Origin of the sequence: Bradyrhizobium sp. SZCCHNS30572 (assembly GCF_032484415.1) — a bacterium.
GTDB lineage: Bacteria > Pseudomonadota > Alphaproteobacteria > Rhizobiales > Xanthobacteraceae > Bradyrhizobium.
The window spans coordinates 55797-515877 of record NZ_JAUESY010000003.1 but is presented as its reverse complement, the minus strand read 5'-3'; the positions used below and the strand labels follow the sequence as shown (position 1 = coordinate 515877).

Annotated in this window: 417 protein-coding genes, 2 tRNA genes, 7 pseudogenes and 1 riboswitch (2 of these 427 only partly in view); of the genes and pseudogenes, 185 read left to right on the top strand and 241 right to left on the bottom strand. The window is 64.7% G+C overall.

The window, feature by feature from the left end:
- On the top strand, positions 1-613 hold the final stretch of the coding sequence (locus QX048_RS10605; protein ID WP_315827096.1) for a DUF2130 domain-containing protein. The gene continues 662 nt to the left of window position 1, outside the view; the window shows 613 of its 1275 coding nt (coding positions 663-1275); its start codon lies off the left edge, out of view; its stop codon occupies positions 611-613.
- Positions 614-726: 113 nt separating this feature from the next.
- Here QX048_RS10605 and QX048_RS10600 read toward each other — a convergent pair whose 3' ends face one another.
- From QX048_RS10600 to asd, 6 genes are all read right to left on the bottom strand, one after another.
- The gene (locus tag QX048_RS10600) at positions 727-1620 is read right to left on the bottom strand and encodes a DUF3313 domain-containing protein (protein WP_409977982.1); all 894 of its coding nucleotides are present in this window, start codon (positions 1618-1620) and stop codon (positions 727-729) included.
- A gap of 176 nt (positions 1621-1796) precedes the next feature.
- A complete protein-coding gene (locus QX048_RS10595) occupies positions 1797-4001 on the bottom strand; it encodes a xanthine dehydrogenase family protein molybdopterin-binding subunit (RefSeq protein ID WP_315827097.1) in 2205 nt (734 codons plus the stop codon).
- A 4-nt stretch (positions 4002-4005) separates the two neighbouring features.
- The gene (locus tag QX048_RS10590; RefSeq protein ID WP_316200714.1) at positions 4006-5022 is read right to left on the bottom strand and encodes a xanthine dehydrogenase family protein subunit M; all 1017 of its coding nucleotides are present in this window, start codon (positions 5020-5022) and stop codon (positions 4006-4008) included.
- Entirely contained in the window at positions 5019-5534 is a 516-nt protein-coding gene (locus QX048_RS10585) for a (2Fe-2S)-binding protein (protein WP_315827099.1), read from the bottom strand. Before QX048_RS10585 ends, QX048_RS10590 begins: the two co-directional genes overlap by 4 nt.
- A gap of 153 nt (positions 5535-5687) precedes the next feature.
- Complete coding sequence (locus tag QX048_RS10580; RefSeq protein ID WP_315827100.1) at positions 5688-6683, bottom strand: NUDIX domain-containing protein; 996 nt, start codon at positions 6681-6683, stop codon at positions 5688-5690.
- Positions 6684-6798: 115 nt separating this feature from the next.
- Positions 6799-7674 carry an archaetidylserine decarboxylase gene (asd, locus tag QX048_RS10575; protein ID WP_315827101.1) on the bottom strand — a complete coding sequence of 292 codons (876 nt, stop codon included), beginning with the start codon at positions 7672-7674 and terminating at the stop codon, positions 6799-6801.
- 35 nt (positions 7675-7709) lie between these two features.
- Here asd and QX048_RS10570 point away from each other — a divergent pair, with 35 nt between their 5' ends.
- Complete coding sequence (locus tag QX048_RS10570) at positions 7710-9374, top strand: aminotransferase class III-fold pyridoxal phosphate-dependent enzyme (RefSeq protein ID WP_409999249.1); 1665 nt, start codon at positions 7710-7712, stop codon at positions 9372-9374.
- Between the two features lie 291 nt (positions 9375-9665).
- Here the strand turns inward: QX048_RS10570 and QX048_RS10565 are convergent, their stop codons facing one another.
- From QX048_RS10565 to QX048_RS10555, 3 genes are all read right to left on the bottom strand, one after another.
- A complete protein-coding gene (locus tag QX048_RS10565) occupies positions 9666-10298 on the bottom strand; it encodes a hypothetical protein (RefSeq protein WP_315717806.1) in 633 nt (210 codons plus the stop codon).
- Between the two features lie 145 nt (positions 10299-10443).
- Positions 10444-11133, bottom strand: a complete 690-nt coding sequence (locus tag QX048_RS10560; RefSeq protein WP_315717807.1) for a class I SAM-dependent methyltransferase — start codon at positions 11131-11133, stop codon at positions 10444-10446.
- A 51-nt stretch (positions 11134-11184) separates the two neighbouring features.
- Positions 11185-12240 (bottom strand): glycosyltransferase family 1 protein, encoded by a 1056-nt coding sequence (locus QX048_RS10555; protein WP_315827102.1) that lies wholly within the window; start codon positions 12238-12240, stop codon positions 11185-11187.
- Between the two features lie 357 nt (positions 12241-12597).
- Here QX048_RS10555 and QX048_RS10550 point away from each other — a divergent pair, with 357 nt between their 5' ends.
- From QX048_RS10550 to QX048_RS10535, 4 genes are all read left to right on the top strand, one after another.
- Positions 12598-13296 carry a L,D-transpeptidase gene (locus QX048_RS10550; RefSeq protein WP_315827103.1) on the top strand — a complete coding sequence of 233 codons (699 nt, stop codon included), beginning with the start codon at positions 12598-12600 and terminating at the stop codon, positions 13294-13296.
- Positions 13297-13549: 253 nt separating this feature from the next.
- Positions 13550-15187: a DUF4403 family protein gene (locus QX048_RS10545; RefSeq protein ID WP_315827104.1), complete on the top strand. Its 1638-nt coding sequence runs from the start codon at positions 13550-13552 to the stop codon at positions 15185-15187.
- 319 nt (positions 15188-15506) lie between these two features.
- Positions 15507-16247, top strand: a complete 741-nt coding sequence (locus QX048_RS10540; protein WP_315717811.1) for a response regulator — start codon at positions 15507-15509, stop codon at positions 16245-16247.
- Between the two features lie 24 nt (positions 16248-16271).
- The gene (locus tag QX048_RS10535; RefSeq protein ID WP_315717812.1) at positions 16272-17684 is read left to right on the top strand and encodes an ATP-binding protein; all 1413 of its coding nucleotides are present in this window, start codon (positions 16272-16274) and stop codon (positions 17682-17684) included.
- Positions 17685-17752: 68 nt separating this feature from the next.
- Here QX048_RS10535 and QX048_RS10530 read toward each other — a convergent pair whose 3' ends face one another.
- The 3 genes from QX048_RS10530 to QX048_RS10520 form a co-directional block, all read right to left on the bottom strand.
- On the bottom strand, positions 17753-18283 hold the full coding sequence (locus QX048_RS10530; protein WP_315717813.1) for a PRC-barrel domain-containing protein: 531 nt from the start codon (positions 18281-18283) through the stop codon (positions 17753-17755).
- Between the two features lie 459 nt (positions 18284-18742).
- Entirely contained in the window at positions 18743-19009 is a 267-nt protein-coding gene (locus QX048_RS10525) for a hypothetical protein (RefSeq protein ID WP_315717814.1), read from the bottom strand.
- A 122-nt stretch (positions 19010-19131) separates the two neighbouring features.
- Positions 19132-20646, bottom strand: a complete 1515-nt coding sequence (locus tag QX048_RS10520) for a hypothetical protein (protein WP_315827105.1) — start codon at positions 20644-20646, stop codon at positions 19132-19134.
- Positions 20647-20860: 214 nt separating this feature from the next.
- On the opposite strand from QX048_RS10520, the gene QX048_RS10515 reads away from it, so the two are divergent.
- The 6 genes from QX048_RS10515 to thiC all read left to right on the top strand — a co-directional run bounded on the left by QX048_RS10515 (position 20861) and on the right by thiC (position 26738).
- A complete protein-coding gene (locus QX048_RS10515; RefSeq protein ID WP_315827106.1) occupies positions 20861-21652 on the top strand; it encodes a lytic transglycosylase domain-containing protein in 792 nt (263 codons plus the stop codon).
- A 79-nt stretch (positions 21653-21731) separates the two neighbouring features.
- Positions 21732-21842, top strand: a riboswitch (TPP riboswitch).
- The gene (locus QX048_RS10510; RefSeq protein ID WP_315717817.1) at positions 21830-22843 is read left to right on the top strand and encodes an FAD-dependent oxidoreductase; all 1014 of its coding nucleotides are present in this window, start codon (positions 21830-21832) and stop codon (positions 22841-22843) included. Its footprint overlaps the riboswitch before it by 13 nt.
- Positions 22834-23031, top strand: coding sequence for a sulfur carrier protein ThiS (gene thiS, locus QX048_RS10505; protein ID WP_315750253.1), 198 nt, complete (start codon positions 22834-22836; stop codon positions 23029-23031). The genes QX048_RS10510 and thiS overlap by 10 nt, the downstream gene beginning before the upstream one ends.
- Before the next feature lie 103 nt (positions 23032-23134).
- A complete protein-coding gene (locus QX048_RS10500) occupies positions 23135-23917 on the top strand; it encodes a thiazole synthase (protein WP_315827107.1) in 783 nt (260 codons plus the stop codon).
- Positions 23904-24512, top strand: coding sequence for a thiamine phosphate synthase (locus QX048_RS10495; protein ID WP_315827108.1), 609 nt, complete (start codon positions 23904-23906; stop codon positions 24510-24512). The genes QX048_RS10500 and QX048_RS10495 overlap by 14 nt, the downstream gene beginning before the upstream one ends.
- 324 nt (positions 24513-24836) lie before the next feature.
- Entirely contained in the window at positions 24837-26738 is a 1902-nt protein-coding gene (thiC, locus tag QX048_RS10490) for a phosphomethylpyrimidine synthase ThiC (protein WP_315827109.1), read from the top strand.
- Positions 26739-26865: 127 nt separating this feature from the next.
- On the opposite strand, the gene QX048_RS10485 is transcribed toward thiC, so the two are convergent.
- Positions 26866-27405 (bottom strand): hypothetical protein, encoded by a 540-nt coding sequence (locus QX048_RS10485; protein ID WP_315827110.1) that lies wholly within the window; start codon positions 27403-27405, stop codon positions 26866-26868.
- Between the two features lie 73 nt (positions 27406-27478).
- Here QX048_RS10485 and QX048_RS10480 point away from each other — a divergent pair, with 73 nt between their 5' ends.
- Positions 27479-27865, top strand: a complete 387-nt coding sequence (locus tag QX048_RS10480) for a RidA family protein (protein ID WP_315827111.1) — start codon at positions 27479-27481, stop codon at positions 27863-27865.
- 288 nt (positions 27866-28153) lie between these two features.
- On the opposite strand, the gene QX048_RS10475 is transcribed toward QX048_RS10480, so the two are convergent.
- Positions 28154-28498 carry a hypothetical protein gene (locus QX048_RS10475; RefSeq protein WP_315827112.1) on the bottom strand — a complete coding sequence of 115 codons (345 nt, stop codon included), beginning with the start codon at positions 28496-28498 and terminating at the stop codon, positions 28154-28156.
- Positions 28499-29160: 662 nt separating this feature from the next.
- Between QX048_RS10475 and QX048_RS10470 the strand changes: the two genes are divergently transcribed.
- From QX048_RS10470 to QX048_RS10460, 3 genes are all read left to right on the top strand, one after another.
- Positions 29161-30420: an acyltransferase gene (locus tag QX048_RS10470; RefSeq protein ID WP_315827113.1), complete on the top strand. Its 1260-nt coding sequence runs from the start codon at positions 29161-29163 to the stop codon at positions 30418-30420.
- Positions 30421-30646: 226 nt separating this feature from the next.
- On the top strand, positions 30647-30901 hold the full coding sequence (locus tag QX048_RS10465; RefSeq protein WP_315827114.1) for a hypothetical protein: 255 nt from the start codon (positions 30647-30649) through the stop codon (positions 30899-30901).
- Positions 30902-31095: 194 nt separating this feature from the next.
- Positions 31096-31365 carry a hypothetical protein gene (locus QX048_RS10460; protein ID WP_315827115.1) on the top strand — a complete coding sequence of 90 codons (270 nt, stop codon included), beginning with the start codon at positions 31096-31098 and terminating at the stop codon, positions 31363-31365.
- Between the two features lie 33 nt (positions 31366-31398).
- Here QX048_RS10460 and QX048_RS10455 read toward each other — a convergent pair whose 3' ends face one another.
- Positions 31399-32019, bottom strand: coding sequence for a glutathione S-transferase (locus QX048_RS10455; RefSeq protein WP_315827116.1), 621 nt, complete (start codon positions 32017-32019; stop codon positions 31399-31401).
- Positions 32020-32128: 109 nt separating this feature from the next.
- Here QX048_RS10455 and QX048_RS10450 point away from each other — a divergent pair, with 109 nt between their 5' ends.
- Positions 32129-32662, top strand: coding sequence for a mismatch-specific DNA-glycosylase (locus QX048_RS10450; protein WP_315827117.1), 534 nt, complete (start codon positions 32129-32131; stop codon positions 32660-32662).
- Between the two features lie 867 nt (positions 32663-33529).
- On the opposite strand, the gene QX048_RS10445 is transcribed toward QX048_RS10450, so the two are convergent.
- On the bottom strand, positions 33530-33970 hold the full coding sequence (locus QX048_RS10445; protein ID WP_315717830.1) for a hypothetical protein: 441 nt from the start codon (positions 33968-33970) through the stop codon (positions 33530-33532).
- Positions 33971-34419: 449 nt separating this feature from the next.
- On the opposite strand from QX048_RS10445, the gene QX048_RS10440 reads away from it, so the two are divergent.
- Both QX048_RS10440 and QX048_RS10435 read left to right on the top strand, forming a co-directional pair.
- On the top strand, positions 34420-34689 hold the full coding sequence (locus QX048_RS10440) for a helix-turn-helix domain-containing protein (RefSeq protein ID WP_315717831.1): 270 nt from the start codon (positions 34420-34422) through the stop codon (positions 34687-34689).
- Between the two features lie 161 nt (positions 34690-34850).
- Positions 34851-35378 carry a collagen-like protein gene (locus QX048_RS10435; protein ID WP_315827118.1) on the top strand — a complete coding sequence of 176 codons (528 nt, stop codon included), beginning with the start codon at positions 34851-34853 and terminating at the stop codon, positions 35376-35378.
- A 30-nt stretch (positions 35379-35408) separates the two neighbouring features.
- Here the strand turns inward: QX048_RS10435 and QX048_RS10430 are convergent, their stop codons facing one another.
- Positions 35409-35681, bottom strand: coding sequence for a DUF2277 domain-containing protein (locus QX048_RS10430; protein ID WP_315827139.1), 273 nt, complete (start codon positions 35679-35681; stop codon positions 35409-35411).
- Positions 35682-35777: 96 nt separating this feature from the next.
- On the opposite strand from QX048_RS10430, the gene QX048_RS10425 reads away from it, so the two are divergent.
- The 5 genes from QX048_RS10425 (at position 35778) to QX048_RS10405 (ending at position 41906) form a co-directional block, all read left to right on the top strand.
- Complete coding sequence (locus tag QX048_RS10425; RefSeq protein ID WP_315827119.1) at positions 35778-36839, top strand: alpha/beta fold hydrolase; 1062 nt, start codon at positions 35778-35780, stop codon at positions 36837-36839.
- Positions 36840-36860: 21 nt separating this feature from the next.
- Positions 36861-37214: a hypothetical protein gene (locus QX048_RS10420; protein WP_409977983.1), complete on the top strand. Its 354-nt coding sequence runs from the start codon at positions 36861-36863 to the stop codon at positions 37212-37214.
- A 187-nt stretch (positions 37215-37401) separates the two neighbouring features.
- Positions 37402-38523, top strand: coding sequence for an efflux RND transporter periplasmic adaptor subunit (locus tag QX048_RS10415; RefSeq protein ID WP_315827120.1), 1122 nt, complete (start codon positions 37402-37404; stop codon positions 38521-38523).
- Positions 38524-41598 (top strand): CusA/CzcA family heavy metal efflux RND transporter, encoded by a 3075-nt coding sequence (locus tag QX048_RS10410; protein ID WP_315827121.1) that lies wholly within the window; start codon positions 38524-38526, stop codon positions 41596-41598.
- Entirely contained in the window at positions 41595-41906 is a 312-nt protein-coding gene (locus QX048_RS10405) for a DUF3240 family protein (RefSeq protein WP_315717836.1), read from the top strand. The genes QX048_RS10410 and QX048_RS10405 overlap by 4 nt, the downstream gene beginning before the upstream one ends.
- Before the next feature lie 95 nt (positions 41907-42001).
- Here QX048_RS10405 and bfr read toward each other — a convergent pair whose 3' ends face one another.
- Entirely contained in the window at positions 42002-42487 is a 486-nt protein-coding gene (bfr, locus tag QX048_RS10400) for a bacterioferritin (protein WP_315717837.1), read from the bottom strand.
- Positions 42488-42607: 120 nt separating this feature from the next.
- Complete coding sequence (locus QX048_RS10395; RefSeq protein WP_315717838.1) at positions 42608-42892, bottom strand: bacterioferritin-associated ferredoxin; 285 nt, start codon at positions 42890-42892, stop codon at positions 42608-42610.
- A gap of 629 nt (positions 42893-43521) precedes the next feature.
- Between QX048_RS10395 and QX048_RS10390 the strand changes: the two genes are divergently transcribed.
- Together QX048_RS10390 and QX048_RS10385 are read left to right on the top strand one after the other, a co-directional pair.
- Entirely contained in the window at positions 43522-43842 is a 321-nt protein-coding gene (locus QX048_RS10390) for a hypothetical protein (protein WP_315717840.1), read from the top strand.
- 214 nt (positions 43843-44056) lie between these two features.
- Positions 44057-44338 carry a hypothetical protein gene (locus QX048_RS10385; RefSeq protein WP_257169446.1) on the top strand — a complete coding sequence of 94 codons (282 nt, stop codon included), beginning with the start codon at positions 44057-44059 and terminating at the stop codon, positions 44336-44338.
- Between the two features lie 87 nt (positions 44339-44425).
- On the opposite strand, the gene QX048_RS10380 is transcribed toward QX048_RS10385, so the two are convergent.
- The 3 genes from QX048_RS10380 to ettA form a co-directional block, all read right to left on the bottom strand.
- Positions 44426-45613, bottom strand: a complete 1188-nt coding sequence (locus QX048_RS10380) for a lytic murein transglycosylase (RefSeq protein WP_315717841.1) — start codon at positions 45611-45613, stop codon at positions 44426-44428.
- A gap of 131 nt (positions 45614-45744) precedes the next feature.
- Positions 45745-46323 carry a TIGR00645 family protein gene (locus QX048_RS10375; protein WP_315717843.1) on the bottom strand — a complete coding sequence of 193 codons (579 nt, stop codon included), beginning with the start codon at positions 46321-46323 and terminating at the stop codon, positions 45745-45747.
- A 142-nt stretch (positions 46324-46465) separates the two neighbouring features.
- Positions 46466-48115 carry an energy-dependent translational throttle protein EttA gene (ettA, locus tag QX048_RS10370; RefSeq protein WP_315717864.1) on the bottom strand — a complete coding sequence of 550 codons (1650 nt, stop codon included), beginning with the start codon at positions 48113-48115 and terminating at the stop codon, positions 46466-46468.
- A 304-nt stretch (positions 48116-48419) separates the two neighbouring features.
- On the opposite strand from ettA, the gene QX048_RS10365 reads away from it, so the two are divergent.
- On the top strand, positions 48420-48638 hold the full coding sequence (locus QX048_RS10365; protein ID WP_315717844.1) for a hypothetical protein: 219 nt from the start codon (positions 48420-48422) through the stop codon (positions 48636-48638).
- A 122-nt stretch (positions 48639-48760) separates the two neighbouring features.
- The gene (locus QX048_RS10360; protein ID WP_315750242.1) at positions 48761-49723 is read left to right on the top strand and encodes a D-2-hydroxyacid dehydrogenase family protein; all 963 of its coding nucleotides are present in this window, start codon (positions 48761-48763) and stop codon (positions 49721-49723) included.
- A gap of 82 nt (positions 49724-49805) precedes the next feature.
- Here QX048_RS10360 and QX048_RS10355 read toward each other — a convergent pair whose 3' ends face one another.
- A complete protein-coding gene (locus tag QX048_RS10355) occupies positions 49806-51044 on the bottom strand; it encodes a L,D-transpeptidase (protein WP_315717846.1) in 1239 nt (412 codons plus the stop codon).
- A gap of 430 nt (positions 51045-51474) precedes the next feature.
- Here QX048_RS10355 and QX048_RS10350 point away from each other — a divergent pair, with 430 nt between their 5' ends.
- Positions 51475-52425, top strand: a complete 951-nt coding sequence (locus QX048_RS10350) for a hypothetical protein (RefSeq protein WP_315827122.1) — start codon at positions 51475-51477, stop codon at positions 52423-52425.
- A gap of 14 nt (positions 52426-52439) precedes the next feature.
- On the opposite strand, the gene sseA is transcribed toward QX048_RS10350, so the two are convergent.
- The 3 genes from sseA to QX048_RS10335 all read right to left on the bottom strand — a co-directional run bounded on the left by sseA (position 52440) and on the right by QX048_RS10335 (position 55101).
- Positions 52440-53297 carry a 3-mercaptopyruvate sulfurtransferase gene (gene sseA, locus QX048_RS10345; protein WP_315827123.1) on the bottom strand — a complete coding sequence of 286 codons (858 nt, stop codon included), beginning with the start codon at positions 53295-53297 and terminating at the stop codon, positions 52440-52442.
- 113 nt (positions 53298-53410) lie between these two features.
- Entirely contained in the window at positions 53411-53824 is a 414-nt protein-coding gene (locus QX048_RS10340) for a rhodanese-like domain-containing protein (RefSeq protein ID WP_315717849.1), read from the bottom strand.
- A gap of 101 nt (positions 53825-53925) precedes the next feature.
- Positions 53926-55101 (bottom strand): VWA domain-containing protein, encoded by a 1176-nt coding sequence (locus tag QX048_RS10335; protein WP_315827124.1) that lies wholly within the window; start codon positions 55099-55101, stop codon positions 53926-53928.
- 115 nt (positions 55102-55216) lie between these two features.
- Here QX048_RS10335 and QX048_RS10330 point away from each other — a divergent pair, with 115 nt between their 5' ends.
- Positions 55217-55462 (top strand): GlsB/YeaQ/YmgE family stress response membrane protein, encoded by a 246-nt coding sequence (locus tag QX048_RS10330; protein ID WP_315717851.1) that lies wholly within the window; start codon positions 55217-55219, stop codon positions 55460-55462.
- A 97-nt stretch (positions 55463-55559) separates the two neighbouring features.
- On the top strand, positions 55560-56402 hold the full coding sequence (locus QX048_RS10325; protein ID WP_315717852.1) for a MoxR family ATPase: 843 nt from the start codon (positions 55560-55562) through the stop codon (positions 56400-56402).
- A gap of 27 nt (positions 56403-56429) precedes the next feature.
- Here QX048_RS10325 and QX048_RS10320 read toward each other — a convergent pair whose 3' ends face one another.
- Positions 56430-56813, bottom strand: a complete 384-nt coding sequence (locus QX048_RS10320; RefSeq protein ID WP_315717853.1) for a response regulator — start codon at positions 56811-56813, stop codon at positions 56430-56432.
- Positions 56806-60498, bottom strand: coding sequence for a PAS domain-containing protein (locus tag QX048_RS10315; RefSeq protein ID WP_315827125.1), 3693 nt, complete (start codon positions 60496-60498; stop codon positions 56806-56808). Before QX048_RS10315 ends, QX048_RS10320 begins: the two co-directional genes overlap by 8 nt.
- A gap of 233 nt (positions 60499-60731) precedes the next feature.
- On the opposite strand from QX048_RS10315, the gene QX048_RS10310 reads away from it, so the two are divergent.
- Positions 60732-62246, top strand: a complete 1515-nt coding sequence (locus QX048_RS10310; RefSeq protein ID WP_315750236.1) for an ATP-binding protein — start codon at positions 60732-60734, stop codon at positions 62244-62246.
- Positions 62247-62291: 45 nt separating this feature from the next.
- On the opposite strand, the gene QX048_RS10305 is transcribed toward QX048_RS10310, so the two are convergent.
- Positions 62292-64421 (bottom strand): phosphocholine-specific phospholipase C, encoded by a 2130-nt coding sequence (locus QX048_RS10305; RefSeq protein WP_315827126.1) that lies wholly within the window; start codon positions 64419-64421, stop codon positions 62292-62294.
- Positions 64422-64693: 272 nt separating this feature from the next.
- On the opposite strand from QX048_RS10305, the gene QX048_RS10300 reads away from it, so the two are divergent.
- A complete protein-coding gene (locus QX048_RS10300) occupies positions 64694-66286 on the top strand; it encodes an ATP-binding protein (RefSeq protein WP_315717857.1) in 1593 nt (530 codons plus the stop codon).
- An 816-nt stretch (positions 66287-67102) separates the two neighbouring features.
- Here the strand turns inward: QX048_RS10300 and QX048_RS10295 are convergent.
- Positions 67103-68218: a PAS domain S-box protein gene (locus QX048_RS10295; RefSeq protein WP_315828290.1), complete on the bottom strand. Its 1116-nt coding sequence runs from the start codon at positions 68216-68218 to the stop codon at positions 67103-67105.
- A 325-nt stretch (positions 68219-68543) separates the two neighbouring features.
- On the opposite strand from QX048_RS10295, the gene QX048_RS10290 reads away from it, so the two are divergent.
- Positions 68544-70223 (top strand): PAS domain-containing methyl-accepting chemotaxis protein, encoded by a 1680-nt coding sequence (locus tag QX048_RS10290; RefSeq protein ID WP_315718062.1) that lies wholly within the window; start codon positions 68544-68546, stop codon positions 70221-70223.
- 47 nt (positions 70224-70270) lie between these two features.
- Here QX048_RS10290 and QX048_RS10285 read toward each other — a convergent pair whose 3' ends face one another.
- Positions 70271-71449 carry a cytochrome P450 gene (locus QX048_RS10285; RefSeq protein ID WP_315828291.1) on the bottom strand — a complete coding sequence of 393 codons (1179 nt, stop codon included), beginning with the start codon at positions 71447-71449 and terminating at the stop codon, positions 70271-70273.
- Positions 71450-71538: 89 nt separating this feature from the next.
- Positions 71539-72330: a helix-turn-helix transcriptional regulator gene (locus tag QX048_RS10280; protein WP_315718060.1), complete on the bottom strand. Its 792-nt coding sequence runs from the start codon at positions 72328-72330 to the stop codon at positions 71539-71541.
- Positions 72331-72507: 177 nt separating this feature from the next.
- Between QX048_RS10280 and QX048_RS10275 the strand changes: the two genes are divergently transcribed.
- Positions 72508-73653, top strand: a complete 1146-nt coding sequence (locus QX048_RS10275; protein WP_315828292.1) for an ABC transporter substrate-binding protein — start codon at positions 72508-72510, stop codon at positions 73651-73653.
- A 126-nt stretch (positions 73654-73779) separates the two neighbouring features.
- Here QX048_RS10275 and QX048_RS10270 read toward each other — a convergent pair whose 3' ends face one another.
- The 5 genes from QX048_RS10270 to QX048_RS10250 all read right to left on the bottom strand — a co-directional run bounded on the left by QX048_RS10270 (position 73780) and on the right by QX048_RS10250 (position 78577).
- Positions 73780-75414 (bottom strand): GMC family oxidoreductase, encoded by a 1635-nt coding sequence (locus QX048_RS10270; protein ID WP_315750229.1) that lies wholly within the window; start codon positions 75412-75414, stop codon positions 73780-73782.
- Between the two features lie 63 nt (positions 75415-75477).
- Complete coding sequence (locus QX048_RS10265) at positions 75478-76071, bottom strand: GNAT family protein (protein ID WP_315718057.1); 594 nt, start codon at positions 76069-76071, stop codon at positions 75478-75480.
- A gap of 112 nt (positions 76072-76183) precedes the next feature.
- Entirely contained in the window at positions 76184-77110 is a 927-nt protein-coding gene (locus tag QX048_RS10260; RefSeq protein ID WP_315828293.1) for an SMP-30/gluconolactonase/LRE family protein, read from the bottom strand.
- Positions 77111-77281: 171 nt separating this feature from the next.
- Positions 77282-78121 (bottom strand): AraC family transcriptional regulator, encoded by an 840-nt coding sequence (locus QX048_RS10255; RefSeq protein ID WP_315828294.1) that lies wholly within the window; start codon positions 78119-78121, stop codon positions 77282-77284.
- Between the two features lie 78 nt (positions 78122-78199).
- On the bottom strand, positions 78200-78577 hold the full coding sequence (locus QX048_RS10250; RefSeq protein WP_315718055.1) for a hypothetical protein: 378 nt from the start codon (positions 78575-78577) through the stop codon (positions 78200-78202).
- Between the two features lie 134 nt (positions 78578-78711).
- Here QX048_RS10250 and QX048_RS10245 point away from each other — a divergent pair, with 134 nt between their 5' ends.
- A complete protein-coding gene (locus tag QX048_RS10245) occupies positions 78712-78984 on the top strand; it encodes a hypothetical protein (protein WP_315718054.1) in 273 nt (90 codons plus the stop codon).
- A gap of 23 nt (positions 78985-79007) precedes the next feature.
- On the opposite strand, the gene QX048_RS10240 is transcribed toward QX048_RS10245, so the two are convergent.
- From QX048_RS10240 to QX048_RS10230, 3 genes are all read right to left on the bottom strand, one after another.
- Positions 79008-79484, bottom strand: coding sequence for an HXXEE domain-containing protein (locus QX048_RS10240; protein WP_315718053.1), 477 nt, complete (start codon positions 79482-79484; stop codon positions 79008-79010).
- A gap of 308 nt (positions 79485-79792) precedes the next feature.
- Complete coding sequence (locus QX048_RS10235; RefSeq protein WP_315828295.1) at positions 79793-80227, bottom strand: cupin domain-containing protein; 435 nt, start codon at positions 80225-80227, stop codon at positions 79793-79795.
- A 349-nt stretch (positions 80228-80576) separates the two neighbouring features.
- Positions 80577-81230 carry a glutathione S-transferase family protein gene (locus tag QX048_RS10230; protein WP_315718051.1) on the bottom strand — a complete coding sequence of 218 codons (654 nt, stop codon included), beginning with the start codon at positions 81228-81230 and terminating at the stop codon, positions 80577-80579.
- Between the two features lie 190 nt (positions 81231-81420).
- On the opposite strand from QX048_RS10230, the gene QX048_RS10225 reads away from it, so the two are divergent.
- Complete coding sequence (locus tag QX048_RS10225) at positions 81421-82641, top strand: polyhydroxyalkanoate depolymerase (RefSeq protein WP_315828296.1); 1221 nt, start codon at positions 81421-81423, stop codon at positions 82639-82641.
- Here the strand turns inward: QX048_RS10225 and QX048_RS10220 are convergent.
- On the bottom strand, positions 82631-83674 hold the full coding sequence (locus QX048_RS10220; protein WP_315718049.1) for an AraC family transcriptional regulator: 1044 nt from the start codon (positions 83672-83674) through the stop codon (positions 82631-82633). The two genes, QX048_RS10225 and QX048_RS10220, sit on opposite strands and share 11 nt — an antisense overlap.
- A 131-nt stretch (positions 83675-83805) precedes the next feature.
- Between QX048_RS10220 and QX048_RS10215 the strand changes: the two genes are divergently transcribed.
- The 3 genes from QX048_RS10215 to QX048_RS10205 all read left to right on the top strand — a co-directional run bounded on the left by QX048_RS10215 (position 83806) and on the right by QX048_RS10205 (position 86986).
- Complete coding sequence (locus tag QX048_RS10215) at positions 83806-84255, top strand: cupin domain-containing protein (protein ID WP_315718048.1); 450 nt, start codon at positions 83806-83808, stop codon at positions 84253-84255.
- Between the two features lie 291 nt (positions 84256-84546).
- Entirely contained in the window at positions 84547-86034 is a 1488-nt protein-coding gene (locus QX048_RS10210; RefSeq protein WP_315828297.1) for a flavin-containing monooxygenase, read from the top strand.
- Between the two features lie 157 nt (positions 86035-86191).
- Entirely contained in the window at positions 86192-86986 is a 795-nt protein-coding gene (locus QX048_RS10205; protein WP_315718045.1) for a substrate-binding domain-containing protein, read from the top strand.
- Positions 86987-87064: 78 nt separating this feature from the next.
- On the opposite strand, the gene QX048_RS10200 is transcribed toward QX048_RS10205, so the two are convergent.
- From QX048_RS10200 to QX048_RS10185, 4 genes are all read right to left on the bottom strand, one after another.
- Positions 87065-87862 carry a transporter substrate-binding domain-containing protein gene (locus tag QX048_RS10200; RefSeq protein ID WP_315718044.1) on the bottom strand — a complete coding sequence of 266 codons (798 nt, stop codon included), beginning with the start codon at positions 87860-87862 and terminating at the stop codon, positions 87065-87067.
- A 165-nt stretch (positions 87863-88027) separates the two neighbouring features.
- Entirely contained in the window at positions 88028-88261 is a 234-nt protein-coding gene (locus tag QX048_RS10195; protein ID WP_315718042.1) for a hypothetical protein, read from the bottom strand.
- Positions 88262-88410: 149 nt separating this feature from the next.
- Positions 88411-89370, bottom strand: coding sequence for a hypothetical protein (locus QX048_RS10190; RefSeq protein WP_315828298.1), 960 nt, complete (start codon positions 89368-89370; stop codon positions 88411-88413).
- A gap of 161 nt (positions 89371-89531) precedes the next feature.
- Complete coding sequence (locus QX048_RS10185; RefSeq protein ID WP_315828299.1) at positions 89532-90725, bottom strand: MFS transporter; 1194 nt, start codon at positions 90723-90725, stop codon at positions 89532-89534.
- 62 nt (positions 90726-90787) lie between these two features.
- Here QX048_RS10185 and QX048_RS10180 point away from each other — a divergent pair, with 62 nt between their 5' ends.
- The gene (locus QX048_RS10180; RefSeq protein WP_315828300.1) at positions 90788-91594 is read left to right on the top strand and encodes a helix-turn-helix transcriptional regulator; all 807 of its coding nucleotides are present in this window, start codon (positions 90788-90790) and stop codon (positions 91592-91594) included.
- Positions 91595-91720: 126 nt separating this feature from the next.
- Complete coding sequence (locus QX048_RS10175) at positions 91721-93070, top strand: malonyl-CoA decarboxylase (protein ID WP_315718038.1); 1350 nt, start codon at positions 91721-91723, stop codon at positions 93068-93070.
- Between the two features lie 852 nt (positions 93071-93922).
- Here QX048_RS10175 and QX048_RS10170 read toward each other — a convergent pair.
- Positions 93923-94339 (bottom strand): SRPBCC family protein, encoded by a 417-nt coding sequence (locus tag QX048_RS10170; RefSeq protein WP_315828301.1) that lies wholly within the window; start codon positions 94337-94339, stop codon positions 93923-93925.
- A 133-nt stretch (positions 94340-94472) separates the two neighbouring features.
- Here QX048_RS10170 and QX048_RS10165 point away from each other — a divergent pair, with 133 nt between their 5' ends.
- Both QX048_RS10165 and QX048_RS10160 read left to right on the top strand, forming a co-directional pair.
- A complete protein-coding gene (locus QX048_RS10165; RefSeq protein WP_315828302.1) occupies positions 94473-94760 on the top strand; it encodes a hypothetical protein in 288 nt (95 codons plus the stop codon).
- Between the two features lie 2 nt (positions 94761-94762).
- A complete protein-coding gene (locus QX048_RS10160) occupies positions 94763-95392 on the top strand; it encodes a hypothetical protein (protein ID WP_315828303.1) in 630 nt (209 codons plus the stop codon).
- 19 nt (positions 95393-95411) lie between these two features.
- Here QX048_RS10160 and QX048_RS10155 read toward each other — a convergent pair whose 3' ends face one another.
- The gene (locus QX048_RS10155) at positions 95412-95954 is read right to left on the bottom strand and encodes a hypothetical protein (RefSeq protein WP_315828304.1); all 543 of its coding nucleotides are present in this window, start codon (positions 95952-95954) and stop codon (positions 95412-95414) included.
- Positions 95955-96201: 247 nt separating this feature from the next.
- On the opposite strand from QX048_RS10155, the gene QX048_RS10150 reads away from it, so the two are divergent.
- Positions 96202-96441 carry a hypothetical protein gene (locus QX048_RS10150; RefSeq protein ID WP_315828305.1) on the top strand — a complete coding sequence of 80 codons (240 nt, stop codon included), beginning with the start codon at positions 96202-96204 and terminating at the stop codon, positions 96439-96441.
- A gap of 203 nt (positions 96442-96644) precedes the next feature.
- Here QX048_RS10150 and QX048_RS10145 read toward each other — a convergent pair whose 3' ends face one another.
- From QX048_RS10145 to QX048_RS10130, 4 genes are all read right to left on the bottom strand, one after another.
- A complete protein-coding gene (locus tag QX048_RS10145; RefSeq protein ID WP_315828306.1) occupies positions 96645-97700 on the bottom strand; it encodes a hypothetical protein in 1056 nt (351 codons plus the stop codon).
- Between the two features lie 402 nt (positions 97701-98102).
- On the bottom strand, positions 98103-98357 hold the full coding sequence (locus QX048_RS10140) for a DUF3297 family protein (protein WP_315718031.1): 255 nt from the start codon (positions 98355-98357) through the stop codon (positions 98103-98105).
- Positions 98354-98830 (bottom strand): glutathione peroxidase, encoded by a 477-nt coding sequence (locus tag QX048_RS10135; protein WP_315828307.1) that lies wholly within the window; start codon positions 98828-98830, stop codon positions 98354-98356. Before QX048_RS10135 ends, QX048_RS10140 begins: the two co-directional genes overlap by 4 nt.
- Entirely contained in the window at positions 98830-100224 is a 1395-nt protein-coding gene (locus QX048_RS10130; RefSeq protein ID WP_315828308.1) for an amidase family protein, read from the bottom strand. Before QX048_RS10130 ends, QX048_RS10135 begins: the two co-directional genes overlap by 1 nt.
- A gap of 364 nt (positions 100225-100588) precedes the next feature.
- Here QX048_RS10130 and QX048_RS10125 point away from each other — a divergent pair, with 364 nt between their 5' ends.
- Positions 100589-101692, top strand: coding sequence for a lactonase family protein (locus QX048_RS10125; RefSeq protein ID WP_315828309.1), 1104 nt, complete (start codon positions 100589-100591; stop codon positions 101690-101692).
- Between the two features lie 80 nt (positions 101693-101772).
- Positions 101773-102207, top strand: a complete 435-nt coding sequence (locus QX048_RS10120; RefSeq protein WP_315828337.1) for a group III truncated hemoglobin — start codon at positions 101773-101775, stop codon at positions 102205-102207.
- A 54-nt stretch (positions 102208-102261) separates the two neighbouring features.
- Here the strand turns inward: QX048_RS10120 and QX048_RS10115 are convergent, their stop codons facing one another.
- On the bottom strand, positions 102262-102519 hold the full coding sequence (locus QX048_RS10115) for a DUF6894 family protein (protein WP_315718026.1): 258 nt from the start codon (positions 102517-102519) through the stop codon (positions 102262-102264).
- 305 nt (positions 102520-102824) lie between these two features.
- Here QX048_RS10115 and pqqA point away from each other — a divergent pair, with 305 nt between their 5' ends.
- The 10 genes from pqqA (at position 102825) to QX048_RS10065 (ending at position 113703) form a co-directional block, all read left to right on the top strand.
- Entirely contained in the window at positions 102825-102905 is an 81-nt protein-coding gene (pqqA, locus tag QX048_RS10110; RefSeq protein WP_012029362.1) for a pyrroloquinoline quinone precursor peptide PqqA, read from the top strand.
- A 215-nt stretch (positions 102906-103120) separates the two neighbouring features.
- Entirely contained in the window at positions 103121-104050 is a 930-nt protein-coding gene (gene pqqB / locus QX048_RS10105; protein ID WP_315750213.1) for a pyrroloquinoline quinone biosynthesis protein PqqB, read from the top strand.
- Positions 104051-104070: 20 nt separating this feature from the next.
- Positions 104071-104826: a pyrroloquinoline-quinone synthase PqqC gene (gene pqqC / locus QX048_RS10100; RefSeq protein ID WP_409977980.1), complete on the top strand. Its 756-nt coding sequence runs from the start codon at positions 104071-104073 to the stop codon at positions 104824-104826.
- Positions 104827-105071: 245 nt separating this feature from the next.
- Positions 105072-105380 (top strand): pyrroloquinoline quinone biosynthesis peptide chaperone PqqD, encoded by a 309-nt coding sequence (gene pqqD / locus QX048_RS10095; RefSeq protein WP_315828310.1) that lies wholly within the window; start codon positions 105072-105074, stop codon positions 105378-105380.
- The gene (pqqE, locus tag QX048_RS10090; RefSeq protein ID WP_315828311.1) at positions 105377-106570 is read left to right on the top strand and encodes a pyrroloquinoline quinone biosynthesis protein PqqE; all 1194 of its coding nucleotides are present in this window, start codon (positions 105377-105379) and stop codon (positions 106568-106570) included. Before pqqD ends, pqqE begins: the two co-directional genes overlap by 4 nt.
- Entirely contained in the window at positions 106563-107552 is a 990-nt protein-coding gene (gene pip, locus QX048_RS10085) for a prolyl aminopeptidase (RefSeq protein ID WP_315718020.1), read from the top strand. The genes pqqE and pip overlap by 8 nt, the downstream gene beginning before the upstream one ends.
- A gap of 176 nt (positions 107553-107728) precedes the next feature.
- Positions 107729-108400: a DUF4286 family protein gene (locus tag QX048_RS10080; RefSeq protein WP_315750210.1), complete on the top strand. Its 672-nt coding sequence runs from the start codon at positions 107729-107731 to the stop codon at positions 108398-108400.
- Positions 108401-108858: 458 nt separating this feature from the next.
- Positions 108859-110658 (top strand): FAD-dependent oxidoreductase, encoded by a 1800-nt coding sequence (locus QX048_RS10075; RefSeq protein ID WP_315718018.1) that lies wholly within the window; start codon positions 108859-108861, stop codon positions 110656-110658.
- Positions 110628-112478, top strand: a complete 1851-nt coding sequence (locus tag QX048_RS10070; protein WP_315718017.1) for a 2-oxoacid:acceptor oxidoreductase subunit alpha — start codon at positions 110628-110630, stop codon at positions 112476-112478. Before QX048_RS10075 ends, QX048_RS10070 begins: the two co-directional genes overlap by 31 nt.
- A 169-nt stretch (positions 112479-112647) precedes the next feature.
- The gene (locus QX048_RS10065) at positions 112648-113703 is read left to right on the top strand and encodes a 2-oxoacid:ferredoxin oxidoreductase subunit beta (protein ID WP_315718016.1); all 1056 of its coding nucleotides are present in this window, start codon (positions 112648-112650) and stop codon (positions 113701-113703) included.
- 368 nt (positions 113704-114071) lie between these two features.
- Here QX048_RS10065 and QX048_RS10060 read toward each other — a convergent pair whose 3' ends face one another.
- Complete coding sequence (locus tag QX048_RS10060) at positions 114072-115343, bottom strand: TMEM143 family protein (RefSeq protein ID WP_315718015.1); 1272 nt, start codon at positions 115341-115343, stop codon at positions 114072-114074.
- 147 nt (positions 115344-115490) lie between these two features.
- On the opposite strand from QX048_RS10060, the gene QX048_RS10055 reads away from it, so the two are divergent.
- The gene (locus tag QX048_RS10055) at positions 115491-115901 is read left to right on the top strand and encodes a VOC family protein (protein WP_315718013.1); all 411 of its coding nucleotides are present in this window, start codon (positions 115491-115493) and stop codon (positions 115899-115901) included.
- A gap of 25 nt (positions 115902-115926) precedes the next feature.
- On the opposite strand, the gene QX048_RS10050 is transcribed toward QX048_RS10055, so the two are convergent.
- The 3 genes from QX048_RS10050 to QX048_RS10040 form a co-directional block, all read right to left on the bottom strand.
- Entirely contained in the window at positions 115927-117465 is a 1539-nt protein-coding gene (locus QX048_RS10050) for a SpoVR family protein (RefSeq protein WP_315828312.1), read from the bottom strand.
- A complete protein-coding gene (locus tag QX048_RS10045) occupies positions 117462-118739 on the bottom strand; it encodes a YeaH/YhbH family protein (protein WP_315718011.1) in 1278 nt (425 codons plus the stop codon). The genes QX048_RS10050 and QX048_RS10045 overlap by 4 nt, the downstream gene beginning before the upstream one ends.
- A 225-nt stretch (positions 118740-118964) precedes the next feature.
- Positions 118965-120908, bottom strand: a complete 1944-nt coding sequence (locus QX048_RS10040; RefSeq protein WP_315718010.1) for a PrkA family serine protein kinase — start codon at positions 120906-120908, stop codon at positions 118965-118967.
- Between the two features lie 602 nt (positions 120909-121510).
- Here QX048_RS10040 and QX048_RS10035 point away from each other — a divergent pair.
- Genes QX048_RS10035 through QX048_RS10005 form a run of 7 tightly spaced genes read left to right on the top strand, consistent with a single transcriptional unit; the run spans position 121511 to position 129574 of the window.
- On the top strand, positions 121511-122032 hold the full coding sequence (locus QX048_RS10035; RefSeq protein WP_315828313.1) for a hypothetical protein: 522 nt from the start codon (positions 121511-121513) through the stop codon (positions 122030-122032).
- Positions 122033-122041: 9 nt separating this feature from the next.
- Complete coding sequence (locus tag QX048_RS10030) at positions 122042-124888, top strand: bifunctional transaldolase/phosoglucose isomerase (RefSeq protein ID WP_315828314.1); 2847 nt, start codon at positions 122042-122044, stop codon at positions 124886-124888.
- A gap of 14 nt (positions 124889-124902) precedes the next feature.
- Entirely contained in the window at positions 124903-125940 is a 1038-nt protein-coding gene (gene gnd, locus QX048_RS10025; protein WP_315828315.1) for a phosphogluconate dehydrogenase (NAD(+)-dependent, decarboxylating), read from the top strand.
- A complete protein-coding gene (zwf, locus tag QX048_RS10020; RefSeq protein WP_315828316.1) occupies positions 125937-127460 on the top strand; it encodes a glucose-6-phosphate dehydrogenase in 1524 nt (507 codons plus the stop codon). Before gnd ends, zwf begins: the two co-directional genes overlap by 4 nt.
- A 53-nt stretch (positions 127461-127513) precedes the next feature.
- Complete coding sequence (gene pgl / locus QX048_RS10015) at positions 127514-128212, top strand: 6-phosphogluconolactonase (protein WP_315828317.1); 699 nt, start codon at positions 127514-127516, stop codon at positions 128210-128212.
- Positions 128213-128234: 22 nt separating this feature from the next.
- Complete coding sequence (locus tag QX048_RS10010) at positions 128235-128729, top strand: gluconokinase (protein WP_315718004.1); 495 nt, start codon at positions 128235-128237, stop codon at positions 128727-128729.
- Positions 128730-128749: 20 nt separating this feature from the next.
- Positions 128750-129574: an HAD family hydrolase gene (locus QX048_RS10005; RefSeq protein ID WP_315828318.1), complete on the top strand. Its 825-nt coding sequence runs from the start codon at positions 128750-128752 to the stop codon at positions 129572-129574.
- A gap of 11 nt (positions 129575-129585) precedes the next feature.
- Here the strand turns inward: QX048_RS10005 and QX048_RS10000 are convergent, their stop codons facing one another.
- Positions 129586-131397 carry a glycoside hydrolase family 15 protein gene (locus QX048_RS10000; RefSeq protein ID WP_315828319.1) on the bottom strand — a complete coding sequence of 604 codons (1812 nt, stop codon included), beginning with the start codon at positions 131395-131397 and terminating at the stop codon, positions 129586-129588.
- A 39-nt stretch (positions 131398-131436) separates the two neighbouring features.
- Complete coding sequence (malQ, locus tag QX048_RS09995; RefSeq protein WP_315750204.1) at positions 131437-133389, bottom strand: 4-alpha-glucanotransferase; 1953 nt, start codon at positions 133387-133389, stop codon at positions 131437-131439.
- A gap of 355 nt (positions 133390-133744) precedes the next feature.
- On the opposite strand from malQ, the gene treS reads away from it, so the two are divergent.
- Genes treS through treY form a run of 5 tightly spaced genes read left to right on the top strand, consistent with a single transcriptional unit; the run spans position 133745 to position 145831 of the window.
- A complete protein-coding gene (treS, locus tag QX048_RS09990) occupies positions 133745-137050 on the top strand; it encodes a maltose alpha-D-glucosyltransferase (protein ID WP_315828320.1) in 3306 nt (1101 codons plus the stop codon).
- A complete protein-coding gene (gene glgB / locus QX048_RS09985) occupies positions 137047-139185 on the top strand; it encodes a 1,4-alpha-glucan branching protein GlgB (RefSeq protein ID WP_315828321.1) in 2139 nt (712 codons plus the stop codon). The genes treS and glgB overlap by 4 nt, the downstream gene beginning before the upstream one ends.
- Before the next feature lie 4 nt (positions 139186-139189).
- A complete protein-coding gene (gene glgX, locus QX048_RS09980) occupies positions 139190-141265 on the top strand; it encodes a glycogen debranching protein GlgX (RefSeq protein ID WP_315750201.1) in 2076 nt (691 codons plus the stop codon).
- Positions 141262-143028 carry a malto-oligosyltrehalose trehalohydrolase gene (treZ, locus tag QX048_RS09975; RefSeq protein WP_315828322.1) on the top strand — a complete coding sequence of 589 codons (1767 nt, stop codon included), beginning with the start codon at positions 141262-141264 and terminating at the stop codon, positions 143026-143028. The genes glgX and treZ overlap by 4 nt, the downstream gene beginning before the upstream one ends.
- Position 143029: 1 nt before the next feature.
- Entirely contained in the window at positions 143030-145831 is a 2802-nt protein-coding gene (treY, locus tag QX048_RS09970) for a malto-oligosyltrehalose synthase (RefSeq protein ID WP_315828323.1), read from the top strand.
- On the opposite strand, the gene QX048_RS09965 is transcribed toward treY, so the two are convergent.
- The gene (locus QX048_RS09965) at positions 145832-146143 is read right to left on the bottom strand and encodes a polyhydroxyalkanoic acid system family protein (protein WP_315717996.1); all 312 of its coding nucleotides are present in this window, start codon (positions 146141-146143) and stop codon (positions 145832-145834) included. It lies immediately after the preceding gene.
- A gap of 170 nt (positions 146144-146313) precedes the next feature.
- Between QX048_RS09965 and QX048_RS09960 the strand changes: the two genes are divergently transcribed.
- On the top strand, positions 146314-146478 hold the full coding sequence (locus QX048_RS09960; protein ID WP_006614022.1) for a DUF3309 family protein: 165 nt from the start codon (positions 146314-146316) through the stop codon (positions 146476-146478).
- A 95-nt stretch (positions 146479-146573) separates the two neighbouring features.
- Here QX048_RS09960 and ligD read toward each other — a convergent pair whose 3' ends face one another.
- The gene (gene ligD, locus QX048_RS09955) at positions 146574-149264 is read right to left on the bottom strand and encodes a DNA ligase D (RefSeq protein ID WP_315828324.1); all 2691 of its coding nucleotides are present in this window, start codon (positions 149262-149264) and stop codon (positions 146574-146576) included.
- A 640-nt stretch (positions 149265-149904) separates the two neighbouring features.
- Between ligD and QX048_RS09950 the strand changes: the two genes are divergently transcribed.
- Positions 149905-150786: a Ku protein gene (locus tag QX048_RS09950; protein WP_315750197.1), complete on the top strand. Its 882-nt coding sequence runs from the start codon at positions 149905-149907 to the stop codon at positions 150784-150786.
- A 237-nt stretch (positions 150787-151023) separates the two neighbouring features.
- Here the strand turns inward: QX048_RS09950 and QX048_RS09945 are convergent, their stop codons facing one another.
- From QX048_RS09945 to QX048_RS09910, 8 genes are all read right to left on the bottom strand, one after another.
- Positions 151024-151302 carry a DUF6496 domain-containing protein gene (locus QX048_RS09945; RefSeq protein ID WP_315750196.1) on the bottom strand — a complete coding sequence of 93 codons (279 nt, stop codon included), beginning with the start codon at positions 151300-151302 and terminating at the stop codon, positions 151024-151026.
- 183 nt (positions 151303-151485) lie between these two features.
- Positions 151486-151665, bottom strand: a complete 180-nt coding sequence (locus QX048_RS09940; RefSeq protein ID WP_315717991.1) for a hypothetical protein — start codon at positions 151663-151665, stop codon at positions 151486-151488.
- 622 nt (positions 151666-152287) lie between these two features.
- Positions 152288-152977 (bottom strand): response regulator transcription factor, encoded by a 690-nt coding sequence (locus QX048_RS09935; protein ID WP_315750195.1) that lies wholly within the window; start codon positions 152975-152977, stop codon positions 152288-152290.
- Complete coding sequence (locus QX048_RS09930) at positions 152974-155691, bottom strand: sensor histidine kinase KdpD (protein ID WP_315750194.1); 2718 nt, start codon at positions 155689-155691, stop codon at positions 152974-152976. The genes QX048_RS09935 and QX048_RS09930 overlap by 4 nt, the downstream gene beginning before the upstream one ends.
- 67 nt (positions 155692-155758) lie before the next feature.
- Positions 155759-156364 (bottom strand): K(+)-transporting ATPase subunit C, encoded by a 606-nt coding sequence (locus QX048_RS09925; protein WP_315750193.1) that lies wholly within the window; start codon positions 156362-156364, stop codon positions 155759-155761.
- Positions 156365-156485: 121 nt separating this feature from the next.
- Positions 156486-158603: a potassium-transporting ATPase subunit KdpB gene (gene kdpB, locus QX048_RS09920; protein ID WP_315828325.1), complete on the bottom strand. Its 2118-nt coding sequence runs from the start codon at positions 158601-158603 to the stop codon at positions 156486-156488.
- A gap of 16 nt (positions 158604-158619) precedes the next feature.
- A complete protein-coding gene (gene kdpA / locus QX048_RS09915; RefSeq protein WP_315828326.1) occupies positions 158620-160323 on the bottom strand; it encodes a potassium-transporting ATPase subunit KdpA in 1704 nt (567 codons plus the stop codon).
- A 34-nt stretch (positions 160324-160357) separates the two neighbouring features.
- Positions 160358-160447 (bottom strand): K(+)-transporting ATPase subunit F, encoded by a 90-nt coding sequence (locus QX048_RS09910; RefSeq protein ID WP_042340291.1) that lies wholly within the window; start codon positions 160445-160447, stop codon positions 160358-160360.
- Positions 160448-160887: 440 nt separating this feature from the next.
- On the opposite strand from QX048_RS09910, the gene QX048_RS09905 reads away from it, so the two are divergent.
- Both QX048_RS09905 and QX048_RS09900 read left to right on the top strand, forming a co-directional pair.
- Positions 160888-161340, top strand: a complete 453-nt coding sequence (locus QX048_RS09905) for a hypothetical protein (protein WP_315828327.1) — start codon at positions 160888-160890, stop codon at positions 161338-161340.
- Positions 161341-161358: 18 nt separating this feature from the next.
- On the top strand, positions 161359-161721 hold the full coding sequence (locus tag QX048_RS09900) for a hypothetical protein (RefSeq protein ID WP_315828328.1): 363 nt from the start codon (positions 161359-161361) through the stop codon (positions 161719-161721).
- Here QX048_RS09900 and QX048_RS09895 read toward each other — a convergent pair.
- The 3 genes from QX048_RS09895 to mobB all read right to left on the bottom strand — a co-directional run bounded on the left by QX048_RS09895 (position 161708) and on the right by mobB (position 164977).
- Positions 161708-163363 carry an OFA family MFS transporter gene (locus QX048_RS09895; protein ID WP_315828329.1) on the bottom strand — a complete coding sequence of 552 codons (1656 nt, stop codon included), beginning with the start codon at positions 163361-163363 and terminating at the stop codon, positions 161708-161710. The two genes, QX048_RS09900 and QX048_RS09895, sit on opposite strands and share 14 nt — an antisense overlap.
- Positions 163364-164073: 710 nt before the next feature.
- The gene (locus QX048_RS09890; RefSeq protein WP_315828338.1) at positions 164074-164325 is read right to left on the bottom strand and encodes a sulfurtransferase TusA family protein; all 252 of its coding nucleotides are present in this window, start codon (positions 164323-164325) and stop codon (positions 164074-164076) included.
- 118 nt (positions 164326-164443) lie between these two features.
- A complete protein-coding gene (gene mobB, locus QX048_RS09885; protein ID WP_315828330.1) occupies positions 164444-164977 on the bottom strand; it encodes a molybdopterin-guanine dinucleotide biosynthesis protein B in 534 nt (177 codons plus the stop codon).
- A 241-nt stretch (positions 164978-165218) separates the two neighbouring features.
- On the opposite strand from mobB, the gene mobA reads away from it, so the two are divergent.
- The 5 genes from mobA to QX048_RS09860 all read left to right on the top strand — a co-directional run bounded on the left by mobA (position 165219) and on the right by QX048_RS09860 (position 169150).
- Entirely contained in the window at positions 165219-165848 is a 630-nt protein-coding gene (gene mobA / locus QX048_RS09880; RefSeq protein ID WP_315828331.1) for a molybdenum cofactor guanylyltransferase MobA, read from the top strand.
- Positions 165849-165857: 9 nt separating this feature from the next.
- Entirely contained in the window at positions 165858-166448 is a 591-nt protein-coding gene (locus QX048_RS09875) for a cation transporter (RefSeq protein WP_315717976.1), read from the top strand.
- Positions 166449-166632: 184 nt separating this feature from the next.
- On the top strand, positions 166633-167844 hold the full coding sequence (locus tag QX048_RS09870; RefSeq protein WP_315828332.1) for an ABC transporter substrate-binding protein: 1212 nt from the start codon (positions 166633-166635) through the stop codon (positions 167842-167844).
- An 83-nt stretch (positions 167845-167927) separates the two neighbouring features.
- Positions 167928-168899 (top strand): tripartite tricarboxylate transporter substrate binding protein, encoded by a 972-nt coding sequence (locus QX048_RS09865; RefSeq protein ID WP_315828333.1) that lies wholly within the window; start codon positions 167928-167930, stop codon positions 168897-168899.
- A gap of 175 nt (positions 168900-169074) precedes the next feature.
- Positions 169075-169150, top strand: a tRNA-Ile gene (locus QX048_RS09860).
- A 323-nt stretch (positions 169151-169473) separates the two neighbouring features.
- Here the strand turns inward: QX048_RS09860 and QX048_RS09855 are convergent.
- Both QX048_RS09855 and QX048_RS09850 read right to left on the bottom strand, forming a co-directional pair.
- Entirely contained in the window at positions 169474-170715 is a 1242-nt protein-coding gene (locus tag QX048_RS09855; protein ID WP_315769434.1) for a site-specific integrase, read from the bottom strand.
- A gap of 488 nt (positions 170716-171203) precedes the next feature.
- On the bottom strand, positions 171204-171455 hold the full coding sequence (locus tag QX048_RS09850; protein WP_316172489.1) for a helix-turn-helix transcriptional regulator: 252 nt from the start codon (positions 171453-171455) through the stop codon (positions 171204-171206).
- Positions 171456-171795: 340 nt separating this feature from the next.
- Between QX048_RS09850 and QX048_RS09845 the strand changes: the two genes are divergently transcribed.
- Positions 171796-172197, top strand: coding sequence for a hypothetical protein (locus tag QX048_RS09845; protein ID WP_316172490.1), 402 nt, complete (start codon positions 171796-171798; stop codon positions 172195-172197).
- 174 nt (positions 172198-172371) lie between these two features.
- Here QX048_RS09845 and QX048_RS09840 read toward each other — a convergent pair whose 3' ends face one another.
- A complete protein-coding gene (locus tag QX048_RS09840; RefSeq protein WP_316170950.1) occupies positions 172372-172602 on the bottom strand; it encodes a helix-turn-helix domain-containing protein in 231 nt (76 codons plus the stop codon).
- 250 nt (positions 172603-172852) lie between these two features.
- Positions 172853-174430 (bottom strand): winged helix-turn-helix domain-containing tetratricopeptide repeat protein, encoded by a 1578-nt coding sequence (locus QX048_RS09835; protein ID WP_316164906.1) that lies wholly within the window; start codon positions 174428-174430, stop codon positions 172853-172855.
- Between the two features lie 138 nt (positions 174431-174568).
- On the opposite strand from QX048_RS09835, the gene QX048_RS09830 reads away from it, so the two are divergent.
- The 5 genes from QX048_RS09830 to QX048_RS09810 all read left to right on the top strand — a co-directional run bounded on the left by QX048_RS09830 (position 174569) and on the right by QX048_RS09810 (position 179655).
- Complete coding sequence (locus QX048_RS09830) at positions 174569-175318, top strand: SDR family oxidoreductase (protein ID WP_316172491.1); 750 nt, start codon at positions 174569-174571, stop codon at positions 175316-175318.
- A gap of 59 nt (positions 175319-175377) precedes the next feature.
- Entirely contained in the window at positions 175378-176331 is a 954-nt protein-coding gene (locus QX048_RS09825; RefSeq protein WP_316164908.1) for an AraC family transcriptional regulator, read from the top strand.
- A gap of 99 nt (positions 176332-176430) precedes the next feature.
- Positions 176431-177420, top strand: coding sequence for an alpha/beta hydrolase (locus tag QX048_RS09820; RefSeq protein WP_315724106.1), 990 nt, complete (start codon positions 176431-176433; stop codon positions 177418-177420).
- A gap of 39 nt (positions 177421-177459) precedes the next feature.
- Positions 177460-178665: an NAD(P)/FAD-dependent oxidoreductase gene (locus QX048_RS09815; protein WP_316172492.1), complete on the top strand. Its 1206-nt coding sequence runs from the start codon at positions 177460-177462 to the stop codon at positions 178663-178665.
- A 72-nt stretch (positions 178666-178737) separates the two neighbouring features.
- On the top strand, positions 178738-179655 hold the full coding sequence (locus QX048_RS09810; protein WP_315724110.1) for an MBL fold metallo-hydrolase: 918 nt from the start codon (positions 178738-178740) through the stop codon (positions 179653-179655).
- 765 nt (positions 179656-180420) lie between these two features.
- Here the strand turns inward: QX048_RS09810 and QX048_RS09805 are convergent.
- From QX048_RS09805 to QX048_RS09795, 3 genes and pseudogenes are all read right to left on the bottom strand, one after another.
- A pseudogene (locus QX048_RS09805) lies at positions 180421-181508 on the bottom strand (IS110 family transposase).
- A gap of 514 nt (positions 181509-182022) precedes the next feature.
- The gene (locus QX048_RS09800) at positions 182023-182898 is read right to left on the bottom strand and encodes a transposase (protein WP_316172493.1); all 876 of its coding nucleotides are present in this window, start codon (positions 182896-182898) and stop codon (positions 182023-182025) included.
- A gap of 301 nt (positions 182899-183199) precedes the next feature.
- A pseudogene (locus tag QX048_RS09795) lies at positions 183200-183552 on the bottom strand (integrase core domain-containing protein); the annotation flags it as partial.
- Between the two features lie 266 nt (positions 183553-183818).
- On the opposite strand from QX048_RS09795, the gene QX048_RS09790 reads away from it, so the two are divergent.
- The 3 genes from QX048_RS09790 to QX048_RS09780 all read left to right on the top strand — a co-directional run bounded on the left by QX048_RS09790 (position 183819) and on the right by QX048_RS09780 (position 186486).
- On the top strand, positions 183819-184970 hold the full coding sequence (locus QX048_RS09790; RefSeq protein ID WP_316172494.1) for a hypothetical protein: 1152 nt from the start codon (positions 183819-183821) through the stop codon (positions 184968-184970).
- A gap of 93 nt (positions 184971-185063) precedes the next feature.
- Entirely contained in the window at positions 185064-186125 is a 1062-nt protein-coding gene (locus QX048_RS09785; protein ID WP_316172495.1) for a hypothetical protein, read from the top strand.
- A 25-nt stretch (positions 186126-186150) separates the two neighbouring features.
- A complete protein-coding gene (locus QX048_RS09780; protein WP_316172496.1) occupies positions 186151-186486 on the top strand; it encodes a hypothetical protein in 336 nt (111 codons plus the stop codon).
- Positions 186487-186669: 183 nt separating this feature from the next.
- On the opposite strand, the gene QX048_RS09775 is transcribed toward QX048_RS09780, so the two are convergent.
- The 3 genes from QX048_RS09775 to QX048_RS09765 are packed head-to-tail and all read right to left on the bottom strand — an operon-like array spanning position 186670 to position 188264.
- Positions 186670-187209 carry a hypothetical protein gene (locus QX048_RS09775; RefSeq protein ID WP_316172497.1) on the bottom strand — a complete coding sequence of 180 codons (540 nt, stop codon included), beginning with the start codon at positions 187207-187209 and terminating at the stop codon, positions 186670-186672.
- A gap of 1 nt (position 187210) precedes the next feature.
- Positions 187211-187627 carry a hypothetical protein gene (locus QX048_RS09770; protein WP_316172498.1) on the bottom strand — a complete coding sequence of 139 codons (417 nt, stop codon included), beginning with the start codon at positions 187625-187627 and terminating at the stop codon, positions 187211-187213.
- A gap of 40 nt (positions 187628-187667) precedes the next feature.
- A complete protein-coding gene (locus tag QX048_RS09765; RefSeq protein ID WP_316172499.1) occupies positions 187668-188264 on the bottom strand; it encodes a hypothetical protein in 597 nt (198 codons plus the stop codon).
- Between the two features lie 656 nt (positions 188265-188920).
- Here QX048_RS09765 and QX048_RS09760 point away from each other — a divergent pair.
- Positions 188921-189052 (top strand): hypothetical protein, encoded by a 132-nt coding sequence (locus QX048_RS09760; protein ID WP_316200715.1) that lies wholly within the window; start codon positions 188921-188923, stop codon positions 189050-189052.
- A 987-nt stretch (positions 189053-190039) separates the two neighbouring features.
- On the opposite strand, the gene QX048_RS09755 is transcribed toward QX048_RS09760, so the two are convergent.
- Positions 190040-191128, bottom strand: a complete 1089-nt coding sequence (locus tag QX048_RS09755; RefSeq protein ID WP_316200716.1) for a hypothetical protein — start codon at positions 191126-191128, stop codon at positions 190040-190042.
- Between the two features lie 224 nt (positions 191129-191352).
- Positions 191353-192588 (bottom strand): hypothetical protein, encoded by a 1236-nt coding sequence (locus QX048_RS09750; RefSeq protein ID WP_315827741.1) that lies wholly within the window; start codon positions 192586-192588, stop codon positions 191353-191355.
- Positions 192589-192818: 230 nt separating this feature from the next.
- Here QX048_RS09750 and groL point away from each other — a divergent pair, with 230 nt between their 5' ends.
- From groL to QX048_RS35240, 3 genes and pseudogenes are all read left to right on the top strand, one after another.
- Positions 192819-194441: a chaperonin GroEL gene (gene groL, locus QX048_RS09745; RefSeq protein WP_315827740.1), complete on the top strand. Its 1623-nt coding sequence runs from the start codon at positions 192819-192821 to the stop codon at positions 194439-194441.
- A gap of 156 nt (positions 194442-194597) precedes the next feature.
- A complete protein-coding gene (locus QX048_RS09740; RefSeq protein ID WP_315827739.1) occupies positions 194598-195452 on the top strand; it encodes a universal stress protein in 855 nt (284 codons plus the stop codon).
- Positions 195453-195482: 30 nt separating this feature from the next.
- A pseudogene (locus QX048_RS35240) lies at positions 195483-195975 on the top strand (DUF2267 domain-containing protein).
- Positions 195976-196168: 193 nt separating this feature from the next.
- Here the strand turns inward: QX048_RS35240 and QX048_RS09730 are convergent.
- The 4 genes from QX048_RS09730 to QX048_RS09715 form a co-directional block, all read right to left on the bottom strand.
- On the bottom strand, positions 196169-196516 hold the full coding sequence (locus QX048_RS09730) for a cytochrome c (RefSeq protein ID WP_315718648.1): 348 nt from the start codon (positions 196514-196516) through the stop codon (positions 196169-196171).
- 58 nt (positions 196517-196574) lie between these two features.
- Positions 196575-196904 (bottom strand): hypothetical protein, encoded by a 330-nt coding sequence (locus QX048_RS09725; protein WP_315827737.1) that lies wholly within the window; start codon positions 196902-196904, stop codon positions 196575-196577.
- A gap of 76 nt (positions 196905-196980) precedes the next feature.
- Entirely contained in the window at positions 196981-198696 is a 1716-nt protein-coding gene (gene polX / locus QX048_RS09720; protein ID WP_316191935.1) for a DNA polymerase/3'-5' exonuclease PolX, read from the bottom strand.
- Between the two features lie 67 nt (positions 198697-198763).
- On the bottom strand, positions 198764-200107 hold the full coding sequence (locus QX048_RS09715; RefSeq protein WP_315827735.1) for a nicotinate phosphoribosyltransferase: 1344 nt from the start codon (positions 200105-200107) through the stop codon (positions 198764-198766).
- Between the two features lie 162 nt (positions 200108-200269).
- Between QX048_RS09715 and QX048_RS09710 the strand changes: the two genes are divergently transcribed.
- Positions 200270-200488, top strand: coding sequence for a ChaB family protein (locus QX048_RS09710; protein ID WP_315714354.1), 219 nt, complete (start codon positions 200270-200272; stop codon positions 200486-200488).
- 11 nt (positions 200489-200499) lie between these two features.
- On the opposite strand, the gene QX048_RS09705 is transcribed toward QX048_RS09710, so the two are convergent.
- On the bottom strand, positions 200500-201162 hold the full coding sequence (locus tag QX048_RS09705) for a phosphoribosyltransferase (RefSeq protein ID WP_315714353.1): 663 nt from the start codon (positions 201160-201162) through the stop codon (positions 200500-200502).
- A gap of 52 nt (positions 201163-201214) precedes the next feature.
- On the opposite strand from QX048_RS09705, the gene QX048_RS09700 reads away from it, so the two are divergent.
- Positions 201215-202330 carry a hypothetical protein gene (locus tag QX048_RS09700; RefSeq protein ID WP_315827734.1) on the top strand — a complete coding sequence of 372 codons (1116 nt, stop codon included), beginning with the start codon at positions 201215-201217 and terminating at the stop codon, positions 202328-202330.
- A gap of 22 nt (positions 202331-202352) precedes the next feature.
- On the opposite strand, the gene QX048_RS09695 is transcribed toward QX048_RS09700, so the two are convergent.
- From QX048_RS09695 to QX048_RS09680, 4 genes are all read right to left on the bottom strand, one after another.
- Positions 202353-203345 carry a ribose-phosphate diphosphokinase gene (locus QX048_RS09695; RefSeq protein WP_315714351.1) on the bottom strand — a complete coding sequence of 331 codons (993 nt, stop codon included), beginning with the start codon at positions 203343-203345 and terminating at the stop codon, positions 202353-202355.
- A 51-nt stretch (positions 203346-203396) separates the two neighbouring features.
- A complete protein-coding gene (locus QX048_RS09690) occupies positions 203397-203963 on the bottom strand; it encodes an HPF/RaiA family ribosome-associated protein (protein ID WP_315714350.1) in 567 nt (188 codons plus the stop codon).
- Positions 203964-204145: 182 nt separating this feature from the next.
- Entirely contained in the window at positions 204146-204568 is a 423-nt protein-coding gene (locus tag QX048_RS09685; RefSeq protein ID WP_315827733.1) for a hypothetical protein, read from the bottom strand.
- Positions 204569-205105: 537 nt separating this feature from the next.
- Complete coding sequence (locus QX048_RS09680) at positions 205106-206035, bottom strand: hydrogen peroxide-inducible genes activator (RefSeq protein ID WP_315714347.1); 930 nt, start codon at positions 206033-206035, stop codon at positions 205106-205108.
- 229 nt (positions 206036-206264) lie between these two features.
- On the opposite strand from QX048_RS09680, the gene katG reads away from it, so the two are divergent.
- A complete protein-coding gene (katG, locus tag QX048_RS09675; protein WP_315714346.1) occupies positions 206265-208445 on the top strand; it encodes a catalase/peroxidase HPI in 2181 nt (726 codons plus the stop codon).
- Positions 208446-208540: 95 nt separating this feature from the next.
- Here the strand turns inward: katG and QX048_RS09670 are convergent, their stop codons facing one another.
- Positions 208541-209356: a lytic transglycosylase domain-containing protein gene (locus QX048_RS09670; RefSeq protein WP_409977953.1), complete on the bottom strand. Its 816-nt coding sequence runs from the start codon at positions 209354-209356 to the stop codon at positions 208541-208543.
- A 613-nt stretch (positions 209357-209969) separates the two neighbouring features.
- On the opposite strand from QX048_RS09670, the gene QX048_RS09665 reads away from it, so the two are divergent.
- Positions 209970-210557, top strand: a complete 588-nt coding sequence (locus QX048_RS09665; RefSeq protein WP_315714344.1) for a PepSY domain-containing protein — start codon at positions 209970-209972, stop codon at positions 210555-210557.
- Positions 210558-210566: 9 nt separating this feature from the next.
- Here QX048_RS09665 and QX048_RS09660 read toward each other — a convergent pair whose 3' ends face one another.
- The 9 genes from QX048_RS09660 to QX048_RS09620 form a co-directional block, all read right to left on the bottom strand.
- Entirely contained in the window at positions 210567-211259 is a 693-nt protein-coding gene (locus QX048_RS09660; protein ID WP_315714343.1) for a TetR/AcrR family transcriptional regulator, read from the bottom strand.
- Positions 211260-211407: 148 nt separating this feature from the next.
- Entirely contained in the window at positions 211408-212130 is a 723-nt protein-coding gene (locus QX048_RS09655) for an HAD-IA family hydrolase (protein ID WP_315714342.1), read from the bottom strand.
- On the bottom strand, positions 212127-213071 hold the full coding sequence (gene cbbX / locus QX048_RS09650) for a CbbX protein (protein ID WP_316192035.1): 945 nt from the start codon (positions 213069-213071) through the stop codon (positions 212127-212129). The genes QX048_RS09655 and cbbX overlap by 4 nt, the downstream gene beginning before the upstream one ends.
- 170 nt (positions 213072-213241) lie before the next feature.
- Positions 213242-213658: a ribulose bisphosphate carboxylase small subunit gene (locus tag QX048_RS09645; protein WP_315714341.1), complete on the bottom strand. Its 417-nt coding sequence runs from the start codon at positions 213656-213658 to the stop codon at positions 213242-213244.
- Positions 213659-213733: 75 nt separating this feature from the next.
- Complete coding sequence (locus QX048_RS09640; RefSeq protein ID WP_316186773.1) at positions 213734-215194, bottom strand: form I ribulose bisphosphate carboxylase large subunit; 1461 nt, start codon at positions 215192-215194, stop codon at positions 213734-213736.
- Positions 215195-215229: 35 nt separating this feature from the next.
- Complete coding sequence (gene fba / locus QX048_RS09635) at positions 215230-216312, bottom strand: class II fructose-bisphosphate aldolase (protein ID WP_316191936.1); 1083 nt, start codon at positions 216310-216312, stop codon at positions 215230-215232.
- A gap of 44 nt (positions 216313-216356) precedes the next feature.
- Positions 216357-218384: a transketolase gene (gene tkt / locus QX048_RS09630; RefSeq protein WP_316191938.1), complete on the bottom strand. Its 2028-nt coding sequence runs from the start codon at positions 218382-218384 to the stop codon at positions 216357-216359.
- The gene (locus QX048_RS09625) at positions 218381-219256 is read right to left on the bottom strand and encodes a phosphoribulokinase (protein WP_315714337.1); all 876 of its coding nucleotides are present in this window, start codon (positions 219254-219256) and stop codon (positions 218381-218383) included. The genes tkt and QX048_RS09625 overlap by 4 nt, the downstream gene beginning before the upstream one ends.
- Positions 219257-219291: 35 nt before the next feature.
- Positions 219292-220347, bottom strand: a complete 1056-nt coding sequence (locus QX048_RS09620) for a class 1 fructose-bisphosphatase (protein WP_315714336.1) — start codon at positions 220345-220347, stop codon at positions 219292-219294.
- Between the two features lie 146 nt (positions 220348-220493).
- Here QX048_RS09620 and QX048_RS09615 point away from each other — a divergent pair, with 146 nt between their 5' ends.
- The gene (locus tag QX048_RS09615) at positions 220494-221414 is read left to right on the top strand and encodes a LysR family transcriptional regulator (protein ID WP_315714335.1); all 921 of its coding nucleotides are present in this window, start codon (positions 220494-220496) and stop codon (positions 221412-221414) included.
- Between the two features lie 48 nt (positions 221415-221462).
- On the opposite strand, the gene bchJ is transcribed toward QX048_RS09615, so the two are convergent.
- From bchJ to bchF, 16 genes are all read right to left on the bottom strand, one after another.
- Positions 221463-222128, bottom strand: a complete 666-nt coding sequence (bchJ, locus tag QX048_RS09610) for a bacteriochlorophyll 4-vinyl reductase (RefSeq protein WP_316191940.1) — start codon at positions 222126-222128, stop codon at positions 221463-221465.
- A gap of 1 nt (position 222129) precedes the next feature.
- The gene (gene bchE / locus QX048_RS09605; RefSeq protein WP_316172511.1) at positions 222130-223734 is read right to left on the bottom strand and encodes a magnesium-protoporphyrin IX monomethyl ester anaerobic oxidative cyclase; all 1605 of its coding nucleotides are present in this window, start codon (positions 223732-223734) and stop codon (positions 222130-222132) included.
- A 93-nt stretch (positions 223735-223827) separates the two neighbouring features.
- Complete coding sequence (gene hemA / locus QX048_RS09600; RefSeq protein WP_316200717.1) at positions 223828-225039, bottom strand: 5-aminolevulinate synthase; 1212 nt, start codon at positions 225037-225039, stop codon at positions 223828-223830.
- Positions 225036-226079 (bottom strand): putative photosynthetic complex assembly protein PuhE, encoded by a 1044-nt coding sequence (puhE, locus tag QX048_RS09595; RefSeq protein ID WP_316200718.1) that lies wholly within the window; start codon positions 226077-226079, stop codon positions 225036-225038. The genes hemA and puhE overlap by 4 nt, the downstream gene beginning before the upstream one ends.
- Positions 226080-226092: 13 nt before the next feature.
- Positions 226093-227154 carry a magnesium-protoporphyrin IX monomethyl ester (oxidative) cyclase gene (gene acsF / locus QX048_RS09590; RefSeq protein ID WP_316200719.1) on the bottom strand — a complete coding sequence of 354 codons (1062 nt, stop codon included), beginning with the start codon at positions 227152-227154 and terminating at the stop codon, positions 226093-226095.
- Entirely contained in the window at positions 227151-227456 is a 306-nt protein-coding gene (locus QX048_RS09585) for a hypothetical protein (protein ID WP_315714327.1), read from the bottom strand. Before QX048_RS09585 ends, acsF begins: the two co-directional genes overlap by 4 nt.
- Complete coding sequence (gene puhC, locus QX048_RS09580; RefSeq protein ID WP_316169206.1) at positions 227453-227920, bottom strand: photosynthetic complex assembly protein PuhC; 468 nt, start codon at positions 227918-227920, stop codon at positions 227453-227455. The genes QX048_RS09585 and puhC overlap by 4 nt, the downstream gene beginning before the upstream one ends.
- A 16-nt stretch (positions 227921-227936) precedes the next feature.
- Positions 227937-228587 carry a photosynthetic complex putative assembly protein PuhB gene (gene puhB, locus QX048_RS09575; RefSeq protein ID WP_316169207.1) on the bottom strand — a complete coding sequence of 217 codons (651 nt, stop codon included), beginning with the start codon at positions 228585-228587 and terminating at the stop codon, positions 227937-227939.
- Positions 228584-229366, bottom strand: coding sequence for a photosynthetic reaction center subunit H (gene puhA, locus QX048_RS09570; RefSeq protein WP_316169208.1), 783 nt, complete (start codon positions 229364-229366; stop codon positions 228584-228586). The genes puhB and puhA overlap by 4 nt, the downstream gene beginning before the upstream one ends.
- Before the next feature lie 19 nt (positions 229367-229385).
- Entirely contained in the window at positions 229386-230816 is a 1431-nt protein-coding gene (locus QX048_RS09565) for a BCD family MFS transporter (RefSeq protein ID WP_316169209.1), read from the bottom strand.
- Positions 230813-231514 (bottom strand): magnesium protoporphyrin IX methyltransferase, encoded by a 702-nt coding sequence (gene bchM / locus QX048_RS09560; protein WP_316169210.1) that lies wholly within the window; start codon positions 231512-231514, stop codon positions 230813-230815. Before bchM ends, QX048_RS09565 begins: the two co-directional genes overlap by 4 nt.
- A gap of 13 nt (positions 231515-231527) precedes the next feature.
- Complete coding sequence (bchL, locus tag QX048_RS09555; protein ID WP_315714321.1) at positions 231528-232433, bottom strand: ferredoxin:protochlorophyllide reductase (ATP-dependent) iron-sulfur ATP-binding protein; 906 nt, start codon at positions 232431-232433, stop codon at positions 231528-231530.
- A complete protein-coding gene (locus QX048_RS09550) occupies positions 232430-236020 on the bottom strand; it encodes a magnesium chelatase subunit H (protein ID WP_316169211.1) in 3591 nt (1196 codons plus the stop codon). The genes bchL and QX048_RS09550 overlap by 4 nt, the downstream gene beginning before the upstream one ends.
- Entirely contained in the window at positions 235995-237551 is a 1557-nt protein-coding gene (bchB, locus tag QX048_RS09545) for a ferredoxin:protochlorophyllide reductase (ATP-dependent) subunit B (RefSeq protein WP_316191944.1), read from the bottom strand. Before bchB ends, QX048_RS09550 begins: the two co-directional genes overlap by 26 nt.
- Before the next feature lies 1 nt (position 237552).
- Positions 237553-238833 (bottom strand): ferredoxin:protochlorophyllide reductase (ATP-dependent) subunit N, encoded by a 1281-nt coding sequence (locus QX048_RS09540; RefSeq protein WP_410051254.1) that lies wholly within the window; start codon positions 238831-238833, stop codon positions 237553-237555.
- 2 nt (positions 238834-238835) lie between these two features.
- Positions 238836-239435, bottom strand: coding sequence for a 2-vinyl bacteriochlorophyllide hydratase (gene bchF, locus QX048_RS09535; protein ID WP_316169214.1), 600 nt, complete (start codon positions 239433-239435; stop codon positions 238836-238838).
- Positions 239436-239664: 229 nt separating this feature from the next.
- Here bchF and QX048_RS09530 point away from each other — a divergent pair, with 229 nt between their 5' ends.
- The 6 genes from QX048_RS09530 to QX048_RS09505 all read left to right on the top strand — a co-directional run bounded on the left by QX048_RS09530 (position 239665) and on the right by QX048_RS09505 (position 245805).
- The gene (locus QX048_RS09530) at positions 239665-240561 is read left to right on the top strand and encodes a B12-binding domain-containing protein (RefSeq protein ID WP_315750179.1); all 897 of its coding nucleotides are present in this window, start codon (positions 239665-239667) and stop codon (positions 240559-240561) included.
- Between the two features lie 138 nt (positions 240562-240699).
- Complete coding sequence (gene ppsR / locus QX048_RS09525; protein ID WP_315768641.1) at positions 240700-242067, top strand: transcriptional regulator PpsR; 1368 nt, start codon at positions 240700-240702, stop codon at positions 242065-242067.
- Between the two features lie 14 nt (positions 242068-242081).
- Positions 242082-242984 carry a chlorophyll synthase ChlG gene (gene chlG / locus QX048_RS09520; RefSeq protein ID WP_316191946.1) on the top strand — a complete coding sequence of 301 codons (903 nt, stop codon included), beginning with the start codon at positions 242082-242084 and terminating at the stop codon, positions 242982-242984.
- Positions 242981-244315, top strand: coding sequence for a BCD family MFS transporter (locus QX048_RS09515; protein ID WP_316191948.1), 1335 nt, complete (start codon positions 242981-242983; stop codon positions 244313-244315). The genes chlG and QX048_RS09515 overlap by 4 nt, the downstream gene beginning before the upstream one ends.
- A gap of 3 nt (positions 244316-244318) precedes the next feature.
- Positions 244319-245530: a geranylgeranyl diphosphate reductase gene (locus QX048_RS09510; protein ID WP_316191950.1), complete on the top strand. Its 1212-nt coding sequence runs from the start codon at positions 244319-244321 to the stop codon at positions 245528-245530.
- Positions 245531-245541: 11 nt separating this feature from the next.
- On the top strand, positions 245542-245805 hold the full coding sequence (locus QX048_RS09505; protein ID WP_316191951.1) for a hypothetical protein: 264 nt from the start codon (positions 245542-245544) through the stop codon (positions 245803-245805).
- A gap of 18 nt (positions 245806-245823) precedes the next feature.
- Here the strand turns inward: QX048_RS09505 and QX048_RS09500 are convergent, their stop codons facing one another.
- Positions 245824-246258: a c-type cytochrome gene (locus tag QX048_RS09500; protein WP_315714312.1), complete on the bottom strand. Its 435-nt coding sequence runs from the start codon at positions 246256-246258 to the stop codon at positions 245824-245826.
- Positions 246259-246575: 317 nt separating this feature from the next.
- Between QX048_RS09500 and ppsR (QX048_RS09495) the strand changes: the two genes are divergently transcribed.
- Both ppsR (QX048_RS09495) and QX048_RS09490 read left to right on the top strand, forming a co-directional pair.
- Entirely contained in the window at positions 246576-247946 is a 1371-nt protein-coding gene (ppsR, locus tag QX048_RS09495) for a transcriptional regulator PpsR (protein ID WP_315714311.1), read from the top strand.
- Positions 247947-250121 carry a GAF domain-containing protein gene (locus tag QX048_RS09490; RefSeq protein WP_316200720.1) on the top strand — a complete coding sequence of 725 codons (2175 nt, stop codon included), beginning with the start codon at positions 247947-247949 and terminating at the stop codon, positions 250119-250121. It begins immediately after the preceding gene.
- A gap of 256 nt (positions 250122-250377) precedes the next feature.
- On the opposite strand, the gene QX048_RS09485 is transcribed toward QX048_RS09490, so the two are convergent.
- From QX048_RS09485 to QX048_RS09430, 12 genes are all read right to left on the bottom strand, one after another.
- Positions 250378-251061: a biliverdin-producing heme oxygenase gene (locus QX048_RS09485; protein ID WP_315714309.1), complete on the bottom strand. Its 684-nt coding sequence runs from the start codon at positions 251059-251061 to the stop codon at positions 250378-250380.
- A gap of 17 nt (positions 251062-251078) precedes the next feature.
- A complete protein-coding gene (pufM, locus tag QX048_RS09480) occupies positions 251079-252005 on the bottom strand; it encodes a photosynthetic reaction center subunit M (RefSeq protein WP_315750173.1) in 927 nt (308 codons plus the stop codon).
- Between the two features lie 18 nt (positions 252006-252023).
- Complete coding sequence (pufL, locus tag QX048_RS09475; RefSeq protein WP_315810497.1) at positions 252024-252869, bottom strand: photosynthetic reaction center subunit L; 846 nt, start codon at positions 252867-252869, stop codon at positions 252024-252026.
- A 141-nt stretch (positions 252870-253010) separates the two neighbouring features.
- Positions 253011-253199, bottom strand: coding sequence for a light-harvesting antenna LH1, alpha subunit (gene pufA / locus QX048_RS09470; protein WP_315714306.1), 189 nt, complete (start codon positions 253197-253199; stop codon positions 253011-253013).
- A 16-nt stretch (positions 253200-253215) separates the two neighbouring features.
- Positions 253216-253449 carry a light-harvesting antenna LH1, beta subunit gene (gene pufB / locus QX048_RS09465; RefSeq protein ID WP_315714305.1) on the bottom strand — a complete coding sequence of 78 codons (234 nt, stop codon included), beginning with the start codon at positions 253447-253449 and terminating at the stop codon, positions 253216-253218.
- Between the two features lie 152 nt (positions 253450-253601).
- Positions 253602-253829 (bottom strand): hypothetical protein, encoded by a 228-nt coding sequence (locus QX048_RS09460; RefSeq protein WP_315827731.1) that lies wholly within the window; start codon positions 253827-253829, stop codon positions 253602-253604.
- A gap of 29 nt (positions 253830-253858) precedes the next feature.
- Positions 253859-255310: a chlorophyllide a reductase subunit Z gene (gene bchZ, locus QX048_RS09455; protein WP_316172526.1), complete on the bottom strand. Its 1452-nt coding sequence runs from the start codon at positions 255308-255310 to the stop codon at positions 253859-253861.
- Positions 255310-256860: a chlorophyllide a reductase subunit Y gene (bchY, locus tag QX048_RS09450; RefSeq protein ID WP_316172527.1), complete on the bottom strand. Its 1551-nt coding sequence runs from the start codon at positions 256858-256860 to the stop codon at positions 255310-255312. Before bchY ends, bchZ begins: the two co-directional genes overlap by 1 nt.
- Before the next feature lie 31 nt (positions 256861-256891).
- Positions 256892-257890, bottom strand: coding sequence for a chlorophyllide a reductase iron protein subunit X (locus tag QX048_RS09445; RefSeq protein ID WP_316172528.1), 999 nt, complete (start codon positions 257888-257890; stop codon positions 256892-256894).
- Positions 257887-258828: a chlorophyll synthesis pathway protein BchC gene (bchC, locus tag QX048_RS09440; protein WP_316172529.1), complete on the bottom strand. Its 942-nt coding sequence runs from the start codon at positions 258826-258828 to the stop codon at positions 257887-257889. Before bchC ends, QX048_RS09445 begins: the two co-directional genes overlap by 4 nt.
- Positions 258829-258917: 89 nt before the next feature.
- Positions 258918-260063 (bottom strand): methyltransferase, encoded by a 1146-nt coding sequence (locus tag QX048_RS09435; protein WP_316172530.1) that lies wholly within the window; start codon positions 260061-260063, stop codon positions 258918-258920.
- A 336-nt stretch (positions 260064-260399) separates the two neighbouring features.
- Positions 260400-261269: a polyprenyl synthetase family protein gene (locus QX048_RS09430; RefSeq protein ID WP_315827725.1), complete on the bottom strand. Its 870-nt coding sequence runs from the start codon at positions 261267-261269 to the stop codon at positions 260400-260402.
- 121 nt (positions 261270-261390) lie between these two features.
- On the opposite strand from QX048_RS09430, the gene crtD reads away from it, so the two are divergent.
- Together crtD and QX048_RS09420 are read left to right on the top strand one after the other, a co-directional pair.
- Positions 261391-262920, top strand: a complete 1530-nt coding sequence (crtD, locus tag QX048_RS09425; RefSeq protein WP_316172531.1) for a 1-hydroxycarotenoid 3,4-desaturase CrtD — start codon at positions 261391-261393, stop codon at positions 262918-262920.
- A gap of 155 nt (positions 262921-263075) precedes the next feature.
- Complete coding sequence (locus QX048_RS09420; RefSeq protein WP_316172532.1) at positions 263076-263780, top strand: hydratase; 705 nt, start codon at positions 263076-263078, stop codon at positions 263778-263780.
- A 614-nt stretch (positions 263781-264394) separates the two neighbouring features.
- Here the strand turns inward: QX048_RS09420 and QX048_RS09415 are convergent.
- The 10 genes from QX048_RS09415 to hutI all read right to left on the bottom strand — a co-directional run bounded on the left by QX048_RS09415 (position 264395) and on the right by hutI (position 276658).
- Positions 264395-264538, bottom strand: coding sequence for a hypothetical protein (locus tag QX048_RS09415; protein ID WP_316172533.1), 144 nt, complete (start codon positions 264536-264538; stop codon positions 264395-264397).
- Positions 264539-264684: 146 nt separating this feature from the next.
- Complete coding sequence (locus QX048_RS09410) at positions 264685-265725, bottom strand: phytoene/squalene synthase family protein (protein ID WP_316186760.1); 1041 nt, start codon at positions 265723-265725, stop codon at positions 264685-264687.
- On the bottom strand, positions 265722-267260 hold the full coding sequence (locus tag QX048_RS09405; protein ID WP_316186759.1) for a phytoene desaturase: 1539 nt from the start codon (positions 267258-267260) through the stop codon (positions 265722-265724). Before QX048_RS09405 ends, QX048_RS09410 begins: the two co-directional genes overlap by 4 nt.
- A 51-nt stretch (positions 267261-267311) precedes the next feature.
- Positions 267312-268217, bottom strand: a complete 906-nt coding sequence (gene bchO, locus QX048_RS09400) for an alpha/beta fold hydrolase BchO (RefSeq protein WP_316169228.1) — start codon at positions 268215-268217, stop codon at positions 267312-267314.
- Positions 268218-268250: 33 nt separating this feature from the next.
- On the bottom strand, positions 268251-269219 hold the full coding sequence (locus QX048_RS09395; RefSeq protein WP_316169229.1) for an alpha/beta hydrolase: 969 nt from the start codon (positions 269217-269219) through the stop codon (positions 268251-268253).
- 133 nt (positions 269220-269352) lie between these two features.
- Positions 269353-271092, bottom strand: coding sequence for a magnesium chelatase subunit D (locus tag QX048_RS09390; RefSeq protein WP_316169230.1), 1740 nt, complete (start codon positions 271090-271092; stop codon positions 269353-269355).
- Positions 271089-272135 (bottom strand): magnesium chelatase ATPase subunit I, encoded by a 1047-nt coding sequence (bchI, locus tag QX048_RS09385; protein WP_316169231.1) that lies wholly within the window; start codon positions 272133-272135, stop codon positions 271089-271091. Before bchI ends, QX048_RS09390 begins: the two co-directional genes overlap by 4 nt.
- Positions 272136-272219: 84 nt before the next feature.
- Positions 272220-273890 carry a urocanate hydratase gene (gene hutU / locus QX048_RS09380; protein WP_316169232.1) on the bottom strand — a complete coding sequence of 557 codons (1671 nt, stop codon included), beginning with the start codon at positions 273888-273890 and terminating at the stop codon, positions 272220-272222.
- A gap of 9 nt (positions 273891-273899) precedes the next feature.
- Positions 273900-275447 (bottom strand): histidine ammonia-lyase, encoded by a 1548-nt coding sequence (gene hutH / locus QX048_RS09375; RefSeq protein ID WP_316169233.1) that lies wholly within the window; start codon positions 275445-275447, stop codon positions 273900-273902.
- Positions 275444-276658, bottom strand: coding sequence for an imidazolonepropionase (gene hutI / locus QX048_RS09370; protein WP_316191961.1), 1215 nt, complete (start codon positions 276656-276658; stop codon positions 275444-275446). The genes hutH and hutI overlap by 4 nt, the downstream gene beginning before the upstream one ends.
- An 87-nt stretch (positions 276659-276745) precedes the next feature.
- Here hutI and QX048_RS09365 point away from each other — a divergent pair, with 87 nt between their 5' ends.
- The 5 genes from QX048_RS09365 to QX048_RS09345 all read left to right on the top strand — a co-directional run bounded on the left by QX048_RS09365 (position 276746) and on the right by QX048_RS09345 (position 281681).
- Complete coding sequence (locus QX048_RS09365; protein WP_315714285.1) at positions 276746-278104, top strand: formimidoylglutamate deiminase; 1359 nt, start codon at positions 276746-276748, stop codon at positions 278102-278104.
- On the top strand, positions 278101-278838 hold the full coding sequence (hutC, locus tag QX048_RS09360) for a histidine utilization repressor (protein WP_316191962.1): 738 nt from the start codon (positions 278101-278103) through the stop codon (positions 278836-278838). The genes QX048_RS09365 and hutC overlap by 4 nt, the downstream gene beginning before the upstream one ends.
- Positions 278839-278966: 128 nt before the next feature.
- A complete protein-coding gene (locus QX048_RS09355) occupies positions 278967-279911 on the top strand; it encodes an ABC transporter substrate-binding protein (RefSeq protein WP_316191963.1) in 945 nt (314 codons plus the stop codon).
- Positions 279912-280125: 214 nt separating this feature from the next.
- Positions 280126-280899, top strand: a complete 774-nt coding sequence (locus QX048_RS09350; protein WP_316192036.1) for an ABC transporter permease — start codon at positions 280126-280128, stop codon at positions 280897-280899.
- A complete protein-coding gene (locus QX048_RS09345; RefSeq protein ID WP_316191964.1) occupies positions 280896-281681 on the top strand; it encodes an ABC transporter ATP-binding protein in 786 nt (261 codons plus the stop codon). Before QX048_RS09350 ends, QX048_RS09345 begins: the two co-directional genes overlap by 4 nt.
- Positions 281682-281988: 307 nt before the next feature.
- Here the strand turns inward: QX048_RS09345 and QX048_RS09340 are convergent, their stop codons facing one another.
- Both QX048_RS09340 and QX048_RS09335 read right to left on the bottom strand, forming a co-directional pair.
- Positions 281989-282276 carry a hypothetical protein gene (locus QX048_RS09340; protein WP_316169236.1) on the bottom strand — a complete coding sequence of 96 codons (288 nt, stop codon included), beginning with the start codon at positions 282274-282276 and terminating at the stop codon, positions 281989-281991.
- Positions 282277-282293: 17 nt separating this feature from the next.
- Positions 282294-283055, bottom strand: a complete 762-nt coding sequence (locus QX048_RS09335) for a DUF899 domain-containing protein (protein ID WP_316169237.1) — start codon at positions 283053-283055, stop codon at positions 282294-282296.
- Positions 283056-283141: 86 nt separating this feature from the next.
- Between QX048_RS09335 and QX048_RS09330 the strand changes: the two genes are divergently transcribed.
- Both QX048_RS09330 and QX048_RS09325 read left to right on the top strand, forming a co-directional pair.
- On the top strand, positions 283142-284362 hold the full coding sequence (locus QX048_RS09330; RefSeq protein WP_316200310.1) for a helix-turn-helix domain-containing protein: 1221 nt from the start codon (positions 283142-283144) through the stop codon (positions 284360-284362).
- 28 nt (positions 284363-284390) lie between these two features.
- Complete coding sequence (locus QX048_RS09325) at positions 284391-285035, top strand: PQQ-binding-like beta-propeller repeat protein (RefSeq protein ID WP_316169239.1); 645 nt, start codon at positions 284391-284393, stop codon at positions 285033-285035.
- Between the two features lie 41 nt (positions 285036-285076).
- Here QX048_RS09325 and QX048_RS09320 read toward each other — a convergent pair whose 3' ends face one another.
- The gene (locus tag QX048_RS09320) at positions 285077-286228 is read right to left on the bottom strand and encodes a hypothetical protein (protein WP_316186756.1); all 1152 of its coding nucleotides are present in this window, start codon (positions 286226-286228) and stop codon (positions 285077-285079) included.
- A gap of 209 nt (positions 286229-286437) precedes the next feature.
- Here QX048_RS09320 and QX048_RS09315 point away from each other — a divergent pair, with 209 nt between their 5' ends.
- The 6 genes from QX048_RS09315 to QX048_RS09290 all read left to right on the top strand — a co-directional run bounded on the left by QX048_RS09315 (position 286438) and on the right by QX048_RS09290 (position 292712).
- Positions 286438-287259, top strand: a complete 822-nt coding sequence (locus QX048_RS09315; protein WP_316191966.1) for a sugar phosphate isomerase/epimerase family protein — start codon at positions 286438-286440, stop codon at positions 287257-287259.
- Between the two features lie 64 nt (positions 287260-287323).
- Positions 287324-288961 carry an ABC transporter substrate-binding protein gene (locus tag QX048_RS09310; protein ID WP_316191967.1) on the top strand — a complete coding sequence of 546 codons (1638 nt, stop codon included), beginning with the start codon at positions 287324-287326 and terminating at the stop codon, positions 288959-288961.
- A gap of 4 nt (positions 288962-288965) precedes the next feature.
- Entirely contained in the window at positions 288966-289940 is a 975-nt protein-coding gene (locus QX048_RS09305) for an ABC transporter ATP-binding protein (protein WP_316191968.1), read from the top strand.
- Positions 289937-290929 carry an oligopeptide/dipeptide ABC transporter ATP-binding protein gene (locus tag QX048_RS09300; RefSeq protein WP_316191970.1) on the top strand — a complete coding sequence of 331 codons (993 nt, stop codon included), beginning with the start codon at positions 289937-289939 and terminating at the stop codon, positions 290927-290929. Before QX048_RS09305 ends, QX048_RS09300 begins: the two co-directional genes overlap by 4 nt.
- The gene (locus QX048_RS09295; protein WP_315714392.1) at positions 290929-291858 is read left to right on the top strand and encodes an ABC transporter permease; all 930 of its coding nucleotides are present in this window, start codon (positions 290929-290931) and stop codon (positions 291856-291858) included. Before QX048_RS09300 ends, QX048_RS09295 begins: the two co-directional genes overlap by 1 nt.
- A complete protein-coding gene (locus QX048_RS09290; protein ID WP_316191972.1) occupies positions 291855-292712 on the top strand; it encodes an ABC transporter permease in 858 nt (285 codons plus the stop codon). The genes QX048_RS09295 and QX048_RS09290 overlap by 4 nt, the downstream gene beginning before the upstream one ends.
- A 282-nt stretch (positions 292713-292994) precedes the next feature.
- On the opposite strand, the gene QX048_RS09285 is transcribed toward QX048_RS09290, so the two are convergent.
- On the bottom strand, positions 292995-293888 hold the full coding sequence (locus QX048_RS09285) for an NAD(P)/FAD-dependent oxidoreductase (protein WP_316191973.1): 894 nt from the start codon (positions 293886-293888) through the stop codon (positions 292995-292997).
- On the opposite strand from QX048_RS09285, the gene QX048_RS09280 reads away from it, so the two are divergent.
- Positions 293881-294123, top strand: coding sequence for a hypothetical protein (locus QX048_RS09280; protein ID WP_315714267.1), 243 nt, complete (start codon positions 293881-293883; stop codon positions 294121-294123). The two genes, QX048_RS09285 and QX048_RS09280, sit on opposite strands and share 8 nt — an antisense overlap.
- A 10-nt stretch (positions 294124-294133) precedes the next feature.
- Positions 294134-294295 (top strand): hypothetical protein, encoded by a 162-nt coding sequence (locus QX048_RS09275; RefSeq protein WP_315714266.1) that lies wholly within the window; start codon positions 294134-294136, stop codon positions 294293-294295.
- A 210-nt stretch (positions 294296-294505) separates the two neighbouring features.
- Here the strand turns inward: QX048_RS09275 and QX048_RS09270 are convergent, their stop codons facing one another.
- From QX048_RS09270 to QX048_RS09250, 5 genes are read right to left on the bottom strand one after another with little or no spacing between them, the layout of a single operon-like run.
- Positions 294506-295993, bottom strand: coding sequence for an ABC transporter substrate-binding protein (locus QX048_RS09270; protein WP_315714265.1), 1488 nt, complete (start codon positions 295991-295993; stop codon positions 294506-294508).
- A gap of 34 nt (positions 295994-296027) precedes the next feature.
- Positions 296028-297080, bottom strand: a complete 1053-nt coding sequence (locus QX048_RS09265) for an oligopeptide/dipeptide ABC transporter ATP-binding protein (RefSeq protein WP_316191974.1) — start codon at positions 297078-297080, stop codon at positions 296028-296030.
- A complete protein-coding gene (locus tag QX048_RS09260; protein ID WP_315714263.1) occupies positions 297077-298087 on the bottom strand; it encodes an ABC transporter ATP-binding protein in 1011 nt (336 codons plus the stop codon). The genes QX048_RS09265 and QX048_RS09260 overlap by 4 nt, the downstream gene beginning before the upstream one ends.
- Positions 298084-298950 (bottom strand): ABC transporter permease, encoded by an 867-nt coding sequence (locus tag QX048_RS09255; RefSeq protein WP_316191975.1) that lies wholly within the window; start codon positions 298948-298950, stop codon positions 298084-298086. The genes QX048_RS09260 and QX048_RS09255 overlap by 4 nt, the downstream gene beginning before the upstream one ends.
- An 8-nt stretch (positions 298951-298958) precedes the next feature.
- Complete coding sequence (locus tag QX048_RS09250) at positions 298959-299909, bottom strand: ABC transporter permease (protein ID WP_315714261.1); 951 nt, start codon at positions 299907-299909, stop codon at positions 298959-298961.
- 212 nt (positions 299910-300121) lie between these two features.
- Here QX048_RS09250 and QX048_RS09245 point away from each other — a divergent pair, with 212 nt between their 5' ends.
- Genes QX048_RS09245 through QX048_RS09235 form a run of 3 tightly spaced genes read left to right on the top strand, consistent with a single transcriptional unit; the run spans position 300122 to position 303402 of the window.
- Entirely contained in the window at positions 300122-301474 is a 1353-nt protein-coding gene (locus tag QX048_RS09245) for a GH1 family beta-glucosidase (protein ID WP_315714391.1), read from the top strand.
- 2 nt (positions 301475-301476) lie between these two features.
- Positions 301477-302457 (top strand): glucokinase, encoded by a 981-nt coding sequence (glk, locus tag QX048_RS09240; protein ID WP_316191976.1) that lies wholly within the window; start codon positions 301477-301479, stop codon positions 302455-302457.
- A 6-nt stretch (positions 302458-302463) separates the two neighbouring features.
- The gene (locus tag QX048_RS09235; protein WP_315827712.1) at positions 302464-303402 is read left to right on the top strand and encodes a 1-phosphofructokinase family hexose kinase; all 939 of its coding nucleotides are present in this window, start codon (positions 302464-302466) and stop codon (positions 303400-303402) included.
- On the opposite strand, the gene QX048_RS09230 is transcribed toward QX048_RS09235, so the two are convergent.
- A complete protein-coding gene (locus QX048_RS09230) occupies positions 303362-304489 on the bottom strand; it encodes an SbmA/BacA-like family transporter (protein WP_315714258.1) in 1128 nt (375 codons plus the stop codon). The two genes, QX048_RS09235 and QX048_RS09230, sit on opposite strands and share 41 nt — an antisense overlap.
- A 174-nt stretch (positions 304490-304663) precedes the next feature.
- Between QX048_RS09230 and ppsA the strand changes: the two genes are divergently transcribed.
- Positions 304664-307117, top strand: a complete 2454-nt coding sequence (ppsA, locus tag QX048_RS09225) for a phosphoenolpyruvate synthase (RefSeq protein WP_315714257.1) — start codon at positions 304664-304666, stop codon at positions 307115-307117.
- A gap of 13 nt (positions 307118-307130) precedes the next feature.
- Here ppsA and QX048_RS09220 read toward each other — a convergent pair whose 3' ends face one another.
- Both QX048_RS09220 and QX048_RS09215 read right to left on the bottom strand, forming a co-directional pair.
- Entirely contained in the window at positions 307131-308564 is a 1434-nt protein-coding gene (locus QX048_RS09220; RefSeq protein WP_315827711.1) for a lysophospholipase, read from the bottom strand.
- Positions 308565-308788: 224 nt separating this feature from the next.
- Positions 308789-309814, bottom strand: a complete 1026-nt coding sequence (locus QX048_RS09215; protein ID WP_315714255.1) for a histone deacetylase family protein — start codon at positions 309812-309814, stop codon at positions 308789-308791.
- Positions 309815-310264: 450 nt separating this feature from the next.
- Here QX048_RS09215 and QX048_RS09210 point away from each other — a divergent pair, with 450 nt between their 5' ends.
- Positions 310265-311602 (top strand): MFS transporter, encoded by a 1338-nt coding sequence (locus tag QX048_RS09210; RefSeq protein ID WP_315827710.1) that lies wholly within the window; start codon positions 310265-310267, stop codon positions 311600-311602.
- A 413-nt stretch (positions 311603-312015) separates the two neighbouring features.
- Here QX048_RS09210 and QX048_RS09205 read toward each other — a convergent pair whose 3' ends face one another.
- Positions 312016-312429 carry a hypothetical protein gene (locus QX048_RS09205; protein WP_316169253.1) on the bottom strand — a complete coding sequence of 138 codons (414 nt, stop codon included), beginning with the start codon at positions 312427-312429 and terminating at the stop codon, positions 312016-312018.
- Positions 312430-312537: 108 nt separating this feature from the next.
- On the opposite strand from QX048_RS09205, the gene QX048_RS09200 reads away from it, so the two are divergent.
- Positions 312538-313473 (top strand): LysR family transcriptional regulator, encoded by a 936-nt coding sequence (locus tag QX048_RS09200; protein WP_316169254.1) that lies wholly within the window; start codon positions 312538-312540, stop codon positions 313471-313473.
- Positions 313474-313730: 257 nt separating this feature from the next.
- On the opposite strand, the gene QX048_RS09195 is transcribed toward QX048_RS09200, so the two are convergent.
- Genes QX048_RS09195 through QX048_RS09185 form a run of 3 tightly spaced genes read right to left on the bottom strand, consistent with a single transcriptional unit; the run spans position 313731 to position 316186 of the window.
- Complete coding sequence (locus QX048_RS09195; RefSeq protein WP_316169255.1) at positions 313731-314621, bottom strand: U32 family peptidase; 891 nt, start codon at positions 314619-314621, stop codon at positions 313731-313733.
- A gap of 36 nt (positions 314622-314657) precedes the next feature.
- A complete protein-coding gene (locus tag QX048_RS09190; protein WP_315750151.1) occupies positions 314658-315635 on the bottom strand; it encodes a peptidase U32 family protein in 978 nt (325 codons plus the stop codon).
- The gene (locus tag QX048_RS09185) at positions 315626-316186 is read right to left on the bottom strand and encodes an SCP2 domain-containing protein (RefSeq protein WP_315750150.1); all 561 of its coding nucleotides are present in this window, start codon (positions 316184-316186) and stop codon (positions 315626-315628) included. Before QX048_RS09185 ends, QX048_RS09190 begins: the two co-directional genes overlap by 10 nt.
- A gap of 101 nt (positions 316187-316287) precedes the next feature.
- Between QX048_RS09185 and QX048_RS09180 the strand changes: the two genes are divergently transcribed.
- Positions 316288-317814 (top strand): UbiD family decarboxylase, encoded by a 1527-nt coding sequence (locus QX048_RS09180; protein WP_316191977.1) that lies wholly within the window; start codon positions 316288-316290, stop codon positions 317812-317814.
- Positions 317811-318443 (top strand): UbiX family flavin prenyltransferase, encoded by a 633-nt coding sequence (locus QX048_RS09175; RefSeq protein WP_316191979.1) that lies wholly within the window; start codon positions 317811-317813, stop codon positions 318441-318443. Before QX048_RS09180 ends, QX048_RS09175 begins: the two co-directional genes overlap by 4 nt.
- Before the next feature lie 135 nt (positions 318444-318578).
- Here the strand turns inward: QX048_RS09175 and QX048_RS09170 are convergent, their stop codons facing one another.
- From QX048_RS09170 to QX048_RS09120, 11 genes are all read right to left on the bottom strand, one after another.
- Positions 318579-318893, bottom strand: a complete 315-nt coding sequence (locus QX048_RS09170; protein ID WP_315750147.1) for a metal-sulfur cluster assembly factor — start codon at positions 318891-318893, stop codon at positions 318579-318581.
- Complete coding sequence (locus tag QX048_RS09165) at positions 318890-319399, bottom strand: DUF2249 domain-containing protein (protein ID WP_315827704.1); 510 nt, start codon at positions 319397-319399, stop codon at positions 318890-318892. Before QX048_RS09165 ends, QX048_RS09170 begins: the two co-directional genes overlap by 4 nt.
- Positions 319400-319409: 10 nt before the next feature.
- On the bottom strand, positions 319410-320747 hold the full coding sequence (locus tag QX048_RS09160) for a hypothetical protein (RefSeq protein ID WP_316166548.1): 1338 nt from the start codon (positions 320745-320747) through the stop codon (positions 319410-319412).
- A 335-nt stretch (positions 320748-321082) separates the two neighbouring features.
- Positions 321083-321688, bottom strand: coding sequence for a DUF2478 domain-containing protein (locus QX048_RS09155; RefSeq protein WP_315750144.1), 606 nt, complete (start codon positions 321686-321688; stop codon positions 321083-321085).
- 45 nt (positions 321689-321733) lie between these two features.
- Entirely contained in the window at positions 321734-322027 is a 294-nt protein-coding gene (locus QX048_RS09150) for a hypothetical protein (RefSeq protein WP_316166547.1), read from the bottom strand.
- 10 nt (positions 322028-322037) lie between these two features.
- The gene (locus QX048_RS09145) at positions 322038-322862 is read right to left on the bottom strand and encodes a peptidylprolyl isomerase (RefSeq protein ID WP_316166546.1); all 825 of its coding nucleotides are present in this window, start codon (positions 322860-322862) and stop codon (positions 322038-322040) included.
- Between the two features lie 3 nt (positions 322863-322865).
- The gene (gene narI, locus QX048_RS09140; protein WP_315714236.1) at positions 322866-323588 is read right to left on the bottom strand and encodes a respiratory nitrate reductase subunit gamma; all 723 of its coding nucleotides are present in this window, start codon (positions 323586-323588) and stop codon (positions 322866-322868) included.
- A 10-nt stretch (positions 323589-323598) separates the two neighbouring features.
- A complete protein-coding gene (gene narJ / locus QX048_RS09135; RefSeq protein WP_316200311.1) occupies positions 323599-324309 on the bottom strand; it encodes a nitrate reductase molybdenum cofactor assembly chaperone in 711 nt (236 codons plus the stop codon).
- Positions 324309-325829: a nitrate reductase subunit beta gene (gene narH / locus QX048_RS09130; protein WP_315750140.1), complete on the bottom strand. Its 1521-nt coding sequence runs from the start codon at positions 325827-325829 to the stop codon at positions 324309-324311. Before narH ends, narJ begins: the two co-directional genes overlap by 1 nt.
- Entirely contained in the window at positions 325826-329578 is a 3753-nt protein-coding gene (locus tag QX048_RS09125) for a nitrate reductase subunit alpha (protein ID WP_315827698.1), read from the bottom strand. The genes narH and QX048_RS09125 overlap by 4 nt, the downstream gene beginning before the upstream one ends.
- Positions 329579-329589: 11 nt before the next feature.
- Positions 329590-332334, bottom strand: coding sequence for an MFS transporter (locus QX048_RS09120; protein WP_315750138.1), 2745 nt, complete (start codon positions 332332-332334; stop codon positions 329590-329592).
- A gap of 197 nt (positions 332335-332531) precedes the next feature.
- On the opposite strand from QX048_RS09120, the gene QX048_RS09115 reads away from it, so the two are divergent.
- The gene (locus QX048_RS09115) at positions 332532-333230 is read left to right on the top strand and encodes a helix-turn-helix domain-containing protein (protein WP_316191983.1); all 699 of its coding nucleotides are present in this window, start codon (positions 332532-332534) and stop codon (positions 333228-333230) included.
- A gap of 680 nt (positions 333231-333910) precedes the next feature.
- Here QX048_RS09115 and QX048_RS09110 read toward each other — a convergent pair.
- A complete protein-coding gene (locus QX048_RS09110) occupies positions 333911-334420 on the bottom strand; it encodes a helix-turn-helix domain-containing protein (RefSeq protein WP_316169258.1) in 510 nt (169 codons plus the stop codon).
- A gap of 159 nt (positions 334421-334579) precedes the next feature.
- On the opposite strand from QX048_RS09110, the gene QX048_RS09105 reads away from it, so the two are divergent.
- Both QX048_RS09105 and QX048_RS09100 read left to right on the top strand, forming a co-directional pair.
- Positions 334580-335362, top strand: coding sequence for an SDR family oxidoreductase (locus QX048_RS09105; RefSeq protein ID WP_315750135.1), 783 nt, complete (start codon positions 334580-334582; stop codon positions 335360-335362).
- 124 nt (positions 335363-335486) lie between these two features.
- Positions 335487-336422 carry an alpha/beta hydrolase gene (locus tag QX048_RS09100; RefSeq protein WP_315750134.1) on the top strand — a complete coding sequence of 312 codons (936 nt, stop codon included), beginning with the start codon at positions 335487-335489 and terminating at the stop codon, positions 336420-336422.
- Positions 336423-336577: 155 nt separating this feature from the next.
- Here QX048_RS09100 and QX048_RS09095 read toward each other — a convergent pair whose 3' ends face one another.
- The 4 genes from QX048_RS09095 to QX048_RS09080 form a co-directional block, all read right to left on the bottom strand.
- Positions 336578-337066 (bottom strand): MaoC family dehydratase, encoded by a 489-nt coding sequence (locus tag QX048_RS09095; RefSeq protein WP_316191986.1) that lies wholly within the window; start codon positions 337064-337066, stop codon positions 336578-336580.
- Between the two features lie 235 nt (positions 337067-337301).
- On the bottom strand, positions 337302-339122 hold the full coding sequence (locus QX048_RS09090; protein ID WP_316191987.1) for an AMP-binding protein: 1821 nt from the start codon (positions 339120-339122) through the stop codon (positions 337302-337304).
- 145 nt (positions 339123-339267) lie between these two features.
- Positions 339268-340437, bottom strand: a complete 1170-nt coding sequence (locus tag QX048_RS09085) for an iron-containing alcohol dehydrogenase (RefSeq protein WP_316191988.1) — start codon at positions 340435-340437, stop codon at positions 339268-339270.
- Between the two features lie 145 nt (positions 340438-340582).
- On the bottom strand, positions 340583-341605 hold the full coding sequence (locus tag QX048_RS09080; protein WP_316191989.1) for an SDR family NAD(P)-dependent oxidoreductase: 1023 nt from the start codon (positions 341603-341605) through the stop codon (positions 340583-340585).
- Positions 341606-342102: 497 nt separating this feature from the next.
- Between QX048_RS09080 and grxD the strand changes: the two genes are divergently transcribed.
- Both grxD and QX048_RS09070 read left to right on the top strand, forming a co-directional pair.
- Entirely contained in the window at positions 342103-342429 is a 327-nt protein-coding gene (gene grxD, locus QX048_RS09075; protein WP_316191990.1) for a Grx4 family monothiol glutaredoxin, read from the top strand.
- A gap of 230 nt (positions 342430-342659) precedes the next feature.
- Positions 342660-343985: a 4Fe-4S binding protein gene (locus tag QX048_RS09070; protein ID WP_316191991.1), complete on the top strand. Its 1326-nt coding sequence runs from the start codon at positions 342660-342662 to the stop codon at positions 343983-343985.
- A gap of 37 nt (positions 343986-344022) precedes the next feature.
- Here the strand turns inward: QX048_RS09070 and QX048_RS09065 are convergent, their stop codons facing one another.
- Together QX048_RS09065 and QX048_RS09060 are read right to left on the bottom strand one after the other, a co-directional pair.
- Positions 344023-345057, bottom strand: coding sequence for an NAD(P)H-binding protein (locus QX048_RS09065; RefSeq protein ID WP_315827693.1), 1035 nt, complete (start codon positions 345055-345057; stop codon positions 344023-344025).
- Between the two features lie 66 nt (positions 345058-345123).
- Positions 345124-345714 carry a TetR/AcrR family transcriptional regulator gene (locus tag QX048_RS09060; RefSeq protein ID WP_315714219.1) on the bottom strand — a complete coding sequence of 197 codons (591 nt, stop codon included), beginning with the start codon at positions 345712-345714 and terminating at the stop codon, positions 345124-345126.
- 117 nt (positions 345715-345831) lie between these two features.
- Between QX048_RS09060 and QX048_RS09055 the strand changes: the two genes are divergently transcribed.
- Both QX048_RS09055 and QX048_RS09050 read left to right on the top strand, forming a co-directional pair.
- The gene (locus QX048_RS09055; RefSeq protein WP_315827692.1) at positions 345832-346617 is read left to right on the top strand and encodes an oxidoreductase; all 786 of its coding nucleotides are present in this window, start codon (positions 345832-345834) and stop codon (positions 346615-346617) included.
- A gap of 113 nt (positions 346618-346730) precedes the next feature.
- Complete coding sequence (locus QX048_RS09050; RefSeq protein WP_316159484.1) at positions 346731-347825, top strand: alkene reductase; 1095 nt, start codon at positions 346731-346733, stop codon at positions 347823-347825.
- Positions 347826-347834: 9 nt separating this feature from the next.
- On the opposite strand, the gene QX048_RS09045 is transcribed toward QX048_RS09050, so the two are convergent.
- Positions 347835-348494, bottom strand: coding sequence for a TetR/AcrR family transcriptional regulator (locus QX048_RS09045; protein WP_315827690.1), 660 nt, complete (start codon positions 348492-348494; stop codon positions 347835-347837).
- A 219-nt stretch (positions 348495-348713) separates the two neighbouring features.
- On the opposite strand from QX048_RS09045, the gene QX048_RS09040 reads away from it, so the two are divergent.
- Positions 348714-349910: an acetyl-CoA C-acyltransferase gene (locus QX048_RS09040; RefSeq protein ID WP_315827689.1), complete on the top strand. Its 1197-nt coding sequence runs from the start codon at positions 348714-348716 to the stop codon at positions 349908-349910.
- Positions 349911-350013: 103 nt separating this feature from the next.
- Here QX048_RS09040 and QX048_RS09035 read toward each other — a convergent pair whose 3' ends face one another.
- Positions 350014-350508, bottom strand: a complete 495-nt coding sequence (locus QX048_RS09035; protein WP_315714214.1) for a helix-turn-helix domain-containing protein — start codon at positions 350506-350508, stop codon at positions 350014-350016.
- A 161-nt stretch (positions 350509-350669) separates the two neighbouring features.
- Here QX048_RS09035 and QX048_RS09030 point away from each other — a divergent pair, with 161 nt between their 5' ends.
- From QX048_RS09030 to fabF, 4 genes are read left to right on the top strand one after another with little or no spacing between them, the layout of a single operon-like run.
- Positions 350670-351161, top strand: a complete 492-nt coding sequence (locus QX048_RS09030) for a (2Fe-2S)-binding protein (protein ID WP_315714213.1) — start codon at positions 350670-350672, stop codon at positions 351159-351161.
- Complete coding sequence (locus QX048_RS09025; RefSeq protein ID WP_315827688.1) at positions 351158-353530, top strand: xanthine dehydrogenase family protein molybdopterin-binding subunit; 2373 nt, start codon at positions 351158-351160, stop codon at positions 353528-353530. Before QX048_RS09030 ends, QX048_RS09025 begins: the two co-directional genes overlap by 4 nt.
- Entirely contained in the window at positions 353527-354381 is an 855-nt protein-coding gene (locus tag QX048_RS09020; protein ID WP_315827687.1) for a xanthine dehydrogenase family protein subunit M, read from the top strand. Before QX048_RS09025 ends, QX048_RS09020 begins: the two co-directional genes overlap by 4 nt.
- 13 nt (positions 354382-354394) lie before the next feature.
- On the top strand, positions 354395-355657 hold the full coding sequence (fabF, locus tag QX048_RS09015; RefSeq protein WP_316172578.1) for a beta-ketoacyl-ACP synthase II: 1263 nt from the start codon (positions 354395-354397) through the stop codon (positions 355655-355657).
- Positions 355658-355738: 81 nt separating this feature from the next.
- On the opposite strand, the gene QX048_RS09010 is transcribed toward fabF, so the two are convergent.
- The 11 genes and pseudogenes from QX048_RS09010 to QX048_RS08955 all read right to left on the bottom strand — a co-directional run bounded on the left by QX048_RS09010 (position 355739) and on the right by QX048_RS08955 (position 366097).
- Positions 355739-356287 carry a helix-turn-helix domain-containing protein gene (locus tag QX048_RS09010; RefSeq protein ID WP_315768661.1) on the bottom strand — a complete coding sequence of 183 codons (549 nt, stop codon included), beginning with the start codon at positions 356285-356287 and terminating at the stop codon, positions 355739-355741.
- Positions 356288-356397: 110 nt separating this feature from the next.
- Entirely contained in the window at positions 356398-357663 is a 1266-nt protein-coding gene (locus tag QX048_RS09005) for a CoA transferase (RefSeq protein ID WP_315750119.1), read from the bottom strand.
- Position 357664: 1 nt separating this feature from the next.
- Complete coding sequence (locus QX048_RS09000; RefSeq protein WP_315714207.1) at positions 357665-358462, bottom strand: enoyl-CoA hydratase/isomerase family protein; 798 nt, start codon at positions 358460-358462, stop codon at positions 357665-357667.
- Between the two features lie 99 nt (positions 358463-358561).
- Positions 358562-359069: pseudogene (locus tag QX048_RS35235) on the bottom strand (fumarylacetoacetate hydrolase family protein); the annotation flags it as partial.
- Positions 359070-359175: 106 nt separating this feature from the next.
- The gene (locus QX048_RS08985) at positions 359176-359886 is read right to left on the bottom strand and encodes an SDR family NAD(P)-dependent oxidoreductase (protein WP_315827683.1); all 711 of its coding nucleotides are present in this window, start codon (positions 359884-359886) and stop codon (positions 359176-359178) included.
- Positions 359883-360713, bottom strand: a complete 831-nt coding sequence (locus QX048_RS08980; protein ID WP_315827682.1) for an enoyl-CoA hydratase-related protein — start codon at positions 360711-360713, stop codon at positions 359883-359885. Before QX048_RS08980 ends, QX048_RS08985 begins: the two co-directional genes overlap by 4 nt.
- Positions 360714-360778: 65 nt before the next feature.
- A complete protein-coding gene (locus QX048_RS08975) occupies positions 360779-361783 on the bottom strand; it encodes a nitronate monooxygenase family protein (RefSeq protein WP_315827681.1) in 1005 nt (334 codons plus the stop codon).
- A 19-nt stretch (positions 361784-361802) separates the two neighbouring features.
- Positions 361803-362987, bottom strand: a complete 1185-nt coding sequence (locus tag QX048_RS08970) for an acetyl-CoA C-acyltransferase (RefSeq protein WP_316169283.1) — start codon at positions 362985-362987, stop codon at positions 361803-361805.
- Positions 362988-363001: 14 nt separating this feature from the next.
- Entirely contained in the window at positions 363002-364141 is a 1140-nt protein-coding gene (locus tag QX048_RS08965; protein WP_316169284.1) for an acyl-CoA dehydrogenase family protein, read from the bottom strand.
- Positions 364142-364165: 24 nt separating this feature from the next.
- Positions 364166-365347, bottom strand: a complete 1182-nt coding sequence (locus QX048_RS08960; protein ID WP_316169285.1) for an acyl-CoA dehydrogenase family protein — start codon at positions 365345-365347, stop codon at positions 364166-364168.
- A 12-nt stretch (positions 365348-365359) separates the two neighbouring features.
- Complete coding sequence (locus tag QX048_RS08955) at positions 365360-366097, bottom strand: SDR family oxidoreductase (protein ID WP_315714199.1); 738 nt, start codon at positions 366095-366097, stop codon at positions 365360-365362.
- 240 nt (positions 366098-366337) lie between these two features.
- Here QX048_RS08955 and QX048_RS08950 point away from each other — a divergent pair, with 240 nt between their 5' ends.
- Both QX048_RS08950 and QX048_RS08945 read left to right on the top strand, forming a co-directional pair.
- Entirely contained in the window at positions 366338-367081 is a 744-nt protein-coding gene (locus tag QX048_RS08950) for an SDR family NAD(P)-dependent oxidoreductase (RefSeq protein ID WP_316169286.1), read from the top strand.
- 10 nt (positions 367082-367091) lie between these two features.
- Positions 367092-367769: a glutathione S-transferase family protein gene (locus QX048_RS08945; RefSeq protein ID WP_316169625.1), complete on the top strand. Its 678-nt coding sequence runs from the start codon at positions 367092-367094 to the stop codon at positions 367767-367769.
- Here the strand turns inward: QX048_RS08945 and QX048_RS08940 are convergent.
- A complete protein-coding gene (locus tag QX048_RS08940; protein ID WP_316169287.1) occupies positions 367766-368965 on the bottom strand; it encodes a CoA transferase in 1200 nt (399 codons plus the stop codon). The two genes, QX048_RS08945 and QX048_RS08940, sit on opposite strands and share 4 nt — an antisense overlap.
- Positions 368966-369050: 85 nt before the next feature.
- Entirely contained in the window at positions 369051-369677 is a 627-nt protein-coding gene (locus tag QX048_RS08935) for a 2-hydroxychromene-2-carboxylate isomerase (RefSeq protein ID WP_315714388.1), read from the bottom strand.
- Positions 369678-369922: 245 nt separating this feature from the next.
- Here QX048_RS08935 and QX048_RS08930 point away from each other — a divergent pair, with 245 nt between their 5' ends.
- Entirely contained in the window at positions 369923-370441 is a 519-nt protein-coding gene (locus QX048_RS08930) for a helix-turn-helix domain-containing protein (RefSeq protein ID WP_315827680.1), read from the top strand.
- Between the two features lie 53 nt (positions 370442-370494).
- Here QX048_RS08930 and QX048_RS08925 read toward each other — a convergent pair whose 3' ends face one another.
- The 7 genes from QX048_RS08925 to QX048_RS08895 all read right to left on the bottom strand — a co-directional run bounded on the left by QX048_RS08925 (position 370495) and on the right by QX048_RS08895 (position 379831).
- Complete coding sequence (locus QX048_RS08925; RefSeq protein ID WP_315827679.1) at positions 370495-372168, bottom strand: long-chain-fatty-acid--CoA ligase; 1674 nt, start codon at positions 372166-372168, stop codon at positions 370495-370497.
- Between the two features lie 63 nt (positions 372169-372231).
- Complete coding sequence (locus tag QX048_RS08920; protein ID WP_315827678.1) at positions 372232-373434, bottom strand: ABC transporter substrate-binding protein; 1203 nt, start codon at positions 373432-373434, stop codon at positions 372232-372234.
- 634 nt (positions 373435-374068) lie between these two features.
- Positions 374069-375499 (bottom strand): aldehyde dehydrogenase family protein, encoded by a 1431-nt coding sequence (locus QX048_RS08915; protein ID WP_316191994.1) that lies wholly within the window; start codon positions 375497-375499, stop codon positions 374069-374071.
- A 113-nt stretch (positions 375500-375612) separates the two neighbouring features.
- Positions 375613-376071, bottom strand: a complete 459-nt coding sequence (locus QX048_RS08910; protein ID WP_316191995.1) for a 4-oxalocrotonate tautomerase family protein — start codon at positions 376069-376071, stop codon at positions 375613-375615.
- A gap of 151 nt (positions 376072-376222) precedes the next feature.
- Positions 376223-377830 carry a DUF2306 domain-containing protein gene (locus tag QX048_RS08905; RefSeq protein ID WP_316191996.1) on the bottom strand — a complete coding sequence of 536 codons (1608 nt, stop codon included), beginning with the start codon at positions 377828-377830 and terminating at the stop codon, positions 376223-376225.
- A 173-nt stretch (positions 377831-378003) separates the two neighbouring features.
- Positions 378004-378663, bottom strand: a complete 660-nt coding sequence (locus tag QX048_RS08900; protein ID WP_316191997.1) for a TetR/AcrR family transcriptional regulator — start codon at positions 378661-378663, stop codon at positions 378004-378006.
- A 259-nt stretch (positions 378664-378922) separates the two neighbouring features.
- A complete protein-coding gene (locus QX048_RS08895) occupies positions 378923-379831 on the bottom strand; it encodes a GntR family transcriptional regulator (RefSeq protein ID WP_315714191.1) in 909 nt (302 codons plus the stop codon).
- A 101-nt stretch (positions 379832-379932) separates the two neighbouring features.
- Between QX048_RS08895 and QX048_RS08890 the strand changes: the two genes are divergently transcribed.
- Genes QX048_RS08890 through QX048_RS08870 form a run of 5 tightly spaced genes read left to right on the top strand, consistent with a single transcriptional unit; the run spans position 379933 to position 384893 of the window.
- Complete coding sequence (locus QX048_RS08890) at positions 379933-380868, top strand: hydroxymethylglutaryl-CoA lyase (RefSeq protein WP_316191998.1); 936 nt, start codon at positions 379933-379935, stop codon at positions 380866-380868.
- Complete coding sequence (locus QX048_RS08885) at positions 380868-382085, top strand: CaiB/BaiF CoA-transferase family protein (RefSeq protein ID WP_316191999.1); 1218 nt, start codon at positions 380868-380870, stop codon at positions 382083-382085. Before QX048_RS08890 ends, QX048_RS08885 begins: the two co-directional genes overlap by 1 nt.
- A 49-nt stretch (positions 382086-382134) precedes the next feature.
- Entirely contained in the window at positions 382135-383181 is a 1047-nt protein-coding gene (locus QX048_RS08880; protein WP_316192000.1) for an ABC transporter substrate-binding protein, read from the top strand.
- Positions 383178-384026, top strand: coding sequence for an ABC transporter ATP-binding protein (locus QX048_RS08875; RefSeq protein WP_410052151.1), 849 nt, complete (start codon positions 383178-383180; stop codon positions 384024-384026). The genes QX048_RS08880 and QX048_RS08875 overlap by 4 nt, the downstream gene beginning before the upstream one ends.
- 15 nt (positions 384027-384041) lie before the next feature.
- Positions 384042-384893: an ABC transporter permease gene (locus QX048_RS08870; RefSeq protein WP_315714186.1), complete on the top strand. Its 852-nt coding sequence runs from the start codon at positions 384042-384044 to the stop codon at positions 384891-384893.
- 43 nt (positions 384894-384936) lie between these two features.
- On the opposite strand, the gene QX048_RS08865 is transcribed toward QX048_RS08870, so the two are convergent.
- The 3 genes from QX048_RS08865 to QX048_RS08855 form a co-directional block, all read right to left on the bottom strand.
- Positions 384937-385065, bottom strand: coding sequence for a hypothetical protein (locus tag QX048_RS08865; RefSeq protein WP_316169296.1), 129 nt, complete (start codon positions 385063-385065; stop codon positions 384937-384939).
- 747 nt (positions 385066-385812) lie between these two features.
- Positions 385813-387012: a hypothetical protein gene (locus tag QX048_RS08860; RefSeq protein WP_315714184.1), complete on the bottom strand. Its 1200-nt coding sequence runs from the start codon at positions 387010-387012 to the stop codon at positions 385813-385815.
- Positions 387009-387884 (bottom strand): DUF6502 family protein, encoded by an 876-nt coding sequence (locus tag QX048_RS08855; protein ID WP_316200312.1) that lies wholly within the window; start codon positions 387882-387884, stop codon positions 387009-387011. Before QX048_RS08855 ends, QX048_RS08860 begins: the two co-directional genes overlap by 4 nt.
- Positions 387885-388000: 116 nt before the next feature.
- On the opposite strand from QX048_RS08855, the gene QX048_RS08850 reads away from it, so the two are divergent.
- The 3 genes from QX048_RS08850 to QX048_RS08840 all read left to right on the top strand — a co-directional run bounded on the left by QX048_RS08850 (position 388001) and on the right by QX048_RS08840 (position 391990).
- Positions 388001-389206 (top strand): glycosyltransferase, encoded by a 1206-nt coding sequence (locus QX048_RS08850; protein WP_316192001.1) that lies wholly within the window; start codon positions 388001-388003, stop codon positions 389204-389206.
- A 169-nt stretch (positions 389207-389375) separates the two neighbouring features.
- Complete coding sequence (locus QX048_RS08845) at positions 389376-389930, top strand: hypothetical protein (protein WP_315827669.1); 555 nt, start codon at positions 389376-389378, stop codon at positions 389928-389930.
- An 860-nt stretch (positions 389931-390790) separates the two neighbouring features.
- Positions 390791-391990: an IS256 family transposase gene (locus QX048_RS08840; protein ID WP_315714240.1), complete on the top strand. Its 1200-nt coding sequence runs from the start codon at positions 390791-390793 to the stop codon at positions 391988-391990.
- Here the strand turns inward: QX048_RS08840 and QX048_RS35230 are convergent.
- Positions 391977-392180 (bottom strand): helix-turn-helix domain-containing protein, encoded by a 204-nt coding sequence (locus QX048_RS35230; protein WP_410052674.1) that lies wholly within the window; start codon positions 392178-392180, stop codon positions 391977-391979. The two genes, QX048_RS08840 and QX048_RS35230, sit on opposite strands and share 14 nt — an antisense overlap.
- Positions 392181-392396: 216 nt before the next feature.
- Here QX048_RS35230 and QX048_RS08835 point away from each other — a divergent pair, with 216 nt between their 5' ends.
- Together QX048_RS08835 and QX048_RS08830 are read left to right on the top strand one after the other, a co-directional pair.
- Positions 392397-392759, top strand: a complete 363-nt coding sequence (locus tag QX048_RS08835; RefSeq protein WP_316192002.1) for a hypothetical protein — start codon at positions 392397-392399, stop codon at positions 392757-392759.
- Positions 392760-393434: 675 nt separating this feature from the next.
- Positions 393435-393590, top strand: a pseudogene (locus QX048_RS08830) (IS256 family transposase); the annotation flags it as partial.
- Here the strand turns inward: QX048_RS08830 and QX048_RS08825 are convergent.
- The 6 genes from QX048_RS08825 to QX048_RS08800 all read right to left on the bottom strand — a co-directional run bounded on the left by QX048_RS08825 (position 393566) and on the right by QX048_RS08800 (position 400233).
- A complete protein-coding gene (locus QX048_RS08825; RefSeq protein ID WP_315706495.1) occupies positions 393566-394033 on the bottom strand; it encodes a transposase in 468 nt (155 codons plus the stop codon). The pseudogene QX048_RS08830 and the gene QX048_RS08825 sit on opposite strands and share 25 nt — an antisense overlap.
- 409 nt (positions 394034-394442) lie before the next feature.
- A complete protein-coding gene (locus QX048_RS08820; RefSeq protein WP_315750107.1) occupies positions 394443-395267 on the bottom strand; it encodes an ABC transporter permease in 825 nt (274 codons plus the stop codon).
- A gap of 152 nt (positions 395268-395419) precedes the next feature.
- Positions 395420-396385 (bottom strand): ABC transporter permease, encoded by a 966-nt coding sequence (locus QX048_RS08815; RefSeq protein ID WP_315706497.1) that lies wholly within the window; start codon positions 396383-396385, stop codon positions 395420-395422.
- Positions 396382-397872 (bottom strand): sugar ABC transporter ATP-binding protein, encoded by a 1491-nt coding sequence (locus QX048_RS08810; RefSeq protein ID WP_315706498.1) that lies wholly within the window; start codon positions 397870-397872, stop codon positions 396382-396384. Before QX048_RS08810 ends, QX048_RS08815 begins: the two co-directional genes overlap by 4 nt.
- Positions 397873-397929: 57 nt before the next feature.
- Positions 397930-399066 carry an ABC transporter substrate-binding protein gene (locus tag QX048_RS08805; protein ID WP_315706499.1) on the bottom strand — a complete coding sequence of 379 codons (1137 nt, stop codon included), beginning with the start codon at positions 399064-399066 and terminating at the stop codon, positions 397930-397932.
- Between the two features lie 84 nt (positions 399067-399150).
- Entirely contained in the window at positions 399151-400233 is a 1083-nt protein-coding gene (locus QX048_RS08800) for a 2,3-butanediol dehydrogenase (protein ID WP_315706500.1), read from the bottom strand.
- 75 nt (positions 400234-400308) lie between these two features.
- On the opposite strand from QX048_RS08800, the gene QX048_RS08795 reads away from it, so the two are divergent.
- Positions 400309-401436: a LysR family transcriptional regulator gene (locus tag QX048_RS08795; protein WP_315714177.1), complete on the top strand. Its 1128-nt coding sequence runs from the start codon at positions 400309-400311 to the stop codon at positions 401434-401436.
- 279 nt (positions 401437-401715) lie between these two features.
- On the opposite strand, the gene QX048_RS08790 is transcribed toward QX048_RS08795, so the two are convergent.
- Positions 401716-403542: a tannase/feruloyl esterase family alpha/beta hydrolase gene (locus QX048_RS08790; RefSeq protein WP_315706502.1), complete on the bottom strand. Its 1827-nt coding sequence runs from the start codon at positions 403540-403542 to the stop codon at positions 401716-401718.
- 59 nt (positions 403543-403601) lie between these two features.
- Here QX048_RS08790 and QX048_RS35225 point away from each other — a divergent pair.
- A pseudogene (locus tag QX048_RS35225) lies at positions 403602-403730 on the top strand (hypothetical protein); the annotation flags it as partial.
- Here the strand turns inward: QX048_RS35225 and QX048_RS08785 are convergent.
- The 7 genes and pseudogenes from QX048_RS08785 to QX048_RS08755 form a co-directional block, all read right to left on the bottom strand.
- Positions 403731-405452 carry an FAD-dependent oxidoreductase gene (locus tag QX048_RS08785; protein ID WP_315706503.1) on the bottom strand — a complete coding sequence of 574 codons (1722 nt, stop codon included), beginning with the start codon at positions 405450-405452 and terminating at the stop codon, positions 403731-403733.
- A gap of 15 nt (positions 405453-405467) precedes the next feature.
- Entirely contained in the window at positions 405468-406283 is an 816-nt protein-coding gene (locus QX048_RS08780; RefSeq protein ID WP_315706504.1) for a sugar phosphate isomerase/epimerase family protein, read from the bottom strand.
- Positions 406283-406939 (bottom strand): hypothetical protein, encoded by a 657-nt coding sequence (locus tag QX048_RS08775; RefSeq protein WP_315706505.1) that lies wholly within the window; start codon positions 406937-406939, stop codon positions 406283-406285. Before QX048_RS08775 ends, QX048_RS08780 begins: the two co-directional genes overlap by 1 nt.
- 13 nt (positions 406940-406952) lie before the next feature.
- Positions 406953-407447: a type II 3-dehydroquinate dehydratase gene (locus tag QX048_RS08770; protein ID WP_315706506.1), complete on the bottom strand. Its 495-nt coding sequence runs from the start codon at positions 407445-407447 to the stop codon at positions 406953-406955.
- Between the two features lie 28 nt (positions 407448-407475).
- Positions 407476-408749 (bottom strand): annotated as a pseudogene (locus QX048_RS08765) (TRAP transporter large permease).
- 55 nt (positions 408750-408804) lie between these two features.
- Positions 408805-409314 (bottom strand): TRAP transporter small permease, encoded by a 510-nt coding sequence (locus QX048_RS08760; RefSeq protein WP_315706507.1) that lies wholly within the window; start codon positions 409312-409314, stop codon positions 408805-408807.
- 74 nt (positions 409315-409388) lie between these two features.
- Positions 409389-410408, bottom strand: coding sequence for a TRAP transporter substrate-binding protein (locus QX048_RS08755; protein ID WP_315706508.1), 1020 nt, complete (start codon positions 410406-410408; stop codon positions 409389-409391).
- A gap of 217 nt (positions 410409-410625) precedes the next feature.
- On the opposite strand from QX048_RS08755, the gene QX048_RS08750 reads away from it, so the two are divergent.
- From QX048_RS08750 to QX048_RS08740, 3 genes are read left to right on the top strand one after another with little or no spacing between them, the layout of a single operon-like run.
- Entirely contained in the window at positions 410626-411285 is a 660-nt protein-coding gene (locus QX048_RS08750; RefSeq protein ID WP_315706509.1) for a GntR family transcriptional regulator, read from the top strand.
- Positions 411282-411854, top strand: coding sequence for a hypothetical protein (locus tag QX048_RS08745; protein ID WP_315706510.1), 573 nt, complete (start codon positions 411282-411284; stop codon positions 411852-411854). The genes QX048_RS08750 and QX048_RS08745 overlap by 4 nt, the downstream gene beginning before the upstream one ends.
- Positions 411829-412770, top strand: coding sequence for an SMP-30/gluconolactonase/LRE family protein (locus QX048_RS08740; protein ID WP_315706511.1), 942 nt, complete (start codon positions 411829-411831; stop codon positions 412768-412770). Before QX048_RS08745 ends, QX048_RS08740 begins: the two co-directional genes overlap by 26 nt.
- Before the next feature lie 27 nt (positions 412771-412797).
- Here the strand turns inward: QX048_RS08740 and QX048_RS08735 are convergent, their stop codons facing one another.
- Complete coding sequence (locus tag QX048_RS08735) at positions 412798-413892, bottom strand: hypothetical protein (protein WP_315706512.1); 1095 nt, start codon at positions 413890-413892, stop codon at positions 412798-412800.
- A gap of 274 nt (positions 413893-414166) precedes the next feature.
- Here QX048_RS08735 and QX048_RS08730 point away from each other — a divergent pair, with 274 nt between their 5' ends.
- Positions 414167-415165: a LysR substrate-binding domain-containing protein gene (locus tag QX048_RS08730; RefSeq protein ID WP_315706513.1), complete on the top strand. Its 999-nt coding sequence runs from the start codon at positions 414167-414169 to the stop codon at positions 415163-415165.
- Between the two features lie 27 nt (positions 415166-415192).
- On the opposite strand, the gene QX048_RS08725 is transcribed toward QX048_RS08730, so the two are convergent.
- Both QX048_RS08725 and QX048_RS08720 read right to left on the bottom strand, forming a co-directional pair.
- Positions 415193-416665, bottom strand: a complete 1473-nt coding sequence (locus tag QX048_RS08725) for a carboxylesterase/lipase family protein (RefSeq protein WP_315706514.1) — start codon at positions 416663-416665, stop codon at positions 415193-415195.
- Positions 416666-416770: 105 nt separating this feature from the next.
- Positions 416771-418078: an MFS transporter gene (locus tag QX048_RS08720; protein WP_315706515.1), complete on the bottom strand. Its 1308-nt coding sequence runs from the start codon at positions 418076-418078 to the stop codon at positions 416771-416773.
- Positions 418079-418352: 274 nt separating this feature from the next.
- Between QX048_RS08720 and QX048_RS08715 the strand changes: the two genes are divergently transcribed.
- Positions 418353-418550 carry a tetratricopeptide repeat protein gene (locus QX048_RS08715; RefSeq protein ID WP_315706516.1) on the top strand — a complete coding sequence of 66 codons (198 nt, stop codon included), beginning with the start codon at positions 418353-418355 and terminating at the stop codon, positions 418548-418550.
- Positions 418551-418644: 94 nt separating this feature from the next.
- Here the strand turns inward: QX048_RS08715 and QX048_RS08710 are convergent, their stop codons facing one another.
- Positions 418645-418914: a conjugal transfer protein TraD gene (locus tag QX048_RS08710; RefSeq protein ID WP_315706517.1), complete on the bottom strand. Its 270-nt coding sequence runs from the start codon at positions 418912-418914 to the stop codon at positions 418645-418647.
- A 1-nt stretch (position 418915) separates the two neighbouring features.
- Positions 418916-419242 carry a conjugal transfer protein TraD gene (locus QX048_RS08705; protein ID WP_315706518.1) on the bottom strand — a complete coding sequence of 109 codons (327 nt, stop codon included), beginning with the start codon at positions 419240-419242 and terminating at the stop codon, positions 418916-418918.
- A gap of 169 nt (positions 419243-419411) precedes the next feature.
- Here QX048_RS08705 and traA point away from each other — a divergent pair, with 169 nt between their 5' ends.
- Positions 419412-422423: a Ti-type conjugative transfer relaxase TraA gene (gene traA / locus QX048_RS08700; RefSeq protein WP_315714175.1), complete on the top strand. Its 3012-nt coding sequence runs from the start codon at positions 419412-419414 to the stop codon at positions 422421-422423.
- A gap of 102 nt (positions 422424-422525) precedes the next feature.
- Positions 422526-422801 (top strand): helix-turn-helix transcriptional regulator, encoded by a 276-nt coding sequence (locus tag QX048_RS08695; RefSeq protein ID WP_315707353.1) that lies wholly within the window; start codon positions 422526-422528, stop codon positions 422799-422801.
- 218 nt (positions 422802-423019) lie between these two features.
- On the opposite strand, the gene QX048_RS08690 is transcribed toward QX048_RS08695, so the two are convergent.
- Positions 423020-423283, bottom strand: coding sequence for a hypothetical protein (locus tag QX048_RS08690; RefSeq protein WP_315707331.1), 264 nt, complete (start codon positions 423281-423283; stop codon positions 423020-423022).
- Here QX048_RS08690 and QX048_RS08685 point away from each other — a divergent pair.
- Positions 423228-424898, top strand: coding sequence for a recombinase family protein (locus QX048_RS08685; protein ID WP_315714387.1), 1671 nt, complete (start codon positions 423228-423230; stop codon positions 424896-424898). The genes QX048_RS08690 and QX048_RS08685 overlap by 56 nt on opposite strands.
- Here QX048_RS08685 and QX048_RS08680 read toward each other — a convergent pair.
- From QX048_RS08680 to QX048_RS08660, 5 genes are all read right to left on the bottom strand, one after another.
- Positions 424855-424931: transfer RNA gene (locus QX048_RS08680), tRNA-Met, on the bottom strand. The genes QX048_RS08685 and QX048_RS08680 overlap by 44 nt on opposite strands.
- 237 nt (positions 424932-425168) lie before the next feature.
- Positions 425169-425519 carry a hypothetical protein gene (locus tag QX048_RS08675; protein ID WP_316192004.1) on the bottom strand — a complete coding sequence of 117 codons (351 nt, stop codon included), beginning with the start codon at positions 425517-425519 and terminating at the stop codon, positions 425169-425171.
- 76 nt (positions 425520-425595) lie between these two features.
- Positions 425596-426231 (bottom strand): class I SAM-dependent methyltransferase, encoded by a 636-nt coding sequence (locus QX048_RS08670; RefSeq protein WP_316192006.1) that lies wholly within the window; start codon positions 426229-426231, stop codon positions 425596-425598.
- A 27-nt stretch (positions 426232-426258) separates the two neighbouring features.
- Positions 426259-427455 (bottom strand): tRNA 2-thiouridine(34) synthase MnmA, encoded by a 1197-nt coding sequence (gene mnmA, locus QX048_RS08665; protein ID WP_316192007.1) that lies wholly within the window; start codon positions 427453-427455, stop codon positions 426259-426261.
- 142 nt (positions 427456-427597) lie between these two features.
- A complete protein-coding gene (locus QX048_RS08660) occupies positions 427598-427825 on the bottom strand; it encodes a hypothetical protein (RefSeq protein ID WP_316192008.1) in 228 nt (75 codons plus the stop codon).
- Here QX048_RS08660 and QX048_RS08655 point away from each other — a divergent pair.
- The 8 genes from QX048_RS08655 to QX048_RS08620 all read left to right on the top strand — a co-directional run bounded on the left by QX048_RS08655 (position 427812) and on the right by QX048_RS08620 (position 436176).
- A complete protein-coding gene (locus QX048_RS08655; RefSeq protein WP_316192009.1) occupies positions 427812-429413 on the top strand; it encodes a flagellar hook-length control protein FliK in 1602 nt (533 codons plus the stop codon). The genes QX048_RS08660 and QX048_RS08655 overlap by 14 nt on opposite strands.
- 12 nt (positions 429414-429425) lie before the next feature.
- On the top strand, positions 429426-430124 hold the full coding sequence (locus QX048_RS08650) for a flagellar hook capping FlgD N-terminal domain-containing protein (protein ID WP_315714169.1): 699 nt from the start codon (positions 429426-429428) through the stop codon (positions 430122-430124).
- A gap of 272 nt (positions 430125-430396) precedes the next feature.
- Positions 430397-430672: a DUF1153 domain-containing protein gene (locus tag QX048_RS08645; RefSeq protein ID WP_002714638.1), complete on the top strand. Its 276-nt coding sequence runs from the start codon at positions 430397-430399 to the stop codon at positions 430670-430672.
- Positions 430673-431007: 335 nt separating this feature from the next.
- Positions 431008-432606, top strand: coding sequence for a flagellar basal-body MS-ring/collar protein FliF (fliF, locus tag QX048_RS08640; protein WP_315714168.1), 1599 nt, complete (start codon positions 431008-431010; stop codon positions 432604-432606).
- Positions 432607-432650: 44 nt separating this feature from the next.
- Positions 432651-433745, top strand: a complete 1095-nt coding sequence (fliG, locus tag QX048_RS08635) for a flagellar motor switch protein FliG (RefSeq protein ID WP_315714167.1) — start codon at positions 432651-432653, stop codon at positions 433743-433745.
- Positions 433745-434365: a FliH/SctL family protein gene (locus QX048_RS08630; RefSeq protein ID WP_316192010.1), complete on the top strand. Its 621-nt coding sequence runs from the start codon at positions 433745-433747 to the stop codon at positions 434363-434365. The genes fliG and QX048_RS08630 overlap by 1 nt, the downstream gene beginning before the upstream one ends.
- Before the next feature lie 30 nt (positions 434366-434395).
- Positions 434396-434743, top strand: a complete 348-nt coding sequence (fliN, locus tag QX048_RS08625) for a flagellar motor switch protein FliN (protein WP_015669138.1) — start codon at positions 434396-434398, stop codon at positions 434741-434743.
- A 53-nt stretch (positions 434744-434796) separates the two neighbouring features.
- A complete protein-coding gene (locus tag QX048_RS08620; RefSeq protein ID WP_316192012.1) occupies positions 434797-436176 on the top strand; it encodes a sigma-54 dependent transcriptional regulator in 1380 nt (459 codons plus the stop codon).
- A 444-nt stretch (positions 436177-436620) separates the two neighbouring features.
- On the opposite strand, the gene QX048_RS08615 is transcribed toward QX048_RS08620, so the two are convergent.
- The 6 genes from QX048_RS08615 to QX048_RS08590 all read right to left on the bottom strand — a co-directional run bounded on the left by QX048_RS08615 (position 436621) and on the right by QX048_RS08590 (position 441302).
- Positions 436621-436776 (bottom strand): hypothetical protein, encoded by a 156-nt coding sequence (locus QX048_RS08615; RefSeq protein WP_315714164.1) that lies wholly within the window; start codon positions 436774-436776, stop codon positions 436621-436623.
- A 91-nt stretch (positions 436777-436867) separates the two neighbouring features.
- Positions 436868-437443: a flavin reductase family protein gene (locus QX048_RS08610; protein ID WP_316192014.1), complete on the bottom strand. Its 576-nt coding sequence runs from the start codon at positions 437441-437443 to the stop codon at positions 436868-436870.
- A gap of 14 nt (positions 437444-437457) precedes the next feature.
- Positions 437458-438318, bottom strand: coding sequence for an ATP-binding cassette domain-containing protein (locus tag QX048_RS08605; RefSeq protein ID WP_315827662.1), 861 nt, complete (start codon positions 438316-438318; stop codon positions 437458-437460).
- Between the two features lie 9 nt (positions 438319-438327).
- A complete protein-coding gene (locus tag QX048_RS08600) occupies positions 438328-439134 on the bottom strand; it encodes an ABC transporter permease subunit (protein ID WP_315827661.1) in 807 nt (268 codons plus the stop codon).
- Positions 439131-440309 carry an FMNH2-dependent alkanesulfonate monooxygenase gene (gene ssuD, locus QX048_RS08595; protein WP_315827660.1) on the bottom strand — a complete coding sequence of 393 codons (1179 nt, stop codon included), beginning with the start codon at positions 440307-440309 and terminating at the stop codon, positions 439131-439133. Before ssuD ends, QX048_RS08600 begins: the two co-directional genes overlap by 4 nt.
- A gap of 36 nt (positions 440310-440345) precedes the next feature.
- Positions 440346-441302, bottom strand: coding sequence for an aliphatic sulfonate ABC transporter substrate-binding protein (locus QX048_RS08590; protein ID WP_315714159.1), 957 nt, complete (start codon positions 441300-441302; stop codon positions 440346-440348).
- A 389-nt stretch (positions 441303-441691) separates the two neighbouring features.
- Between QX048_RS08590 and napE the strand changes: the two genes are divergently transcribed.
- From napE to ppk2, 7 genes are all read left to right on the top strand, one after another.
- Positions 441692-441877: a periplasmic nitrate reductase, NapE protein gene (napE, locus tag QX048_RS08585; RefSeq protein ID WP_315714158.1), complete on the top strand. Its 186-nt coding sequence runs from the start codon at positions 441692-441694 to the stop codon at positions 441875-441877.
- Positions 441878-441893: 16 nt separating this feature from the next.
- On the top strand, positions 441894-442214 hold the full coding sequence (locus tag QX048_RS08580) for a chaperone NapD (RefSeq protein ID WP_315750094.1): 321 nt from the start codon (positions 441894-441896) through the stop codon (positions 442212-442214).
- A gap of 15 nt (positions 442215-442229) precedes the next feature.
- Positions 442230-444734 carry a nitrate reductase catalytic subunit NapA gene (gene napA, locus QX048_RS08575; protein WP_315827658.1) on the top strand — a complete coding sequence of 835 codons (2505 nt, stop codon included), beginning with the start codon at positions 442230-442232 and terminating at the stop codon, positions 444732-444734.
- A gap of 5 nt (positions 444735-444739) precedes the next feature.
- Positions 444740-445210, top strand: coding sequence for a nitrate reductase cytochrome c-type subunit (locus tag QX048_RS08570; RefSeq protein ID WP_315714155.1), 471 nt, complete (start codon positions 444740-444742; stop codon positions 445208-445210).
- Complete coding sequence (locus QX048_RS08565; protein WP_315827657.1) at positions 445207-445869, top strand: NapC/NirT family cytochrome c; 663 nt, start codon at positions 445207-445209, stop codon at positions 445867-445869. Before QX048_RS08570 ends, QX048_RS08565 begins: the two co-directional genes overlap by 4 nt.
- 266 nt (positions 445870-446135) lie before the next feature.
- Complete coding sequence (locus QX048_RS08560; RefSeq protein WP_315733892.1) at positions 446136-447245, top strand: ATP-dependent RecD-like DNA helicase; 1110 nt, start codon at positions 446136-446138, stop codon at positions 447243-447245.
- Between the two features lie 146 nt (positions 447246-447391).
- A complete protein-coding gene (gene ppk2 / locus QX048_RS08555) occupies positions 447392-448522 on the top strand; it encodes a polyphosphate kinase 2 (protein ID WP_315827656.1) in 1131 nt (376 codons plus the stop codon).
- 10 nt (positions 448523-448532) lie between these two features.
- Here the strand turns inward: ppk2 and QX048_RS08550 are convergent, their stop codons facing one another.
- On the bottom strand, positions 448533-448784 hold the full coding sequence (locus QX048_RS08550) for a hypothetical protein (RefSeq protein ID WP_315827655.1): 252 nt from the start codon (positions 448782-448784) through the stop codon (positions 448533-448535).
- Positions 448785-448960: 176 nt separating this feature from the next.
- Entirely contained in the window at positions 448961-449218 is a 258-nt protein-coding gene (locus QX048_RS08545) for a hypothetical protein (RefSeq protein WP_315714149.1), read from the bottom strand.
- A 1046-nt stretch (positions 449219-450264) separates the two neighbouring features.
- On the opposite strand from QX048_RS08545, the gene msrA reads away from it, so the two are divergent.
- The 3 genes from msrA (at position 450265) to QX048_RS08530 (ending at position 452196) form a co-directional block, all read left to right on the top strand.
- On the top strand, positions 450265-450978 hold the full coding sequence (gene msrA / locus QX048_RS08540) for a peptide-methionine (S)-S-oxide reductase MsrA (protein ID WP_315827654.1): 714 nt from the start codon (positions 450265-450267) through the stop codon (positions 450976-450978).
- A gap of 125 nt (positions 450979-451103) precedes the next feature.
- The gene (gene msrB / locus QX048_RS08535) at positions 451104-451514 is read left to right on the top strand and encodes a peptide-methionine (R)-S-oxide reductase MsrB (protein WP_315750087.1); all 411 of its coding nucleotides are present in this window, start codon (positions 451104-451106) and stop codon (positions 451512-451514) included.
- 397 nt (positions 451515-451911) lie between these two features.
- Positions 451912-452196 carry a hypothetical protein gene (locus tag QX048_RS08530; protein ID WP_315714146.1) on the top strand — a complete coding sequence of 95 codons (285 nt, stop codon included), beginning with the start codon at positions 451912-451914 and terminating at the stop codon, positions 452194-452196.
- Between the two features lie 99 nt (positions 452197-452295).
- Here QX048_RS08530 and QX048_RS08525 read toward each other — a convergent pair whose 3' ends face one another.
- Both QX048_RS08525 and QX048_RS08520 read right to left on the bottom strand, forming a co-directional pair.
- Positions 452296-452829 carry a DUF4112 domain-containing protein gene (locus tag QX048_RS08525; RefSeq protein WP_315750086.1) on the bottom strand — a complete coding sequence of 178 codons (534 nt, stop codon included), beginning with the start codon at positions 452827-452829 and terminating at the stop codon, positions 452296-452298.
- 75 nt (positions 452830-452904) lie between these two features.
- Complete coding sequence (locus tag QX048_RS08520) at positions 452905-453864, bottom strand: AraC family transcriptional regulator (RefSeq protein WP_315714144.1); 960 nt, start codon at positions 453862-453864, stop codon at positions 452905-452907.
- A gap of 261 nt (positions 453865-454125) precedes the next feature.
- Here QX048_RS08520 and QX048_RS08515 point away from each other — a divergent pair, with 261 nt between their 5' ends.
- Positions 454126-454371: a hypothetical protein gene (locus QX048_RS08515; protein ID WP_315714143.1), complete on the top strand. Its 246-nt coding sequence runs from the start codon at positions 454126-454128 to the stop codon at positions 454369-454371.
- A gap of 32 nt (positions 454372-454403) precedes the next feature.
- Entirely contained in the window at positions 454404-454652 is a 249-nt protein-coding gene (locus tag QX048_RS08510; RefSeq protein ID WP_315714142.1) for a GCG_CRPN prefix-to-repeats domain-containing protein, read from the top strand.
- Between the two features lie 24 nt (positions 454653-454676).
- Here QX048_RS08510 and QX048_RS08505 read toward each other — a convergent pair whose 3' ends face one another.
- From QX048_RS08505 to QX048_RS08485, 5 genes are all read right to left on the bottom strand, one after another.
- Positions 454677-455114: a DUF5413 family protein gene (locus QX048_RS08505; protein ID WP_315714141.1), complete on the bottom strand. Its 438-nt coding sequence runs from the start codon at positions 455112-455114 to the stop codon at positions 454677-454679.
- A gap of 54 nt (positions 455115-455168) precedes the next feature.
- Positions 455169-456806, bottom strand: a complete 1638-nt coding sequence (locus QX048_RS08500; protein ID WP_316192016.1) for a hypothetical protein — start codon at positions 456804-456806, stop codon at positions 455169-455171.
- 36 nt (positions 456807-456842) lie between these two features.
- Positions 456843-458135 carry an adenylosuccinate synthase gene (locus QX048_RS08495; protein ID WP_315714139.1) on the bottom strand — a complete coding sequence of 431 codons (1293 nt, stop codon included), beginning with the start codon at positions 458133-458135 and terminating at the stop codon, positions 456843-456845.
- A gap of 347 nt (positions 458136-458482) precedes the next feature.
- Positions 458483-459166, bottom strand: a complete 684-nt coding sequence (locus tag QX048_RS08490; RefSeq protein ID WP_315714138.1) for an ABC transporter ATP-binding protein — start codon at positions 459164-459166, stop codon at positions 458483-458485.
- A protein-coding gene (locus QX048_RS08485) for an ABC transporter permease (protein WP_315750080.1) crosses the window boundary here: on the bottom strand, positions 459159-460081 show its 3' portion. It continues 304 nt past the right edge of the window; 923 of the gene's 1227 nt are visible here — the last part of the coding sequence; the start codon falls outside the window, past its right edge; the stop codon is at positions 459159-459161. Before QX048_RS08485 ends, QX048_RS08490 begins: the two co-directional genes overlap by 8 nt.

Here is a 460081-nt window from a genome sequence, read left to right as displayed (position 1 = left end):
GGTCGAGCCGGTTCCGAAGGGCGAGTTCGGCGGCGACGTGATCCATCGCGTCGTGGCCCCCAGCGGCCAGGTCTGCGGCGCGATCCTGTGGGAATCCAAGCGCACCAAGAACTGGAGCGATGGCTGGCTGGTCAAGCTGCGCGACGACCTGCGCGCCGCCAAGGCCGACATCGCGCTGATTGTCTCGAGCGCGCTGCCCAAGGGCGTCGACGGCTTCGACCTGATCGACGGCGTCTGGGTCGCCGAGCCGCGCTTCGCGCTGCCACTGTCGCTGGCACTGCGGCAGTCGCTGATCGACGTCGCCTGCAGCAAGCTCGCGCAGGAGGGCCAGCAGACCAAGATGGAGATGGTCTACGCCTATCTCACGGGGCCCCGCTTCCGCCACCGCATCGACGCCATCGTCGAGCGCTTCACCGAGATGCAGTCGGATCTCGACCGCGAGCGCAAGACCATGATGCGGCTGTGGGCCAAGCGCGAGGAGCAACTGCGCAGCGTGCTGGATTCGACGGCGGGCCTGTATGGCGACCTGCAGGGCATCGCCGGCCGCGCGATGCAGGAGATCGAGAGCCTCGACGTGCTGCTGATCGAGGGCAAGAGCGAGGCGGCGGAGTAGCGCACACCGGCCGCCGCCCCGATCCGAGGTGTGCCAGCACCAGCTGCGCGCTTATGCTTTCCGACGCGGCCGCGTCTCGCATTCCCACGGCGGCATGCGGATGCAGATGACCGCTACTGCTTCGCGATCTGCGTGCTCGCCTGTGCGTCCCTTGGCACAGCGCCCTTGTCGACCCATTCCGGCGGTGCGCCCAGACGGTTGGCGACCATGCCGATGACCCCGGGATCCCTGCCGAACGCCTCGCACGCCGCGTTCTTCGGCTTGCCGCCGAGCGCCGCGCCGATCCGTTCGATCGACGGCAGCTTCGGCACCTTTCCGAACGGGGTCTCGCCGGTCACCAGCATCTGGCCGAAATCGGCGCTGAACGAACCTGCCAAATCATAGGCATCGCCGGCCTGCGACAGCACCGGCGAGTTGGTGAACGAATTGGCGCCGCGCGCCCATACCATTGCGGCCTGCTGCCGGCCCTTGCGGTCGAGTGCCTCAGCCTCGATCGTGAGACTGCCGAGCCCGATCGGCAGCCGCGGCACCGGAACGGGAACGCCGAGCGCGCCCGGCACGGCCGACACGACCTTCGACGCACCGGCGGCGACCGGATCGGTCGGCGTCGCCTGGGTGATGAAGGTGCGCGTCGTCAGATCGGCCCTCTGATTGGGCGCCACGACCGTGAAGCGTTCGCTCAGGTTGAGACACAGCGCGCGGTCGACGGCATTGGCGACGAGCTGCCGCTGCTGGTCCGTCAGCACCGCGCCGGCCTGGCCCGAGAAGGATGTCGGCATGATACGCACGGTCTGGGCCGCGAGCACATTGTCCTTGTCGACGTTGAGCTGCGACTTGGCGAGCAGGCCGTTCGATTCCGCCAGCGACTGATAGGATGCGAGCGCGCCGCTCTGCGTCATCTGCGCCGTGGCGCAGCCCGACAGGCCGAGCGCCGCGCACAGCATCATCAGGCGGATGGTGGCGGGGGTACAGGATCTCACGAAAGCCGCGACGTCGATCTCGACCATGCTTCTCCCGCCTCACGCCCACGATGATCGCCCTCTCGCGGGCGGCGCATCCTTCTCCGAGATTTCGGACGGCGTGGGGCGGAAGAATGGAGAGATGTTTCGAAACGGCACCAACAAGGGAGACGGTGTGGCGAGCGCGGCTCGCTCCGGCGCCATTATGGCCGAGAGAAGACGGTTCACCCCACCAGCTTGTCCAGCGTGATCGGCAAATCCCGTATGCGCCTTCCGGTGGCGTGATAGACCGCGTTGGCGATCGCCGCGGCGACGCCGACGATGCCGATCTCGCCTACGCCCTTGATGCCCATCTTGTTGATGATGCGATCCTCCTCGTCGACGAAGATCACCTTGATATCGTGAACGTCGGCATTCACCGGCATGTGATATTCGGCGATGTTGGCGTTCATGATGCGCCCGAACCGCTGGTCGATCTGGGCTTCTTCGTGCAACGCCATGCCGATGCCCATGACGACCCCGCCCATGATCTGGCTCGAAGCCGTCTTGGTGTTGAGGATGCGCCCGGCGGCGACGGCATTGACGATGCGCGTCACTCTGATGACGCCGAGCTCCTCGTCGACCTTCACTTCGGCGAAAACCGCCGAGTGGGCGTTGTGGGCGTGCTTGTCGTCGTCCTCGAAATCCGAGCCGCGCTCCTTCTCGATGCGGTCCTTGCCACCGTGACGCATCACGTCCGACATCGCCAACGACCGGCTGCGATCGGAAATGGCGACGATGGCGCCATCGGCGAGCGTCACTTCGTCGGCGGTGAGCCCCTGCAACGGCGAGCCCGGGATGGTGTGCGCGATCTTCAGCAGCTCCGCCCGGATATCATCGGCCGCGTTGACGATCGCATGCGAGATCGAGGCTGCGGTCCACGAACCTCCCTCCACCGGCGCCTTGGGCAGCGTGGAGTCGCCCAGCTTCACATTGATGCTGTCGAGCGGCACGCCGAGCATGTCGGCGGCGACCTGCGCCATGATCGTGTAGGTGCCGGTGCCGATATCGGAGGTCGCGCTCGCCACCTCGACATGTCCATTCGCCGTCATCACGATCCGCGTCGCGAACGGCATCTGCAGTGCCTCCCAGGCGCCGCTCGCCATGCCCCAGCCGACGAGTTCTCGGCCGTCACGCATCGACCGCGGCTCGGGATTGCGCTTCGACCAGCCGAACGCCTCGGCGCCCTGCTGATAGCACTCCTTCAGCCGCTTGCTGGAGAACGGCAGATCCTTGTCCTGATCCCGATCGGAATAACAGCGCAGGCGCAATTCGAGAGGATCCATCTTCAGCGCGACGGCGAGCTCGTCCATCGCGCATTCCAGCCCGTAGACGCCACTGGCGGCGCCGGGCGCGCGCATGTCGCCGGGCGTCGGCACGTCGAGCTTGGCGAGGCGGTGCGTCGCGCGCGAAGTAGCGGAGGTGTAGAGCACATCGCCCCAGCCGATGTCGTTGCGCGAGAACGCCTCGTGCTGCGAGGTCATCGCCACGGCCTCGTGCGTCAGCGCCGCCAGCGTGCCGTCCTCACGGGCGCCGAGCGCCAGCCGCTCGATCGTCGCAGGGCGATAGCACAGGCCATACATCTGGGCGCGGCTGAGCACGACGCGCACCGCGCGCTTCAGCTTCAGCGCGGCCATGGCGGCGAGCACCACTTGGTATTGCGGCCGCAGCCCGGAGCCGAACGCGCCGCCGACGAACGGCGACATCACCTGGACGTCGTCGTCCGTCAGCTGGAACACGCTGCAGACGTAGCGCTGCACATTCTGCACGCCCTGGGTCTTGTCGTAGACCACGAGCTTGCCGCCGTCGCGCCAGAGCACCGTCGACGCGTAGAGCTCCATCGGGTTGTGATATTCGATCGGGACGCCATAGTCGGCATCGTGACGCACGGCTGCGCCGGCAAGCGCCTTTGTCGCGTCGCCGCGCGGCTTGAGCGGCTTGTCGACCTTGAAAGCCTGCTCGCGCCGCGCATGCAGGTCGGTCGCGAAGCTCTCGGCCAGATACTCTACCGCGACCAGCGTCGCCGCGAAACGCGCGGTGTCCTCGTCCTCGGCGACGACCAGCGCCACCGGCTGGTAGTTGAAATGCACCCGGTCGTCATAAAGCGGACGATAGGGCGAGCCGTCCTCCGGCGCGACCTCGTCGCGATAGGCGTCATCCTTGTCCGCCATCCTGACCCGGTTGGCGTGGGTCAGCACGTCGAGGACGCCATCGACAGCCAGGGCGCGGCTGGTATCGATGCGCACGATCCGCCCCTTCGGAATGGTGGAATTGACCACGACGCCGAAGGCGAGATCGGGCGCGGTGAACTCGGCGGCATATTTGGCGACACCGGTGACCTTGGCGCGGCCGTCGATGCGGGAGGTGGCTGTGCCGATGCGAGCTGTCATGACATCACCGGATGGTCTTGATGGCTTGAATCTGGGGCGTTGCGTTCGCGGCCTGGGTCAGGGTGCGCACAATGGCGCGGCGCGCCAGCGGGATCTTGAAGGCGTTGTGCGTGGCGGCTTTCGCATCGCTCAGCAGGATGTTCGCAGCGCGGCCGAACGCCTGGGGATCCGGCGCCTGCCCGCGCAGCGCGGCTTCGGCCGCCTCATTGCGCCACGGCTTGTGGGCGACGCCGCCGAGCGCCAGGCGCGCCTCGCCGATGCGGCCGCCGTCGAGCTCGAGCGCAGCGGCGACCGAGACCAGCGCGAATGCGTAGGACAGGCGATCGCGGATCTTCAGATAGCTGTGATTCGCGGCGAAGCCCTGCGGGGGCAGCTCGATCGCGGTGATGATCCCGTCGACGCGCAGCGTGTTGTCGAGATCCGGCCGGTCGCCGGGCAGCCGATGGAAGTCCGCAAGGGCGATGACGCGCTCGCCCGAGGAGCCCGCGACCTGCACCTTGGCGTCGAGCGCGGCGAGCGCCACGCACATGTCGGAGGGGTGGGTCGCGATGCAATCGGCGCTGGCGCCGAGGATGGCATGGCCGCGGTTGAGACCGTCGACCGCCGAGCAGCCGGCGCCGGGCGTGCGCTTGTTGCAGGGCGTGGCGGCGTCATAGAAGTAGGCGCAGCGCGTCCGCTGCAGCAGATTGCCGCCGGTCGAGGCCATGTTGCGCAGCTGCGCCGAGGCGCCGGCGAGGATCGCGCTCGCCAGCAGCGGATAGCGGCTCTCGATGAGGGGGTGATAGGCGAGCGTGCTGTTCGGCACCAGCGCGCCGATCCTGACGCCGCCGGCGCTCGTCTCCTCCACATTCGTCAGCGGCAGGTAGCTGATGTCGATCAGCTGACGCGGCTGCTCGACGTGATACTTCATCAGGTCGATCAGGTTGGTGCCGCCGGCGATGAACTTGGCCTCCGGCGTCGCCGCCTTGAGCCTGACGGCCTCGGCGACATCGCTGGCGCGCGCGTAGTCGAAATTGTTCATCGGCTGCCTCCCATCGCCTGCTCGATGGCGCCGACGATGTTCGGATAGGCGCCGCAACGGCAGATGTTGCCGCTCATCAGCTCGCGGATCTCGTCCTTCGTCTTCGCCCTGCCCTCGGCGATCAGGCCGGCGGCCGAGCAGATCTGGCCCGGCGTGCAATAGCCGCATTGGAAGGCGTCGTGATCGATGAAGGCCTGCTGCAGCGGGTGCAGCTCATCACCCTTGGCGAGTCCCTCGATGGTCGTGATCTCGGCGCCGTCTTTCATGACCGCGAGCGTCAGGCAGGAGAGCACGCGGCGGCCGTCGATCAGCACGGTGCAGGCGCCGCATTGACCGTGATCGCAGCCCTTCTTGGTGCCGGTGAGGTCGAGATGATTGCGCAGGAGATCGAGCAGCGTGGTCCAGGGTGCCACCCACAGCGTGTGCGACTGGCCATTGATCTGAAGCGTGACGGACAGAGGAGCAGGCTTTGCGGTGGACGCGGCGCTCTGGCGCGGTGGCGGCGGGCTCATGCGGGGTCTCCGTTGACGGACCCGCATCAACCCGCGATGGCGCGAATGGTTCTTGGCAATTTTCGAACAGCGGACAGCAGGAATTGCTCAGCCGGCACGCGCAGAATGTGCACGGCAGAACCGCTTGCCGATCAATCGTTTCGTCAACCAGACTCAGGCGGCGCGGCCGAGCCACGCCCGCATCTTCTGCGCCAGGCTGCGGCGTGGCGCACCATCCAGCGCCTCCGCATCCGCGGCGGCCACGTCTTCGCGCGGCGCGGCGGCTTCTGCGCCGGCATTCGGCACGTCCGACGGCCTGTCCTTATTCGGGCTGCTTTCGGCATCCGGCGCGGCCTTGCTCGGCACGAGCGACTTGATCGCTGCGGCCACGGCCTCGATACGCTCGAGGTCCGCCGGCTCACGCTCGCTTGCAGCGGGTTCGGCCGCCATCGGGACCGGGTGGGCCTCCACCGGCACTGCCGCCGGATCCGAAGCAGTCGGTTCGGATTGACCGAGGTCGGGCGCCGCAGCCGCGAGCACGGCTTCGGCGGGCTGCTCGCCCGGCACGGCGATCGCGAGGTCGGCGATCTCCGGAGCCGGCGCTGGGGCGGGCTGCTCCACGACCCGGCTGCGGCGCTTCCTGGCGGTTGCAGGCTTTGCCGCGACCGCCGCCGTCTCCGCTGCGACCTTCTCGACCGGCTTCTTGTCAGCGGCGGTCTTCGCCGCCACCTCGGGCGCTGACTTCGCCTTGGTCTTGCGGATCAGGCCTGCGAGCGCGTACGGCCCGACGGTCTCCAGGAACGTCTTCTCATGATCGCGCGACAGCCGCCCCACCGCCGCATCGAGCGGCAGCCAGTCGACGGCGCGGACATCGTCCATGAGCGGCTGCGACGGCTCGCCGGCCGCTTCCATGCGCCAGTAGTGCACGACCTTGGCACGCGTGCCGGTATCGTAAACCAGGGTGCCGAGGAATTCATGCACGGTGACCTTGTGGCCGGTCTCCTCCAGCACCTCGCGCCTGGCGGCGTCGCGCGGCGTCTCGCCGTCGTCGAGCTTGCCCTTCGGCAGCACCCATTCGTCGCGCTTGCGCAGGCGCACGACCGCGATGCGCGGCGGCTGTTCCCGCCGCAGCACGATGCCCCCTGCCGCCATGATCGGCGCTCTCGCCATCGCCTCTCCCGAGCCGCAACGACCGCAACTCCCGCGGTCTGATTCGTCAGTTGAACGCTCCGATATAGGACTGCGCAACGCCGAAATCGAGATTCCGCAAGCGTGGACCTGACATTCATCCGGCGGCGACGCGCCTGCGCCACAGTGGCTGTCCGGCCCGGATACGGGCGCCTTCCGCCACATCGCGGCAGAATGTGAAGTCGCCGGGCGCGAGCAGGATGATGGTCGAGCCGTGCTCGAACCAGCCGAGCTCGTCCCCCTTGCGCACATTGTTGTTACAGGCGTAGGCGAGCGGCCGCTCGGTCTGCGCGTTCAATACGCGGTCGAGCGCATGCAGCCGGATACTCGCCACCAGGATCGCCGCCACCGGCACGATCGTAAACGGCTCGCCGGAGGCAAGATGCGTGCGGATCACCGCGCGCTCGTTCTTGCAGAACAGCCCCTCGACCCGCTTCAGCGCGATCGGATTGACGTTCCAGACATCGCCATGGATCAGGCTGACATGCTCGATCGTCATGTCGGCCGGCGCGTGGAAGCGGTGATACATGCTCGAGGTCAGACGCAAGGTGACGAAGCTGCCGTTGCGATGGGTCTCGACCACGGCCGGATCGGCGACGAGCTCGCGCAGCGAATAAGGCGCGCCCTTGATCTGGTAGAGCTCGCCGTCGCGGATCAGGCCGTGGGCGCCGATGATGCCGTCGGACGGGCTGGTGACGATGGCGGGATCCGGATCGAACGGCCGCAGGCCGGGCTTCAGCTCGCGCGTGAAGCAGGCGTGCAGACTCTTGAAGCGGCTCTCCTTAGCCTCGGAGAGATCGAGGTCGGAGAACAGCTTCCACAGCGCGATCGACGCGTCCCGGATGAGCGGGTTCTCGATCTTGGAGAACCAGCCCATGAAGCGGGTCAGCGCGGCGCGCGGCACGCGGTTGGTGAGCAGGAAGTTGAGGTCTTCCTGTTGGGTGACGGAGGCGATCAGGCTTTTGACTGTCATGAATCTGTCAGCAGGAGGGGTTAGCGCTTTTGGACATGATGGAAAACTCGATTCCTTATGTATCGCTCGCCGTTGGCGCTGCCGTGACGGCCGCCATGGCCCCGAAGGTCAAGGCCCGCATCGAACTGTCGCGCGCCAAGCACCGCTCGCTGGCGGGCCATTCCAAGATGTCGCGCCGGATCTCCAGGCTGATCCCGCGCTATGAGTTCGAGATCGACGACTTCTTCCGGTCCGACGGCGCACCGCGGGCGATCGCCACGCAGCGCCAGGACGGCTTCTTCCGGCTCGGCGCGCTGTTCCAGGAGAAGTTCGCCAAGAGCCGCGCGCTGACGGCGGAAGCCGCAAGCCGCATCTCCGACCTGCAGTTCACCCAGAGCTACCGGGTCCCGTTCCAGTACAGCCGTCTGGTCAAGGAGCAGCTCGGCGCCGGCTCGTTCATGCAGGCTTCCTCCGGCGTGACCCTGACCGATCTCGACGGCAACCGGTTCTACGACCTCACCGGCTCCTACGGCGTCAACATCTTCGGCTATGACTTCTACAAGGAGTGCATCGCGGCTGCCGAGCGGCGCGCGAGCGCGCTCGGCCCGGTGCTCGGGCTCTATCACCCGGTCGTCGCTGACAACGTGAAGCGCCTGACCGAGCTGTCCGGCATGGACGAGGTCTCGTTCCACATGTCCGGCACCGAGGCGGTGATGCAGGCGGTGCGGCTCGCCCGCTACCACACCGGCCGCACGCATCTGGTCCGCTTCGCCGGCGCCTATCACGGCTGGTGGGGCGACGTACAGCCCGGCGTCGGCAACCCGATCGCGCCGCACGAGACCTACACCTTGGCCGAGATGTCCGAGCGCACGCTGCACGTCCTGCGCACGCGGCGCGACATCGCCTGCGTGCTGGTCAATCCGCTGCAGGCGCTGCATCCGAACGGCAATGCGCCCGGCGACTCGGCGCTGGTCGATTCCTCGCGCAAGGGTCGCTACGACCGCGAAGCCTACACCGCCTGGCTGAAGCAGCTGCGCGAGGTCTGCACGGAACGCGGCATCGTGCTGCTGTTCGACGAGGTGTTCCTCGGCTTCCGGCTCGCGCCGGGCGGCGCCCAGGAGTATTTCGGCGTCAAGGCCGACATGGTGACCTACGGCAAGAGCCTCGGCGGCGGCCTGCCGATCGGCGTCGTCTGCGGCAAGCGCGAGCTGATGCGCCGCTTCCGCGACGACCGCCCGGCCGACATCTGCTTCGCCCGCGGCACCTTCAACTCGCATCCTTATGTGATGGCGGCGATGGACGAGTTCCTGAGCCGGCTCGACAGCCCGAACCTCCGCGCCATCTACGACGGCCTGGATGAAACCTGGAATGGCCGCGCCGCGCAGCTCAACGCCGCGCTGGCCGAGCACGACCTGCCGGTGCGCGTCTCCAATATGCATTCGATCTGGCTGGTCGAATACACCGTGCCGTCGCGCTACAATTGGATGCTGCAATACTACCTGCGTGCCGAGGGCCTGGCGCTGAGCTGGGTCGGCACCGGCCGCTTGATCTTCAGCCTGAACTACACCGACGCCGATTTTGCCGAGGTGACGAAGCGCTTCGTCTCGGCGGCCGAGAAGATGAAGCAGGACGGCTGGTGGTGGAACGACGGCACGCTCACCAACAAGGCGATCAAGCGCCAGATTCTGAAAGAGATGCTCGGCGCCGCATTCGGGCGCTGACGGCGCAACCACCCTCCCCTGAAGGGGGAGGGTCGGCTCGCATGAGCGGAGCGAAATGCGCGCCGGGGTGGGGTGACGGCCTGTCCGCACATGAGGTGCGGGTGAGCAAGTGGAGAGATCACCCCACCCCGACGCGCGCTTCGCACGCGTCGACCCTCCCCCTCCCCCTCCAGGGGAAGGTGGCACGTGCCGCATGGCTGCAAGCTCGCTCGATTTCACCTCACAGCCCCCCACAAACACCGATGCCCGGGACCGGCCCGGGCATCGCTTTACTCTGGGCTTCAAGCCGGCTCAGGCGTGCTGCTCTTCGAGGCCTTCGTTCATCAGGTGCAGGCCGGGGTCGATCAGCTCGCCACGCAGCAGCGCCAGCGGAGCCGCGCGGTACTGCATGAAATCGTTGAACGGGTCGGTGATGATCTTGGTCATCCAGACCAGCCCGGTCTCGACGTCACGGATGAAGAACAAATGAATGGTGCGGAACAGCAGGCCGCCGATACCGATCACGAGCCACAGCTTGGCGGTCTCGCGCACGAATTCCATCGCCGAGGTCCAGGGCGGCAGCAGGCCGAACAGGGTCGGCTGCAGATAGAGCACCACGGGGGCCGCGGCCCAGATCGACATCAGCACGACCTTGCGCTGCAGATTGTAGCCGACCTTGATCTCTTCCTTGTGCTCGTGCGTCGCCTGGTTGACGTGGTCGTAGCCCTTCGGCTCGAAGAAGAAATGGCCCGCCTGGCGCGAGGTCATCGACACCAGCCAGCCGATCAGCGCCGAGACCAGCGGGTCGAACACCATCATCACATAGGCGATCATGAAGCTGAGCGCGCTGACGAAGTGGAGGCTCTGGTTGATACGGCTGTGATGATAGTAGCGATGGTCGTCCCAGCGCTGGATCCGCAGCTGCTCCAGGAAATGCTTGATCATGGTTGCTCCGAAGAATGAGTTGCAGGTCTTGTACAGGGATTCGGTGTAGATCGCATGACATCATCAAGATGTCATGCGATCGGACGCAGCGAAACGTTTCGGACTACGTAGAACGTCGCGGAGGCGGTAGAGGGCGGCCGCGGCTTCAGGCCGCGGCGGCACGCTCCAGCTTGCGGAAGCGGACCAGCGAGAAATGGCCGAGCGGCGGGATCAGGCGGCGCTCGACCAGCTCCATGCGCTCGGCGCCGGCGAGCCAGCGCAGGTAGCGCGACCAGCCGAACTCGGCGGTACGGAAACCGAGCCGGCGCACCACCGGCTGCAGCGCCTGCTCGATCACCCGGCGCAGGCCGTCATCGGCGCTGACGCGGGTCAGGATGATCAGTTCGCCGCCCGGGCGCAGCACGCGCGCGAACTCGTCCAGCGCGACCTCCGGGTTCGGCACCGCGGTGACGACATATTGCGCCATAACGACGTCGAACGAATCGTCGGGAAAGTCGAGCTGCTCGGCGTCCATCACCGCGAGACCCTCGACGTTCTTCAGCCGCTGGTCGGCGACGCGCCGCATCGCCTTGCCGAGCATCGCCTCGGAGATGTCGGTGCCGAACACGCGGACATGCGGCGCATAGAGCGGCAGCGAGATGCCGGTGCCGACGCCGACCTCGAGCACGCGCCCGCCGAGCTTGTTCGTGGCTGATATCGCGGCCTTGCGGCCCTTCTCGAACACGCCGCCGAACACGAGGTCGTAGATCGGTGCCCAGCGGTCATAGGCCTGCTCGACCTGCTCGCGATCGAAGTCGAGCTCCCGCGCGCCGCCGAGCTTCATGGTTTCTGCCATCGTTACATCTCACTTGGGTTTGGAATTGATGGAGTGACGCAAAGTTCGCCGTCAGCCGCGCACGGCGCTCTGACCGGCCAGCACCGGTGTCGGACGCACGACGCGGGACGGCTGCAGCACGGCGAGATTGCCGATGAACTGGCGCGCGCTGTTCTCCCAGGAGCGGTCGAGCGCAAATGCCCGGCAGGTCTCGCGCGACATCGTCAGCGCCTTCAGGCAGGCGGCGCGCAGGTCCCAGTCGATCGCCCCGATCGGATGATCGGCGATGACGTCGAGCGGACCGGTGACGGGGAAGGCCGCGACCGGCGTGCCGCAGGCCAGCGACTCCAGCTGCACGACGCCGAACGTATCGGTCAGGCTCGGAAACACGAAGACGTCGGCGGCCGCCATGTGCGCGGTCAGATCGTTGCCGGTCTTCTCGCCGAGGAAATGCGCCGCCGGGAAGCGACGCTCGAGCTCCGCCTTCTGCGGGCCGTTACCGATCACCACCTTCGAGCCCGGCAGGTCGAGCGCCAGGAAGGCTTCCAGGTTCTTCTCGACCGCGACGCGGCCGACGGTCATGAACACAGGACGCGGCAGATCCAGCGCGACCGGCGCGTCCGGATTGAACAGCTTCGTATCGACGCCCCGGGTCCAGAAGCCGAGCCGCTTGAAGCCGCGCGACGCGAGGTCCTGCTTCAGCGAATTTGTCGCGACCATGGTCATCGCGGCGGCGTCGTGGAAGCGGCGCATCACCCAATAGCCGACGGCATCGGGAATGCCGGTGCGCACAGCGACGTACTCCGGAAAGCGCGTCGTGTAGGACGTCGTGAACGGCAGGCCATGGCGCAGGCAGTAGCGGCGCACCGCCCAGCCGACCGTGCCTTCGGTGGCAATGTGGATCGCATCCGGCGCCGCCGCCTCGATGCGCCGGGCGATCTCGCGGCCGTTGGTCATGGCGAGCCGCAGGCCCGGATAGGTCGGCACGCCGAACGACGGAAAGCCTTCCGGCGTGAGGAAGGTGATGTCAGCGCCGAGGCCGGCGGCCGCGCGAGCCAGCGAGGTGAGCGTGCGCACTACGCCGTTGACCTGCGGGTGCCAGGCGTCGGTTGCGATTAAGATCCGCATAAGGCGATCCGGAAAGTTGCAGCGATTCTGAACAGCCGCAAATTCCGACATTGTTATTTCAGGCGTGTGACGTCATCGAACTGTCGAAGGGTCTTTTTGCCCGCCAACTGCTGTTTTCCCCGCGATCTGTGGCTGTCCCGCGCGGCTGCTGTCGTGAAACCGTCATGAAACAAACGGTTAAGCCGACGAAACCTTTTTGCGCGCAGCGCGCAAACGCAACGAAACTTTTCTCCCCTATGAGTTGCAGCATCGGGCGCGGGTCAATGCGCCGCAGGGAATGATGACAGGCAACTGATTTTGACGACGCCGGTCGAGACAAGCACGGCGCGCACCAAGCGATCAAACGAGGGGACGTCCATGTTCACGTCAGGCACAGTCGGTTCGCGATCCCGCATCCTGTTTGCTGCGCTGATCGTCGGTACGTTCGCTGCGGCAACGCCGACGCGAGCCGCGCCTCCGGCCCCGCTCCCGTTCCCTTTCCTGCTGCCGCCGCCGATGGCGACCTACGAGCCGCCGGCAACAACGCCGCAACTGATCACGCCGCGCGAGGACGAGGCGACCGCTTATGAGATGCCCGCGCGCCTGCGCCGCCAGGTCGTGAGCTACGCCACCCGCGAAGCGCCCGGCACGATCATCATCGACACACCAAACAAGTATTTGTACTACGTGCTCGGCAGCGGCCAGGCGATGCGCTACGGCATCGGCGTGGGCCGCGACGGCTTTACCTGGTCCGGCGTGCAGTCGGTGACCAGGAAGGCGGAATGGCCGGACTGGACGCCGCCGCCGGAGATGATCGCGCGCCAGCCTTATCTGCCGCGTCACATGGCCGGCGGTCCCGGCAATCCGCTCGGCGCCCGCGCGATGTATCTCGGCGGCACCGTCTACCGCATTCACGGCACCAACGCGCCCGAGACGATCGGCACGCATGTGTCGTCGGGCTGCATCCGCCTGACCAATCAGGACGTGATCGACCTCTATGCCCGCGTCAGCGTCGGCGCCAAGGTGATCGTGCTGCCGATGGAGCGCCGCGCCGATCTCGGCCGCATGACCCGCTGAGCTGCGCGGGCCGCACCGCTCGTTCCTTCTCCCGGATCCTCCCTGACTGGACCGCCGAGGCCCGAAAGCCGCGGCGGTCATTTCTTTGCGCGCATGCCGCCGTTCACCATCACGGCCGATTGATGATGGTCCGCGTCACGGGCTGCCCTGGCGCGCCTCCGTCCGGCCCTGTAAGCTCGGCAATCTTGTATTAACCGCGATCTCGCCGCTTCCGGCATGGGCCGGCGCGGCAGTTGGAGTCCGTGGATCCGACATGAACCTTCCGACACCGCGACCGGATTGGCAGAGCAGGCCGCATCCGCTCGCCCCGAAAACGCAGCCGCCGCCGCGGCGCTCGCCGCCCCGGCTGCGGCTGATCCTGATCGGCACCGCCGGCCTTGCCGCCGTCGTGCTGATCGGCATCATCATCGTGGAGGTGTTTCTGTTCTCGGGCAGCACGCCGGCGCCGCAGCTGACCCAACTGCCGCCGCTGCCGCCGGCCACGCGCAACTCGATCATCATGACGCCGGTCTCGATCTCGCTCGGCGCGATTCGTGACGCCGCCGAAAAGGCCACGCCGCGTAATTTCTCCGGCAAGGCCGACAACCCCGTCAACCAGATCCTGCAGAATGCCGACATCGGCTGGACGGTCACCCGCGGCGCCATCGCCGCCACCGGCACCCAGGACACTTTGTCGCTGGCGACGCCGCTCTCGGGCCGGCTGAACGTCACCGGATCGCTGTCCGCCAAAGCGACCGGCGCGCTCGGCGACGCCATCGGCGGCCTGCTCGGCGCGGATGCCGCCAAGCAGATTGGCGGCATCAACATCAAGAACCTGAACGCCACCGCCGACATCAAGGGCAACGTCCTGATCGCGATGCGGCCACGGCTGGCCGCCTCCTGGTATGTCGAGCCGAACTTCACCGCCCAGGTCAATCTCGGCGACACCGCGCTGACCGTCGCCGGCGCCCGCGTCAACGTGCCCGCGCAGATGAAACCGGTCATCGACAAGACCGTCAACGACCAGCTCAACGCGCTCAGCGAGAGGCTGCGCAAGGACCCGACCATGCGGCGCGTGGCGCAGGCGCAGTGGGCCCGCGCCTGCCGCTCGGTGCCGCTTCAGGGCACCACGCCGGGACTGCCCGCCGTCTGGCTCGAGATCAAGCCGACACGGGCGCTGGCCGCGCAGCCCGCGATCGATGCGAACGTCGTCAGCGTCACCATGGGGATCGAGGCGGAGACCCGGGTCACGGCGGCCGAGACCAAGCCGGAGTGCCCGTTCCCGGACAAGATCACGATCGTTCCGCCCACCGCGGGCACCGTCAACGTCGCGGTTCCGATCGATGTCCCATTCACCGAGCTCAGCAAGCTCGTCGACTCGCAGCTCGCCGGGCGGACGTTCCCCGAGGACGGCTCCGGCCCGGTCACGGTCACGGTGAAGCATGCGACCGTCGTGCCCTCGGGCAACCGGCTGCTGATCTCGCTGCAGGTGAAGGGAAAAGAGAAGGAGAGCTTCTTCGGCCTCGGCGCCGACGCGACGGTGCACATCTGGGGACGGCCGATGGTCGATCAGGCGCAGCAGATCCTGCGGCTGTCCGACCTGCAGCTCGCCGTCGAATCCGACGCGGCGTTCGGCCTGCTCGGCGCCGCCGCGCGCGCCGTGGTGCCACATCTGCAACGCGCGCTGCTAGAGCGGTCGGTGGTCGATCTCAAGCCGTTCGCCGACAATGTCCGCGACAAGATCGCGACCGCGGTCGCCGAACTGCAGAAGAACGAGAACGGCATCCGCGTCGACACCGACATCAACAACCTCGCTTTGACCGACATCGCCTTCGACGCCACCGTGCTGCGCGTGATCGCCTCGGCGGAGGGCACGATGTCGGTTCGAGTCAATACATTGCCAGGACTGTGACGGGCCGTTTCGGAACGTCGCATCCCGTCGCTGCACGCGTTTGCGGACCGTGCAACGACCGGCAATGATTCAATCGGGCCTGACCTGGTCTGGCGACACTCACGAATGTCCGCGCCGTTTCCGGTAGCCGGATGCAGCCGCATCGCGCGAGCGTGCGGCGGCCCCGAGGCCATACGTTTCGCGAGGCTTGACGCGCCCTCACGAATTCCGCAACACGGCGCAGAGAGACGTTGTCGGGCCCTTTCCGCGCGCCCGTCGTAGGAAACATTCCGTAACAAAATTCTTCGCAAAACGCCGCGATTCTAGGTCACTTGTCGGTATGGCCCAGACACAACCACACATTCTTGTCGTCGAGGACGACCGCGAGACGCGGACGCTGATCGCGAAATATCTGCGCAACAATGCCTGCAACGTGACCACCGCGACCGACGGCCGCGAGATGACCCGCATCATGGGCGACCACCGTGTCGATCTCCTGATCCTCGACGTCATGCTGCCCGGCGAGGACGGCCTGACCTTGTGCCGCAAGCTGCGCGCGGAATCGCAGGTGCCGATCATCATGCTCACCGCGCGCGGCGAGGACGTCGACCGCATCCTCGGACTGGAGATGGGCGCCGACGACTATCTGCCAAAGCCGTTCAATCCGCGCGAGCTGCTCGCCCGCATCAACGCGGTGCTGCGCCGGCAGGCGGCCGCGATGACGGCGAGCGCAACCGAAGGCGCGACGGCGCTGAGCTTCCTCGGCTGGACGATCGACTTCCGGCTGCGCGAACTACGCAATCCCGAAGGCGCACGCGTCGCGATGACGAGCGCCGAGTTCGATCTGCTCCGCACCTTCTGCGAGCGGCCGGGCCGCGTGCTGTCGCGCGACAGCCTGCTCGACCTGACGCAGGGCCGCAGCGCCGGCTCGTTCGAGCGCTCGATCGACGTGCTGGTCAGCCGCATCCGCCGCAAGATCGAGCCGGACCCGCAGGAGGCCACCATGATCAAGACCGTGCGCTCCGGCGGCTACATGTTCACACCCGTCGTCGAGGTGGTGACTGGCCCGCAAAGCCATTGACCGGCCCGATCGAATGGCGATGTCATGATGTCGTTCGGCTTTCTCAACCTCAAGGGAATCCGCGGCCAGATCACGGCGCTGGTCGCCATTTCGATCGTGGCGCTCCATGCCATCATCACGGCGACGTTCCTGATCTATCGCGCCGAGCAGCCCGACCCCGAAAACGAAGTCGGGCCACTTCAGCTCGCGACCGCCATCCGCATTCTTGGACGCGCGCCCGCTGCCGAACGGCCTCGACTGATCTCCGACATTGCCCGCGCCTATCCTGAGTTCGAGCTTAAGCCTCACGTGGGGCCTCTGCCGGGTGCTTCCGGCCGCCGGCGCGAGCCGGCCGGCCCCGACGTCGAGGCCGGGACCGGTGGCGACGAGCGACGGCCGGCCCCTCCGGAGCTCGCCGACGGACGGCCTCACGGTCCAGGCGGCTTTCGTGGCCTTGGCCCAGGCTATCGCGTCTTCATGCCGCCGCCCGGCTCCCAGACGCGCACCGTCATCTTCGCTCTGCCCGATGGCAACATGGTTTCGGCTCGAATGGCCGACCGGCCGCACCGGCCACCGTTCTGGGGCGCCCCATGGCTGACGACGATCATGTTCGCGCTGATCAGCACGACACTGCTCGGCCTGTGGGCGGCCCGCGCGCTGACCTCACCGCTGTCGAGCTTCGCCAAGGCTGCCGAGAGCTTCAGCCTCGATGGCGATGCCACTGCCCTGCCCGAGCGCGGACCGGAAGAGATCCGGTCGCTGGCGCGCGCCCTGAACCGTATGCGCCAACGCATCACGGCGCTGATGAACGACCGGACCAAGATGCTGGCGGCCATCAGCCACGATCTGCGGACACCGCTGACCCGCATGCGGCTGCGCTGTGAGTTCGTCGAGGACGAGCTGCAGCGCAATCGCATGCTGGCCGATCTCGATCAGATGCATGCGATGCTGGGCTCGGTGCTGTCATTCCTGCGCAACGGCCGCAAGCTCGAGCCGATGACGCTGGTCGATATCGCGAGCATCCTGCAGCTCGTCGCCGACCAATTCGCCGATGTCGGCCACAGCGTCACCTATATCGGCCCGGCGCACGCGATGGCGACGGTGCGTCCCGACGACCTGATGCGTTCGGTCACCAACCTGGTCGAGAACGCCGTGAAGTACGGCAAGGAAACCGTCATCAGACTGGTGGCGTCGGGGAAGTGCCTGACGATCGACGTGGAGGATGATGGACCCGGGATCGCCGATGCGCGCAAGCCCGACATGCTGGAGCCCTTCGTGCGCGGCGACGATGCCCGCAACATGGACGAGGCCACCGGGTTCGGCCTGGGCCTCTCGATCGCGAAGGCGATCGTCCAGGCGCATGGCGGCGAGCTGTCATTGCACGATCGCAAGCCACGCGGACTGATCGCCCGCATCGAGCTGCCGCTCGGCCAGACCACCTTGCGCCCCGCAGCATGACGCGCGAACGCGCCCGGACGGATCCGGGCGCGCCGCTTGGGCAGTCAGCTAGACGTCAGTGACGCCGTTTACTCTGAGTACTTGAACTCGGGCATCGACTTCAGCTGGTCCTTGGTGGCGTTGATCATCGCATGGTCGGGATACCAGCGATTCTTCGAGGAGCTCATCGACGAGGATGACGAAGTGCCGGTGGCGGCGCCGGTCGTCGTGGCCGGCGGCGTGGTCGCCTTGCCCGAGGCCGGAGCGTTGGAGGCGGTGTTGGCCTGAACCGGCTGGTCCGAGAACTTGATCTGGTCGAACGAGACAGCGACGAGGTGCTCACCCATGCCGAGGAAGCCGCCGACGCCGATCACGACGCCCTTGACTGCGCCGCTCTTGTCGATCAGCAGATCGTCGATCGAGCCGACATTCTCGTTGTTGTTGTTGTAGACCTTCACGCCGACGAGCTTGGAGCTGCGCCAGTCGCCCTGATAGGACGCGACGGTGGTGTCGCTCTTGATCGTGGTGTTGGTTGTGGTGGTGGTGCTCTCCGCAGCAAAGGCGGCGGTCGCGAGCAGCAGGGAACCGGCGAGGCCGGCCGCAACAGTCTTCATCATCATGTGGTGTCTCCTCTAGGTGGATGGTGACGAGAGAACGGCAATGGACAGTCGGCGTTCCGCGGGAACCACGATTTCGTCATGCTGCGCGACAAGCAGCCTCAGTGCGCCGCGGCAGTGTCACTTTGTGACGTTCGGGGGATCCGGGTGACGTCGCTCACATCGCCAAGCCGCACCGCCGCGCCTAGCACGGGAGCCCGACTAACAGGTCTACATTGGCTGGAGCTGGGTAAGCCTATTGCTGCTAGCTCGGTTTCACCTCTCCCCCGCCTGCGGGGTGGGTCGGATTGCATCGCCAGTTGCGATCCGGGTAAGAGGGTACAGATCTCCCCATCGGCGCTTCTCGTGGGTCTGCCCTCCCCCCAACCCTCTCAGCGCGAGCGAAGCTCGTCGCGCCCCCGTAAGAACGGGGAGAGGGAGCCGACCGTCAGCGCTGCAACGTCCCGCGATAGTCAATCGAGCCTACGCCGCCATCGCGCCGTTCTCGTCGACGGACTCGGCATAGAAGGCGATGGTTTCGTAGCGATAGTCGCAGAGGCGGCAGTGCCAGAGATAGGCGGTGCGGCGGCCATCCTTTTCGACCCAGGACGGCAATGCGATCGCCTCGCCACATTGGGCGCAGGGATTGTTGCGCGGCAGATCCACGACGCGAACCGTGGATGGCATCGCGTCGATATCGAATGAATGGTCGATGCTGGGTGAATGATCGTCGGCTGCCTTCACGGCCATGACGCGCTCCCTCTCTGTTCAGTCTTCTTGAATGAGTCAGGCATGCTGTCGAACTGACGGCCCTGATCTTAGCCGCGCGGCGGTTGTTTTGCACGCGCCGGGATGCCGCGCGACATCCGACCTCACGGAGATGGGATCAACGCGTTTGATTCAATTGCCGCCGGAGAGACCGCCGGTTCCGCGACATGACGGGCATCCGCCTTGCGCAGATGGATGGTGGCGATGTCGTCGGCATAAACCTTCTGCCAGCCGTCGACGTGATCGAGCAGCTTGGTCGCAGCACTCTGCGTGCGCAGCAGGGTCGCCTCGATGTCGTAGTCCTTGAGCAGGCGGAACAGATTGTCCGGCTCCATCAGGCCGGACGCGGCGTTGTGATCGACGAAGAACTTTTCGCCATAGAGCTCGGTGCGGCCGTCGATGAACGGCGCGACACCGGCTGAGATCAGGTAGCCGCCGAAATCATAGTCATTGAGAACCCGCGTGAGGTTGAGCTTCTTCAGCTCGGTCACGGCCGCGACCGGGGTGCCGCGCATGTTTGGCGTGTAGTTCAGGATCGAAGCCGAGGCGACCGTGCCGGCGCCGAGCGCGAGCATCACTGCCGCCGTCAGCGCCGCTCCCGACGCGCGCCCCGGCGGCAGCACGGGCGACGCGCCCGCCTGCCGCGCCAGCGGTGCGGCGAGCACCAGCGGACCGACCAACGCCAGGATCTCCGCCGCGCGCGCCTGCGCCAGCGCCATGTGCAGCAGGCCGAGCAGCATCAGGATCCGCACCGGAGGCAGCCTGAGACCATGGAACAGCGCGACCCCGATGGCGATCAGCAGGCAGATCTCGAACGGACCGAGCCCCTGGAAGTCGGTCGCCTTCCATTCCACGATCAACGGCAGCGCCTGGCCCAGCGAGAGGATCTTCTGCGACGCCAGCAGCGCATTCCAGCCATAGGGCGTGCAGCAGCTCGCCGCCAGCGCGAGCGCGGCAAACCCGGCCCAGCGCAGCGCCAGGCCGGCGCGGACCGAGCGATCGGCATTCACCAGCGCGTCGAGCGCGGCGGGCGCGATGAAGAACAGGCCGAACACGAATCCGCCATGCAGATTGGCCCACAGCGCGATCAGCGGCACCAGCTGCCATGGCGGCGCGGCCCTGCGATCGGCCGCATCGACAAGTCCGGCGATCCAGGCGACCAGGATCGGAAACGCCAGCACATGCGGCCGCGCCAGCAGATGCGGCAGGCAGAGCAGGAACGCCGCGACCACGAACACCAATGTCGTGGCGTCGCGCAGATGCCGGCCGAGGGCGCGCGCGAACAGCGCGAAGGACAGCGCGGTCGCCGAGGCCGCCAGCACCACCGGCCCGGCCCAGCCGGCGAACGTGTAAGCGGCCGCATAGGCGACCTGCGCCAGCCACTGCGTGGAGATCCAAGGCGCGCCGCGCATGGTGAAGGAATAGACGTCGACCTCGGGGACCGCACGGTGGTCGACGATCCACTGCCCCACCGTGATCTGCCACAGCGTGTCGGGATCGTTGAGCAGCCGGTTGCCGGAGATCAGCAGCAGCGCATAGACGCCGGCGCCGACCCATAGTGGCAGCAGCGCCTGCGCGCGCCCGGCGGTCGCTTCGGTGTGGGTGACGGACAGCGTCATCGCGGCAGGGCCCCGTTCGCAAAATTGCGCCGCCAGCCAAGCATGAACGGCATAATTCGCGGTAAACCGCCGGAGCATCCGCACTCGCCCGGAGTCACCGCCCCATTCTTGCCACATTATCGCCCGGCGTTCGCGCCAATTACGGTGTGCAAAGTGTAAAGCGCGTGCTGGGGGGCTACTCGGCATGCGTGTGGTTCCCGGGGGATCCTGACACATGAGACGTCTTGTGCTGACGGCCTGCATTGCAGGCTTCGCGATGGCTGGTCCCGTGCCGCCTGCAATGGCTGCCGATGATGCGAGCACCGCATCGGACAGTGCGGCCAAACCGAAGGCCGGCAAGGTCAAGCTCGCCCATGTCCGCTCTGACGGAACCAGGGAGCTGGCGGCACGCAGCGCGGTGACGAAGGCCGCGCGCGAGGTCGAGGCGATCGAGGCGGTCAGCAGCGCTGACACCTCGCCGCCGATGGACGCCAATGCCTCAGCCCCCGCCGACACCGATGCCATCCCGGCCGCTGCGGCCGAGCCCCGCGAGGCCGAGCGCGGGGCGGCCGAGGCCAAGCCGCGCCACATCGACACCGGCCATCCGCACATCGACGCGCTGGTGGCGGTGCACGCCGCCGCCAACAACATTCCGGAATCGCTGATCCACCGCGTCATCGTGCGCGAGAGCAAATACCAGAAGGACCTGGTCGGCCGCTGCGGCTGCATCGGCCTGATGCAGATCAAGCTCGGCACCGCGCGCGGCCTGGGCTACACCGGCGACGCACAGGGCCTGCACGATCCGAACACCAATCTCACCTATGGCGTGCGCTATCTCGCCGGCGCCTATCGTGCCGCCCGCGGCGATCACGACCGCGCCGTGCTCTACTTCGCCAGGGGCTACTACGAGGAGGCCAAGCGGCAGCGCCTGGCCGACGCGCGGCCCGCCGGCCGCTCCGAGCGGACGAGCGGCCCGCTCGACATCACCCCGAAGATTGCAACCGGCCGCCACGCGCGGGCGCACTGATCGCCATTGGTTCCAAGGGACACCGGCTTTGTCTTTCCGTGACACTCCGTTGACACGGGGGGATATCGGTCTATTTTAAGTGCGTTCCGAGGGGAGCTCCGAGGGGAGCTGAGATACCGCAGCGTGATGCGGTGACCCTTTGAACCTGATCCGGGTCATGCCGGCGAAGGGACAGGGATGCAGCAGACAACCACGCGCGGGGATGTCCCCGTTTCCATCATCGGTGCGGGCATCGCGGGTGCCTGGCAAGCCTTGCTGCTCGCGCGCGCGGGCCGCGAGGTCACGCTGCACGAGCGCAGCGACGCCGATCTGATGCTCTCCACCAGCCATTGGGCCGGCGGCATGCTGGCGCCCTATTGCGAGAGCGAGGTCGCCGAGCCGATCATCAGCCGGCTCGGGCTCGCCTCGCTCGACATCTGGCGGCGCGAGCTGCCGGACACGCCGTTCAACGGTTCGCTGGTGATCGCGCATGCCCGCGACCGCGCCGACTACGACCGCTTCGCCCGCCGCACCTCCGGCTATCAGCGGCTCGACGCGCAGCAGCTTGCGGCGTTGGAGCCGTCGCTGGAGGGCCGCTTCCGCGAGGGCCTGTTCTATCCGACCGAGGGCCATGTCGAGCCACGCCGCGTGCTGCCGAAGCTGCATCAGCGCATCGTCGAGGCTGGCGGCCGCGTGCTGTTCAACAGCGACGTCACGGCTGACGATCTCGACGGCCTCGTGATCGACTGCCGCGGGCTGGAGGCGCGCGACGCCGAGCCCGAGCTGCGCGGCGTCAAGGGCGAGATGATCCTGATCGAGACCGCCGAGGTGCAGCTCGCGCGGCCCGTGCGGCTGATGCATCCGCGCTTCCCGCTCTATCTGATCCCGCGCGAGGACAACCTGTTCATGCTCGGGGCGACCTCGCTCGAGGCCGAGGACACCGGCGTCAGCCTGCGCTCGGCGCTGGAATTGCTCGGTGCCGCCTACTCGGTGCATCCGGCGTTCGGCGAGGCGCGCATCCTCGAATTCGGCTCGGGGCTCAGGCCGGCCTATCCCGACAATCTGCCGCGCATCACCATCAAGGGCGAGCGCGAGATCCGCGTCAACGGCCTCTACCGCCACGGCTTCCTGATCGCGCCGGCGCTGGCGCAGGCGACCTTGAACTATCTCGCGCACGGCCAGATCGACAACGAGGTGATGCGATGCGCGTGACCGTCAATGGCGAGGCCCGCGACATCAGCGCGACCAGCGTCGCCGCGCTGCTCTCCGAGCTCGACTACGAAGGCACCCATTTCGCGATCGCGCTGAACTACGACGTGGTGCCGAAGAGTCGCTGGGCCGAGACGCAGCTCAAGACCGGCGACGAGATCGAGATCATCACCCCCCGGCAGGGAGGGTGATGCTCATGGAGCTCGCGCCACAACCACCACTGTCATCGCCGGCTTTCGCGGGGATGACAGGCTTCGTTGCGGCGACCACCGTCCGACATGACGGAGACCATTGATGCCCACCTTCTACGACAAGACTTTCGCCTCCCGCCTGCTGATCGGCACCGCGCTCTACCCCTCGCCTGCGATCATGCAGGACGCGATCCGCGCCTCGGGCGCGCAGATCGTCACCGTGTCGCTGCGGCGCGAGGCCGCCGGCGGAAAGACCGGCGATGCGTTCTGGAAGCTGATCAACGCGCTCGATGTCACCGTGCTGCCGAACACCGCCGGCTGCCGCAGCGTGCGCGAGGCGGTGACGACGGCGAAGCTCGCGCGCGAATTGTTCGGCACGAGCTGGATCAAGCTCGAAGTGATCGGCGACAACGACACCCTGCAGCCCGACGTGGTTGGTCTCGTCGAAGCCGCTGATATCCTGATCAAGGACGGTTTCGAGGTGTTCCCCTACTGCACCGAGGATCTCACGGTCGCGATGCGGCTGGTCGATGCCGGCTGCAAGGTCGTGATGCCCTGGGCGGCGCCGATCGGCTCGGCCAAGGGCATCATCAACCGCGACGCGCTGAAGCTGCTGCGCGACCGCATGCCCGATATCACCCTGGTGGTCGACGCCGGCCTGGGCGCGCCGAGCCACGCGGCGGAAGCACTCGAGCTCGGCTACGACGCCGTGCTGCTCAACACCGCGATCGCCAAGGCTGCCGACCCGGTGGCGATGGCGCGCGCCTTCCGGCTCGGGGTCGAAGCCGGCCGCACCGCCTACGAGGCCGGGCTGATGGACGCCCGCGATTTCGCCTCGCCCTCCACCCCTGTCGTTGGGACACCGTTCTGGCATGCCGTATCCTGATCGCTTCTATCCCGTCGTCGACAGCCTCGCCTGGGTCGAGCGCCTGACCAGGCTCGGCGTCGGCACCGTGCAGCTGCGCGCGAAGGACCTCAACGACGGCGAGGCGCTGCAGATCGTCACCGACGCGCTGGCGATCACCAAGGGCACGGCGACGAAGCTGATCGTCAACGACTACTGGCGCGCCGCGATCGTTGCCGGCGCGCAGCACCTCCATCTCGGCCAGGAGGACCTCGCCGACGCCGACGTCGCCGCGATCAAGGAGGCCGGCCTGACGCTCGGCCTCTCGACGCATGACGATGCCGAGCTGGAGACCGCGCTCGCCGCCAAGCCCGACTATGTCGCGTTGGGGCCGATCTTCCCGACGACGCTGAAGGCGATGCGCTTCGCCCCGCAGGGCATCGCGAAGATCGGCGAGTGGAAGAAGCGTGTCGGCACCATCCCGCTGGTCGCGATCGGCGGCATCAAGCTGGAGCAGGCCGCGGAGATCTTCGCCGCCGGCGCCGACTCTATCGCCGTCGTCAGCGACGTCACCCAGAACCCCGATCCCGACGCCCGCGTCCGCGCGTGGCTCGATGCGACCAGGGAGCCGGCATGATGCGCGCGGATTTTGCGAATGCGTCTGAGAATTGTTGCAGGAGATCACCTCCGCGAACGCGGTGTGCCCCCCTCCCCCTTGCGGGGAGGGGTCGGGGGTGGGGGTCCACGCGCACAGCTCTCCATGTGACGTCACGTCCGGCACGCTGCAGCTCTAAGGAATCGCCCACTCATCAGCATCGCATTCCGGGCACCCCCACCCCCAACCCCTCCCCGCAAGGGGGAGGGGGGCGCACTGCACTCGCCGCAAGACCTCCCGCCAACACATCGCCTCTGAACGCCGGGCGCTTTGGCCGGAACAACAACAATTGAGAAGGAGGATCCCATGAACATCCGCTCCAATCCCGACACCACCCTGCCCGCCGTCACCACCGGCCCGCTGCCGTCCTCGCGCAAGATCTACGCAACGCCGGACTCCGCGCCCGACCTGCGCGTGCCGCTGCGCGAGATCATCCTCTCGGAAGCGGCCTCCGAGCCGAACCTGCCGGTCTACGACACCTCCGGTCCCTACACCGATCCGACCGTGACGATCGACGTCAACGCCGGCCTGTCGCGCGCCCGCACCGCCTGGGTGCGCGAGCGTGGCGGCGTCGAGGAGTACGAAGGCCGCGACATCAAGCCCGAGGACAACGGCAATGTCGGCGCCGACAAGGCCGCAAAGTCGTTCACCGCGCATCACAAGCCGCTGCGCGGCCTCGACGGCCACAAGATCACCCAGCTCGAATTCGCCCGCGCCGGCATCGTCACCAAGGAGATGATCTACGTCGCCGCGCGCGAGAATCTCGGCCGCAAGACCCAGCTCGAGCGCGCCGAAGCTGCGCTTGCCGACGGCGAGAGTTTTGGCGCATCCGTGCCCGCCTTCATCACCCCGGAGTTCGTGCGCGACGAGATCGCGCGTGGCCGCGCCATCATTCCCTGCAACATCAACCATGCCGAGTTGGAGCCGATGATCATCGGCCGCAACTTCCTGACCAAGATCAACGCCAATATCGGCAACTCGGCGGTGACATCCTCCGTTGAAGAGGAAGTGGACAAGATGGTGTGGGCGATCCGCTGGGGCGCCGACACCGTGATGGATCTCTCGACGGGCCGCAACATCCACACCACCCGCGAATGGATCCTGCGCAACTCGCCGGTGCCGATCGGCACCGTGCCGATCTACCAGGCGCTGGAGAAGTGCAACGGCGACCCGGTCGCGCTGACCTGGGAGCTCTACAAGGACACCCTGATCGAGCAGTGCGAGCAGGGCGTCGACTACTTCACCATCCACGCCGGCGTGCGTCTCGCCTACATCCACCTCACCGCGAACCGCGTCACCGGCATCGTCTCGCGCGGCGGCTCGATCATGGCGAAGTGGTGCCTCGCGCATCACAAGGAGAGCTTCCTCTACACGCATTTCGAGGAGATCTGCGACATCATGCGCAAGTATGACGTCTCGTTCTCGCTCGGCGACGGCCTGCGCCCCGGCTCGATCGCGGATGCCAACGACCGCGCCCAGTTCGCCGAGCTCGAAACACTTGGCGAGCTCACCAAGATCGCGTGGGACAAGGGCTGCCAGGTCATGATCGAGGGCCCCGGCCACGTGCCGATGCACAAGATCAAGATCAACATGGACAAGCAGCTCAAGGAGTGCGGCGAGGCGCCGTTCTATACGCTCGGGCCGCTGACCACCGACATCGCGCCGGGCTACGACCACATCACCTCGGGCATCGGCGCCGCCATGATCGGCTGGTTCGGCTGCGCCATGCTGTGCTACGTGACGCCGAAGGAGCATCTGGGCCTGCCGGATCGCAACGACGTCAAGACCGGCGTCATCACCTACAAGATCGCCGCCCACGCCGCCGATCTCGCCAAGGGCCACCCCGCCGCGCAACTGCGCGACGACGCCCTCTCCCGCGCCCGCTTCGAGTTCCGCTGGACCGACCAGTTCAACCTCGGCCTCGACCCGGACACCGCCAAGAGCTTCCACGACGAGACCCTGCCGAAGGAAGCCCACAAGGTCGCGCATTTCTGCTCGATGTGCGGCCCGAAGTTCTGCTCGATGAAGATCACCCAGGACGTCCGCGACTACGCCGCCACGCTGAACGACCCGGCGACGGTCGGCATGACCATCAGCGGCACGATCGAGGACGGCATGGCCCAGATGAGCGCCAAGTTCAAGGAAATGGGCGGCAGCGTGTATCTGGATGCGGAGAAGGTGAAGGAGAGCAACAAGGCGTTGTCCTGAAGCCCACTCAGTTCCACTCTCTCCGTCGTCATGGCCGGGCTTGACCCGGCCATCCATCGAAGCCGGGCGCAAGCCCGGCTTTTTGCTTCTACCAGCTTCGGCAGGTGTTTAGCCTTAAGGATTCACTTCACGCGTGCCGGCCAAACCAGTCAAGAGATCGTTGAGCAAGGAATTTCTCCCCGTATATGCTATGATATTCCACTTTAACTGAAAGCTTTGACAGGGCTGCACGAATGCTTTGCCTCGCAGCGATAGAGGCCGGGTCGGCTTCATCAACGTCGAACAATATGAGGTCGATATCCTTGCCCGGCGCGAATGCACGCCCAGAGATGTTCTTGACGAACGTCGCCCACAAGAGATCTCTGGGCATAAGATCGATCAACGCTTCGCCAATCTTAGCGCCATTTTCGTTTTGCAGAATCGATACTCCGTCGACAATCATGGGACCCACACCATCATTCCTTAGCCGCACGAATAGCTGATTTTCGTAATCACCCATACTTAGATTGCCAAAAGGCATCACTGTTTTTCGATAATGTGCTCTCTGCATTCTCATATTGCTCACCGCGATCGCAATTGAAACGGTTGATGCAACAATCGCAAGGATGGCAGTCCAACTCGTGATGAAATCTCTGTTCGTTGTAATCCAATGGACGAAATCAACCATAATGGCGCTCTCCCTTCTCAATCAAAAATGACTAGATACCCCGATATTCGCAACAGAACGCAAGTACTCAAACATGCCCATCCACCACATCCCCGCCCCACCCCACATCAAGGCCCCGCCGCTGTCGTTCGGCACCCGCGTCGGCGATCTCCTCTTCATCTCCGGCATTCCCGGCTTCGACGCCGACGGCGCCCTGCCCGACGAGTTCGAGGCGCAGTTCGCCAATGTCGTTACCAACTTCACCCACGTCCTGACCGAAGGCGGCGCGACCATTCGCGACCTCGTCAAGGTCAACGTGCTGCTGACGCGAGCCGCTGATGTCGCGACCATGAACCGACTCTATGCCGCGGCGTTCGGGCCGGCACCCTACCCCGCGCGCACCACCTGCGTGGTCGCAGCGCTGCCTGATCCGAAGATGCTGATCGAGATCGAGGGTGTCGCGGCGGTCGCGAAACGGTAGGGTGGGTTAGCGGACGGCAACCGACGATCTCTCCACGCTCGCACATGGCTGAACGCCGTTCGCGTAACCCACCATTCCAGGCGGCGGGTTACGCGCCCTGGCAAACATTCCCTCCGCGGTGAAATCGTCCCGCGGGCGCTAACCCGCCCTACGTTCTGCCCGATCCGAAGATGCTGATCGAGATCGAGGGTGTCGCGGCGCTCGTCGTAACGTGAGCTGGTCAGGCCGAGGGCGTTGCGCGATCCGCTTCGGCGCGCGCGAATGCCCCCCACCCGACCGTCGACCGACCTACGGCACGTTGATCTGCTTCCTGCTCGTGGCGCCGATCACTTCGATCCCCTTCTTGCCGCGCACGTGTGTGATGTCGAGGACAACGTGATACGGCGCGGTCTGCGGCAAGCCGATGCCGCTTTGGCAGCCGACCACCTCGATGCCCCAATATTCGGGTTGCCGGATATAGATCAGCGGATGCAATTCGACCTTCATCGTGACCCAGGGCTTGGTGCCGGTGACGATCAGGAAGTAGGTGTTCGGAACGATGCCAGGCACCACGGTCGCGCTGTCGAACGTGATGATCCTGCATGAGGTGGACTGAGGCAGAGCCTCGAATGACTTGATATGCGCTTCTTCCATGACAAGCTCCGTTGAAATGAAACTCAAAAATTGGCCGCGCTCAAACAATCGCGGATTTTAGACTTCAATTCCGCGATTTACAACCAATGATTGTCGCTCCGTGTTGGTGACACCGACACCGTCGTGGACGCGCATTCACCCGTCTAGCGCCCCCACTCCAGAAGATGCTGATCGAGGGCGTCGCGGCGGCCGCGACACCGCAGGGTGGGCAAAGCCGCCGTCGGCGCTCGCAGAGCGGCGGCGGAGGCGCGCCCACCGCGGAGGGCATGGTGGGCACGCGTCAGCCGACGCGCGGCGATGCAGCGAGACGTCGCTTCGCCCACCCGGCGGTTTTGCCGATGAGGCGACGGTCAATGACTATGATCGTCGTCCAGCGATCGTGCTGCCGATCAGCGGACGCCGCTCTGCCGTTCACGCGACCTCGAGGAGCGGAAGATGCCGGTCGAGCAACACGCCGTTGCGCTCCGCAGCAGCACCGCGAGTTTCCCTTCGCATCACCTGCGCTGACGCCGCCGTTTGCCGCCACCGCGGCGGCCTGCCTCATTCCGCCGCAACCCTGCGTCGTGATGGCCCCCGTCCTGCTATTTCGTCTCTTGCGGTCGATTTAAATTTTAAATAAGATTTAATAGTCCGAAACATTATCTCCGAAAATTTCACGATAGATGTTTTATTCATTGCCGATCCATGCCCTGTTGCGCCTCGCAGGCACCGCCACGGCGCCGTTGCGGGAGGCGATCCGGGAGGCCTTCCAGGCCCAGGTCTATCCGCTCGGCTACGTTCCCTCGCATGACGGCATGCGCGGGCTGATGACGCTGGGCGTCGTCACGGCGCATGTCTCCCACAGCCTCGTGCCGGGCGCGGTGCTCTATATCGACCTGTTCTTCGTCGCCAGCGCCTATTACATCACCGGCCTGCTGCTGCGGGACATCGACAAGCACGGCACCGTCAGGTTCCGTCAGTTCTACGCCCGGCGCTTCGCCCGGATCGTGCCGCCGCTGCTCCTGATGCTCGCGGCCTATCTGCTGTTCACCTGGCTGCTGCGGCCGCCATTGCTGCCGGCGGTCGAGCGCGCGGCGATCGCGCTCTCCTACATTGCCAACTACTGGTACGTGCTCGATCCGAAGACGATCGAGGACATCGGCCACACCTGGACCCTGTCGACCGAGGAGCAGTTCTATCTGCTGTGGCCGCTGACCTTCGCGTTCCTGGTGAAGCGGTTCGGCGTGACCTGGCGGCTGGTCGGCGCCATCTGCGCCATCGCGGCCGCAATCTGGGCCTGGCGCGTGGCGCTGGTGATGGATGGCGCGGAGTGGCGTCGGCTCTACACCGCGTTCGATACCCGCGCCGATGCGCTGATGGCAGGCTGCGCCATGGCCGTCGTGCTCAGGCTGGTGCCGCGGGGCGCCTATCCCGCGCTCGATCGCCTGTGGCCGAAGCTCGCATGGCCGCTGCTGATCTACTGGATCACGGTCACCTTCCTGTTCTGGCCGGCGGACGGGCCGAGCATGAACTACTATCTGTTCGGCAGCATGGTGTGCGGCGTGCTTCCGGGCATCCTCGCGCTGACCATGCTGGGGCGGAGCCACGGCACGATCTGCCATCGCATCTTCGAATGGCCGGTGGCGATCTTCCTCGGCCGGATCTTCTACGGCATCTATCTCTGGCACCTGCCGATCCTGAACTTCCTGGACAGCTACGGCGTGTGGTGGCCGCTGCGGCTCGCGATCGGGCTGCCGCTGTCGATCGTGGCGGCGACGCTGTCCTACGCCTATCTCGAGCGCCACTTCCTGCGCCGGCGCGCGCAGCCGGTCACCTCGCCGCCGATCGTCACGGGCGCGTCTCCGGTGCTGGTTCCGGCAGCGAGCTTCGGCGCGGATCTCCGCTTCTCGTCGCACGCGAGCACCGAAGGCGTCCGCCCCTGAGCCGTGCGCCGAGGTCGCCGAAACGACCGCGCCAGCCCCGCAATCAAGTCGACGCGCCGAGCCTGCAGACCCGCCTCCCCTTCCGCCGGGATCATCAGGAGTGATCAGGTGACCACGATCGCGCGCTTTTGACGCACGCGTTCTGCAGACTTGCCTTCAAAATGAACGAGACCGCTCCGACATAGGGCCACCCGCTGGCCGGGCCAGTTCGCTGCCGGAGTTGACGATGCCTCGTTTCACCACAATCTTTTTTGCTGCATCTCTCGCGGCCGCGCTGCTCGCCGCCGCGCCCGCCCAGGCCGGCTACTACATCATCCGCTGGGACAACACCGGCATCTGCCAGGTCTGGAGCGAGGCCTTCGCCTTCAAGCCGGTCGCATGGCCGTCGAGCTATCAGGTCATCAGCCGGCCGGTGCCGACGTTCAACGACGCCGTGAGCCGGCAGATCAGGCTGCGCCAGCAGGGCCGCTGCACGCTGTGAGCCCGCTCGCACCTTATGGCATCACGTGACGGCGGCAAGTCGTCGTTTCACATCCCGGACATCGCTGTGAATGACGGCACGCGCGGCTTGCGTTGCGCGCGCTTTTGTCGCACCACTTTGGCCTTGGTCCGGCCGCAAGGCCGGTGGCCCGCGCGGGCGGGCGATTGTCGTTGTTTTGTTTGAGGAGATTGATGATGCGTCGCCTGACCACGCTCGCCGCCGCCGCGGCCATTGCAGCCGCCTCGATCGTGCCCACCGCCTTCGCCGCGCCTGCGCCCAAGTCCGGCTACTACGTGATCCGCTGGGACAACACCGGCATCTGCCAGATCTGGAACACCGAGCTGCAGTCGAAGCCGGTGGAGTGGCCGTCGACCTACAAGATCGTGTCCAAGCCGGTGCCGACCTTCGTCGAGGCGACCAACATCCAGCTCAAGCTGCGCGACGAGCGCCGCTGCTTCCTGTAAGCGGCGTTCGCACGCAGTCGTACATGGCGGCGGTCAGGCTGCGCTGACCGCGCTCGCCTGCATCGGCACGAAGCCGGGCAGATCGGCGATCCGCGCCAGCCATGCTTGCACGTTGGGGTACGGCGTCAGCGATACGCCGCCTTCGGGCGCATGCGCGGTGTAACTATAGAGCGCGACGTCGGCGATGGTCGGCGTCGCGCCGGTCAGATAGGGCCGCGCGGCAAGTTCGCATTCCATCACCCCGAACAGGCTGTTGGCGAGCTGGTGCGCCCGCCCCATGTCCAGCGGCACGCCGAACAAGGTCGCAACCCGCGCCGCCGCCGGGCCGAACGCGAGCGGACCGGCCGCCGCCGACAGCCAGCGCTGGACCTGGGCCTGGCCGAGCGGATCGCGCGGCAGCCACGTGCCGGAGCCGTCATAGCGGCCGGCGAGATAGAACAGGATCGCATTGGAATCGGGGATCACGGCATCGCCGTCGACCAGCACCGGCACCTGGCCGAACGGATTGAGCGCGAGGAAGTCCGGCCGCTTGTGCGCGCCGCCCTTGAGGTCGACCTCGACGAGCTCGCAAGGCAGGCCGAGCAGGCTCAGCATCAGCCGCGCGCGATGCGCGTGGCCGGAGAGGGCGAAATGGTACAGACGACGTTGCGACATCAGGTGCTCCCGTGGCTCCGCGTCACCTAGACCAGGGACGCCGCAGCAACAATGCGGCCTCCCGGCAACAGGCTGTTGCAGCGGCTGCAACAATGCGACAACGCCAGCCATGGACCGCCTGCCCGACCAGCTCCAGCCCGGCCTGCGCCTCGTCTTCGTCGGCACCGCCGCGAGCGAACGCTCGGCGGCGACCGGGCACTACTACGCCCATCCCGGCAACCGTTTCTGGCGCACGCTGTTCGCGGTCGGCCTGACACCGCGGCTGTACCAGCCGCAGGAATTTCCGGCGCTGCTGTCGCTCGGCATCGGCTTCACCGATCTGTGCAAGCTGGGCGCGGGCATGGACCATGTCGCGCTGAAGGCCGGCGTCGACGTCGCCGGTTTCGCCGCAAAGATCCGACACCATCGCCCGGCAACCGTCGCCTTCACCAGCAAGAAGGCCGCGAGCCTGTTTTATGGCAAGCCGACCGGCACGATTGCGCTGGGGCGGCAGCCGGAGCGGGATGGCTTTCCGACAACGTTCGTGCTCGCCTCTCCGTCCGGGGCGGCGTCTGGCGCGTGGACGTTGCAGCCGTGGCAGGAGCTGGCAGCGCATGTGGCTTGCGCTTCCGGAACTCTGGTCATCCGAGATCGTCTCGATTGAGGCGGAAGGCCGCAGAGGACTGGATGCCCCGCCGACGTGGGACATGACGGTCCAAGGTGCCGCGCTCTGGCTCGCGCTCGCAAGTGCAGCGGATCGAGCTCCGCCGCAGCTCAACATGCAGGCGTCATCGTCCGCGAAGGCGGACGATCCAGTACGCGAAGGCGGCGCGATCGCATGAAATGCCGCGGCGTCGCCATGCCTCGCGCGATCAACAACCGGTTTGCCCGACAGGCAATCTCCGCATCCCCGCCATGCACCAACTGCCCGTCGTGTTAGTTTGCCGCACGTCCGCGCGCTTGCCATGTCGGGCAAATCAGGACGATGTTTCCGCTCAACCCGCCTCATGCAGAGGGACGTACGCGTCGTCACGATACGTGGAGGTGGGCCGCGGTGGACGTGATCGCTGCGCCCGACGAGCGCGAGCGTCACGTACGGCGAAATCGTGATGTCCTGATACCCCGAAGCTGGTATCACGTGCGTGCTCATGCGGAAGCGTGACGCGTGCAATGGCGGCCAACAAGCCGGCGCGCCAGGGAGACCACGTATAAGCCGTCAGACCATGCGCGCAGGGAAGGCCGGGATGTCTCCGCCGAACCTGTGGTTCTGCCGCGTGCTTATCTGTTGCACGCGGACCATGGGAGCGGCGAGCTCCCGGCCTTCCCTGCCCCTCTCAATTTTCGATGGGGCTCGTACGATGCATCCCTCGCGCACGCGATGCGGCGAGAACGCGGACTTATGAGCAGGAGTGAGGGAGAGAGATGGTGTTGGCAGTGCTCAGCACGCAACGACGGTCCTCGCCCGCGCAGGCGGGCGATGACACCTGTTGTGAGTTGCTACGCAGCCACGATGACGACGACGATGACGCAACTACCTGATCGTGATCGCGAGCCCGGACAGATCGACGTTCGCCAAGAGGCCGATCTGTTCACCCGAGAGTTCCAGCACCGCGCCCTTCTGGTTGGTCAGCACGATGCCGCGCACGCCGCGGCCGACGGCGAGGCCCGCGCCGGCGGCGCCGTAGACGCCCTCGACGTCGGACGGACGCCAGATGTTGCTGACGCGGCCGCGCAGCACCGTGCGCGAGCCGCCGAACACCAGGCCCCAGTCGAGGCCGCCGGTCGACAGCGGATAGGCGCGGCCGTGGAAGTTCAACACGCCGCTGCCGCCGGAGCCGCCGATGATCCACCCCGCCTTGTAGATGGTCAGCGTAATGAAGCCGCCATCCGCGTGCGCCGTGGCCGGAATGACGGCGCCGCAAGCAGCCGTCAGTGCCACCAGCAGACCGCGAAGCGAGGATGCAATTGTCATGGATGAAGTCTCCAGCGAAGTGAATTTGGGCTTGAGGTCATTCGATGGCCGTGTGTGACGATCATGCCCCACCAAGCGAATCGATCGGGCCGAATTTAGCCCTTTGCGCGGCACCACGCATGCGCCGCCGCCGGTGTGTTCGAAATGACGCGCTCTCACCGCAGGAATTTGGCAATGCAAACGGCCCGCCGCCGACATTGACGATGGCTGTCGGAGGGCAGGCCGACCGGGCGGGCCGTGATGTGCCGCCGGCCGCCGGCGAAATGGGTCGAGACCCGCGCAGAACCAAGGCGATTTCAGGGTATTTGGCGCGCTGGAGGCGGCCGGACGCCGGCGTTAAGGCCCCATTAACCTTGTCCGACCACGGTGATTTACGGGCTGGATGTTTAGTTGGTCTCGATGTTTACGCGTCGTTTCAGTGGCGGCGCGGGCGTTGATCGGGAGGAGTTATGTCGCAAGAGTTGTCATCCGAAGCCGCAAGTCCGTCACTCGTGCCGCTTGCCATGCCACCGTCGCGCTCCGCGGCGGAGGTCCTGCCGCTGTTGATCGGCACGCCCTTGTCCGAGATCGAGCGCGAGCTGATCGTGCAGACCCTGGCGCGCTGCAACGGCAATCGTACCCACGCCGCAAGGCTGCTCGGCATGCCCGTGCGTACCTTGCGCAACAAGATCCGCATCTACACGGCCGACGGCATCGCGGTGCCGGCCTATTCGGCCTGATCCGACGGCGGCCACGCGATATCCCATCGCGTGGAACTCATCAGGATGCGGCGCCGATTGATGTTGATCAATCGGCCTCGCAGCCCTGCTGCAATTGCTGCCGTCGTCGCGGCTCTGTTAGGCTTCGCTGCGAATCAAAGACGTGTAGCGGAGTTGCGGTAGTGGCAAGGAATCCGGCCGGACGCGGCCTGCAGGGCCCGGTGGGTCCACGTGGCCCGCAAGGGCAGCCCGGGCGGCGCGGACCGGATGGTCAGCGCGGCAAGCCCGGTCCCGACGGCAAGGCGGGTCCGCAAGGCAGGCCCGGTCCGCAGGGGCCCCGCGGCGAGGCCGGTCCGCCAGGCAAGCCGGGACCTGCCGGACCGCAAGGTCCGCAGGGCGAGCCGGGAGCGCCAGGCACGCTGCCGACGATCGATCAGCTGATGCCCTGGCTGGAGCAGATCTTCGCCGCCTATGACGACTACAAGCGCAACCGCGATCGCGAGGCGCATGAGCGCGAGGCCGAGCTGGTCGCGGTGCGCGACATCTTCGCCGCCACCACGCATGACGATGCACTGGACGAGGCCTTCGAGGACGACGATCCGCACGACATCGACCTCCCGAAGAAGAAGAAAAAGAAGAAGGGCAAGAAAAAGAAGAAGCACGACAAGCACGCCCAGGGGCGCGGCGACCACGACGACGAGGGTTTCTGAGCTTCGCCCTCCGTCAGGGCACGATGGGCCTCAGCGCGGGCCGAACCGGGCCGCCGAGCGTTCCCGCGCCTTGGCCGCCTCGATCTCGCGGTCGCGCGGCGGCGCCTGGGTCTGCAGCGAGGTCAGGAGCCGTCGCGCGGCATCGGCCACCTCCTCGACCGCGCGGGCGAAGGCGGCCTCGTTGGCCTGCGAGGGCACGTTGAAGCCGGACAGCTTGCGCACGAATTGCAGGGCCGAGGCCTGAATTTCAGCCTCCGTCGCCGGCGGCTCGAAATTGAACAGCGTCTTGATGTTGCGGCACATGATGAGTCCCATCAATCCGGTACTGAACCAGGTCGCAGACCGTGCTATCATGCCTCCGACGCGGCCGGAAGAGTCGCGCATGATCAGGGGGAGTCCATGTTTCGACCGCTTGCCGCCGTTCTTGCCGCCGTCATCGTTGTTTGCGCGCCGGCCCGCGCCGCCGACTATCCCGCCCCGAAGCAGGGCGACTTCGTCGTCAAGGATTTCAAGTTTCACACCGGCGAGACGCTGCCGGAACTGAGGCTGCACTATACGACCGTCGGCGAGCCGACCGGGCAGCCGGTGCTGGTGCTGCATGGCACCGGCGGCTCAGGCGGAAGCATGCTGGTGCCGACCTTCGCCGGCGAATTGTTCGGCAAGGACCAGCCGCTCGATGCGAGCAAATACTACATCATCATCCCCGACAGCATCGGCCACGGCAAATCGTCAAAACCCTCCGACGGGCTGAAGACGAAATTTCCCGCCTATGACTATGCCGACATGGTCGACGCGCAGCACCGCCTGCTGACCGAGGGGCTCGGCATCAAGCACCTGCGGCTCGTGATCGGCAATTCGATGGGCGGCATGCACAGCTGGGTGTGGGCCACGCGCTATCCGGACTTCATGGACGTCGCGGTGCCGATGGCCTCGCAGCCGACCGAAATGGCGGCCCGCAACTGGATGCTGCGCCGGCTGATGCTGGAGACGATCCGCAACGATCCCGACTACAACGGCGGCAACTACACCGCGCAGCCGCGCATGATGAAATACGCCGTCACGGCCTATGCCACCGCCTCGGCCGGCGGCACCATCGCCTACCAGCTCGCGGCACCGACCGCCGCCAAGGCCGACAAGCTGGTCGAGGAGCGCCTCGCCACGCCGATCCCCGCCGACGCCAACGACTTCATCTATCAGTGGGACTCCTCGCACGACTACAATCCGTCCGTCGATCTCGACAAGATCAAGGCGACCGTGATGCTGATCAACTCGGCCGACGACGAGCGCAATCCGCCGGAGACGGGCGTCACGGTCGACGCGATGAAGCGCGTCGCCAACGGCAAGCTCTTCCTCATCCCGACCTCGGCCGAGACGCGCGGCCACCTGACCACCGGAAATGCGAAGTTCTACGCCGAGCCGCTGCGCGAATTGCTGGCGACGGCGCCGCAGCGCGGCATGTAGATCGGCAGAGGGAGCGAACGAATGCGCAGGACGATGCTGGCCGCTGTCACGATCGGCTCGTTCGCCTGCGCGACCGTCGCGGCCGCCTTCGACAACGGGCAGTTCGACAACGTCCCGCCCGATATCCGCGCGTGGTTCAAGAGCGTGATCGCTCCGAACGGCGTGCCATGCTGCGATGTCTCCGACGGCCACCGCACCACCTATGACGTCCGTGACGGCACCTATTGGGTACCGATCGAAGGCCGGTGGATGCCGGTGCCGGAACGCGCCATCATCCGCGACCGCGGCAACCCGATCGGCGAAGCCGTGGTGTGGTACGTCCATCACCGCGGCGACATCATCATCAGCTGTTTCGTTCCCGCCGATGCGGTATGACGCGCATGTGCGCCATCTGACTGTGACTGCTGCGAGTCGTTGGCGACAAGACAGGTCTCAAGCGAGATTTTCAGCTCGGCTCGCGGGCTCGTGACCGGACCCTGTTGACGCAGCTCAACAAATACGGAAATTGGCCGAAATAGTGTGCAGAATGCGTCATGCATGAACGCGAAGATTCCTGATCGAAATGCCCAAGCGATTGTTTTTCCGGTCCGCAGGCCGTCTGGCCCGCGCGTCTCTCGCGCTGGCTCTCGTCGCCGCGCCCTGCGCTGCGTTGGCCGATGATGAGCTGAAGCTCACGCCAAGCCAGGCGCAGAACCTCGGCGTGCGCGTGACGCATCCGATCTCCAGCCGGATGGACCGGACGCTGCCTTATCCCGCGCAGATCGTCATTCCCACGCCTCAACTATGGGTCGTCAGCGCGCCGGTTGCGGGGATGATCACCAACCTCGCCGTTGCCCGCGGCGATCGCGTGACCGTCGGACAGCCGCTGCTCACGCTGGAGAGTCCGAGCTTCGTCTCGCTCCAGCGCGATTACCTGCACGCGCTGGCCCAGGAGGGACTCGCGGCTCAGCAGTTGAAGCGCAACGCCGACCTGTTCGAAGGCAAAGCCATCCCGCAACGCGTGCTGGAGTCGAGCCAGGCCGAAGCGCGCCAGGCCAGCATCGTCGTCGCCGAACGACGGCAGATGCTGCACATCAGCGGGCTGTCGGACGAAGCCATCGCCCGGCTCAGCAATGAGGCGGCGATCAGCGCGACACTCACCGTGACGGCGCCACGCGCCGCGTCCGTGGTCGAGATCGCGGTATCGCCGGGCCAGCGCCTTGAGCAGGCCGCGTCCCTGGTAAAGCTTGCACGGCTGTCGCCGCTATGGGCCGAGATCGCGATCCCCGCGACCAACATCGGCGCCATCAAGACCGGCGCCAAGGTCGACATCGAAGGCTATGCGACACCGGGCCAGGTCATCCTGGTGTCCGAGACGACAGATGCCGCCACGCAGACCATTCTCGTCCGCGCCGAGATTCCAAACAACGGTGAGCTGCATTCCGGACAGATGGCGGCCGCTCGCATCGGCTTCATCTCGGCAGGCGAAAGCGCATGGGAGATTCCCTATAGCGGCCTCGTCCGTCGCGGCGAGCAGACCTCGGTGTTCGTCGCCACGGAAGGCGGTTTCCGGCTCGTCCCCGTGACGCTGCTCGCGGAGGATCAGGATCACGTCGTCATCGCCGGCCCCCTCACGGACAAGGACGAGATCGCCATCGGCGGCATCTCGGCGCTGCGCGGCATCCTCTCGCGACTGGGGCAGTAGATGCTACAGCGGCTTGTCGCATTCGCGCTGTCGCAGCGGCTCTTCGTCATCCTGAGCACACTGCTGGTGATCGGCGCTGGCGCCGTCGTCCTGCCGAGCCTGCCGATCGATGCCTTTCCGGACGTCTCGCCGGTCCAGGTGAAGATCATCATGAAGGCCCCCGGTCTGACGCCGGAAGAGGTCGAGCAGCGCATCACGGTCCCGATCGAGCTGGAGCTGCTCGGATTGCCGAACAAGAAGATCCTGCGCTCGGCGACGAAATATGCGCTGGCCGACATCACCGTCGACTTCGAGGACGGCACCGACATCTACTGGGCCCGCAATCAGGTCTCGGAGCGGCTCTCCAACATTTCGCGCGACTTCCCCGAGGGCGTGAGCGGCGGCCTTGCGCCGATCACGAGTCCGCTCGGCGAGATGTTCATGTTCACGATCGACAGTCCCGATCTGTCGCTGGCCGAGCGCCGGACCTTGCTCGACTGGGTCATCCGCCCGGCCCTGCGCACCGTGCCCGGGGTTGCCGACGTCAACGCGCTCGGCGGCTATGTTCGCGCCTTCGAAATCGTGCCGCGGAACGATGCGCTGGCGGCGCGCGGCATCTCGTCCGAGCTGTTTCGCAAAGCCATCGAGGCCAACAGCCGCAACGACGGTGCCGGGCGGGTCAACCAGGGCGAGGACAGCGCGCTGGTCCGCATCGAGGGCAGCATCCGCGGCATCGACGACATCCGCGCGATCATCGTCGACACCCGCGACGGAATCCCGATCCGGGTCAGCGACGTCGCCCGGGTCAAGATCGGCGCCCTCACCCGCTATGGCGCCGTCACGAAAGACGGCAAGGGCGAGACGGTCGAGGGGCTGGTGCTCGGCTTGCGCGGCGCCAACGCCGGACAATTGGTGCGCGACGTTCGGGCACGGCTGGATGAGCTGAAGCCGTCGCTACCGAGCAGCGTCACCATCAACGTGTTCTACGACCGCAGCCGGCTGGTCAACCGCGCCGTCGGCACGGTGGTGCGGGCGCTGGGCGAAGCCACGGTGCTCGTCGTCGTGCTGCTGCTGCTGTTCCTCGGCAATTGGCGCGCCTCGCTGGTGATTGCGCTCAGCCTGCCGCTCGCGATCGTGATGGCGCTGATCGTGATGCGGGCTGTCGGCATGTCCGCCAACCTGATGAGTCTCGGCGGCCTTGCGATCGCCATCGGCATGCTGATCGACGCGCTGGTCGTGGTGGTCGAGAACATCGTCGGCAATCTCGCAAAGCACGATCACGCAAGCACCACGCCGCTGATCCACATCGTCTACCGCTCGGTCTGCGAGGTTCTGCAGCCGGTCGCCTCGGGCGTCCTGATCATCATCATCGTGTTCGTTCCGCTGCTGACCTTGCAGGGGCTGGAGGGCAAGCTCTTCATTCCGGTCGCGCTGGCGATCATCTTCGCCCTGGCCGCGTCGCTGCTGCTGGCGCTGACGGTGCTTCCGGTCGCAACATCCTTCGTGCTCACATCCGCGTCGCATGACGATCCATTGCTGATCCGCGCAGCGCAGCGCGTCTATGCGCCCGCGCTCGACTGGGCGCTCGGCAACGAGCGCAAGGTGATCATCGCGGCGCTGGTCTGCCTCGTTGCCGCGGGATATGGCTACACCCGGCTGGGCAAGACCTTCATGCCGACGATGGACGAAGGCGACGTCATCGTCAGCGTGGAGACGCTGCCATCCGTCAATCTCGACGAGTCCCTCGCCATCAATGCCCGGCTGCAGGCGGCCCTGATGAAGGTGCCCGACGTCGCCGGCATCATCGCACGCACCGGCTCCGACGAGCTCGGGCTCGATCCGATGGGCCCCAATCAGACCGACACGTTCCTGGTGCTCAAGCCGGCAGACCAGCGGCAGACCAGCGACCGGGATGTCCTGCTCGAGACGCTTCGCGAGGTTCTGACCGGCTTCCCCGGTGTCTCGCTCAGCTTCACGCAGCCCATCGACATGCGCGTGCAGGAGATGATCAGCGGCGTCCGCGGCGACGTCGCGGTCAAGATCTTCGGCCCGGACATCACCAAGCTCAACGAGATCGCAGCGAAACTGTCGGCGATTCTATCCGAGATCGATGGAGCCCAGGACGTCTACACGACCCTTAACGAAGGCGCGCAGTACTACACGATCGTCGTCAACCGGATGGAGGCGGGCCGGCTCGGGCTCACGGTGGACTCGATCTCGGCCTCCCTGCGCACGCAGATCGAAGGCCGAACGATCGGCACCGCGCTCGAGGAGGGACGCCGGACGCCGATCCTGGTCCGCGGCGGCGAGGCCACGCGGCAGGCGCCGACGATGCTGGCGGCGCTGCCGCTGACGCTTGCGTCCGGCCAGCATGTTGCGCTCTCGCAGGTCGCACGCATCCAGCGGGTCGATGGCCCGGTGAAGATCGATCGTGAGGACGGCAACCGCATGAGCGTGGTTCGCAGCAATGTTCGCGGCCGCGACATGGTCGGTTTCGTCCAGGCGGCTCAGCAAAGGGTCGCAGCCGAGCTGCCGCTGCCGTCCGGCTATCGGCTGACATGGGGCGGGCAGTTCGAGAACCAGCAACGTGCAGCCGCGCGTCTATCGGTCGTGGTGCCGGTGGCGATCGGCTTGATCTTCGTGCTGCTCTTCACCACGTTCGGCTCGGTGCGCCAGGCCCTGCTCGTCCTCGTCAACATTCCGTTTGCGCTGATCGGCGGCGTGTTCGCGCTGGTCTCGAGCGGTGAATACCTCTCCGTTCCAGCCTCCGTCGGCTTCATCGCACTACTCGGAATCGCCGTGCTCAATGGTGTCGTGCTGGTGTCTTATTTCAACCAGTTGCGCGCTCACGGGGTCCCCGAGCAGCGCATCGTGGTCGATGGCGCCAAGCGCAGGCTGCGGCCTGTGCTGATGACGGCGAGCATCACGGCGCTGGGTTTGATCCCGCTGCTGTTTGCATCGGGGCCCGGATCGGAGGTCCAGCGTCCGCTCGCGATCGTCGTGATCGGCGGCCTGCTGTCGTCCACGCTGCTGACGCTGATCCTGTTGCCGATCCTGTATCGCCGCTACGGCGCTGCTGCGAAGGAAGCCACATGAGCAGCCAAGCCGTCTGCCTGACCCTGATCGTGCCGGATGCACTTCACAGCGAGGTACTCGACCATCTGAGCGAGCAGACCGATCTCGTGACGGGCTTCACCGCCTCGGAAGCAGCCGGACACGGTGCGCGCGTCCGGCTACGGAGCGCTGCAGAGCGGGTGAAAGGACATGCCGACGAGGTCGTCGTGCGGATCGTGTTGCCGGAAGAGGATCTCGAGCGGCTCCTCGAGCGGCTCAGAAGCGCGTTTGCGGGAACGCAGCTCGTCTATTGGGTCGTACCCGTCACCGCCTTCGGCATCATCGCGTGAGCGGGTTCGACGTCAGGGGCGGTCGATTCAAGGCTTGAAACACCAGCCCTGAATCGCCTCCCGTTCCGAAGCGGACTGCCGCCTCGCCGACGCCGTCAGTGCTCGCTCTCGAGGCCGCCGACGTGCTTCTGTGTGTAGAGTTCGAGACCGATGCGGTTGATGAGGTCGAGCTGGGTCTCGAGGAAATCGATGTGATGCTCCTCGTCCTTCATCAGCTGCTCGAACAGGTCGCGTGACACGTAGTCCTTGACGCCGTGACAATAGGTTGCGGCTTCCTGATACAGCGTCCGCGCACCGATCTCGGCGGCGAGATCGCATTCGATGATCTCCTTGACGTTCTGGCCGATGCGCAGGGGATCGAGCACCTGCATGTTGGGGAAGCCGTCGAGGAAGAGAATGCGGTCGGTGAACTTGTCGGCGTGCTCCATCTCCTCGATGGATTCCTTGCGCCAGACCTTCGCCATGTCGAGAAGGCCCCAATTGTTCAACAGACGATAGTGCAGCCAATATTGGTTGATGGCAGTCAGCTCGCTGCGCAATCCCTTGTTGAGATATTCGATGACCTTGGGGTCGCCCTGCATGGATAAGCTCCGAAAAAGTTAGAGGCCGCAGGCGCTCAATAACAGGTTCGAAGTGCGGAGACGACCCCCGTTCATGTGCATTTTTCGGGCGGAGAACGATGCGACTGACGGCAATGCCTGTCAGCAGGCAGCGAGCGCGAAACGGCTCTGAAGGTCGTCATCGATCGCCTTCACCGGTGTCGTCCCATGGTGGTGGCCGTGCTGACAGCCGGCCTGGCAGGCGCGAGCACAGGGACCCAGCGCCTCGTCGATGATCGTCTTGATCGTGCGCGCACAGCGGCCGCATTCCGCGCTGCACCCCAGGCAACCGTAGACCTGCTTGGGGTTCCGCGGCAGTTCGTCCGCGGACTTCACCGCGTTGCGGATATCGTGATCGCTGATGACGTTGCAGGAACAAACAATCATGAGAAACCGGCCAATCGTCCTTGGTCAGGTATCGATAGTCATCCGCAGCTACCCGCGCAAAGGAAAAACGGCGCTTTTGAAGCTATTCCAATTTCCCGATCAATCTAGAATGCCTCCAACTGTACGAGCTTGCCGCAGATCAAAGTTACCGCCGAATAACAATGGTGGGCGGCGATCGAGCAGGCGCAACTCAGTCGCCACCACCACCGTCCCCTCCACCACCGTCCCCACTGTCACCTCCGCCGTCGATCGGGTTTCCCATGACGTCCGACGAGGTATTGGAAAACCAACTTGCGAGACCGCCGCCCTGACTGGAGCTGGACCCCCCGTGGGAGTCGACGCTGGTGCTGTCCGCGGACGAACGGCGGCGGTTGGGCCTGCGGTCGACACGAACCAACAGCGCGTAGCAGACGGCCGAGGTCAATCCGATCGCCACGACCATCGCCATCGTGGGGGTCATGCCGGCTCCAATGCGGCAGTGAATTTTGTGCAATGCAGCATTGAACGTATCCTGGACTTGGGTCGTCCAATGGGACGCCCCCGTTCATTGATCATTCAAGCGGGATGTGTGAACCTGCCGTATCGCTTGATACGCGATCCGCCGACCTGGAGTGAGAGAGGTTAAGGTCATGAAGAAGACTCTTGCGGCCCTGGCCGCCGTCGCAACGCTGTCGACCGCAGCGCTGGCCCCTGCTCCTGCTGAAGCGCGCAATGGTCGTGTCGCCGCCGGTGTCGCTGCCGGCCTGCTCGGGGGTGCCCTCATCGGTGGCGCCATCGCTGCGGGCAGCAATCCCTATTATTATGGGCCCGGATATTCTTACGAACCGGGCTACTCCTATTACGGCGGGCCTGCCTACGTCGCCGATCCTGGCTACGCCTGCTATTGGCAGCGCCAGCGCTTCTGGGACGGCTACGGCTGGCGGATTCGCCGCGTCCGGGTTTGCGAGTGATCGTTCACCTTCATTAATTCCATGACCTTGCACCGGAATTTCGAGAACGGCGGCCGGCACGGCCAGAAAAAACCGTTTTTCCGTCGCATCAGGTCGAACAGAGTTTACGAAGGGTTGACGGATTGTCGTGTTTTCTCACGATGCTGACGGCCCAGATCGTGCGTGAATCACCAACCCGGCGCCTGCGAGGGCGCCTTCCAGGAGATCTCGGAACATGAAGAAGATCCTGACCGCAGTGCTTGCGGTTGCGACCATCGCCGGTTCGCTGAGCGTGACGGCACCGGCCGCCAAGGCTGGCGACGTGGGTGCCGGCGTGGCAGCCGGCCTGATCGGCGGCGCCCTGCTCGGCGGCGCGATCGCGTCCAGCCGTCCGGCCTATGGCGGTCCGGTCTACGTCGAAGCCCCTCCGCCGGGCCCGCCGCCGTGCGTGTGGCGCCGTGAGCGCTATTGGGACGGCTATGGCTGGGTGTCCCGCCCGGTTCGCGTCTGCTACTGATCCTGACGATACATCTCGATGCGAAAAGCCCGGCCTTGCGGCCGGGCTTTTTACTGCCGGCTCCGGCCTTCGCACCGAATCGGCCGCTCAGCGCGCGGCGTTGATCGCCTGCAGCACCGATTCGCTCGGCCAGCAGTCGACCTTCAGGCCCGCCTTCTTCTGAAATGCGCCGAGCGCGGCGCGGGTCTGCATGCCGGCCTTGCCGTCGAGCTTGTCGCCGTAGAGACCGAGCCGCGTCAGGCCCTTCTGCATCGCCTCGACGTCCTTGCTCCGAAGCTGCTTTGACGCCGACCATGGTGTCGCGAACGGAGCCGGGCTCGTCATACGGTCCGCGAGGTGACCGACGAACAGCACATAGAGATCGGAAAAATTGTATTCCTTGATGACGAAGTAGTTCGCCGTCGTCAGGAACGCCGGACCATAGATGCCCTCAGGCTGCAGCAGCGACGCGGGCTGCTGCTGCTCGGCTGCGCTGAGCCGCTGGCCGCGTACCGGGACAAAGCCGGCGCGCAGCCATTCGCCGATCGGCTTCTTCACCTCCGGCACGCCGATCGCGCAGTCGACAGTCGCTGGCGGCTTGACCTCGTAGGCCCAGCGCAGGCCGCGCTGCCACCCCTTGTTGGCAAGCTGCAGCGCCGCCGAGCCCAGCGCGTCCGGCACCGAATGCCAGAGATCGACCTTGCCGTCGCCATCGAGATCGACACCGTGCTTGTAGTACTCCGACGGCAGGAACTGGGTGAGCCCGACCGCCCCGCCCCATGACGCCCTGAGATCGCGGCGCGACACCACGCCGTCGCTCAGCATCTTCAGCGCCATGATGAACTCGGTGCGGTACTGGTCCTTGCGGCGGCCGACATAGGCCTGCGTCGCCAGCACGCGCAGCGCATCGTAGGGCAGCGCATAGCGGCCGAAATCGGTCTCCCGGCCCCAGATCGCAAGCACGACCGGCCCCGGCACGCCGAAGCGGCGCTCGATCTCGGCGAGTGCCGGACGATATTGCTGGATCAGCTTCTCGCCGTGCGCGGCCAGCCGCGCGATCGACGCTTCCTTGATGTAGTCGGCTGGCACCTGCACGAACTCGGCCTGCGCCGGCGCCCCCGTCGCGGGCCGGCCGGGCAGCAGCAGATCGGGAAGCTTGTAGTCAGGCTCCAACCCGCGCGTCTCCGCCTCGAACGTCGCACGGGAGACGCCCTGCTCCTTGGCTTCGGGCCAGAGCGAGTTGATGAACTGCGTGAAGGCGGCGTCAGCCGCGCTCGCTTGGCCATCGCCGAACATGCAGAGCGCCAGACCGACGAGAACGAGCCTGCGCAAACGGAGTAGCAGCTGCCGAACCATGCCTCAGGGCTACCATAGCCCGCGGCACTTGTGAACGTCAGCAGGCCACCGACGGAACCCGAGGCTGCCGCTCAATGCCCCGCCTGCTTCGTCTCTTCGATCGCGGCATTCGACAATTTGTCGACCACGGCGATGCCGATCGCGGAGAGGATGAAGACCGTGTGGATGATCGTCTGCCACATCACGCCGGTCTCGGTGTAGTTCGACTTGCCCGACGAAAGCGCGCCGGCCTCGATGAAGGTGCGCAGCAGGTGGATCGACGAGATGCCGATGATGGCCATCGCCAGCTTGATCTTCAGCACGCTGGCATTGACGTGGCTGAGCCATTCCGGCTCGTCGGGATGGCCCTGCAGATTGAGCCGCGACACGAACGTTTCGTAGCCGCCGACGATCACCATCACGAGCAGGTTCGAGATCATGACCACGTCGATCAGTCCGAGCACGGCGAGCATGATCTGCTGCTCGGAGAAATCGAACGCGTGCGCGAACAGGTGCCAGAGCTCCTTCAGGAACAGCACGACATAGACGCCCTGCGCGATGATCAGCCCGACATAGAGCGGCAGCTGCAGCCAGCGCGAGCCGAAGATCAGCATGGGAATGGGGCGCAGCGCTCCGCCCTTGGAGGACAGGGTCGCGTCGGAGGAAGACATGTGAAGAATCTCGCGGCTGGGAGGGATTGCGGATCATGTATCTACGCAATCGCAGCACGCGGAAAAGCGACAACTGGCCGCAGCCGGGGCGCGACGCTTTGTCTCGGAACAGAGACCGCGTCGCGCCTCGCGAGATCAGGGATCAGCGCGTCAGCTTCTTGTACTTGACCCGGTGCGGAATCACGCTGTCCTGGCCGAGCCGGCGCATCTTGTCCTTCTCGTAGTCCTGGAAGTTTCCTTCGAACCATTCGACATGGCTGTCGCCCTCGAAGGCCAGCATGTGGGTCGCGATGCGGTCGAGGAACCAGCGATCGTGGCTGATGATGACGGCGCAGCCGGCGAAATCCTCCAGCGCCTCTTCGAGCGCACGCAGGGTGTCGACGTCGAGGTCGTTGGTCGGCTCGTCGAGCAGCAGCACGTTGGCGCCCGACTTCAGCATCTTGGCGAGATGAACGCGATTACGCTCGCCGCCGGACAGCGCCCCGACCTTCTTCTGCTGGTCGGCGCCCTTGAAGTTGAACGCCGAGCAATAGCCGCGCGAGTTCACTTCCTTCTTGCCGAGCAGGATCAGCTCGTTGCCGCCGGAGATCTCCTCCCACACGGTCTTGTTGCCATCGAGCGCGTCGCGCGACTGGTCGACATAGCCGAGATGCACGGTCTCTCCGATGGTGATGGTGCCAGCGTCCGGCTTCTCCTGCCCGGTGATCATGCGGAACAGTGTGGTCTTGCCGGCGCCGTTCGGACCGATCACGCCGACGATGCCGCCCGGCGGCAACTTGAAGGTGAGATTGTCGATCAGCAGGCGGTCGCCGAAGCTCTTGGACAATCCGTCGAAATCGACGACGTTCTGGCCGAGCCGCTCGGCGACCGGAATGATGATCTGGGCGGTCTGGGTCTGCTTCTCGCTGGCCTTCTTGAGCAGCTCCTCATAGCGCTGGTAGCGCGCCTTGGACTTGGCCTGGCGGGCCTTCGGCGAGGCCGCGATCCACTCCTGCTCGCGCGCCAAAGTGCGCTGATGCGCGGCATCCTCGCGGCCCTCCTGCTCCAGCCGCTTCTGCTTCTGCTGCAGCCAGGACGAATAATTGCCCTCGTAGGGGATGCCCTTGCCGCGATCGAGCTCCAGGATCCAGCTGGTGACGTTGTCGAGGAAGTAGCGATCGTGGGTCACGATCAGGATCGCGCCCGGATAATTGCGCAGGTGACCTTCGAGCCAGGACACCGATTCGGCGTCGAGATGGTTGGTCGGCTCGTCCAGCAGCAACAGCTCGGGCTGGTCGAGCAGCAGCTTGCACAACGCGACGCGGCGGCGCTCACCACCGGACAGCTTGGTGACGTCGGCATCGTCGGGCGGACAGCGCAGCGCATCCATCGCCTGGTCGACCTTGCTGTCGAGATCCCAAAGGCCCTGCGCCTCGATCTCGTCCTGCAGCTTGGTCATCTCGTCGGCGGTCTCTTCCGAGTAGTTCATCGCCAGCTCGTTGTAGCGATCGAGGATCGCCTTCTGCTTGCCGACGCCGAGCATGACGTTCTCGCGCACCGTGAGCTTCGGATCGAGCTGCGGCTCCTGCTCGAGATAGCCGACGCGGGCACCCTCGGCCACCCAGGCCTCGCCGGTATAGTCCTTGTCGATACCGGCCATGATCTTGAGCAGGGTCGACTTGCCCGAGCCGTTGACACCGAGCACGCCGATCTTGGCGTCCGGATAGAACGACAGGTGAATGTTATCGAGCACCTTGCGGGTCGGGTAGGTCTTGGACAGACCCTGCATGAAATAGACGAACTGGCGCGCCATCGCGTGTCCCTTGAAGCCTGCCGGAATTTTCGGAAAATGGTTGCCGCTGATGTAACCGCGCGGTCCCCAAAGGGCAACCGGCGAGCCGGTCTCGGCGGGAACAAATGCCGGGAGAATCACGGTCGTTCCTGCGCCGGCCCGGCCTGCCGCCCACGGACGAATACGGGTCCATCACCTTGTGTGTGGCGGATCACGACAATTGCAACCATCTTTTAATTAATTCGGCGGGACACTCGGTCTCGGCCCGCAAGACCCCGCGCGCCCAAGCGGCAAAAGCCGCGACCGACAACAGCGAGAGCCCGTCATGGCAGCCTTCACCTCAGCCTCCCTGCCCGCTCCGGCGGCACACCGCAAAGACCGATCCGGGATCGCGGACGACATCCGCGGCTTCTGGCGCGAATTCGTCGCGCGCGCCTTCAACCCGTACCGGCCAGAATTGCACTATATGCGCGGCCCCGGCCCCGCCTGGCGCGCCAAGTACGGCCATGACGCCGCGTTCAGGCTGAAGACCCGCCTCGACTAACGTCTCCTGGTTCCACGTGAGCGTGACGATGCCTTGCGCAACCAGCGCGTTGCGCGCAAGCATGGCTCCATTCCTGACGGCCTTCACCATTGCCGCCGTCTCCCGATGAATGGACCCTGCCGATGACACGGCTGCGCTGTGCGATCCTCGACGACTATTACGATACGGCCCTCTCATTGGCCGACTGGCCCCGGCTGGCCGACAGAGTGGATGTGACGGCTTTCACACAGCCGTTCGGCAACGAGGAAGCGGCCGCCGGCGCGCTCACCGATGCCGACATCATCTGTGCGATGCGCGAGCGGACGCCATTGCCGCGCTCCCTGATCGAGCGGTTGCCGAAGCTGAAGCTCCTGATCACCTCCGGCATGCGCAACGCCGCCATCGACCTGGAGGCCGCCAAGGCGCGCGGCATCATGGTCTGCGGCACGCAATATGGCCGTGACCCCACCGCAGCGCTCACCATGGGCCTGATCCTGGAGCTGACCCGCAGGATCGGCCAGGAGAATGCTCTCATGCATGCCGGGCAGCCCTGGCAGACGCTGGGCGGCGTGGAGATCGAGAGCAAGACGCTGGGCGTGATCGGGCTGGGCAAGCTCGGCACCAAGGTCGCCGGGCTCGGCAAGGCGTTCGGCATGAACGTGATCGCCTGGAGCCCCAACCTGACGCCCGAACGCTGCGAGGCGGCGGGAGTAGGCTACGCGACCAAGGAGGAGCTGTTCACCGCCGCCGACGTCATCACCGTCCACGTCGTGCTCAGCGACCGCTCACGCGGGCTGGTGGGCGCGGCCGACATCGCGCGCATGAAGGCCACCGCCTATCTCGTCAACACCTCGCGCGCGCCGATCGTCGACGAGGCCGCATTGCTGCAGGCACTGCGCGACAAGCGCATCGCCGGCGCCGGCCTCGACGTGTTCTCCGTGGAACCGCTGCCCGTCGCCCATCCGCTGCGCCAGCTCGGCAATGTCGTGCTCACGCCGCATCTCGGCTACGTCACCGAGGAGAGTTTTCGCGCCCATTACGGCCAGATGGTCGATTGTATCGCCACCTGGCTCGCAGGAGCCGAGCCGCCGCGCCGGCTGGCTTGAAGCAGGCGAGCGCGGCCCTCACAGCAAAACACCCTCCGCGAGGAGGGTGTTTTCAACGTAATCAGCGCGCACCACGCCCGCCTCAGCGGATCGTCACCGGCGGCGGCAGCGGCTGCATGTTGGCGGGCTGGCCAGCCGCCGGCACAGTCGCCTGGGCCTGGACGGGCGCCGGAGCCGGAGAGGCCGCGGCAGCAGCCATGTTCTTGCCGGAACCCGGAGGCGCACCGCCCGGCATCACGACCACGCGGGTGCCGACCTTGACCCGGTCGAACAGGTCGGCGACGTCGTCGTTCAGCATGCCGATGCAGCCGGAGGACACGAACTTGCCGATCGTCGACGGCTGGTTGGTGCCGTGGATGCGGTACACGGTCGAGCCGAGATACATCGCGCGGGCACCGAGCGGATTGCCCGGCCCGCCGGCCATGAAGCGCGGCAGATAGGGCTGCCGCTCGATCATCTCGCTCGGCGGATACCAGTCCGGCCACTCGGTCTTCTTGGTGATCTTCTGCACGCCGGTCCAGGTGAAGCCTTCGCGGCCGACGCGGACGCCGTAGCGCATCGCCCGGCCGTTGCCGAGCACCAGATAGAGGTAGGTGTTGGGCGTATCGACGACGATCGTTCCCGGCGGCTCCTTGGTGACGAAGTCGACCTCCTGGCGGCGCAGGTTCGCCGGCAGCGGCGCTGGCGCCGCGTCGGGTTGTTCCTCAGGCGGCAGAGCTGCTACCGTCATCGGACGATCTCCGGCGGACGGGGCCTGCGCCGCGCCCGCGACGGCGGGAGCGCCACCGACGGCGCCGGGCGGCCGCGGCGCGCCTGCGTCGCCACCGGGCGCGCTGTTGCCATAGGCGCCACCATAGGCCTGTTGGCTGGAGGCGGGACGATCACCGTAGATCACCGGGGGCGGACCAGCCGGGCGGCCATACCGCGGATCATCCGGGGACATCACCGGGCCGGTCGGAGCGGCTCCATAGACCGTCGCACCGGCCGGACGTCCATATCGGGGATCGTCGGGAGAAAGGATGGGACCGGTCGGAGCGGCAGCACCATAAACCGGCGCATTGGCTGGACGACCGTAGCGCGGATCGTCCGGCGAGATCACCGGGCCGGGCGGCGGCAACGCCGCGGAATTGCCGGGCGCATCCTCATCGTCGAGCGCGTCAAAATCCTGCCCCTGCCCGCGCGCGTCGGCCGGGTAAGGCGTCGGCGCCGGTGAATACGCTCCAGGCGCGGTCTGATAGACCTGCTGTGCCTCGGCAAACGAAGTTGCCGTCACGCCCGCTGCCGCGACCGCGCAAACCGTCAGGATTTGTCTGATCATCATCGCCCTTGCAGTATCCCCAAGCCGCCGATTGGGACCTTTGCTGTGCCAGATGGCCGAAGATAGCGGCGCATTCAAGACAATTCCGGCCAGAGCGGCCCGACTTCGGCAATTTGTGATCATGTCTCCGTCGTTGCACGGAAGTCTCACGCCGCCGAAAAAGTGCGGCGAAGCCCCCGCAGGCCCTATCGATGCCGTGATTTGCCGAGCGGGCGGGAACACTTCCGGTATTCTGACCTGAGCCTGATTCGCGATGCACGGCAGAAGCCGGCCTCGTCGCGAACGCGGCTATTCCCTGTGATCACCGCGTTCCCTACTGGCTCGAATGTCTCGGCAGTCCCCGCTGCCGTGGCGAGAGTTACCGTCAATGCTTCCCGGCTTTCGTTTTCTGGTCGCCGCGATCGTCTGTTCCATCTCTCTCACCATCTTCGGCATGGGCGCCGCGGCCCTGTTGCGCGCCGCCCACGAGCAGTTCGCCAGCAACGCGTCCTGGCGCACGACTCAGGCGTCGGGCTTCACGACGTTCCTACCGCCGGCCGAGCCCACGCCGGTGCTCGCAGTGCTGCGGGTGGATTCGATTCCGACACCGCCGGTGACGCCGCCGCCGGTCGTGGCCGATGCTGCCCCGGCAACGTCCGAACAGCCGAGCGCGCCGTCGACGGCGGCGCCGCTCACAGAAGCGCCCGAAGTGACACCCGTTGCGGTGGCCACCGACGTGCCGACGCCCTCGCTGCCCGCGGAAACGGTCGACACGTCCCGCACCTCCGCCATTGTCGCGACCGCGTCCGCGACGAACGACCGGATCGAGAGCACCAAGCCGGAGCGCCCCATTCCGGACACGACCGCTTCGATCGTCGCTCCGGTCGAAAAAGCGTCCGACAGGCCGAGCATGGACAGCTCGCCCGAGACTGCAGCGCCGGCCCCGCCGCGGGCGTCGAGCGAAACGGCGGCCGCCGTGGTCGCACCACCGCCGCCAGTTCCTCAGGTCATCGCCAGCGCCGATCCGATGATGACGACCGCAGCCGTCGCTTCAACCGCGCTCGCGCCCGTTCCGGCGGTGCTCGATCCGATCGCGGCCAAGCTCGCCGCGCTGGCCGAACAGCCGGCTCATCAGGAGCGGCCTGCCGCCAGCGAGCATCGTGCCTCGGTGAAGGTCGCGAGCGTTCAGTTGCGCCGGAGCATCCTCAAGAAGCGCCAGGCCCGGGAGAAGCAGATCGCTGCGCGCCGCGCCAAGCAGCGGCGCATCGCCCAGCGGCTCCGGTCGGCTCGGCAAGCCGCTGCCGCCCAGCAGCAACAGACTGCCTTCCCCGATCCATTCGGACAGCAGCCGTTTGGTCAACCGCAGGCGGTCGGCCAGCAGGCTGCCGGGCCGCGCACGCGATAGGCGGAGCCAGCCGATCAGGCCGGCCCCGTCGCAACCGGCGGACCGTTCTCGATGCCCCACTCCGACCACGAGCCGTCGTAGAGCGCGGTGTCGCGGATGCCGAGACGATAGAGCGCCAGCGTCAGCACGGCCGCCGACACTCCGGAGCCGCAGGAGGTGACGATCGGCTTGGCGAGATCGACGCCAGCGGCGCCGAATGCCTCGCGCAACCGGTCGAGCGGCTTCATCACGCCGGTCGCCGCGTCAAACAGCTCCGCATAAGGCAGATTTCGGCTGCCGGGGATATGGCCGGATCGGAGGCCGGGCCGCGGCTCGGCGACCTCGCCCGCGAAGCGCGGCGCCTGCCGTGCATCGATCACCTGCTCGGCATTGCCGGCGAGATTGGCAACCATCTGCTCGATCCGGCGCACGCGCGCGGCATCGAACTTCGCGCTGAACGTGCCGAGCGCCGGCGTGACCTGTCCGCTCTCGACCGGGCGCCCCTCCGCCATCCACTTCTTCAGCCCGCCGTCGAGCACGCGCACATCCGTGTGGCCGAATGACAGGAACATCCACCAGGCGCGCGGCGCGGCGACCCAGCCGCCGGAATCATAGACCACGACCGTATCGCCATTGCTGACGCCGAGCCGGCCCGCGTCGCGGCCGAACTGCTCGGCGCTCGGATACATGTGCGGCAGCGGATTCGAATGGTCGGAGACCTCGTCGACGTCGAAGAACACGGCGCCGGGGATGTGCGCCTTCAGATAATCGTCCTTCGGCAGCGGCAGCACACCCGGCATCTTGAAGGTCGCGTCGAGCACCTTCACCTTGGGATCGCCCAGATGCGCAGCGAGCCAGTCGGTGGAGACGAGAGGGTCGTCGTGGGTGGTCATGCGCAAGAGCTCCGGACTTCACATTCAGTCGTCATCGCCGGACTTGAGATCCGGCGATCCACCTTGTCGAAGCGATGGACACGCGGGTCAAGTCCGCGCGGGATGGGCAGCGATCAATCCTTCTTCTTCGGCGCCCAGGCCTCGACCGGCCCGCCGGCGTCGCGCCACGCCGCGAAGCCGCCGCCGATATGGGCGACCGGCGTCAGACCCATGTCCTGTGCGGTCTTGGCCGCGAGCGCCGAGCGCAGGCCGCCGGCGCAATGAAAGATGAACGTCTTGTCCTGCTGAAAGATCGGCTTGGCGTAGGGGCTCTGCGGGTCGATCCAGAACTCCAGCATGCCGCGGGTGCACGAGAACGCGCCGGGAATCCTGCCCTCGCGCTCGATCTCCCGGGGATCCCTGATATCGACGATCACGACATCGTCGCGCTTCGCCGCCGCGATCGCCTCAGCCGCCGAGAGCGTCTCGATCTCGGCGTTGGCTTCATCGAGCAGCGCCTTGATGCCGCGCGTGATGGTCTGGGGCATGCCTTCTTCCTTCGTCGTGTCCAGCCGTCGCGCGGCGCCGTTTCGACCTCGTCATTCGGGGTGGTCGGTCAGGACCGAACCGCCCGGAATGACGGGACTGCCTACCGGACCAGCTCCTTCATCGCCGCTTCCAATCCCTCAATCGTGATCGGATACATGCGCTCGGAGAAGATGCGGCGAATGATGGTGGTGGACTCAGAATAGTCCCAGTGCTTCTGCGCCACCGGATTGAGCCACACCGCGTGTGGATAGGTGCGGATGACGCGGTCGAGCCACACCGACCCCGGCTCTTCGTTGACGTGCTCGACCGAACCGCCGGGCACCATGATCTCATAAGGCGACATCGAGGCGTCGCCGACGAATACGACCTTGTAGTCGTGCGGGTACTTGTGCAGCACGTCCCAGGTCGGCGTGCGGTCGGTGAAACGCCGCTTGTTCTGCTTCCACACGCCCTCGTAGAGGCAGTTGTGGAAGTAGAAATATTCCATGTGCTTGAATTCGCTCTTGGCGGCCGAGAACAGCTCCTCGACCTGCGCGACGTGGGAATCCATCGAGCCGCCGATGTCGAAGAACACCAGCACCTTCACCGCATTGCGCCGCTCGGGACGCATGTGCACGTCGAGATAGCCGTGGTTGGCGGTTTCGCGGATCGTGGTGTCCAGATCGAGCTCGTCGGGCGCACCGGTGCGGGCGAACTTGCGCAGCCGGCGCAGCGCCACCTTGATGTTGCGGATGCCCAGCTCGACATTGCCGTCGAGATCCTTGAACTCGCGCCGGTCCCACACCTTCACGGCGCGGTTGTTGCGGTTCTTCTCCTGGCCGATGCGGACGCCTTCGGGGTTGTAGCCATAGGCGCCGAACGGCGAGGTGCCGGCGGTGCCGATCCACTTGTTGCCGCCCTGATGACGGCCCTTCTGCTCCTCCAGGCGCTTCTTCAAGGTCTCCATGAGCTTGTCCCAGCCCATGGCCTCGATCTCTTTCTTCTCCTCCTCGGTGAGGTATTTCTCGGCCAGCTTCCTCAGCCATTCCTCGGGAATCTCGGCCTTCTCCATCGCGTCGAGCAGGTTCTCCAGCCCCTTGAACACGGTGCCGAATACGCGATCGAACTTGTCGAGATTGCGCTCGTCCTTCACCAGCGCGGTGCGCGAGAGATAGTAGAAGTTCTCGACCGAATGCTCGGCGAGGTCGGCGTCGACCGCCTCCATCAGCGTGAGATATTCACGCAAGGAGACCGGGACCTGCGCATCGCGCAGTGCTGTGAAGAATTGCAGGAACATGCCCATTAGATCGCGCGGCTGGGAGGGCGCGTCAAGGGCCGCTCCACGCCCCACGCTGGACCCGCCGGCATTTTGCTCTACAATCCCTGGAACAACAGGTGGAATGGGGGCTTTGATGGGTATTATTGCAGCACTGATCATCGGCGCCGTCGCGGGCTGGCTGGCGGGGCTGATCGTGCGCGGCGCAGGTTTCGGCCTGATCGGCAACATGGTCATCGGCATCATCGGCGCGCTGGTCGCAAGCTACGTGCTGCCGGCGCTGCACATTGCGCTCGCCAGCGGCACGCTGGGGGCGATCCTGGACGCCACGATCGGCGCCGTCATCGTGCTCGTGATCCTCTCATTGATCAGGCGCGCTTGATTATTTCTGCTTCCGATGGCAGCCATCATCTTAAGGCCGCAGCGGCGCTGCCGCTCTGTAGCCACTCAACACAAGTTCGAACGATGAGCGAGACGCAATGAAATTTACCGGCACCCAGGACTACGTCGCCACCGACGACCTCAAAGTGGCCGTCAATGCGGCGATCGTGCTCGAGCGCCCGCTGCTGGTGAAGGGCGAGCCGGGGACGGGCAAGACCGTGCTGGCCGAGGAAGTCGCCAAGGCCGTCAACGCGCCGCTGCTCACCTGGCACATCAAGTCGACCACCAAGGCGCAGCAGGGCCTTTACGAATACGACGCCGTCTCGCGGCTACGCGACAGCCAGCTCGGCGACTCCAGGGTGTCCGACATCAAGAACTACATCAAGCGCGGCAAGCTGTGGGAGGCCTTCACGGCCGAGCAGCGACCGGTGCTCTTGATCGACGAGATCGACAAGGCCGACATCGAGTTTCCGAACGACCTGCTGCTCGAGCTCGACCGGATGGAATTCCACGTCTACGAGACCAACGAGACCATCAAGGCGAAGCTGCGCCCGATCGTCATCATCACGTCCAACAACGAGAAGGAGTTGCCGGATGCGTTCCTGCGCCGCTGCTTCTTCCACTACATCAAGTTCCCCGATCCGGATACGATGGGCCGCATCGTCGACGTGCACTTCCCGAACATCAAGAAGCGACTGGTCGAGGAGGCCCTGCGCATCTTCTTCGAGGTCCGCGACGTGCCCGGCCTGAAGAAGAAGCCGTCGACCTCCGAGCTGCTCGACTGGCTCAAGCTGCTGCTCAACGAGGACATCGGTCCTGAGCAGCTGCGCGAGCGCGACCCGCGGAAGCTGATCCCGCCGCTGCACGGTGCGCTGCTCAAGAACGAGCAGGACGTCCACCTGTTCGAGCGGCTCGCCTTCCTCAGCCGGCGCGAGGTGTGAGGCGCCCAGCTCCATCCGACCGGCGCGTCATTGCGGCGCCGTCTTCTTGATCAGGCGTCCGAGCGCGCGCATGATCCCATCGACGGCAATCGGCTTCTCGCAGCGGAGGATCTTCGAGAAGCGGTCCGGAATAACCGATTCGTCATAGCCGGTGGTGAAGACGAAGGGCACGCCGCGTTCGACCAGCAGATCGGCAACCGGAAACGCCATGTCGCCGCGCAGATTCACGTCGAGAACGGCGCCTTCGATCCGCCCCTCGCGTTTGATCAAGGCGAGCGCGTCGGGGACGGTTCCGACCGGGCCCAGGATCGTGCCGCCGGCGTCGCCGAAGGCGCAGCGCAGCTCGTCGGCAAGCATGTACTCGTCCTCGACGATGAGGATATGACGGTCGCGAAGCGAGCGTTCAGGCATGATCCTCGAGCTCCAGTGTGGTGAGCGAAACGGGAATCGATATCGTGCAACGGACACCGTCGGATTCGAAGGCGTACGAGGTCCTCGCGCTGAGCTGATAGGGCAAGGCCTGTTCGATCAGCTCGCGCCCTTGCCCCGTGCCGCTGGGCATCGTGGCTGGCGGCGGCATGTCGACGCCGCTTTCGCGCCACTCGATATGCAGCCAGGGCTGTCCCTCCGCGCCTTCGCGCTCGAGCGACCAGACCACGCAGAGCCGGCCCGACGGCTGCGCCAGCGCGCCATACTTGACCGCGTTGGTGGCGAGCTCGTGCAGCGCCATGGCAAGGGTCTGAACGGTCGACGACCGCAGCCTTACGCCGGACGGCCCCGACAGCCCGATGCGCTCCGAACCGCCGGCGACAGCCCACAGCTCGCTACGGATCAGATCGTCGAAGGTGACGCGATCATGCTCCTTGAGGCGGGACAGCAGGCCCTGGGCGCGTGACAGCGTATCCAGCCGATCACGGAAGCGAGCTCGAAAATCGCCGAGATCGGTGCTGGCGCGCGCCGTCTTGTCGGCCATCGAGCGGACCACGCCCAGCAGGTTGCGGGTGCGATGCTGCAGTTCGGCCACCAGCACCTTCTGCCGCTCCTCCCATTCACGCCGCTCGGTCACGTCGACCATGGCGCCGGTCATGCGGATCGGTCGTCCCGCGTCGTCATAGAAGAAGCGCCCACGGCCGTAGAGGTAGCGAATTGCGCCGCCCGGATGCACCACGCGAAACTCGCTGACATACTCTTGGTGCGCCTCCATCGCGCGGTGAAGCGCGGCTTCGGCTGCGGGACGATCGTCGGGATGGATGCGTGCCGCCCAGGCCTCGTAGCTCGGAGTCAGTTCGCCAACGCCATAGCCTTCCATGCGGAAGTGCTCGTCCGACCAGTAGACCTCGCCGGTCGCGACGTTCCAGTCCCACAGGCCGAGCCGACCGACCTCGACCGCGCTGCGCAGGCGCTCCTCGCTCTTGCGCAACTCCCGTTCGGCCTTGTTCTGCTCGGAGATGTCGCGCGCCGTCCCGAACCACTCGATGATCTCGCCGTCACGCCCGAGAATGGGGATGGCGCGCGAATGGATCCAACCGAGGCTGCCATCGATCCGGATGACACGGTGCTCCAGCTCGAACATGCTTTTCGTCGCGACCGCCCTGCTGATCGCCGCAGTCACCTGCGCCTGATCGTCCGGATGAATGTATTTCGCGAGCCAGCCTTGGCTCGGGTTCATTGTATCGGCGATGAAGTCCTTGCCCTGCAACTGGCGCATCTCCCGCCAGTCGGGGCTCATGCGATAGATGACGTCGGAACTCGCGGTTACGAAAGCGCGATAGCGCTCCTCGCTGGCGCGCAGCCGCTCCGTCGCTTCGGCACGCAGACGGGCCATCTTGAGATGCGCCTCGACGCGCGCCAGCAGTTCACGCGCACTGAACGGCTTGATGAGATAGTCATCCGCACCGGCCTCCATGCCTTCGACGCGGCTCTCTTCTCCGGCCCGGGCCGACACCAGGATCAGCGGGATAGTGCCGACCCGTTCATCGGCGCGCAGCCGCGCAAGCAACTGCATGCCGTCGATGCGCGGCATCATCACATCAGACAGAACGAGGTCGGGCTTGTCGCGGGCGATGGCCGCGAGCGCGGCTTCACCATCGGCGACGGTCTCGACATCGTAGCGCGTGGCGAGCAGGCGGCGGACATAGTCGCGCATATCGGCATTGTCGTCGGCCAGCAGGATACGGGGGCGCGGCCCGGCCCTGTCGGCTGACAGGGTGGTGATGTCGATGTCCGGAACGGCATGCGCGTCGAGCGGCGGCGGATCCGGCAGCCAGCGCAACGCCTCCTCGATGAAGGGCCGCGCACCGCGAAGGATCGGTTCCTGCGCTGGCGCCGCGTCGACCTGGTCGAACGGCAGATGACTTCGTCCCCTGGGAATCCTGACCGCGAACGTGCTGCCCTGCCCGGCTTCGCTGGTCGCTGCGACGGATCCGCCGTGCAGCTTGGCGAGCTCATGCACCAGCGCGAGCCCGATGCCCGAGCCTTCATGGGTGCGGCCGAACGCGCCGGCGACGCGATGGAAACGCTCGAACAGCCGCGGCAGCTCGTGCTGCGGGATGCCGGTCCCGGTGTCCTTCACGCTCAGTTCGAAATGACGATCGCAGGTGACGAGCCGGACCTCGATGTCGCCCGCAAAGGTGAATTTGAACGCGTTGGACAGCAGGTTGAGGACGATCTTCTCCCACATTTCGGGATCGACATAGGCCGGCTCCGGCAGCGGCGGGCAATCCACCATCAGCCTGAGGCCGGCGGCCTCGATCGCCGAGCGGAAGGTGCTGGCGATCTCCGCGGTCAGGCTCGCGAGGTCGACCGGCGCGTAGACCGCCTGCATCCTGCCGGCCTCGATCCGCGAGAAATCCAGCAGCGTGTTGACCAGCTTGAGCAGCCGCAAGGCATTGCGCTCGGCGATCTCCAACCGGTCGCGATCCGCAGGCGGCAAGGCCTGCGACCGCAGCAGGACATCTTCGAGCGGACCGAGCATCAGCGTCAGCGGCGTACGGAATTCGTGGCTGACATTGGTGAAGAACGCGGTCTTGGCCCGATCGATCTCGGCGAGCGCCTCTGCGCGGCGCCGCTCCTGTTCATAGGCCAGCGTCTCCGCAAAGGAGCTGCCGAGCTGAGCGGCCATCAGATCGAAGAAGCCCTGGTGCTCGGCATCGAGGGCGCGGCGCGGATTGACGCCACAGATCAGGATCGCCGTCGCCTGCTCCCGGCCCGTCGCAACCGGCAGCACCAGCGCCAGCTGTGGCGGCTCGGGCCATGCGCCGGTCGGCACGCCGGCAAATTTCCCACGATCCAGCACGACGCGAATCGGCGCCACCGCGCGCGCCGCCGCCCGGATCGGCCACAGCCCGTCACAGTCGAGGGCAATCTGCGCCGGCGCGATTGCACTGTCCGGGTGCCCCCCCGCGGCGCTCAACAACCGTGCCGATCGCTGATCCTCGCTGAGTTGGTAGATCAGCGCAAACGGGACATCATGCGGATTCTCGGCGAGGACGTCGGTGGCTTCGCGACAAGCATGCGCCAGACCGTCGGCACGGCCGCGCGCGGCGAGATCGCGCAAGGTCCGCATGCGGCGCTCGCCCACGACCCGGGCCGTCGTCTCGATGACGGGGGTGAAGACGCCGCCGACGCCGCCGGTCTCATCGCGAATCGGCGAATAGGAGAACGAAAAATAGGTCTCCTCCAAGTAGCCGTGGCGGTCGATGAACAGCCGCATATCGCGTGAGCGGGTCGCTTCGCCAAGCCCAACGACGTGCCGCAGCATCGGGCCGATGACCTCCCAGATCTCGGACCATACCGCGCGCCCTGGCGCCCCCAGCGCCGCGGGATGCTTCTGCGAGCCGAGGATCAGGCGATACTCGTCATTGTAGAGCATGACGAGCTCCGGGCCCCACCAGATCAGGATCGGGAACGCGCAGTCCAGGCAGGTGCTGATCGAAGTGCGCAAGGACTGAGGCCAGCTCTCGGGCGGCCCCAACGGCGTCCGCGACCAATCATGGATGCGCATGAGCGCCCCCATCTCCCCGCCCCCCTGCAGGAAGTCGGCTCCGCGCGCGAACGCCTTGAACGTCGCGTGACCGGCATCCGAATGCTCGTTCACTTCTGGCCCCTTTTTCGCCGCACAGTACCGTCAAATGCGCGCGGGCGCCAAGCACCGGCCCTCACGGCAAGAGGCGCGTCGACAGGGAACTGGGCAGCCCGCGATCGGGTTCCATCTGCGAACCATCCACAGCCCATCCCGCAATCTGGGACAGTCCATTGCAAACGCTCGACGTGCGCGCCCGCGCTTGTTAAGCGCCAGCCTCTGCGTGAAGCGGGCTTGAGTCGGGGCACATGACGGTTGCAATCGAGATGGGGCAGACGGCGGCGGGATCGCCTGCGGCCCTGGACCTCGAGGAACTGCTGGCGACCCGGCTCCTGGTGCAGGGCAATTCCGGCTCCGGCAAGTCGCATCTCCTGCGTCGCCTGCTGGAGCAGAGCGCGCCCTGGGTGCAGCAGACGATCATCGATCCGGAGGGCGACTTCGTCACGCTGGCTGAGCGATTCGGCCATCTCGTGATCGCGGCCGAGGACCACACCGAGCGCGCGCTGCAGGTCGCCGGCGAACGGGCGCGGATGCATCGCGTCTCGACGGTGCTCAACCTCGAAGGCCTCGACGCCGAGAATCAGATGCGGCGCGCGGCCGCCTTTCTCAACGGCCTGTTCGAGATCTCCCGCGACCACTGGTACCCGATGCTGGTCGTGGTCGACGAAGCTCAGCTGTTCGCACCGGCCGTCGCGGGCGAAGTCTCCGACGAGGCCCGCAAGGCCTCGCTCGGCGCGATGACCAACCTGATGTGCCGCGGCCGCAAGCGTGGGCTGGCGGGCGTGATCGCGACGCAACGACTGGCGAAGCTCGCCAAGAATGTCGCGGCCGAGGCCTCGAACTTCCTGATGGGCCGCACCTTCCTCGACATCGACATGGCCCGCGCCGCCGACCTGCTCGGCATGGAGCGGCGCCAGGCGGAGGCGTTCCGCGACCTCGAGCGCGGCCAGTTCATGGCCTTGGGGCCCGCGCTGTCGCGCCGTCCACTCGGCCTGCGCATCGGCCCGACCGATACCAAGCCGCGCAATGCAACGCCGCGGCTGATGCCGCTGCCGGAGGCTTCGCTCGAGGACGCCCGCGCGGTGATTCTCGCCGCACCGCCGCCCGAGACCAACGCGCGGCCGCAGCGCAAGCCGCAACCGGAGTTGCTCGACCAGCTCATGGCGGCGAAGTCCGCCGCGCTCGAGCTGCGCCCCGAACCGCCAGCACCCGCCGTCAGCGAGGAGGAGCTCGCCGAACGCAAAGCCCGCGTCGAGCGCGTGCTGCGCGCGGTCTTGGCCGAGCCCGACGCCGGCTTCCGCGCCGTCGGCGTGCTCTACCAGGAATTCGTCGTCCGCTGCCGCATCGAGGGGCTGGGCACGGCCGTGCCCGACCTCAACGAGTTCCGCCGCATGCTGACCCGCGCCCGCGCCGGGCTCGGCGGCGACGAGACGGCCGACGATGCCGGCTGGCAGGACGTCACGCTGCGCGCCTCGCTGCTGCCTGAGGACATGCAGGGCGTGTTCATGATGATCGCCCGCGCCGCCAAGGACGGCCGCCCCTGCCCGAGCGATGCGGCGATCGCCCGCGCCTATGGCTCGCATTCGCTGCGCCGGGCGCAGCGCCTGCTGACCTATATCGAGGACCAGGGCCTCATTGTGTGCCAGCTCGACGGCGCCGGCCGCCGCATCGTCACCCTGGTCGAACTTGCCTGGGCGACGGCGCCCGGCGATCCCAATGCCGACGACGCAGCACCCGAAGGTCTCGTCACCTCGTCATCTTGAGGATGCGCCCGAATCGCTCCGGGCGCATCCCGATATCGTTCGCGATCAGGTCGCGGCGATCCTGCCCATCGCCGGGTCGCTGATGCTGGGCCGGCCGTTCTCGACGTGACCCGCGAGCTGCCAGTTGAAGTTGGCATCGCTGTCCGTCGTGACCGTCAGGTCGTACCAGCCATGGGTCTGCTGCAGGCGAACCCGCGTCTCCAGCCGCTGGCCACGCTGCAGGCGGTGCCGCTGGCTGCGTCCCGTATAGTTGTCGGCCAGTGTCACGACACAGCTCGCCCCCTTGTTGGTGAGCGCGATCGCAAGGCTGCGCGAATCGTCGTCATCATCCCAATCACAGAGATGGACCGTATCGACGTCGACCAGCGCGGCGGTGGTGGCGACGCCGCCCTTGAAGTGGCGGAAGAAGCCGTTCGGGCCGTACACCGACAGATCGTACTGGCCGGCGCTGGCCGCGAGGTCCCACACGCCGTGCAGCGATTTCCCGGCTTCGACGGTGTAGCTCCACGGGCCGGTCGCGGTGTTGCCGGAGCGGACGTGGAAGCAGGCGCCCGCCTGCCCCGGATTGGCGAAGCGGATCGCGAACGTCTTGTGCGCAGCATCGGCGTCGCCATCGACCCTGAGATCGTAGGGCAGCGGGCGCGCCGGGCGAATGCCCGGCTCCTGCTGCGGCAACGCCTGCTTGGCCGGCGGCACCGGATGATAGTCGTCGAAGCGGGCACCGGAGGTGATGTCGGCGGCCGGCGGCTTGTAGCCGGCCGTGCTCGGCAGCGGCGCCATGCCTTCGTTGGGCGAAGTGAAGTTGAACGCCGAGGTGAGATCGCCGCACACTGCGCGCCGCCACGCCGGGATGTTGCTCTCGAACAGATCGGGCGCCTTGTGATGGAAGCGGCGCTCGATGAAGCGGATCACAGACGTGTGGTCGAACACTTCCGAGCACACGAAGCCGCCGCGCGACCACGGCGACACCACCAGCATCGGCACGCGGACGCCTAGTCCGTAGGGGCCGGCAACGTGGCTTCCGTCGCCAGCGAAGAGGTCCGTGCTCACATCGACGGTCGACTGGCCCCAGGCCTGCGACATCGCCGGATACGGGCCGACGACATGGTCGAAGAATCCGCCGCCCTCGTCGTAGTTGATGAGCAGCGCGGTCTTGCTCCACAGCTCGGGGTTCGACGTCAGGATGTCGAGCACCTTGGAGATGTACCAGGCGCCCGGCCCGGGCAGCCAGTTCGGATGCTCGCTGAACGCCTCCGGAGCTGCGATCCACGACACCTGCGGCAGCGTGCCGTTGCGGACGTCGTTGCGCAGCCCGTCGAACAGGTTCTCGAACGTGCCGCCATTGGCGATGTTGCTGCCACGCAGCGCCTTCTCGTACAGCGGGCTGCCTGCTTGCGAATTCTGGTACTGATGGAAATACAGCAGCGAGTTGTCGCCGTAATTGCCGATCCACGGATTCTGGGTCCAGCCCCAGGAGCCTTCCGCCGTCAGGCCGAGACCGATGTCCTGGTAGACCTTCCAGGAGATGCCGGCCTTCTCCAGCCGCTCCGGAAACGTGGTCCAGTCGTAGCCGGCTTCCGCATTGGTGATGACCGGGCCGCCGCCCTTGCCGTCGTTGCCGTCCCAACCGGTCCACAAGTAGTAGCGATTCGGATCGGTCGGGCCCATCACCGAGCAGAAATAGGAATCGCACACCGTGAAGGCGTCGGCCAGCGCATAGTGCCAGGGCAGATCCTGCCGGTTCATGCAGGTCATCGTCGTGGTGCCCTTGTTGGCGATCCACTTGTCGTAGTTGCCGTTGTTCCAGGCCTTCTGGCCGTCGTTCCAGCCATGGGCGACGTCCTCGACATAGACCTGGCCGGCATTGTCGACGCGGAACGGCATCACTGCCCCCGCGCCGTTCGGCTGCTGCCACACCGGATTGCCATTCGGAAGCTTCACGGCGCGCGGATCGTTGAAGCCGCGGACGCCGCGCATCGCGCCGAAATAGTGATCGAAGGCGCGGTTCTCCTGCATCAGCACCACGATGTGCTTGACGTCCTCGATGCTGCCGTGGCGGTTGAACGCCGGAATGGCATGCGCGCGCTCGATGCTCTGGCCGAGGGCGGCGGTCGCAGCCGACGCTCCGAGCAGCCGCAGGAACTCGCGCCGGTTGTGCGCGATCGTGTTCGACATCTCGTTCATTCCCCATGGTGATGACGGTGTCGAGCGGCTTAGGTCGGCGCGTTAACAACCGCGTGACCGGGCGGTAAAGGATGTGTGGCAGGCTTTTGACGCCGCGCGGCGGAGCGGCGTTCGCGGCGAGGGCGCCCTGCCGCGATGCGCGTCGAAGCCGCCATTGCCCTTGCGCCGGAGACGAAAAGCTGAATGATCCGTTCGGGTTGCGACGACGACCGGCCGGGCCGCCCCCGGATTTGGCGCGCTGCGTTGTTGAGGATGATTTGCATATGCCGACGTTGACGGTGCAAGCGGCGGGTCTGCAGGGAGCGCCGGTATGGGCATGGCTGCAGGTCGTATCCAACGGACTGATCGCCAGCGCCTTCTTCACCATCGCCTTCGTCGTCGGCACGTTCCTGCGGCGGCGCTGGCGCGACGTCATGTTCCGCGGAATCGTCGGGGCGCTTGCGACCTTCGTGGCCGTCGTCGGGGTCACCCGCCTGCTTGCGATCGTCGATCTCTGGGTACCGACCTCGACCATCACGGACGTCATCAACGTCTTTCTCGGCGTCACCTCGATCGGAATCATCGTCATCATGATCAAGATGCTGCCGCAGCTTCTGGTGCTGCCGACGCGCATCACCTTGCAGAAGGCCTATGCGCAGCTCGAGGAGGAGATCCGGCAGCGCCGCGCCGCGGAAGCGATGGTGCGGCGATTCCAGGAAATCGAGGCCAACGAGGCCCAGGTCCGTCAGGCGCAGAAGATGGAGGCGATCGGCCAGCTCACCGGCGGCGTCGCGCACGACTTCAACAACATCCTGACCGTCATCACCGGGACGATCGAGATCCTTGCCGATGCGGTCAAGGACAAGCCCCAGCTCGCAGGCATCGCCGGCATGATCAGCGCCGCCGCCGAGCGCGGCGCCGATCTGACCCGGCACCTGCTCGCCTTCTCGCGCCGCCAGCCGCTGCAGCCGCGCGCCACCGATATCAATGCGCTCATCGTCGAGGCCGGCCGTCTGCTGCGGCCGACGCTCGGCGAGCAGATCGAGATCGAATCGATGCTGGCCCATGACAGCGCGCCGGCGCTGATCGATCCGAGCCAATTGTCGACCGCGATCCTCAACCTCGCGCTCAATGCGCGCGACGCGATGCCGGACGGCGGCAAGCTGACCCTGGAGACCAAGAACGTCACGCTCGACGAGCACTACGCGCAACTGAACCGCGACGCCAAGCCCGGAAGCTACGTCATGATCGCGGTCAGCGACACCGGCCAGGGCATTCCGGCTCCACTGCTCGACAAGGTGTTCGAGCCGTTCTTCACCACCAAGGACGTCGGCAAGGGATCGGGCCTCGGGCTGAGCATGGTCTACGGCTTCGTCAAGCAATCGAACGGCCACGTCAAGATCTACAGCGAGGAAGGCCACGGCACGACGGTCAAGCTCTATCTGCCGCGCGCCGCCGGACTGCCGGAGACGCCGGCCGCAGAGCCCGGCCGGCCGGCGGTCGCGCGCGGCGACGAGACCATCCTGATCGTCGAGGACGATGCGCTGGTGCGCGACTACGTCGTGGCTCAGGTGCGCCGTCTCGGCTATCGCACGCTGTCGGCCAGCAATGCCGCCGATGGGCTGACAATCATCGACAGCCAGGAACGCATCGACCTGCTGTTCACCGACGTCATCATTCCCGGCGGCATGAACGGCCGGCAGCTCGCCATCGAGGCCGAGAAGCGCCGCCCCGGACTGAAGGTGCTCTACACATCTGGCTACACCGAGAACGCGATCGTGCATCATGGCCGGCTCGATGCCGACGTGCTGCTGCTGGCAAAGCCGTATGTCAGCGCCGATCTCGCGCGCATGATCAGGACGGCGCTGGAAGCGTAAGGCGAACCGCGATGGTGGCGCCGGTCGATGTCTCGTTTGCCAGAGCTCGCGCGTCACGACCGGTGTCGTCCCGGCCTTGCGCCGGGACCCATGGCCACCGGCCATGGTGGCGAAGCGAAATCGATCCACCAGCGTGCCTCACACATATTCCTGGGGTTATGGGTCCCGGCGCAAGGCCGGGACGACGGCTGAGGTTGCGGTTGGCGCCTTCCATCACACTGTGCCCGAGACATCCCATAAGACACGACGCCGCCTTCCCGCCGCCCATGAGGCCCAGGTGATGCGGCAATCATGCCCCTTCTGAACAACGAGAGGGCGCGAGGAAGGCCGGACCTCGGCTGAGGCCCGTGGCCCGCCTGCTCAAAAGAATGCAGGCGGCAGGTACCACAGGTACAGCCGGACAGACCCGGCCTTCCCCGCGCGACGGTGTTAACGGTGTCCTTCGTGCTCTCCCTGGGGATCGGCTTTCTTGCCCCCATCGCCCGCGCGTGCCGTCAAGCAACGACCACGGACTTGACCTCAGCGTCGAGAGGCCAGGACCACACGACTTCGCCGTCCGTGCCGCCTGCGCTCGTCTGCCACAGCCGTCACGTCCATCGCAGCCCACCTCCACGTTCGTGACGACGCGTACGTCCCTCTGCTCGAGGCGGGATGGGCAAGACCATCGGTCTGATTTGCCCGACGACGCAAGCCGGCGCGGCTGCGGCAAACTAACTCGACGGGCATTTCGCGCATACGAAGCATGCGGAGATTGCCCGTCGGGCACATCTGGCCGGTGCTCCATCCAGACGTGATGCCGTGAAGGTCGGCTGACGATCAGCGGACGGACGGAGCAGCGGCGGCTTCACCCCGCGCCGCCAGCGGCAATGACGCCTGCCTCAGACTTTCCGACGGCGTCTCACCATAGATCTTTCGATACTCCCTGGCGAAATGCCCCGGATTGCTGAAGCCACATCGCAGGGCGATCGACGTCACCGTGTCACCCGCTTTCGCATCGTACAGCATGCGGTGCGCATGTTGGATTCGCGTCAGCTTGATCTTCTCGGCCAAGGACACGCCACTCTTCGCGAAGTACTGATAGACCGTGCGGGGGCTGACGCCGTAGCGAACCGCGAGTTGCTGGATCGATATCTTCTGATCCCAGTTCGTCTCAATGTGTTCCAGGATCCTGCGAATGGACTCCGGCACCTGGCTATCGCGATCGAGATGATCCGCGGTGACGTCGATCGTCGCGCCGACGAGATGGGTTCGTCCATCGGACGGACTGTAGACGGAGGTCGCCATGCCACGGACCCAGCGCACCGCACCGGCTTTGCCAAGCACCCGGTAGTCGCGCGTGTAGCCGGTTCGCTTCATGATCGCCCGACGGATGACCTGCTCGAGCCCGTTCCGATCCTCGGGATGCACGTGGCACAACATGTCGCGCAGCGACGATGGCGACGCCGGCGGAAAATCTCCCTTGGAATCGTCTGCATCGACGATCAGGTTGAACGTCGACAGCCCAGCGAGCTTCTCCGCGGCCGCAAGCTGTTCTTCCAGGATCCTGGTTGTCGTGATGTCCTCGACCACGGCGCAGAACCACTTCAGGCGGCCCCTGGCGTCCCTGACGGGATTGACGGTCACGCGTCCCCACACGACGCTTCCGTCCGGCCGAAGATAGCGCTTGTCGAGCTGATAGGTCGCGATCTCGCCTGCAAGCAGCTTGTCGTGCTGCAGCCGATTGCGCTCCCGGTCCTCTGGATGCGTCAGATCGACAAAGGTCAGCCCACCGGTCTTGAGCTGCTCCAGCGTGTATCCGACGATCCGGCAGCATTCGGCGTTCGCAAACCGGATATGTCCCGTTGCACTGTCGATGATCGAGATGCCGATGCCGAGGCTGTCGAGAAACACCCTCGGCACCGCGATGACTTCGGCAATGTCCTTCTCTGGCATGTCGAAGCCGATACCATCCAATCCGAATGGAGCCTAGCGCCGAGGATCATGTCGATCTTGATCTAAGGCAATCCCGGCCCTGCGACACCTGAACACGCCCCGCAGATTCACGGCCATTCCTGCACAATCAGAACATCTCTGCAGATTGCTGCCTAACCGAATCTTACTGACGAGCTGTTAGATTGAATAAAGCCCCCCGGGAATTTACGGGGATCATCGAGTTCAGGAATGATCGCAGTCAGCGCCGTCTCCGGATCACAGCAACTACCGCGTGATCACGAGGATGTGCACATCGCTGGCGTGATCGTTTGCACAGGAGACCATCATGTTTGGCCGCAAGAACAACGCCGCATCCCTGGCCGCCCTGGCCGCAAACGCGATCACCGCGAAGGTGATGGTCGCTGACGACAAGCTCAACATCGTCTACATGAACGAGGCGGTACGGGCGCTGATGCGTGAGGCGGAGGCCGATCTCAAGACGCAGTTGCCGAACTTCCGCGTCGACGGCCTCATCGGCACCAACATCGACGTCTTCCACAAGGACCCGACCCACCAGCGCCGCATGCTGCAGGCCCTCGCCTCCGAGCACCGGGCCACCATCAAGATCGGCAAGTGGACGTTCGATCTGATCGCGCAGCCCTTGAAGCACCCGGACGGAAGCCGCGCCGGAACGGTCGTCGAGTGGTCCGACGCCAGCGTGCGGCTGCAGAACCTCGACTACAGCGCTCAGGTCGCGGCCATCGGCCGATCACAGGCCGTGATCGAATTCAACCTGGACGGCACCATCGTCACCGCCAACGACAATTTTCTGAATGCGCTGGGCTACAGCCTTCCGGAGATCCAGGGCAAACATCACAGCATGTTCGTTTCGCCGGAGGAGCGCAACAGTGCCGCCTATCGCGAGTTCTGGGCCGCCCTGAACCGCGGCGAATATCAGGCCGCGGAATACAAGCGAATCGGAAAGGGCGGCAAGGAGGTATGGATTCAGGCGTCCTATAATCCGGTGTTCGATCAGAACGGAAAGCCCTTCAAGGTCGTCAAGTTCGCCACCGACGTGACCGCTCAGAAGCTTCGGAATGCCGATCTCGCCGGACAGATCGCCGCCATCAGCAAATCGCAGGCCGTGATCGAGTTCGAACTGGACGGCACCATCATCGACGCCAACAACAATTTCCTGCAGGCGCTCGGCTATACGCTGTCCGAGATCAAGGGCCGCCATCATTCGATGTTCGTCGATCCGTCAGAGCGCGACGGTGCGGCCTACCGCAACTTCTGGGCCGCCCTGAACCGCGGCGAATATCAGACCGCGGAATACAAGCGGATCGGAAAGGGCGGTCGCGAGGTCTGGATTCAGGCCTCCTACAATCCAATCCTCGACCTCAACGGCAAGCCGTTCAAGGTCGTGAAATACGCCACCGACGTCACCAAGCAAGTGCTGGTGCGGATGGGCAATGAGCGAGTCCGCGGCATGATGGAGTCCGTCGCCGCGGGTGCCGAGGAATTGAACGCCTCGGTGCGCGAGATTTCCGAGGCCATGACGAAGTCCCGCGAGACCGCGATGGGGGCGGCTGACCGGGTCGCCTCCGCCGATTCGCAGGCCAAGCGCCTGAGCGAGGCGACGCAGGCGATGAGCGGCATCGTCGAGCTGATCGGCAACATCACCGGGCAGATCAACCTGCTGGCACTCAATGCCACGATCGAATCGGCGCGCGCCGGCGATGCCGGCCGCGGCTTTGCCGTGGTCGCGTCGGAGGTCAAGAATCTCGCCACGCAGGCCAAGGCCGCCACCGACAAGATCGGCGCGGAGATCGCCGGACTGAACGGGATCTCCAGCGAGGTCGTGAATGCGCTGAACGCGATCAAGGTCGAGATCCAGAACGTCAGCGAATACGTCACCTCGACCGCCGCCGCCGTCGAGGAGCAGAGCACGGTCACCGGCGAGATGTCGTCCAGCATGCAGCGCGCAGCCGCAGAGGCGCAGGCGATCGCAGCAGGCAGGGCGTAGAGGCCGCCTGAGCACGGCGCCCCCCCCCGCAAGGGCCGCGGCGAGGATCAATCCTGCGTCGCGTCCCAGGTCACCGGCAGATTGAGCAGGCCGCGAAAGGCCCAGCCGCCGATGCGCACCGGCTCGGTGTCACGCAGGCGCAGGTTCTTGAGCCGCGCGAACAGCGTCGGCAGCGCGACGTCGGCGATCATCGCGCGCGAGGCCCAGGCGCCCGCACAGAAATGCGGGCCTGCGCCGAAGGCGATGCTCTTGGAGACGTCGCGGCGGACGTCGAAGCGATCGGCGTCGGTGAAATGCGCCTCGTCGCGATTGGCCGAGCCGAACATCAGGAACACGCGCTCCTCCGGTTCGAAGGCGACGTCGCGAATCGTCCAGGGCTTGGCGATGCGCCGGGGCGACATGCCGATCGGCGAGATCCAGCGGGCATATTCCTCGAACACCTGGAGCCAGCGCACCTCGCCATGGATGGCCAGCGCGAGCTGCTCGGGATGCGTCAGCAGCGCCCACACCGTGCCGGCGATCGCATCGCGCGGTTCGTTCTGGCCGCCCGAGATGGCGAGCTTGATGTTGGCGCGGATGCTCTCCATTGGCATTTGCGTGGCGAGCATCACGCCAAGCAGGCTCTGGTTCGGGGTCTTCTCCAGCACCGGCAGCATGTCGTCGATGGCAGCGTCGATGCCTGATGTCGCGGCGTTGCAACGCGCCTCGACCGCGGGATCCCCGGTGTAGTTGGCGATGCCGTCGATCATGGCCTGCGACCACGCATTCATGTCCTGGAAGCGCATGTTGGTGAGGCCGGTGATCAGCTTCAGGCACTCGGCCGAGAACGGCAGCGCGAAATCGCCGACGAGATCGACATCCCTCGCCGGGTCGAGCGCATCGAGCAGCCGGTCGGCGTGGGCCTGGAACTGCGCCAGCCAGTGCACGCGCACGGCGCGCGGCGACACCGCCGGCGCGATCGCCTGGCGCTCCGCCATGTGCGCCGCGCCGTCCTTGCGCATCATGTTGTCGCCCATCAGCCGGTTCATCAGGCCCTGCGGCTGATGTGAGCTGAAGACGTCGATCTGCTTCTCGGAGACGAAGATGTCGTCGCGACGGCACAACAGCGTGCTGCCGAGCTGCGGCACAAAGGCGATCGGCGTCTCCTGGCGCATGCGCGCCAGCGCCGGATAGGGATCGGTCCAGAACGCGGCGGTATCGATGTCGAAATACGGTGCTGTGCTCACTCTCGGTCTCCGGTTCTGACGGCGCAGGCTAGCCGCACGCTCCGGCAACGTCTGTCCCGGCGATGGGTGACAGCGGGCGAGCCCCTCGCTCAGTTCAGCGGCCGCGGTGTCGTCATCAGGCGGAGGGCGATCGCGAACAGCTCGTTCTGCGAGGCGATGCCGAGCTTCTCATAGGCGCGCTTGCGATAGGTGAAGACGGAGTTGAGGGCGATGCCGAGAGCCCCGGCGATCGCCTCGGAGGTGAAGCCTTCGAGGATGCGACGGCAGACGTCCTTCTCCCGCGCGGTGAGGACCGACAGCGGTCCGCCGGCGGCGAACAACGAAGCAAATCTGTCGGCCGGATCCATCGCGGCAGCGCGATCCTGGCAATGACGCGCGACGATGGCCCCCACGATCGGGGCGACCGCGGCGATGCGCTGGCGCTCGTGGGGCGCAAAACCGCCTTGGGCAGCAGTGCGATAGAAGTTCACGTAGGTGCAGTGCTCGCCGACCCAGATCGCGGTGGCGGCCTTGTCGACGATCTCGGAGTCCTCGAAGAACAGCTTCCGGTAGCCCTTCGGGTACATGCGGCGCGCGAAGTTCGGCAGCAGGATGTGGCGCGCCTCCGCGCGCTCGCGAAAGATCGTATCCCGGTTCGGATCGGCGATGTGGAAGTGCTCCGAATAGGCCGCGCCGAGGTCGGGCCCGATCGCGATGTTCCCCGTGCTGAGCAGGCAGCGCGCCGAGCGCTGGTCCTCGAAGGCGAACACCATGCAGTGGCCGACATCGGCAACGATGCGCAACGTCTCGATCAGGACTTGCGGAAATGCGGGCTGTCCGATCGCGAGCACCATCGCGCCGACGGCACCGGCCGCCTCGATGCCAGGCTCCTGAGCCTCCATGCGTTCCTCCCGGATCTCTTTGTTCGCCGAAACCTAGCAGCAACCCGCCCTGGCTGGAAGCGCCGCCCCGCGTCACCAACCACGGGGACAGACACGAGGCCGCCGGTCCGGCTACGCTCATCGGCCAAAGTCTCGGCCAGTCAACGCGCCGAGCACGCTCAACGGGGAGGATATGCGATGAGAGCCGCGCTCACGGCGATCGGAATTGCTGCAACGATGGCTTTCGGCTCGCCCGCGTGCGCCGACATCAAGGTCGGTATCGTGGTGTCCGCAACCGGGCCCGGCTCGGCGCTCGGGCAGCCGCAGATCAAGGCGGTGGCTGCGCTGCCGAAGGAGATCGACGGCGAGAAGATCGTCTACATCGCGCTCGACGACGAATCCGACAGCGTGAAGGGACTGCAGAACGCGCGCCGCCTGGTGATCCAGGACGGTGTCGACGTCATCATCGGCTCCTCGCTGACGCCGGTCACCATGCCGATGCTCGACGTCGCGCTCGAAAGCAGGACGCCGCTGCTGTCGCTGGCGGCCTCGACCGCGATCGTGCAGCCGATGGACGACAAGCGCAAATGGGCATTCAAGGTCGTGCCCAATGACGACATCATGGCCGCGGCGATGCTCAAATACATCGCCAAGACCGGGGTGAAGACGCTCGGCTTCATCGGCGTGTCCGACGGCTATGGCGAGGGCTATTATCAGGAGGTGACGAAGCTGGCGCCGAAGCTCGGGCTCACGGTGACCACGCACGAGGTCTATGCGCGCGGCGACACCAGCGTCACCGGCCAGGCGCTCAAGGTGATCGCCACCAATCCGGATGCGGTGTTCATCGCGTCCGCCGGCACGCCGGCGGTGCTGCCGCAACAGGCGCTGCGCGAGCGCGGCTATGCGGGGAGGATTTTCCAGACCCATGGCGTCGCGACGCAGGAGTTCATCAAGCTCGGCAAGGAGAATGTCGAGGGCGCGGTGTTCGCCGGCGAAGCGTTCTCGATCGCCGACGACCTCCCCGCGGAGGATCCGTTCCGCCGCGCCAATGACGAATTCGTTTCAGCCTATCGGGCCGCCAATGGTGACAAGCCGAACATCTTCGCCGCACATCTGTGGGACACCGCCACGCTGCTCAAGCGGGCCATCCCGGGCGCATTGAAGGCGGCCAAGCCGGGCACCGCAGAGTTTCGCGCCGCGCTGCGCGACGAACTGGAGCGCGGCAAGGATGTCTATCTCAACAACGGCCTCTCCACCATGAGCCCGACCGACCACAACGGCTACGACGAACGCTCGGCGTTCCTGATCAAGGTCGAGGGCGGGCGGTTCAGGCTGGTGAAGTAGTCAAGCTCGTGATCGGAAGCATAGTCTGCCGCGCAGGCGGTGCACTCCCCTCCCCGCAAGGGGGAGGGGGGCGCACTGGTCGTGCGGCACGACACGGGCTCGAACGATAAGCGGCGACGGCCCCAACTACGCCGACAAACTCTCCGCCACCGGCGCCTTGCCCAAAATCAGGTCCGCCGCCTTGTCGCCGATCATCAGGGTCGCGGCGTTGAGGTTGGCGGAGATCATGCGCGGCATGATCGAGGCGTCGGCAACGCGCAGGCCCTCGAGACCATGGACGCGGAGCTGGTCGTCGACCGTTGCCCAGGTCGAGTCCGCTGGGCCCATCCGGCAGGAGCAGCCGGGATGGAAGGTGGTGGTGGCGCGCTGCGTCGCCGCGGCCAGGAACTCGTCGTCGCTGTTCACCTTCGGTCCCGGGAAATCCTCATAGGCGTAGTACGGCGCGAGCGGGGCCGAGGCCAGCAGCCGGCGCGCCAGCTTCATGCCGGCGACGACCACGCGGCGGTCGAGCTCGGCGGTGAGATAGTTGGTCTGGATCAGCGGCGGCGCGAACGGGTCGGCGGAGCGGATGCGGACGTAGCCGCGGCTCTCCGGGCGCTGCTGCCAGGAAGCGACCGTCATGCCGGGCTCGTCCTCGAGCTGGCCCTGCACGCCCTCCTTGTAGCTCGCCGGCGTGAAGGTGAGCTGCAGGTCGGAGCGCTCGGCGGTCTCGCCGGAATGCCAGAAGCAGTAGACCATGGTCGGCGACAGCGACAGGATGCCGCGCCGCGTCACCGCCCATTTCAGCGCCTCGCCCCATAGATTGAGGCCGCGCGCGAGCTCGTTGACGGTCTTGATGTTCTTGACACGCGCCACCGTGCGCGGCGCGTAATGGTCCTGCAGGCCCTCGCCGACGCTGTTGAGCGCATGGCGCACCTCGATGCCATGCTCCTGCAGCAGCGCGGGCGCGCCGATGCCCGAGAGCTGCAAGAGCTGCGGCGAGTTGTAGGCACCACCGGACAGGATCACCTCTTTTCGCGCGCGCACCTCGACCGGCGCCCCGCCGCGCCCGCCGCGGCTGTAACGCACGCCGACCGCGCGTTTGCCTTCCAGCACAACGCCGGTGGCATGGGCGTGGGTGCGAACCTCGACGTTCGGCCGCTTGCTGGCCGGACGCAGGAATGCGGTCGCCGACGACACGCGGCGGCCGTTCTGGATGGTCCGCTGGACGTATGAGACGCCTTCCTGAATGGCGCCGTTGTAGTCCGGGTTGCGCGGGATACCGAGCGAGACAGCGCCATCCATGAAAGCCTCGCACAGCGTGTCCTTCCATTCCATGGTGGTCACGATGAGGTTGCCGTCGCGGCCGCGATACTGGTCCTCGCCGGCGCCGATGCGCTTCTCCATGCGCTTGAAATTCGGCAGCACGTCGGAATAGCTCCAGCCGCGATTGCCCATCTGCGCCCAGGTGTCGAAATCCTGGCGCTGGCCGCGATTGTAGACATGGCCGTTGATCGAAGAGGAGCCGCCGAGCGTCTTGCCGCGCGGCGCATAGATGCTGCGCCCCGCCGTGTACGGCCCCGGCTCCTGCTGATAGCCCCAGTTGATGCTCTTCATGTAGAAGGTCTTGATGAAGCCGGCGGGCAGATGGATGTAGGGATGCCAGTCGCGCGGCCCCGCCTCCAGCACGCACACCGTGACCCCAGGGTCCTCGCTGAGGCGGCTCGCCAGCACGCAGCCGGCGGAGCCGGCGCCCACGATCACATAGTCGAAGGTATCCATCTGGTCGTTCGTCCCGGTCTCGTCATCGTCAGCCGCGCGAGGCGGCAAGCGGCCATAGCGCGGTCAGCGCGGCTTGTCATTCAATTGGTAGTCGAGATGCGCCTTCACGGTCGGCCATTCGGCCGCGGTGATGCTGTAGACGACGGTATCCCGCAGCGTACCGTTCGGCGCGATCTGGTGGCTGCGCAAAATGCCGTCCTGCTTGGCGCCGAGCCGCTCGATGGCGCGCCGGCTCTGGTGGTTGAAGAAATGGGTGCGGAACTCGACGGCGATACAGTCCATCGCCTCGAAGGCGTGCGCCAGCAGCAGCCGCTTGCACTGCGTGTTGAGCGCGCTGCGCTGCACCCGCTTCGCATACCAGGTCGAGCCGATCTCGACGCGGCGGTTGGCGGCATCGACGTTCATGTAGGTGGTCATGCCGGCGACACGGCCGTCGGCATCGAGCACCGTGAACGGAAGCATGCTTCCCGTGGCGAACAGGCCGAGCCGCCGCTCGATCTCCTTGGTCATGGTCTCGGGTTTCGGAACTGCGGTGTACCACAGCCTCCACAATTCGCCGTCACTGACGGCCTCGACCAGCGCGTCGTGATGGTCCGCCGACAGCGGCACAAGGCTCGCATGCGGGCCGCGAAGGGTGACTGGTTCAAGAAAGGGCATCAGCAGTGTCCGTCATTGCGAGGAGAGCGAGCGACGACGCAATCCAGAGTCGCATGTGCCGCCCTGGATGGCTTCGCTGGCGCTCGCGATGACGGAACTATCACGTAGAGCGTCACTTGTTCAGAAAATTCAGCGCCAGGCCCGGTCGCGGCCAGTCCATCGCCACCAGCTCACCCCTGCCCGACAGCGTGATGTAGGCCGTCTTCAGCTCGGGACCACCGAAGGCGATGTTCGTCGTGACGCGGTCACCGGTCGGCACCTGCTCGACCAGCGTGCCGTCGGGCGCGATCACGCTGATGCAGCCGGTCACCAGCGTGGCGACGCAGACATTGCCGTTCGCCTCGACCGCGAGCGAATCGAACATCTGGTAGCCTCCGAGCCCCGCGATCGGGCGGCCGCGCTCGCCGCGATAGATCACCTCGCGCGGCTTCACGGTGCCGGGCTCGGCGAGATCGTAGGCCCAGAGACGCGCGGTCGGCGTCTCCGCGATGTAGACCGTCTTCTCGTCCGGCGACAGCCCGATGCCGTTGGCCGGCAGAATGCCGTGGACGGCCTCGATGATCTCGCTCATGCCGGGCTTGAGGTAATAGAACGCGCCGACGTCCATGTCGCGGGCGCGGCGCTTGCCGAGGTCCGAGAACCACAGGCCGCCGTGACGGTCGAACACCAGATCGTTCGGCCCGCGCAGCGCGTGCTCGCCGCAGCGGCTGACGACGGTCTCGATCTTGCCGCTCTGCAGATCGACGCGCTGGATCGAGCCGCCGAGATAGTCCTCGGGTTGTGGGCCCGGCATGATCATCTTGCCGGTCGGAATCCAGGAAAAGCCGCCATTGTTGCAGATGTAGATCTTGCCGTCGGGCCCGAGGGCTGCGCCGTTCGGCCCGCCCGGAATCTGCGCCACGATCTCCTTGCGGCCGTCGGGAAACACCCGCGTCAGGCGCTTGCCGCGGATCTCGACCAGCACCACCGAGCCGTCGGGCATCACCACGGGCCCTTCCGGAAATTCCAGATCTGTGGCGAGCACGCGCATGTCGGACATCGGACGACCTCCCGCTTTCGTCGCCGCGCTGCGGCGCATGGTTGTTAGGCGTGAGTTATCGCAAAGCCGGCACGGCTTGCCAAGCAAGCGGCTGAGCGCGAGACCGCAGAGCAGCCCTGCTGAGGGAGACGCTTGCAGCGTGTCGACGCAAGTTGGTACCGCGCGCGATGTTTAGCGGATCACCGGCAGCCAGATTTCCAGGCCGCCATTGCCGGTGAGCGGGTCGAAACGCCGATCATAGCGCTCGAAGTTCGGCGCATCGGCGACCTCATAGCCCGACTGGGGCAACCAGCGATTCCAGATCGTGTGTACAGTGCGGCGGATCGACGAGACGTGGCCGGCATGGGTGAACACGGCGAACGTCGCCGCCGGAACCCGCACGCGGCTGAAGGTCCGAAGCAGGTCGGAAAAATCGGCCACCTCGACGCCGGCGATGTAGTCGAAATTGCCGGCATCGTCGCCGTTGCAGCACACGCCATAAGCCACCACGCCGCGGCGCGCCGGAACCTCGTCCACGATCTCGTTGAAGCGACGCCACAAGGCCGGGATGCCGGCGCCATTGTCGACGCTGACGCGGTCGCCGAGGCCGGCGACGAGCAGCGGCTGCGCGGTGACGAAGCGTGGGGCGGCGAGATCATCGAGCGGGGTCTGGTCCATCAGGATCGGCTCCTGCAGTGCGAGGCCATCGAGGCGCGCACGGGCGCGCACCGCTTCCGGCGTGACGCCGAACTGGTCGCGGAACGCGCGCGTGAACGCTTCGTGGGAGCCGTAGTCAGCCTCGAGCGCGAGACTGAGAATGTCGGGTGCGCCAGAGGCCAGAGCCCGTGCCGCCTCGCTGAGACGGCGCAGCCTGACATAGCGCATCACCGAGACGCCGGTCGCCGCCGCGAACGCGCGCACGATGTGGAAGCGCGACACGCCGGCGATGGCCGCGACCTCATCCAGCGTCAATGGCGCCGACAGATGGCTCTCGATGAACCAGAGCGCTTTCTGGGCCGGGTTGGTGGACACGCCTCTCTCCTATCGAAGCGCCCGATCCTGCGCGCGGAGATCCACATGCGCTTGATCGTTGTTGCGCTGCGGGCCGTGCTATTTGCCGGCCGGCTTCGCCGGCGCCGCGTCCTTGGCGGCCGGCGCATCGGCCTTCTTCCTCAGCTCGTCCGCAAGTTTCGCCTGCGACGCCTTGAGTTCGTCGATCAGGCCCTGCTGCGAGATCAGCGCAGCCTTCAGCGCCTGGATCTGCCGATTCGCCGCATCGAGCTTCTGCTGCTGATCGAGCGATTGCTTGGTCATCGTCTTCTGCAGGAAATCGATATTGCTCTGCAGACATGATGTCCGTCGATCCATCGCCTTTTCTGCAGTGCAGATTTCGATGCCCGGAATATCCTGCGCATGTCCGGCAGAACTCACACCTGTCGCGAGCGCGCTCGCGGCAAAGATGATTCGCGCGGCAATGAATTTTCGCATCACAATTTTCTCATTGGCTTGCCCAACACATGATTTTGCGTGGAACTGACGGAGTTTCCTGATTGATACCATACTGAGACCTCAATCGCGCATTGAAGTTCCGGCTGGGACCCGTTTTTAGGGAGATGGACAGAATGGCTACGCGCGAAAAACGGCTGGCGCAATTCGACGGCAGCGGTGAGCCGCCGCCCGGACAGACGGTCGAGGTGCTGTGCGAGGATCACAGCGGCACCTATCAACTGCCGTTCCCCTGCTTCTACATTGATGGCAAATGGCACAACAAGGAATCCGGCGGCGCGCTCGAAGCCACCGTCATCGGCTGGCGGTTCCCGCGCGCGCGATTTGACGAGCGCAATGGACGCCGTCCGCAGCCGAGCTTCGTTGCCGATCGCGCTTCGTCTTATTGATCATGCCGGGCCCTGAGTTCTGCTCAGGGCCGGTCTTGCCGAAAATATGGTTTTGAACGCAGATTGAGCATCACGACCGGATAGGCCATCAGCAGCGAGCCGGCGACGATCGCGAGGGCAGCCGTTCCAACGTCGAGCACACCGTCACCCCACGCTCGCCGCCACATCGCAATTGCAATCGGAAAGAACAGAATCAGCGCCGTCGCCAGCCCCGGCGAGAATCTGCCTCCGCTGCGCAGGAACGGCAGGATGTGGAAGAAGACGGCGTTGATGATCATCAGCGCCGCGTAGGTGAGCGCGGCCGGCGGCCACGTCTCGGCAAGCTCTGCCTGCACCGCGCCGAGCACGACCACCAGCGCGTTCGTCACGTAGAAGTCGCTCCACTCGACCGGCAGCTTCATCACCGTCCGCGCCCAATTGCGCCAATCGAACGTGTATTCCTCGAGAATATGCGCGCCGTAGGCCGCGAGCGCGAGCCAAGCCAATGTGGTCAATGTCATGATCGATGCTCCCCTCGCGGGTGATGGACCGGCGCCAGACCGGTCGCAAGGGGCAATGTAGAGCACCCAGGCGCGAAAAAGGCAGCGCGCGTGCCGTGTTTCAAAATGCGACGGCGCTTCCTTGCAGTCTTAATCCTCGGAACGCTGCTGGAACGAATCGCGTCCGAATCGGATGCCGCATCTGGTGCGCGATCTGTTCACGCTAGATGTCGGACACATCGGAGACGACCCACCACATCGTGAGGGGAAGCCTGCGGCCGCTTGCCGCAACCGGATGCCAAAGACTAACGGAGAAGCAGATCTGGCGCTCAGGTCCAGGGCGTGACCGGCGGCACGTTGTCGGTCGCCGGCGGCATCTCGACCGTCTTGAAGTCGGCCGGGCTGACGATCTCCATATATTCCATGTCAGGGGAATAATCGTAGAGGTAGTGCACGATGCCGGGACGCTGGTGCACGACGTCGCCGGCCTTCACCAGGGTCGGCTTGTCCTCGTACATGAAGCGGGCCCAGCCCTTCATCATGATGACGATCTGGAAATCGCAATCATGGCGATGCCAACCTGTGCCATCCACCGGCGGACGATCCGGATTGGCCTTGACGAGGTGGCAGATCACCTGGCCGCCGGTGGCGTCGGCGATGCCGAGATCGCGGTACAGGAAGAAGTCGCGCAACCCACCGCCCTTGTAGTCGGTGTCCTCGGGCTTCACGTGCGAGAACTTGGTCACCACTGCATGCTGGTTCATGACGGCCTCCACCGGTTGATCGCGACGTCGGCGACCGTTGCGGCCCATCGATCGGCCACAGCGGCCACCACGTCCGAAAGCGGATTGTGCCATGCGAAAGCCACGCCACGCTCTGTCTGCAACGCAGAGATCGGTAGGCCAGGGCGGCATCGCGAGCCGAACTGATTGCCAACAACCGGGTTTTGGCCGACGCCACACGGCAATGGTGACGTGCTGACAGCTCGCGCCACGCGCCGAGAAGACGCAAATCCGGCTTCAAATTGAGCAGCCGCTGCCCGCGGCGTGAGCCGTTCTCGCTGGAGCCGCGGCTGCAAAGGGCCGCGGGCACGCGCCGCTGACGGCAGAACACCTAGTACTCGACCTCCAGCTCCTCGATCTCCTCGGGCTCGGCCTTGGCGGCCTCGATCCATTGCTGCATCTCCGGCATCGCCATGATCAGGTCGGCATAGGCCCTGAGCCGCGGCTCGAGCTTCACGTCATAAGTCACGAAGCGCGTCACCACCGGCGCATACATCGCATCCGCCATGCCACGCTGGCCGAACAGAAATGGGCCGCCGGATATGTCCAGGCAGTCGCGCCAGATCGCCCAGATGCGATCGATGTCGGCCTGCGCCCGCGTCCAGACCTTGAAGCCCGGAAAGTGGCCCTTGAGATTGACCGGCAGCGACGCCCGCAGGGTCGTGAAGCCAGAATGGATCTCGCCCGAAATCGAGCGGCAATGCGCGCGCTGGATGCGGTCGGCTGGCAGCAGGCCCGCCTCCGGAAAGGTCTCGTTGAGGTACTCGCCGATCGCCAGCGTATCCCAGATCGTCGCACCATCGTGGCGCAGGCACGGCACCAGGATCGAGGACGACAGCAGCAGGATCTCGGCGCGAGCCGATGCGTCGTCCGGACCGACGATCACCTCGTCAAAATCCAGTCCGGCAAACCTGGCGAGCAGCCAGCCGCGCAGCGACCACGACGAGTAATTCTTGCTGCTGATGGTCAACGTCGCTTTGGCCATGTCGCCCTACCCTCTTGCCGCATTGTCGTTTGTCGTTCGCCCATCGTGCCGCTCGTGCGACCGGCATCATGCGCGGAGCCGGATACGTCGGAGATATCATCGAGCAAGCGACATGCCAGTTTTTCAGGCAAGACTCGGCCGTTCTGGCTCCGATATTGCATACAGCAATGCATGTAATGGATCGGACGCGATGGCGCTGCTGTACCAAGCCTATCAGAACCACATGGACCTGACCGAGCCGTGGCGCCAGAGCGCGGCAGCCGCCATGCGCTATCTCAACCTGATCCCATCAGGGCTATCCAGCCGCGCCATGCGGCGTCTGTCCGCCGCGCTCGAGCTGATCTCCCGCTCAGCCTTGACCTACGCCCGCCCGGCGTATGGCATCGATAGCGTAATGGTCGGCAACCGCGAACTCGCCGTCACCGAAGAGGTCTCGTTCAAGACGCCGTTCGGCTCGCTCCTGCACTTCAAGAAGGACGCTGCGCCGGAGCAGCCCAAGGTGCTGCTTGTCGCGCCAATGTCCGGCCATTTCGCCACCCTGCTGCGCGGCACCGTGAAGACACTACTGCAGGATCACGACGTCTATATCACAGACTGGCACAATCCGCGAGACATCCCGCGCGATCACGGCCGCTTCGGTCTGGAAGATTACACCGATCATCTCATCAGTTTTCTCAGCCAGCTCGGTCCGCGGCCGCACATGGTCGCGATCTGCCAACCGTCGGTGTCGGCACTCGCGGCCACCGCCGTGATGTGCGAGGACGACCATCCGTCGCGCCCCGCCACCTTGACCTTGATGGCCGGACCGATCGACACGCGGATCCAGCCGACCAAGGTCAACGAGTTCGCCAAGAGCAAGCCGATCGACTGGTTCGAGGACAACCTGATCCACTACGTGCCCTTTCAATGCAGGGGCGCCTTCCGAAAGGTCTATCCGGGCTTCGTGCAGCTCACGGCCTTCGTCTCGATGAATCTCGAGCGCCACGTCAAGCAGCACATGGATCTCGCCAACCATCTCGCCAAAGGCGAGGTCGAGAAGGCCGAAACGATCAAGACCTTCTACGACGAGTACTTCGCGGTGATGGATCTGCCGGCGGAGTTCTACATCGAGACGGTGCGCGACGTTTTCCAAGAGCATCTGCTGCCGCAAGGCAGACTGATGCATCGCGGCCGTCCCGTCGACCCGAAGGCAGTCCGGCGCATCGGCCTGATGACGGTCGAGGGCGAGCGTGACGACATCTGCTCGATCGGCCAGACGCTCTCGGCGCAGGACATCTGCACCAATGTGCGCGCCTATCGCCGCGTCCATCACATGCAGGCCGGCGTCGGCCATTACGGCGTGTTCAGCGGCAAGAAGTGGAACAACGAGATCTATCCGCTGCTGCGGGATTTCGTGCACGTCAATTCGTGAAGCGACCGCGCTGCACGCGTTGCAGCGTGGCCGACGGCGCCTCCCCGAACTTGTTGCGATAGGCCCCCGCCATCCGCCCGAGATGGGTGAAGCCAAGGTCGAAGGCGATGTCGATGATCCGCGCCTCCGGTGGAGCCGCCATCAATTGCGCATTGAGCCGCGCCAGCCGGATGTCGAGCAGCATGTCGGAGATCGACATCCCGAAATGGCGGCGAAAGCCGCCCTGCAGCGCCCGGATCCCCACGCCTGACGACGCCGCAAGTTGCGCCAGATCGAGCGGTTCGGCTGCGTGCGCCGCCAGAAGATCACGCGCCCGGCGGACGGCCTGCGGCAATGTCTCGACCCGGCCGGAATGCAGCCTGATCGCCTCCGCCAGGCCATTGCCGGGCTGCTCGAACAGAATGTCCAGCAGCGTCTCGCGCCAATTGGCTGCCGCAACCGGTGGCAGGCCGCGCCCACCGCCGAGACGCTCGGCGAGGTCCGCGAGCCCGAGCATGTGAGCCCGGAGCCGCGAGCCAGGACATCCCGACAACGCGATTGCGGGATCGAATTCGATCGGTTGCACCGCGCGCCCGGACAGCGCTGCTGCGCGCTGTTCCACGAGACGGCGGTCGAGCAACAGGATCAACTGAGCGCAAGCGTCCCAGACCATCCGCGTGGGCAATGTCGGCGACAGCAGTGATGCCGCATGGTCTGGCGCCGTCGCGACCTCGCCGGCCCCGGCAAAGACCCGCGCGGTCCCCGCCAGCGGGAGCTGCAGCAGAAAGAAGCGGTCGAGACAGCCCGGATCGATGGTTACCGCACCGCCATAGGCGACGTAGTTGATGGAAAAGCCATCGAATGCCGCGCAATTATGCAGAGCGAGGAAATCGCGCGCAGTATCCGCCTCCGGTTGCAGCCCATGCGGACAGAAGATGCGGCCTATTTGTTCAGCCGCCTCATCGACATCGTGCGTTGCAACACGGCCATAGGCTGTAAGCCGCGGCACAGCCGGAGACTTCCAACTACGATCAGCGGCTGCATCTGCAGTCATGGCCTACGTCGCCCGTCGAGATCGTTTGAAACCTATAATAATTAGCAACTGACGTCGAGGGATTCGTTTTCTGGATAGACTCGGCGTCGCCCCGGCTTGATCCTCCCACGCGTGCAGCAAGGAGATCCGGCATGATCACACTCGAAAAAGGCATCACGCGCGCAGGTACCGGCTATGCCGGCAAGACCTGGAATATCCTGGGTCAGCTCTATTATCCGAAAGCCGTCACCGACTCCACGTTCGCCTTCGAGACCAACAGCGAGCCCGGGCAGTTCGTGCCGGTTCACGTTCATCCCACCCAGGACGAGTTCATCCTGGTGCAGGAAGGCGTCCTCGACCTCAAGCTCGACGGCGTCTGGGTCAAGGCGAATGCCGGCGACCTCGTGCGCATGCCGCGCGGCATTCCGCATGGCTACTTCAACAAATCCGACAAGCCGGCGCGCGCGCTGTTCTGGGTCTCCCCGATGCAGAAGCTGGAAGCGCTGTTCAACATGCTCGACAATCTCGCCGATCCAGCCGAAGTGGTGCGGATCTCGGCGGAACACGAGGTCGACTTCCTGCCCCCGGAGGCCAACGACTAGGCGGCAGCGCGGGCCCCAGCGGGCGCCCCCGCCCTTTTGTTGCGGTACGAACGGCGCGCGATCATCGCTATCGGCTCCGTGCGCCTGCGGCATGAGCAGCGGCTGCGCTCGAACGAGATGCGATCGGCGAGATCCGTCTCGCCCTGATTTCGATGCTGCCGCATCCGTCGGCATCGCACGCCTCGGTCGCGCCGGGCGACCTTCGTCACCATCAAACTCTCGCGGGCTTCTGCAGCGCGGCGGGCGAATGCCGCCCGAACGCGGCTGCGCGCTCGACAACAAGGAGGTCCCATGATCAGCCGAAAGAATGTCTGTGTGATCGGCGCCGGTGTCTCCGGCCTGGCTGCAGCCAAAGCATTCACCGCCCGCGGGCACGACGTCACCATCGTCGAGCGGAGCGCCGATCTCGGCGGCGTCTGGGAGCCCGCGCGGTCCTATCCCGACGTGCAGACGCAGAGCCCCAAGGAGCTCTATCGCTACACCGACAAGGCGATGCCGGATCACTACCCCGAATGGCCGAAGGGACCGCAGGTCCATGCCTATCTTGCCGACTACGCGAAATCCCACGACCTCATCCGCCTGATGCGGTTGAACACGACCGTGCTTGCGATGCAGCGCCGCAGTGACGGCAAGCCTGGATGGAGCCTCGACCTCAAAACAGGAGACCGGACGCGCCGGGAGGATTTCGATTTCGTCGCCGTCTGCACCGGTCAGTTCAACGAGCCGCAGACGTTGTCGCTTGGCGGCGAAGATCAATTCGCGGCCGCCGGCGGCTTGATCCTGCATTCCTCGAAATACAACGATGCCGCGCTCACGAAGGGGCGCGACGTGGTGGTCCTCGGCGGCTCGAAATCGGCAACCGACATCGCGGTCAACGCCGTGCGCTCCGGCGCGCGCTCGGTCACGATCGTGCTTCGTGAAGCGGTGTGGCGCATTCCCTACTTCATCGGCGGTCTGATCAACTTCAAGCGCATCCTCTATATCCGCGCCCAGGAGCAGATGTTCCCAAGCTGGGGCATCGGCCCGCTCTCGCGCCTTGCCCATCTGCTGGCCAAGCCGCTCGTCTGGGCCAATTGGCGCGGCCTGGAAAGCCTGCTCAAGATGCAGTTGAAGCTCGCCAAATGCAACATGGTGCCGAAGGGCAGGATCGAGGACGGCGTGAACTGCTCAGTCCCGATCGCGACGCCCGACTTCTTCCCGATGGTCGCAGACGGCCGGATCAAGGCCGTCTACGGCACCTTCGGCCATTACGAGCCGAACACCATCGTGACCAGCGGCGGCGAACGAATTCCGGCCGACGTCGCGATCCTCGCCATCGGCTACAAGCTCGGGGTCCCGTTTCTGTCGGATGCCGACCGCGCCAGACTGGTCGATCCGGACGGGCAGTACCGGCTCTATCGGCTGATCGCCAATCCCGATCTTCCCGACATGGGATTCGTCGGCTTCAATTCGAGCTTCTGCACCGTGCTCTGTGCGGACATGGCCGCCAACTGGCTGGTGCGGTATGCCGACAAACAGCTGGCGCATCAACCGAGCGAGCGCGAGATGCGCGACAACATCGAGATGATGCTGCATTTCAAGCGGATCGAGCGCCCTGCCGCGGGCGTGTATGGCGGACTTTGCGTCGCGCCCTATCACTTCAAGCATTTCGATGAACTGCTTGCCGACATCGGCGCTCAGCGCCGACGGCCCAATCCATTGGCCGAGATGTTCACGCCGCCCGATGCGGACGCGTATAACGACTTTCTCGCATCCGCGCCGGCCTATCAGGCCGGCTGAGGTGGCGGCGAACAGTCTCGCCGCGCTGCAGACACAGTGACGCCGCAAGCGCGACGCATTGCAGAGGGATGGCCGGCCCTGTGGAGCGCTGGCCTTCCCGACACAGTCGGGCTATCCAAGGCGCCCCGGCCTCCAGCCGTTCGCCTCGGAGCCTGCCATGATCCTCTCGACCCATCTCCGCACCATCGGTCTCGCCGCTTCGGCCGCGTTCCTCCTGACCACCGCGGCCCAAGCCGCAGAAGTCCACGTCATGATCTCCGGCGGCATGACCGCTGCGTTCAAATCCCTGGTGCCGGAATTCGAGCGGCGCTCGGGTCACAAGGTCACGATTGCCTACGGCCCGTCGATGGGAACAACCACGAATGCGATTCCCGTTCGCCTCGAGCGCGGCGAACCTGCCGATGTCCTCATCATGGTGGGCTACGCACTCAGCGATCTCACCACCAAGGGCAAGGTGACGCCGGATAGCCGCGCGGACCTCGCCAACTCGCCGATCGGCGTCGCGGTCAAGTCGGGGACGCCGCATCCCGATATTTCGAACGCGGAAGCCGTGAGACGCATGCTGATCGCCGCCAAGACCATCGCCTATTCGGACAGCGCGAGCGGCGTCTACGTCTCCACCGAGATGTTCGACAAGCTTGGCATCAAGGACGAGATGAAAGGCAAGGCGCGGATGATTCCGGCCACTCCCGTCGGCGAGATCGTCGCCCAGGGCGAAGCGGAGATCGGCTTTCAGCAGATCAGCGAGCTCAAGCCGGTGAAGGGCATCGACATCGTCGGGCCGCTGCCGGCCGGACTGCAGAAGATCACCGTGTTCTCCGCCGGCATCGCTACGGCCGCCAAGGAGCCGGAGGCCGGCGAGGCGCTCATCAAGTTCCTGCAATCACCGGATGCGCGTCACGTCATCGCGGAAAGCGGCCTCGATCCGATCGTGAGGCGGGCGCCGAACTGACGATGAAGCGTGCCGGCTGAGACGATGGCTCTCCCCCGCCGGTGGCGTGGGAGAGTCCGCCAAGCAGCGTCGGTGCGCTTACTGGGTGAGCAAAGTCGACTCGCTCAGATTGTTGGCGCCGTAGGCCTTCTTGAGCAGACCGTTCGCCTTGGAATCCGTCATGAACTTGGTGACGAAGGCCAGCGACTGCGGATGCTTCAGCGGCACCGCAACCGCGGTGTCCGTCTTCTTGAAGGTCTCGGCGAGCACCTTGGTGCCGGAAATCTGCTTGGCGATGAGATTCAATTGATCGCGCGCCAGCGCGAGCGCGTCGATCTCGCCGGCGCTGAGCAGCGCATAGACTTCCTCGTAGGATTTGAAGCCGGTGACGGTCGCCTTCTTCAGGAAAGCCTTGGCACCGCGCAGCACGGTCGTGTCGTTGATGGCCGCTACCTCGGTGCCGGCCTGGTCCAGCGCGGCGATGTTGGCGACGTCGAGACCGGCGCGGATGATGAAGGTGGTTTCGACCGAATCGTAGACCGGACCGAACGAGACCTTGGTTTCGCGCTCCGCGTCCTTCGGCATGAAGGCCACATCCCAGACGCCCCGAGCAGCTTCATCGGTGATCGCATTGGAATTCGGATGCTCGACGAACTCGACGGGCACACCGACCTGCGCGGCCATGGCCTTGCCCAGTTCGACCGGAACGCCTGAATAGCCGCTGTCCGACTTGACGCACCAGAACGCACCGCCGGCGGGGCCAACGGCAATGGCGACACGAAGCTTGCCGGTCGGCGCGATTTCTTCCTTCAAGCCGGCTGCGCCGGCGGCGTTGCCGGCAAACGTGACTACCGCAGCTGCCAGGGCTGCGTCACGCAGCCAGCGCCAAAACGCCATGGCCCTCTCCCATTGGATTGCAGGTTGGATACGAGCCGCACCTTGCCGGGAGCACCGTTAAATACAACTTACCTCGCTTGCGCAAAGCAGCATGCGACGCGCAAAACTTGCGCGTCGCAATTACGGTTTCAAATAACTCGATACCGAAAACCGATTAAGCGTCGCTTAAACGCAGCGCCGAACCGCGACGCCATTGACGATGACCGTGCGGCACGCCGCAGCCGCCACCGGCGGCTTGCGAACCACCACGGCGCCCGCCGCACCGGCGCAGCCGGCCCGCACGACGCCCCGAGCGCAGACCACGGCGTTGGCATCCGACATCGACACGAACGGCATCGCCGCCAGGATGAACAATCCGCACAGCGTGGAAATAATGGCACGTGAGACAATGGCGCTCATCTTCAAACTCCTGATCATGATCTCATTGGTCAAATATCCACCCCGTCGCGACCTTGCCTGGGACTTCCCCGCCCGACAATTGTGACAATTTGGGTGGATCGCGCTCGTATGCATCTCGGATGGTAACCATGGACGGCAGCCGCTCCGCATCAGCGATTGGCCGCGAACTGCGCGAGCATGCCCTTGCAGCCAGGCGTCAGCGCGCCGGCATTGGCCGCGAGGCACTGCGCGATTCGACCGCCACCCGGCTCGATGCCGCTGCACAACGCCCGCGCGTCGGCGCCGCAGGCGGCCCTCACGATGCGCAACTCCTCGAGCGGCCGCAGCGGTCGCAGCACCAGCGCCGGCGCCGTCGGTGCAGCGGTGGTTGCCACCGCGGGCGCGGCGACAGCCGCAGTCGCCGGCGCGGCGCCGCCGCGCGAAGACGCCATCGCCTGGGCGCAGGGAGCGGACAGCTTGGCCTTGTTCTGCTCCAGGCATTGCAGCGCCGCGGCGCCGCCCGGCGGCACGCTGCTGCAGACCTTGCGGTAATCGGAGCCGCAGGCACTCCGGATCGCGGCCACCTGCGCCTCGCTCGGTTGGGCTGCGGGCGCTGACGCCGCTGCAGCCGGCTTGGCCGCCGGGGACTGCGTAGGCACGGCCGCAACGGCCGCGGCCGGCTGCGCCGCTGCCTTCGGAGGCTCGGGAGGCTTGCTCGCCTCGGCGACGGCCGGCTTGGTCGGGGCGGACGGTACCGAAGCCGGCTTGGCTTCCGCGGCAGGCTTGGTTTCCGCCGGCGGCTTGGCTTCCGCCGAGGGCCTGGTCTCTGCCGTGGGCTTGACCTCTGCCGCGGGCTTGGCCTCTGCCGCGGGCTTGGCCTCCGCGGCAGGCTCGAGCGCCTTGACCGCCGTCTGACAAGATGAGGACAGGCTCGCGATGTTCTTCTGCAGGCATTGGAACGCCGCCGTGCCGCCGGGCGGCACACTCGCGCATTTCGCCATGTAGTCGGACCGGCACGCCGACTTGATCGCGTTGCGCTGCGCATCGCTCTGCGCCAGCGCCTGCGTTGCTGCAAGGCCGGCCGCCGCGGCCATCCCGAGCACCAGCATTCTCCTGAAGCGATTGATCATCGGTCGATCCTCAATGGTGTCGTGCTTCAATGACTTGTCGCCAGCGCAGCCGCCCGCATGGTGGCCAATCGGGTCTCATCAGTATGCGCACGCGCATATCGGCCCAGGCTGCGCCGGCGGCGGATGCCTGACAATTGGGAAAATTTGGGTGGATCGCATTCTCACTCCGCCGGCGCCGGCCGCAGCGCCGGCTGCGCCGCCGGAAGCTCCGGCGGCAGGATCAGCGCGGCGATGACCGCAACCAGGCAGAGCGCGGCGAAGGCCTGCAGCATGGTGACGAAGCCGCCGCGCTCATACAGCCAGGCGACCAGGCCGACCGAGGCGCCTGCCGCGGTGAAGCCGATGAAATAGCGCACCGCATAGGCGCGCGAGCGCCATTCCTCCGCCGTGTACTTGCCGACCATCGCGTCGTTGACCGTGACCTGTCCGAACGCGCCCATGACGATGCCGATCGAGGCCACGATCAGCGCCCAGTCGCGCGCATCGGCGGCGAGATAGAGCAGCGGCGCCAGCACCAGCGAGAGCGGCAGCGCGATCGTCTTCAGCGCGTGGCGATCGAGCAGCCGGCCGATCGTGTACTGCGTCATCGCGCCGAACACGTAGACGCCGGCCGCGATCACGCCGAGCAGCGCCGGGCTCTGCGTCAACCCGGCCAGCCGCTCCGCGAACAGCTTTGGCAGCGCCACGGTGATCGCGTTGAACGTCGTGGAGATCGCGATCACCACCAGCAGCAGCGCGAGCACCACGCGCCACATCTGGTCGCGCGCGACACGGGCCTGCGCCGCGGCCTGCTTCGATCCGCGGCGGTCCTCATGCACGACCGACAGCGCGAACACCACGCCGATCGCCACCGTGATCACCCCGGGCACGATGAAGGCGAAGCGCCAGCCGAGATATTGCCCGACCACGCCGGTGACCAGCGCCGACGAGGCGACGCCGAGATTTCCGAACACGCCGTTCAGCCCCATGTCGCGGCCGAGCCGGTCGGCATAGGACACCAGCATCGCGGTTCCCACCGGATGATAGATCGAGGCGAACAGTCCGATCGAAAGCAGCGCCGCGCCGAGCTGCCACGGCGTCTGCACCAAGCCGACCGAGATCATCGACAGGCCGATGCCGAGATAGAAGATCAGCATCATGTGCCGCCGGCTCCAGCGGTCGCCGAGCCAGCCGGTCAGGAGCGACCCGGCGCCGAAGGCGATGAAGCCCGGCGTCGCATAGGGCAAGAGGTCCGCATAGGCCATGCCGAGCGCCGGGCCCATGATGATGACCGCGGCTGCGAAGATCAGCATCGCATAATGGTCGATGAAATGGGCCGCGTTGACGAAGCCGATGACGCGGCGGGCGCTGTTCATGGGAGCTGTCCTCGATTCCTGACGGATCGGTTATAGTCGACGCGACCAACGAGAAGCCGCCAATGACCATCGTGGACACGCCATTGAAGCCGCTCGGCGCCGACCGGGTGACGACCGAGCCCGGCGTCCATCTGATCGCGCGCCTCTATCAAAAAGGTGCGCGGCTCGATCCGCACATGCACCGTGAATCCCAGTTGATCTACGCCTCGCGCGGCACGATGCAGGTGACGACGCCGCGGGGACGCTGGCTGGTGCCACCGGACCGCGCGGTCTGGGTGCCGGCGCGCCATGGCCACGCCATCGACATGCTGGCCGACAGCCAGATGCGGACGCTGTATTTCGAGCTGGACTGGCTGAAGCGGGAGACGCGGAGCGCGCGGCTCGACCGCGAGTTCGTCGTGCAGGTGTCGCCGCTGCTGCATCAGGCGATCCTGGCGCTGTTCGCGGCGGACGGCGGGCCGGAGCGCACGGCGCTGCTGGTGCGGCTCGCTCTGCTCGAATTGCGCCGCGCCGAGGATTCCTCGACCTTCATCCCCTTGCCGCAGGATCCGCGCGCGAGACGTGCCGCCCACCTCGTCCTCGCCTCTCCCGCGAGCGAGGAGGACCTGGCGACCCTGGCGGGCAAGGTCGGCAGCTCGGCCCGCACTTTGTCGCGGCTGTTCGCGGCGGAGACGCGGCTGAGCTTCAAGGCGTGGTGCCAGCGCGCCCGGATCGCCGCCGCGATCGAGCGGCTGTCCACCGACCGTCACCTCTCCGTCAAGCAGCTCGCCGCCGATCTCGGCTATGCCAGCGTACCGGCGTTTTCGCATGCCTTCAGGCAGGTCACCGGCCGCACTCCGACCGAATTCGCGGAGCAGACAGGTGCATGACTCGCCGGCCGCATATGCACACCGCGACGGCGGCGTTGACGATTTGTTATGTTTGAATGTCGCCAGCTTTGCCATAAATCCATGTAACATCGCCTTCATCACGCTCCGGGATTCGACCGACATCAGATGGCCAACGCCTTTTTCACCGACCTGATCACCACAATTTCCGAGCGAGGCCGGACGCTGCTGCGCGGCGGCGGCGCCCCTGTCGACAAGCATGATGCGAAAAGCCTGGCCGAGCTGTGCGAGGCGCTGGTGTCCGGCGCCGGCGAGGCCTCGGGCACGGCGATGGCCCGCGACGTTCTCGACGGCTATCACGATCTCGACCCCGAGGGCCGCAAGGCGTTCTTCACCGCGCTGGTGCATGATTTCGGGCCGGACAAGGCCAGGCTCGCCAAGGCGATCGACGACTGGCGCGCGACGCCATCGGACGAAGGCGCGAGCGCGCTGCATTTCGCCTCCGAGCCGCGCCGGCAGGAGCTGATCCGCCGGCTCAACCGCGCGCCGGGCGGCACGCCCGAGCTGGTGGCGATGCGCACCGATCTCCTGGATCTCATCAAGGGCAATCCGGAACTCGCCGCGCTCGATCGCGACGTCGTGCATCTCTTGAGCTCATGGTTCAACAGGGGGTTTCTCGTGCTGCGTAAGATCGACTGGTCGACGCCGGCGAACATTCTGGAACAGATCATCCGCTACGAGGCAGTGCACGAGATCCACGACTGGGACGATCTGCGCCGCCGCATCGATCCGGTCGATCGCCGCTGCTACGCCTTCTTCCATCCCGCGATGCCCGATGCGCCCTTGATCTTCGTCGAGATCGCGCTGACCGAGACCATCCCCGGCGCCATCGCGCCGCTGCTCGCCGTCGATCGTCCGCCGGTGCCGGCCGACCGCGCCCGCACCGCCGTATTCTATTCGATCTCCAACACCCAGCGCGGCCTCGGCGGCATCTCGTTCGGCAACTTCCTGATCAAGCAGGTGGTCGAGGAGCTGCGGCGCGAGCTGCCGAAGCTGGACACCTTCGTCACGCTGTCGCCGGTGCCCGGCTTCATGCACTGGCTGAAGTCGACGACCGATGCGACCGAAGAGGATCGCAACGTGCTCAAGCTGCTGAACGAGCCGCGCTGGGTCGAGGATGCCGAGATGACCGCCGAGCTGCGCCCGGTGATCGAGCCGCTCGCCGCGCACTACTTCCTGAAGGCGCGGACGTCGAAGGGCAAGGTGATCGATCCCGTCGCCCGCTTCCACCTCGGCAACGGCGCGAGACTCGAGCGCATCAACTGGCTCGGCGACCTCTCGTCCAAGGGCCAGCGCGAATCCGCGACCGTGATGGTGAACTACCTGTATCGGCTCGAGGACATCGAGAAGAACCACGAAGCCTATGCCAATGACGGCGAGGTCGTGGCCTCGAGCGCGGTCAAGAAGCTGCTGCGCGCCGAGGGCCGGCGGCTGCTGGATATGCGGCTGTCGTCGTAGGACTTGCGGCAGACTGCAGCACTGTCTCACATCCACCTCGCGCCATTGCTGGGCACGCCGCCCACTCCAAACTCCGTCGTTGCGAGGAGCGAAGCGACGAAGCAATCCAGAGTCTTTCGCGTCGCCCTGGATTGCTTCGCTTCGCTCGCAATGACGCCGGTGAGAGACTGTGCTTACGCCACAGCCACCATCGTCATCCCGGCGAACGCCGGGATCCATAACCACAGGTCGTCGTTTGAGGCAGGCCAGTCGTTAGACCTCGCCAAGCCACATCCGCCGCGGCGTATGGGTCCCGGCGTTCGCCGGGACGACGATGAGGTTGGACCGGTTTCACATTTCAAACAGCTTGGGGACGCGCGATCATAGCCTCGCGGCGCATGGCGCCCGAGTTGCTGCGAAGCATGTCCCTCCGACAAATACAGAGGGCGCAGGGAAGACCGGGTGCTGGCCGCAACCCATGGCCCCCGTGCGTGAGAAAGTGCACGGGGCAGGAACCACAGGTACGACCGGTGCATTCCGGCCTTCCCTGCGCGATGGTTTGAACGGTGTCCTTCGTGCTCTCCCTGGGGATCGGCGTTCTTGCCCCCATTTTGCGACAACGCGCCTTTGGCGCGTTGCGCAGACCTCAGCGTCGAGAGGCCAGGACCACACGACTTCTCCGTCCGTAGCGACGCCGGTCGTCCACCGTCGCCGCTGCGGCCACCGCATCCCTATCCCGACGTTCGTGACGACGCGTACGCCCCTCTGCGAAAAGGACAGGACATGCGCATCATTGCTGATTTTCGGAATTTGTCAAGGTGAAAGATTCGGGCACCGCTCGCGGTGCCCGCCGGGACCTCGGCCCCCTCGCCCTCACGACGCCTTGCGTTTCGCTTCCACATGGCGCGCGAAGCTGTCGAGAATGGCCTGCCAGCCGCCCTGCTGCTGCTCGACGGAATGGGTCGTTTCGGCATCGAAGGCGACACGAACGACAACGCCATTCGGGCCGGGCTCGAAGTGGACCTCGGCCTTCCGGTCGCCGAAGGCATATTCGATCAGCTTGTGCTCGACGATCTTCGCGTAGGTGCCGGCAAAGTCGAAGCCCATGCTGCCGTCCTTGGCCTCCATCCGCGACGAGAACGCGCCGCCCTCTCTCAGGTCGACCGTGGCCTTGGTCGTATGCCAATCGTCGGAGGCCGCGTTCCATCTCACGATGTCGGCCGGCGTCGTATAGGCACGCCAGACCTGATCGATCGGGGCTGCGACGTTGGTTTCGACGGTGATCCTCATGAACATTGCTCCTAGTTCGTGTTGAACGATCACTGCACTTGTGCAGGAGTGATGCTCGAAGGACGATGGGGACCGGCCGGTCCCGACAGACGGTAGGACAAATCTTGCCTCTTGGGATACCGCAGGATTTTCGATGGGAAAAGCGATACGAGTGTCATTCGTTGCCGCCGCAGCGCTGACAGGCGGCGCTTTTGGAGCGGTCGGTCTCGGCTACGCGGCCTTGGCAGTCGGCTTCTTTGCTCTCAGTTTCGCGCCTGGGGGCATTCACAGCGACTGGAGCATGCTCGCGCTGTTGGGTGTCGTGGTTGGCGTCGGTCTCGGCGGCCTCCTTGGAATTTGGGCGGGCGTGACGGTGGCCAAGTCTTTGCTCCGGAAAAAGCAGAAACTGGAACTCCCAGGCCATCCAGAAACCGAGAGATAATCATGAGCCCCTCAGCGGAGATTTCGAAACGCATATTCGAGCTGCTCTCGGAAGATGGCTTTTGGCAGCCGTCCCGTGGGATCTATGTCAAACCATGGATCGACGCGTGGCGAGGATGGATTAGCATCGACTCCGGACGTTACAACCTGGGCCCTGTGGTCGGCCTGTTCAACGACGAACTTTTGAAGGCCAGCAGCAAAGCGCTGAAACGATTGGGGGCTCCATGGCGATACGGCAAGAATGGACCACCGTTGATCATGATCAACCTGCAGCAGCTTGCCGAGCAGGACTCAGAGAGCAGGACGAGAATCTCTTGGACCTATAGCGGCGAACCATTGCAGGTAAGCGTTGCGGACGACATCGTTTGCTGCATACGGACCTGCGGATACCCCTACATCCAGCGGCACACCAGCATCGAGGCCGTGTTGCGCGCAGCCGTGGACGAAAGGAGGGCATCGCCGGCCTTCATCATGTACTTGCCGATCCTCCTGATCAAGCTCGGCCAACTGGACACACTCCGCCAAGTCGTAGCCATCCAGCGCGAGCGCCCCGTCAGCGCGGACCTCTCGGTCAGCTACGAGCAATACGTCGATGCCCTACTGGAACTTCGTGATGGCAGCCAAAGTGAATGATCCTTGCGATAGGATCACATCACATCCTCGGCTTGTCGATATGAAGTCCTCGCGCCGCCAGCGCCTCGATCAGATGCGGCCGGCGCTCGTCGATCCATTCGACGCACTGTTCGGGAATGACACGAATGCCGTCATTGACCATCCGCGCCAGCGGGCCCGGAGCCCACGCAAGGATATGGCTGGTGGTGGGCCCCTCCTGCAGGTAGGCCACCCACGTATCCCAGGGCGGCACGTTGCCTTCGGTGAAAAAGCCTTCGGTCTCGTCGTGGGCCACGCCACAATCGAGACTATCGTCAGGAAAAAACGCAAGCAACCGGCCTTGAAAGCTGCAGATGTTTGGGGGGGTGATGTTGCCGCCACCCAGGCGGCAACGGCGCTGCTGGGCGACCGACTGAACCCAGGCCTTCCGCGTTCGGCTGCCGAATTCGGGCGCGATGTCGGCGCTCCGGAATGTCGTCGAGGGCCACCACGGGCGCGGACGCGAGGCGCACCAGGCGATGGTCTCGGCCAGATGCTGGATGACCTCGTCCAACGTGTGGCCGTTCTCGTGATCAAGATTCATGGCGGGCTCATGTCGTTGCTGTCAGTCGAACGCTAGCATCCACCGGCCCTCGCCTCCTGTCCAGCATAGCACTGCGTCCGAAGCTCCCGCGGCACACTGGCGATTCATCATTGCTCTCTGCGCAACGATTCATGCACTGTCGTTAAGATTTCACGGACACACGTGATGCGCTGTCTCACGCAAAATTCGTGACACGGTCTCGCCATGTGGGGCATAGTGACATAGGCTTCGCCTGAGGATGCATGACGTGAGGACTTCAGAGCTGATACGACTGCTGGCTGGTCACGGAATCTCAAGACAGGCTTTCAGCATCGACGGGGTTGGGGCCTGCGAAGAGCAGTACAGACTGGACCGGGACGGCCCCCTCTGGAAATTCTACTACTATGAGCGCGGCGAGCAGGCGGGAGTTCGGCAGTTTGCCAGCGAGGATGAAGCGTGTCGTTTCATGCTCGACACCCTGCTGGCGGATCAGACGACGCGGCGCTGAGCCCTCTCGCGCGAGCGATCTGAAGGTGAGTTGATCCGGAAGAGGCGCAGAACTTGATCACAAGCACTCATAGTCGTGCTCTCCGGCCCCGCTTGCTCACTTGAGCATTCGGACCTCATTGTTCTCAAGGCGATGCGAGAGCACCGCCTGAACGCGCCGCGCGCGGCACTCCTCACCATGAGGGTGTATGCTGTCGCCGCGCCTCACCCGACCGCCCCCTGCGGCCTCAGCCGCAGTATCGCCGGCGGGAGGTTCGCCGCCAGCCATTCCGCAATCACCTTCTGCTTTCGGTGATACGCCAGTCCCACCGCGACCACCGCGACGCCGATCAGCGACAGTGCGAACGGGAACAGCAGCGAGTCCTTGAAGACGACGTCGGCGAGGTGGCCGAGATACATCGTGATGCCGATGGCGCCGAACACGGCGTAGGCGCGGCGGACGATGATGACGGCGATCGCGAGCAGGCCGACGTTCAGCAGGCAGTAGATCGCCTTGCCCAGCTCGGTCGCGCCTTCCGTGGCGCTGACGCCGCCCCAGAAGGCCATCAGGCCGAACAAGTGCAGCCAAAAGCCGAAGTCGCGGCTGTGGCTGGTGTAGTCGACGATCCACGCCACCGCGAGAATGCCGAGGCCGAACCAGATCGACACGACGCGGCGCATCTCCCAGTCGAAATGGCTGACGTTGAAGATCCAGGGCGTGAGGTCCATCGACATGAACCACAGCGCGACCGACATGATCGCGACGATGAAGGGCACGCGATAGAAGCGCAGCGCGATCGCGCCCGCCGCGATGGTGGCGATCTCCATGAACAGCCAACTGCCCTTGATCCAGACGTAGAAGTCATGAACCGTGCCGGGCTTGCCGAACTTGCCCCACCAGCCGAATTCGGCTTGGACGCCGTAGACGGCGAGCGGTGCCATCGACACGGCGATGGCGATCAGCAGGCCGCCGGGGACGCGCAGGTCGCGGCGCCAGAGGTGGTCGCCGGCGAAGCCGAACGCGGCGGCATAGGCGAGCGCGCAGGCCGTCAGGGCGCGGCCGCCCATCTGCGAGAAGGCCACCGTCGAGAACAGGCCCATGGCGCCGATCACGATCAGCGCGCCGGCGTACCAGAGCAGATGCGCGGCATCGAATTTGGCGTGCGCCGCCGGACCCGCCTTCGCCTGTTGCTCGAGGTAGGTCAGCAACCGCTGCAACTCGTCGGGCCCGATCGCGCCTGCCCCGGCGGCGGCGCGCAGATCTTGTTCCGAATAGGCCATCGTCATCACCCTCTGTGACCCCGCCGGGAGACGGCACGCAGGGGTCCGATCGCGCAAACGCCTGGGGACGTCGCGCCTCGGGACCGGTGCCGACGGGGCGGATATGGGTGAGTGTAGCGGATTGTGAGCGACGTTCAATATAATTTTGAACGACGCTCAAATATCTACGACCAACGTTCTAAAATACCCATCGCGACGCGGGGGCTAAAGCTGCTTCGACCCCGCCCTTCTCCACACCGTCATGGCCGGGCTTGTCCCGGCCATCCATATCGTGCACCTGGAATGACGACGGGGATGCCCGGGACAGGCCCGGGCATGACGAGTCCTGGGTTGGCGGTTTGCCTCATCGCTGAGGGCAGAGGTTGGCGGATACGACCACCAGAGGCCCGCAGCGCAGTCGCCTCAATCCTTGAAATACGGCTCGACCGGGCCGTGGACCTTGATGGTCAGCGGGTTGCCGTGGCGGTCCTTGGCATTCCCTGCGGCGACGCGGATCCAGCCTTCGCTGATGCAGTATTCCTCGACATTGGTCTTCTCGGCGCCCTTGAAGCGGATGCCGACGTCACGCGACAGGATCTCCGCATTGTAATAGGGGCTCTTCGGATCAACCGACAGCCGGTCAGGAAATGGGGTCGCAGTCGTCTCGTTGTCGCTCACAGCAGTGCCTCGATCTCTTTCTTCAACGCCTCGGGCGTGGTGGTCGGCGCATGGCGCGACACCACATTCCCATGGCGATCGACCAGGAATTTGGTGAAATTCCATTTGATCGCCGAGCCCAAGAGGCCGGTCTTCTCGCCCTTCAGGAACTTGTAGAGCGGATGTGCATCGGTACCGTTGACGTCGATCTTCGCAAACAGCGGGAAGGTGACGTCGTACTTGCCGGCGCAGAACGCGCCGATCTCCTCGGCCGTGCCGGGCTCCTGGGCGCCGAACTGGTTACAGGGAAATCCGAGCACGGCAAAGCCCCTGTCCGCATAGGCGCGGTGCAGCGCCTCGAGGCCGCGATATTGCGGCGTGAAGCCGCAGGCGCTGGCGGTGTTGACGATCAGCAGCACCTGCCCCTCGAAGCGCTTCAGCGGCACCTCCTCGCCCTTCAGCGAGGTCGCGGTGAAATCATAGATGCCGGCCATCAGCCCAGCACCGGATCGATCGGCGACGGCGGGGTACCGCCAGCCTCGATCGCTTCGCCAGCGAGAAGGCACGCGTCCTCGCGAAAGCGCTGGCCGACAAGCTGGACGCCGACCGGGACGCGGCCGACCATGCCGGTCGAGACCGTCAGGCCCGGCAGGCCGAAGAACGGAATCGCGATCTGCGTGAGCTGGGCGTGCCAGACCTGCTGGAACGACTCCTCGTCCTTGCGGTCGAGCTGATCGGCGAACGGCAGCATGCCCGACACCGGCATCAGCAGCAGCGGATGCTGCTCCATGAACAGGAGCCATTGCCGGGTCAGCGCGGCGCGGCGCGCGAGCGTCTGCGACAGGTCGAATGGGTGAACCTTGTCACTGACGCCGCGCAGGCAGGCCAGCGCGCCCGGGTCGCCCTCCTTTTCCGCAGCCGCGAGCTGCGCCTCGTAGCCGTCGCCGAGCCAGAGACGGGTCTGCAGCAGCGCGGCCTCCTGCATCGGCGGCGTGTCCGCGATCTCCTCGACGGTCCAGCCGGCGGCTTCCAGCCGCCTGGCGGCATCGCGCAAGGCGGCCACGACCTCCGGCACAGAGTTCAGCCCGTCCGGGTTGACGCAGAGGGTGACGCGGTTCGGCAGCGGCGGGCCCTCGAGCGGCACCGGCATCCACCAGACATCGCGGACGTCGCGCGCCGACATCGCGGCCAGCGCGATCCTGACGTCGTTGACCGTGCGGGCGAGCGGGCCGGAGACGGCGCTGATCTGCGGGCCGATCGGGCGCTCGGGGAACTGTGTATTGAAGGCCGGGATGCGGCCGACCGTCGGGCGCAGGCCGTGGATGCCGCAGGCGTACGCGGGATAGCGGACGGAGCCGGCGATGTCGGTGCCATGCCCGATATGGCCGATGCCCGCCGCGGTGGCCGATCCTGCGCCGCCCGAGGAGCCGCCCGGCGTGATGCCGGGGTCGCGTGGGTTCTTGGTGTGGCCGTGGATAAGGTTGCTGGTGAACCAGCGATAGGACACCGCCGGGGTGTTGGTGCGGCCGAGCAGCACGGCACCGGCCTTGACCAGGTTGTTGACGACCGGATTGTGCGCCGAGGCGATCGCGTCCTTCTGCAGATTGAGGCCGTTGGTGGTGGCGAAGCCGGCCTGGTCGACATTGACCTTGATCGTCACCGGCACGCCGGCGAGCGGCCCCGGATCCTCGCCGCGCGCCAGCCGGGAGTCGATGGCGTCGGCCTGTTGCAGCACGTCCTCGGGGCGATGGTCGACCACGGCGTTGATCGCGGGGTTCACCGCATCGAGCCGCGCCAGCGCCGCGGTCGCGGCATCGCGGGCGGAGACCTGCTTCGACTTGATGAGGGCGGCGAGGTCGGCAGCCGGCAGGCGCCAGAGATCGGTCATGGGGAGCTCCGTGGTGTCGGGGCTTGTTCTAGCGCGAGCACTTGTCGGGAGAAAGCCGTCGCGGCGCGGCACTCCAGCATAGCTTCGGCAGCAAACCGCATGGGTCTTGTTGCACTCGCCCTCGCCTCCTCGTCATGGCCGGGCTTGTCCCGGCCATCCACGTCGTGCAGCGCGCGTGGACCGACGTGGATGCCCGGGACAAGCCCGGGCATGACGGAGAGACAAACTGGCCGCGTGTTAGGGGTGCGAAGTGCGGTCGCGATCAATACCCATCCTGCATCGATCGATCCGGAATCAGGCTTGGTCAAGCTTCACGTTCGACTTTAAGAGCTGAAGCAAGCACATCACAAAAGGGGGAAACCACATGATCAGACCGGGCACCATCATGGCCGCAACATTCGTTCTCGCCGCTGCAGCAACGCTGGCGCCGCGCGCGGGCCACGCCGAGACCTATGCCTATGTCGGCAACGCCGACAGCAACGACATCAGCGTCTTCAAGTTCGATGCTTCCACCGGCGAGATGACCCCGGCGCAGACGGCTTCCTTCGTCGGCGTCGACAAGCCGGGCTCGTCGACCCCGCTCGCGGTCAGCCCGGACAAGACGGTGCTGATCGCCGGAATCCGCTCGCAGCCGTTCCAGGCCGAGAGCTTTGCGATCAATGCCAAGACCGGTCAGCTCAGCCACATCGGCAACGGGCCGCTCGCCGACAGCATGGCCAACATCGCCTTCGACCGCACCGGCAAGGTGCTGTTCAGCGCCTCCTATGGCGGCAACAAGGTGGCGGTGAATCCGATCCAGGCCAATGGCGTCGTCGCGGCGCCGAGCCAGGTGATCCCGACCGGGCTGAACGCCCACGCCTTCCTGCCCTCGCCCGACAACCGCTTCGTGTTCGCGACCAATCTCGGCTCCGACCAGGTGCTCGGCTTCGCCTTCGACGCCGCGACGGGCACGCTGACGGCCAAGGAGGCGCTGACGGTGAAGACGCCGGAGAAGTCAGGGCCGCGCCACTTCATCTTCCACCCGAACGGCAAGTTCATCTACCTTCTGCACGAACTCAACGCGGATCTCGCGGTCTATGCCTATGACGCGGAGAACGGCACCTGGAGCGAGCAGCAGCGCACCACCGCCCTGCCCTCAGGCTTCACCGGCAAGCCCTGGGCGGCCGATCTGCACGTGACGCCGGATGGCAAGTTCCTCTACGCCTCGGAGCGCGGCTCGAACACGATTGCCGGCTTCAAGGTCGATGCGGCCAGCGGGCGCGTGAGCCTGATCGGCAGCGTGCCGACCGAGACCCAGCCACGCGGCTTCGCCATCGATCCCACCGGGCGCTATCTCGCCGCCGTCGGCGAAGTGTCGAACGGGATGACGGTGTATCGGATCGACCCGGCCAGCGGCGCGCTCACGAGCCTGAAATCCTACGCCGTGGGCAAGAAGCCGAACTGGGTGGAGTTCGTCAGCCTGCCGTGAGCGAACGACAGGGCCGCCACAAGATCGGACGTGGCGGCCCGGCGTTTCCATCGGCGCTGCGAGTGCCTATATACAACGCCATGACGATGCCTGCCGCCCAGCCTGACCGCCATCCCCTCGCAGTTCAACATCCGGAACTCGACGACGCCTCGATCCGCCTGCTGGTCGAGACCTTCTACGGGCGCGCAAGAGAGGACGAGCTGATCGGCCCGATCTTCAACCGTACCGTGGAGGATTGGGACGACCATATCGGCAGGATCAGCGATTTCTGGTCGTCGATGTTCCTGAAGACCGGCCGCTACAGCGGCGCGCCGATGCGGCCGCATCTGTTGCTATCGTTGCAGGGGCCGCATTTCGACCGCTGGCTGCAACTGTTCGAGGCGACGGCGAAGGACCTGTTCGCGCCGGAGCTCGCGGAGCTCTTCATCGTCCGCGCCCGCCGCATCGCCGACAGTTTCGAGATGGGCATCGCCAGCACGCGCGGCGACATCGCGCGCCCGCGCCATTCGGTCTGATCTCGGCCGCAAGCACGCGGGCGTTCGGGAAACGGCCATGCGGCCGTTCTGCGCTCAATGGCGCGTCATCGATTGCGCCGGCATGTTGAAGATCGCTTCGGAGAACGGGAACTCCAGCACGATCTCACCGTCCTCGTCGGTCACCTCGATGACGGCCGTCATCAGCGCCGCGTTGCCGCCTTCGGTCCGCAGCAGTTCCTTGATCATGTCGCGCGCGACTTCCCAGGCGCGGTCGGGACTGCGCAGCACCTCGCCGTCGGTGTCGGAGACCAGTTCCTCGCCGATCCGTGTGTTGAAGAAATATCTAGGCATCATCAGCTTCCAATGGGGTCGCGCGCTGGGGTTTTGAAGTCTCGAACATCTCACGACTGCTTTATCCGGCCAGCTCAGCCCCCCAAGCTAGGGACCGAATTGAACGGTGTTGCGAAGCCATCGATCACGAATTCGTTGTTTTCACGGCTCGTTCCGACGAAAACGGCAGCAACTCGCATCTGCAACTTCGCACTGCAATAAACAGGCCTGAGAGGCTCAAACAAAAAGATTCCACTGGCGAACTTTTCGTAGCACGGTAGTTTATTGCTGAGGACGATAACCGTCCCGACTTGAAGGAGAGGACAATGGCCTGGAAAGCACCGAAGATCGTTGAAGTGCCGGTCGGCATGGAAATCAACATGTACGCCTGCGCGGCCCGCAAATAATTCGCGGGTGTGACGTCCAGGTCTCGGCGATCAGGACGTCGACGCTTGAGGGTGGGGATCAGCGACCGCGTATGTGCCAGCCCGTACGCTAGTCGGATGTCCCACCCTCGTCACCTTCCCTGCGGGCGGTCCTGACCATTGGTCAGCCTGCCTGTCGGTGATCCTGCCGCTGGTAATCGCGTGCGCCACCACAGCTGAATTCCAGGAGACGGCTCATGCTTCGCCTCGTCGTCCTGGGCGCCGCCGCAGGCGGTGGAGTGCCACAGTGGAATTGCGGCTGCGCCGTGTGCCGTGCCGCGCGCACCGATCATCCCGAGATCAGCAACAGCCAGGCCTCGGTCGCGGTCAGCGCTGATGGCGCCAACTGGTTCCTGATCAACGCCTCGCCCGATCTGCGCCAGCAGGTTACCCGCACGCCGCAACTGCATCCGAAGCCCGGCACCCTGCGCCACAGTCCGATCGCCGGCGTGATCCTGACCAATGGCGAGATCGACGCGGTCACGGGGCTGCTGTCGATGCGCGAGAGCTCGCCGTTTTCGATCCATGCGCACCCCAAAGTGCTTGCGATCCTCAGATCGAACAACATCTTCGATGTGCTGAAGGACGAGACCGTCAAGCGCGTGCCGATCGTGATCGATGTGCCGTTCCGGCCGCTGCTGCAGGACGGCCGGCCCTCGGGCCTGGAGATCACGGCCTTCGCCGTCTCGGGAACGAGCGCGTGGTATCTGCGCGACAAGCAGCATCCCGGCGGCAGCTCCTCGACCGGCGACACGCTGGGCCTGAAGATCGCCGATCTCGAAGGCGGGCAATATTGCTACGTCATCGCCGCCTGTGCCGGCGTGGACGATGATCTGAGAACGAGATTGAGGGGCGCGCCCTTGGTGCTGTTCGACGGCACGGTGTGGCGCGACGACGAGATGATCCAGGCCGGACTCGGCAACAAGACCGGGCAGAGCATGGGACATATCGCGATGTCCGGAGAAAGCGGCGCGATCAAGCAGCTGGCGGACCTCGCGATCGGCAGGAAGGTCTTCCTGCACATCAACAACTCCAATCCGGCGTGGCTGCACGCCTCACCCGAGCGGCAAACGTTGGAACGCGAGGGATGGGAAATCCCCGCTGAAGGGATGGAGATCGTACTGTGAGTGAGGTCAATCTGAGCGGAATGACGGCGCTGTCGATCGGACGCGGCGTGACGCTGAACAGTGCAAGCGAATTGGAAGCAGCACTTCGCCATATCGGCGCGACGCGCTATCACAACCACCACCCGTTTCATAAGCTGCTGCACGGCGGCAAGCTCAACAAGGGCCAGGTGCAGGCCTGGGCGCTCAACCGCTACTACTACCAGTCGACGATCCCGCTGAAGGACGCGATGGTGATGACGCGCTTCCGCGACCGCGCCACGCGGCTGGAATGGCGGCACCGCATCGAGGATCATGATGGCGATGTCGGCAGCGAGGGCGGCATCGAGCGCTGGATCAAACTGACCGAAGGCCTCGGCCTCGACACGGCCTACGTCGAATCGACCGAAGGCATCCTGCCGGCCACCCGCTTCGCGGTCGAAGCCTATGTGCATTTCTGCCGCGACCGCTCGCCGCTGGAGGCGATCGCCTCGTCGCTGACCGAGCTGTTCGCGCCGAGCATCCATGAAGAGCGCATCTCGGGCATGCTCGAGCACTACGATTTCGTCAACAACGACACGATGAGCTACTTCAAGCGCCGTCTCACCCAGGCGCCGCGCGACGCGAACTTCGCGCTGCATTACGTCAAGGAGCACGCCACCACGCCGGAGCAGCGCGCCGCCGTGTGCAACGCGCTGATCTTCAAGACCAACGTGCTGTGGGTGCAGCTCGACGCGCTGTATCATGCCTATGTCGAGGGCCACATCCCGCCCGGCGCCTTCGTGCCGAAGGAGGGCTGAGCGTGGTCTTCGCGGCTCTCTCAAGGGTACCGGTGCCACCCTCCCCTGGAGGGGGAGGGTCGGCTCGCGCGAAGCGCGAGGCGGGGTGGGGTGAAGCCACCTGCCGCGGTGCGCATGGAGAGATCGCCCCACCCCGTTGCGCATCGCGGGCGATGCGCAACGACCCTCCCCCTCCAGGGGAGGGTGGGCACCGCCGATGCCGCGGCATCGGACAGAACGCAACAATCATCGGCTAGAGACCCGCCATGGCCCCGCGTCACATCCAAGTTGCCGAGACCAGCCGCGTGGTGCTGCCGCGGCATGCCAAGCTGAAGTTCGACGAGACCCGGCAGGTCTGGGTGATCCTGGCGCCGGAACGCGTGCTGGCGCCGGACGAGATCGCGATCGAGGTGCTCAAGCTGTGCGATGGCGCGCGCAGCGTCGCTGATATCATCGACGAGCTCGCGGCGAAATATGCCGCGCCTCGCGACGTCATCGCGACCGATGTGGTTGCCATGCTGCAGGATCTCGCCGACAAGGGATTCCTGACCGAGGTTCGGGAGACGACATCATGACCGAGCTGACCGACACCTCACCGCCCATCGACAGCAATGACGGCCTCGCCGTGCTGGAGCGGCGCGGTTCCGTGGCCGAAACCTACGGCATTCCGCTCGCCGTGCTGCTCGAACTCACGCATCGCTGTCCGCTGCAATGCCCCTATTGCTCCAACCCGCTGGAACTCGATCGCGCCGGACAGGAGCTGACCACCACGGAATGGAAGAAGGTGCTGTCCGAGCTCGCCGAGATCGGCGTGCTGCAGATCCACTTCTCCGGCGGCGAGCCGACCGCGCGCAAGGATCTGGTCGAGCTGGTGCAGCATGCCAACGACGTCGGCCTCTACACCAACCTGATCACCTCGGCCGTGCTGCTGACGCGGGAGCGGCTGAAGGAGCTGGCCGATGCCGGGCTGTCCCATGTCCAGATCAGCTTCCAGGGCAGCGAGGCCGGCATCGCCGACCGCGTCGGCGGCTACAAGGGCGGCCACGTCAAGAAGCTCGAGGTCGCGCGCTGGACCCGCGAGCTCGACCTGCCGCTGACGGTCAACGCCGTGATGCACCGGCAGAACCTGCATCAGCTGCCCGACATCATCCAGATGGCGGTCGATCTCGATGCCGACCGGCTCGAGGTCGCCAACGTGCAATATTACGGCTGGGCGCTGAAGAATCGCGCCAGCCTGATGCCGACCTATGCCCAGTTGGAGGAGACCGACCGTCTGGTCGAAGAGGCGCGCGAGCGGCTGAAGGGCACGCTGACGATCGACTACGTCGTGCCGGACTACTACGCGCTGCGGCCGAAGAAGTGCATGGGCGGCTGGGGCCGGCAGTTCTTCAACATCTCTCCCTCGGGCAAGATCCTGCCCTGCCACGCTGCCGAGAGCATCACCGGGCTCGACTTCATGTCCGTGCGGTCGAACCATTCGATCGCCTGGATCTGGCAGAACTCCGAGGCCTTCAACCGCTACCGTGGCACCGGCTGGATGAAGGAGCCGTGCAAATCCTGCGAGTTCCGCGAGATCGATTTCGGCGGCTGCCGCTGCCAGGCGTTCGCGCTGACCGGCGATGCGGGGAATACCGATCCGGCCTGTACGCTGTCGCCGCTGCACGAGAGCATCTTCAAGCAGGCCGAGCGTGACGCGGCCTCGGGCCAGGACCGCTTCCTCTATCGCAATTTCGCCGGCGGCACGCCCGAGAGCAATGATGCCTGACGCCGAAGCCGGCCGCGCCTCCGCGCGCCGCAGCGATCCGTTCGCGCCGCTGACGTCGGAATGGCTAGATGTCTCCGGCGGTCACCAGATCTACGTCGAGAGCAGCGGCTGCGCCGCCGGCATCCCCGCGGTCTATCTGCATGGTGGGCCGGGCTCCGGATGCCAGCCGGATCACCGCCGACTGTTCGATCCCGAGCGCTTCCATGCCGTGCTGTTCGACCAGCGCGGCGCCGGCCGCTCGCGTCCTGCGCGCAGCCGCGACAACAACACCCTGCCCGACCTGATCGCCGACATGGAGGCGATCCGCGAAAAGTTCGGTTTCGACCGCTGGATCGTCGCCGGCGGCTCCTGGGGCGCCACCTTGGCGCTGGCCTATACGCAGGCGCACCCGACGCGCGTCACGGGGCTGGTGCTGCGGGCGACGTTCCTCGGCACCCGTGCGGAAGTGGAGACGGCATTCGGCGAGACGCTGGCGCGCTTTCACCCTGCCCTGCACCGCGACTTCCTGGAGATGCTGCCGGAGAACGAACGCGCCAACCCGTGCGACGCCTATTTCCGCCGCATCCTCGATCCCGATCCGGCGATTCATGGCCCGGCTGCGCGCGCCTGGCACGACACCGAGCGGGCGCTGTCCGAGATCAAACCCGCCCGCGCCCATCTGGATCGGCTCGCCATCCGCTCCGGCACCGCCTTGCCGGCGACGCCGTTCATGGAGGCGCATTACTTCTCGCAGGACAGCTTCATGGCGAAAGGCCAGTTGCTGCGTGATGCGAGCAGGCTCAGCGGGATTCCCGGAATCATCGTGCAGGGCCGCTATGACCTGCTCTGTCCGCCCTCCACCTCCGCGCGCCTGGCCGAAATCTGGCGCGACGCCGAAATCCGTGTCGTCGAAGCCGCAGGTCACAATCTTTATGATCCCGGCATCCGCGATGCGGTCATGAAAGCCATCTGCGATATGGCGACGCGCACGACTGCGCCTTAAACACATGGTCATCTCTCCTCATCCTGAGGAGCCATGCGCGGCATGGCGTCTCAAAGGATGAGGCCCCAGACATCCCCCGCCTCATGGTTCACCAGGCAATGCGCAGCATTGTCCGGGAGACGCGCCAAGTGACGCCCTCACCATGAGGAATTGGCCGCTGAACAAGGACATCTGCAATGCCCATCGCCGGGAAAGGCATGCTTTTGACATCGATGAACATCGATGCTGAGCATGAAGCCGATTTCAACCATTGGTATGACAGCGAGCATCTCGAAGAGCGCGTGGCCATCCCCGGCTTCATCGAGGCGCGACGCTATGTCGCCGAGCAGGGCAGCCCGAAATATCTCTGCCTGTATTCGACCGAAACGATCGACGTGCTCGACAGCGCGGCCTACCGCGCCCGGCTGGAGTCGCCGACGGAATGGTCGAAGGCGGTGATGGCGCGGTTCAAGAACATGATCCGCAGCGTCGCGCGCATCACGATCTCGATCGGCGCCGGTCGCGGCGCCGTGCTGGGCATCATCCGCCTGCGGCCCAAACCCGGGCAGGACAAAGCGTTGCGCGACGCGCTGCAGGTCGAGCTCGACCCAAGCAAGCTGAGGGGCATCATCTCAATGCATCTGCTCGAAGGCGATGCCGACCTCTCCGGTCCCGCGGCCGGAGTTCCTGCGAGCTCGCGCGATGCCGACTGGTTCATCCTCATCGACGGTACCGACAGTCATGCCATCGCCACCTTGATGACCACCCGCTTCGCGGCGATCGACGGTCCGCTGGCGACGCAGATCTCGGCCGGCATCTATCGCCTGATGTGGGACTTGAGCCGCGCCGACATCGCGGCGGCGAAGTGAGTTAGATCCCGCCTCTCTCCACATCGTCATGGCCGGGCTCGTCCCGGCCATCCACGTTGTGCGGCATCCTGGGAACGACGTGGATGCCCGGGACAAGCCCGGGCATGACGGCGGAGTGCGTGGCAACCCGCGTGCTCCACCCTCCATTCTTTAATTTATCATCATCCTCGCAATCTATCGTCACCGAAAATGCCGCATCGCAACACGTGGCAGCATCAGGCCGGCAATGCGGCGCCGCACACTGTGCATGAGGGGCAGCTTTGCAAATTTGCCTTTGTGCGCGCCTTGGAATGGCTCTAGTCTGATAAGACTATTCAATTGAGCCATTCAAAAAACAGAAGGGCGACGAACAGGACCTGCTCCGGACCCACATCGATCCCTAGCCGATCCTGAACAAGCAGTCGTCCTCACGTCAGGAAGGCCGCGCGCTCATGGTTCGCCGCGCGGACAGGGTATGAATGAGAGCGACTGATATCTCGGCCCCCGACTACTTTCACAAAGTGGTCGACTGCCAATGGGCTTGTCCCGCACACACTCCGGTCCCTGAATACATCCGCCTGATCGCTGAGGGTCGCTACAGCGACGCCTACATGATCAATTGGAAATCGAATGTATTCCCGGGCATTCTCGGACGCACCTGCGATCGCCCTTGCGAGCCCGCCTGCCGACGGGGGCGTGTCGAGGAAAGCCCGGTCGCGATCTGCCGCCTGAAGCGCGTTGCGGCCGATTTCAAGGACGACATCCATCAGCGCCTGCCGCGCCCTGCCCCGAAGAACGGCCGGCGCATCGCGCTGGTCGGCGGCGGCCCGGCCTCGCTGACGGTGGCGCGCGATCTCGCGCCGCTCGGCTATCACTGCACCGTGTTCGATGCCGACCCAAAGCCCGGCGGCATGATGCGCTCGCAGATCCCCAAATTCCGCCTGCCCGACAGCGTCATCGACGAGGAGACGGGCTACGTGCTCGGCCTCGGCGTCGACTACAAGGCCGGACATCGCGTCGACAGCCTCAAGACGCTGCTGGCCGAGAACTATGATGCCATCTTCATCGGCTCCGGCGCGCCACGCGGCCGGGAGCTGAACATTCCCGGACGCAAGGAAGCCGCCGCGAACATCCATCTCGGCATCGACTGGCTCTCCAGCGTCTCGTTCGGACACACCGACAAGATCGGCAGGCGCGTGATCGTGCTCGGCGGCGGCAACACCGCGATGGATTGCTGCCGCACCGCGCGACGGCTCGGCGGCGAGGACGTCAAGGTCATCGTGCGCTCCGGCTTCGAGGAGATGAAGGCGTCGCCCTGGGAGAAGGAGGACGCGCTGCACGAGGACATTCCGATCCTCAACTATCTCGTGCCGGTCGCCTTCAATCACGACAATGGCAGGCTCACCGGCGTCACCTTCCAGAAGGTGAAGGCCGAATATGACGCCAGCGGCCGTCGCTCGCTGGTGCCGTCGGGCGAGCCCGACGTCACCTATGAGTGCGACGACGTGCTGGTCGCCGTCGGCCAGGAGAACGCGTTCCCCTGGATCGAGGCCGATTGCGACATCGCGTTCGACAAATGGCACATGCCGGTGGTCGATCCGACAACCTTCGTCTCGACCAACCCGAAAGTGTTCTTCGGCGGCGATGCGGCGTTCGGTCCGAAGAACATCATCTGGGCGGTCGCCCAGGGCCACGAGGCGGCGCTGTCGATCCACCGCCTGCTGTCCGGCGAGGACATCACCGAGCGGCCGCTGCCCGAGGTGCATGTCTCCTCGCAGAAGATGGGCATCCATGAATGGAGCTATGACAACGACGTTTCGTCCGAGAAGCGCTTCAAGGTGCCGCACCGCGACAAGGTGGTCGCGCTGAAGGACATCCGCGCCGAGGTCGAGCTCGGCTACGACGTCAAGCTCGCGCTCGGCGAGGCGCATCGCTGCCTGAATTGCGACGTGCAGACGGTGTTCTCCGACACGCTGTGCATCGAATGCGACGCCTGCGCCGACATCTGTCCGATGGACTGCATCACCTTCACCGACAACGGCGAGGAGGCGGATCTGCGTTCGCGCCTGAAGGCGCCGGCGCCGCATGTCGACCAGAGCCTCTACGTGTCGTCGGATCTGAAGACCGGGCGGGTGATGGTGAAGGACGAGGACGTCTGCCTCCATTGCGGCCTGTGCGCCGAGCGCTGTCCCACCGGTGCGTGGGACATGCAGAAATATTTCATCGAGACGACTCACGCAGGTAACGCATGTCCCAGCAAGCGCCGCTCAGCAGCGTAAACGACTTCGTCGTCCGCTTCGCCAACGTCAACGGCTCCGGCTCGGCCAGCGCGAACGAACTCTTCGCGCGCGCCGTGCTCCGCCACGGCGTGCCGGTCAGCCCGCGCAACATCTTCCCGTCGAACATCCAGGGCCTGCCGACCTGGTACGAGGTGCGCGTCACCGAAGCGGGCCATCTCGGCGCCCGCGGCGGCGGCACTGATCTGATGGTGGCGATGAACCCGCAGACCTGGGACAAGGACGTCGCCGGTATCGCGCCGGGCGGCTATCTGTTCTACGATTCCACCAAGCCGATGCCGGCAACCAAGTTCCGCGACGACATCACCGTCATCGGCGTCCCGCTGACCGCGATCACCAACTCGACCTATTCGGATCCGCGCCAGCGCCAGCTGTTCAAGAACATCATCTATCTCGGCGCGCTCTCAGCGCTGCTCGACATGGATCCGAAGCTGATCGAGCAATTGATCGGTGAGCAGTACAAGGGCAAGGAGAAGCTGCTCTCCTCCAACGTCCACGCGCTGCATCTCGGCCGCGACTGGGCGCTGCAGAATTTGAAGTGCCCGATCGGCCTGCGCATCAAGAAGGCCGACAAGGTCGGCGACCGCATCTTCATCGAGGGCAACAACGCCGCCGCGCTCGGCGCCGTCTATGGCGGCGCCACGGTCTGCGCCTGGTACCCGATCACGCCGTCGTCGTCGCTGGCCGAAGCGTTCAGCAACCACTGCAAGAAACTGCGGCACGATCCGGAAACCGGGCAGGCCAAATACGCGATCGTGCAGGCCGAGGACGAGCTCGCCTCGATCGGCATGGTGGTTGGCGCGTCCTGGAACGGCGCCCGCGCCTTTACCACGACATCGGGCCCCGGCGTGTCGCTGATGACCGAGTTCATCGGCCTCTCCTACTTTGCCGAGATCCCGGCCGTGATCATGAACGTGCAGCGCGCCGGCCCCTCGACCGGCATGCCGACGCGGACGCAGCAATGCGACCTGATCGCCTGCGGCTATGCCTCGCACGGCGATACCAAGCATGTGATGCTGTTCCCCGAAGATCCGGCGGAGGCGTTTGAGTTTGCCGCTGCGGCGTTCGACCTCGCCGAGCGGCTACAGACCACGATCTTCCTGATGCTCGATCTCGACATCGGCATGAACCAGCGGCTGTCCCGGCCGCTGAAGTGGGACGACGCCAAGCAGTATGACCGCGGCAAGGTGATGACGGCGGAAATGCTCGACGAAGGCCGCGACTTCGGCCGCTATCTCGACGTCGACGGCGACGGCATTCCGTTCCGCACCTACCCCGGCACGCATCCGACGAAGGGCTCCTACTTCACCCGCGGCACCTCGCGTGACCGCTACGCGCGCTATTCCGAGGAAGGCGCCGTCTATGCCGACAACGTGCAGCGCCTGCTGCGCAAGTTCCAGACCGCGCAGGACATGGTGCCGCGGCCGCTGCAGGCCAATGCGAGCAAGCCGACCAGATATGGCGTGATCTATTTCGGCTCGACCGCGCCGGCGATGGACGAGGCAATCGGACTGCTGGAGGCGCGCGGCTGTCAGCTCGACCGCCTGCGCATCCGCGCCTTCCCGTTCCATTCGAGCGTGGCGAGCTTCATCGCCGAGCACGACTTCGTCTATGTGGTCGAGCAGAACCGCGACGCGCAGCTGCGCCAGCTGATCGTCACCGAGAACGGCATCGACCCGGTCCGGCTGGTGCCGATCCTGCATTATGACGGCACGCCGATCACGGCGCGCTTCATCGCCGATGCGATCGGCGACCACCAGGACCACATCAAGGTCACACCGCTGCGCAAGGCGGTGTCATGACTTTACAGCCACTCTCTCCACGGTCATGCCCGGGCTTGACCCGCCTGCGCGGCCGGAGCCGCTCCGGCGCGGCGAAGGCCCGGGCATCCACGCCTCTCTTTCCTCGGACTCCCACGTGGATGGCCGGGACAAGCCCGGCCATGACGGCACTGGGCGACAGGGTGCTCTCATGACCTACATCGCAAAGCCGAAATTCCAGCATCCCGGCATCAAGAAGAACGCACTCGGCTACAGCCATCGCGACTACGAGGGCAAGATCTCGACCTTGTGCGCCGGCTGCGGCCACGATTCGATCACGGCCTCGATCATCGAGGCCTGCTTCGAGCTGTCGATCGAGCCGCATCGGGTGGCAAAAATCTCCGGCATCGGCTGCTCGTCGAAGACACCGGACTACTTTCTCGGCAATTCGCACGGCTTCAACACCGTGCACGGCCGCATGCCCTCGGTGCTGACCGGCGCCAACCTCGCCAACCGCGAGCTGATCTATCTCGGCGTCTCCGGCGACGGCGATTCCGCCTCGATCGGCTTCGGCCAGTTCGCCCACGCGATCCGGCGCGGCGTGAACATGACCTATATCGTCGAGAACAACGGCGTCTACGGCCTGACCAAGGGCCAATTCTCGGCGACCGCCGACCGCGGGTCGAAGTCGAAGAAGGGCGTCACCAACACCGACAATCCGATCGACCTGGTCGGCATCGCGCTGCAGCTCGGGGCCACCTATGTGGCGCGGTCGTTCTCCGGCGACAAGAAGCAGCTGGTGCCGATCATCGAGGGCGCCATCCGGCACAAGGGCGCGGCGTTCATCGACGTCATCAGCCCGTGCATCGCGTTCAACAATCACGCCGGCTCAACCAAGAGCTTCGACTATGTCCGCGAGCACAACGATGCCGTGAACCGGTTGGACGTGCTGACCGGGCGCGATCCGATCGAGATCGACCAGGATCCGGGCACGGTGCAGATCGTCGAGCAGCACGACGGCTCCAGGCTGGCGCTGCGCAAGATCGACGCCGACTACGACCCGCACGACCGGCTCGGCGCCATGACCTTCCTCCAGAAGCATGCCGCGCAAGGCCAGATCGTCACCGGCCTGCTCTATGTCGACCCTGAGGCCGACGATCTGCACAGCCACCTCAACACGGTGGAACGCCCGCTCAACCGGCTGGAGGCCGCGGATCTGTGCCCGGGCCAGGCCGCGCTCGACAAGATCAATGCGAGTCTGCGCTAGGCAGACCGCTGCGTGGAGAGCGTGCGCTCTGTAACCGTCCTTCGAGACGCCCGCCTCCGGCGGGCTCCTCAGGACAAAGGTGGAGTGCATTGCGCCCGCTTCTGGCGGGGCTATCGCATTTCACAATCGGAGTTTTGCGCTTGTCTATCTCCACGTCATGGCCGGGCTTGTCCCGGCCATCCACGTCGTTCGGCACGCTGATAACCACGTGGATGCCCGGGACAAGCCCGGCCATGACGGAGTAACTAACTATCAGATCGTTCGTTGCGACAGCTCGGCATATCCTGGTGAGCCGCGCCCTCGCTCCTCATCATGAGGAGCGCCGCAGGCGCGTCTTGAACCATGAGGCCCGTCATCGTTGATGACGATTACGCCCGCAACGCGCTTGCCCAGACGCGATCGAGCTGCGCGATCGCCTCGCGCAGCGGCAGCGCGGACAGCGCGTCATCTCCGCCGGTCACAAGGCCGAACTCCCGCAGCCTGATCAAGGCCTCCTCGACATTGAACGCGCGGCTCAATCCAAACATCTGCTGCAGCAACTCCTCGACATGGCTGCACAATGCTGCACGCGAGAGCGGCACCGACGCCAGCAGCAGGCCGCCATAGGCCAGCATCGCTTCCTTCCAGTCCTGGTCCTCGGCCTCGCCGATCAAATAGTTGAAGATGCCGGAATTGTTGTTGACGTTGCGGAAGTAGATGTTGTCGGTGACCTGCTTCTGATGGATCAGCGACTGGCGATGGAAGTTGCCCCATTGCCGCAGGATGAAGGCGCCGAGCGCGAACAATCCCGACAGCGCCGCCAGCGCCTGCTCCGTATCGTTGTCGTGCACGGTGCCGCTGAGGCCGAGATAAAAGCCGGCGACGATGAACAGCACGGTGAGCGTCGAAGCCAGCTTGAGCAGGATCGGTACGCCGCCGACCAGCGCCGGCACGCCCAGCGTCAGTTGCTCGCGCAGGCCCATGACGACGCGGACGTTCGGCAGCAGCGCCTCGAGGTCGAAGCGCGCGATGTGGCGGAAATATTTGAACAGCACCGCGCCGCCGCGGATCTTGTTGCGGCCACGCCAGGCGGCGGTCTTGCGCTTCTTCTGAGACGGCTCGTCTGGCCTGGTCGCGACCATCAGGATGATGTCGTCGTAGACCTCGATCTCCTGCTTGCGCCTCCGCAGGCCATACAGCATGGGGACCTCGATGGTCTCTTGATGCGTGCCGCGCCGGAACATGCGGACGGCGCGAAAGTCGGAGACCGGCGCCCTCAGCTTGACCCTGACAAGCGCGTGCTCGGCGAAGGCGCGCTCGATCTCATCGTGGCTGATCTCGATGAAGTTCGCTTCGCTCAGCACCCGGACGAATTCGTCGGTGAGGTTGCAATAGGCGGTGTCGAGCTCCTGAGCGGAGCGATGGCGGCCGGCGGGGACCTCGGGATCGAAGTCGAAATAGACGTCGCGCAGCCGATCGAGCTCGTCGAAATATTCGTGGTGCAGGATGGCGCCGAGCATGTGCGCCAGCTGGCGCAGGTCGGCCGCCAGGGCGTCATCCAGACCGCCATGCGAAATGACGGTGTCCAGGACGTCGGACTTGCGTATCGGAATGAACCGGTCCCGCCGATCCGTTGCCGCCGTCTGCTTTGGTCCAACCACGCGCCTTACGCCCGAGCTTTGATCATCGTCCGCAACGGCCGGCTGCAACCACCCGGCCAACGGCGGGCACCATAGCGGGCTCATCAGCCTTGCGCCACTCGACGCGGGATGGAAAAGCTTGGTGAGGCCGGCCGGGAGGGAGAGATCGTGACCAATGATGTAAAGAGGGTGTCCGCATTTCGCGCCATTCGCGCCATCGACTACACGGTGATCCTCGCCCGCGACTGGGACGTCATGCGGCAGTTCTACGAGGAGGTCCTGGGCTTTCCGCTGCTCCGGGAACTGTCGCAGGGGTGGATCGAATTTCAGATCGGCCCCAACACGCTCGCGCTCGCTCGGCCGCAGCGGCTGACATCGGACCGGCCGACACCGCCGGGAAGCGCGGCGCTTCAACTCGCCTTCAAGGTGGGACGCGACGACGTCGACCGCTGCGCGGCCGAGCTGACGGAGAAGGGCGTCGCGCTCCTGGAGCAGCCGAGGGACCAGCCCTTCGGCCATCGGACGCTGTTCTTCAGGGATCCCGACGGCAATCTGCTGGAGATCTTCGCGGAAATCTGACGTCGCTCAGGGCTTGGCGGCCGCGCTAGGCGGCCGCCGGTTGTATCCGGGGATTGAGCACGTACTCCTTCAGCACCTTGTCGGTGGCGGCGTCGACCTCGACCAGCGACACGTCGTAGCTCCAGAGATCGGCGAGATGCTGCAGCACGCGCTTGGTGTCGGTCTCGTTGAGCTGGGCGCCCTTGACCACCGTATGCCGCAGCATCAGGCGGCGATCGCCGGCGAGATCGACATCGACCACCTCGATGTTCGGGTCGATGTAGCCGACATCGTACTGTTTCGACAGCTCGCGCCGGATGCGGCGATAGCCGCGCTCGTCATGGATGGCGTCGACCAGGATGCCGGCACGTTCGGCCGGATCGTCATGCAAATGGAACAGCTTGAAGTGCCGGATCAGGTTGGGGCTGAGGAACTGGCTGATGAAGCTCTCGTCGCGATAATTCGCCCAGACGTCACGCAGCACCGCCATTTCGTCGCCGGTGCCGGCGATGTCCGGAAACCATTCGCGATCCTCGTCGGTCGGGTCCTTCACGATGCGCTCGATGTCCTGCATGATCGCAAAGCCGAGCGCATACGGGTTGAAGCCGGAGAAGCGCGGATCGTCAAACTCCGGCTGGAACACGACGTTGGTGTGCGACTGCAGGAACTCCAGGAAGTTGCCGTCGGTGAGGCGGCCGTCCTGGTGCAGCCGGTTCATGATGCGATAGTGCACATAGGTCGCCGTGCCCTCGTTCATGACCTTGGTCTGACCCTGCGGATAGAAATACTGCGCGATGTGGCGAACGATGCGCAGCAACTCGCGCTGCCAGGGCGCCAGCCGCGGCGCGGTCTTCTCCAGGAAATAGAGCAGGTTCTCCTGCGGGAGGCCGAGCAGCGCGCGACGGCGCTCGACGTTCAGCATCGCATTGGTCTTGACCGGGCCGGTCGGCACCGTGCGCCAGAGATCGTTGAACTGGCCCTCCTCGTAGAGCCTGCGCTTGCCCGCGCGCTTCTCCTCCTCGCGGAAGTCGAGCTTCTTCTTGCCGGGATAGCGGTCGACGCCGTGCGACATCAGCGCATGCGCCGCGTCGAGCGTATGCTCGACCGCGAGCCGGCCATAACGCTCCTCGCATTGCGCGATGTAGCCGCGGGCGAAATCGAGATAGTCGAGGATGCCGTCGGCGTCGGTCCACTGCTTGAACAGGTAGTTGTTCTTGAAGAAATGGTTGTGGCCGAACGCGGCGTGCGCGATCACCAAGGTCTGCATCGTCGCCGTGTTCTCCTCCATCAGATAGGAGATACAGGGCGAGGAGTTGATCACGATCTCATAGGCGAGGCCCATCAGGCCCTTGCGGTACGAGGCCTCGTGATAGGCGAAGTGTTTGCCGAACGACCAGTGCTTGTAGAACAGGGGCATGCCGACCGAGGAATAGGCGTCGAGCATCTGCTCGGCCGTGATCACCTCGATCTGGTTGGGATAGGTGTCGAGCCCGAGCTCCTTCTCGGCGACGGCTTCGCAGGCATCGTGGATGCGCTGCAGGGTGAGGAAATTCCAGTCTGCGCCCTCGAACAGCAGCCCGCTCATGACGCCGCCCTCTCCTGCGTGGTGCCGCGACGCTGAAACAGGTCGTGGAACACCGGGAAGATCTCGCTGCGGTCGCGGACCTTGCGCATCGACAGCGGCTCGCCATTGGCGCGCAGCCGCTCATACAGCGACCACAGCGCCGAGTCAGGCATCTCGAACGAATAGGTGCCGGATTCGCCGACCTCGAGATAGGCGAAGAACTGCGACACCGGCAGGATGTTGTCGGTCAAGAGCCGCGCGACGTTCTCGGAATCCGAGGTGGCGTTGTCGCCGTCGGAGGCCTGCGCCGCGTAGATGTTCCAGTCCGAGGGGCGGAAGCGCGAGCGGACGATGTCGTGCATGCATTGCAGGGCGCTCGACACCAAGGTGCCGCCGGACGCCGGTCCGTAGAAGAACGTCTGCTCGTCGACCTCCTCGGCGCGATCGGTATGGCGGATGAAGACGATCTCGACATGGCGGTAGCGCCGGGTCAGGAACACGTAGAGCAGCATGTAGAATCGCTTGGCGAGGTCCTTCATGTGCTCCGACATCGAGCCGGACACGTCCATTAGGCAGAACATCACGGCCTGTGCGATCGGCTTCGGCACGGCCTCGAAGCGCCGGTAGCGGATGTCGATCGGGTCGATGAAGGGGATGCGCTTGGCCTTCGCCTTCAGCGCCTCGATCTCGGCCAGAAGCGCGGCGCGCTTGTCGTCGTCGGTCTCCTGCTCCAGCTGGGCTTCGAGCTCGGCAATCGCCTCCGGCCGCGGACGGCGCAGCGCGACGCGGCGGGCCAAGGCGCGCGTGACGGTGCGGCTGATCGAGATATTGGCCGGCGACCCCGACGTCGAATAGCCCGCGCGTACCAGCCCCTCGCTCTCGGCCTCGGCGAATTTGCGCTTGGCGAGATCGGGCAGCTCGAGATCGTCGAGGAAGAGGTTGACGAACTCCTCCTTGCTCAGCACGAAGCGGAACGCGTCCTCGCTGTCGCCTTGTCCGGGCGCCGACTTGCGGCCGCTGCCGTCGCCGGAGCGCGGCAGGATGTCGCCTTCGACGAACTTCTTGTTGCCGGGCAACACCATGTCGCGGGTGCCGCCCTCGCGGCGGAAGCGAGGCTCGTCCATGCCGTCGAGCGGGATCGAGACCTCGCCGCCCTCCAGCACGTCCTTGATGTCGCGGTCCTGCGAGGTCTTCTTGACCGCTCCCTGAACCAGGGCCTTGGCGCGGCGCAAAAATCGCTGGCGATTTTCGAGACTTTTGCCGCCCGGATTCAGGCGCCGATCAATGATGTGCATGACCACGTTCCATACGCCTCCTGCTGCAGCGGCTTCGACTCCTGCTCTCCCCCGCCGCGATGCCGCGGTGCAGTATCGGACCGACACTGCAAACGGCACCCTCTGCCTGTCCGACGCCTCCCAGCGAAGCTCAGCGTCGAACGTTTCGCTCGTTTCGTAGCCCTGGCGCCGACGTCAGACCGATGGCCTGCCGCACCTGCAGTGAACATCGGCGCCGGACCACGATCAACCGGCCTGCTTCACGCGCATGTACCACTCGACCAGCCGGCGGACCTGCCGCTCGGTGTAGCCGCGTTCGACCATGCGCGCGACGAAGTCGTCGTGCTTCTTCTCGGTCTCGCCGTCCTTCTTGGTACCGAACGAGATGACCGGAAGCAGATCCTCGACCTGCGAGAATATCCTCTTTTCGATGACTTCGCGGATCTTTTCGTAGGAGGTCCAGGACGGATTTTTGCCACCATTCTGGGCCCGGAAGCGCAGCGAGAACTTGACAACCTCGTTGCGGAAATCCTTCGGGTTGGCGATCCCGGCCGGCTTCTCGATTTTGGTCAGCTCCTGGTTCAGCAGCTCGCGATTGAGCAGCTGTCCCGTATCGGGATCCTTGAAGTCCTGATCCTCGATCCAGGCGTCGGCATAGTCGACGTAGCGGTCGAACAGGTTCTGGCCGTAATCGGAGTAGGATTCCAGATAGGCCTTCTGGATCTCGTGACCGATGAACTCGGCGTAACGCGGCGCCAGATCCGCCTTGATGAATTCGAGGTAGCGCTTCTCGATCTCCTCGGGCAGTTGCTCGCGCTTGATCGACTGTTCCAGCACGTACATCAGATGCACGGCATCGGCCGACACTTCCGCCGTGTCGTGATTGTAGGTCGCAGCCAGCACCTTGAAGGCAAAGCGGGTGGAGATGCCGTCCATGCCCTCGTCGACGCCGGCGGCGTCGCGATATTCCTGCACGCTGCGCGCCTTCGGATCGGACTCCTTGAGGCTCTCGCCGTCATAGACCCGCATCTTGGCGTACAACGTCGAATTCTCGTGCTTGCGCAGGCGCGACATCACCGAGAATCTGGCGAGCGTGTCCAAGGTCGCGGGCGCGCACGGCGCGGCGGAGAGCTCGGAGCCCTGGATCAGCTTCTCATAGATCTTGCGCTCCTCGGTGACGCGCAGGCAGTACGGCACCTTGATGACGCAGATGCGGTCGATGAAGGCCTCGTTGTTCTTGTTGGTCTTGAAGCTCTGCCACTCCGCCTCGTTGGAGTGGGCGAGGATCACGCCGTTGTAGGGAATCGCGCCGATGTTCTCGGTGCCGATATAGTTGCCCTCTTGCGTCGCCGTCAGCAGCGGATGCAGCATCTTGATCGGCGCCTTGAACATCTCGACGAATTCGAGGATGCCCTGGTTGGCGCGGTTGAGGCCGCCCGAATAGCTGTAGGCGTCGGGATCGTTTTGCGCGTAGGTCTCGAGCTTGCGGATGTCGACCTTGCCGACCAGCGAGGAGATGTCCTGGTTGTTCTCGTCGCCCGGCTCGGTCTTGGCGATGCCGATCTGGCGCAGCCGCGACGGCTGGATCTTGGCGACGCGGAACTGCGAGATGTCGCCGCCGAAGGCTTCGAGCCGCTTGTAGCACCACGGGCTCATCAGGCCCGACAGGCGGCGGCGCGGAATGCCGTATTTCTCCTCGAGCATCGGGCCCAGCGTGTCGGGATCGAACAGGCCGAGCGGCGACTCGAACACGGGGCTCAACTCATCTCCCGCCTTGAGCACGTAGATCGGATGAGTTTCCATCAACTGCTTCAGCCGTTCGGCGAGCGACGACTTGCCGCCGCCGACCGGTCCGAGCAGATAGAGGATCTGCTTGCGCTCTTCGAGACCCTGCGCGGCGTGCCGGAAGAAGCCGACGATGCGCTCGATCGTGTCTTCCATGCCGTAGAAGCCGGCGAACGCGGGATACAGCCGAACCGTCCGGTTCAAAAAAATACGGCCAAGGCGTGGGTCCTTGGCCGTATCGATCATCTGAGGCTCACCGATCGCAGCTAGTAGTCGTTCAGCGGCGTTCGCGTATCGCATCGGGTCGGTTCGACACGATTCTAGATATTCCTGCATCGACATGTCGGTCTGGCTGCGTGCCTCGAACGACCTTGCGAACGCGTTGAACAACGAATCGTTGTACATGATCCCTCTCCACGTAGGTTCCGCTGCACTGCTGCAACGGGCCGAGATCCAAGTACGTTCCTGCTGATCCCGAACCGACTCAGAGTGAAGCGCGCTAGCCCCCATTGGGCACCGTCTTCGTCCTTTTCCGCAACGCAAAGTGCATGCAGCATATGCCCTATCAACATGCACTTCGCTCAATAGTTCGGCAAAAGCCGGCCGACTCTCCCCATTTGTACCCCATTGTCTCTGCTTCGCAACATCCGCAATACCCCGGCACCGTAGTCTTCCTGCGCCGCACAAGGTGTTGTGAAGCCACGTGAACTGGTGGCGTGACAGCTCCGGGATCAGTCTGTCTTCCGGAAGTGAACCGCGAGTGAACGCCAACGGTCGCGCAGCTGCGCCAGGCAGCGAATGTCTCATTCGTGGCGCGACATGATGCGCGCCGGCCACTGTGGTCGAACCAATGGCCCCGCTGCGAGCACGTCAGCCATCGCTCACGCGACGCCATCGTGATCAGGCGAGCGATGAACGCGCGCATCTCACAGCCATCCGCACACATGTTCACCGCTAGAACCGAATGTCGTGACGTAACGCGCGGCCGAACCCGGACGGATCACTCGATGCTGATCATTGCCATGATCAGCTTGCGGCTCGCCACCGAATGTCTGCAAGCAGAAAGCATCATGGGTTATCCGCCGATCACGAGCCGCAGCCGACGCGACAATCGCAAGACGCTCGCCTTGATCCGTGACGTGAGGCACCATTACCCAGAACACATGTGGCCGCTTTCCGGCATTGCAAGGCGGAGAAGGTTTGATCGACGGCATTTGCTCGCGACGATGGGAGACCTCCGGCGCGCGGGAGTCGCGGAGGCCGACGCGAGCCGAACGCTGGCCGCGCTCAGCGAACCTTCGCCACGCCTTGGTCGAACGGTCGGCAGCAGGCTTCAGGCTGCCTGCACGTCTCCCGCGGGGCGCGCGCCGCCGGCACGTCGAGCCCGGCGCGAAGCTCTTGGGATTCCAGAGGGATCAATCCATTATGAATGGCGTTCTCCTGTGGGCTGGCGCATAGTTGTTCATGTGACGTCCACGACCTGGCAGGCCGCCAGGCGGGAACCCGAAAAAGCAAGCCGACGCACATAGATAGGCATCATGAATCCGGTCAAAGCTCTCGAAGAACACGGCCAGGCGGTCTGGCTCGATTTCCTCGCACGCGGCTTCGTCGCCAAAGGCGACCTGAAGCGGCTGATCGATGAGGATGGCGTCAAGGGCGTCACCTCGAATCCCGCGATTTTCGAGAAGGCGATCGGCAGCTCCGATGAATATGACGCGCCGATCGCCACGGCGCTGAAGAACGGCGATCGATCGCCGACGCAGCTGTTCGAGGCCGTCGCCGTCGAGGACATCCAGAATGCTGCCGACGTGCTGCGGCCGGTCTACGACCGCTTCGATGGCAATGACGGCTTCGTCAGCCTCGAAGTCTCGCCCTATCTGGCGATGGACAGCAAAGCGACCATCACCGAGGCCGAACAGCTCTGGAAGGCGGTCGACCGCAAGAATCTGATGATCAAGGTGCCGGCGACCGACGCCTGCCTGCCGGCCATCCAGCACCTGATCTCCAAGGGCATCAGCGTCAACATCACCTTGCTGTTTTCGCAAGACGTCTACCGGCAGGTCGCCGAAGCCTACATTGCCGGCCTCGAGGCCTACGTCGGCGCCGGCGGCGATCCGTCGCATGTCGCCAGCGTGGCGTCGTTCTTCGTCAGCCGCATCGACAGCGTGGTCGACAAGCAACTGGACGAGAAGATCGCCCAGGCCAACGATCCCTCGGAGAAGGAGCGGCTGGCGGCGCTCAAGGGCAGGATCGCCATCGCCAACGCCAAGATGGCGTATCAGGATTACAAGCGGCTGTTCGCAGGCGCGCGCTGGGAGCGGCTGGCCGAGCAAGGCGCCAAGCCGCAGCGGCTGCTCTGGGCCTCCACAGGTACCAAGAACAAGGATTACAGCGATGTCCTCTATGTCGAGGAGCTGATCGGGCCGAACACCGTCAACACCGTGCCGCCGGCCACGCTGGACGCCTTCCGCGATCACGGAGAGGTGCGCGACAGTCTGGAGGAAGACGTCGATGCCGCCCAGGCCGCCCTGGAGGATCTGGCGAAGACCGGCATCTCGCTCGACGACATCACCGCAGATCTCGTGGTCGACGGCGTCAGGCAGTTCGCGGACGCCGCCGACAAGCTCTACGGCGCGGTTGCGCACAAGCGCGCCGTCGTGCTGGGGACAGGACTTGGGCAGCAGACGATCGCCGTTGCTGCTGATCTCGAGAAGAAGGTCGCCTCCGCTACCGAGGACTGGCGCAAGGACGCCAGGATCCGCCGGCTCTGGTATAAGGATGCGACCGTCTGGACCGGCCATGACGAGCACAAATGGCTGGGCTGGCTGACCAGCGCGGAGAAAGCCGATATCGGCGATTATGAGGACTATGCGCAGCGGGTGAAGGGACAGAAGTTTTCCGACGCCGTGGTCCTCGGCATGGGCGGCTCCAGCCTCGGGCCGGAAGTGCTCGCCGAGACATTCCCGCGCAGGGCCGGCTTCCCCAGGCTGCACGTACTCGATTCCACCGACCCCGCGCAGGTGCGCGCGATGGAGAAGGCGATCGACATCACCCGTACGGTGTTCATCGTCTCCTCGAAGTCGGGCGGCACCACCGAGCCGAACGCGATGAAGGACTACTTCTTCGCGCGCGTCTCCGAGGCGATCGGGCCGAAGAAGGCCGGCCATCGCTTCATTGCCGTGACCGATCCCGGCTCGTCGCTGGAGAAGGCGGCCAAGGCGCAAGGCTTCGCCCGCATCTTCCACGGCGAGCCGACCATCGGCGGTCGCTATTCGGTGCTGTCGCCGTTCGGCCTGGTGCCGGCCGCCACCGCCGGCATCGACGTGCGCAGGCTGATCACGCAGGCGCTGTCAATGGTGCGCTCCTGCGGGCCCGACGTGCCGCCGCTGCAGAACCCGGGCGTTCAGCTCGGCTTGGCGATGGGTCTCGCCGGCCTCGAAGGCCGCGACAAGATAACGATCTTCGCCTCGCCCAAGATCGCCGATTTCGGTGCCTGGGCCGAGCAGTTGATCGCGGAGTCCACGGGCAAGGAAGGCAAGGGCCTCATCCCGATCGATGGCGAGCCAGTCGCCTCGCCCGAGGTCTACGGTCATGATCGCTTCTTCATCGACATCAGGATCGGCGGCGACGACGTGGCCGGCCATGATGCAAAGCTCGCCGCGCTCGAGGAGGCCGGCCATCCGGTCGTGCGCATCGTCATGAAGTCGATCGACCAGCTCGGCCAGGAATTCTTCCGCTTCGAAATGGCGACCGCCGTTGCCGGCGCCGTGCTCGGCATCAACCCGTTCGACCAGCCCGACGTCGAATCGGCCAAGATCAAGACCCGCGAACTGACGGCGGCGTTCGAGCAGAGCGGCGCGCTGCCGGCCGAGGAGCCGGTGGTCTCGATCAAGGGCTGCGAGCTCTACACGGATGCACAGAACGTCGAGAGCCTGCGCGAGCATGGCGCCGACGGCACGCTCGCGTCCTGGCTGAAGGCGCATCTCGGCCGCGCCGGCGACGGCGACTACATCGCCCTGCTCGGCTATATCGACCGCAACGCAGGCAATATCGACACGCTGCAGCGGATCCGGCTGAGGCTGCGCGATGCCAAGCACCTCGCCACCTGCGCCGAGTTCGGTCCGCGCTTCCTGCACTCGACCGGCCAGGCCTACAAGGGCGGTCCGGACAGCGGCGTGTTTCTCCAGATCACGGCCGACGATGCCCAGGATCTGCCGATCCCCGGGCAGAAGGCGAGCTTCGGCGTGATCAAGGCGGCGCAGGCGCGCGGCGACTTCGACGTACTCACCGAGCGCGGGCGTAGGGCTCTTCGGGTCCATCTCAAGGGCAATCTGAAATCGGGCCTGAAGATGCTCGACAGCGCGATCAGTGAAGCGCTGAGCTAGGAAGGGCATCGTCGATGCAATTGGGAATGATCGGTCTCGGGCGGATGGGCGGCAACATCGTGCGCCGCCTGATGCGCGCCGGACACGCCTGCGTGGTCTATGATCGCGACGCAAAGGCCGTCGCCGCGCTGGTTTCCGAGGGCGCCACCGGCGCCGCGAGCCTCGAGGAGTTCGTCGGCAAACTCGCCCTCCCGCGGCACGCCTGGATCATGCTGCCGGCCGGCAAGATCACGGAAGCCACCGTCGAGCAGCTCACCAAGCTGATGAGCCGAGACGACGTCGTCATCGACGGCGGCAACAGTTTCTGGCAGGACGACGTCCGCCGCGGCAAGGCGCTCAAGGAGCGCGGTCTGCACTACGTCGACGTCGGCACCTCCGGCGGAGTCTGGGGCCTCGACCGCGGCTACTGCATGATGATCGGCGGCGACAAGCCGGTCGTCGACCGGCTCGATCCGATCTTCGCGACGCTAGCGCCAGGCATGGGCGACATCCCGCGCACACCGGGCCGTGACGGCCGCGACCCGCGCGTCGAACAGGGCTACATCCATGCGGGGCCGACTGGCGCCGGCCATTTCGTCAAGATGATCCACAACGGCATCGAATATGGCCTGATGCAGGCCTATGCCGAGGGCTTCGACATCCTCAGGAATGCGAACAGCGCGGCGCTGCCCGAGGCGCATCGCTTCGACTTCGATCTCGCTGACATCGCCGAGGTGTGGCGCCGCGGCAGCGTCATTCCGTCCTGGCTGCTCGACCTCACCGCCAGCGCGCTCGCGCGGCAGCCCGGTCTGGAGAAATATTCCGGCTATGTCGAGGATTCCGGCGAGGGCCGCTGGACCGTGAATGCGGCGATCGACGAAGCGGTGCCGGCCGAGGTGTTGACCGCCGCCTTGTTCGCCCGTTTCCGCTCGCGCCAGGAGCACACCTTCGCGGAAAAGATTCTCTCGGCGATGCGCGAAGGCTTTGGCGGGCACAAGGAGCCTGAACAGCACCCAGACCCGGCGCGCCAGAGCGCGCCCGAGATCGTCAAGCCCAGGGACGACCGCGCGTGACCCCGCTGCATCCGCACCAGCCGCAACATCAGAAGCCTGACGCTTGCGCCTTCGTGATCTTCGGTGTGACCGGCGATCTGACCCATCGGCTCGTCTTGCCATCGCTTTACAATCTCGCGGCCAATCATCTGCTGCCGGACAGGTTCTGCATCGTCGGCATTGCCCGCAAGGGCACGTCGAGCGAGCAACTGCGCGACAATCTCATGGAAGGCCTACGCAAATACGCCACACGCCCGATCGAGGATGAGATCGCGCAGCGCCTGTTGCAATGCGTGACTGCGATCGAGGCCGATCCGAAGGAGCCGGAAAGCTTCGATCAGTTGAAGGCGAAGCTGGAAAAGCTGGAAGCCGCGCGGGAGACCCACGGCAATCGGCTGTTCTATCTCGCGACGCCGCCGAGCGCCTTTGCGCCGATCGCGCAACAGCTCGGGCGCGTCGGGTTGCTGCGCGAGGACGGCAAGGCTTGGCGCCGCCTCGTGGTGGAAAAGCCGTTCGGCACCGACCTCGCCTCGGCCAAGAAGCTGAACGACGAGCTTCTGCAGCTCGTGACCGAGCACCAGATCTACCGGATCGATCATTACCTCGGCAAGGAGACGGTGCAGAACATCCTGGTGCTGCGTTTCGCCAATGGCATGTTCGAGCCGATCTGGAACAGGCATCACATCGACCACGTGCAGATCACCGTCGAGGAGAAGCTCGGCGTCGGCACGCGCGGCAGCTTCTACGACGCGACCGGAGCGCTGCGCGACATGGTCCCCAACCATCTCTTCCAATTGCTGTCGCTGGTGGCGATGGAGCCGCCGGCACGGTTCGATGCGCATACCGTCCGCTCCGAGAAGGCGGAGGTGCTGTCGGCGATCCAGCCGTTGAGCGAACGGGAGGCGCTGCTCAATTCGGTGCGCGGCCAGTACACGGCTGGCATGATCGGCGACGCCGAGCTGCCCGACTATCTGAGGAGCAAGGACGTCCGCCCCAACAGCACCACCGAGACCTATGCCGCCTTCAAGCTCACGATCGACAATTGGCGCTGGGCCGGCGTTCCGTTCTATCTGCGCACCGGCAAGGCGCTCGGCGCCAAGCGCACCGAGGTCGCGATCAAGTTCCGCCAGGCGCCGTTCGCGATGTTCAGTTGCACGCCGATCGAGACCTTGGCCGAGAACTATCTGGTCATCGGCATCGAGCCGACCCAGAGCATCACGCTGCAGTTCAACACCAAGGTGCCCGGCCCCACCATCCGCACCGATGGCGTGCAGATGAAGTTCAATTACAAGGACTATTTCCAGGCCGAGCCCGCCACCGGCTACGAGACGCTGATCTATGACTGCATGATCGGCGACAACATCCTGTTCCAGCGCGCCGACAGCGTCGAGGCCGGCTGGAAGGCCGTCGAGCCGTTCATCGGGGCGTGGAAGAAGGCCGGCCGCGATGGCCTGCATTCCTACGCGGCCGGCAGCGAGGGACCTGAGGCGGCGGCCGATCTCCTGGCCCGCGACGGCCGCAGCTGGCGCAAGCTGGTTTAGCCGTGGTCGGGCCGCAGAACCGCAAACTCGTGCGAGTCGCGGACCAGGCGACGATGGCGAGGGTCGCGGCCGAACATCTCCTGGCCCGCATCGACGCAAATCCGGGGACCATAGCCGTCTGCCTCACCGGGGGATCGAGCCCGAGGCAGCTTTATCAGCTGCTGGCGACGGACGCCTATCGCGAGCGGATTGCATGGCCGCGCGTGCACTGGTTCATCGGCGACGAGCGCTATGTTCCGGCCGGAGATCCCCTGCACAACATGACCATGGCCCGCCACGCGTTCCTCGATGCCTGCGCGCCGGCCGCCAACATCCACCCGATCGCGACCGATAGGTCGGACCCGGAGGCCAGTGCCCGCGACTATCAGCGCACGCTGGAAGCGTTCTACGGCGCCGGGCGGCTCGCCCCCGCGCGGCCGCTGTTCGACCTTGTGCTGCTCGGCATCGGCCCCGACGGCCATGTCGCGTCGCTATTCCCCGGTTTTCCCGCCGTTGATGTCGCCGATCGCTGGGTCGTCGGCGTCGACAAGGCTCACGTCGCTCCCTTCGTGCCGCGGATCAGCCTGACCTTGCCTGCGCTCGCCTCCTGCCGAACCATGCTGTTTGAGATCGCCGGTACCGACAAGCGCGCGATCATGACGCGGGTGCTGGCCGGTGAGGACCTGCCGGCCAATCGCGCCCGCTCAAATCGGGAGACGGTCCTGCTCATCGACAGCGAGGCCTGGCCGGAGGGGCGAAGTGGCGACATCTGACCTGCCCCATGCGCTCGTCATCATGGGCGTGTCCGGCTCCGGCAAGAGCACGATCGGGAAAACATTGGGGCAACGCCTCGGCTGGCGCTTCGAGGATGGCGACAGCTTTCACCCGCCCGCAAACGTCGCCAAGATGAGCGCCGGCCACCCGCTCACGGACGAGGATCGCTGGCCCTGGCTGCAGGCGATTGCCCAGGAGATCGCGCGTTGCCGTACTGCGGGCCAGCACATCATCATCGCCTGCTCTGCACTCAAGAAGGCCTATCGCGATATCCTGGTCGGCGGCTGTAACGATGTCCGCATGGTCTATCTCCAAGGCAGTCAGGAGCTGATCGGCGGACGGATGAGCCATCGCAAGGGGCACTTCATGCCGCCGGGCCTGCTCGCCAGCCAATTCGCCACCCTGGAACCACCTGACGCCGCCGAGCGTCCCATTACAGTCTCGGTCGACGCGCCAGTCGCGGCGATCGTGGACGACATCATGCAACAGCTTCACGCCGGTCGGGGCTGCGCCTGACCCGCGAACAGGAAGGGCTCATGACCCGCATCGCTCTCGTCGTATCCGACGTCGACGGCACGCTGCTGACCAAGGACAAGGTTCTGACCGAGCGGGCCGCGAAGGTGGCGCGACGGCTGCACGAATGTGGCGTCGCCTTCACGCTCACCTCGAGCCGCCCAGCGATCGGAATGCGCTTTCTGATCGAGCCGCTGCAGATCAGCCTTCCGGTCGGCCCGTTCAACGGCAGCTCGATCATCGACGCCGATATGCGCCCGCTCGAGCAGAGCCTGATCCCGCCCGCCGCCGCCGCGCGCTGCGTCGATCTTCTCCAACAATCCAGGGTCGACATCTGGGTCTTCACCAATGATGCCTGGCTGACGCGCAATCCGGACGGCGAATACGTCCCGAACGAGCGGCGCGCGATACGCGCGGAGCCGACGATCGTCGACGATTTCTCCCACTATCTGTCGAACGCCTGCAAGATCGTCGGCGCCAGCAGCGATTTCGAGCTGCTGGCGCACTGCGAGAGCCAGATGCAGCAGACGCTGGGGACCGAGGCGACGGCGGTCCGCTCGCAGAGCTACTATCTCGACATCACTCCGCCCGGGCGCAACAAGGGCACCTTCGTCACGGCGATGGCCAAGCGGCTCGGCGTTCCGCTCGACCAGGTCGCGACCATCGGCGACATGCACAACGATGTCGCGATGTTCGAGGTGAGCGGATTGTCGATCGCCATGGGCAATGCCAGTGACGAGGTGAAGAGCAAAGCCAAGCGCATCACCACGTCCAATCAGGACGAAGGCTTTGCCAATGCCATGGAGATGATCCTGGCGGAAAACGCGCAAGGCTCATCCGCAAGCTGACGCGCGGCAGCTCAGGCTCCCGACCGCTGCCTTGCGGGTTTGTCGCTGGCCTTCTTGGCGCTGCTCAGATTTTGCGCCGTGTTGATCAGCGCGATATGGGTCAGCGCTTGGGGAAAGTTGCCGGTCTGCCGCCGTGCCTCGGTGTCGTATTCTTCGGCCAGCAGTCCAACGTCGTTGGCGATGTTCACCACGCGGCGGAACAGCGTCTCGGCCTTCTCCGTATCGCCCGCCAGGACATGGGCGTCGGCCAGCCACAGCGTGCAGGCCAGGAACGCGCCTTCGATCGGCTGCTGCTCGTCCGGAGGGACCTCGCGCGGATCGTGCCGGAGCACGAAGCCGTCCCGCAGCAGATGCTCCTCGATCGCGTCGACCGTGCCGCGAATGCGCGAATCGGAGCACGGCAGGAAGCCGACCGCCGGCAACAGCAGCAGGCTGGCATCGAGCAGCCGCGAGCCATAGGACTCGACGAAGCTGCCGAGGCTTTCGTCGTAGCCCTTGGCGCAGACATCGCGATGAATCGTCTCGCGCAGCCGCCGCCAGCGCTCCAGCGGCGCCTTGAACCCGAATTTCTCCGCGCTCTTGATCGCGCGATCGAACGCCACCCAGGTCATCACCTTGGAGAACACGTAGTGACGGCCATCGCCGCGGCGTTCCCAGATGCCGTGGTCGGGCTGGTCCCAGACGTCGGTGAGATGGTCGAGCACCGCGCATTCCAGGTCCCAGGTGCCGTCGTCCAGCTTGAGCTTGGTCATGCGGGCCTGATGGAAGGCATCCATCAGCTCGCCGTAGACGTCGAGCTGGAGCTGCGCATGCGCGGCATTGCCGATCCGCACCGGCTGGGCACCCTCGTAGCCCGGCAGCCACTCGGCCTCCCACTCCATCAGCCGCCGCTGGCCCATGATGCCATACATGATCTGCATGTAGGCGGGAGCGCCCGCCGCGGCGCGCAGCAGCCAGTTGTGCCAGGCCAGCGCTTCCTCGGTGTAACCCGAGTTCATCAACGCGAGCAGCGTGAACGTCGCGTCACGCAGCCAGCAGAATCGGTAGTCCCAATTGCGCCGGCCGCCGAGCTTCTCCGGCAGTGAGGTGGTCGGCGCCGCGACGATGCCGCCGGTCGGCGCGTAGGTGAGCGCCTTCAAGGTGATCAGCGAGCGCATCACGAGTGCGCGATGCTCGCCCTGATAGGTGCAGCGCCGCGACCAGTCGGCCCAGAATGTTTCGGTGTCATCCAGCGCCTGATCCGGATCGATCGCCTTGGGCGCCGGCAGATGCGACGGACCGTAGGTGAGCACGAAAGGCACGGTTTCGCCGGCAGCGACCTCGAACTCCGCCACTGTGGTCATGTCCGCGCCGCGGGTCGCGACGGGCGTATGCAGCACCGCCATGTCCTGGCCGCAGATGGCGAGCAGCGCGGAGCGATCCTCGGAACGCTTGACCCAGGGAATCTCGATGCCGAACCCGAAGCGGATGATCAGCTCCATCCGCATGGCGACCCGGCCGGAGACGCCGCGGACCAGCCGAACGACATCGGAGGCCCTGCCCCGTGGCGGCATGAAATCGATCATCTCGACGGTGCCGGTCGCAGTTTCGTATCGCGTCTCGAGGATGAGACTGTCGCCGCGATAACGTCGAGACGTCGATCGGACGTCGCCGCGCGGCTCGATCAGCCAGCGGCCGTGGCTGCTATCACCCAGCAGGCCGGCGAAACAGGCGTCGGAATCGAACGCCGGCCAGCACAGCCAGTCGATCGACCCGTTCCGGCTCACCAGGGCAGCCGTCTCACAATCGCCAATCAGGGCGTAGTCTTCGATCCTGCAGGACATTTGGCATCCGCGTGCAACTGCCCCCCCAATCCCCCCGTACTAAACGCCGGCCGGGCTGATCCGTTCGGCGGTCGCCGCCTTCAACGCTGCGACGCTGGTCGCACCGGCGATGTCCTCGAGCTTGATCGGCATCTTGCGGCGCCAGTTCGGATGCTCGTCGATCGTGCCGGGAATATTGGGCTGATCGACCACCTCCAGCAGATCCTCCAGGGAAATCACCAGCAGCCGGGACCGCGTCCGCGACAGGAAGGCGATCGCTGAGTGGACATCGTTGGCTTGAATGCCGTGTTGGCGGAGCACCTCGTCCCAGAGCCCCAACGCATCCCAGCGATCCTGGTCGCTTTCACCGGGATCGATGCCCAGCCCGCGTTTGGTCTTGAGATCGCCGAACGAGCGCCAGCCGGCGTAGGTCGAGAGGTCGTGGGTATTCAGCGTCACCAGCGCGTTCGGCGGATAGAAGTCGACATCGCGGAAGCGGCCGTTGTCGTCGCGTTCGAAGATCATCACCTTGTAGGACCACAATCCCCAATCGGCCATCTGTTCGCGAAAGCCCTCCGGCACGGTGCCGAGATCCTCGCCGATGACGATGCATTCATTGGCGACGCTCTCGATGACGGTCGCGGCCAGCAGCGCCTCGAACGGCATCTGCACGTACGCGCCCTGCTTGGCCGGAAATCCATGCGGCACCAGGTACAGCCGCTTCAAACCGAGCACATGGTCGAGCCGGATCGCCCCGGCATGCCGCATCGACGCCCGAACCATCTCCCGGAACGGCTCGAAATTCTTCAGCGCCAGTCCGGGCGCGTTGAACCCGGCGAGTCCCCAGTTCTGCCCGACCGTGTTCAAGGGATCGGGCGGCGCCCCGACCGAGAGCGTGCGCGAAATGGCGCCCTGCTCGTTCCAGGCATCGAAGCCGTCGGATTGAACGCCGACCGCGACGTCGAGATACAAGCCGACCTTCATTCCCAGCCGATGCGCGAGATCCCGGCAGTGGCGCAATTGTCGCTCGGCGAGCCATTGCACATAGGCGATGAACTCGGCCTCCCTCCGGTCGGGGCCGCTGAGCAGCGCCGCGCAGCGCGCAGCATCGGGCTGCCGCCACTCCTCGGGCCAGTCCCACCAGGGCTTCTGGAAGCGATGCCGCAACACCTCGAAGCAGGTGAAGCGGGCCAGCAGCTCGCCACGCTCGGCCCGATAGGCGTTGAACTCCGCAGCGGCCGCGGCGGCCGGCGCAGCCATGAAAGCGTCGAAGGCCGCGCGCAGGGCCGGCCATTTCAACGCCGACACACCCTTGTAGTCCACCAGCTCGGCCTGCCGCAGCGGCTCCAGCACCTGGCTGCCGGGCCCCTTCGCGAAGCCCGGGGCCTGCTCGACATCGACATAGAGCGCATTCAGGAACAGCCGGCTGTTCGGCGCATAAGGGCTGAAATCGCCCGGCCGATCGTCGAACAGCGCGTGCAACGGATTGAGGCCGACGCCATCGGCGCCGATTTCGGCGCAAAGCGTGATGAGATTGGCAAGGTCGGTGAAATCGCCCATGCCCCAGTTGCGGCCGGATCGAATGCCGTAGAGCTGGACCGCCAGCAGCCAGACGCGGTCGAAATCACCGGCGAAGGCCTTCGCCGGTGCGACGAGCAGCGGCAGCTCCTCGCGGTACGACGACGCATCCACCAGCTCGAGGCGGTAGCTGCCGACCGGCAGATCACCCGGCCACTCGACCAGGGCCTCGCCGGCGTCTCCCTTCGCGATCTCAGCGTCGCCACGCCTGATGGTCCACCTGACCGGCAGCTTCGCCGCCTCGGTCAGGCGGCTGCGCGCGGGCTGCCCAGAGCGAATCACCACCGCATCGCTCAGCAGCCGATGCGGCGTGGGCCGGGGAAAGGCCTCCACGATGATCTTGAGGGCCGCTTCGTCGGTCACACGACGGTGCCCCTGACCATCGTAGAATTCTGTCAGGATTCCGAGACTATGGGCTTCGCTGTAGAGATCCATTCGGCACGCGATCTGGACGTAACGGCAAGTCGTACGTCGTAAAATTGTTGTGGGACGGCAAGAGGATAAGCCCCTAACGCCGCGGCAAGGCCGTCGTTCCCCGGGGAACAAAACGAGCCTTGCGGCTTTGTAATTGGGGTCGTCTCGGTTTCTAGCGAACCGGGACGCCGTTTTATTGTCAATGGCATCACCGTGAACAAATTTGCGCACACGTTCGAGAGCGTCGCCCTCAAAGACGCTTTCTCCCCTATTCTGCCCTCTTTTGAGGAGAGCCGCATCTGTCGAGGCCGAGACATCTTTCGAGACGCCTCCGATCGCAGCCGCATCATCATCCTCTCTCCTAGGTGAGGGCCTCATGAACCTGATGTCATCCCTGGATTCGCCCAGCCTGCAGACCGAGCCCGACGGCGACGGTCTCTGGTACAAGGACGCGATCATCTATCAGCTGCACGTCAAGGCGTTCGCCGACAGCAACAATGACGGCGTCGGCGACTTCGCCGGCCTGACCGACAAGCTGGACTATCTGCAGGACCTCGGCGTCACCACGCTGTGGCTGTTGCCGTTCTACCCCTCGCCCGGCCGCGACGACGGCTACGACATCGCCGACTACGGCAGCATCAATCCCGATTTCGGGACGATGAAGGAGTTCAAGCGCTTCATCCAGGAAGCCAAGCGGCGCGGCCTGCGGGTGATCACCGAACTCGTCGTCAACCACACCTCCGACCAGCATCACTGGTTCAAGCGCGCCCGGCGCAGCCCGCCCGGCTCCAGCGCCCGCAACTGGTACGTCTGGAGCGACACCGACCAGAAATATCTCGGCACCCGAATCATCTTCACCGATACCGAGAAGTCCAACTGGACCTGGGATCCGGAGGCCGGCCAGTTCTACTGGCACCGCTTCTTCTCGCACCAGCCGGACCTCAATTTCGACAATCCGCGCGTGGTCAACGCGATCATCCAGGTGATGAAACGCTGGCTCGATGCCGGCGTCGACGGCTTCCGGCTTGACGCCATCCCCTACCTCTGCGAGCGCGACGGCACCAACAACGAAAACCTCCCGGAGACGCATGCGATCATCAAGCGCCTGCGTGTCGAGCTCGACAATTACGCCAAGGACAAGCTGCTGCTGGCGGAAGCCAATCAGTGGCCGGAGGACGTTCAGGAATATTTCGGCCAGGGCGACGAATGCCATATGGCCTATCACTTCCCGCTGATGCCGCGCATCTACATGGCGATCGCCCAGGAGGACCGCTTCCCGATCACCGACATCCTTCGCCAGACGCCCGACATCCCCGCGACCTGCCAATGGGCGCTGTTCCTGCGCAACCATGACGAGCTGACGTTGGAGATGGTGACCGACGTCGAGCGCGACTATCTGTGGTCGACCTACGCCAACGATCCGCGCGCACGCATCAATGTCGGCATCCGCCGCCGCCTCGCGCCGCTGATGGACAACGACCGGCGCAAGATCGAGCTGATGAACTCGCTGCTGATGTCGTTCCCCGGCACGCCGATCATCTATTACGGCGACGAGATCGGGATGGGTGACAACATCTATCTCGGCGACCGCAACGGCGTACGAACGCCGATGCAATGGACGCCCGACCGCAATGGGGGCTTCTCGCGCGCCGACCCGGCGCGGCTCTACGCGCCGATGATCATGGACCCGGTGTACGGCTACGAGGCGGTCAATGTCGAGGCGCAGTCGCGCAGCCTGTCGTCGCTTTTGAACGCCACCAAGAAGCTGATCTCGGTGCGCAAGTCGACGCTGGCCTTCGGCAGGGGCACCATGACCTTCATCCGCCCGGCCAACCGGTCGGTTCTGGCCTATGTCCGCCAATACAAGGACGAGGTCATCCTCTGCGTCGCCAACCTGTCGCGCTCGGCGCAGGCGACCGAGCTCGATCTCTCGCCGTTCAAGGATCGCGTCCCGATCGAAATGCTCGGCCGCTCGCGCTTTCCCGCCATCGGCGAGCTGCCTTACATGATCACGCTCGCGCCCTACGGATTCTACTGGTTCCAGCTCAAGGAGCGCGAGAAGTCGGAGCCCATCATCCAGCGCGCGGTACCGGAGTTCGAGACGCTGGTCGTGCCGCTCGGCTCGACCTGGGTATCGCTGGCTCGCACTCGCAGCGTGTTCGAACGCGACGTTCTGCCCGGTCATCTGGCGCGCGCGCGATGGTACCCCGAGCGCTCGGCGGACGCGATCCATCCGACGCTGACCTCGGCGATCCCGTTCTGCGACATCGGCGACAATCGGCCCTGGCTGATCTTCTTCAAGGCCGCCGAGCGCGACGAGAAGCGGCGCTATCTGCTGCCGATGCAGATCGAGTGGGTGCGTTTCGATCGCGATCGCTACAATCCGCAGGCCTTCGCCGCCGTGCGCCAGGGCGCCCGCGAGGGAACGCTGCTCGATGCAGCGACGAGCCCGATCTTTCTTGCGCTGCTCCTGCACAATCTGAAGCAAGCGTTGACGGTCGAGGAAAACGGGGTGCGCCTCGAATTCCGGCCGACGTCGCGGTTTCCCGACAAGCAGATCCGCGAATCGGAGCAGGTGCGCGTGGTCGAGACCGACCGCTGCAGCAGCAAGGCGGTGGTCAACAACGAGTTCTTCATCAAGCTCCGCCGCGAGCTGGAGGCTGGTCCGCACCCGGAGATCGAGATCGGCGGTTTCCTCACGGAAACCGTAGGCTTCGGCAATGTCCCGCCGCTGCTCGGCAGTGTCGAGGTGATCCAGGAGGGCGAGCGGCAGACCGTCGGCTGCGTCCACGGCTTCGTCGAGAACCAGGGCGACGGCTGGACCGTCAGCGCCGCCTATCTCGATCGCTACGTCGACGACCAGCGCGTGTTCGCCGCGAGCGGCGACGAGCGGCAGAGCGAGGAGCTGTCGCCCTATCTGCGCTACATGGCGCAGGCAGGCCGTCGCGTCGGCGAGTTGCATGCGGCGCTCGCCTCGCGCAGCGACATCGTCGATTTCGCACCCGAGCCCACGAACGCAGATCATCTCGATCACTGGGTCGACCGGCTGCGCGGCCAGGCTGACCGGATCCTCACGGGCCTGAGCGAGCGCCGCGATCACCTCAAGGATCCGGAACGAGGGCTGGTCGACCAGGTGCTCGCCAGGCGCGGCGAGCTGTCGGAGCGCCTCAGCAGCCTGATCCCGCACCATATCGGCGGCTGCGACATCCGGCTGCATGGCGATTTCCATCTCGGCCAGATCCTCATCGTCAAGGACGATATTTTCATCATCGACTTCGACGGTGACGAGGAGCAGCCGCTTGCGGAGCGTCGGCGCAAGGCGCCGCCGGCGCGCGACATCGCAGGCTTCCTGCGCTCGATCGATTGCTCGGTCCGCGTCGCCCAGGAGCGCGCCCTGAGGGCGAGCCAGGACGATCACGGCCGTATCGCCGCCGCGCTGTCGGAATGGCGCGACCAGGCAGCGACCGCCTTCTTGGCTGGCTATCGCGAGATCAAGGCCAGTCAGCGCCTCTGGCCGGACGATCCGCATACGGCGGAGGCGCTCCTTAACTTTTTCATGCTGGAAAAAGCCCTCGGAGCGCTCGAATATGATCTGGCTCACCGGCCGGACTGGTTGCGCATCGCATTGAGCAACCTGCTTCGCGTCCTGTCCGAGCCAGCATCAGCCAGCGAGTCCTCATGACCCATCTTTCTCCCGAGGCGTTTGCGATCATCGAAGGTCGGCATCCCGACCCGTTTCGCTATCTCGGTCAGCACAATGTCGACGGGCGGACGGTCGTGCGCGCGTTCCTGCCCGAGGCCTCCCGCGTCGAGGTGGTCGGCGAGCACGGCGACGTCGCCGCGCTGACGCGCATCCATGATGCCGGCCTGTTCACCGGGACCATGCCGTCGCTGCAGCGCTATCGGCTTCGGGCGACATTCGGCGACCACGTCACCGACCTCGAAGATCCTTATCGTTTCCTGCCGATCCTGAGCGACTTCGACCTGCATCTGCTCGGCGAAGGCAATCATGAGCGGCTCTACGACAAGCTCGGCGCGCATCCAATGGTGCTCGACGGCGTCGACGGCGTCGGCTTCGTCGTGCTCGCGCCGAACGCGCGTCGCGTCAGCGTGGTCGGCGATTTCAACTTCTGGAATGCGCGGCGCCACCCGATGCGGGTCCGCGGCAACGGCTACTGGGAGCTGTTCATTCCCCGCGCCAGGGCCGGCGACCACTACAAGTTCGACATCATCGGCCCGCAGGGCGAGCACCTGCCGCTGAAATCGGATCCGATGGCCTTCGCGGCCGAGATGCGTCCCAAGACCGCATCGATCGTGGTCGACGAGTCCAGCCTGCCGCGACCTCGGCCGGCGCCGCATGACATCAACAAGCTGAACAGGCCGGTCTCGATCTATGAGGTGCATCTCGGCTCGTGGCGGCGCAAGGACAATAACCAGTGGCTGACATATCGCGAACTCGCCGAGCAACTGCCGGCCTATGCACGCGACATGGGCTTCACGCACATCGAATTCCTGCCGGTCAGCGAGCACCCGTTCGACGGCTCCTGGGGCTATCAGCCGACCGGCCTGTTCGCGCCGACCAGCCGCTTCGGCAGTCCTGAGGACTTCTGTGCGCTGGTTGATGCGTGCCACCGCGAGGGCCTCGCGGTGTGGCTCGACTGGGTGCCAGGCCATTTCCCGGATGACCCGCACGGCCTAGGCCATTTCGACGGCACCGCGCTGTACGAGCACGCCAACCCGATGCAGGGCCGGCATCTCGACTGGGGCACGCTGATCTACAATTACGGCCGCACCGAAGTCGCCAATTTCCTGCGCTCGAACGCGCTGTTCTGGCTGGAGCGCTACGGCATCGACGGTCTGCGCGTCGATGCCGTCGCCTCGATGCTCTATCTCGACTACAGCCGTCCGTCCGGCGGCTGGATTCCGAACAAATATGGCGGGCGCGAGAACCTCGAGGCCATCGAGTTTCTACGCCGGACCAATATCGACGTGTTCGGCCATTTCCCGCAGGCGACCACGGCTGCCGAGGAATCCACGGCGTGGCCGCAGGTGTCTCGCCCGGTCGACATGGGCGGGCTCGGTTTCGGCTACAAGTGGAACATGGGCTGGATGCACGACACCTTGCGCTACATCAGCAAGGACCCGATCCACCGCAAATATCACCACGGCGAGATCCTGTTCGGCCTGCACTACGCCTTTTCGGAAAACTTCATCCTGCCGCTGTCGCATGACGAGGTCGTGCACGGCAAGCGCTCCATCCTTGGCCGAATGCCGGGCGACGACTGGCAGCGCTTTGCCAACCTGCGCGCCTATTACAGCTTCATGTTCGGGCATCCCGGCAAGAAGCTCCTGTTCATGGGCTGCGAGCTCGCCCAGGAGCGCGAGTGGAATCACGATACCTCGCTCGACTGGCATCTGCTCGGCGACGCCAAATATGCCGGCATCCAGGCCCTGATCCGCGACCTCAACCACCTCTACCGCAACGTGCCGGCGCTGCATGAGCGGGACTGCGAGCCGGACGGCTTCGAGTGGTTGACGACCGACGACTCCGACCGAAACGTCTTCGCCTGGGTGCGCAAGGGCTTCGATGAGCACGCGCGCTGCGTCGTCGTCGTGAACTTTTCACCCAACGTGTATTACAATTACCGGGTCCGCGTGCCGTTCGGCGGCAGATGGAGGGAAGCTTTCAATTCCGACTCCCTGCATTATGGCGGCAGCAATGTCGGCAACGTCGGCCAGGTCCATGCCTCTGAAGAACACCAGCTCAACCTCATCCTCCCGCCCATGGCAGCGGTATTTCTCCTCCCGGAAGCCTGACGCAATGCGCCTGGCCGCTGGAAGCCACGCCCGTCTCGGAGCAACCTGGGACGGGCGGGGGACCAATTTTGCCCTGTTCTCCGCCAATGCCGAGAAGGTCGAGCTCTGCCTGTTCGACAGCCAGGGCCGGCGCGAGATCGAGCGCATCGAACTGCCGGAGCGGACGGAGGATGTCTGGCACGGCTATCTCAACGATGTCTCGCCGGGGCAGCTCTATGGCTACCGTGTCTACGGTCCTTACGAGCCGGAGCAGGGCCACCGCTTCAATGCCAACAAGCTGCTGCTCGACCCCTATGCCAAGCGGCTCGCCGGCCGGCTGGTCTGGAGCGACGCCCATTTCGCCTACCGCGCCGGCTCGCCGCGCGAGGATCTCTCGTTCGACCGGCGCGACAACGCCCGCGGCATGCCAAAGGCTGTCGTCATCGACGAGACCTTCAACTGGGGTCGGCGCGAAATGCGGCCGCAGATCCCGTGGGAGGACACGATCATCTACGAGGCCCATGTCAAGGGCCTGACCAACAAGCGCGACGACGTCCCACCCAATCTGCGCGGCACCTATGGCGGGCTGTCGTCGCCGGCGATGATCAAGCATCTGAAGCGGCTCGGCGTCACGACGATCGAGCTGCTTCCCATCCACGCCTTCATCGACGACCGCATGCTGGTCGAGAAGAAGCTGGTCAACTACTGGGGCTACAACACGATCTCGTTCTTCGCGCCGGAGCTTCGCTACGCGCAGGACAATCCGCTCGATGCCTTCCGGACGACGGTGGCAAGGCTGCACGATGCCGGCATAGAGGTCATGCTCGACGTCGTCTACAACCATACCGCCGAGGGCAACCATCTCGGACCCACCCTGTGCTATCGCGGCATCGACAACGCGTCCTACTACTGGCTGAAGCCCGACAATCCGCGCTTCTACGACGACTTCACCGGCTGCGGCTCGTCCGTTAACCTGACGCATCCGCGTGTGCTCCAGATGGTGATGGACTCGCTGCGCTACTGGGTCGAGGTCTGCCACGTCGACGGCTTCCGCTTCGACCTTGCCACCACCCTGGCGCGCGAGAAGCACGGCTTCGACCGGCGCAGCGGCTTTCTCACCGCGATCCGCCAGGACCCGGTGCTGGCGAGCGTCAAGCTGGTCGCTGAGCCCTGGGACGTCGGTCTCGGCGGCTATCAGGTCGGCGCATTCCCCTCGCAATGGTCCGAATGGAACGACCGCTATCGTAGCGCCATGCGTCGCTACTGGAGTGGCGAAGGCAGCCTGATCGGCGAGGTGTCGAGCCGCATGACCGGCTCGTCCGACATCTTCAACCATGACGGCCGCACCCAGCGCGCCAGCGTCAATCACGTCACCGTCCATGACGGGTTCACGCTGGCCGATCTCTTCAGCTACAACAGCAAGCACAATGAAGCGAACGGCGAGGACAATCGCGACGGCTCCAACGACAACCACAGCAACAATTTCGGTCATGAGGGGCCGACCGACGACGTGACGATCACGGCGCTGCGACGGCAGTCGCGCAAGAACCAGCTCGCCTGTCTGTTCCTCGCGCAGGGCCTGCCGCTGCTGCTCGCAGGCGACGAGGTCGGCAACTCGCAGCATGGCAACAACAACGCCTATTGCCAGGACAACGAGGTCGGCTGGGTGGACTGGAGCGGCATGGGCCGCGAGGGCGATGATCTCATCGACTTCATCGCGCACATGACCGAGCTGCGCCGCCGCTTCGGCCAGATTCGCGCGCGCCGCTGGCTCGATGGCCGCCGCCCGGACGGCAGCTTCGGCGTGCTGTGGCTGACGCCTTCGGCGGAGGAGATGACGCAAACCGACTGGACCTTTCCTGACGGACGATTTCTCGCCTATGTGCTCGCTCCGGTGGAACAGGAACAGGCTCCGATCTTTATCGTTCTGAACGCGGCCCCCGAAGAGATCGGATTCAAATTGCCCAAGCTTGCCGAGTACAAGACGTGGCAACAGGTCCTGAACACCACCGAAGCCCAGCAGACGCCGATCGATTTCGCGTCCGGTGCGGACCTCAAGGCCCCGTCCCGCTCCGTGCTGGCGTATGCGGGCCAGTCATGAACGGCCGTCAATTCGGACCTCGGCTCACGCAGGACGGCACGACGTTCCGGCTGTGGGCGCCTGCCGCCAGGCGCGTCGATCTGATCCTCGACGTCAAGCATGAGATGCAACGCGGGGATGGCGGTTGGTATTCGCTCGACGTCGCCGGCGCCGGCGCCGGCACGCGGTATAAGTTCCGTATTGACGATGAGCTCGACGTTCCAGATCCCGGCTCGGATTTCCAGCCGGAGGATGTCTCCGGCCCGAGCGAAATCATCGACCACCGTGCCTACACCTGGCGCTCCGAAAACTGGCGCGGTCGTCCATGGCAGGATGCCGTGTTCCTCGAAAGCCATGTCGGCACCTTCACGACGGAAGGCACCTACCGCGCAATGATCGACAAGCTCGATCATCTCGTCGAGACCGGCATCACCGCGCTCGAACTGATGCCGCTGGCGGACTTCGCCGGCTCCCGCAACTGGGGCTATGACGGCGTGCTGCTCTACGCTCCGGACAGCGTCTATGGGCGTCCCGATGATCTGCGCGCGCTGATCGACGAGGCGCATCTGCGTGGCATCATGGTGTTTCTCGACGTCGTCTACAATCACTTCGGCCCGGAGGGAAACTACATCGGCCGCTATGCGCCGACCTTCTTCACCGACGCGCATACGCCGTGGGGCAGCGCGATCGACTACCGGCGCTCCGAAGTGCGCGCCTTCGCGATTCAGAACGCGTTGCATTGGCTGACGGATTATCGCTTCGACGGCCTGCGCTTCGACGCCGTGAATCACATCCTGTCCAACGAGGGTGAGATCCCGATGCTGCACGATCTCAGCGCCGCCGTGGGCAAGCTGGTCGAAGCAACCGGGCGGCACATCCATCTCGTGCTCGAAAACGGCGACAACCGCGCCAGCATGCTGGATTCCGCAGAGGAGCCGCCGCGCGGCAAATTCCGCGCACAGTGGAACGACGACTATCATCACGCCTGGCACGTGATCCTGACCGGCGAGAGCGGCGGCTATTACGGCGACTACCAGCAGGCGCCGCGCCGCGATCTCGCTCGCGCGCTCGCCTCCGGCTTCGTCTACCAAGGCGAACCCGCGGCATTCTGGGGCGGCGATCCGCGGGGCGAGCCGAGCGGTCATCTGGCCCCCGGCGCATTCGTCAACTTCCTGCAGAACCACGACCAGATCGGCAACCGCGTGTTCGGCGACCGCCTGGAGGCGCTGGCATCGCCGGAAGGGATCGCGGCGGCACTCGCGGTGACGCTGCTCGCGCCCACCGTCCCGATGCTGTACATGGGCGAGGAATGGGGCTCGAAGCAGCCGTTCCCGTTCTTCTGCGACTTCCAGGGCGACCTCGCGCATGCCGTGCGCAACGGACGCCGCAGGGAGTACGAGTGGGCGTACGCCAAATATGGCGACGAGGTTCCCGATCCGCTCGACATCGAAACCTTCAAGTCCGCAATCATCGACTGGGACTCCCGCAATGAGTCGCCGGGGCGCGAGCGTCTCGCGCTGGTGCGCGCGCTCCTTGCGGTGCGTCACAAGGAGGTTGCGCCGCGGCTTCCGGGGGCGAAATTCGGCGAGGCGGACGTGACCGATGACGGTCGCCTGAGCGCGCATTGGCTGATGGGCGATGGCAGCCGGCTAAATCTGCTTGCCAACGTCTCCGACAAGGAGCTCGCGGCTTCGCCGACCGGCGTCCCGGGCACCCCGATCTGGGGCGGCACGCCTGGAGACCGCCTGCCGCCGTGGTCGGTGTTCTGGAGCATCGGGGGATAGCATGCCTCCGGCCATTCCCCTCGCGACCTATCGCCTGCAGCTCACGGGTGATTTCAACTTCGAATCGGCCGCACGCGTCTTGCCATATCTGAAGGCGCTGGGCATCAGCCACGTCTATGCTTCGCCCTTCATGACGGCGCGGAGGGGCTCGACACATGGCTACGACATCACCGATCATTCCAAGCTCAATCCCGAGCTCGGCGGCGAGGACGGCTTTGCGAAACTGAGCGCGGCGCTGAAGCAGCACAATCTCGGCCTCATCCTCGACTTCGTGCCGAACCATGTCGGCGTGCATTTCGACGACAATCCATGGTGGCTCGACGTGCTCGAATGGGGCCAGGCTTCGCCGCACGCCGCCTCGTTCGACATCGACTGGGACCAGTTGCCGTACCGCGCGCGCGGCGGCGTGCTGCTGCCGATCATCGGCACCTCCTACGGCCACGCGCTCGAACATGGCGACATCGAGCTGCGCTACGACCCGGACGAAGGCTCGTTCTCCTGCTGGTACTTCGAGCATCGGCTGCCGATCGCGCCCGAGCGCTATGGCGAGGTATTGCGCATCATCGTCAAGGAGGCCGGTGAGGAGAGCAGCGAGGCCGGCAAGGCGATCCTCGACCTGGCGTCGCGCTATCGCGGCCTGCGCCATCCGAACCGCAAGGAAGCGCCGGCGTTCAAGGCGGCCCTCAAGGCCATTCCCGGCGCAGCCGGCGTCATTGCCCAGGGGATCGCGGCCTATAAGGCCGGCCCCGACCGTGGTGCGCAGACGCTCGCTCTGCATCATCTGCTGGAGCGACAGCACTACAAGCTCGGCCATTGGCGGCTTGCGTCCAGCGACATCAACTACCGCCGCTTCTTCGACGTCAACACGCTGGCGGGCCTGCGCGTCGAGGATGCCGGCACGTTCGAAGCGATCCACCGGCTGGTCAAGAAGCTGATCGCGGATGGCCAGTTGCAGGGTCTGCGGCTCGACCATATCGACGGCCTGCGCGATCCCGCACAATATTTCCAGCGCCTGCGGCGGCTGATCCGCGACGCTCGGGGGCCCGCAGCCGGGCCGTTCTACGTCGTCATCGAGAAGATTCTCTGCGAGCACGAGAAGCTGCCGGGTTTTGCCGGCGTGCACGGCACCACCGGCTACGAGTGGATGAACGTCATCACCCAGGTCCTGATCGAGGGCAAAGGTCTGGAGCCCTTGGACGAGATCTGGCGCCAGATCAGCAACAAGCCGCCGAAGCTCGCGCCTGTGATCAAGGAGGCCAAGCGGCGCGTGCTGGAGACGCTGCTGACCAGCGAATTCACCGTGCTGACCCGCCTGCTGGCGCGCATCGCCAACGGCCACTACTCGACGCGCGACTATTCGGAAGACATCCTGCGCCAAGCGCTCGAGCTGTATGTTCTTCACTTCCCGGTCTATCGCACCTATCTCACCACAGCCGGCCCGACTGAGACCGACCGCAAGCTGATCGACCACGCCATCGCAGGCGCCCGGGCCGAATGGTTCGCCTCCGACGGCTCGATCTTCGAGTTCCTGCGCGATGCGCTGACCATGGATCTCATCAAGCGCGACCGCAGCACCAACCACAGCGTCCCGCGTGTGCGCCGCTTCGCCCTCAAGGTGCAGCAGCTCACCGGGCCGATGATGGCGAAGTCGCTGGAGGACACCGCCTTCTACCGCTTCCACCGGCTGCTCGCGCTCAACGAGGTCGGCGGCGATCCAGCGGCGCATGCTCTGGCGATCGCCGACTTCCATAAGCTGATGCGGGACCGCGCCAGGCATTGGCCGCACGGCATGACCGCCACTGCTACCCACGACACCAAGCGCGGCGAGGATGCGCGCACGCGGCTCGCCGCCATCACCGAGCTGCCCAACGATTGGACGTCCGCGATGGCGCGCTGGAAGACCTTGAACGCGCCGCACGTCATCACGGATGGCAAGATGCGCGCGCCCTCGGCGGCGTTCGAATACATGCTGTACCAGACGCTCGTCGGCATCTGGCCGGCAAGCGGCACCGATGGCACCCTGCCCGAGCGGCTGCAGGCCTATGCGCTGAAGGCCGCGCGCGAGGGCAAGGAGGAGACCAGCTGGCTCAATCCGAACGAGGCCTATGAGAACGGCCTGCGCGCCTTCATCGACCGCATCCTGGATCGCGAGCGCTCGTCCGAGTTCCTGCAGTCGCTGGAGACGCTTTCCAGGCGGCTCGCTTTGCTCGGCGCGCTGAACTCGCTGACCCAGCTTACGCTGAAGGCGACGATGCCCGGCGTGCCGGATTTCTATCAGGGCACCGAGTTCTGGGACCTTTCGATGGTCGATCCGGACAACCGCCGCCCGGTCGATTTCGCCGCGCGTGAGCACGCGCTGCGTGCGTGCGAGACTCCCGACTGGGCCCACCTCGCGGACCATTGGCCGGACGGCCGCATCAAGCTCGCCTGGACGCGGGAGCTGCTGAAGCTTCGCAACCAGATGCCCGCCGTGTTCACCGACGGCTCCTACGAGCCGCTCGAGGTGAGCGGACGTCATGCCGATCACATCATTGCTTTCGCACGGCGGCGCGGGCGGGACGCCGTCGTCGTCGTCACCGTGCGCAACTTTGCACCCTTCACCGACGGTGGCCGGGTGTGGCCCCACGCAGATGGTTTCGACGCCGAGGTTCATGCCCGCGGCTACATACCGGCGGACATGCAGGACGGCATCCTGGCGGTGTCCTCCATCTTCACGCATTTTCCTGCAGCGGCGATCCCGGCGCGGACCGACGCGGCAGCCCACCCGCCTGGTCGACGTCGGACAGGAGCGGCGCCGACCTGATCAGCTCTTCTTCGTCAACAGCAGCTGGCCGCGGCTGCGGATCGCGGATTGCGCGGCCTCGGCAAAGCGCTGCAGCAGCCAGGGCAGCACGACCTCGACACGCACGTGATCGTCGGCGACGTCGACATGGCCCGACGCCGCCTGACCGAGCGCGCGAACGCGAAAGATCATCTTGTCGCCCTCCCAGCGCTCTTCGTCGACCTTCAGGACCGGAACGCTGGTCGCGGCGCGGCTGAGACCGGCCTGGAGCCGGCGCACGGCCTCGTCCTTGCCGAGGCGATGCGGAATGGAAACGACAAGCGGTCTTGACATCGCGATCTCCTGACTAACAACCCTCTCTACGTAGTCATCGGTGGCTACGACCGCAAAGACACACGCTGCATTTTACTTGTTCCCACGCGGAACTTTCGAAGTTCCAACCAGTTTCCTCGGCGAAGGCAGAGCACGTTGTCGCCCCGCTGCCGGGCACTGGAGGGAAGCACATGTCCATCGGAACTATCATCCTCATCATTCTCATCATCGCCCTGCTCGGCGGCTTTTCCGGCATCGGCGGCGGTCCGTTCTACGGCACCGGCTACTACGGCGGCGGCGGCCTCGGCCTGATCATCGTCATCGTGCTGATTCTCGTCCTGCTCGGACGCATCTGATCCGATCGATCTCATAGCCATCCAACTGATCAGCTCGGGCCGACGTGGCCGCGCCACGTCGGCCTGGCCTTGATTGCGCCCCCGCATCGTATCCCTTACACTTCGTTCGCGAGCTTCCTCATCGCCGGCTTGATCGCTCCGGCCGCGTCGTCATAGCCCTCCCACGCCTTGGTCTTGGGCAACAGCGCCGGCGCGGTTCGGACCGTGTAGCGCTTGGGTTCGAGCCCGTTCTTCACCTGCGCCCAGGTCAGCGGCATCGACACGGTGGCGCCTTCGCGAGCGCGCGGCGACAGCACGGCGACCGCCGTCGACATCCGGTCGTTGCGCAGATAGTCGAGGAAGATCTTCCCCTTGCGCAGCTTCTTCGACATGTTGAGCAGGTACTGCTCCGGGCGGTCGTTCGCCATCCATTGGCACACGCCCTGTGCAAACGCCTTCGCTTCGGGCCAGCTCACCTTGTCGCGCGCGCCGTGCAGCAACGGCGTCACCACATGCAGACCCTTGCCGCCCGTGGTCTTGCAGAAGCTCTCGAGCCCGAGGCTCTTCAAGCGCTGGCGCATCTCCTTGGCGGCCGCGATCACCTCCTCGAACGCGACGTTCGGCGCCGGATCGAGATCGAACACCAGCCGACCCGGGACGTCATAGGCGTCCGGCGCGCAATTCCATGGATGCAGCTCGACGGCGGCGACCTGGGCCACCGCGATCAATCCCTCGACGCGGTCGATCTGCAGATATGGTTTGCGGTCGCCCGAGACCTTGACCAGCTCCAGCAGGTCCGACATGCCCTGCATGCCGTGCCGCTGGAAGAATTTTTCGCCACCGATGCCATCAGGCGCACGCACGATCGAGCACGGCCGCCCCCTCAGATGCCCGATCATCCAGTTGCCGACGGCTTCCAGATAGGTCGCAAGATCAAGCTTGGTGACGGGCTCGCCGTCGCCGGCGTCCGGCCACAGCGCCTTGTCGGGCTTGGAGATTGCAACGCCCATCACGGTCGCCGAGCCCTTCGTGCGTGACGGCGTCTTGTGCAGCGTGGTGCCGACGGTCGCGACGCTCGCGGCGGCCCGCGCCACCGGCCTGGCAACCTTCGTCGCCACCACCGGCGCCTCGGCAACGACCTCGCGGGCTGGCTTGTCCTCGCGCAGTCCCTTGAACGAGGCCTGCCTGACATTGCCGTCGCCGGTGAAGCCGGCAAACTCGATCTCGGCGACCAGCTCGGGCTTGAGCCAATGCACGTCACGCGTCTTACGCGGCGCGTTCTTGCCGCTGAACGGGCTCTTGTCGGATGCCGCCGCCTTCAGCGCCGGCATGATCGCCTTCACCGTGTCCTGGCCGAAGCCGGTGCCGACGATCCCGACATAAGCGAGATGATCGTCCTTGTTGACGCCGACCATCAACGATCGGAATTTGCCGTTGGTCGTCTTCCAGCCGCCGATGACGACCTCGTGGCCGGGCCTGGTCTTGGCTTTGGTCCAGCTCTCCGTCCGTCCCGAATGATAGGCCGAGTCCAACTTCTTCGAGACGATGCCTTCGAGGTTCAGCTTGCGCGCCGACTCCAGCACGGCTTCGCCGTCGCTCTCGAAATGCTCGACGTAGCGGATCCGCGGTGTCTTGCCCTTGATATGCGCCTTCAGCAGCTTCGCCAGCCGTGCCTTGCGCTCGCGCAAAGGCTGGCGGCGCAAGTCGAACTCCTCGGCGAACATCAGGTCGAAGGCGAAGAAGATCAGCTCGTCGGTTTCACCCGCCGAGATCGCCGCCTGAAGGGCGGAGAAATTCGGATTGCCGTCCTTGTCGAGCGCGACGATCTCGCCGTCGATGATCGCGTCCGGCAGCTTCGCAGCCTCCTCCGCAATCGCGCCGAACTTGGCGGTCCAGTCCAGGCCCTTGCGGGTCTTCAGGGTTGCCTCGCCGCCCTCGACCCTGATCTGCACGCGGTAGCCGTCGAACTTGATCTCATGCCCCCACCCCTCGCCGCTCGGCGGTTGCGCGACCGACGTGCAAAGCTCGGGCGGCACGAAGTCGGGCAGCGACGATACCGTCTTCGGCGCAACGCGGGCCTTGGTGCCGTTTCCCTTCTCGGCCCTCGCTTTCGGTGATGAGGCCTTCGTAGTCGGCTTGGTTTCGCTGTCACTGCGGTTGGAGTGCCACACCGCATCCGCGTTCATGCGCTGCGTCTTGGCGAGCATGAACGGCTTCGGCGCCTTGCCCTTGCCGGCCGCGATCTGCTCCATCGTGCGGCCCGAGGCGACCGACTTGTCGGCATCCAGGATATCGTTGGCCTCGCCTTCCCGGGCAAACTCGTCGCGATGCTTGATCAGCAGCCAATTGGTCCGCTTGCCGCCGGTGCGATCGTGGCGCATCCGCACCAGCACCCAGCTGCCATGCAGCTTTTCGCCCTCGAGAGTGAATTTGAGATCGCCCTTCTTGAACCCGCGCTCCGGGTCCTCGCTGTCCCAATAGCCGCGGTCCCACAGCATGACGGTGCCGCCGCCATACTCGCCTTCCGGGATCGTACCTTCGAAATCGCCGTAGTCGAGCGGATGATCCTCGACCTCGACCGCCAGCCGCTTGTCGTGCGGATCGAGCGACGGCCCCTTGGTGACGGCCCACGACTTGAAGACGCCGTCGAATTCGAGCCGCAGGTCGTAGTGCAGGCGCGTTGCGTCATGCTTCTGGATGACGAAGCGCGGCCGCGCCGTACGCGCGACCTTGGCGTCGCCGGACGGCTCCGCCGTCTTGTCGAAATCGCGCTTCTTGCGATAGGTGGAAAGCTTCCCGAGCGCCACGGTGATCCCTCGCGTTGAGTGGTAGCGTAGCAAAGCCGGCGAACTCGTGGAACCGGCCGCATCGGCAGGATAACTTCGGGCAAAGTTCCGCGTTCCCGCGGCTCATGGAGGGCCCAGGCTGTGCTGGCGTCCGCCCTCTGCCAGTCGAGAGGGCGCAGGGAAGGCCGGGAGCTCGCCGCCCCCATGGCCCGCCTGCAGAAAGAAATGCAGGCGGCAGGTACCACAGGTGCAGCCGAGACATCCCGGCCCTCCCTGCGCGACGGCTTTAACGGCTGCTTCGCGTTCTCCCCGGTGCGCCGGGCTTGTTGGCCACCGTGTCGCGACAATGCGCCTGCGCGCATTGCGCTGGATACCAGCATCGGGGTATCAGGACCGCGCGACTTGACCGTGCATGCCGGATTGTTCGTCGGCGCGACTGAATCACGCTGCAACCCGGCACACCCATCGCATTCCGCTGCCGACGTCCGTGACGACCGCGATACGTCCCCTCCGACGCAACGGAACGGGTCGGACCATAATGCTGATTTTACGAAGTCGTCAAGCGAATTATTTTTTCCCGAAGCGACCTTCGCCGGGCCCATGGAACCCACACCGATGCTTGCCCGTTGCAGCCTCGTCCGGATTGTCCAAGGAGACCACGATGGCCCCCCGCGCCTACTGGAAAGGCTCGCTCAAACTCTCGCTCGTCAGCTGCCCCGTCGTGCTCTATCCGGCGTCGACGTCGGTCGAGAAGACGCGCTTCCATCTGATCAACCGCGAGACCGGCAACCGGCTCAAGCAGCAGATGGTGGACGCCGAGACCGGCGACATCGTCGAGGGCGACCAGAAGGGCCGCGGCTATGAACTCGCCAAGGGACAGTATGTCGAGATCGAGCCGGAGGAGCTGGAGGCGGTCCAGATCGAGAGCAACCACACGATCGACATCGACAGCTTCGTGCCGCGCGACGAGATCGACCAGCGCTATCTCAACCACCCCTATTACATCGCCCCCGACGGCAAGGCGGCGCTCGACGCCTTCGCGGTCATCCGCGACGCCATGAAGGACCAGGAGCGCGTGGCGCTGGCGCGGATCGTGCTGACCAACCGCGAGCACGTCATCGCCATCGAGCCGATGGGCAAGGGCATGCTCGGCACCACGCTGCGCTTTCCCTATGAGCTGCGCGACGAAGCCGAGTTCTTCGACGACATCAGGGCGCCGAAGATCAGCAAGGACATGGTCGAGCTGGCCGGCCACATCTTGCAGACCAAGGCAGCCCATTTCGACCCCTCGGAGTTCAAGGACCAGTACGAGACCGCGCTGAAGGCGCTGGTGAAGCGCAAGGCCTCGGGCAAGCCGATCAAGCTGCCGGAGCCGGCGGAGCGGCCCGACAACGTCGTCAGCCTGATGGATGCGCTGAAGCAGAGCCTGAACGGCAAGAGCCGAAAAAAGACCGCGCGTGCGGCGTCGCGGCGGACGAGCACGCATCGACGCCCGGCGAAGAAGGCGCATCGGTCGGCGGCGCGGCAGAGGAAGGCGGGGTGAAAGCCAGCAGCTGCCTGCGTGGCGCAAGCGGCCTCCACACCCACCGCCGTCGTCCCGGCGAACGCCGGGACCCATACTCCGCGGCGGGTGTTGTAAGACAAGACTTGTCCCACATCCCGCGCAATAACATCTCCCTGGGGTTATGGGTCCCGGCGTTCGCCGGGACGACAGCGGAGAATTTTGCGACGGCTGCGGGTCATGGCGTGCGCGATGATCGTAGCCCGAATGATCGCCTCGTCAGCTCTTCTTCGACTTCTTCTTCGTCGTTTTCTTGGTAGTCTTCTTCGTGCTCTTCTTGCTCGCCTTCTTGGCCGTCTTCTTCGCCGAGGCCCTCGCGCTCTTTTTCGCGGGCACCTTCTTGCCTTCGCGGCGCGCCTCCGACAGGCCGATCGCGATGGCCTGCTTGCGGCTCTTGACCTTGCGACCGGAACCGCCGCTGCGCAGCGTGCCGGCCTTGCGCTTCTTCATGGCCCGGCCGACCTTGGCCGATGCCTTGCGCGAGTATTGTCGTGCCATGAACATCCTCCCGATTGCGACACGTAAACCGCGTCGGCGAGACGAAAGTTCCAAAGCGCAAGCTGATGCCGCGTACCTCCACCCATGCTTTCACGATCGCGGGAATCGAAGCCCGTCGATACATCGAGATTCCAATGCAGCTTCGCGCTCATCGTTTCGATGACGGATAGACCGAGAAGCCAATCAGACGTTCTGATCCGCTGCATGAGGCGCAACTGGACAAGGCGACGGTCCGAATGATGCGTCCCTGGCCTCTTCCTCAGTCAGCAATTTCAGGAGCACCGTCCGCTTGGACTCATCGTTGAATTCAGCGAGACGTTTCCTGAACAGGATGAGGTTCTGCAGATGAATGTATTCTTCCATGACCGACCTCACTGATGGGAGCCAAGAACGACGTCGATGGACGAACGGCAAACGAAATCCAGGTGTGCAATATCTTTGATCTCATCGGGTCTTCCGAACCCGTCAAGGTCTGGATCTTGTGCTGCGATCTCGAACAGTCCCTGCAGGCTGAAAGATCGAACGCGCAGAACCCCTCACCGGGACATAGGCCGGCCTTCATGCCAAAGCGGCACCGCAACGCGTCGGGCTGACCTTGATTGAGATGAATTTCGGGCATGATGCTCTTCCCAGTATCGCCGATGACAATCTCTGCGCCGCAGTCGGCAGCCTCGCCCCCCCAAATTCAGATCGTGTTCTGACAAGCCGAGACATGGCACGTCCCGTGTTTACACCGTCGTGCATGCAAACGCACGATCAGCTGCGCCGATGAGGTGGCACGACCGCGGTCTCGATCATCCGTTGATCCAGAGAACGGGCGCCTGCGGACGTACTGTGCCGCAGCGCGAGATGACCGGCTGGTCAAAATTGCTCGAAAATATAACGAAACGAGCTGATGCCGCCCGCGGGACACGCAAGCTCGCCCATCGAATGGCGATGCCAACGCCCCTGACACACAGGACCAGTCGGCCGATACGGCCAAAGCTCAGTCCGGCGCGCGCAGCCGATAGCCGATGCCGGTCTCGGTCAATACGAATTGCGGGCGCTCGGGATCGGCCTCGATCTTCTGCCGCAGCTGACGCACATAGACGCGCAGATATTGCGCGTCGGTCAATTCGTCCCACAGCTCCTTGAGCAGGAAGCGGTGCGTCAGCACCTTGCCGGCGTGCTGCACCAGGACGCGGAGCAGATCGTACTCCTTGGGCGACAGCTTGATCTCGCGCTCGCCGACCTTGACGATGCGGCGCACCAGATCGACGGAGAGATCGCCGGTGCGGAACACCGGCCGCTCGCCCTGCACCTGCAACTGGTGCCGCAGCGCCGCGCGCAGCCGCGCCAGCAGCTCGTCCATGCCGAACGGCTTGGTGATGTAGTCGTCGGCCCCGAGATCGAGCGCCTGGACCTTGCCCGCCTCGTCGCCGCGGCTGGACAGCACCACGACCGGCACGGCCTCGTTGCGGCCACGGATGGTTCGCAGCAGCTCGAGCCCGTCGACGTCGGGCAGGCCAAGGTCGAGAATGATCAGCGCCGGCTCCTGGCCCAACAGCTCCAGCGCGATCCTGCCGTTCGAGGCTTCGAGAATCTCGTAGCCCTGCGTGGTCAGGCCCATCCGCAGCAGCTTGCGGATCGGCGGCTCGTCGTCGATCACGAGCACCTTGATCGGAGCGCCGGTCATGCGGCCGTATCCAGCGATCTGGCCTGCGCCGGCACGGGCAGGCGGATGGTGAGGACCGCGCCGGGCCGATCGGTGCGGTTGCCGGCGAAGATGCGGCCATGCATCGCCTCGATGAAGCCGCGCGAGATCGCGAGCCCCAGACCGGTGCCAGGCCGCACCTGGTCGCCCTTCTGCACGCGATAGAACTTGTCGAACACGTGCTCGACCTCCGCGGCGGGAATGCCGTCGCCTTCGTCACGGATCTCGAGCATGATCCAGTTGCTGTCGCGGGCCGCGCGGATCGCGATCGAGGTCTCGGGAGGCGCATATTTGGCGGCGTTGTCGAGCAGATTGAAGAGCACCTGCTCGAACAGCACCGCGTCGACCTCGACCATCGGCAGATCGGGCGCCAGTACCAGCGAGACATGATGACCGGCGAGGATCTTGCTCGCGCGCCGCAGCGCGCTGCCGACGATCTCGCCGACGTCGTGGAGCGCGGCGTTCGGCACGATCGCGCCCGATTCCAGCTTGGTCATGTCCAGGAGATTGGCGATGAAACGGTTGAGCCGTTCGGATTCGTCGATGACGGTGGCGAGCAGGTCGAGCTTCTCCTTGTCGGACAGCTGGGCCGCGAGATCGCGCATCGTCGAGGCCGCGCCGAGCACGGAGGCGAGTGGCGTCTTCAGATCGTGCGAGATCGAGGTGAGCAGTGCCGAGCGCAGCCGGTCCTGCTCCATGGTGCGCTTGACCTTGTCCATGTCTTCGACCAGCAGCACGCGCTCGATCGCGAGCGCGCCCTGGTCGACCAGGGCATCGAGCAGCCGGCGCTGGTCCGGCGTCAGCAGCGGCCCGGTGCGATCGTCATCAATGCCGATGACGCCGATCGAGCCGCGCCCCGTGCGCATCGGCAGGAACAGCCGCTTGGCGCCCGGCAGCGTGTCGGAGCCGCGCCCAGCGGCGCGGTCGTTGCTCCAGGCCCAGCTCGCGGCGGCGAGGTCGGCGTCGTCGAGCTGATCCTCCGGCGGGTAGCCGGTCATGACCGTGAGCTTGCCGTCCTGCGGCAGCAGCAGCACGACCCGTACCTTCAGCATCAACGCCGCCTGATAGGCCGTGGCCCACAGCACGTCATCGAGGGTCGCGGTGCCCGCAAGCTTGCGGCTGAAGGCATAGAGCTGCTCGGTGGTCCGGACGCGGTGGGTGGCGGCGTCAGCCTGAACGCGAACGCGCGCGGCGACGTTGGACACCAGGATCGCGATCAACATGAAGAAGAAGAACGCGCCGATGTTGGTCGGATCGGTGATCGTGAACGTATACAGCGGCGGCAGGAAGAAGAAGTTGTAGCAGAGCGAGGCGGCGAGGCTCGCCAGCAGTGACGGCCACAGGCCGTAGCGTGCGGCGACGCCGACCACGGCCGTGAGGAACACCAGATCGACGTTCTCGATGCCGAAGACGGGCTGGATCAGCTCGGCGAGGCCAAGGCCGACAGCCGTGATCAGCAGCGCCTTCAGATAGGGCTTCGGCTGCAGCGGCTCGCTGCGCGCTCGCGTCTGCACCGAGCTGCTCGTGGTGTCCGGCGCCTCCTCGCCGGCGATGACGTGGATGCTGATGTTGCCGGCGCCCCTGACGAGGTCGTGGACCACGGAGCCCCTGATGATCTCGAACAGGCGCGAGCGGCTCGACTTGCCGATGATGATCTGGGTGACGTTGTTGGCCTGCGCGAAGTTGATAAGGTCATCCGCGATACGCCGGCCGACGCCCGGAATCGTCAGCGCCTCGCCGCCGAGGGTCTCGGCTAGCCGCAGCGTATCGGCGAGCCGGTCGCGCTGCTTGTCCGTGAGTTGCAGGTTGCGCCGAGTCTCGATGGTAACGGCGGTCCACGGCGCGTGGACACGGTCGGCGAGCCGCTTGGTGTAGCGCACCAGCCCTGTCGCCCGCGGATCCTCCGACACGCAGACGAGGATGCGCTCGCCGGCTGCCCAGGGGCCGGCGATGGCATTGGCCTGCATGTGGGTGAGCAGTTGCTCGTCGACGCGCTCGGCCGTCCGGCGCAGCGCGAGCTCGCGCAGCGCGGTCAGGTTGCCGGGCGAGAAATAATGCTCCAGCGCCCGCTCTGCCTGCTTGGGCACATAAACCTTGCCCTCCTTCAGTCGCTGGATCAGATCGTCGGGCGTGAGGTCGATCAGTTCGATGGCGTCGGCGCGGTCGAGGACCGAGTCCGGGACGGTCTCGCGCACGCGCACATGGGTGATCTGGGCAACGACGTCGTTGAGGCTCTCGATGTGCTGGACGTTGACCGCGGTGTAGACGTCGATGCCGTGCGACAGCAGCTCCTCGACGTCGAGATAGCGCTTGGGGTGGCGGCTGCCCACCGCATTGGTATGCGCGAGCTCGTCGACGATCGCGAGCTTGGGGCGGCGCGCGATCACGGCATCCAGATCCATCTCCTCGACGATCTGGTCCTTGTAGGAAATACGTTTGCGCGGGACGATCTCCAGGCCGCGCACCAGCGCCTCGGTCTCGGCGCGGCCATGCGTCTCGACGAAGCCGATCACGACGTCGACGCCGGCCCTCAGCTTGGCATGCGCGCTCGACAGCATCTCATAGGTCTTGCCGACGCCGGGGGCGGCGCCGACGAAGATCTTGAGCTTGCCGGCAGGACTGTCCTCCCGCCGGGCCGCTTCGAGCAGGGCCTCCGGCGAGGGACGTTGGTCAGGATCGCGGCGTTGACTGGCCATGCGGCATTATAGACGGAGGGACCTCGGCGCCAAGACCAAGACCTTCAAGGCCAAGACCTTCAAGGCGTCATTGCGGTTTGGCAGCATCGAGTGCCAGGTTGAGCGCCAGCACGTTAACGCGGGGTTCGCCGAGCAGTCCGAGCAGACGGCCCTGGGTCTGCCGGGCGATCACGGCCTGGACGCTCGCCTCCGGCAAGCCGCGTGCCTTGGCCACCCGCGGCACCTGGAACAGCGCCGCCTCCGGCGAGATGTCCGGATCGAGCCCGCTCGCCGAGGTCGTCACCAGATCGACCGGCACGGCCTGCGCGGGATTCTCCGCCTTCAGCTTGTCGACGTCCTCCTTGACGCGGTCGGCCAGCGCCTTGCTGGTCGGGCCGAGATTGGAGCCGGACGAGTTGGCGGCGTTGTAGGGCGCAGAAACCGTCTTGGTGGAGTCGTTCGGATCGGCGGCCGAGGTCGCCGACGGACGGCCGTGGAAATATTTGTCGTCCTTGAACTCCTGACCGATCAGCGCCGATCCGATCACCTTGCCGTTGCGCGTGATCAGGCTGCCCTCGGCCTGCGCCGGAAAGATGGTGCCGGCGACGACGGTCATGGCGAGCGGGTAGAGCAGCCCGGTAATCAGGGTCAGCGCGACCAGGACCAAGATGGCGGGACGGATTTCTTTGAGCATGAGAATCTCCTGTGTCTCTCCCGTCATTGCGAGGAGCGAAGCGACGAAGCAATCCAGAGTCGCGTGGCCCGAGACAGTCCTGGATTGCTTCGCTTCGCTCGCAATGACGGCGGTTGGGGCTTTAAGCCAGATGCAAGGCGGTCACGATCAGGTCGATCGCCTTGATGCCGATGAAGGGGATGATGATGCCGCCCAGCCCGTAGATCATCAGGTTACGGCCGAGCAGCGCGCCGGCGCCGATGGCGCGGTAGGCGACGCCCTTCAGCGCCAGCGGGATCAGCGCGATGATGACGAGCGCGTTGAAGATGATCGCCGACAGGATCGCGCTCTGCGGGCTCGCCAGGTTCATGACGTTCAGCACGTTGAGCTGCGGGTAGAACGCCAGGAACATTGCCGGGATGATCGCGAAATATTTGGCGACGTCGTTGGCGATCGAGAACGTCGTCAGCGCGCCGCGCGTCATCAAGAGCTGCTTGCCGATCTCGACCACCTCGATCAGTTTGGTCGGGTTGGAGTCGAGATCGACCATGTTGCCGGCTTCGCGCGCGGCCTGCGTGCCGGTGTTCATGGCAACGCCGACATCGGCCTGCGCCAGCGCGGGCGCATCGTTGGTGCCGTCGCCGCACATCGCCACCAGCTTGCCCTTGGCCTGCTCGTCGCGGATCAGCTTGAGCTTGTCCTCAGGCGTCGCCTGCGCCAGGAAATCATCGACGCCGGCTTCGGCGGCGATCGCCGCCGCGGTCATCGGGTTGTCGCCGGTGATCATGATGGTGCGGATGCCCATCCGGCGCAGCTCGGCGAAGCGTTCGCGGATGCCGCCCTTGACGATGTCCTTGAGCTGGACGACGCCGAGCAGGCGCCCGTCCCTGGCGACCGCGAGCGGCGTGCCGCCGGATTTGGCGATGTCGTCGGAGATTGCACGGATCTCGCGGACAAGCTCGCTCTCGACCGGCTGGACCGCGCGCGCCGTGTTGCCGGAGACCGGCTGGGTCGGGCCGCCACCGATGGAGTTGAGGATGGCGTCGACCGCACCCTTGCGCACCGAGGAGCCGCCGGCATCGACGCCGCTCATGCGGGTCTGCGCCGTGAACGGCACGAAGGTGGCGCCGAGCTCGGCCATGTCGCGGCCGCGGATGCCGTATTTGTCCTTCGCGAGCACCACGATCGAGCGGCCCTCCGGTGTCTCGTCGGCGAGCGATGCGAGCTGCGCCGCGTCGGCGAGCTCCTGCTCGCTCACGCCCTTGACGGGACGGAATGCAGTCGCCTGGCGATTGCCGAGCGTGATGGTGCCGGTCTTGTCGAGCAGGAGCGTATCGACGTCGCCAGCGGCCTCGACCGCGCGGCCCGACATCGCCAGCACGTTGAAGCGCACCAGGCGGTCCATTCCAGCGATGCCGATCGCCGACAGCAGCGCGCCGATCGTGGTCGGGATCAAGGTCACGAACAGCGCCACCAGCACCACCACCGAGATCGAGCCGCCGGCATAGGCCGCGTAGCTCGGGATCGTCACCGTCGCGAACACGAAGATGATGGTGAGGCCGGCGAGCAGGATGTTGAGCGCGATCTCGTTCGGCGTCTTCTGCCGCTCCGCGCCCTCGACCAGCTTGATCATGCGGTCGATGAAGGTCGAGCCTTGCGCGGCCGTGATCCTGACGCGGATCCAGTCCGACAGCACCTGCGTGCCGCCGGTCACCGCCGAGCGGTCGCCGCCGGATTCGCGGATGACGGGCGCGGATTCGCCGGTGATGGCAGCCTCGTTGACCGAGGCGACGCCCTCGATCACCTCGCCGTCGGAAGGGATGGTGTCGCCGGCCTCGACCAGCACGAGATCGCCGACCTTCAGGCTGGTGCCGGGCACGAGCTTGTAGGTGTGATCGGCCGGGTTCGTGCCCGTCAGCAGCTTGGCCTGGCTCTCGGTGCGCGTCTTGCGCAGCGAATCCGCCTGTGCCTTGCCGCGGCCTTCGGCGACGGCTTCGGCGAAATTGGCGAACAGCACGGTGAACCACAGCCAGAGAATGATCTGGAAGGTGAAGCCGAGATCCGCTCCGCCGGTCACGACGTCGCGCAGGAAGATCACCGTGGTGAGCGCGGCGACGACCTCGACCACGAACATCACCGGATTTCTGATCATCAGCCGCGGGTCGAGCTTGACAACCGCGGCCCTGATGGCCGGCAGCACGATCTTCGGGTCGAGCATCGTCGACATCGACGAGCGCTTCTGCAGTTTCATGGTGTCCATGGAGGTTGCTCCGAGATCAAAACACGGTGCCGGCGGCCATCGCGAGATGCTCGACGATCGGACCGAGGGCGAGAGCCGGGAAGAAGGTGAGGCCGCCGATGATCAGGATGACGCCGACCACGAGGCCGACGAACAGGCCGCCCGTGGTCGGGAACGTGCCGGCCGAGGGCGGGATCGACTTCTTCCCGGCGAGCGAGCCCGCGATCGCCATCGCCGGAATGATCATGAAGAAGCGGCCGACGAACATCGACGACGCGAGCGTGAGGTTGTAGAAGAAGGTGTTGCCCGTGAGTCCTGCGAATGCCGAGCCGTTGTTGGCGGTCGCGGAAGTGTAGGCGTAGAGCACCTCGGTGAAGCCGTGCGGACCGGCATTGGCCATCGACGCGACGGCCGAGGGCAGCACCACCGCGACCGCGGTCCAGCCGAGATACATCAGCGGCAGCACCAGGATCGCCAGCATCGCCATCTTGACCTCGCGCGCCTCGATCTTCTTGCCGACATATTCCGGCGTGCGCCCGACCATCAGGCCGGCGACGAAGATCGCGAGCACCACGAACAGCAGCATGCCGTAGAGCCCGGCGCCGACGCCGCCTATGATGATCTCGCCGAGCTGCATGTTGATCAGCGGGATCATGCCGCCAAGCGCGGTGAAGCTGTCATGCATGGCATTGACCGCGCCGCAGGAGGCGGCCGTCGTGATCACGGCGAACAGTGACGACGCGACGATGCCGAAGCGGACCTCCTTGCCTTCCATGTTGCCGCCCGTCAGTCCGAGCGCGTTCAACGTGGTCGTACTGTTGGCCTCGGCCCAGTAGGTGATGGCGACGCCGGCGATGAACAGGACGCCCATCACGGCGAGGAGCGCCCAGCCCTGGCGCTGGTTGCCGACCATGCGGCCGAACACGTTGGTCAGCGCGGCACCGAGCGCGAAGATCGAGAGCATCTGGATGAAGTTCGACAGCGCGTTCGGGTTCTCGAACGGATGCGCGGCGTTGGCATTGAAGAAGCCGCCGCCATTGGTGCCGAGCATTTTGATCGCGACCTGCGAAGCCACCGGGCCGACCGCGATGGTCTGCTTCGCCCCTTCCAGCGTCGTGGCCTCGACATAGGGCCCGAGCGTCTGCGGGATGCCCTGCCAGACCAGGAACAGCGTGTAGACGATGCAGAGCGGCAGCAGCACATAGAGCGTGCATCTGACGACGTCGACCCAGAAATTGCCGACGGTCCGCGCCGAGGCGCGTGAGAAGCCGCGGATCAGCGCGATCGCGAGCACGATGCCGGTCGCGGCCGACAGGAAGTTCTGGTGCGTGAGCCCGAGCATCTGCACGAGATAGGAGAGCGTGCTCTCGCCGCCGTAGTTCTGCCAATTGGTGTTGGTCAGGAAGCTGATCGCGGTGTTGAAGGAGAGATCCTCGGCGACCGCAGACTGTCCCGCGGGATTGAACGGCAGCACGGCCTGCAGCCGCATCACGCCGTAGATGATCAGGAAGCCGCCGACATGGAACAGCAGCATCGCGACCGTGTAGGTCAGCCAATGCTGCTCGCGGCGCTCGTCGACGCCGCCGATCCAGTAGATTGCGGACTCGACCGGCCGCAGCACCGGCGACAGGAAGGTGCGCTCGCCATTGAAGACGCGCGTCATGTACCAGCCGAGCGGCTTGGCAAGCGCGACGATGACGGCGCAGTAGAGCAGGATCTGGATCCAGCCGATCACAGTCATGGGGATGTTGTCCTTGAAGGTGCGACGGTGGCGGTCAGAACCGCTCGGGCCGCAACAGCGCGTAGGTGAGGTAGATCAGAAGGCCGAGCGATACCGCGCCGGCGAGCGAATAGTCGAAGATCATGGCTCGTCTCCTAGAGCCGCTCGCAGGCGTAGGTGTAGCCGATCGCCAGGGCGAACAAGCCGGCGGCCAGCGCCAGCATCAGGATGTCCAGCATGGTGTGCTCCTCATGCGCGCGAAAGACGCGCAACGCTTGGAGCGGCCGGGAGCGCCGGTGCGGCCACGGTCCGTTCCATGGCGGACAGATGGCATCCGGCCTCATAGGTTTTCGAGACAGCACTGCCGACAGAGTTATAGGAAACTCATAAAGACCGCGGCGTTCTCGCGCCCCCCGGCAGAACCGCGCGGCCGCAGCCGCATATGAACCGGCCATGCCGCCGCGGCGTCTTTATGCGCCGGCTATTTCTTCCCGCCTTCGCCCCTCTCGCATTCCTACGCCGCCGTCGACCACATTGCCGATCAAGGCCCATCGGGCCATCGCTCACTGACGACGGGAGGCCGGCATGGCTGCCTTGACGACACGACCGGATGTGCCCGAGCGGGTACAACTCGCGCAGACCACGACGGCGATGCTGACGGCCCTGCTTGGCGAAGACGAGGGCGTCTCACCGTTGTCGGCGCGAGGGCGACGCCGGCTGCGGATCGCACGATTGCTGGAGACCGACGCGCGGATCGATGCCGCGCTGGAGCTGGCCGCGCTGCAATTGCCACGATGGCAGCTCCGGCGCATCGCCTATGATGACGGCGAATGGCACTGCGCATTGTCGCAACAGCGCGAATTGCCGGACTGGCTCGATCATTGCGTCGAAGCCCGCCACGCCGATCTCGCCCTCGCCATTCTCCACGCAGCGGCCGAGGCCCGCCGTCTCGAGCCCGGCGTCTCGCAGACTGACGCAAGGCGCGGCGTCCAGGCCGAACCCGGGCTTGCCGACCTGCTCTGCTGCGACAACTTCTGAGCCGGTATTACCTGCGCGATGCTCATCCCCACCGACAGGCCCGCTGAGCTTCCGGCGGCCAGGGTCCTGCTGCGATTTGTGCTGCGACTAGCAATCCTCATCCTGTTCGCCACGTTCGGCCGCATCGGCTTCGGTCGCAGCCTCGCCGCCCTGCTCTGGATGACCATGATCCTATGTGCCATGCTTGCGGTGCTGCGCCGCGAGGGCGTGTTCGCCGCAGGCCTGAACCATTGGGACGAGATGATCGGCTACACCGCGCTCTTTTGCGCGGCGATGGCGCTGATTCAGTCGTCCGGAAACCAAGCCCCTGCGCCGCAAAAAAAGGGGCGGCCGATCCGGCCGCCCCGCTTGTCTCATCGTCGATCGGTCAGAAGATCTTGACCGCGCTTTCCAACGTCTTCCAGACACCCCATGCCAGCGGCACGCCGACGAAGGCCCAGAACAGGGCGGCCTTGACGTCGAGACCGCCCTTGCCGATGCCGAACGACCCGTGCTGGATCGCCGACTCGTTCTTGGCGAGCTCCGCCTGGTACTTCGCGACTTCGTCCGCGCTCATGTTCCACTTGTCATCGACGGGCTTGATCAAGAAGTTGCAGATCAGGCCGGCGAGCAGCATGGCGCAGAGAATATACATCGTCGTGTTGTACAGCTGGTCGCGCGGCACGCCGGCGGCAAGCTGGAACTCGCGGATGTAGTTGACGACCACCGGACCGATGATGCCGGCCGTCGCCCAGGCCGTCAGCAGACGGCCGTGGATGGCGCCCACGAACTGGGTGCCGAACAGGTCGGCCAGATAGGCAGGCACCGTCGCGAAGCCGCCGCCATACATCGAGAGGATGATGGCGAAGGCCGCCACGAACAACAGCTTCGAACCCATCGCTGCGAAGGTCGGCGCCAGCGCATAGAGCACGATGCCGATCAGGAAGAAGCAGTAATAGGTGTTCTTGCGGCCGATGTGGTCCGACAGCGACGCCCAGAAGAAGCGGCCGCCGATGTTGAACAACGACAACAGGCCGGCAAAGCCTGCCGCGATGCCCGCGATCGCGGCCTTCTGGCCGGCGTCGAGCTGGTTGAAGCTGACGTCGGGCAAACCGATCAGCTTGCCGGCGAAGATCTCCTGCAGCATCGGCGAGGCCATGCCGATCACGCCGATACCGGCCGACACGTTCAAGCAGAGCACCCACCAGACCAGCCAGAACTGCGGAGTCTTGTGCGCGTTGTCGAGGTGCACATGGTGCTCCGAGATCATTGCCTTCTTGACCGCAGGCGGCGTCCAGCCTTCGGGCTGCCAGCCCACCGGAGCGACGCGATAGGCAAAGGCACCGATCATCATGAAGACGAAGTAGATCACGCCCATCGTGACGAAAGTCTCCCAGACACCCACCGAGGTCGGGGTCTTGAAGTAGTTCATCAGCAGGTTGGCGAGCGGAGCACCGATCATCGCGCCGCCGCCGAAGCCCATGATGGCCATGCCGGTCGCCATGCCGCGCCGGTCCGGGAACCATTTCACCAGGGTCGACACCGGCGAGATGTAGCCGAGGCCGAGGCCGATGCCGCCGATGACGCCGGCACCGAGCCACATCATCCAGAGCTGGTGAACATAGATGCCGAGCGCCGCGATCAAGAGGCCACCGCCCCAGCAGCAGGCTGCGACGGCACCCGCCTTGCGCGGTCCGGCCCGCTCGAGCCAGCCGCCCCAGACGGCAGCGGAGCCGCCCAGCAGCACGAAGAACAGGGTGTACATCCAGCCGAGGCTCGCGACCTTCCAGTCGCAGCTCGTCGTGAACAGCTCCTGCACCAGGGTCATGTCCGGGCAGGCCTGGGTCTTGGTCACGCCGATCGCGCGCGACAACGGCAGCCAGAACACCGAGAAGCCATAGGCCATGCCGATGCAGAGATGGATGCACAGCGCAGCCGGAGGAACCAGCCAGCGGTTGAACCCCGCCTTGGCGACCGTGTGCTCACGATCGAAGATCCCCGCCTGCGCGCCCGGGAGCGTGCCCGCGCTTTCAATGGTAGCCATGCATCCCTCCCCTACGGACTCTCGTCCAACGCAACAACGTCATGTTCTGTCCCCTTGATCAGAATCAATACGCCCACTCACCCCGCCCGCTATCGCGTACCAGAGCAGTCTTGCAACGCACAAACGCTCATCACTGCCTCGATGCGCATAACACCCCACCCGAGACGTTATGCCCTCACCATTCTTGTGCCGCTGGTCTGCCTGGCCCGCTCCCCAGCGGGCATGACTCGTCTCCCGCAACCTCCGCGGAAAGCGCCCCAATTGGTGCAGAACCGAGGCAAATTGTCGATAGTAAAATGGTAATAATCGGTCAATCTTGGTGGATTGATCGCACTGCAGCGCGAATGTGTTGCTAACACACACACAAATTCACGTGCAACCAACGCGACCGCCACTCACGGCTGTAGTCATGTTGCTCTCGATTACTTTCTCGACGCGTCACGACCATCCCTGATGAAATCAACTAATGAGATGTACCGACCGTCAGCGACGGACACGCTCATAGCCGCATGCGCGCGCTCGCGGAAACGTGAAGAAGGAACAACTTGTCCTTGCCTTGCAACAGCGTCGCAAGCCTGGACTGAGAACGCGGCATTGTTGTGAGCTCGGGTTGGCGCCGCTGCGACGATAGGAAGCAGCGCAATCTCTTGACAGTCCGACCAAGACCGCGCGCGAACTACGTAGTTCGAGCAGCCCGCAGCAGAGGATGTTCACCGCCGCACGGATCCGGCCGGTTCCGCGGCCTTCTCGATCCGAAACAGGATGCCGTGCTCGGTGCGATCGACGCTCTCGACCCGATCTCCGGTCTCCCGCACCAGATTCGGGATGTCGATCACGGCAAGCGGGTCGGTACAGCACACTTCGAGCCGCTCTCCCGCCTTGAGCGTCTGCAGCGCCTTCCGGGTCTTCAGCACCGGCAATGGGCACTTCAGGCCCGTCAGATCCAGCCTCGTCATCATCATGCGCGCGACCATGGAGAAGCGGTTCCGGGACGTCAACCGGGGCGGCAGCCTCCTATGGAACTCGGAACTGGGTTCCTGGGATGCCAGAAGATACAGGTGCGAGCTCGCGCGAGCTCCATCACGGAACACCAGGTTTGTCGCACAGCGCGAGAACGTCCGCCCGCGGCGTCGCCAGATGTAGGACGAGCGCCGCGATCGCCGGAATGTCGTCGAGATGAACGCGCGGCAACGCCGTCTCGACATCGCCGTCGCTGGCGAGCCCGACAATGCCTGGATCGTCGGGAAACAGCAGCGGCTTGCCATTGGCCGTGCGATGCACCTCGATGCGCCGATGCGGCCCGGCCTTGTACCCTTCGATGACGACCAGATCGACGGGAGACAACTTCGCCAGAAGCTCCGCGAGTGCGGGCTCCCTTGCGCCGCGCAGCTCGTGCATCAGCGCCCAGCGCGTGCCCGACGCGACGAGGACCTCCTCGGCCCCGGCCTCGCGATGCCGCCACGAATCCTTACCCGGGACGTCGACGTCGAACTTGTGATGGGCGTGCTTGATCACCGAGACGCGCAGTCCCTGCCCCCTGAGATGAGGAATCAGCCGCGTCAGCAGCGTGGTCTTGCCGGCGCCGCTCCAGCCGGCGAGGCCGATGACTTTCATCGCGGTCTCCAGAAAGGCCCCGGCGTTTTTCGCACAGCCAGGAGCGCGGGATCGATCGATGGCCCGAAGGCCCCGTGGAACGCCACGTCCACTCTTGGCGATGTCATGCCAGCAGCCCCATGGACCAGGCAAGGGCCCGTGGGGAGGGCCATGCCGGCATGGCCGCCGGGCAGGCGTAAATGGTGGATCGCGCGCGGCGCAACACTGACGCCCTGGCAGCAGTCGTGGTAACGAACCCGCGATGACAGCCATGACCTCGACTTCGATCCCCGGCGTGCTGCTCGCCGGCGGTCGCGCGCAGCGGATGGGCGGCGGCGACAAGCCGTTGCGCATGGTCGACGGCCGCACCATCCTCGAGCGCGTGATCGCGCGGCTGGCGCCGCAGTGCAGCCGGCTGATCCTCAACGCCAATGGCGACCCCGCGCGGTTCGCAGGCAACGGTCTGTCCGTCGTTCCGGATGGCGTCGCAGGCTTCCCGGGCCCGCTCGCCGGCATTCTCGCCGGCCTCGACTGGGTTGCGGCGCACATGCCAGAGGCCCGGTGGATGCTGAGCGCCGCCGGCGACTGCCCATTCCTGCCGCGTGATCTCGTCGCGCGACTGGCAACAGCGCGGGCGGCCGAGCTGGCCAAGCTGGCGTTGGCGGCGTCCGGCGGACAGATCCACCCGGTGATCGGACTGTGGCCGGTCGGGCTGCGCGAGGATCTCCGGCACGCCCTGGTCGCGGAGGACATCCGGAAGGTCACCCGCTTCACGGCGCGCTACAAGGTCGCGACCGTGAGCTGGCCGACGGTGCCGCTGGATCCGTTCTTCAATGCCAATACCGCAGTCGACCTCGCCGAGGCGGAGCGGCTCGCAGCTCTCGAGGATTGAGGCCGCCTGATGGACGCGACAACCATCGTTCGCCGCGCCGTGCTTGCCGTTGCCGCGCTCAATCTCGGATATTTCGGCATCGAGTTCGCCGTGGCGCTGGCGATCGGCTCGGTGTCGCTGTTCGCCGACAGCGTCGACTTTCTGGAGGACGCCTCGGTCAACATCCTGATTGCGCTGGCGCTGCGCTGGAGCGCCCCGCGGCGGGCGCTGCTCGGCAAGGTGCTGGCGCTGATCCTGCTGGCGCCGGCGGTCGCCGGACTGTGGACCGCCGGCGAGAAGTTCTTCACGCCGATCGTACCCGCACCGCTGCCGCTCACCGTGACCGGCCTCGGCGCGCTGATCGTCAATCTCGGCTGCGCGTTGATCCTGGCGCGGGTCAGGGACCACCAGGGCAGCCTCACCCGCGCCGCCTTCCTGTCCGCACGCAACGACGCCTTCGCCAACATCGCGATCATCGCGGTCGGTCTCGTGACCGCCTTTGTGTGGCCCTCGATCTGGCCCGACCTGATCGTGGGGGTCGGTATCGCGCTCATGAATGCGGACGCCGCGCGCGAGGTGTGGGAGGCTGCGCACGAAGAGCAAAAGACCGCCAAGGCCTGAACGGCCGAGAATCCTGCGCGCGCGCGACGACCTCACTGCTTGCGGCATTGCAGCGCACGGGATCGCTCCACCGCTCCGCCGTCCGGCATGATTGACGGCCGCCCTGGATTGATTGCAGATAGGCGGACCGGCCGGCAGAGCCGGAACAAACAACGGCGTCACGCCGCTACCGGTGGAGGACTGATTGCAACTCAGCTGTTTGAAGCGGGCGGCGTGGGCCGCAGCCGCGCTGCTGGTCACGACCGCCGCGCAGGCCGAGATCTCCGACAACGTCGTCAAGATCGGCGTGCTCAGCGACATGAACGGCCCGGCCTCGACGCCGACCGGACAAGGCTCCGTCACCGCGGCGCAGATGGCGGTCGATGATTTCGGCGGCAAGGTGCTGGACAAGCCGATCAGCGTCATCGTCGGCGATCATCAGCTCAAGCCCGACATCGGTGCCGCGATCGCGCGCCGCTGGTACGACACCGAGCAGGTCGATCTCATCGTCGACGTGCCGGTCTCCGCGGTGGGCCTCGCCGTGCAGACCATCGCCACCGAGAAGAAGAAGCTGTTCATCACCCAGTCGACCGGTGCCGCCGATTTTCACGGCAAGTTCTGCTCGCCCTACGCGATGCAATGGGTGTTCGACACCCGCGCACTCGCCACCGGCACGGCGAAGGAGGTCGTCAAGCGCGGCGGCGACAGCTGGTTCTTCATCACCGACGACTACGCCTTCGGCCATTCGCTGGAGCGCGACGCCTCCAGCGTCGTCACCGCCAATGGCGGCAAGGTCGTGGGCGCGGTGCGGCCGCCATTCGCGACGCCCGATCTGTCGTCCTTCATCCTGCAGGCGCAGGCCTCCAAGGCCAAGATCATCGGCATCGCCGCCGGCCCGCCCAACAACATGAACGAGATCAAGACCGCATCCGAGTTCGGCCTGCTCAAGGGAGGCCAGCAGATGGCGGCGCTGCTCGCGCTGGTCACCGACATCCATTCGCTCGGCCTGCCGGCGGCGCAGGGGCTCCTGCTCACCACCTCGTTCTACTGGGACATGGACGACAAGACGCGCGAATGGTCGAAGCGCTATTTCGCCAAGATGAACCGGATGCCGACGATGTGGCAGGCCGGCGTCTATTCCGCCGTCATGCACTATCTCAACGCCATCAAGGCGGCGGGCAGCGACGATCCGCTCGCGGTCGCCGCGAAGATGCGGGACACGCCGGTCGAGGACTTCTTCGCCCGCAACGGCAAGCTGCGAGCCGACAATCTCATGGTGCATGATCTCGTGCTGGCGCAGGTGAAATCGCCGGAGGAGAGCAAATATCCCTGGGACTACTACAAGATCCTCGCGACCATCAAAGGCGATGACGCGTTCGGCCCGCCGGATCCGGCGTGCCCGCTGATCAAGAAGTGACCGCGCACTGAACGATCGGCGGCCGGGGCGACCGGGCCGCCGCATGCGAGCTGAACGACAACAATCAATGGGGGAAGACGAGCATGAGGCTGGCGCGCGCGCTGCTGTTCGGGTTGATCGTCGCGGCGGGACTCGCCGCCAAACCGGGACCGGCGCTCGCCGCCTATCCGGACCGTCCCATCCGCTGGCTGATCGGCTTTGCCCCCGGCGGGCCCGTCGACATCGTCGCCCGCATCATGGCGCAGTGGCTGTCCGACCACCTGGGCCAGCAGGTCGTGGTCGAGAATCGCACCGGCTCGGGCGGCAACATCGCGGCCGCCGCCGCGATCAACTCGCCGCCCGACGGCTATACGCTGCTGTTCGTCGCGCCCAACAACGCGATCAGCACCTCGCTCTACAAGAAGCTGCCCTATGACTTCATCCGCGACACCGTGCCGGTCGCCAGCATCATGCAGCTCACCAACATGCTGGTGGTGAGCAACGACGTGCCGGCCAAGACCGTCAAGGAGTTCATCGACTACTGCAAGGCCAACCCGGGCAAGATCGCCTTCGCGTCCTCCGGCAACGGCACCTCGGTGCACATGGCGGCCGAGCTGTTCAAGGCGATGACCAAATGCGACATGCTGCACGTGCCCTATCGCGGCTCGGCGCTGGCCTTTCCCGACATCATCTCCAACAAGGTGCAGTTGATTTTCGACAACCTCCCGACGGCGCTGGAACAGTCGCGCGGCGGCAGCGTCCGCGCGCTCGGCGTCACATCGCCGCAGCGCTGGCCGACGGTGCCGGACGTGCCCGCGATCGCCGAGACCGTGCCGGGCTACGAATCGGTCGGCTTCTACGGCATCTCGGCGCCCAAGGGCACGCCGCCCGACATCGTCGAGATCCTCAACAAGGCGGTCGACGAGGCGCTGAAGGACCCCAAGCTGGTGGCGCGACTCACCGAGACCGGCGGCATCCCGCGCGCGATGACACCGGCGGAGTTCGGCAAGCTGGTCGTCGACGAGACCGAGAAGTGGCGCAAGGTGGTGGAATTCGCCGGGGTTTCGGTGGACTAGCGTCGCGGCGCGCCTGGACGGTCCGGCGGCGACGGAAGCGCGCCAAAACAATCGGGCAGCGGCATTGCCGGATGGCTGGCCAGGCTGTAAACGGAGCCCGAGCCGTCGTTGGGGTTCCGACGCCGCGCCGGACAGGCCCGCTCCTGCCCGCCGCCGGCAAGACCTCAGCGTCGCGGGGCCTGTAGCTCAATGGTTAGAGCCGACCGCTCATAACGGTCTGGTTGCAGGTTCGAGTCCTGCCGGGCCCACCAGCAAACTCAGTAACTTACCTGCTCTTATTTTCTCGCGGCGGGCTCACCGCACCAGAAACCGCACCAGATACGTCCACTATTCGTTCGTTTGGAAGCCGCAGGGCTCAGCGTCCACTGGCTCACGCCATCGTCGGGTAGCCTCGGCGATGTAAGAGAAACTCCTGGCCGCAGAGACGCCGCCTTGCCCGACGACAGCATCGTCTCACGCAGCGAGCAGGTGAGCTTTGATTAAGCAAGCCAGGCCACCAGGCCGCATGACCCAGCACGACACGAGGATATCGAGGCGATGTCTACGGTTCGCTTCGCTCAAGATCGCGAGGCGTTCATTCCGATTTGACCCGTCGCAACGCAATGACCGTACCCGATGTCGTCGCCGTTTGCTTGGGAACGGAATCACGCTTCGCGATCTTCTCGACGGCATCGGACAGATAGTCCGGATGATGGTGACCATAGGTATTCAGCAGGACCTCGAGCGACATGCCGAGATAGCCCGCGGCCTGCCAGGGGTCCGCGCCGCGCTGCATCAGCCACGTTGCTGCCGTGTGCCTGAGTGTATGGGGCGATACTCCAGGACCGAGCTCGGCGAGCTTTACAGCGTTCTTGAAGGCGGTTTTGACCGAAGCCACCGGCTTGCCATTGAACTCGACGAAATGCTTGGCCTCCGGATTGATCCGGTGCCAGCGTCGCAAGTGAGCGAGCAGGCGGGAAGGGATCGGAACCGTCGGCTGCCGCTTGTTCGTCTTCGCTACGCCCTGCTTCTGCCGATAGTACCGCCCCCGCTCAAGGTCCACATAAGAGCGCCCTACCGCCGGTATTGGGGACGCTGACGCGATGGCTCCTGCGCGGGTCCCGCTATAGATCCCAATCAGAATGAAGCGAGACAGATGTCTCAGCGGACGTTTCGCCGTTTTGATCTTGATGTCGTCCTCGGGGCGGCGCGATGCCTTCTGCCTTTCGCGATAACGCCAGCACGTCCAGATTAGCTTGGCAGCCTCGCCACGAGTGAGCCACCTGTCCCGGGGCTGCCCCTTCTCCGGCAATGAGACCTTGACAATCTCGCGATGAAATCCCTCGGCAGCATGATGGCCAATGGCGGCGCGCAGATCCTCCAGATCTCGCCGGGCGCCGCCCCGATTGCAGCGCTGCTTCCTATACGCGCGACACTCTTCGCCGTTGACCTCGCCGAGCGTCTTAGCGCCCCACCAGTCGTTCAATCGTTCAATCCGCTTCTTGAACTTCCTGATCGCCGGCACCGTGTCCTCAGCCTGACCGTCCACCGCGAAGCGGTCCCGCAATTTTTGGAGCTGAGCATCGATATAAACCGAGAGGACATCTGCGATCGGGATGTCGTCGATATGCCTCACGCGCCGCTTCGGCGTATATTTGGACGCTATGTATTCTTTGAGCTTCTTCTCGGCTGCTGCAACCTCATCCGCAGCGCAGCCTGTGCTGACATCCCGACCGTTGTCTCTGATGATCCAGGTCGCTCGGTGGGTGATCCTCCCGCGCTTGTCCCGACGGGCGGCCTTGAGCTGGAGTCGAGCTCCCTTGCTTCGTCGCGGCATAGCTCTCGCATCCGTTCAATGTGAGCCAGCGTCGTAAATTCCTTGCCGGCAATTCTCTCGATGATCAGCCGATTACGGTCGCGCTCCCGTCGCAGACCTGCAACTGTCATTCCTCCCAGAGGAAACGCGATCTTCACGGCATCGGCAAGGCGAAGGGGCGTGTCAGGCGCAATTTTCGGTTGCGGACGATCTGCCATCAGGATTCTTCAGAGCGAGAACGCGAGCTAGCACCAAACTAGCTGGAGCCGGACGCTGAAGAAATTGATAAGCCAAGGCTGGCGTGCAACTAAGTGTGCACGCGCGCAATCGGATAGCGCAGCGAAAACAAAAGACCTGCGCTTCAGCCGCGCCCTGCTGCAAATTAGAAATTCGCGGCGGCGCCACCCCCGTTCCTCAGGGCCAGCAGGCGCTGCCACTTGTCGAATTGCCGCGGGATTGCGGCCTGCTGAGTTACCGCAACAGCGTGGCACCGCCCCACGCTCGTCCCGTCAGCCTCGTTTGCTCTCGTGAAACAGTTCAGCCAGCGTCGCATCTAACGCGATGGCCACTCGGCTTAACGTATCGAGCCGAACATCGAGCTTACCCGCCTCCAGCTCGCTGATCAGCGCCTGCCGGAGACCAGCCGCATTAGCCAGTTCCTCCTGAGTCAAGCCCTTATCTAGCCGAAAACGCCGCAAATTGCGCGCCAGTATCTGCCGCGCGGCATGAATGTCCCGCCGAACCATGAGGGCAAGAGACACATTGGAAGCTCTTGCCATCTATACGTAATAACGTATATTCCGATCGATATCCTCAGAGCGGAAGACCTCTCGGGTGAGCGGATGCAGACTTTCAAGTGTGCAACGCCGCGGCCGAAGCTGATTGTGAGCGAGAAGTGCGATGCCAAGCAGTCCTTCTGAGCGGACAATTGCGGTGACAGCGATCGAGCACAACAACAAGGAGGCCGAGGGCCAGCACAACGCGTCTGCAACAGCGTCAATACCAGCGTGAGCGAATATTAGCCACCATCGAAACACCAGGGACCAAGCCGGTGGCGGCTTTGAGGCTGTGTGCTGCGCAAACGGTTCTGTCGGAGCTCAAATGGACACGCGAATCTCGTTCAATAGTCTCGACTCTGTGACGTCGTCGGACCCAGACGCCAGTCTCTCGGCTCTCGAGGAACAGTTTGTTGCGCTGGCGACAGAACTCGATCGTGACGCTCCCGACCTATCTAAGCGAGCTGACGAGTACGTTACGGCATATGACGAGGCGCTGCTGGCCCGTCTTGATCCCATCGAACGGGCGATCATGGAAACTCCTGCTCACACGGTGAAAGGCCTGAGCATAAAGGCCCGTCATTTAGCCTACGTCCTGTCGGAGTATTGGGAAGCTCCGATCGATCAAATCGAGTGGCAAGGGCGAGCGGTACGTCTACTCGTTGAGGCGATCTGTAAGATTGCGCACGCGCCTGTGCACATTCGTCAGCCGAATTCCAGCGAATAGCGCCGCTCTGTCCTGGCCTTCGGGCAACGGAGGCGTGGCGAATATCTGCAAGGCGACTGGTTGTGAATGAGCGTAGCGCCGCAGCTAAATAACTGACAGAACGAGAATTTTGGAAGATCCCCCATCAACGGGGGACGGAGAGTGGGGACGGTAGCGCGCGACAAATCGTGATCATCACGCCTGATCATGCCCAGTCGCCGGCGACCGTCCTGGCGCACGGCAGGACACCGTGTTTCTCTTGTCCCACGCGTCGAGTTCACCAATCGGATATAGGACCGCTTTCCCGATTTTGACGAAGGCCGGCCCAACGCGCATTGCTCGCCAGTTCCGGAGTGTTCCGACGCTCACTGCGCCACGGTAGCGATCCGAGACTTCCTCCGGTGTCAGGTATTTTCGATCCTCCATTGCATCACTCCCGATCACGCGACCATGAATGCAGTATTTTCCGGTCCCAGCGGCGCTCGATAGCCAGACGTACTCGTGGATAGTGAAAGAGAAAGCGAACGGCGGTACAAAGGCGTATCGTCCACTTCGATCTAGCGTCGCGATGTCCGGTGTGCTCAAGAAACCGCATCTCATTTCGATGAGTGATATCGTCAGCTTCAGGCCAGAAGCACACCTCAGCGATCGATTGACGGGTCGTAAAGCTGCGCTCTCACTCCGGCAGGCCCGCCAGCCGCAGCCCCTTCTTGAACGTAGCCCGATGCTCAGGCCGCTGGATCGGTATCCAATTCTCCAGATTGGACATCCGAAACGCGGGATGCAGCTTGAGCAAATGCGCGGCTGCGTCTTTCGCCTGCTCCATCCGCCCGGCAAGCGCGTGCGACGCGATGATGATCAGCACGACGAACCCTGAACTCGGCAATTGCCGGAACGATCGTTCGGCCCAGGACAGAGCCAGCTCGAAGCGCTCCGCGAACAAATGCGCCATCGCCATCCCGGCCTGCATCCGGAACATCTCTGGATCGAGCGGGCTGAATCGCATCGCACGTGTGAAGAAATCGATAGCGCTCTCGGGATCACCGCGCAAAACCCGCAGGAAGCCGCCCAAGAACCAGGCCGCCGCCAGATTGGGGTTGAGCAGCAGCGCCCTGTCGAGCAATGCAACCGCGCCCTCCAGATCACCGTCCAGATGGGCCAGTGTATGCCCCGCGCGGGTCAGCGCGACGGCGTCATCCCTGCCCAATTCGATCGCCGAACGAGCCAGCCGGATCCCTTCGGCGAACTCCAGGGACTGATCGGTCATCCAGCCGTTGATCTTTCGCAGGCAATAGCACCACGCCGCCATCGCATGGGCCGAGGCAAAACTGGGATCGAGCGAAAGCGCTTTCTGAAACAGAAGCGAAGCCTCGTCGATCGCGTCGCGCGTCCCGCGGTGCAAATGCGGCATCGCGCGCAAATAGTGATCATACGCGCTCAGATTCCCCGTCGGCTTTCGCCGGGCGCGGTCGATTTCCGCGCGCTCGAGTTGTGAGGCGATCACGCCGACGATGCTGGTTGCGATCTGGTCCTGAAGCTCGAAAAGGTCGTCGATCGTCTCTTCAAACCTATCCGCCCACAGATGAGTGCCGGTGGTCGCGTCCACGAGTTGCCCGGTGATGCGTACCCGGTTCGCGGACTGCCGCACACTGCCTTCGACGACGTAGCGCACGCCGAGCTCGCGGCCGACCTGCTGCTCATTCACGGTGCGTCCCTTGTAGGTGAAGCTCGAATTGCGGGCGATCACGAACAGCCAGCCGATCCGCGACAACGCAGTGATGATGTCTTCGACGACGCCGTCCGCAAAATAGTCCTGCCCGGGATCGCCGCTGAGGTTACGAAACGGCAGCACCGCGACGGAGGGAGCATCCGGGAGTGACAGCGTCGGCCGCTGGTCGCCCGCCGAAGAATGCGATCGGGCGTCTACGGCGGTGGCGGACACCTCGTCCTGCCGGACCTGCCCGATGAAGCGCATTCCCTTGCGCGAAATCGTCCGGATCAGGCGCTGCTCCTTGCCGCTATCTCCGACTGCCCGGCGCACGGCGTTGACGTGACTCGTCAATGTCGATTCGGAGACGATGCGACCCTGCCAGACGGCGGTCAGCAGATCGTCCCGTGTCACCACCTGATCCCTGTTGCGGACCAGGTAGAGCAGAAGGTCGAAAACTTTCGGCCCGACCGCGACGAGCTGCGAGCCACGGGTCAGCTCGCGCCGCTCCGCATCCAGGCAAAAATCTTCGAACAGGAAACGCAAAGCCGCTCCGCTTGGACGACAATCCAATGAGAATTGAAGGCCGATTCAGCCCGTCCGCAAGGCGTTCCTGCCCGCATCAGCTCATCCTCGCCGTCGCAATAAGGCCGTCTCCGGCTGGAAAAGTCGAGGAAAATCAGCATGAAGATCGTTGTCGTCGGGGGCACAGGCCGGATCGGGACCAAGCTTGCCGGCTTGCTGCGCCGCAAGGGGTACGATGTCGTTCAGGCCTCCCCCCGCACGGGTGTCGACGCCGTCACCGGTGACGGGCTCGACTTCGCGCTGTCGGGCGCGGACGTTGTCGTCGATGTCGCCAATTCACCGTCGTTCGAGGACGGCGCGGTTCTGGAATTCTTCACGAGGTCCACCCGCAATGTCCTTGCGGCCGAAATCGCCGCGCGCTTACAGCACCACGTCGCACTGTCCATCGTCGGGACCGATCGCCTTCCGGATTGCGGTTACTTCCGCGGCAAGCTCGCCCAAGAGCGTCTGATCCGGAATTCGGGGCGTCGTTACAGCATCCTCCGCGCCACACAGTTTTACGAATTTGCCGACGATATCGTCGCGACCTCCACGCATGGACAAGTCGCCCGGCTGTCGCCGGCGCTGTTTCAGCCGGTCGCCGCGGACGATGTCGCTGCCGCGCTGGCCGCCGTGACGCTGGCCCCGCCGATCGACGGCATCATCGAACTGGCCGGCCCGGAGCAGCTCAGCCTCGACGACTTCGGCCGCAGATACCTCGCCGCGATCAACGACCCGCGCAAGGTCGTCGCCGATATCCACGCCCGCTATTTCGGCGCGGAGCTGGACGACCGATCGCTCACGCCGGGCGACCATCCGCGCCTCGGCGTCATCCGCTTCGCCGATTGGCTTTCCTCCCTTCGCCAGTAACGCAGCGCGGCCGGCGGTGCTCTCCGGCAACCGCCACGCCGTCCTCGTGCGAGATGAACATGACCAAGGCAGTTCCACACGATCTTGAGGGAGAGGAGACGGCGGCAGCGCCCGAACCGCGCGAAGCCGTTCGCCCGTCGGCCAACCGCCCTCTCGCGGACGCCGAGATGGCCCGCGTGCTCGGCACCGAGCCATTTCGCATGGCACTGGACGCGACCGGCGGCGGGGTGACGCACTGGAAGCACGACCCGCTCCACGACGTCGTCGAGCCGATGACCCACCACGTCATCATGGCCTACAACGGCGTGGTTCAGCGCATGGAGCGGCGGTCGGGACGTTTCGTCTCGGCGGGCACGTTTCGTCCCGGCGTCGTGATCATCATTCCCGAGGGCGCGAGCTCGCGATGGGACATCCCGAAGCCGGTCGATGTCGTGCAGCTCTATCTTCCGCACAGCACGCTGGTTCGTGTGGCCGACGAAGCCGAAACCAACAGGCCGGCCGATCTCCTGGAACGGACCGCGCATCCCGACCCGATCACGTCCCGCCTGCTGCTGAGCGCGGCGGACGTCCTGGAAGGCAGCGAGGCCCTGGATTCGCTGTTCAGACAGCAACTCACCGACCTCCTCGCCACGCGTCTGCTGGCCGCGCACACCGGCGCGCCGACCGCGGTCCAGCCCATCGTCGGCGGTCTGGCGCCGAGAGTGCTGATGCGCGCCATCGAGCGGCTTCGCTCCGAGAGCGACGCGGACGTCTCGCTTGCGGCGCTCGCCGCGGACGCCGGCCTGTCGCGCTTCCATTTCTGCCGCGCCTTCAAGGAAAGCACCGGGCTCTCGCCGCACGCCTGGCTCCGCCAGCGCCGGCTCGAGCAGGCGATGCAGATGCTGCGCGACCCGGACGTGTCCGTCGTCACGGTCGCGGCCGCGCTCGGCTACGCCTCGCAGACCGCGTTTGCTGCTGCATTCAAGCGGCTGACCGGGGACACCCCTACCGATTGGCGCCGGCGGGCGCGTTAGCAGCAATTGCTCTTTAGTCGCCGCAACCGCGCTGGGGCACCAGCACACAGGGTTCGTTAGATCATCATCGTGTCCAAGCCCACCAATCGGAGATGACCAATGCCCTTGAACAAGCCGCTCAATCGGATTGTGAACACCACGCGCCGGAAGATCCTCGCGACCTCGGTGATGTCTGCGGTCTCGCTCAGCGTCCGTTCCACGACCGCGATCGGCGAGGAGTCAAGAAGCTCGACCTTCGCCGCGCAAGCGGTGGATCCGACGGCGTTCGTAACGACCAAAGACGGCGTGAAGATCTTCTACAAGGACTGGGGGCCGAAATCGGGTCAGCCGATCGTCTTCCATCACGGCTGGCCGCTCTCGTCCGACGACTGGGACACTCAGATACTGCATTTCGTCGGCAAGGGGTTTCGCGTGATCGCCCATGACCGCCGCGGTCACGGCCGTTCGAGCCAAGTCGGCGAAGGCCACGACATGGATCACTACGCGGCCGATGCTGCCGCGGTCGTCGACCATCTGGACCTGCGAAATGCGGTCCATGTCGGACATTCCACCGGCGGCGGCGAAGCCGCGCGCTACGTCGCGCGTCACGGCCGCGGCCGTGTCGCGAAGCTCGTGCTGATCAGCGCCGTGCCGCCGCTGATGGTCAAGACGGAGAACAATCCCGGCGGCTTGCCGATCGCCGTTCTCGACGATGTGCGCCGGCAGCTCGCCGCCGGCCGGGCGCAGTTCTATCTGGAATTCGCGAGCGGTCCGTTCTTTGGCTACAACCGCCCCGGTGCCACGGCGTCGCAGGCCGTGATCTGGAACTGGTGGCGTCAGGCCATGAGCGGCGGCGCCAAGGCGCATCTCGACGGCATCAAGGCGTTCTCCGAAACCGACTTCACCGAAGACCTCAAGGCCATCGCGGTGCCGACCCTCGTCCTGCACGGCAGCGACGACCAGATCGTGCCCGTCGCGGACTCGGCGCCGCTTTCGGCGAAATTGCTGAAGAACAGCTCGCTGAAAATCTACGACGGCCTGCCGCACGGCATCTGTACCACCCATGCAGCGATCGTGAATGCCGACCTGTCGGCCTTCATCGCCGGCTGATCCTCTGCATCGATCCAATCCAATCACAGGAGACACAAAATGCGACTGGTCGTCATCGGTGCCGGCTTCGCCGGTATGTATGCGGCATTGTCCGCCGCCCGGCTGCGCGACATCCACGGCGTTTCGCCCGAGGCGCTGGAGATCGCGCTGATCGCCCCGGAGCCGACCTTGGTTGTCCGTCCGCGGCTCTACGAACCAAACCCCGAAACGCTGACGGCGCCGCTGCTGGATGTGCTCAAGGCGATCGACGTGGTCTATGTGCAGGGCACCGCCGAGGCGATCGATGCTGCGGCGCGCGAAGTGAGCATAGCGGCACCCGGGGGCAAACGAACGCGGCTCGCCTACGATCGTCTGGTCGTGGCCACCGGCAGCCGGCTGTTTCGTCCGAGCATTCCCGGCCTTGCCGAGTACGGTTTCAGCGTCGACTCGCTGGACGACGCGGTGGCCCTCGACAGGCACCTGCACGGACTGGCCGGCCGGCCGGCCGGGAATGGCCGCGACACGGTCGTCGTCGCCGGCGGCGGGTTCACGGGCATCGAGGCAGCCACCGAGATGCCCGCGCGGCTCCGCGCCATTCTCGGCCCCGATGCGCGGCCGCGCGTCGTCATCGTCGAGCGCAATCCGGTCATCGCCCCCGACATGGGCGAAACCGCGCGTCCCGTCATCGAGAACGCATTGAAGCGGATCGGCGTGGAGACATGGCTGGGAGTCGGCGTTGCGTCGCTCGACCAGTCCGGCGTGACCTTGTCGGGTGGCGAGCGCATCGCAGCCGAGACCGTGATCTGGGCTGCCGGCATGCGTGCCGCGCCCCTGACCGCGCAGATTCCAGCCGAGCGCGACAGTTTCGGCCGGCTGCTGGTCGACCGCGACTTGCGCGTGCCGAGCGCGGCGGGCATCTTCGCGACCGGCGACGCTGCGCGTGCCGCCTGTGATGATGCCGGCAACTACGCGCTAATGTCGTGCCAGCACGCCACGCGGATGGGCGCTTTCGCCGGCAATAACGCCGCCGCCGAACTGCTCGGCGTTCCGACCGCGCCTTATCACCAGGCGGCCTACGTCACCTGCCTCGATCTCGGCGAGGCCGGCGCTTTGTTTACACGCGGCTGGGATCGGACGATCGAGATGGTCGGCGACCAGGCGAAGAAGACCAAACGCGAGATCAACACCGCCTGGATCTACCCGCCGCTTGCCGAACGTGCCGCCGCGCTCGCCTCCGCCGATCCGGAACGCGTCACCGATCTCTGACCGCCTCACCGAACGAGCCGGACGTCTTCAGGGATGAAACCAGCCTTCAATAACCTGCAACAGGAGACCAACATGAATCTGCAAAACACCTCACACCTCGTCACACCGAAGCCGGATGAACTGGTGCCGTCGCGCTATGCCCTGAAGGTCGGCGAGATCGACGTGCTGGTGATCAGCGACGGGGTGCTCCCGCTGCCGACCACGATGCTCGGGCACAACGCTGCGCCGTCGGCGCGGGCCGCTTGGTTCAAGGACATGTTCCTGCCGACCGACGCCTTCGATTGGGCCCTGAATGCCGTCGTCGTCCGGAGCGGCGGCAAGACCATCCTGATCGACGCAGGGCTCGGGTCGGATCCCGACCTGAACCTGCCGCGGGCCGGACAGCTGATCAAACGCCTCGACGCCGCCGGTATCGATCTCGCGTCCGTCACCGACGTCGTGCTGACCCATATGCACATGGATCACGTCGGCGGCCTGCTGGTCGAGGGCGTGAAAGACCGGCTGCGGCCGGACCTGCAGATCCATGTTGCGGCCGCCGAAGTCGAATTCTGGCGGGCGCCGGATTTCTCGCGAACGGCGATGCCGGAAGGCTTCCCGGACGCGCTGCGCGCAGCCGCGAAGCGGTTCGCGAGGGAGTACCACAACCAGATCCGGCAGTTCGACGAGGAGCACGAAGTCGCGCCGGGCGTCGTCGTCCGCCGCACCGGCGGTCACACCCCGGGACACAGCATCGTCCGCCTGACGTCCGGCGGCGAAGCGATGACCTTCGCGGGCGACGCCGTGTTCACGGTCGGCTTCGACCATCCCGACTGGCACAACGGCTTCGAGCACGACCCGGACGAGGCAACGCGCGTTCGCGAGGGATTGCTGCGGGACTTGGCGAAGACGGGCGAGCTACTGGTCGCCACCCATATGCCGTTCCCGTCCATCGGACGCGTCGGGCGCGAAGGTAACGTGTTTCGGTTCGTGCCGATCTACTGGGACTACTAATCGTTCACCGGATTGAAGCCGGGCTGCGGCGCAGGACATCACCAACGGAGTGTGCCTGCGCCGCAGTTTGCAAGGCTGGTCAGCCGGCTTCGCCGATCGCGCTTAGGCGCGAGCTCTAACTGGTTCCGGTGATCCGGCAGCGGTCCTCCACGGGCTCACGGCTAGGTCTTCCCAATTTTGCGAACCGGTTCGCTAGGCTGCGATTAGTGCCATCCGGCACGTTGATCTCTCGGGTCTTTCTTCTTCTAGCAACACTGTGGGTGTCGGAGCAGTGCCATACTGCAATAAGTGAGCAACAGAACTTACGACCGCCGAATCTACGCCGCGGAGAGGCGCTTTTATCTTGCCGCTTTAATCGGCCGGATGTTCTGCCTCTCCGCCACGATCGTCTTCGTCGTTTTCGCCATCGGTGCTCTCCATCTTCATTGTCAAAAACACGCCTGCAGCGCGGTCTGATCTGCAGCTCTTCGACAGCGAGGAGTTCCAGTGCGCCGTGCAGCTTTCCGCGCTCAGCGACGGCGTGGCGCGGCTGCACGATGGCAGCAGCATAGCCGTCGCGGCGCAATTTTCCATCGGTCTGACGGAGCCACGTCACAGGCAATTTGGCGCGATCGCGCCGTCCCTTCGGACACCGCGTCGCAGGCAAGATAGCGTGCGTTCCGTCGTCTTGGATCTGCACCGGTCCTCATCCGCTGCCAGCGGAGCTCCATCACTTCGCGCGTCGTCCGCGACGCCTATTCGTTGCTGCCGGGCTGTTGCTATGGTTCATGCCAGCGCTCCCAGCAGCCTGCGGTCCTTGCGCTTGGCATGGGCGGCCGCGTCGGCGGTGCTGACGGCCTGATCGCCGCAATACGCCGTGCCGTCGCACCACATCGCGTGCATGATCACCGCCAGTTTGCGCGCCACCGCGACCACCGCCTTGCGGTGTCCAGAGCGCTTGGCAACCGCCAGTCCCCAGGTCTTGACCTTGTCGCGACGCTTGAAGCGCGTCAGCAGCGCGCTCGCCGCCTCGTAGAGCGCGCGCCGCACGTCGGCGTCGCCCGCCTTGCTGATCGGCCCCTGCACATCGATCGAGGTGCCCGACTGCCAGCGCCGCGACGTCAGGCCAAAATACGCCGCGACATCGCGTGACCGCCGAAAGCGCGACGGATCGTCGATCGCCGTCATGAAGCTCAGCGCGGCGATCGGCCCGACGCCTGGAATCTGCATGAAGCGCCGGCACAGCTCGTGTCCGGCGACCAGCTTGACGACCAGGCCGTGCAGCCGACAGTACTCCTTCCACAGCGCCGCGCGTGCGTTCAGCATGGCATCGATCAGCTCGCTGATCAGCGCGTCGCCGGCCACCGCGTCGCGCACGGCCTGCGCAAAGGCGCCGCGGCCGATGCGGTTGAGCCGGATGCCGAACGCCTTCAAGGAGTGCCGGATCGCGTTCTCGAGATCGAGGAATTTGCGTTTGAGATTGCGGCGATGCGTCAGCAGCAGTCGCAACCGATAGCACGGCGCGGTCTTGATGTGCGCGCGCCGGAACCAGCCAGTGCGCATGATGTGCGCAATGCCAAGCGCGTCCGCACGGTCGGTCTTGTTGCGCTGCGCATGCAGCGCGGCGCGCACGTGCTGGGTCTCCAGACAGATCGCCGGCAGGCCGCGACGGAGCAATTCGCCATGCAGCCACGGCGATAGCGCGCCGGCCTCATGGCCGACCCGCCGCAGCCGGCCGAGATACGGCGACAGCGCTCCCTTGATCGCGTCCGGGTCGGTCATCACCGCGACCTCCAGCAGCACTTCGCCCTTGTCGTCGACCATGCAATCGCGGTCTGATCCATGCCGACATCCAGTCCGCAGAAGAACTCCATGGCGCGCCTCCTGTGTTGGTGAGAGCGCTCATTCTGCATGGCGGCCGCTGCCGCGTCAGCTGACGGACGGTCAGGTCGATTAAGGACGGCAGGGAGTAATCGGGCGCTTCTCCGCCTTCTGCTCCGACATGATCGTCTCCTCTGCTTGGTATTATACAGCTGCACACGAGCGGTCGACAACACGGCATTGGTACGGCTTTTGTCGTGATCTCGAGGTGATGACATCTGGTGGTCCATCCAGGAGTTCGTGCTCAGCCCCGCCAGCCAAGCGGGCGCACATGTCGTCGTCAGGATCGCGGGGCAACACAGACACAGTAGCGCGCTCGACGTCTCAATCGAGCTGTCGTCGCCGGCAAGATAGCGTGCTCTCCGCATCCGCTTCGATCCACCAAACGCCTCTCCGCCGGCCGGCGGAAGCTCAGCCAATCTTCTATTGTCGCATCGTCTGTCAGACGGTGCTCGCCAGAACTATCACATAGCGGCGGCGAGGGCCGTCGGGTTGCTAAAACTCGGTTCAGCGGCACTTACATCTTCGGCTGCGAAACCGGAACACAGATCCATCGATCCACATGCGATGCATAACCACCGCCAGCTTACGCGCAACGGCCACCACCGCACATTTGTGGCCACGCTTGGCTGCTATCCGAACACCCCAGGCCTTGATGCCGCACCATCTCTTGGAGCGCTCCAGCATCGCGCTCGCAGACTCGTAGGGCACGGTACGAACCTCCCCGTCACCGCACTTCGAGATGTGCCCTTCGATGTCGATCGATGTGCCCGTCTGGATGCGCCGGGAGGTCCGCCTAAAATGCGCCCCTTCGGTCTTCGACTTGCTGAACCTGTGCGGATCATCGATGGCCGCCTTGAAGGTCAGTGCCGTCACCGGACCGACACCGGGAGTGGCGCAACAGCGTCGGCAGAGCTCGTCCCGGCCGACCATCTGCACCAGCAGATCATGCAGCTTTTTGTACTCGGCCCACAGCGCCTCCCACGCTCTCAACATGCAGTCCGTGGCGGCGTCGAGCAGGACCAGCAGAACAACGTCGCATGCGGAATCCGGCTTGATTCGTCCGATCCGCTCTCCCCGGTTTGCACTCTCGGTGCAGGCGCGGCCTTTGATCAGGATGCGAACGGGGCCGCCGGAGCCATGCCGGATGGCGTCATATCCTGCCGCGCGCGCGACCGAGAGTTCGAGCCCGAGGCATTCCGCGGCGGCGAACTCGACGATTTCTCCAGTGACGCCGAGCGGCTTGCCGGTGAGTGCGTAGTACTCAGCCGCGAGAGCCGGACGGCCGCCAGGATCGCCCGGACGCGCGATGTGGGGCCGGCTTCGATGGGTGGCAGATTGGCTAGAGAACGCGCTGCCATCGTCATGCGGGCATCCTTGCAAGAAGATTTATCCGGCGCAAAGGGAATTCGGCCGTTGCGGTTCTCACGCTAGCGCTCTTTTGTTCAGCGCCAACGCCCCTTGCTCCGGCGTGATCGCGCCTGTTCGCCTGCAGGCAGGCCGTCGCTTAATGATGCAAGCGCACCATGGGAGCTCTCCTCCACTGCGTTGCGGTCGCCAACGATGCATCCGCCTCCTCCGGCGCAGCCGCCTCCGTCCAAGGCCGCGATTGGCGCGGCGAACGATGGAGGCTATCATGCGACTCCGGACAATTGGCAAACTGATGCTGCTGACCCGGGATGAGCTCGGATGGCGTCTTACATCCGAGCCGGGAGTGCGGTCGAGCATCGTTGTAGTCGGTCCGCTAGCATCGGAGCGCGACGCGGGCCCGCACGAGCGAGGTGAACAGGGTCTCATTTAGCAGTTCATACCGTAGGCGGCCGTTGAAGCTCTCGATGAAGGGGCTTTGCATCGGCTTGCCCGGCGTGATGTAGTGCCAGGCGACACGGCTCAGATCGGCCAGTGTCAGGATGGCATGGCTGGTGAGCTCGCTGTCGTTGTCGCTCACTACCGTCTTGGGCTTGCCACGCTCGGTGGCCAGCCGGTCAGCTCTCAAGCGAAATGGGCGCCCGAGAGTGAGGTGTCGGAAGGAAGACTAGCGACGCCCCAAGTCCGATTATGAACGCGTAGAGATGCGTGGGATGCGCTCGCGACGGCCCTTATAACGTCGACGAGCCGCGGATTTCGATTTTGCAGGCAGCTTACGCCGCGATAGTTGCGCTTTCGCCGGCCTCCTCTCCCTAGCTCAAATAGACACGACCGACTTAGGGGAGCTTGACCGCCCTACTAGGTTGTGATGGAAATGTTGAACACGCAATCGAGCGGGGGCTCCAGGTATGCGTCGAGGTGGGGTCGCGTGCGCAATGCTGCTCGTAGGGCAGCAAGCTATTGCGCATGACGCCGTAAACGGCGCAAAAGGGCTTCACCCTGAGAAGACGGCAACGGCGTTCGATAAGATCAGCGCGCTCAACTTGCCGCCGGCGGGCCACATCGCCATGTTTTCGATCGTTCGCCGCGACAGCGTCTGGGGTGCGCGAGGCATCACGGTCTGTTTCGGCCCGGCCAATGCGGTGTCTGACCGCCAAGTACTGATTGAAAAGATCATAGCGGTCGCTGACGAGTGGACCGTTGGAACAAAGGTCTCTTTCGATTGGGGACCAAAGCCGTACCGAGTTTGTGAGAACATCACCTCTGCCATGGTCCGCGTGAATGTCACAGCGCCAGCGGATGACAATAGCGCCTACTTTACATCCCTCGTTGGCAATCAGTCTACCACGTCGTCACTAGCTGGTTATGAGCCATATTCGATGACGTTACAGTTTCCGAACGATAGCAAATTCTTCGGTCAAACTGAGGTCTTCCGCTTCTATGTGCTACACGAGTTCGGCCATGCGCTTGGTTTTGAACACGAGCACCAGCGCGTGGAATGCGACTTTGATTGGCAATATGTCGCCGATCACTTCAACTTCCCCAATGTCGCGGAAGCCAAAGCCAATATGGGCAGGATCTTTACTTCGACGATCCACGCCTATCCGGACAATGAGGCTGTCATCGATGGCGTATTCATCACGACCAAGTACGACAACTATTCCGTGATGAAGTACAATCTCAGCACTAAGGCGAGCCCGGGCGGCGATGATCCAGACATCTATGCCGACGGAAAGAAGAGCAGCTGCTATCGCAGCGGCTGGGTCTCAACGCTCACAAAGTTTGATCGCGCGGGTATGGCCAAAGCCTATGGCGAACCCCTGGTCGCCATATCGGCCATCGCGCAAGGCTTGCAAGACACGCGCGGTGGCCTTGATACCAAACTCAAGGAGCGTCTATCGAACCGGACCTTAGGACGCTCCGACGTGCTCTCTGCTGCCAGCATCAAACGTAAATTTGGGCCTCTCCCGCCGTCAATGCTGACGGACGAAGAGCGCCAGGTTAAACGTGACATTGAGACTCTTAAACAATTTCCAGGCGCCATATCGGCGCTCAAAGCGGTGCTGACGGAGCAACCGCCGAAGTAGATCGGAGATAGTGGCGTGCAGAAACGTGGCCAAATCCTTTTTGCTCTCGCAATACTCAGTCTCACGGGCTGTAGCAGCATCTACGAGGTATCCGTGGACCCAGGCACGACGGTCCCGGTGAATGTCGTATTTAAGGCGCTACGGTGCGAAATCATCACCTTTCTCGAAGCAAACCGGTTGCGTCGTGCGGCCTTCCCGGGTGCGGTCAACGCGCTCGGCTATCAGGCCGCCATTGATCAGTTTTCCTATATTGATCTGGATGAAGGAAAGTATGGCGCCCTACAAGTTGATCTAAAGACCATTGACACGGTCGGCCTCACGCTTGGTGTCGACTGGAAGACAGCGCCCATCCCTTCCGGAAAGTCGCAGACTTGGCATCTTGGCCCGTCGCTCAATGGCTTCAAGACATACACGCGGACGACCGTCTTCGCTCTGCCCCAGGACGGAAAATTAGGACCCTCAAAGCGAAACATGCAATCAAAGTCGGACCTGGCTGGCGAAGACGGGGCGGAGGACGCTGGGTTCTTTTGTTACGTCGAGCCACCGTCCGAGAGGCCCCTCAAGCGCACCGTCGCAGATATTGAGGCTCTCGTTGCGCACCAAATTCCAGAGGTCGAGAAATTCGAGCGCATCTACGTGGACGGCACGGCAACGTTGGCTCAATGGCTTGAACGGACAATCAGCCGCGAAATGGCGAAAAGCTGGCTCGCTAAAGGCGACTACATGGAATCCGTCTATGCCGGCCAACTTCAATACTCGTTCGCCCTCGACATCAAACCGGGGATCGATCTGAAATATACGTTGATCGCTAACAGCATCTCCCCGCTCGTCCCCGACCTGTCCGCCTCGCGCGAAAATTCGGGTACCTTCACCCTCAATCTGAACACGCAGCATGTCGTTGCTGCTTTCGGCGCAAAGAACGGCTCTGCGCTTATTGCCTCAGATGTGGGCCCGCCACCGCCATATCAGGTCTGGGGGCCGCCACCAGAACCCAAGAAGTCACCGCCAGGGGGTCATTTTGCGCCCGTTCCTAAGCAGAGGCAGGGGGCGTCGGCACCTACCCGCGCTCCTGCGGCAGTGCCGTCTCGGGGTCCAGGCGTGCGCTTGGAATATCCCCTGCCCTTGCCGTCACTGGTGCCTCCAGCCAATCAGTGACCTTCACAGCTCAGGAGTACAAGAATTGGCACACAACGGGATCGGATCGCGGTGCAAAAATACCTTTGGCATGCTTCTCATGTCTGCATGCCTCATTTTAGCTGCGGTCAGCGCGGCAAAAAGTGCGGACGACATCGACCACACGACAAGCGCTCGCAGGGACGAGAAGTGCTCACCCTGCGTGCTCATTCTTTTCCTCTACGACCTAAACAAGCAGTGGCACGTGATCCGAGCGGCAACTTATAACAGCCTTGAGGCGTGCAAGAATGAAGGCGCCCGAGTTAACCTGGACATGATGCGCGAGATCGACAAGAAATCGCGTCCCACAACGAATTTCTATTGCCTGAGAGAAGGTCTGTGAGGCTGCCGTCCAGTACAAACAGCTGGGGCAGGTCACATGTGGAAACGCTCGGCCCCGCCGACGATCACACGCTCGCCCTCAACCATGCGCCTGACTTCGCCGGTCCGCACACGCCGCACTGGGATCTGCTGCACGGGCCGGAAGGGTTACATCTGGTCTGATTTGTACGAAACTCGCGGACGGCTACGAAGCCTCGTGCTCCGCGAGCATCGAATAGCTAATCCAGACTAAGAGAACGAGAAATATATTCGTAGAGACGATCATCCACTGGATCACCCGAGAGGCGGTGCACCATGGCCTGCGTCGAGGCGCGATGGGCCATGGCTGCCGTGTGGCTTCAATCTGGAAATATGTTTGCCCGGCCAGATAGCTCATCACCACTAGGACAAGAAGAAGGATGATTGCGATGAAGCCGCCAAGAATTATGAGATGGCTCCAATGAAAGTTTCCGCGTAGCCAGACTTTTGCGTACTCAACGACAAGTCCCAGGCCCGCAGTGAGCGACGCCACGAATGTGGGAGCGAGCCCAGCCAGCTCAACTGCACCCGATACCAACTTCGTCGCGGTTTTTACGAGGTGTTCGTGATTGGCGCCGAGTTCAAAGGCTCTAAGATCTACGGCGACCTTAGGCTCGATGGCCCGCTCATTTACCGGGTTGATGAGCTCAACAACGATCGCAAAGAACGGCGGCAGTGTTGCGACGATCGCCGTTTCGAGGTCCATGTCATGTCGCCGCGATCGTCATGGAAAACGGAACGCCACATGTGGCCGACGACGAGGCAAGTGATCCGATAGAATCCTCCACATCATCGCATTGGATCGGCTCTGCCGAATTTTTGGGGCCGCCGTTCCGTCGCAGTTCAAAATCCAGAGTGACGGTTACGCCGGATGCGACCGATACACGGCTATCGCTCCATTGATCGTATGTTCCAGAGCCGTCTACAAACTCAATGCTCCGCGTGCTATTCGGCAAGCTTGCTTTGACTTTCACGTTCTGAGAAAGCGCGGATATGTTTTCGACGCTGATCACGTGCTTAATGGGGGGAGTTCCGCCTGGAATGCTAGAAACCGAGGATCCTGTCGAGTCTTTCACGTCCATGATCACATAAAACAAACCAGACACATTCGAAGTTGCCGCCACGCTCCCCCCCCCAAATGTCGTATCTTTTTATACGAAGAACTTACCCCGCTGCCGGACGTCTTCTCGGAAGCAGATTTCCTGAAAACTCTTCAAGCAGCGAAGATACCGCTTTGCGCTTCATCCCCAATGTCAGCTCAATTGCATGCGCAATAAACGATTGGCTCGCAGTCTCAAAGATATCTTGTGGTACGCTCACGCCGACATTCTGTCCGCCGTCTTCAAGGCTTTTGCGAACCGGGCCATTGACATTGGCCCACACGACGACAGTACCGGAGGGAGACTTCAGCTCTGCGCGGCAAGCATCGAAACTCTCGAGCGGCGGCTTTCCTTCCGTCGATTGCTGCTTCTCTTCCGGAACAAATTCGTCGTCGCGGATTGCGAATACAACTCTCATGTCCTTACCGTATGCAACAAACTTGCCGCCGACCGGTGGACGTTTTAAAAATTCCTTCGAAAGAGACTCCGCGGCTTCACGAACGATCGCGAGCATCTGAGTCCGCGATACATTACACGACCAATAGACCGAAAGGTCAGTCGCTGAATCGCTCACCTCAGCTCCAAGGGCCGGAGGTTTTCCGGTGGCTTCCGAAACGAAGTAGCGATTTTCGTGTACCGGGTCTTCACGAAGCTCAGCCATAAGTCCCCCACGATGTTGGGGCGTCTGATGTCAAGTCAGCTTCAACCGGCAGACCCGCACCGGTCGCGGCAACTTTCAAACAGCTCAAAACCGTAACACCCGTAGAAAGCCTGAGTTCCTGTCGGCCTCAAGCCGCCCTACGGCCGCGCGGGTCAGTCTTTGCCCAAAACGCGACGCTGTGCTCCGGTTTTCCCCCGAAAACCATTCCCGTTGCAAAAAGAATGCACACGAATCGCGAGAAGCGCAAGTTCGGCAATGTTGCCAAGGCCTTCGCTCATTCACGGTATGTTTCAAACTGTTGCAAAGAGCGCCCGATAAGGATCTCCGAAACACGTAAAGGAGACGTATATCCCTGTCGTTTACCATTAGTCGACGCAAGATGCTGTGACGTTCATCAGCTTGCTGTGACGGTAAGCCCCATTTGCCCGTTCATCGACCACGGCGCTTTCCAACCTTCCGACCACTTCCGTACGCCTTGACGGCCAGCTCGGTTATCCCGCCGGGTCGCCTTCGGCCGTCGGCTCCCGATGCAAGCGCCCCAAGACGAAGAGGACGCCCCTCCACTTCGTTGCGGTCGCACGCGATGCATCCGCCTCCTCCAGCGTTTCCCGCCTCCTCCAAGGCCGCAATGGCGCGACCGCGCGATGGAGGAAGAGATGCACCTTTGGACGATCGACGAATTGATGCTGATGACCCGCGATGAACTTTTCCGTCTAGCCGCCGGAATTGAGCAGGGGCTCGATGTGCTTGAGACCGGATCGCTGGCCCGTCACTACGCCCTCACATAGCTGGACAACATCCGCCGTGTGATGACCCGCCGCGGGCTGCACTTTTGACCGCCGCAAGAAAACGCCCTGCCGATCGCTCGACAGGGCGCATTCTACGAGGCGGCAATCCTGTTCGGACGTAACGGATGGACTCCAAATGCGGCAGCAGCGCTCAGCTGAGCTGCCGATGTTCGTGGAGCACGGCTTGGACGACCGCACCAGTTTCGCACCAGAAAGTGCGTGAACGAAACGATACGAACACTATCGAAATCGGACGAAAGCGCAGGAAAATCAACAAAGCCAGTCGACATACCGCCGCTCATAACGGTCTGGTTGCAGGTTCGAGTCCTGCCGGGCCCACCAATGAGCTCAAGAGTTTACGGCTTACGCACCAAGTGTTTTTCGAGGTGAACCACCGTTTCGACCACCGATACGTTCTGCTTGCGATCCCTCAAGGTAATCGCGGCCGCGGCCTCGCGCATGCAGTCCGGGATGATGATGGCCGAAGGTGTCGAGCAGCACCTTGACCGACATTCCGAGAAGGCCTGAGACCTGCCCCGGATAGCGTGCCGCTGCATGAGCCACGTCGCCGCCGTGTGGCGCAGCGCGTGCGGCGAGATCTTCCCCTCCTTCGGCAACAGCCCTGACAGCCGCACGCGTCTGTATGGCACGGTTGGCTTCACGTGCGGCGAGGACGCAGAGCCGGTCGTTAAGCTGGTTGGCCCGCACGGCAGCTGTACCACGCTGCCGGGCTGGACGCGCACTTCAGGCTCTATCCGGACGTGCGCCACGAAATGGGAATGACGCCGGCAATGTGGAACGATGTCTTGGACATGTTTCGAGGCGCACCTGGTGCCGATTGACGCGTTGAGCCCGCCGCATACGCCGCAAGGCCTACGACGCACATGTGGACGCGGCACACCTAGCCCAAGACCGCCTCGCATGTCCCCGCACCTTGACCTGCGATCCACTGAACGATCAGCGTATCGACTACTGCACACGGTTGCCTCAAGAAGCTGGTCCAGCGGGACTCTTATTGCCGGCAACAGGAACGCCGTGCAGCGGCGCGTAGTTGGCTGCGAAATCCGAGCAGAGCTTGTTCTGGTACTCGATAGGTAACGACGCAAGCACCGATGCGGCCGCCACCGCCCTTGCATCGTCCTTTGATTTCACGGTGATGTAGGCGATCATTCGGTGAAGTGTCAGAAAAATCGAGAAAAAGTTTCGTGTGTTGACGTAGAAGCAATGATTGCTTTCGAGCTTTGTGCCCGGCCGGTCCTGCCAATGCCGCTGCACGATTGCGGTCCCCGCATCGAGATCGGTAACGGCAAAATTGCCGTAGCCGAGCCGAGTAAACAGCGGACGATTGCTGAGAAACTTGGCAAGGTCGAGCTCCTGTCCACGCACGGCCCCGATCAGCAGCATCTGATCCGCTACAGGAATGTTCTCACGGATCTGAAATCCTTTCGACAGTTCAAGCGCGCAGACTACGTAGCGCGGAAGGCGGGTCGTTTCCATCGCCTTTCCCTGTGCGGCCGGCGTGCACAGATCCTGCCTGACGAGTTGGGAGAGATGAGCGAGCGCGCCTGATACCCCGACCGCCTTCCCCTTCAAGAGCAAAGGCGCCGGGTCTTTCTCACGCAACGCGATTCCAATATCCAGCAGCCCGTCAAATTCATCGTCTGCAGGCAGGTCGATCTCGAGCATGGAAGACCAGCCGAACGGCCACAGCCAGATGGTTGACCGCACTCTCCCCGCCTTGTGCCACACGGCCTCGTTCAGCGTTAAGTCGAGATTCTTGGGCCTGCAGCGTAGAGGCCACACGAGATCGCAGGCATCTCCAAACGAGGTTATGGTCCCCGGGATATTGCTAGCGACCGCCTGATAGCGCGGCCAGAAGTGATTCCGGCGCAGGTCGAATTCATCATTCAGTGGAAGAAGGACAAGGTTCGCGAGCTCGATCTTGGCCCCCTGGCTGCGCATCTGGCGATAATCACGAGAGGACCAAAGGAAGTGAACCCGTGGATCAAAATCGGCCGCAACGAACGGCCGCGACCAGAGGTGAACGTCAAAAACACAATAGACAGCGCGCGCCATTATCGATTTCCTCACAAGATCGATTTCCTCACAAGCGCAGCATCCCCGGCATCTCGCTTCGCCGGTCATCCGCAAACCATTGTCTTCTCGCGCTTTGCGCGCTATTCTCAACGAGCTGTACAGCTGGGCGACTGCCCAAATATGTCGCCAGTGCTTACCGACCAGGCGAGCAAGGCGGCAGCGATCTCCTGGGACCGGCCGCAAGGCCGGTCCCGGCCGGCTCTTCAGGTTAAGGTGAGCGGTTTCATTTGTGCAAGATCCTCGCGCCCGGCCGGCAACCGCGCTGCCTTTTCGTCAAAGTACATCCAGAGAAATTCGGTCGGCTCAAGATTGCCGGCTCTTGATTCCTTGATCGGGTCGAACATGGTCGGTTCGACTCCCCATCGGGCTGCTGCATCAATGGGTTTGATGAACTCGTCTTTATCGAACCATTCTTTCATTTCCGATCGGCACTTCGCATCAGGCGCCTTGAGCTGAAACCAGCCGAGCAAAATCCTGCCGCCATTGCTTGCAGGCACAACAAGCGAGCCGAAATATTGCTTGCCATCCGCGATCATCATAACCGGATCGAGCTTGCCCCCGGCCGCACGCACGGCTTTCTGAATGATCGGGCCGACCCTGTCGGTTTCTTGGACAATGCGCGCGATGCGCTCCCGAGCGCCGATCATCGAAATACCTTGCAAGACGGCAGCCAAGATTCCGCCAAGCACAATTGCAGCGCCACACAGCGCGAGAAACGCGATCGCGCTCACAGTCGATCCGATCCCCGCAAAACGCAGCTGCAAGGAAGGAATGAGGTATGCCGTCCCAAGGAACAAAAGAGTCGAGATAAAGATGCTGAGTGTAACGGACTCGGTCGCGCCCAGTTCAACTCTTGACTCCTTGGGGGCGAATAGCCGCAAAATCATCAAGAAGAACGTGCCGGGAATGACGTACGACGCGAGGCGGAGCGAAACACCGCCCACGCTCTCAGTCCCGAAAAGACCGATGCTCATCTTCTTTTCCGCAACAGATGCGCCGGCGATCGTCTTGTTGTCCTTCACGTTCTGGAGCGAATAACTGACACTGAACGCCAGGTTCTCGTCCCGCTCTGCGATGCTGGAATCGGCCTTGAGGCACATTCTGCTGCGCACCAAGGTCGAACCGGGCTCAACGGTGCCGAGACCGATGGTGTCTTTTACGTCGCATGTGCCGTCTGGCCCGAGGCTTCCGATCTTCAAAGAAGGAGGACCAAACAAGCTAAGACCCGCGTCCATGATCCTGGCTTCGGTCGCATTCTCGATCCATATGCTGAAGCCCATCGTCTGGCCGGCGAGGATTTCATTGCGCGCGAGAATAACCGTCAACGCCGGCTTGCCGGGAGCATCGGCCCAGGTGAGGCCGGGAAGCAAGCAGGCCACCAGTTGAAGGACGATGGTCCAAAAAGCCCCATTGAGCCGAGGAATTGGAATAGAGCGCACGTCCCGCTCCCAATGAATTTCGCAGCGCAAGCTGCGCGGCGCGTTACTGCAGCAAACCTGTTTTCTACTAAAGCTTGCAACAGCGTAGGCTTGCTCGGGGGGCAATGCAAGGCCACTCGGCATCCGACCGGCGAGTTGCTCCCAGGCCTAGGCTTGATCAGGATCAAGCGTTCAAAACGGCGTCACTTCTATCTTGATTCGATGAAAGCCGTCCTTCTGAGGAGCGATTGATGCCTCACAAGCAGGTGCTGTTTCATTCCGCGGCCCGTGAAAAGATCCTGCGCGGAGCCTCGCTGCTTGCGGACGCCGTGCGCGTGACGCTCGGCCCCAAATCAAAATCAGTGTTGATCCAGAAGAGCTGGGGCACCCCGATCGTATGCAACGACGGCGTCACGATCGCCAAGGAATTTGACCTCAAGGATCCGGAGGAGAATCTCGGAGCGCAGGTGCTGCGTCAGGCCGCGGAGAAGACCGGCGATCTCGTTGGCGACGGAACAAGCACCTCGACGATCCTGGCACATGCGATTCTTGCCGACGGCGTCAGGAACGTGGTCGCCGGCGCCAGTGCCATCGATCTGAAACGGGGCCTCGACCGCGCTGCCCACGCGACGATAGCGGCCCTCCATGCCATGGCGCGCCCCGTCAAGACAAAGGCGGAAAGAGCTCAGGTCGCCACCATCTCGGCTCACAATGATCCATCGATTGGCGCGCTGGTCGCCGATGCGCTCGAGAAAGTCGGCAGCGATGGAGTGATCTCGGTGGAGGAGTCCAAGACCACCGAAACGTCGCTCGACGTGGTGGAAGGGATGAAATTCGACCGCGGCTTCCTGTCGCCCTACTTCGTGACCGATGCCGATCGCATGGAAGCGGTTCTTGAAGAGCCATTCATCCTGTTGTGCGACCACAAGATCAGCGCCCTGCGCGACCTCATTCCGCTGCTCGAACAGATCGCAAAGTCGGCACAACCGCTCCTGATCATCGCCGAAGACATTGAAGGCGAGGCGTTGGCCACGCTCATCGTCAATCAGCTTCGCGGCGTGCTCAAAGGCTGCGCCGTCAAGGCGCCCGGTTTTGGTGAGCGACGCAAGGCGATGTTGCAGGATATTGCAATCCTCACTGGCGCCCAGGTCATCTCCGACGATCTCGGTTCGAAGCTCGAAAACACCACTTTGCAGCAGTTGGGACATGTCGCCCGTGTGGTTGCCGACAAGGAAAACACCACGCTGATCGGCAGCAAGGGCGAACGCAGCCAGATCGATGCGCGGCTGCAACAACTCCGCCGCGAGATCGAGAAAACGACCAGCGAGTACGACAAGGAGAAGCTTGAGGAGCGGCTCGCCAAGCTGTCGGGCGGGGTTGCCGTTATCCGTGTCGGAGCGCCGACTGAAGCTGAGATGAAATCACGAAAAGAGGCGCTTGACGACGCCATCAGTTCGACGAAGGCGGCCGTTGCAGAAGGTATCGTGCCGGGCGGCGGGCTTGCCTTGCTTCGATGCATCGAAGCCGTCGGCAAGGACGAAGCACTCTGCGAAGGCGACGAAAAGACCGGTGTACAGATCTTGAAGCGCGCGCTCGAGGCCCCCGCTCGCCAGATCGCGGAGAACTCGGCAACGGATGGCGGCGTGGTCGTGGCGCGCATGCTGAGTGGCGTCGGCAGTTTCGGGTTTGACGCCGCGCGCAAGCAATATGTCGATCTCGTCGAGGCCGGCATTGTCGATCCCGCGAAGGTCGTTCGGACAGCCCTCGAGAACGCGGTGTCGGTTGCCGGCATCCTCCTGCTCACCGAGGCGACGATGACCGAAATCGCGGAGCCAAAGCGCGAACGGTTAGCGGAACCCGAAATTCCGGTGTGACGCTAGACCACGAAACGGGGCCGTGCCCCCTCCCCCGAGCGGAGCACAACTTTGCGGCGGACCGGTTAGTGACGGCCGGCCATTGACTGTTGATTCAAGTCAACATGCCGCTTCATCCGACGGAGAGTATGGATTGGGTCCCGGAGGGAGGTCGTCGTGATCGATATCAACGACATTCTCGTGTATATTCCGACCGAGCAGCCACCGCAGCCTGTCGTTGATGCCGCCGTCTCGTTGGCTGCCCGGTTCGACGCCCATCTCGATGCGATTGCAGTCGGATACATCCCGCCCGGTAGCGCGTATGTGGTCGATGGAGGCGCGGGCGCAGCAGTCGCCGCTTCAGAGATCTTCGAAATGGAGCGGCAACGCGCCGCCCAACGCAGCGCGGCTGCACTCGCCATTTTCGAGACGGAAGCCCGGAATGCGAACATCTCTCACGCAAGCCGCTCGGTCGAGGACCTGCCCGGTGAAGCCGCGTCCGCGCTCGGCGCTGCGGCCAGGCTCTATGGACTGACGGTGGTCCTGCAGACGGACGCAACACAGGACAGCTACGACACTCGAACTGCGACGGAGATCCTGCTCCAGGCGGGCGGACCCGTCCTGTTCGTGCCGCATATCTTCCGCGGCCCCTTCAGGGCCAACCGTATCGGCATCTGCTGGGATGGAAGCCGCCTTGCCGCCCGCGCTTTAAAGGACGCAAGACCGTTTCTTTCTCAAGCAGAAGCGCTGGTCACGATTTCGATCAATGAGGCGCAGGTTGCTCCCACCGAGGCCTCAGCGCGGAAATTGACTGAACACATGGCTCGCGCCGGACTTACGACAACGCTGCTCGAGCTGACGGCAGAGCATTCCGAAATTCAGCCGTCCATCCTGTCCCTGGCCGCCGACGAAAGTCTCGACATGCTGGTGATGGGGGCATATGGGCATTCCCGCCTGCGGGAAGGCATTTTCGGCGGCGTCACCCATGAAATGCTGAGGACGATGACGATCCCGACCCTGCTGTCGCATTGAATCGAGGCCGGCATCCGTGCTCGCCGGATCATGGCAACGGACGTGATTGCGGTGACGCCGTCGATCCGGGATGCCGCTATTGTGGCCAATCTAGGAGAACGCATCATGAGCGTAACAGGCGTCACCGCGCTGGATCACACCATTCAGGAGACCAATCTCTGGCTCAAGGCGATCGAGGAGAAGCTGGAGCTCGGTAGTCGTCAACAGGCCTACAACGCGCTCCGGGCTGTTCTGCATGCGTTGCGCGATCGCGTATCTCCGGAGGTGGCGATCAAGCTTGGCGCCCAGCTGCCTGCGCGGGATCTACTACGAGAACTGGCACGCGGCGGGAACGCCGACCAAGGAGCGACATGCCAGCGACTTCGCGGATCACGTCGCCATGGAGCTGCCCCAGCAGTTTCCCATCGCGCCGCTGACCGTCATTCGCGGGGTGTTCGAGATCGCGTGGGAGAAGCTCGATCCCGGTGAATTTGAGAAACTGATGCACCATCTGCCGGTGCAGCTCCGCGAATTGAAATCCTAATCCGGTCATCTGGCCCCGCCCGGCACGTCCGCCGCGCACTCAGCGACGGGACGCCTTCGTACCGGCCCAATCGCGTGTCGCCAGACCAGCGGCGATGCCGTCAGACCGTCGAATGGACCGCGCAGCCGGCCAAGTGAGCTTCCCAAGTGAGCTTCGATGTGCAGGGATCAGCGCTTTCCTGAGCAGCGAGCATTCATTTCCTGACTGCAAGAATGTAGAGGTAGCTCATGATCGCGTAGACGTCCTCGTCGGAAAATTCGATTTGCGGCATGTCCCTGTGCTTCGACACCATGCCTTCCGACAGCTCCGCCTGCAACTCGCGCCGATTGAACCGGGCGTAGATATCGCGCATCGGCGGAGCATTCTCGAGCGGGCTTTCGCCAACCGATTTGATGGCATGACAGCGCCCGCATCTTTCCTGCAGGATGGTCCTGCCTCGTTGCGCGGCCTTGCTGAGGTTCGCGGCGTCCACGTTTGTCGGCCAACACGAGAGCAGTCCGACGAAGAGGCCCAGAGCCCGAAACTTGAAACGCCCCGACATGCGTCTGGCTCTCCGCGGCAATATAACAGCCCCGCCCGTTGCTCGAGTGCAAGCGAACTTAATAGCAGACCCGCACGTAATGCACATGCCCCCTGTGCCGGACAGCTCGGACATAGCAGTCGCCGTATCCGTACGGTCCCCAGAACGGTCCTGGCCCCCAATACGGTGCCGGTGGGTAGTAATAGACTGGCCCCGGATAGCCGTAATAGGGATACGGCCCCCAATAGCCGCCGCCGAGGGCCGCGCCGAACAGCGCGCCGGCAGCCAGGCCGCCGACGATTCCCGCGGCAATGCGCCCGTTGCGAGCGTCGGCACCCGTGGGTGCAAGCAGCGCGAGGGTCAGGACGGCCGCGGTCGCAACCGTGCCAATCTTCTTCCCGAAGCTCATTTCACCCCTCCTTTGCTGTCATCTAAGATGAGCGCAACTTCGCGTGCGCCACGTTGCGAAGGATCAAGCAATCCGGCTAGCGCTTCAGCATTTTCTTCGTCCGCGACAAGGGTTGAGTGTTGATGACGTCTGCGGCTTCGAGCCAGCCTCGGCGCGCCTGATCGACGCCGAAACGCATGTTGGCGAATCCAGCGGTCGAATGTGCGTCCGTCGAGATCGCCAGCTTGACGCCCGCGGACTTGGCGGCATGAACATGGATATCGTTGAGATCGAGCCGGTCCGGGTCGGCGTTGAGCTCGAGATGACAGCCGCGCTCGCCCGCCGCCGCAATGACGGCTTCCATGTCGATCTCGTAAGGCTCGCGGTCCCCGATCAACCGTCCGGTCGGATGGCCGATAATCGAGACATGGCGATTGTCCATCGCCCGGATGATGCGCTCGGTCTGCATCTTGCGCGAGAGCTCGAACTTGTAGTGAACGGAAGCAACGACCAGATCGAGCCGCGACAGGATCTTGTCGGGCAGATCAAGCCGTCCGTCCGCCAGAATATCGACTTCGGCGCCTTTCAGCACCGTAAAGCCATCCAGCCGGTCGTTCAAACGATCGATCTCGTCGATCTGACGCGACAGACGTCCGGCATCGAGACCATGGGCGACAGTGACGTGTTGGCTATGGTCGGTCAGAGCCATATAGGCATAGCCTCTTGCCTTGGCGGCAGTCGCCATCTCGGCGATCGCGGCGGTGCCGTCGGTCCATTTGGAATGGACGTGCAGGTCGCCTCGAATATCGGACAGCGTAATCAGTTTCGGGAGCTTCTTTGCCTTTGCGAGCGCGATCTCGCCGCGATCCTCGCGCATCTCGGGCGGAATCAGGGGCAGCCCGAGCTTGCCATAGATCTCCTCCTCGGTTGCTCCGGCGATGCGCCGTTTGCCGGCGAACAGACCATATTCGTTCAGCTTCCAGCCGTGGTCGGTAGCGAGTCCGCGCAAGGAGATGTTGTGCGCCTTGGATCCGGTGAAATACATCAGCGCGGCGCCGTAGCTGGCCTCAGGAACAACGCGCAGGTCGACGTGCAGCCCGGAGCGCAGCACCACCGCCGTCCGCTTATCGCCATGAGCGAGCACACTGGCGACATTGTCGTATCGAGAGAGTCTCCCGCCGGCGGCGTGGCCGTCACGTGCCACCATCAAGATATCAAGATCACCGACGGTATCGCGCCTGCGACGGTAGCTTCCGGCGACGATCACCTTTCCATCGGTCGCGTCTGGCCTCAGATAGCTGAGGAGTGCTTCCGCTTCGGCTTCGGCCTCGGATAGTCTGAAGCGCCTCTCGGCTCGAGGCTTGGCCAACGCCGCGGTGAGCTTTTCCTCGCTCTTGGCACCGAAGCCCCGAAGCTCTCTCAGCCGACCCGACCTCACCGCGCGCCTGAGGTCCGCGAGTGACCGCACGCCCAGCTTGTCGTAGAGCAGTTTGACGCGTTTCGGACCCAAGCCCGGGAGTGCCGCGATCTCTCCGAGATCGCCGGGCAGTTCACGCTTGAGCTTGTCCAGCACATCGAAATGATGGGTTGCGACGATCGTTTCGATCTTTCCTGCCAGATCCTTGCCGATACCTGGCAGCTCGGAAAGATCCTCACCCGCCTTCAAGAGGTTGGTGATGCTCTTGGGCAGACGTTCAATCACCCGCGCAGCATTGCGATAGGCCCGCGAACGAAACGGATTGTCGCCTTTGATCTCGAGAAGTTCGGCGGTCTGGTCGAACATCTCTGCAATTTCGGCATTCTGTACCGGCATCGATGCACCTCCGTCGCTTGACAAGCTAGAGAGGGATCGAGCCGCTTCCCTTGATGCAGATCAGAATTCAGGGACGCGAGCCTATCCGGTCGGCGACAGCTGCCAGCTGTTCAAGATGGCTTGAAATCTGCACCGGATAGGGCGCGACCGCTTTGGAGGTTCTCAGGTCCGGAGGCAGTAGATCGAGCTGCCGGCGCGCGTGAGCCCGGATGTCGTGAAGTGAAGGTTGAGAGGCGATAGGGCGTCCGCCGAGCATCACCGCCTGGATCAGCGTTTCCCCCTCTTGTTGGTCCTCCTCGGTCGAAAGAATGTCTGCGAGCATGCGGCCATCCCTGTCATACCGGCGCCAAACCTGCTTGCGGCCGGGCCAGGTGGCCTTTCCCGTCGAGCGCTTGCGACGGGGCAAGCCCGCATACTCCTGCAGCTTATAGGCACAGTCGAGTGCTGGCGCATCGGACGACGTGACGAGGCCCGTGCCGATGCCGATACCGTCGATCGGCGCCGCATCCCGAGCGAAGGCAATCAGGGTACCCTCCTCTATCCCGCCACTGACGAAGATGTCGGTGTCCTTGAGTCCGCCGGAATCCAGAATGCAGCGCACCTTCTTGGCGAGCGCAGACAGATCCCCGCTGTCAAGCCGCACGGCGCTGACCGCAATTCCAAGCTCCTTCAATCGGGGCGCCAGCATGACGACCTTCCTCGCGGCCGCCTCGGTGTCATAAGTGTCGATCAGCAGGACGAGATTCTCTGGCCTGGCGCGCGCAAACGCCTCGAATGCTGTAGCTTCGTCATCAAAGGATTGAACAAACGAATGCGCCATGGTGCCATAGGTCGGAATGCCGAATGACTTCTCGGCCAGGAGGGTTGCCGTACCGGAGAACCCAGCGACATAGCTCGCGCGGGCGGCCAGCAGCCCTGCCTCGGCACCATGGGAGCGACGCAAGCCAAAATCGACCAGGAGCTTGTCTGGCGCGAGTAAGACCATGCGCGCGGCCTTGGAGGCAATCAGCGTCTGAAAATGCAGGATGTTGATCAGGCGCGTCTCGACAAGCTGCGCCTCCGGTAAAGGAGCCGTAACCCTAAGGATCGGTTCGTTGCCAAAGAACACGGTGCCTTCCGGCATCGCGTGAACCTCGCCGGTGAAGCGGAAATTGGCGAGATAGTCGATCAACGACTTGCTGAACTTTTCCGTTCGCTCAAGCCAGCCGAGTTCGTCTTGCGAGAACCGTATGTTTTGCAGGAAGTCGAGCGCCTGCTCCAGTCCGGCCGCCATCAGGAAGCTGCGCTGAGGCGGCAGCTTGCGCACAAAGAACTCAAATACGGCTGTATCAGTCTGGCCCGATTCAAGATACGCTTCGATCATGGTCATCTGATACAGATCGGTTAGCAGCGCGCTCGGTAACGGGTCCATCGATGTCCTCGGCGCTCACATGACGTCAGCCATCCTGTCGATGTCTGCGCATCCCTATTTGACGCCGGTCAAGAGGCGGAAGCAAGTTGCCTCTATCCTCTTTGGTGGAAACGCCGCGGCGTCGCGAGCAAGGCGCGGCAGTGAGCGTCCGAGGCAAGAGCCATGCCCTATCGCACAAACATCGATCTTCCCCCTGCTGTTCGCGCTCACCTCCCATCGCACGCGCAGGACATCTATCGGGAAGCATTCAACCACGCCTTTGCCTCCCATGCGGAAGACGAACGGCAGGAAGAGATTGCTCACCGCACAGCCTGGGCAGCGGTGAAGCGATCCTACGTGAAGGTCGGCGACCGCTGGGAGCCGCTGCCCCACGACCATTAGGCGCCGGCTCGTCAGGAGGCGTGCATGGATCTGCTTGATGGAAACTGCCTCAAAGTGGCAATCACCTCGTCGTCGCTGACCTGATGAAAGTCGCGATAGAAATAGCCGATCGCGCCAAACTCCTGAGGCTCATGCAGACAGACGACGGCATCGACTTCCGCATGCAATTTCCTGATGGCGTCCGGCGGCGCGACCGGGACCGCAAGCACGAGCTCTTTCGGTTCCTGCTTCCGAACAGCCTTGATGGCGGCAAGCGTGGTTGCGCCTGTCGCAACGCCGTCATCGACGATGATCGCAACCTGCCCCTTGACTTCGGCGCGAGCCCGATCGCCCAGATAGCGCTTGCGGCGCCGTTCGATCTCAGCACGTTCCTCCCTGCAGACGACCTCAAATTCTTCGGAGGTGACGCCGGATAGCTCGATCACGTCCTGGTTACGTATGGTGGTCATGCCCTCACCATCCGCGATGGCGCCCATTGCGAGCTCCGGCTGCCCCGGCAGCCCGATCTTGCGGACCAGCAGCAGATCGAGTGGCGCATTGAGGGCTGCTGCGACTTCCGCCGCAACCGGCACGCCGCCGCGTGGCAGCGCAAGAACGACCGGGTGCCGCCCCTTGTATTTGAGCAGCGCCTCGGCGAGTTGCCGGCCGGCATCGGTTCGGTTCTGGAACAGCATGGCAGACCTCATGCGGAAGAGGGGCAGGATATGAGCCGGACAACCACTGCTATTGATCCGTATCAAGCTGCCGGCTGCCTCGATTGGCGATAGGCATCATATGCCCGGATGGCAGAATGAACCCTGGGGCGAGGACGCTGAGAATGGCAGCGCGACCGCTCTTGCTCGCAAGGTGGCGTTTCTCAGCCGGCCGGACAGTTATGTCCCGGTGCCCGACGCTGTGATCACGCGGGAGACCCACATGTCCTGGGTCTTCATGGTTGACGAGCGCGTCTACAAGCTCAAGAAGCCGGTTCATTTTCCATATCTCGATTTCTCCAGCCTTGAGCGCCGCGCAGAGGCCTGCCGCGCTGAGGTTTCGCTGAACCGAAGGCTGGCGCCCGACGTCTATCACGGCCTGGTGCCGCTGACGGCTGCGCCGGGTGGTTACGCCATCGGAGGAGGCGGACACATCGTTGATTGGCTCGTCGTCATGCGCCGGCTCGACGAAGGCCAAACACTCGAAGTCGGGCTTCGCGATCGCAAGGTCTCCCAGGCCCAGATCGATGGTTTGGCAAGTCGCTTGAGCCGCTTCTATTCGCATGCGCGCCGGATCATGATCAATCCGGAGAGCTACATGGTGACCCTGCAAAAGGCAGTTCTGGCGGATCGGCGAGGTTTGCTCGAGTCGGCCTTCGACCTGCCCCGCGGCACCATCGAGCGCATCGCCAACCTGCAATGCCGTTTCCTGCGGCAGCGGACCGATCTACTGGCGCAGCGGGTGCATCACCGGCTCGTCCTCGACGGCCATGGCGATCTGCGGCCGGAACATATCTGGTTGAGCCCTCCCTTCCCCATCATCGACTGCCTGGAGTTCAATGCCCGCTTGCGGACGTCGGATGCACTGGACGAAATTGCCTTCCTGCACTTGGAATGCGCTCGACTGGGAGGACCGTGGGTCGGTGAGAGGCTTCGGCGATATCTGGCCGTCCAGCTCAATGATGACCCGGCCAGCGGACTGTTCTTGTTCTATCGGATTGGCCGCGCCATGCTGCGCGCCAGGCTATCCATCGCTCATCTCGCCGACGCCCATCCACGGACGCCGGAAAAATGGCCGCGGCTGGCGCGCACCTATCTCAAACTTGCCAAGGCGGACGCAGCGCAGCTTGAGCGGCAGCTCACGGCGTGAGCCAGAATTTGAATTGCGGGGATCAATCCTGATACGGAAGCAGCTCCGTCAGCGGCTCGTTGTGGTGCAGCCGACGAATGGTCTCTCCGAGAAGGGGCGCCGCCGAGACAATCTCGAGCTTATCGCGAACCGCGCCCGGCGGAAGCCTGAACGGTGGCACGCTGTCGGTCGCGATGATGCGGCCGATCGCAGGGTCGGCGAGCGTCGTTGCCGCGCCCGGCATGAACAAGCCGTGCGCCACGCAAGCTATCACCTCTTCGGCCCCATGGGCACGGGCCGCCTTCGCCGCCCGCACCAGGGTTCCACCGCTGCTGATGAGATCATCCACGATCACGCACAGCGCGTTCGCCACCTCTCCGGCGAACAAGTCGCCCGAAACGACGCCGGAGCTGCGATGCTTCTCCACGAATGCCTTGCCGATCGGACGGCCGAGCGCTTTCCCCAGAACCTCGCGGAGCAGGTCCGCGCGCTTGCCGCCTCCGAGATCCGGCGAAACCACGGCAATCGGCCGATCAGCCGCGATCGCCTTGATCCTGCCGATCAAGAGCGGCGCCGTGCTCAGCGCTACCGATGGGCAACGGAACGCGTTCTCGAACGCGGCCTCGTTGTGAACTTCGAGGGTCACCACTGCGTCAACACCGATCGCCTCGAACATGGTCGCAAGATAACGGATCGTGACGGGGTCATTGGCCTTGGTGCGACGATCCTTTCGCGCATAGCACAGATACGGTGCGACCGCCGTCACCCGCGCAGCACCGGCATCCTTCAACGCTCCGACCAGGAACAGCAGCCGGCACAGCTTGTCGTTCGGACTCTCGTCAGGACCGCCATGGAGGCTATGCAGAACGTAGACGTCGCAGCCGGCGACAACTTCCAGCGGCCGCACCTTGTGTTCGCCGTCCTCGAAGCTGCGTTCTTCGACAGCGGCGAGACGGCATCCGAGCGCGTGAGCGATTTTTTCGCCAAGCCCTTCCGTGCCATGAAGACAGAACAAACGCAGGCGATCACCAATCATCGGTTACCTCCAACGTCAAACCTGCTCGCCGCTCGCGTCTCGGCCGCCGATCTAAGCCCGCAGCCCATGTTTCCCGAGCAATCTGACTGTGCTCGCCTGCGGTCCTTTTTCTCCGATCTCCTCGACGTAGCTTACGCGGGCGCCGGGCACGATGCTTGGTCCACCATCAACGACACTATTGCAGTTGAAATAGACTTCGTGGCCGTCGGCGGCTTCCAGAAAGCCGAACTGGCCGCTTGGATCGATACGCGCAACGGTTCCGATCGGTTGAGGCTCGTGCGTCTTGACATCGCCACGCATCAGTCGCGCCCGGTCCTGCAGTTGTCGACGCGCGCGTTTGAATGCGTTGTCCACGGCGAAGGTCAAGTCGACGTACCGTTCATCCAGCTTCGGGGTACGTCCAACGTGGACTTCCCGACCGTCGGGCAGCGCCAGCCGAACGCTCACCAGATATTGACCGCCGGTTTGGTGATGGCCGCCCGGACCTTTGACCATGACGCGCGCCGCGGTGATCCGGCCGAAGCGGCTCTCCAGTTCCGCGACATGTTGCTCAACGGCAGCCCGGATTTCAGCGGAGACGCGAATCCCTTCAAATTCGATTTGAACTGGTGTTTGCATTTCCGGCTCCTCTCCCGTGTCGAACTTATTGGACCACGGGAGCGAGGAGCAGCTTTGAGCAAGATCAACTTGCCTTTAGCGTTCTGGCTGCCACGCGATCACGATCAGCTCGCAGCAAACACGAAATCGTCTGCGCGATCGCTCGCGCAGACGCCAGGGCATCCGGAACCAATCAGCCGATCTCACCAGGGGCCGCCCCACGGACCGCCCCAGCCATAATAGCGATGCCGCCAATACGGACGGGCATAGTAGGGACGGCCGTAATACGGCCCGTAGCCGACGCCGACATAGCCGTAGGGCGGACCATAATAATAGGGATCGTCGTAGTAATAAGGCGATGCCGTCGCCGCGATCCCGGCGCCGAGAAGCGCGCCGGCCGCGAGCGCGCCTGCTCCCCAGCCCCAGCCGCCGCCACGCCAACCGCCACCACGCCAGCCGCCGCCATGCCAGCCGCCATAGCGGACCTGAACCGTGCTGAGCGGCGCAACGTCGGCCTTCGCCGCGGCCGACAGCGCAGTGACGGGTGCAGACAACGCCGGAGCGCTCGCTCCGGCCAGCAGCGCGCCGGACAGGGCCAGCGCTCCCACATAGTTCAAGCTTCGCATCGCAAGGACTCCTCGACCAAGGTCATCACGCATGACTGCCCGCGAAGGTCATCCGGCGCAGTCCTCCGCCGCGATCGCGGCGACGAGCAAATGAGTTGCTCGTCGCTACGAACCACCTGTCGGCGCGACTGTTCCATTGCAAAAGCGCGATCGCCGGCGAGACATCCCTTCAATGCCGGCCGAGATTGCTCGAGCTGCCGGAATTGTCGTCGCCGGAGCTCGGGCTGTTGTTGTCGAGCAAGCCGGTGGCGTCATTCGGCGCCGATGGCGTGCGCCCCGATCCGTTCCCCGCCGCACGGCTCCTGCCGCGCCCCACCCCATTCCGGTCGTCCCCGTCGCGTTTCCGGGTCCGCCCGGCGTTGAGGTTGTCGCGTCGCGGGAGGCGCCGGCGCTGCTGCCACCCGTGCCGCTGCTATCAGCCAAGGCGAGCTGCTCGACAACGCGAGCGCAGCAGCGGATGCGATCAAGGCCAATTTCATGAGGATGTCCTTCCTTAAGGAAGGACAACGCCGCCTCGGACGGGATGGTCCCGAAGGATCAGCTTCGCCGTTTGCGGCCCTGCGCTGCCGCGGCCTGCTTGCGCAGACCCTCGGCCGCGCTGCCGACGATCTCGGAAATCTGCATCAGTTGCTTGGCGAGCGGGCTGGTCTTGCGCCAGACCATGCCGACCGTGCGCTGCGGCTGCGGATCGGCGAAGCGCGCCAGCGACACCGACGCCGACCGCGTCTCGACGCCGACCGCCATCTCCGGAATCAACGTCACGCCCATGCCGGCGCCGACCATCTGCACCAGGGTCGACAGCGAGGAGGCATCGAGCATCTCGCGCGGCGCCTGCATGTTGCAGAACGACAGCGCCTGGTCGCGGAAGCAGTGCCCCTCCTCCAGCAACAGCAGCCGCATCTCGCGCAGCATCTCGCTGCTCGGCACCGCCGCGCCTTCATATTCCGGCGGCCGCACCAGCAGGAAGCTCTCCGCGAACAGCGCGACCTCGGTCAGCGACGGCTCCGACACTGGCAGCGCGACGATCGCGGCATCGAGCCGGCCCTCGACCAGTTCCTCGATCAGCTTCGGCGTCTTGGACTCGCGGACGTGGATGTCGATCTCGGGATGTCTGCGCGTCAGGTTCCCGATCACCTTGGGCAGCAGATAGGGCGCGATCGTCGGGATCATGCCGAGCCGCAGCCGGCCCGTGAGCTTGTCGCGCGAGGCGCGGGCGAAATCGCCGAGCTCATCGACCGAGCGCAGGATCTCGCGCACGCGCTCGGCGAGCTGCTCGCCGAATCGCGTCAGCACCACCTGGCGCGCATTGCGCTCCAGCAGCACGCCGCCAAGCGCGTCCTCCATCTCCTTGATCTGCATCGACAGCGCCGGCTGCGAGATCGCGCAGGCCTCCGCGGCGCGGCCGAAATGGCCGAGACGCGCCAGCGCATCGAAATAGCGAAGCTGCCGCATCGTCAAATGTATCATCAGTTTATCTTATCGTTCACCGCCGCGGAGTCAATTTTCCCTGACCACAATCTTGAGATGCAGCGGTCATGCACCGTGTCCATATGCGTTTGAATGGCGTCAGACCAGGTTCATCAGATAATCTTATCGTTGCGATCACCAATCTCAATTTCCCCTGATCGAAGCAGCCGCGTAGGGTCCCGGCTCCCACCCCAGGGGGGAACCATGACGATCACGTCAGGAGAGAAACATGGATGACGTCAGCAAGTGCCCGTTCTCGGGCGGCTTGAAGGGATTTTCGAACAAGGATTGGTGGCCGAACCAGCTCAATCTGTCGGTGCTGCATCAGCACTCGAACCTCTCCGATCCGCTCGGTGAGGCGTTCGATTATTCCAAGGAATTCAAGAGCCTCGATCTCGACGCGCTGGTCAAGGACCTGCACGCGCTGATGACCGATTCGCAGGACTGGTGGCCGGCCGATTTCGGCCATTACGGTCCGCTGTTCATCCGCATGGCCTGGCACGCCGCCGGCACCTATCGCATTGGCGACGGCCGTGGCGGCGCCGGCACCGGTCAGCAGCGCTTCGCGCCGCTGAACAGCTGGCCTGACAACGCCAACCTCGACAAGGCCCGCCGCCTGCTGTGGCCGATCAAGCAGAAGTACGGCCAGAAGATCTCCTGGGCCGACCTGTTCGTGCTGACCGGCAACGTCGCGCTGGAATCGATGGGGTTCAAGACCTTCGGCTTCGGCGGCGGCCGCGCCGATACCTGGGAGCCCGAGCAGGACATCTATTGGGGCCCCGAGGGCAAGTGGCTCGCCGACGAGCGCTACAGCGGCGACCGCGAGCTCGCAGGCTCGCTCGCTGCCGTGCAGATGGGCCTCATCTACGTCAACCCGGAAGGCCCGAACGGCAATCCCGATCCGCTGGCTGCCGCGCGCGACATCCGCGAGACCTTCGCCCGCATGGCGATGAACGACGAAGAGACGGTGGCGCTGATCGCCGGCGGTCACACCTTCGGCAAGACCCACGGCGCGGGTGATGCGTCGCTGGTCGGGGCCGAGCCGGAAGGCGCCGACATCGCGCAGCAGGGTCTCGGCTGGGCCAGCAAATACGGCTCGGGCAAGGGCGGCGATACCATCACCTCCGGCCTCGAAGTGATCTGGACGACGACGCCGACCAAGTGGAGCAACAACTTCTTCTGGAATCTGTTCGGCTACGAATGGGAGCTGACCAAGAGCCCGGCCGGCGCGCATCAGTGGAAGCCGAAGCACGGCGCCGGCGCCAACACGGTGCCGGACGCGCATGACAAGTCGAAGCGGCATGCGCCGTCGATGCTCACCACCGACCTCGCGCTGCGCTTCGATCCGGCCTACGAGAAGATCTCGCGCCGCTTCCTGGAGAACCCGGATCAGTTCGCCGACGCCTTCGCCCGCGCCTGGTTCAAGCTGACCCATCGCGACATGGGTCCGAAGGTGCGTTACCTTGGCCCGCTGGTGCCGAAGGAGGATCTGATCTGGCAGGATCCGGTGCCGGCCCTCGATCATCCCGTTGTCGACGACAAGGACGTCGCGGCGCTCAAGGCGAAGATCCTCGCCTCGGGTCTGTCGGTGTCGCAACTGGTGTCGACGGCCTGGGCCTCAGCCTCGACCTTCCGCGGCTCGGACAAGCGCGGCGGCGCCAATGGCGCGCGCATTCGCCTGGCTCCGCAGAAGGACTGGGCGGTCAACAACCCGGCCGAGCTCGCCAAGGTGCTCTCGACGCTCGAGGCCATCCAGAAGGAGTTCAACGCGCAGGCCTCCGGCGGCAAGAAGATCTCGCTCGCCGACCTGATCGTGCTGGCCGGCAATGCCGGCGTCGAGGCGGCCGCCAAGAAGGCCGGCGTCGAGGTGACCGTGCCGTTCGCGCCCGGCCGCACCGATGCCTCGCAGGAGCAGACCGACGTCGAGTCGTTCGCGGTGCTCGAACCGACCCATGACGGCTTCCGCAACTATCTCAGCGGCAAGCAGTGGCTGTCGGGCGAGGAGCTGCTGGTCGACAAGGCGCAACTGCTCACCTTGACCGCGCCGGAGATGACCGTGCTGGTCGGCGGCCTGCGCGTGCTCGGCGCCAACGCCAACGGCTCCAAGCATGGCGTGTTCACCGAGCAGACCGAGACGCTCTCCAACGACTTCTTCGCCAACCTGCTCGACATGGGCGTGGCCTGGCGTCCGGTCGATCAGGGCGAGCACACCTTCGAGGGCCGCGACCGCAAGTCCGGCGCGATCAAGTGGACGGCGACCCGCGCCGACCTGATCTTCGGCTCGCACTCGCAGTTGCGCGCGCTGGCCGAGGTCTATGCCAGCTCGGATGCCAAGCAGAAGTTCGTCAAGGACTTCGTCGCCGCCTGGACCAAGGTGATGAACCTCGACCGGTTCGATCTGAAGGCCTGAGGCGACAAGCCGACTGACCGACACCAAAGAGAAGCGGCGCTTCAGTGATGAAGCGCCGCTTTTTTCATTGGACATGTCTATCAGTCGCGGGCCCGTCAGCGCGCCGCGGCCGAGCCGCCGCCGTCGATCTGGCGGCCCATCAGCGCGATCGCCTTCTGATAGACGCCGGCGGCGTTCCAGGCCTCGATGGCGGCGAAGTTCGGCTCGCCCGGCTGATAGCCGGCGCCTGCCTTCCAGCCGTTGGCGCGCAGGAAGTTCGCGGTCGAGGCCAGCGCGTTGGCGGCGACGTCGAGATTGCCGACGCCGTAAGCGAGGATGTTCTTCGGCATGAATTGCGTCTGCCCGACCTCGCCATGCATCGAGCCGCGGGTGTTGCCCGAGAGCACGCCGCGGTCGATCAGCTTGAGCGCGGCATAGAGCTGGTCGGTGAAGAACTCCGGACGGCGGCAGTCATAGGCGAGCGTCGCGATCGACGACAGCATGTGCTGATTGCCGCGCTGGCTGCCGAACGCGCTCTCCATGCCCCAGATCGCGATCAGCGGTCCGGGCGGCACGCCGTAACGCTGCTCGATCGAGGCGAACATCGCCGCCTGCGACTGCTTGAGCTGGCGGCCGCGCGCGACGATCGCAGCAGCCCCGCGCTTGGCGAGGAACTGATCGAGCGACAGCGAGAAGCTGCGCTGGCCGCGATCGGCGGCGATCGTCGCGGAGGCGTAGTTGGTCTGCATCAGTGCGGCGATCGCGGCGCCGCCGACGCCCTTCGCCCGCGCCTCCTCGCTGAATTCGCGCTTCCACGCCTCGAACCCCGCCGGCGACGAACCGCACTGCGCCGCTTGCGCAACGCCGCCGCAGGCTGCGAGCAGCGTCGCGACGGTGAACGTGAAGGTGATCATGGCCCGGCGCTTAATCATTCAGACTCCTCTGGTCGCGTCCGCCGATGCGGCCTGCATCGTGACCCCTGTCGGGACATCGGACGCCGCTGCGCGGCAATATCGGCCGCTCCCGGTTGAAACGGCGACAACCTATCGGAAATGGAAGAAAATCATAGCCGGCGGCGTATTAGCCGCAGATGAACGCGCCGAGCACCCGTGATTGCGCAGCCGCCCATCGACATGCGTGGCCGTGCGGGTTCCAAGGATGCAGCTCCCGCAATCGTGATCAGCGCCATCTACATCATCATGAACGGCCGGACGTCCACCGGTTTCAGGCCGGTCGAAAACAGCGCCAAGGCGATCGCGATCCGCTCGCTGGCCATGAAGAGCAAACGCGAGATCCAGAGCTATCTCCCGCCACCTTATCAGTTCGCCAGGCACAATGGCTTGGCCTTCAACGTGACGGCGATCGCCCCTCCATCCCGAGGGCCACGGCGTCGGCTTCGACACCGACTACATGACGCCGCCGGTACCGTAACCTTGACATATACGCTGCCCTTTATTATAAAACGATACAGTTTCGTTTTACCACAACCGTTTTCCGAGGGAATGCTCTACAAGCACCGACCGAGATCGGAGACAGCAGGCCGTCATGAAACGAATCATTCTGTTGACCTTGATCCTGCTGTCATGGGCGCCCCTGGCGCACGCGGTCGCCGGGACCGGCTCCGGCATGCAGACCGAGAGGGATCCGTCAGCCTCCACCGATCCGGCACTGAGCCAGGAAACGATCGATCGCGAGCTCGACAAGTTCCGGCGGACGGAGGTGTCACTGCACCAGGCGCTGCGGATCGCCGAAAGGATTCATCCGGGCTCCAAGACCGCGGACATCAGCTTCGAGGGTGGGCTCGACGCGCCCGTCTACAAGGTCCGAACCCTGCAGAGCGGACGGATCTGGGAATCCGACATCGACGGCACCACGGCAAAGGTGCGCAACAGCGTGCTGTTCTCCACCGTGGATGGACTGAGCGAAAGCGATCGTAACAGCCTGGCTGCCCTCACCACGGTCCGGCTCAAGATGTCGGATGCGATTCGGATCGCCGAGCGCTCGGCGGCCGGCCGGGCGATCAGTGGCGGCCTGATGAACAAGGACGGCAAGCTCGCCTTCGTCGTGGTCGTCGTCAGCGGCAACGATCTCAAGCAGGTGACGCTCGAACCGTCATCGCTCCGGCGACGCTGATCGCGCTGCTCAGACCTTCGGCTGCAGCGCCAGGAACGTCTTGACTCGGTCACGGACGAAGCCGGGCAGCTCCCTGCGGATCGTCCTTTCGCTCTCGCCCATGAGCGAGCGCATGATCACCGGCATGACGATCAGATCGATGAAGATCTCGGCAGAAACGGCCGACGCCTTCGACGGCGTCCGGCGAGCGGTCGTGGCCGAGGCGCCGATCGTCTCGCCGAGCAGCACCGCCACGGCATGGGTGGCCCGCTTGCGCGAGACGTCATGAAACTGACAACTGAGATCGGGAAACCGGTAAGCCTCCCCGATCGTGACCCGTAACAATCCCAGCGAGTCCTTCAGCGCGCGATCGACGATGGCGATGGCCAGTCCAACCAGCTTTTCCTGTGCGGTGCCGGCCACCGGCGTGTAGGACCCAAGATTCATCACGTCGTTGATGGAGCGCGCGACGACGGCGGCAAACAAGGCGGCCTTGCCGGTGTATCGGGCATAAATCGTCGGCTTGCTGGCGGGGGCGCGCTCGGCGATCTCGTCGATGCTGGCGCCGTCAAAGCCGCGCTCGAGAAACACCGCGCGCGCAGCGTCCAGAATACGTTCCTCGATATTTCCAGCCAGCGCCTTCGGCGGCCGTCCCACCCGCCCGCGAAACGCTTCCGTGCGTGCAACGTCCGTACGTTTCAATTTGGCCTGCGTGCGGGCCATACTCAACGACCTCGACTCGACATGAAGATATGTCGTCAAGGGATTACACGTTCTTGTCGAGACGGCAATAGAACGACCACGCCACGCGGCTATGCGCATGGTGGCGTACATAATCGGCAACGCATCAGCACAAACACCTCAAAATACCTCAGGTAACAAGCTCCCCGAGATCGTCGAACACGGCGAGCGCACCGTCGAACGCGTCGTCATGAAAGTAGAGGCTGCGCGTGATCAGCACGGGAACGCCGGCGCGGGTCGCAGCCATCAACCCGTTACCGGAGTCCTCGATCGCGATGCAACTGGCCGCGGGTAGATCGAGCTGCGACAAGACCTCCAGGTAGACATCGGGCGCAGGCTTCTTGCGCACGACATCGTCGGCCGCCACGACGGCGGCAAATCCTGCCTCCCAGTTCGCGCCCAGCGCGGGCGCCAACAGGGCATCGATATTGGCGCGCGTGGTGGTCGTCGCGATCGCGAGCCGCTGCCCGCGGGCCGAGGCAGCCTCCAGCAATGCTTGCACGCCCGGGCGCAACGGGCAGCCCTTGTCGGCCATCAGCGCGGCAAACCGCTCCGTCTTGATGCGATGAAGCCGGGCAACGACGGCGTCGCTGAGCGGAGGACCCGTGCGCCGCATCTGGTCGAACGCACGAACGCGCTCCTTGCCACCGGTGACACGCAGCAGCTCCTTGTAGATGCGGCGGCCCCAGTGCCAGTCGATGCCCACCGCGACGAACGCCTCGTTGAAGGCCTCGCGATGGATTTCCTCGGTCTCGGCCATCGTGCCGTCGACGTCGAAGATCAGTGCGCCGGCGTCGGCGATGCGGCGCCGGAGGTCGTCGAGCGGCGCGTTCCTCACCAGAGCCAGACTCATGATTGCACCTCCACCCTGCCGTCTCCCGCGTCGGCCCCCTTGGCGAACACGCGGCTTGCCAGCACGTCGCTGGCTTCGATCGACATCACGTCATCGGACGTCAGCACGCGGTCGAGCCGCGACACCAGCCGGTTGGCCTGGCGCAGGCGGATCCGATCCAGCGCGTTGCGGATCGAGCGCGCGTTGGAGAACATGGGCTGAGTGCGCCGGACGGCGATGTATCTTTCGAAAGCGGCGCGGGCCTCCGGCGTGAAGCGATAATTCTGCCCTTCCAGCATCATCTCGGAGATCGTCAGCAGCTCGGCCTCCGAATAGTCGGGGAAGTCGATGTGGTGGGCGATGCGCGAGCGGAAGCCGGGATTGCTCTGGAAGAACTTCTCCATCCGGTCGGCATAGCCGGCAAGAATGACCACGAGATCCTCGCGCTGCGACTCCATGATCTGCAGCAGGATCTCGATCGACTCCTGGCCGTAGTCGCGCTCGTTCTCGGGACGGTAGAGATAATACGCCTCGTCGATGAACAGGACGCCCCCCATCGCCTTCTTCAGCACCTCCTTGGTCTTCGGCGCGGTGTGGCCGATATACTGGCCGACGAGGTCGTCGCGGGTGACGCTGATGACGTGGCCGCGGCGCACGAAGCCGAGCCGGTGCAGGATGCCGGCCATGCGCAGCGCGACAGTGGTCTTGCCGGTGCCGGGATTGCCGGTGAACGACATGTGCAGGGTCGGAAACGTCGTCGCCAGCCCCATCTTGCGGCGGATCCGCTCCATCATCAGCAGCGACGCGATCTCGCGGATTCGCGTCTTGACCGGGGTGAGCCCGACCAGCTCGCGGTCGAGCTGCTCCAGCACCGGCGCAATATCGACGCTCTCGAACTCGCGGCGCAGGTCGACGGTGTCGACCGGCGTCGCCTCGGTGGTGTCCGTCTGCGTGGCCTGCATCATCGACTGGTGCTCCGTTCTGGACGTTCGCATCAGATCGCCGTGCGTTCGATTGCGAACCTGGCAACAACGAAGCAACGGCAAATACAAGGTGATATGGCCGCTCCGGGCGGAGATCCCTGCCACGCCGCAGACCCGCAGACGCAGCAGCGACCTCCGCCCGCCAGGGATCAGTAACGCTGGCCTTCCGGGCGCTCGGCCGCGTAGGACCGCGTCGAATAACGCTGATTGCGCCCGACGGTTTCCTGCCGGTCGAGCCGGAAGCCCGGCTCGTTCTGCGGCCGGTTGACGATGAAGGACAACCGGGTCGATTCCCAGCCATGGCTGGAATCGAAGGCCGAGATGCGGATGTAGCGGTCGCCGTAGATCTTCCGGCACTCGGTCAGCTCGCGCATGATGCCGGCAGCGTCACGCAGGTCGAACATCGGCAGGCCCCACATCTCCCAATAGGTGTTGCGGGGATGCGGATCGTCGGTGAACTCGATGTTCACGGCCCAATTCTTCTCGAGGCAATACTGGATCTGAGCGGAGATCTGCTCGTCGGTCAGATCGGGCAGGAAAGAAAAGCAACCCTGGGTCACGCGCATGTTGATGTCTCCTGATATCGCTGAAACGGGCGAGCCGGTGTCCGGCTCGCATCGCGGCGTCGCATCGAACGATTGTTAGGCGGCAGGCGTCACTGTCGGGACGAAGTCCGGCGAATCGGTCGATTCGTAGTTGAAGGTGACGTCCTTCCAGATCTCCAGCGCCTCGCGCAGCGGCGTGCAGGTCTGTGCCGCCTTGGCCAGGATCTCCGGACCTTCATGCACGTAGTCGCGGCCCTCATTGCGGGCGAGGATCATCGCTTCCAGCGCGACGCGGTTGGCGGTCGCACCGGCGGCGATGCCGCGCGGATGGCCGATCGTGCCGCCGCCGAACTGCAGCACGACGTCCTCGCCGAGCAGGTCGAGCAACTGGTGCATCTGGCCGGCATGGATGCCGCCGGAGGCCACCGGCATCAGCTTGTTCAGGCTGGCCCAGTTCTGGTCGAAGAACACGCCATGCTCCAGCCGCATCGGATTGAAGTCCTCGCGGCAGATGTCGTAATAGCCGCGCGTGGTGTTCGGATCGCCTTCGAGCTTGCCGACCACGGTGCCGGCATGGATGTGGTCGACGCCGGCGAGCCTCATCCATTTGGCGATGACGCGGAACGACACGCCGTGCGCGCGCTGCCGCGTGTAGGTCGAGTGACCGGCACGATGCAGATGCAGGATCATGTCGTTCCGGCGCGCCCATTTCGCCATCGACTGGATCGCGGTGTAGCCGATCACGAGGTCGATCATGACAACGCATGACCCGAGCTCCTTGGCGAACTCGGCGCGCTCATACATGTCCTCCATCGTCGCCGCGGTGACGTTGAGGTAGGTGCCCTTGATCTCGCCGGTCGCCGCCTGCGCCTTGTTGACCGCCTCCATGCAGTACAGAAAGCGCTCGCGCCAATGCATGAACGGCTGCGAGTTGATGTTCTCGTCGTCCTTGGTGAAGTCGAGCCCGCCCTTCAGCGCCTCGTAGACGACGCGTCCGTAGTTGCGGCCGGACAGGCCGAGCTTCGGCTTGACGGTGGCGCCCAGTAGCGGCCGGCCGAACTTGTCGAGCCGCTCGCGCTCGACGACGATGCCGGTCGCCGGCCCCTGGAACGTCTTCACATAGGCCACCGGCAGCCGCATGTCCTCCAGCCGCAGCGCCTTCAGCGGCTTGAAGCCGAACACATTGCCGATGATCGAGGCGGTCAGATTGGAGATCGAGCCGGGCTCGAACAGATCGAGGTCATAGGCGATATAGGCGAAATAGCTGCCGGGCGAGCCCGGCACCGGCTCGACGCGGTAGCACTTGGCGCGATACTTCTCGGCCGCCGTCAGCCGGTCGGTCCACACCACGGTCCAGGTCGCCGTCGAGGATTCGCCGGCGACCGCGGCGCAGGCCTCGGTCGGATCGACACCGTCCTGCGGCGTGACGCGGAACAGCGCGATGACGTCGGTGTCCTTGGGCTGATAGGACGGCTCCCAATAGCCCATCTTCTTGTATTCCATCACGCCGGACTTGTAGCGATCCTTGCCGCGCACCGTGATCGATTGGTCGTTCATGTGTTCCTCCTGGATTTTCGTTGTGGCTGTGGACGTCACGCAGCTTCGGTCATTCCCCCAATTCGTGGATCGAGCGCGCCGGAGCGATAGCGCTTGGCCATCTCCGACAGCGGCAGCACCTTGATCCTGGATGCATTGCCGGCGGCGCCGAACTGCTCGAACCGCTCGCGGCAGAGCTCGCGCATCGAATCCATCGCGGGCTTCAGGAATTTGCGCGGATCGAACTCGCTCTTCGACGACGCGCCGACTTTTCGGAAGATGGCGGTCATTGCCAGCCGGCAGTCGGTGTCGATGTTGACCTTGCGCACGCCGTGACGGATGCCGCGCACGATCTCCTCGACCGGGACGCCCCAGGTCTGCGGCATCTCGCCGCCGAACTGGTTGAACATGTCCTGCAGGCTCTGCGGCACCGAGGACGAGCCGTGCATGACGAGATGCGTATTCGGCAGCCGGCGATGGATCTCCTCGATCACGTTCATGGCGAGAATCTCGCCGTCCGGCTTGCGCGAGAATTTGTAGGCGCCGTGCGAGGTGCCCATCGCGATCGCCAGCGCATCGACCTTGGTGGCGCGGACGAAGTCGACCGCCTGGTCGGGATCGGTCAGCAGCTGCTCGCGGCTGACCTTGCCCTCGAGGCCGTGACCATCCTCCTGCTCGCCGCCACCATGTTCGAGCGAGCCGAGCACGCCGAGCTCGCCCTCGACCGAGGCGCCGACCCAATGTGCCATGTCCGTGACGCGCCGGGTAATGTCGACATTATAGTCGTAGTCCGCCGCGGTCTTGGCGTCGGCCTTGAGCGATCCGTCCATCATGACAGAAGTGAAGCCGTACTTGATCGCGGTGGCGCAGGTCGCCTCGTCATTGCCGTGGTCCTGGTGCAGGCAGAGCGGGATCTGCGGATACATCTCCTCCAGCGCGTCGATCATCTTGGACAGCATGATGTCGCCGGCATAGGAGCGCGCGCCGCGCGAGGCCTGGATGATCACGGGGGCATCGACGGCCGCGGCCGCCTCCATGATCGCCAGCCCCTGCTCCATGTTGTTGATGTTGAACGCCGGCACGCCGTAGCCGCGCTCGGCCGCATGGTCCAGCAATTGTCTGAGCGTGATCCGCGCCATGTTGGTCTCCGTCCCTGGTTCGATGTTCTGCTTGGTGGCGCGGCTCAGGAAGCCCGCGCCCGGATGATGTTGCGCATCGCCGCATCGGCCACCGCCGCAGGCGTGATGCCGAATTCGCGGTACAGCACCTCGGCCGGCGCCGAGGCGCCGAAGCCGTGCATGCCGACGAACTCGCCGGCATCGCCGAGCCAGCGCGCCCAGTCGCCCTCGATCGCGGCCTCCACGCCGATGCGCGGCACGTGGCCGAGCACCGCGGCGCGATACTCTGCCGACTGCTTGCGAAACAACTCGAAGCACGGCGCCGACACCACCGCCGCCTGGACGCCCTCGGCCGCCAGCAGCTTGGCCGCCTCCAGCGCGATCGCCACCTCCGAGCCGGTCGCAATCAAAGTTACGTCGCGACCGGCCTCGGGCTCGATGACCACGTAAGCGCCGAGCGCTACCTTGTTGTGATCCGATGCCTCGGTGCGGAAGGCCGGCAGGGCTTGCCGAGACAGGCACAGCACCGACGGCGAGGTCTCCGCGCGCAGCGCGCAGTCCCAGGCTTCCGCCGTCTCGACGGCGTCGGCCGGGCGGAATACCAGGAGGTTCGGAATGGCGCGCAAGCTCGCGACATGCTCGACCGGCTGATGCGTCGGGCCGTCCTCACCGAGGCCGATGGAATCGTGGGTCATCACGTGGATAACGCGGATGCCCATCAGCGCGGCCAGGCGAATCGCCGGCCGGCTGTAGTCGGCGAACGCGAGGAAGGTGCCGCCATAGGGAATGAAGCCGCCATGCAGCGCGATGCCGTTCATGGCAGCAGCCATCGCGTGCTCGCGCACACCATAGTGGACGTAGTTGCCATCCATTGCGGCCGGCGTGACGGATTTGTGCGTCTTTGCCTTGGTCAGGTTGGAATGCGTCAGGTCCGCCGAGCCGCCGAGCAGATTTGGCAGCACTGTCGCAATGACATCGATGACGTTCTGCGAGGCCTGGCGGGTAGCGATCTTCGGCCGCTCGGCCGTGAGCTGCGCGATGAACTGCGCCATGCGCTCGGTATAGGCGGCCGGCAGCTTCTTGTTCAGCGCGTCATGGCACGGCGATCGGTCCGCGGTGCACAGCTTGCGCGCACGCTCCTTCCAGGCCTGGCGCACGCTGCGGCCGCGCGCGCCGATCTCGCGCCAGCTCACCAACACATCGGCTGGCACCTCGAACGGACGGTGCGGCCAGTGCAGTGCCGCGCGGGTCTTCTCGACCTCCTCCGGCCCGAGCGGCGCGCCATGCGCCTTCTCCGAGCCCTGCCGTCCGGGTGAGCCGAAGCCGATCGTCGTCCGGCACGCAATCATGCTCGGGCGGTTGCTCTGCCGCGCCGCCGCGATAGCAGCCTCGATGGCTTCGGGATCATGGCCGTCAATGCGGGACGTCGACCAGCCCGACGCCGCGAAGCGTGCGAGCTGATCGTCGGAGCAGGCAAGACCCGTCGAGCCGTCGATCGAGATGCCGTTGTCGTCGAACAGCACGATCAAGCGATTCAGCTTGAGATGGCCCGCGAGCGAGATCGCCTCGTGGCTGATGCCCTCCATCAGGCAGCCGTCGCCGGCGATCACATAGGTGTAGTGGTCGACCAGATCGTCGCCATAGCGCGCGTTCATCAGACGCTCGGCGAGCGCCATGCCGACCGCCGTCGCGATGCCCTGCCCGAGCGGACCGGTGGTGGTCTCCACACCAGGCGTGTGGCCATACTCAGGATGCCCCGGCGTCTTGGCGCCCCATTGCCGAAACCGCTTCAGCTCATCGATCGTGACGGCCTCGTAGCCAGTCAGATGCAGCAGCGCATAGAGCAGCATCGAGCCGTGTCCGGCCGACAGCACGAAACGGTCGCGATCGGGCCAGGCCGGATCGGCGGGATCGAATTTCATGAAGCGTGAGAAAAGGACGGTTGCCACGTCGGCCATGCCCATCGGCATGCCCGGATGACCCGATTTCGCCTTTTCGACGGCGTCGATGGCCAGGAAGCGGATGGCATTCGCCATCTCGGCATGGCTGGGATCGGCTTTCGGAGCCAGCGTTTGCACGGCGGTGGCGGTCATAGCGTGCGCCTCTTTCGGTCCATCAGTTGCATGATCATGGGGGTGAGAATGAGCTGCATCGCGAGATCGAGCTTGGCGCCGTGGATCACGATCGAATTGGCGCGCGACATGAAGCTCTGCGGAATCATCGAGAGCAGATAGGGGAAGTCGATGCCGCGCGGGTTCTTCAGCCGGATCACGACCATCGATTCATCGGGCGTCGGGATCCAGCGGGCGACGAACGGGTTCGAGGTGTCGACCGTCGGCACGCGCTGGAAGTTGATGTCGGTCTCGGAGAACTGCGGGATGATGTAGTTCACGTAGTCCGGCATGCGGCGCAGGATCGTGTCGGTGACCGCTTCGGTGGTGTAGCCGCGCGACGCGCGGTCGCGGTGCAGCTTCTGGATCCACTCCAGGTTCATCACTGGAACAACGCCGATCTTCAGATCGGCGTGCTGCGCGATGTTGACCTTGTCCGTGACAACGGCGCCGTGCAGGCCTTCGTAGAACAGCAGATCGGAGTCCTCCGGCAACCGGCTCCACTCGGTGAAGTTGCCGGGCCTTGTGTCGTAGAGCCGCGCCTCCTCCTCATCGTGGACGTAGTGGCGCGTCATGCCGGTGCCGGTCTCGGAATAATCGCGAAAGGTCTTCTCGAGCTCCTCGAACAGATTGGTGTCGGGGCTGAAATGGCTGAAGTGCTTGTTGCCGATCTCGGCCTCCTCGACCATCTTGCGGCGCATCTCCTCGCGATTGTAGCGATGGAAGGCGTCGCCCTCGATATAGGCCGCCTTGACGTTCTCGCGGCGGAAGATGTTCTCGAAGGTCTTCTTGACGGACGTGGTGCCGGCGCCCGACGAGCCGGTGATCGAGATGATGGGATGACGACGTGACATGAACTTTCTCCGGAAGGCGCGTTCGACAGGCGGGCTCAGCGGAACAGGCCGCGCCGCGCGAACAGGGGCGCATCGCTGGTTTCGAACAGCGGCTCGATGCCCTCATGCAGCTGGTCGACGTCGCGGACAAGGCGGACGTCGCCCATGATCAGCGGCGCGCGCTGATGCGGCGAGCGCGCCGACAATTCGAGGATGCGCGAACGGCCGCTCGAGGCCGAGCCGCCAGCCCATTCCATGATCAGCGCCATCGGATGCGCTTCGTAGACCAGCCGCAGCCGGCCCTCGCGATAGCCGGGGCGGGAGTCGGCCGGATAGAGGAACACACCGCCGCGCATCAGGATACGATAGGCCTCGGCGACCAGCGAGGCGATCCAGCGCATGTTGAAGTCGCGGCCGCGCGGGCCGGCCGCGCCCGACAGGCATTCGTCGACATAGTTGCGCACGGTCCCGCTCCAGTGCCGGCGGTTCGACGCGTTGATGGCGAACTCCGGCGTATCCTGCGGGATGCGGATGCCGGACTTGGCGAGCATGAACTCGTGCAAGGTCGGATGCAGGACGTAGAGATCGACGCGATGGTCGATCGCGAGCACCAGGCAGGTCTGCGGTCCATAGACAAAGAAGCCGGCGGCAAGCTGTGCCGTGCCGGGCTCGAAGAAGCTGGAGAGCACGTCGCGGCCCCGCGGGCGGATCGAGAAGATGGTGCCGACGGAGATGTTGTTCTGCAGGTTCGACGAGCCGTCGAGCGGGTCGATCGCCACGCAAAGTGGGGCAGCAGCATTGACCGTTTCCGGCCGGTCGACCTCCTCGGACAGGATGCCGGCGACCGGAGCCCGGCGCAGCGCATCCCGCATCAGATTGTCGGCGACGATGTCGAGCGCCTTCTGGACGTCGCCGTCGGCGTTCACGGTGGCGGCGCCTTCGTCGACGCCAGACAGCGGTGCGACCGCGATCTGCCGCGCGAGTTCGCGCGCCGCCCCGGCCAGAGCCTCGATGACCGCGGCGCAATCGGCGTCGGCACCCTGCGCCGCCAGATGTGCCTGCAATGTCTGATGTTGATCCATTTGGTGATTCATGGGCCACTCCCTCGCCATCAGCTCCTCTGCCGGGAACTTGATGAAGCCGCACGAATGCGTCGTGCCGCGCTGCTATCAACACTCGATTTGCCTAATTAGGGAAATTTCATTATCTTTGGATAGACCAAAGTTTTCCTTATACTGGCGATCTCATCGAGGGTTCCATGAGCCGGCACTTCTCTCGCGATCTCACCATCCGCCAGCTTCGGGCGCTGGCTGCCGTGCAAAACTCGGGTTCGGTGACGTCTGCGGCCGGCCGTTTGAACCTCACTCAGCCTGCCGTGACCCTGCAGATTCGCAATCTTCAGGAGCTCGCCGGACTGCCACTGATCCAGCGTACCACCGACGGGATGATCCTGACCGAGGCTGGCCGCAGCGTCCTGGCACTCGCCGAGCGCGTCGAAGCCGCGCTGCAGGACTGCGAGCAGGCGCTCGACATTCTGGCGGGACGCAGCGGCGGCCGCGTGGCGATCGGCGCGGTCAGCACCGCGAAATATTTCGTGCCGTTTGCGATCGCGGAATTTTCGCGGCGCTTCCCCAAGATCGACGTCACCTTGCGGATCGGCAACCGCGACAGCCTGCGCGAGGCGCTGCGCGGCTATGATCTCGACATCGCCATCATGGGCCGGCCACCGGCCGACGTTCCCGTGGATATGCGGCCGTTTGGCAAGCACCCGCACATCATCATCGCCCCAGCCAACCACCGGCTGGCGCGCCGCAAGCGGATCGCGGCCGAGGATCTCGCCGGCGAGGTGTTCATCACCCGGGAGCCGGGATCGGGCACCCGGCTGCTGATGGAGACATTCTTCGAGAAGCATGGTCTGAAGCCGAAGACCAGCATGGAGATGGACAGCAACGAGACCATCAAGCAGGCCGTGATCGCCGGCCTCGGCATCGCCTTCATCTCGCAGCACACCGTCGCCCATGAGCTCAGCGAGGGACGGCTGGTGACGTTGAAGGTCGCGGGATTGCCGATCATCCGCCAGTGGCACGCGGTGCGGCGCGCCGACAAGCTGCTGCTGCCGCCGGCGCAGGCGATGCTGGACTTCTTCGGCAAGGAAGGAGCGCGGTTTCTGCCGAGCTGAGCGCGACAACCGATGCCATTGCGGTGTCACGTCTCGCATGGCGCCGTCTCACCAGCCGATCTCGAACCGGCAGGCCTCGTCACCCCAGGCTTCGCAGGCGATCTCGCGCGCATGGGCGTCGGGATGCACGAGCGTTGCGAACAGCGTCTCGAACGTCCCAGCGTAGAAGTCGCAGACGGCACGATCGCCATGATGACCACGGCACAGCGGACAACGGCTGATCGCGTAGATGGTGGGCCGACCTGGGCGTGCGGTGAAGGTGCCGGTCCCAACAAACGTCCAGGCATGCGCGGATATCGCCCGCGTCAGCACGCCGCTCGCAAGCCGGGCCGGCAGCAGCCGGAGCACGCGCTGCGCCGCGGAGGGGATGCGATGCGCGAGCAGATAGGCCGCCGTCAGCCGCCCTGCCCTGGTGCTGACGGCGCGCGCAGCATCGTCGTCGAGCTCGGTCCGAAGCGCACGATGGAGCCGCGTGACCTCGGCTTCGTCGACCATCGCCGCCGGAGGCGTCGCGAGATAGGTGTCGAGCCGCGCGGCCGCGAAGACGCGGCGCGCCGCCTCCTCGCCGTGCAGCTGACGCAAGGCCTCCGCGGTCTGGATGATCGCGTTGGGACCGATGCGGCCGGCGATGTGGCCTTCAGCAACGCCGTCCTGATGGTCAGGCGCGGCGTCAGCACGCGGCAGCGGAACGTGCCGGGCGCACGTGCCGTGCATCTCAATGCACCCGCGTCTCGGTCTCGTCGCTCATCTGCCCGGCGCCGCCGCCACAGGCCATCACCTGCGCCTGCTGCGGTCCGCTCAGCTTGCGATTATGGCTCGTCTTCCATTCGATCTTGCCGGGATCGGCGCGCCTGCGCGACGTATCGAAGCCGAAATCGACCTTGCCCTTGGACTGCGGCCCCCAGTAATTAACGCGGCCGAGATCGTAGAATTTCCGCTCGAAGCCCGACTTCAGGAACGCCTTGAGGCAGCCGAGCAGATAGCGGCGGCGCTCGCCGGAGCCGGCCCAGGGATAGGAGAACAGCGCCTTTAGGATGTAGAAGCGGCGATAGTTGTTCATGACGCCGTCGAGCAGCTCGCCGCGGTCCATCGCGTCCGGCTTCATGATCGGGGTGACGAAATTGTACTTCTCGTAGTCGAAGATCTCGACCTTGTCGCCGAGGTCGCGGAACAGATCGGAGAACGGCCAGGGCGTGTACATCGCCCAGTTGGCGAGATCCGGCTTCCAGTCGCGCGCCATCTGGTAGGTCTCTTCCAGGGTCTCGCGGGTCTCGTTCTCGAGGCCAACGATGAACTGGGCCTCGACGACGATGCCGGCGTCGCGCAAGAGCTGGATCGCCTTCTTGTTCTGCGCGACCGTGGTCTCCTTGTTGAAGCGGTCGAGCTTCATCTGCGCCGCGGCTTCCGTCCCCAGCGAGACGTGGATCAGGCCGGCCTTGCGGTACAGCGGCAGCAGCGCCTCGTCGCGCAGGATGTCGGTGACGCGGGTGTTGATGCCCCAGAGGATCTTGAGGTCGCGGCGGATCAGCTCCTCGCAGAAGGCTATGAACTTCTTCTTGTTGATGGTCGGCTCCTCGTCGGCGAGGATGAAGAAGCCGACATCGTGCTCGCGCATCAATGTCTCGATCTCATCAACCACCTTCTTCGGGTCGCGGATGCGATAGTCGCGCCAGAATTTCCATTGCGAGCAGAAGCTGCAGGTGAACGGGCAGCCGCGCGCCATGTTGGGGATGGCGACCCGCTTGTTCATCGGGATGTAGATGTACTTGCTCCATTCGAGCACGCTCCAATCCGGCGTGATCGCATCGAGGTTCTTCACCGTCGGCGCCGCCACCGTCGCCACGACCTCGCTGCCGTCGCGATAGGCGATGCCCTTGATGCTGCGGCGGTCCGTCGCCCAGCGGCCGTCCTCGCGGGCGCGCATCAGGTCGACGATGATCTCCTCGCCCTCGCCGCGCACGATGGCGTCGATCCACGGCGCCTCGGTCAGCACCTGCTGATACATGAAGGTGGCGTGGATGCCGCCGAGCACGGTCAGTGCGTCCGGGTGCTCCTCCCGAGCGATCTCCAGAAGACGCTCGGCCTTGTAGATGGAGGGCGTGATCGCGGTGCACCCGATCACGTCAGGCTTTTCGCTGCGCAGGATGGCGCGGACCTGATCCTCGGAGAGATCGTTGGTCATCGCGTCGATGAAGCGGAGGTCGGTGAAGCCGGCCGCCTTCAGCGCGCCAGAGATATAGGCCGCCCAGGCGGGCGGCCAGTTGCCGGCGATCTCGGCGCCGCCGGAGTGATAATTCGGATGCAGCAACAAGATCCGCACGGCGTTCTCCCCGACTATCAATTTGTCTATCAATCTTAACGTCACGATCGATTGACAATTTGATCTGACTCAAACGCCGCGCGAAGCGTCACCTCATGCCGCTTGCGCGAGACCCATCTCGGCCCAGATCTCCGAGAGTGCCGCAACGAGATGCTCGATATCCGCATCGGAATGATAGGGCGACGGCGTGATGCGCAGCCGTTCGGTGCCGCGCGGCACCGTCGGATAGTTGATCGGCTGCACATAGATGCCGTAGCGGTCGAGCAGGATGTCGCTGATCCGCTTGCACAGCACAGGATCCCGCACCATCACCGGCACGATGTGACTGGGATTGTCGAGATGGCTGACGCCGGCCTCGTCGAGCCGGCGGCGCAGCCGAGCGACGCGGTCCTGGTGCCGGGCGCGCTCGGCATTGCTGGCCTTCAGATGCCGGATGCTGGTCAGCGCCCCCGCCGCCACCGCCGGCGGCAGCGAGCTGGAGAAGATGAAGCCGGAGGCAAAGCTGCGAACGAAGTCGCAGACCGTGTTGGAGGCCGTGATATAGCCGCCGATCACGCCGAACGCCTTGGCCAGGGTACCCTCGATCACGGTCAGGCGATCGGCCACGCCGTCGCGCTCCGAGATGCCGCCGCCGCGCGGACCGTACAGGCCGACGGCGTGGACCTCGTCGAGATAGGTCATGGCGTTGAACTCGTCGGCGACGTCGCAGACGTCCGAGATCGGCGAGATGTCGCCGTCCATCGAATAGACGCTCTCGAACGCGATCAGCTTCGGCGCCTTGGGATCGAGACCCGACAGCTTGTCGCGGAGATCGGCGACGTCGTTGTGGCGCCAGATCCGGGTGTCGCAGCGGCTGTGGCGGATGCCCTCGATCATCGAGGCGTGGTTGAGCTCGTCGGACAGGATCACGCAGCCGGGCATGCGCGCAGCCAAGGTCGACAGCGACGTCCAGTTCGAGACATAGCCGGAGTTGAACAAGAGCGCAGCCTGCTTGCCGTGGAGATCGGCGAGCTCCTCCTCCAGCAGGACATGATAGTGGTTGGTGCCGCTGATGTTGCGGGTGCCGCCGGCGCCGGCACCGCAGCGGTCGAGCGCCTCGTGCATCACCTCCAGAACCTTGGGGTGCTGGCCCATGCCGAGATAGTCGTTGGAACACCACACCGCGACATCGCGCTCGCCATGGGGGCCACGATAGGTCGCACGCGGGAAGGCGCCGGCCTTGCGCTCGAGGTCGGCGAACACGCGATAGCGTCCTTCGCGCCTGAGACCGTCGAGCTGGCGGCGGAAATAGTCTTCGTAGTTCATGGTACTCCCCCCTGTGCTGTCGTGTTCGGATCGACCGGCGGCGTGACCGGCACCGCGGCCAGTCCGGTGATGGTTTGCGCCTGCGCGTCAGCGCGGGCCTGGCGATAGGCTTGGCGGAATTGCTCTTCGAGCCGCTGCCGTGCTGCGGCTGCTGCATTCTTCTGAACAGAGACGGGACGCTCGGCCTGCGGCGCAGGAGAGACTACCGCGAGCACCGGCCGGACCAAAGGCGTCGCGGGCACTGGTGCGGGAGCGGCAGCCACGACCGCCATCGCTGGCACGGCAGGCTCGACTGGCGCGCTCCAGCGCCACAGATTGATCACCGGCATCGGCAGCGCCATGAAGCCATGCTCGAGCAGGCCGAGCGCGATCAACGATGCAAGCAGTGACAGCGCGACGCCGTCGAACGATGACGTTGCGCCGATCGCGGCAGCGGCGACCATCACGGTCGCGGTGGTCGCCGCGGCAATCGAGAACGGGAACAACGGGTTGGTGGACTTCTTTGCAAAATAGCTGCGCATGAAGCGGACCTGCTGCGGCAGCAGCTCGTCGTTCAGGGTGCGCACGCCAAGGAACAAATTGATCTTGGCGCTTTGCCGCAGCACCAGCAGCGCGGCGAAGGTCCACCAGCTCAGCCGGTTCGGCGCGCCCGATGTCACCGCGAAGACGAGGCCCGCGGTCGCGATCAGCGCCAACTCGTGATAGGCGATCGCCTGCAGCGCGAAACCGACGCGCGAGGCCGGTGTGCAGTCCCGCGGGCACGACTCGGGCCGCGGGCCGGTGATCCAGCCGGCGAGCAGCGACATCTCGACCGTGCCCCACAGGAGAACGGCGCAGGTGAAGGCGCAATAGGCGTTGGCATCCTCCGCCGCCTGGCTCGACACCGCGACGCCCGACAGGGCCGCGACGAAGGCTGCGGCCGTGCCCCATTTGAACGCGGCCGGATGGCGGGCGGCGAGCCCGACCAGCGCCAGCACGGCGCCGGTCGAGAACCACCAGACGAACACGACGTAGGGAATGGCAATCGCGGTCGCGCCCATGGCCGGCTCCTTGTCACCAGGCGGGTTGCAGCCTGATCTCCCGTGGCAGCTCGTTGCTCTTGGCCGGCAGCATGTACAGCCGGCCGAAGGTCAGCGCCGCCTTGAGCGGCAGCACGGCGCGCTTCAGCGTGCCCATGATGCCCCCCTGTGCCTTGGCATCGGCAATCGCCTCCGACACCTGGCGCAGCTGCTTCAAGCCGGCCCAGAAGCGCGGATTGTCGATGTCCAGCATAACCGGGAAGACCTGGCGCGAGATCTCCGAGGTGATCCGGAACACGCGCATGTCGTACTCGTCCACCGGCATGCCGAGCGCCTCGTAGAAGGCGGGGCGCATGTGGTCGCGGACATGCATCGTGGCGAACACCGCGAGCAGGAAGAACTTGATCCACAGCTTGTTGAGGCCGCTGAGCAGCTTCGGATCGGCGCGCATCAGAAGCGCGAACGCCTCGCCGTGGCGGAACTCATCGTTGCACCACCTCTCGAACCACTTGAAGATCGGGTGGAACTGGCGCTCGGGATTCCGCTCCATCTGGCGATAGATGGTGATGTAGCGGGCATAGCCGATCTTCTCGGAGAGATAGGTAGCGTAGAAGATGAACTTCGGCTTGAAGTAGGTGTACTTCTTCGTCTTGGTGAGGAAGCTGAGGTCGACGCCGATGCCGTGATCCTTGAGGATCTCGTTGATGAAGCCGGCATGGCGCGCCTCGTCGCGGCTCATGAACTGGAACAACTCGCGGATGTCCGGATTGGTGATCCGCTTCTTGATCTCGGCATAGAGCACGCAGCCGGAGAACTCGGCGGTCAAGGACGACACCAGGAAGTCCTTGAACTCCACGCGAAGCGCCTCGGGCAGCTCGTTCAGATCCTTCTCGAATTCCGGCGTGCGCACGAAGTGCTTGCGGTTGTGGTCGGCGCGCAGCTCGGCCATGACCGCATCCCATTCGCGGCGCACCAGGTCGACGTTGAGCCGGTCCATCGCCGCAAAGTCGGTGGTGTAGAAGCGCGGCGTGAGGATCGTGTCCTCCAGTGCCATCTTGGTGGAGATGTTGCCGCTTCCGCCTTCCATCGCGATCATCTGACCCTCCCGTCCGAAAAGCTGACGTCGTACAATTCCGTGAGCTCGAGATAGCCCGCGACATGCATCATCAGGCGCTTCAAGGGACCTGCCCGCACCACCGTGGCGGTGCGGCGCAGGTTGAGCTGCTCGCCGAACTTCACCACGATCGGCGCGCCCTGGATCAGCACTTCGTCGCCCGGACGAATGTTGACGTCGCGGTCGAGCGTGACATGGGCATGCAAGGTCTCGGAGGTCTGCTCGATCTCGATGCTGCAGCCGATGTCGAAGCGGCGCGGCCCGGCGGCCCATAATCCTCTCATCGCGGCTCTCCCATCGCCATCAATCCCGTGAACCGGCGCATGTTGTCGGCGCCGAACGGCGCGAGATCGATCCGCCGGCCGGTGGCGGGATCGTCCAGTGTCAGATGGCCGTCGGACCAGCGGTTGATCGTGAACGCCGGGCCCGATCCGATCGCGTGACGCTGGCGGTCGAAGGCCATGCTGCGCAGCACGGTGCGCAGGAAGCCATCGCCGCCGGCCTCGACAACGGTCACGAGCTTGCCGCTGTCGGGCGACACCACCGCAATGCCGCCATCGGCACGGTCCTCGAACCGCAGCGCCGTCGACTGCACCGCCGTGACGTGGTCGTTGCGCACCGTGCCGATACCCGTGACCCGGCCGACGCCGGCCGCGAGCAGGGCAAAGGCGACCAGGGCGAAGGCCGCGCGGAGCGCGCCCCTCGGAATGATGATCTCGGCTTCGGCATGGCTATCGGCGTTGCTCATCGCGCCCTCCTCCCGATCACGCCGCGCTGGCGACCGCCGCCGGCGGTGCGCCTTGCGACTGACCATTGGCTGCCGGCAGCGGCTGCGCGGCGACGGCGCCATCCGAAGCCGCAACCAGCGCCTTGGCGAGAATCTCGGCGACGTTGCGGGCGTCCGAAACGCCGCGCAGCATCGGCTCGACCTCGTTCAGCCGCCACGGCCGCGCATGCGGCCACAGCAGCAGATACGACAGCCGCTGCTGCGCGGTGACGCCGAGCGGCAGATCGCCGGAGCCATCGGAGAACAGCTTCGCATCCGCCCGTGCCACCTGCTTGAACGGCACGTTCAGGGTCATCGGCAACACGGCGCCGAACTGCAGCAGCACGCGACGGCTGGTAATGGTGTAGCGCGTGGTGCGGCTGTAGAGCACCGCGAGCCCGGTGAGCAGCAGCGTCGCCAGTGCCACCGGCGTCACCAGCGACGAGGCGCTGGCGACCGAGGCCGCGAGCGGCTGATGATCGAGCACGCCCGCCACGACGCGCGCGCCGAACAGCGCCGCGAAATAAGCCAGCACCAGGCGCAGGTGGAACACCCGCAGCAGCAGCGCCTTCACCGTGGGCTGTCCCTGCCAAAGCAGCCGCTCGCCCTCCGGCAGCATCAGCGTATCCATCTCCCTGCGCGTACTCACAGCAGCGGCTCCTGCCGTGCAGCAGTCGCGTAGAGATGACCGCCGCCATAGTAGCCGACGATCTTGTCTTCCTCGAGCTTGGTGACCCGGTCGGGGTTGGCAAGGCCCGGCACGCTGGCGAACTGCGAGCCGAGGATGGCATCGACCAGCACCGCCTTGCGCGACCTGTCGACGATGGCCATGGTCATCGGTAGCAGCACGTGACGTCCGACGATGCCGTCGACCTCGACCTCGAGGTATCGGATCAGCATCTCGGCGCGGTCGACCCAGACCTCCCGAACCTTGCCGCCGAGCCTGCCGTCGCAACCCAGCACTGGCATGCCGCGCGGATCCGGATCTTCGGAGGCGATGAAGATGCTGCCGTCGACGCGCAGCGGCACGATCGCAGGGATGTTGTCGATGGTCAGCTCCGGCTCGTCCTTGCGCGCGGCAAAGGAGCCCGGACCGACACCGTCGAGCATCGGATTGCCGGTCGGCAGGTAGGGCGTGCCCGGCCAGGGATACATCGGCGTCACCGGCGCATCGGCGCGGTCGTTGTCCCAGTTCGGCAGGGTCGCGTTGCGGCCGCCATGCATGTGGTAGGTCTTCGGGCTCGGCGGGGTCGGGAAGCCGTGACCGCTCGAGGCGGTCCGGCGGCCGACGCGGCCCTCGAACTGCAGCGGATAGCCTTCGCGCTTGTCCTCGGTGCGCAGGTAGAAGATCAGGGCTGCGAAGAACACCCAGAACCCGTAAAGCACCACCTGGGCGACATCGATGTAGCTCGTGAAAGACGTCTGCATGGTTTCCTCCCCGACCGGGCTAACCTGGAAATTCAGCGATTCCGAATTGTAGTTGCTGCGGCTCCGCCGCTCGCCGCCGCACCAGCGGTCCGATGACCGCAAGCGTGACGAACAGCAGCGCGATTTCGACGTGGTAGACGATGCTGTAGCCGGTCGCGGGACCGGCAAGGGCGACGCCGAGGCGGCCATCCAGCGCGAGCTGCGACATCACATCGCGAATGGCGCCGCCGCCGGCGATCGCGAGCCCCGCCGCCGTCGCCTGCACCGCGCCCCAGGCACCGAGCGCAAGCCCGCTCTCGCCGTTCTGCACCAGTGCCATCGCCGCCGTCAGCGTGCCCACGGCGAACAGCCCGCCGCCGAAACCGATCAGCGTGGTGCCGATCCGGAACAACAAGGGTGAGGCCAGCGGCGCCGAGAAGATGAGGGCGGAGAACGCGAACAGCCCGACAAGGCCGCCCAGCGCCGCGATGCGATACGGATCGGAGCCCTTGCCGAGCCGGCGCGCGGAAAGGCCGAAGCCCGCCAGCGTGCCGGCGGCGAACAGCGCGGTCAGCGCCGTGGTCTCGCCAACCGTGAGATGCAGGATCTCCGCACCATAGGGCTCGAGCAGGATGTCCTGCATCGTGAAGCCGGCGGTGCCGAGCCCGACCGCGACCAGCACGCGCATCGAGCCGCCGGCCTCGCGGAAGCGTCGCCAGGAGTCGCCGAAGCGCGGCGGCTCGCGGGCCGCCGACGTGCGCGACGGATCACGCGCCTCCTGCTTCCACAGCGCGATGACGTTGAGCACCATCTCGGTCAGCGCCGCGCCCTGGATCACCTGGATCAGCCGCATCTCGCTGAACTCGGCGAGCAGCCCACCGAAGGTCAGCGCGCTCGCCATCATGCCGAACATCAGCATCACGTAGAGAAAGGCAACGACGCGCGGACGCGAATGCTCCGGCGCGATGTCGGTCGCGAGTGACAGGCCTGCCGTCTGCGTGGTGTGCAACCCGGCGCCGACCAGCAGGAAGGCGAGCGCCGCACCGAGACGGCCGGCAATCACCTGGCCCGGCGCATCGGCCGACGACAGCAGCAGCAGCGCGAACGGCATGATCGCGAGGCCGCCGAACTGCAGCAGCGTGCCCATCCAGATGTACGGCACGCGGCGCCAGCCCAGCACCGAGCGGTGATGGTCGGACTTGAAGCCGATCAGCACACGCAGCGGCGCGAACACCAGCGGCAGCGCCACCATGGTGGCGACCAGCCAGGAGGGCACACCGAGCTCGACGATCATGACGCGGTTGAGCGTGCCGTTGAGCAGCACCACCGAGATGCCGATCGAGACCTGGAACAGCGACAGCCGCATCAGGCGCGACAGCGGCAGCTCGGTCGAGGCGGCATCCGCAAACGGCAGATAGCGCGACGACAGCCGCATCCACGCCTGCATGATCGATGGTGCGCGTGCGCTCATGACGGGCGGAGCTCCAGCGCCTGCGAGATATAGAAGCCGTTGGCGATGCGGCGGCTGCGGGCGCAGCGCCAGTCGGCGAGATCGTGATGGTCGGCGATCAGGCGATACAGCTTCTGCTCGGCGACCGGCTCGATCGACGGCGCGCGGTTGCCGCGCGGGAACACGCCACCGACGGCATGCATGACGGCGAGCATCGGCGTGCGCGGCGCATAGGTCATCAGGATCGCGTCGGAGGTGCGAGCGGCCAGACCGGCGACAATCCGCACGGCATCCTCGGCGCGGTAGTGGATGAACGAGTCCATCGCGACGACGAAGTTGAAGCCGCCGTGCCTGGGATCGAGCATGTCGCCGGCGACGAACTGAATGGCGTTGCGGCTGATGTCGTCGGGCAGCCGGCGCTGGGCGATCTCGATCAGGGTCGGCGAGATGTCGACGGCGACGACGTCGGCGCCGCGGCGCGCCGCTTCGATCGAGAAGCTGCCGGTGCCGCAGCCGGCATCCAGGATTCGCGCGCCGCGCAGATCGAGCGGCAGCCATGACAGCAGCGTCCGCCGCATCTCGTCACGGCCGGCCCGCACCGTGGCGCGAATGCGGCCCACCGGTGCGTCCGAAGTCAGCCGCGTCCAGGCGGCGACCGCGGTGCGGTCGAAATACGTCTCCACTTCACTGCGGCGGGCGAGATATTCCGCTGTCGTCATCGGCTGGCTCCACTCAATCAAAGCCAAGGAGATCGAAGATGTCGCGGTCCTTGAGCGGCACCGCCTGCATCGGCTCGCTGCCGGCGAGCAGCGAGGCCGCGAGGCGCAGATACTCGTTCTGGGCGCGCTCGACGTCGGGCGAGGCCTCCATCTCGAACAGCGTGCACTTCTTCAGCCGGCTCTTTCTGATGACGTCGAGATCGGGGAAGTGCGCCACCGTCCTCAATCCGGCCCGCTCGTTGAACTTGTCGATCTGGTCCGTCGCGGCGCTACGGTTGGCGATCACGCCGCCGAGCCGCACCGGATAGTTGCGCGACTTGGCCTGGATCGCGGCGACGATGCGGTTCATCGCGAAGATCGAGTCGAAATCATTGGCGGCGACGATCAACGCGCGGTCGGCATGCTGCAGGGGGGCAGCGAAGCCGCCGCAGACGACGTCGCCGAGCACATCGAAGATCACGACGTCGGTGTCTTCGAGCAGATGGTGTTCCTTGAGCAGCTTGACGGTCTGGCCGACGACGTAGCCGCCGCAGCCGGTGCCGGCCGGCGGCCCGCCCGCCTCGACGCACATCACGCCGTTATAACCCTGGTAGACGAAGTCCTCCGGGCGCAGCTCCTCGGCGTGGAAATTGACCTGCTCGAGAATGTCGATGACCGTCGGTACCAGCCGCTTGGTCAAAGTGAAGGTGGAGTCGTGCTTGGGATCGCAGCCGATCTGCAGCACGCGCTTGCCGAGCTTGGACAGCGCGACCGAGAGGTTCGACGACGTCGTGCTCTTGCCGATGCCGCCCTTGCCATACACCGAGAACACCTTCGCGGTGTCGATGACGACGTTCGGATCGAGCTGCACCTGCACGCTGCCGGCCCCGTCAGGGCGTCGCGGCGCGGTCGTCAGCGGCGGTCGTAATGTCACGTTCATGCGGCAACTCCCACGCCTTCGAGGCGATCTTCGAGCTCTTCCCCCGCCTTGCGCAGCACGTCGAGCATGTCAGGGTCCGGGGTCCAGTAATTGCGCTCATGCGCCTCGATCAGACGGTTGGCGATCTTCGCCGACGCGGCCGGATTGAGCGAGGCAAGCCGCTCGCGCATCGCGGGGTCGAGCACGAAGGTCGTCGTGATCTGCTGATAGACCCAGGGCGCGACCTGGCCCGTGGTGGCCGACCAGCCGACGGTGTTGGTCACATGCGACTCGATCTGGCGCACGCCCTCATAGCCGTGGGCGAGCAGCGCCTCGTACCATTTCGGATTGAGCGTGCGGGTACGGGTCTCCAGCGCCACCTGCTCCGACAGCGTGCGCACCGTGCCTTCGCCGCGGGTCTGATCGCCGATATAGACCGGCGCCGCCTCGCCCTTGGCGCGCTTCACCGCGCGGCTGATGCCGCCGAGCGTATCGAAATAATGGTCGATCGTGGTGACGCCGAGCTCGACCGAGTCGACGTTCTGATAGGCCGCATCGACGCCGGCCAGCACATGGCCGAGCAACGCGTCGCGCCGGACAGGGCGTCCGTCGGTGCCGTAGGCAAAGCCCTTGCGCCGTGTGTAGACGTCGGCGAGTTCGTCCTCATCGGTCCAGGCGCCGCAATCGATCAGGTGGTTGACGTTGGCGCCATAGGCGCCCTCGGCATTGCCGAACACACGCAGCGACGCATCCGCCAGCTCGCCGCCATGCGCGGCCTGGAACGCGACCGCGTGCTTGCGCACGTAATTCATGTCGGACGGCTCGTCGGCGGACGCCGCAAGCAGCGCTGCTTCGGCGAGCAACTTGGTCTGCAACGGCATCAGGTCGCGGAAGATGCCCGAGAGAGTGATGACGACATCGATGCGCGGGCGGCCCAACTGCTCCAGCGGGATCAGCTTCGCGCCGCAGAGGCGGCCATAGCTGTCATGGCGTGGCTCGGCGCCCATCAGCCACAGCGCCTGCGCGATCGGCCCGCCCTCGGTCTTGAGATTGTCGGTGCCCCACAGCACCAGCGCGATTGTCTCAGGCAGCTTGTGGCCTTCACCTGCATGGCGGGCGAGCAGCCGCGCGACCTGGCGCTCGGCATCCTTGAGCGCGAAGGCGCTGGGGATGCGGAAGGGATCGAAACCATGCAGGTTGCGCCCGGTGGGCAGCACGTCGGTGTTGCGCAGCAGATCGCCGCCGGGCACCGGACGGATATAGCCGCCGTCGAGCGCGTGCAGGATCGCGGGCGTCTCGCTGTCGGTGGCGAGCATCCTGTCGAGCTCGGCACGCTTGGCCGGATCGGCGATGCCGGCGAGGTCGAGCAGCTCGGTCCGCTGCCCCTCGGGCGGCGGCGCGCCGACGATGTGCAGGCCGTGTGGGATCAGCGAGTATTCCAGCTCCAGCACGCTCGCGGACAGCGCGCCGATGCTGGCATCGCGCTCGTCGCCCCACAGCGGCTCGGCCGCGGCAAGATCGACCGCCGCCGCCTGCGCCTGGATCAGCGCCGCGCTGCCGCCCCTCACCTGCTCGGTCGCGTCCGGCGACAGATTGCGCCAGGCGTCGAGCGAGGATTTCAGATCGGCGAGCCCCTTGTAGAGGCCGGCGCTGGTGATCGAGGGCGTGAGATAGCTGATCAGGGTGGCACCGCCACGCCGCTTCGCCAGAGCGCCCTCGGACGGGTTGTTGGACGCGTAGATGTAGAAGTTCGGCAGGTCGCCGATCAGGCGCTCCGGCCAGCATTCCGCGGACAGCCCGGCCTGCTTGCCCGGCATGAATTCGAGCGCGCCATGGGTGCCGAAATGCAGCACGGCGTGGGCAAGGAAATCCTCGCGCAGCCAGCGATAGAACGCCGCAAACGCATGCGTCGGCGCAAAGCTGCGCTCGAACAGCAGCCGCATCGGATCGCCTTCGTAGCCGAACGCCGGCTGCAGGCCGACGAACAGATTGCCGAACTGCTCGCCCAGCACGAGGAGGCTGGCGCCATCGGTCTGGTGACGGCCGGGCGCCGGCCCCCACTGCTTCTCGATCTCGGCGAGGTGGCGCTCGCGCCGGACATGCTGATCCACCGGGATGCGCGCCGCGACGTTGGCGGCGGTGCCGAAGCGCTCGGCATTGCCCTTGAGCACACGTGCGCGCAGCGCGTCCACGGTGTCGGGGACGTCGATCGTGTAACCTGCCGCGCGCAGCGATGTCATCACATTGTGCAGCGACTCGAACACCGAGAGATAGGCCGCGGTGCCGGCGCTGCCGCCGTTCGGCGGGAAGTTGAACAACACCACGCCGAGCTTGCGCGCGGCGCGCGCGGAGCGGCGCAGCTCCACGAGCCTGGCGACGCGTGCGGCGAGTTGCGTCGCGCGCTCCGGCAGTGAGGCCATGTCACGGCCGGCATCGGCCATCGCCGAGCGCCCGCCGAACACGGTCGGGCCGACGGCGCCGTCGAGCTCGGGGATCGCGACCATCATGGTGGCTTCGACGGGCGTCAGCCCGCGCGCGTCATCGCGCCACTGCTCGACGGTCTGGAATTCGAGCGGATGCGCCGCGATCAGCGGCACGTCGAGGCCGGCCATCACCTCTTCCGCGGCGCGCGCGTCATTGTAGGCGGGGCCGCCGACCAGCGAGAAACCGGTGAGCGAGATCACGGCATCGACGGTGGCGACGCCGTTCTTCTGGAAATAGCGCTCGATCGCAGGGCGCGAGTCCAGCCCGCAGGCGAACACCGGAATGACCGCAAGCCCGCGCGCCTCCAGCGCTGCGATCACGCCGTCATAATGCGCGGTGTTGGCGGCGAGCAGATAGGAGCGCATCAAGATCACGCCGACGCGGCCGGCCGGCTTCGCCAGGGCCGGCAACTGGTCGGCGCGCTCGATGATCCGCGGCGACAGCCGCGGATGATAGAGGCCGACATCCGGATAGGTCACCGGCTCGGCCGCGTTGGTCTTGCCACGCAGCGCGGCGCGCGGGCCGTCGGCGTAGCGGCCGACCAGGAAGCGCACCATGTTCGCAAAATTCTGCTCGGAGCCGGCGAGCCAATATTGCAGCGTGAGGAAGTAGGCGCGCAGGTCCTGTGCGGTGCCGGGGATGTAGCGCAGCAGGCGCGGCATCCGCTGCAGCATCTTCATCTGGCCCTGGCCGCTGGAATTGCCGGAGCGGTTGCTGCCGCGCAGCCGCTTCAAGAGGCCGAGCACGCCGGTGGCGGAGCCCGACATCGTCAGCTTGCCGAGCCGGGTCAGGCGCACCACCTCGCCGGCCGAGAGGCAGCCGATCATGGCGTCGCATTGGTCGCGGCGCGCCTGCAACGCCGGCAGCACCGGCTGGATGTGATCCTCCATGAACAGCATCGTGGCGACGACGATGTCGCCGGTGGCGATATCGGCAAGGCAATGTTCGAGCGCGGTCGGATTGCAGCCCCACTCGTCGGCCGCATGCACCTTCAGATCGAGCCCGGGCAGCTCCGCCTGCAACGCCGTGCGCGCGCGCACGGCAGCCGAGGCGAGATGGCTGTCCATCGTCACGATCACCACCCGGATGGGTGTGACGTCAGCGACCGAAATGCGCTTTGGCATCGTACAAGGTCTCGAGCGTGATCAGGTTGACGTTGCGCTCGCGCGCGAATCGTTCGGTGTTGCGGCGGGCCTTGCCGCGCACGAAGAAGGGGATCTTGGTCAGTTCGCGCTCGGCGTCGGACGCCCAGGCAAGCTCGGTGGTGACGTTGGTTTCGACGACGCGCAGCTGCGGCTGCTGCGGCGGCGCGGCCGGTGCTGCGCCGAGATGCGACGGCGCGTGATCGGCGAATTCATGGTCCTCGCGGAACATGCCGAGCAGATGCTCCTCCAGGCCCATCATCAAAGGATGCACCCAGGTGTCGAACAGCACGTTGGCGCCTTCGAAGCCCATCTGCGGCGAATAGCGCGCGGGAAAATCCTGCACGTGGCACGGCGAGGAGATCACGGCGCAGGGAATGCCGAGCCGCTTGGCGATGTGACGCTCCATCTGCGTGCCAAGCACGAGCTCGGGCCGCAGCTCACCGACGCGGGCCTCGACCTCCAGGTAATCATCCGTGATCAGCGGCTCCACGCCGTAGATCGCGGCGGCTTCGCGGATCTCGCGGGCGAACTCGCGGGCATAGGTGCCGAGGCCGACGACCTCGAAGCCGAGCTCCTGCGTCGCGACGCGCGCCGCGGCGACCGCATGGGTCGCGTCGCCGAAGATGAAGACGCGCTTGCCGGTGAGATAGGTCGAATCGACCGAGCGCGAGTACCACGGCAGCCGGCTCTCGCTGCGCGCCAGCACCGGCGCGGCATCGACGCCGGCGAGGCCTGCGACCTCCGCAATGAAGTCGCGCGTCGCGCCGACGCCGATCGGGATCGTGCGCGTGAAAGGCTGGCCGAACCGGCGATTGAGCCATTGCGCCGTCGTCAGCGCGATCTCGGGATACAGCACGATGTTGAAATCGGCGTCGGGAAGGCGGGCGAGATCGGCCGGCGTCGCGTTCCACGGCGCGACGACGTTGATCTCGATGCCGAGCTCCACAACCTGCCTGGTCACTTCCGCGAGGTCGTCGCGGTGACGGAAGCCGAGCGCCGTCGGACCAAGCAGGTTGCAGACTGGACGGGCGCCTGTCTTCCTTTCACGGCGGGGGGAGCCATCAGCGGAAGACGCAGCCAACGCCCGTACAATCCGGTAGAGCGTTTTCGAGGCGCCCCAATTCTCCTTGCGCTGATAGGCCGGCAGCTCGAGCGGGATCACCGGAATGGGAAGCTTCAAGGCCTGCGCGAGCCCGCCGGGATCATCCTGGATCAGCTCGGCCGTGCAGGACGCGCCGACCAGCATCGCCTGCGGCTGGAAGCGCTCGTAAGCGGCGCGCACCGCGCTCTGAAGCAGATCCGCAGTGTCGCCGCCGAGATCGCGCGCCTGGAACGTGGTGTAGGTGACCGGCGGGCGGCGGTCGCGGCGCTCGATCATCGTGAACAGGAGATCGGCGTAGGTGTCGCCCTGCGGCGCGTGCAGCACGTAGTGCACGTCGCGCATCGCGGTCGCGATGCGCATCGCGCCAATGTGCGGAGGTCCTTCATAGGTCCAGACCGACAGCTGCATCTCACACCGCCAGTCGGGTTTGCCGCAGCAAGGGCCGCGCGAACAGCTCGGCGAGATCGCCGGCCTGCTCAAACCCCTGAATCGGCGTGAAGATCAGCTCGATCGACCATTTGGTCGTGAGACCCTCGGCTTCCAGCGGATTGGCAAGGCCGAGCCCACAGACGACGAGATCGGGCCGCGCGGCGCGGCAACGGTCGAGCTGGCGCTCGACGTCCTGGCCTTCGCTGAGCTGCGTGCCAACGGGCAGCAGCGCCAGCTCGGAGGCGAGATGATCGCGGTGCAGATAGGGCGTGCCGATCTCGACCAGCTCCATGCCGATCTCGCGCGCCAGGAAACGCGCCAGCGGGATCTCGATCTGGGAGTCCGGAAACAGGAAGACGCGCTTGCCGGCGAGCTGCGCGCGGTAGCGCGCCAGCGCGCGCTCGGCCCGCGCCTTCAGCGGCGCGAGGGTCCGCTCGACATGGGGGCGAGAGACACCAAAGGCGTCGGCGGCGGCTGCGAGCCACAGCGCGGTGCCTTCGCCGCCGAGCGGAAATGGCGCAGCGATACGGCGGCAACCGCGCTCCTCGAGCGCACGCGCGGTGTCGCCGAGGAAGGGCTGCGCCAGCAGCACGCGCGTCTCGGGGCCGATCGCGGGCAGCTCCGAGGAGCGGCGCGGCGGCAGGAAGGAGACCTGGTCGATGCCGAGCGCCGCAAAGGTCCGCCTGAACTGATCCTCGACGACATCGGCGAGCGCGCCGACCACCAGCAGCGATGGCCGCGCAGCCCGATCGGCTGCGGGGAGCACCGGCACCAGCGACGCGAGGCAGGCATCCTCGCCTTGCGTGAACGTCGTCTCGATGCCGCTGCCGGAGTAGTTGAGCACGCGCACATCAGGTGAGAAGCGCTGCGACAGCCGCAGCGCCGCGCGTGACAGGTCGAGCTTGATCACTTCCGACGGGCAGGAGCCGACCAGAAACAGCAGCTTGATCTCGGGCCGACGCGCCAGCAGCTGCGCGACGATGCGGTCGAGCTCGTCATTGGCGTCGACGAGGCCGGCGAGATCGCGCTCCTCCATGATGGCGGTGGCGAAGCGCGGCTCGGCGAAGATCATGACGCCGGCGGCCGACTGGATCAGATGCGCGCAGGTGCGCGAGCCGACGACGAGGAAGAACGCGTCCTGGATCTTCCTATGCAGCCAGACGATGCCGGTGAGGCCGCAGAACACCTCGCGCTGTCCGCGCTCGCGCAGCACGCCGTCCGGCGAAGCAGGTGGTTTCACGGCACAGGCTTGCGCGGACATGCTCATGACGCGCGCTCCACGCTGGTGACGGCGGCCGGCGCCATCGCCTCGCCCTGCAGCCGCGCCGCGCGCAGCTTGAGCAGGAATTGCGCGGCGTTGATCGCGTAGGCGGCGTAGGCGGCTAGCACGAGCAGCATCTGCTGCTGGGCGCTGCCGATATGACCGATAATCGCGGCCAGATAGGCCGTATGCAGCGCGATCACCAGCATCGAGAATACGTCCTCCCAGAAGAAGGCCGGTGCGAACAGATAACGCCCGAACACGACCCGCTCCCAGATCGAGCCGGTGATCATGATGGTGTAGAGCAGTGCTGTCTTCAGAACGACCGAGGCGGTCGCGAGCCAGAGTCCCTCGCCGGTCGCGAGATAGCGCGCCACGAGTCCGAGGCTGATCAGGAAGACGAGAAATTGCAGCGGCGCCAGAATGGCCTGCACCAGGGTCCATGGCGTGGCGTCGCGCCGGCGCCTTTCCTCAGGCGTGTAAAGCGCTTGCCGCTTTGCACGCGGCGCCGGTTCAGGCGTGAAGCAGAGCTGGCTCCAGAGCGACGGATCGGTGGCGGATGTGAACTGGGCGTCACACCATGTGTAAAGATGATTTGACAACATCGGTGCCCAGTGATGCGATGACGACAACCACAGGGGGATTTGTGGTGCACCGCACTCGGTCTGATCAGCGCTACGTTGTGCAGTTCGCAGGTGGCGCATCGCAAATCCCCGAGTGCGAGCCCGATGGGGAAACGCTAGACCTGGGCGGGAAGAGTGTCAATCAAAATTGACGTCAAATAATATTGACGCAACGAGTGACGTGCGCTCATATGGAGGGGAGGCGCTTATGACCGAGCTCAATGAGACAGCCCGATTTCCGCGAGCCCGCTTTCGGACGAAGCGTGGGCAGCCCGGCTTTCATGCGCCTGCATCGCCGCGCATCATCGCGCCGCTGCGCAACACACGTCACCCTCAACTCAACGACGCGATCGAAGCCGAGATCATTCCGCGGCTCGTGATGGCCCATGCCTCCGCGCTCGAACGCGTCCCGGCAATCATCACGGCCTCGGCGCAGGAGGCGGCTGATTTCGCCGAACTCGTGCTGGATGCGGACGACGTTGGCGCAGTGGCCTGCATCCAGGCGCATCGCGATCACGGCGAGACCCTGGAGCGCATCTATCTCGACCTCCTGGTCCCCACCGCGAACCATCTGCGCCATCTTTGGGCGGACGACGAGCGCGATTTCGCCGACGTCACGCTCGCGCTGTGGCGGCTGCAGCAGCTGCTGCGGCATTTCAGCTCGGCCTTCTGCGCCGAGCTCTCGGTCGCGCCCGCGGGGCTGCGCGTGCTGCTAACCACGGCGCCGGGCGACAGGCGCGAGCTGGGCCACATGATGTTCGGTCTCGTGCTGGCGGGCGAGTTCTTCCGTCGCGACGGCTTCGAGACCTGGATCGAGCCGGACACGGCCGATCGCGGCTTCGTCGAGACGCTTCGCTCGCAGTGGTTCAACGTCGTCGAGTTCTTCGCCAACAGCGACAAGAAGCTTGACGATCTTGCCTCGAACATAAGGATGGTCCGGCGCGAGTCCTCCAACCAGGATGTCGGCGTGCTGGTCTGCGGTCCTGCTTTTATTGAACGGCCTGAACTCGTTCTCCTGGTCGGCGGCGACGGTGTCGTCTCCGATCCGAGCAGAGAGGCTTCGCAAGCCCGGCACGTCGTGAGTCTTCTGACCGAACGGCGATAGCTGAGGGTGCAGTGAAGATGAATGCTGGAACGAGACTTGCCGCGCGAAGGCTCCTTGACTGGGAGGACAACGGCGTTGGTGAGGGCGTTCAGAGCTCCGAAAGAGTCGCTTGGCGACCTCAATGCGGATGTTGCGGGCATGCTGGTGGCCGCAGCGTCCGACATTGCGCTCGCGCTCGACGCCGACGGCAACATTCAGGACCTGGCTTTTCAACAAGCCGGCCTGCCGCTTGAATTGAGAAACACAGACGCGTGGATCGGCCGATCCTGGCAAGCAACAGTGTCCGAGGAAAGCCAGACCAAGCCAGAGCTGCTGCTCGCCGAAGCCTCCCAGCGCAAGGTGTCGCGCTGGCGCGAGGTGCGTTATCCGGCCGCGCGCGGACCGGACATCCCGATCCTGTTCGCGGTGGTGGCGATCAAGGGCGCGGCGCGCTTCATCGCGGTCGGCCGCGACGTGCGCGCCACCGCCGCGCTCCAGCAGAAGCTGATCGAGGCGCAAGTTGCCATCGAGCGCGACTACTCGCGCATGCGCAACGCCGAATCGCGCTACCGGATCCTGTTTCAGATCACGGCCGAGCCGGTGCTGATCGTCGATGCGGTGAGCCATCGCATCGTCGAGGCCAATCCGGCCGCGGCCGCCCTGCTCGACCATGGCGCCGCCAATCTGATCGGCAAGCTGTTTCCCGACGTGCTGCTGCTCGACGACATGGCGATGTCGCAATCCCTGTCGCTGGCGATCCGCTCGCAGGGCAAGATCGAACGCGCCAAGATCCGGCTCGACGGTGGCCGCGACTATCTGCTCGACGGCACCTTCTTCCGGCAGGACAACTCGTCGCTGTTCCTGCTGCGGTTCTCTCCGCAGACGTCGCAGCCTGCGCTCCCCAGGACGTCCGACGTCAACACCCAGCTCGTGCAGTTCGTCGAATCGGCGCCCGACGGCTTCGTCATCACCGACATGGACGGCCGCCTGCTGCACGCCAACGCCACCTTCCTCCAGCTTGCCCAGATCGAGAACATGCACCAGATCATGGGCGAGACGATCGACCGCTGGATCGGCAAGTCGGCGATCGATTTCTCGGTTATGCTGACCAATCTGCGCCAGCATGGCAGCGTGAAGCTGTTCTCCAGCGTCGTCCGCGGCGAGCACGGCTCGCCGGTCGACGTCGAGATCTCCGCCAGCACGGTCGGGGCGCCCGGCCAGGCCCGGCTCGGCTTCACCATCCGCAACGTCGGCCCGCGCATCTCCGGCGACGGCGGCGACCACGGCTATATTCCGCGCTCCCGCGAGCAGCTCGCCGAGCTGATCGGCCGCGTGCCACTTAAGGAGCTGGTGCGCGAGACCACCGACGTGATCGAGCGGATGTGCATCGAGACCGCGCTCAAGCTGACCGGCGACAACCGCGCCACCGCCGCCGAGATGCTCGGCCTCAGCCGACAGAGCCTCTACGTCAAGCTGCGGCGCTATGGCCTTGCCGAGCCGAGCGAAGAAGACAGCCAGTTGGAATAGGTGGAACAGTTGCAATGACCGAGATCGCGCCCGTCCCGCTCGCTCCCCGGCTTCATCCCTCGGCCGTTCTCGAGCTGTTGAAGCCGATCACCTGGTTTCCACCGATCTGGGCGTTCGGCTGCGGCGTGATCTCGTCCGGCGCGCCGCTGGCGCCGCGCTGGCCGGTCGTGATCGCGGGTCTCGTGCTCGCCGGGCCGATGGTGTGCGCCACCAGCCAGGCCGTCAACGATTGGTTCGACCGCCATGTCGATGCGCTCAACGAACCGGACCGGCCGATCCCGTCGGGCCGCATTCCCGGACGCTGGGGTCTCTATATTGCGCTGATCTGGACAGTGCTGTCGCTCGGCGTCGCCACCCTGCTCGGCACCTGGGGCTTTGCCGCTGCGGCGCTTGGCCTCGCGCTGGCCTGGGCCTACAGCGCGCCGCCGATCCGGCTCAAGCAGAACGGCTGGTGGGGCAACAGCGCCGTCGGCCTCTGCTACGAAGGCCTGCCCTGGATCACCGCGGCAGCGATCATGAGCGCGCAGGCGCCGTCCTGGCCCGTGCTCGCGGTCGCCCTGCTGTATAGCGCGGGCGCGCACGGCATCATGACCCTGAACGACTTCAAGTCGATCGGCGGCGACCGCGTCAGCGGCGTCAACTCGCTGCCGGTGCTGCTCGGCGCCGAGCGCGCCGCGCGCCTCGCCTGCATCACGATGGCGCTGGCGCAGGTTGCGGTGTTGACGCTGCTCATTGTCTGGAGCCGCCCGGCCCACGCCATCATCGTGGTTGCGCTGATCGCGGCCCAGCTGGTGCTGATGCGGCGGCTGATGACGAACCCGCGCGAGCTCGCGCCCTGGTACAACGGCACGGGCGTGCTGCTCTACGTGCTGGGCATGCTGGTCACGGCGTTCGCGCTGGCGGGGTTGTCGGCATGAGCAACGCTGCGCCCGCTCCTCTGTCCTGGTTCGGCATCGTCAGGCTCGGCCTGGTGCAGACCGCGCTCGGCGCGGTCGTGGTGCTGACGACCTCGACGCTCAACCGCGTCATGGTCATCGAACTGGCGCTGCCGGCGATGATCCCCGGCCTGCTGGTCGCGATCCACTATGCGATGCAGGTGCTGCGGCCCTGGCTCGGCCACGGCTCCGATGTCGGCGGGCGTCGTTTCGCCTGGATCGTCGGCGGCATGGCCGTGCTCGCGGCTGGCGGCCTGCTGGCCGCAGCGGCCACTGCGCTGATGGCGACCCACCTCGCCCTCGGCCTGACGCTCGCCGTGATCGCGTTCATCATGATCGGCATCGGCGTCGGCGCCGCCGGCACGTCGCTCTTGGTGCTGCTCGCCAAGCGGACCGCGCCAGAGCGGCGCAGCGCCGCCGCCTCGATCGCCTGGATCATGATGATCACAGGCTTCATCGTCACCACGGCGGTGGCCGGCAAGGCGCTCGATCCGTTCTCCGGCGAGCGGCTGATGCTGGTGTCGGGCACGGTCTCGGCGATCGCCATGGTGCTGACGCTGCTCGGCGTCTGGGGCATCGAGCAGCCCGACACCTCTGCCGAGACGACCTCCGCCATCGCGGAGCGGTCGGGCTTCATGCAGGACTTCCGCGAGATCTGCCGGGAGCCGCAGGCGCGGCGCTTCGCGATCTTCATCTTCGTCTCGATGCTCGCCTACAGCGCACAGGACCTGATCCTGGAGCCGTTCGCCGGCAGCGTGTTCGGCATGACGCCGGGCCAGACCACGCAGCTCTCATCGGTGCAACACATGGGTGCACTGATCGGCATGATCCTGATGCCGGCGATGGCGAGCCTGCATGCCGATTGGCGGATGCGGCCGCAGCCGTGGATCATCGGCGGCTGCCTCGCCTCGGCGCTGGCGCTGCTCAGCCTGGTTGCGGCCGCGACCGTCGGCCCGGCCTGGCCACTGCGCGCTTCCGTGTTGCTGCTCGGCATCACCAACGGCGTCTACGCCATCGCCGCGATCGGCGCGATGATGAACATGGTCAGCGAGGGCCGCGACAACCGCGAGGGCACGCGCATGGGCCTGTGGGGCGCCTCGCAGGCAATCTCGTTCGGCATCGGCGGCTTTGTCGGCACCGCGGCGGCCGACGCCGCGCGCCATTTCATGCCGACGACCGCCTCGGCCTACGCGGCGGTGTTCGCCGCCGAAGCGGCACTGTTCGTCCTCTCCGCCTGGCTCGCGATCTGGATCAAGCGCCCGCGCGAGCCATCACCGACGCTGGCGGCGCAGCCGGCCAATCTGGGAGCCTGACCGATGAGCCCCTCCTCCAGCCCGGAATGCTTTGATGTCGTGGTCGTCGGCGGCGGTCCCGCCGGCGCCACCGCCGCCAATGATCTGGCCCGCCAGGGTCATCACGTGCTGCTGCTCGACAAGGCCGGCCGCATCAAGCCGTGCGGTGGCGCCATTCCGCCGCGGCTGATCGCCGAGTTCGAGATTCCCGACCATCTGCTGGTGGCCCGAATCTCGTCCGCCCGCATGGTGTCGCCGAGCAACCGGGACGTCGACATGCCGATCGACGGCGGCTTCGTCGGCATGGTCGATCGCGAGCACTACGACGAATGGCTGCGAGCGCGCGCCGCCGCAAACGGCGCGATCCGCCGCACCGGGACCTTCAGCCATATCGCGCGCGACGACGACGGCAAGTCGGTGGTGCACTATGTCAGGCGCATGGACGACGGCAGCGTGCGCGAGGACCGTGTGCGGGCCCGAGCCGTGATCGGCGCCGACGGGGCGGTCTCGGCCGTGGCGCGCCAGTGCATCCCCGAAGCCAGCGAGATGCGCTACGTGTTCGCGTATCACGAGATCATCCGCTCGCCGGACCGCAGCCATCCGGTGTTCGATGCCGCGCGGTGCGATGTCGTCTATCGCGGCCGGCTGTCGCCGGACTTCTACAGCTGGGTGTTTCCGCACGGACCGACCACCAGCATCGGCACCGGCAGCGCTCATAAGGGCTTTTCGCTGCGGGGCTCAGTCGCCGAATTCCGCAAGGCCGCCGCGCTCGACGATCTCGAAACCGTCCGCCGCGAAGGCGCGCCGATCCCGCTGAAGCCGCTGTCGCGGTGGGACAATGGCCGCGACGTCGTGCTGGCCGGCGATGCGTCCGGCGTGGTGGCCCCGGCCTCCGGTGAGGGCATCTACTACGCAATGGCCGGCGGCCGCGCGGCCGCCGTCGCCGTTGCCTTGTTCCTCAAGACCGGCGATGCGGCCGCCCTGGCCACCGCCCGCAAATCCTTCATGCGCAAGCATGGCGCCGTGTTCTTCATCCTCGGCATGATGCAGCGCTACTGGTACACGAACGACGCCCGCCGCGAGCGCTTCGTCGCGATCTGCCGTGACAAGGACGTCCAGCAGCTGACCTGGGACGCCTACATGAACAAGGAATTGGTCCGCGCCAAGCCGCTGTCGCATGTGCGCATCTTCTTCAAGAACATCGCGCACCTCACCGGGCTCGCGAGGGCCGCCTAGCGGCTCGCGCAATGGGTGAGCTGTTTCGCAGCCCGCATCTGGTCGACCTGATCCTCGCGGTGGTCGCCGTGGAGTTCGCCGCCGTGGCGTGGATCTGGCAGCGGCACCGCCGCGGCATCAGCCCGCGGGCGCTGTTCCCCAACCTGCTTGCCGGCGTCTTCCTGCTGCTGGCGCTGCGCTGCGCGCTGATCGGGGCGCCTTGGTTCTGGCTCGCAGGCTGTCTGGCGGCCTCGGGTCTCGCCAACGCCGCCGATCTGCGGCAGCGCTGGCGATGAGGGGGCGGCCGATACCGATCACTTCTTCTCGGAGAACGTCTTCAGATACGCGATGACGTCCTTGCGCTGCTGCTCGTTGGCGAGCTTGAACACCATCTTGGTCGATCCAGTGGCCTGATCCGCTTTGCCCTTGTCGGTGAGGAACTTCTTCAGGAAGGCGTTGGGATCTGGGAGGTATGCGAAGATGTTGTCCTCGGTCCAGACCAGCCCGGCCTCGCCGGCATGCTTGTTCAGCTCAGAATAGGCGAAGCCCGGATAGGTCCCGGTAGGCCGGCCGACCACGCCGGTGAGCACGGGACCGACCGCGTTCTTCGCCTCCGGTCCGATCCGATGGCAGGTCATGCACTGCTTGAAGACCTGTTCGCCCTTCGCAGCGTCGCCGCCGTCCAGCGCCAATGCGGCGCCTCCCGACGTTGCAACCACGACTGCCGCAACCAAACCCGCCTTGAGCATGTGCATCCTCCCAATTTGTCGTTCCGTTAGCCCATGTGACCTCATCGTTACATTTATCAGTGTCATGATATCTTGTCATTCTCACCCGAGTGATTAAGTCGCAGCTCGAACATGCAATAAGCGCAGGGATACCAACGAAAGCTGGATGCTCTGAAATAAGCCTTGACAGCGAGCGCCCTGCATGGGCTAACGACATTCTCAAGACTCTCAATACGTTAGCGGGATGGGGCGCAACACCTTCAAAATGCGCGCCAAATGAACTGGCCGCAATCCCCCGAGCGTCTCAAGAGGGTGCCAAGATAACGGGTGCCAAGACCATGGCCGAGTTTCACGGTCCACGACCCGACGTGACATTGCTGCTGGACATGGACGGCGTGATCCGTGAGGCGACGCTGTCGCCGAACATGTCAGCCGAGAATGTCGACATCTGGCTCGGCCGTCCCTGGTCCGAGATCGTCGATGATGCGAGCGAGAAGATCGAGCGCATCATGCAGGACACCAGGCGGACCGGCATTTCCGCGTTCCGACAGATCACGCAGCGATTCCCGAGCGGTCTCGAGCTGCCGATGGAATTCACCACCGTGCTACTCGGTGGCCGGGCCGGCATGCTGGCGATCGGCAAGAATCTGCAGGCGGTCGCGGAGCTCCAGGCCCGGCTGATCTCGGCCCAGCAGACCATCGAGCGCGACTACTGGAAGCTGCGCGAGATCGAGACGCGCTACCGCCTGGTCATCGAGGATTCCAACGAGGCTGTGCTGCTGACGAAGGTGTCAGATCTGCGCATCGTCGAAGCGAATCGGACGGCGGCAGCCGCGCTCGGCGTTTCAAGCCGGCGCCGGGACAATCTGGTGGGCCGCGAGTTCCTGCAGGAGATCCCGCAAAAGGATCGCGAGCCGGTGGAGCTGATGCTGAGGCGCGTCCGCGACCAGGGCAAGGCGCCGGGCATCGTGATTCACCTCGGCCAGGACACCGCCCCCTGGATGCTCCGGGGATCGCTGATGAGCAGCGACACCGCCCCGATGTTCCTGCTGCAGATGGCGCCGATCGGCAAGGCCGCGCAGCCCGGTCCGCTGCCAGACGATCCCGAGGCGCTGATCGACAATCTTCCCGATGCCGTCATCAGCATCGATGGCACCGGTGCGGTCAAGCGCGCCAATCGGGCCTTCCTGGAGCTGGTCGAGGTCGGATCGAAAGAGGCGCTGATCGGCGAGAAGCTCAGCCGGTGGCTGACGCGCCCCGGCGCCGACCTTTCGGTGCTGATCTCCAACGTCGAGCGCCATGGAGCCGTCCGGCTGCTGTCGACCACGATCCAGGGCGAGCTCGGAACCGAGACCGAGGTCGAGATCTCGGCCGCCGCCCATGGCCTCGACGGCCAGCGCCGGATCGGCCTGGTGTTGCGCAACATCGCCAGGCGGTTGTCGCCCACGGCGGAGCATGACAATCTGCGGGTCGCCCTCGCGGGCATCAACGAATCGGTCGGCAAAACACCATTGCGCGACCTGGTGAGGAGCACGGTCGAAGTCGTCGAGCAGCATTACGTCCGCGCTGCGCTCGAGCTCGCCAACGGGAACCGGACGTCGGCTGCCGAAATTCTCGGCCTCAGCCGCCAGAGTCTTTACGCCAAGCTCGATCGGTATAATCTGAGCCAGCTCGAAGAAAGCGACGAGGAAACCGAAAAGGGGAGATAGTTGCCCGTTCCGCTGACAACGCCGGCCTTCGGCCACGCTACTCTTGCGGATTGCGAGCGTGAACAGATTCATCTCGCAGGCTCGATCCAGCCGCACGGCATTCTCCTGGCGGTCAAGGAGCCCGACAACATCGTCATCCAGGCCAGCACCAATGCGGCCGCCTTCCTCAACACCGGCTCCGTGGTCGGACGTCCGTTACGCGATCTTGGCGGCGATCTCGCGCTGCAGATCCTGCCGCATCTCAACAGCCCGCTCCATCTGGCTCCGATGACCCTGCGATGCACCGCCGGGGCGCCGCCGCGCCGGGTCGACTGCACGCTTCACCGGCCCTCGAATGGCGGGCTGATCGTCGAGCTGGAGCCGGCGACGAAGACGACCAACATCGCGCCTGCGCTCGACGGCGCCTTCCACCGCATCACCTCAGCCTCATCGCTGCTCGGCCTGTGCGACGAGACGGCGACCATCTTCAGGGAGATCGCCGGCTACGACCGCGTCATGGTCTATCGCTTCGACGAAGATGGCCATGGCGAGGTGTTGTCGGAGCGGCGGCGGCCGGATCTGGAGGCCTTTCTCGGCAACCGCTATCCGGCGTCCGACATTCCGCAGATCGCGCGCCGGCTCTACGAGCGCAACCGGGTGCGCCTCCTGGTCGACGTCAACTACAGGCCTGTGCCGCTGCAGCCGCGCATCTCGCCGCTCAACGGCCGCGATCTCGACATGTCCCTGAGCTGCCTGCGCAGCATGTCGCCGATCCACCAGAAATATCTGCAGAACATGGGTGTCGGCGCGACACTGGTGTGCTCGCTGATGGTCAGCGGAAGGCTGTGGGGACTGATCGCCTGCCATCACTATGAGCCGCGCTTCGTGCCGTTCGACATTCGCGCGGCAGGCGAGGCGCTGGCCGAGACCTGCGCGATCCGGATCGCGGCGCTGGAGAGCTTTGCCCAAAGCCAGTCCGAGCTGGTCGTGCGCCGGCTGGAGCAGCGGCTGGTCGAAGCGGTGTCGCGCGACGGCGAATGGCAGGCCGCGCTGTTCGACGGCTCGCAGTCGCTGCTGCAGCCGCTCGGTGCCAGCGGCGCGTCGCTGCTGTTCGAGGGCCAAGTCACGACCGCCGGCGACGTCCCGTCGACGCAGCGCATCCGCGACCTCGCCGCCTGGCTCGATCGCCGGCGCAACACTCCGGGAGCAGCCCCCGAGGGCTTGACGGCGACCAGCTCGCTGACGCTCGATGAGCCGTCCTTTGCCGACATCCGCTCGATCGCCAGCGGCTTGATCGCCGCTCCGCTGTCGGCGAGCGAGGGCGAGTATCTGTTGTGGTTCCGGCCGGAGCAGGTCCGGACGGTGACCTGGGGCGGCGATCCGCTCAAGGCCGTCATCATCGGCGACGATCCGTCGGATCTGTCGCCGCGGCGCTCGTTTGCGAAATGGCATCAGCTGGTCGAAGGCAAGTCCGAGCCGTGGTCGAGCGCCGAGCTCGCCTCCGCCCGCGCGGTGAGCGAAACGGTCGCCGACGTGGCGCTGCAGCTGCGTTCGGTCCGCATGGTGATCGCGCAGGACCAGCTCGCCACGATCAGCGCTCAGGTGCTGCGCTCGGAGCAGCCGGTCATCATCGCCGATGTCGAGGGCCGCATCCTGCTGATGAACGAAGCGTTCGAGCAGCAGCTGCGCGCCCCGCATCCGCACATCCCGCATCTGCGCGATCTCGGCAGCTACTGCACGGCGCCGGCGGAATTCCGCGCCAATCTCGACGACCTCATGCGCAACAAGCGGAGCTGGCGCGGCGAGCTGACACTGACGGGCGGCGCCTCGCCGCAACGGCCGTTGATGGTGCGCGCCGACCCGGTGATCGCACCGTATGATCGCGTGCTCGGCTTCGTGCTGATCTTCTCGGACTTGACCGAGCGCAAGACCGCCGAGGCGGCCCGGGCGCGCTTCCAGGAAGAGATCGACGGCGCCCGCCGGCCGACGCTGCGGCTCGATCAGAGCGCAAGCCTGATCTACAAGGAGCTCGCTGCCTCCACCGTGGAGAACGCGCAGCTCGCGGCGCTCGAGGTGACGCACGGAGCACAGGCCGGCAGCATGCCGGAGATGCTGGAGAGCATCCGCAATTCGACCACGCGGACACTGGAGATCCTCGAGCACCTGGTGTGGTACCGCTCGCAGAGCGAAGAGTGACGGCGGGCCGCAGCTCTCGTCCGGGCGACCTCGACTGCCTTGTCCGTCCTGTCTCCGGAGAGCCAATCTGGATTCGAAAATCTCCCGACGTCGGCCTCTGCGATCCAAGTTGCGGCTGGGCCGAATTGGAAGGGCATATGCGATTGCCCTGCCGGAAAGGAGGAGCGGAGCCCACCGCCCCCGGGGGAGGACGCGGGGTCTCACGCGATCGTATTCGACCAAACCGATGGCGAAGGATCAATCAGGCCTCCGCACATCACGTTCTCAGCCCGGCCGCCTCCTGCAGCGCTTGCGACAGCGTGATGTTCATCTCGAACGCCAATGCCGCCTCCTCGACGACGGTCTCATGCTCCGCCATCGCCGCGCCGGCCTGCTCCAGCACGTCGCGGTAGTCGTCCTTGAACCGCGGGATATCAGCGATCTCGGGGAATTCGTAGAACGACGTCGCCTCGGGCCGTAGCTCGAGCGAACGCGCGAGAATCTTCTTGATGATCTGGCCGCCGCTGAGATCACCGAGATAGCGCGTATAGGCATGGGCCAGCAGCCGATGGCCGGAGCCGGCTCCCGCTTCCTGGATGACCCGGACATAGGCGATGGCCTCGGGCAGCAGCGGCAGAGGGCTCGCGTCGAACCACGCAAGATCAAGCTTGATCGCAGCACTGCGATGCAGCTCCGGCCGCACGATGCGGCCCATCACCGGCGTTCCCTGATGGCGGAGCAGCTCCGCTTCGAGCGTCTCGTAGACCGGCAGCAGATTGCGCAACAACAACGCGTAGGCCTGCCGCGTGCCGCGCCCCCGCAGCAGCTCGGCGACGATCCCGGTCCGCTCCGCGGTGACGTGCAGCGTCTTGGTACGCTCGCGCATCGCCTGCAATAGACTGGCCGGGCGCGCACTGCGTCCGGCCGTCTCGATCCGATCCAATTCGACTCTGTCCAACATGCCTCGACCTGCAGGAGTCAGCGCGGCGGCGCCAGCCCGTGTTTCACGCCCCAGTCGAACCAGCTGTCGACGACGGTGCCCGACAGTAGGATACCGATGCCGCCGGTCAAGGGACAAAGCACGGCGAACCACCAGGCCCAGCGATGGATCGATTCGGCCGTGGCATTGAAGCCCATCGTCCAGCGCCAGAACAGCGCACCGCGTTCGAAGGCCGTGCCGCGGTCGACGATCTGCTCCAGCTCACGCTCGCCGCCGTATCGGCTGATCGCGAGCACCGTCGCGCCATGCATCGCGAACAGCAGCGCCGATCCGTACAGGAAGGCGATCGAGAGCATGTGGAATGGGTTGTAGAACAAATTGCCGTGGGTGATGGAGAAGTTGTTGGTCCAGTCGAGATGCGGGAAGATGCCGAACGGCACCGCCTCGCTCCAGCTCCCCATGAAGATCGGCCGGATGAAGCCGAGCACCAGATAGAGCCAGATCGCCGCCGCGAACGCCCACGACACATGCGTGCCGAGGCCGAGCGCCCGGGCGCGGCGATAGGTGCGCGCCCACCACAGCAGGATCGACGTCGTCAGGAAGAAGCCGGCCATCAGCCACCAGCCGCCCTCCTGCAGCGGCGGGAATATCTGCAGGCCGTATTCCGGCGCCGGCGGCTGCAGCGCCAGCCACGGGAACTGTCGAATGAACTCGAGCGGGCTCCAGTTCACCGACGCCAGCATGTTGAGACCGATGATCTCGATCGCGACGAAGCCGGACATCAGCGAGGCGAGGCCGAGGAAGCCGAGATAGACCGGCCCCACCTGGGCGTCGCCGACCTTGCCGAACCAGTAGTTGAAGCTGCCCTTGCCGAGCCGCTCCCAGATTCCGGGCTCGATCGGGATGCCCGGGTAGATCGCACTGCGAACTTGGATCTGCGTGAAGATGTTCTGGTATTGGGCCATGGTGACCTCTCCTTGAACTCATTGCGGCGGCGACCAGATCGGGACCCTGCGCCACCACTCCCACCAGTCCGACCAGGCATTGCCTTCCGGCAGCAGCCAGGCGGGACCGGAGATGACGATGCACACCGCGCTGAAGAACACGGCCGACAGCGCCAGGAACAGGCCGACCCGGTGGATGCCGAGCGTGCCGACCGAATAGCCGATCAGATCTCGGAACATCGTGTTCTCGTGCTCCGGCGACTTCATCTCCTCACCCCGGCCCGGATTGCTGGCCGAGAGGATCAGTCCGCCGTGCAAAGCGAGCGCGAGACACGTCGTGAAGAAGAACGTGATCGCGATCATGTGCGCGGGGTTGTAGTGGAAGTTGCCGAACTGATAGCCGGTGTTCGACACCCAATCGAGATGGGTGATGATGCCGTAGGGGAAGGCGTAGCTCCACGAGCCCATCAGCACCGGACGGATCACCTCCAGCGTGAAATAGGCGAAGATCGCAAAGCCGAAGGCGAACGGTACGTGATAGCCGATCGCGAGCTTGCGGCAGATCTCGACCTCCCGCAGCGCCCAGGAGACGAATGCGCCATGCGCGCACACCGTGATGAGCTGCCAGAAGCCGCCCTCGGTGAGGGGCGCGAATGACAGCCCGTATTTGGCGTCGGGCGGGTTGATGCTGATCTGCCAGAGATTCCACGTCGGTCCGAGCGCCGTGGCGTAGAGGATCAGCGCCACGCCGACGAAGGTGAAGAAGATCGTCGTCACGCCGAAGAAGCCGACATAAAACGGTCCGACCCAGAAATCGAAGAGGTCACCGCCGATCAACGTGCCGCCGCGGACGCGGTATTTTCGTTCAAAGCTGAGCATTGCCATCGGTCCTGCCTCCGCTGCCCGTCGCTCGATATGCTGCGTGTCGTATCGTCGTGTCGTGAATTCGTGGACAAGAGGATTTGGGAAGCGGGCGAACGGGGTCTGCCGCCGTCGCACGTCCGCTTCCCTCTGGTCGTCGAGCTGTTAGCTGAGCTTCAGCGGGGTCGCCGGCTCAGAGATCGACGACGTCTTCGCTGCACGCGGTCCCTCCAGCCAGTTGAACCGGTTGGTGCTGAGCAGGATGAAGTGAATCACCAATGCCAGCCCGAACAGGAACACGCCGAGAGCCACGAGAACCCTGCGGGGATCGAACAACAACCACAAGCGCCACATAGTTTTCTCCTTTCGATCAGGTCAGGTAGGAGAGCACGATATTGGCGTAGTGGGTCGCCCCATCCAGCGCCGCCGCCTTGTAGCCAGTCGGCCCGGGCAGCCAGGGACGCCACATCCAGGCGAGAATGTGGGCGACGATCGCAACCGCCGTGAAGACCACAAAGCTCGTCATGAAGATGCTATGGAATTCCCTCGCCTCCGCTTCGGTCAGCCCCGACAGAGAGCCTCCCTTGTTTGGTACGTCCACCATAGTGGTACCTCCTGGTGTTGGCCTTTCGGCCGGATGCCACTCACCGAGATGAGCGGCGTCGAAGCGCCATCCCGTCGCCGGGATGGCATCCATGCGGCGAGCCGCACGAATTCCTAGCAATACTTGGAGAGCGAACTCACAGCTCTCGAAACTCATAACCCCATGAAGGACGAGGTCGCGCAGTTCGCGGCCTTGATCCTTGCTTCACCGACGATCGCGCCGAGCGGCGCGGGCCGGTGGCCGGTGATGATGGAGCCGATCCGGCGCAGCACGCCCTCGACCATCAGCACGGCGAAGCACACCGCGTAGACCAGGAGATAGTCGATGCGCTCGCGCGATCTCGGCGCGACGTCACGATCAATGCGCTCGTATAACGACATCGTGCTCTCCCTCTCCGCTATCCCCGTGCCTATGCGGCCTGGCCCGTTGCGAGCTGCGACCGCGCATGCGCGAGAACGTCCTCCGTCACCTTGTCCAACCCGGCCTGGCGCGCGCCGCGCTCGGCCGCGTCGCGCAGCCGCTTGGCCGCCGAAATCCGCACCAGCACCGGCTGCGTCTCGATGATCTGATCCAGCGCGAGCTTGGCCCCGTCATCCCACGGCAATTCACGCTCGAGTCGCGCCGGCGTCGCCGCGATCTGGTCGAGCTGGGTGGCGAGCGGCAGGATGTTGAACAGCGCATCGAACAGCGCGTTGCAGACCTCCTGCACGACATAGGTCGCGCCGGAGTAGCCCATGAACGGCGTGCCGGTGTGGCGGCGGATCACCGTCCCCGGGAACGAGGCCGGGATGTAGATCGACCGGTTGCCGGCTTCCGCCGCATACATGCGCTCGTTATAGCTGCCGAACAGCACCAGCGGCGGCCGCTCATGGATGGCCTTGCGGATGGCGTCGTTGTCGGTCTTGGCGCCGGCGCAGCGCGAGATCGCGAAGCTGCAGGGCAGCCCGAGCTCGGTCTCCAGGAAATTGCGCAGGCCCCGCGCGTAGGTCTCGGACGCGACGATGCCGAAGCTCGCGGTGCCGAAGAAGTCCTGCGTCACCGAGCGCCACAGGTCCCACAGCGGCTTGATCGTCGTATGCTTCTCCCGGGTGATGAACGGCTCGGGATCGAGGCCGAGCATCTCGCCCAGGGAGCGCAGGAATTTCGTCGTCGAATGCAGCCCGATCGGCGCCTGCAGATAAGGCCGCTCCAAGGTCTCGCACAACAGCCGCCCGAACTCGCGATACATGCAGACGTTGACGTCGGCATCGACCAGCTTTCCGACATCGGCGAGATGGCTGCCGAGCGGAAACACCATGTTGATCTCGGCGCCGATGCCTTCGAGCAGGCGACGGATCTCGGCGACATCCGACGGCGTGTTGAAGGTGCCGTAGATCGGGCCGATGATGTTGACGCGCGGCTTCTCGCCGTCCTTGCGAGGCCTGCGCTCCGGGATCTTGCGCAGGCCGTATTCGCTCCACAGCCAGCTCAACGCGCGGTTGGCGCTCTGCCACTGGTCCTCGTCGATCGTGCGGGGCAGGAAGCGCTTGATGTTGGAGCCTTCCGGCGTGACGCCGCCGCCGATCATCTCGGCGATCGAGCCGGTGACGACCACCGCCGGCAGATCCGGATCGAGTGCCGCGCGGGCGCGCTTCATCGCCTGCTCGGTGCCCTTCTGGCCGAGCTCGTCCTCGCCAAGCCCTGTCACGACGATCGGCAGCTCGTGCGGCGGCAGGCCGTCGGTGTAGTGCAGCACCGAGGTCACCGGCAAATTCTCGCAGCCCACGGGGCCGTCGATGATGACCTGCAGGCCCTTGATCGCGGTGAAGGCGTAGACCGCCCCCCAATAGCCGCCGGCGCGATCGTGGTCGAGGATCAGCATCACACCATCTCCTCGGACGTGCGCTTCCTGGCCTGCGCCGCGACCGCCTTGCGGAACTTGTCGCGGAATTCGGGACGTTCGACCGGTGTGACCTGCCACACGCCAGCATTGTCGCCCTCGCCGACACCTTCGAAGAAGTCGCGCATCTCGTCGAAGCGCGCCTTGCCTGCGATCGCCGCGTTGACGACCTGCGCCAGCGAGCCGGCTCCGGAGACACCAAACAGCGGCCGCGCCGAGATCAGATTGGTGAAGTAGAGTGACGGGATCGCGCGCGCCTTGGCCTTCTGCACGACCGGCGTGGTGCCGATGGCGAGATCCGGCGCGAACTCATCGACCGCCGCGAGATCCTGCTCCAGCGAGGCGCGGTACTGCACGCGCACACCGCGGCTCTCGAGCCAGGCAAAATCGGCCTCCGACCAGCGCGTGCGCGGACAGGCGGTGCCGACATAGCGCAGATCGGCGCCGCTCTCGGCCAGCAGACGCCCGACCAGCAGCTCCGATCCCTCATATCCCGACAGCGTGATGCGGCCGCGGATCGGCGTGGCCGCAAGCGCCGCGCGAATTGCCGGCAGCACCGCGTTCTTCGCCGCGTCGATCTGCGCGCGCCCGACGCCGCAGGTCTTGCCGACAGCTTCCAGCCAATCCGCGGTGCCATCGCAGCCGACCGGCGCCGAGCCGATGATCGGACGGCCCGCCGTCTCGAACTCGCGGATCGAAGCCGTGTAGAACGGGTGGATCGCCGCCACCGCCGCACAATCCAGCGCGCCATAGAGCTCGCGCCATTCGCGCGTCGGCACGGTCGGACCAGCGGCAAGGCCGAGCGGCGCCAGCATCATGCCGATGCCAACGGGATCGGCGGGGAATATCTCTCCCAGCAGGGTGATGGTCGGCTTGTCGCCGCGTGGCGCCCGCGGCGTCTGCACCGGGCCCTGCTCCGCCTCGCGGCGCGCGTAGTTCAGCATCGCGCCGGCGAGCACATCCTTGGCCTCGGTATGGGTCGGCACACCAAAACCTGGAACGTCGATGCCGATGATGCGGACGCCGTTGATCTCCTTCGGCAGGATCTGCAGCGGCACGCCCGAGGCGGTGGGGACGCAGAGATTGATGATGACGACGCAGTCGTAGTTGGCGGGATCGGCCAGCTTGAAGACCGCCTCACGGATGTCCTCGAACAGTTTTCCGGTGACCAGCGTCTCCGAGTTGAACGGGACGTAGCCGACGCTGCGCCGCGCGCCGTAAAAGTGCGAGGTGAAGGTCAGGCCGTAGACGCAGCAGGCCGAGCCCGACAGCACGGTGGCGGTGCGGCGCATGCGCAGGCCGACGCGCAGCGAGCCGAACGCCGGGCACATGCTCTGCGGCTGATCGTGCGGCCCTGCCGGATAATCGGCCGCGTACCGCGCCAGCACCTCGCTCTTGCCGGCGGCATCCGCCGCACGCTTGAGCTCGGCCTTGCCGGCATGACAGCCGAGCGCCTCGGGCTGCACCGGCAGGAGGCCTGCCTCTGCGCCGCTCTGCGCGCTCATTGCCTGATGGACCACAGGATCGCTCATTGCATTCCATTCCGCTCGTCGGCCGATCCCATCACAAATTGTCGTAGATCACTTCGAGCGAAGGCTTGGTCACCGCGGCGCTGCCACACATGTCTTCGAGCGTCGCCTGCTCCAGCACGACGCCGCGTCCCACATCCGAGCCCTTGAACAGACCGAGCAGGCCGTCATGCGTCAGGGGGTGCGGATGCTGCGGCGGCGCCTCGGCGACGTTCTTGGCGAGATGCTCGAACAGCGGCGCCCAGGGCGTTCCAGGCCGGCCGATGATCTGATAGCTCGCGCTCTTGCGGCGGATGTCGTCGTCCGCCGGGATCGAGGCCAGCACCGGAATGCCGGTCGCCTCGGCAAATGCGGCGGCCTCGCCGGTGCCGTCGTCCTTGTTGATGACGATGCCGGCGACGCCGACATTGCCGCCGAGCTTGCGGAAATACTCCACCGCCGAGCAGACATTGTTGGCGACGTAGAGCGATTGCAGATCGTTGGAGCCGACGATGATCACCTTCTGGCACATGTCGCGCGCGATCGGCAGGCCGAAGCCGCCGCAGACGACGTCGCCGAGGAAGTCCAGCAGCACGTAGTCGAAGCCCCAGTCGTGGAAGCCGAGCTTCTCGATCAGTTCGAAGCCATGGATGATGCCGCGTCCGCCGCAGCCGCGGCCGACCTCGGGCCCGCCGAGCTCCATCGCGAACACGCCGTCGCGCTTGAAGCAGACGTCGCCGATCTTGACCTCCTCGCCGGCAAGCTTCTTCTTCGAGGAGGTCTCGAGGATGGTCGGGCAGGCCCTGCCGCCGAACAGCAGCGAGGTGGTGTCGCTCTTCGGATCGCAGCCGATCAGGAGCACCTTCTTGCCCTGCTGGGCCATCATGTAGGACAGGTTGGCGAGCGTGAAACTCTTGCCGATGCCGCCCTTGCCGTAGATCGCGATGATCTGCGTGGCCTTCTTCGGCGCAGCCGTCGACGGCGCATCCGGCTCGATCGCCGCTTCGGCGCGCAGGGCATCGGTCATGTCACTGATCTTGGTCGGGGCATTCATGCGGCAGCTCTCCAGTCCAAGACCATTTTGAGACATGACGGATCGTCGAACGCGGTCCGGTAGGCGCTCTCCGCGGACAGAGCGTCGGCGTGGTGCGTGATCAGCCCGTCCAGAGACAGCCTGCCGGTGTCGATGAGATTGCGCACCGCGAGCAGATCCTCGTGCTTCCATTCGGCGGCGACGCGGATCGCCGCCTCGCGCATGAAGGCCGGGGGGTAGGAGAAGGAGAGCGGCGCACTGTAGAAGCCGGCGAGGATGATCTCGCCACGTGGCGCCAGGCGAGCAATGAGGCTGTCGAGCAGGCCGGCATCGCCGCTGGCATCGAAGATCAGGCGATAGTCGCGTCTGCTGTCCTCTGCGGGATCGATGACGCGATAGCCCGTCGCGCCAACGGCGCGCTCCGGATTGCTCTCCCACACCACGGGCGGATCGCCGCCCATCGCCACGATCAGCCGTGCCAGCAGACGGCCGAGCACGCCATGGCCAACCACGCATTCGGCCTGGCCGTCACCACCGATTGACAATGCATGATAGGCGGTGGCCGCCAGCGCCAGCAGCACGCCGCGCTCGCCGGTCGTTTCATCGATCGCAACAATGCGCTGCGCGGGAACGTTGAGGCGCGAGGCGGCGGCGCCAAACAGGCTCCTGACCTCGCCGAAGCAGCGCGCCGCGCCCGGCACGAACACGCGCTCGCCTTTACGAAAACCGGAATGCGGGGCGGCGTGCGCGACGCGGCCCACCGCCTCGTAGCCCGGCACGAGCGGATAGCCCATGCCGGGAAACTGGGGCATGCGGCCTTCGTACAGCAGCCGTTCGGTACCGGTGCTGATCGCGCTCCATTCGATGTCGACGGTCAGGCAGTCCGGGACGTCTGCGAGCAGCAGGTGCTGCAGCGACAATTGCCTCGGCCTCCCCAGTACGACGGCGATCGCGTCCATAGCCCAACTCCCCGGCGACGCCCGCTTAGTTACGGGTGTCAGGTTAGCCTGACTGAAAGAAGTGTCAATATTTATTTACAGTCCGGGTGTCAGCTTTTCGCGACAATCACGCTTGCGATCAGCGGAATTCGCGTACGAAGTACTCGCACCTGCGAAAAACCCGCCGCCTGGAGCAGGTCGCGCAAGCGGGCGGCGCTGCGCGGCCGCCCCTGTCCCATCGCGCGGAGATAGATCTCGAAATAGGCGCTGACGCCGTCGGCCCCGCCGGCCGCCTCGCGCATCGGCTCGCCCAGCAGCAGCACGCCATCGTCAGGCAAGGCGGCGCGCACCTTCGCGAGCAACCGCGCCACGGCGTCGTCGTCGTGATCGTGCACGACACGAATCAGCGAGATCACGTCGGCGCCCGTGGGGAGCGGATCATCGTGGAAGCTGCCCGGATAGATCATGACGCGATCGGCGAGCCCGGCCCTGGCGAGACGCTCCTTCGCGATCGCGGCGACCCCGGGCAGATCGAACAGCTTGAGCTGCACTTGCGGCGCAGCCCGCGCGGCGGCGGCGAGGAAGCTGCCGTCACCACCGCCGACATCGAGCAGGCAACGGTGGCCGCTCAGGGGATAGGCTGCGAGGACGATGTCCGCGATCATCGGCTGCGACGCCGCCATCAGCGCCGTGTAGGGCGCGACGCTGTCGGGTGTCAGCGCATCGCCGGTCTTGTCCAGCGCATACGGCCAGTACTGTGCGAGCCGGCGCTGGCGGTCATGTCCGCGCAGCAGCGCCACGGGATCGGTGAGATCGGCATACAGCGCGGCGTGATGTCGAACCATGGCGGCGATGCCGGGATTGCCGAGCAGCGCCGCGCCGAGCGGCCCGAGCCCGTAGCGCGCCGCACCGCGGCGCTCGAGCAGCTGAAGCGCGGACGCCGCCTCGCACAGGCTGAGCATCACGTCGGAGGCCATCGCCGCGCGCGACGCCAATGTCGCGACATCGCGGGGGCCGGAACGCAAGCCTTCGAACAGATCGAGTTGCACGCAGGCCGCCAAAGTCTGCGAATAGACGAAGCCGGCGCAGAGATCGAACAGCTGCGCGGCACGCTTGCGCGCGATCGGCCGCGTCAACGGAAACGCCGCCGCCCAGCGTTGAAACGCCGCACTCGCCAGCAGCCCGTCCCGCCAGCCGCGCCAGCGATCGCCGAAGCTGACCGGCGCCGGCGTGTTGTGGCGGATGGCCCCGGGCATGGCGCTAGGGCTCCAACCACGAAGGTTGCGCTGGCTGACGCAGTTGATTGGTCCGAATGGCTCGACACACGCAGGTGCCCACCCTCCCCTGGAGGGGGAGGGTCGCCGCGCGCGAAGCGCGCGGCGGGGTGGGGTGGGCTCGGAAATTGGTGCTTATGAGTCCCGATGCTCTTCGCTGCGCCTGCCTAAGCCTGCGGGGTATCACCGGCACTGCGCGCGCGGATGGGCTGTCACCCCACCCCGCCGCGCGCTTCGCGCGCGTCGACCCTCCCCCTCCAGGGGAGGGTGAGCAACGCTCGTGTGGTGAGACCGTCGCCATCCCATGCGGCCGAACAATCACGCCGCCGACTGCGCCAGGCGGCGCGGAACGAGGCGCTTGGCTTCCTGCTCCATCAGGACGCGCAGCTCGTGCGCGTGGGCGCAGGGCGGCATGGTGCGGATGCCGTCGGCGACGAGATCGTGCAGATAGCTGACGGCGCCGGTGAGCCCATAGATCAGCACGGCGTTGGGCCGCCCATGCGCGGCGTCCTGGCCAACGGGCTTGCCCGCCTCCTCTTCGTCACTGGCGGCATCGCGAATGTCGTCGGCGACCTGATAGGCCTCGCCAATGGTCTCGCCGAGCGTGCGCCACGCTTCCGGATTCTCATGCCCTGCCGCAGCGGCACCCGACACGGTGGCCGCCGCAAACAGCGCGCCGGTCTTGGAGCGGTGATAGCGCGACAGATCGATCTGCGGCTCGCATTCCCAGGCTTGTCCAGCCGAGATGCCATGCGGCACGCCGACGGCATCGCCGATGGTCGCGATCAGCTGCGCCAGCCGCAGCGGCGAGCAGCGCGACTTGGCGAGCGTCTGGAAGGCGAGCACGATCAGCGCATCGCCCGCGAGCACCGCGAGCGGCTCGCCGAACGCGGCATGCACCGAGGGCCGCCCGCGTCGCAGCGCCGCGTTGTCGAAGCACGGCAGATCGTCATGCACCAGCGAGGCGCAGTGCAGCAGCTCGATCGCGGATCCCGCCGCATCGGTCGCGGCCGGCTCGTCGTCGCCGCAGGCGCTGGCCACCGCATGACAGAGCCGCGGACGAACCCGCGCCCCCTTGGGAAACACCGCGGACTGCATGGCGGCCGAGAGGCGCGGCGGGCATCCGGGCCGGTCGGCCAGAGCGACCGCTGTGACGAGGGATTTCTCGATCCGGGCCATCACGTCCATGCCAGCCTCCCCTGCCGCGAGGCCATGCCGGCCCTCGCCTATGTAAATTTCAACTTACACCCATGCTGTAAATCATGCTAGACATTTCCTGCGTCAGGCCGGGCGGACAGGAGCAGAAGTGATGGCCGATCACCGCGTGATCGTGGTTGGCGCCGGCGTCGCCGGCCTCAGCGCCGCGCTCACCCTCGCCGCGCGCGGCGCTGCCGTGACCGTGCTGGAGCGCGCCGCCGTACCCGGTGGCAAGATGCGCCAGATCGCGATCGGACCTGCGCGCATCGATTCCGGGCCGACCGTGTTCACAATGCGCTGGGTGTTCGACGAACTGTTCGCCGACATCGGCACGTCGCTCGACGATCACCTCACCCTGACCCCACTCGACGTTCTCGCCCGCCACGCCTGGACCGACCGCAGCCGGCTCGATCTGTTCGCCGACGAGGAGCAATCGGCCGACGCCATCGGCCATTTCGCCGGACGCAGCGAGGCCGAGGGCTATCGCGCGTTCTGCCGCGATGCCCGCCGCATCTTCGAAGTGCTCAAGGATCCCTTCATCCGCACGCCGGCGCCGAGCATGACGCATCTCCTGCGCACCGCCGGCTTTCGCGACCTCACCGCGATCCGCCCATTCCAGACGCTGTGGAAGGCGCTCGGCGGCTATTTCCACGATGCCCGCCTGCAGCAATTGTTCGGCCGCTACGCGACCTATTGCGGCTCGTCGCCGTTCCATGCGCCGGCGACGCTGATGCTGGTCGCCCATGTCGAGCAGTCCGGCGTCTGGCTGATCGACGGCGGCATGCACGAGCTCGCCGCGTGCCTCGCGGCGCTGGCGCGGCGCCACGGCGTCACCATCCGCTATGACGCCGAGGTCGCCGGCATCGCGACGAACGCCGGCCGCGCTGCGGGCGTGCAGCTCGCCAATGGCGAGCAGATCGCCGCCGACGCCGTCATCGCCACCGCCGATGTCGCGGCATTGGCGCAGGGCCTGTTCGGACCCGAGGCGGCGCGAGCCCTCCCCGCCATCCCGGAATCGGCGCGCTCGCTCTCGGCGATGACCTGGAGCTGCATGGCGCGCGCCGACGGCTTTCCGCTGTTGCGTCACAACGTGTTCTTCTCGCGCGACTCCCGCGCCGAGTTCGAGCAGTTGATCGACCGTCGCACGATGCCGCAGGAGCCGACCGTCTATGTCTGCGCGCAGGTGCGCGACGACCAGCCGCGCGAGGCTGCGACGAGCGAGCCGCTGTTCGTGCTGATCAACGCCCCCGCCACCGGTGACCATCACAGCTTTGCTCCCTCGGAGATCAGCCAATGTGCCCGCCAGACCTTCGACCTGTTGCAGCGCTGCGGCCTCAGCATCGCGACGACGCCGGAATTGACCCGCGTGACGACGCCGACGGACTTCAACCGGATGTTTCCGGGCACGGGGGGCGCGCTGTACGGCCGCAGCTCGCACGGCTGGATGGCATCGTTCCAGCGGCCGGGCGCGCCGACGAAGCTGCCGGGGCTCTACGTGGCGGGGGGCAGCGCGCATCCGGGACCGGGCGTGCCGATGGCGGCGCTGTCGGGCCGGATGGCCGCTGCACGGGCGATCGCGGACCTCGCTTCGACCGCATTGTCCCGGAAGACGGCTATGCATGGTGGTACGTCGACGCGCTGAGCGATGACGGGCGATTCGGCATCACGCTCATCGCCTTCGTCGGCAGCGTGTTCTCGCCGTACTACGCGTGGGCGCGGCGGCGGCGAGCGGCCGATCCCGAAAATCACTGTGCGCTCAACGTTGCGCTCTACGGCGCGCGTGCGCGGCGCTGGGCCATGACCGAGCGCGGCCGCGGCGCGATCACGCGCGAATCTGCCAGCCTCGGGCTCGGTCCCAGCAGCCTCGCCTGGAACGGCCGCGAACTCACCATCGAGATCAGCGAGGTCAGCGTGCCCTGGCCGCTGCCACTGCGCGGTCGCGTCCGCGTCGTGCCGACGGCGCTGAACGAGATCGCGTTCACGCTCGATGCCGAGGGACGCCATCGCTGGCAGCCGATCGCGCCATGCTGCCGCGTGTCGGTCGATTTCGATCATCCGGATCTGCGCTGGCGCGGCGACGGCTATTTCGACATCAACCATGGCGACGCGCCGCTGGAGCGCGACTTCCAGAGCTGGCAATGGTCGCGCGCGGCGACGCGCACCGGCACCGTGATCTCGTATGACACGGTCGCACGCGACGGCGCCAATGCGTCGCTCGCGCTGCACGTCGACCCCGCGGGCCGTCTGGAATCGATCACGCCGCTCACGGAGGCGCCTTTGCGCAAGACGCTGTGGCGCGTCGACCGCAGCGCCCGCGCCGACGCCGACGCACCGGTGCGCGTCGTGAACACACTGGAGGACGCCCCGTTTTACGCGCGCTCCCATCTCGCCGCCCGTCTGCACGGCGAGGATGTCGAGGTGATGCATGAGAGCCTGTCGCTCGACCGCTTCCAGATGCCGATCGTGCAGGCCATGCTGCCGTTCCGGATGCCACGGTGGTGAGGATGGGACAGGGGCGACGTTGGCTGCAGTCGCTGGCGAGCGCAGCGGACCTGCAATGGTCGCGGAACGACGGCGGAATGCGACGAGACGGATTCCGATAATAATAAATCTCTTGCTATTTATCTGAAATCATGATTGTCTACGCGCATCCCGCCTCACCGCAGAGGGGCGTAGCGCGCGATCGTCACGACACGCGAGGTGGGGATGCGATGGCCGCGAGAGATCGCAGCATCCTCTTCGACGAGGGTGCCGACGAACGATGTCTTGCGGACGTGAAGTCGCAGCGTCCTGATACCCCGACGCTGGTATCAAGCCGCGATGGCACTCATGTGCCGCGTGGTGATGGTGGCCAACAAGCCCGGCGCACCAGGGAGACTGCGTATAAGCGTGAAGACCGTCGCGCAGGGAATGCCGGTTGAACCGGCTTTGCCTGTGGTACCTGCCGCCTGCATTTTTTCTGCAGGCGGGCCATGGGTGAGGCCTTCACCCGGCATTCCCTGCGCCCTCTGCACTGTTTGCGAGGGACAAGATCATCGCAGACTCGGGCAACCTCTGCCGCGAGAACGCGAAGCCATGTCGATCGCTGTTTGAGACGTGAATCCGCCTCCCCCACCCTACCGCTTCTCCGCTTCGCGCTCCCTGGCCTCGCGCTCGGCGCGCCGGCGGTCGAGGCGGCGGCCTTGCCATTCGAGCACGAGCCAGCCGAGCACACACATGGTGACTACGACGAATTCGAGCAGGCCGCCCATCTCGCTCATGGCGCGTCACTCATCGCGTCTCACCTGGTGTCCAGCTCATGACTTCGCGTGTCATGACATCGCAGCCGAGCCACACTGGTCGCGCCAATGCGATCGTACCGTCGTACGCGAGTCGTCTGATGCCTGATGGCGACGACCTCGCGTCCCTAGGACGACCGCCCCGAGCGCAACAACTGATCGCGTCGCTCCAGGCGCTCGAACAGGTCGAGCACCCACAGCGCGCGATCGTGAACAGTCCGGCGCGGCGGCGCGATGGCGTGCGGGCGCTGCGCATCCGCCGCGACGACCGCCTCGATCAAAATGCGCGCCTCCGGCCGCGCCGGCGCCAGCGACGGCTGCTCCTGCAGCAGCGACATCACCGCCGCCTTGCCGAGAAGCTGCAGCTTGCGCGGCATCGAGACGAATGCGCGCCGCGACAGCGAATCGAATTCGGCACGTGCGACCTCGCGGCCGATCTCGGCATAGATCAGCCGCGCCGCATGGATGCCGGGCCGGGAACTCCACGGCAGATCGGCGATGCCCGCCGAAGCGCGCGCATAGAACACGTCGGCGACCGCGAGCAGTCGCGCGGTGACACGCCCGATGCGGTCGTCGAAGAACGGCGCGGCACGCCAGGTCTCGATATCGAGACCCGCCTCGCGCAGCCATTGCCGCGGCAGATAGAGCCGGCCGGCGCGCGCGTCCTCGCCGACGTCGCGGGCAATGTTGGTGAGCTGCATGGCGATGCCGAGGTCGCAGGCGCGTCCGATCGTCTCGGCCTCGCGCCGATTCATCAGCAGCGACATCATCACGCCGACCGTGCCGGCGACGCGCACGGCATAGGCGAGCACGTCGCTCAGGGTCTCATAGCGGCGGCCCTGCGCATCCCAGGCGAGACCTTCGAGCAGCGCCTCCGGCAGCGCGCGCGGAATCGTGAACTGCGCCACGACGCCGGCCAGCGCGCGATCGACGGGACTGTCGTCCGGCGTGCCATGATAGATCCGGTCGAGCCGTTCGTGCAGCAGCTCGACGGCGTCGACGCGTCGGTCGGGCCCGTCGATCGCATCATCGGCCTCGCGGCAGAACGCGTAGAGCGCGACGGCGGGATCGCCGACCGCGCGAGGCAACACTTTCGAGGCGGCAAAGAACGTCTTCGATCCGCCCCGCAACATCCGCCGACAGATCGCAATGTCCGTTTGCCAGCTCATCGGCGCTCCAGCTCATGCGGCGCGGGCACGAGATCATCGAGCACACGCGCCGAGGACAGCACGCCCGGCAGGCCGGCGCCGGGATGGGTGCCCGCGCCGACCAGATAGAGCCGCTCGACCTCTTCGCTCTTGTTGTGCGGCCGGAACCAGGCGCTCTGCATCAGCACCGGCTCGAGCCCGAACGCCGCGCCGCGATAGGACGACAGGCGATGCTCGAAATCATCCGGCGTCAGCAGCCGCGACGTAACGAGCTGGCCGGCAAGGTCCGGCAGCAGCGTGTCGCTCAGCGCGGCCTCGATCCGCTTGCGGAACGGCTCCGCGGCGGAAGCCCAGTCGATGCCGCTCTGCTGATGCGGCACCGGCGACAGCACGTAGAAAGCATCGCAGCCATCGGGCGCCAGTGACGGATCGGTCGCGGTGGGGCGATGCAGATAAAGGCTGAAATCATCCGCCAGCACCTTGCGGCGGAAGATGTCGTCGAGCAGGCCGCGATAGCGCGGGCCGAGCAGGATGGTGTGATGCTGAACGTCATCATAGCGGCGCTTCGTGCCGAAATACCAGACGAACAGGCTCATCGAGTAGCGCGCACGGTCGATGCGCGCATCGGTCCAGCGCCGGCGCGGCACGCTCGGCAGCAGATGCTTGTAGGTCCAGGCCGCGCAGCCGTTGGAGACGACTGCATCGGCGGCGATCGTCTCACCGGATGCGAGCCGCACGCCGGTCGCAACACCGTTCTTCGTGGTGATCTCGGCCACGGGCGCCGAGCAGCGCACCTGGCCGCCCTGCCCCTCGATCAGGCTGACGAGCCCTGTCACCAGCGCGCCGGTGCCGCCGATCGCAAAGTGCACGCCCCAGCGCCGTTCGAGATAGGCGATCAGGCAATAGATCGACGTGGTCGTGAACGGGTTGCCGCCGATCAGCAGCGGATGGAAGCTGAGGATGACGCGCAGCCGCTCGTCGCGGACGTAGTGCGAGACGAGGCCATAGACCGAGCGAAAGCTCCGCAGCTTGATCATCGCCGGCGCGATCTTTGCCATGTCCATGAACGACAGGAACGGCACGTCGCCAAGCTCCTCAAAACCCTTTCTGAAGATCGCCTCGCTCGCCTTCATGAAGCGCTCGTAGCCATCGACGTCGCCGGGTGCCAGCCGCGCCACCTCGGCGCGCATCTCGGCCGGGTCGCCCGAGCAGTCGAACACGGTGCCGTCGTCGAAGCGGATGCGATAGAATGGGGAGATAGGCTTGAGCGTGACGTCGTCGGACATCTTCCGACCGCACAGCTGCCACAGCTCCTCGAACAGGAACGGCGCGGTGACGATGGTCGGGCCGGCATCGAAGGTGAAGCCATCCTGGCGATGCACATAGGCGCGGCCGCCGGGCGCATCGAGCTGCTCGTAGACCGTGACGCGAAAACCGCGCGCACCGAGCCGGACCGCTGCGGCGAGGCCGCCGAAGCCGGAGCCGATCACGACCGCATGCGGCCGGTCTCCGAGCACAGCCGGGACAGCGGCCTTGATGGTGGAGACGTCGAGCATCGACGAAAGCGTAAATCGAAATTGACGTTTTCGCCAGCCAAAAATGTCAACTTAACTGGACGTTTCCTGTTGCGCTGCAAGGACGCCCGCGCGCTCGGCGGCGTTGACGATCAGGCCCGCGATCCTGGCCGGCTGCTCCTCATGGGCCAAATGACCAAGGCCCTCAATGAGTTCGAGCTGCGCCTGGGGCACCAATCGCTGGACGCGACGCGCGACGTCTGGCGGGATGGCGCGATCATTCGCGGCCGCGACCAGAAGCAGCGCGGTCTTCAACCGCGGCAGCTCGCGGCCAAGCGGATGCAGGTCCCAGTTCGCCATCATCTCGAGCGCGGCGCCGACATGGCCGGGGCTGCCGACCAGCCGCCGATACAGCCGCTCGCCTGTCGCGTCGATCGTCGAGCCAGTGCCCTTCAGCAGCCGATGCACCGCCGCCGGATCGCGGCCCCGCCAGGCGAACAGCCGCGGCACCAGCGGATTGAGCGCCATCATCTTGGCGAGCGGCGACAGGAACTGCGCGGCCGCGCCGCCGAACGGCAGATAGGCGCCATTGAGGCTGACGATCAGCTTCGGCCTGATGAGATTGTCGAGCGTCATGCGCGTCAGGATCGCCGCGCCCGCGGAATGGCCGATCGCGATTTCAGGCGCGATCGCAAGCTTCTCGCAGAGGCCAGCGAGATCGCGCGACATGCCGTCGAGCGACAGCCGCCGCCCATGCGGCGTGGAGGTGAAGCCGTGGCCGGAGAGATCCGGCGCGACGACGGTGAAGTGCCTGGCGAGCAGCGGCGCGAGATCGCGCCAGGAATGGGTCGCGGCTCCCGTGCCATGGGCGAGCAGCGCAACGGGCCCCTCGCCCATGATCTGAACATGCCAGCGCAGGCCCGCGGCCTCGACGAAGCGGCTGGCTGCGCGGTTGGGCCAGTCGCTGCCGTCGACGCTCCAGTTCGGCTTGTCGCTCATGCCGGCCCACGCGGTTGGACGCCGCCGGCATCGTCAACGATCGGCCGCGCGCGTCAGGAAATCATCGTAGCTGGCGACGACTTTATCAAGCTGTTCGAAATGCGGCATCGCGCCGGTCTGCATCACCTCGATCTGCCAGTTGAGCAGAGCCGCGACGGCGTGCTTGCCGTGATAGTCGACGAAATCGCCGCGCACGCCATGCACCATCCAGACCGGCATCGCCAGTGCCTGGTAGAGCTTCAGGGCATTGGTGCTGAACAGATAGCCGGAGACGAACGAATACGGCGCGTTCTCGGCGCCGGGCTGATGGGTCGTGATGTAGTCATACTCCAGCAGCCCCTCGTCGATGTCCTTGCGGCCGAAGGTCTTCTGCAGGAAGAAACGAATGCTGGCGCGCGAGGTCAGCAGGGTGAAGAAGCCGTGCTTCCACAGCGGGACGTTGAGGATGTTGCGGACCCACGGCATGGCGCGGGTCGTGTCCTTGGTGCCCGCCGACTCGGCCGCGGCCTCGGCGCGGCGATCGAAGCCGGTCGGGCTGAGCAGCGCCAAAGTGCGAAACAGGTTCGGCGCCTCGGTGCCGGCGCGCGCGGCGAACTCGCAGCCGAGCGACAACGCGATCGCGTCGATCGCGACGTCGCCATGACGGCGGCGAATTTCGTTCGTGGCGAGCAGAATCGCATCGGTCATGATGCGCGGCGTATAGATGCGGTCGGCGCGGTCCGACAGGCCGAAGCCCGGCAGGTCGAGCGCATAGACCGGACGCGTCTGGCGGTAGTGCTCGAACAGCGGCTTCATCTCGTAGGCCGTCGCCGCGGCGTTGACGCTGTGAATCAAGAGCAGCGGCCGCTGCTCCGCCGGGGCGGCGGGGCCGTCGCCATAGCAGGTGATGCGGCCCGTACGCAGATCGGCGAGTTCGAAGCTTGGCGCTGCAAGCGGCGGCGGCATCGTCACAGCGCGCGTGTCAGCCGCATGATCACTCTGTGTGGTCGAGGCGACCTGCATGGCGTGCTCCTGTGTGACGATATCGGGCGACGGCAGGCAAGCGCTGCCATACGAGTGGGTGAGCATAGCGATGACCGATCCTCTTGTCAGTCGCCGTTGGGAACGCAGCTTGACGCCGGGGGTTCCACCGCCATCAGCCGCGGCCGGCTTGCGCCATGACGGCCTGCGACAACCGTACGGCATCCGCATGAGGCAGCGCGACGTAACGCGCCTGCATCGCACCGGCGAGCTGCGCGGCCTTGTCCTGCGGGCGCGGCGAGGAATCGACCAGCACGACCGGAATGCCGGTCAACGCGAGCTGCCGTGCGGCCACCAGCGCCTCCGCCTCGGCCTCGCTGCGGCCGCCGCCATCGCGCGCGACATTCGCCCGGCCGTCGGTCATCAAAACGATCGTCGGCGTCTGGCCCTTGGCCTTCACGGCGAGCGCGAGCTCGGTTGCGCCCCAGATCGCCGCCGACAGCGGTGTGCCGCCGCCGCCGGGCAGCGCCGCGAGGCTGCGCTTGGCGCGCGTCAGCGAGCGCGTCGGCGGCAGCAGCAGCTCGGCGCCCCTGCCGCGGAACGCGATCAGCGCGACCTCGTCGCGGCGAATGTAGCATTCGGCCAGCAGCAGCTCGACGGCGCCCTTCACTTCCGCAAGCCGCTGCAAGGCCGAGGAGCCGGAAGCATCGACGACGAAGATGGTCGTGGTGCCCGAGCGCTGCTTGAAGCGGGTGATCCGAATGTCGTCCTTGTGCACGATCAGCCGGCCACTCTTGCCGGAATGTTGCGTCCGCCGCCGCAGCGGCTGCCACGGCGCTGCCGCGCGCAAGGTCTCGAGCACGTTGAGCCGCGCGCCGGCGCGCCATTCGCCGCGACGCGCGCCAATCGGACGGCCGCGCTTCGGCACCTTCTGAGCGGTGCCCTGCTTGCTGACGCTGCTGCTGCGGACGCGGGTCGCGCGTTCCTCTTGCAGCCGCTTCAGCAGGTCGACTGGAATGGCCGCCTGCGCCGCTTCGACCACGCGATCCTCGAGCGAACCGTCCTCGCTGCGGTCGTCGTCCTCACTCTCGGCCCACTCATTCTCGGGCTCCGGCGCCTCGCTGTTCTCAGTCTCGTCATCCGCTGCGGGCAGCCGGGTGGCGCGCGGCGCCAGCACCAGCCGCGCGGCGCAGGCGATGTGCGCTTCGGCGACTTCGACCTCACCATCAAGGGCCGCTGCGATGCGCGCGACGCGACAGGCGAGCAGCGGCGCGCGCAGCGAGTCGATGCCGAGCGCGCAGGCCGTCATCGTCAGCGCCGCGATCGCGTCGTCCGACGAACGGACCTGCGGCAGCCGCGCACGCGCTGCTGCGATGTCCGACGATTTGAACAGGCTCTCGCCGAGATCGACGCGCGCAACTTTGCTGAGATCGAGATGGCAGGCCAGGCGGTCGGCCAAGGCAGGCGACACGCGCTCATCACCGATGCCCTCGTCGAGCGCAATCAGTCCGAGCCGAGCCGGTGCGCGCAGCGACATGCCATCGCGCTCGATGCTGATAGCCCCGGTGTCGACGGCAACACAGAGATGTGCGACCGTCGACCGCGACATGCGCTCGGCCATCACGGCGATCAGCCCGCCGCCATCGGCATCGGCGAGCAGCCCACGTTGCAGCACCGGCCGCCCCGCCTGCAACGTCGCGGCGAGATCGAGGCCGCCAAGCAGGCGATCGTCCGAGATCGACGGCGGCAGCTTGCGCAAGGGTGTCGACGGCGGCATCAGCTCGTGCAACAGCTCCAGCCACTGCTCGCGCACCGGACCTGCGCCCGCACGCAGCAGCACCGACGCGGACGGGTCGATCGCGGCCAGAGCGGCCGCGATCATCGCATCGGCCCAGATCGCGGCGCCATCGCTCACGGCGCGAACAGCTCGTCGAGCGCGCGCTCGACCCGCACCGACGAGCCGGAATCGTCGAGCGGATTGCGCCTGAGACGGTGTCGCAACGCCATCGGCGCGACCGTCTTCAGATGGCGGTCATCGACCGCCTTTGCGCCCTCCAGCGCCGCTACCGCGCGCGCCGCCCGCATCAAGGTGAGTTCGCCACGCAGGCCATCGGTGCCGAGCGCCATGCAGAGGCGTGCGGCCTGCTCGAGCTCACGATCGGCGACCTTGACCGCTCCGATGTGCTCACGGCCCGCGAGGATACGCTTGCGCTGCTTCGCCTCCTCCTTCTCCCAATGCGCAACGAAGGCGCTGGGATCGGTCTCGAAGGCATCGCGCCGCTTGACCACCTCGATGCGCGTCGGCAGATCATTGGGCGTCTTGACCTCGACCGAGAGGCCAAAGCGATCGAGCAATTGCGGCCGCAACTCGCCCTCCTCCGGATTGCCGGTGCCGACCAGCACGATGCGGGCGGGATGGCGGATACTGAGACCGTCGCGCTCGACCACGTTCTCGCCTGACGCGGCGACGTCGAGCAGGAGATCGACGAGATGATCCTCCAGCAGATTGACCTCGTCTATATAGAGAAAGCCGCGATTGGCGCGCGCGAGCAGCCCCGGCTCGAACGATTTCTCGCCATGAGCCAGCGCACGCTCGAGATCGAGCGCGCCGACGACGCGGTCCTCGGTGGCGCCGAGCGGCAGGTCGATGACCGGAACCGGCACCTGGTGCGCCTTCAACGCCGCCGGCTTCTTTGTCTTGCCGCTCGGCTTGGAGCGCGCGCGACACGCGGCACATTGCGCAGCGACGTCGGCCGGATCGCATTGATAGGGACAGCCGATCACGGCGCTCATCGGCGGCAAGAGCGCGGCGAGCGCCCGCACCGCGGTGGATTTTCCGGCGCCGCGATCGCCAAAGGCCAGCACGCCACCGACCTTGGGATCGACAGCAGCGATCATCAGCGCCAGCTTCATCTCGTCCTGGCCGACGATGGCCGAGAACGGAAAGGCGATTCCCATGAGCGTCCCCTGCGCCGCGACGCGTTCCCGCCGCGTTGCCAGCATGAGACCACAATCAGGGGCCGCTCTTCAACCCATCAGCGCTTAACGGACGAGGCTCGGCAGATCGAGACCATTGGCCTCGGCGCAGGCGATGGCGTCCTCATAGCCGGCATCGGCGTGGCGCATCACGCCGGTCGCCGGGTCGTTCCACAGCACGCGTTCCAGCCGCCGCGCAGCGTCCGCCGTGCCGTCGGCGACGATCACCATGCCGGCATGCTGCGAATAGCCGATGCCGACGCCGCCGCCATGATGCAACGACACCCATGTGGCGCCGCTCGCACAATTGAGCAGTGCGTTGAGCAGCGGCCAGTCCGACACCGCATCCGAGCCGTCCTTCATCGCCTCGGTCTCGCGGTTCGGGCTCGCCACCGAGCCCGAATCGAGATGGTCGCGGCCGATCACGATCGGCGCCTTGACTTCGCCGCGCGCCACCATCTCGTTGAAGGCGAGGCCGAGGCGATGGCGATCGCCGAGCCCGACCCAGCAGATCCGTGCGGGGAGGCCCTGGAACTTGATGCGCTGCCGCGCCATGTCGAGCCAGTTGTGCAGGTGCTTGTTGTCGGGCAGCAGCTCCTTCACCTTGGCGTCAGTCTTGTAGATATCCTCGGGATCGCCGGACAGCGCCGCCCAGCGGAACGGGCCGACGCCGCGGCAGAACAACGGGCGAATATAGGCCGGCACGAAACCCGGGAAGTCGAAGGCATTGGCGAGGCCCATGTCCTTCGCCATCTGGCGGATGTTGTTGCCGTAGTCGAGCGTCGGGATGCCCATGGCGTGGAAATCGAGCATGGCCTGGACGTGGCCGACCATCGACGTCTTCGACGCCTGCTCGACCGCCTTCGGCTCCGAAGCACGCTTGGCTTCCCACTCTGCGAGAGTCCAGCCCTTCGGCAGATAGCCGTTGATCGGATCATGCGCGCTGGTCTGGTCGGTGACGATATCCGGCCGCACGCCACGACGCACGAGCTCGGGGAAGATCTCGGCGGCATTGCCGAGCAGGCCGACCGACACCGCCTTCTTGGTCGTCGCGGCGTCGGCCATCAGCGCCAGCGCCTCGTCGAGCGTCGTGGCCTGGCGATCGAGATAGCCGGTGCGCAGCCGCATCTCGATGCGGCTCGGCTGGCATTCGACGGCGAGCATCGAGGCGCCGGCCATGGTCGCCGCAAGCGGCTGTGCGCCGCCCATGCCGCCGAGGCCCGCGGTCAGAATCCACTTGCCGGAGAGATCACCGTTGTAGTGACGGCGGCCGACTTCGACGAATGTCTCATAGGTGCCCTGGACGATGCCCTGGCTGCCGATATAGATCCAGGAGCCGGCCGTCATCTGGCCGTACATCATCAGGCCCATTCTATCGAGCGCATTGAAGTGATCGAGCGTCGCCCAATGCGGCACGATGTTGGAGTTGGCGATCAAGACGCGCGGCGCATCCGGATGGGTGCGGAAGATGCCGACCGGCTTGCCCGACTGCACGACCAGGGTCTGATCCGCCTCGAGCTTGCGCAAGGAAGCGACGATGCGATCAAAGCTGTCCCAGTCGCGCGCGGCGCGGCCGATGCCGCCATAGACGATCAGTTCGCTCGGCTTCTCCGCCACATCAGGATCGAGATTGTTCATCAGCATGCGCAAGGGCGCTTCGGTGAGCCAGCTCTTGGCGCTGATGTCGCTGCCAATGGGGGCGCGGATCACCCGTTCGTTGTCCAGGCGTCGGTTCATGGGTCCCTCTCATCCAAGCTTGGGAAACGGATCGCGTCCGAGTGCATGCGTTGCAACCGTGGCCAACACACCGCCACCGACGAGCGCGGCCGCCTTGGCGAGATCGTCGGCCATGTAGCGGTCGTGCACCAGCGCCGGCACATGCGCGCGAAGCGCGGCAATGACGGCAGACAGCGCCGCGCTGGTGCCGTGCGGCGCTCGCAGCTCGATGCCTTGGGCGGCGACGAGCAGCTCGATGCCGATGATAGCAGCGAGATTGTCGGCCATGTCGTACAGTCGGCGCGCCGCATGTGCAGCCATCGAGACGTGGTCTTCCTGGTTGGCGCTGGTCGGCGTCGAGTCGATCGAGCACGGCAGCGCGCGCTGCTTGTTCTCGGCGAACAGCGCCGCGGCCGTCACCTCGGCGATCATGAAGCCGGAGTTCAGGCCCGGCTCCGGCGTCAGGAACGGCGGCAGGCCGAAGTTCAGCGCGGGATCGACCAGCGTCGCGATGCGCCGCTCGCTGATCGCGCCGAGCTCGGACAATGCCAGCGCGATCTGGTCGGCGGCAAACGCCACCGGCTCGGCGTGGAAATTGCCACCAGAGATGATCTCGCCGGTGTCGGCCAGCACCAGCGGATTGTCGGTAACGGCATTAGCCTCGGTGACGAGCGTACGCGCGGCCTGCGTCAGCAGATCGAGCGCGGCGCCGGCGACCTGCGGCTGGCAGCGCAGACAATAGGGATCCTGCACGCGCTCGTCGCCTTCGAGATGCGACAGCCGTATGGCGCTGCCGTCGAGCAGTTCGGTGAGCACGCGGCCGGCTGCGATCTGGCCGGGATGACCGCGCAGCGCCTGAATTTCGGGCCGGAACGGCGCCGTCGAAGCCATCGCCGCATCGACCGACAGTGCGCCCATCACCAGGGCAGCGTTGAGCAGATCATGCGCGCGGAACAGGCCGGCGAGCGCATAGGCCGTCGAGAACTGCGTGCCGTTGATCAGCGCCAGCCCTTCCTTCGGCCCGAGCGTAACCGGCGTGAGGCCGGCGCGCGCCAGCGCCTCGCGGCCCGGCACGAGCCGGCCGTCGACGAAGGCCTGGCCTTCGCCGATCATGACGGCGGTCATATGCGCGAGCGGCGCGAGATCGCCGGAGGCGCCGACCGAGCCCTGCTGCGGCACAAAGGGCGATACGCCGCGCGCCAGCATCGCCTGCAACTGTTCGATGATCTCACAGCGCACGCCGGAGGCGCCGCGACCGAGCGAGATGATCTTCAACGCCATCATCAGCCGCACCACCGGCTCAGGCGTCGCGGGGCCGACGCCGCAGCAATGCGAGAGAATGAGATTGCGCTGGAGCTGGGCCGTCTGGTCAGGCGGGATGCGCTTGGAAGCCAGCTTTCCGAAGCCGGTGTTGATGCCATAGACCGGCTCGGCGCCCTGCGCCGCCTTCGCCACGATCCCTGCTGCCGCTTCGACACGCGGCCAATACGCCGAATCCAGCATGAGCGACGCGCCGGTGTAGACGCGCACAAGATCATCGAGGCTGACGTGGCCGGGCTCTGCGATGATCGCGCTCATTGGCCCCTCCACACGCGCCGGTGCAGCGGGTTGAAGCCCATGCGGTAGACCAACTCCGCGGGACGGCCGATGTCCCAGATCGCAAGATCGCACCACTTGCCGGCCTCCAGCGTGCCGGTCTCGGCCAGCAAGCCCAAGGCCCGGGCGCCTTCGCGCGTGACGCCGGCGATGCATTCATCGACCGTCATCCGGAACAAGGTCGCCGCCATGTTCATGGTCAGCAGCAACGAGGTCAGCGGCGACGAGCCCGGATTGCAGTCGGTCGCCAGCGCGAGCTTTACGCCGTGCTTGCGAAACAGCTCGACCGGCGGCTTCTGCGTCTCGCGGATGAAGTAGAACGCTCCGGGAAGCAGCACGGCGACCGTCCCGGCCCGAGCCATCGCCGCGGCACCAGCCTCGTCGGTATGCTCGAGATGATCGGCGGACAGCGCGCCGAACTCGGCCGCGAGCGCGGCGCCGCCGAGGTTCGACAACTGATCGGCATGCAGCTTGACCCGCAGGCCGAGCGCCTTGGCCGCCGCGAACACGCGCGATGTCTGCGCAGCGGAGAAAGCGATATTTTCCATGAATGCGTCGACCGCATCGGCGAGGCCTGACCTGGCAACCGCCGGCAGCATCTCGTTGCAGACGAGGTCGATGTAGCGGTCCTTGTCGCCACCGGCTTCGACCGGCAACGCATGCGCGCCGAGAAAGCTGGTGCGCACGCTGACCGGCCGCTGGCTGCCGAGCGCGCGGGCTGCGGACAATTGTCGCAGCTCTGTCGCGGCCTCCAGGCCATAGCCGGATTTGATCTCGATCGTCGTGACGCCTTCGGCGAGTAGCGCATCGAGCCGCGGCAGCGCGCGGGCGATCAATTCCTGTTCGCTGGCGGCGCGCGTCGCCGCGACGGTGGACACGATGCCACCGCCGGCACGCGCGATCTCCTCATAGCTCGCGCCGGCGAGCCGCAGCTCGAACTCGTGCGCACGGTCGCCTCCAAAGACAAGATGGGTGTGGCAGTCGACGAGACCCGGCGTGATCCAGCGTCCCTCGCAATCGATGCGCTCGGGCGCATCTCCATCTGCCGGAAACTCCGATTGCGGACCGGCAAAGGCGATGCGGCCATCGCGCGCAGCGATCACGCCCTGCTCGATCACGCCGAGGCCCGGCTGCCCCTCGCACAAGGTCGCGAGCCGCGCATTCTGCCAGATCCGGTCGAAACGCTGGGCCATGCTGCCTCCCCCTTCACGAAAGCTTGACGGGCGATATGTCTATACATAAACTTAGCTCCGCCGTCCTGTCCAGCGGGCTTATCGATCATGGCGTCACTGCACTTCGCATCCGCGCTTCTGCCCAGGGGGTGGGCCGAGGACGTGCAGGTCGTCATCAGCAATGGCGCAATCGAGTCGGTATCCGCCGGCGTGCCTCCGACCTCCGACGACGAGCAACATGAGGTAGCGATCCCCGGCATCGCCAGCCTGCACAGCCACGCGTTCCAGCGCGGCATGGCCGGGCTTGCCGAGATCAGCGGCCACTCGACGGATACGTTCTGGACCTGGCGCGAGACGATGTACCGTTTCGCCCTGTCGATGCGCCCCGAGGATGTCGAGGCGGTCGCGGTCCTGCTCTATGTCGAGATGCTGGAGCGCGGCTTCACGCGGGTCGGTGAATTCCATTATCTGCACCACGATCGCGACGGTACGCCTTACGCCGATGTCTCCGAGATGGCGGGGCGCATCGCCGCGGCGGCCCAGACATCCGGCATCGGCCTGACCCTGCTACCGAGCTTCTACGCGCATGGCGGCTTTGGCGGCGCGGCGCCGCATGACGGCCAGCGGCGCTTCATCTGCGATATCGATCAGTTCGCCAAACTGCTGACGGCCTCCCGCAAGGCGATCAGCTCGCTTCATGGCGCCAATCTCGGCATCGCGCCACACAGCCTGCGGGCGGTCGCGCCGGATGAACTGGCCGCGCTGCTGCCGCTCGCCGAGGGTGGCCCGATCCACATTCACGCCGCCGAACAGGTGAAGGAGGTCGAGGACTGCCTCGCCTGGTCCGGCCAGCGCCCGGTGCAATGGCTGCTCGATCACCACGACGTCGATGACCGCTGGTGCCTGATCCACGCGACGCATATGACGGCGGATGAAACGGCGGCGCTTGCGAGGAGCGGCGCGACGGCGGGCCTTTGTCCGGTCACCGAAGCCAGCCTCGGCGACGGCATCTTCCCGGCACGCGACTATCTGCGCGCGCGTGGGCGCATCGGCGTCGGGACCGACTCGAACGTGCTGGTCGGCGTGAGCGACGAGTTGCGCCAGCTCGAATACGGCCAGCGGCTGACGCATCGTGAGCGCAACGTGCTGACGTCAGGTCCGGATGCGTCGACAGGCCGCACGCTCTTGGATGCCGCTCTTGCTGGCGGCGCACAGGCGCTGGCGCAACCGCTCGCCGGCCTGCAGGTCGGCGGCCGCGCCGACATCCTCACGCTCGATCTGTCGCATCCGTCGCTCGCAGGGCGAACGCGCGATGCGCTGCTCGACGGCTGGATCTTCGCGACGTCGCACGGCGCCATTGATTGTGTCTGGGCCGGCGGCGCCAAGGTCGTGCAGGGAGGCCATCATCGGTCGCGCGAGGCGGCAAGGCGCGGCTTTAACACGGCGGTGCGGAGGCTGCTCGCATGAGCCTCGCCGATGACAGCGCCAAGCCGGGAGCCGGCACGCTCTACAAGACGATCCGACAGGACATCGAGCGCCGCATCCTCACCGGCGAATGGCCGCCCGGCCACCGCATCCCGTTCGAGCACGAGATCATGGAGCATTACGGCTGCTCACGCATGACCGTGAACAAGGCACTATCGGAGCTCGCCCAGGCCGACCTGATCGAGCGGCGTCGCCGTGCCGGAACGTTCGTGCGGCGTCCGCAGTTCCTGTCGGCGGTGCTGAAGATCCCCGACATCCGCGCCGAGATCAGCGCGCTCGGCCGCGCCTATGGCTATGAACTGATCTCATCGACGCGCCGCACCGCCAACGCCGCCGATCGTGAGCGCCTCGGTGTCAAGACACCGTGCAAGATCATCGCGATCCGCTGCCGGCACAGCGCCGACAACGTCCCGTTCGCGATCGAGGATCGCCTGATCGATCTCGACGCCGTACCCGATGCCGCGAAGGCGAATTTCAAGATCGATCCACCGGGCTCCTGGCTGCTGCATCACGTGCCCTGGACCGAGGCGGAGCACGCGATCAGCGCCATCGTCGCCGACGACGCAATCGCCGAAGGCCTCGACATCGCGGTCGGCGCACCCTGCCTCGTGATCGAGCGCCACACCTGGCGCAAGGGGCAGCCGCTCACGGCTGTCAGGCTGATCTATCCCGGCGAGCAGCATCGCCTCGTGGCGCGGTTCAGGGGCAGCGAATGAGACAGCTCACCCGCGCCCGAACTGAGCATGGGATTTGCAAGCACGCTTGCAGAGATGAGCGGAGATCGCAGCCATCACGGCTGCGAGCCGCACGAAGGGCTTTCTTCTCACAGCAAAGGACGATGACGATGCGCAGATTTGGGCTACTCGCAGTAACTGCCGCGCTCCTGGCCTCGACGACCGCCTATGCCGACGACGTCAAGGTCGGTATCGGCATTTCCGGCTGGACCGGTTTTGCGCCGCTGACCTTGGCGAAGGAAGCCGGCATCTTCAAGAAGAACGGCCTCGACGTCACCATCAAGAAGATCCCGCAGAAGGATCGCCACCTCGCCATCGCCGCCGGTGACGTGCAGTGCGCGGCGACCACGGTCGAGACCTGGATCTCCTGGAACGCCAACGGCGTCGCCACCAAGCAGATCTTCCAGCTCGACAAGAGCTACGGCGCCGACGGCATGGCCGTGCGTAACGACATCGCCTCCATCAAGGACCTCAAGGGCAAGACCGTCGCAGCATCCGCGCCCGGCACCTCGCCCTATTTCGGGCTGGCCTGGATGCTCAAGAAGAACGGCCTCACGGTGAAGGACGTCACCATCGTGAACCTGGAGCCGGCCGCGGCCGCGCAGGCCTTCGTCTCCGGCCAGAACGACGCGGCGATGACCTACGAGCCGTATCTGTCGACGGTGCGCGCCGCTCCCGACAAGGGCAAGATCATCGCCACCACCCTGGATTATCCGATGGTGATGGACACCTTCGGCTGCACGCCGAAATTCCTCACCGAGAACCCCAAGGCCGCCAAGGCGCTCGCCGACAGCTACTACGAGGCGCTCGACATGATCGCCAAGGACCAGGCCAAGGCCTATGAGATCATGGGTGCCGACGTGAAGCAGACGGCTGAGCAGTTCGGCAACTCCGCGAAGTATCTGCGCTGGCAGGACAAGGCCGCGAGCCAGAAGTTCTTTGAGACGGAGTTCAAGACCTTCAACAAGGAGGCGGCCGAGCTCCTGCTCGAGGTCGGCATCATCAAGCAGATCCCGAAGATCGAGGATCTGTATGATGCGAGCTTCATCAAGTAGGCGCTGAAGGGTGCCCCGCACGATCCGTCATTGCGAGCGAAGCGAAGCAATCCAGGGCCCAGCGTGAGACTCTGGATTGCTTCGTCGCTCGCTCCTCGCAATGACGGTGTTGAGGCATCCCGCCCGATATTGAGCAGCGTATTCCGAAGCCAACTCAACATCAGCGGCCCGCGCCCCCTCGCGGGCCGCACCCAACACGAAAGCCCGATCCGTGATCCGACCTCTCGAACCCGTCAGCGCCAGATCGAGAACCGCGCTCGGCCTCGCCTTCTTCGTCGTCTTCGTCGCGGCGTGGTCGCTGGCGACGTTTGGCGGCTATGTGCCGAAGACGTTCCTGGCAGATCCCTTGACCATGCTGCGCGAGGGCTGGGACCTGCTGGTCAAGTTCGGCTTCCTCACCGACATCGGCATGACCGTCTGGCGCGTCGTCGGCGGTTTCGTGCTCGCGGCCGTCATCGCCGTTCCGCTCGGCCTCCTGATGGGCGCCTACAAGCCGATCGAGGCGTTCCTCGAGCCGTTCGTCTCGTTCGCGCGTTATCTGCCCGCCTCCGCTTTCATCCCGCTCCTGATCCTGTGGGCCGGCATCGGCGAGTTGCAGAAGCTCCTGATCATCTTCATCGGCTCGGTGTTCCAGATCATCCTGATGATCACGGTCACCGTCGGCAACACGCGGCGCGATCTCGTCGAGGCAGCCTATACGCTCGGCGCCAGCGATCGCGGCATCATCGGCCGCGTGCTGCTGCCCTCGGCGGCGCCCGACATAGCCGAGATCCTGCGGCTGGTGCTCGGCTGGGCCTGGACCTACGTCATCGTCGCCGAGCTGATCGGCTCGTCCTCCGGCATCGGCCACATGATCACCGACAGCCAGGCGCTACTCAACACCGGGCAAATCATCTTCGGCATCATCATCATCGGCCTGATCGGGCTGATCTCGGATTTCCTGTTCAAGGCATTCAACGCCTGGCTGTTCCCGTGGAAGCTCGCATGACCACGCTCGTCATCGACAAGGTCTCACGCACGTTCTCGGCCCGCCAGGGCCGCGCGCCGACGCGCGCGCTGGAGCCGGTCGAGCTCACCATCGGCAACAACGATTTCGTCACCATCCTCGGCCCCTCCGGCTGCGGCAAGTCGACCCTGCTGCGCATCGTCGCCGGGCTCGATCATCCGACCAGCGGCAAGGTGCTGCTCGATGGCCGCGAGGTGACCGGACCCGGCGCCGATCGCGGCATGGTGTTCCAGTCCTACACGCTGTTTCCCTGGCTCACCGTGCGTGAGAACATCGCCTTCGGCCTGCGCGAGCGCGGCGTGCCTGAGGACAAGCGCAACGCCGTCGCCGACCGCTTCATCCAGCAGATCGGCCTCAAGGGTTTCGAGAACCATTGGCCCAAGCAGCTCTCCGGCGGCATGCAGCAGCGCTGCGCGATCGCGCGGGCGCTCGCCAATGATCCCAAAATCCTGCTGCTCGACGAGCCGTTCGGCGCGCTCGACAACCAGACCCGCGTGCTGATGCAGGAGATGCTGCTCGGCATCTGGGAGCGCGACCAGAAGACGGTGCTGTTCGTCACCCACGACATCGAGGAGGCGATCTTCCTCGGCAGCCGCGTGCTGGTCATGAGCGCCCGCCCCGGCCGCGTCAAGGCCGACATCAAGATCGAGCTGCCGCATCCCCGCTCCTACAAGATCAAGACGTCGCCGGAGTTCGTCGCGCTGAAGGAGCGGCTGGTGGAGGAGATCCGGGCCGAGGCGCTGAAGGTGGCCGCGGAGGCGTGACGCCGCGCTGTCGCGGTGCGCGGTGTTTAACTGTGCGCTCAAACTGGCGGTGATGCTTGCGGAAACATACCCCTCACCCAAGTGAGTGTGCCGCGCTGTCTTACATGCCCTCTCCCACAAGGGGAGAGGGCGCAGTAACTGGCCCTGCGCTGGCTCGAATGGCGAGCAGTACTTTCCCAACGATCGCCGCGACAAGACTGCCCGATACAGCGCCCTCGCCCCTTGTAGGAGAGGGCATCGCCGGCCCACCCGCGGGCTCGCTCAGGTGAGGGGTCTCTCTCGGCAACCAACGCTGGTCGACGCCGAACTAACTCAAAGGCTGCTGCGATCGAGCCCCGGCGGACCTCGCCCTCGGCCGGCTCCGCCGCATCCGCTTCAGCCACGGCACCAAGTGAAACGCGCTCATCAGCAGATACATGACCGTCATGTCGCCGAGCGGCGCGCCCGCCGGCATCGCCGAGCAGATCATATCTGCCCGGCCGTCGCGGGCCATGGCGTTCAGCACCGCCATCAACGCGAAGGTCGGCGCCGCAGCAAAGCGGAGTGCCTCAGCGAGGTCCGGCATCACGCGCCGCTTGGACGGGACGAACGCCATGGCTTCACTCCCTGCTCTCAGCGCGCCGCGTATTCGTCGCGGCGGCGCCACCACACGCCCTGCTCGTTGCGGCCCTTCGGCGCGCGGTCGAGCCACTGATAGGCGCCCCACAGCCCATCGAGGCCACGGGCGTAGCTCGAATAGGTGTGGTAGACGACGCCGCCTTCGACAATGAAGGCACTCATGCCCGGGCGGTCGCGCATGAAGGTGGCGCCGTCCGTGCCGGTGCCGGCGGCGACTTCCGCCACCATGGCCGGGACGTCGGACGGCTTCATCGGCGGGCTGGTGCGGTAGTTGTACTCGGTGCCCCCCTGGCGCTGCTGCTCCTCGGTGATCGCGACATTGAAGTCGAAGTTGAAATCGCTGCTCGCCGACGACGCCCAGGGGAAGCTCCAGCCCATGCGGCTCTTGTAGGCCCTGAGCTTCGCCAGCGGCGCGCGCGACACCGCCCACAGCATCACGTCGTGATTGGCGAGATGGACCTGGAAGCCGTTGAAGCCGTCGGCGATCATCGAGCAGGACGGGCAGCCGGCCTGGAAGTCGGGGCCGAACATGAAGTGATAGACGAGGAGCTGCGAGCGGCCCTGGAACAGATCGGGCAAGCTGGCAGGCCCCTCCTCGGTATCGAAGCGATAGGCCTTATCGACGCGCACCCAGGGCAAGGCCTGGCGACGCTGCGCCAGTTCATCGCCGCGGCGGGTGAACTCCTTCTCGGCCTGCAGCAAATCGAGGCGTGCCTTGAGCCAGTCTTCGCGAGTTCCGGTGAGATGCATGGTCATGTCGGTGTTCCTTTTGCGTGTTGACCGCATCTGAGACTAGGATCGCCGCGGGAGGAATGCGGAGTGACAAGTGTGGCGGGATTTGCATGGACTCGCTGATCTCGGCGGCGGCACAGGCGCTGGCCGCGGGTGATCCGCTCGGCGCGCTCAATCGCGTCGCGCTGCGCGACGATCCGCCGGCGCTGGCGCTGCGCGGCATCGCGATGGCCAGGCTCGGCGATGTCATCAGGGCGAAGGCGCTGCTGCGCCAGGCCGCGCGCAGCTTCGGCCCGAAGGCGGCCATGGCCCGCGCCCGCTGCGCCGTGGCGGAGGCCGAGATCGCGCTGGCGGCGCGCGATCTGTCATGGCCGACGAAGGCGCTGGCCGAGGCGCGCGCAACGCTGGAGCAGCACGGCGACCGCACCAATGCCGCCTATGCGCGGAGCCTCGAAATCCGGCGCATGGTCCTCATCGGCCACCTCGATGACGCCGAGCGGGGGCTCGCCGATCTCGATCCCTCGCCGCTGCAGCCGGCGGCGCGCACCATCTATGAACTGATCGTCGCCGGCCTGGCGCTGCGCCGCCTGCAGACCAAGGCGGCGCAGGCGGCGCTCGAGCGGGCCGGAGCCATGGCCTGGCGGACGCGGAGTCCGGAGCTGCAAGCCGAGGTCGAGCGGCTCGCGGCCACGCTGTCCGCGCCGGCCGCTCGCTTGATCCGAGGAGGCGAGCAACGGCTGCTGCAGCTCGATGAGGTCGAAGCGCTCTTCCGATCCGACGGCCTGATCGTCGATGCCTGCCGGCTCGTGGTGCGCCAGGGCAGCTTCGCCGTGCCGTTGGCGCGGCGTCCGGTGTTGTTTGCTCTCGCCCGCAGGCTGGCGGAGGCGACGCCCGATGATGTCTCGCGATCGGAGCTGATCGCCACGGCTTTCCGCGGCAAGGAAGCCGATGAGTCGCATCGCGCCCGCTTGCGTGTCGAGATCGGGCGCTTGCGCCGGCTCTTGAAAGACATGGCCGACGTCAATGCGACGCGCGACGGCTTTGCCCTGCTGCCGCGCGATGGCCGCCGCGTCGTCGTACTGGCACAGCCGATCGAGGACGAGAATGCGCCCGTGCTCGCCTGCCTCGCCGACGGCGAGGCGTGGTCGAGCTCCGGCCTTGCGCTGGCGCTCGGCGCCAGCCAGCGCACGATGCAGCGCGCGCTCGACGCGCTCGCTCTGTCCGGCAAGGTCCAGTCGTTCGGCCGCGGCCGCGCGCAGCGCTGGACCTGTCCGGTGGTGCCGGCATTCGCGACCAGCTTGTTACTCCCGGCGTGGTCGTCGCTCGATTAGCGTTCGGCCGTCAGCAATGGAGAAGGTCATGACACGCGCACCTGCAGAGATCATCCGCGAATACGGCCCGTTCGACGGCACCGACCGAGTCAACGGCGTCAGCTATGACGGCAAGCAGGTGTGGATTGCGACCGGCGCCAGCATCAAGGCGTTCGATCCTGCCGACGGCGCGGTCCGCAAGTCGCTCGACGTGCCCTCGCATGCCGGGACCGCCTTCGATGGCAAGCATCTCTATCAGATCGCCGAAGATCGCATCCACAAGGTCGATCCCGACAGTGGCCGCGTGCTCGCGACGATCCCGGCGCCCTCGGGCGGTGGCGATTCCGGGCTGGCCTGGGCTGAAGGGTCGCTCTGGGTTGGTGCCTATCGCGACCGCAAGATCCACCAGATCGATCCGGCAACTGGGCAGATCCTGCGCAGCATTTCCTGCACGCGCTTCGTCACCGGCGTGACCTGGGTGGATGGCGAGCTCTGGCACGGCACCTGGGAGGACGATGTCAGCGACATCAGGCGCATCGATCCCGCGACCGGCGAGGTGCTCGATCAGCTCGACATGCCGGTCGGCACCGGCGTCTCCGGCATGGAGTCCGACGGGAGCGAGACGCTGTATTGCGGCGGCGGCGGCAGCGGCAAGGTCCGTGCGGTCAGGCGGCCGAAGCAGGCACGGGGGTAACACGCAAATGAGCCACAGCAGGCTCAGCGAGCGGAGGCAGCCTACTTCGCGATGGATGTGAACGCCGCCTTGCGAAAGTTGGCGTTGGCTTCCTCGCGCGTCTGCAACTGCTGGCCGCCGCCGCCGATCGGCTTGGTCGGCGTGATCACGGAGAACAGGACGAAGCCGCCCGCCTTGCGCGGGAAGATGAAGTACTCGGCGATGTCCGACTTCTCGCTGTCCTCGCAGGACGACATGCCGCGGAACACCACCGCGCTGTCGACCAGCTCGCTGTTGCGGGCGGAGATGAACTTGCCTTTGCAGTCGCGCGCGTCGTTGCCGATGATCGTGGCTGCGACTTCCAGGCCGTCCAGGTTGCGCTGCGGCGGCACGATCCGGACGAAGCCGGTGGCATTGTCCGCCTTCCAGGCGACGCCGCCTGCGGTCAGCCACACTGGCCGTTCGCCGCCGCCGAGGATCGCCGGATGCGACAGCGCCGCCTTCAGAATGAAGTTGGAGGCGATCTGCATCGCCTCGAGCTGCAGCTCGGGCGAATCCTCGGACGCACGTGCCGGCTGCACGCTCGCCGTCGCGGCCGGCGTGGTCGCGACGGGGGGCACGGCCTGACGCTGCGCCGAAGCGGCGCCGGGCTGCACCGTGAAGTTCGTCGCCGCGGCCATCCCACCGGCATTGATCATGCGCACACAGTTCGCCAGCGAGGGCAACAGCACGGAGGTGCCGTTGAGATCGAACTGGAACAGGTTGCCCTGTGCGAAGGCGGACATCGTCCGCGCCGCCCGGAACGCCTTGATCAGGCTGGAATCGTTCGGCATCGGAACCACGACCATGTTGGCCGACCAGACCGAGCCCTCGACATTGTACGAATTGCGGCCGTCGAAGCTGAGCACGATGGGAAACTTCTGCCCCTGCGACAGCGACCAGCTCGGATGAATGAAGGCGAGCGCCCAATTGTAGGTCGGCAGCGCGAGCACGCCGAAATTGATGCCGCTCTTGTAGCTCGCCGAGGCAATGCAGCTGGAGAACTTGCCGGTGTTGTCGTCAGTATAGGCGCCGCCCGACCATCCGGCGACCGAGATCGTGCCATACGGTCCCTTCGCATAGGCAGCCGCTATCAAGGACGCCTCGATCAGCGCCACTGAGGTCAGTATCAGGACCGACAGCATCGCGCCAAGGATTGCCCGCCGCACCGTCATCGCACATCCCCGTTTTTGCCGCATTGTTGCAATTCCCGCGGCTACGTCAAGTAGATCCCGAGCGCGTTCGTCTACCCCAGGAATAGAACGACTGCGGCCTGCCGCGGGCTCAACCACACAAGATGTCGCGGTCGCCATCCACAGCCCTTCATGGGGGCGTCATCGAACTCCGCTAGCGCTCACGAGGTCTCAAGAAGGGATCTCGCCAAATGTCCGCCACGCTGCCTGTCCTGGGCGCCGCCCTCTCCGTCAAATCGATTCCGGCCCACACCGACTGGCTGCTCGAGCGCCAGCGGGATCTCGAGATCCAGGACTTCTTCCGCGCGGACCTGCTCGACAGCGACTGGCGCAGCACCGCCAAGGATATCAAGTCGATGCTGTCGGGCCACACCGGCCGGCTCGGCATCCACGGCCCGTTCTGGGGCTTCACCATCGCCAGCCACGACCCGATGATCCGCCGCGCGGTGACCAAGCGGCTACTGCAGGGCCTGGAAGTCGCACAGTTCCTCGGCGCCACCCAGATGGTGATCCACTCGCCCTACACGACCTGGGACTACAACAACATCGACATGCTGCCGGACAATCGCGAGCAGCTGATCGAGCGTGTCCGTGCGACGCTGTCCGACGTCATCGCCTCGGCCGAGCAGGCCAATTGCGAGCTGGTGATCGAGAACATCGAGGACAAGGATCCGCTGGATCGCGTCACGCTTGCCAAGGCGCTGGGCAGCAGCAAAGTGCGCGTGTCGCTCGACACCGGCCATGCCAACTACGCGCATCATTCCACCGGCGCGCCGCCGGTCGACTACTATGTCGATGCCGCCGGCGACATGCTGACCCATGTCCATCTGCAGGACACCGATGGCTACGCCGACCGTCACTGGGCGCCGGGCGAAGGCAACATCCGCTGGGTCGCCGTGTTCCGCGCACTGACGAAGCTGAATTCGAATCCGCGCCTGATCCTCGAACTGCGCAACCATGATCACGTCAAGGCCGGCGCCGCGTATCTCGCCTCGCTCGGCCTCGCCCAATAAGCCAACGCGTCCTCGCGACCCGATCCCATCGTTTCAGACAACCTCAGACGACAGAGAGATTGCCATGACCAAGCTCACCCGCCGCGGCCTGCTCGGCGCCGGCGCCGCGATCGGCGGCAGCTTCATCCTGCCGCGCGTGTCGATCGCGCAGGGAGACAACCGTCCCTCGGTCACCATCGCCGTGCAGAAGGTGACCAATTCGAACGTGCTCGACGTGCTGCGCGAGCAGTCCAATGTCGGCGAGCGCGTGTTCTACTCGTCGCTCTGGGAAAGCCTGATCTCGAAGAACTTCCGCGGCAATCTCGAAGCCGTCCCCGGCCTCGCCACCGAGTGGAAGCGCATCGACGACCAGACCGTCGAATTGAAGCTGCGCCAGGGCGTCAAGTTCCACAATGGTGACGAGATGACGTCCGAGGACGTCATGTTCTCGTTCAGCCGCGAGCGCATGTTCGGCGACAGCGAGGCCAAGAGCCGCACCACCATCAAGGCGTTCGAGAAGATCCCGACGCCGCGCCCGGGCAAGGAGCTGCCGCCGGACGTGATTGGCGTCGCGCGCCGGATGTGGCCGGACCTGGTTCGCGTCGACGCCGTCGACAAATACACCGTGCGCTTCGTCAACGCGACGCCCGACGTGACCATCGAAGGCCGCCTGATGCGCTATGGCTCCGACATCATGAGCCGGCGCGGCTGGGAGGAGGCGGCGAGCTATCTCGACTGGGCGCGCAAGCCGATCACGACGGGTCCCTACAAGATCGTCGAGTTCAAGCCGGACGTGTCGCTGACGCTCGAAGCCCATGACGAATATTGGGGCGGCCGTCCGCCGCTGAAGCGCATCCGATTCCTGGAAGTGCCGGAGGTCGCGAGCCGCATCAACGGGCTCCTGTCTGGCGAATATCAGTTCGCCTGCGACATTCCGCCGGACCAGATCGCCGGCATCGAGAAGAACGCGGCGTTCGAGGTCCAGGGCGGCACCATCCTCAATCACCGTCTCACCGTGTTCGACAAGAACCACCCGCAGCTCGCCAATCCGCTGGTGCGCCGCGCCTTCACCCATGCGATCGACCGCCAGGCCATCGTCGACAGCCTGTGGGCCGGCCGCACCCGGGTGCCGAAGGGCCTGCAGTGGGAATTCTACGGCGACATGTTCATCGCCGACTGGAGCGTGCCGGCATTCGATCCGAAGCTGGCACAGGACCTGCTCAAGCAGGCCGGCTACAAGGGTGACCCGATCCCGTATCGACTGCTCAACAACTACTACACCAACCAGGTCGCGACCGCGCAGGTGCTGGTCGAGATGTGGCAGGCGGTCGGCCTCAACGTTCAGATCGAGACCAAGGAGAACTGGTCCCAGATTCTCGAGCGCGCTCCGACCCGCGCGGTGCGCGACTGGTCCAACTCGGCCGCGTTCAACGATCCCGTCTCCTCGCTCGTCGCCCAGCATGGCCCCAACGGCCAGCAGCAGCAGGTCGGCGAATGGAGCAATGACGAGCTCAATCGTCTTTCCGAATTCCTGGAGACCTCGACCGATCGCGAGGCGCGCAAGAAGGCGTTCCGCCGCATGCTGGAGATCGCCGAGCGCGAGGACCCCGCCTACACGGTGCTGCACCAGAACGCGACCTTCACCGCCAAGCCGAAGTCGATCAAGTGGAAGGCCTCGCCGGCCTTCGCGATGGACTTCCGCACCGGCAACTACGGCGCGTGACGCCGTGGCGCCGCTGGTCAGCATCTCCGAACTGAAGGTCGCCTTCGACGGCACGCCCGTGCTGCACGGCATCGATCTTGACATCGGTAGGGGCGAGGCCATCGGCCTCGTCGGCGAGTCCGGATCCGGCAAGTCGGTGACGTGGCTCGCGGCGCTGGGTCTCCTGCCCGGCAAGGCGAAAGTATCAGGCTCGGCCAGGCTCGAAGGCCGCGAACTGCTCGGCGCTGACGGCAAGGTGCTCGACCAGGTGCGCGGCCGCCGCATCGCGATGATCTTCCAGGATCCCGCCAGCGCGCTCAATCCGGTGCTCACGATCCGGCGCCAGTTGTGCGAAAGCCTCGCGCTGCATCGCGGGCTGCGCGGCGAGGCTGCGCGGGCCGAGGCGCTCAGGCTGCTCGATCTCGTCGGCATCCCCGATGCGGCACGCCGGCTGTCCGCCTATCCGCACGAGTTCTCCGGCGGCCAAGTCCAGCGCATCATGATCGCAATGGCGCTGGCCGGACAGCCCGAGCTGCTGATCGCCGACGAGCCCACCACCGCGCTCGACGCCACCATCCAGGCGCAGATCCTCGATCTGCTGTCGGCCATCCGGCGCGAGTTCAACATGGCGATGGTCCTGATCAGCCATGACCTCGGCGTCGTCGCGGAGAATTGCGACCACGTCTGCGTGATGTATGCCGGCCGCATCGTCGAGCGCGCGCCCGCGACGCGGCTGTTCGATGATCCCTGGCACCCTTATGCGCAGGGCCTGATCGGCGCGCTGCCGCCGCTCGATGGCGCCAGGCGGCGGCTGCAGGCCATTCCCGGAACAGTGCCTGATCCGCGCGCACTGCCCAGCGGCTGCGCCTTCGCGCCGCGCTGCACGTTTGCCGGCGACGGCTGCCATGCCGGCGTGCCGCCGCTGGCGCCGGTCGAGCCGGACCGCGCGGTGGCCTGCCTGCGGCCGCAGCGCCTGCCGATGGAGCTCGCCGCCGAATGACAGCGCCGCTGGTCGAGGTCCAGGCGATCTCGCGCACCTATCGGATGAGGACCGGCCTGTTCGGACGCGCCGCATCCGTCCACGCCGTCGACGGCCTGAGCTTCTCGATCCAAAAGGGCGAGACGCTCGGCATCGTCGGCGAGTCCGGCTCCGGCAAATCCACCACCGGCCGCATGGTGCTCGGTCTCGAGCCGCCCGACCGCGGCAGTGTGCGCTTCGACGGCGCCCCGATCGCAGCACCAGGCTCGGCGGCGTGGCGCGCCCAGCGCGCGCGCATGCAGATGATCTTCCAGGATCCGCTCGGCGCGCTCGATCGACGACTTCCCGTTGCCGCGCAGATCCGCGAGCCGCTCGACATCCACGACATCGGCACGGCCGCCGAGCGCGACGCGCGCGTGCATGAGCTGCTCCAGGCTGTCGATCTCAACGACGGCCATGGCGCCCGCTATCCCGGCGCGCTGTCGGGCGGTCAGCGCCAGCGCATCGTGCTCGCCCGTGCGCTGGCGACCAAGCCCGACTTCCTCGTCTGCGACGAACCGGTCAGCGCGCTCGACGTCTCGATCCAGGCGCAGGTGGTGAACCTGCTGGTCGATCTCCAGGCCCGGCTCGGTCTGACGATGCTGTTCATCAGCCATGATCTGCGCGTCGTCCGGCAGATCAGCAGCAAGGTGGCCGTGATGTATCTCGGCCGCATCGTCGAATATGGCGATGCCGACGACCTGTTCGCGCGGCCGCAACATCCCTACACGCAGGCGCTGGTGTCCGCTTCCCCTGCTCCGGGACGCCGCAGCACCAGCCGCATCGTACTGACGGGCGACCCGCCGAATCCGGCGGCGCGCCCCGCCGGCTGTGCCTTCCACCCGCGCTGCAGCCACGCGACCGCCCGCTGCGCCAACGAGTCGCCCGCGCTCGCCGCCCTGGATCGGCAGCGCCAGGTGGCCTGTCATCTCGTTTCGGGGCTGCAGTCGCAGACCGAGGTCGCCGCGTGATGCTGCGCTATTTCGCCATCCGCCTGGCGCGTGCGCTGCTGACCATCGCACTCGTCGTCACCTTTGCCTTCATCGTGCTGCGGCTGTCGGGCGATCCCGCGCTGATGATCATGGGGCCCGAGGCGCCGCCCGAGGTCATCGCCGCCTTCCGCAAGGCGTGGGGTCTCGATCATCCGATCTGGATGCAGTATCTCGACTACTTCAAGGCGATCGGCCAGGGCGAGCTCGGACGCTCGATGCGCGACGGCCGGCCCGCGATCCAGCTCGTCATCGAGCGCATCCCCGCGACCTTGGCGCTGACCATTCCGGCGTTCCTGCTGAAAGTGCTGCTCGGCATTCCCGCCGGCATCTACGCCGCGCTGCACCGCGGATCGGCGATCGACCGCGCCGTGATGATCACGGCGGTGGCGGGCTTCACGGTGCCGAGCTTCGTGCTGGCCCTGATCCTGGTGCTGATCTTCGCCGTGCAGCTCGGCTGGCTGCCGTCGGGCGGACAGGACTCGTGGCGGCACGCCATCCTGCCGATCGTGACGCTCGGCTTCGGCGGCGCCGCGGTGCTGGCGCGGTTCACGCGCAGCGCCATGCTGGAAATTCTCGGCCAGCCCTACATCAGAACGGCGTCGGCCAAGGGCGTGCCGTGGCGCCGGGTGATCACGGATCACGCGCTGCCCAACGCGGCGATCCCCACCGTCACCATTCTCGGCTTCATGGTCGGCAGCCTGATCGCCGGCGCGGTCGTCGTCGAGAGCGTGTTCTCCTGGCCCGGCGTCGGCCGTCTCCTGGTCGTCGCCGTCGCCAACCGCGACCTCGCGGTCGTGCAATGCATCCTGCTGCTGGTGGCGATGACCATGGTCACGTCGAACCTGATGGTGGATTTCCTCTACGGCCTGCTGGATCCGCGGCTGCGTAGCAAGGGAGCCGAGGCATGACCGACCTTGCATTGAAATCGCCTGCCGCGCGGCGGCTGTGCTGGCCGAACATTCCCGTCTCCGTGACCATCGCAGTCGGCTGGATCGTCGCGATGCTGCTGCTGGCGATCTTCGCCGATCAGCTCGCGCCGCATGGCTTCACCAAATTCGATCTGCGCAATCGCCTGTCGCTGCCGGGCAGCCCGGCGCATTGGCTCGGCACCGACGAGCTCGGTCGCGACGTGCTGTCGCGTCTGATCGTGTCGATCCGGATTTCGCTCTTGATCGCGTTCGGCGCGACCGCGATCTCCGCCATCGCCGGCACCACGCTCGGCTTTCTCGCCGCGCATTTCCGCGGCCTGGTCGAGCAGGCCGTGCTGATGCTGGCGGACTTCCAGGCCAGCATGCCGTTCCTGATTCTGGCGCTCGCCGTGCTCGCCTTCTTCGGCAACTCGCTGCCGCTCTTGATCGGGTTGATGGGCCTGTTCGGCTGGGAGCGCTATGCGCGCATCGCGCGCGGCCTCGCCATCTCCGCCAATGCACAAGGCTATGCCGCCGCCGTCCGACAGCTCGGCGCAACGCCGCAGCGCGTCTATCTCAGGCACATCCTGCCGAACATCGCCTCGACCCTCATCGTGTCGATGACGCTGGTGTTTCCCGAAGTCATCCTGCTGGAGTCCGGTCTCTCCTTCCTCGGCCTCGGCGTGCAGCCGCCGATGACGAGCCTTGGCAACATGGTCGGCTATGGCCGCGAATATCTGACGCGCGCACCATGGATCATGTTGGCACCGGCGATCACCATCGTGGTGACGACGCTCGCCGTCTCGATGATCGGCGACTGGCTGCGCGACCGGCTCGATCCGACGCTGCAATAGCCTCGATCAGCGACGAGCCTCGTGACTCGCCGCGGCACTATGCTCGCAGATGATCAGGGCATGCCCCGCTTGCTCGCCCGCCAGCGCCATCCATCTCGACGCCTGCTGCAACCACTGATCGCGGCGAGCCGGATCGCGTTCGGCCTCCTCGCGACAGCTCAATGCCGCAGTCATGCACGCCGATCTTCTGTCCATGAATCATGGTCCGACACATCAATTTAAACGGCACTTACATATGATATCGCGACTTCAGATTGCGATCAATTCGATGCTGCCTTGCCGCTACGCTTCCGCATGACGCATCGGCAATGAATGATGCGCGTGACAGGCGGCGACCGCGGCATGGCCGAATGCCACCGCGATCTGATGCAGGTCGGTGACGACGTCGCCGATGCCATAGAGTCCCGCGACGCCGCAGCGCTGCTTGGCATCGACCTCGAGAAAGCCATCGGATGTATGCCGCGCGCCGAGCTTGATGGCGAGCTCGGAGCGAACATCGGCGCCCATCGCAGGATACACGATCTCGAACCGTTCGCTGCTGCCGTCGACGAATGACGCCTCGATCGCACCGTCTTGGCGCTGCAACGCATGAAGTTGTGGCGTCACCCGAACGCCGGCGGCGGCGAGCTCCTGCCGCTTCGCCGCATCCTGCTCATCATCGATCGGGATCAAGGTGACGTCCGAACTGTAGACGCGCATGAACAGCGCCTTGCCAGCGGCGTGACCGAGCGCGCCCACGATGGCGATCTTGTGGTCGATGGTTTCAAAGCCGTCGCAGACCGGACAATAGCGCAGCTCGCCGTCACGGACCGCCGCTCTCCAATCGGCGAGCGACGTCTGCTTGTCGACGATACCCGTCGCGAGGATGACGCGCTGTGCCGCGACCGCACCGCGCTCGTGAGTCGCGACCAGATCTCCGTCATGCGTCTCGAGAGCGCTCACCGTCCTCCGGACGATAGGAACGTGAAGTTCCTCGACCTGCCGCTGCATTCGTGCGAGCAGCTCGCTTCCGGGCATGCCGTTCGGGAACCCCGGCAGGTTGTGGCTCCGCGGAATCAGCGCTGCCCGCGATGCGCCGCCAGCGACGACCACGACCCCACGCCGGAACCGGGCCAGGTAAATCGCGGCCATCAGTCCAGCTGGCCCGCCGCCTATGACGAGGACTTCGGTGCGCATTGCCGCCCTGCTCCAGTCCTGGCTCAAGCTGCATCGGAGCAGAAAGTTCTCGCGCGGAAAACATTTCGGCAAACGTGTCGATGAAATCGACCCGGAACTCTCTGGAACACAAGTGGAACTTTTGCCACTGAGGGACGTTAACCTATGTCACTGCCGCGGCGGAAAAGCCGTGCAAACTTGGCAGCGAGGGGATTTGTTGCGAGGGCGCGTGGATGCGATTTGTAAATTCGACTGATGAAAGCTTGATGGCGTACTACGAAAGTGTCCGAAAGCAGGTGGCCGCCGACAGCCGGATCGGGGGCCCCTACCGTTTGATCGGCGATCGGGCCAAGCAGTATGCGCAGGAGCTCCAGGCCGAGATGCGGCGGCGGCAGTTGCGCTTCACGCCGATCGATTGGCCGAACTGATTGGGCAAGGGATCGTGGGGCTCACCTCAGCGCTCAAGTTGAAGTATTGCGTTCGACCAGACAGCGCGGCGGTCGTTATTGCGCCCTCTCCCCTTGTGGGAGGCAAGTAGGACAGAGTTTGCGGACAGGCTTGCGATGCCCTCTCCCACAAGGGGAGAGGGCGCTGTATTCTGCAGTGTCACCGCAAAGCCGCGCGAAGCGGGGTCGTCATCATTCCCACGACCAGCTCGAGAAATCATTCTCGAACTGCGGCACGTCCTTCCAGACACCCTTGAGCTTCTTGTTGATGATTGTGATCCACTGCGGCTGGAACAGGAAGCCCGCAGCGGCATCGGTCGCCAGCATGCGCTGGGCATCGCCGAGCAGCTTGGCGCGCTCGGTCTCGTTCGGCGTATCGACAATCGACTGGTAGAGCTTGTCGAAGGCCTCGGACTGATAGCCGAAGTAGTAATTCTTGTCGGTGAACTTCACGAGATCGAACGGCTCGACATGCGAGACGATGGTCAGGTCGAAATCATGCGGTCCGTTGAAGACCTGTGACAGCCACGCCGCCCATTCGAGATTCTCGATCTTGGCGACGATGCCGACCTTGGCCAATTGAGCCGCGAGCACCTCGCCGCCCTGGCGGGCATAGGCCGGCGGCGGCAGCCGCAGCGACAGTTGCAGCGGCGTGGTCACGCCGGCTTCGGCGAGCAGCTTCTTGGCCTTCTCCGGGTCGTAGGGATTGATGTCGGTGGTGTCGACATAGCCGAGCGAGCCCGGCACGTAGAAGCTGCCGATCGGCGTACCCAGGCCGTCGACGGCGCCTTCGACCATCGCCTTGCGATCGATCGCAGCAAGGATCGCGCGGCGGACGCGGACGTCGTCGAGCGGCTTCTTCTTGTTGTTGATGGTGACGATCGTCTTCGCCTTTGAGCCGCCGATCAGCACGGTGAAGCGCGGGTCGGACTTGAACTGCGCGATGGTGCGCGCCGTGGTGCCGCGCGGGAAGGCATCGACGTCACCCGACAACAGCGCAGCGACCTGCGCCGCCGGATCGGAGATGAAGCGGATCGTCACCTTGGACAGCTTCACGGCTGCGGCGTTGCGATAGTCGGGCCATTTGTTCAAGGTCAGGGACGAGCCCTTGGCCCAGCTCCCCAGCGTGTACGGTCCAGTACCGACCGGCTGCGTCGCGTTGGTCGGCGCGCTCTTCGGCTCGACGATCGAGGCGGTGGCCTGTCCGAGCAGGAACGGCAGGTTGGGCTCAGAATATTTCAGCTTGACGACGATGGTCTCCGCGTCGGGAGCCGTCACGGACTCCATCGCCTGGAACAGCGCCTTGTCCTTGTTGGTGCTGTTGGCGGCGCCGGCGCGCTCGAACGAGAACTTCACCGCGGCGGAATCGAACGCCTCGCCGTTCTGGAATTTCACGCCCTTGGCGAGCTTGAACGTGTAGCTCTTCAGATCGGACGAGGCCTGCCAGCTCGAGGCCAGCAGCGGCGAGACCGAGCCGTCCTCGTTGATCTTGGTCAGCGTCTCATAGACGTTGTAGAGCGTCACCTCGGCGATGGCCGCCGCGGCCGCGCTGGTCGGATCGAGCCCCGGCGGCTCCAAGGTCATGCCGACAACGACGCTATCCTTCTTGCTCTGCGCGAGAGCCGGCGCGACGGCCGCAACGAGCGCGGCCATGGCGATGATCGATAGTTTCTTGAACATTGTTTGTTTCTCCCTGAGGAAGCCAAATTACGCGTCAAAGCGGCTTCGAGACAAGTGGCTGCAGTTCCGTTGCGACGAGCGCCGGCAGCGCCATTACGCTTTCCGCCCGATGGCAGGCAGCGGAATGCTGTCCGGTGAGCGCTCGCAACGCGGGGGCCGTCGCGCGGCACCGGGCATCGGCGAGCGGACAACGGGGCGCGTAGGCGCATCCGGCCGCGCCGAGGGATTGCGAAGCGATCGCAACGCTCTCGCGACGGCGCCGGACCGCGTCGGCCTGGGCCCGCGGCACGGCGTCGAGGAGCGCCCGCGTGTAGGGATGCGCGCAACTTCCGAACAAGTCCTCCGGCCGCCCGCGCTCGACGATGCGGCCGAGATACATCACCGCAACCTCGTCGCAGAGATAGTCGACGACCGCGAGATCATGACTGATCAGCACGTAGCTCAGGCCGAACTGCTCCTGCAGATCCTGCATCAGGTTGAGAACCTGCGCCTGCACGGAGACATCCAGCGCCGACACCGGCTCGTCGGCGACGATCAGCTTCGGCTGGGTGATCAGGGCCCGCGCGATCGCGATGCGCTGGCGCTGCCCCCCGGAAAATTCATGCGGATATTTGTCCATGTCGGCATCGCGCAATCCGACCTGCCGCAGCACGCTCGCGACGCGCCTGCGGAGAGAATCGCGATCCGAGTGTTCGAGAGCGGTCAGCGGCTCGGCGACGATGCGCGCAATGGTCTGGCGCGGATCGAGTGATCCGTACGGATCCTGAAATACCATCTGGAAATCGCGGCGCGCCCGCCGCAGCTCATCCACCGGGAGGCGGTTGAGATCGCGGCCCACCATCAGCACCGATCCCGCTGACGGCCGCTCCAGCGCCATGATCAGCCGCGCCAGGGTCGACTTGCCAGAGCCGGACTCGCCGACGATGCCGAGGCTCTTGCCCGCCTTCAACGACAGCGACACGCCGTTCAGCGCGAGCACCTCGCCGGGCGGCCGCAGCAGACTCTCTCGCGGCAGCGTGTAGCGCTGTACGAGATCCCTGACCTCGAGCAGCGGCGTCTCTGCAACTCCTTGCGCGGCGGTGCTCAAGCGACCACTCCCGCCGGATCACACGCGAGCGCGACGCCGGTCCGGATGCACCGGACGCCGTGCCCGGCGCCGATCTCGATCGACGGCGGCAGCGCCGTGCGACAGGCGTCGATCGCCAGCCCGCAGCGATCTGCGAACGGACAACCGGCCGGAAGATCGGCGAGCTCCGGCACGGTACCCGCGATGGTCGCAAGGCGCGTGCCCTTGCGGGCCCCGAGCCGCGGCCGCGCGCGGAACAGGCCCTGCGTGTAGGGATGCCCCATGCGCGAGAACACGGCGTCCGTGGTGCCGCTCTCGACCACCGTGCCGCCATACATCACGATCATGCGCTGGACGTTCTCGGCGATGACACCGAGATCATGCGAGATCAAGATCATCGCCATGCCGCGCTCGGCGACCAGATCGGCGATGAGGTCGAGGATCTGGCGCTGGATGGTGACGTCGAGCGCAGTGGTCGGCTCGTCGGCGATCAGCACGTCGGGCTTGCAGGCGAGCGCCATCGCGATGGTGATGCGCTGGCGCTGGCCGCCGGAGAACTGGTGCGGATAGGCGCCGTAGCGTCGGGCGGGATCCGGCAGACCGACGCGGTCGAGGAGCGCGATCGCCTGTCGTTTCGCCTCGGTCGCCGTGCAGCCGATATGCCGCAGCAGCGGCTCGGCCACCTGATGACCGATCGTATGCATCGGGTTGAGCGCGGTCATCGGCTCCTGGAAGATCATGCTGATGCGGTTGCCGCGCAGCTTGCAGTAATCGGCATCACCGAGACCGACCAGCTCGCGGCCATCGAGCGTGATGCTGCCGCTGACGACGGCGCTGTCAGGCAGAAGGCCAAGCAGAGCGAGCGCCGTGATCGACTTGCCGCAACCGGACTCGCCGACGATGCCGAGCGTCTCGCCGCGCCGGAGCGTGAAGGAGACCTCGCGCACGGCTTGCGCCGAGCCGCGGCTGGTATTGAGCCGGATGCCGAGACCCGACACATCGAGCAGAGGCTGATCGCCTACCGTCATCGCTGCCTCGCCAGCCGTGGGTCGAGCAGATCGCGCAGGCCGTCGCCGAGCAGGTTCAGGCCGAGCACCGCGAGCGCGATGGCGGCACCGGGATACACGGCGAGGCTCGGCGACTGGAACAACAGGGTCTGCGCATCGTTCAGCATGCGTCCCCAGGACGGCTGCGGCGGCTGCGTGCCGAGGCCCAGATAGGACAGCGCCGCTTCCGCCAGGATCGCCAGCGCGAACTGGATCGTCGCCTGCACGATCAGAATCGACAAGATGTTCGGCAGCACGTGCTCGATGGTGATGCGGAAGCGGCCCTTGCCGGCGGCGCGCGCAGCCAGGATGAACTCGCGCGCCCAGACCGCACCGGCCGAGCCGCGGGTGACGCGCACGAACACCGGGATCTGGAAGATGCCGATCGCGGTGATCGACGTGACCATGCCCGGCCCGATCACGGCCGCCAGCATGATCGCCGACAGTACCGCAGGAAAAGCGAAGGTGAAGTCGCTGAAGCGCATGATCAGTTCCTCGGTCCAGCCGCGCTGCGCGGCTGCGATCAGGCCAAGGCAGACGCCGCAGGTGAGACCGATGCCGACGGCGATGATGCCGACCAGAATGGTCGCGCGCGCACCCACCAGCAATAGCGAGACGATGTCGCGGCCGAGCACGTCGGTGCCCAGCCAATGCGCTGCTGATGGCGGCCGCAATTTGGACGCGACATCGATCTCATAGGCCGACCATGGCGTCCAGAGCAGCGACAGCAGCGCGGCGCCGAGCACCAGCAGACAGAGCAGCGCGCCGATCGTGAAGCTGCGATGGCGCAGCGCGCGGCGCCAGAACGCGTTGGACGCAGGCGCAGCGCCCGTTTGAACGACCACGGCGGAACTCACAGCTCGTGCACCTTGATGCGCGGATCGATCACCGCATACAGGACATCGACCACGAAGTTGACGATGATCACCATGGCCGCCAGCAGCATCACGCAGTTGCGCACCACGATCAGGTCGCGATTGGCGATCGACTGGAAGATGAGGCGCCCCAGGCCCGGGAGATAGAACACGTTCTCGATCACGATGGTGCCGGCGAGCAGGTTGGCGAATTGCAGCCCCATCACGGTGAGCACCGGGATCATGGCGTTGCGCAGCACGTGCTGCCACAGCACCTCGCGCTTCGTCAGGCCCTTGGCGCGCGCGGTGCGGACGAAATCCTCGCGCAGAACGTCGAGCACGGCCGAGCGCGTCACCCGCGCCAGGATCGCGGCCTGCACCACTGCCAGCGCCACAGCCGGCAACAGCAGCGCGCGCAGACCCGGCCAGATGCCGTCCTCCCAGCCGGGAAAGCCGCCGGCCGACAGCCATTGCAGCTTCACCGCAAACAGGAGGATCAGCAGGATCGCGAACCAGAAGTTCGGCAAGGCGATGCCGATCTGGGTCAGCGACATGACGCCGACATCGCCGAGACGGTTGTGATTGGCGGCCGTGTAGATGCCGGCCGTGAGCGCCAGCACGGTCGTGAGCCCCATGGCCAGGATCGCGAGCGGAATGGTCATCGCCAGCCGCTCGCGGATCAGTTCGGCCACCGGCGTGCCATAGGCGTAGCTGTTGCCGAGATCGCCGCTCAGAAGGCCGCCGATCCAGTGCAGGTAACGCAACGCCAGCGGCTGATCCAGCCCGAGCTTGACGGTCAGCGCCCTGACCGCATCCGGCGAGGCATCCGCGCCCATCAGCATCTGGGCGGCATTGCCCGGCAGCGCGTCGAGCACCAGAAATATGATCAGCGACGCGCCGACGAGGGTCGCCAGCAAGGTCAGGAAGCGCCGCAGCAGAAAAACGCTCATTCGCGCCGGGACTCCAGTTTTCGGCGGCCGCACGTTCCACAGCTTTCGGCTCCGATGCAAGCCCGTTGCCTGCATGATTGCCATTGCCGGGCGGAGGCACCTTCGCACACCGCACCCGCCGGGGTATCGCCGGCTTGATTCCGGTCAACGGCGGAGCGCCGGCGACCGTCATCATGCGGCTGATCGCAACAACGCAAGGGCCCATCTCGATCATGACCATCCGTCCGAGCTTTCTCTGGGGCGCCTCGACCTCGGCCTTCCAGATCGAGGGCGCGGCGCACCTCGACGGTCGCGCCGACAGCATCTGGGATGTCTATCTGCGCGCCCCCGGCCGGGTGAGCCACAACGACACCGCCGAGACCGCCTGCGATCACTATCATCGCTACGCGGAGGACGTGGCGCTGATGCGCGATCTCGGCCTCAATGCCTATCGGTTCTCGATCGCCTGGCCGCGGCTGCTACCGCAAGGCCGCGGCGCGGCCAACGAAGCCGGCCTCGCCTTCTACGACCGCCTCATCGACGCCCTGCTTGCCGCTGAGATAGAGCCGTGGCTCTGTCTCTACCACTGGGACCTGCCGCAGGCGCTGGAGGCGCTCGGCGGCTGGCAGAACCGCGACATCGTCGGCTGGTTCGCCGACTATGCCGCGCTGGTCGCGCGGCGCTATGGCGACCGGGTCAAGCGCTTCGCCACCTTCAACGAGCCCTGCGTGTTCACGCTGTTCGGCTACGGCCTCGGCTGGCACGCGCCGGGGATCGCCGACGGAGCGGCCCTGCACAAGGCCATTCATCACGTCAATCTCAGCCATGGCCGCGCCGTCGACGTGCTGCGCAGGGACGTGGCCGGCGCCTCGATCGGCGCCATCCACAATCGGCAGCCCTGCTACCCTGCGAGCGACAGTGCGGAGGACGCCGCGGCCGCCTTGCGGCTCGCCGCCTATTGGAACGATGCCTTCCCGTTTCCGCAGGCCTTTGCCTGCTACCCGCCGGAGCTCCAGGACGCCGTCGCGCCCTATATCGCACCCGGCGACATGGCGCAGATCGCGCGCCCCGTCGACTGGTTCGGGCTCAATCACTATTCGCCGCATTACATCAAGGCGGGCAGCAACCTGATGGGCGCCAGCTTCGGAGCGCCTCCCGCGGCAGTGCCGCGCAGCGCAATCGGCTGGCCCGTCGTGCCCGAGGCGTTCCGCGATACGCTCCTGGACATCCACAGCCGGTTCCGGCTTCCGATCTACGTGCTGGAGAACGGAACGGCGGCCAATGACACCGTCGATGCATCCGGCTGCATCCAGGACGACGGCAGGATCGGCTATCTCAAGGCCTATACGACCGCGATGGAACAGGCGATCGCGGCGGGCGCCGACGTGCGCGGCTATTTCGTCTGGTCGCTCCTGGATAATTTTGAATGGGGAGCGGGCTATTCGCAGCGCTTCGGCATTGTCTATGTCGATCGCGCCACCCAGCGCCGCATTCCCAAGGCGTCGGCGCGGTGGTATTCGAACATGATTGCCGCTCACCGGGTATCCGACGATCCCGCCGGGCGGCACAACCGGGCGGAAGAGTGAGGATGAGCGAACGCGTTCTTCTGGGCGACATCGGCGGCACCAATGCGCGGTTCGCGCTGCTTGACGGCCACGTCATCGGCGAGGTCGCGCATCTCAAGGTCGCCGACTTCCCGACCATCACGGACGCGATCACCGACTTCCTGTTGCGACACGCCGCCGGCGGCCCGCCCACCGCGGCCGTGCTCGACATCGCCGGCCCGATCGAGCGCAATCGCGGCATGCTCACCAACTCGACCTGGGTGATCGACGGCGCCGAGCTGGCGGAGCGGTTCAAGCTGCGCTCGGCCAAGCTCCTGAACGATTTCGAGGCGGTCGGCTGGTCGCTGCCGGCGCTGCATCCCGACGACCTGTTTCCGCTTGGCGGAAGCGCCGCGGTCGACGGCGCGCCGATGCTGGTGATCGGCCCCGGCACCGGCTTCGGCGCCGCGTGCTATCTCCCGGCAGAAGGCCGTCCCACGGTTGCCGTGACCGAGGCCGGCCATGCCACGCTGCCGGCGACGACGGCGCGCGAGGCCGCCGTGCTCGCCAAGATGCGCGAGCGCTTCGGCCATGTCTCGATCGAGCGTGCGCTGTCGGGCATGGGCCTTGCGAACGTCTATCAGGCCATTGCCGCGGTCGACGGGGTCACGGTGCCGCCGCGCGATGCCGCAGCGATCACTCACGCCGCGCTGGACCGCAGTTGCGCCACCAGCCGCGCGACTCTCGACATGTTCTGCGCCTGGCTCGGCGCCGTCGCCGGCAACCTCGCGCTCACCTTCTGCGCCCGCGGCGGCGTCTACATCGCCGGCGGCATCCCGCCGCGGTTTCCGGACTACTTTGCCAGATCCGATTTCCGCCGGCAGTTCGAGGGCAAGGGGCGCTATGACAGCTATCTGCGTCCGATCCCGGTTCATCTCGTTATCAAGCCCGACATCAGCTTCCTCGGTCTCAAATCGTTCTTCGAGGCCGGCATCACCGCGAGCGGCGGCTCCCCGACCCACTGAGATCGAATGAGCGACATCGTCACGATCACGCCGAACCCGGCCGTCGACATCTCGACGACCGTCGAGAAAATCGTGCCGGTGGCCAAGCTGCGCGGCACGACGCAACAGCGAGATCCCGGTGGTGGCGGCATCAACGTCGCCCGTGTCATCGCCCGCCTCGGCGGCGACGTCACCGCGCTCTATCCGGTCGGCGGTCCGACCGGCCTGCTGCTGAAGCAGCTCGTCGAGAAGGAAGGCGTCGCCAGCCGCACCTGGGCGACGGCCGAGGACACGCGCGAGGACTTCTTCGTCCAGGAGCGCGTCAGCGGCCAGCCCTATCGCTTCATCCTGCCGGGTCCGACGCTGACCGAGGCCGAATGGCAGGCCGGCCTTGCCTTGCTCGCAGCCCAGGATCCGTTTCCCCGCTTCGTCGTCGGCAGCGGCAGCCTGCCGCGCGGCGTGCCGACCGACTTCTATGCGCGCGTTGCGACGCTTGCACGGTCACGCGGCGCGCAATTCGTGCTCGACACCTCGGGGCCAGCTTTGGCCGCGGCGGTAGCCGGCGGCATCGACCTGATGAAGCCGTCGCTGCACGAGATGCAAGAGCTGGTCGGCGGCGCGCTGCCCGATGCCACGGCGTGGGAGAAAGCCGCCCACGCGCTGGTCGCGAGCGGCAAGGCCGGCACCGTCGCGCTGACCATGGGTCATCTCGGCGCCCTGCTGGTCACCCGCGACCGCGTGCTGCGCGCTCAGCCGCTGACGATGGTGCCGGTCAACGCAGTCGGCGCCGGTGACAGTTTTCTCGGCGCATTGGTCGCGAAGCTCGCCGCGGGCGAGTTGCTGGACGACGCGTTTCGCTTTGCGGTCGCCGCAGGTGCCGCGGCGCTGCTGCGCACCGGCACCGCGCTGTCCGATCCCGCCGACGTCAGCCGTCTGCAGGCTGACGTGCGGCTTGAGACGGCGTGACATCGCTCGCCGCATCACCGTTGAGCCGATCGAGCGAGAGCAGCAACCCGCCGACGCGCTCCAGCGACGACATCCACTCTGCGAGGCGGTTGAAATTGTCCACCATCCAATTGAACGACCCCTGCACCAGCGTGAACGCAGCGGCTGCCTGGGTGAGTTCGCCCAGGGTCATCTGATCGCCGAGGAACTTCGGCGCGCACAGCACGAGGCCGATGATCGGCGCGAGCAGCGTATTCAGATGAGACACCAGGGTGTTGCGCATCAGCTGCCAGCACAGCCGCTTCCATTGCTGGATCGTGCGGTCGAGCGCCATCCACAGCCCGGCAACGACGCTGCGTTCTTCCTGCTTGGGCGCGATGCCTTCGCCGATGTCGCGCAAGTGATGGGCTGCGGTGATCAGCTCCGACTCGGCCTGGTTCTTGGTCTGGATGACGCGCGTGAGTGGCGAACCGACCCACAGCATGGCCCCGGTCACCAGCCCGGAATAGATGACGACGCTGACCACCAGGTAGCCTGGAATCCACAATTGGTGCCCGGCCACGGCAAAGCCGATGGATCCGCCGACCTGCCACAGCACCTGGACGAACACGACCGCCGTCAGCAGCGAGGAGATCACACTGACCACGAAGTCGATCGGTGCATCGGTGGCGATGCGGACATCCTCGGCAATACGATACTCCGGAATCTTCAGATCGCCCTGCACCGTCGCGAGCCGCGCATAGCGATCGTTCTCGACCCAGTAGTTGATCACCTTGGCGCTCAACCATTGCCGCCAGTTGCGTTGCATCACCATGCGGCCCCACACCGAGACGATCGCCAGCACGACGCTCGCCAGACAAAGCGGAATGAGCAGAACGGCCTGCTGCCGCAGCCGCGTCGGATCGCGGCCCTCCAATGCGTCGAAGAAATCCCTGTTCCAGTAATTGAACCGAAACTGCACGTAGAGCTGAAGCACCACGAGGACGATCAGGGCGACGCAGAGCAGCCAGACCCGCCATGCCGTCGATCCGAGCCAGAATTGCCGCGCCGTGAGCCAGAACCGCGACCATTCGCGATTGCCGTCCTCGTTCTCGTCGTCGGAGATCATTGGTGATCCGGATGGGTACGATTGATGGGTCTTAACAAACATCCTCGCCTATGGTGGAACCGTTGTCATCCCGCGATTTAAGGGGCTCGCGAAGCGCCTTGCTTGATCTTGCGCAAGGCAGTCGCCGCCCGCCGCGACAAACTGAAGTTCGCGCTGCGATGCGGGAGATCACCGATGACGGCACCCGGCTACATCCGCTGGTTCAAGGACCTTCGTATCGAGGACGTGCCCGGCGTCGGCGGCAAGACGGCCTCGCTCGGAGAGCTGTATTCGGCGCTGGCGTCGCAAGGCGTGCGCGTACCCAACGGCTTCGCACTGACGGCCGCCGCCTATCGCGACGCCTTGCGCGCGACCGGCGCCGACGACGCGCTGCGCAAGCTGCTCGCCGGCCTCGACAAGCGCCGCATCGCCGATCTCGCCAAACGCGCGGCGAAGGCGCGCGCGATCGTGTTCGCGGCGACCGACCGTGACGATCTACGCCACGAGGTCGCAGAGGCTTACAAGCAGCTGGAGCAGGAGTATGGCCGCGGCGTCGCGGTTGCCGTGCGCAGCTCGGCCACCGCCGAGGACCTGCCGAATGCGAGCTTCGCAGGCCAGCACGAGAGCTTTCTCAACATTCGCGGCGCCAAGGACCTGTTCGAGGCGTGCCGCCGCTGCTTCGCCTCGCTCTATACGGACCGCGCGATCTCCTACCGCATCGACAACGGCTTCGACCACGACAAGGTCGCGCTGTCGGTGGCCGTGATGAAGATGGTACGCTCGGACCGCGCCGCGAGCGGCGTGATGTTCTCGTTGGACACCGAGAGCGGCTTTCGCGACGTCGCCTTCATCACCGGGGTCTACGGCCTCGGCGAGACCATCGTGCAGGGCACGGTCGATCCGGACGAGTTCTACGTCCACAAGCCGACCTTCGCGGCCGGCTTCCGCAGCGTGCTGTCGCGCCGGCTCGGCGCCAAGGACAAGCGGATGGTCTATGCCAAAGCCAGCGCAAAGGCCGGCGCGCGCAGCCGTGGCCCGACGACGCGCACCGAGGCGACGCCGCCGGCTGACAGGGCGAAATTCTGCATCAGCGATGCCGACGTGCTGGAGCTCGCGCAGGCCACCATCGTAGTCGAGGAGCACTACTCGCAGAAGGCCGGCAGGCCGACGCCGATGGACATCGAATGGGCCAAGGACGGTCGCGACGGTGCGCTCTACATCATCCAGGCGCGGCCGGAGACGGTGGCCTCGCAGCGGCGGCCCGAGGCGATCGAGACCTACGTTCTGAAGAAGACCGGCAGAACGCTGGCAACCGGCCGCGCCGTGGGCGAAAAGATCGCCACCGGCAAGATCCGCTTGATCCGCACTCCCAAGGATCTGAACGCGTTCCGCCCCGGCGAGGTGCTGGTCGCCGCGTCGACCAGTCCGGACTGGGAGCCGGTGATGAAGACCGCGGCGGCGATCGTCACCGATCATGGCGGCCGCACCTGCCATGCCGCGATCGTCGCTCGCGAGCTCGGCGTGCCGGCCGTGGTCGGCACGGAGGATTTCAGCAAGCGCGCGAAGACCGGAACGACGGTCACTGTCTGCTGCGCGGAGGGCGACGCCGGCCATGTCTACGACGGCGCACTGCCGTTCGATGTCGAGCGCCTGGCGATCGACAGATTGGAGAAGCCGCGCACCGAGATCATGGTCAATCTCGGCAATCCCGAACTGGCCTTCAAGACCGCGCTGCTGCCGAACGATGGCGTCGGCCTCGCCCGCATGGAGTTCATCATCAACCAGGCGATCGGCATCCACCCGATGGCGCTGGCGACGCCCGCAAAGGTGACCGCGGCAAAGGACCGCGCGACGATCAAGCGCCTGACCGCGCGCTACAAGAAGCCCGCCGACTTCTTCGTCGAGCGGCTGTCGGAAGGCGTCGGCACCATCGCCGCGGCATTCCACCCGCGGCCGGTGATCGTGCGCCTCTCGGACTTCAAGACCAACGAATATGCCAGCCTGATCGGCGGCTCCGATTTCGAGCCGAAGGAAGAGAACCCCATGCTCGGCTTCCGCGGCGCCTCGCGCTATGCGCATCCCGCCTACGCCGCCGGTTTCGCGCTGGAATGCGCGGCGATGAAGCGCGTGCGCGACACGATGGGGCTCTCCAATCTGAAGATCATGATCCCGTTCTGCCGCCGGGTCGAGGAGGCACGCAAGGTGATCGCGGCGATGGCCGGGCATGGCCTCGTCAGAGGCGAAAACGGGCTCGAAATCTACATGATGTGCGAGATCCCGAACAACGTGATCCTGATCGATGAGTTCGCCAAACATTTCGACGGCTTCTCGATCGGCTCCAACGATCTCACCCAGCTCACGCTCGGCGTCGACCGCGACTCCGACATCGTCGCGTTCGATTTCGACGAGCGCGATCCCGGCCTGCTGGCGATGCTGCGGATGGCGGTGGAGGGCGCGCACCGCAACCATCGCCATGTCGGCATCTGCGGCGAGGCGCCGGCAAACTATCCGGAAGTCGCGCGCTATCTGGCCGAACTCGGCATCGATTCGATCAGCGTCAATCCGGCGAGCATCGTGCGCACCATGGAGATCGTCCGTACCGCTGAGCGGGAGCTCGCGACCCACACGCCGCAAGCGCTGGCAAGCTGATCATGGCCGAAATTCAGGAGCTGCTCTTGAAGAAGTCCAGCACGGTCGAAGCGCCGCCGACGACGTCGCCGCCGCCATACAGGCTTGCCAGGAACGTGCCGCGATGGCTGGCGCCGGTGACCGCGATGCCTTGCGCAAAGCGGCCGTCGGCCGCCAGCGGCATCTTGACGAGGCTCGGCGGTAGCGCCTCGTCGAGAAGACCGTAATAGAACCGCATCGGGGCGTCATAGTCCCAATAGGTCGAGCTATTGCCGGCCAGACGACGGAGGAAGCGGCTGTTGGTCTCGTGGGTGAAGCGCTCGAAGAAGCCGTCGACCAGCAGGTCCGAGGGCTGCGGCACCGACTTGCTGAACGCCTCGTCCATGCTGTAGTCGGCCCAGTATTTCTCGGCCAGCGCGAGGTGCTGCGGCTTGATCGCAGTCTTGAACAGGTCGCCGAGCCGGTAATACTGGCGATAGCTGCCCAGGAGGACGATGACGCAGGGCGTTATCCAGATCGGCTGCTTCGGATAGGTGCTGTCGGTCGACGCGCTGCCCGATTGGGCCGACACCCAATAGCGCATCGAATCCGCAAGATTGTTGAACGGACTCTGCGTGGCGCTCGCCGCCACCGCGACGCGCCGCCGCTGCAATTCCTGGCGCAGCCATTGCGTGTTCAAGGCACCCTGCGACCAGCCGTTCAGGAACAGCCCGGACTTTCGCAGGCGGAGATGATCGAGCGCGAGCAGACCCGCGCTCAGCACGTCCAGGCAGCACTGCACGGTCGCGTCCTTCACCGCATAGGCCTCGCCTCGCCCCTGGCGATACGGTCCCTTGCCGAGATAGTCGGCCGCGATCAACGCAAAGCCGTTGCCGACAAGGCGCTGGACGTTGAACAGCGTCTCGATCGAATCGACATTGTCGCGCGGCTCGTAGTTCGGATCGGCCAGCTTGACGAGATTGGACGGGACCTGGTCGAACGACAGGATGGTGCCGTGCTGCCACGACACGACCGGCAGTGCGCCCTTGTGATCGGCGGGCAGCGCGAGCAGGCCGCTGACCTTGACGCGCTCACCGGTGCCGGGAATGCGCGTGTAGGTCGTCAGCCGACGCAGTTCGACGTCGACCCGCGCCCCGTGCTTGTCGGCCGAGAATGGCGGCAAGATATTGTGCTCATTGAAGACGGCGTGGAGCTTCGCTGCGAGCGCATCGAGCCGATCCTTGCTGACGCGCACCGGCTGGCCGAGGCTTGCGCCGTCACGTGGCTGCGCGACAGCCGGGCCGGCGGAGAACGACAAGGCCGCAGCGCCGAGGCCAAGGCCGGCTGAGGCCAGCAGCCTTCGGCGGGATGGCCGGCCGGCCGAGGCTGCAGAGCTGAGCTCCGGCCCGGTTGGCTTGGACTTCGGCGGAGCCAACGCCTCTTCGGATCCCGTGACCAGGGTCTCCAGGCCGATCATTCGCCGCTTCATCACGTCCCTCCGAGCCGCCTACAGCCGAGGGTAGTTCACAAAGCCTAGCACTTGCTAAATGGTGCAGCAATTGGAGCCGGATGTTTCGACGGTCGCCTGCACCGTCGAGCCTCGAGTGGTCGCGTCGCGGCTCGCCTCCACACGTCAGATGCCGCCATGCGAATGATTTGCGATGGCGTTCTGGGGTACACACCAAGAAGAGATCGCGAGGAAGAGATGATGGCCTACCGCGCGGCCTCGAAACCTCCGAGCACTGCGGTCAGGTTCTGCCCAAGAATGTCCGAGAGATAGCCGCCCTCCTGCACGAACACCGTGGGAAGGCCGAGCCGCGCGATCGCGCCGCCGATGCGACGGAAACCCGGCGTCGTCACGGAGAGCCCCTTGAGCGGATCGTGCTCGGAGGCATCGAGACCGAGCGCCACCACGAGCGCGCCGGGCGCGAACGCATGAATCGTCTTGGCCGCGGTCTCGAACGCCTTGAGATAGGTGTCGTCGCCGCTCTTCAGCGGCAGCGGAATGTTGAGGTTGGCGCCAAGCCCCGCGCCTGCGCCGCGCTCATGCGCATAGCCCCAGACGAACGGGTAGTAATGCGTGGGGTCGGCGTGGATCGAGATGGTGAGCACGTCGGGCCGCTCGTAGAAGATGCCCTGCGTGCCGTTGCCGTGATGGACGTCGACGTCGAGGATGGCGACGCGCTCGTAGCGCTGACGCAGATGCGCGGCCGCGATGGCGGAGTTGTTCAAGAAGCAGAAGCCCGAGGCCATGTCTCGATAGGCATGGTGGCCCGGCGGCCGGCACAGCGCGTACACCGCATCCTCGCCATCGAGCAGCAGTTGCGCCGCGGTCGCAGCCACGTCGGTCGCGGCGCAGGCGCCTTCCCACGTCCCCGGCCCGATCGGCGCCGAGGTATCGGTCGTGTGCCAGCCCAGCCGCCCGACGATGTGCGTCGGATAGGTGGCGGCATTGCGAACGGGATGGATGTTCGGGATCATCTCCGCACCGGCATCGCCGAGCGCGGCCCAAGCGTCCCAAGCCTCTTCCAGGAAACTGAGGTATTCCGGACTGTGCACGCGCGCGCGAGCTTCCTGGCCGAAATGAAGCGGCGCGACCACCTCGTGATGGCCGGCCTTCAATCCCGCAAGCAGACGATCCGCCCGCTCGGGCTGCTCGGTGGTGCGCTTGACGACGCCGCGCACCAGATAGAATTGCGGATCATGGCTGCGATGCAGCTCGGTGTAGACGGCCTTCACGCGCAGTGGCTCCTGTTCGCTTGCACCGACGATTGTGCACGCAGTCGCAGCCGATACAAGCACAGATGGTTCGCACGTCCGTTGGTCCGTGCCCGCAGCTTCCAACCGGCGGAACGGAACGCTGCGCCTCGCATCTTGCCGGCAGCGGGTTCGCCGGGATCCGGGCGATCTGGCGCGAAGCGCGGTGGACGTGAGGAGAGATCCGCATGCTGGCGATTGCCGCGACGGCCGTCGGAATGCGCGACGAAATCTGCAAAACCTCGACGTGCAAGCCTGATCGGCTCATGCGTCGCACGCCGCGGCTGCTCACGAAAGAGCGCCTTTGTCCGGCATGGAGACCCCGGGATTGATCCAAAATTTGGATCGATCGATACAGGCTTCGGTTTGGACCCCGGCCCTCCCTCTCCTCTAGGACAGTCATCGAGGAACGTGACAAGAGAGGTGGAGCGCATGAGCGCAATCGTAACCACGGCCGAATTGCGCCGATCGCGCGTGCGGCTATTCATCGTGACCATGCTGTTCCTGGTCACGACCGTGAACTACGCCGACCGGGCGACCTTGTCGATCGCAGGACCTTCGCTGTCCAAGGAGCTGCATCTCGATCCCGTCGCGATGGGCTATGTGTTCTCCGCCTTCGGCTGGTCCTATGTGCTCGCGCAGGTGCCGGGCGGCTGGCTGCTCGACCGCTTCGGTTCGCGCTGGGTCTATGCCTGCAGCATCGTGATCTGGTCGATCTTCACCATGATGCAGGGCTGGATCGGCTTCTTCTCCGGCGCCGCCGCGGTCACCGCGCTGTTCGCGCTGCGCTTCCTGGTCGGTCTCGCCGAAGCGCCGAGCTTCCCGGCCAATGCCCGCATCGTCGCCGCCTGGTTTCCGAGCAACGAGCGCGGCACGGCGTCGGCCTTCTTCAACTCGGGCCAGTATTTCGCGACCGTGATCTTCGCGCCGCTGATGGGCTGGATCGCGCATGCGTTCGGCTGGCGCCACGTCTTCACCGTGATGGGCGCGCTCGGCATTCTCATGGGCCTGACGTGGATCAGGACCATGTACGGGCCGAAGGAGCACGCGAGCGTCAACCAGGCCGAGCTCGACTACATCAAGGACGGCGGCGCGCTGATCGACATGGAGGGCGCGCGCGACGGCAAGGCCGCGTCCGGTGGTCCGACCTGGTCGCATATCGGGCAGTTGCTGTCGAACCGCATGATGCTCGGCGTCTATATCGGCCAGTACTGCATCAACACGCTGACCTATTTCTTCCTGACCTGGTTCCCGGTCTATCTCGTCAAGGAGCGCGGCCTCTCGATCCTGCAGGCCGGCTTCGTCGCCACCCTGCCGGCGCTGTGCGGCTTCATCGGCGGCGTGCTCGGCGGTTTCATCTCCGACGCCATCCTGCGCAAGACGGGATCGCTGACGCTCGCCCGCAAGATCCCGATTGTCGGCGGCATGCTGCTGTCGATGGCGATCATCGGCTGCAACTATGTCGACGGCCAGGCGCTGGTGGTCGGCCTGATGGCGCTGGCGTTCTTCGGCAAGGGCATCGGCGCGCTCGGCTGGGCGGTCGTCTCCGACACCTCGCCGAAGGAAGCCGGCGGCGTCTCCGGCGGCCTGTTCAACACCTTCGGCAACCTCTCCAGCATCACGACGCCGATCGTGATCGGCTACATCCTGTCGGCCACCGGCTCCTTCAACGGCGCGCTGGTGTTCGTCGGCCTCAACGCCCTGGTCGCGGCGTGCGCCTACTTGCTGATCGTCGGCAAGATCCAGCGCGTCCAGCTCCGAACCTCCTGAGCACCACGCTTAGCGTCGCGTGGTCTCGACTCCAACGGCGGCCCCCCGGCCGCCGTTTTTTTGTCGGCGCCTCGCCGCCATTCCAGGGCGACGCGCGACAGCCATCAGAAGCAACCCGGACCCGTGGAAACGGACACGGTCTCACCATCTCAACCCGCCGATCAGCGGACAGACATGTTGAGCCCAGCAAAAAGGGAACGCGGGGAACATTGATAGCAGGGGTCCGCTACATCGCTAGACCCACTATTTCGGAATCCCTGTTTTCTATCGGCGGGTAGCCCAAATGCCGATGAACAAGTCCAAATCCCGGGGCCCGCGACACCAATTCTTGCCATCGGTGGAACGGATTCCCGGGCTCGTCGGAGCGTCACGCTTGGTTAAGGCAAATGCATGAGGCCGCCGCCTCAAGGCGTTCACATCGCCTTGGCGAGCGCGAACAACCGGAAATCCTCGAGCGCCGCGCGCCGATGCGGAGCGACTTCGCGCTGGTAGGTCTCGGTGTCGACGATCGAGCGGAAGGCGGCGAAATCGCCGTATTCATTGATCGCCGCTTCGTCCCAGCGTTCGCCTTGCGGGCCGACCAGGCTCGCCAGAACCGGCCCGGAAAACATCCGCACCAGCGGCTTACCGGCTGCGAGACGCCGGAAGGCCGGTCTATAGCGTTCGTTAAAGGCTTCGCGGCCCGAACAGGGCGCGGCGTCGAAGCCGTCCTCGTAACGCGCATACGCGCGGTAGCGCAACAGATTGAGCATGTAGACCGGCTGGCCGGGGCGAATCGCGCGCTCGGCGACGTCGAGGGCTTGCAGCGTGATTTCGATGGGGTGCATGGGACTTCTCGCGGTTTCTAGCGGCGCAGCATGCGCGCTGACGCTCCCCATTTGGCCCATCGGAACGGCCTCTTGTAGCGACCACGCCGCCATGACTATGTGGACTGGATGTCCACAACGGCCTTGCCTCCCGACCTCTCGCGCCTCCTCGCCTTCGTCCGCGTCGTCGAGGCGGGCTCCTTCGCCGAAGCCGCGCGGCGAGCGGGGACGACCACCTCGGCGATGTCCAAGGCGGTCGCCCGCCTCGAACAGGCTCGCGGAATACGGCTTTTGCACCGCACGACCCATTCGCTGGCGCTGACCGAAGAGGGCGAGCGGCTGATGGCGGCGGGACGCGCGCTGGCCGACAGTCTCGATCGCGTCCAATCCGCGCTCAGCGAAGCCGCGCGTAACGATGGCGGACGGGTGCGAGTGACCGCCCCCGCCTCGTTCGCGCGTGCCTGCATCCTGCCGCGACTGCCTGCGTTCCTGCGGGAGCGGCCCGAAATCGAGATCGAGATCAAATTCCGCAACGAGATTCTTGATCTCGCGGCGGAAGGCGTCGACATCGCCATCCGCTCAGGACCCCTCGATCGCGCGCCCGGTCATCTGGCGCGGCGGCTTTGCACGTTCTCCTGGATCGCTTGCGCCTCGCCCGCCTATCTGAACGCGCGCGGTGCGCCGGCGACTCCATACGAGCTTTCCGAACATGGCCACGTCGGCTTCCGCAATCCCGCGAGCGGGCAGATCCTGACCTGGCGCTTCACCGACCCACGCGGCAAAAAACTCGTTCGCGTCGCGCCCAAGCCCAAGCACATTTGCGACGACGCGCACGCTTCGGTCGCTTTGATCGCGAATGGGTTCGGCATTGGCTGGGGCCCGGCATGGCTCGTCCACGACGACTTGCGCACAGGTCGGCTCGTCGAAGTGCTTGAGCCGTGGCGCGCGCCGGCGGAGCCCCTATGGATGCTGCGCACCTCGGACCGCCGGCCGCCGCTGCGCACGCAGCGCGTCATGGCGTTCCTCGCTACGCTTCCCGCCGCGTTCAGCGACAAATCGGGATGAGGCGTCGGCCGTCAGTTGGGCTCAGCGGTCGGCGCGTAGGACGCCAGCCGGCTTGGGAGGGGAAATCGGGGACAGACCACGATTTCCCCGGCTTCCTGGGCTTCCGCCTTGGCGCGGTCAGCAATCTGCAGCACGCCGGCAAGAACGGCTGCGCGCCGTCTCTCAACGTCGTCCATCCGTGGTCAGTCAATTTGAGATGGGTCGACATGCACACTGAGCATATCCGAGTTCACCTCGACAGAAGGACACGGCAGTACCTACCCCGAGACGTAGGAGGCACCGGGGGCGCCGTGCAAGAAGCCGTTGGCGAATGGAACGTCCGGATAGATCTCGCGCAAGCGGTCCCTGGCGGCCCCAGCTTCCACGCGGCCCGCCAGGACCGCCTGAAATTGCTCGGACACCGCGACCATGTCGCAGGCCTGAGGTGACAGCCGCAGCGATCTCACGCCGCTCTGCGTCAGACGATCGAGATCGCCGAGCAGATTGCAGCAACCATGCGACAACGTCTGCACGCCATTCATGGTGAGGAACGCTTCATTGTCCAGCGTCGTCACGACGAGGCCGTCCGGATCCTGCTCGCACACGAAGCGGCAATTGTCCTTGGCGAGCTTGTGCAGGCGGGCGTGATAGCAGCGCGCGGAGATCGCGAGCGGCACACGGCCGAAGGCGAACACTTCGATCGCCACCTGCGGCACGGCGCCGGCGATCGCGGCAACCGAGGACAGCGGCAGCTCCGGCGGGAGGCAGATCCGGGAAGCGCCCTGGGCGGCATGAAACGCGGCGCTGGCCTCGTTGTAGATGTTGACGAATGGCCCGATGGCATGCGGCCGACCGGCGATCGATTTGAGGCAGGTGAGGTCGTTGACCTCCACCAGACCGTGGCCATACTCGGCGAGGCTTGCCGTCTGCCGGCGCTCGCGTCGCAACGACACCAGGACCAGCGAACCCAGCAGCACCTGCTTGCCGGCAGCCATAAGCCGCTCGATGACTTCAGGCAAATGGGGTTCGAAGAACGGCGCGCGCTTCGAGCAGACGACCTCGCCGACCACGACGCGGTCGAGCGGGGCCTCGTCGGCCATGCGAAAGTAAAAATCACGCCAGCGCTCGGGCTGCCAATTGTAGAGCACGGGCCCCAGAGTGAGCTGCATTCGGCCTGCGCCTTGTTCCGCCATTGTCATGTGGTCCTAGCGCCAGGTCTTGCGGTAGGCGCCCTGCGTGGTGGCCTGCCCTTCAGTGAACGCCGTGAGGTCGGACGCGTCGGCGGACCGGCCGGCATCGAGCGCTGCCAGCACGCTGCGGAAATGCCGCACGACCCCGTCGACATAGGCGCGGCCGCGCTGGCGGCCCTCGATCTTGAGCGCGGTGACGCCGGCTTCGCGCAAGCCTGCGAGCAGGGTCGTGGCATCGAGGCTGACCGGATCCTCAAAGATGTAGCCAGAGCCCTGTGCGGTCGAGAAACGCCCCTTGCACAGCGTTGGATAGCCGGCAGGTTCGTTGCGTCCGAATCGGTTGATTGTGAAAGCACCAAGCCGCGAGGTCGTGCCCAGTATCGTCTCCTGATAGACGACATGACTGGCCGGCGAGCATACCCCCTGCATGTTCGGCGACTTGCCGGTGGCGTAGGAGGACAGCGAGCAGCGCCCCTCGGCCATAACGCATAGTCCGCCAAACACGAACACTTCGGTCTCGCATGCCGTCTCACGGGTGATCTCGGCGATCTCGGGTACGCTCAGCACGCGCGGCAGCACCACGCGGCGGGCGCCGAAATTCTCGACATAGAACGCGATCGCGTCGACATTCGCCGCCGCCGCCTGCACCGAGACATGCAGTCGCTGTTCGGGATGGCGCCGCGCGGCATAGTGCATCAGCCCGACATCGGCAAGGATCAGCGCGTCGGCCCCGGCCTCGACGGCATCGTCGACCGCGCGACGCCACAGCTCGACGGCGCCGGCGCGCGGGAAGGTGTTGATCGCAACCAGCACCTTGGCGCCGCGCCGATGCGCGAACGTTACTCCTTCGCGCATCTGCTCGCGGCTGAAATTCAGCCCGGGAAAGTTGCGGGCATTGGTCTCGTCGGCGAAGCCGCAATAGACGGCATCGGCACCGGCTTCGACCGCGCTCTTCAGCGCCGCCGGCGTCCCTGCCGGACAGATCAGCTCCATCGTCGCATCCCGCTTTCGTTCGTCGTTGATCTCAGCAGCGAGTCACGCGCGGCCGCCAGCAGGCGTTGCGCGGGCACGCCGAACGGCCCCGAAAGCGCCGCGATCTCGCCGACCAGATCCAGACCGGCATCATCGATCGCGTTGCGCAGCGCCAGCACCGCCTCGATATCGCCTTCGATCACGAGCTGACGCGAAAACATCAGCGCATCGCCATCGAGCCGGCCCTCGACCAGCGCCAGCAGGCTCACGATCGACGCAGAGATGGAGGCATCGAGGCCGGTGGGCAGCTCGCGCACCGCCGCGAGTTGCGGCTGCTGTGGACCCGCCTGAATCACGAATGCGAACGGCAGATCGGTCGGCTTGATGCCAAAGCGCTTTCCGCGATGCGACCCGAGCCGGTCGAGCAGATGCGGATGCCGGCGCAAGAGCCCACGCAGGAAAGCGCCGAGCGCGATCTGCAGGGGCAGCAACGGCAACGGACGCAGCACCTGCCTGAGCAGTGGCGGCAACAGGGGCAGTGAGGTCGAAGACGCGTCCTGAAGAGAGCTCATGGCACAAGCTCTGGCCGGATCGGCGGCGGAAGTATTTGACCCGGAACAAAGATCACACTGATTGTTCCAGCTACGAGGCGTTTTTTGAACGGAGCCTATCGTTGCGACGTGATGTCCCTCGCTTCCGCGAGCTGTCGGATTTCCTGCGCTTTCTCGACGAGCGGGGACAGCTGCGACGCATTCGCGACAACGTCTCGGTCGTCCACGAGATCACCGAGATCCATCGCCGCGTCATCTCCGCCGAAGGGCCCGTGCTGCTGTTCGAACGGCCGATCAAGGCATGCGGATCGCTCTCGGCAATGCCGCTCGTCACCAATCTTTTCGGCACCGTGGAGCGGGTGGCCTGGGGCATGGGCGTGCAGCCGGAACGATTGGCGGAGCTCGGCGAGATGATGGCGGAGTTGCGCGCCCCGCAGCCGCCGCGCGACATCAGGGAAGCGCTGCAGAAGCTGCCGCTGGCACGCGCAGCACTGTCGACCCGGCCGAGGCTGCGATCAGCCGCGCCGGTGCATGAACGTGTCACGATGGGCGATGACATCGACCTGACCACCTTGCCGGCCCAGATCTGCTGGCCGGGCGAGCCGGCGCCGCTGTTGACGTGGCCGCTCGTCATCACCGTGCCGCCGGACGCGTCCGCCGGCGAGCAGGAAAATGTCGGCGTCTACCGCATGCAGGTGCTCGGCCGCGATCGCGCCATCATGCGCTGGCTCGCCCATCGCGGCGGCGCCCGCCACCACCAGCAGTGGCAGGCGCAGGGGCGCGACATGCCGATTGCGATCGTGATCGGGGCCGATCCCGCCACCATCCTCAGCGCCGTGTTGCCATTGCCCGAAACTATCTCCGAGCTGCGCTTCGCTGGCATCCTGCGCGGCGACCGTCCCGAGCTGGTCGAATGCCTGACCGTGCCCCTGACGGTGCCGGCGGCCGCCGAGATCGTGATCGAGGGCATCGTGTCGGCCACGGAGACCGCCCCGGAGGGGCCCTACGGCGATCACACCGGCTACTACAACGCCGTCGAGAGCTTTCCGGTTCTTCAGGTCACCGCGATCACCACGCGTCGAAGTCCGCTCTATCTGTCGACGTTCACGGGACGCGCGCCGGACGAGCCGTCTCGAATTGGCGAGGCGCTGAACACGCTGTTCGTCCCCTTGATCCGACGACAATTCCCGGAGGTCGTCGACTGCTATCTGCCGCCGGAGGCCTGTTCCTACAGGATCGCCGTGGTGGCGATCAAAAAGCGCTATCCGGGCCAGGCAAGGCGCATCATGCTCGGCCTGTGGTCGATGCTGCCGCAGTTCAGCTACACCAAGCTCCTCATCGTGGTCGACCAAGACATCGACGTCCGCGACTGGCGCGCGGTAATGTGGGCCGTCGCGACGCGCTGCGACTCCTCGCGCGACCTCGTGCCGCTTGCCGACACGCCGATCGACTATCTCGACTTCGCCTCGCCAAAATCCGGCCTCGGCGGGAAGCTCGGCATCGACGCCACGACCAAGCTCGGGGTCGAGACCGAACGCGCCTGGGGCGAGGTGCTGGCGATGGACCCTGCTGTAGCCGCGCGCATCGACGCGATGTGGCCGAGCCTCGGCCTCGGCGACGCCATGGCCGACCAAACGGCCTCGACATGAACGGGCGGCATCACGTCATCGTCGGCATCAGCGGCGCCTCAGGCGCCGCGATCGGTGCGCGCATCGTCGAACGGCTCGCGGAGCAGCCGCAATGCGCGGTCCATCTCGTGGTGTCCGACGCTGCCGTGCGCACCTTGCACGAGGAGGTCGGCCAGGGCGGCCTCGCGCGGCTGCGTGATCTGGCGGCGCATGCTCATGATGTCGCCGACATCGGTGCGAGCATCGCCAGCGGCTCGTTTTCTGCAGCCGGCATGATCGTGGCGCCCTGCTCGATCCGCACCCTCTCGGCGATCGCCTGGGGCCAACTCGACAACCTGCTGGTCCGCGCCGCCGACGTTCAACTCAAGGAGCGCCGCCGGCTGATACTGTTGGTGCGGGAGAGCCCGCTGCATCTCGGTCATCTCCGAGCGATGACGCAGGCCACCGAGATCGGCGCGATCATCGCGCCGCCAATGCCGGCGTTCTACCTGAAGCCCCAGTCGCTCGATGACGTCATCGAGCAGATCGCCTGTCGCGCGATCAACCTGCTCGGCGTCCCCGGGCTCCGCGCCAACGCGCGGGAGTGGCTTCCGGACCGGACGACCGAAGCAGGCAACCTTGTTGAGATAGGGAAGCAAGACAGGCGATAGGATTTGAAGACAGAACACGACAGACGCACTAGGGCGATGGGCCGAAGGCGTCCACGACGGTGGACGTGTTCTTCGAGCGGGCGTAACGACGCCGCCTCTCCGGCCGAGCGCTGCCAGCTTTTCGCTTTCGTTCGGTCAATTGACGTTGTCGAAACCCAGCGCAGCACGAACGGCCGGATCAATTCTGGATGGGGTCCACGGCGGATCGAATGTCATCGTCACGTCCACGGCTTCGACGCCCGCAATCTCCGCAATGCTGCTTGCGACCCCTTCCTTGAGAAAACCTGTTGCGGGGCACCCGGGCGTTGTGGCCGTCATCGTGACATGCACGACGCCATCCGTCGCCGTGATCTCATAGATGAAGCCGAGATCGACCACGTTTTCCCCCAGTTCCGGATCGATGACCACGCGCATTGCGTCGCGGATGCGGTCGATGACATCGCGGCTCATAGCGGAGCCCTCACCGACAGTTCGTAGGTCGATCCATCCGCCGTAAACCCGCCGAGCCAGCGAAAGCCGCGCTTCTCAAGTTCAGGGAACAGGAAGACCGGCTCGCGGCCCAGAAGTGCCGACAAGGTCTCTCCAGGGCCCAGCTCCTCCGCAGCCGCGAGGATGCGCACCATCGGCTCGGGTGGGTCGAGCTCTCGGTTGTCGAGCGTGACTACGGGATCTGGCCATTGCTCGAAGGCGAGGCCGGCACCAGCGTCTTCCTGACCGGCGTCCTCGGCAGCCAGCGGCGAAAACAGCACTTCCCAATCGCCATCGTCGAGCGGTCGATCGGTGTGGGCGAAGCCCTTTCTTGCCATGACGGAGAGCAGCGGAACCGGCCTGAAGCTCGCGATCAGCCGCACACCCTGGCCTGGCGCCAGCCGGTCGACCGCGTCCATGATGATGGAGAACGGTTCGCCTCCGGCCCTGAGAATCGGTCGGACGTCGACGTCAATGTACGCGGTCATGGCTCTCCTCCTAGTTTCTGGCGAACAACAGGCTTGGCGCGATGGCTCCGGCCGGAAGCCTACGGGAGCCCGCAACGTCGGAAAGACGTCGGACTCGCACAAGCTCGTGTATGATTCCAATACTGCCCACGGCCATGACCGCCGCGGCGCCGCGAAACGCCTGGCCCTCGCCCATCATCAACATGATGGTCGCCGCCCAGACGCCTAGAAAATAGATGATGAACCACTTCTCGGACCGACGTTCCACCGCCAGGTCCTGAACCCGTGGCGTCTGGGCGCGCCCCATCACGGGACCGTAGGTTTCGAGCCAGGTCAGAAAGGCGACAATCTTGTAGAGCTTCGCGAATATGAGACCAGACAGCCAGCCGAACACGGCCAAGAACGCGAACGCGCCGACATGAACGCCGACCTTTCCGCTGACGATGATGACGGTGCCGAGCGTCACCGTCGCCGCCAGGTTGGCGAAAGACACGGTTGCCATCCGCATGTTCAACTCGAGCTGGCGCCGTTTGCGCGAGCGATAGATCGTCGCGATGTCCCGTCCATAGAGCGCAAGCGAGATCACCCCAAGAACGGCGGCGACGATGAGCACGGCTCCGAGCCCGGCCTCGAGGCCGATCGCGAACAATCCGCCCACGACAGCGACCGATAGCGCGAGCGCACCAAATTTCAGCGCGGATGTGCTCTGTCGCTCGCCGAGGTCCGCCGAGAGCATGAACATGGCCAGCAGGCGATAGCTCACCCCCATGGCGGTCAGGGTCAGCCAGCCTCCCAGCCCGGCAATCGCATGGATCGGAATCGCCGCGGCCAGGAGCGCGTCGCCGTAGGCGCCCGCCGATCCGGCGAGAGCAAACGCGAACGCGACGCCGAGCGCGACAGTTGCGCATAACGCGCCAAGTCCGGCGATGACAAAGAGAGCAGATCCCTTCGGCTGGCTGAAGAGAGTCAGGCCCAGATCGAGCGCGACCATCGCCAGACCCGCGCCGAGCACCACGCTGCCGGCCGGCAGAAGCCAAACGGCTGGAGCAATTCGTCCGGCCAGTGAGAGGAAGCCCAATATCAAGCAGACCAGACCGACGTTGATGAGGAACAAGGCCGGCAAGGCCCATTTGTCGAAGGGGAGCGGCCTTGCGACGAGAACGGGAACGAACTGGAACAAGGCGCCGCATACCGAGAGACTGAGCCAACCGATACAGACCGCATGCACAACGACAAGCGTATCGGGAGCGCCGAGCTCTGCGGCGGGGTAACCGAGTCCGCCGACCAGCATTGCCAAGGCAACGAGCAGCCACCCCAGCGCTGCCGCGAAATAGCTCATCGTCCAGCGCGAGATCTTCGCCCCAATCATGAGCGGCTCCAGTTGTTGATCGCGGACGCAGCACTCGCCACGACGATGCGCCATTCGGCAGTTGCCGTGGCGCCCGGAGGAACGCAGCCAAGGGGGCGCGAACAATGAGCTTGCGCCATACAATCCCCGGCGATCGGAAAGATGCTAAACTGGCGCGACCGGCCATTCTTTGTCGGAGCGCAACATTCCGTGTCATCAGCGTCGTGATGACCACTCCAGATCGACCGGCGGGTTTCCTGTCTCGTCGAGGAACATCCATGTCAGCCGGCAGACATCTTCGACGGTCTGGCTTGGCAGTTCTGTGTCCCCGACCCCTCGATTGCTCGCAATCGCAATCAGCGCAGCTGGCTGGCTGAGTCTATGGTTCGATCCTGCCGAACACTTTCCAGCCACCGCTCCACGTCTCCGCGGGCTTCGAGCTCAACCCCCATATCTCCGGCGAAACCTCTCCAGGCATCGATATTGCTGCGCGGCACGCCGACAATCGTCGGTATCGCAAGGTCCAACGCGCGGGCGATCAGATCAAGCGTTCCGCCTCCCCCGCACTCTGCCTTACCAAATTTGTTCAACACCAGGATGTTTGGACGCGCATCCAAGCTGGCGAGGACCCGAACTGTCACCTCTGCAAGCGCCGATTCATCCAGCCGGCAACCTCTCGCTCCCGATCCACGATCCTCGAAGATCGGGGTTTGATTTGCCGTGTCGATCTCCTCGAGCAGGACGTCGCACCTGCGATTTTCGTCGAGGAACAGCCTTCGCTGCAGTGCGCCGGCGACCTTCAATCGCGCTCGACGCGAGTGATCCACGAGGTGATCGAACGTCTCGTAGGGATATTTCCCGTCGTCGTATACGAGCGCCACGAGCGGCGCGGCCGCAACGCCGACTTTCTCTACCATCACATCGTGCATGCGAATCCCAACATCAATTTGACGCTTCGACATTTTTGACCCGCCCCTCCAGCACGGATAGCCTGCGGTGGATCCGTTCTAGGAGAGCTCGATTTCATCCCTCTGCAGCGACCACTTGATCATGGACGTCAGACAGACGATCGCGGGGTCGGCGGCGCGGTCGATAGCGCTCATCAACCCGAGCCAATCCTCATTCTCTGCGAGATTTGCAAAGCGCCGGACAGCAGCCGACGCATACTCACCGACATCCTCGCCGAGGCGACCCGCGACAGAGCTGATGCGCACCAGGAGCGTGAGGTCGCCGCACCCCTGCAACACCGCACTCGACTTCGCGTCGTCACTGAGATCGTGAATGAGATCCCCGAGCAGCATGATCGCCCCCCTACTGCGGCAGTACCGATTGCGGCGCCGGCAACGTCACGCCAACGATCTCCGCGCGGTCTGCCAGATTGGCTACATATTGCGCGAGCGCCTGATGCCGCACACGCTCGGTGAGATATTGCGAAATGCGCGCCCTTGCCATGTCGAACGGCAGGACTTGTCCGAGGGCCCGTCGATCGAGGCGCACGACATGGATACCAAAGCGTGTCTCAATCAGACCGACCTCTCCAACCGACATCCGGGCCAGCGCGGCGTCGAACTCTGCGGTCGTCTGCCCACGCGACAGCTGCCCGAGCCTGCCACCATTCTCCGCCGAGACCCTGCAATCGGAGCGATCGCGCGCGATGGTCTCGAACAGTTCCGGGCTTCTCTGCACGGCCTCCACGATCGTCCGCCCCTCGTCTCGCGCCGCCGACCGAGCCAGCGAATCGCTGCTCGGCGCGATCAGCAGGATGTGAGACGCTTCGTAGAGTTCTCCGACCAGGAACCGCTGCCTGTTCTGATCGTAGAAGCGACGACACGTCGATTCGTCCGGCTCGTGTATCAGAACCTCACGCGCGATCAGCGCCCGCATCGCCGCCTCTTCCTCGGTTTCGCTGCGACCTTCGGCATCGCGCAGGGGAGCGGCCGTTATGCCGAGCCGCATGACCTCCTGTCTCAGCAATTCGCGCACCGCAAGCGCGCGCGCCGCCGCTTGCCAGGCGAGGATCGGCTTGTCCGACGGATGGTTCTGAACTTCCCGGGCAATGACGTCGCGTTCGATCACGACCCCGTTCACACTGACCAGCTTCGGCTTTGGAAGCGCCGCGCCCAATGAACAGTCCATCGGCTACTCCGCGGGCTGAATTGGTTGCACAAGATGACGGCGCCCGTCGCGGCTGCGCACCACCTGATAGCCGCGGCGGCCGAGATACCACACCGGCGCACTCCAGATGTGGACAAGGCGGGTGAAGGGGAAGAGCAGGAAGATAGTCATTCCCAGGACCAGATGCGCCTTGAAGATCGGATGGACGTCGACAATGTTGGCGGCGATTCCGGGCTGCAACGTGAGAATGCCCTGCGCCCAGGCCATGAACTTGACCATTTCATGACCATCGAGATGACCGAGCGACACGGGGATGGTCGCCAAGCCAAGCAGCAGCTGGACGAACAGCACCAGAAGGATACCCGTGTCAGCAAAAGACGACGTCGCGCGAATCCTGGGATCGAAAAGCCTGCGATGCGCGAGGAGTGAAATGCCGACCAGGCACATCAGTCCGGCGCCGCCACCGGCGACGATCGCGAGCATCTGCTTGAAGCCGTGGGACACGCCGAGCATGTCAAACACCCAGATCGGCGTCAGCAGCCCGACGAAATGACCCGCAAAAATGAAGAGGATCCCAACATGGAAAAGGTTCGAGCCCCAGATCAATTGGCGCCGCCGAAGCAGCTGACTCGAGCCTGAGCGCCACGTGTATTGCTCACGGTCAAATCGAATCAGACTGCCGACCAGAAAGACTGTCAGGCAGAGATAGGGATACCAGCCGAAGACGATGGCATTGAGTGTTTGCATGGCCAATCCCTCATTGCAACTGTGACGGCGGCGCGTTGACCGCACGTTTGGCGTGGCGCAGTTTTGCGATCAGATTGTCGTGCCCACAGGCTGCCTGGTCGCCCCCTCCCGGGCCGAACCTGACCTCTTCATCCTCCCAGGCCGCGTCGAGCGCGCGCAGGTCCATCGGATCCACGTCCGTTGCCTTCAGCAGCTCATCGACGATCTCCGCGCGGGGCTGCTCCGCGGCGATCTGGAGCAGCGCATCGAACACCGCCCTATAGCTCGACTGCCGACGCCCCAGTCGTTCCGCGAGCGCGGCGATGATGTGGCTGGTCTGGCCAAGCAACTCGCGCGCGTCCGAAATCTCCCGGGTGGCGAGAAATTCGAGGAACAGCGGCAGATAATCCGGCAGCTCGTTGCCGGCGATGACGAGGTTCGCTCGGTCATACATGGCCCGCAGGTCGACCATGGCCTGGCCGCGGTCGCGGCCTTCGCCATGAACGTGCTCGAACAGATGCAGCGCCAGGGTCTTGCTGCGGTCGAACAGCAGGCCGTAGCGCTCCTGCAGGTCGTAGACGTCGCCCGTGGCGATCTCCTGCAGCAGCACATCGAGCTCCCGGCGAATGCCAGGCTGGACGAGGCCTTCCTGGTCGAGCACCCGCGCGAGCTCCGGGATGGCCGTGATCAATTCCCCGCTCGGATAGTTCAGCAATGCCGACAGCACCTTGAACGTCTTCATCAGGCGACCTCCATCGGGTTCTTGGCCTTACGCGGCGATCCGAACAGGTTGACTTCGCTTTCGCCCCCGGAGCAGCCGTTGCCGAACGAGAAGCCGCAGGAGCCGCGGATATCAAACGCGTCGGCACCGAGCTCGCGGTGCGCGGTCGGGATCACGAAGCGGTCCTCGTAGTTGGCGATCGCCATGATGTGGTACATGTCGTCGATCTGCGGGCCGCTCAGGCCGACGCGCCTCGCGATCGCCTCGTCGACCACGCCGTCGATGGTCTTGGCCCGCATATAGGCACGCATGGCCAGCATTCGCTCGAGCGCCAGCGTCACCGGCTTCTCGTCGCCCGCAGTCAGCAGATTGGCGAGGTACCGCATCGGAATGCGCAAGGATTTGACGTCGGGCATCTCGCCATCGTGCCCGATCTTGCCGGACGAGGCCGCCGACGTGATCGGCGACAGCGGCGGCACATACCAGACCATCGGCAGGGTCCGATATTCCGGGTGCAAGGGGAAGGCGACCTTCCATTCCATCGCCATCTTCCAGATCGGCGACCGTATCGCCGCCTCCAGCCATGCATGAGGGATGCCCTGGCGCTCGGCTTCCGCAAGCACGTTCGGATCGTTCGGATCGAGAAAGATGTCGAGCTGGGCCTGGTAGAGATCGCCCTCGTCGGGCTTGGCCGCGGCCTCTGCGATGCGGTCCGCGTCATACAGCACGACACCGAGATAGCGAATGCGCCCGACACAGGTCTCGGAGCACACGGTCGGCTGCCCCGCCTCGATCCGAGGATAGCAGAAGATGCACTTCTCCGATTTTCCCGAGGACCAGTTATAATAGATCTTCTTGTATGGACAGCCGGAGACGCACATTCTCCAGCCGCGGCACTTGTCCTGATCGATGAGGACGATGCCGTCCTCCTCGCGCTTGTAGATCGCGCCGGACGGGCAGGATGCGACGCATGCCGGATTGAGGCAATGCTCGCACAGCCGCGGCAGATACATCATGAAGGTGTTCTCGAACTGGCCGTAGATCTCCTTCTGCACGCCGTCGAAATTGATGTCCTGAGAGCGCTTGGCGAATTCGCCGCCCAGGATCTCTTCCCAGTTCGGTCCCCACTCGATCTTTTCCATCCGCTCTCCAGACACCAGCGAGCGCGGCCGTGCCGTGGGCATCGCAGATACCTCGGGCGCACTTTGCAGGTGCTGATAGTCGAAGGTGAACGGCTCGTAGTAGTCATCGATCTCGGGGAGGTCGGGATTGGCGAAGATATTCGCCAGAACCCGCCACTTGCCGCCGATCCGCGGCTGGATCGACCCGTCGCGATTGCGCGACCAGCCTCCCTTCCAGCGGGACTGGTTCTCCCAATCCTTGGGATAGCCAACGCCTGGTTTGGTCTCGACGTTGTTGAACCACGCGTATTCCATCCCCTCGCGGCTGGTCCAGACGTTCTTGCAGGTCACGCTGCAGGTGTGGCAGCCGATGCACTTGTCGAGATTGAGCACCATTGCGATCTGAGCACGGATCTTCATTCTGCAGCCTCCGAGGGGGTCGTGGCCGACCGGTCAGCAGTCGGCTGGTCCAGCCAATCAATCTTCGACATCTTCCGGACGATGACGAACTCGTCGCGGTTGGCGCCGACCGTGCCGTAGTAGTTGAAGCCATAGGCCTGCTGAGCGTAGCCCCCGATCATGTGCGTCGGCTTCGGAACGACACGCGTGACCGAATTGTGGATGCCGCCGCGCAGCCCCGTCTGCTCGGAGCCCGGCACGTTCACGATCTTTTCCTGAGCATGATACATCATGCACATGCCCTGCTTGACCCGCTGCGAGACCACAGCGCGCGCAACCAGCGCGCCATTGGTGTTGTAGGCCTCGATCCAGTCATTGTCGGCAATACCGGCAGCCTTTGCGTCGATCTCGCTGATCCACACGATGGGACCGCCGCGCGACAGGGTCAGCATCAGGAGATTGTCGGTATAGGTGGAGTGGATGCCCCACTTCTGGTGGGGCGTAATGAAGTTCAGGATGACGGACGCATTGCCGTTCGGCTTGCGATCGATCACCGGCTTGACGGTCTTGGTATCGATCGGCGGCCGATAGACGCAGAAGCCCTCGCCGAAGGCCCTCATCCATAGGTGATCCTGATAGAGCTGCTGCCTGCCGGTCAGCGTCCGCCAGGGGATCAGCTCGTGGACATTGGTGTAGCCGGCGTTGTAGCAGACCTTCTCCGACTCGAGCCCCGACCAGATCGGCGACGAGATGATCTTGCGCGGCTGCGCGACGACGTCGCGGAATCGGATCTTCTCGTCCTCCTTCGGAATGGCGAGATGAGCATGGTCGCGGCCGGTGAATTGCTCCAGGGACGACCACGCCTTGACCGCGACCTCGCCATTGGTTTCCGGCGCCAGGCTGAGGATCACCTCGCAAGCGTCGACCGCACTGTCGATGCGAGCCAGCCCCTGGGTCGGCCCGTCGTCGGCGACGACGCCGTTGAGACGCTTCAGGAGCTCGACCTCATGGTCGGTGTTCCAGGCCATCCCCTTGCCGCCATTGCCGAGCTTGTTCATCAACGGTCCAAGCGAGGTGAAGCGCTTGTAGAGATTCGGATAATCACGTTCGACCACGGTGACTGCTGGCATGGTCTTGCCGGGGATCGGATCGATCTCGCCCTGCTTCCAGTCCTTGACGTCGAACGCCTGCGCGATTTCGCCCGGACTGTCATGCATGATCGGCGTCAGCACGACGTCCTTCTCGACCCCGAGCACTTCGGGCGCGACCCTGGAGAAGGCCTCGGCGATCCCCTTGTAGATGTCCCAATCGCTGCGCGATTCCCACACCGGATCGATCGCCGCCGAGAGCGGATGGATGAATGGATGCATGTCGGACGTATTGAGGTCGTTCTTCTCGTACCAAGTGGCCGTCGGCAGCACGACGTCCGAATACATGCACGTGGTCGACATCCGGAAGTCGAGCGTGACCAGCAGATCGAGCTTTCCTTCCGGGGCCTCTTCGTGCCAAGCGACCTCGACCGGTCTATTGTGGCCCTGGTCGCCGAGATCCTTGCCGATCACGCCATGCTTGGTGCCGAGCAGATGCTTGAGGAAGTATTCGTGGCCCTTGCCTGAGGCGCCGAGCAGATTGGAGCGCCAGACGAACAGGTTGCGGGGCCAGTTCTTCGGATGGTCGGGATCCTCGCAGGCGAGCTTCAGCTCGCCCGACTTCAAGGCCTTCGCGACGTAGTCCTTCGGCTCCAGGCCCGCGGCGGCGGAGCGCTTCGATACCTCGATCGGATTGGCCTGCAGTTGCGGCGCGGACGGCAGCCATCCCATGCGCTCCGCGCGGACATTGTAGTCGATCAGCGCTCCCTCCCAAGAACCGGCCGGTGCGGTCGGTGAGAGAATCTCGCTGACATTGACCGTCTCGTAGCGCCATTGGTCGGTGTGAGCGTAGAACGCCGAAGTCGAATTCATCTGCCTCGGCGGGCGCCCCCAATCGAGCGCAAAGGCGAGCGGCGTCCAGCCCGACTGCGGCCGCAGCTTTTCCTGCCCCACATAATGCGACCAGCCACCGCCGGACTGGCCGACACAGCCGCACATCACCAGCATGTTGATGATGCCGCGATAGTTCATGTCCATGTGGTACCAGTGGTTCAGACCGGCCCCGACGATGACCATCGAGCGCCCCCGGGTCTTGGACGCGTTCGAGGCAAACTCGCGGGCAACCGCGATGATCTGGCCGCGCGGCACGCCGCAGATCGCCTCGGCCCATGCCGGAGTGTACGGTTCCAGATCGTCGTAGCTCCTGCCGAGGTGGTCGCCGCCGAAGCCGCGATCGACGCCATAATTGGCGGCGAACAGATCGAACACAGTGGCCACGACCGCCTCGCCATCGGCAAGACGAAGTCGCTTCACCGGCACGTTGCGGGTCAGCACATCCGGATGATTGGTGCCGCTGAAGTGATCGTGCTGACGGTTGCCGAAATAGGGGAATCCCACCGGTGCGATGTCGTCCTCGATGCCGGCCAGAGACAGCCGCAGCCGGGTGTCGTTGTTCGCCGAGCTCTTCTCTTCCAGGCTCCACTTGCCTTTTTCGCCCCAGCGGAAGCCGACCGATCCCTTGGGCACGACAATGGCCCCGCTGATCTCATCATAGGCGACGGTCTTCCATTCGGGATTGTTGGCCTCGTCGAGAGATGCGGCGAAATCCGAGGCGCGCACGAACCGCTCAGGAACGAGCCGTCCCTCGGATTTCACCAGCCGCACCAGAAATGGCATATCCGTATACTGGCGCACATAGTCGTTGAAGTACGGCGTCTGCCGGTCGATGTGAAACTCCTTGAGGATCACGTGACCCATCGCCATCGCGAGCGCCGCGTCGGTGCCCTGCTTCGGCGACAGCCAGAGATCGGCGAATTTCGCAGCCTCGGAATAATCCGGGCAGACAACGACGCTCTTGGTCCCCTTGTAGCGTACCTCCGTGTAGAAGTGCGCATCCGGCGTACGCGTCTGTGGCACGTTGGAGCCCCACAGCATCAGGAAGCCTGAATTGTACCAGTCCGCGCTTTCAGGTACGTCGGTCTGCTCGCCCCAGGTCTGTGGCGAGGCCGGCGGCAGGTCGCAATACCAATCGTAGAACGACATGCAGACGCCGCCGAGCAGCGACAGATAGCGCGCGCCGGCCGCGTAGCTCACCATGGACATCGCCGGGATCGGCGAAAATCCGAACACGCGGTCCGGACCATGGGTTCTGACCGTATAGGCATTGGCTGCCGCGATCAGCTCATTGACCTCGGCCCAACTCGCCCGCACGAAGCCGCCCAGTCCGCGCTTCTGCACATAGTCCGAGCGCTTGCCCGGATTCTCGACGATCGACTTCCACGCTGCGACCGGCGTCATCCGCGCTCGCGCCTCGCGCCACAGCCTGAGCAGCCGCGAGCGCACCAGCGGATATTTCACCCGGTTTCCGGAATAGAGGTACCAGCTGTAGCTCGCGCCGCGGGCGCAGCCGCGCGGCTCATGATTGGGAAGATCAGGGCGCGTCCGGGGGTAGTCGGTCTGCTGGGTCTCCCAGGTGACGATGCCGCCCTTGACGTAGACCTTCCACGAGCAGGAGCCGGTGCAGTTCACGCCATGCGTCGAGCGCACGATCTTGTCGTGCTGCCAGCGCTTGCGATAGCCCTCCTCCCAGGAACGGTCCTCGGTCGTCGTCACGCCGTGTCCGCCTGCGAACTCCTCCTTGGCCCGGGTGAAGAAGGTCAGCCTATCGAGAAAATGGCTCATCTTTTACGTCCTCATTCAGCGGGTTGGGCAGCGGCCGCGATCGCCCGGCGCCGTTCGACATCGTGCAGGACGCCGCCCTTGCGAGTGTAGACGGCCCAGGTGATCAGCACGCAGGTGACGTAGAAGCCGAAGAAGCCCCATAGGGCGGCCTGCACGCCGCCGGTAAGGTCGATCGAGGTGCCGTAGGATTTGGGAATGAAGAATGCGCCGAAGGCGGCAATCGCGGAGGTGAAGCCGGTGATGGCGGCGGATTCCTTCTCGGCCTGGCGCAGCCGCGTTTCCGCGTCCGCGGTCGGCATGAGCCGGGTCATTTCCTGGCGCATGATGTTGGGGATCATCTGGAAGGTCGATGCATTGCCGACGCCGGTCGCGAAGAACAGCAGCAGGAACATCGCGAAGAAGCCCCAGAATGCACCGGGCTGATCCTTGATGCCGAGGAAATAGAGCACCCCGAGCACGCCGGCCATCATCAGCAGGAACACCCCGACGGTCACGCGCCCGCCGCCCCATTTGTCGGCCATCCAGCCCGTCGCGGACCGCGACAAGGCACCCACCAGCGGCCCAAGGAATGCGAACTGCAACGCGTCGACGGCCGGGAACTGGGTCTTCGCCAGCAGCGGGAAGCCCGCAGAATAGCCGATGAACGAGCCGAACGTGCCGGTGTAGAGCCAGCACATGATCCAGTTGTGCCGCCGCTGGAAGATGACGGCCTGATCAGCGAAGGACGCTTTCGCGGAGGCGATGTCGTTCATCCCGAACCAGGCGGCGAAAGCACTGGCGACGATGAACGGCACCCAGACGAAGCCGGCGTTCTGAAGCCAGATCGGCATCGGCTGCGACCCGCTCGTTGCCATCGCCGGATCTCCGCCGAACCAGCCGAACACGCCGACCGTGATGACGATTGGCACTACGAACTGGACCACGCTGACGCCGAGATTCCCGAGGCCGGCATTGAGCGCGAGCGCGTTGCCCTTCTCGGCGCGGGGAAAGAAGAAGGAGATGTTGGCCATCGACGAGGCGAAATTGCCGCCGCCAAAGCCGCACAACAGCGCCAGTATCAGGAACACCGGATAGGGCGTTGCGGGATTCTGCACCGCATAGCCGATTCCGATCGCGGGTATCAGCAGCGACCACGTGGCCAGCGTGGTCCACAGCCGGCCGCCGAAGATCGGCACCATGAAGGAGTAGAAGATGCGCAGAACTGCACCGGAGATCCCAGGCAGCGACGCCAGCCAGAACAGCTCATCGGTCGTGAACTTGAAGCCGACCGAAGGCAGCTTCGCAACCACGACAGACCAGACCTGCCAGACCGCGAAGGACAACAGCAGCGCCGGAATGGAGATCCAGAGATTGCGTCGCGCGATGGCTCGGCCCTGCTCCCTCCAGAACGTGTCGTCCTCAGGCCGCCAGTCGGTGAGAACCGCGCCGGACAGGGCTCCGATGTGCTCGGGCCGGTGGATCTCCTCCATTTCCGGCAGCTCCGGCAGCCGCTTCAGCGCCTCGCCGGCAACGCCGCGCTCCATCTGCCGGATCGAGAGATGCATCCAGACCAGCGCGACCCCGACGAGCAGGAAGAGCAGCATGAAGCAGCTGGTTCGCAGACCGGTGAGATCGACCAGCGCGCCGAACGCGATCGGGAGCACGAATCCGCCGAGCCCGCCGATCATGCCGACCAGGCCGCCGACGGCTCCGACATTGTTCGGATAGTAGACGGGGATGTGCTTGTAGACGGCGGCCTTGCCGAGCGCCATGAAGAAGCCGAGCACGAAGACGATGACGACGAACGGGACGAGCCCCATCTCCAGATGAAAGCCGACCTTTCCGTTGACGGTCGTCACGACGTAGTCCGTCGGCGGGTAGGACAACAGGAAGGTCGCCGCGACACCGACCAGAAATGTCCAGTACATCACGCGGCGGGCACCGAAGCGATCGGACAAGTGTCCGCCATAGGCGCGAAACACGCTGGCCGGAAACGAGAACATGGCGGCCATCATGCCGGCCGACTGGATTCCGACGCCGTAGACCTTGATCAGGTATTGCGGCAGCCACAGCGACAGCGCGACGAAGGCGCCGAAAACGAAGAAGTAGTACAGCGCGAAGCGCCAGACCTGGATGTTCTTGAGCGGCGCGAGCTCGAGCCAGGCGCTGCCGGCCTTCTGCTTGCGCTGCCTTCGCGAGCGGACCACCGGGTCCTCCTCGGAGAACAGCCAGAAGACGATCGCCATGACGCCGATCGCGAGCGCCCATATCTGGGCCACGGTCTGCCAGCCATAGGCGACCAGCACGAACGGCGCGACGAACTTGGTGACGGCGGCGCCCACATTGCCGGCGCCGAAGATTCCCAGCGCAGTGCCCTGCTTGGCCGTCGGATAGAACCGCGACACATAGGCGACGCCGACCGCGAACGAGCCACCGGCGATTCCTACGAAGAGCGCGGCGACGAGAAATTGCGGATAGGTATGCGCCCAGGTCAGGAGATAGGTCGCGACCGCCGCGGCGAGCATCACGACGGTGTAGACGCGGCGCCCGCCATACTGATCGGTCCAGATGCCGAGCATCAGCCGGATCAGCGAGCCGCTCAGGATCGGGGTGCCGATCAGGAGACCGAACTCGGTTTCGTTCAGATCCAGCTCTTGCTTGATCCGGATGCCGATGATCGAGAAGATCGTCCACACCGCAAAGCAGATCGTGAACGAGATTGTTGAGAGCCAGAGTGCTCGCGTTCGGTGCTCAGGGCTGAAATCTACGGCGTCCATGGTGGCCTCGACGTATGGCTTCGACGCCACAGCAGTTATTCGGGGGACCGGGAAAAGGTTTTGCGATGCATCAACCGGACGGTCCGGTCGGCCACAATCTGCCAAATGTCTCAGATCGAATTGTCAGACTGCATGTATGCAATTGACTTTTGTCACAGTTCGGCGCGATAGCGGGTGAGTGACTCTTGGAGCTTCGCTTGCGCCCCGACGAACTCGCCCAGTTGAAGACGCTGCCGCTGTTTGCGGACCTCAGCGAGGAGAACCTGAAGCGGTTGCTCGGCGCGGCTCTGCTGCAGCAATTTCCGGCCGGGGTGCGGTTGGCTCGCGAGGGAGATCAGGCCGACTTCCTGCATGTGCTGATTGGCGGGTTGGTGGAAATCTACACCGAGCAGGACGAGGCCGAGTGGGGCATCTCACTGCTTCGTCCCGTGTCGACCTTCATACTTGCTGCAGTCGTGGTCGATCAGGCGTATCTCAATTCAGCCCGCACGCTGACGGAGTCGCGGGTGCTGCTGATCCCCGCCCGCGATGTAAGGGCACTCTTCTACGAAGACATCGCATTCGCACGGATTGTTGCTCAGGAGCTGGCGTATGCCTATCGCGCTTCTGTCAAGAAACTGAAGGGCACACTGGCCCGGTCGAGCATCGAGCGCCTCGCCAACTGGATCCTCGCCGAAGCCCAGCGCGAACCGGGGCATGCGAATATCGTCATCCCATTCGACCGCGGCACGCTGGCCTCCCACATCGGCACGACGCGCGAAAACCTGTCACGCAGTCTTGCCCAACTTACGAGCCATGGGGTTCGCGTCCGCGGACGAGAGATCGTCATCGACCACAAGGAGCGGTTGGAGCTGTTTGCCCGGCCAAAGCCCCTGATCGACGATCCCGGCTCGTAGGCTTCTTTTGCGATCGGTCCTGCCCCTCTGTTGGGAACGGCAAATCAGCAGAGTACGGAAACGGAGCCGTCGATATAGTTCTTCTCCGCCGCACACCCACTCCGCGTGACAGTCGCTGGGACGCCCCGAAACCGATCGGTCCTGGAACGTGCGGCCGGCAAAGCCGTGATCGCGGGCGACGCTGAGGAAAGCAAACCGGACCCCATGGAAACGGTCACAGCCTCACCGCTTGGCGGAGAGGCGTATCCGAGCCGAATGAAGCGAGTGCAGGGAAAGGTGGTCGCGGGGGAGCGCTACCGCCTTTCCCCACAGCCGGCGGACCTACGATACTTCCTGCAATCCTACGCATAACGAGGCTCCTTGGTGCTGGCTCGGTCAGCACCTCATGCTGGACCATCGCTTCCGGCCTCGGACCCGCGTTCCAGGCGAGGCTCGGGCCGCCGTTGGATTTCTGCGCTAAGGGGTCCATGAAGCGTTCCGACATCGGCAGAGGTGATTGCGATGCGCACAGAAAGGTTTGGCGCCTACTAGGCGGGAGCACCTTCAGGACCGTCTTTTGGCGATCTTCGGCGTTGCGGCCTCTTCGAGCACGTATCGAATTGACCGCCCGCTTCGCCAGCGAGGATCTGCGCGACGGCTTTGGACAGGCGACTATGACCGCACTTTGGGAATTCCAGCTCTCAGGGCTCCGCGCCGAGGAACGCGCGGGTCGCCCGTAGGATTTCGTCCGACAGTTCTTCTGAATCGGAGATGCGCGCGAGCAACATCGCCCCAATCATCGCTGCCCAACTGCCGATCGCCGCGACACGCTTCTGTTGCGGATCGTCACCTGGCGCCGAGGCCATGAATTGTTCGATCTGCCGGCGCATCTCCTCGGTCAGGACGCGGCGTGTGGGCGCCGGCGCCCGCGACATCTCGGGCCCGAGCGCCGCGAAGACGCATCCCGCCCCCGCCGCATCCCGATGTTCTGGCCGCAGATACGCGCGGGCGAAGCCGCGGACATCCGTCGGCAGCAGGGGTTGACGCCTGCTGGCCTCGAAAACGTCCGCCAGGGCCTCGGTCACGAGCTCCTGTTTGCTCGCAAAGTGCCTTGGAAAGCCGCCGTGCGTCAGCCCCGCTGCGTCCATGATCTCCGCGACGGTAACACCGTCAATTCCCTTTTCCCGGAACAACTTAGCGGCCGAGTTCACGATCGCCCGCCTGCTCTCCGCCTTCTGCTCCCGGCTTCTTGCCAAAATAAATCTCCCTCAGTTCAAAAAATGTAGATGACAAACATCATCCTTGCAAGTAGATGATGATTGTCATCTACATTTTGGGGACAGATTGGCCCCTCCCACGGAGAAGAAGACATGTCCACTGCACTCATTACTGGCGCCTCCAGCGGCATCGGCGCCGTCTATGCGCGGCGCCTCGCCGCGCGCGGCCATGACCTCGTCCTCGTCGCTCGCGCGACGGAGCGAATGGCGGCCCTGGCCGCGGAACTGCGCAAGGCGCACGGGATTGCCGTCGAAGTCCTGACAGCGGATTTGACGGATGCCGCGCAGCTGCAAACGGTGGCGAACCGGCTCCGTTCGGGCAGCCCAGTCGAGATTCTGGTCAACAACGCTGGCGCGGCGCTGCTCGGCCCGTTCGAGGCGGCGGATCCCGCCGCCATGGAGCAACTGCTCAAGCTCAATGTGACTGCGCCGACGCTGCTGGCTTCGGCGGCGATCGGGGGCATGGTGAAACGCGGAAGCGGCGCCATCATCAATCTCGGTTCGGTGGTGTCGTTCATGCCCGCGTTTTTTCCGGGGATTTATTCGGCGACCAAGTCTTACGTGCTCACGTTCTCGCAGGGGCTGGCGGCCGAGGTCGGGCCCAAGGGCGTCTACGTCCAGGCCGTGGTACCGGCGGCAACCAGGACCGAAATCTGGGAACGGGCGGGTGCCGATCTCTCGAAAATTCCTAATCTCATGGGCGTCGAGGACCTGGTCGACGCGGCGCTGGTCGGCTTCGATCGCCGCGAAGCCGTGACGATACCGCCCCTTTCGGACCTGGGCCTCTGGGAGGCGTTCGAGGGCGCACGCGCGGTTCTGCCCTCAGGTTTGGGGGCGCAGCCCGCCGAGCGCTACCGCGCGCGCGCCAGCGCCTAGTCCCAATGCTCCGATCGGCCGGCGATACCGGCCGATCGGTACTCCCGCTCCTCATCTCGAAACGCGTAGCCATCCCTTCGATCCAGCGTGCAGCCTCAATGCTGCCTCATCAGGAATTGCGGACATGAACTCTCAATCTCGTCGCACGATGATCACCGCCGGAGCGCTGGGCGCTGCGGCACTTGCGCTACCGCTGAAGGCGCAGGCCGCCGCCAGTTCGGCGACCGCCTCCACCCAGTTCGTCGACGTTGGCGGACGCCGCCTCGCCTATCGATCCGTCGGCACGGGCAAGCCGCTGGTCCTGTGCAACCGTTTTCGAGGCGTCCTCGATCTTTGGGATCCCGCCTTCATCGACGGATTGGCCGCACAGGGCTTTCAGGTCGTAACCTTCGACTATTCAGGTCTTGGCCAGTCGACTGGCGAAAAATCCTACAATCCGATGTCGCTCGCGAAGGATGGCAAGGATCTCATCGAGGCACTCGGCCTCAAGGACGTCGCGATCGGTGGATGGTCGATCGGTGGGATCGCCGCGCAGATCTTGCTGGCAATGACCGGGCCGATGGCAACTCATGTGGTTCTGCTGGCCACGACACCTCCGGGCCCGCTGGTCAAGACGGGCGAACAACTCTTCTATGATACCGCGGCAATCCCCGGCATCGCATTGGAGCAGTTCACGACTGTGTTCTTCGAACCTGCGGACGCAGGCAGCCGGGCGGCTTCAAAGCGCTCGTTCGATCGCATCATGGCGCGAAAGAAAGACCGCAGCCCCGACGTTCCGGCCGACTGGGCCATGGCGCAGATCGGCAACACGCCGCGTAACCCGGTGTTTCCATCAGACCAGATTTTGCAGCTCTTGAAGACGACGTCGGTTCCGATCCTGCACCTGGGAGCCGACCACGACATCGTGTTCCCGATCGAGAACTGGTATGCGTTGAATGGGCAGCTGCCGACCCTTCATCTGATCACCTATGCGCGAGCCGGGCACGGGCCGCATCATCAATATCCGGACGAGGCTTCCGCCCAAATCGGCGCTTTCATCAAGGCCACCAGCAAGGGCTGAACATTTTCGAGGCCGCGGAGCGAGGGGCAGTTGGACAAAAGAGATAACCGCTAACTGCTCCTTCTCTTCCGCGGCAGACGTTGCGAGCACAGCATAATGTTCGCGGCTCTTCTTCGCTATGTCGACCCGACGCAGATGGAAGTATCCGCGGCGAATTAGACGACGACGGCTTCGGCGAAATAGGCCACTCCGAGCCATTCGGCGATCAACGCGGGTTTTTGCGCCCCCTCGATCTCGACAGTGACCTCCAACTTGGTGGCCACCTCCTTCGGATTGCGAGCCGTCATATCCAGAAGTTTGAATCTGGCCCGCACCCGACCTCCGGATCGTACGGCGGACATAAATCGTATCCTGTCGAAACCGTAGTTGACCGCCATGACTCTCCCCGAAAGCTTCGGAAGCGCGTCAAACGCCATCGGCGCAAGCAAAGAAAGCGTCAGGAAGCCGTGAGCGACCGTTCCGGCAAACGGCGTCTCGGCGGCCTTCACCGGATCTATGTGGATGAATTGCCAATCCTCCGTAATGTCGGCGAATTGGTCGATGCGAGATTGGTCAATCTCGAACCAGCGTGACACGCCGACCTCCTTGCCCACCATTGCCGCATATTCCTTCGGCGAAATGTCAGGCAGGCTCGATCCTGTCATTGCCCTCGTCCTCGTTAGAGACCGATGATTTATTCCGCGTGAGCCGAGTCTGCGCCGCACCGACCATCGGCTCTCCTCTGATGAGGTCGACTGTCGGGCGCCGACGAGCGTCTCAACTTCAGCCGATGGCTTCGCCGCGATGACAACGTCTGAGATGGATGGACCTTGCTCAGAGCCGGTTCAGCGCCACCTCGGACCTTCACTTCCAGAAGCACTCCTTGCGAAGTCGGGGCACTCAGATGAAGGTCACATCTTCAGCAGGTGACCCGGCATACAATTCCTCAACGCTATGCGCCCGGTGGCCGAGTACAGCCCGCTGATTTACATAGGCCTTGTCGGTGATTTCACCAGCGGCAAGCGACGGAAGCTCCTTCAGCAACTTGAATGAGCGGATTCGTTCGCTGCTTCCGACTGTTTCGTTGTGTGCCCGAAAGCACTCTCTCAGGAATGCCAGCACGCCTGGATCTCGCTCGAGATCGCCAACGGGCCCGAAGGCGTGTTGTTTGGCTTGGCTAGGATTTAGCCAGGCAAGAACCGCGCATTGGTCCCGGTTTTCGCCCGCGATGACGACGTCCTGAAGAACGCCACGCGTTGCGCCGAGGATGGTCGCCCTGAGGTTCCCGACAACTACCCAGGTCCCGTTCGTGAGCTTGAAGTTTTCGGAAAGACGTCCCGTGAATCTCAATCCGAGATGCGGCTGCTTCGAATCGAGGAAAGCCACGGTGTCTCCGACCCGGTAGTAGCCCTCCTCGTCGAATGCACTTTCCGTGAGATCGGATCTGCCGAAGTATCCCGGCGTGACGTTCGGTCCCTTTACGCGAACCTCGTAACTGTCTCCCGCAGGCAGCAGCTTGAGCCTGAGACCAGGTCCCGGAAGACCGACCTCTCCCGGTTCCTCGGTGGCCCAGTGCGTCGTGCTGATCGTTGGCGCCGTTTCGGTCGTGCCGTACCCAGACATGACGGGAATGCGGCGGCCGGTCGCACGAAACGACAGGTCATAGAGCTTGTCCAGCGTGGACTGCGGAATTGCCGCTCCGGCGTAGGTCATTCGCTCCATGCGGTTGAAGAATGTATTTCTGAAATGCTCGTCCGCTTCGAGAACATCACACAGGAGCGTGTAGCCGCCGGGCACGTTGAACATCGCTGTGGGGGAAATTTCCCTCAGGTTGGCGATGGTCTTATGGAAGAGTTGTGGGACGGGGCGTCCGTCGTCGATGTAGAGCGTCCCCCCATTCTTCAGGGTGCCCTGCAGAATGACATTGCCCCCCATCGTGTGATGCCAGGGCAACCACTCGACCTGAACCGGAGCTTGGTTTGCCGGCGCCAGCAGACTGCCCATTTCGAGGGCGCATGCCATCATGCGATGCGTGTTGATGACGCCCTTCGGCAGGCCGGTCGAGCCCGACGTGAACAGAATTTTTGCGATGGCGTCACGATCGAGGTTTCCGAACCGCCGCTGAAACTCCGAGGTTGGTCGTCCCTCGTACAGGGTCTCAAGCGGCAGAAGCCCGTCGGATCCACCGCATGCGATCCAAGTCGCCTCCTCCAGCCCACTAACTGATCGGGCTGCGGCAAAGGCGCTGCCGTCCTGCACGAATACAAACGATGGCCTGAGCAGCCGAGCGATGTCCGTCAAGCGGGACAGCCCGCCCGGCATCAATGTATAGTTGGGCGAAATGGGAGCGACGGCCATCCCGATCGACATGGCCGCGAACATGACGATTGCATGCTCGATCGAATTCCCCGAGAGAATTGCAATCCTGTCGCCCGGCTGAGCTCCGCGATTGATCAACCCCTGACCTACGGACTGAGTCCGTAGCCACATCTGCCGATACGAGATCTTTTGCCACCCGGCAGCTTCGCGTTGCGCCAGAAAGACGCGATCGGGCTCCTGCATCGCCCATACGGGTAGAAAGTCGGTGATCGACCAGCTCGGCTCGACGAAGTTGATCGGCGACCTCAGGATGAGGCTTCCGTCGGGTTGCGCTTCGATACGGACCTCGCGTGGAGCGAAGTTGACGTCAGACGTGGCGCGCGCGGCAACATTCGTCGTCATGGATTTCCTCCGCTCCCATTCACGAGCGACTTGAACACTCTGCAATTTGCTCGCCTTCCGTTCGGCCGGTCTATCCGATTGAAATAGACGAGCTTTGTACCGACCGTACGGCCCACCGCATCCCTGGCCGCCGGGCTAACACGCGCTAAGCGGCCATCCGGAGAATCTTAACGATGTCTTCGGGGCCTTTGATCGGACGCGGGTTTGCGCGCGTGAAAACCGAAAGCATCGCGTTCCGTCCGATCAGATCGAATTTGCCCTCGGTCACGCCAACTTCAGACAATCGACGCGGGAGCTCCAACTGTCGTATAAATTCGGCGAACGTCTCGCTTGCTTTCGTCCCCGGCACTCCCCAAGCTTCGGCGAGCTTGTCTTGTGCTCCAGCCGTATCCGGGCGATTGAACTCCAGCACGCTGGGCATCATGACCGCGGTGCAAAAGTAATGCGGCACATCGCATGTACCGCCAAGCACGTGTCCGATAGCATGGCTCGCCCCCATCGGAACCCGACACTGCAGCCCGAAGGCGGACAGCCACGACCCGAGTTGGCAGGATTGCCGGGCCTCAAGATTGTCCGGATTCATTTTTGTCGCGAGCAGCCCGTCATAGAGATAGCGCAGTCCTCGCAGGCAAACGCTTTCGACGAGGGGATTGCCTCTCGGCGAGCAGACGGCTTCGATCCCGTGGTCCATCGCGCGCGTTCCGGAGCCGAGCCACAAGTTCTGGGGCGTGTGAACCGTAATCGCGGGGTCGAGGATGATCGAACGAGGCATCATCAAGGGATGGTGAAAGATCTGCTTCAGTTTCCGCCGTGTATCGGTAACGAGGCTACCGGCGTTGTATTCGCCGCCGGACAATGTACTCGGGATGGCGATCATCCTGACGCTCGGAGCTCGAAACGGACCAGGGCGCGGGCCCTCCGGGGTCGAGACTACTTCAAACCCGTCGAGGCCGCCCTCATCGGTGATCTTGTGCTCAATGCACATCAGAACGATTTTTGCCGCGTCGACTACAGAACCACCACCGACGGCCACGATCAGGTCGGCGCCCGCCCCGACCGCCCTTGCGGCTGCAGCTACGGCAGACGTACGTGTGGTGTGCTGCGGGACCCCATCAAACGTCCCCGCATACCTGGAACCTAATGCTTTGCGGATCTTTTCGATCTCGTCGGTTTTCGTATTCAACGTATGGCTGGCAATCAGAAACACCCTGTGGGCGTCGAGCCGCTCCGCCTCCTCGGCCAGCGCTTGCCCGGCAGGCTTTCCGAAGATCACCTGATCCATCGGGGGATATTGATGAAGTCCAACCTTGATCATGGGCTCTCTCCTAAAAAGAGGTTGTCGTCGCACCAACCGGGAGTTGGCTATTTCCTCCCGATCAGTCAGGCGGGCTGCCCGATGACGTTCAGATGTGGAGCGCGGCGCCAACACCGCGAACGACGACGGACCGCTCGCCCCGGATCTACCAGGGTTCGCGGTACGGTCGCACTTCCGAGAGGAAAGACCACGCCGAGCGGTCCTGATGCGCGATGTGGTAGATTTCCTCGGCGATCGCCGCGGGTTTGATGAAGAACTCGTCGGGCGCGTCCTTCATTCGCTCCCGCTGCCATGGCACGTCAATGACCGCATCGATGACCAGATAAGCCACGTGAATCCCTTGCGGGCCGAGGTCGCGCGCGATCGACTCGGCGAGGATACGCTGGGCTGCCTTCGTCGGCGCAAAACCCGCGAAGTTCGCCTTTCCTCGCAGAGCCGACGTGTTGCCCGTTACGAGGAGCGCTCCGCCGCCAGCCGCTATCATTGGGGGCGCGACGTGCCGCGCAAGATGGAGCAGTGCCATCACGTTTGTCTCGAAATTGGCTCGGAGAACCTCGGGACCTACCTCCTGAAACTTTCCGAACGCCCCGCCAACCGCATTATGGACAACGACCTTCGGCGGGCCGGACCGCCGGTCGATCTCGTCGAGCACCCGCGCGAGCGCTGCCGAGTCCGAGACGTCACACGCCATCGGAATACTCGACGGAATCTCCGCCGATAGCGCGTCCAGGCGCGCCTTGTCGCGCGCGAGCATCGCGACGCGATACCCTCCGGCCGCGAACCGCCTGACGATAGCAGAGCCGGTACCAGGTCCGACCCCGGTGACAATTGCCAGCGGCTGCGCATCAATCTTGCTCATGCTGCCCTCAGTGCTTCGCGAATGAAGCCATGTCGCCAGAACGCCGGAAAGATCGCCGCAACGACCTCCTTGGCGAGACCGCAATCTTCCGCCGCGCGCAGCGGCCTGCGGCCGTCGCTGTAGATCTGCGCCGGCGTATTTGCCTTTGACCGGACAGGTCAAGGTCGTCGGCCTGTTACCGACCTGCTTCATGACTGCGACGATATCTACAGGGTGGTCGCTCAGCTCAGCATCCAGCGTGCCGAGCTGAGCGTTGGCGAGATAGGAATAAGGACTGCGAAAGTCGAAATAGAAGTCGATGCTGGTCATTGCGCTCGTCATCCCACTCCCCGGCAGAAGCAGCGGAGCCTGCCAAGACGGAATGTTAAGACGCCTTGAGTCTGGGCTTGCCGACTTCGACCGCCCCAGCCGTCTTGAACTTGCCACCCCTGATGCGCGGAAAACCTCCAAATTCCAAAAGTTGGGGTCGAGCGCCCATTTTCCCTCCTGAAACAGCGGCTTCAGCGCAGACGGCAGCCATCAGTCCCTTCTTGTGATTGACCCGACTTTAGCCGCCACAAAACGCTAGTCAATTCCTTTTTCGAATTGACATTCGATCCAATCGAGCGCCCGGTCATTCTAATCCCTCCAAGCGATGGTCGACTGTCCGATCGACCGACATCCTCCGTGGAAGCCGCGGAAAATGATAGCCACCGCGCCTTAGCGCGAGGCCGGCCAAGCAGGCTTCAAAGCGATTTCGCTCTTTTCTGGTCCGACCATTAAGTTCTAAATTAGAACTGATAAGACGGACAGATGGAGAGACCAACATGAGCGTTGCGCAGTTCATTCGCAGTGAGGTGGAGTCCAACGAGATCGTCCTGTTCATGAAAGGTACGCCCTCGTCGCCGGCCTGTGGGTTCTCGGCGCAGGTAGTTCGCATCCTCGATCATCTGGGAGTTTCGTTCAAATCGCACAACATCTACGAGTCGGAGGAGTTGCGGCAGGGTGTCAAGGACTACTCGGACTGGCCGACCATTCCACAGCTGTATGTACGGGGCGAATTCGTGGGCGGCTGCGATATCGTGACGGAGATGTTCCGGTCTGGAGAGCTGCAAGCCATTCTCTCGGAGCCGCAGGAAGCGGTGCGATCATGAACCACGGGTGGGCTCTCTGTCGATGGCCTCCCCCGTCATCAGAGGGCGCCGATGTCGCGAAAACACATGAGCGTCCGCGCAATGTTTGGTCATTTGCAGTGTGATGTGCAGGGCCAAGCGCTATCGAGGATGGGGCAGCGCCTGGTGGCAGTCTCAGCACTCTTTCGTTGCATCAATAGCCGGTCGCTTCGCAGTCGGAATGAAACTCGACGCATCCGAGGAGACGAAAATTGACCATTGAGGATCATCCTACGGTAAAGGCCTTTCGGTCGCGCAGCCTAGCCCGGACCGGCGCGGCGCCGCTGTCGGCGGAGCTCGTCAAGAGGATCGCGATAAGCTGTGGAGCGGACGATGTCGGACTGGTCGAGATTGGTCGTCCGGCAATCAGTCCCCAAGTCGACTACATCCGAAAGGTCTATGGTCGCACGAAGTCCTTGATGGCGATCGCATGTCATATGAATCGCGAGCCGGTACGCTCTCCCACTCGTTCGGTGGCTAATGAGGAATTTCATGGAACCTATGACCATGTGAACGAGACTTCGCGCGCAATTGTCCGTGCCCTGGCGGAGCACGGCATCGCGGCCTGCAACTCGGTTGCCGCATTCCCCATGGAGATGGACCAGGCACGCATCATGATGGTGCAGCACAAGCCGGTCGCCGTCGAGGCCGGGCTGGGTCGCATGGGGATTCATCGCAACATCATCCACCCGAAATTTGGCAGCTTCATCCTGCTTGGAACGATCTTGCTGGCGGACGAGATCGATGCCTATGACCAGCCGATCGACTATAATCCTTGCTTGGAATGCCGACTATGTGTCGGAGCTTGCCCCGTCGGCGCGATAAAGCACGATGGGTACTTCGATTTTCAGACCTGCTTCACGCACAACTACCACGATTTTCTCGAAAACTTTACCAAATGGGTCGAAGAGGTTGCGGACTCGCGTGACGCAAAAGACTACAGGTCTCGCGTGAGCCCTTCCGAGACTCAGAGCATTTGGCAATCTCTCTCATTCAAGCCCGGATACAAGGCTGCATATTGCATATCGGTCTGCCCGGCTGGTGAGGATGTAATCGGGCCGTATCTTGATGACCGGCTGTCTTATGTGAATGATGTGGTCAAACCTCTGCTCGAGAAAGAAGAGACGCTGTTCGTGATTCCTGGATCGGACGCCGAGGAGAGTGCGCCACGACGGTTCCCGAATAAGACGATCCGGCATGTGCGCGCAGGACGTCCGATCGGAAGCGTTCAGGCGTACCTCTTTACACTGAGGCTCGGCTTCCATCGTGGAAAGGCAAAGAAGCTCGATCTGGTCACTCATTGGACCTTTACGGGAAAAACTCCGTTCCAAGGGACAGTGCGCATCAACGACAAGATTCTGGATGTAACGCCCGGAACCCATGCCGGCGACGCCCGGCTTTCGATCACGGCCGATAGCGAGGCATGGCTCCGAGTGCTTAGCCGCGATCTCGAGCTTGCGGAGGCGATCGAGTCGCGGCTCATCGTTCCAAGCGATGCAGATCTGTTCGCCGCCTATATGCGCTGCTTTCCATTCTAGGGCTTTCAGGTCCGGAGTTTTGAGCGAGGCAAAGCCGCTACGCCTGCAAGACACGGGTCGGATTCAGATCCTTCACTTCGCGGTGCTGCAGATGGTTTGGCGCCCCCCTCTCGAAGCGCCACGCCTCCTTTTCAATGACCTTCCTGAATGTGGTGGCCGGCCGGCCGAGCAGCTTCTCGACGTCCTGCGTTACCTCGGCAATATACCGATCACCGCCATTTTGCATGCACAGGTTTTCCAGATGCAACGCAGAATGCTCAGCGATATGAGGCATGAGCTTACGCATACGTTGCCGAAACTCTTCCATCGTCGTCGGCAGGTATTCGATCTTTCGACCGAGCGCCGCCGAGTAATCCTCGGCAAACCCGTACATGTCCTTTCGTTCCGGCCCCGTCAACTCGTAGGACTTCCCGGCGTGGCCGGCTGGGTCAGCTAACACCTCAATACAGACATCAGCGACGTCGGCCGTTGCCACCGGCGCGGTCTTTCCCAGGCCGAATGGCAGACGGATCGTATCGTCCTCCTTGATGGTCATGGCCGGCACCCACAGTGTGATTGGGTTCTCGACGAACATCGCCGCCTGGATATGGACGATCGGCAAGCCTGACCAGTCGAGGGCTCGCTCGCCCGCCCAATGCGCCCTTTGCTGGGGCGACCAATGGACGTCCACGCCCAGCACGGCGATACGCTCCGCGTCCGGAGCGGACATGGTCTCGAGCGTCATGTAACACTGCTCATAGTCCGACATGTTGACGAATATCTCGGTGCCTCCTTCCTTCTTGGTCGCCGCGGCCATTAAGATGGTGGCATCGGCGTAGGACGGGTTCAGGCTCATGCTGAAATAGATGCGCCGCACACCCTTGACGGCCTGCGTGACGTCACGCGGATTTAGGAGATCGCCCACGAACACCTCGGCTCCCATGTCGCGCAAACTCTGCGCCCGCTCGTCATTTTTCCGCACGAACGCACGGACGGGAAGGCCGCGCTGCAGCAGGCCGCGAACAATGGTTCGGCCAACCGAGCCGGTTTGTCCACCGGCGCTCGTCACCAGAATTGGCGCCTTGCTCTTCATGCTCGTATCCTCCCTGATCTCGATCGTTTACTTGGTCTGATTATCTGAAAGCCGGACGAAACAAGCTCAGCGTTCTTGTTGAGGTACGAGCGCGAGCGCATTTGCTGCATGAATGCCGGCCGCAAGTATCGCATCCGACATCGACGAGTCTTCGGCGGCACGAGCAAGCTGGAGAGAGCCGACGAGTACAGCGAAAATTCCGATTGCGGCCTCTTGCGCGGCGCGGCTGGACGTTTTCCGCGGCAATCGCCTCTTTAGCTGCTCGAATATTTCGCGCAATCGAGCTGTGTAGGCCTTTCGGACGGATCGAGGTTGGCGACCAATCTCTGGAAGCAGTGCAGCCGAGGCGCATCCAACGTCCGGCCGATCGCGATGCTCCGCCGACAGGTAAGACCGGATCAGCGTGCTCAGTTCCCCGGGGACAACGTCGGCTTCACTCAGTCGCCGCAACTGCTCGTCCAGCGCCCGCTCAAGCCCTTCCCGAACGAGATCGCTTTTCGAGCCGAAGTGAGAATAGAAGCCGCCATTCGTAAGGCCCGCCTCGGACATAATTCCCGTCATCCCAGTCGCCGCAATGCCTTGGCGCCGGAATTTCCTTGCGGCGACCTTCAGTATCCGTTCGTGCGAACTATCCTTGTGCCCCTTGGCATACCGCATGCAGGCCCTCCGAACGAACAGCCTATTGTATGATGTAAATCATGTGATATGTATATCTTAATCTAACCTAGAGTTCAACTGCGTCAACGGAGAGCTTCTGTGCGACAGGACGGAAAAGTGGCGATCGTGACCGGGGCTTCGACGGGAATCGGGCTGTCCTCCGCAAGAGCATTGCGCGAGGCGGGATTCCGGGTGTTCGGGACCAGCCGACGAGCTGCCGCGAGCGATCCTGAGATGCTAAGCTGCGATGTGACGGACGACGCCTCGGTGAAAGCGGCCGTCGACAAGGTACTGGCTGCGACCGGCAGGATCGATGTTCTGGTGAACAACGCAGGCTTCGGCTTGCTGGGCGGGGCCGAAGAATCCTCGGCCGATCAGGCCAAGGCCTTGTTCGACGTGAACGTCTTCGGAGTGATGCGCATGACAAATGCGGTCCTCCCGACCATGCGAGATCGAAAAGCCGGACGGATCATCAACATTAGTTCTGTCCTGGGATTGATACCTGCGCCGTTTTCCGCCCTCTATTCTTCTACGAAGCATGCCATCGAGGGTTACTCCGAATCTCTCGACCACGAAGTGCGGATCTTTGGCGTTCGCGTTTGCCTGCTTGAGCCGGCCTATACCCGCACCTCGTTTGAGCAGAACATGGTGCTTCCGGACCGGAACCTGAAGGAATATGTGTCGGCGCGAACCCGAGCCAGCGCGCTGCTACGCGATGTGATGAATACAGCCGAGAGTCCCGAGGTTGTTGCCGAGAAGGTGATTTTGGCCGCGACGACGCCATCACCTCGTCGGCGATACACCTGCGGAAGGGTTGCGCGCCAGGTGAGCATCCTGCGTCGTTTTGTGCCTGAAGGAATGTTCGACAAAAGCCTTCGCAAGCAGATGGGGCTGCCGGGGTGATCCCGTCGAAACAGTCGATCGCGAGCGATTTCCACGATCGCCGCGACAGGATGTTTGAACCTCCCGATCAACAACTTCGCGCGAACGCCTTGCAACCGTATTCCGGAGGCTAAATGCCGTCGCTGTTTGACCCCGTAACTATTGGCGATCTGCATCTGCCGAATCGGGTCATCATGGCCCCGTTGACCAGGCTACGCGCAGGCCAGAGCCGGATCCCCAATGCGATCATGGCGGAGTATTACGCGCAAAGGGCTTCGGCGGGTCTGATCATCACAGAAGGTGTTCCTGTTTCGCCTCGGGCAGTGGGCTATGCCGGCGTTCCCGGCATTTGGTCGGCAGACCACGTCGAGGGCTGGAAAGCCGTTACACGCGCGGTGAAGGCACGTGGGGGGCGGATTTTCATGCAGATCTGGCACGTCGGCCGGATCTCCGATCCAATATTCCTGGATGGTCAGGCGCCGGTCGGCCCCAGCCCCATCGCCGCGAAAGGCAACGTCAGCCTTGTCCGTCCGGAACGGGCTTTCAGCGTGCCGCGCCCGCTTACGACAGAAGAAGTCTTGGAGGTTGTCGAAGCATTTCGCAATGCTGCCAAGTTTGCCCAGATAGCTGGCTTCGATGGCGTGGAACTCCACGGCGCGAATGGGTATTTGCTGGACCAATTCCTCCAAGATAGCTCCAACCAAAGGACGGATCGGTACGGAGGCTCAATCGAAAGCCGCGCCAGGCTCTTGCTCGAGGCCACAGATGCTGCAGTGTCGGTATGGGGACCCGACCGGGTGGGAATGCATCTTGCGCCTCGGGCTGACGTGCATTCCATGGGCGACTCCGACCGTGCCTCGACGTTCGGATACGTGGCAGCTGAACTCGGACGGCGCGGCATCGCCTTCATCTGCGCTCGCGAGCGCTTGGGACCCGACAGCTTGGGACCGTCTCTCAAGGCCGCCTTCGGCGGAAAGTATATTGCAAATGAAGGTTTCACTGCGGAAACCGCCCAGGCGGTTCTCGATGCGGGTTGGGCCGATGCGGTTGCCTTCGGAAAGGCATTCATTGCCAATCCGGATCTGCCTAAGCGCTTGGCGCTCGGCGCGCCGCTCAATCAGCCCCGCCCCGAAACTTTCTACGGTCCGGATGCCCACGGTTATACCGACTATCCTACACTACCGAAATCTCCGGAGAACGTGGGGCGCGAAGATCCGGCGAAAACATAGGAGCGGGCCTCACCGAGCACCTCGGTGTGGAACAGAGGCGCCATCACGATCATTTTTTTGAACTAAGCTCCTGGCCGCGCGGTCGGACCGTCGAGCACCAAGTTCACCAATGATCTCTCGACCGGCCCCAAGAATATGGTCAGAAGCTGCTTTGCTGTTGACAGCACGGGCGAGCAGAATTGAACCTACCATGGTCGAGATGATGCCTGTGGCGATCTGGCGTGCCTCTTGAGAAGAACCGCCGGAATTTAGCTCAGCTAGGACGTCGACCATTTGATCCAGCTTACGCTCAAAGCTCCGGCGTGCCCGCGCTTCTGATCGCCCGATGTCGGCGGCGAGCGCCGGAAGCGCGCAACCGTGCGTGGGATCGTCACGGTGGCGAGGACTGAGGTAATCGGCAATGATCGCATCAACGCACGTCGGGACAGCGCTCCCATTCGTCAGCCGTTTCCAGCGCTCGATAGTCTGATCCATTGCAAAGCCAGTTGCTTCAGCAACGAGAGCCGCACGGGACGCGAAATAGTTATAGAAGCCGCCATGTGTCAGACCAACGAGCTGCATAAAATCGACAACGCTGAGTGCTTCGGCACCTTTCTTGCGCAGACCGTAGGAGGCATTCTCGACGATCCGGTTGCGGGTCTGACGCTTATGGTCTTTCACGTAACGCATCGTGCTTCATCCGATTCGCAGAAGATCTGTTGTGCGGCTCATTAGGCACCAAACGCCCCCGTGGCCAGCCGCTCCGAGTCCAGCCGACATCTAAGCATCGGCGCCGGCGTTTCAGTCCTGGATTTCGCGCCATTCTCCCCGCAACATTTCATTGCAAGATGAGCCAAGTTATATGATTATCGTCATACAAACAACACCGCTTGTCGGGGAGATTTCATCATGTCCGCAGCCACCGATCCCGTTGTCATTCTTTCGGCCGTACGCACGCCTTTGGGACGTTTCATGGGTGAGTTGTCGCCGCTCTCGGCACATAAGCTCGGCTCTCACGCGATCGCGGCAGCGCTGGAGCGTGCCAAGCTCGCGCCGGAGCGGATCGACGAGGTCTTCATGGGTAACGTGCTGCCGGCCGGCCAGGGTCAGGCGCCGGCCCGCCAGGCTGCGCGCGGCGCCAGGCTGCCTGATGCGACCGGGGCCACCACGATCAACAAGGTTTGCGGCTCCGGCATGAAGGCGACCATGCTCGGCCACGACATCATCAATGCGGGCTCTGCCGCCATCGTGCTGTCCGGTGGCATGGAGAGCATGAGCAACGCGCCATATCTGCTGGCAAAGGCGCGCGCCGGCTATCGGGCCGGCCACGACCGGATCATCGACCACATGTTGATGGACGGCCTGGAAGATGCCTATGAGACCGGCCGTTCGATGGGGGACTTCGGCGAGGCCACCGCCGAAGCCTATCAGTTCACCCGCAAGGACCAAGACGCCTATGCGATGGAGACGCTGATCCGAGCACGCGAGGCCGTGGAAAGCGGCGCGTTCAAGGCCGAGATCGCACCGATCACGCTGACCGAAAAAGCAGGGCCGCGCGTCATCGCCAATGACGAACATCCGCTGAAGGTCGACCCTGCCAAGATCCCAGGCTTGAAGGCGGCGTTCCGCGCCAACGGCACCATCACGCCTGCCGCCTCCTCGGCGAACGCAGACGGAGCCGCCGCCCTGATCCTGGCGAAGCGCTCGCTCGTCGATCGCGAGGGACTGCCGGCACTGGCGGAAATCAGGGGCCATGCCACCCATAGCCAAGAACCGCAATGGTTCACCACCGCGCCGATCCCGGCGATCCGCAAGCTCCTGGACAAGGTCGGCTGGAGCGTCGGCGACGTCGACCTGTTTGAAATCAACGAAGCCTTTGCGGTGGTGGCGATGGCCGCGCAGAAGGACCTCGGCATTCCCCGCGAAAAGCTCAACGTCCATGGTGGCGCCTGCGCGCTCGGCCACCCGATCGGCGCGACCGGCGCGCGATTGATCGTGACGCTGCTGCATGCGCTGGAAGCGCAGAACCTCAAACGCGGCGTCGCCGCACTCTGCATCGGCGGCGGTGAAGCCACTGCAATCGCCGTCCAGCGCATCGTTCGCTAGTCGAGGCCAGCTCGCAAAAAGCACTTGGCAAGCGGCCCACATGGTGTCGCTTGCCGATTTTCTATCGGGAAGTTCGCCCCCGGTCCACCTTCTGCAATCCCAATCATCGCTGGTCGAACTTGGCGAGCCGCCACCGAACAAGGTCGTCAGCTCCTGGTCCGGCCAACGGCCGGACATCCCTCATGCGCACCAATTCTCCCGACTTGTCATCGACAAGAGCGAGCTTAACCGGACGTCCGCTGTTCTTGTTGATGAATTTGAGCGGCGGACCCGCATCCCCCGTAATCGCCCACTTGTCCCCGACCTGGGCAAGCGCCTGGATCACCAGGATAATGTCCCTGCCCTTTCGGGTCAGAAGGTATTCGTAGCGTTCAGGGCCGGTCTGATACCGACGCCGCTCGAGCAGTTCATTTTCTTCGAGATGCTTGAGCCGATCGGACAGGGTGGCATGTGTGACGCCGGTCGACTTCCTCAACTCGTCATATCTGCTCAATCCCAGTGACAGATCGCGCAGGATGAGCATGGCCCAGCGGTCACCGACAGCGTTCAATACGCCGGCGATCGAGCACGCCATTCCTTCAAAGCCCTTCGAGCGCATCATCCCTCCTAACAACACTTCTCAGCAGAATAATCATGCTCGGGACGCCATCCAAGCGCCAAGCCGCGAACATCGACAAGAAATGTCTTGCATTTTTGTCACTCTTATTATTAGAGTGACTATTGGATAACAAAAACCGCGCGCCGATCCCAGGAGGATAAATGCCCGACCCTCACAGCCGGCACTTGGTGACATTCGAGATAAACGGATCGCGCAAGACGGTTTTCGTTGAAGCGCGAAAGTTGCTGGTCCATCTGATCCGGGAGGATCTTGGCCTCACCGGCACCCATGTCGGCTGCGACACCTCCCAATGCGGTGCCTGCACCGTCGAAATCGATGGACTGGCGGTCAAATCCTGCACGGTACTGGCCGTGACGGCGGACGGCGCGTCGATCACCACGGTCGAGGGATTGACCGATCCCGGTGGCGAACTCAGCGCTGTTCAGGCCGCCTTTCACGAACATCACGCGCTGCAATGCGGCTTCTGTACGCCGGGCATGGTGATGAGCGTACGGCAGCTCCTGAGGGATCATCCCAATCCCGGCGAGCACGACATCCGCCATGGACTTGCCGGCAATATCTGCCGCTGCACCGGCTATCACAACATTGTCCGCGCCGTTGAAAGCCTCGCAGCGAAGGAGCAGCAGCCTTGAACGACACGCCTGCGATCCGCCATATCGGTCGGCCCTTAAAGCGGCGCGAAGATTTCAAGCTGCTCGCTGGCAAGGGCCGCTACGTCGATGACGTCAGGCTGCCGGGCATGCTGCACATGGCGGTACTGCGATCGCCGCACGCCCACGCCGAGATTAGAAGCGTCGATCTCTCTGCAGCAAAAGCCGCACCAGGGGTTCGCTTGGTCCTTTCCGGGATGGCGCTCGCCGGCAAGATTGGCCCGATTGTTCCGAACTGGGTTCTTCCGGGCAGCAAGGTGCCGTTCCGCCCTGTAGTCGCGACCGACCGCGTCCGCTTTGTCGGCGAATGCGTCGCGCTGGTAGTGGCGGAAACGTTGGCCGAAGCCTACGACGCCGTCGGGCTGATCGACGTCGGTTACGAAGTGCTGCCTGCCGTGATCGACGAAGAGACCGCAATCCGGCAGGACGTGCCGCAACTTCATGACAACGTTCCCGGCAACGTCACTACGATCTACGAGGTGCGTGGCGGCGACTACCAGAAGGCCGCCCACGAGGCCGATCAGGTCATCGGACTGCGCGTCGTCAACAACCGCCTGATCCCGACCTGCATGGAAACGCGCGCGATCGTTGCCACGCCGGAGCCAGACGGGACGCTGACGGTCTATATTGGCAGCCAAGTTCCGCACATGCACCGGCGCTGGATCGCCGAGACGGTTCGTATTCCCGAGCATCAGTTGCGGGTGATCGCGCCTGATATCGGAGGTGGGTTTGGCGCCAAAATGCACCTCTACCCCGAAGACTTGCTCTGCCCCTATCTCGCACGCGAGCTCGGCGTGCCAGTCAAATGGTGGGAAAGCCGCTCCGAAAGCCATCAATCGACCAGCCACGGTCGCGCGCACACGGAAAATATCGAGATCGCGTTCAAAAACGACGGCAAGATCCTAGGCTTGAAAGTCGAGACCCTTGGTAATGTCGGCGCCTATCTATCGAACATGGCGAGCGGCGGTCCCACCGTGAACACCGTCAACTTCGGTACCGGAACCTATAAGATCGATAACTACGAGGCGATATCCCGAGTCGTTGTCACCAATACGGTGCCGGTGGATGCCTATCGCGGCTATGGACGACCAGAGGGCGCCTATATCGCCGAGCGGGCGATCGATGCGGTCGCGCGCCACCTTCATCTCGACCAGGTCGAGGTGCGGCGGAGGAATTTCGTTCAAGCAGCGGAATTTCCGTATCGACCGTATGGCAGCACGGGCGTGATGTACGACAGCGGCAATTATCAGGGACTGCTCGACAAGGCGCTTGCCGCCTTCGACTACGAAGGGCGCCGAAAGGAATGTGATGCCTTGCGTGCCAGCGGTGTCTATCGCGGCGTCGGCATCGCCGCCTATACGCATATGTGTGGCATGGCGCCGTCGCGGCGGCTGGCGCTCAGCGGATTTGATCGCGGCGGCTGGGAAAGTGCGCGGGTCAGCATCGATTCCAGCGGCCGGGCTACGATCTATTCAGGCTCGATGAGCCAGGGTCAGGGCCATATCACGTCGCTGTCGCAGATTGCCGCGGACGTGCTGCAGATTCCCGTTGAGGACATCGACATCGTGCAGGGGGACACGCGGCAAGTGCAGGCCGGCCACGGCACGTTCAATTCCCGCTCGATGGCGGTCGGCGGATCCAGTGTGCATGTGTGCTCGCAGCGCGTCGTGGCCAAAGCAAAGAAGATCGCGGCGAGCATGCTGGAAGTGGATGAGAAGGACGTTTCCTATTCCGCCGGTGCGTTCAGCGTGCCTGGCACGGATATCGCGCCGTTAACGTTCTCGAAGGTGGCCCGCATGGCTTATGTCGGCCACAAGCTGCCGGATGGCGTTACACCGGGCCTGGACGAAACGGAGTTTTACGACCCAACCGGTATGGGCTCGCCGTCAGGCGTCCACCTCACCTACGTCGAGGTCGATCCTGAGACTGGCATCGTCGACATTCTCGACTATGTCGCGGTTGACGACGTCGGCACCCTGATCAATCCACGTCTCGCGGCGGGCCAGATTCATGGTGGCGTCGTGCAGGGCATCGCGCAGGCGCTCTATGAAGAGGTCAGCTACGATCCAGACAGTGGACAACTCCTGACCGGCTCACTGCTCGACTATGCCGTTCCGCGCGCCGAGCACGTGCCGAACATCCGCTCGCAGTTCCAGGAGACGCCCTCGCCGACCAATCCGATTGGCGTCAAGGGCATCGGCGAGAGTGGCTCGATCGCGGCGCCCCCCTGCATGGTCCACGCCGTACTCGATGCGTTGTCACCGTTCGGTATCAAACATCTCGATATGCCGCTGACGCCGCCGCGAATCTGGAAGGCGGTACAAGAGGCGCGCTCGGGAGAACTCCAATGATCCCGGCAGCCTTCAACTATGTCCGCGCGGCTTCGCTCGCCCAGGCCATCGATCTGCTGCGGGAAGATCCCGACGGAACGAAGCTCCTGGCCGGTGGCCATACCTTGCTTCCGGCCCTGAAGCTGCGGCTGGCGTCGCCCGAACTTCTGATCGATATCGGAGGCATCACCGAGCTCAAGGGCATCGAGATCGGCAAAGCCGGAGTCAGGATCGGCGCGCTGACGCGGCACGCCGACCTGCTTGCATCAGAGACGCTGTTCGAGGAATTGCCCATCTTTCGCCAGGCGGCGAGTCTGATAGCCGATCCCCAGGTGCGCAACCGTGGCACGATCGGCGGCTCGCTTGCGAATGCCGATCCGGCGGCTGACTGGCCGGCGGTCGTCGTCGCGCTGAAGGCAGAGATCGAGATCGCCGGCGCGAACGGCCACAGACGGGTCGCGGCGCAGGATTTCTTTGTCGATATCTTTTCTACCGTGCTGGAACCGGACGAGGTTCTCACCAGCATTCATATCCCGCGGCCGACAACCGGCATGCGCTTCATATACCGAAAGATCCGGCATCCCGCGAGCGGCTTTGCTGTCGTGGGCATTGCGGTCGGCGTGCGCATGCGAGACGGCGTGGTGGCCGAGGTCTCCCTCGGCGTGACAGGCGCGGCGAACCACGCTTTCGCCGGCCAGGCCGCTGCCGATTTCCTGACCGGAAAGACGTTGTCGCGGGAGAATATCGACCAGGCGGCCACATTGCTGAGCGAGACCACCGAATGCCTCTCGGATCGCTACGCTTCGGCGGAGTATCGGGCGAATCTGATCCGGACCGAGACCAGACGCGCGCTACTTGCGCTTTCCTCGTGAGACGGAATCCGTGATGCGCCGAGTCGTCGTTACGGGATTGGGATTGGTATCGCCGGTGGGTTGCGGCAGCGAGCTGGCGTGGTCACGGCTGCTCGCGGCCCGTTCGGGGCTTGCCGCCCTTCCCGAGTGGGCGGCGGCCCTGCCGGCGCGGGTCGCAGGAATGGTGCCGACAAGGGCCAAAGATCAAGAGGGCGGATTCGATCCGGATCTGACCGTCGCGCCTAAGGATCAGCGAAGGATGGATCGCTTCATCCTGTTCGCGCTTGCCGCCGCGGCCGAGGCCATTGCCCAGGCGGAATGGACTCCGTCCGATGCGCATTCGCTCGAGCGCACGGCAACAGTGATCGCTTCCGGCATCGGAGGCTTTCCGGCGATCGTGGAAGCGGTCCGCACCACAGACCAGCGCGGGGTCCGGCGTCTCTCGCCTTTCACCGTGCCGTCCTTTCTCGCAAATCTCGCGGCTGGCCACATCTCGATCCGCTACGGCTTCAAGGGTCCCATCGGCGCGCCGGTCACCGCCTGCGCCGCGAGCGTGCAGGCAATCGGCGATGCCGCACGCCTGATCCGATCTGGAGAAGCCGACGCCGCGGTTTGCGGCGGTTCGGAAGCCTGCATCGATCTCGTGAGCCTGGGCGGGTTCGCCGCTGCGCGTGCGCTTTCGACCGGCTTCAATGAAACGCCCGCCCGCGCTTCCCGTCCCTTCGACCGTGATCGCGACGGCTTTGTCATGGGCGAAGGCGCGGGCGTCCTGGTCATAGAAGATCTGGAGCATGCGATCCGCCGCGGCGCAAAGCCGATTGCGGAAATCGTCGGCTACGGAACGACGGCAGATGCGTACCACATCACGTCAGGGCCCGAGGACGGCGACGGTGCGCGCCGCGCCATGGAAGGCGCATTGCGGCAGGCCGGCCTCAAACCCGGTGACGTCCAGCACCTCAACGCGCATTCCACGTCAACGCCAGTTGGCGATGTATCCGAACTGGAGGCGATCAAGGCGGTCTTCGGCCGCGAGGGGCAGATTGCCGTGAGTGCCACCAAATCCGCAACTGGCCATCTGCTCGGAGCGGCCGGCGGAGCGGAAGCAATCTTCACGATTCTGGCACTGCGCGATCAGGTCGCGCCACCTACTCTCAATCTCGAAACTTGCGATGCCGCCGCGGCAGGTGTCGACCTTGTCGCCGGTCAGGCCCGGCCCATGACGATGGAGCATGCGATCTCCAACGGTTTCGGCTTTGGAGGCGTCAACGCGAGCATCATCTTTCGGCGCTGGCAGTAGCGGGGTTCAGCTCCGGTAAAAGCGGAGCGGGCCACGGCTGCTGCGTTCTCCCGGCCGCCTTAGCCACATCTTGGCAAGCCGCTACTTCCGCTTTCGTCTTTGGGCGCTTGCCCTCACACCAGCCGAGGCTTCCGCAGAAGCCGTGCCACCAAATCGCTTGCGATTGAAGGGAACGGCGCCCGAGCCCGGCACCACTTCGACGTCCTCGAGCCGCAGAGGCTTGCCGCTGGACGTCCGCAGTACGGGAAATTCAATCGGGCGCCCAGCGACACGATCGCGGAAGACGACCTGCGGTCCCTCAGGCTCTGCGAGCCAATCATCGCCCCACTTCTTGAGAGCCAGGTAGGCCGGAAAGAAAGCGCGCCCCTTCTCGGTCAGCACGTACTCGTATCGTCCGGAATGTTCGGGCAGCGGCACGCGCGTCATCACACCAGCATCGACGAACTTCTTCAAGCGATTGCTCAAGATATTGGGAGCAATGCCAATGTAGTGTTCGAACTCATCGAACCGCTTCACGCCATAATAGGCTTCACGGAGAATCAGGATGGACCAGCGGTCGCCGACCACCTCCATGGCGCGGGCCATGGAGCATTCCTTATTGGCAAGACGGCTCTGCTTCGCACCGGACATCGTTTTCCTAAGCTTCGAATTCCGCTCATACCATATTGAGCCGAATCCCAGTATGTCCAGTGCCAGCTAGGGGGTTGCAAACCTTCGCAGCCGAATGGTTCTCTCGTATCTCAGGCCGCACGGCCCGACTCGGCCGGCGGCTTGACGCCAATCTCGGGCTCCAGAGCGCGGGGATGCGTGACCAGCACACCCGCTTCGCTCAAGCGTCTCAGTTCCTCCTGGCTCACGCCCAGTTCGCTGAACACCTCGAAATTGTGCTCTCCCTGGAACGCAGGTGCTCCGATCGGCTTCAACTCCTCCGCCGAGAACCGCCACGGCCGACCTGGCAGTCGATATTCGCCGCCGCTGCGGTCCGGCACGTGCTGCACTGCGCCCCAATAATCGCTCCATTCCGACGCGCTTAGTTCCTTGATCGAGCGGATCTCGCCCATCGCGATCTTGGCTTCGTCGAATTGGGCATCGAGCGTCGCCATGTCGGGGAAGGTCAAGATCCACGACTGGATGATCTGGTGCAGCACACCGAAATTCAAGCGACGCGCGGCCGCGCTCGCAAAGCGCGGGTCGTCCATCAAATCCACGCGACGCATCGCGCGCAGCCAGGATGGGAAGGTCCGGCTGCCGATAATGCTCGTCGCAACCGTGAAATGCTCTCCATTAGGTCCGGTAAAGAATGAGCAGTCCGTCGCGCCGAGCACGGCGGGCTCGGCTCCAATATCATCGTCGGAAAGATCGACATGTGCACGTTCGTTGACCGCGAGCAGTGTCGCAGCCATCGCGACATCGATATATTGGCCCTGACCTGTCCTTTGGCGGCTATTCAGCGCGCCAAGAATCGCGATGGTGGCCTGCAGGCCGGCGTAGACGTCCGCGTGCGAGAGGCTGTCCGTGCGCGGTTCAGTCAACGCCTCTCCATAGTGACGAATGCTGTTTTCGGTGAAGCCGGCCTCGGCCTGCACGGTCGGCGCATAGGCCATCCGGCTGCGCCAGGGTCCGCCCTGGCCATAGCCAGTGATCGAGGCATATACCAATCGCGGATTACGCTTGGACAGGGTTTCATAATCAAGGCCGAAGAAACCAAGCGTGCCCGCGCGGAAGTTTTCCACGACGACATCGGCGGTATCGCAGAGCTTCAGTGCGAGTTCATAAGCACCGGGAACATTGAGATTGATGCTGACGTTGCGTTTACCGGCGTTCTGCTGCGCGTAATAGCCCGACATCCCGTCGGTTGAGGGAAAGGCGAAGCGTGAGACGTCCGGGCTTGGCGGCTCCACCTTGATGACCTCGGCACCGAGATCCTGCAAGGTTCGCGCGCATAAGGGGCCTGCCAACACACGGGAGAAGTCGACGACACGGATTCCGTTGAGAGGACCGCCCATGTCAGCGCCCCGCGAACTTGGCGAGACCCGGGCCGTTCTTGCGGAATGACGCAAGACCGGTTTTCAGATCTTCCGATGCCCAGATCGGCGCCTGCACTCTTGCCATCGCCTCGTCTGCCGCCACCACACCGTCGTTGACCGCAATATGCACTAGCTCCTTGGTCGCCGCGTGCGCTACCGTCGGCCCCTGCGCGAACTCCTCCGCGATAGACATCGTCGCCTTTTCCAAGGATTCCTCGGGCACGGTAAGATTAATCAGGCCCCACTTCTCCAATGTCGGCGCATCGTAGCGCCGTGCCAACATCGACATCTCTTTGGCTCGCTGTGCCCCGATCCGCTGAACTTGCCGCTGGATTCCGCCAAGTAGCGGATGCAACCCAAGCGTCGCCTCGACCGAGCCGATCTTTGCTGACGAAGCTGCGATGACATAGTCGCATGACAGCGCGAGCTCGAGCCCGCCGCCGAGGCAAACGCCATGAACGCTGGCGATCAACGGAATCGGCAATAATTCCATGAAGCGGAGGAACTCGACCCCGCTCAGCAGCCGATTTTCACCGCTCTGATCAGATGTGCCCTCCGCTACGCGCTTGTCAAAGATGTCCAGGTCGGCGCCGGCAGAAAAGTGGCGCAATCCGCTCCGGATCACGATGGCACGGCTACCCGCCTTTCGCGATGCTTCCACCTGCTCCACGATAGCGTTGATGAGCTTCGGGCCGAGCAGATTGTACGGCCGGTAAACCATCGTCAAAACGGAGATATTGCCACGCTCCTCGCGCGCAACCATCGCTTCCTCGGACAAAGTTGCCTCCTGTTTTCCGACCCCGCACCTGCAGATGCACACTCCGGCCCTTGCAGGCACAATACATGATGACTTGCGTTTTGCAAGTCGTCATCGATATCAACCAGTCCGGCGTTCCACGCGGTTCTTCAGGATGCCGATCTTCTCGACTTCGAGCTCAATGCTCTCTCCATGCTCGAGGTACCAGCCGAGTTCGAGGCCGCAGCCATTGCCAACCGTGTCGGACTCGATGAACTCGCCGGGCATCAACGTCTCATCCAGGGTGACGTGTGCAATGATTTCCTCGAACGAGAAAAGCACGCCTTCGCTGGTACCTTGAGAACTAAGTTCTCAGTTCACGCGAGCTTCCATCCTGAGTTTGTAGGAGTCGTCAATTTCGTCAGGCGTGACGATCCAGGGTCCCCAACACATTGCCCCCAACAACGCTTTTACCCTTGGCCGGCCCGAGCCGGCCTGCCATCTCTATGAGCTGGGCATCTCTCGCGGAAAAATCATTGAAAATCGTGTAGCCAAATATGTGATCGCGCGCCTTCGCAGCCATGTTCGCGCCTTTACGCTTAGTGACGAATCCGAACGCCAGCCCGTAGTCCATCACCTTCCTGCACCGGGAGGCGGAGCATAGGCCACGGCTTGCAATTGCACGTCATGACGCTGAGAAATTTCAGGTGGCCACGGGCCCGCCTCCCATGAATGACGCACCGGCCTGACGGCGATCACCACCTTTCCTGGGAGGTACGGACATCAACTTCAAATGACCATGCTCGCGGTGATTTCCGGTAGAGGAACGCAAATGCGTCGACTATGCCCTCGATACTGACCAGGCTGTTCTCCCGCTGGGCTGCGTCGGGTATGCGCTTGAAGATCTTGTCACCGGCGATGGCTCCGTCGACAACGACGTGCCCTACATGGATCCCTTCGCTGGCATATTCCTTTGCCATGGCCTGCGCGAGAATCCGCAGGCCAGCTTTCGCCGAATTGAACGCGCCATACCCCGCTTTTCCGCGCAGCGAAGCACTGGCGCCGGTAAACAAAAGCGTGCCGGCCTTGTTCGGCAGCATGCGGCGAACGGCCTCGCGGCCAAACAGGAACCCACCGAAGCAGACGACACGCCAGCTTTGCTCGAAGTACCCCGCTTCCATCTCCAGAATACGTCCGGGTGTGTTGTTGCCCGCATTATAGATCGCCAGATCGAGTTCATCGCCGGCTCTGTCGAACATTGCTACTACATCGGCTTCGTTCGTCGCATCCGCCACTATCGGGAGAGCCTGTCCGCCCGATGAGGTAATGTCATTTGCGATCGTCTCGAGCGCGAGTTTCGTACGGCCGGCGACTATCACCCTCAAACCTTCAGCGGCGAATCTCTTGCACAACTGGGCCCCCAGTCCCCGCTCTGGGCCCACTCCGATGACAATTGCTGTCTTCATGGAATGCCTCGAAAATCAGGCGCGCGCTTCTCGATGAACGCCTTTACGGCTTCAGCATGCTGTGCAGTCTCCGCCGCCATGACCATGTTTTTGGCTTCATGGTCCAGCGATGTCACAAAATCTGTCGACAGCGCCAGATCGAGATTGTCTTTGATCGCTGCATACGCATGGGCCGGACCATTCGCGAGTGTTCTTGCGATGACAAACGCTTCGCTTAGCAGATCTGCATCGGGTACTACGCGGTTGACAAGGCCCAACGCCTCGCAGCGGCGGGCATCGATCCGTTCTGACAAATACATCAGCTCTCGCGCGCGCGCCGTTCCGGCCAACCGGGTCAGCAGCCAGGAAATTCCGTAGTCTCCGGTCAATGCAATCTTGGCATAACCAGTAGTCATTAAGGCAGATTCGGAGGCAATCCGGATATCGCAAGCAAGCGCGATGGCAAGGCCGGCGCCGGCGGCCGGCCCCGGAAGCGCCGCGATCGTTGGCTTGCGGACAGAAACAAGCGCCCCGGTCAGCGTCCGCTGCCCTTCCAGCAGGCGTACGACCTTGTCTCCATAGGCCATGGGCCTCGTGGACGACTTTGTGCCCATACCCTTGACATCACCGCCGGAGCAAAACGCGGTGCCGGCGCCGGTGATCAGCAGAGCGCCGACATCAGGATCGCTGCCAGTTTGCCTGATCATCCGGCGCAGCGCCGGCGTCAAGTGGTCCGATAGTGAATTCCGCGCTTCGGGCCGGTTCAGCGTGATAATGGCAACGCGATCTCGGACCGAACAGAGTAGTTCGTTCGTTCCAGTGTCGATCGAAATTGATCCATCGGTCATGATACGCAGCCTCCCGGCCCAGGACCATCAGCAATCCGCCACCTCGTTAGCGGACGTCTGTCGCCTCAAGCCCCCTTTCGGACGGAATTTTCGTCGGCGTCGAGGAAGCCGGTTAGTCGCTGACGGATGATCGCATCCGCATCGGTCATGATGCGATCGATCAGTTCCTTCACCGTTGGAATGTCATGGATGAGGCCGACGACCATGCCGCAGCTCCAGGCCCCGGCATCCATGTCGCCATCGATCATGACCCTGGGGTAGACGCCCGCGACCTGGTCGAGGATGTCGTCGATCTTCAGGCTCTTGCCCTTTTCACGCTCGATCTCTAGCAGGCGATCGACGCCCTTGTTCTTCAACACACGCTCGGTGTTGCGCAAGTTGCGCATTACAAGGCGGGTGTCGAGTTCGGTAGCTTCCAACAGCGCGTTCTTGACGTTGTCGTGCACCGGCGCTTCCTTGGTAGCGATGAAACGCGTGCCCATATTGATGCCTGCCGCGCCCATCGCCAGCGCCGCGACTAGGCTGCGGGCATCCGCCATGCCGCCCGACGCCACGAATGGGATCGACAGCTCATCGGCGGCGCGCGGCAACAGGATCATGTTGGGCATGTCGTCTTCGCCGGGATGACCGCCGCATTCGAAACCGTCGACGCTGACGGCGTCGCACCCGATTTCCTGGGCTTTGAGCGAATGCCGGACGGACGTGCACTTGTGGATCACCTTGATGCCGGCCGCCTTGAGCGCTGGCATGTATTGCTCGGGACTGCGGCCCGCGGTCTCGACGGCCCTGACGCCGCCTTCGGCGATGGCTTGAATGTATTCGGGATAGGGTGGCGCCGAAAAGGTCGGCAGGAAGGTGAGGTTTACGCCGAACGGCTTGTCCGTCATATCGCGGCAGCGCGCGATCTCCTTGGCCAACAGCTCCGGCGTCTTCTGCGTCAAGCCGGTGATGATGCCAAGGCCGCCGGCGTTGGACACCGCTGCAGCCAGTTCGGCAAAGCCGACATAATGCATGCCGCCCTGAATAATCGGATGCTGGATGCCAAATAGTTCAGTGATAGCTGTCTTCACGTAAGCCTCCAGTTTCCGATCAGTGCACGATCTCGAAAAGCCCGGCCGCGCCCATGCCGCCGCCGATGCACATCGTCACCACGCCGAATTTCGCTTTGCGGCGCCGGCCCTCGATCAGGATATGGCCGGCCAGTCGCGAGCCCGTCATGCCATAGGGGTGGCCGATGGCGATCGCCCCACCATTGACGTTCAATTTGTCCGGATCAATGCCCAGCTTGTCGCGGCAGTAGATCACCTGAACCGCATAGGCCTCGTTCAGCTCCCACAGATCGATATCGTCGATTCGCAAGCCGTGCCGTTTCAGCAAGCGAGGGATCGCGGCCACCGGCCCGACCCCCATCTCGTCGGGCTCGACACCCGCGGCGACGAAGCCGCGGAAAATGCCAAGCGGTTGGATTCCCTTCTTTGCAGCAATCTTGTCGCTCATGATTACGCAAGCCGACGCGCCATCGGAGAGCTGGCTGGCATTGCCGGCGCTGATGGTCTTGCCTTCGAACACCGGCTTGATTTTGGCCAAGCCCTCGGCCGTGGTCTCCGGGCGCGGACCTTCGTCTTTTGCCAGGGTAACCTCCTGGTAGGAGATCTCCTTGGTGTCCTTGTCGACGACAGCCATTTTCGTCGTGATCGGAACGATCTCGTCACTGAAGCGCCCACCCTGCAGCGCGGCTCCGACGCGACGCTGGCAGTCGAGCGAATATTCATCCTGGCGGTCGCGCCCGATCTTGTAGCGCTCGGCGACCACTTCGGCGGTCTCCAGCATCGACATGTACATTTCCGGCTTCATCGCCATCAAATCGGCGTCGACAGCGTGAAACTTGTTCATATACTCGTTCTGGACGAGGCTGATGGATTCGATGCCGCCTCCGATGGCGACATCGACGCCGTCAAGCATGATCGAGCGCGCGGCGACCGCGATGGCCTGCAAGCCGGATGCGCATTGCCGATCAATGGTCGTGCCGGCAACCGTCACCGGCAATCCGGCACGGATCGCGCCTTTGCGGGCGACGTTCATAACCATGGTGCCCTGCTGCATCGCGCAACCCATCACGATGTCCTCGACTTCGCCGGGCTCGATCTTGGCGCGCCTGACGGCTTCCGCGATCACATGGCCCGCCATGGTCGGTCCGTCGGTGTTGTTCAGCGCCCCGCGATAGGCCTTCCCGACCCCGGTGCGCGCGGTCGATACGATGACTGCTTCTGTCATATTTTGCCTCTGTTTTATGCGGCCGCATCGGTCTGCGCATAGCGCAGAACATGGAATGCGGGATCGCCGTACTGGATGTTGATGGAAGAAATCCGCTTGAAGTAGTGGCCGACATTGAGCTCGTCGCTCATGCCCATGCCGCCATGCAGTTGCACGGCCTGATCGGCCACGAATCTAGCGGCGTAGCCGACCTTTGCCTTGGCTCCCGACGCCAGTCTCGATAGGCCCGATTCGTTCGCCGCCAGACCTAAGTTGAGATGCTGCATCAGGGACACCGCTTCCTGATGCGCGATGAACATGTCTACCATCCGATGCTGCAAAACCTGGAAGGTGCCGAGCGCCACGCCGAACTGCTTTCGCGTCTTGGTGTATTCCAGCGTCGCCGAGTTCAATTCGGCCATCGCGCCGACGGCCTCGGCACACAGCGCGCCAATGACGCGTTCGGAAATCGCTTCTAGCGCGGCGGCGCCCCCTCCTTCTTCGCCTAGCAAGCTATCGTTGCCGACGCGCACGTCCTTGAGGCTGACCTCGGCCGCTCGGCGGCCGTCGATCGTCTTGAAGCCTTGCAGGTGAAGATTGGCGGCGCGACGATCAACGATGAACAGACTGACGCCTTCCGAGTCGAGACGGTGGCCCGAGGTGCGTGCTGAGACGATCAGGTAATCCGCCCAGGGGGCCGCGATCGCGACCGCCTTTTCGCCGTTCAGGACATAGTCACTACCTTCGCGGCGCGCCGTTGTTGTGACGTCAGCGAAATCGTAGCGCGAGCCCTTTTCTGCCCAGGCCAGCGCCCAGATTGATTTCCCGGAGATGATGTTGGGAATGAACTGATCCCTCTGTGCAGGCGAGGCTTCACTCTCGATCAGGCCGCCGGCCAGAACGACCGTCTCCAAAAATGGCTCGACCACGAGGTGACGGCCGAATTCCCTCATCACGATCATGGTCGCCAGGGGACCACCGCCGAGGCCGCCCGCATCCTCCGAAAAAGGTGCGGCAAGCAGGCCGAGTTCGGCGAACGAGGCCCAGTGCTTGCGACTGAAGCCTTCTTCGCTGGCTACGATCTTGCGACGCGCTTCAAAGTCGTATCGATCCCGCAGAAGCCGCTGCACGCTGGACCGCAATAGTTCCTGCTCTTCCGTGAACTGAATATCCATCCGATCCCCCGTACTCCGCTCGGCCTAAAGTCCGAGCACGGCCTTGGCGATGATGTTGCGCTGGATCTCGTTCGATCCGCCGTAGATCGAGAGCTTGCGTGAATTCAGGTACTTCTCGGACGCAGTGTGACCGTAGGCCGGGCCCGGCATGAAGTGGTTGGCACTGACGGGATGCTCCCGGATCGCCAGACCGTAATTACCGATTGCCCGGTGCGCCAGCTCGGTGATGTTCTGGAAGATCTCCGTACCCCGAATCTTGAACAACGACGCGGCGGCGCCTGGATCGATCCCGCGGGCCATTTGTGCCACCACGCGAAGCTCGGTTGCTTCCAAGGCCAACACGTCCAGCTCGATCCGTGCGATATCCCGCACGAATTCGAGATACGTCGGATCTTCTTCGGGAATCTCGGCCTTCACGATTTGCTTCAGCCGATCCAGGTAGCGCGTCGAACGGCCGATGCCAGCCATACTGGTGCGCTCGTTTCCGAGCAGGAATTTTGCGTAGGTCCAGCCCTTATTCTCCTCACCGATCAGGTTTTCGATCGGAACGCGGACATTTTCCAGGAAGACGTCATTGACCTCGTGGCTGCCGTCGATGGTGATGATCGGGCGCACGGTCACGCCGGGCGATTTCATATCGATCAGGAGAAAGGATATGCCGGCCTGCGGTTTGGCCGCCGGGTCGGTCCGCACCAGGCAAAAGATCCAGTCGGCGTGCTGCGCCAGCGTCGTCCAGGTCTTGTGGCCGTTGACGACGTAATGGTCGCCATCACGTACGGCCTTGGTTCTGACCGACGCAAGGTCCGATCCTGAGCCGGGCTCCGAATAGCCCTGACACCACCAGTCCTCGCCGGAGAGAATGCGCGGCAGGAATTTCTCCTTCTGCGCCTTGCTACCGAAAGTGTAGATGACCGGCCCGACCATGGTGACGCTGAATGCCAAAGGCGGCAGCGTCCCGGCTCGGCTGGTTTCCTGCTCGAAGATGAAGCGCTGCGTGATCGACCAGCCGGGCCCACCATATTCCTTCGGCCACAGCGGCGCGATCCAGCCCTTCTTGTAGAGGATGCGATGCCAAAGGAGCGTCTGCTCCTTGGTCAGGTCGGTCTCCGGGTTCGGCACCCGCATTTCCTGCGGATAGTGCTCCACGATGAATGCACGCACTTCATCGCGGAAAGCAGCATCCTCTTTCGAAAGCTTAAGCTCCATCGAAAGGCCTCGTTACCACTTTTCGCCGAACGGTCGAATTTCCATCTCGAACGTCCACGCGCTGCGGGGCTGTTGATAGAGCTGCCAATACGATTCTGCGACGGAGGCTGGGGGCATCAGCAGGTCGGGATTGTCCAGTGCATTCGGCCCAAGCGCCTCGATCCGTCTCTGGCGAACCCATTCGGTATCGACGCCGGAATCGATGACGAGGTGCGCGACGTGGATGTTCTTGGGGCCCAATTCGCGCGCGATCGCCTGCGCAACCGCGCGAAGGCCAAACTTTGCGCTGGCGAACGCCGCATAGCCCGTTCCGCCGCGGAGACTGGCGGTCGCGCCTGTGAAGAAGATGTTGCCCTTGCCGCGGGGCAGCATCAGCCGCGCGGCTTCGCGCCCCGCGAGAAAGCCGGAATAGCACGCCATTTCCCAAACTTTGCGGAACACCCGTTCAGTGGTGTCGAGAATGGGAAAATTGACATTGGCGCCGATGTTGAAGATGCAGACCTCGAGCGGAGCGTGCTTGTCGGCATCGCCGAGGAATGAAACGATCTCATCTTCCTTGCGCGCGTCGAGCGAACGCGCATGAATCTCGCCCCCTGCCTTCTCGATTTCCTTGACCAAAGGCTCCAGCTTGTCGCCGTTGCGGCGACCGGCGAAGACCGTGAAGCCTTCCGAAGCAAATTTCTTCGCGATCTCAGCACCGATATAGTCACCGGCGCCGATCACAGCGACGGTCGCGCTCCGCTTTTGCATGGCTCTTCCTCCGATCAGGCTAGATCTGGCGTCTTTGGCTTAGCGCCGGCAGCCCGCTCAGTCACCGCATCTAACGACGATTGAACGTTCTTTTTTAGAACTAGTCAATCGACATTTTCAGATTGATTTATCTGGCCTGTGCATCGAAACTGGTTCTGTCACTCGCAGACGCCGTTTACAGCATCGTCGACACAGTCTATTTACACAGTTTCAAATACGAACTTATGGGGAGGAATTGAGATGGCGAGAGCCCGCGGAGTGGCGATACTTGTCGGCGCTGGCGACGCGATCGGGGCGGCCGTCGCCCGCCGCTTTGCGAAGGGCGGATATACCGTTTGTATCTGCAGGCGAGAGGCAGCAAAATCGCAGGCCCTCGTGGCGGAGCTGAGAGCGGCGGGTCACAGGATTCACGCCTTTAGTGTCGATGCTCGCCAGGAATCCGGGGTTCAGGAAATATTCGCGCGCATCGAGAAGGAGATCGGGCCAATCGAGGTCTGCCTTTTCAACGCCGGATCGAACGTCAACAAGCCTTTACTGGAGACAACCGAGAAGCTGTTCTCTAAAGCGTGGGAACTCGCCTGTTACGCCGGATTTCTGGTCGGCCGCGAGGCCGCACGCTACATGGTATCGCGCGGTCGGGGCAGCATCCTGTTCACCGGCGCGACCGCCAGCCTCCGCGGCGGAGCGGGCTATGCGGCCTTCGCCAGCGCGAAATTCGGTCTACGCGCTGTCGCGCAGTCAATGGCCCGGGAATTGGGCCCAAAAAATATCCACGTGGTGCACCTCATTATCGATGCCGGCGTCGACAGCCCGGCGATCCATGCCCGCATGAAGGCGGCTAAAGGCATGGAGGCGAGCGAGATTCCACCGGACAGCCTGACGAAAACATCATCGATCGCGGAAGCCTATTGGTTCGCGCACGAGCAGACCCGAGATGGCTGGACCCATGAACTCGACCTCCGTCCTTCCGCGGAGAATTGGTGAGATGGACACCATGCCGAATCTGACGCTGTGGGGAGCAGGCACCAGCCGGACCGTACGGGCGCACTGGGCGATGTACGAGCTTGGTCTCGCCTACACGAGCAAGCCGATCGGGCCGCGTACTGGGGAAACCAAGACGGCGGAATATACCGCGCTCAATCCGCGGCAGAAGGTCCCGCTGCTACAGGACGGCGATTTCTGCATCGGCGAGAGTGCCGCTATCGTCGCGTACCTGTCACGCACTTACTCCACGCGGGACCGGGCGCTGATCCCAGAAAAGCAGCGCGACTATGCTGCGTGGCTGGAATGGTGCTTCTTCATCGTTGCAGAGCTTGATTCCACTAGCCTCTATGTAATGCGGCGCCATCGGGCAGATGGGCTTGGCACCATCTACGGAATTGCTCCCGAAGTCGTCGCCAGGGCAGGCGAGTATTTCCGCGAGCAATTGCGCCATGTGGAGGTCGCGCTTGCCGATGGACGCCGATACCTGATGGGCGATCAGTTCACCAGCGCCGATATCCTGCTGACCACGTGTCTCGAATGGGCGATCACCTATGAGGTGGGCGTCTGCGATAACGCCCTGCCCTATCTGGAGCGCATCCACGCCCGGCCTGCCTATCGGCTCGGCCAGGAAGCTAACATTCCGCTCGTTCCAATTACGCCGGTGCTGCCAAAAGCTCCGCCGGCTTAACCCGAGATCCGGACCGATTTTTCGGTCGCCATCTTCTCGATTGCGGCATTGTCATAGCCGAGCTCACCCAGGATCTCGCGCGAATGCTCGCCGATTCGGGGGGCGGGGCCACCGATCGCAGCCGGATTGACTTCGAAGCGAGCGGCCGGCTTGGGCTGTCGAATGCGACCAACACTGGGCTGGTCCAACTCGGCAATGAGATCGCGCGCAATCACCTGCTCGTTGTGAATGATCTCCCCACGGCGCAGGATCGGCGCGCAGGGGACGTCCGCTGCATCGAGCCGCTCCAGCCATTCGGCGGTGTTGTGCTGCGCGATGTATTCAGCCATCTTGTTGATGCGGGCAGTCGCATTGACGGAACGCGCCGCCGGCGTTGCAAAACGTGGGTCGGTGCCAAGCTCCGGATCACCTGTCGCGCGACAAAACCCCTGCCATTCCGAGTCCGAGATAGTACCGCAAGTGATGTAGCCGTCGCTGGTCTTGAACACGAGGTCGGGGCGATCATTGGGATCGGCCGCAGCAGCCTCGGCGCCCACCACAGTGTATTGCATCATACCTTCTGGCCAGAGGTAGGAGATCATTGCATCCAGCATCGCGACCTGGATGTGATCCCCTTGTCCGCTCTTCTCTCGCGCATAGAGCGCTGCTGCAACCGCTTGTGCCGTCATGACGGCCGTGGTCTTGTCGCAAACGATGGTTCTGATCATCTGTGGCCGGTTGGTCACGGGCTGCGACTGGATGTCGGCGAACCCCGAGAGACCCTGAATGATCGGATCGTAGACGCGCTTCTTGACATAAGGGCCGGTTTCGCCGACGCCGCTGATGGAAACGTAAATCAGCCGCGGATAGCGGCCGCGCAACTCGGCGGCCCCGAGCCCGAGGCGCTCCATCGTGCCGGGCCGAAAATTCTGCACCAGCACGTCGGATTGCGCGACAAGTTTGGCAAGCACCTCGCGACCGGCCTCGCTCTTGACGTCGAGCGCAAGCGAACGCTTGCCACGGTTTGATGAGATGAACAACGCCGAGAACTCACCGCGCTTGTCGATGGTGGCGCGGCTGCGGCGGGTGATGTCGCCACCAATCGGCTCGATCTTGATCACGTCGGCGCCCTGGTCGGCCAAAAACATCGTCGCGAACGGACCTGATACCACACCGGTCAGATCGAGCACACGAACTCCGCTAAGCGGCCCTGGCATGACGTTTCCCTTCCCCTGGCTGGTTCTTCCGGCCCTTACGCCAACTCCTTCGGCCAGGCCGCATTATCTCGTGTCGCGTTTCGAGTCACGCAATGCTGGCGGCAGGCTGCCGCATCTGCTCGACGATCGATTCCTCGACGTCCCGGAGCTGGTCCTTGCCGAAGAACATCTCCTTGCCGACGAAGAACGTCGGCGAACCGAATGCTCCGCGGTTGACCGCATCCGTGGTCAGGTCGATGAGCCTCTTCTTGACGTCGTCCTGTTGAGCTCGTGCCATCAGCCTGTCGATGTCGAGCCCTGAGGATTTGAAAGCCGCGCGGAACACCTCGACGTCATCCATCTTCTTCGGATCCTCCCACATGTGATGGTAAGCGGCCCGGAAATACGGCTCGAACATACCCTCGAACTGAGCGGCGACCGCACCGCGCATCAGCATCAGCGTATTCACCGGGAAAAACGGATTTTGCCGAAATGTCGTAATGTTGTGGCGACGGATGAAGCGCTGCGTCTCGAGCGCCATGTATTCGGGCTTGTTCTTGATGCCGTGCAGCGACTCCGCCGGGGACATGTTGCCGGTCGCCTTGTAGATGCCGCCGAGAAGTATCGGCACATAATCAAACTTCACGCCTGTCCGTCGCTCGACGCCAGGTATTGCGCGTTCCGCCAGATAGGCGTTGGGACTGCCGAAATCGAACTGGAATTCAACCTTCAGAGCTGTCACGCCGGCCTCTCCCGCATAGGCATTGTTGAAGTGGTCATGTTTGGTCCGCACGAACCGTATCGCCAACTCTCATACAGTTCTAAAAACGAACTGTCAATAAACTGGCAGATTCTGCTATTTTGGCCCAGATCGGTTAGAGGTTGTTTGGAACGTAGTCCCTATCTAGAATGGTTCTTGAAAAGACGGTTGCGTCGGCGATTCGAGCGACCCGTCGCTGGAAGAGTGGAGAAGTACGAATGAAGTGGGATGCCCTCGAGGAAGAGCCATGTTCACTGGCACGAACCATAGGTGTAATTGGCGACCGTTGGACCCTTCTGATTTTACGCGAATGCTTTCTGCGCACCCGACGATTTGAAGGCTTCCAGTCTGCGCTCGGGATCACGCGCCATCTGCTTGCCGAGCGGCTGAAGAAGCTGGTGCGGAACGGCGTGTTGCGGCGAATTCCGTATCAGGATTCACCCAAGCGCCATGAGTACATCCTGACGCAAAAGGGCCTCGATCTCTATCCGATCATGATGGCGCTCGTCCATTGGGGCGACACTCACATGGTCGACGAACGCGGGCGACCTCTGCTGCATGAGCATAAGAAATGCGGCAAGGTCTTCGATCCCGTAATGGTGTGCTCGGAATGCGGCGAACCGCTGTCGGCGAAGGAAGTTCATACCCATCCGGGCCCCGGCGCGCGCGCGAAGCTCGAGAAGGCCTCTCCCGAACAGAAGCCGAGCAAGGCAAGGACCCGCAGACAAGCAGCGTGATCCCGGGCGTTTGCCTTTCGGCGGGGACTGGCGACGGCTCGATGAGGTTCGCATCACGATGCGTTGCTCTGCGCTGAAGTGCCCTGTGGCACTCTTGCACTATCCCCTCGCGCTGGCGCGGAATAATGCCCTGAGAAGCGTTGGCGTAGCTCCATCTTCTGGATCTTGCCCGTCGCGCCATAGCTGAGCGCGTCAACGAAGACGATATCGTCAGGCATCCACCATTTGGCGATTTTGTTGTCCAGATAGGCCCTGATCGATTGCGCCGTTATGGCTCCGGATGTCGGCACGACGATAAGCAGCGGTCGCTCCTCCCATCTCGGATGAGGAACGCCGATCACGGCCGCCTCCGTGACTCCCGGGCATCCCTTCGCCAGGTTTTCCAGGTCGATGGACGAAATCCATTCCCCGCCTGACTTCACAACGTCTTTGGCGCGATCGGTCAACTGGATGTAATTATCGTCATCCATCACAGCGACATCCCCGGTATTGAACCAGCCGTCCTCCAGCAGCGGCTTGTCCTCCCCGTAGTAACCGCTGATGATCCACGGTCCACGCACCATCAATCGGCCACTGGATTTTCCGTCGCGTGGCATTTCACTGCCCCGCTCGTCAGCGATCTTGATGTCGACGCCGTAGATCGGCTGCCCCTGGCTGGTCTTGCGTCGAAGCCGATCCTGCGGGGAAAGGCTCGCCGTGCGTCGCGACGGCTGCGAAGACGTACCGCAAGGACTCGTCTCAGTCATGCCCCACAGATGGTTGACAGAGACGCCCAGGCGCTCAAGACCCTCGATCAGGCTAGGCGCGGGCGCCGAACCGGCAACTATGATGCGCTCGAGCGTCCCAGCACCGGTACCCCTGGACTCTAAGTACTGGAGCAGGTTTGAATAGAGTGTCGGGACCCCGGCGGTCATGGTCACGCCTTCCCTGTCGATCAACTCCGCAATGGCGGCGCCGTCCATTTTGGGTCCTGGCAGGACCAGCTTGGCACCGACCATGGGAGCTGCATGGGTCAGGCCCCAGGCCCCGTTGGCGTGAAACATCGGAGTCATCGGCAGAAGCGTGTCGCGCGGCGCAATGCCCATTGCGTATGCACCGCAGATGCAGAGGCAATGCAGGATATCCGATCGATGCGAGTAGAGAACGCCCTTGGGATTGCCTGTGGTCCCCGACGTGTAGAACAGGGAGGAGGCCGAAAGTTCGTCGAATACCGGCCATTCAAACTCCTCCTTTCCCAAGTCCACGAATTCCTCGTAGCACAGCAAATTCGGAAGCGTCGTCCTTGGCATGTCGGCTCGATCCGCCATCAGGACAAACATCTTCACGGAGGAAAGCCCGGCCGCCAGCTTCTCCACGAGGGGAAGAAACGAGCTGTCGAAGAACAGGATCTTGTCTTCGGCGTGATTTGCAATGTAGCTGATCTGATCCGGGATAAGCCTCGGGTTGATCGCATGCCATACTGCACCGATTCCCGTGACGCCATGCTCGATCTCGAAATGCCTGAACGTGTTCCAGGCAAGAGTTGCGACACGATCGCCCTGCAAGATGCCATGGCGGGTCAAAGCATCGGCAAGCTTTCTGGTGCGACGCGCCGCATCCCCATACGTATAGCGATGAATCGAGCCCTCCACGGTGCGCGAAACGATCTCCGTCCGCGAATGGAAGCGCTCCGCATGCTTCAAGAGCGAGGACAGCAGCAAAGGCTGATTCTGCATCAATCCTTTCACGATAACCTCATTTCAGCTGCAGCGATTGACGCCACCGGCGTTAGCGAGACACCACCAACCTCATCACTCCGAGCTGGCATCGAGAACCTCGCTGAATTGATCCCACCGCGTCCCGGTCCAGCGCTGTAGCCTCATTTGCGTGAAATTCATGTTGATCTTGTCGCTTGTATTGACCGTGATCCCAGGCAGCAGCGTGGGAAGCGCGACGTTCTTGAGGTTCTTGGCCTGCCCGATGATATTTTCGCGCGACAGATCGTTCCCACACTGCTTGAGCAGGCGTTCGAGCAGCATGCCTTGCGTATACCCGAACAGATAGTTCGTGTCGGCGATATCGATTCCGGGCAAATACCGCGCGACAAATGCTCGAAAGTTCTTCATTCCGTCGTTGTTATCCCACTGCGAGTCGGTCGGGTCCATCGCCACCGTTCCAACGATGACGCCTATTGAATTATCGAGACCTGCGGGCTTCAGCGTGGCGCCAACCGAGCTTGATGGGTAGTTCAGTACGATCATCGGTTTCCAACCGATTTCGGCAGCTTTGCGGATTGCCTGTGCCGCGAACTTCGGGGTACCAGCCACCAACAATGCATCGGCGCCCGAACTCTTGAGACTCACCACCTGCGAATCCACCGTCGGCTCGCTGACCTCGTAGGCAATTGCGACGACCTTCTTGTCGAACTCGTCTTTAAGGACCCCCTTGAAAGCGTTGAGGTAGTCTTTTCCGAGATCATCGTTCTGATACAGGATCGCGTACTTCGCGTTCGGCAGCGTCTTGGTCAGGAACCTGGCGTAGATTTTCCCTTCGGTGTCGAAGCTGACCAGACTGGTCGTCGTCAGCGGAAACTCCGCCACATTCGTGAACTTGTTCGATCCCGAGACGATGCCGATCGCCGGCACGCCCCTCGACTTCAGATACTTTGCAGTGGCCGAGTTGCCGGGCGTGCCGAGCTGGCTGAACATGAAGGCCACTTCATCGCTTTCGACGAGCCTTCGCGCATGCTCAACCGCTTTTGGTGGGCTATAGGCATCGTCATACGCTATGTAGTTGACCTTTCGGCCGTTTACTCCGCCGCGGTCGTTAATCGACTGGACATACGCGAGAAGCCCTCGACCAACGAGACCGATCGACGAAGCAGGACCGCTAAAGGGAAAGATGCCCCCGATCCTGATCTCCGTTGGCGTGATCCCCGGCATATCGGCAGCAGAAGCCGATGACCCGAACGCCAGAAGCAGCACCGCGAAAGCAGACCTGAAGAGCCCCAGCATCACTTCCTCCCAAAATTGAGGATTGCATGCCCGAGTGGCACGATCCAACAAAGCGCGGCCTTGATCGACCGTCGTTCCTCGCCGATCTACCGTTCTTTTTTGGAACTAGTCAAGCCGCTCGAGTCTTCCCCTCGATCGCCAGAGCGGGACGCATCCGCTCAAGCTCACGACCACCTAGGCGCACGCTCGCTTCGGCTAAAAAACGCAAAATGAGGTCATCTTTGAACTATTTACTTGTTGCAGCCCGCGACTATGCGTGTGCTGCCCCCTGACCCTCCGTACCTCCTGGAGGCTCGCCTTCGAAAGCTGATTTCAATTCTTTTATCGAACTAATTCGGGTCCGACCGGTGGCGAGCAGACGTTCACGCTTTTACGCGCCGCAGCCAAGCCACATCTCTCGATTTTGATCGTCCATACCGACTTCGGTTGGCTCCTTCGGACGACTAAAGTCGCCGCCGAAAGGCTCGCCCACGATATGAGTTCCCCTCAATGACCATGCGAGGGCTCGGCTCGACTACTACGGACTGGACGAGCCGGCGCCGCGCGTTCATCTCCGACCGTGCACGCAACGACCGCCGGCTCTGCTGCTGGGACCTACTGCCGCCGAACGGTTTCGACGCAATATTCGACCCTGTCAGTCCGCCGTCGCATGAATGACAGCCTTGGTCTCGAGGAATTCACTGAAGGCGAGTTCGCCCCATTCACGACCGTTACCGGACATTTTGTATCCGCCGAAAGGAGCTTCGGTATCTTCTGACGCGCCATTAATATAGACCATGCCCGCTTGAAGTCTGTCAGCGACAGCCCGGGCCTTTTCAATGCTCGCCGATTGCACATAAGCGCCGAGCCCGTACACGGTATCGTTGGCGATTGTTACTGCGTCGTCGACGTCCGTGTAGCCGATGATGGCGAGAACAGGTCCGAAAATTTCCTCACGCGCGATGGCCATGGTGTTTTCAACGTCCGCAAACACCGTGGGCTTGACGTAGTATCCGACCTTCATATTTTCCGGGCGCCCCATACCGCCTGTAACGAGCGTGGCGCCCTCATCGATCCCCGTCTTGATCAACCGCTGGATTCGATCCCACTGGCGTTCGGAAACGACGGGACCCATGTACACGTCCGTTTTTGGGTCGCCATAAGTGATCGACGCCACGACCTGTTTTGCAATTTGCTTGGCTCCTTCCATCTGGTTCTGGGGAACCAGCATCCGGGTCGGCGCATGACACGTCTGCCCCGAGTTGAGCATCAGTCGATAAATGTTCTCTGTGATCGCGGTTGCGAAATTGGCGTCATCCAAGATGATGTTGGGCGACTTGCCGCCCAACTCCTGATGCACACGCTTCACGGTGTCAGCCGCGCGTTTCGCAACATCAATCCCCGCCGCAGTCGATCCAGTGAAAGAAACCATGTCGACACCGGGATGCGCGGATATGGCGGCTCCGACGGTCGGCCCATCACCGTCGACCAGATTATAGACGCCCTTCGGAACGCCGGCTTCGTGGAAGATCTCCGCGAGGACATGAGCAGTGAACGGGGCAACCTCGGAAGGCTTATGCACGGCGGTGCACCCAGTGGCCAGGGCCGGAACGACCTTGACCATGATTTGGTTGATCGGCCAGTTCCAAGGCGTGATCATTCCGACCACCCCAATAGGCTCACGGCGCACCACTGTGCGCGGTCCCTGCGGATGCTCGAACTCGTAATTCTTCAGGGCATTGATTGCGGTCTGGAGATGCGCAAGGCCAACGCCGGCCTGCAATTCCATCGCGAACTTCGTGGGTGCGCCGAGTTCTTCGGTAAGAGCGGCGCCGAGATCGGCATGGCGCTTCGCGTACACGTTCAAAATGCTGGAAAGGATATCGATCCGCTCCTGGCGGCTGCTGCGGGAGAAGCTGGCAAATGCCGTTCGCGCGGCCTTCACAGCGCGATCGACGTCCGCAGCTGTTCCTAGAGTGATTAATCCTGCCGGCTGCTCGTTGGCGGGATTGACCACGTGGATCGCGTTGCCACCGAGTGGTTCCACCCAGTCACCGTCGATGTAGAATCGGGTATAGTTACGCATTGAAGACCTTCCCTGATTGACATTTTCGCGTATCGAACCGCCTGCCTCTTGCAGGCAGTCCGAGCGCTATCTGCCGACGAGCTAACCGCGGCACGGGCGTTGCCGCCCTTCTTTCATTTGCCCTTTGTCTGCGGTCCCACGGATTGCATGAAATCGCGATCCGCTGCCGGCAGATTGGCTGTCCACGCCGGTTCATCGCCGGCCTCTGGCAGTACGTGACCAAATTCGATCATCTGCCGCGCTGGAAGCTCGCCGACATATACCCATACGCTGCGGTGATCCGCGGCAGAGGCGGCAACCGCGACGGCCTCTGCCATCAATTTGATCATTCGTGTCTTGTCGATCGCAGCGCGCCCGCCTCGGATGTGACCGTAGACAAACACCTGGTCATGCGTCAGTGGCGCGCCGCCCATAAAGTAGTTCTCAGCTTTCACGTCTTCGAAAATGACTTGCGCGAAGTAGGTCGGCGCTCCCGTCACCTCCGCATGGATCCGCGTGATCTCAGCCGCAATCGCACTCTTCTGCCTGCCCGAAAGGCGTCCCTCGATGCTGGAGCAATAATAGGTTGGCATTGACATCACTCCTTTTTGTAGGTGGCCTCTCCCATCAGGAGAAACCCTCTGGTTATCGCACCAGTTGGACTCGTGGGTCGGGCTCCGCACGTCGCGGCGCGTGGGCGAGGAGGACTCGTCCCCGCCCTTGATGGCCACCGCGGCTCCGGTTTCAGCGAGCCAGTCTGCTTTGGGTTGCTTGTCCATAGGCCGCGTAGATGAAGGCGCCCATTATCGCCACCAACCATTGGCCAGCGAGGGCCAGGCGGAAGATGTGGCCCTCCCTCACCCACTGTGCGTCAAATCCGGACGCGCCCATAACGGGCAGTAGAAAGTAGAAGGTGGGCGTAGCCGCGATGCAGGCGAGGACGAATACGCCCCATTCCTTGACCCAGGCCACCTCTCCGCGGCGCAAGGCGAAGGCAAGCAGAACCGCGAACAACAGAGTGGCGGCTCCTCCAATCATGTGCATCGAACCGCCTGCAAGGGTAGCGAAGCTCGGCATACCCATCCGCAGGCCCCAGTACATCAATACAATTCCCGCGACGGCGCCGGAGAACGCCAACGCCCAGGAAGGTGCAGCCAGAACACCGTTCGGTTGCCGTCGGACGAAGGCGATCCACAGCAGATGCGCTCCGCTCGACAAGCCAACTAACGTCGCCAGCGCGAACGTCGCGCGGCTTACGACATCGCTTGCAATCACGGTGTCATGAAGGTGGATGACACCCGCCGGGACCAATTCTCGGGCGCTGAAGGCCTGCTCCAGCGCGGGGGTCACCATGTAGTATTGAACAACAATGGCGGCGGCTGCGACGAGGGCAGGGAAACTCACGAGCGCCAGGTTGCGTGCAAGACGCGCGCGCTTTTCGGAAGCCGCAGTCATGCTTGCGGACTCGGCCCGGCGAACCGGCTGCACCCAGCGGTTGATCGTAAACAGAAGGTAGCCGACCGTCAAAGAAAGGGGGATCAGCACCCCTGTGACGGCATAATTTGCTTCGGTAAAGCGGATGCCCGGATCCAGCGCGCCAAAAAGCAGCCAGCCGTAACGCTGGATGGGTGTGCTCAGCAAGAGCCCGTAGCTTATGCACATCCAGGCTTGGTGGTTAGCAATCTGCTTGCGCCACAACGCATGTACGGCCATCCAGAGGCTGAACGATATGCCCAGGGCCAGGCCCCACAGTCCCACGTAGAAAAACAGATGATCCAGCGTGTCGGCAACCGACGTGCGCACAAGATGGATCATGGCGGTGATCATCGTGCCCTGCAGTACGACGATATAGATGCCACCGGATATGCGGTGCCACTTGGGAAAGCGGCGGCGGAAAGCGGGCCAGAATTGCAGGCCGCCGAAAAGCATGCATACGCCGCCCAGCAAGGAATGGACCATGAGCATTGCGGCCTTTTCCTTGCTCATGACATTGTAGACGAGGAGATGCTCGGCGATACTCTCCTTGCCATAAGCATAAGTGGACGAACTGACCGATCCCACCAGCGCGACCGTGCTGCCAGCGTACTCCTCGACTTTTGAGGGAATATCCACGGCTTGGCCGGCTTCGGCGGCGTTCAGCAGCGCGATGCGCTTTGCAGCAATCTCAGCATTCCCGGCTCCTTTGTAATACGCGATCCCCGCCATAATCGCCGCGAACCCATCAAGGGACGCAGCCAGGAGGAGCGCCAGCGCGATGGCGCGGAGCAGCCAGATGCGCAACGGAATTGCTGGTAGCCGAACAAGCGGCGTCGACCGGCCCTGAGGCGAATCAGGCAGAACTGATACAGCCATACAAATCCTCCCTCTGTTACGAGCGCCAGTTCAGATGCTGGCGTCACTGCTTGAGCAGCCATAACGATGTTATTAACCGACAATAACATCGTTATAGTGCAGACGCAAGGAGTGCTGAATGTCCCTATTCGTTTCAGGGAACGGGCGTAAGGATCAACAGAGAGCGGATGCCCTCACCTGACGCATGGCATCATGGAGGTGACGGCGCGTTCCGGCGTGTCGCCGAGGCCAACCAACATATTTATTGCCATCGGGAAAAGGATCTGTTCGACGCTGTCATCAAAGCGAGCCAAGAGGCCAGCCAATTCGAGGGTAATGAACCCGTGAACGAAGCCCCACAGCTGTACCGCGATGACATTCGGATCATCGTCGCGGATCCGGCCAGCCTCGATAAGACGAGTCGCGGCTCGAACCACATGGCCAAAGGCTTCTTGAAATGCAGGGGATTCCGAGCGAGAAAGCGGAGTAGGATCATACTCGATCGCCCGATAGGCTCCTCGAGTTGATAGCCCGAACATGAGATCGTAGAGGTGCGGGTTCTGCCGGGCCACGTCGCGGTAACACAACGCCAAACGGAAGACGTCTGTAACGGGATCATCGGTCTTCGGCGTCGCCTCAAAGGCAGAGGCCAGATATCGGAACCCTTGATCGGCAACTGCGCGCAATAGCTCCGGCATGCCTCCGAAATGGCTGTAAACAGCCATCGTAGAGACGCCAGCCTCATTGGCCACGGACCGAGCTTGAACGGCCGCCGGACCTTGCTCGGCCAGCAGCTTGATCGTGGTATGAATCAACTTGGTGCGGAGATCAGGAAACGCCGTGCCGGTAGCCATAATTGACAGTATTACCACTATCGTTGCGCGCTACAGAAGCTCAAAAGAAAAACCTCAAAAGTGTTATTCGGCGTGCATCACAACGAACTTCTGGCAAACTTCAATCTGTCCCCTCGTATGTCGTCGGGTCCGCCTCGAACGCTTGCTTCCCCTTTGCGGCCCATAGCGGGCTGTTACTCCTTCCAGGAATCGCAATCGAACGGCTCAGAAGTTGCTACTTGCTGTTCCGCTCCGACTACATGCCGCGGAGCCAAAAAGCTCAAGGCAAGCGCGATGATAGCGGACGCTGAAGGTGACTTCGCATCAGCTCGGCGGCATCTTGATTACGTCCTGCTTCGAGCAGATTAAGCAGGCGCAAATGCTCCTCGACGTGCCGGCGCATGCCATCTCGATCGGCGAAGCTGCGATAGGCGAACAGGCGGCGGATCGAGTTCACGCGTCGCAGCGACTCGACGAAGAACGGATTGCGGGCGCCGCGCGCGATCTCCTCGTGAAACTCGCAGCCCGACTGATAGACCTCGCCGATCGTCATCTTGTCGAGCTCGCCACCGAGTACGCGCTGCTGATGCTGGCGAAGCTTCGCGATGACGTCCTGCTGAAGCCCGAAGCCGGGCTGCAGAATCGCTGCCGGCTCGATCACGGCCCGGAAGGCCGCAGCCTGGTCCTGGGCTTCTGGGCTCGACAGCGTCTCGGCGAAGCGCCAGCCATAGCCGGGCAGGCGGGCGATCCAGCCCTCGGCCGCGATGCGATCGAGCAGGCGCTGCAGCTCGGTGCGGCTCAGCTCGTAGCGGCGCATCAGCTCGGCCTCGGTGACGTCGGCCTCGATGCGCCGGTCGAGAACGTCGGCCGCGATGTCCGCATAGGCCTGCTCGGCGCGGCTCACCGCGGCGAGCGTCGGGCGTGCCGCACCGCTCGTCGGGTTCTGGGTCAGCACGAAGCCGCGATGGGGCTCGCCCCGCGCCAGCCCCGCCGCCTCCAGGGCCTTCAGCCCGAGCCGGATCGGCGCACGCGACACGTCGAGCGCATCGGCCAGCCTTTGCTCGATCAGGCGGTCCCCGGCCTTCATGCCTTCGCGGCGTGCGAACGCCAGGATCAGGCCGGCGAGCTGCTCGGCGCGGTCGGTCGTGCCCGTCCGTGCAGCGGAGGGCGATGTGTCCCAATCGGTCATGATGCCGAGGAAACCTCTTTCAGCTTGACAGATCGTCGGCCGGATTGTTCTTTATATGAAAAATATACAATCGAGAAGCGAGCGACGGGGAAGCAACGCCAATGATCCGTGAGCCGGACGTCCATATCTGCGAGGTCGCGCCGCGCGACGGCCTGCAGAACCTCGACATGTTCGTGCCGACCGAAGCGAAGTGCGCGCTGATCGACGCCATCGCGGCCGCAGGGGTGCGCGAGATCGATGCCGGCTCCTTCGTGCCGCCGAAGGTCGTGCCGCAATTCGCTGATGTCGATGCGGTGATGGCCCATGCGCTGTCTCATCGAGAGACGAGGATCGGCGCGCTGGTCCCCAATTTCAAGGGCGCGGAGCGCGCCATCGCCGCAGGCGTGGACAACATCTATTTTGTGATCTCGGCCAGCGAGACCCATAACCGCGCCAATGTCCGCCGTACGGTCGCCGAGCAGGTCGAAGCCTTCCATGCCGTGCGCGCCGCGATCGATGCCCGGCCGGCCGCCGAGCGGCCGCAATTGATGGGCGCGATCTCCACCTCGTTCGGCTGCTCGCTCGAAGGCGATGTCAGCGAGGCGGCGGTCTGCGATCTGGCGCGCCGTTTCGTCGAGGCGGGGGCCGACGAGATCGGTCTTGCCGATACCGTCGGCTACGCGACGCCCACGCTCGTCAAGCAGGTCGTTGCGGCCGTCCGGCGCGAGATCGGGCCGGATATCACGCTGCGTCTGCACCTGCACGACACGCTCGGCGCCGGCCTCGCGAACGCGGTCGCCGGCCTCGAGGCCGGCATCCGCCGCTTCGATGCCGCGGTCTCCGGGCTCGGCGGCTGTCCGTTCGCGCCGGGCGCCCGCGGCAACATCGTCACCGAGGATCTCGTGTTCTTGCTCGAGCGTATGGGATTGTCGACCGGGATCGATCTGGACCGGCTGATGCTCACGCGCGAGATCCTGGCCCGTCACATCGCGCCGAAGCACCTCACCGGCCATCTGCACGAGGCCGGCATCCCCAAGGTGCTGCGGAGGGCAGCGTGATGGGCGCGGCCCGAGAGCACGACGCTCCGCTTCGGCCGCTCGAGGGCGTGCGCGTCGTCGAGTTCAGCCAGATGGTGATGGGTCCGAGCTGCGGACTCATCCTCGCCGATCTCGGCGCCGACGTGATCAAGGTCGAGCCGATCAAGGGCGATCGCACCCGTTCCTTCAAGGGACCGGCGGCCGGCTTTTTCGCCACCTACTGCCGCAACAAGCGCAGCATCGCGCTCGATACGTCGACGGCGCAGGGCCAGAATGTTGCGCGCAAGCTGATCGCGCGCAGCGACGTGCTGATCGAGAATTTCCGCCCCGGGCTGATGAAGCGCATTGGGCTCGACTACGAGTCCGTGGCGGCGTTCGCCCCGCAGCTGATCTACTGTTCGCTGAAGGGCTACCTGCCCGGGCCTTACGAGAACCGCCTCGCTCTCGACGAGGTCGTGCAGATGATGGGGGGCCTCGCCTACATGACCGGCCTGCCTGATCGCCCGATGCGCGCCGGAGCCTCGGTCAACGACATCATGGGCGGCATGTTCGGGGTGATCGCGATCCAGGCCGCGCTGGCCGAGCGTCAGCGCACCGGGCGTGGCCGTTACGTGCAGAGCGCGCTGTATGAGAACAACGTGTTCCTGATGGCGCAGGCCATGATGTACGAGGTCGTCACCGGCCAGCCCTCGATCCCCTATTCGATCAAGGACAGCCCGTGGCCGGTCTACGATCTGTTCGACACAAAGGACGGCTCGAAGCTGTTCGTGACCATCGTCGGCGAGGAGCAATGGGTGGCGTTCTGCCGCGCCTTCGAGCGCACGGAATGGCTGGACGATCCGCGCTTCGCCACCGCGCAGGGCCGGGTCGATCATCGCGGCTGGCTGATCCCCGAGATCGCCGCGATCTTCAGGACGTGGGCGAGGGACGATCTCGCCGCGGTGCTGGAGCGGCTCGAGCTGCCCTACGCGCCGGTCAACAAGCCCGGCGACCTGTTCGACGATCCGCATCTCAACGCATCGGGCGGCCTGACCGAGATCCGCATGCCCGACGGCCGTCGCGCCAAGACGCCGGTGCTGCCGGTGTCGCTGGACGGGCAACGGCTGCCGAACCGCTACGATCCGCCTGATGTCGGCGAGCACACGCGCGACGTCCTGGCCGAGATCGGGCTGCTGCCCGACGAGATTGCCATGCTGGAAGCGGACGGAACGATTTCGCCTGTGAAGCCGCCAGGGTGAGCGGTCACGTCGCACATCGTCGAGAACATAAGAACTGCGGGAGGATTCCATGACGATCACACGGCGCCGCGCGCTCGCGTCCGGCGCGGCCTTCGCGGGCGCTTCGCTGCTGCCAGGACGGCTGCTGGCCGAGACGCGGCCTGCGTCGATCGCGTTCGGACCGGTGTCGCCGGTCTATGCGATTGCAATGATCGCGGAGCTGAAGGGCTACTTCAAGGACGAGGGCCTTGATCCCAAGTTCCTCACCGGCAATTCCGGCACCTTCGGCCGCCAGACGCTCGCCGCCGATCAAGCGCTGTTTGCGCATGGCGACGCCAGCCACCCGCTGCAGCTCACGGCACGCGGCAAGCCGTGCAAGATCCTGCTGGCAACCGAGATGGTCTGCTCCTACGCCAACATCGTGGTGCGACGTGATCTCTACGACAGCGGCATCACCTCGGTCGAGGCGCTCGCCGCCTCCAGGCGCGCCGACGGTGCGAAGCCGATCGTCGCCGCCACGGCGATCGGATCGGGCACCTGGGTCTACGGCACCTATGTGTTCGAGTCGCGCGGCCTGGGCGACAAGGTGAACTGGGTCGCAGGCGGCGGACCGAACACGATGTTTCCATCGCTGCAGACCAAGCAGTTCGACGCCATCATGGCGCCGCCGAGCTGGATCGTCGAGGTCGAGAAGAAGGGCTTCGGCAAGGTGATCTACGACACCTCCAAGCCCGGACTGTTCGAGAAGGATTTCGGCGGCACGGTCCCGGTGCTCGTCATCTACGCCTTGAAGGACACGATCGAGCAGGACAAGGCGCTGGTGCAGGCCTTCGTCAATGCGATCACCCGCGCCATGGCCTGGGTCAAGGCCACGCCGCTCGCCGAGGTGCAGGCGCTGGCGACGCCGAAGTACTTCTCCGGCATCGATCCCGAAGCGGTCAGCGCCGAGCTCGGCTTCGACACCGCCACCTGGGCCTATGACGGCAGCATCGACCCCGCGTCCTATGCACGCGGCGCCAAGCCCTGGTACCGCAAGGGGACGGACATTCCCGAGATCAAGTACGAGGACATCGTCGATCCCAGCTTCCTCGCGGCGGCGAAGGCGAAGACCAAATGATGCCGCCCTCCAATGCAGGCTACGCCACGGTGCGCGGCGCGGAGAGCCCTGCCGCGGAACGCACCCGGATCGCGGTGCAGGGTTTGATGAAGACCTACAGCACCGGCGGCCGCGAATTTGTCGCCGTCGACAACGTTTCCTTCGATGTGCGGGAGGGCGAATTCGTTGCCCTCCTGGGTCCGTCCGGTTGCGGCAAGAGCACGATCCTCAACATGGTCGCCGGGCTGCTGCCGCGCTCGGGCGGGCGCATCCTGATCGACGGCGACACGGTCGAGACCGGCAAGGTGAATCCAAGGGTCGGCTACGTGTTCCAGCGCGACACGCTGTTTCCGTGGCGGACGGTCGAGCAGAACATCGGCTACGGCCTGGAGATCGCCGGCGTGCCGAAGCCGGAGCGCGCGCAGCGCGTCACCGAGGCCATCGGCAAGGCCGGGCTGCAAGGCTTCGGCCGCAGCTTTCCGCGCATGCTGTCCGGCGGCATGCGGCAGCGCGTGGCGCTGATGCGCACGCTGATCCTCGCGCCGGAGATCCTGCTGATGGACGAGCCGTTCGGCGCGCTCGATACCCACACCAAGCTCGAGATGCACAAGACCCTGCTCGATATCTGGGAGCGCGAGCGGCAGACCGTGCTGTTCGTGACCCACGATCTCGGCGAGGCGCTGACGCTCGCCAGCCGCATCATCCTGCTGTCGGCCCGGCCGGGGCGCCTCAAGGATGATTTCGAAGTGTCATTCCCCAGGCCGCGCGACCCCGTGAGCCTGCGCGAGACCGCCGAGTTCGGCCGGCTCTATTCCCATATCTGGCATTCGCTCGGCGAAGAATTCCGCCGCACCAAGGCTGACTGAGAAGGCTGACCGATCATGTCGACCCGTCGCGCCGCCATCCTGTTCTGGCAGATCGCCATCCTGGTCATTGTGCTCGTGGTCTGGCAATGGGGCTTCGAGTGGAGCAAGGCGCTGCTGCCCAAAGCCTATGTGCCGAAGATCCTCGATCCCTACTTCGTCGCAAAGCCCTCGCTGATCTGGCAGAGTTTTCTGCGCCTCGGCTGCTTCAGCGACCCCGCCGGAGTCGTCGCCTGCATCGGAGCCACCGACAACAATCTGTGGACCGCGACCCTCGTCACGCTCAAGAACACCTGGTGGGGTTTTCTGTTCGGCGCGCTGACCGGCATCGCCGCCGGCGTGGTGCTCGGGCGGTCGGACTTTCTCGCCCGCGTGTTCGGTCCCTACATCATCGCGCTCAACTCGATCCCGCGCATCGCGCTGGTGCCGCTCGTCATCCTGATCTTCGGTCTCGGCGATCTCTCCAAGATCGCGACCGCATGGCTCGTCGTGTTCTTCGTCGTCTTCTTCAACACCTTCGAGGGCACCCGCGCGGTCGACCGCGACCAGATCGCCGCGGCCCGGCTGCTGGGCGCGAGCGAGCTGACCGTGCTGCGCACCGTCGTCGTCCCGTCCGCACTGGCCTGGGTGTTCGCCTCGCTGCTTCCAGCGGTCTCCTTCGCGCTCGTCGGCGTCATCGTCGGCGAGTTCATCGGCGCCGAGCGCGGGCTCGGCAAGCTGATCATCGAGGCCGAGGCCCGCGCCAATGCGAGCGAGATGATGGTGGCGATCTTCATCATGATGTTCGTCGGCATCCTGCTGGCGCTCGCCGTCCAGTCGCTGCAATCCTACTTGCTCCGCTGGCAGCCGCAGTTCGAGCGCGCGGCCTGACCAAGACGACTGTCCATAGCTCGTCTCGGACTGCTGATCCCGCTCAGCGCACAACCCGAAGGTCAATGAGCTCGCGGCAGAACGTAAGCGCGTAGAGGCCGAGCTTGCACAGATCGCGGCCGGTTCCGACATCGTCACCGTGCACCCGGCGGCGATCGAGCCGGCCGATCATGTCAAGATCTGAGGCCATGTGCAGCGGCCGGACGCTTACATCGGGCGTCTCTCCGCCTTCATCTTCGACGTGATCGTCTCCTCTGTTCGATACTACACGGCTGCACACGAGCGGTCGACAACATAGCATTGGTCCGGCTTCCGTCGTGATCTCGCGGTGATGACATCTGGTGGTCCATCCGAGAGTCCGTGCTCAGCCCCGCCTGCCAAGCGGGCGCACATGTCCTCGTCAGGATCGCGGGGCAACACAGACACAATAGCGCGCTCGACGTCTCAATCGAGTTGTCATCGCCGGCAAGATAGCGTGCTCTCCGCATCCGCTTCGATCCACCAAACGTCTCTCCGCCGATCAGCGGAAACTCAGCCAATCTTCTGTCGTCGCACCGTCTGCGAGACGGCGCTCGCCAGAGCGGCGAGCGCCGTCGGGTTGTTCATATTCTGCTCAGCCGCGGGCTCGTCGCTCCGTGCGTCGCAGAAACATCGCGCGGCGGATCCACCCGCATCGCCACGCCCTTGGGAATCGGGGAGGTCTTCACTACAACCATTCTCGCCCGAAATCGAACACCCCACCCTTTGCAGATCAATTACTTAGCTCGCCAAAAAAATCGCAAAATCACGATTTTCGAGCGCGAATCCGCGAACTCGGGCTAGCTGTTCGCAGCGCAAGTTGCTCGCGATGAATCGCATAGCGAAGCTGGACGACGCTGCGAGCGCGCGCCTCTCGCCCGCTCTGCCATATCTTCGTTGTTCATCGCCGGCCGCGGCCGCCGCCCAGGCCGGGAGGACTGCCGCCGCCCAGGCCGGGAGGACCGCCGCCGCCAAGGCCGGGAGGACCGCCACCGCCAAGGCCGGGAGGACCGCCGCCGCCAAGGCCGGGAGGACCGCCGCCGCCAAGGCCGGGAGGACCGCCGCCGCCAAGGCCTGGAGGACCGCCACCGCCCAGCCCGGGAGGACCGCCGCCTGGCACAGTAGCGCCGCCCGGGACGTCCGAGCCGCCGGGCGTCGCGCCCGGAGTTTGCTCGGATCTCGTACCTTGGATCGAGTCACCCGGAAATTTGTTGACGGACTGGATGGATTCAACCCGCAAGCCACGGGAACTGTCAAAGGTGGCGTTCACGACCACGCGGGCATTGCCTGAGGATGCGAAGCGACTATTGTCATGCGCGACATAGCCCGAGCCGAATTGCAGATAGCTGCCGACGCGGCGGACATAGCCTTCGATCGACAGACGGTTCGCGCCGAAGAAATCAGAGAGGTCGTCAGCCCTTATGCGCGAGATCTGCATCACGCCTTGCGTAACGCGGCCCTCAGCCTGAACACGTTGTCCGACGAGTGCGGCATCGGCGCCGTTGAGTCGCAACCCGCCTATTCGCAGGCCGCCGCGATCGCGTTCGAGTGGTCCGGAAACCCGCGTTGTCGCGTTAAGGCGTTGCTCGACCAGGCTTGAGACGATCACGCCGTCGATGCGGCGCACCCCGAAGACCGCGACATTGACGCCCGGATGGCGCCAGCTTTCGTGGCCGGCCGCTATGATCCGCTGGCCCAGCACGGTCATCTCGCCGTCCCTGACGCTTTCGATCGGCCCCATCACCTCGCTGACCACGTTGACGCCGCGGGTGATCAGCGAACCGTTCGCCTGCGGCAGCGCCAGCACACGAGCCAGATGTCCGATCTTGAGCGCCTTCGCCGATACCGGTTCGCCATCGATCCGCACCGGGACGTTCGGCGCATAGCTGATGCGTTGGCCGTTGACGAAAATGCTGCCGAAACGCTGAATGACGCCAACAATGCCGGTGCCGCCGATGCCCTGATCGTGGCCACGTGTGATACCGGTGCCGCCGATACCCTGATCGCTGCCGCGGCGCACCTGCGCCCAGGCGGAGGACGATCCGGCAAGCCAGAGTCCCATAAGCAACGAGCGGCGCGAGATGACGGGCTGCCTGGTCATGACGAGTCGCCTTCGTCAGCATCACCATTCGCCGCGTCGTCCGGACCTTCGCTGTAAATGTAGATGCCGAAATTCCAGCGGTGGTCGCCGCCCTTGTCCCTGGCGAGCGCGCGGTTTGCTTCCCGGTTGGCGATCTTCAGGGCGTCCATGGCCAGTTCGCGCGAACGCCCTTCGAGACGTTTTGCGAGCTTGGCTGAAAGGCCGTCATAGTGCACCGCGCGTTCGAGGAAACGGGGTGCTGGCCCGGATACGTTTTCGGCGGCTGCCGCGATATGATCATGCAGGTTACGGCCGAGATAGTGCCATTTGCGCTCGTCGTCGCCGCGCGGAACGAAGCCGGTATCCACCAACACGATCTCTTCATCGCCGTTGATGGTCACGAGCTCGCGGTCCAGCCATTCATCCAGCACTGCGCGCGGGCGGACATCCTTCGTGATCGAACTGACGAGCTGCTCGAACGAGGGCGCATCGCCACTGGCCATGCGCGGCAAGGGCAGCGGATCGCCGTTCGCGTCCGTGAACTCCGGAGCGGCGAGCCAGCGTGCCATGATCGCGCTGGTCAGCGACAGAGTGGCAGGCGTTTCATTGACCGGCGCACCGGCGCCGCGCAGCCGCGCAACCTCCTTGCGGTGAATTCCGGTGAGCAGACTCACGCGGCTGTCGGTCTGCTCCTTTCCCTCCAGGGCAAAGTCGTGCTCGGCAACATTGACGAAGAGTTCTCGCAACAGCTGAGCCAGCTCAGGAAATGTCATTCCACCGCGGATGCATAGCCGCACCAGCGGGCGCAGCAGGCGCGCCAAGGGCGCGCGCAGGCTCGCCGCCGCAATCGGCTGATGTGAAGCCGACTTCGATCTCCGGGATTTGGCGTTCATGGCGAAATTGTAGCGGCGAGTCCCGTGGGATACAATCCCACTTTTCCGTCGAGATCAATTGACGTGTGAAATTTTCCCACATATACAGGAGGCGCTCAGTCATGGAGAGTTCGGCTATGCTCGCTCCCTCTCGGCGCCTCTCGGTGCTTCACATCTTCAATGACTGCTATCCCGACCTGTTCGGCGGAGCCCCGTCGGTGATCCGCGACATATGCGCAGGACTGAAAAACGCGTTCACCGCCTGCGTGCTGGTCTGCTCCAAGTCGAACGGGCAACGGCGCATCGTCGTGAACGGCGTAACGATCGAGCGCGTGCGCTCGTTCGGCGATGTATGTTCGCTTCCGGCCGCGCCGACTTATCCGCTGCGGTTGTGGCGCCAGGTCGCCGATCACGATCTACTCGCGCTTCATGCACCGTTTCCGCTCGCCGATCTCATGCTCGCCCTGGGGTTGGGCCGCGATCGACCTTTGGTCGTGCACTACCATGCGGACATCGCTTCGCATGCTGGACTGAGGTGGTTTGTGAAGCAGCTGTTGCGCCGGACGCTGCGGCAGGCGGACGCAATCATCGTGTCCAATGCCATTCTGCTGTACAGCAGCCCGCTGCTGCAGGAATTCGCTGAGAAATGTCACGTCGTTCCGTTCGGCGTCGATGCCTCGAAGTACGATTGGCCGGAGCCGCGCGACAATGACGCTGCCGAACGCGATCGTGGACGGCTCGTGCTGGCTTGCGGGCAACTCGTCCCCTACAAGGGCTTCGATGTGCTGGTGCGAGCGGCGGTCGGCCACCGCTTTGAGGTCTGGATCATCGGCGAGGGTCCAGAACGGGCACGGCTTGAACGAATGATTCATAGCCTCGGCGTCGCGGATCGCGTCCGCCTGCTCGGCTCCGCTCCGAAGGCCAAACTCGCCAGTCTCATGTGTACAGCGGACGTCTTTGTCCTGCCGTCCCTGACCAATGCGGAAACGTTTGGCATCGCTCAACTGGAAGCGATGGCGGCGGGACGGCCGATCATCAATACATGGCTTGACACGGCCGTTCCACGCGTGGCGCGCCACGGCATCGAGGCCATTACCGTTCCACCCGGCAATCATGTTCGGTTGGCGGAAGCGATCGAAACATTGCTCCGCGATCCGGAGCGGCGCTGGCGCATGGGCCATGCCGCCCGGCTTCGCGCAACGACGCAATATTCCGTCGACGCCTTCGGGAAAGGAATCGAAACTGTCTATCGCCATGCCGTGACGACTAAGGCATCAAGCCGGTCGACCCTGGCTTCGCGTCCCGGAACAATCGGAACGGGTCCGGAAAATCGACATTGCTGAGACTGATTGTGCTGAAACTCGTTGAGCAGGCTCAGCTCGCGATCACGATCCGTGAATAGTCAGGAAGGAGCTACTTATGTACTCGCAAAGCATACCTCTCGTAGAGAATGCGTGGGACGGGCCTGCGCGCGATCCAAACGCCCGATTCGATCCGCGGATTGGACGGCCCATGAAACCGCCTGGCCGTTCTCCTCGCCCCTCCGGCCTCAACGACGACAATATCGCGAGCGACCGGCCGTCGACTGGCAGGCGAACACTCCATACCCTTGCCCGGTTTGTTATTGCAGTTCTCATCGGTATCGGCGCCACCCTTGCCTGGCAGTCCTACGGTGACGCAGCAAGGGACAAGGTAGTGGCCCGGGTTCCATCGCTGGGCTGGTTGTTATCCGTCTCGACGACGAAGTCGCCAGCCATTGCTTCAACTGCCCCGGACCCGATGCAGCAGCTTGAGCCCCTGGCGTTCAATCTCGATGTCGTGCGGCGCAGCGTAGAGCAACTCACCGCCAAGCAAGAGCTGATGGCCCAGAACATTGCGACGCTGCAAGCTGTCGCAGACGACATCAGACAGAGAATGTCAACAACCCCGCCTTCGTCGCTGTCCCAGCAGCAGGCGGCCCCGATCCCGCAGCATAGACTCTCGCAACCCCGGGCGCAGTCATCGACTGTGCAGTCGTCAGTGCCTCGTCCGCTGCCCTCTGCCGGACCCCCCCTGCTCTCGCGCTGACGGCCCAGATTGCCGGCGGGCTTCTTATTGATGGGACGTAGACGCGCGCGGCATGACGGTGCGTAAGCTGCGCCTCAAGTCGTGTATCGTGAATTTGTCGATACCCGCTTCCCAGCTCTCGGAAAATGCATTGTGTACCAATGATGGCTTCCGGACAACACGAGGTGGCCCCCTGATTGCCAAGTGATCTTAAGGTTTCCTAGAATCGCCCTCTGTTTCAGCCTAGAGAGGATGTTGCCCCCAACGGGCCGCACCAGTCTCGCACCAGAACGATCCGAACAAGCCGCAACGAACTCAATCGAAATCGAACGAGAACGCAGCAAAATCAACGAAGCCGATCGATAGCTTGCCGCCCATAACGGCCCGGTCGCAGCCCTAGGGTGATAAGGTCTCATGGACGATCAACGCGTTAGCGGGATCAGTACTTACTTCAAATCCTCACGCACCAATACCGCACCAAGCTGGGCCCGGTCGCGCGACTCCCAAGTATAGAGGGCTACTGGCGCTGGCCGATCGGCCGACGTGGCTGGTCTTCACTATAGGGGACAGCCCGAGCGATTGTCGCCAATTCTGCCAGAGCACCCCAGCGAAACGAGCACCAGAGGCTCTGGTCAAGGTTTTAGAAATTCGCTGGGCTCTACGCCGAGCGCCTTGGACAGCTTACCGAGCATCGTCACAGATGCGCTGTATACCCCTGTCTCCAGGTCGTGTCCCCGGAGGTGGTGTAGCTCGGTGGAGCAAAGCCGCCCGGACGCGCGCTCCCAAATAGCGCCGTAGCGGGCGGGCGGCTTTGCGGTGGTCACCGGCAGTTCTCCGGTAGGATCGGGTTGCGACACGCCAACGCAACCGAGGAACCACCGATGACCGAAGACATGATGAACCTGCGCACGCTGGTAGAGAAGACCCCAGACGCCGATCTGCTGCGCGAGATGATCGGCTTTGCGGCCCAGCGCCTGATGGAGCTGGAGGTCGAGAGCCAGACCGGGGCTGCCTATGGCGAGAAGAGCCCCGAACGTCTGGCCCAGCGCAATGGCTACCGCGACCGGATCTGGGAGACCCGCGCCGGTGCGGTGGAGCTGCGCATCCCAAAGCTGCGCAAGGGCTCCTATTTCCCCGGCTTCCTGGAGCCGCGGCGCATGGCCGAGAAGGCGCTCACCGCCGTGGTTCAGGAGGCTTACGTTCAGGGCGTCTCGACCCGTTCGGTCGACGATCTGGTGCAGGCGATGGGCATGACCGGCATCTCCAAGAGCCAGGTCAGTCGGTTGTGCGGCGAGATCGACGACAAAGTGAAGGCCTTCCTCGGCCGTCCAATCGAGGGTGACTGGCCCTATCTTTGGATCGACGCCACCTATGTGAAGGTGCGCCAGCAGGGGCGCATCGTCTCCGTCGCGGTGATCGTTGCAGTCGGCGTCAACAGCGACGGCCGGCGCGAGGTTCTCGGCATGGACATCGGGCCGTCCGAGGCCGAGACGTTCTGGACCGCCTTCCTGCGCAAGCTGGCCCGCCGCGGCTTGCGCGGCGTCAAGCTGGTGGTGTCCGACGCCCACGAGGGCATCAAGGCCACCGTGACCAAGGTGCTCAACGCCAGCTGGCAACGCTGCCGCGTCCACTTCATGCGGAACGTGCTGGCTCATGCCGGCAAGAGCGGACGGCGCGTGGTCTCCGCCTTCATCGCCACGGCCTTTGCCCAGGACGATGCCGAGGCCGCTCGCACCCAATGGCGCAAGGTCGCCGATCAGCTCCGTCCCAAGCTGCCCAAGCTTGCCGGCTTCCTCGACGAGGCCGAGACCGACGTGCTTGCCTACATGACGTTCCCGCCGCAGCATCGGACCAAGTTGCACTCCACCAATCCGATCGAACGCCTCAACGGCGAGATCAAACGGCGCACCGAGGTGGTCGGCATCTTCCCCAATGAGGACGCTATCGTCCGCCTCATCGGAGCTGTCCTGCTCGAACAGAACGATGAATGGGCGGTCCAACGTGCCCGCTACATGACGCTGGAAACCATCGCGCCATTGAGCGATGATCCGAACGTCAGCCTCACGGCTATCGCCAGCTGACAGGCCCGGCTCCAGCCGGCGAACGCGGTGGACCGCCAGCTACACCACGCTTGGGGACACGATCTGTCTCCAGCTGACTGACATAGCTCCGATCGACTTTTGCTCGGAACGCAAGCTCCTCCTGCGTCCAGCCCTTCCCCGTTCGGAGGCGACGCAAATTCCGAGCAACAGTATCCCGCAAATCGTTCATTCGTGAGCGAAAATCGATTGGCATGCCAAAGCGGTTCGCCTGCTTATCGAGGCAGTCTGTGAAGCGGCCGGCAAACCTGTTCCCGCAATCATACTGGATAATTGAGCTTCTTTTTCTTCGCTGCGGCATCCAGCTGACGCCATCGCCAAGGGGCATGGCGATCCTTCGATTCTCGGCCCGCGGTCCACGGCTCTGGATGCCGATCGGAAGCGGATCATGGCTGAATTGCAAAGCCAGCCCTCCGCTCCGCAGCCGATTGCGCTCCACCCCGTCATTCTTCGGCGATACGAAGAGCAATTGGTGCGGCTCGAAAATGCGCTCGGCAAAGGTCTGAGCGCAGGCGACGAGGAGGCTGCCGAAGCAATTCGAGATCTTGTGGAGACGGTGACGGTGTCGAGAGATGACAGGCGCCCGGGCGGGGTCTGTGTTGAAATTGCTGGCCGTCTCAACTCGCTGATTGGCGGGGAGGCATACCCAAGCAGAGTAAAGGGAGTGTGGGGAAAGGTGGTAGCGGGGGTCCGCTACATCGTGAAGCCCACTATCGCAGAAGCCCTATTTTGTTACAGGAGAGCAGCCTAATTCGGAAGGTCGGATCTCGAAGACCCGCCCAAAAACCGCCGTTCGTGAGCGATCAGTGGCCGCCAAATGGTCGGCCGGCAAGTCGAGTAGGATAGCGGCCTTAGTCTCCTGGCCAATTGACGGCATGGACCTCGGCCGCAGGACCAAGCGCCGCAGCACCCGATAGGCCGTGAACCGGCTCAAGGCCTTAGCCGTCCGGGGCCTATCGCATTATCAAACATCGATCTTTGCCGCGCCAAGCGGCGAGACCGAGGGTGGCGAGGTAGGCCCTTGGTGAGGATCCGGAGGCGACTTCGGGTGGACGCTAGGGCGCCAGAAGGGTCGCGCTTCGGTCACGACGGAGAAGACGCACAGATTTCCTATCGCGGTACGGAGGCGGTTCAGGTGAAGCCCGTCAGGGCCACGCGTATCAGTTGCCCGAGGTTGTGCAGACGAGATTTACTCTGCATGAGACTTCCGCCCGCGACCCAGAGCCGTCGTTGCGCTTGTCCGGGTTGCCGCTTTGCGATACTTTTAAGGGCGGTGTTCCCGGGCGTGGTGTAACTTGGTAGAGCAAAGCCGTCCGCCCGCGCGCTCTCCCATAGCGCCGTAGCGGGCGGACGGCTTTGCGGTGGTCACCGGTGATTGCCCGGTAGGGTCGGGTTGCTGACACCAACTCGATTCGAGGAACCACCGATGACCGACGAGATGATGAACCTTCGCGCGCTCGTCGAGGAGGCCCCGGACGCGGATCTTCTGCGCGAGATGATCGGCTTTGCCGCCCAGCGGTTGATGGAGATGGAGGTCGCCGGGCTGACTGGAGCCGCCTATGGCGAGAAGAGCAGCTCGCGCGCGCGTGCGACGTTGTCGGTGCAGGCGCCTCGCGCCAGCAGGCCGTAGTGGCGGATGCGGCGGAGGCGAGCACGTGGATGAGGAAGCGGCGAATGAACTCGTCCGTCGCGAGCGTCATCCGCTTTTGACGGTCGCGGCCCTTCGACGCGGTAATCCTTCCATCTGAAGGTGACGCCTTGCTGGCCGCAGGCGAGCAGGCGGCTGTTGGCGATAGCGACGCGGTGGGAATAGCGCGACAGATAGGCCAGCGCTGCCTCGGGGCCACCGAACGGACGCTTGGCATAAACGACCCATTCCATCTTGCCCGACGCTGCCAGCAACGTTGCTAATGATTGTTCTCCGGCGAGGTGGGCGTCGTTGCCGAAGATCAGGCGCCCGGCCTGGTGGAGGGTGGCCAGGCGCTCCAGGAACAGCCGACGGAACAGGCGTGAAAGCGCCCGCACTGGCAGGGAAGAATCCTGGCCGCCAGGACACCCAGCGCTGGCCGTCGGGCGAGATGCCGCCGCCCGGTACGATCATGTGCACGTGCGGGTGGGGTGGGTCATGGCCGCTGGTGGCTGACATCCAACGCTCGGCAAGTTCTCCATGAACCAGCCAATATTGTCGCTGACGGCAATCGTAATGAACACGGAATGTCCTCAGCAATCGCCGAATAACAATGCGCTTGTGGAGACCTCTTCCGCAGGGGCTACAACACGTGCAACGCTCCGGTCTGTCCGCTCGTGCAACAAACTTCGGTGCAGCGGCACAATCAATTGGACTTTTTTGAGAGTACCCGGTTTTCTACCCGGAACAGTTTCCTCTCAATGCTCGCTCATGGTGGGTTTCCTCTCATCGCATCCTTAGAAAACGCTATGGTGCATCTCTACGAGTGTAGATTGCAGCAGCGAGGACAATGACGACGCCCTTGATGATCAATTGGACCTGGACCGGCACGCCGAGCAGCACCACTTCGTTGGCGAGGATGACGATGATGGCGGCTCCCGTGAGGGCGCCAAGGATCGAGCCGCGGCCGCCCCGCAGCGACACCCGTCCGACGACACAGGCTACGATCGAGTCGAGCTCGTACCCCTGCCCGACCCAGTTGTCGACGAGCCCGACATAACCGCTCAGGATCAGCCCGGCGAGCGCCGCAAGGCAGCTCGAGATCAGGTAGCAGCCGATCATGACCGCGTCGGAGCGGATGCCAAACAGGCGCCCCGTCACTGGATTGCCGCCGACAATGAAAATCCTCCTTCCGAAAGCGGAACGGTGCAGGACCCCAGCCAGCAAGACCGCTACGAACAGCAGAACGAGTACGTTATAGGGCACGCCGTGAAATTTTCCGGAGCCGAGCAGCCGCAGTACCGGCGGCACGTTGCCGGACGGCGCGCCCTGCGTGTAGGCGAACCTGAATCCCTGGAGCAGGATCATCGTGGCGAGCGTTGCCAGGAACGGGGACACCTGACGCTTGGTGACGAGAAAGCCGTTGAGCAGGCCAACGCTGACAGCGACCACCAAGGCCGTCGCGACGATGGCGGGGACATTCTGGTCGAGGCCCGAGAAACCGGTCGCGATCACGGCGGCGGTCGCCATCATCGAGGCGACAGAGAGATCGAGGCCGCGAACGATCATCACCAGGCTTTGCCCCATGGCTGCGATCGCGAGCGGCGCGACTTGTAGCAGCAGGTTGGACAAATTACCGGGACTGACGAAGGCCGGTGAGATCACGCCACCAAGCGCGAGCAGCAGCGGCAGAGCGAGGGCTGTGCCATAGCTTTCCATGACGCTGCGGACCGACCAGGACGGGGTGACGGAGCCGGCGATTTCTACGGAGCCTGACATCCTGCTCACCCGATCCTGCGGCGTTCGACATAGATGGAGACGGCAAGGATGATGATGACCGCCTGCGCGACCAATTGATAGTGCTTCGACACGTCCATGAAGTTGAGCAGGTTGTTCAGGAGCGTGATCAGAAAGGCGCCGAACAGCGTGCCGATCACGCCGCCTTTGCCACCGCTCAGCAAGGTACCGCCGAGCACGACCGGAGTGATCGAAGCCAAGGTGTAGTTGACGCCGGTGTAGGGCTGTCCAACGCCGAACCTCGCGGCGAGATAAAGCCCGGTCGCCCCGCAGCAGAAGCCCGAGATGCCGTAGACCAGCATCAGGATGCGCGTCCGCCGCAATCCCACGAGACGCGCGGAATTCGCATCATCGCCAAGGGCGTAGATCTGGCGGCCGAGCGGCAAATATCGCAGCAGCAGCGCGACCAGGATGCCAAGGACGACTGCAAGCGTCGCTCCGATGGGGATGCCCGAGATGCGTCCATAGGCGAGCACGGTGAAGCTGCGCGGCACCCGACCGACCGGTCCCAGTGCGTAGAGCAAGGTCACGCCTTGCAGGACCGCGCCCATGCCGAGCGTCACGATCAGCGGATGAACGCGCAAGGTGACGACCAGGCCGGCGTTGAGCACGCCGACGAATGTCCCGAGCGCGAGCACGCCGAGCACGACCGGAACGACCCGATCCGGATTGCCGTTGATCAGGCCTGATGTCAGGCAGGAGGTGAGGCTGATCAGCGAGCCGACCGAGAGGTCGATGCCGCCGCTGAGAATGGTCAGGGTTTGCCCGATACTGACCAGCGCAAGGTCGGTGGTCTGCTCATAGACATTGAGCAGGTTGCCCAGCGTCAGGAATCGGTCGGAGACCGTTGCGCCAACAAGATATACCGCGCAGATCAGGACGAGCACGCCGGCAAGGCCCGCATTGCTGCGCAGCCACCAAGGCATCGCGAGACGGGCGGCGATCGCGGTCATGCGGCGCGCTCGCTCGTGGCCAGGTACATGATGCTTTCCTCCGTGGCGTCGCATCCCGGCAGCTCGCCGGCGATCCGTCCCTCGCGCATGACAATCACGCGATCGGCCATGCCGATGACCTCGGTCATTTCCGAGCTGATCATCAGGATTGCGAGGCCTGAATCGGCAAGTTCGCGCATGATCCGGTAAATATCGGCCTTGGCGCCGACGTCGACGCCGCGTGTCGGTTCATCGAGGATCAGTATCGACCTGCACAGGCGTGCCCAGCGCGCGATGATCACCTTCTGCTGATTTCCGCCCGACATGGTTGCGACCGGCGTTGCCGGTCCGCGGCAGGCGATGCGGTATCGTTCGATTTCGTGGGCGGCGATCGCCAGTTCGCCCTCGCGATCAATCACTCCGTAGCGGGTGACCTCGCCGAGTGCTGGCCCAGTGATGTTCGCAGCAATGTCGAGCAGCATCGCAAGCCCCTGCGACTTGCGATCCTCGGTGACGAGGCCCATGCCGAGCCCGATCGCCTTGGCGGGCGTCATTGCCGTAAAGCGCTCGCCGGCGATGTGGAGAGTGCCCTTCGAGATAGGAGCTGCGCCGAACAGACCGAGCGCCAGATCGGTGCGTCCGGCGCCGACCATGCCCGCCAGCGCGACGACCTCGCCTGCATGCAGTTCTATCGAGACGTCACGGACCCGGTCGCCGACGCAGATGCCGTCGGTGCGTAGCACGGGTTGATCCGGTCGCGACGCGGTCGAGCGCGGGGGAAACAGCTCGCCGAGATCGCGCCCCACCATCATCGAGATCAGCCGTTCGCGCGTGACGGCGACGGTATCCGTCGTGCCGACCAGACGGCCGTCCTTCAGGATCGTGGCACGATCGCACAGCGCGAAGACTTCGTCGAGCCGATGCGAAATGAAGAGAATGGACACACCGGCCTCGCGCAGCCGGCGCAGGCGCTCGAACAACAGTTCGACCTCGCGCCCGGCAATGACGGCGGTGGGCTCGTCGAGGATCAACAGGCGGACATTGTGCGTCATCGCGCGCGCGATCTCGACCATCTGCTGGTCGGCGACCGAGAGAGAGGCCACCGTCTCGCGAGGGTCAAGGGTGATGCCAAGCTTGCGCATCAGCTCAGCGGCCTCTTTCCGTGTCCGTCCGTGATCGACCAGGCCGAGCGCGTTGCGCCGCTCGTTGCCGAGGAAGATGTTCTCGGCGACGGACAACTGCGAAAACAGCGCGAACTCCTGATAGACGACGTGGACTCCGGCGAGCTTCGCCTCGCGCGGTGACGACCATCTCACGCGTTGACCGGCGAGGGTGATCTCGCCTTCGTCGGGCGCAACCGCGCCGGCGATGATCTTGATCAGGGTGGATTTGCCGGCGCCGTTCTCGCCGAGCAAGCCGTGGATTTCGCCAGGTTTGACGTCTAAGTTTACGCCGTGGAGGGCGCGCACGCCGGGAAAACTCTTGGAAATGGCCTTGAGTGTGAGCATTCGGTCCGTCTTGCCCCTTTGGCGTGCCGGCCTCGCCGGTACGCCATTGTTCCGGGTTCAGTGCGGATAGTCGATCTTGAACGTGCTCGGATTGTAGGTCGGGCCCATGCCGCCGGACACGAGCATGTCGTCGGGACCGTCGGGCACGATGTGCTGCTCCGCATACATGTCAGGCTTCGGAATGGAAGGCGTCTCGTCACCGTGGGTCAGAACGATATTGCTGTTGATGGTATAGACGCAGGGCACCGCGGCGCCGGACAGCACCTTGAGCGCGACGTCGAGCGCCGTGCCCATCATCGCGGGCGGATAGTCGATGTCGAGCAGCGGGAACTTGTTCTTGATAGCCATCTTCATCGGTCCGTTCATGTCGGCCGAGGTGATCGGCGGAATTTCGCTTCCCTTCCAGCCGGCATCGAGAAAGGCCTCGATCGCACCGGGCACCTGCAATCCGTGCGGCGAGAACACGGCATTGATGCTATGGCCGTACTTGGCGATCATGGCCTGCATCACCTGCTTGCCCTTCACCGGGCTCCAGTCGGAGTAGACGGTCTCCAGGATCTTGATACCGGGATAGGCCGAGAACACCTGCATCGCTGGTTTGACACGGTTCTCGTTCGGGCTGGAGCCGGCCTGGCCTCCGAGGATGATCACGTTGCCCTTGCCGTTCAGCTTCTCGACGATCCATTGCGCGAACAGGCGCCCCATCATCGCGTCGGACGCTGTGACGAAGGTGACGAAATTGTCAGAATCCACCCGGCGGTCCACCATCACGACGGGGATGCCGCGTTCGGTCGCCTGGGTGACGGCGGGATCGAGCGCCTGCGACGTGTTGGCGCTGACGATCAGGAGATCGACGCCGCGGGAGACCAGATCCTGGATGTCGGCGACCTGCTTGGCATCGTCATGGCCCGCATCGGTGATCAGCAGCTTCTTCACGACGTCGGCATGGTCGTGCGCAGCTTTCTGAAGCGAGTGCAGGCCAACCACGCGCCAGCTGTCGCCGAGGCCGGCATTGGAGAAGCCGATGGTGTAGGGCGGCGCCTTCTTGAACTTCGCGGTGTCGCGAATGCAGACGTCGAGCGCTGGATTGAACAGGAACGTGCGCGGCGCGCCGGAATATTCCGCCTGGACGGCAATTGGTGTCACCATGGCCAGGCAGGCCAGTGACAGGCAGCTCGCGATAGTCACTCTCATTGGTGTTCCTCCCCTTTGGTTTCACTGATCGTGGCGACTTGAGCGTCGCTCTGGACAATCAACCCTGGTCTTGCCTACGCCGCCTCACGACGGTGCCGCCAGCTGCGTCGACACGAGTATCTTCAGCTTGTCGTTGCTTGGCGCAGTGAGGACGTCGAAGCCTTTCGAGACCACGTCCTCGGCGCGGATACGGCCATCGATGATCTTCGAGATTGGCAGCTTGCCAGACTCGACCAGTCCGATGATGCGCGGCCACATCGTGATCGGGTAACACCAGGTTGCCTCGATGGTGATGTCCTTCAGGGCCCACAACATCGGATCGGTCGAGGCTTTGCCGACGTGCAGGCCGGCCTGCACCACGACACCGCGCCGCCGCACGGCTTCGACGCAGGTGTTCAATGCGCTTTCGTTACCGACGCATTCGATGGCGACGTCGACGCCGACATTCTCTTCGGTCTGCTCCTTGACGCGCGCGACCACGTCCGTCGTCTTGGGATCGTAGACGCCGGCGCAAATACCCCAGCTCTCGATCGTTCGACGCCGCGATGCGTTGGGCTCCGACACGTAGATCCTGGCGGCGCCGGCTGCGTGGGCGCACAGAATGGTCAGCGCGCCGATCGGGCCTGCACCTGCGATCAGCACGGTGCTGCCAGCCTGGACACCGCCGCGGTCGACCGCATAGAGCGCGACCGCCGCCGGCTCGATCATGGCGGCTTCCTCGTCGGTGATGGAGTCGGGCACTTTCGCCGCATTGTAGTCGTTGATGACGGCGAGATCGGACATGCCGCCCCAGGCCCAGCTGAGGCCGATGCAAGCCATCTTTTCGCTGAGATGGTTGAGACCCCGCCGGCTGTAATAGTCGTTCATCGGCATCATCAGCGGCTGCACCGAAATACGGTCGCCGCGCCGCACATGAGTGACGTCGCGCCCGACGTCCAGTACCTCGGCCGAGAACTCATGTCCCAGGATCTGCGGCAAGGTTGCTGCAGTGAACACGTGCGGCGACGCGGGCGTGACGATCGGCCCTGCAATGTATTCGTGGAGGTCCGTGCCGCAGATGCCGGTCCACAGCGGCTTCACCAGGAGCTGGCTGGCGCCCATCTCCTTGGGCTCATCGACGGTTTCGACACGGATGTCCTTCCGTCCGTAATAGCGAACAGCCTTCACGGTGCGCTTCCCCTTCTGCGCGGCAGGTTATTGGCCTCGCACTACCATGTTACCGGTTTGCATTGATCTGATTGAATGGGGAATTTTACTTCCCATGCTGGTGCAGCCAGTTTCAAAAAGGTTAGAATAGGCGCCTTGGAGCCACAATATCCGGTGATTTCCCTTCACTGGGGAACGTATTGCCCCAATGATCGGACCGTTCGTGGCGGATTTGAATGGCCGCGGCTGCAGCTCGGGGCTGTTTCAGGAGGCGCAATGGCTATCGACCGGATGAAGGACATCAGCGTGTTCGTCCATGTCGCCGAAGCCAAGAGCTTCACGGCAGCGGCCGAACGCATCGGCCTTTCGCGATCGGCAGTCGGCAAGAGCATCGTTCGGCTCGAGGACCGGCTCGGGGTCAGGCTGCTCCAGCGCACCACGCGAAGCGTCTCACTGACCGGAGAGGGAGCCGCCTTCCACGAGCGGTGCGTGAGGCTGCTCGCCGATCTCGACGAAGCGGAGATGGCGATGCTCAGTCACTCGCAGGCGCCGCGGGGGCGGTTGCGGCTGGATCTGCCCGTATCCTTCGGCCGGCTGCACGTGCTTCCGGTCCTCAATGAGTTCATTCGCAAATGGCCGGAGATATCCGTCAGCGCCTCCTTCGGCGATCGCTATGTCGATCTCATCGACGAGGGCGTGGATCTCGCGATCAGGATCGGCAGCAGCGAAGATTCTCGGCTGATGAATAGGTTTCTGGCGCGCCATCGCCTGGTGACCTGTGCGTCGCCGGCCTATCTTGCCGAGCGAGGAACGCCGAGAAACATCGACGCGTTGGCGCAGCATAGCTGCCTCGCCTTCGTGCACGGCGGGCGCTCCGTCGACTGGCGATTCAACGAGAACGGACAAGCTCGCGTGATCGCCATCAATGGGCGTTTCGTCGCGACCAACGCTGAAGCCTTGCGCGACGCGACGATTGCGGGTTTCGGCATCGCTCGGCTTGCCACATTCCTGGTCAGCGACGATCTGCGTGCAGGTCGGCTGGTGCCGATCCTCAAAGAGGTCGACGCCGATGGTGCACCCATTCGCGCCGTCTATCCTTCGAGCAGGCACTTGTCGCCGAAGGTGCGTACATTCATCGATGCGTTGATAGAGGCTTGGCGGCCGGAACCGCCCTGGGACAGCGCAGAGACTTCACTGCGCGGACGTCCGACTGAGAGCGACTGACCTGTTTCAACGTCCTTCGGCGGAAATTGCGTGCCGTTCGCGGACGAGGACTGCCAGCAGCGGGAGTACGAATCACGAAAAATCGTAGTTTGGCGCATGAGATAGTAGGATTGGTAGCGAAGTCCGCTGCCAATCCCAAACCAATGGTTCTTCATTCCTATTTTGACGACGGAGCTGCGACATGCAACGGTGAAAGAGTCAGGCTCTTCCAACGACAACTGAGACCGCCATCGCCTCTCGTCTGTCTCCCCTCTGTCGAGAATTTCTTGATTGTAGTGACTAGCGGCAGCTGAAGCTCGAAGGCTGCGTCGCAGGGCCGCGGCCATCCCACGTCGTCCGCTGCGGATAGACGCAGACCGGATAGCTCACGCTGCCATCGCGCGAGGTCAACGTGATCTCGCCCGGCGGCACTCCCTTCTCGACCCAATCCGTCAATGCGGAGAAGAACTGGTCCTTGTCGCGGGTCGGCGTCTGGTTGGCATTGCCCGGCAGTTTCGGCAGCGGCACGGCGTCGTTCTTGCCGGTCACGGTGTACGAGCGGCCCTGCGAGGAATGCGCAGCCCCCGGGACCAGATACATCCGCATGAATTTTGAGACCTCGGCGTCGCCGCCCATCGCAGCAAGCACGCGCTCGTGATAATTGACGTTGCCGGCCGGCGGGATCGCATCATCCGCAAGGCCGCTCCATATGATCACCTTGCGGCCGAGATCGCGCAGCTTCGAGAGATCGGCCTTGTCGGTGATCAGATTGCTGAACAGCGTGGGCTGCAGTTCGACATTCTTGTCGACGCCAGCAGCGAAGGCGGCATAATCGAGCTCGAGCCAGCGGTTGCGCCTTGCGGTCGAGGTGTTGGTGATCGGAATGGCTGAGGTCGCGCTGGCATCAGCGGCGTAGCTGACGTCCTCCATGCCGAGCGCAAAATTGTCAGTCGACGGGCTCGTGATCTGCGTTGAGATCGACGTGCCCTTGGTAAAGGTCCACCACATCTGCTTCACGCCGAGCGCCTTGCCGCTGCGGGCTTCCGCCGTCTGAGCCGGATCGACGCTGCCATCGCGGGTCGCGCCGTACCAGATTTTGTTGAGCGCACCCGCTTCCTTCGAGCTCATGCAAGCTGCCTTGTCGGCGTTGCTTCCGGTGACGCCGTCGCTCGTTTCGCCCGTACAGAGCAGCACCGCGTCGCGGGCGGGATTGTAGTCGCAGGCGAAGGGATCAAGCAGGAAGCCGAGCCCGGCCTTGTCACAGGTTGCAACGGCGCGCTTGTTGGCAGCGTCGACCTTGGCGGCGAACGCGGCAGCCTCCGGCTTGTTGATGGCAGAGAAGCCGAGCTCGGTCTTCATCACGATCTGCGGATAGAGGCTGGTGGTGCCGAACCGCGCGATGTTCGGCGCAGGCTGCGCGATCATGTAGCCGTCATAGAGCTCTGGATATTCCTGCAGGATCTTCAGGCCCTGGCGGCCGCCCTGCGAGTGTCCATCGTAGTAGACGAATTTCGGCGCCTTGCCATAGTAGAGATTGACCAGCGCTTTGGTCTTGATCGCCTGCTCGACCATCGCCCGTACCGAGAAGTCGCGGAGGCCCTCGACGTTAACCTTGCCGTCAGAGAGGAAGGCGAACGAACCGTCCTGATACCACGGCTGGCCGGCATCCGTTGTGCCCGAAGCATAGCCGATATTGGCGTTGACAATTGCCGGCACCTTGCTCCCGATCTTGTCGGCGAAGCGATGGCCGCCGCCGACCCAGCCGCCACCGCCATAGTTACGGATGCGCTCGTTCCAGTTGGCCTGCGTCGGCAGCCAGACCTCGATGCCGATACCTTCTGAATAGGAGCGCGCGTTTTTGTCCTTCTCCGCTGTGACGCCGGGACCGACCAACAGCTTCACGAGGCAAAGATCGGCTGCCGCCGTGATCGGCTTCGGCGCATCGGGCGCCAAAAGCTCCTCACCCTTGTTGACCCGGCGGACCGCGATCACGGTCGTGATCTCGTCGGGATGGAAGGCGGCTTTGATGCCGTCGTCACAAGCCATCGGCTCGGCGAACGCCGATGTCACCTGGCAAGTCGCAGCCACCAGCAGCATTGCCCAAAAAATTCCTCGCGCGATCGGCATCAGTTCTCTCCTCTTGCTTATCGTTCTCTGTTGGCAGCCCGGGGCCGCCTTAGTCTACAATCGGTACCGTCAGCGGCTCATGGGTCTGTGCGGCGCAGCCGAGCCGCGACTCCGGGGGCGCCAACCCGGCGCCTGAACCCGAAGGCAAAATTGTCGCGAATCAGAATCGCCTGCGAACCTCCCGTTGGTCACTCAGACAGCCTCATTCGGTCAGCGAGCGTTCCTGCGCAATCGAGCGCGGCGCACCATGCAAAGACCATGGCGGGGCCGATCATCGTTCCAGGTCCGGGGTACATGCCGCGGAAAATGGAGGATGCATCGGTCCCGACGGCATACAGTCCGGGCAAGACCGTTCCGTTGCGTGACAACACTCTGGCGCGCTCATCCGTAAGTAGACCGCAACTGCTGGCGAGATCCGACGGCCACACGGCGACGGCATAATAGCGCCCCTGACCGATCCGCCGCAGACATGGGTTCGGCTTGGTCTCCGGATCGCCATTGAACCGGTTCAACGCGCTGGACCCTCGGCCGAAGTCTTCGTCGATCCCGCTGTCCGCGTAGCGATTATACTGCTCGACCGTTGCCGCAAGCTGCCCGGCGTCGACGCCGATCCTTCGCGCCAGCTGCTCGATCGTCTCCGCCTCGACCAGATAGCTGGCTTGCACGAACGCCTTCAGGTTTCGCGTCCCCGGACGAACGAGCCCAATGCCGAAATCCTTGATGAACGTCGCATCGCAGATCAGGAAGGCCGGACTTGAAGACGGCGCGTTCGATCGCAGCATCGCGGCGACGAAGTCATGATAGGAATCGGCCTCGTTCACGAAACGGCGGCCTGACCTGTTCACGGCCAGCAATCCAGGCTTGGCGCGATCGAGCATGATGTGCGGGAAGATCGACACATGACCGTCGGCCTGCGTCATCACCGAACTCGGCATCCACAACGCCGGACTGTCGAGGTCTCGGGCGATCGCTGCACTGACGCGCTCCGCCGCCAGGATGCCATCGCCGGTGTTCGAGGTGGGCGCGAGCGAAAGTCGACGCGCCGGCTCGGGGAATAGACGCTCTCTTAGCTCACGGCTCCAGCCGATGCCTCCGCTCGCCAGCACGACGCCCTTGCGGGCCCTTATCCTGAGCTCTCCGCCAGGAGACGAAAGAACCGCACCCATGATGTGATCCCCCTCGCAAACGAGATCGCGAAGTTCGGTCTCGAAGCGCAGGTCGACGGCGACGCGGCGGAGGCTGTCGAGGAGCCTCGCGACGAGCGCGTTTCCCATGACCAGGCGCGTTCCGCGCGTGTGGCTGATCCGGTCCATCGCATGCCGGGCGAGCAGACCCAGGACATGCCTAAGACTGCTCCAGCTGCGGAATGGCGCCAGCAGCGCCGGGATGTCCGCCTTGCTCACCATCATGCCGCCGAGCACCATGAACTCCCGACGCGGCGGCCTGACACGGGCAAAATCCGGTCCGAGCTTTCGGCCCTCGAACGGCATGGCCGTGAGCGCGCGTCCGCCGATCGCAGCGCCCGGAAGCTGCTTGTAGTCGGGGTGGATCGGAGGCGCCGCAAATCGAACGCTCGTCTTCTGCTCGAGATCATCAAGCACGACCCACCCTGCCCGAAGGAACATGTCGACGCGGCGGTCGGCGGCGTGCTCGCCGAGCATTGCAGCGAGATAGGTGCGCGCGGCCTCGACCGTATCAGGCGTCCCCGCAAGGCGGCCCTGCCGGTTGCCCGGGATCCACACCGTGCCGGCGGAGGTTGCGGTGGTGCCGCCCACCATGTCCGACTTCTCGCACAGGACGACGTCGAGCCCTTCGAGCGCGCCCACCAGCGCGGCCGTCATGCCGGCAGCGCCGGTACCGACGACCAGCAGATCGGTCTCAACGTCCCACGGGCGATCGTTGTGCGCCATCACCAGCCTCTTCCGTCACAGCGCCTGCGCCTTTTCGACCACGGCCCTGCCCGCTGCAAGGGCGCGCCGCGCCCGCGTTTCAGCATCGACGGTCTTCGCCAGCACAACGGTCGGCACCTCGATGCTGATGGTCAGGCAGTCCGGCATCGCCCGCGTGAGACCGACGAGATCGATGCCGCCCTCGCCCGGGAACATGCGCTCCTCGCGCGCGGCATGGATCATTTGCTCAGTCGTCGCGGGGCGCTCGGCCGGACCGTCGCAGAGCTGCCAATAGTGCAGCCGATCGGCCGGGATGGAGCGGAGATCCGCGAGCTTGCTTCGCGATCGATCGAAATGCAGCGCATCCACCAGAATGCCGGCCGCGGGATGGTCGACATCGTCAACGATCCGCATCGCGGTTGTCAGATCAGGAACGCTGGTCCAGGGCATGAATTCCAGATCGGCGGTCAGACCGAACGCAGCAGCCGCCTCGCAAAACTGCCGATAACGATCGGAGAACCGCGCCAGGTCGGGGTCATAGCCGGCGACAAGGATGTGCCTGGCGCCGAGGCGTGCGCCTGTCTCGAAGAACGGCATGAACGACGCGACGCTCGTCTCAGGTCTGAAGGCGACGACCTCGAGATCGGCAACGGTTACACCCGTCGACTGCAACTGCTGGAGCGTCGTACGCAGGAGCGCGGCGTCATCCATCAGGCGATAAGCCAGTCCACCGGGCACGGCCGGCAGCAGCCTGAGGCCGACCTTGTCGTAGCCGCAGCGGGCCGCCAGATCGATCATCTCGGGCGGCGCCAAGTCGAGCACGGTCAGCGCAGCGAGCGAAAAGGTCGCCATCAGCAAGCATCCGCGATGCGTGCGTCGAGCGCAAACATGCCCTGATAGAAGTCAGGCTCGCTGGCTCCCTCCATGACATCGGATGCAAGTGTCCGCGCCTGCCGCAAGGCCCTCTGCAACGAAGCGTCATCGAGCGCCTCGATCAACAGAAGCCCCGAGAAGAAGCCCTCGTGCTTCCGCATGCCCTTTTCAGCGGTCGGTACGGATGTCCGCGGCGCGTCGGTCGCCCCGATCTGCACGGCAGCGATCCCGTCGCAGCCAACGAGCGCGGTGGCCAGCCGTTGCGGGTCGGCGGGCAATTTGTCGATCCGCAGCGCCACGATCGTGGCGCCCTCGCCCCGCCCGGCGCGCGCGACGATCACACCGCCGCCACGCATGAAATTGCCGAGCTTCGGCATGATGCGCTGCGACCACGGGGTGGGCGCGTTGAGCCGCGCCAGATAGTCCTTGCCGTCGAGGACCTCGGGCGTTTCGAGCTCGTACAGGATGAAGAAGCGGTTGACGTCGCTGCGCACGGCACGAAACACACGCGACGCCAGGAAGCCCCGCGTCGTCACGCGCTCGGTGGTGTGCTCGCGCGTCAGCCAATGCCGGTAGTCGGTCAGATCATGCGCCTCGACGTCGCTCCAGATGGCGAGAAACCCTGTTCCGCGCATGCTTGTCTCCTGATTACATCTTGCCGGTTAGCGCAAGCCCGTGCAGGGCCGGCGGAATCGTTTCAGGCAATTGCCCGAGCCGCTGGACGACCGCCAGGATCGCAGCGAGATAGCCGTAAGCGCCAAGTCCGCAAATCACCGCTGTGCAGGCCCGCGAGGTGATCGAATGGCGGTGCAGCTCGTCCCGCGCATGGATGTTGGAGATGTGCAGCTCGATCTTCACCCCATCGAAGATGTTCAGCGCATCGATCAGCGCGACCGATGTGAAAGAATAGCCTGCCGGATTGATGATGATCGCATCCGCCTGGCCGTGAGCGGATTGGATCAGACCAACGAGCTCGCCTTCCATGTTCGACTGGTGGAACGAGACGGATACGCCGAGTTGGTCCGCGAGCGCGTGGCAGCTGTCCTCGATCTGCTTCAGCGTCGTCGAGCCGTAGATGTCGGGCTCCCGAATGCCGAGAAAATTGAGATTGGGTCCATTCAAGATCACGATCCGTGCGGCCATGTTCGACTCCTTTGCCAACGCAGCCCGATCAGCCGCCGAACCATCGCGCCGGCACCGTCACCAGGCCGGGAAACAGGACCATCGCGAACAGGACGATCAGCTGCGCGATCATGAAGGGCCAGACCCCCTTGATGATGTCTTCCATGCTGATCTTGGACACGCCGCAGACGACGTTAAGCACGATGCCGACCGGCGGCGTGATCAGGCCGATGGAGTTGTTGATGATGAACAGCACGCCGAAATAGACGGGGTCGATATTTGCCGCCTTGATGATTGGCATCAGGATCGGCGTCAGGATCAGGATGGTGGGCGTCATGTCGAGCGCCGTGCCCACGATCACGACGACCACCATGATCGCGAGCATCAGGATGGTGTTGTTGCTCATGAACGGCTTCAGGAGATCGACGACCTGGTTGGAGATCTCAGACACCGTGATCAGCCAGGACGACACCAAGGCCGCAGCGACCAGGAACATGACGACGCTCGTGGTCACGGCCGACGAGACCAGGACCGCGTAGATCTCGGACCATTTCAGCTCGCGATAGATGCACGTCGCGACGAACATCGAATAGACGGCGACGACGACGCCGGCCTCGGTTGGCGTGAAGATCCCGAAGCGCAGGCCGACGATGATGATGGCGGGGAGCATGAGTGCCCAGAAGCCGTCGGTGATCGCATGCCACACCTCGCGGCGCGCGGCGGCGGCGACAGGTTTTCCTTGCGCACCACCCAGTACCAGGCGGCGCAAAGGCCCAATCCCAGGAAAAGGCCGGGCACGATGCCGGCAAGGAACAGCTTCGAGATCGAGACGTTGGCGGCCACGCCGAAGATCACGAATCCGATGCTGGGCGGAATCACCGGGCCAATCACGCCGCCGGCCGCCACGAGACCCGCCGCATAGGTCTTCTTGTGTCCCGCCGCCACCATCATCGGCACCAGCAGCGCCGCCAGCGCGGCGGCGTCGGCCGCCGCCGACCCCGACAATGACGACAGGATGCAGGCGGCCAGGATCGTGACGTAGCCCAGGCCGCCCCGGAAATGCCCCACCGCCACGAGTGCGACATTGACGATGCGCTTGGCCAGTCCGCCCTTGTTCATGATCTCGCCCGCGAGCATGAAGAACGGGATGGCCATCAGCGGAAAACTGTCGGCGCCGTTGATGACGTTCTGGGCGACGATCTGGGGATCGAACATGTCAATGGTGCTCATCAGGGCGACGCCGCAGATGAGGAGCGCAAAGGCGATCGGCATGCCCAGCGCCATGGCGCCCAGCAGAGAGACGGTGAAGACGACGATCGTCATGGCATGATCCGGGTGACGCGGAGAGAGTGAGAGGGCGCGAAGACGATCGAGGCCATCACTGCTCCTCCGATTCCCTGACCGCCACCATGTCCTCCTCGCTCGCCTGCCCGCTGATCACCCGGTACAGGTCGTAGAGAAGGATAATTGCGGCCGACACACCGAAGATCACGCCGACGGCGTAGAAGATGGCCATCGACAGACCGGTCGCCGGCGCGCGGTCGTCGATGTTGATGAGGGTCTGACGCCAGCTGCCGGAGAGCAGCAGCCAATCGGCGAACAGCATCAGGCCGTAGTTGATGAGGAAGCAGATGCGCTTGCCGGAGGCCGGCAGCTTCCGCACCAGGCTGTCGACGCCGAGATGGGCGTGCTCGCGCAGCGCGACGATGGCTCCGAGGAAGGTCAGCCACACCAGCAGCCAGCGCGACAGCTCCTCGGACACCGTGATGCCGGAGTTGAAGCCATAGCGCAGCACTACGTTGCCGAAGACCAGCACCACCATGGCCGCGAGACACGCGGCAATGACGGCTTTCAGAAACGAGCAATAGAGGTCGAGAAACTGCGCCATGCGTCAGGTCCGAGCAGATGTGGGACGTGAGCCGGCATGGGCCGGCTCCGCCGCCTATCGTGATGGAGAGGCGATTACTTTACGTCCTTGCGGATGCGCTCGACTTCCTCGTTGAACAGCTTCACCGTCTCGGGCCGAAGATTGGCCGAGACCTTGTCCACGACCGGTTGAACCGCCTTGCGCATGCGCTCGGTCTCCTCGGGAGCGATCGCATTGTACTGCATGCCCTTGGCCTGCAATTCCGCCAGCGCCTTTTCGGTCTGGAGGCGCGTCTGCTCCTTCTGATAGTTGCGGCTTTCCTCATAGGCCTCGCGCATCAGGCGCTGCTCGGTCGGCGACAACTTGTCCCAGAACGTCTTGCTCACCAGGATGATGTTGAGGGTGAAGGTGTGGTTGGTGGCCGAGACGTACTTCTGCACCTCGTAGAACTTGTTGGAGAGGATGACGGTGTAGGGATTCTCCTGCCCGTCGACGGTGCGAGTCTCCAGCGCCGAATACAATTCGCCGAACGCCATCGGGACGGGATTGGCCTTGAAAGCGCTGAAACTCTCCAGATAGACCGGGTTCGGAATGACGCGCAGCTTCAGGCCGGCGAAGTCCTCGACCTTGGTGATCGGCCGGGTGCTGTTGGTGACGTTGCGGAAGCCAAGGCCCCAATAACCGAGGCCGATCAGGTTCTTCGACGGCAGGCCCTCAAGCATGGCCTTGCCGAATTTGCCGGTCGCGAGCGCATCGGCCTGCTCGGTCGTGTTGAACAGGAACGGGAAATCGATCAGGCCGAACTCGGGCACGACGGTCGCAAGCGACGTGGTCGAGGCCGACAGCATCTCCTGAGTGCCGCCGCGCAGCGCGGATTGCTGCTGCAATTCGTTGCCGAGCTGCGAGGCCGCGAACTCGCGGACCCTCATCTTACCCCCGCTCTTGGCCAGCAGGATCTCTCCGAACTTCTGCACGCCGAAGCTGACGGGGTGATCGGTGTTGTTCAGGTGCCCCCACCGGATCGTCCGCTCCTGAATGTCATCGGCGGCAGATGCGCCGACCGTCAGCGCCACCGAGATCGCGGCGGCAGACAGCGCCCGTGCGAACAAGCTCATCGTGTCCTCCCTGGTTTCTTCGGGGCACGCGGCGGGTTGAGCGCTTATTTTCCGTACCCTCTGTTTATCGAGAAAACACACATCAATATCGATGTCAAACGACAATCATAATTTCATATGAGATTTCAATGGACATCAGATGCCGCGACTCTGCTATAATGCCGGCGAGTGGCCCGCTCCCACAGGGCGGCGCTCCGGGCGAGCGGGATCAGAAGGCATGACGGATCTTGAGGAACGGCCGCTGTCGGCGGGCGACAGCGGCTATCGGCGCATCCGCTCCGACATCATTTTCGGCGTGCTCACGCCGTCGGGACGCCTCAGGCTCGAGGCGATGAAGGAGGATTACGGCGTCAGCATCTCGACCCTGCGCGAGATCCTCAATCGCCTGGCGTCCGAAGGCTTCGTGGTCGCCGAAGGGCAGCGTGGCTTCGAGGTGGCACCGGTCTCGCTCCAGAACCTGCGCGAGCTCGCCGAGCTGCGCATCCTGCTGGAGCATCACGCCATGGCCGAGTCGTTCCGCGCCGGAGACGTCGAGTGGGAAGGACGCGTGGTGTCAGCGCATCACAAGCTGGCCGCGACCGAGCGCACCATCCTGAAGGAGGGCGACGATCCCGAGTTGCGAAAGCGCTACGACGGCGAATTCCACCAGGCGCTGATCTCGCGTTGCGGGTCGCGCGAGCTGATGCATACGCATTCCATCGTGTTCGACAAATATTTCCGTTACGCACTGCGCTATCGCGGCAGCGAGACGATCAACCAGCACAAGGCGCTGCTGGAATGCGCCCTGAGGCGCGACATCGAGGGCGCAAGGACCGTCCTGAGCGAGCACATCAACAACTGTGTCGCGCATGCCCTGTCCTCCTGGACCGGCAATTGATCGCCCTCACCTTGCCGCCCCCCGGGTGGTCGACGCAGAGAACGATTCATGCGCGCCAACATTCCCTTCTCGACCGCCCGGCTCGACGGCCTGCTCGACGCGGCCGGCATCGACGTCCTGATCTGCACGTCGAAGCACAACATCAGTACCTTCTCGGCGGCTACTACCATTTCCAGTTCGACTTCATGGACGCGATCGGCATCAGCCGGCACCTGCCGATCCTCATCTATGTGAAGGGCGAGCCGGACAAGACGGTCTACACCGCCAACCGGAACGAGCGGGACAGCATCCCCAATAGGACGGACGCCGGATACTGGATGCCGCCGGCCGTGTTCGGATCGTCAACCTCGGTCGAGGCCATGACGCTCGCGCTCGGGCATGTCCGATCCGTCGCGACGCCGGGGCTTGCTGTCGGCGTGGAGTTGTCGTTCCTTCCGCCGACGCCGCGGACCTGCTGCGCAAGGAACTGCCGCTTCGTCCAGGCGATGCGCCCGCTGGAAAAGCTGAGATCGATAGCGCGCGCGGCTGGAACGGGATTCCGACATGACCATTCATTCGATCTCCGCTGATCGGGTCGAGATTGCGGTGGCCAACGCCGATCTCCTCGGCGAGACGCCATTATGGTGCGACCGGACCCGCAAGCTGTGGTGGATCGATATCGACGGCAGGCTGCATCAGTCGTTCGATCCGGAAACTGGCGCGCACCACGCTGTTTCCCATGAGTGTCAATTCCTTGGCAGCCAGGCGCTGACGGCGGACGGCTCGCATCTGCTCGCACGGGATCTGACTCTGTACCGTCGCGCGGCCGATCATCCGGAGCAGTTTGTCGAGGTCGAAAACGGCCTCGACAACCGCCTCAACGACGGCCGGGTTGATGCGCGCGGCCGCTTGTGGATCGGCACCATGGACAACCAGCTGCATCGCCCGAACGGCTCGCTCTATCGCGTGACCGGAGACGGCCAGGTGACGCGCATCTTCGGCGACGTCATCGTGACCAATGGGATCGCGTTCGCGCCGGACAACCGCACGCTCTATTTCACCGATACGCGGCGATACTGCACCTGGTCGTTCGACTTCGATCTCGACGACGGTATCATCAGCAACCGGCGCCTGTTTGCAGATTATAGCACGTCGAAGGAAAGACCGGACGGCGCCTGCGTCGATGCCGCAGGCGGGTTATGGACAGCCTTCTTCTCGGGCGGCCGCGTCGTACGCTACCGCCCGAACGGGCAGATCGACACCATCGTCCCATTGCCGGTGACGAACCCGACCTGCGTGTGCTTTGGAGGCAGCGACCTCAAAACGCTGTTCATCACGACGGCCAGAAAATTCCTGGATCCGAAGCAGTTGAGTGCCGAACCCATGGCGGGACATCTGCTTGCTGTCCGCGGCCTCGCACAAGGCCTCTCCGAACATCGTTTCCCATCGGGCGGTGCTGTGCGACGCCAAAAAGCTGACGACGGTCGCATCAGGCGCGGCAGGTAAACCGCTCTCCCCCGTTTTGTCGACGCACTAGAACTTCACGCTGATGCCGCTGGACAGACTCGATTCGGTGCAGGTGTTGTTGCTCACCCCTGGCGATCTCGTGCAGAGCTTGCTGACATTGTGATCGAGACCGTATTTGTTCTGCCAGTAGCGATAGGCCACCCAGACATCGAGATAGTGCGAGAATTTCGGGCCCCACATCGCTTTGGAGGCATCGAAGGTAAGGCGGATCGGCTCGGAGTTGAGTGAGACTTTGGTCATGGAGTTGGCCGGCGCCGCGACGGGCAGCGGATTATAGGGAAGTGGGCTGTTCTCGGGGCCGAGCGCGCCGAGCAACTGGGCGCGGCCGCTGATGGATAAATAGCGCATGCTCTCGGGTAAGAAGCCGAGGTCCATGTAGTAGTTCGTTTCAATCGCCCAGGTCGGCTGATACCGCCGGTTGCCGTCGGGCAGACAGCTCACGCCGGGCCCCGGAGGGGCAAAGCCACCACCGCACTGCAGGAATCCCATGTGTGCCATGTAGATCCATGTCGCGAGCGGCGCGACGTTGACGTAACCCTTGTAGGGAAGATCGAACTGGAACTGCAGGCCGGCCGATACGGCCTGCGCAGCGGCGGCGCGATAGTAGTTCGACGTGCTCAGGTCCAAACCGACCTCGAAGGAGATGTTGCGGAGCGGGCCGACCGTGAACGCCTTGGTATCGAAGATTTCATTCCAGCCAAATGTCGAACGGCTCTGACCGGTGAAAAAGATTGCACCCGCGCAATTGGCCGGTGTTGCAACACCGGTGCCCGGATTGACCACGACGCCCGCGTTCGTGCAGGGGCTGGCGGGATCGTTATGGTCCGCCTTGAACATCGAAATGTTCAGGAAGTTCGTACCGTACTGCCAGATGTCGAAATGCGTGAACGAGTAGACCTGCATCGCGGTCGTGCTGTTGAGCGACCCGTCCGGATTCCTGGAGAACACGCCGGGGTCCGTCGCCTTGGGGATATAGGAGAAGGTGAGGCGATCATCGATCAGCGAAAAGAATGGCTGACCGGAGGCCGCTGGCTTTGCCTTGACCGGCAAATCCTCCGCGACAGCTGCCGCGCTTGCGCACGACGCAAAAGCCAGTGCCATGAGTAATGGCTGAATATGATGCCTCAAGTCCCCCTCCAATGTCCTCTAAGCCCAGGTCCAAGACATCAGACGCTGTCGTGGTCCGGCGTGTTGTCCCTCGAACCGCCCCGTTCAGTTCGGTGAAACAGCATAGGCAGTGGACGCGGGACAAAAAGTCCGGCAATCGGTACAGTCACGTTCCAGGATTGGAACGACGACCTGCTTGCTGGAGTGCCGCTTTCGATCGTCTCATCGAATCCGGACTTCTGTCTGAGATCTCCGCAGAGGATTACTCATGGGAACGGTCGATGACCTGACACTTCTCGTCGAAATCATCGAGGCCGGCAGCCTGTCGGCGGCGAGCCGCAAGACAGGCATTCCGAAGTCGAGCTTGAGCAGACGGATCGGCGACCTCGAAAGTCAGCTCGGCGTGCATCTCGTTCATCGCGGCCCGCGCAACTTCGCGGCGACTGAAATCGGCCTCTCTATCTACGAGCGGAGCCAGAAGATCAGGGAAGAGCTGGTTGCGATCAAGGCGCTTGCGGAGGACCGCACGAACCGCCCCTCGGGCATGCTGCGCATCTCCTGCCCGGCCGTCCTCTCCGAGATTCTGGTCGCCGATTTTGCCATCCAGTTTGCCGAGACCTATCCGGATGTGCGCCTGACCTTGGACAACACCAAAGGGACGTTCGACCCGAAGATCGATCACTACGACCTCGCAATCCATCCTGTGCGCGAAGATCTGGCGGATTCCGAATTGATCTGCCAGAAGCTCGCGACAGCGCCTTACCGCTTAGTCGCAGCGCCCGCCCTGATGGCGCGCCTCGGCCCGCGCACGACCCCCGCAGACCTCGAAGGCCTCCCGGGCGTCGGATGGGGCGCCGACGGCTTCATGGCGCGCTGGCGTCTGTTAGGCGCAAGCGACGCGACGACGGAGATCAACGTCAAGCTCAACTTTTCAGCCAACAACCTCAACATCATTCGCCAGGCTGCGCTACGCGGCCTCGGTCTCGCGCGACTGCCGATGCCGATGTGCGACGCCGACCTGCTCGATGGCCGGCTCGTTCTGCCGCTTCCCGACTGGGCGCCGCCACCGGTGACGTTCTATGCGCTCTATCCTTCGCGCCGATCCCTGACGGTCGCCGGCCGTTTGTTCCTCGCCGGTCTCGCCAAATTTCTTCAGGACAGGCTGCGCTCGTCCGATAGTCCGCAGCCATCGGGTCCGGCGTCCGCCGTGAGGCGCAAATCCCAACGCGCCGTGAAGAAGCGCAGGCCCAGACCGGCCAGGCGTTGAGAGAACTCCCGGCCGTTCCTGCTCGAGTCAGGCGATGTATCGCGATGCCGTGATGCGGCGATCAAAATGCAGGACCGCCTGATCCGCCGCGTGGGCGGGCCATTCCGGGAGACCGCGCGCGTTCGGGTCTCCCGCTGCCGCGAACGCGGCGATCGAGCCTCTGAAGAGGCGGCTCAGGTCCTGCACTTCGCGCCGGTCCGCGCCTTTGACCATGGCAGCCGACTGCCAGATGTTGAAGTTGCCAAACAGGAAGGGAAGATCGATGCAATGGCAGGCTCCCAGGCCCGGAACGGGCGCCTGCCAGTCGAACAGATAGGTGAAGGCCTTTCGACCGAGGCTGGACTGCGTGGCGGCGATCTCCAGGCTCTGCTTTGTGAACATCCGTTCGCTGTAGAAGTCGCCCAGGAGCATGCGAGGTGTCGCAGGCACGCGCGAGGAACGCAGCCGTGCCAGCGTCGCACTTGCGTCGTCGTCCCCCTGGGATCGGATCACGTCCTCGAGCGCATCATCGGACAGTTCGTCGAGCGACGGATTCGAGATCGAGAACGCGGCATACTCCTCGCGCGTCAAGCCGATCATCATGTCGCACCACCGTGCGCCGCCGCTTCGAATTGACTCGATGGGATCGCGGTGCACGAGGGCATCATCCAGAACCGGCATGAAGGGAGGCGTGATATCTCCCGGGGTCGCCGGCGGCCGCCTTTGCAGCATGCGCAAGCCCTCGAGGGCGCGACCAATCGGGATCGTTCGGAGTTTGTCGACCTCGTCAGCGGCGATGCCGAGAACATCGAGGATTGCATTGGCGACCGGTCGCGACTGTTCGACGGTACGCAGCTTGACGCCGACCGGCGCGCTCATCAGGATCGCCCGGTTGAACAGCCCCGATCCAGCTTCGATGCCGGCAAGGGCCGCGATGCTGAATGCGCCCGCCGATTGGCCGATCACCGTGATCCGCTGCGGATCTCCGCCGAACACGCTGATGGCTTGTGCTATCCAGCGCAACGCTGCGACCTGGTCGTGCAGGCCGAGGTTCAGACCGCCGAGGCCGGGATGCGGGAAGAAGCCGAGAATGCCGAGCCGATAGCTGACGTTGACAACGACGAGGCCATTGTCCTTCGCGAGGATGCCTCCGTCGTAGCAAGGCAGCGATCCGCCTCCGGTCATGAAGGCGCCGCCATGAATGAACACCAGGACCGGAGCGCGGTCGCCTGCCGCATGACCGGTCCAGACGTCCAGATGGAGACAATCCTCGCTTTGCTCGACGTCGTAGGTCCCCATCACCACGTCGAGACGCGACGGATTCTGCGGAGGAATCGGCCCGGCCGCGACGGCGTCGCGAACACCGCCCCATCGCGGCGGCACTGACGGCATCTCAAAGCGCAATGGGCCGACGGGGGCTTCCGCATACGGAACTCTCCGAAACGCGGTCACTCCTTCTGATCGCGCGCCGCGCAGCCGACCAAACGGCGTTTCCAGCTCAACATGCTCCACAGCGGTCATTCCTATTCCGACAAGGCACTTCCCGGCCCCACGGCTTAAGCTCTCTCACCAAATGCAGCCAGCGTCCGAAAATGGCGAGCAGCGTTCCAGATTTGAAACGCCGCATCATGACCGCTCCGTCGTCCGCAAGTGCGGAAGCAGAGCGAAGATCGCAAGCAATGCGGGAAGCGTGGCCGCGAGCAAGATCGCTTTCGGCGCAACACCCTTCGAAACGAGGAGACCTGCGAACGCGGGCCCAACGATCGAGCCGATGCGGCCGGCGGCAGCGGAGAAGCCGACACCGTGGGTGCGAAGCGCTTCGGGATAGATCGCGACAGCGAGAGCGGACTGCCCCACGCTGCAGGAGATCAGACCTGCACCGGTTCCGGCAATCAGCAGCCAGACACCGAGCGGGACCACGTCGTGCGCCGCAAGCCCCGCCGCAGACATGACCCCAAGGGTCACGGCCGACACCAGGATACGCGCAATCGGAAGCCTGCTCACGAGGAGCATCACGAGGACGTTGGCGACCAGGCCGCCGGCGCTGAAGAAGCTGATGCCAAGCTGCGAATATTCGGTCGAGAATCCGAGCTTGACGAGCAGCGCCGGCAGCCAGAACACCAGTGCGTAGCCGTCAGCGAAGATCAGAAAGGAGAATATCCAAAGGCTGACGGTCCGGCTCGCAACGCCAGTGGCGAGCAGATCTCCGATCAGCTTCAAACCGCCCAGGTGCAGGTCGCGTTGATTGGTCGACAACGGATCGCGCGCGGCGGTCAGCCTGGGTAACCAAAACAGCAGAACGAGGGAGAGTCCGAGCGGCAGGGCACCGCCGATGATGAAGATGGACTGCCAACCCAAACGCGCGGTCAGGACTGCACCGAGCACACCGCCCAGGATGCCGCCGGCGGCGAGCCCGGTCCCGACGATGACGGCAGCCGTCTCCTTCAGCCTTGGCGGACATTGCGACGTCGCAATGGCAATCGCCGACGGCAACGCTGCACCGAGCCCAATAGCCGTGATCAGGCGCAGCGCTGCAAGCTGCTCCACGGAACCCGCAAGCGGCGTTGCCAGCGAGAGAACGCCAAACGCCGCCACGCTTGCGATCAGGACAGGACGCGCCTGCCAACGGCTGACCAGCGGGCCGGACGCCAGGTATCCGAGCACGGCGCCGACGCTCGTCAGCACGAACGCAGGTGTGAGCGACGCCGGCGAGACCATGAAGTGGGCTGCGATGACGGGAGCCGCCACGCCGATCGAACTGGTATCAAGCCCGTCGAGCAGGACCGCTGCGAAGCTGAGCGCGATCGCGATCCAGGCTGATCTCGATACACGTTCAGCGGACGTGCTCCCAAGGCGCGTGCTGGTGTCGTTGACGCCGGAGTCGCATTCTTCGCCTTCGCTTCCTAGCGGACTTGCTTGCGCTACGCCCTTCACCCTTTTGCCTCCACACCAATCCCGTTGGGGAAAACTCAAGGGGTTTCCAAACTAGCTGTCCAGCTCCAGGAATGGGATGCTCGGTTCTATAATTGAGACGCGAGCTGTTACGCGCAGCCCGTGATCCTCACTTGGCTTGAAGACATGTTCAAGCATGGCGACGTTGCTGGTGACGAGGTCGTTGCCAATCAGACCGTCGTGGCCCTGATGCAGCCTGAGCAACGATGCGCCGACCACCGTCGCGGCGCAGACCGCGGCCTCGGGGCGACCGCACATGAATCTGGCGGCGGCCTACCAGCAGTTGGGCCGGACCGAGGAGGCGAAGGCGGCCATGCAGGAGGGCCTGAGGTTGCGGCCTGGCACGACGGCCCTCAACGTTGCACCGCCGATGAAGAACACCAGCCCGGTCTTCGTCCAGGCCGCCGATCGGATGATCAAGCTGATGATCGCCGCCGGCTTGCCGGAGCGCTAAGCGGCATTGCTGCCATGCCTCTCGCCGGCTCAAGCTCACACCGCACAGCCGCCAATTGCGCGTCAAGGACACTGGCGATTGGGCAGGCAGAGTTTCAGCTCTTGCTTGGTGTTGAGCCATTTTGATCGTTCTTGTCTGGTGTCGCCGCTTCCGCCTCAAACACCCGCTTCCCCTCTGCCATCCATAGCGCTCGCGCCCGTTCGCGCTGATCACTTTGGAGTTTGTCAGCAACCCAGAGCAGCGCGCCATAGATGATGGCGCGATCATCGCCGGTTTGCTCCACGACACCGGCTTTGACGACGAGGCCACCGAGTTCGATGAGATGGCGGGTGCGCTTTCGGCGCGTGATCTGCCAAGAGCGCATGTCACGCCGTGCCCTTGCGGCTTGTTGCCGGTTGCGCGCCGCTCGGTTGCGTCGAAACCACATTAGCGTCGCGGTCAGTTGCTGGCGCATTCCGCATCGACCGTCCTTGAAAGAACGAGACGCCGCGCTTGGCCCATGCCTCCCTCTTTCCGGCCTCCTTGGTCTCGACCAGCACGATCAGCGCACCAGCGAGTTCGTCTGCGCTAAGCGCGTCAGCTCCCGTGGCAATGACGAGCTCGCCTAGCTGCCGCACCTTGCGGGTTTTAAGCTCGTGCGCTTTGTCGTCGAGTGCCTTCAGGTCCGCATCAAAGTCCCTTGGTTTGCGCATTGTCGTCTCCCTACGTCGGCGGAGAAATGATAACTCGGCTAGCGGCGCCTTGCCGTAAGGTCGTCAGGACGAGCTGAGATGGGATAATCCCTCCCGAGATTTTTTCGAGGGAGGGCGCGCTTATACGTCGTGCCGACGTACGCTTCGCTGTGTAGATGCTCTGCTCGCGATGGCGATCTATCATCTTCACGTCAAGGTCATTGGCCGGAAGGCCGGGAGCAGCGCGGTGGCATCGGCGGCCTACCGCTCGGGCTCGCGGCTGCGCGACGAGCGGTTGGGCCGTGAGCAGGATTTTTCGGCCAAGCGCGGCGTCGTCCATTCCGAGGTGATGCTGCCGGAGAATGCGCCGGAGGCGTGGAGTGACCGCGAGCGGCTCTGGAACGATGTCGAAGCATTCGAAGTCCGCAAGGACGCCCAGCTGGCCCGGGAGATCGAGTTCGCCCTTCCGCGAGAACTGACTGAGGCGCAGGGCATTGAGCTGGCTCGGGACTTCGTTCAGAGCGAGTTCGTCCGTCGCGGCATGATCGCCGATCTTAATGTGCATTGGGACAGGGCCGAAGACGGCCTGCCCAAGCCGCACGCCCATGTCATGCTGACAATGCGCTCGGTCGATCAGAACGGCTTTGGTCAGAAGGTGAGAGAGTGGAACCGCACGGAGATGGTCGAGCGCTGGCGCGAACGCTGGGCGGAGATTGCCAACGAGCGGCTGGCCGAGCTCGACATCGACGCGCGGATTGATCACCGCAGCCTGGAAGCCCAGGGCATTGCGCTCGAGCCGCAAAGCCAGATCGGCGCACCGGCCAAGCGCATTGAGGGGCGGAGAGGCGGAGGCGAGGGCGCTGAGGCTGACCGGGCCGAGATGCACCGCGAGATCGCGCGAAACAACGGCAGGAGGATCATCGCCGATCCCTCCCTTGGACTGGACGCGATCACCCAACAGCAATCGACCTTCACACGCCGTGACCTCGCAAAGTTTGCGCATCGGCACAGTGACGGGCTCGACCAGTTCAATGAAGTGCTGGGCGCAATGCAGGGAGCGCCAGATCTAGTCGACCTCGGCAAGGACGCTCGCGGCGAGGATCGGTTCACCACCCGCGGAATGATCGAAGCAGAACGGCGCCTGCACCGGGCCGCTGAGCTGATGGCAGAACGGGAGCGCCACCAGGTGCGCGACGAGGATCGCCAGGCCGCTTTGGCGCGTGCGGAAGCACGCGGCCTGGTGCTGTCATCCGAGCAGGTTGACGCCTTGGCGCACGTCACGGATGGACGCGGTCTCAGCGTCGTGGTCGGCCATGCCGGGACAGGAAAGAGCGCGCTGCTGGGGGTGGCGCGGGAGGCGTGGGAAGCAGCCGGCTTCGAGGTCCGGGGCGTGGCGCTGTCCGGCATTGCAGCAGAAAACCTCGAAGGCGGGTCGGGCATTGCGTCGCGCACGATTGCCAGTCTGGAGCATGGCTGGGAGCAGGGCCGTGATCTACTCAAATCGAGCGAGGTGCTCGTCATCGACGAGGCGGGCATGGTCGGCACGCGCCAGCTCGAGCGCGTGATGTCTCGTGCTGCCGAGGCGGGCGCCAAGGTCGTGCTGGTCGGCGATCCGCAGCAGCTGCAGGCCATCGAGGCGGGCGCAGCTTTCCGGTCGATCCATGAGCGTCACGGCGGGGCGGAGATCGGCGAAATACGCCGTCAGCGCGAAGACTGGCAGCGCGACGCCACGCGCAATCTGGCGACCGGCAAGGTCGGCCATGCGCTAGAAGCCTATCGGGCCAACGGCATGGTGCATGAGGCGATGACCCGCGAGCAGGCGCGGGGCGATCTGATCGCGCGCTGGGACCGCGACCGGCAGGTATCGCCGGACCGGAGCCGGATCATCCTGACCCATACCAATGACGAGGTGCGCGCGCTGAACGAGGCGGCGCGCGGACGGATGCGGGCCGCCGGCGCTCTGGGCAATGAGGTGGGTGTAACGGTCGAGCGCGGCGCGAGAAGCTTCGCCGGCGGAGACCGCATCATGTTCCTGCGGAACGAGCGTGGGCTTGGTGTCAAGAACGGCACACTCGGGACCATTGAACTGGTCAGCGCGCAATCCATGACCGTGCAGATCGACGATGGCCGGTCCGTGCGCTTTGACCTCAAGGATTACAACCGGATCGACCACGGTTATGCCGCGACGATCCACAAGGCGCAGGGTATGACGGTCGACCGGGTCCATGTACTGGCAACGCCCGGCATGGACGCCCACAGCAGCTATGTCGCACTGTCGCGGCATCGCGACAGCGTGGACCTGCATTATGGCCGCAACGATTTTACCGATGCGGATCGGCTCAACCGTGCTCTGTCGCGCGACCGGTCGAAGGACATGGCCTTGGATTACGACCGTGCCGATCCCGTCCAGAGCTACGCCGAGCGGCGCGGGATCACGTTCCGCGAGCGCGTGGCCGAGATCGTGCGCAAGGCCGTGCCAGAGACGCTGCGCGGCATGTTCGACGGCCTTAGCGTTTCTGGAGAGGTGCTCGACCGGGATGGCGGACGACGGCCCGAGCGGGGATCCCCCGAAAAAGAAAACAGCGGCACGGCAGCCGACCGGCGCGAAGCCGAAGTGCCGGCAAGGACCGTGGCGCAAGATCCCGAAGCGGAAGCCCGTCGTGTGCGGACCCGAGCGCTGGTGCGCCATGCTCGCGCCGTGGATGCGATCTTCGCAGCGCATGAGATGGGCGGCAGAGCGAGCCCCGAACAGGTCAAAGAGCTACAGACCGCCCGCCAGGCCTTCGAAAAGGTGCGCCCCTATGGCTCCCACGACGCTGAGGCCGCCTACAAGAAGAACCCCGAGCTGGCCCGCGAGGCCGCTGGCGGACGCCTCAACCGCGCCATCCGCGCGCTCCAGCTCGAGACTGAACTGCGCACCGATCCGAGCCGCCGCGCCGATCGCTTCGTAGAGCGCTGGCAGAAGCTCGAGCACACCAGTCAGCGACAATATCAGGCCGGGGACATGTCCGGTTACAAGGCCACGCGGTCCGCGATGGGCGACATGGCGAAAAGTCTCGAACGCGACCCGCAATTGGAATCCATTCTCGCCGGTCGCAAGAACGATCTCGGCATTGCATTCGAATCAGGCCGCCGGCTCGGCCAGGATCTGGCCTTCGTCCATGGCATCGATCTCGGCAGAGGCCGAAGCCTTGGAATTTGACCCATCCCGTTTGCCGCCGGCTCTACGCCACGCTTGGCAACGCGCGAACTCTTATTGTCCGCCTGCATCTGTTTGGCCTCTCTGGTCTCACAACACCTCAGAATCGACCAGCGAAGGGCATCACGGCCATGCGCGAACCAGATCATCAGGTTGAAGACCATCCTCACCAGGACCGGGCTGTCCCGGTCCACAATCTACCGCAAGATCGCCGAGGGCACGTTCCCGGCCCAGCTCAAAATCAGCAGCAACGGTTCGGGCTGGCATGAATCCGATATAAACCGATGGATCGCAGATCCAGCCGGATGGCGTGCGGAAGGTCGATTCGAGGAAGCCGCGGTGAGCTCGATTTCCGATCCTTCAACCGGCCGCAGAACGTAAAGACTCGTGCTCTCGTATCCTCACTTCATACACCGCCCACTTTCGATCCCGGACCCTTTCCTTCGCCAGCGCATCCTAAACGGCGAGCGCGTCTCCGATCCTCTTCCGTTTCCGGACACCCCTCTTTTGACTGTGCCGACGGCAGGCACAGTGCCCAAGGTCAAAGCGATCCGCATCCAAACGACGTTTCTGTTCTCGATTCTATCCAATGCTACGCTTCATCGTTCCCCGATCTCGCCTCGGCTCTCCCCGCGCAGCATCCTGTTGAGATGGCGCGACAAAAGACCGGACAGGGATCGCATCGGGCAACAGGCTGTGTTGCCGAAACTGACAATGCCCTGGCCAAATTCGTTGAAGCGCTTGCGATTGCCGATGCGAGGCGCGATCATCTGCGGGAAAGAGAGCCGCTGACAAAATGCCATCTTGATGCGGTCAACTCTCGGTGCCGCAGCAATGGTGTTCATGATGAAGCGCGCAGCCATTTACGCCAGATTCTCGACCGAGCTCCAAAGCGAAAGATCGACTGAAGATCAGATCGCTTTGTGTCGGACCTATGCGGCGCGTCATCAGCTCTCAGTCGTCGCTACGTTCGAGGACAAGGCCCGGTCTGGGGCCTCGGTTTTTGGACGCGATGGCTTGATGCAGCTGATGGATGCTGCACGCCTGCACACATTCGATGTCGTAGTCGTGGAGGCGTTGGATCGGCTCTCGCGCGACATGGAGGATCTCGCCGGAATTCACAAGAGGCTGTCCTTTCAGGGGATCCAGATCCAAGCGGTGCATGACGGCACGGCAGACTCCATCCTGATAGGGATTCGCGGTCTCGTCGGACAGATGCAACGCGAGGATGGCGCGAAGAAAGTCCGGCGCGGTATGGCCGGCGTGATACGCGATGGCCGCCACGCTGGCGGGCGCGCCTATGGCTATCGTGCGGTCGCCGGCAAACCCGGCGAGCTCGAAATCGTCGAGCAGGAGGCCGCCGTCGTTCGGCGCATCTTCGCCGCTTATGCCGACGGACGAACACCTCGCGACATTGCGCGGGATCTCAATCGCGAGGAAATTCGTCCGCCGCGAGGCCCGCGGTGGAATGCATCGACGATCAACGGCAACGCGCAGCGCGGGAACGGCCTCATTTTCAATGAGCTGTATGCGGGTCGCATCGTCTGGAACAAGGTCCGGATGGTCAAAGATCCCGACACCGGAAAGCGGCTGTCTCGGCCCAATCCGCCGGACGAGTGGCAGCGCATCGAAGCCCCCCATTTGCGGATCGTCGAACAGTCCATTTGGGAACAGGCTCATCTGTTGAAGTCGCAGAAGAGCCGTCTCGCCAGCCACGTCAAGCGCCGAACGCCACATCTGCTTTCCGGACTTCTTCGCTGCGGTTGCTGCGGATCCGGCCTGTCGGTGCATGACCGGGACAAAACGGGCAAGACCCGCGTCCGCTGCTCGGCCGTGCGCGAAAGCGGCAGCTGTTCGAACCGCAGAATCTTGTACCTTCGCGACGTCGAAAATCTGGTCCTCAGCGGCATGGCCGAAGAACTGAAGGATCCTCGGCTGATCGAGACCTATGTGCGCAACTATAATCGTGAACGAGAGCGCCTTGCCGGAGACGCCGCCGCAACACGCACGCGCCTGGAGGCGAAGCGCGATCGGATCGAGGGCGAGCGGCAGCGCAACATCGATCTTGTCGTCCGATACGTCATTTCGGAGGACGACGCTCGGCAACGCATCGCCGAGCTCAAAGAGGAGCGAGAGCGGGTAGAGGCGGAACTGGCCGCGCTCGAGGAAGCGCCTGTTCCGGTTGCCCTTCACCCGGCAACCTTGGACCGATATGTCGCAACCGTCGATGCGCTAGCGGAAACCTTGGCGGACCACGCCATTGCCGAGGACGACCGAGGCACGCTCATCGACGATTTCCGGGCTCTCGTGCACAGCGTCACGATTTACCCGAAGGGACCCAGGGAAGGATTTGAGATCGAAGTGAAGGGAAAGCTAGCTGCTTTACTCGGGAAAGGAGTGTTCCCAGACGGCAGCTACAATAGTGGGTCACGCGTGGTAGCGGGGGAGGGACTCGAACCCCCGACCCCAGGATTATGATTCCCGTGCTCTAACCAGCTGAGCTACCCCGCCACGATGTTCGATCAAGGCAAGACCGGTCGAAGCGGGCGCCGGGCCTTGTGAACGGGCGGCATATAAGGAGGCGTCTCCGCCCCTGTCAAGCAAAGCTCGCGGGCAGCAGCGGTTTTCACACCAGGGGATTTCCGGACGACTCTCCAAGGCCTTGCGCATGTATTCGCCGGTCGTCGAGGGCCGCAGGCCGACATGTGCGCCAAGAGCGACGGCTCGGCAATGCAGTTCACAAGAGGCTCATTTCGGCTGCACGTTCGGATTGCCGCCGGGGCTGCCGGGCGGCGGGATCACCGGCGTCGTGCCGCCCTCCGGGGTCGGCGCGTGCATCTCCGGATCGACCCCGCTCGGCGGACACAACACACCGTTGGTCTTCGCCAGCTTGTCGCCGAGCGGCTCGCCGGCACTGCCGGTGGTGATGCCGTCGGGCGTCGCCGTCGCGCGGGCATTCGGCGCACAGGCGGCATTCGCGTCGGGGGCCGGCGCCGTCGCCTGCGGAGGTGTGGCCGCCGTTGGCGGCGCCTGGGCGTGGGCCGCAGCCGCGGTCGAGACCAGTGCGAAGGAGAGGAACAAGGATTGCCTGATGCTCATGGCGGGGCAACGCAAACCCCGCGTTCGCGTTCCGCGCGGATGGCGTGGCAAAGCGCACGGCCAGAGGATCTGGCGGTCAGCCCTTGCGGTAGCGAATGAGCGAGAAGTGTCCGAGCGGTGGCATCGGCCGGCGCTCGGCCAGCGTGACGCCGCCATGCTTTGCGGCCCAGTTCACCAGTCGGGCCCAGGGGAACTCCGGCCGCCAGCCGAGCCGGCGCGCGATCGGCGCGAAGGCGAGCTCGAAGATGCGGCGCGGGCCGCTCTCGGCGCCGATATGGTTGACCAGGATCAGCTCGCCGCCCGGCTTCAGCACGCGGATGAAATCATCGAGCGTCGCTTCGGGATCCGGCACCGCGGTGATGACGTATTGCGCGACCACCGCGTCGAAGAAATTGTCGGGAAACGCGAGATGCTTGGCATCCATCACCGCGAGCGTCTCGACATTGAGGAGCTTCAGCTCGCGCACGCGGGCCTGCGCCCGCCGCAGCATCGGCTCGGAGATATCGACGCCGCAGATCTTCGTGGTCCGGGCATAGTCCGACAAGGACAGACCGGTGCCGACGCCGACGTCGAGAATGCGGCCGCCGATGCGATCGGCTTCCGCGATGGTCGATTGGCGGCCCTGATCGAAGACCTTGCCGAACACCAGATCGTAGACCGGCGCCCAGCGCTCATAGGCCTTTTCGACCCCCGCGCGGTCGATGTCCCCCATGCCCCTGCCCCGAATGATGGATGCTGATCAGCCGCGGACCGGCTCGGCCACGCGCTGCGGCCTGATCACGTTGCCGCCCGAGCTGCTGCTTTCCGCAACAGCGCTCTGGATGAAGCCGCCACCGAGCACGCGGGCGCGGCCGGACGCGGCATCGTAGAACACGCAGGCCTGGCCCGGCGAGACGCCCTCTTCGCCGGCGACCAGCTCGACCTCGTAACGGCCGTCCGCACCGCGCAGCCAAGCCGGCTGCGGCGGCCGCGTCGAGCGCACCCGCACGAACAATTCGAGGCCCTCGCGCGCGGCGGCGTCGAGCGCGCCGTCACCGATCCAGTTGACCTCGCGCAGCGTGATGCGATGCGTGCGCAGCGCCTCGCGCGGGCCGACCACGACGCGGCGGGTGGCGACGTCCAGCTTGACGACGTAGAGCGGCGCGCCGGCAGCGATGCCGAGGCCCTTGCGCTGACCGATCGTGTAGTTCGCGATGCCCTGATGCACGCCGAGAACGCGGCCATTGAGATCGACGATCTCGCCCGGCTCCATCGCGTTCGGGCGCAGCTTGCCGATGATGTCGGTGTAGCGGCCGGTCGGCACGAAGCAGATGTCCTGGCTGTCGTGCTTGTCGGCGACCTCCAGTCCGAAGCGGCGCGCGAGTTCGCGCACCTCCGGCTTGGTCATGTCGCCGAGCGGAAAGCGCAGATAATCGAGCTGCTCGCGCGTGGTCGCGAACAGGAAGTAGCTCTGGTCGCGATCGCTGTCCGCCGCGCAAGTGAGCGCGCGCGATCCGTCCGCCAGCCGCCGCGAGGCGACGTAGTGGCCGGTGGCGAGCACGGAGGCGCCGAGCTCGCGCGCGGTCTTCAGGAGATCGCCGAACTTGATGGCGCGGTTGCACTCGATGCACGGCACCGGCGTTTCGCCCGAAGCGTAGCTGGCGGCGAAATTGTCGATCACCGACTCGCGGAAGCGGTCTTCGTAGTCCAGCACGTAATGCGGGATGCCGAGGCGCTCGGCGACGTTGCGGGCATCGTGGATGTCCTGGCCGGCGCAGCACGCGCCCTTGCGGTGCGTCGCCGCGCCGTGATCGTAGAGCTGCAGGGTGATGCCGACGACGTCGTAGCCTTCCGACTTCAGCAGCGCGGCCGTCACCGAGGAGTCCACGCCGCCGGACATGGCGACGACGACCCTGGTGTCTTCAGGACGGCCTTCGAGATCGAGACTGTTGAGCATGATCCGGTCACTGCGATCGCGGCGTCAAGCAACGGGTTCCCGGCGCGGGAACGCCTCGCATGCGCCGTCTTTGCGGATGGCTTGCTTCGGGCGATCTCCGGACAGGATGTCCTGATCGGAAACAACACGAAAGCATCTGTCTCTAATATAGGCGCACTTCCTGCGAAGCAATTGCGCCGGTCGCAGATGCCGGCGGCAAATCTTGCCGGCCGGGCAGAAATGGCGAGGACGCGGCGGGGGATCCGCGCCGCGATCGATTCCATAAGAAATTGAATTTATTGACTATTTTCAGTGGCGCCGGCTTGGCCCGCTCCTTGCTGAACTGCTTGGTCGAGTTCATCGCGAGAGGGTCCAAGGTGTTCAGCGTCACGTCAGACATCCAGGCAGGCACGGTTCTCAAGACCACGGCGCCGAGACAGTCCCGTCAGGACGCTCCGCAGCCGTCCGACAGCTTCTCGGCGCTGGTCGACGCCGCGACTCCGGATCCGTCGACAGCGTCGCCGCCCACCTCCGCGTCGCCGTCACCGCGCGCCGGCAGCGCTTCCAGCCCGAGCCGCGAGCCGGCGCGGGCCGGCGACGCCGATCGCACCCAGGCCAAGTCGCAGGACAAGCCGGCGGACAAGGCCGACGGCAGCACTGCGGGCGCCGACGCCAGCGGTCCCGATACCACGGCCGACGCGACCACCGGCACGCCGACCAAGACCGATGCGGCCGGGACCGCCGACGGAAAGACCAGCGACGGCAAGACGGGCGACAAGAAGGACGGCGATCAGGCCAGCACGGATGCGAGCGCTGCGACGACCGCTATAGCCGAGCAGACCGTGGCCGTGCCGACGCCGGTCGCCGTCGTCATCCAGCCCGACATCACCCTCGCCAACCCCGCCACCGGCGATGGCACGGCGGGCGGCGACGGCAAAACCAATGCGCCCGGCGCGACCGCGCCCGTCGGAGCGGCCGGTGTTGGCCCGCAGGGCTCGGTCGATGCCGCGGCAGGTCTGCTGGCGGCCGCAGCCAAATCCACCGGGGCGGCCAAGGATGCCGACGGCGCCGGATCAACCGCGACGACGCCCGAGACGGCAGCGGCGGCCTCCGGCGACGCTGCCGCATCTGCCGATCAGACCTTCACCGCCGCGCTCGATACGGCCGTTCCCGGCAGCACCAAGACGACGGGCAAGCCGGGCACACAGATTAAGACGGGGCTCGCCGACGGCGCAGCCGGCAAGGTCACCGAACCGGGCAATGGCAACGTCCAGTCCACTCAGCAGCCGGGCCAGGGCGCGCTCGCGCAACAGCCCGCTGTTGCAGCCAAGCCGGACTCCGTCGAGGCCGGCGACGGGAAGGCGAACGGCAATTTGCAGGCACCGGCCTCACATGATCGCAACGCCGCGCCGACGACCAGCCAGACCAACGCGCCGGCGCCCGATCCGAGTGCACAGGCCACGGCCGCCGCGCAGCCCCAGCTGTCGACGCCGGCCGCATCGACCAGCCAGATCACCGCGGCCAACCTGACCGCGACGGCCGCTACGGCGGCCGCTGTGCCGCTTCATGGGCTTGCCGTCGAGATCGCAGCCTCCGCGCTCAACGGCAAGAGCCGCTTCGAGATCCGACTGGATCCGGCCGAGCTCGGCCGCATCGACGTCCGCATCGACGTCGATCGCAACGGCCAGGTGACCTCGCATCTGCGGGTCGAGAAGCCGGAGACGCTGGCGATGCTGCAGCAGACGGCGCCGCAGCTCCAGCAGGCGCTGCAGGACGCCGGCCTCAAGAGCAACAACAGCGGATTGCAGTTCTCGCTGCGCGACCAGAACTCGTCCGGCCAGAATGGCGGCGATTATCAACAGAATGGCAACCCACAACGCCTGATCGTGACCGAGGACGAAAACGTCCCGGTCCAGCTCGCCGGACGATCCTATGGACGGATGTTCGGCGCGCAAGGCGGCGTGGATATCAGGGTTTAACAGGAGGCTTCCATGGCAATCGGCGACGCAATCACGTCAAGCCCGCCAGTCTCGGGCACGACCAACACCAATTCGTCAACCGGCAACAACAGCCTCGGCTCGAGCGCAGGCTCGACGATTGCCGGCAATTTCCAGACCTTCCTGACGCTGCTGACGACGCAGCTGCAGAACCAGAATCCGCTGGATCCGCTGGACACCAATCAGTTCACCCAGCAGCTCGTGCAGTTCGCCGGCGTCGAGCAGCAGCTCAAGACCAACGATCAGCTCGCATCGCTGCTCACGATGCAGCAGACGGCACAGGCGACCCAGGCGCTGGCCTTCGTCGGCAAGACCGCGGTCGTCGCCGGCGACACCACCAGCCTGTCCAGTGGAAAGGCGAGCTGGGGCCTCACCATCCCCAAGAACTGCAATCTGACGGTCAACATCATCAACAAGGCCGGGCAGACCGTCTTCACCGGCAAATATACGGCCAACGCCGGTGACAACCAGACCTACAGCTGGAATGGTCAGGGCAATGACGGCACGCAATGGCCGGATGGACAGTACAAGATCACGACGGTGGCGACCGACGCCACCAACGGCAATCCGGTTGCGATCAAGACCCAGGTCCAGGGCGCGGTGTCCTCGGTCGACCTGACCCAGCAGCCGCCATTGCTGACGATCGGCGGCCAGACCTACACGGTCAACCAGATCCGGCAGATCGTCGGCTAGCCCCCAAGGCCCGCAACCGGCTCCTGAGACCGCGGATGCGCCTGCAGCAGAGCTTGAACATCAAGCTCTGCTGCCGCGACGACATGTCAGCGTAAGCGCCGGAAATTCTTAACCAATCATTCACCACGATTCCGCTCCCGGGGCGCAGCGCCACCGGAAGTGGCGGCGTTCGCGCGCAACGCCGGATTCGCGCCCTCGGCTTAGGCAAATTTTAAGCGAGGCGGCGTAGGGTCTTACCGTGAGTTCAGTGGTTAAGAGTTTGTGAGTACGCCATGACAGAACCCCATCGCCCGAGGGTGAAATACGTCATCGGGCCTGACGGCAGCCCACTCACCATCGCGGATTTGCCTGCGCCAGGCACCAAGAGGTGGGTCATTCGCCGGAAGGCTGAAGTCGTTGCCGCCGTTCGCGGCGGCTTGCTGTCCCTCGAGGAAGCGTGCAGCCGCTACACCCTGACCGTCGACGAATTCCTGTCGTGGCAGTTCTCGATCGACCAGCACGGTCTCGCCGGCCTGCGCACCACCCGAATTCAGCAATATCGCCAATAGATCGTTGCCGACGCGACGGGATTTCTTCGAAAATCGGCTTGGCCCTGCCAAGCCGATTTTTTGCATGTCTACACTTTGTTAGGACCCTTTAACCACCGTTAACCATATCGAAACCTTCCCATAGGCAATAATTGCCCAGTGGTTCGATTCAACCTCCGCGCCCCGTCCCGCGAATGGCGGGGCAGCGGCTGACATCGGATCGCCACCTGGAATGCGGGTGCTGGTGAAGGTTAAGGATTGAATTTCGCGATCTATGCAACCGGCCGTAAAGGCCCGCGAAGCTCAAATCACCTTTCAGCGGCCACCCGTCGAATGCCGAACTATGGGGCAGTTGCTTGCAAGGTCTCTTGGACTTCCTGAAGGGTTTGGGCGCCGCGCGGCTCACCGCCATGATCGCAGTCACCGCTGCCTTAATCGGCTTCTTCGGCTTCGTCATCATGCGCGTGACCGCGCCGCAGATGACCACCCTCTTCACCGACCTGACGATGGAAGACTCCTCCAGCATCATCAAGGATCTGGAGCGGCAGGGCATTCCCTTCGAGATGCGCAATGAAGGCAGCGTCATCCTGGTGCCCAAGGACAAGGTGACCCGGCTGCGCATGAAGCTCGCCGAGGGCGGCCTGCCCAAGGGCGGCGGCGTCGGCTACGAGATCTTCGACAAGTCGGACGCGCTGGGCACCACGAGCTTCGTCCAGAACATCAACCATCTCCGCGCGCTCGAGGGCGAGCTCGCCCGCACCATCCGCGCCATCGACCGTGTCCAGGCGGCGCGCGTCCATCTCGTCCTGCCGGAGCGGCCGCTGTTCTCGCGCGAGACCCCGGAGCCGTCCGCCTCGATCGTCGTGCGCGTGCGCGGCACCCTCGAGCCGGCGCAGATCCGCGCCATCCGCCACCTCGTCGCCTCCGCCGTCAACGGCCTGAAGCCGCAGCGGGTGTCGATCGTCGACGAGGCCGGCCAGCTGCTTGCCGACGGCACCCAGACCGACATCGACCAGCAGGTCGGCGACGAGCGCCGCAACGCCTTCGAGAAGCGGATGCGCAAGCAGGTCGAGGACATCGTCTCCTCGGTGGTCGGAGCGGGCCGCGCCCGTGTCCAGCTGTCCGCCGACTTCGACTACAACCGCATCACCCAGACCTCCGACCGCTACGATCCGGAAGGCCGCGTGCTGCGCTCGAGCCAGACCCGCGAAGAGCAGTCGGCGACCAACGAGAACAACGGCCAGGTCACGGTCAACAACGAGCTGCCGGGCAACCAGCAGAACGCGCCGCCGCAACAGCCGCGGGACCAGAGCAAGAAGACCGAAGAGACCAACAATTACGAGATCTCCCGGACCACCAAGACCGAAGTCACCGAGGCCGGACGGGTCAACCGCATCTCGGTCGCGGTTCTGGTCGACGGCGCCTACTCGAAGAACGAAAAGGGCGAGCTGGTCTATCAAGAGCGCAGCAAGGACGAGCTCGACCGCATCGCCGCACTGGTCCGCTCCGCCATCGGCTTCGACCAGAAGCGCGGCGACCAGGTCGAGGTGGTCAACCTGAAATTCGCCGACGCTCCCACCGTGCCGCAGATCAACGAGCCCACCGGCTTCCTCGGCATGCTCCACTTCACCAAGGATGACGTCATGTACGTCATCGAGCTCGCGGTGATGATGCTGCTCGGCATCGTGGTCGTGTTCATGGTGGTGCGGCCGCTGGTGAAGAAGATCATCGCCAGCGAGGAGATCGCCGCCCCGGGCGGCGGCCTGCCGGCCCTCACCGACGAAACCATCCAGGCAGCCGCTCACGCCCAGCAGACCGCCAACATGATCGACGTCGCCCAGGTCCAGGGCCAGGTCCACGCTCAGTCCGTCCACCGGGTGGGCGAGCTGGCCGACCGCAACCCGGGCGAAGCCGCCGCCATCATCCGCCAGTGGCTCGCCGAGCCGCAGAGCTGACCCGATCGACGTGAACCGCCTGAACTGAAAAGAACGTAGACGCCATGTCGCTGCCGCAGACCCAGAACGCCAACGCCAACAACAACGACATTTCCACGGTCATCGCGACCTTGGCGAGCCGCCAGGCGCAGCGCGAGAAGACCGAGCCCTTGAGCGGCCCGCGGCGCGCCGCCGTGATGATGCTCGCGCTCGGCGAGCAGTATGGCGGCAAGATCTGGCAGCAGCTCGATGACGACGAGGTGCGCGAACTGTCGCTGGCGATGTCGACGCTGGGAACCATCGAAGCCGACGTGGTCGAGGACCTGATGCTCGAATTCGTCTCGCGCATGTCGGCCTCCGGCGCGCTGATGGGCAATTTCGACGCCACCGAGCGCCTGCTGCAGCAATACCTGCCGCCGGAACGCGTCAACGGCATCATGGACGAGATCCGCGGCCCCGCCGGCCGCAACATGTGGGAGAAGCTCTCCAACGTCCAGGAAGAGGTGCTCGCCAACTACCTCAAGAACGAATATCCGCAGACCATCGCGGTCGTGCTGTCCAAGCTGAAGCCGGAGCATGCCGCCCGCGTGCTCGCGATCCTGCCCGAGGACATGGCGCTCGACGTCATCGGCCGCATGCTGCGCATGGAAGCGGTGCAGAAGGAGGTCATCGAGCGCGTCGAGCAGACCCTGCGCGTCGAGTTCATGTCGAACCTGTCGCAGACCCGCCGCCGCGACGCCCACGAGGTGATGGCCGAAATCTTCAACAATTTCGACCGCCAGACCGAGACCCGCTTCATCACGTCGCTCGAAGAAGAGAACCGCGAATCGGCCGAGCGCATCAAGGCGCTGATGTTCACCTTCGACGACCTGATCAAGCTCGATTCCGCCTCGGCGCAGACCCTGCTGCGCAATGTCGACAAGGACAAGCTCGGCGTGGCGCTCAAGAGCGCCAACGAGGAGGTCCGCAACTTCTTCTTCGGCAACATGTCGTCGCGCGCCGCCAAGATGCTGCAGGACGACATGGCCGCCATGGGGCCGGTACGGTTGCGCGACGTCGACGAGGCGCAGGCCCTGCTCGTCAATCTCGCCAAGGACCTCGCCGCCAAGGGCGAGATCATGCTCAGCAAGAACCGCGCCGACGACGAACTGGTGTATTGATGGCTCAGCCTGCGAAATTCCTGTTCGATACCGACTTCGCCGCGCCGGAGAAGACGACGCGGGAGCGTGCGGCCACGTCCGCCGAAATCGCACAGAAGGTCGCGGCCGCCGAAGCCGCCGCCTATCGCAACGGCTACGAGGCGGCGCAGCGCGAAGCCAAGGTCGAGGCCGACCGCCGCGTCGCCTCGGCGCTGGAGCAGATCAACATCCAATTGCAGGGCATCTCCGCCCGCTTCGAAGGCATCGAGCAGCGGATGGAAACCGAGGCCGTCGATGTCGCGGTCGCCGTCGCCCGCAAGCTGTGCGCGGCGCTGGTCGAGGCGGAGCCGCTCGGCGAGATCGTCGGACTCGTGCACGACTGCTTCGCGCATCTGGTCGCCACGCCGCACCTCGTGCTGCGCATCAACGAGACGCTGTACGAGCTCGCCCGCGAGAAGATCGAGAAGCTCGCCAAGCAGAGCGGCTTCGAGGGGCGCCTCGTGATCCTCGCCGAGCCGGAGATCGCGACCGGCGACTGCCGTATCGAATGGGCCGATGGCGGCGTCGTGCTGGAGCGCGCTGCGATCGACGCCAAGATCAACGAGCTGGTCGGACGCTACATGGCGTCCAAGAAGAACTAGGCCGCTGTGGTGGCCGAGGGAGTTTAAGTCATGAGCGACAACGAGATCCCGCTTCCCGACCTCAATGCGGCGGACGCGCCTCCGCTGGGCGGGGACGTCGGCTACAATGAAGAAGAGCATGCCGCGCGCATCGCGGCCGACCTCGAGGCGGTGTTCGACGTCCCGGTCCAGGTCTCGGCCGTGCTCGGCCGCTCCAAGATGGATGTCGGCGAGCTCCTGAAGCTCGGGCCCGGCACCGTGCTCGAGCTCGACCGCAAGGTCGGCGAGGCGATCGACATCTACGTCAACAACCGGCTCGTGGCACGCGGCGAGGTGGTTCTGGTCGAAGACAAGCTCGGCGTGACGATGACCGAAATCATCAAGTCCGACCGCAACTGACAGACATGACCTGCGTGCCGATCGAGAGCGGCACGACCGAATAGGAGACCAACATGCGGCTTCTCATCGTCGGAACGCTGAAGGGCCAGCTGACGACGGCCACCAAGATCGCCATGGAGAACGGCGCCACCGTCACCCATGCCGAGGACAACGAGCAGGCGATGCGGGTGCTGCGCGGCGGCAAGGGCGCCGACCTGCTCCTCGTCGACGTCGCGCTCGACATCCGCGACCTGGTGATGCGGCTCGATGCAGAGCACATCCACGTGCCGATCGTCGCCTGCGGCATCACCAGCGATGCCCGCGCCGCGGTCGCCGCCATCCATGCCGGCGCCAAGGAATACATTCCGCTGCCGCCGGATCCCGAGCTGATCGCCGCCGTGCTCGCCGCCGTCGCCAATGACAGCCGCGACCTCGTCTATCGCGACGAGGCGATGGCGAAGGTGATCAAGCTCGCCCAGCAGATCGCCGGCTCCGACGCTTCGGTGATGATCACCGGCGAGTCCGGCACCGGCAAGGAGGTGCTGGCGCGCTACGTCCACACCCGCTCGGCCCGCGCCAAGCGTCCCTTCATCTCGATCAACTGCGCCGCAATCCCTGAGCACCTCCTGGAGTCCGAGCTGTTCGGCCATGAGAAGGGCGCCTTCACCGGGGCCGTCGCCCGCCGCATCGGCAAGTTCGAGGAGGCCAATGGCGGCACGCTCCTGCTGGACGAAATCTCGGAAATGGACGTGCGGCTGCAGTCGAAGCTGTTGCGCGCCATCCAGGAGCGCGTGATCGACCGCGTCGGCGGCACCCGCCCCGTCCCCGTCGACATCCGCATCATCGCGACCTCCAACCGCAACCTGGCCGACGCCGTACGCGAGGGCACGTTCCGCGAGGACCTCTTGTTCCGGCTCAACGTCGTCAACCTGAAGATCCCTCCCCTGCGCGAGCGCCCCGCCGACATTCTCGAGCTGGCGCAGCATTTCGCGCGCAAATATTCCGAGGCCAACGCCGTACCGCTGCGGCCGATCTCGGCGGAGGCCAAGCGCATCCTCACCACCAACCGCTGGCCGGGCAACGTGCGCGAGCTGGAGAACACGATGCATCGCGCGGTGCTGATGGCGCAGGGCGACGAGATCGGGCCGGATGCCATCCTCACGCCTGACGGCACCCGCCTCGACATCGGCAAGACCCAACCCGCCGTAGCGCATGCTACGATGGCGGCGGAACAGGTCACGCGCGCCTTGGTCGGCCGCACGGTCGCCGATGTCGAACGTGACCTGATCCTGGAGACCCTGAAGCACTGCCTGGGCAATCGGACACATGCGGCCAATATCTTGGGCATCTCGATCCGCACGTTGCGCAACAAGCTCAACGAATATGCCGACGGCGGCTTACCGATCCCGCCGCCGGGCTCCGGCGATACGCCGCGCATGCCGAGCCCCGTATAATCTGCCCATCCGGTTCGTTCTCGGCGGCGCGCTGGCCCTCGGCGCGCCGCTTGCCGTTTCCCCGGCTGATGCCGCAACGCGCGGCGTGCTGTCAGGCTGCTGGGAGCAGACGTCGCACGCGCCGCTCGTCAATCCGTCGTCGGGTCAGGAATGGGGCGCCCGGAGCTGGTGCTTCGCAGGCAAGGGCAAGCTGATCTCGCGAACGGTTGCCTGTGGCAGGGAGGGCTGCGACGGCTGGGACAATGAACGCAGCTATCGCTGGCGGCCGCCCACCCTGTCGCTATCCGATGTCGAGACGTCGCCGGATGGCGGACACATCAAAGTGTGGCGCCGCTGCCGCGTGCAGTTTCTGACCGACGATTGGATGCAGCTACAGGACTGTGAACAGTCCCCTGATCCGTGGGTTCGCGAGAATACGCCGGCGCGTCGTCGCCGGGCACAGCCTCACGAATAGTTCGGCGCCTCGGGATTGCGGAAGATGTGAATGGGATCGCCGGGCGTGAACTCGCGTTGCGTCAGCACGGCATAGGCATAGAGCGCGAGATACAGGATCGCGGCCGTGCCGATCACATAGAGCGCCCAGGTTCCGATCCGTTTCATCAGCTCCGCCGCAAACACCGCCTCAAGGCCGCGGTGCTTTTACGGCGTCCAGCTTCGGGACGCCACCCTGCGGCCAACCGCCGCTCACCGCCTAGGGCTCGTCCTGCGGATCGGGGCCGCCGAGGGGGGCGAGCCGGGCCACGTCCTCGTCGCGGTCGACGTGCACATAGCCGCCATGCCAATATGCCAGGGCTGCCGATTGCGGCGCCACCTCGACATGCACCACGCGGCCGATCACGATGCCATGAGAGTGCCGCTCGATGATCTCCTCGACCTCGCAGTCCAGCGCGGCCAGCGCCCCGACCAGGAGCGGCACGCCGGTCACGTGCTTGCGCCACTCAGCGCCGGCGAACCGCTCGGCGCCTCTGAGACCACCTTTACCCGAGAACCGCTCGGCCACGCCGATCTGGTCCGCGGCGAGCAGATTGGCGCCGAAAACACGCTCCCGCTGCAGGATCGGCCAAGACGAGGCGTTCCGATTGAGGCTCACGATCACGGACGCCGGCTCGATGGAGAGCGATGACAGCGAACTCACCGTCATGCCGGTGACCTCATCGCCGCGCCCGACGGTGATCACGCTCACGCCCCCGACCAGCTGGCGCATCGCGGAGCGGAAATCGGGCTGAAGCGCGGTGGCGTCGGGCATGAGGCGGACGATGGAGTTCATTGCGATATTCTCTCCTAACCCGCCGCGCCCGGTCCAAGCAACTGGCCCAGGATCGAGCCTTCCTGCGCCGCAAGCTCCGCAGAGCCACGCTGGCGCGGGCGCGGCAGATCGACCATGATATCCTCGGCGATCCGGCCATTCTCGATGACCAGAACCCGGTCGGCCAGGGCCACGGCTTCCGCCACGTCATGGGTGACCAGGATTGCGGTGAAGGTTTGATCGGCCCAGACCCGCTCCAGCAGCCGCTGCATCGCGATCCGCGTCAGCGCATCGAGGGCGCCGAGCGGCTCGTCGAACGCCAGCAGGCGCGGACCGCTGACGAGCGCGCGCGCCAGCGCGACGCGCTGCTTCTGGCCGCCGGACAGCACCGCCGGCCATTGGTCGCGCTTGTCGGCGAGACCCACTTCCTCCAGCGCCTGCCGCGCGCGCTCATGCGCGCCGGCGGCCTTGCGCTCGCGGCCGAGGCCGACCTCGACGTTGCCGAGCACCCGCGCCCACGGCAGCAGCCGCGGTTCCTGGAACATGACGCGGACGTCCTCGGGCCGCGCCGCGGCTTCACCGAAGCTGATGCTGCCCGACGTCGGCTTGTCCAGACCTGCGATCAGGCGGAGCAGCGTGCTCTTGCCGCAGCCACTCTGACCGACGATCGCCACGAACTGACCGGCCGGAATCTCGAGATCGATGCCGCGCAGCACCTCGTTGTCGCCGAACGCCTTGCGAAGGTCGCGGATCACCAGCGGCAGGCCGCGCGTCGCGGGTTTGGCCGGGGTCACGCCGGGCTTCCGCGCGTGGCGGAAGGCCGCGGCATGCCTGATCACGTCAGTGCCGTCGACCGCCTCGGCGCCGGACACGGGAATTCGGAGCGCTTGCTGCATTTACGAACCTCAATGTTTGCTGAAGGCCGGATGCCAGGACAGCGTCATCCGTTCCAGCACCCGCGAAGCGCTGTCGGCGACCTTGCCCAGCAGGGCGTAGATCAGGATGGAAAGCACGACGACGTCGATCTGCATGAACTCGCGCGCCTGCATTGCCATGTAGCCGAGGCCCGAAGAAGCCGCGATCGTCTCGGCGACGATCAGGGTGAGCCACATGATGCCGAGCGCGAAGCGCAGACCGACGAAGATCGACGGCAACGCACCGGGGAAGATCACGCGGCGAAACAGTTCGCCGTCGGTCATGCCGTAGACGCGGCCCATTTCAATGAGTTGCGGATCGACGGTGCGAATCCCGTGCAGCGTGTTGAGGTAGACGGGGAAGAACACGCCGAGGGCCACCAGGAACAGTTTTGCGCTCTCGTCGATGCCGAACCACAGGATGACCAGCGGGATCAGCGCCAGATGTGGCACGTTGCGCACCATCTGCAGCGTGGTGTCCGTCAGTTTCGCCGACAGCTGCGACAGGCCATTGGCGAGCCCGAAGGCGAAGCCGATGCCACCACCGATCAAGAAGCCGATGGACGCGCGCCAGAAGCTGACCCAGATGTTGCGGCCGAGTTCGCCTGATAGCAGCAGCTTCCCTCCGGCGCGTGCGACGTCGGTCGGCGCCGGCAGTACCCGCGGCGACACCAGGCCGGCGACCGAGGCCGCCTGCCAGATCAGGATGATCGCGAGTGGCACCAGCCAGGGGATCAGCGCATCCGCGCGCGGTACCGCGAGCTTGCGGACCTTGGGAAGACTTTCGATCAGGCTCATGACTGCGAGGCTCTCTGCAACGGACGATGCTCGTTGGCGATGGTCTCACCGAATGGGCCGGTGTTGGTGCGCAGTTTGGTCACGTTGCCGGCCTGCTCGGACACGTTCAGCCCAAGCTTGGGAAACACCAGCTCGGCGAAGCGGTAGGCTTCTTCGAGATGCGGGTAGCCGGACAGGATGAAGGTGTCGATGCCGAGCTCCTGGTACTCGCGGATGCGCGCCGCGACCGTGTCGGGATCGCCGACCAGCGCGGTGCCGGCGCCGCCGCGGACGAGGCCCACGCCGGCCCACAGATTCGGGCTGATCTCGAGCTTGTCGCGCCGGCCGCCATGCAGCTGCGACATGCGCTGCTGGCCGACCGAATCCATCCGCGCAAAAATCTTCTGTGCCGAGGCGATGGTGTCGTCGGTGACGTGCTTGATGAGGTCGTCGGCGGCGACCCACGCCTCCGCGTTGGTCTCGCGCACGATCACATGCAGGCGGATGCCGAACGACAGCCTGCGGCCACGGCTGTCGGCGACTGCTCTCACATTGGCGATCTTCGCCGCGACATCTGCCGGCGGCTCGCCCCAGGTAAGATACTTCTCGACCGTATCGACGGCGACGTCGATGCCGGCATCCGACGAGCCTCCAAAGAACAGCGGCGGGCGTGGCGACTGCACCGGTGGGAACAGCAGCCGGCCATCCTCGACCTTGATGTGCTTGCCGGCGAAGTTGACGGATTCGCCTTCGAGCAGCGCGTTGTAGACGGTGAGAAACTCGCGGGTGACCTCGTAGCGCTCCTCATGCGACAGGAAGATGCCGTCGCCCTTGTTCTCGACCGGATCGCCGCCGGTGACGACGTTGACCAGCAGGCGACCGTTGGTGACGCGGTCGAGCGTCGCGGTCATGCGCGCGGCCACGGCCGGCGATTGCAGACCCGGACGCACCGCGACGAGATACCGCAGCTTCTCGGTGAATGGCGCCACGGCCGACGCCACGATCCAGGAATCCTCGCAGCTGCGTCCCGTCGGGATCAGCACGCCGTAATAGCCGAGCTGATCGGCGGCCTGCGCCACCTGGCGCAGATAGTTGAAGTTGACCTCGCGGCCGCCTTGCGAGGTGCCGAGATAGCGGCCGTCGCCATGGGTCGGCAGGAACCAAAGCACATTGGGCTTCGACGAAGCGTTGCTCATGTCGTTCTCTTTCGGATTTGAGTGGCGGGACAGCCGTCAGGTGGACGGCGTCCATTTCCAGACGATGTCGGCGACGTTGACGGCTTTGGGAATGAGGCCGACACGGGCGAAGCGGTCGGCGACGGCCTGCTGGCTCTTGATCACTTCGTCGTCGATCGGCACGACGCTATAGACCGAGCGGTCGACGAAGCGCTTGACCGCCTCAAGATCGACGCCGGTGGCCTCGGCCTGCGCCTTGGCGACCTCCTCGTGATGGCTGTTGGCCCACACGCCTTCGGCGGCGAAAGCCGCGTTCAGCCTGGCGACGACGGCCGGATACTTTTCGACGAAGTCGGAGCCGACGATGTAGAATGAGTTCGGCTTGTGGACATCCTTGTCCCACACGATCACGCGCGCATTCTCCTTGAGCTCGGCAAGCGCGAGATACGGATCCCAGATCGACCAGGCATCGACCGAGCCTTTGACGAAGGCGGCGGTGGCATCGGCGGGCGCGAGCGGCGCCGGCGTGATGTCGGTCCAGGACAGGCCCGCCTTCTCCAGCGCGGCGACCAGGAGATTGTGCGCGCTCGAGCCCTTGCCGAAGGCGACGCGCTTGCCTTTGAGATCGGCGAGCGACTTGATCGGCGAGTCCTTGGGCACGATGATCGCCTGGCTGCTGCCGTTCTGCTTGACGGCCGCCGCGTAGCGGATCTTGGCACCGGCGGCCTGCGCGAAGATCGGCGGCGCGTCGCCGACATAGCCGAAATCGACGCTGCCGACATTGATGGCCTCCAGCAGCGGCGGGCCGAACTGGAAGTCGACCCAGACGATGTCGATGCCGACGGGCTTGAACGTATCCTCGATGGTGCGGCGCGCCTTCACCGCCGGGAAGAAGCCGCCCTTCTGGGTGCCGATGCGGATCTCCTTCGGCTTGTCCTCGGCGCGCAGCGGCGCCGCTGAGGCCATCACCGCAGCCGATGCCAACGACAATTTCAGAAAATCACGACGCTTCATTGCCCTCTCCGACCAAGACTGCATCCGCATTGATGCGATGCGCGGAATGATGGTGGCAGGCGCAACGCGTGTCGAGCGTCCCGGAAAAATAGCGATGCGGGTCCTATCGGCTTACGGCCGGAGGGGATGTTCGTATCGAGACCGCGGCGCAGAGCAGCGAGAATTTCTCGCAAGCAAAGCTGCGATCACGCGTCTTCACAGCCCGTCAACCAAGAGCTCAGTGGGGACCGGCGCGACTCCGCTCTGGCGGTGCGCCGGTGTGCGCGGGGTTCCGCCCGCTTGATCCAGGTCAACGCCGGTTTCCGGAGCCTTCTTAAACATAAGATCAGGCGCGGCCCGGATGCCGCAATCCCTCCTGAACTGAACCTCCCCTAGCAGAGAATTCTCTCATGTCGCTCGTTGGCGGCGATGCGAACGCGCGTGCGCGTCGCAGACGCATGGAAATTGTTGCCTTCCTGTTTCTCACCGCTGTGCTGATGCCCGCGCTCGCGGTCGCCACCGTCGGCTCCTACGGGCTCACGGTCTGGGTTTACCAGATGATGGCCGGGCCACCCGGGCCGCCCGCGGCGCACTGATCGGAAGGACCCCGCCATGCTCTCACACCGCACCTCCCTCGACCGCCGTGCTCTGATCACCGGCCGAGTCCTCACCGCCGATCCCGTCGTCGCACCGGCCAAGGGCGAGATCGCCAGCATCATCGTGCAGACCCGGCCCGAGCAGCTCGACCGCGTCGAAGCCGACATCCTCGCGCTGTCCGGCTGCGAGATTCACGGCCGCGACGCACGCGGCAAGCTGATCGTCGTCGTCGATGCGCCCGATGCCGGCGCGCTCGGCGCCACCATGAACCGGATCGGCCTGCTGCCGCACGTGCACTCCGCCTGCCTCGTCTTCCACGCCATCGACGCCGGCTAATCACACGAGACACCAATGACCGACATGAAGATCGATCGTCGCCAGATGCTGAAGCTGGAAGCCGCCGCGATTGCCGCGGCCGCCGCCGGCATGCCCGGCAGCTCGCTTGCGGCGAACCTCGTCACCGAGCGCGAAGCCAGCGAGCTGAAATGGGACAAGGCCGCCTGCCGCTTCTGCGGCACCGGCTGCAGCGTGATGGTCGCGACCAAGGACAACCGCGTCGTCGCCACCCATGGCGACATCAAGGCCGAGGTCAATCGCGGCCTCAACTGCGTCAAGGGCTACTTCCTCTCGAAGATCATGTACGGCCATGACCGCCTGACGCATCCGATGCTGCGCAAGACGAACGGCAAGTACGACAAGAACGGCGAGTTCACCCCCGTCTCCTGGGACGAAGCGTTCGACGTCATGGCCACGAAGTACAAAGACGCGCTGAAGAAGCGCGGTCCCTCCGGCGTCGGCATGTTCGGCTCGGGACAGTGGACGATCTGGGAAGGCTATGCGGCCTCGAAACTGTTCAAGGCCGGCTTCCGCTCCAACAACATCGATCCGAATGCGCGGCACTGCATGGCCTCGGCCGTCGCCGGCATGATGCGCACCTTCGGCATCGACGAGCCGGCCGGCTGCTACGACGACATCGAGGCCACCGATGCGTTCGTGCTGTGGGGCTCCAACATGGCGGAGATGCATCCGATCCTGTGGAGCCGCGTCACCGACCGGCGCCTGTCGGCGCCGCATGTCAAGGTCGCCGTGCTCTCGACCTTCGAGCACCGCTCGTTCGACCTCGCCGACATCGGCATGGTGTTCAAGCCGCAGACCGATCTCTATCTCCTCAACGCGATCGCCAACCACATCATCAAGACCGGCCGCGTCAACAAGGAGTTCGTCCAGGCGCATACGGTGTTCAAGAAGGGCCAGACCGACATCGGCTACGGCCTGCGCCCGGAGCATCCGCTGCAGAAGAAGGCCACCGGCGCAGCCAAGGCCAACGACGCCACCGACATCTCGTTCGACGAGTATGCCAAGTTCGTCTCCGACTATACGCTGGAGAAGGCCGCCGAGATGTCCGGCGTGCCGCTGAATCGGCTCGAGGCGCTGGCCGAGCTCTATGCCGATCCGAAGACCAAGGTGGTCTCGTTCTGGACCATGGGCTTCAACCAGCACACCCGCGGCGTCTGGTGCAACAACCTCGTCTACAACATCCATCTCCTGACCGGGAAGATCGCCGAGCCCGGCAACAGCCCGTTCTCGCTGACCGGCCAGCCCTCGGCCTGCGGCACGGCGCGCGAGGTCGGCACCTTCTCGCACCGCCTGCCCGCCGACATGGTCGTCACCAACAAGGAGCACCGAACCAAGGCCGAGCACATCTGGCAGTTGCCGGAAGGCACGATCCCCGACAAGCCGGGCTATCACGCCGTGCTGCAGAGCCGGATGCTGAAGGACGGCCTGCTGAACGCCTATTGGGTGCAGGTCAACAACAACCTGCAGGCCGGCCCCAACGCGAACGAAGAGACCTATCCGGGCTTCCGCAATCCGGACAATTTCATCGTCGTCTCCGACGCCTATCCGTCGGTCACCGCGCTCGCCGCCGATCTCATTTTGCCGACGGCAATGTGGGTGGAAAAGGAAGGCGCCTATGGCAATGCCGAGCGCCGCACCCAGTTCTGGCACCAGCTCGTGTCGGCACCGGGCGAGGCACGCTCGGATCTCTGGCAGTTGATGGAGTTCTCCAAGCGCTTCAAGATCGAGGAGGTCTGGCCTGAGGAGCTGATCGCCAAGAAGCCCGACGTGCGCGGCAAGACGCTGTTCGACGTGCTCTACGGGAACGGCCAGGTCGACAAGTTTCCGCTCGACCAGATCGAGCCGGGCTATGCCAACGACGAGTCCAAGGCGTTCGGCTTCTACGTCCACAAGGGCCTGTTCGAGGAATACGCCTCGTTCGGCCGCGGCCATGGCCATGACCTGGCGCCGTTCGAGGCCTATCACCGGGAGCGCGGCCTGCGCTGGCCGGTGGTCGACGGCAAGGAGACGCGCTGGCGGTTTCGCGAGGGCTCTGATCCTTACGTCAAGGCCGGCACCGGCGTGCAGTTCTACGGCTTCCCCGACGGCAAGGCGCGCATCTTCGCTTTGCCCTACGAGCCGCCGGCGGAATCGCCCGACAAGGACTATCCGTTCTGGCTGTCGACGGGACGCGTGGTCGAGCATTGGCATTCCGGCACGATGACGCGCCGCGTGCCCGAGCTCTACAAGGCGTTCCCCGAAGCCGTCTGCTTCATGCATCCGGACGATGCCGAGGCCGCGAACTTGAGGCGCGGTGACGAGGTCAAGGTCGCCTCGCGCCGCGGCTTCATCCGCGCCCGCGTCGAGACCCGCGGCCGCGACAAGCCGCCGCGCGGCCTCGTCTTCGTGCCGTGGTTCGACGAGTCGAAGCTGATCAACAAGGTGACGCTCGACGCCACCGATCCGATCTCGCTGCAGACCGACTACAAGAAATGCGCCGTGCGCATCGAGCGGGTGTGACCATCATGATGAGGAAAATCGCTGTCATGCTGATCGCGGCCAGCGTTGCGGCCGGATCGAGCGCCCTGCTCGCCCAGAGCGTCTCGTCCTCGCTGCGCGGTCCTGCACCGCTCAACGACGAGGGTCCTGCGCCGCCGATGCAGCCGATGAAGAACACCGCCGAGAAGGAGGTGCGCAACTATCCGGAGCAGCCACCGGTGATTCCGCATGCCATCGACGGCTATCAGGTCGACATGCAGGGCAACAAATGCCTGTCCTGCCACGCCCGGGCGCGCACGGCGGAGTCGAAGGCGCCGATGCTGTCGATCACCCATTTCATGGATCGCGACGGCCAGTTCCTGGCGTCGGTGTCGCCGCGGCGCTACTTCTGCACCCAGTGCCACGTGCCGCAGAGCGTCGCCAATCCGCCGGTCAGCAACGACTTCGTCGACATCGACACGCTGCTGGCGCACGACAGGCCGGGTGGCAAGCGATGAGCAGCGCCGACATCCCGGAGGGCGCCAAAGCGCCCGTCCCCGAAAAGCGGCTCGGCCTTGCCGGCCGCGCCTGGCAGTTCATTCTCGACCTCATCGACGTGCTGCTGAAGCCGAGCTCCGTGTTCGGGCTCGGCGTGCTGGTGCTCGCCGGCTTCCTTGCCGGCGTCATCTTCTGGGGCGGCTTCAACACCGCGCTGGAGATCACCAACACCGAGAAGTTCTGTACCAGCTGTCACGAGATGCGCGACAACGTGTTCGCCGAGCTGAAGACGACCGTCCACTTCTCCAACCGCTCCGGCGTGCGCGCCAGCTGCCCGGACTGCCATGTGCCGCACAACTGGACCGACAAGATCGCGCGCAAGATGCAGGCCTCCAAGGAGGTCTGGGGCCATCTGTTCGGCTCGATCGACACCCGCGAGAAGTTCACCGACCGCAGGCTGGAACTGGCGTTGCACGAATGGGCGCGCTTCAAGGCGAACGACTCGCTCGAATGCCGCAACTGCCACAGCGCGCAGTCGATGGACATCACCAAGCAGTCGCCGCGGGCCGTCGAAGCCCACCAGCGCTTCCTCTTCACCGGCGAGAAGACCTGCATCGACTGCCACAAGGGCATCGCGCATCATCTGCCCGACATGCGCGGCGTGCCGGGCTGGCAGTAGGCTTCTTCTGGAGGGGAACGAGCGATCGCCGCAGGCACGCTGTGCCCCCTCCCCCCGCTTGCGGGGGAGGGCTGGGGTGGGGGCGCCACACGGGCAATCCCGCCGGAGCGTTCCCCCACCCGCATCGCATCTTCCGATGCGATGCGACCTCCCCCGCAAGCGGGGGAGGCGTGGCCCCATTCACATCGAGCGCTTGATCTCTCCCCGTCAGCGCTTAGGTTCACGGAATGTCCCCGAGTCGCCGCGCGGCTCCATTTCGTTGAGCCATGACCACCTTCTCCCCGCATCAGGATTCCGCCCTCAAGGCCGTCGGCGACTGGCTGAAAGCCAAGCCGGGCAAGAACGGCACGCCGCAGGTGTTCCGGCTGTTCGGCTATGCCGGAACCGGCAAGACCACGCTGGCCCGCCACATCGCCGAAGACGTCGACGGCGAGGTCAAGTTCGCGGCCTTCACCGGCAAGGCGGCGCTGGTGATGCGCAGCAAGGGCTGCGACAATGCCTCCACCATCCACTCGCTGATCTATCGCGCGCAGGAGAGCGGCGAGGAGCAGCCGAACTTCGAATTGTGGGACGACGCGCCGGCGTCCAAGGCCAAGCTGATCATCATCGACGAATGCTCGATGGTCGACGCCGATCTCGGCCGTGATCTCCTGTCCTTCGACTGCCCGTTGCTGGTGCTCGGCGATCCCGCGCAGCTGCCGCCGGTCAAGGGCGGCGGCTTCTTCACCGAGAGCGAGCCCGACGTGATGCTCACCGAGGTGCATCGCCAGGCCAAGGACGATCCGATCGTGCGGATGTCGATGGACGTGCGCGAAGGCAACACGCTCGACATCGGCCGCTACGGCGAGAGCGAGGTGGTGGAGCGCCGCGAGCTCGATCCGTCGCGCGTGATGGAGGCCGACCAGGTGCTGGTCGGCCGCAACGCCACCCGCCGCGCCTACAACAACCGCTTTCGACAGCGCCTCGACATCGAGGACGCCCTCCCCGTCGCCGGCGACAAGCTGGTCTGCCTGCGCAACAACCGCAAGAAGGGCCTGTTCAATGGCGGGCTATGGCGGGTGAAGTCGCGCGCGACCTCGAAATCCAAGATCGTGACGATGCGGGTCGCGCCCGACGAGGATCTCGGACGCAAGGTGACGAAAGTCTCGGTGCGCGGCGAATGCTTCGGCGGCGGCATCGAGGACATCCCGTGGGAGCAGCGCAAGCCTTACGACGAGTTCGACTACGGCTACGTGCTGACCGTGCACAAGTCGCAGGGCTCGCAATGGGACGACGTCGTGCTGTTCGACGAGAGCTTTGCCTTCCAGGAGAGCCGCGCCCGCTGGCTCTACACCGGAATCACACGGGCCGCGAAGCGGCTGTCGATCGTGGTGTAACGCCGGCTTTACCGCGCGAGACGATTTCGCTCGCCTCGCTGGTACCCACCTGCGGCCGGTTGATCCACGTCAACCTGACGCAGGGTCCTTGGCGGATAAAAATCGATTCACATCTCTGTTAAACCAACAGCAGGCAGCGGAATCGCATGGCAAAGTCCAAGACCACGAAAGCCAAGGCCTCCAATGGCCAACGCATGAAGCGCGCAGCCGCCACCGTGCACGCCCCGCGCCGGCAATCGGCTGCGGGGCTCGATCCGATCGCCCAGTCGCTGGTCGACGAACAGATGCAGGCTGCGCAGATCACCGGGCTGTCGGCGTTCGAGACCGTACTGAACGGACCGCCGGCGCTCGACGCCGACAGCGCACCGATCAGGGCCATGCTGGACGGCGCAGCACCCGACGATGCCAAGCTGATGAAGGCGCTGATCGAAGGCAAACAAACCAAGCGCGACAGGCGCCACACCTCCGACGAGCTCGCCGACAATTGGCGCCAGGGCGGCTACCCCTACAAATACCGGATGTATCGCAAGGACTACGAGGAGCAGAAATTCATCCTGCAGACCGAACTGCTGAAGCTGCAGAACTGGATGAAGGATGCGCGGCAACGCCTGGTGCTGCTGTTCGAGGGCCGCGATGCCGCCGGCAAGGGCGGCACCATCAAGCGCTTCATGGAGCATCTCAATCCGCGCGGCGCCCGCGTCGTGGCGCTGGACAAGCCGAGCGACGTCGAGCGCGGCCAATGGTACTTCCAGCGCTATGTCGAGCACCTGCCGACCGCCGGCGAGATCGTGCTGTTCGACCGCTCCTGGTACAACCGCGCCGGCGTCGAGCGCGTGATGGGATTCTGCTCGCAGGCCGAATATGACGAGTTCCTGCGCCAGGTGCCGGAGTTCGAGCGCAACCTCGTGCGCAGCGGCATGCACCTGATCAAGTTCTGGTTCTCGGTCAGCCGCGAGGAGCAGCGCCGCCGCTTCAAGGAGCGCGAGGCGCATCCGCTGAAGCAGTGGAAGCTGTCACCGATCGACACCGCCTCGCTCGACAAATGGGACGACTACACCCGCGCCAAGGAGGCGATGTTCTTCTCCACCGACACCGCCGACTGCCCGTGGACCGTGATCAAGTCCGACGACAAGAAGCGGGCGCGGCTGAACGCGATGCGCTGCGTGCTGCATTCGCTGCCCTATGCCGGGAAGGACGTCTCACGCATCGGCCAGGTCGACGATCTCATTGTCGGCCGCGCCAGCGTCATCCACGAGCGCGAGGAGCACGCCAACTAAGGCGACGCGCTCAGCGCCGATGACGCCGATGTGGCCCCACGCGATCGGCCGGCGGCATCGCTGCATTTGCATTCGGAAAGGCGGACATGCCACGGCGGGCCAGTTCCGCCTGCGCCGCCGGCGTCAGCGCGCCGCCATTGAGCACGTCGCGTTCGGGATGCATGGCCGCATAGGCCGCCGGCTCGGAGAATTGGGCCGATGCCGCGGTGGCCGCCAGCGTCGACATCAGCAGAGCTGCCGCCAGGCTCCTGAATGCGATCATGATTGGTCTTCCCTGTTGCGCACCAGTTCACGCAGGCGATGATGTAGGCAGGCGAAAGCGGCATCCCAATCACGACCGCGCGAGCCGACGGCCGTTCGTGATCGCGCCATCGCTCAGACGTAGCACGGCAGCCGCTGTCCGGGCAGCAGATCATAGGGCGCCTTCCAGGCGACGCGTCATCGCCGCTGCGGCCGCCGATCATACGGGCGGAGATGAGCCGGCGGCGGAAACACGAGCACCGCGCCGGAGGCGCGCACCAGGCCCATTCGTCCCGCCGGCGTCAGTGCGCCGCCGTTGAGCACGTCGCGATCGGGATACATCGCCTGAAACGCCCCCGGCTCCTGCTCGCCGTAGAACCAACCCTGCGCCGATGCAGGCGCGGCAGTCGCCATCGACAGCAGCACGGCTGCCGCCTTCGATTTCCACATTGTCATGATTGTTCTCCAGGTTCTCAAGGGGCGGAGAGCGCGCACTCGATTGATCGATGCCCTGGTCAGGGCCCTGCCGGTCGAGGCGCGACCGCCTCTGTATTGACCATCGGATGGAGGAAATATTCGCGGCGTCCCGCCGCGCCGGCATCACGACCGCGACAATGGAATGACATCATGGTTCGAGGATCGGCGAAGCGTGATGGGATCGTGACCTGGCGGGTTGGACGTCGCGCGTCGCGCCGTCGACGATATCGACTATGGTGAATCTCGTAGCTGCCCGCCCATGCATGAATCACTGCACCTTCCTCGCATGCGGCAGCGCCGTTCGGCCCGTCGGGCAAATCGGCCGGCGACGACAAAAGCTGTCAAGGTCTTCTGAAAAACATAAATCATTTCGCGCCGTGCCCAAATCAGGCTTATGATGCCTGCGTTTCGTTGCACGGCAGGGGACGTATCGCGATCGTCACGGACGTTGGCAGCGAAATGCGATGGATGCGGCATGTTGCAGCGGGCGAAGCGCCTGCGGACGAACGGCATGGCGCGGACGGCGAAAGCGTGTGGTCCTGGCCTCCCGACGCTGAGGCCAAGCTGGCGGTGATGATCCGCCGGCGACGGGGGCAAGACAGCCGGTCCCCGGGGAGAGCACGTATAAGCGTTAAAACCATCGCGCAGGGAGGGCCGGATCTGTCCGGCTGAACCTGTGGTACCTGCCGCCTGCATTTTTTCCGCAGGCGGGCCACGGGCCTCAGTCGAGGTCCGGCCTTCCCTGCGCCCTCCGCTTTCGGAGGGCCAATGAACCGGCATCCCTCGGGCAATTCGGGCCGCGAGAACAGATCACCATGCCTGGAACGCTCTCGCCACAACTCCCAGCGCCGTCCCGGCACCCATTGGGCGATAGCGCACGCCTCGCGCCACCCGCCTGTTCACGCAGTCGTGTCACGTCCCCCGTAACGCCGGCCGGGCACCGACGTATCTTGCAGCAGAGGCCGGACCGGGCCAGTGTTTCCGGCCGGCGAGACGAGACAAGCCCCCCTCACGAGGATCCGAAGATGCGCCTCACCCGCTCCCTTTTCGTCAAGACAGCCGTGCTCGGTGCGATGGCGGCCGGCATCCTGGCCTGGCAGCCGCTGCACGCCGCCGAGCAGGCCGTTGTGATCCCGCCGCCGGCCCAGGACCAGCCGGCCTCCGACGCGCTGGAAACCGCTGTCGTCGCCGGCGGCTGCTTCTGGGGCGTCCAGGGCGTCTACCAGCACACGGCCGGCGTGGTCAGCGCGGTGTCCGGCTATGCCGGCGGCACCAAGGCCACGGCCGATTACCGCACGGTCTCGAGCGGCACGACGGGCCACGCGGAATCGGTCCAGATCAAGTACGACCCGAAGAAGATCTCCTATGGCAAGATTCTGCAGATCTTCTTTTCGGTCGTGCACGATCCGACCCAGTTGAACCGACAGGGCCCGGACTCGGGACCGCAATATCGCTCGGCGATCTTCACCACCTCGGAGGCGCAGAGGAAGGTCGCGGAGGCCTATGTCGCCCAGCTCGACAAGGCCAAGGTGTTCGGCAAGCCGATCGTCACCAAGATCGGCAAGCTCGACGCGTTCTATCCGGCCGAGGCCTATCATCAGGACTACCTGACGCTGCACCCGAGCCAGCCCTATATTGCCTATAACGACCTGCCGAAGATCGAGAATCTGAAGAAGATCTTCGCGGAGAACTATGTCGAGAAGCCGACGCTGGTCGGCGAGGCCAAGGCAATGAACTAAGGCAACGAACTGAGGCGACGAACTAACTGGGTAACGAACTGAGGCGACGACCTGCGGCCGCGACCGAGGCCGATCAGCGCAATGACAGGGAGCGGACCAGTTCGGTCCGCCCGGAGGACAACAGGATGAGCGACACCAAGACGAGCGACAAGGTCATCAAGAGCGAGGCGGAATGGCGCGAGGAGCTGACGCCGATGCAGTACGCCGTGCTGCGCGAGAAGGCGACCGAGCGCCCGTTCTCGGGCGAATACGAGCATGAGCATCGCGCCGGGACCTACGTGTGCGCCGGCTGCGGCCAGACCCTGTTCGAGTCCGACGCCAAATTCGACTCCGGCTGCGGCTGGCCGAGCTTCACCCAGCCGGCGACGGAGAGCCACATCGACGAGGAGACCGACCATACCCACGGCATGGTCCGCACCGAGGTGCTGTGCTCGAAATGCTCCGGCCATCTCGGCCATGTCTTTCCCGACGGCCCGGGGCCGACCGGCCTGCGCTATTGCATCAACTCGGCGGCCCTGAAGCTGAAGCCGCGCTGACGTCTCCATCGGCCTCGGTTCCGTCACGGACGGTAATCGGGGCCGCTGGGCTGGCGGCCGGCGCGGCGCCGGGGACCAAAACCGGCCACCAGGGGCGAGATTTTAGCCGTGCAGATCGGGCTCTCCTGCATTCACAAGTTGTGGATCGATTAAACCATTGAAAAAATAGGATATTTCAGTAGGCCCCGAACCAGGCCGGATTTACGATGTGAGCGTGCAGGATTCGCATTTCTGCCAAATCGGCCTATATTAGAGACCGTAACTGACTATGCAGGGCCGGGCCGCCTGGAGCGGCAAATCCCGCCCTCCACCCCCGCAATCGCTGGCGTCATTGCCAAGCTGAATGTTTTGAAAGCTCGCGTCAGCGCTTCCAGCCGACAAGAAGAGGTCTCAGACCATGCGTCCACTGCGTCCGTTCAACTTCAACACCTCTGCCGAACTGTTTCCCGCCGCCATCCGCAAGAAGAAGCGGGCGGGCTTCGCCTACCGGCGGTTCGGCACCGCGGCTGAAGCCGTGCGCTTCGCCATGGAGGAGTTGCCTGCGGATTCGCTGAATGGCGCCTACCTGCAGGTCGAGGAAGCCCGCTTCGACCAGAACGGCATCCGCACCTTGTATGAGAGCGAGGCGTTTCCGTTGCCGCGCCGGGGGGTCGACAAGGCGCAGGACGCCGATGCGGCCTGACGGCTGCCAGACCAGTCTTCAACACCCTGCCCCGCCTCGCGCGGGGCAGTTTTTTTATGGGGGTCGGTTTGCGAGGTTTTGGCCCGGTCTCGCAGCGCCTCAACGCGACTGGGTATCCAGCCACCGCCGCAGGATCTTGGCGTTGCGCATGTTGGCGCGGAACAGCACGTCGAAGGCGTCGCCCGCGACGGGGACCATGCCGATCACCCCCTCGACCGCGACATTGCCCAGCATCCGCGTAATGACGTGCCAGGGCGCGCCCAGCGCACGGGCCTCGCGCACCAGCCACAGCGACAGCGCGGTCGCGATGAGGTCGCCGACCACCGGGATCAGGCCGATGATGCCGTCGATGCCATAACGGATGTTGGTGCCGGGCAGGACGAAGGCGACGTCGAGCAGCTTCGCCACGGCCTCCAGCCGCGCGATGCGCTGCTCACGGGTCAGATTGCCGAAGGGATTGGCGGTGTTGAAATCGAAGCGCACACCGTCCGGACCGACGAAGGCGCCGTTGAACGAGGACCGGAAGGAGCCCTGCGGGATCTCACGTCCGTCCTGGTCGATGATCGGTCCGCGCGCCTCATTGGCGTCGAAGTGCGCCTGCGAGGCGCGTCCGCGGCGGGGCGAGGGAGCCATGTGGTCTTGCATACCCATGAGATGGCAACGCGCGGGGCTCGGCACAAGTTGCGTCGAACCGTCGCCTTGTCTCGCCTAGCGGCCCCGGGCGCCGGTCGGCGTCAGCCCGAAGCGGCGCCGGAAGCAGCGGTTGAAATAGGACAGGTCGTTGAAGCCGCAGGCAAACGCGATGTCGCTGATGCGGCGTCCGCCGCCGGCCAGCAGGTCCATGGCCTTGCGCAGGCGCAGCTCGTTCAGCCGGGCCGAGAAGCCGGCGCCGGCCTCATGCAGCAGGTCATTGACGTAGCGCTCGGACAGCCCGGCCGCGACGGCGAGCTTCTGCGCCGAAAAATCCGGCTCGGTGAAGCGGCTGTTCAGAATGGTCAGCAGCCCCGCCAGGCGAACGCTGCGCAGGCCGCCGCGGCCGGCCTTGCGCATCGCGTCGCCGCGCACACCGAGCCCGAGCGCCACCAGATCGAGCAGATGCTGCGCGATCGCCGGGCCGGCCTCGTCGGCCGCGGCGGGATGGGCGAGCAGCAGCTCGCTGTAATCCATCGCCAGCGACAGCGCGCCGCCCGGCGCCAATTCGCGTCCGACCAGATCATCGACACCGGAGACCATCGAGCGCAGCGTCATCATCGGCAGATGCACGTTGACGAAGCGCTTGTGGCTGGCGCCGTCGGCGCTGAAGAAAGGCTCATCGAGCTTGAGCAGCACCATTGCGCCGGGGCGCAGAACGAACTCGCGTCCGCGATGGACGACCATCGCCTCGCGGCTGCCGGCGTTGCGCGCCAGGCAATAGCGGTCGTCATTGGTCGCGAGCACTTGGCGCCGTTCGCGCCTGACACGGGTGAAGGTGCCGTCGCAGCGCCCGAGCAGGGTGGTCCCGATGTGGATCGCGTTCATTGCGGCGCGAAACGGCACGTCCTCGGCCGGATCGAGCTCACCCGTGTTGGAGAAGTGCTCGAACAATTCCGCAAAGCACAAGAAGCGCTGCCTGTCGTCGAGCCCTTTCGGCAGCATGTCGGTCGACAGCATTTTCCTGACGATGGTCATCGAAATCGGACCCGAGGCAAAGGAATTTCCGAAGCAACGCGATCAATGTGGCAGCGGCGGGATGAACGGCCGCTGAAGTCGGCAGAGCTCATCGAGACGGGATCGGGAGCGCCGATCAGTCCAAGTCGCGCGACCGTTCATGCCGATGAGTCCAAGACAGCGGCAACGGGTTCAACTAGCGATGCCGATGGACGCACGCGGACATGCGTTGCGGCCTGCACCCTTCAAGTCGAACAGCCATGAGTACGAGGAGAGATTGAAATGACCATGTCTTCCGCGGCCCGCAAGCTCTGCCTCGGCGCCGCCCTCGCGGGTTGCATCGGGATCGGCTACGCGCTCGGCGCGCAGCCGCACATGACCGCGACTATCACCATGCTGCAATCGGCGCGGGCCGAGCTGGCTCAGGCGACACCGAACAAGGGCGGCCATCGCGAGCGCGCGCTGGGGCTGATCGATCAGGCCATCACCGAGGTGCGTGCCGGCATCGCCTTCGCTGCCGGCGGCTGACCCTTTCGCAAATCACACCAGGGAGACCATCGATGCGAACCATCCTCACCAGCGCGCTCCTGTTGGGAGTTCTCACCGTCGGCGCATCTGCGATGCCGCTGGCTCCGATCGACGCCGGATCCAAGCCTGAGGTGATCCAGGTCGCCGGCGGCTGCGGCCCGGGCTGGCACCGCGGTCCCTATGGCGGATGCCTGCGCAACTACGCCAATCCGGCGGCGCACGCCTGCCCGCGCGGCTTTCACATCGGCCCCGGCGGCCGCTGCCGCGGCAACGGCAGGTAGGGCTGATCGGCTCGTGCGATCGGCTTACGCAGTCGGCGGCTCAGTAACGACCGCCGGCTGCGGCTCCTCAACGAATCTGTGCACCAGCCACGATGACACCGTCGCCGGGATGAAGCCGACCAGCCCGTACAGGATCCACTGCACGATGCCGTATTCGGAGCCATGCGAGGCGTAGTTGAAGGCCGCGAGCAGGAAGGCGATGCCGCCCACCAGCAGCATCCGCAACGTCGGCCCGATGCGCCTGACGTGGAACAGGATGTCGTCGATCGCGCACATCATCAGCGCCGGCAAGAAGCCGAACAGGTAGCTGTATTGCAGCGAGGTGACGAAGACCTTGAACAGCTTGGCCACTTCGCCCGGATTGGTGTTGGTCCAATAACCGGACATGTAGGTCGTGACCAGGAGCAGCGCGAAGCCGCCCAGCGCCGGGCCTACGGCAACGAAGATGAGATATCGCTTCATGCCCAATCTCCTGCCTCGGCGATTCGCCGAACGCGCGAGGCGCGTGCGGCCTGCTCAGTCACCCCACAGCGCGAAGGCGTCGTTGAACGCGCGCTCGCCCGGCGCGCCCTTCTCGATCGCGATGATGGCCCGGCGCTGATTGGTGTAGACCAAGGGAACGTCGAACCAGGAGCGCTCCTTCAGGAGCTGCACGTTGCGGGTCCGGTCGGCGTCGACATTGGACAGGCCGACCAGGAAGAAGCCGTCGGTGACCTTCACCGCAAGGCCCGCCAGCGGCGTTCCGCGCGACTGTTCGTTGGACTTCATCAGGATGCCAGGCACGTTGCCGACGCCGCCGCCCGAGAAGTCCTGCGGCAGGATGAAGGTGAGCTCGGCGGTGTGGCTCGCCGGCAGCGACGTGTCGGTGTTGCGGCGGAACGACATCGTCATCTTGAACTTGCGATCGGGAATCTCGATGTCGGCGCGCACCGCGATATCGGCCTTCTGCGTGCCCGTCGCCTTGATCTGCTCGGTACGCCAGACCACCGAGCCGATGTACTGCTTGCCCTTCGGATCGGCGGGATCCTCGTCATACAGCACGACGCGCTGTGCGACCGGCGCGATCTGGTCCGAGGACGGCGACTGACCGACGCGGTCGGTGATCTTCGGCTTGCTCAGCGGCGCGCCGGTGTCCTTGGGCGCCTCGACCGTCGAGGACGATTTGAACAGGCCATTGACCACCCCGACCAGCGGCCGGCCCCACAGAATTCCGGCGCCGATCAGGATCAGCACGATCCCGGCGGCGATGGCGGCCTTGAACGGAAAGGTCGAGCCGCTGCGCTCCGGCTTCTTCTTGCCCTCGCGATCCGGAGCGGCGCCACGCTGGCGGGTCGAGGTGGCCGGCAGCGCGTAGCGCTCGGCCTCTTGGACCGACTCGTCATAGGAGTACGGCGCCTCGGGCAACGGCGGCCGGTCATCGTCGTCGCCCTCGAGCCGATCGAGATCGGTGGCCGGAACGTTGGCGTAGGTCTTGCGCGCCGCGCGGTTGGCCTGGGCGGTGGCCTTGCCGAGATCGTCGACATCAGCGGTGATGTCGCGGAAGCCGCGCATGGCGGGCGGCGTTGCCGGATTGCCGTTGTCCTGGGCACCGCGGCGGGCGGCGGCCGGACGTTCGCGCACGGGAGGCGCCGCCCCATCCTGTGGAGGCATTTGAGGCGGCTGGGGCCGCGATGGCACAGCTGGTGCGCCAGCGGCAGCCGGCGGCGCTTCCGGTCGCGGATTGCGCGCCGGACGCAGCTCGGCCGTCTCGGCGCCGAGCGGCGGCCGCTCGGCCGGGGCCGCCGGTCGTGGCCGGGGGGGGGCAGTGGCGGCCTGGTCTGGAGTCGGAGTGGGCTGAGTCGAGGGGCTTGCCGGAGCATCCGAATTGCGCGCACCGGCCCGCCGGAGCGCATCACCCGGGCGGGCAGCGCCACTGGACGCCCGCTGCGCCTCGCGGGCACGCTGGGCTGCTTCCGCCTCGACCTTGCGAACGGCCTCCTCGAGCGACAGCCGCTCGCGCGTGATCTCGGACTCGCTGAGCGGCGGCTGGACGCTGCGCAACTGTGCGATCAACGCCGCCCGGGCCCGCTCGTAAAGCGCACGCCGGCTTTCCCCGGGAGCGTTGGGGTCCAATCCGGCAATGGCACGGGCTATCAGCGGGTAGTAGTCGGCCATATCAACTCAATTCGCGCGCTCAGCTGTCGGGTCCCGTCACGCCTCGAAGGGATTCTGGACCAGAATAGTATCCTCGCGTTCGGGGCTGGTGGAAAGCAGCGCGATCGGGCAACCCACCAGTTCCTCGATGCGCCGGACGTATTTGATGGCCTGTGCCGGCAGATCGGCCCAGGAGCGCGCGTTCGCCGTCGGCTGTTTCCAGCCTTCGATCGTCTCGTAGATCGGTTCGACCCTGGACTGCGCGCCCTCACCTGCCGGGAAATGATCGATCTCCTTGCCGTCCAGCCTGTAGCCGGTGCAGACATCGATGGTGTCGAAACCATCGAGAATGTCCAGCTTGGTCAGCGCAAGACCGTTAATGCCGCAGGTCCGGACCGCCTGACGGACCAGGACCGCATCGAACCAGCCGCAACGACGCGGCCGGCCGGTATTCGTTCCGAATTCGCGGCCACGCTCGCCGATCTTGCGGCCGGTCTCGTTGTCCTGCTCGGTCGGAAACGGCCCCTGCCCGACCCGGGTCGTGTAGGCCTTGCACAGGCCGAGTACATAGCCGATCGCGCCCGGCCCGAGGCCGGCGCCCGTGGCCGCCTGCGCCGCTACCGTGTTGGACGAGGTCACGTAGGGATAGGTGCCGTGGTCGACGTCGAGCAGCGCACCCTGCGCGCCCTCGAACAGCATGCGCTTGCCTTCGCGGCGCTTGATGTCGAGCAGCCGCCAGACCGTCTCCGCATAGGGCAGCAGCTTCGGCGCGAAGGCGGTCAGCTCGCGCAGGATCTGCTGGCCGTCGATCGGCTCGAGGCCGAGGCCGCGGCGGAGCGCATTATGGTGCGCGAGCAGGCGGTCGATCTTGTGCGGCAGCGTATCGAGATCGGCGAGGTCCATCAGCCGGATCGCGCGCCGGCCGACCTTGTCCTCATAGGCCGGGCCGATGCCGCGGCGGGTGGTGCCGATCGCGGTCGCCGCGCTCGCAGACTCGCGCAGCGCGTCGAGTTCACGGTGCAGCGGCAGGATCAGCGTGACGTTCTCGGCAACGCGCAGATTGTCCGGGCTGATGGCGACGCCCTGCGACTGGAGCTTGCCGACCTCGTCCAGGAAGGCCTGCGGATCGAACACGACGCCATTGCCGATCACCGACAGCTTTCCGGTGCGCAGCACGCCCGACGGCAGCAGCGCCAGCTTGTACGTCGCGCCGTTGATGACAAGCGTATGACCGGCGTTGTGGCCGCCCTGGAAGCGAACGACGATGTCGGCCTGCTCCGACAGCCAGTCGACGATCTTGCCCTTCCCCTCGTCACCCCATTGGGCGCCGACGACGACGACGTTAGCCATTCGCAGCTCTTTCCTCTGCCAAGATCCAAAACAGCACGATCGGTTCGGACGAAATCGCTTCCGATGAGGGGCCAGCCTGGCCAACCATGCGCCCAGCCCAAATCGCGGCCAGGACCGCTCGCTTGCGAGGCGACCCACCGGATAAAGGAAGCCGCCGGGCTAGGCAAGCGAGAACGGGCCTTCGGAGCACACAAGAGCGCCACCAAGCCTTTGATAAGCCCCAAAATTTCAAGCCGCCCCGGCTGCGGATCGGGCGACCCGGCCGTGCGCTTCTGGCGGCGCATCGACCCGGGCAGTTCCATTAAGCCTCCGAACGGCGGCGAATCTACGATCGAAGCGGCCCGCCCTCAGCTCTGGATGCGGCCGTCGACAACCTCGATGATGCGATCGCAGCGCCGGGCCAGATCAAGGTTGTGGGTGACGAGCAGGAAGCTCGTGCCGACCTCCCGATTGACGTCGCGCATCAGGCCAAAGACCGCTTCGGCAGACTTGGTGTCGAGGTTGCCGGTCGGCTCGTCCGCCAGGACCAGATCGGGGTTCATCGCCAGCGCCCGCGCCACCGCGACCCGCTGCTGCTGGCCGCCCGACATGTTGCTCGCGAGATGGTCGGCGAATTTCGCCAGCCCAACCTGGTCGAGCAGCTTCGACGCCTGCGCCTCGATCTCGGGGCCCGGGAAGCCGCGATCGACCAGCAGCGGCATCATCACGTTCTCCTTGGCCGTGAAGGCAGAGATCAGGAGATGAGACTGAAAGATGAAACCGATGGTATGGCCGCGCAGATGGGTGAGCTCGGTATCACTGAGCGACGCAGTATCCTGGCCCTTGATCGTCAACCGGCCGGAGGTCGGCCGGTCCAAGAGACCGACGATGTTCAGCAGAGTGCTCTTGCCGGAGCCGGACGGACCGATCAGCGCGACGAACTCGCCGCGGTCGACCTCGATGTCGATGTCGTGCAGCACCTCGGTCTCGGTCGGCAGCCCGACATTGTAGGCCTTGCAGACCTTCTCCAGTCGCAGCAGGACCTCAGCCACGGATCGCCACCACCGGATCGAGCTTGGCCGCGCGCAGCGCCGGCGCGGTCGCGGCGAGCAGGCCCGTCACCGTCGCGAGCAGGGCCGTGATGAGAAACAATCGGCGTTCGAGGATCAACGGAAACAACTCCGAGCCATCGGCCTGGCGCTGCACCGCATGCCAATAGATCAGCGCACCCGCGCCCATTGCCGCGCCGAACAGCGAGCCGACGAAGCCGAGCAGCCCGCCCTGCAGCAGGAACACGCGCAAGATCTGTCCGCGCGAGGTGCCCATCGCACGCAGGATCCCGATCTCCTTGGAGCGCTGGATCACCGAGACGATCAGCACGGCCGCGATGCCGAACGCGACCGAGAGCGCGACGAAGACGCGGATCAGCGTGTTGGATGTCGCCTGCGCGCGCACCGCCGTGAAGAACTGCGCGTTGGTCTTGATCCAACTGTCGGCCTTGACGCGATTGGCGGCCTGGATGCGCTGCGCAATGTCCTCAGCGGCATAGATGTCCCGTACGGTGATGTCGATCGTGGTGACGCCGCCGACCATGCCGAGCAGCGACTGCGCCGTGCGCAGCGCGACATAGGCGGAGCGCTGATTGGCGCCCTTGCTGCCGAGATCGACGAGACCAGTCACGATCAGCACGCGGTTGGCGCCGGATGCCGCCTGAACATTGAGCTTGTCGCCGACGATCGCGCCGAGATCCCTGGCGAGCTCGGTACCTATGATGATGTCCTCGCTGGTCAGCCGCGGCTCGCCGGCGACGATGTAGTCCGGCACGCGCACGATTGTGAAGTAGCTCTCCGGCTCGATGCCGGACAGCGTCACGGCGCGGCTGGCGTCGCCGCGAATGGCGAGGGCGGAGCCGGAGATGGTCGGCGACACCGCCGATATCTCCGGCATCGCCAGCATCTGATTGCGGA

Coding starts and splice junctions, on each gene's coding strand:
- QX048_RS10600 (WP_409977982.1), bottom strand. CDS start 1,620: ATGGTCGAGATCGACGTCGCGGCTTTCGTGAGATCCTGTACCCCCGCC.
- QX048_RS10595 (WP_315827097.1), bottom strand. CDS start 4,001: ATGACAGCTCGCATCGGCACAGCCACCTCCCGCATCGACGGCCGCGCC.
- QX048_RS10590 (WP_316200714.1), bottom strand. CDS start 5,022: ATGAACAATTTCGACTACGCGCGCGCCAGCGATGTCGCCGAGGCCGTC.
- QX048_RS10585 (WP_315827099.1), bottom strand. CDS start 5,534: ATGAGCCCGCCGCCACCGCGCCAGAGCGCCGCGTCCACCGCAAAGCCT.
- QX048_RS10580 (WP_315827100.1), bottom strand. CDS start 6,683: ATGGCGAGAGCGCCGATCATGGCGGCAGGGGGCATCGTGCTGCGGCGG.
- asd (WP_315827101.1), bottom strand. CDS start 7,674: ATGACAGTCAAAAGCCTGATCGCCTCCGTCACCCAACAGGAAGACCTC.
- QX048_RS10570 (WP_409999249.1), top strand. CDS start 7,710: ATGATGGAAAACTCGATTCCTTATGTATCGCTCGCCGTTGGCGCTGCC.
- QX048_RS10565 (WP_315717806.1), bottom strand. CDS start 10,298: ATGATCAAGCATTTCCTGGAGCAGCTGCGGATCCAGCGCTGGGACGAC.
- QX048_RS10560 (WP_315717807.1), bottom strand. CDS start 11,133: ATGGCAGAAACCATGAAGCTCGGCGGCGCGCGGGAGCTCGACTTCGAT.
- QX048_RS10555 (WP_315827102.1), bottom strand. CDS start 12,240: ATGCGGATCTTAATCGCAACCGACGCCTGGCACCCGCAGGTCAACGGC.
- QX048_RS10550 (WP_315827103.1), top strand. CDS start 12,598: ATGTTCACGTCAGGCACAGTCGGTTCGCGATCCCGCATCCTGTTTGCT.
- QX048_RS10545 (WP_315827104.1), top strand. CDS start 13,550: ATGAACCTTCCGACACCGCGACCGGATTGGCAGAGCAGGCCGCATCCG.
- QX048_RS10540 (WP_315717811.1), top strand. CDS start 15,507: ATGGCCCAGACACAACCACACATTCTTGTCGTCGAGGACGACCGCGAG.
- QX048_RS10535 (WP_315717812.1), top strand. CDS start 16,272: ATGATGTCGTTCGGCTTTCTCAACCTCAAGGGAATCCGCGGCCAGATC.
- QX048_RS10530 (WP_315717813.1), bottom strand. CDS start 18,283: ATGATGATGAAGACTGTTGCGGCCGGCCTCGCCGGTTCCCTGCTGCTC.
- QX048_RS10525 (WP_315717814.1), bottom strand. CDS start 19,009: ATGGCCGTGAAGGCAGCCGACGATCATTCACCCAGCATCGACCATTCA.
- QX048_RS10520 (WP_315827105.1), bottom strand. CDS start 20,646: ATGACGCTGTCCGTCACCCACACCGAAGCGACCGCCGGGCGCGCGCAG.
- QX048_RS10515 (WP_315827106.1), top strand. CDS start 20,861: ATGAGACGTCTTGTGCTGACGGCCTGCATTGCAGGCTTCGCGATGGCT.
- QX048_RS10510 (WP_315717817.1), top strand. CDS start 21,830: ATGCAGCAGACAACCACGCGCGGGGATGTCCCCGTTTCCATCATCGGT.
- thiS (WP_315750253.1), top strand. CDS start 22,834: ATGCGCGTGACCGTCAATGGCGAGGCCCGCGACATCAGCGCGACCAGC.
- QX048_RS10500 (WP_315827107.1), top strand. CDS start 23,135: ATGCCCACCTTCTACGACAAGACTTTCGCCTCCCGCCTGCTGATCGGC.
- QX048_RS10495 (WP_315827108.1), top strand. CDS start 23,904: ATGCCGTATCCTGATCGCTTCTATCCCGTCGTCGACAGCCTCGCCTGG.
- thiC (WP_315827109.1), top strand. CDS start 24,837: ATGAACATCCGCTCCAATCCCGACACCACCCTGCCCGCCGTCACCACC.
- QX048_RS10485 (WP_315827110.1), bottom strand. CDS start 27,405: ATGGTTGATTTCGTCCATTGGATTACAACGAACAGAGATTTCATCACG.
- QX048_RS10480 (WP_315827111.1), top strand. CDS start 27,479: ATGCCCATCCACCACATCCCCGCCCCACCCCACATCAAGGCCCCGCCG.
- QX048_RS10475 (WP_315827112.1), bottom strand. CDS start 28,498: ATGGAAGAAGCGCATATCAAGTCATTCGAGGCTCTGCCTCAGTCCACC.
- QX048_RS10470 (WP_315827113.1), top strand. CDS start 29,161: ATGTTTTATTCATTGCCGATCCATGCCCTGTTGCGCCTCGCAGGCACC.
- QX048_RS10465 (WP_315827114.1), top strand. CDS start 30,647: ATGCCTCGTTTCACCACAATCTTTTTTGCTGCATCTCTCGCGGCCGCG.
- QX048_RS10460 (WP_315827115.1), top strand. CDS start 31,096: ATGCGTCGCCTGACCACGCTCGCCGCCGCCGCGGCCATTGCAGCCGCC.
- QX048_RS10455 (WP_315827116.1), bottom strand. CDS start 32,019: ATGTCGCAACGTCGTCTGTACCATTTCGCCCTCTCCGGCCACGCGCAT.
- QX048_RS10450 (WP_315827117.1), top strand. CDS start 32,129: ATGGACCGCCTGCCCGACCAGCTCCAGCCCGGCCTGCGCCTCGTCTTC.
- QX048_RS10445 (WP_315717830.1), bottom strand. CDS start 33,970: ATGACAATTGCATCCTCGCTTCGCGGTCTGCTGGTGGCACTGACGGCT.
- QX048_RS10440 (WP_315717831.1), top strand. CDS start 34,420: ATGTCGCAAGAGTTGTCATCCGAAGCCGCAAGTCCGTCACTCGTGCCG.
- QX048_RS10430 (WP_315827139.1), bottom strand. CDS start 35,681: ATGTGCCGCAACATCAAGACGCTGTTCAATTTCGAGCCGCCGGCGACG.
- QX048_RS10425 (WP_315827119.1), top strand. CDS start 35,778: ATGTTTCGACCGCTTGCCGCCGTTCTTGCCGCCGTCATCGTTGTTTGC.
- QX048_RS10420 (WP_409977983.1), top strand. CDS start 36,861: ATGCGCAGGACGATGCTGGCCGCTGTCACGATCGGCTCGTTCGCCTGC.
- QX048_RS10415 (WP_315827120.1), top strand. CDS start 37,402: ATGCCCAAGCGATTGTTTTTCCGGTCCGCAGGCCGTCTGGCCCGCGCG.
- QX048_RS10410 (WP_315827121.1), top strand. CDS start 38,524: ATGCTACAGCGGCTTGTCGCATTCGCGCTGTCGCAGCGGCTCTTCGTC.
- QX048_RS10405 (WP_315717836.1), top strand. CDS start 41,595: ATGAGCAGCCAAGCCGTCTGCCTGACCCTGATCGTGCCGGATGCACTT.
- bfr (WP_315717837.1), bottom strand. CDS start 42,487: ATGCAGGGCGACCCCAAGGTCATCGAATATCTCAACAAGGGATTGCGC.
- QX048_RS10395 (WP_315717838.1), bottom strand. CDS start 42,892: ATGATTGTTTGTTCCTGCAACGTCATCAGCGATCACGATATCCGCAAC.
- QX048_RS10390 (WP_315717840.1), top strand. CDS start 43,522: ATGAAGAAGACTCTTGCGGCCCTGGCCGCCGTCGCAACGCTGTCGACC.
- QX048_RS10385 (WP_257169446.1), top strand. CDS start 44,057: ATGAAGAAGATCCTGACCGCAGTGCTTGCGGTTGCGACCATCGCCGGT.
- QX048_RS10380 (WP_315717841.1), bottom strand. CDS start 45,613: ATGTTCGGCGATGGCCAAGCGAGCGCGGCTGACGCCGCCTTCACGCAG.
- QX048_RS10375 (WP_315717843.1), bottom strand. CDS start 46,323: ATGTCTTCCTCCGACGCGACCCTGTCCTCCAAGGGCGGAGCGCTGCGC.
- ettA (WP_315717864.1), bottom strand. CDS start 48,115: ATGGCGCGCCAGTTCGTCTATTTCATGCAGGGTCTGTCCAAGACCTAC.
- QX048_RS10365 (WP_315717844.1), top strand. CDS start 48,420: ATGGCAGCCTTCACCTCAGCCTCCCTGCCCGCTCCGGCGGCACACCGC.
- QX048_RS10360 (WP_315750242.1), top strand. CDS start 48,761: ATGACACGGCTGCGCTGTGCGATCCTCGACGACTATTACGATACGGCC.
- QX048_RS10355 (WP_315717846.1), bottom strand. CDS start 51,044: ATGATGATCAGACAAATCCTGACGGTTTGCGCGGTCGCGGCAGCGGGC.
- QX048_RS10350 (WP_315827122.1), top strand. CDS start 51,475: ATGGGCGCCGCGGCCCTGTTGCGCGCCGCCCACGAGCAGTTCGCCAGC.
- sseA (WP_315827123.1), bottom strand. CDS start 53,297: ATGACCACCCACGACGACCCTCTCGTCTCCACCGACTGGCTCGCTGCG.
- QX048_RS10340 (WP_315717849.1), bottom strand. CDS start 53,824: ATGCCCCAGACCATCACGCGCGGCATCAAGGCGCTGCTCGATGAAGCC.
- QX048_RS10335 (WP_315827124.1), bottom strand. CDS start 55,101: ATGTTCCTGCAATTCTTCACAGCACTGCGCGATGCGCAGGTCCCGGTC.
- QX048_RS10330 (WP_315717851.1), top strand. CDS start 55,217: ATGGGTATTATTGCAGCACTGATCATCGGCGCCGTCGCGGGCTGGCTG.
- QX048_RS10325 (WP_315717852.1), top strand. CDS start 55,560: ATGAAATTTACCGGCACCCAGGACTACGTCGCCACCGACGACCTCAAA.
- QX048_RS10320 (WP_315717853.1), bottom strand. CDS start 56,813: ATGCCTGAACGCTCGCTTCGCGACCGTCATATCCTCATCGTCGAGGAC.
- QX048_RS10310 (WP_315750236.1), top strand. CDS start 60,732: ATGACGGTTGCAATCGAGATGGGGCAGACGGCGGCGGGATCGCCTGCG.
- QX048_RS10305 (WP_315827126.1), bottom strand. CDS start 64,421: ATGTCGAACACGATCGCGCACAACCGGCGCGAGTTCCTGCGGCTGCTC.
- QX048_RS10300 (WP_315717857.1), top strand. CDS start 64,694: ATGCCGACGTTGACGGTGCAAGCGGCGGGTCTGCAGGGAGCGCCGGTA.
- QX048_RS10295 (WP_315828290.1), bottom strand. CDS start 68,218: ATGCCAGAGAAGGACATTGCCGAAGTCATCGCGGTGCCGAGGGTGTTT.
- QX048_RS10290 (WP_315718062.1), top strand. CDS start 68,544: ATGTTTGGCCGCAAGAACAACGCCGCATCCCTGGCCGCCCTGGCCGCA.
- QX048_RS10280 (WP_315718060.1), bottom strand. CDS start 72,330: ATGGAGGCTCAGGAGCCTGGCATCGAGGCGGCCGGTGCCGTCGGCGCG.
- QX048_RS10275 (WP_315828292.1), top strand. CDS start 72,508: ATGAGAGCCGCGCTCACGGCGATCGGAATTGCTGCAACGATGGCTTTC.
- QX048_RS10270 (WP_315750229.1), bottom strand. CDS start 75,414: ATGGATACCTTCGACTATGTGATCGTGGGCGCCGGCTCCGCCGGCTGC.
- QX048_RS10265 (WP_315718057.1), bottom strand. CDS start 76,071: ATGCCCTTTCTTGAACCAGTCACCCTTCGCGGCCCGCATGCGAGCCTT.
- QX048_RS10260 (WP_315828293.1), bottom strand. CDS start 77,110: ATGTCCGACATGCGCGTGCTCGCCACAGATCTGGAATTTCCGGAAGGG.
- QX048_RS10250 (WP_315718055.1), bottom strand. CDS start 78,577: ATGCGAAAATTCATTGCCGCGCGAATCATCTTTGCCGCGAGCGCGCTC.
- QX048_RS10245 (WP_315718054.1), top strand. CDS start 78,712: ATGGCTACGCGCGAAAAACGGCTGGCGCAATTCGACGGCAGCGGTGAG.
- QX048_RS10240 (WP_315718053.1), bottom strand. CDS start 79,484: ATGACATTGACCACATTGGCTTGGCTCGCGCTCGCGGCCTACGGCGCG.
- QX048_RS10235 (WP_315828295.1), bottom strand. CDS start 80,227: ATGAACCAGCATGCAGTGGTGACCAAGTTCTCGCACGTGAAGCCCGAG.
- QX048_RS10230 (WP_315718051.1), bottom strand. CDS start 81,230: ATGGCCAAAGCGACGTTGACCATCAGCAGCAAGAATTACTCGTCGTGG.
- QX048_RS10225 (WP_315828296.1), top strand. CDS start 81,421: ATGGCGCTGCTGTACCAAGCCTATCAGAACCACATGGACCTGACCGAG.
- QX048_RS10220 (WP_315718049.1), bottom strand. CDS start 83,674: ATGACTGCAGATGCAGCCGCTGATCGTAGTTGGAAGTCTCCGGCTGTG.
- QX048_RS10215 (WP_315718048.1), top strand. CDS start 83,806: ATGATCACACTCGAAAAAGGCATCACGCGCGCAGGTACCGGCTATGCC.
- QX048_RS10210 (WP_315828297.1), top strand. CDS start 84,547: ATGATCAGCCGAAAGAATGTCTGTGTGATCGGCGCCGGTGTCTCCGGC.
- QX048_RS10205 (WP_315718045.1), top strand. CDS start 86,192: ATGATCCTCTCGACCCATCTCCGCACCATCGGTCTCGCCGCTTCGGCC.
- QX048_RS10200 (WP_315718044.1), bottom strand. CDS start 87,862: ATGGCGTTTTGGCGCTGGCTGCGTGACGCAGCCCTGGCAGCTGCGGTA.
- QX048_RS10195 (WP_315718042.1), bottom strand. CDS start 88,261: ATGAGCGCCATTGTCTCACGTGCCATTATTTCCACGCTGTGCGGATTG.
- QX048_RS10190 (WP_315828298.1), bottom strand. CDS start 89,370: ATGATCAATCGCTTCAGGAGAATGCTGGTGCTCGGGATGGCCGCGGCG.
- QX048_RS10185 (WP_315828299.1), bottom strand. CDS start 90,725: ATGAACAGCGCCCGCCGCGTCATCGGCTTCGTCAACGCGGCCCATTTC.
- QX048_RS10180 (WP_315828300.1), top strand. CDS start 90,788: ATGACCATCGTGGACACGCCATTGAAGCCGCTCGGCGCCGACCGGGTG.
- QX048_RS10175 (WP_315718038.1), top strand. CDS start 91,721: ATGGCCAACGCCTTTTTCACCGACCTGATCACCACAATTTCCGAGCGA.
- QX048_RS10170 (WP_315828301.1), bottom strand. CDS start 94,339: ATGAGGATCACCGTCGAAACCAACGTCGCAGCCCCGATCGATCAGGTC.
- QX048_RS10165 (WP_315828302.1), top strand. CDS start 94,473: ATGGGAAAAGCGATACGAGTGTCATTCGTTGCCGCCGCAGCGCTGACA.
- QX048_RS10160 (WP_315828303.1), top strand. CDS start 94,763: ATGAGCCCCTCAGCGGAGATTTCGAAACGCATATTCGAGCTGCTCTCG.
- QX048_RS10155 (WP_315828304.1), bottom strand. CDS start 95,954: ATGAATCTTGATCACGAGAACGGCCACACGTTGGACGAGGTCATCCAG.
- QX048_RS10145 (WP_315828306.1), bottom strand. CDS start 97,700: ATGGCCTATTCGGAACAAGATCTGCGCGCCGCCGCCGGGGCAGGCGCG.
- QX048_RS10135 (WP_315828307.1), bottom strand. CDS start 98,830: ATGGCCGGCATCTATGATTTCACCGCGACCTCGCTGAAGGGCGAGGAG.
- QX048_RS10130 (WP_315828308.1), bottom strand. CDS start 100,224: ATGACCGATCTCTGGCGCCTGCCGGCTGCCGACCTCGCCGCCCTCATC.
- QX048_RS10125 (WP_315828309.1), top strand. CDS start 100,589: ATGATCAGACCGGGCACCATCATGGCCGCAACATTCGTTCTCGCCGCT.
- QX048_RS10120 (WP_315828337.1), top strand. CDS start 101,773: ATGACGATGCCTGCCGCCCAGCCTGACCGCCATCCCCTCGCAGTTCAA.
- QX048_RS10115 (WP_315718026.1), bottom strand. CDS start 102,519: ATGCCTAGATATTTCTTCAACACACGGATCGGCGAGGAACTGGTCTCC.
- pqqA (WP_012029362.1), top strand. CDS start 102,825: ATGGCCTGGAAAGCACCGAAGATCGTTGAAGTGCCGGTCGGCATGGAA.
- pqqB (WP_315750213.1), top strand. CDS start 103,121: ATGCTTCGCCTCGTCGTCCTGGGCGCCGCCGCAGGCGGTGGAGTGCCA.
- pqqC (WP_409977980.1), top strand. CDS start 104,071: ATGACGGCGCTGTCGATCGGACGCGGCGTGACGCTGAACAGTGCAAGC.
- pqqD (WP_315828310.1), top strand. CDS start 105,072: ATGGCCCCGCGTCACATCCAAGTTGCCGAGACCAGCCGCGTGGTGCTG.
- pqqE (WP_315828311.1), top strand. CDS start 105,377: ATGACCGAGCTGACCGACACCTCACCGCCCATCGACAGCAATGACGGC.
- pip (WP_315718020.1), top strand. CDS start 106,563: ATGCCTGACGCCGAAGCCGGCCGCGCCTCCGCGCGCCGCAGCGATCCG.
- QX048_RS10080 (WP_315750210.1), top strand. CDS start 107,729: ATGCCCATCGCCGGGAAAGGCATGCTTTTGACATCGATGAACATCGAT.
- QX048_RS10075 (WP_315718018.1), top strand. CDS start 108,859: ATGAGAGCGACTGATATCTCGGCCCCCGACTACTTTCACAAAGTGGTC.
- QX048_RS10070 (WP_315718017.1), top strand. CDS start 110,628: ATGTCCCAGCAAGCGCCGCTCAGCAGCGTAAACGACTTCGTCGTCCGC.
- QX048_RS10065 (WP_315718016.1), top strand. CDS start 112,648: ATGACCTACATCGCAAAGCCGAAATTCCAGCATCCCGGCATCAAGAAG.
- QX048_RS10050 (WP_315828312.1), bottom strand. CDS start 117,465: ATGAGCGGGCTGCTGTTCGAGGGCGCAGACTGGAATTTCCTCACCCTG.
- QX048_RS10045 (WP_315718011.1), bottom strand. CDS start 118,739: ATGCACATCATTGATCGGCGCCTGAATCCGGGCGGCAAAAGTCTCGAA.
- QX048_RS10040 (WP_315718010.1), bottom strand. CDS start 120,908: ATGTACAACGATTCGTTGTTCAACGCGTTCGCAAGGTCGTTCGAGGCA.
- QX048_RS10035 (WP_315828313.1), top strand. CDS start 121,511: ATGCTGATCATTGCCATGATCAGCTTGCGGCTCGCCACCGAATGTCTG.
- QX048_RS10030 (WP_315828314.1), top strand. CDS start 122,042: ATGAATCCGGTCAAAGCTCTCGAAGAACACGGCCAGGCGGTCTGGCTC.
- gnd (WP_315828315.1), top strand. CDS start 124,903: ATGCAATTGGGAATGATCGGTCTCGGGCGGATGGGCGGCAACATCGTG.
- pgl (WP_315828317.1), top strand. CDS start 127,514: ATGGCGAGGGTCGCGGCCGAACATCTCCTGGCCCGCATCGACGCAAAT.
- QX048_RS10010 (WP_315718004.1), top strand. CDS start 128,235: ATGGGCGTGTCCGGCTCCGGCAAGAGCACGATCGGGAAAACATTGGGG.
- QX048_RS10005 (WP_315828318.1), top strand. CDS start 128,750: ATGACCCGCATCGCTCTCGTCGTATCCGACGTCGACGGCACGCTGCTG.
- QX048_RS10000 (WP_315828319.1), bottom strand. CDS start 131,397: ATGTCCTGCAGGATCGAAGACTACGCCCTGATTGGCGATTGTGAGACG.
- malQ (WP_315750204.1), bottom strand. CDS start 133,389: ATGGATCTCTACAGCGAAGCCCATAGTCTCGGAATCCTGACAGAATTC.
- treS (WP_315828320.1), top strand. CDS start 133,745: ATGAACCTGATGTCATCCCTGGATTCGCCCAGCCTGCAGACCGAGCCC.
- glgB (WP_315828321.1), top strand. CDS start 137,047: ATGACCCATCTTTCTCCCGAGGCGTTTGCGATCATCGAAGGTCGGCAT.
- glgX (WP_315750201.1), top strand. CDS start 139,190: ATGCGCCTGGCCGCTGGAAGCCACGCCCGTCTCGGAGCAACCTGGGAC.
- treZ (WP_315828322.1), top strand. CDS start 141,262: ATGAACGGCCGTCAATTCGGACCTCGGCTCACGCAGGACGGCACGACG.
- treY (WP_315828323.1), top strand. CDS start 143,030: ATGCCTCCGGCCATTCCCCTCGCGACCTATCGCCTGCAGCTCACGGGT.
- QX048_RS09965 (WP_315717996.1), bottom strand. CDS start 146,143: ATGTCAAGACCGCTTGTCGTTTCCATTCCGCATCGCCTCGGCAAGGAC.
- QX048_RS09960 (WP_006614022.1), top strand. CDS start 146,314: ATGTCCATCGGAACTATCATCCTCATCATTCTCATCATCGCCCTGCTC.
- QX048_RS09950 (WP_315750197.1), top strand. CDS start 149,905: ATGGCCCCCCGCGCCTACTGGAAAGGCTCGCTCAAACTCTCGCTCGTC.
- QX048_RS09945 (WP_315750196.1), bottom strand. CDS start 151,302: ATGGCACGACAATACTCGCGCAAGGCATCGGCCAAGGTCGGCCGGGCC.
- QX048_RS09940 (WP_315717991.1), bottom strand. CDS start 151,665: ATGGAAGAATACATTCATCTGCAGAACCTCATCCTGTTCAGGAAACGT.
- QX048_RS09935 (WP_315750195.1), bottom strand. CDS start 152,977: ATGACCGGCGCTCCGATCAAGGTGCTCGTGATCGACGACGAGCCGCCG.
- QX048_RS09930 (WP_315750194.1), bottom strand. CDS start 155,691: ATGGCCAGTCAACGCCGCGATCCTGACCAACGTCCCTCGCCGGAGGCC.
- QX048_RS09925 (WP_315750193.1), bottom strand. CDS start 156,364: ATGCTCAAAGAAATCCGTCCCGCCATCTTGGTCCTGGTCGCGCTGACC.
- kdpB (WP_315828325.1), bottom strand. CDS start 158,603: ATGGACACCATGAAACTGCAGAAGCGCTCGTCGATGTCGACGATGCTC.
- kdpA (WP_315828326.1), bottom strand. CDS start 160,323: ATGACTGTGATCGGCTGGATCCAGATCCTGCTCTACTGCGCCGTCATC.
- QX048_RS09910 (WP_042340291.1), bottom strand. CDS start 160,447: ATGATCTTCGACTATTCGCTCGCCGGCGCGGTATCGCTCGGCCTTCTG.
- QX048_RS09905 (WP_315828327.1), top strand. CDS start 160,888: ATGGCTGCCTTGACGACACGACCGGATGTGCCCGAGCGGGTACAACTC.
- QX048_RS09900 (WP_315828328.1), top strand. CDS start 161,359: ATGCTCATCCCCACCGACAGGCCCGCTGAGCTTCCGGCGGCCAGGGTC.
- QX048_RS09895 (WP_315828329.1), bottom strand. CDS start 163,363: ATGGCTACCATTGAAAGCGCGGGCACGCTCCCGGGCGCGCAGGCGGGG.
- QX048_RS09890 (WP_315828338.1), bottom strand. CDS start 164,325: ATGATGATGACGAGGCTGGATCTGACGGGCCTGAAGTGCCCATTGCCG.
- mobB (WP_315828330.1), bottom strand. CDS start 164,977: ATGAAAGTCATCGGCCTCGCCGGCTGGAGCGGCGCCGGCAAGACCACG.
- mobA (WP_315828331.1), top strand. CDS start 165,219: ATGACAGCCATGACCTCGACTTCGATCCCCGGCGTGCTGCTCGCCGGC.
- QX048_RS09875 (WP_315717976.1), top strand. CDS start 165,858: ATGGACGCGACAACCATCGTTCGCCGCGCCGTGCTTGCCGTTGCCGCG.
- QX048_RS09865 (WP_315828333.1), top strand. CDS start 167,928: ATGAGGCTGGCGCGCGCGCTGCTGTTCGGGTTGATCGTCGCGGCGGGA.
- QX048_RS09855 (WP_315769434.1), bottom strand. CDS start 170,715: ATGCCGCGACGAAGCAAGGGAGCTCGACTCCAGCTCAAGGCCGCCCGT.
- QX048_RS09845 (WP_316172490.1), top strand. CDS start 171,796: ATGGACACGCGAATCTCGTTCAATAGTCTCGACTCTGTGACGTCGTCG.
- QX048_RS09840 (WP_316170950.1), bottom strand. CDS start 172,602: ATGGAGGATCGAAAATACCTGACACCGGAGGAAGTCTCGGATCGCTAC.
- QX048_RS09830 (WP_316172491.1), top strand. CDS start 174,569: ATGAAGATCGTTGTCGTCGGGGGCACAGGCCGGATCGGGACCAAGCTT.
- QX048_RS09825 (WP_316164908.1), top strand. CDS start 175,378: ATGACCAAGGCAGTTCCACACGATCTTGAGGGAGAGGAGACGGCGGCA.
- QX048_RS09820 (WP_315724106.1), top strand. CDS start 176,431: ATGCCCTTGAACAAGCCGCTCAATCGGATTGTGAACACCACGCGCCGG.
- QX048_RS09815 (WP_316172492.1), top strand. CDS start 177,460: ATGCGACTGGTCGTCATCGGTGCCGGCTTCGCCGGTATGTATGCGGCA.
- QX048_RS09810 (WP_315724110.1), top strand. CDS start 178,738: ATGAATCTGCAAAACACCTCACACCTCGTCACACCGAAGCCGGATGAA.
- QX048_RS09790 (WP_316172494.1), top strand. CDS start 183,819: ATGCTGCTCGTAGGGCAGCAAGCTATTGCGCATGACGCCGTAAACGGC.
- QX048_RS09775 (WP_316172497.1), bottom strand. CDS start 187,209: ATGGACCTCGAAACGGCGATCGTCGCAACACTGCCGCCGTTCTTTGCG.
- QX048_RS09765 (WP_316172499.1), bottom strand. CDS start 188,264: ATGGCTGAGCTTCGTGAAGACCCGGTACACGAAAATCGCTACTTCGTT.
- QX048_RS09760 (WP_316200715.1), top strand. CDS start 188,921: ATGCACCTTTGGACGATCGACGAATTGATGCTGATGACCCGCGATGAA.
- QX048_RS09755 (WP_316200716.1), bottom strand. CDS start 191,128: ATGGCGCGCGCTGTCTATTGTGTTTTTGACGTTCACCTCTGGTCGCGG.
- groL (WP_315827740.1), top strand. CDS start 192,819: ATGCCTCACAAGCAGGTGCTGTTTCATTCCGCGGCCCGTGAAAAGATC.
- QX048_RS09730 (WP_315718648.1), bottom strand. CDS start 196,516: ATGTCGGGGCGTTTCAAGTTTCGGGCTCTGGGCCTCTTCGTCGGACTG.
- QX048_RS09725 (WP_315827737.1), bottom strand. CDS start 196,904: ATGAGCTTCGGGAAGAAGATTGGCACGGTTGCGACCGCGGCCGTCCTG.
- polX (WP_316191935.1), bottom strand. CDS start 198,696: ATGCCGGTACAGAATGCCGAAATTGCAGAGATGTTCGACCAGACCGCC.
- QX048_RS09715 (WP_315827735.1), bottom strand. CDS start 200,107: ATGGACCCGTTACCGAGCGCGCTGCTAACCGATCTGTATCAGATGACC.
- QX048_RS09710 (WP_315714354.1), top strand. CDS start 200,270: ATGCCCTATCGCACAAACATCGATCTTCCCCCTGCTGTTCGCGCTCAC.
- QX048_RS09705 (WP_315714353.1), bottom strand. CDS start 201,162: ATGCTGTTCCAGAACCGAACCGATGCCGGCCGGCAACTCGCCGAGGCG.
- QX048_RS09695 (WP_315714351.1), bottom strand. CDS start 203,345: ATGATTGGTGATCGCCTGCGTTTGTTCTGTCTTCATGGCACGGAAGGG.
- QX048_RS09690 (WP_315714350.1), bottom strand. CDS start 203,963: ATGCAAACACCAGTTCAAATCGAATTTGAAGGGATTCGCGTCTCCGCT.
- QX048_RS09685 (WP_315827733.1), bottom strand. CDS start 204,568: ATGCGAAGCTTGAACTATGTGGGAGCGCTGGCCCTGTCCGGCGCGCTG.
- QX048_RS09680 (WP_315714347.1), bottom strand. CDS start 206,035: ATGATACATTTGACGATGCGGCAGCTTCGCTATTTCGATGCGCTGGCG.
- katG (WP_315714346.1), top strand. CDS start 206,265: ATGGATGACGTCAGCAAGTGCCCGTTCTCGGGCGGCTTGAAGGGATTT.
- QX048_RS09670 (WP_409977953.1), bottom strand. CDS start 209,356: ATGATTAAGCGCCGGGCCATGATCACCTTCACGTTCACCGTCGCGACG.
- QX048_RS09665 (WP_315714344.1), top strand. CDS start 209,970: ATGAAACGAATCATTCTGTTGACCTTGATCCTGCTGTCATGGGCGCCC.
- QX048_RS09660 (WP_315714343.1), bottom strand. CDS start 211,259: ATGGCCCGCACGCAGGCCAAATTGAAACGTACGGACGTTGCACGCACG.
- QX048_RS09655 (WP_315714342.1), bottom strand. CDS start 212,130: ATGAGTCTGGCTCTGGTGAGGAACGCGCCGCTCGACGACCTCCGGCGC.
- cbbX (WP_316192035.1), bottom strand. CDS start 213,071: ATGCAGGCCACGCAGACGGACACCACCGAGGCGACGCCGGTCGACACC.
- QX048_RS09645 (WP_315714341.1), bottom strand. CDS start 213,658: ATGCGCGTGACCCAGGGTTGCTTTTCTTTCCTGCCCGATCTGACCGAC.
- QX048_RS09640 (WP_316186773.1), bottom strand. CDS start 215,194: ATGAACGACCAATCGATCACGGTGCGCGGCAAGGATCGCTACAAGTCC.
- fba (WP_316191936.1), bottom strand. CDS start 216,312: ATGGCGCGGATCACGCTCAGACAATTGCTGGACCATGCGGCCGAGCGC.
- tkt (WP_316191938.1), bottom strand. CDS start 218,384: ATGACCGCCACCGCCGTGCAAACGCTGGCTCCGAAAGCCGATCCCAGC.
- QX048_RS09625 (WP_315714337.1), bottom strand. CDS start 219,256: ATGTCACGTCGTCATCCCATCATCTCGATCACCGGCTCGTCGGGCGCC.
- QX048_RS09620 (WP_315714336.1), bottom strand. CDS start 220,347: ATGGCGAGGGAGTGGCCCATGAATCACCAAATGGATCAACATCAGACA.
- QX048_RS09615 (WP_315714335.1), top strand. CDS start 220,494: ATGAGCCGGCACTTCTCTCGCGATCTCACCATCCGCCAGCTTCGGGCG.
- bchJ (WP_316191940.1), bottom strand. CDS start 222,128: ATGCACGGCACGTGCGCCCGGCACGTTCCGCTGCCGCGTGCTGACGCC.
- hemA (WP_316200717.1), bottom strand. CDS start 225,039: ATGAACTACGAAGACTATTTCCGCCGCCAGCTCGACGGTCTCAGGCGC.
- puhE (WP_316200718.1), bottom strand. CDS start 226,079: ATGGGCGCGACCGCGATTGCCATTCCCTACGTCGTGTTCGTCTGGTGG.
- acsF (WP_316200719.1), bottom strand. CDS start 227,154: ATGATCGCGATGGAAGGCGGAAGCGGCAACATCTCCACCAAGATGGCA.
- QX048_RS09585 (WP_315714327.1), bottom strand. CDS start 227,456: ATGAGAGGATTATGGGCCGCCGGGCCGCGCCGCTTCGACATCGGCTGC.
- puhC (WP_316169206.1), bottom strand. CDS start 227,920: ATGAGCAACGCCGATAGCCATGCCGAAGCCGAGATCATCATTCCGAGG.
- puhA (WP_316169208.1), bottom strand. CDS start 229,366: ATGCAGACGTCTTTCACGAGCTACATCGATGTCGCCCAGGTGGTGCTT.
- QX048_RS09565 (WP_316169209.1), bottom strand. CDS start 230,816: ATGAGCGCACGCGCACCATCGATCATGCAGGCGTGGATGCGGCTGTCG.
- bchM (WP_316169210.1), bottom strand. CDS start 231,514: ATGACGACAGCGGAATATCTCGCCCGCCGCAGTGAAGTGGAGACGTAT.
- bchL (WP_315714321.1), bottom strand. CDS start 232,433: ATGAACGTGACATTACGACCGCCGCTGACGACCGCGCCGCGACGCCCT.
- QX048_RS09550 (WP_316169211.1), bottom strand. CDS start 236,020: ATGCCAAAGCGCATTTCGGTCGCTGACGTCACACCCATCCGGGTGGTG.
- bchB (WP_316191944.1), bottom strand. CDS start 237,551: ATGCAGCTGTCGGTCTGGACCTATGAAGGACCTCCGCACATTGGCGCG.
- QX048_RS09540 (WP_410051254.1), bottom strand. CDS start 238,833: ATGTCCGCGCAAGCCTGTGCCGTGAAACCACCTGCTTCGCCGGACGGC.
- QX048_RS09530 (WP_315750179.1), top strand. CDS start 239,665: ATGACCGAGCTCAATGAGACAGCCCGATTTCCGCGAGCCCGCTTTCGG.
- ppsR (WP_315768641.1), top strand. CDS start 240,700: ATGCTGGTGGCCGCAGCGTCCGACATTGCGCTCGCGCTCGACGCCGAC.
- chlG (WP_316191946.1), top strand. CDS start 242,082: ATGACCGAGATCGCGCCCGTCCCGCTCGCTCCCCGGCTTCATCCCTCG.
- QX048_RS09515 (WP_316191948.1), top strand. CDS start 242,981: ATGAGCAACGCTGCGCCCGCTCCTCTGTCCTGGTTCGGCATCGTCAGG.
- QX048_RS09510 (WP_316191950.1), top strand. CDS start 244,319: ATGAGCCCCTCCTCCAGCCCGGAATGCTTTGATGTCGTGGTCGTCGGC.
- QX048_RS09505 (WP_316191951.1), top strand. CDS start 245,542: ATGGGTGAGCTGTTTCGCAGCCCGCATCTGGTCGACCTGATCCTCGCG.
- QX048_RS09500 (WP_315714312.1), bottom strand. CDS start 246,258: ATGCTCAAGGCGGGTTTGGTTGCGGCAGTCGTGGTTGCAACGTCGGGA.
- ppsR (WP_315714311.1), top strand. CDS start 246,576: ATGGCCGAGTTTCACGGTCCACGACCCGACGTGACATTGCTGCTGGAC.
- QX048_RS09485 (WP_315714309.1), bottom strand. CDS start 251,061: ATGTTGGACAGAGTCGAATTGGATCGGATCGAGACGGCCGGACGCAGT.
- pufM (WP_315750173.1), bottom strand. CDS start 252,005: ATGGCCCAATACCAGAACATCTTCACGCAGATCCAAGTTCGCAGTGCG.
- pufL (WP_315810497.1), bottom strand. CDS start 252,869: ATGGCAATGCTCAGCTTTGAACGAAAATACCGCGTCCGCGGCGGCACG.
- pufA (WP_315714306.1), bottom strand. CDS start 253,199: ATGTGGCGCTTGTGGTTGTTGTTCGATCCCCGCAGGGTTCTCGTGGCT.
- pufB (WP_315714305.1), bottom strand. CDS start 253,449: ATGGTGGACGTACCAAACAAGGGAGGCTCTCTGTCGGGGCTGACCGAA.
- QX048_RS09460 (WP_315827731.1), bottom strand. CDS start 253,829: ATGTCGTTATACGAGCGCATTGATCGTGACGTCGCGCCGAGATCGCGC.
- bchZ (WP_316172526.1), bottom strand. CDS start 255,310: ATGCTGATCCTCGACCACGATCGCGCCGGCGGCTATTGGGGGGCGGTC.
- bchY (WP_316172527.1), bottom strand. CDS start 256,860: ATGAGCGATCCTGTGGTCCATCAGGCAATGAGCGCGCAGAGCGGCGCA.
- QX048_RS09445 (WP_316172528.1), bottom strand. CDS start 257,890: ATGAATGCCCCGACCAAGATCAGTGACATGACCGATGCCCTGCGCGCC.
- bchC (WP_316172529.1), bottom strand. CDS start 258,828: ATGGACGCGATCGCCGTCGTACTGGGGAGGCCGAGGCAATTGTCGCTG.
- QX048_RS09435 (WP_316172530.1), bottom strand. CDS start 260,063: ATGCCCGGGGCCATCCGCCACAACACGCCGGCGCCGGTCAGCTTCGGC.
- QX048_RS09430 (WP_315827725.1), bottom strand. CDS start 261,269: ATGGACGTGATGGCCCGGATCGAGAAATCCCTCGTCACAGCGGTCGCT.
- crtD (WP_316172531.1), top strand. CDS start 261,391: ATGGCCGATCACCGCGTGATCGTGGTTGGCGCCGGCGTCGCCGGCCTC.
- QX048_RS09420 (WP_316172532.1), top strand. CDS start 263,076: ATGACCGAGCGCGGCCGCGGCGCGATCACGCGCGAATCTGCCAGCCTC.
- QX048_RS09415 (WP_316172533.1), bottom strand. CDS start 264,538: ATGAGCGAGATGGGCGGCCTGCTCGAATTCGTCGTAGTCACCATGTGT.
- QX048_RS09410 (WP_316186760.1), bottom strand. CDS start 265,725: ATGAGCTGGCAAACGGACATTGCGATCTGTCGGCGGATGTTGCGGGGC.
- QX048_RS09405 (WP_316186759.1), bottom strand. CDS start 267,260: ATGCTCGACGTCTCCACCATCAAGGCCGCTGTCCCGGCTGTGCTCGGA.
- bchO (WP_316169228.1), bottom strand. CDS start 268,217: ATGAGCGACAAGCCGAACTGGAGCGTCGACGGCAGCGACTGGCCCAAC.
- QX048_RS09395 (WP_316169229.1), bottom strand. CDS start 269,219: ATGCAGGTCGCCTCGACCACACAGAGTGATCATGCGGCTGACACGCGC.
- bchI (WP_316169231.1), bottom strand. CDS start 272,135: ATGGGAATCGCCTTTCCGTTCTCGGCCATCGTCGGCCAGGACGAGATG.
- hutU (WP_316169232.1), bottom strand. CDS start 273,890: ATGAACCGACGCCTGGACAACGAACGGGTGATCCGCGCCCCCATTGGC.
- hutH (WP_316169233.1), bottom strand. CDS start 275,447: ATGAGCGCGATCATCGCAGAGCCCGGCCACGTCAGCCTCGATGATCTT.
- hutI (WP_316191961.1), bottom strand. CDS start 276,658: ATGGCCCAGCGTTTCGACCGGATCTGGCAGAATGCGCGGCTCGCGACC.
- QX048_RS09365 (WP_315714285.1), top strand. CDS start 276,746: ATGGCGTCACTGCACTTCGCATCCGCGCTTCTGCCCAGGGGGTGGGCC.
- hutC (WP_316191962.1), top strand. CDS start 278,101: ATGAGCCTCGCCGATGACAGCGCCAAGCCGGGAGCCGGCACGCTCTAC.
- QX048_RS09355 (WP_316191963.1), top strand. CDS start 278,967: ATGCGCAGATTTGGGCTACTCGCAGTAACTGCCGCGCTCCTGGCCTCG.
- QX048_RS09345 (WP_316191964.1), top strand. CDS start 280,896: ATGACCACGCTCGTCATCGACAAGGTCTCACGCACGTTCTCGGCCCGC.
- QX048_RS09340 (WP_316169236.1), bottom strand. CDS start 282,276: ATGGCGTTCGTCCCGTCCAAGCGGCGCGTGATGCCGGACCTCGCTGAG.
- QX048_RS09335 (WP_316169237.1), bottom strand. CDS start 283,055: ATGACCATGCATCTCACCGGAACTCGCGAAGACTGGCTCAAGGCACGC.
- QX048_RS09330 (WP_316200310.1), top strand. CDS start 283,142: ATGGACTCGCTGATCTCGGCGGCGGCACAGGCGCTGGCCGCGGGTGAT.
- QX048_RS09325 (WP_316169239.1), top strand. CDS start 284,391: ATGACACGCGCACCTGCAGAGATCATCCGCGAATACGGCCCGTTCGAC.
- QX048_RS09320 (WP_316186756.1), bottom strand. CDS start 286,228: ATGACGGTGCGGCGGGCAATCCTTGGCGCGATGCTGTCGGTCCTGATA.
- QX048_RS09315 (WP_316191966.1), top strand. CDS start 286,438: ATGTCCGCCACGCTGCCTGTCCTGGGCGCCGCCCTCTCCGTCAAATCG.
- QX048_RS09310 (WP_316191967.1), top strand. CDS start 287,324: ATGACCAAGCTCACCCGCCGCGGCCTGCTCGGCGCCGGCGCCGCGATC.
- QX048_RS09300 (WP_316191970.1), top strand. CDS start 289,937: ATGACAGCGCCGCTGGTCGAGGTCCAGGCGATCTCGCGCACCTATCGG.
- QX048_RS09295 (WP_315714392.1), top strand. CDS start 290,929: ATGCTGCGCTATTTCGCCATCCGCCTGGCGCGTGCGCTGCTGACCATC.
- QX048_RS09290 (WP_316191972.1), top strand. CDS start 291,855: ATGACCGACCTTGCATTGAAATCGCCTGCCGCGCGGCGGCTGTGCTGG.
- QX048_RS09285 (WP_316191973.1), bottom strand. CDS start 293,888: ATGCGCACCGAAGTCCTCGTCATAGGCGGCGGGCCAGCTGGACTGATG.
- QX048_RS09275 (WP_315714266.1), top strand. CDS start 294,134: ATGGCGTACTACGAAAGTGTCCGAAAGCAGGTGGCCGCCGACAGCCGG.
- QX048_RS09270 (WP_315714265.1), bottom strand. CDS start 295,993: ATGTTCAAGAAACTATCGATCATCGCCATGGCCGCGCTCGTTGCGGCC.
- QX048_RS09260 (WP_315714263.1), bottom strand. CDS start 298,087: ATGACGGTAGGCGATCAGCCTCTGCTCGATGTGTCGGGTCTCGGCATC.
- QX048_RS09250 (WP_315714261.1), bottom strand. CDS start 299,909: ATGAGCGTTTTTCTGCTGCGGCGCTTCCTGACCTTGCTGGCGACCCTC.
- QX048_RS09245 (WP_315714391.1), top strand. CDS start 300,122: ATGACCATCCGTCCGAGCTTTCTCTGGGGCGCCTCGACCTCGGCCTTC.
- glk (WP_316191976.1), top strand. CDS start 301,477: ATGAGCGAACGCGTTCTTCTGGGCGACATCGGCGGCACCAATGCGCGG.
- QX048_RS09235 (WP_315827712.1), top strand. CDS start 302,464: ATGAGCGACATCGTCACGATCACGCCGAACCCGGCCGTCGACATCTCG.
- QX048_RS09230 (WP_315714258.1), bottom strand. CDS start 304,489: ATGATCTCCGACGACGAGAACGAGGACGGCAATCGCGAATGGTCGCGG.
- ppsA (WP_315714257.1), top strand. CDS start 304,664: ATGACGGCACCCGGCTACATCCGCTGGTTCAAGGACCTTCGTATCGAG.
- QX048_RS09220 (WP_315827711.1), bottom strand. CDS start 308,564: ATGAAGCGGCGAATGATCGGCCTGGAGACCCTGGTCACGGGATCCGAA.
- QX048_RS09210 (WP_315827710.1), top strand. CDS start 310,265: ATGAGCGCAATCGTAACCACGGCCGAATTGCGCCGATCGCGCGTGCGG.
- QX048_RS09205 (WP_316169253.1), bottom strand. CDS start 312,429: ATGCACCCCATCGAAATCACGCTGCAAGCCCTCGACGTCGCCGAGCGC.
- QX048_RS09200 (WP_316169254.1), top strand. CDS start 312,538: ATGTCCACAACGGCCTTGCCTCCCGACCTCTCGCGCCTCCTCGCCTTC.
- QX048_RS09195 (WP_316169255.1), bottom strand. CDS start 314,621: ATGCAGCTCACTCTGGGGCCCGTGCTCTACAATTGGCAGCCCGAGCGC.
- QX048_RS09190 (WP_315750151.1), bottom strand. CDS start 315,635: ATGGAGCTGATCTGTCCGGCAGGGACGCCGGCGGCGCTGAAGAGCGCG.
- QX048_RS09185 (WP_315750150.1), bottom strand. CDS start 316,186: ATGAGCTCTCTTCAGGACGCGTCTTCGACCTCACTGCCCCTGTTGCCG.
- QX048_RS09175 (WP_316191979.1), top strand. CDS start 317,811: ATGAACGGGCGGCATCACGTCATCGTCGGCATCAGCGGCGCCTCAGGC.
- QX048_RS09170 (WP_315750147.1), bottom strand. CDS start 318,893: ATGAGCCGCGATGTCATCGACCGCATCCGCGACGCAATGCGCGTGGTC.
- QX048_RS09165 (WP_315827704.1), bottom strand. CDS start 319,399: ATGACCGCGTACATTGACGTCGACGTCCGACCGATTCTCAGGGCCGGA.
- QX048_RS09160 (WP_316166548.1), bottom strand. CDS start 320,747: ATGATTGGGGCGAAGATCTCGCGCTGGACGATGAGCTATTTCGCGGCA.
- QX048_RS09155 (WP_315750144.1), bottom strand. CDS start 321,688: ATGTCGAAGCGTCAAATTGATGTTGGGATTCGCATGCACGATGTGATG.
- QX048_RS09150 (WP_316166547.1), bottom strand. CDS start 322,027: ATGCTGCTCGGGGATCTCATTCACGATCTCAGTGACGACGCGAAGTCG.
- QX048_RS09145 (WP_316166546.1), bottom strand. CDS start 322,862: ATGGACTGTTCATTGGGCGCGGCGCTTCCAAAGCCGAAGCTGGTCAGT.
- narI (WP_315714236.1), bottom strand. CDS start 323,588: ATGCAAACACTCAATGCCATCGTCTTCGGCTGGTATCCCTATCTCTGC.
- narJ (WP_316200311.1), bottom strand. CDS start 324,309: ATGAAGACGTTCAAGGTGCTGTCGGCATTGCTGAACTATCCGAGCGGG.
- narH (WP_315750140.1), bottom strand. CDS start 325,829: ATGAAGATCCGTGCTCAGATCGCAATGGTGCTCAATCTCGACAAGTGC.
- QX048_RS09125 (WP_315827698.1), bottom strand. CDS start 329,578: ATGAGCCATTTTCTCGATAGGCTGACCTTCTTCACCCGGGCCAAGGAG.
- QX048_RS09120 (WP_315750138.1), bottom strand. CDS start 332,334: ATGGACGCCGTAGATTTCAGCCCTGAGCACCGAACGCGAGCACTCTGG.
- QX048_RS09105 (WP_315750135.1), top strand. CDS start 334,580: ATGTCCACTGCACTCATTACTGGCGCCTCCAGCGGCATCGGCGCCGTC.
- QX048_RS09100 (WP_315750134.1), top strand. CDS start 335,487: ATGAACTCTCAATCTCGTCGCACGATGATCACCGCCGGAGCGCTGGGC.
- QX048_RS09095 (WP_316191986.1), bottom strand. CDS start 337,066: ATGACAGGATCGAGCCTGCCTGACATTTCGCCGAAGGAATATGCGGCA.
- QX048_RS09090 (WP_316191987.1), bottom strand. CDS start 339,122: ATGACGACGAATGTTGCCGCGCGCGCCACGTCTGACGTCAACTTCGCT.
- QX048_RS09085 (WP_316191988.1), bottom strand. CDS start 340,437: ATGATCAAGGTTGGACTTCATCAATATCCCCCGATGGATCAGGTGATC.
- QX048_RS09080 (WP_316191989.1), bottom strand. CDS start 341,605: ATGACCAGCATCGACTTCTATTTCGACTTTCGCAGTCCTTATTCCTAT.
- grxD (WP_316191990.1), top strand. CDS start 342,103: ATGAGCGTTGCGCAGTTCATTCGCAGTGAGGTGGAGTCCAACGAGATC.
- QX048_RS09065 (WP_315827693.1), bottom strand. CDS start 345,057: ATGAAGAGCAAGGCGCCAATTCTGGTGACGAGCGCCGGTGGACAAACC.
- QX048_RS09060 (WP_315714219.1), bottom strand. CDS start 345,714: ATGCGGTATGCCAAGGGGCACAAGGATAGTTCGCACGAACGGATACTG.
- QX048_RS09050 (WP_316159484.1), top strand. CDS start 346,731: ATGCCGTCGCTGTTTGACCCCGTAACTATTGGCGATCTGCATCTGCCG.
- QX048_RS09045 (WP_315827690.1), bottom strand. CDS start 348,494: ATGCGTTACGTGAAAGACCATAAGCGTCAGACCCGCAACCGGATCGTC.
- QX048_RS09040 (WP_315827689.1), top strand. CDS start 348,714: ATGTCCGCAGCCACCGATCCCGTTGTCATTCTTTCGGCCGTACGCACG.
- QX048_RS09035 (WP_315714214.1), bottom strand. CDS start 350,508: ATGCGCTCGAAGGGCTTTGAAGGAATGGCGTGCTCGATCGCCGGCGTA.
- QX048_RS09030 (WP_315714213.1), top strand. CDS start 350,670: ATGCCCGACCCTCACAGCCGGCACTTGGTGACATTCGAGATAAACGGA.
- QX048_RS09020 (WP_315827687.1), top strand. CDS start 353,527: ATGATCCCGGCAGCCTTCAACTATGTCCGCGCGGCTTCGCTCGCCCAG.
- fabF (WP_316172578.1), top strand. CDS start 354,395: ATGCGCCGAGTCGTCGTTACGGGATTGGGATTGGTATCGCCGGTGGGT.
- QX048_RS09010 (WP_315768661.1), bottom strand. CDS start 356,287: ATGTCCGGTGCGAAGCAGAGCCGTCTTGCCAATAAGGAATGCTCCATG.
- QX048_RS09005 (WP_315750119.1), bottom strand. CDS start 357,663: ATGGGCGGTCCTCTCAACGGAATCCGTGTCGTCGACTTCTCCCGTGTG.
- QX048_RS08985 (WP_315827683.1), bottom strand. CDS start 359,886: ATGAAGACAGCAATTGTCATCGGAGTGGGCCCAGAGCGGGGACTGGGG.
- QX048_RS08980 (WP_315827682.1), bottom strand. CDS start 360,713: ATGACCGATGGATCAATTTCGATCGACACTGGAACGAACGAACTACTC.
- QX048_RS08970 (WP_316169283.1), bottom strand. CDS start 362,987: ATGACAGAAGCAGTCATCGTATCGACCGCGCGCACCGGGGTCGGGAAG.
- QX048_RS08965 (WP_316169284.1), bottom strand. CDS start 364,141: ATGGATATTCAGTTCACGGAAGAGCAGGAACTATTGCGGTCCAGCGTG.
- QX048_RS08960 (WP_316169285.1), bottom strand. CDS start 365,347: ATGGAGCTTAAGCTTTCGAAAGAGGATGCTGCTTTCCGCGATGAAGTG.
- QX048_RS08955 (WP_315714199.1), bottom strand. CDS start 366,097: ATGCAAAAGCGGAGCGCGACCGTCGCTGTGATCGGCGCCGGTGACTAT.
- QX048_RS08950 (WP_316169286.1), top strand. CDS start 366,338: ATGGCGAGAGCCCGCGGAGTGGCGATACTTGTCGGCGCTGGCGACGCG.
- QX048_RS08945 (WP_316169625.1), top strand. CDS start 367,092: ATGCCGAATCTGACGCTGTGGGGAGCAGGCACCAGCCGGACCGTACGG.
- QX048_RS08940 (WP_316169287.1), bottom strand. CDS start 368,965: ATGCCAGGGCCGCTTAGCGGAGTTCGTGTGCTCGATCTGACCGGTGTG.
- QX048_RS08930 (WP_315827680.1), top strand. CDS start 369,923: ATGAAGTGGGATGCCCTCGAGGAAGAGCCATGTTCACTGGCACGAACC.
- QX048_RS08920 (WP_315827678.1), bottom strand. CDS start 373,434: ATGCTGGGGCTCTTCAGGTCTGCTTTCGCGGTGCTGCTTCTGGCGTTC.
- QX048_RS08915 (WP_316191994.1), bottom strand. CDS start 375,499: ATGCGTAACTATACCCGATTCTACATCGACGGTGACTGGGTGGAACCA.
- QX048_RS08910 (WP_316191995.1), bottom strand. CDS start 376,071: ATGCCAACCTATTATTGCTCCAGCATCGAGGGACGCCTTTCGGGCAGG.
- QX048_RS08905 (WP_316191996.1), bottom strand. CDS start 377,830: ATGGCTGTATCAGTTCTGCCTGATTCGCCTCAGGGCCGGTCGACGCCG.
- QX048_RS08900 (WP_316191997.1), bottom strand. CDS start 378,663: ATGGCTACCGGCACGGCGTTTCCTGATCTCCGCACCAAGTTGATTCAT.
- QX048_RS08895 (WP_315714191.1), bottom strand. CDS start 379,831: ATGACCGATTGGGACACATCGCCCTCCGCTGCACGGACGGGCACGACC.
- QX048_RS08890 (WP_316191998.1), top strand. CDS start 379,933: ATGATCCGTGAGCCGGACGTCCATATCTGCGAGGTCGCGCCGCGCGAC.
- QX048_RS08885 (WP_316191999.1), top strand. CDS start 380,868: ATGGGCGCGGCCCGAGAGCACGACGCTCCGCTTCGGCCGCTCGAGGGC.
- QX048_RS08880 (WP_316192000.1), top strand. CDS start 382,135: ATGACGATCACACGGCGCCGCGCGCTCGCGTCCGGCGCGGCCTTCGCG.
- QX048_RS08875 (WP_410052151.1), top strand. CDS start 383,178: ATGATGCCGCCCTCCAATGCAGGCTACGCCACGGTGCGCGGCGCGGAG.
- QX048_RS08870 (WP_315714186.1), top strand. CDS start 384,042: ATGTCGACCCGTCGCGCCGCCATCCTGTTCTGGCAGATCGCCATCCTG.
- QX048_RS08865 (WP_316169296.1), bottom strand. CDS start 385,065: ATGATCGGCCGGCTCGATCGCCGCCGGGTGCACGGTGACGATGTCGGA.
- QX048_RS08860 (WP_315714184.1), bottom strand. CDS start 387,012: ATGACCAGGCAGCCCGTCATCTCGCGCCGCTCGTTGCTTATGGGACTC.
- QX048_RS08855 (WP_316200312.1), bottom strand. CDS start 387,884: ATGAACGCCAAATCCCGGAGATCGAAGTCGGCTTCACATCAGCCGATT.
- QX048_RS08850 (WP_316192001.1), top strand. CDS start 388,001: ATGCTCGCTCCCTCTCGGCGCCTCTCGGTGCTTCACATCTTCAATGAC.
- QX048_RS08845 (WP_315827669.1), top strand. CDS start 389,376: ATGAAACCGCCTGGCCGTTCTCCTCGCCCCTCCGGCCTCAACGACGAC.
- QX048_RS08840 (WP_315714240.1), top strand. CDS start 390,791: ATGACCGAAGACATGATGAACCTGCGCACGCTGGTAGAGAAGACCCCA.
- QX048_RS35230 (WP_410052674.1), bottom strand. CDS start 392,180: ATGAACGATTTGCGGGATACTGTTGCTCGGAATTTGCGTCGCCTCCGA.
- QX048_RS08835 (WP_316192002.1), top strand. CDS start 392,397: ATGGCTGAATTGCAAAGCCAGCCCTCCGCTCCGCAGCCGATTGCGCTC.
- QX048_RS08815 (WP_315706497.1), bottom strand. CDS start 396,385: ATGACCGCGATCGCCGCCCGTCTCGCGATGCCTTGGTGGCTGCGCAGC.
- QX048_RS08810 (WP_315706498.1), bottom strand. CDS start 397,872: ATGCTCACACTCAAGGCCATTTCCAAGAGTTTTCCCGGCGTGCGCGCC.
- QX048_RS08805 (WP_315706499.1), bottom strand. CDS start 399,066: ATGAGAGTGACTATCGCGAGCTGCCTGTCACTGGCCTGCCTGGCCATG.
- QX048_RS08795 (WP_315714177.1), top strand. CDS start 400,309: ATGGGGAATTTTACTTCCCATGCTGGTGCAGCCAGTTTCAAAAAGGTT.
- QX048_RS08790 (WP_315706502.1), bottom strand. CDS start 403,542: ATGCCGATCGCGCGAGGAATTTTTTGGGCAATGCTGCTGGTGGCTGCG.
- QX048_RS08785 (WP_315706503.1), bottom strand. CDS start 405,452: ATGGCGCACAACGATCGCCCGTGGGACGTTGAGACCGATCTGCTGGTC.
- QX048_RS08780 (WP_315706504.1), bottom strand. CDS start 406,283: ATGGCGACCTTTTCGCTCGCTGCGCTGACCGTGCTCGACTTGGCGCCG.
- QX048_RS08775 (WP_315706505.1), bottom strand. CDS start 406,939: ATGCGCGGAACAGGGTTTCTCGCCATCTGGAGCGACGTCGAGGCGCAT.
- QX048_RS08770 (WP_315706506.1), bottom strand. CDS start 407,447: ATGGCCGCACGGATCGTGATCTTGAATGGACCCAATCTCAATTTTCTC.
- QX048_RS08760 (WP_315706507.1), bottom strand. CDS start 409,314: ATGGCGCAGTTTCTCGACCTCTATTGCTCGTTTCTGAAAGCCGTCATT.
- QX048_RS08755 (WP_315706508.1), bottom strand. CDS start 410,408: ATGAGCTTGTTCGCACGGGCGCTGTCTGCCGCCGCGATCTCGGTGGCG.
- QX048_RS08750 (WP_315706509.1), top strand. CDS start 410,626: ATGACGGATCTTGAGGAACGGCCGCTGTCGGCGGGCGACAGCGGCTAT.
- QX048_RS08740 (WP_315706511.1), top strand. CDS start 411,829: ATGACCATTCATTCGATCTCCGCTGATCGGGTCGAGATTGCGGTGGCC.
- QX048_RS08735 (WP_315706512.1), bottom strand. CDS start 413,892: ATGGCACTGGCTTTTGCGTCGTGCGCAAGCGCGGCAGCTGTCGCGGAG.
- QX048_RS08730 (WP_315706513.1), top strand. CDS start 414,167: ATGGGAACGGTCGATGACCTGACACTTCTCGTCGAAATCATCGAGGCC.
- QX048_RS08725 (WP_315706514.1), bottom strand. CDS start 416,665: ATGACCGCTGTGGAGCATGTTGAGCTGGAAACGCCGTTTGGTCGGCTG.
- QX048_RS08715 (WP_315706516.1), top strand. CDS start 418,353: ATGAATCTGGCGGCGGCCTACCAGCAGTTGGGCCGGACCGAGGAGGCG.
- QX048_RS08710 (WP_315706517.1), bottom strand. CDS start 418,914: ATGCGCTCTTGGCAGATCACGCGCCGAAAGCGCACCCGCCATCTCATC.
- QX048_RS08705 (WP_315706518.1), bottom strand. CDS start 419,242: ATGCGCAAACCAAGGGACTTTGATGCGGACCTGAAGGCACTCGACGAC.
- traA (WP_315714175.1), top strand. CDS start 419,412: ATGGCGATCTATCATCTTCACGTCAAGGTCATTGGCCGGAAGGCCGGG.
- QX048_RS08685 (WP_315714387.1), top strand. CDS start 423,228: ATGCGGTCAACTCTCGGTGCCGCAGCAATGGTGTTCATGATGAAGCGC.
- QX048_RS08690 (WP_315707331.1), bottom strand. CDS start 423,283: ATGGCTGCGCGCTTCATCATGAACACCATTGCTGCGGCACCGAGAGTT.
- QX048_RS08675 (WP_316192004.1), bottom strand. CDS start 425,519: ATGAGCATCAGGCAATCCTTGTTCCTCTCCTTCGCACTGGTCTCGACC.
- QX048_RS08670 (WP_316192006.1), bottom strand. CDS start 426,231: ATGGGGGACATCGACCGCGCGGGGGTCGAAAAGGCCTATGAGCGCTGG.
- mnmA (WP_316192007.1), bottom strand. CDS start 427,455: ATGCTCAACAGTCTCGATCTCGAAGGCCGTCCTGAAGACACCAGGGTC.
- QX048_RS08650 (WP_315714169.1), top strand. CDS start 429,426: ATGGCAATCGGCGACGCAATCACGTCAAGCCCGCCAGTCTCGGGCACG.
- QX048_RS08645 (WP_002714638.1), top strand. CDS start 430,397: ATGACAGAACCCCATCGCCCGAGGGTGAAATACGTCATCGGGCCTGAC.
- fliG (WP_315714167.1), top strand. CDS start 432,651: ATGTCGCTGCCGCAGACCCAGAACGCCAACGCCAACAACAACGACATT.
- QX048_RS08630 (WP_316192010.1), top strand. CDS start 433,745: ATGGCTCAGCCTGCGAAATTCCTGTTCGATACCGACTTCGCCGCGCCG.
- fliN (WP_015669138.1), top strand. CDS start 434,396: ATGAGCGACAACGAGATCCCGCTTCCCGACCTCAATGCGGCGGACGCG.
- QX048_RS08620 (WP_316192012.1), top strand. CDS start 434,797: ATGCGGCTTCTCATCGTCGGAACGCTGAAGGGCCAGCTGACGACGGCC.
- QX048_RS08615 (WP_315714164.1), bottom strand. CDS start 436,776: ATGAAACGGATCGGAACCTGGGCGCTCTATGTGATCGGCACGGCCGCG.
- QX048_RS08610 (WP_316192014.1), bottom strand. CDS start 437,443: ATGAACTCCATCGTCCGCCTCATGCCCGACGCCACCGCGCTTCAGCCC.
- QX048_RS08605 (WP_315827662.1), bottom strand. CDS start 438,318: ATGCAGCAAGCGCTCCGAATTCCCGTGTCCGGCGCCGAGGCGGTCGAC.
- QX048_RS08600 (WP_315827661.1), bottom strand. CDS start 439,134: ATGAGCCTGATCGAAAGTCTTCCCAAGGTCCGCAAGCTCGCGGTACCG.
- ssuD (WP_315827660.1), bottom strand. CDS start 440,309: ATGAGCAACGCTTCGTCGAAGCCCAATGTGCTTTGGTTCCTGCCGACC.
- QX048_RS08590 (WP_315714159.1), bottom strand. CDS start 441,302: ATGAAGCGTCGTGATTTTCTGAAATTGTCGTTGGCATCGGCTGCGGTG.
- napE (WP_315714158.1), top strand. CDS start 441,692: ATGTCGCTCGTTGGCGGCGATGCGAACGCGCGTGCGCGTCGCAGACGC.
- QX048_RS08580 (WP_315750094.1), top strand. CDS start 441,894: ATGCTCTCACACCGCACCTCCCTCGACCGCCGTGCTCTGATCACCGGC.
- napA (WP_315827658.1), top strand. CDS start 442,230: ATGACCGACATGAAGATCGATCGTCGCCAGATGCTGAAGCTGGAAGCC.
- QX048_RS08570 (WP_315714155.1), top strand. CDS start 444,740: ATGATGAGGAAAATCGCTGTCATGCTGATCGCGGCCAGCGTTGCGGCC.
- QX048_RS08565 (WP_315827657.1), top strand. CDS start 445,207: ATGAGCAGCGCCGACATCCCGGAGGGCGCCAAAGCGCCCGTCCCCGAA.
- QX048_RS08560 (WP_315733892.1), top strand. CDS start 446,136: ATGACCACCTTCTCCCCGCATCAGGATTCCGCCCTCAAGGCCGTCGGC.
- ppk2 (WP_315827656.1), top strand. CDS start 447,392: ATGGCAAAGTCCAAGACCACGAAAGCCAAGGCCTCCAATGGCCAACGC.
- QX048_RS08550 (WP_315827655.1), bottom strand. CDS start 448,784: ATGATCGCATTCAGGAGCCTGGCGGCAGCTCTGCTGATGTCGACGCTG.
- QX048_RS08545 (WP_315714149.1), bottom strand. CDS start 449,218: ATGACAATGTGGAAATCGAAGGCGGCAGCCGTGCTGCTGTCGATGGCG.
- msrA (WP_315827654.1), top strand. CDS start 450,265: ATGCGCCTCACCCGCTCCCTTTTCGTCAAGACAGCCGTGCTCGGTGCG.
- msrB (WP_315750087.1), top strand. CDS start 451,104: ATGAGCGACACCAAGACGAGCGACAAGGTCATCAAGAGCGAGGCGGAA.
- QX048_RS08530 (WP_315714146.1), top strand. CDS start 451,912: ATGCGTCCACTGCGTCCGTTCAACTTCAACACCTCTGCCGAACTGTTT.
- QX048_RS08525 (WP_315750086.1), bottom strand. CDS start 452,829: ATGGCTCCCTCGCCCCGCCGCGGACGCGCCTCGCAGGCGCACTTCGAC.
- QX048_RS08520 (WP_315714144.1), bottom strand. CDS start 453,864: ATGACCATCGTCAGGAAAATGCTGTCGACCGACATGCTGCCGAAAGGG.
- QX048_RS08515 (WP_315714143.1), top strand. CDS start 454,126: ATGACCATGTCTTCCGCGGCCCGCAAGCTCTGCCTCGGCGCCGCCCTC.
- QX048_RS08510 (WP_315714142.1), top strand. CDS start 454,404: ATGCGAACCATCCTCACCAGCGCGCTCCTGTTGGGAGTTCTCACCGTC.
- QX048_RS08505 (WP_315714141.1), bottom strand. CDS start 455,114: ATGAAGCGATATCTCATCTTCGTTGCCGTAGGCCCGGCGCTGGGCGGC.
- QX048_RS08500 (WP_316192016.1), bottom strand. CDS start 456,806: ATGGCCGACTACTACCCGCTGATAGCCCGTGCCATTGCCGGATTGGAC.
- QX048_RS08495 (WP_315714139.1), bottom strand. CDS start 458,135: ATGGCTAACGTCGTCGTCGTCGGCGCCCAATGGGGTGACGAGGGGAAG.